The organism is Dyadobacter sp. CY261 (genome assembly GCF_021440085.1).
Classification (GTDB): domain Bacteria; phylum Bacteroidota; class Bacteroidia; order Cytophagales; family Spirosomataceae; genus Dyadobacter.
This window is the reverse complement of sequence record NZ_JAKCPW010000008.1, coordinates 1-461,373: the sequence shown is the minus strand read 5'-3', so window position 1 is coordinate 461,373 and position 461,373 is coordinate 1. Positions and strand designations below refer to the sequence as shown.

374 protein-coding genes, 2 tRNA genes and 2 pseudogenes (1 of these 378 only partly in view) are annotated in these 461,373 nt (G+C 48.0%); 203 read left to right on the top strand and 175 right to left on the bottom strand.

Annotation, left to right across the window (positions count from 1 at the left end; all coding sequences use genetic code 11):
- Positions 1–353 carry the final stretch of a putative zinc-binding metallopeptidase gene (locus LZD49_RS23305; protein ID WP_234670074.1) on the top strand. The gene continues 580 nt to the left of window position 1, outside the view, so 353 of the gene's 933 nt are visible here — the last part of the coding sequence; its start codon lies off the left edge, out of view; it ends in the stop codon at positions 351–353.
- A gap of 6 nt (positions 354–359) precedes the next feature.
- Positions 360–1,664, top strand: coding sequence for a DUF4302 domain-containing protein (locus LZD49_RS23300; RefSeq protein WP_234670073.1), 1,305 nt, complete (start codon positions 360–362; stop codon positions 1,662–1,664).
- A 2-nt stretch (positions 1,665–1,666) separates the two neighbouring features.
- Here LZD49_RS23300 and LZD49_RS23295 read toward each other — a convergent pair whose 3' ends face one another.
- Entirely contained in the window at positions 1,667–2,446 is a 780-nt protein-coding gene (locus LZD49_RS23295) for a glycosyltransferase family 2 protein (RefSeq protein ID WP_234670072.1), read from the bottom strand.
- Complete coding sequence (locus tag LZD49_RS23290) at positions 2,439–3,683, bottom strand: glycosyltransferase family 4 protein (protein WP_234670071.1); 1,245 nt, start codon at positions 3,681–3,683, stop codon at positions 2,439–2,441. Before LZD49_RS23290 ends, LZD49_RS23295 begins: the two co-directional genes overlap by 8 nt.
- A 128-nt stretch (positions 3,684–3,811) precedes the next feature.
- Between LZD49_RS23290 and LZD49_RS23285 the strand changes: the two genes are divergently transcribed.
- Both LZD49_RS23285 and LZD49_RS23280 read left to right on the top strand, forming a co-directional pair.
- Entirely contained in the window at positions 3,812–4,720 is a 909-nt protein-coding gene (locus LZD49_RS23285) for a class I SAM-dependent methyltransferase (protein ID WP_234670070.1), read from the top strand.
- Between the two features lie 174 nt (positions 4,721–4,894).
- Positions 4,895–6,154: a nucleotide sugar dehydrogenase gene (locus LZD49_RS23280; RefSeq protein WP_234670069.1), complete on the top strand. Its 1,260-nt coding sequence runs from the start codon at positions 4,895–4,897 to the stop codon at positions 6,152–6,154.
- 8 nt (positions 6,155–6,162) lie between these two features.
- On the opposite strand, the gene LZD49_RS23275 is transcribed toward LZD49_RS23280, so the two are convergent.
- Both LZD49_RS23275 and LZD49_RS23270 read right to left on the bottom strand, forming a co-directional pair.
- Positions 6,163–6,969, bottom strand: coding sequence for an FkbM family methyltransferase (locus LZD49_RS23275; protein WP_234670068.1), 807 nt, complete (start codon positions 6,967–6,969; stop codon positions 6,163–6,165).
- Between the two features lie 5 nt (positions 6,970–6,974).
- Complete coding sequence (locus LZD49_RS23270) at positions 6,975–7,874, bottom strand: glycosyltransferase (RefSeq protein ID WP_255721126.1); 900 nt, start codon at positions 7,872–7,874, stop codon at positions 6,975–6,977.
- Between the two features lie 149 nt (positions 7,875–8,023).
- Here LZD49_RS23270 and wecB point away from each other — a divergent pair, with 149 nt between their 5' ends.
- Complete coding sequence (wecB, locus tag LZD49_RS23265; RefSeq protein WP_234670066.1) at positions 8,024–9,124, top strand: non-hydrolyzing UDP-N-acetylglucosamine 2-epimerase; 1,101 nt, start codon at positions 8,024–8,026, stop codon at positions 9,122–9,124.
- 6 nt (positions 9,125–9,130) lie between these two features.
- A complete protein-coding gene (locus tag LZD49_RS23260) occupies positions 9,131–10,627 on the top strand; it encodes a polysaccharide biosynthesis C-terminal domain-containing protein (RefSeq protein WP_234670065.1) in 1,497 nt (498 codons plus the stop codon).
- A gap of 20 nt (positions 10,628–10,647) precedes the next feature.
- Here LZD49_RS23260 and LZD49_RS23255 read toward each other — a convergent pair whose 3' ends face one another.
- From LZD49_RS23255 to LZD49_RS23245, 3 genes are all read right to left on the bottom strand, one after another.
- Positions 10,648–11,532, bottom strand: coding sequence for an FkbM family methyltransferase (locus LZD49_RS23255; protein ID WP_234670064.1), 885 nt, complete (start codon positions 11,530–11,532; stop codon positions 10,648–10,650).
- 104 nt (positions 11,533–11,636) lie between these two features.
- A complete protein-coding gene (locus tag LZD49_RS23250) occupies positions 11,637–12,926 on the bottom strand; it encodes a LamG-like jellyroll fold domain-containing protein (RefSeq protein ID WP_234670063.1) in 1,290 nt (429 codons plus the stop codon).
- A gap of 84 nt (positions 12,927–13,010) precedes the next feature.
- The gene (locus LZD49_RS23245; RefSeq protein WP_234670062.1) at positions 13,011–13,991 is read right to left on the bottom strand and encodes a GNAT family N-acetyltransferase; all 981 of its coding nucleotides are present in this window, start codon (positions 13,989–13,991) and stop codon (positions 13,011–13,013) included.
- Between the two features lie 280 nt (positions 13,992–14,271).
- On the opposite strand from LZD49_RS23245, the gene LZD49_RS23240 reads away from it, so the two are divergent.
- The 3 genes from LZD49_RS23240 to LZD49_RS23230 all read left to right on the top strand — a co-directional run bounded on the left by LZD49_RS23240 (position 14,272) and on the right by LZD49_RS23230 (position 16,064).
- A complete protein-coding gene (locus LZD49_RS23240) occupies positions 14,272–14,892 on the top strand; it encodes a response regulator transcription factor (protein WP_234670061.1) in 621 nt (206 codons plus the stop codon).
- A gap of 79 nt (positions 14,893–14,971) precedes the next feature.
- Complete coding sequence (locus tag LZD49_RS23235) at positions 14,972–15,502, top strand: RNA methyltransferase (RefSeq protein WP_234670060.1); 531 nt, start codon at positions 14,972–14,974, stop codon at positions 15,500–15,502.
- Positions 15,503–15,641: 139 nt separating this feature from the next.
- Positions 15,642–16,064, top strand: a complete 423-nt coding sequence (locus tag LZD49_RS23230) for a histone H1/H5 family protein, HCT subfamily (protein ID WP_234670059.1) — start codon at positions 15,642–15,644, stop codon at positions 16,062–16,064.
- A 66-nt stretch (positions 16,065–16,130) separates the two neighbouring features.
- On the opposite strand, the gene pgeF is transcribed toward LZD49_RS23230, so the two are convergent.
- On the bottom strand, positions 16,131–16,898 hold the full coding sequence (gene pgeF, locus LZD49_RS23225) for a peptidoglycan editing factor PgeF (RefSeq protein ID WP_234670058.1): 768 nt from the start codon (positions 16,896–16,898) through the stop codon (positions 16,131–16,133).
- A gap of 204 nt (positions 16,899–17,102) precedes the next feature.
- Between pgeF and LZD49_RS23220 the strand changes: the two genes are divergently transcribed.
- Positions 17,103–18,095 (top strand): glycosyltransferase family 2 protein, encoded by a 993-nt coding sequence (locus LZD49_RS23220; RefSeq protein WP_234670057.1) that lies wholly within the window; start codon positions 17,103–17,105, stop codon positions 18,093–18,095.
- Positions 18,096–18,131: 36 nt separating this feature from the next.
- Here the strand turns inward: LZD49_RS23220 and LZD49_RS23215 are convergent, their stop codons facing one another.
- A complete protein-coding gene (locus LZD49_RS23215) occupies positions 18,132–18,647 on the bottom strand; it encodes a DinB family protein (protein ID WP_234670056.1) in 516 nt (171 codons plus the stop codon).
- A 214-nt stretch (positions 18,648–18,861) separates the two neighbouring features.
- Between LZD49_RS23215 and LZD49_RS23210 the strand changes: the two genes are divergently transcribed.
- Positions 18,862–20,091, top strand: a complete 1,230-nt coding sequence (locus LZD49_RS23210) for a metallophosphoesterase (RefSeq protein WP_234670055.1) — start codon at positions 18,862–18,864, stop codon at positions 20,089–20,091.
- A 28-nt stretch (positions 20,092–20,119) separates the two neighbouring features.
- On the opposite strand, the gene LZD49_RS23205 is transcribed toward LZD49_RS23210, so the two are convergent.
- Positions 20,120–20,305: a hypothetical protein gene (locus LZD49_RS23205; RefSeq protein WP_234670054.1), complete on the bottom strand. Its 186-nt coding sequence runs from the start codon at positions 20,303–20,305 to the stop codon at positions 20,120–20,122.
- Positions 20,306–20,689: 384 nt separating this feature from the next.
- Between LZD49_RS23205 and LZD49_RS23200 the strand changes: the two genes are divergently transcribed.
- Both LZD49_RS23200 and LZD49_RS23195 read left to right on the top strand, forming a co-directional pair.
- Entirely contained in the window at positions 20,690–21,058 is a 369-nt protein-coding gene (locus LZD49_RS23200) for a hypothetical protein (protein WP_234670053.1), read from the top strand.
- Between the two features lie 99 nt (positions 21,059–21,157).
- Positions 21,158–22,618, top strand: a complete 1,461-nt coding sequence (locus LZD49_RS23195) for a gluconokinase (protein WP_234670052.1) — start codon at positions 21,158–21,160, stop codon at positions 22,616–22,618.
- Positions 22,619–22,696: 78 nt separating this feature from the next.
- Here LZD49_RS23195 and LZD49_RS23190 read toward each other — a convergent pair whose 3' ends face one another.
- The 3 genes from LZD49_RS23190 to LZD49_RS23180 form a co-directional block, all read right to left on the bottom strand.
- The gene (locus LZD49_RS23190) at positions 22,697–25,072 is read right to left on the bottom strand and encodes a TonB-dependent receptor (protein ID WP_234670051.1); all 2,376 of its coding nucleotides are present in this window, start codon (positions 25,070–25,072) and stop codon (positions 22,697–22,699) included.
- A gap of 184 nt (positions 25,073–25,256) precedes the next feature.
- Complete coding sequence (locus tag LZD49_RS23185; protein ID WP_234670050.1) at positions 25,257–25,676, bottom strand: cytochrome c; 420 nt, start codon at positions 25,674–25,676, stop codon at positions 25,257–25,259.
- Between the two features lie 35 nt (positions 25,677–25,711).
- Positions 25,712–27,988, bottom strand: a complete 2,277-nt coding sequence (locus LZD49_RS23180) for a GH92 family glycosyl hydrolase (protein ID WP_234670049.1) — start codon at positions 27,986–27,988, stop codon at positions 25,712–25,714.
- Positions 27,989–28,255: 267 nt separating this feature from the next.
- On the opposite strand from LZD49_RS23180, the gene hslU reads away from it, so the two are divergent.
- On the top strand, positions 28,256–29,647 hold the full coding sequence (gene hslU / locus LZD49_RS23175) for an ATP-dependent protease ATPase subunit HslU (RefSeq protein ID WP_234670048.1): 1,392 nt from the start codon (positions 28,256–28,258) through the stop codon (positions 29,645–29,647).
- Positions 29,648–29,719: 72 nt separating this feature from the next.
- Here the strand turns inward: hslU and LZD49_RS23170 are convergent, their stop codons facing one another.
- The 5 genes from LZD49_RS23170 to fmt all read right to left on the bottom strand — a co-directional run bounded on the left by LZD49_RS23170 (position 29,720) and on the right by fmt (position 32,925).
- Positions 29,720–30,811, bottom strand: a complete 1,092-nt coding sequence (locus tag LZD49_RS23170; RefSeq protein WP_234670047.1) for an alpha/beta hydrolase — start codon at positions 30,809–30,811, stop codon at positions 29,720–29,722.
- 26 nt (positions 30,812–30,837) lie between these two features.
- Positions 30,838–31,365 carry a dihydrofolate reductase gene (locus LZD49_RS23165; protein ID WP_234670046.1) on the bottom strand — a complete coding sequence of 176 codons (528 nt, stop codon included), beginning with the start codon at positions 31,363–31,365 and terminating at the stop codon, positions 30,838–30,840.
- A gap of 297 nt (positions 31,366–31,662) precedes the next feature.
- A complete protein-coding gene (locus LZD49_RS23160; RefSeq protein WP_234670045.1) occupies positions 31,663–31,806 on the bottom strand; it encodes a hypothetical protein in 144 nt (47 codons plus the stop codon).
- Positions 31,807–31,845: 39 nt separating this feature from the next.
- Positions 31,846–31,995 carry a transposase gene (locus tag LZD49_RS23155; RefSeq protein ID WP_234670044.1) on the bottom strand — a complete coding sequence of 50 codons (150 nt, stop codon included), beginning with the start codon at positions 31,993–31,995 and terminating at the stop codon, positions 31,846–31,848.
- 9 nt (positions 31,996–32,004) lie between these two features.
- A complete protein-coding gene (gene fmt / locus LZD49_RS23150) occupies positions 32,005–32,925 on the bottom strand; it encodes a methionyl-tRNA formyltransferase (protein ID WP_234670043.1) in 921 nt (306 codons plus the stop codon).
- Between the two features lie 229 nt (positions 32,926–33,154).
- Here fmt and greA point away from each other — a divergent pair, with 229 nt between their 5' ends.
- The 5 genes from greA (at position 33,155) to LZD49_RS23125 (ending at position 37,854) form a co-directional block, all read left to right on the top strand.
- Positions 33,155–33,640, top strand: coding sequence for a transcription elongation factor GreA (greA, locus tag LZD49_RS23145; protein WP_234670042.1), 486 nt, complete (start codon positions 33,155–33,157; stop codon positions 33,638–33,640).
- A gap of 226 nt (positions 33,641–33,866) precedes the next feature.
- The gene (locus LZD49_RS23140; protein ID WP_234670111.1) at positions 33,867–34,190 is read left to right on the top strand and encodes a hypothetical protein; all 324 of its coding nucleotides are present in this window, start codon (positions 33,867–33,869) and stop codon (positions 34,188–34,190) included.
- A 32-nt stretch (positions 34,191–34,222) separates the two neighbouring features.
- The gene (locus LZD49_RS23135) at positions 34,223–35,293 is read left to right on the top strand and encodes a M20/M25/M40 family metallo-hydrolase (RefSeq protein WP_234670041.1); all 1,071 of its coding nucleotides are present in this window, start codon (positions 34,223–34,225) and stop codon (positions 35,291–35,293) included.
- A gap of 154 nt (positions 35,294–35,447) precedes the next feature.
- Positions 35,448–36,500, top strand: a complete 1,053-nt coding sequence (locus tag LZD49_RS23130; RefSeq protein ID WP_234670040.1) for a PA0069 family radical SAM protein — start codon at positions 35,448–35,450, stop codon at positions 36,498–36,500.
- A gap of 91 nt (positions 36,501–36,591) precedes the next feature.
- Positions 36,592–37,854: an exo-beta-N-acetylmuramidase NamZ domain-containing protein gene (locus LZD49_RS23125; protein WP_234670039.1), complete on the top strand. Its 1,263-nt coding sequence runs from the start codon at positions 36,592–36,594 to the stop codon at positions 37,852–37,854.
- A 433-nt stretch (positions 37,855–38,287) separates the two neighbouring features.
- On the opposite strand, the gene LZD49_RS23120 is transcribed toward LZD49_RS23125, so the two are convergent.
- Positions 38,288–39,022 carry a LytTR family DNA-binding domain-containing protein gene (locus LZD49_RS23120; protein WP_234670038.1) on the bottom strand — a complete coding sequence of 245 codons (735 nt, stop codon included), beginning with the start codon at positions 39,020–39,022 and terminating at the stop codon, positions 38,288–38,290.
- Between the two features lie 632 nt (positions 39,023–39,654).
- Here LZD49_RS23120 and LZD49_RS23115 point away from each other — a divergent pair.
- The 4 genes from LZD49_RS23115 (at position 39,655) to LZD49_RS23100 (ending at position 47,334) form a co-directional block, all read left to right on the top strand.
- Positions 39,655–41,355, top strand: a complete 1,701-nt coding sequence (locus LZD49_RS23115; RefSeq protein WP_234670110.1) for a DUF4331 domain-containing protein — start codon at positions 39,655–39,657, stop codon at positions 41,353–41,355.
- A 25-nt stretch (positions 41,356–41,380) separates the two neighbouring features.
- A complete protein-coding gene (locus tag LZD49_RS23110) occupies positions 41,381–43,684 on the top strand; it encodes a DUF4331 family protein (RefSeq protein ID WP_234670037.1) in 2,304 nt (767 codons plus the stop codon).
- Between the two features lie 71 nt (positions 43,685–43,755).
- Positions 43,756–45,048 carry a tetratricopeptide repeat protein gene (locus tag LZD49_RS23105; RefSeq protein ID WP_234670036.1) on the top strand — a complete coding sequence of 431 codons (1,293 nt, stop codon included), beginning with the start codon at positions 43,756–43,758 and terminating at the stop codon, positions 45,046–45,048.
- Between the two features lie 27 nt (positions 45,049–45,075).
- Positions 45,076–47,334 (top strand): TonB-dependent receptor, encoded by a 2,259-nt coding sequence (locus LZD49_RS23100; protein WP_234670035.1) that lies wholly within the window; start codon positions 45,076–45,078, stop codon positions 47,332–47,334.
- On the opposite strand, the gene eat is transcribed toward LZD49_RS23100, so the two are convergent.
- Positions 47,311–48,648 carry an ethanolamine permease gene (gene eat / locus LZD49_RS23095; RefSeq protein ID WP_234670034.1) on the bottom strand — a complete coding sequence of 446 codons (1,338 nt, stop codon included), beginning with the start codon at positions 48,646–48,648 and terminating at the stop codon, positions 47,311–47,313. The genes LZD49_RS23100 and eat overlap by 24 nt on opposite strands.
- Before the next feature lie 107 nt (positions 48,649–48,755).
- A complete protein-coding gene (locus LZD49_RS23090; RefSeq protein ID WP_234670033.1) occupies positions 48,756–49,541 on the bottom strand; it encodes a phosphatidylinositol-specific phospholipase C/glycerophosphodiester phosphodiesterase family protein in 786 nt (261 codons plus the stop codon).
- A gap of 199 nt (positions 49,542–49,740) precedes the next feature.
- Between LZD49_RS23090 and LZD49_RS23085 the strand changes: the two genes are divergently transcribed.
- Positions 49,741–51,432 (top strand): amino acid permease, encoded by a 1,692-nt coding sequence (locus tag LZD49_RS23085; RefSeq protein ID WP_234670032.1) that lies wholly within the window; start codon positions 49,741–49,743, stop codon positions 51,430–51,432.
- 27 nt (positions 51,433–51,459) lie between these two features.
- Here LZD49_RS23085 and LZD49_RS23080 read toward each other — a convergent pair whose 3' ends face one another.
- From LZD49_RS23080 to hxpB, 3 genes are all read right to left on the bottom strand, one after another.
- Positions 51,460–51,888 carry a hypothetical protein gene (locus LZD49_RS23080; protein WP_234670031.1) on the bottom strand — a complete coding sequence of 143 codons (429 nt, stop codon included), beginning with the start codon at positions 51,886–51,888 and terminating at the stop codon, positions 51,460–51,462.
- A gap of 670 nt (positions 51,889–52,558) precedes the next feature.
- Positions 52,559–53,872, bottom strand: a complete 1,314-nt coding sequence (locus LZD49_RS23075; RefSeq protein ID WP_234670109.1) for a PAS domain-containing sensor histidine kinase — start codon at positions 53,870–53,872, stop codon at positions 52,559–52,561.
- A 53-nt stretch (positions 53,873–53,925) separates the two neighbouring features.
- Positions 53,926–54,600, bottom strand: a complete 675-nt coding sequence (gene hxpB, locus LZD49_RS23070) for a hexitol phosphatase HxpB (RefSeq protein WP_234670030.1) — start codon at positions 54,598–54,600, stop codon at positions 53,926–53,928.
- A gap of 200 nt (positions 54,601–54,800) precedes the next feature.
- Here hxpB and thiM point away from each other — a divergent pair, with 200 nt between their 5' ends.
- The 7 genes from thiM to LZD49_RS23035 all read left to right on the top strand — a co-directional run bounded on the left by thiM (position 54,801) and on the right by LZD49_RS23035 (position 61,806).
- Complete coding sequence (gene thiM, locus LZD49_RS23065) at positions 54,801–55,598, top strand: hydroxyethylthiazole kinase (protein ID WP_234670029.1); 798 nt, start codon at positions 54,801–54,803, stop codon at positions 55,596–55,598.
- A gap of 52 nt (positions 55,599–55,650) precedes the next feature.
- Entirely contained in the window at positions 55,651–56,313 is a 663-nt protein-coding gene (gene thiE, locus LZD49_RS23060) for a thiamine phosphate synthase (RefSeq protein WP_234670028.1), read from the top strand.
- Positions 56,314–56,340: 27 nt separating this feature from the next.
- The gene (gene thiD, locus LZD49_RS23055) at positions 56,341–57,162 is read left to right on the top strand and encodes a bifunctional hydroxymethylpyrimidine kinase/phosphomethylpyrimidine kinase (RefSeq protein ID WP_234670027.1); all 822 of its coding nucleotides are present in this window, start codon (positions 56,341–56,343) and stop codon (positions 57,160–57,162) included.
- Entirely contained in the window at positions 57,159–57,809 is a 651-nt protein-coding gene (tenA, locus tag LZD49_RS23050; RefSeq protein ID WP_234670026.1) for a thiaminase II, read from the top strand. Before thiD ends, tenA begins: the two co-directional genes overlap by 4 nt.
- Positions 57,810–58,378: 569 nt before the next feature.
- Positions 58,379–60,694, top strand: coding sequence for a TonB-dependent receptor (locus tag LZD49_RS23045; protein ID WP_234670025.1), 2,316 nt, complete (start codon positions 58,379–58,381; stop codon positions 60,692–60,694).
- A gap of 176 nt (positions 60,695–60,870) precedes the next feature.
- The gene (locus LZD49_RS23040) at positions 60,871–61,146 is read left to right on the top strand and encodes a 2TM domain-containing protein (protein ID WP_234670024.1); all 276 of its coding nucleotides are present in this window, start codon (positions 60,871–60,873) and stop codon (positions 61,144–61,146) included.
- A gap of 84 nt (positions 61,147–61,230) precedes the next feature.
- The gene (locus LZD49_RS23035) at positions 61,231–61,806 is read left to right on the top strand and encodes a pyridoxamine 5'-phosphate oxidase family protein (RefSeq protein WP_234670023.1); all 576 of its coding nucleotides are present in this window, start codon (positions 61,231–61,233) and stop codon (positions 61,804–61,806) included.
- Positions 61,807–61,880: 74 nt separating this feature from the next.
- On the opposite strand, the gene LZD49_RS23030 is transcribed toward LZD49_RS23035, so the two are convergent.
- A complete protein-coding gene (locus tag LZD49_RS23030) occupies positions 61,881–62,423 on the bottom strand; it encodes a ferritin-like domain-containing protein (RefSeq protein WP_234670022.1) in 543 nt (180 codons plus the stop codon).
- A gap of 220 nt (positions 62,424–62,643) precedes the next feature.
- Between LZD49_RS23030 and LZD49_RS23025 the strand changes: the two genes are divergently transcribed.
- Positions 62,644–63,561 carry an LEA type 2 family protein gene (locus LZD49_RS23025; protein ID WP_234670021.1) on the top strand — a complete coding sequence of 306 codons (918 nt, stop codon included), beginning with the start codon at positions 62,644–62,646 and terminating at the stop codon, positions 63,559–63,561.
- Positions 63,562–63,608: 47 nt separating this feature from the next.
- Here LZD49_RS23025 and LZD49_RS23020 read toward each other — a convergent pair whose 3' ends face one another.
- Complete coding sequence (locus LZD49_RS23020) at positions 63,609–65,555, bottom strand: glycoside hydrolase family 127 protein (RefSeq protein WP_234670020.1); 1,947 nt, start codon at positions 65,553–65,555, stop codon at positions 63,609–63,611.
- A 93-nt stretch (positions 65,556–65,648) separates the two neighbouring features.
- Positions 65,649–67,019 (bottom strand): sigma-54 dependent transcriptional regulator, encoded by a 1,371-nt coding sequence (locus tag LZD49_RS23015; protein WP_234670019.1) that lies wholly within the window; start codon positions 67,017–67,019, stop codon positions 65,649–65,651.
- A gap of 374 nt (positions 67,020–67,393) precedes the next feature.
- Here LZD49_RS23015 and LZD49_RS23010 point away from each other — a divergent pair, with 374 nt between their 5' ends.
- Entirely contained in the window at positions 67,394–68,641 is a 1,248-nt protein-coding gene (locus LZD49_RS23010; RefSeq protein WP_234670108.1) for an efflux RND transporter periplasmic adaptor subunit, read from the top strand.
- On the opposite strand, the gene LZD49_RS23005 is transcribed toward LZD49_RS23010, so the two are convergent.
- Positions 68,592–69,029 (bottom strand): four helix bundle protein, encoded by a 438-nt coding sequence (locus LZD49_RS23005; protein ID WP_234670018.1) that lies wholly within the window; start codon positions 69,027–69,029, stop codon positions 68,592–68,594. The genes LZD49_RS23010 and LZD49_RS23005 overlap by 50 nt on opposite strands.
- A 108-nt stretch (positions 69,030–69,137) precedes the next feature.
- Between LZD49_RS23005 and LZD49_RS23000 the strand changes: the two genes are divergently transcribed.
- From LZD49_RS23000 to LZD49_RS22990, 3 genes are all read left to right on the top strand, one after another.
- The gene (locus LZD49_RS23000) at positions 69,138–69,815 is read left to right on the top strand and encodes an ABC transporter ATP-binding protein (RefSeq protein WP_234670017.1); all 678 of its coding nucleotides are present in this window, start codon (positions 69,138–69,140) and stop codon (positions 69,813–69,815) included.
- 160 nt (positions 69,816–69,975) lie between these two features.
- The gene (locus tag LZD49_RS22995; RefSeq protein WP_234670016.1) at positions 69,976–70,584 is read left to right on the top strand and encodes a lipoprotein 17-related variable surface protein; all 609 of its coding nucleotides are present in this window, start codon (positions 69,976–69,978) and stop codon (positions 70,582–70,584) included.
- Between the two features lie 13 nt (positions 70,585–70,597).
- Entirely contained in the window at positions 70,598–73,027 is a 2,430-nt protein-coding gene (locus LZD49_RS22990; protein ID WP_234670015.1) for an ABC transporter permease, read from the top strand.
- A 1-nt stretch (position 73,028) separates the two neighbouring features.
- On the opposite strand, the gene LZD49_RS36140 is transcribed toward LZD49_RS22990, so the two are convergent.
- Entirely contained in the window at positions 73,029–73,439 is a 411-nt protein-coding gene (locus LZD49_RS36140; protein WP_409021346.1) for a PIN domain-containing protein, read from the bottom strand.
- On the bottom strand, positions 73,432–73,671 hold the full coding sequence (locus tag LZD49_RS22985; RefSeq protein ID WP_234670014.1) for a hypothetical protein: 240 nt from the start codon (positions 73,669–73,671) through the stop codon (positions 73,432–73,434). Before LZD49_RS22985 ends, LZD49_RS36140 begins: the two co-directional genes overlap by 8 nt.
- Positions 73,672–73,753: 82 nt before the next feature.
- Between LZD49_RS22985 and LZD49_RS22980 the strand changes: the two genes are divergently transcribed.
- The 6 genes from LZD49_RS22980 (at position 73,754) to LZD49_RS22960 (ending at position 86,587) form a co-directional block, all read left to right on the top strand.
- Positions 73,754–76,114, top strand: coding sequence for an ABC transporter permease (locus tag LZD49_RS22980; protein WP_234670013.1), 2,361 nt, complete (start codon positions 73,754–73,756; stop codon positions 76,112–76,114).
- A gap of 15 nt (positions 76,115–76,129) precedes the next feature.
- On the top strand, positions 76,130–78,514 hold the full coding sequence (locus LZD49_RS22975; RefSeq protein WP_234670012.1) for an ABC transporter permease: 2,385 nt from the start codon (positions 76,130–76,132) through the stop codon (positions 78,512–78,514).
- A gap of 100 nt (positions 78,515–78,614) precedes the next feature.
- Positions 78,615–80,996 carry an ABC transporter permease gene (locus tag LZD49_RS22970; RefSeq protein WP_234670011.1) on the top strand — a complete coding sequence of 794 codons (2,382 nt, stop codon included), beginning with the start codon at positions 78,615–78,617 and terminating at the stop codon, positions 80,994–80,996.
- Positions 80,997–81,075: 79 nt separating this feature from the next.
- The gene (locus LZD49_RS35585) at positions 81,076–81,210 is read left to right on the top strand and encodes a hypothetical protein (protein WP_255721123.1); all 135 of its coding nucleotides are present in this window, start codon (positions 81,076–81,078) and stop codon (positions 81,208–81,210) included.
- Between the two features lie 386 nt (positions 81,211–81,596).
- Entirely contained in the window at positions 81,597–84,053 is a 2,457-nt protein-coding gene (locus LZD49_RS22965; RefSeq protein WP_234670010.1) for an ABC transporter permease, read from the top strand.
- Positions 84,054–84,172: 119 nt separating this feature from the next.
- Positions 84,173–86,587 carry an ABC transporter permease gene (locus LZD49_RS22960; RefSeq protein ID WP_234670009.1) on the top strand — a complete coding sequence of 805 codons (2,415 nt, stop codon included), beginning with the start codon at positions 84,173–84,175 and terminating at the stop codon, positions 86,585–86,587.
- 3 nt (positions 86,588–86,590) lie between these two features.
- Here the strand turns inward: LZD49_RS22960 and LZD49_RS22955 are convergent, their stop codons facing one another.
- Positions 86,591–86,992, bottom strand: a complete 402-nt coding sequence (locus tag LZD49_RS22955) for a type II toxin-antitoxin system VapC family toxin (protein ID WP_234670008.1) — start codon at positions 86,990–86,992, stop codon at positions 86,591–86,593.
- Positions 86,992–87,207, bottom strand: coding sequence for a DUF2281 domain-containing protein (locus LZD49_RS22950; protein ID WP_234670007.1), 216 nt, complete (start codon positions 87,205–87,207; stop codon positions 86,992–86,994). Before LZD49_RS22950 ends, LZD49_RS22955 begins: the two co-directional genes overlap by 1 nt.
- Before the next feature lie 44 nt (positions 87,208–87,251).
- Here LZD49_RS22950 and LZD49_RS22945 point away from each other — a divergent pair, with 44 nt between their 5' ends.
- The 3 genes from LZD49_RS22945 to LZD49_RS22935 all read left to right on the top strand — a co-directional run bounded on the left by LZD49_RS22945 (position 87,252) and on the right by LZD49_RS22935 (position 92,693).
- The gene (locus tag LZD49_RS22945; protein WP_234670006.1) at positions 87,252–89,666 is read left to right on the top strand and encodes an ABC transporter permease; all 2,415 of its coding nucleotides are present in this window, start codon (positions 87,252–87,254) and stop codon (positions 89,664–89,666) included.
- A gap of 87 nt (positions 89,667–89,753) precedes the next feature.
- A complete protein-coding gene (locus tag LZD49_RS22940; protein ID WP_234670005.1) occupies positions 89,754–92,129 on the top strand; it encodes an ABC transporter permease in 2,376 nt (791 codons plus the stop codon).
- A gap of 192 nt (positions 92,130–92,321) precedes the next feature.
- Positions 92,322–92,693, top strand: coding sequence for a hypothetical protein (locus LZD49_RS22935; RefSeq protein ID WP_234670004.1), 372 nt, complete (start codon positions 92,322–92,324; stop codon positions 92,691–92,693).
- 53 nt (positions 92,694–92,746) lie between these two features.
- Here LZD49_RS22935 and LZD49_RS22930 read toward each other — a convergent pair whose 3' ends face one another.
- Positions 92,747–93,217: a hypothetical protein gene (locus tag LZD49_RS22930; protein ID WP_234670003.1), complete on the bottom strand. Its 471-nt coding sequence runs from the start codon at positions 93,215–93,217 to the stop codon at positions 92,747–92,749.
- A gap of 19 nt (positions 93,218–93,236) precedes the next feature.
- Positions 93,237–93,788: an RNA polymerase sigma factor gene (locus LZD49_RS22925; protein WP_234670002.1), complete on the bottom strand. Its 552-nt coding sequence runs from the start codon at positions 93,786–93,788 to the stop codon at positions 93,237–93,239.
- 159 nt (positions 93,789–93,947) lie between these two features.
- On the opposite strand from LZD49_RS22925, the gene LZD49_RS22920 reads away from it, so the two are divergent.
- The gene (locus tag LZD49_RS22920) at positions 93,948–94,289 is read left to right on the top strand and encodes a DUF6249 domain-containing protein (protein WP_234670001.1); all 342 of its coding nucleotides are present in this window, start codon (positions 93,948–93,950) and stop codon (positions 94,287–94,289) included.
- Positions 94,290–94,542: 253 nt separating this feature from the next.
- Positions 94,543–96,984 (top strand): outer membrane beta-barrel family protein, encoded by a 2,442-nt coding sequence (locus LZD49_RS22915; RefSeq protein ID WP_234670000.1) that lies wholly within the window; start codon positions 94,543–94,545, stop codon positions 96,982–96,984.
- 32 nt (positions 96,985–97,016) lie between these two features.
- Here the strand turns inward: LZD49_RS22915 and LZD49_RS22910 are convergent, their stop codons facing one another.
- The gene (locus LZD49_RS22910; protein ID WP_234669999.1) at positions 97,017–97,169 is read right to left on the bottom strand and encodes a hypothetical protein; all 153 of its coding nucleotides are present in this window, start codon (positions 97,167–97,169) and stop codon (positions 97,017–97,019) included.
- Between the two features lie 234 nt (positions 97,170–97,403).
- On the opposite strand from LZD49_RS22910, the gene LZD49_RS22905 reads away from it, so the two are divergent.
- The 12 genes from LZD49_RS22905 to LZD49_RS22850 all read left to right on the top strand — a co-directional run bounded on the left by LZD49_RS22905 (position 97,404) and on the right by LZD49_RS22850 (position 125,334).
- Positions 97,404–99,785 carry an ABC transporter permease gene (locus LZD49_RS22905; RefSeq protein ID WP_234669998.1) on the top strand — a complete coding sequence of 794 codons (2,382 nt, stop codon included), beginning with the start codon at positions 97,404–97,406 and terminating at the stop codon, positions 99,783–99,785.
- A 184-nt stretch (positions 99,786–99,969) separates the two neighbouring features.
- Positions 99,970–102,387, top strand: a complete 2,418-nt coding sequence (locus LZD49_RS22900; RefSeq protein WP_234669997.1) for an ABC transporter permease — start codon at positions 99,970–99,972, stop codon at positions 102,385–102,387.
- A gap of 75 nt (positions 102,388–102,462) precedes the next feature.
- Positions 102,463–104,892 carry an ABC transporter permease gene (locus LZD49_RS22895; RefSeq protein WP_234669996.1) on the top strand — a complete coding sequence of 810 codons (2,430 nt, stop codon included), beginning with the start codon at positions 102,463–102,465 and terminating at the stop codon, positions 104,890–104,892.
- 72 nt (positions 104,893–104,964) lie between these two features.
- A complete protein-coding gene (locus LZD49_RS22890; protein ID WP_234669995.1) occupies positions 104,965–107,346 on the top strand; it encodes an ABC transporter permease in 2,382 nt (793 codons plus the stop codon).
- A gap of 205 nt (positions 107,347–107,551) precedes the next feature.
- The gene (locus LZD49_RS22885) at positions 107,552–109,930 is read left to right on the top strand and encodes an ABC transporter permease (RefSeq protein WP_234669994.1); all 2,379 of its coding nucleotides are present in this window, start codon (positions 107,552–107,554) and stop codon (positions 109,928–109,930) included.
- A 203-nt stretch (positions 109,931–110,133) separates the two neighbouring features.
- Positions 110,134–112,533 carry an ABC transporter permease gene (locus LZD49_RS22880; protein WP_234669993.1) on the top strand — a complete coding sequence of 800 codons (2,400 nt, stop codon included), beginning with the start codon at positions 110,134–110,136 and terminating at the stop codon, positions 112,531–112,533.
- 167 nt (positions 112,534–112,700) lie between these two features.
- Complete coding sequence (locus tag LZD49_RS22875; protein WP_234669992.1) at positions 112,701–115,118, top strand: ABC transporter permease; 2,418 nt, start codon at positions 112,701–112,703, stop codon at positions 115,116–115,118.
- Between the two features lie 392 nt (positions 115,119–115,510).
- Positions 115,511–117,880: an ABC transporter permease gene (locus LZD49_RS22870; RefSeq protein WP_234669991.1), complete on the top strand. Its 2,370-nt coding sequence runs from the start codon at positions 115,511–115,513 to the stop codon at positions 117,878–117,880.
- Positions 117,881–118,120: 240 nt separating this feature from the next.
- Entirely contained in the window at positions 118,121–119,608 is a 1,488-nt protein-coding gene (locus LZD49_RS22865; RefSeq protein ID WP_234669990.1) for a capsule assembly Wzi family protein, read from the top strand.
- A gap of 285 nt (positions 119,609–119,893) precedes the next feature.
- Positions 119,894–122,293 carry an ABC transporter permease gene (locus tag LZD49_RS22860; protein WP_234669989.1) on the top strand — a complete coding sequence of 800 codons (2,400 nt, stop codon included), beginning with the start codon at positions 119,894–119,896 and terminating at the stop codon, positions 122,291–122,293.
- A 165-nt stretch (positions 122,294–122,458) separates the two neighbouring features.
- Positions 122,459–124,909, top strand: a complete 2,451-nt coding sequence (locus tag LZD49_RS22855) for an ABC transporter permease (RefSeq protein WP_234669988.1) — start codon at positions 122,459–122,461, stop codon at positions 124,907–124,909.
- Between the two features lie 137 nt (positions 124,910–125,046).
- A complete protein-coding gene (locus LZD49_RS22850) occupies positions 125,047–125,334 on the top strand; it encodes a hypothetical protein (RefSeq protein WP_234669987.1) in 288 nt (95 codons plus the stop codon).
- 48 nt (positions 125,335–125,382) lie between these two features.
- Here LZD49_RS22850 and LZD49_RS22845 read toward each other — a convergent pair whose 3' ends face one another.
- From LZD49_RS22845 to LZD49_RS22835, 3 genes are all read right to left on the bottom strand, one after another.
- Positions 125,383–126,312, bottom strand: coding sequence for a serine hydrolase (locus tag LZD49_RS22845; protein ID WP_234669986.1), 930 nt, complete (start codon positions 126,310–126,312; stop codon positions 125,383–125,385).
- Positions 126,313–126,319: 7 nt separating this feature from the next.
- On the bottom strand, positions 126,320–127,033 hold the full coding sequence (locus LZD49_RS22840) for a carbohydrate-binding family 9-like protein (protein ID WP_234669985.1): 714 nt from the start codon (positions 127,031–127,033) through the stop codon (positions 126,320–126,322).
- Positions 127,034–127,278: 245 nt separating this feature from the next.
- Entirely contained in the window at positions 127,279–128,595 is a 1,317-nt protein-coding gene (locus tag LZD49_RS22835) for a hypothetical protein (RefSeq protein WP_234669984.1), read from the bottom strand.
- Between the two features lie 178 nt (positions 128,596–128,773).
- On the opposite strand from LZD49_RS22835, the gene LZD49_RS22830 reads away from it, so the two are divergent.
- The 4 genes from LZD49_RS22830 (at position 128,774) to LZD49_RS22815 (ending at position 134,126) form a co-directional block, all read left to right on the top strand.
- Positions 128,774–129,349, top strand: coding sequence for an RNA polymerase sigma factor (locus LZD49_RS22830; protein WP_234669983.1), 576 nt, complete (start codon positions 128,774–128,776; stop codon positions 129,347–129,349).
- 861 nt (positions 129,350–130,210) lie between these two features.
- Entirely contained in the window at positions 130,211–132,187 is a 1,977-nt protein-coding gene (locus LZD49_RS22825; protein WP_234669982.1) for a T9SS type A sorting domain-containing protein, read from the top strand.
- Between the two features lie 118 nt (positions 132,188–132,305).
- The gene (locus tag LZD49_RS22820) at positions 132,306–133,709 is read left to right on the top strand and encodes a GH1 family beta-glucosidase (protein ID WP_234669981.1); all 1,404 of its coding nucleotides are present in this window, start codon (positions 132,306–132,308) and stop codon (positions 133,707–133,709) included.
- 60 nt (positions 133,710–133,769) lie between these two features.
- Entirely contained in the window at positions 133,770–134,126 is a 357-nt protein-coding gene (locus LZD49_RS22815) for a hypothetical protein (protein ID WP_234669980.1), read from the top strand.
- A gap of 1 nt (position 134,127) precedes the next feature.
- Here LZD49_RS22815 and LZD49_RS22810 read toward each other — a convergent pair whose 3' ends face one another.
- Entirely contained in the window at positions 134,128–134,358 is a 231-nt protein-coding gene (locus LZD49_RS22810; protein ID WP_234669979.1) for a hypothetical protein, read from the bottom strand.
- 236 nt (positions 134,359–134,594) lie between these two features.
- On the opposite strand from LZD49_RS22810, the gene LZD49_RS22805 reads away from it, so the two are divergent.
- Together LZD49_RS22805 and LZD49_RS22800 are read left to right on the top strand one after the other, a co-directional pair.
- Positions 134,595–135,635: a hypothetical protein gene (locus LZD49_RS22805; RefSeq protein WP_234669978.1), complete on the top strand. Its 1,041-nt coding sequence runs from the start codon at positions 134,595–134,597 to the stop codon at positions 135,633–135,635.
- Positions 135,636–135,746: 111 nt separating this feature from the next.
- A complete protein-coding gene (locus LZD49_RS22800) occupies positions 135,747–136,703 on the top strand; it encodes a helix-hairpin-helix domain-containing protein (protein WP_234669977.1) in 957 nt (318 codons plus the stop codon).
- Between the two features lie 33 nt (positions 136,704–136,736).
- On the opposite strand, the gene LZD49_RS22795 is transcribed toward LZD49_RS22800, so the two are convergent.
- On the bottom strand, positions 136,737–137,507 hold the full coding sequence (locus LZD49_RS22795; protein ID WP_234669976.1) for a TIGR00730 family Rossman fold protein: 771 nt from the start codon (positions 137,505–137,507) through the stop codon (positions 136,737–136,739).
- A gap of 129 nt (positions 137,508–137,636) precedes the next feature.
- Here LZD49_RS22795 and rpiB point away from each other — a divergent pair, with 129 nt between their 5' ends.
- A complete protein-coding gene (rpiB, locus tag LZD49_RS22790) occupies positions 137,637–138,068 on the top strand; it encodes a ribose 5-phosphate isomerase B (RefSeq protein ID WP_234669975.1) in 432 nt (143 codons plus the stop codon).
- Here rpiB and LZD49_RS22785 read toward each other — a convergent pair.
- Positions 138,065–139,477, bottom strand: coding sequence for a hypothetical protein (locus LZD49_RS22785; protein WP_234669974.1), 1,413 nt, complete (start codon positions 139,475–139,477; stop codon positions 138,065–138,067). The two genes, rpiB and LZD49_RS22785, sit on opposite strands and share 4 nt — an antisense overlap.
- A 207-nt stretch (positions 139,478–139,684) precedes the next feature.
- Here LZD49_RS22785 and rbfA point away from each other — a divergent pair, with 207 nt between their 5' ends.
- From rbfA to LZD49_RS22770, 3 genes are all read left to right on the top strand, one after another.
- Positions 139,685–140,068 (top strand): 30S ribosome-binding factor RbfA, encoded by a 384-nt coding sequence (rbfA, locus tag LZD49_RS22780; protein ID WP_234669973.1) that lies wholly within the window; start codon positions 139,685–139,687, stop codon positions 140,066–140,068.
- Between the two features lie 18 nt (positions 140,069–140,086).
- Positions 140,087–141,313, top strand: a complete 1,227-nt coding sequence (locus LZD49_RS22775; RefSeq protein WP_234669972.1) for an FtsX-like permease family protein — start codon at positions 140,087–140,089, stop codon at positions 141,311–141,313.
- Positions 141,314–141,421: 108 nt separating this feature from the next.
- Positions 141,422–143,986, top strand: coding sequence for a M1 family aminopeptidase (locus tag LZD49_RS22770; RefSeq protein ID WP_234669971.1), 2,565 nt, complete (start codon positions 141,422–141,424; stop codon positions 143,984–143,986).
- 10 nt (positions 143,987–143,996) lie between these two features.
- On the opposite strand, the gene LZD49_RS22765 is transcribed toward LZD49_RS22770, so the two are convergent.
- The 6 genes from LZD49_RS22765 to rplU all read right to left on the bottom strand — a co-directional run bounded on the left by LZD49_RS22765 (position 143,997) and on the right by rplU (position 149,151).
- Positions 143,997–145,061 carry a LacI family DNA-binding transcriptional regulator gene (locus LZD49_RS22765; RefSeq protein ID WP_234669970.1) on the bottom strand — a complete coding sequence of 355 codons (1,065 nt, stop codon included), beginning with the start codon at positions 145,059–145,061 and terminating at the stop codon, positions 143,997–143,999.
- Positions 145,062–145,485: 424 nt separating this feature from the next.
- Positions 145,486–146,538, bottom strand: a complete 1,053-nt coding sequence (locus tag LZD49_RS22760) for a ferredoxin--NADP reductase (RefSeq protein WP_234669969.1) — start codon at positions 146,536–146,538, stop codon at positions 145,486–145,488.
- 5 nt (positions 146,539–146,543) lie between these two features.
- On the bottom strand, positions 146,544–147,659 hold the full coding sequence (locus tag LZD49_RS22755; protein ID WP_234669968.1) for a hypothetical protein: 1,116 nt from the start codon (positions 147,657–147,659) through the stop codon (positions 146,544–146,546).
- An 80-nt stretch (positions 147,660–147,739) separates the two neighbouring features.
- Entirely contained in the window at positions 147,740–148,336 is a 597-nt protein-coding gene (locus tag LZD49_RS22750; protein ID WP_255721122.1) for a NifU family protein, read from the bottom strand.
- A gap of 162 nt (positions 148,337–148,498) precedes the next feature.
- Positions 148,499–148,777: a 50S ribosomal protein L27 gene (gene rpmA, locus LZD49_RS22745; protein ID WP_234669966.1), complete on the bottom strand. Its 279-nt coding sequence runs from the start codon at positions 148,775–148,777 to the stop codon at positions 148,499–148,501.
- Positions 148,778–148,839: 62 nt separating this feature from the next.
- A complete protein-coding gene (rplU, locus tag LZD49_RS22740) occupies positions 148,840–149,151 on the bottom strand; it encodes a 50S ribosomal protein L21 (protein WP_015814326.1) in 312 nt (103 codons plus the stop codon).
- Between the two features lie 350 nt (positions 149,152–149,501).
- On the opposite strand from rplU, the gene LZD49_RS22735 reads away from it, so the two are divergent.
- The 6 genes from LZD49_RS22735 to LZD49_RS22710 all read left to right on the top strand — a co-directional run bounded on the left by LZD49_RS22735 (position 149,502) and on the right by LZD49_RS22710 (position 153,719).
- Complete coding sequence (locus tag LZD49_RS22735) at positions 149,502–150,155, top strand: thioredoxin family protein (RefSeq protein ID WP_234669965.1); 654 nt, start codon at positions 149,502–149,504, stop codon at positions 150,153–150,155.
- A gap of 17 nt (positions 150,156–150,172) precedes the next feature.
- Complete coding sequence (locus LZD49_RS22730; protein ID WP_234669964.1) at positions 150,173–151,084, top strand: SMP-30/gluconolactonase/LRE family protein; 912 nt, start codon at positions 150,173–150,175, stop codon at positions 151,082–151,084.
- Positions 151,085–151,176: 92 nt separating this feature from the next.
- The gene (locus LZD49_RS22725) at positions 151,177–151,857 is read left to right on the top strand and encodes a DUF1361 domain-containing protein (protein WP_234669963.1); all 681 of its coding nucleotides are present in this window, start codon (positions 151,177–151,179) and stop codon (positions 151,855–151,857) included.
- A complete protein-coding gene (locus LZD49_RS22720; RefSeq protein WP_234669962.1) occupies positions 151,832–152,206 on the top strand; it encodes a diacylglycerol kinase family protein in 375 nt (124 codons plus the stop codon). Before LZD49_RS22725 ends, LZD49_RS22720 begins: the two co-directional genes overlap by 26 nt.
- Before the next feature lie 72 nt (positions 152,207–152,278).
- Positions 152,279–153,391: a hypothetical protein gene (locus LZD49_RS35845; protein WP_310590501.1), complete on the top strand. Its 1,113-nt coding sequence runs from the start codon at positions 152,279–152,281 to the stop codon at positions 153,389–153,391.
- A 31-nt stretch (positions 153,392–153,422) separates the two neighbouring features.
- The gene (locus LZD49_RS22710; protein WP_234669961.1) at positions 153,423–153,719 is read left to right on the top strand and encodes a transcriptional regulator; all 297 of its coding nucleotides are present in this window, start codon (positions 153,423–153,425) and stop codon (positions 153,717–153,719) included.
- An 87-nt stretch (positions 153,720–153,806) separates the two neighbouring features.
- On the opposite strand, the gene LZD49_RS22705 is transcribed toward LZD49_RS22710, so the two are convergent.
- Positions 153,807–154,310: a DUF2911 domain-containing protein gene (locus LZD49_RS22705; RefSeq protein WP_234669960.1), complete on the bottom strand. Its 504-nt coding sequence runs from the start codon at positions 154,308–154,310 to the stop codon at positions 153,807–153,809.
- A 187-nt stretch (positions 154,311–154,497) separates the two neighbouring features.
- Here LZD49_RS22705 and recG point away from each other — a divergent pair, with 187 nt between their 5' ends.
- Positions 154,498–156,618 (top strand): ATP-dependent DNA helicase RecG, encoded by a 2,121-nt coding sequence (recG, locus tag LZD49_RS22700; protein WP_234669959.1) that lies wholly within the window; start codon positions 154,498–154,500, stop codon positions 156,616–156,618.
- Positions 156,619–156,621: 3 nt separating this feature from the next.
- Here the strand turns inward: recG and LZD49_RS22695 are convergent, their stop codons facing one another.
- From LZD49_RS22695 to LZD49_RS22655, 9 genes are all read right to left on the bottom strand, one after another.
- On the bottom strand, positions 156,622–157,965 hold the full coding sequence (locus LZD49_RS22695) for an FGGY-family carbohydrate kinase (RefSeq protein ID WP_234669958.1): 1,344 nt from the start codon (positions 157,963–157,965) through the stop codon (positions 156,622–156,624).
- Positions 157,966–158,092: 127 nt separating this feature from the next.
- Positions 158,093–158,788 (bottom strand): GDSL-type esterase/lipase family protein, encoded by a 696-nt coding sequence (locus LZD49_RS22690; protein ID WP_234669957.1) that lies wholly within the window; start codon positions 158,786–158,788, stop codon positions 158,093–158,095.
- 83 nt (positions 158,789–158,871) lie between these two features.
- A complete protein-coding gene (locus tag LZD49_RS22685; RefSeq protein ID WP_234669956.1) occupies positions 158,872–159,555 on the bottom strand; it encodes an outer membrane beta-barrel protein in 684 nt (227 codons plus the stop codon).
- Between the two features lie 10 nt (positions 159,556–159,565).
- Positions 159,566–160,219 carry a hypothetical protein gene (locus LZD49_RS22680; protein WP_234669955.1) on the bottom strand — a complete coding sequence of 218 codons (654 nt, stop codon included), beginning with the start codon at positions 160,217–160,219 and terminating at the stop codon, positions 159,566–159,568.
- Positions 160,220–160,412: 193 nt separating this feature from the next.
- The gene (locus LZD49_RS22675; protein ID WP_234669954.1) at positions 160,413–161,729 is read right to left on the bottom strand and encodes a TolC family protein; all 1,317 of its coding nucleotides are present in this window, start codon (positions 161,727–161,729) and stop codon (positions 160,413–160,415) included.
- A gap of 20 nt (positions 161,730–161,749) precedes the next feature.
- Positions 161,750–162,412, bottom strand: a complete 663-nt coding sequence (locus tag LZD49_RS22670) for an ABC transporter ATP-binding protein (protein ID WP_234669953.1) — start codon at positions 162,410–162,412, stop codon at positions 161,750–161,752.
- A gap of 234 nt (positions 162,413–162,646) precedes the next feature.
- Entirely contained in the window at positions 162,647–165,055 is a 2,409-nt protein-coding gene (locus LZD49_RS22665) for an ABC transporter permease (RefSeq protein ID WP_234669952.1), read from the bottom strand.
- A gap of 6 nt (positions 165,056–165,061) precedes the next feature.
- Positions 165,062–165,952: a helix-turn-helix domain-containing protein gene (locus LZD49_RS22660; protein ID WP_234669951.1), complete on the bottom strand. Its 891-nt coding sequence runs from the start codon at positions 165,950–165,952 to the stop codon at positions 165,062–165,064.
- A 35-nt stretch (positions 165,953–165,987) separates the two neighbouring features.
- Positions 165,988–166,449 carry a hypothetical protein gene (locus tag LZD49_RS22655; protein WP_234669950.1) on the bottom strand — a complete coding sequence of 154 codons (462 nt, stop codon included), beginning with the start codon at positions 166,447–166,449 and terminating at the stop codon, positions 165,988–165,990.
- A gap of 226 nt (positions 166,450–166,675) precedes the next feature.
- Between LZD49_RS22655 and LZD49_RS22650 the strand changes: the two genes are divergently transcribed.
- The 4 genes from LZD49_RS22650 (at position 166,676) to LZD49_RS36135 (ending at position 168,614) form a co-directional block, all read left to right on the top strand.
- The gene (locus LZD49_RS22650; RefSeq protein WP_234669949.1) at positions 166,676–167,920 is read left to right on the top strand and encodes an MFS transporter; all 1,245 of its coding nucleotides are present in this window, start codon (positions 166,676–166,678) and stop codon (positions 167,918–167,920) included.
- 68 nt (positions 167,921–167,988) lie between these two features.
- Positions 167,989–168,144 carry a DUF433 domain-containing protein gene (locus tag LZD49_RS22645; protein WP_310590502.1) on the top strand — a complete coding sequence of 52 codons (156 nt, stop codon included), beginning with the start codon at positions 167,989–167,991 and terminating at the stop codon, positions 168,142–168,144.
- Between the two features lie 52 nt (positions 168,145–168,196).
- On the top strand, positions 168,197–168,346 hold the full coding sequence (locus LZD49_RS22640; protein WP_234669947.1) for a hypothetical protein: 150 nt from the start codon (positions 168,197–168,199) through the stop codon (positions 168,344–168,346).
- Complete coding sequence (locus tag LZD49_RS36135; protein ID WP_409021345.1) at positions 168,315–168,614, top strand: DUF5615 family PIN-like protein; 300 nt, start codon at positions 168,315–168,317, stop codon at positions 168,612–168,614. The genes LZD49_RS22640 and LZD49_RS36135 overlap by 32 nt, the downstream gene beginning before the upstream one ends.
- Here the strand turns inward: LZD49_RS36135 and LZD49_RS22635 are convergent.
- The 3 genes from LZD49_RS22635 to LZD49_RS22625 form a co-directional block, all read right to left on the bottom strand.
- Entirely contained in the window at positions 168,566–170,968 is a 2,403-nt protein-coding gene (locus LZD49_RS22635) for an ABC transporter permease (RefSeq protein ID WP_234669946.1), read from the bottom strand. The genes LZD49_RS36135 and LZD49_RS22635 overlap by 49 nt on opposite strands.
- Before the next feature lie 193 nt (positions 170,969–171,161).
- Positions 171,162–173,537 (bottom strand): ABC transporter permease, encoded by a 2,376-nt coding sequence (locus tag LZD49_RS22630; RefSeq protein WP_234669945.1) that lies wholly within the window; start codon positions 173,535–173,537, stop codon positions 171,162–171,164.
- Between the two features lie 170 nt (positions 173,538–173,707).
- Complete coding sequence (locus tag LZD49_RS22625; RefSeq protein ID WP_234669944.1) at positions 173,708–176,104, bottom strand: ABC transporter permease; 2,397 nt, start codon at positions 176,102–176,104, stop codon at positions 173,708–173,710.
- Positions 176,105–176,376: 272 nt separating this feature from the next.
- Here LZD49_RS22625 and LZD49_RS22620 point away from each other — a divergent pair, with 272 nt between their 5' ends.
- From LZD49_RS22620 to LZD49_RS22610, 3 genes are all read left to right on the top strand, one after another.
- Entirely contained in the window at positions 176,377–177,861 is a 1,485-nt protein-coding gene (locus tag LZD49_RS22620) for a glycine--tRNA ligase (protein WP_234669943.1), read from the top strand.
- A 173-nt stretch (positions 177,862–178,034) separates the two neighbouring features.
- Positions 178,035–179,504, top strand: coding sequence for a nicotinate phosphoribosyltransferase (locus LZD49_RS22615; RefSeq protein WP_234669942.1), 1,470 nt, complete (start codon positions 178,035–178,037; stop codon positions 179,502–179,504).
- 13 nt (positions 179,505–179,517) lie between these two features.
- Positions 179,518–179,751, top strand: coding sequence for a DUF3820 family protein (locus LZD49_RS22610; protein WP_234669941.1), 234 nt, complete (start codon positions 179,518–179,520; stop codon positions 179,749–179,751).
- A 277-nt stretch (positions 179,752–180,028) separates the two neighbouring features.
- On the opposite strand, the gene LZD49_RS22605 is transcribed toward LZD49_RS22610, so the two are convergent.
- The 3 genes from LZD49_RS22605 to LZD49_RS22595 form a co-directional block, all read right to left on the bottom strand.
- On the bottom strand, positions 180,029–182,839 hold the full coding sequence (locus LZD49_RS22605) for a pitrilysin family protein (protein ID WP_234669940.1): 2,811 nt from the start codon (positions 182,837–182,839) through the stop codon (positions 180,029–180,031).
- 156 nt (positions 182,840–182,995) lie between these two features.
- Positions 182,996–183,619 (bottom strand): GyrI-like domain-containing protein, encoded by a 624-nt coding sequence (locus tag LZD49_RS22600; RefSeq protein WP_234669939.1) that lies wholly within the window; start codon positions 183,617–183,619, stop codon positions 182,996–182,998.
- 79 nt (positions 183,620–183,698) lie between these two features.
- Entirely contained in the window at positions 183,699–184,184 is a 486-nt protein-coding gene (locus tag LZD49_RS22595; RefSeq protein WP_234669938.1) for a hypothetical protein, read from the bottom strand.
- A 166-nt stretch (positions 184,185–184,350) separates the two neighbouring features.
- Between LZD49_RS22595 and LZD49_RS22590 the strand changes: the two genes are divergently transcribed.
- Positions 184,351–185,607: a hypothetical protein gene (locus LZD49_RS22590; RefSeq protein ID WP_234669937.1), complete on the top strand. Its 1,257-nt coding sequence runs from the start codon at positions 184,351–184,353 to the stop codon at positions 185,605–185,607.
- Here the strand turns inward: LZD49_RS22590 and LZD49_RS22585 are convergent.
- Positions 185,604–188,573 (bottom strand): DNA polymerase III subunit alpha, encoded by a 2,970-nt coding sequence (locus LZD49_RS22585; protein ID WP_234669936.1) that lies wholly within the window; start codon positions 188,571–188,573, stop codon positions 185,604–185,606. The two genes, LZD49_RS22590 and LZD49_RS22585, sit on opposite strands and share 4 nt — an antisense overlap.
- 59 nt (positions 188,574–188,632) lie before the next feature.
- On the opposite strand from LZD49_RS22585, the pseudogene LZD49_RS22580 reads away from it, so the two are divergent.
- Together LZD49_RS22580 and LZD49_RS22575 are read left to right on the top strand one after the other, a co-directional pair.
- Positions 188,633–188,794: pseudogene (locus LZD49_RS22580) on the top strand (type II toxin-antitoxin system RelE/ParE family toxin); the annotation flags it as partial.
- 2 nt (positions 188,795–188,796) lie between these two features.
- Positions 188,797–189,018 (top strand): annotated as a pseudogene (locus LZD49_RS22575) (HigA family addiction module antitoxin); the annotation flags it as partial.
- A 1-nt stretch (position 189,019) separates the two neighbouring features.
- Here the strand turns inward: LZD49_RS22575 and dinB are convergent.
- Complete coding sequence (gene dinB, locus LZD49_RS22570) at positions 189,020–190,249, bottom strand: DNA polymerase IV (protein WP_234669935.1); 1,230 nt, start codon at positions 190,247–190,249, stop codon at positions 189,020–189,022.
- 136 nt (positions 190,250–190,385) lie between these two features.
- Here dinB and LZD49_RS22565 point away from each other — a divergent pair, with 136 nt between their 5' ends.
- Positions 190,386–191,147 (top strand): LexA family transcriptional regulator, encoded by a 762-nt coding sequence (locus LZD49_RS22565; RefSeq protein WP_234669934.1) that lies wholly within the window; start codon positions 190,386–190,388, stop codon positions 191,145–191,147.
- An 11-nt stretch (positions 191,148–191,158) separates the two neighbouring features.
- On the opposite strand, the gene LZD49_RS22560 is transcribed toward LZD49_RS22565, so the two are convergent.
- The 3 genes from LZD49_RS22560 to LZD49_RS22550 all read right to left on the bottom strand — a co-directional run bounded on the left by LZD49_RS22560 (position 191,159) and on the right by LZD49_RS22550 (position 193,609).
- Positions 191,159–191,554, bottom strand: a complete 396-nt coding sequence (locus tag LZD49_RS22560) for a type II toxin-antitoxin system VapC family toxin (protein ID WP_234669933.1) — start codon at positions 191,552–191,554, stop codon at positions 191,159–191,161.
- Positions 191,551–191,754, bottom strand: a complete 204-nt coding sequence (locus tag LZD49_RS22555; protein WP_234669932.1) for a hypothetical protein — start codon at positions 191,752–191,754, stop codon at positions 191,551–191,553. Before LZD49_RS22555 ends, LZD49_RS22560 begins: the two co-directional genes overlap by 4 nt.
- A gap of 73 nt (positions 191,755–191,827) precedes the next feature.
- Positions 191,828–193,609, bottom strand: coding sequence for an ABC transporter ATP-binding protein (locus LZD49_RS22550; RefSeq protein ID WP_234669931.1), 1,782 nt, complete (start codon positions 193,607–193,609; stop codon positions 191,828–191,830).
- A 233-nt stretch (positions 193,610–193,842) separates the two neighbouring features.
- Here LZD49_RS22550 and nusB point away from each other — a divergent pair, with 233 nt between their 5' ends.
- From nusB to coaE, 6 genes are all read left to right on the top strand, one after another.
- Complete coding sequence (nusB, locus tag LZD49_RS22545; protein WP_234669930.1) at positions 193,843–195,009, top strand: transcription antitermination factor NusB; 1,167 nt, start codon at positions 193,843–193,845, stop codon at positions 195,007–195,009.
- 101 nt (positions 195,010–195,110) lie between these two features.
- Entirely contained in the window at positions 195,111–195,413 is a 303-nt protein-coding gene (locus LZD49_RS22540) for a YtxH domain-containing protein (RefSeq protein WP_234669929.1), read from the top strand.
- 8 nt (positions 195,414–195,421) lie between these two features.
- Positions 195,422–195,877, top strand: coding sequence for a DUF1573 domain-containing protein (locus tag LZD49_RS22535; protein ID WP_234669928.1), 456 nt, complete (start codon positions 195,422–195,424; stop codon positions 195,875–195,877).
- Positions 195,878–195,930: 53 nt separating this feature from the next.
- Positions 195,931–196,230, top strand: coding sequence for a preprotein translocase subunit YajC (yajC, locus tag LZD49_RS22530; RefSeq protein ID WP_234669927.1), 300 nt, complete (start codon positions 195,931–195,933; stop codon positions 196,228–196,230).
- A 128-nt stretch (positions 196,231–196,358) separates the two neighbouring features.
- A complete protein-coding gene (locus tag LZD49_RS22525) occupies positions 196,359–196,997 on the top strand; it encodes a hypothetical protein (RefSeq protein WP_234669926.1) in 639 nt (212 codons plus the stop codon).
- On the top strand, positions 196,994–197,605 hold the full coding sequence (gene coaE / locus LZD49_RS22520) for a dephospho-CoA kinase (RefSeq protein WP_234669925.1): 612 nt from the start codon (positions 196,994–196,996) through the stop codon (positions 197,603–197,605). Before LZD49_RS22525 ends, coaE begins: the two co-directional genes overlap by 4 nt.
- Here coaE and LZD49_RS22515 read toward each other — a convergent pair.
- Genes LZD49_RS22515 through LZD49_RS22500 form a run of 4 tightly spaced genes read right to left on the bottom strand, consistent with a single transcriptional unit; the run spans position 197,602 to position 200,897 of the window.
- On the bottom strand, positions 197,602–199,419 hold the full coding sequence (locus LZD49_RS22515; protein ID WP_234669924.1) for a DNA polymerase III subunit gamma/tau: 1,818 nt from the start codon (positions 199,417–199,419) through the stop codon (positions 197,602–197,604). The two genes, coaE and LZD49_RS22515, sit on opposite strands and share 4 nt — an antisense overlap.
- A 38-nt stretch (positions 199,420–199,457) precedes the next feature.
- Entirely contained in the window at positions 199,458–200,318 is an 861-nt protein-coding gene (locus LZD49_RS22510) for a family 16 glycosylhydrolase (protein WP_234669923.1), read from the bottom strand.
- Positions 200,308–200,463 (bottom strand): hypothetical protein, encoded by a 156-nt coding sequence (locus tag LZD49_RS22505; RefSeq protein ID WP_234669922.1) that lies wholly within the window; start codon positions 200,461–200,463, stop codon positions 200,308–200,310. Before LZD49_RS22505 ends, LZD49_RS22510 begins: the two co-directional genes overlap by 11 nt.
- Complete coding sequence (locus LZD49_RS22500) at positions 200,460–200,897, bottom strand: DUF6934 family protein (protein ID WP_234669921.1); 438 nt, start codon at positions 200,895–200,897, stop codon at positions 200,460–200,462. The genes LZD49_RS22505 and LZD49_RS22500 overlap by 4 nt, the downstream gene beginning before the upstream one ends.
- Positions 200,898–201,047: 150 nt before the next feature.
- Between LZD49_RS22500 and LZD49_RS22495 the strand changes: the two genes are divergently transcribed.
- The 6 genes from LZD49_RS22495 to LZD49_RS22470 all read left to right on the top strand — a co-directional run bounded on the left by LZD49_RS22495 (position 201,048) and on the right by LZD49_RS22470 (position 210,101).
- On the top strand, positions 201,048–202,049 hold the full coding sequence (locus LZD49_RS22495) for a GSCFA domain-containing protein (protein WP_234669920.1): 1,002 nt from the start codon (positions 201,048–201,050) through the stop codon (positions 202,047–202,049).
- 59 nt (positions 202,050–202,108) lie between these two features.
- Entirely contained in the window at positions 202,109–203,215 is a 1,107-nt protein-coding gene (locus LZD49_RS22490) for an Mrp/NBP35 family ATP-binding protein (protein WP_234669919.1), read from the top strand.
- A gap of 69 nt (positions 203,216–203,284) precedes the next feature.
- The gene (locus tag LZD49_RS22485) at positions 203,285–203,542 is read left to right on the top strand and encodes a NifU family protein (RefSeq protein ID WP_234669918.1); all 258 of its coding nucleotides are present in this window, start codon (positions 203,285–203,287) and stop codon (positions 203,540–203,542) included.
- A 162-nt stretch (positions 203,543–203,704) separates the two neighbouring features.
- Positions 203,705–205,405 (top strand): D-alanine--D-alanine ligase, encoded by a 1,701-nt coding sequence (locus LZD49_RS22480; RefSeq protein ID WP_234669917.1) that lies wholly within the window; start codon positions 203,705–203,707, stop codon positions 205,403–205,405.
- Between the two features lie 190 nt (positions 205,406–205,595).
- Positions 205,596–208,286, top strand: coding sequence for an MGH1-like glycoside hydrolase domain-containing protein (locus LZD49_RS22475; RefSeq protein ID WP_234669916.1), 2,691 nt, complete (start codon positions 205,596–205,598; stop codon positions 208,284–208,286).
- A 51-nt stretch (positions 208,287–208,337) separates the two neighbouring features.
- Positions 208,338–210,101 (top strand): phospho-sugar mutase, encoded by a 1,764-nt coding sequence (locus tag LZD49_RS22470; RefSeq protein ID WP_234669915.1) that lies wholly within the window; start codon positions 208,338–208,340, stop codon positions 210,099–210,101.
- 56 nt (positions 210,102–210,157) lie between these two features.
- On the opposite strand, the gene LZD49_RS22465 is transcribed toward LZD49_RS22470, so the two are convergent.
- Together LZD49_RS22465 and LZD49_RS22460 are read right to left on the bottom strand one after the other, a co-directional pair.
- Positions 210,158–211,909, bottom strand: a complete 1,752-nt coding sequence (locus LZD49_RS22465; RefSeq protein WP_234669914.1) for a M56 family metallopeptidase — start codon at positions 211,907–211,909, stop codon at positions 210,158–210,160.
- A 32-nt stretch (positions 211,910–211,941) separates the two neighbouring features.
- Positions 211,942–212,310, bottom strand: a complete 369-nt coding sequence (locus LZD49_RS22460; RefSeq protein ID WP_234669913.1) for a BlaI/MecI/CopY family transcriptional regulator — start codon at positions 212,308–212,310, stop codon at positions 211,942–211,944.
- 220 nt (positions 212,311–212,530) lie between these two features.
- Between LZD49_RS22460 and LZD49_RS22455 the strand changes: the two genes are divergently transcribed.
- The 7 genes from LZD49_RS22455 to LZD49_RS22425 all read left to right on the top strand — a co-directional run bounded on the left by LZD49_RS22455 (position 212,531) and on the right by LZD49_RS22425 (position 228,368).
- Positions 212,531–215,650 (top strand): SusC/RagA family TonB-linked outer membrane protein, encoded by a 3,120-nt coding sequence (locus LZD49_RS22455; RefSeq protein ID WP_234669912.1) that lies wholly within the window; start codon positions 212,531–212,533, stop codon positions 215,648–215,650.
- A 6-nt stretch (positions 215,651–215,656) separates the two neighbouring features.
- The gene (locus LZD49_RS22450; RefSeq protein ID WP_234669911.1) at positions 215,657–217,075 is read left to right on the top strand and encodes a SusD/RagB family nutrient-binding outer membrane lipoprotein; all 1,419 of its coding nucleotides are present in this window, start codon (positions 215,657–215,659) and stop codon (positions 217,073–217,075) included.
- 21 nt (positions 217,076–217,096) lie between these two features.
- Positions 217,097–217,573 (top strand): hypothetical protein, encoded by a 477-nt coding sequence (locus tag LZD49_RS22445; protein ID WP_234669910.1) that lies wholly within the window; start codon positions 217,097–217,099, stop codon positions 217,571–217,573.
- Between the two features lie 97 nt (positions 217,574–217,670).
- Positions 217,671–218,822 carry a carboxypeptidase-like regulatory domain-containing protein gene (locus LZD49_RS22440; protein WP_234669909.1) on the top strand — a complete coding sequence of 384 codons (1,152 nt, stop codon included), beginning with the start codon at positions 217,671–217,673 and terminating at the stop codon, positions 218,820–218,822.
- A gap of 474 nt (positions 218,823–219,296) precedes the next feature.
- Positions 219,297–222,848 carry a VCBS repeat-containing protein gene (locus tag LZD49_RS22435; RefSeq protein ID WP_234669908.1) on the top strand — a complete coding sequence of 1,184 codons (3,552 nt, stop codon included), beginning with the start codon at positions 219,297–219,299 and terminating at the stop codon, positions 222,846–222,848.
- Between the two features lie 513 nt (positions 222,849–223,361).
- Positions 223,362–226,550 carry a TonB-dependent receptor gene (locus tag LZD49_RS22430; RefSeq protein WP_234669907.1) on the top strand — a complete coding sequence of 1,063 codons (3,189 nt, stop codon included), beginning with the start codon at positions 223,362–223,364 and terminating at the stop codon, positions 226,548–226,550.
- 39 nt (positions 226,551–226,589) lie between these two features.
- Complete coding sequence (locus LZD49_RS22425; protein WP_234669906.1) at positions 226,590–228,368, top strand: RagB/SusD family nutrient uptake outer membrane protein; 1,779 nt, start codon at positions 226,590–226,592, stop codon at positions 228,366–228,368.
- An 89-nt stretch (positions 228,369–228,457) separates the two neighbouring features.
- On the opposite strand, the gene LZD49_RS22420 is transcribed toward LZD49_RS22425, so the two are convergent.
- The 4 genes from LZD49_RS22420 to LZD49_RS22405 all read right to left on the bottom strand — a co-directional run bounded on the left by LZD49_RS22420 (position 228,458) and on the right by LZD49_RS22405 (position 230,231).
- Positions 228,458–228,862, bottom strand: coding sequence for an Hsp20/alpha crystallin family protein (locus tag LZD49_RS22420; protein ID WP_234669905.1), 405 nt, complete (start codon positions 228,860–228,862; stop codon positions 228,458–228,460).
- A gap of 30 nt (positions 228,863–228,892) precedes the next feature.
- Entirely contained in the window at positions 228,893–229,153 is a 261-nt protein-coding gene (locus tag LZD49_RS22415; RefSeq protein WP_234669904.1) for a hypothetical protein, read from the bottom strand.
- A 137-nt stretch (positions 229,154–229,290) separates the two neighbouring features.
- Positions 229,291–229,671 (bottom strand): hypothetical protein, encoded by a 381-nt coding sequence (locus LZD49_RS22410; RefSeq protein ID WP_234669903.1) that lies wholly within the window; start codon positions 229,669–229,671, stop codon positions 229,291–229,293.
- Between the two features lie 11 nt (positions 229,672–229,682).
- Complete coding sequence (locus LZD49_RS22405) at positions 229,683–230,231, bottom strand: RNA polymerase sigma factor (protein ID WP_234669902.1); 549 nt, start codon at positions 230,229–230,231, stop codon at positions 229,683–229,685.
- Between the two features lie 467 nt (positions 230,232–230,698).
- Between LZD49_RS22405 and LZD49_RS22400 the strand changes: the two genes are divergently transcribed.
- On the top strand, positions 230,699–231,067 hold the full coding sequence (locus LZD49_RS22400; protein WP_234669901.1) for a hypothetical protein: 369 nt from the start codon (positions 230,699–230,701) through the stop codon (positions 231,065–231,067).
- A gap of 108 nt (positions 231,068–231,175) precedes the next feature.
- Here LZD49_RS22400 and LZD49_RS22395 read toward each other — a convergent pair whose 3' ends face one another.
- Positions 231,176–232,210 (bottom strand): Gfo/Idh/MocA family oxidoreductase, encoded by a 1,035-nt coding sequence (locus LZD49_RS22395; RefSeq protein ID WP_234669900.1) that lies wholly within the window; start codon positions 232,208–232,210, stop codon positions 231,176–231,178.
- 135 nt (positions 232,211–232,345) lie between these two features.
- On the opposite strand from LZD49_RS22395, the gene LZD49_RS22390 reads away from it, so the two are divergent.
- Positions 232,346–232,558: a hypothetical protein gene (locus LZD49_RS22390; RefSeq protein ID WP_234669899.1), complete on the top strand. Its 213-nt coding sequence runs from the start codon at positions 232,346–232,348 to the stop codon at positions 232,556–232,558.
- A gap of 4 nt (positions 232,559–232,562) precedes the next feature.
- Here the strand turns inward: LZD49_RS22390 and LZD49_RS22385 are convergent, their stop codons facing one another.
- Genes LZD49_RS22385 through LZD49_RS22375 form a run of 3 tightly spaced genes read right to left on the bottom strand, consistent with a single transcriptional unit; the run spans position 232,563 to position 237,576 of the window.
- Positions 232,563–234,659 (bottom strand): PQQ-binding-like beta-propeller repeat protein, encoded by a 2,097-nt coding sequence (locus tag LZD49_RS22385; RefSeq protein WP_234669898.1) that lies wholly within the window; start codon positions 234,657–234,659, stop codon positions 232,563–232,565.
- Positions 234,660–234,682: 23 nt separating this feature from the next.
- The gene (locus LZD49_RS22380) at positions 234,683–235,633 is read right to left on the bottom strand and encodes a sugar phosphate isomerase/epimerase (protein ID WP_234669897.1); all 951 of its coding nucleotides are present in this window, start codon (positions 235,631–235,633) and stop codon (positions 234,683–234,685) included.
- Positions 235,634–235,641: 8 nt separating this feature from the next.
- Positions 235,642–237,576, bottom strand: a complete 1,935-nt coding sequence (locus tag LZD49_RS22375) for a heparinase II/III family protein (protein ID WP_234669896.1) — start codon at positions 237,574–237,576, stop codon at positions 235,642–235,644.
- A 115-nt stretch (positions 237,577–237,691) separates the two neighbouring features.
- Between LZD49_RS22375 and LZD49_RS22370 the strand changes: the two genes are divergently transcribed.
- The 8 genes from LZD49_RS22370 to LZD49_RS22335 all read left to right on the top strand — a co-directional run bounded on the left by LZD49_RS22370 (position 237,692) and on the right by LZD49_RS22335 (position 247,405).
- Complete coding sequence (locus tag LZD49_RS22370) at positions 237,692–238,978, top strand: Gfo/Idh/MocA family protein (protein WP_234669895.1); 1,287 nt, start codon at positions 237,692–237,694, stop codon at positions 238,976–238,978.
- 55 nt (positions 238,979–239,033) lie between these two features.
- Complete coding sequence (tsaE, locus tag LZD49_RS22365; RefSeq protein WP_234669894.1) at positions 239,034–239,465, top strand: tRNA (adenosine(37)-N6)-threonylcarbamoyltransferase complex ATPase subunit type 1 TsaE; 432 nt, start codon at positions 239,034–239,036, stop codon at positions 239,463–239,465.
- 47 nt (positions 239,466–239,512) lie between these two features.
- Positions 239,513–240,739 (top strand): alanine dehydrogenase, encoded by a 1,227-nt coding sequence (locus LZD49_RS22360; protein ID WP_234669893.1) that lies wholly within the window; start codon positions 239,513–239,515, stop codon positions 240,737–240,739.
- Between the two features lie 29 nt (positions 240,740–240,768).
- Positions 240,769–241,173, top strand: coding sequence for a hypothetical protein (locus LZD49_RS22355; RefSeq protein WP_234669892.1), 405 nt, complete (start codon positions 240,769–240,771; stop codon positions 241,171–241,173).
- 141 nt (positions 241,174–241,314) lie between these two features.
- The gene (locus LZD49_RS22350) at positions 241,315–241,749 is read left to right on the top strand and encodes a hypothetical protein (protein ID WP_234669891.1); all 435 of its coding nucleotides are present in this window, start codon (positions 241,315–241,317) and stop codon (positions 241,747–241,749) included.
- A gap of 151 nt (positions 241,750–241,900) precedes the next feature.
- The gene (locus LZD49_RS22345) at positions 241,901–242,815 is read left to right on the top strand and encodes an ABC transporter ATP-binding protein (RefSeq protein ID WP_234669890.1); all 915 of its coding nucleotides are present in this window, start codon (positions 241,901–241,903) and stop codon (positions 242,813–242,815) included.
- 28 nt (positions 242,816–242,843) lie between these two features.
- Positions 242,844–244,163 carry an ABC transporter permease gene (locus LZD49_RS22340; protein WP_234669889.1) on the top strand — a complete coding sequence of 440 codons (1,320 nt, stop codon included), beginning with the start codon at positions 242,844–242,846 and terminating at the stop codon, positions 244,161–244,163.
- A gap of 266 nt (positions 244,164–244,429) precedes the next feature.
- The gene (locus LZD49_RS22335; protein ID WP_234669888.1) at positions 244,430–247,405 is read left to right on the top strand and encodes a DUF2723 domain-containing protein; all 2,976 of its coding nucleotides are present in this window, start codon (positions 244,430–244,432) and stop codon (positions 247,403–247,405) included.
- A gap of 353 nt (positions 247,406–247,758) precedes the next feature.
- On the opposite strand, the gene LZD49_RS22330 is transcribed toward LZD49_RS22335, so the two are convergent.
- The 3 genes from LZD49_RS22330 to LZD49_RS22320 form a co-directional block, all read right to left on the bottom strand.
- Positions 247,759–248,964: an endonuclease/exonuclease/phosphatase family protein gene (locus LZD49_RS22330; protein ID WP_234669887.1), complete on the bottom strand. Its 1,206-nt coding sequence runs from the start codon at positions 248,962–248,964 to the stop codon at positions 247,759–247,761.
- Positions 248,965–249,106: 142 nt separating this feature from the next.
- Positions 249,107–250,267 carry a molecular chaperone DnaJ gene (gene dnaJ / locus LZD49_RS22325; protein ID WP_234669886.1) on the bottom strand — a complete coding sequence of 387 codons (1,161 nt, stop codon included), beginning with the start codon at positions 250,265–250,267 and terminating at the stop codon, positions 249,107–249,109.
- Between the two features lie 41 nt (positions 250,268–250,308).
- Entirely contained in the window at positions 250,309–250,944 is a 636-nt protein-coding gene (locus tag LZD49_RS22320; protein ID WP_234669885.1) for a nucleotide exchange factor GrpE, read from the bottom strand.
- A gap of 112 nt (positions 250,945–251,056) precedes the next feature.
- On the opposite strand from LZD49_RS22320, the gene queG reads away from it, so the two are divergent.
- The 16 genes from queG to ppk1 all read left to right on the top strand — a co-directional run bounded on the left by queG (position 251,057) and on the right by ppk1 (position 278,360).
- A complete protein-coding gene (gene queG / locus LZD49_RS22315) occupies positions 251,057–252,004 on the top strand; it encodes a tRNA epoxyqueuosine(34) reductase QueG (RefSeq protein WP_234669884.1) in 948 nt (315 codons plus the stop codon).
- A gap of 77 nt (positions 252,005–252,081) precedes the next feature.
- Positions 252,082–252,495 (top strand): DUF1761 domain-containing protein, encoded by a 414-nt coding sequence (locus LZD49_RS22310; RefSeq protein WP_234669883.1) that lies wholly within the window; start codon positions 252,082–252,084, stop codon positions 252,493–252,495.
- 365 nt (positions 252,496–252,860) lie between these two features.
- Positions 252,861–255,956, top strand: a complete 3,096-nt coding sequence (locus LZD49_RS22305; protein ID WP_234669882.1) for a SusC/RagA family TonB-linked outer membrane protein — start codon at positions 252,861–252,863, stop codon at positions 255,954–255,956.
- Positions 255,957–255,974: 18 nt separating this feature from the next.
- A complete protein-coding gene (locus LZD49_RS22300) occupies positions 255,975–257,519 on the top strand; it encodes a SusD/RagB family nutrient-binding outer membrane lipoprotein (protein ID WP_234669881.1) in 1,545 nt (514 codons plus the stop codon).
- 103 nt (positions 257,520–257,622) lie between these two features.
- A complete protein-coding gene (locus tag LZD49_RS22295; RefSeq protein WP_234669880.1) occupies positions 257,623–260,910 on the top strand; it encodes a VCBS repeat-containing protein in 3,288 nt (1,095 codons plus the stop codon).
- 91 nt (positions 260,911–261,001) lie between these two features.
- A complete protein-coding gene (locus tag LZD49_RS22290) occupies positions 261,002–264,316 on the top strand; it encodes a VCBS repeat-containing protein (RefSeq protein WP_234669879.1) in 3,315 nt (1,104 codons plus the stop codon).
- Positions 264,316–265,620: a vanadium-dependent haloperoxidase gene (locus LZD49_RS22285; protein WP_234669878.1), complete on the top strand. Its 1,305-nt coding sequence runs from the start codon at positions 264,316–264,318 to the stop codon at positions 265,618–265,620. The genes LZD49_RS22290 and LZD49_RS22285 overlap by 1 nt, the downstream gene beginning before the upstream one ends.
- A gap of 119 nt (positions 265,621–265,739) precedes the next feature.
- Complete coding sequence (locus LZD49_RS22280) at positions 265,740–266,438, top strand: porin family protein (RefSeq protein WP_234669877.1); 699 nt, start codon at positions 265,740–265,742, stop codon at positions 266,436–266,438.
- Positions 266,439–266,534: 96 nt separating this feature from the next.
- A complete protein-coding gene (locus LZD49_RS22275; protein ID WP_234670107.1) occupies positions 266,535–267,080 on the top strand; it encodes a YkgJ family cysteine cluster protein in 546 nt (181 codons plus the stop codon).
- 169 nt (positions 267,081–267,249) lie between these two features.
- Complete coding sequence (locus LZD49_RS22270) at positions 267,250–267,948, top strand: hypothetical protein (RefSeq protein WP_234669876.1); 699 nt, start codon at positions 267,250–267,252, stop codon at positions 267,946–267,948.
- 333 nt (positions 267,949–268,281) lie between these two features.
- Positions 268,282–268,632: a hypothetical protein gene (locus LZD49_RS22265; RefSeq protein ID WP_234669875.1), complete on the top strand. Its 351-nt coding sequence runs from the start codon at positions 268,282–268,284 to the stop codon at positions 268,630–268,632.
- Between the two features lie 85 nt (positions 268,633–268,717).
- Positions 268,718–269,050: a hypothetical protein gene (locus LZD49_RS22260; RefSeq protein ID WP_234669874.1), complete on the top strand. Its 333-nt coding sequence runs from the start codon at positions 268,718–268,720 to the stop codon at positions 269,048–269,050.
- 263 nt (positions 269,051–269,313) lie between these two features.
- Positions 269,314–270,201, top strand: coding sequence for a ThuA domain-containing protein (locus tag LZD49_RS22255; protein WP_234669873.1), 888 nt, complete (start codon positions 269,314–269,316; stop codon positions 270,199–270,201).
- Positions 270,202–270,244: 43 nt separating this feature from the next.
- The gene (locus LZD49_RS22250; protein ID WP_234669872.1) at positions 270,245–273,412 is read left to right on the top strand and encodes a PVC-type heme-binding CxxCH protein; all 3,168 of its coding nucleotides are present in this window, start codon (positions 270,245–270,247) and stop codon (positions 273,410–273,412) included.
- 491 nt (positions 273,413–273,903) lie between these two features.
- Positions 273,904–275,859 carry a DNA topoisomerase (ATP-hydrolyzing) subunit B gene (gene gyrB, locus LZD49_RS22245; RefSeq protein WP_234669871.1) on the top strand — a complete coding sequence of 652 codons (1,956 nt, stop codon included), beginning with the start codon at positions 273,904–273,906 and terminating at the stop codon, positions 275,857–275,859.
- A gap of 170 nt (positions 275,860–276,029) precedes the next feature.
- Positions 276,030–278,360 carry a polyphosphate kinase 1 gene (gene ppk1 / locus LZD49_RS22240; RefSeq protein ID WP_234669870.1) on the top strand — a complete coding sequence of 777 codons (2,331 nt, stop codon included), beginning with the start codon at positions 276,030–276,032 and terminating at the stop codon, positions 278,358–278,360.
- Here ppk1 and LZD49_RS22235 read toward each other — a convergent pair whose 3' ends face one another.
- The 3 genes from LZD49_RS22235 to LZD49_RS22225 are packed head-to-tail and all read right to left on the bottom strand — an operon-like array spanning position 278,361 to position 282,830.
- The gene (locus LZD49_RS22235; protein WP_234669869.1) at positions 278,361–280,835 is read right to left on the bottom strand and encodes a bifunctional UDP-N-acetylmuramoyl-tripeptide:D-alanyl-D-alanine ligase/alanine racemase; all 2,475 of its coding nucleotides are present in this window, start codon (positions 280,833–280,835) and stop codon (positions 278,361–278,363) included.
- A 37-nt stretch (positions 280,836–280,872) separates the two neighbouring features.
- Positions 280,873–281,970 (bottom strand): magnesium/cobalt transporter CorA, encoded by a 1,098-nt coding sequence (gene corA / locus LZD49_RS22230; protein WP_234669868.1) that lies wholly within the window; start codon positions 281,968–281,970, stop codon positions 280,873–280,875.
- A gap of 8 nt (positions 281,971–281,978) precedes the next feature.
- Complete coding sequence (locus LZD49_RS22225; protein WP_234669867.1) at positions 281,979–282,830, bottom strand: universal stress protein; 852 nt, start codon at positions 282,828–282,830, stop codon at positions 281,979–281,981.
- Between the two features lie 432 nt (positions 282,831–283,262).
- Here LZD49_RS22225 and LZD49_RS22220 point away from each other — a divergent pair, with 432 nt between their 5' ends.
- Both LZD49_RS22220 and LZD49_RS22215 read left to right on the top strand, forming a co-directional pair.
- The gene (locus LZD49_RS22220) at positions 283,263–284,663 is read left to right on the top strand and encodes a dicarboxylate/amino acid:cation symporter (protein WP_234669866.1); all 1,401 of its coding nucleotides are present in this window, start codon (positions 283,263–283,265) and stop codon (positions 284,661–284,663) included.
- A gap of 27 nt (positions 284,664–284,690) precedes the next feature.
- Positions 284,691–285,047 carry an ArsC family reductase gene (locus LZD49_RS22215; RefSeq protein WP_234669865.1) on the top strand — a complete coding sequence of 119 codons (357 nt, stop codon included), beginning with the start codon at positions 284,691–284,693 and terminating at the stop codon, positions 285,045–285,047.
- Here LZD49_RS22215 and LZD49_RS22210 read toward each other — a convergent pair.
- Positions 285,040–286,266 (bottom strand): THUMP-like domain-containing protein, encoded by a 1,227-nt coding sequence (locus tag LZD49_RS22210; protein ID WP_234669864.1) that lies wholly within the window; start codon positions 286,264–286,266, stop codon positions 285,040–285,042. The two genes, LZD49_RS22215 and LZD49_RS22210, sit on opposite strands and share 8 nt — an antisense overlap.
- 248 nt (positions 286,267–286,514) lie before the next feature.
- Between LZD49_RS22210 and acs the strand changes: the two genes are divergently transcribed.
- Positions 286,515–288,404, top strand: a complete 1,890-nt coding sequence (gene acs / locus LZD49_RS22205; protein WP_234669863.1) for an acetate--CoA ligase — start codon at positions 286,515–286,517, stop codon at positions 288,402–288,404.
- Between the two features lie 246 nt (positions 288,405–288,650).
- Here the strand turns inward: acs and LZD49_RS22195 are convergent, their stop codons facing one another.
- The 5 genes from LZD49_RS22195 to LZD49_RS22175 all read right to left on the bottom strand — a co-directional run bounded on the left by LZD49_RS22195 (position 288,651) and on the right by LZD49_RS22175 (position 292,263).
- Entirely contained in the window at positions 288,651–289,187 is a 537-nt protein-coding gene (locus LZD49_RS22195) for a YfiT family bacillithiol transferase (RefSeq protein WP_234669862.1), read from the bottom strand.
- 96 nt (positions 289,188–289,283) lie between these two features.
- Positions 289,284–290,078, bottom strand: a complete 795-nt coding sequence (locus tag LZD49_RS22190; protein ID WP_234669861.1) for an inositol monophosphatase family protein — start codon at positions 290,076–290,078, stop codon at positions 289,284–289,286.
- Entirely contained in the window at positions 290,044–291,339 is a 1,296-nt protein-coding gene (locus LZD49_RS22185) for a DUF4105 domain-containing protein (RefSeq protein ID WP_234669860.1), read from the bottom strand. Before LZD49_RS22185 ends, LZD49_RS22190 begins: the two co-directional genes overlap by 35 nt.
- Entirely contained in the window at positions 291,329–292,030 is a 702-nt protein-coding gene (gene rsmI, locus LZD49_RS22180) for a 16S rRNA (cytidine(1402)-2'-O)-methyltransferase (protein WP_234669859.1), read from the bottom strand. Before rsmI ends, LZD49_RS22185 begins: the two co-directional genes overlap by 11 nt.
- Complete coding sequence (locus LZD49_RS22175; protein ID WP_234669858.1) at positions 292,027–292,263, bottom strand: 4a-hydroxytetrahydrobiopterin dehydratase; 237 nt, start codon at positions 292,261–292,263, stop codon at positions 292,027–292,029. The genes rsmI and LZD49_RS22175 overlap by 4 nt, the downstream gene beginning before the upstream one ends.
- A 310-nt stretch (positions 292,264–292,573) precedes the next feature.
- On the opposite strand from LZD49_RS22175, the gene LZD49_RS22170 reads away from it, so the two are divergent.
- Genes LZD49_RS22170 through LZD49_RS22160 form a run of 3 tightly spaced genes read left to right on the top strand, consistent with a single transcriptional unit; the run spans position 292,574 to position 294,458 of the window.
- A complete protein-coding gene (locus tag LZD49_RS22170; RefSeq protein WP_234669857.1) occupies positions 292,574–293,002 on the top strand; it encodes an OsmC family protein in 429 nt (142 codons plus the stop codon).
- 12 nt (positions 293,003–293,014) lie between these two features.
- Positions 293,015–293,836, top strand: a complete 822-nt coding sequence (locus LZD49_RS22165) for a thymidylate synthase (protein WP_234669856.1) — start codon at positions 293,015–293,017, stop codon at positions 293,834–293,836.
- A 13-nt stretch (positions 293,837–293,849) separates the two neighbouring features.
- Positions 293,850–294,458, top strand: a complete 609-nt coding sequence (locus LZD49_RS22160) for a trimeric intracellular cation channel family protein (RefSeq protein WP_234669855.1) — start codon at positions 293,850–293,852, stop codon at positions 294,456–294,458.
- 153 nt (positions 294,459–294,611) lie between these two features.
- On the opposite strand, the gene LZD49_RS22155 is transcribed toward LZD49_RS22160, so the two are convergent.
- Positions 294,612–295,535 carry a DUF2911 domain-containing protein gene (locus LZD49_RS22155; RefSeq protein ID WP_234669854.1) on the bottom strand — a complete coding sequence of 308 codons (924 nt, stop codon included), beginning with the start codon at positions 295,533–295,535 and terminating at the stop codon, positions 294,612–294,614.
- Between the two features lie 77 nt (positions 295,536–295,612).
- Between LZD49_RS22155 and LZD49_RS22150 the strand changes: the two genes are divergently transcribed.
- The gene (locus tag LZD49_RS22150) at positions 295,613–296,152 is read left to right on the top strand and encodes an NUDIX hydrolase (protein ID WP_234669853.1); all 540 of its coding nucleotides are present in this window, start codon (positions 295,613–295,615) and stop codon (positions 296,150–296,152) included.
- On the opposite strand, the gene LZD49_RS22145 is transcribed toward LZD49_RS22150, so the two are convergent.
- The 5 genes from LZD49_RS22145 to LZD49_RS22125 form a co-directional block, all read right to left on the bottom strand.
- On the bottom strand, positions 296,139–297,803 hold the full coding sequence (locus LZD49_RS22145) for a S8 family peptidase (RefSeq protein WP_234669852.1): 1,665 nt from the start codon (positions 297,801–297,803) through the stop codon (positions 296,139–296,141). The two genes, LZD49_RS22150 and LZD49_RS22145, sit on opposite strands and share 14 nt — an antisense overlap.
- A gap of 85 nt (positions 297,804–297,888) precedes the next feature.
- Entirely contained in the window at positions 297,889–299,484 is a 1,596-nt protein-coding gene (locus LZD49_RS22140; RefSeq protein WP_234669851.1) for an FMN-binding glutamate synthase family protein, read from the bottom strand.
- 27 nt (positions 299,485–299,511) lie between these two features.
- Entirely contained in the window at positions 299,512–300,747 is a 1,236-nt protein-coding gene (locus LZD49_RS22135; protein WP_234669850.1) for a 3-phosphoshikimate 1-carboxyvinyltransferase, read from the bottom strand.
- Positions 300,748–300,775: 28 nt separating this feature from the next.
- Positions 300,776–301,390 (bottom strand): hypothetical protein, encoded by a 615-nt coding sequence (locus LZD49_RS22130; RefSeq protein ID WP_234669849.1) that lies wholly within the window; start codon positions 301,388–301,390, stop codon positions 300,776–300,778.
- Positions 301,391–301,477: 87 nt separating this feature from the next.
- On the bottom strand, positions 301,478–302,101 hold the full coding sequence (locus LZD49_RS22125; protein ID WP_234669848.1) for a DUF502 domain-containing protein: 624 nt from the start codon (positions 302,099–302,101) through the stop codon (positions 301,478–301,480).
- 71 nt (positions 302,102–302,172) lie between these two features.
- Here LZD49_RS22125 and LZD49_RS22120 point away from each other — a divergent pair, with 71 nt between their 5' ends.
- The 10 genes from LZD49_RS22120 (at position 302,173) to LZD49_RS22075 (ending at position 313,554) form a co-directional block, all read left to right on the top strand.
- Positions 302,173–303,252 (top strand): Ldh family oxidoreductase, encoded by a 1,080-nt coding sequence (locus LZD49_RS22120; protein ID WP_234670105.1) that lies wholly within the window; start codon positions 302,173–302,175, stop codon positions 303,250–303,252.
- Between the two features lie 55 nt (positions 303,253–303,307).
- On the top strand, positions 303,308–304,345 hold the full coding sequence (gene mltG / locus LZD49_RS22115) for an endolytic transglycosylase MltG (RefSeq protein WP_234669847.1): 1,038 nt from the start codon (positions 303,308–303,310) through the stop codon (positions 304,343–304,345).
- A 2-nt stretch (positions 304,346–304,347) separates the two neighbouring features.
- Positions 304,348–304,767: a thioesterase family protein gene (locus LZD49_RS22110; RefSeq protein WP_234669846.1), complete on the top strand. Its 420-nt coding sequence runs from the start codon at positions 304,348–304,350 to the stop codon at positions 304,765–304,767.
- Positions 304,768–304,780: 13 nt separating this feature from the next.
- On the top strand, positions 304,781–305,713 hold the full coding sequence (locus LZD49_RS22105; protein WP_234669845.1) for a YihY/virulence factor BrkB family protein: 933 nt from the start codon (positions 304,781–304,783) through the stop codon (positions 305,711–305,713).
- A 120-nt stretch (positions 305,714–305,833) separates the two neighbouring features.
- Positions 305,834–306,826 carry a glycosyltransferase gene (locus LZD49_RS22100; protein ID WP_234669844.1) on the top strand — a complete coding sequence of 331 codons (993 nt, stop codon included), beginning with the start codon at positions 305,834–305,836 and terminating at the stop codon, positions 306,824–306,826.
- Between the two features lie 30 nt (positions 306,827–306,856).
- Positions 306,857–307,483, top strand: coding sequence for an L-threonylcarbamoyladenylate synthase (locus tag LZD49_RS22095; protein WP_234669843.1), 627 nt, complete (start codon positions 306,857–306,859; stop codon positions 307,481–307,483).
- A 104-nt stretch (positions 307,484–307,587) separates the two neighbouring features.
- Positions 307,588–308,247 carry a WbqC family protein gene (locus LZD49_RS22090; protein ID WP_310590500.1) on the top strand — a complete coding sequence of 220 codons (660 nt, stop codon included), beginning with the start codon at positions 307,588–307,590 and terminating at the stop codon, positions 308,245–308,247.
- A 66-nt stretch (positions 308,248–308,313) separates the two neighbouring features.
- Positions 308,314–310,854, top strand: coding sequence for an ATP-dependent Clp protease ATP-binding subunit (locus LZD49_RS22085; protein ID WP_234669842.1), 2,541 nt, complete (start codon positions 308,314–308,316; stop codon positions 310,852–310,854).
- A gap of 94 nt (positions 310,855–310,948) precedes the next feature.
- Positions 310,949–312,634 (top strand): alpha/beta hydrolase-fold protein, encoded by a 1,686-nt coding sequence (locus LZD49_RS22080; protein ID WP_234669841.1) that lies wholly within the window; start codon positions 310,949–310,951, stop codon positions 312,632–312,634.
- 32 nt (positions 312,635–312,666) lie between these two features.
- On the top strand, positions 312,667–313,554 hold the full coding sequence (locus tag LZD49_RS22075; RefSeq protein WP_234669840.1) for a sugar phosphate isomerase/epimerase: 888 nt from the start codon (positions 312,667–312,669) through the stop codon (positions 313,552–313,554).
- A 59-nt stretch (positions 313,555–313,613) separates the two neighbouring features.
- On the opposite strand, the gene atpH is transcribed toward LZD49_RS22075, so the two are convergent.
- From atpH to LZD49_RS22050, 5 genes are all read right to left on the bottom strand, one after another.
- Positions 313,614–314,150, bottom strand: a complete 537-nt coding sequence (gene atpH, locus LZD49_RS22070) for an ATP synthase F1 subunit delta (protein ID WP_234669839.1) — start codon at positions 314,148–314,150, stop codon at positions 313,614–313,616.
- A gap of 25 nt (positions 314,151–314,175) precedes the next feature.
- Complete coding sequence (atpF, locus tag LZD49_RS22065) at positions 314,176–314,670, bottom strand: F0F1 ATP synthase subunit B (RefSeq protein ID WP_234669838.1); 495 nt, start codon at positions 314,668–314,670, stop codon at positions 314,176–314,178.
- Positions 314,671–314,816: 146 nt separating this feature from the next.
- Positions 314,817–315,080 carry an ATP synthase F0 subunit C gene (gene atpE, locus LZD49_RS22060; RefSeq protein WP_019942415.1) on the bottom strand — a complete coding sequence of 88 codons (264 nt, stop codon included), beginning with the start codon at positions 315,078–315,080 and terminating at the stop codon, positions 314,817–314,819.
- Positions 315,081–315,126: 46 nt separating this feature from the next.
- Positions 315,127–316,221 (bottom strand): F0F1 ATP synthase subunit A, encoded by a 1,095-nt coding sequence (gene atpB, locus LZD49_RS22055; RefSeq protein ID WP_234669837.1) that lies wholly within the window; start codon positions 316,219–316,221, stop codon positions 315,127–315,129.
- A 405-nt stretch (positions 316,222–316,626) separates the two neighbouring features.
- Positions 316,627–316,839 (bottom strand): AtpZ/AtpI family protein, encoded by a 213-nt coding sequence (locus tag LZD49_RS22050; RefSeq protein ID WP_234669836.1) that lies wholly within the window; start codon positions 316,837–316,839, stop codon positions 316,627–316,629.
- Positions 316,840–317,038: 199 nt separating this feature from the next.
- Here LZD49_RS22050 and LZD49_RS22045 point away from each other — a divergent pair, with 199 nt between their 5' ends.
- The 4 genes from LZD49_RS22045 to uvrC are packed head-to-tail and all read left to right on the top strand — an operon-like array spanning position 317,039 to position 324,578.
- Positions 317,039–319,240 carry a tetratricopeptide repeat protein gene (locus tag LZD49_RS22045; RefSeq protein WP_234669835.1) on the top strand — a complete coding sequence of 734 codons (2,202 nt, stop codon included), beginning with the start codon at positions 317,039–317,041 and terminating at the stop codon, positions 319,238–319,240.
- Between the two features lie 51 nt (positions 319,241–319,291).
- Positions 319,292–321,589 carry a transglycosylase domain-containing protein gene (locus tag LZD49_RS22040; protein ID WP_234669834.1) on the top strand — a complete coding sequence of 766 codons (2,298 nt, stop codon included), beginning with the start codon at positions 319,292–319,294 and terminating at the stop codon, positions 321,587–321,589.
- An 18-nt stretch (positions 321,590–321,607) separates the two neighbouring features.
- On the top strand, positions 321,608–322,756 hold the full coding sequence (locus tag LZD49_RS22035) for a glycerate kinase (protein ID WP_234669833.1): 1,149 nt from the start codon (positions 321,608–321,610) through the stop codon (positions 322,754–322,756).
- 10 nt (positions 322,757–322,766) lie between these two features.
- Positions 322,767–324,578: an excinuclease ABC subunit UvrC gene (gene uvrC, locus LZD49_RS22030; protein ID WP_234669832.1), complete on the top strand. Its 1,812-nt coding sequence runs from the start codon at positions 322,767–322,769 to the stop codon at positions 324,576–324,578.
- On the opposite strand, the gene LZD49_RS22025 is transcribed toward uvrC, so the two are convergent.
- Complete coding sequence (locus LZD49_RS22025; RefSeq protein ID WP_234669831.1) at positions 324,575–325,789, bottom strand: NAD(P)/FAD-dependent oxidoreductase; 1,215 nt, start codon at positions 325,787–325,789, stop codon at positions 324,575–324,577. The two genes, uvrC and LZD49_RS22025, sit on opposite strands and share 4 nt — an antisense overlap.
- Positions 325,790–325,900: 111 nt before the next feature.
- Here LZD49_RS22025 and LZD49_RS22020 point away from each other — a divergent pair, with 111 nt between their 5' ends.
- The 6 genes from LZD49_RS22020 to LZD49_RS21995 all read left to right on the top strand — a co-directional run bounded on the left by LZD49_RS22020 (position 325,901) and on the right by LZD49_RS21995 (position 331,333).
- The gene (locus LZD49_RS22020; protein ID WP_234669830.1) at positions 325,901–326,974 is read left to right on the top strand and encodes a saccharopine dehydrogenase family protein; all 1,074 of its coding nucleotides are present in this window, start codon (positions 325,901–325,903) and stop codon (positions 326,972–326,974) included.
- The gene (locus tag LZD49_RS22015) at positions 326,971–328,509 is read left to right on the top strand and encodes an aldehyde dehydrogenase family protein (RefSeq protein ID WP_234669829.1); all 1,539 of its coding nucleotides are present in this window, start codon (positions 326,971–326,973) and stop codon (positions 328,507–328,509) included. The genes LZD49_RS22020 and LZD49_RS22015 overlap by 4 nt, the downstream gene beginning before the upstream one ends.
- 65 nt (positions 328,510–328,574) lie before the next feature.
- A complete protein-coding gene (locus LZD49_RS22010) occupies positions 328,575–328,841 on the top strand; it encodes a PqqD family protein (protein ID WP_234669828.1) in 267 nt (88 codons plus the stop codon).
- A gap of 3 nt (positions 328,842–328,844) precedes the next feature.
- Positions 328,845–329,285, top strand: coding sequence for a lasso peptide biosynthesis B2 protein (locus LZD49_RS22005; RefSeq protein ID WP_310590499.1), 441 nt, complete (start codon positions 328,845–328,847; stop codon positions 329,283–329,285).
- A gap of 18 nt (positions 329,286–329,303) precedes the next feature.
- Entirely contained in the window at positions 329,304–330,218 is a 915-nt protein-coding gene (locus tag LZD49_RS22000; protein WP_234669827.1) for a serine kinase, read from the top strand.
- Positions 330,218–331,333: a nucleotidyltransferase family protein gene (locus tag LZD49_RS21995; RefSeq protein ID WP_234669826.1), complete on the top strand. Its 1,116-nt coding sequence runs from the start codon at positions 330,218–330,220 to the stop codon at positions 331,331–331,333. The genes LZD49_RS22000 and LZD49_RS21995 overlap by 1 nt, the downstream gene beginning before the upstream one ends.
- Here the strand turns inward: LZD49_RS21995 and LZD49_RS21990 are convergent.
- The 3 genes from LZD49_RS21990 to rsfS form a co-directional block, all read right to left on the bottom strand.
- Positions 331,311–332,258 carry an aldose 1-epimerase gene (locus LZD49_RS21990; RefSeq protein WP_234669825.1) on the bottom strand — a complete coding sequence of 316 codons (948 nt, stop codon included), beginning with the start codon at positions 332,256–332,258 and terminating at the stop codon, positions 331,311–331,313. The genes LZD49_RS21995 and LZD49_RS21990 overlap by 23 nt on opposite strands.
- 108 nt (positions 332,259–332,366) lie before the next feature.
- On the bottom strand, positions 332,367–334,424 hold the full coding sequence (gene ftsH / locus LZD49_RS21985) for an ATP-dependent zinc metalloprotease FtsH (RefSeq protein ID WP_234669824.1): 2,058 nt from the start codon (positions 334,422–334,424) through the stop codon (positions 332,367–332,369).
- A gap of 72 nt (positions 334,425–334,496) precedes the next feature.
- Positions 334,497–334,880, bottom strand: a complete 384-nt coding sequence (gene rsfS / locus LZD49_RS21980; RefSeq protein ID WP_090150758.1) for a ribosome silencing factor — start codon at positions 334,878–334,880, stop codon at positions 334,497–334,499.
- A 45-nt stretch (positions 334,881–334,925) separates the two neighbouring features.
- Between rsfS and LZD49_RS21975 the strand changes: the two genes are divergently transcribed.
- Complete coding sequence (locus tag LZD49_RS21975; protein ID WP_234669823.1) at positions 334,926–335,693, top strand: biotin--[acetyl-CoA-carboxylase] ligase; 768 nt, start codon at positions 334,926–334,928, stop codon at positions 335,691–335,693.
- Here the strand turns inward: LZD49_RS21975 and LZD49_RS21970 are convergent, their stop codons facing one another.
- From LZD49_RS21970 to LZD49_RS21960, 3 genes are all read right to left on the bottom strand, one after another.
- Positions 335,694–336,023 carry a transmembrane 220 family protein gene (locus tag LZD49_RS21970; RefSeq protein WP_234669822.1) on the bottom strand — a complete coding sequence of 110 codons (330 nt, stop codon included), beginning with the start codon at positions 336,021–336,023 and terminating at the stop codon, positions 335,694–335,696. It lies immediately after the preceding gene.
- Between the two features lie 95 nt (positions 336,024–336,118).
- Positions 336,119–336,820, bottom strand: a complete 702-nt coding sequence (locus tag LZD49_RS21965) for a tetratricopeptide repeat protein (RefSeq protein ID WP_234669821.1) — start codon at positions 336,818–336,820, stop codon at positions 336,119–336,121.
- A 66-nt stretch (positions 336,821–336,886) separates the two neighbouring features.
- A complete protein-coding gene (locus LZD49_RS21960; RefSeq protein WP_234669820.1) occupies positions 336,887–337,120 on the bottom strand; it encodes a hypothetical protein in 234 nt (77 codons plus the stop codon).
- Between LZD49_RS21960 and fsa the strand changes: the two genes are divergently transcribed.
- A complete protein-coding gene (gene fsa / locus LZD49_RS21955) occupies positions 337,107–337,763 on the top strand; it encodes a fructose-6-phosphate aldolase (RefSeq protein WP_234669819.1) in 657 nt (218 codons plus the stop codon). The genes LZD49_RS21960 and fsa overlap by 14 nt on opposite strands.
- Before the next feature lie 179 nt (positions 337,764–337,942).
- Entirely contained in the window at positions 337,943–338,623 is a 681-nt protein-coding gene (locus tag LZD49_RS21950) for a cell division ATP-binding protein FtsE (RefSeq protein ID WP_234669818.1), read from the top strand.
- Between the two features lie 69 nt (positions 338,624–338,692).
- On the opposite strand, the gene LZD49_RS21945 is transcribed toward LZD49_RS21950, so the two are convergent.
- On the bottom strand, positions 338,693–340,258 hold the full coding sequence (locus LZD49_RS21945; protein WP_234669817.1) for a bifunctional response regulator/alkaline phosphatase family protein: 1,566 nt from the start codon (positions 340,256–340,258) through the stop codon (positions 338,693–338,695).
- Positions 340,259–340,421: 163 nt separating this feature from the next.
- On the bottom strand, positions 340,422–341,165 hold the full coding sequence (gene kdsB, locus LZD49_RS21940; protein WP_234669816.1) for a 3-deoxy-manno-octulosonate cytidylyltransferase: 744 nt from the start codon (positions 341,163–341,165) through the stop codon (positions 340,422–340,424).
- Between the two features lie 45 nt (positions 341,166–341,210).
- On the opposite strand from kdsB, the gene LZD49_RS21935 reads away from it, so the two are divergent.
- The 5 genes from LZD49_RS21935 (at position 341,211) to LZD49_RS21915 (ending at position 346,249) form a co-directional block, all read left to right on the top strand.
- Complete coding sequence (locus tag LZD49_RS21935) at positions 341,211–341,999, top strand: DUF4905 domain-containing protein (protein WP_234669815.1); 789 nt, start codon at positions 341,211–341,213, stop codon at positions 341,997–341,999.
- Between the two features lie 3 nt (positions 342,000–342,002).
- Complete coding sequence (locus LZD49_RS21930) at positions 342,003–342,992, top strand: LysM peptidoglycan-binding domain-containing protein (RefSeq protein WP_234669814.1); 990 nt, start codon at positions 342,003–342,005, stop codon at positions 342,990–342,992.
- An 18-nt stretch (positions 342,993–343,010) separates the two neighbouring features.
- A complete protein-coding gene (locus tag LZD49_RS21925; RefSeq protein ID WP_234669813.1) occupies positions 343,011–343,223 on the top strand; it encodes a hypothetical protein in 213 nt (70 codons plus the stop codon).
- Positions 343,210–344,010 carry a TIGR02757 family protein gene (locus LZD49_RS21920; protein ID WP_234669812.1) on the top strand — a complete coding sequence of 267 codons (801 nt, stop codon included), beginning with the start codon at positions 343,210–343,212 and terminating at the stop codon, positions 344,008–344,010. The genes LZD49_RS21925 and LZD49_RS21920 overlap by 14 nt, the downstream gene beginning before the upstream one ends.
- Positions 344,011–344,263: 253 nt before the next feature.
- Positions 344,264–346,249, top strand: coding sequence for a tail fiber domain-containing protein (locus LZD49_RS21915; protein WP_234669811.1), 1,986 nt, complete (start codon positions 344,264–344,266; stop codon positions 346,247–346,249).
- Positions 346,250–346,379: 130 nt separating this feature from the next.
- Here the strand turns inward: LZD49_RS21915 and LZD49_RS21910 are convergent, their stop codons facing one another.
- From LZD49_RS21910 to LZD49_RS21890, 5 genes are all read right to left on the bottom strand, one after another.
- A complete protein-coding gene (locus LZD49_RS21910) occupies positions 346,380–349,760 on the bottom strand; it encodes a ThuA domain-containing protein (protein WP_409021344.1) in 3,381 nt (1,126 codons plus the stop codon).
- Between the two features lie 111 nt (positions 349,761–349,871).
- Complete coding sequence (locus LZD49_RS21905) at positions 349,872–350,924, bottom strand: sugar phosphate isomerase/epimerase (RefSeq protein ID WP_234669810.1); 1,053 nt, start codon at positions 350,922–350,924, stop codon at positions 349,872–349,874.
- Between the two features lie 128 nt (positions 350,925–351,052).
- A complete protein-coding gene (locus LZD49_RS21900; protein WP_234669809.1) occupies positions 351,053–351,421 on the bottom strand; it encodes a four helix bundle protein in 369 nt (122 codons plus the stop codon).
- A 95-nt stretch (positions 351,422–351,516) separates the two neighbouring features.
- Entirely contained in the window at positions 351,517–352,662 is a 1,146-nt protein-coding gene (locus tag LZD49_RS21895; RefSeq protein WP_234669808.1) for a Gfo/Idh/MocA family protein, read from the bottom strand.
- An 84-nt stretch (positions 352,663–352,746) separates the two neighbouring features.
- The gene (locus LZD49_RS21890; RefSeq protein WP_234670101.1) at positions 352,747–353,874 is read right to left on the bottom strand and encodes a Gfo/Idh/MocA family protein; all 1,128 of its coding nucleotides are present in this window, start codon (positions 353,872–353,874) and stop codon (positions 352,747–352,749) included.
- A 243-nt stretch (positions 353,875–354,117) separates the two neighbouring features.
- Between LZD49_RS21890 and LZD49_RS21885 the strand changes: the two genes are divergently transcribed.
- Complete coding sequence (locus LZD49_RS21885) at positions 354,118–355,353, top strand: MFS transporter (RefSeq protein WP_234669807.1); 1,236 nt, start codon at positions 354,118–354,120, stop codon at positions 355,351–355,353.
- Positions 355,354–355,423: 70 nt separating this feature from the next.
- On the opposite strand, the gene LZD49_RS21880 is transcribed toward LZD49_RS21885, so the two are convergent.
- Both LZD49_RS21880 and LZD49_RS21875 read right to left on the bottom strand, forming a co-directional pair.
- Positions 355,424–357,832, bottom strand: a complete 2,409-nt coding sequence (locus tag LZD49_RS21880; protein WP_234669806.1) for an endonuclease MutS2 — start codon at positions 357,830–357,832, stop codon at positions 355,424–355,426.
- 190 nt (positions 357,833–358,022) lie between these two features.
- The gene (locus LZD49_RS21875; RefSeq protein ID WP_234669805.1) at positions 358,023–358,541 is read right to left on the bottom strand and encodes a hypothetical protein; all 519 of its coding nucleotides are present in this window, start codon (positions 358,539–358,541) and stop codon (positions 358,023–358,025) included.
- A 142-nt stretch (positions 358,542–358,683) separates the two neighbouring features.
- Here LZD49_RS21875 and LZD49_RS21870 point away from each other — a divergent pair, with 142 nt between their 5' ends.
- Positions 358,684–358,983: an iron-sulfur cluster assembly accessory protein gene (locus LZD49_RS21870; protein ID WP_234670100.1), complete on the top strand. Its 300-nt coding sequence runs from the start codon at positions 358,684–358,686 to the stop codon at positions 358,981–358,983.
- 9 nt (positions 358,984–358,992) lie between these two features.
- Here LZD49_RS21870 and LZD49_RS21865 read toward each other — a convergent pair whose 3' ends face one another.
- Positions 358,993–359,565 (bottom strand): HNH endonuclease, encoded by a 573-nt coding sequence (locus tag LZD49_RS21865; RefSeq protein WP_234669804.1) that lies wholly within the window; start codon positions 359,563–359,565, stop codon positions 358,993–358,995.
- A 173-nt stretch (positions 359,566–359,738) separates the two neighbouring features.
- On the opposite strand from LZD49_RS21865, the gene LZD49_RS21860 reads away from it, so the two are divergent.
- Positions 359,739–360,098, top strand: coding sequence for a CoA-binding protein (locus LZD49_RS21860; RefSeq protein WP_234669803.1), 360 nt, complete (start codon positions 359,739–359,741; stop codon positions 360,096–360,098).
- 8 nt (positions 360,099–360,106) lie between these two features.
- Here LZD49_RS21860 and LZD49_RS21855 read toward each other — a convergent pair whose 3' ends face one another.
- From LZD49_RS21855 to LZD49_RS21835, 5 genes are all read right to left on the bottom strand, one after another.
- Positions 360,107–361,108, bottom strand: a complete 1,002-nt coding sequence (locus LZD49_RS21855; RefSeq protein ID WP_234669802.1) for a 3-oxoacyl-ACP synthase III family protein — start codon at positions 361,106–361,108, stop codon at positions 360,107–360,109.
- Positions 361,109–361,243: 135 nt separating this feature from the next.
- The gene (pssA, locus tag LZD49_RS21850) at positions 361,244–361,948 is read right to left on the bottom strand and encodes a CDP-diacylglycerol--serine O-phosphatidyltransferase (RefSeq protein WP_234669801.1); all 705 of its coding nucleotides are present in this window, start codon (positions 361,946–361,948) and stop codon (positions 361,244–361,246) included.
- A gap of 6 nt (positions 361,949–361,954) precedes the next feature.
- Positions 361,955–362,593 carry an MBL fold metallo-hydrolase gene (locus LZD49_RS21845; RefSeq protein ID WP_234669800.1) on the bottom strand — a complete coding sequence of 213 codons (639 nt, stop codon included), beginning with the start codon at positions 362,591–362,593 and terminating at the stop codon, positions 361,955–361,957.
- Positions 362,594–362,643: 50 nt separating this feature from the next.
- Positions 362,644–363,345 (bottom strand): hypothetical protein, encoded by a 702-nt coding sequence (locus tag LZD49_RS21840; RefSeq protein WP_234669799.1) that lies wholly within the window; start codon positions 363,343–363,345, stop codon positions 362,644–362,646.
- A gap of 91 nt (positions 363,346–363,436) precedes the next feature.
- On the bottom strand, positions 363,437–364,141 hold the full coding sequence (locus LZD49_RS21835) for an SAM-dependent methyltransferase (protein ID WP_234669798.1): 705 nt from the start codon (positions 364,139–364,141) through the stop codon (positions 363,437–363,439).
- Between the two features lie 80 nt (positions 364,142–364,221).
- On the opposite strand from LZD49_RS21835, the gene LZD49_RS21830 reads away from it, so the two are divergent.
- Positions 364,222–364,656: a hypothetical protein gene (locus LZD49_RS21830; protein ID WP_234669797.1), complete on the top strand. Its 435-nt coding sequence runs from the start codon at positions 364,222–364,224 to the stop codon at positions 364,654–364,656.
- Here LZD49_RS21830 and LZD49_RS21825 read toward each other — a convergent pair.
- Complete coding sequence (locus LZD49_RS21825; protein WP_234669796.1) at positions 364,649–365,425, bottom strand: alpha/beta fold hydrolase; 777 nt, start codon at positions 365,423–365,425, stop codon at positions 364,649–364,651. The genes LZD49_RS21830 and LZD49_RS21825 overlap by 8 nt on opposite strands.
- Positions 365,426–365,877: 452 nt before the next feature.
- Here LZD49_RS21825 and LZD49_RS21820 point away from each other — a divergent pair, with 452 nt between their 5' ends.
- Positions 365,878–369,255 carry a carboxypeptidase-like regulatory domain-containing protein gene (locus tag LZD49_RS21820; RefSeq protein ID WP_234669795.1) on the top strand — a complete coding sequence of 1,126 codons (3,378 nt, stop codon included), beginning with the start codon at positions 365,878–365,880 and terminating at the stop codon, positions 369,253–369,255.
- A 319-nt stretch (positions 369,256–369,574) separates the two neighbouring features.
- Positions 369,575–370,813: a M12 family metallopeptidase gene (locus LZD49_RS21815; protein WP_234669794.1), complete on the top strand. Its 1,239-nt coding sequence runs from the start codon at positions 369,575–369,577 to the stop codon at positions 370,811–370,813.
- A 77-nt stretch (positions 370,814–370,890) separates the two neighbouring features.
- Here LZD49_RS21815 and LZD49_RS21810 read toward each other — a convergent pair whose 3' ends face one another.
- Both LZD49_RS21810 and LZD49_RS21805 read right to left on the bottom strand, forming a co-directional pair.
- Positions 370,891–371,781 carry a glycerophosphodiester phosphodiesterase family protein gene (locus LZD49_RS21810; protein ID WP_234669793.1) on the bottom strand — a complete coding sequence of 297 codons (891 nt, stop codon included), beginning with the start codon at positions 371,779–371,781 and terminating at the stop codon, positions 370,891–370,893.
- A 4-nt stretch (positions 371,782–371,785) separates the two neighbouring features.
- Positions 371,786–372,763, bottom strand: coding sequence for a patatin-like phospholipase family protein (locus LZD49_RS21805; protein WP_234669792.1), 978 nt, complete (start codon positions 372,761–372,763; stop codon positions 371,786–371,788).
- A 245-nt stretch (positions 372,764–373,008) separates the two neighbouring features.
- Here LZD49_RS21805 and LZD49_RS21800 point away from each other — a divergent pair, with 245 nt between their 5' ends.
- Both LZD49_RS21800 and LZD49_RS21795 read left to right on the top strand, forming a co-directional pair.
- Complete coding sequence (locus LZD49_RS21800) at positions 373,009–373,983, top strand: polyprenyl synthetase family protein (RefSeq protein WP_234669791.1); 975 nt, start codon at positions 373,009–373,011, stop codon at positions 373,981–373,983.
- Positions 373,984–374,108: 125 nt separating this feature from the next.
- A complete protein-coding gene (locus LZD49_RS21795) occupies positions 374,109–375,524 on the top strand; it encodes a leucine-rich repeat domain-containing protein (protein ID WP_234669790.1) in 1,416 nt (471 codons plus the stop codon).
- Here LZD49_RS21795 and LZD49_RS21790 read toward each other — a convergent pair.
- Both LZD49_RS21790 and LZD49_RS21785 read right to left on the bottom strand, forming a co-directional pair.
- Complete coding sequence (locus tag LZD49_RS21790) at positions 375,521–377,698, bottom strand: DUF5916 domain-containing protein (protein ID WP_234669789.1); 2,178 nt, start codon at positions 377,696–377,698, stop codon at positions 375,521–375,523. The genes LZD49_RS21795 and LZD49_RS21790 overlap by 4 nt on opposite strands.
- 44 nt (positions 377,699–377,742) lie before the next feature.
- Positions 377,743–378,042, bottom strand: coding sequence for a DUF3817 domain-containing protein (locus LZD49_RS21785; protein ID WP_234669788.1), 300 nt, complete (start codon positions 378,040–378,042; stop codon positions 377,743–377,745).
- 234 nt (positions 378,043–378,276) lie between these two features.
- Here LZD49_RS21785 and LZD49_RS21780 point away from each other — a divergent pair, with 234 nt between their 5' ends.
- Entirely contained in the window at positions 378,277–380,829 is a 2,553-nt protein-coding gene (locus LZD49_RS21780; protein WP_234669787.1) for a TonB-dependent receptor, read from the top strand.
- Here LZD49_RS21780 and LZD49_RS21775 read toward each other — a convergent pair.
- The 6 genes from LZD49_RS21775 to LZD49_RS21750 form a co-directional block, all read right to left on the bottom strand.
- Positions 380,826–382,205, bottom strand: a complete 1,380-nt coding sequence (locus tag LZD49_RS21775) for an NAD(P)/FAD-dependent oxidoreductase (protein ID WP_234669786.1) — start codon at positions 382,203–382,205, stop codon at positions 380,826–380,828. The two genes, LZD49_RS21780 and LZD49_RS21775, sit on opposite strands and share 4 nt — an antisense overlap.
- A 167-nt stretch (positions 382,206–382,372) precedes the next feature.
- On the bottom strand, positions 382,373–384,973 hold the full coding sequence (gene ccsA, locus LZD49_RS21770; RefSeq protein WP_234669785.1) for a cytochrome c biogenesis protein CcsA: 2,601 nt from the start codon (positions 384,971–384,973) through the stop codon (positions 382,373–382,375).
- Positions 384,970–385,404: a cytochrome c maturation protein CcmE gene (locus LZD49_RS21765; protein WP_234669784.1), complete on the bottom strand. Its 435-nt coding sequence runs from the start codon at positions 385,402–385,404 to the stop codon at positions 384,970–384,972. The genes ccsA (LZD49_RS21770) and LZD49_RS21765 overlap by 4 nt, the downstream gene beginning before the upstream one ends.
- Positions 385,405–385,410: 6 nt before the next feature.
- Entirely contained in the window at positions 385,411–385,635 is a 225-nt protein-coding gene (locus tag LZD49_RS21760) for a CcmD family protein (protein ID WP_234669783.1), read from the bottom strand.
- Between the two features lie 77 nt (positions 385,636–385,712).
- The gene (ccsA, locus tag LZD49_RS21755; RefSeq protein ID WP_234669782.1) at positions 385,713–386,396 is read right to left on the bottom strand and encodes a cytochrome c biogenesis protein CcsA; all 684 of its coding nucleotides are present in this window, start codon (positions 386,394–386,396) and stop codon (positions 385,713–385,715) included.
- 45 nt (positions 386,397–386,441) lie between these two features.
- Complete coding sequence (locus LZD49_RS21750; protein WP_234669781.1) at positions 386,442–387,104, bottom strand: heme exporter protein CcmB; 663 nt, start codon at positions 387,102–387,104, stop codon at positions 386,442–386,444.
- Between the two features lie 260 nt (positions 387,105–387,364).
- Here LZD49_RS21750 and LZD49_RS21745 point away from each other — a divergent pair, with 260 nt between their 5' ends.
- Positions 387,365–387,592: a FeoA family protein gene (locus tag LZD49_RS21745; RefSeq protein ID WP_234670099.1), complete on the top strand. Its 228-nt coding sequence runs from the start codon at positions 387,365–387,367 to the stop codon at positions 387,590–387,592.
- Between the two features lie 28 nt (positions 387,593–387,620).
- Positions 387,621–389,756, top strand: coding sequence for a ferrous iron transport protein B (feoB, locus tag LZD49_RS21740; RefSeq protein ID WP_234669780.1), 2,136 nt, complete (start codon positions 387,621–387,623; stop codon positions 389,754–389,756).
- A 90-nt stretch (positions 389,757–389,846) separates the two neighbouring features.
- Here feoB and LZD49_RS21735 read toward each other — a convergent pair whose 3' ends face one another.
- Positions 389,847–391,328, bottom strand: a complete 1,482-nt coding sequence (locus LZD49_RS21735; protein WP_234669779.1) for an NAD(P)H-hydrate dehydratase — start codon at positions 391,326–391,328, stop codon at positions 389,847–389,849.
- A 141-nt stretch (positions 391,329–391,469) separates the two neighbouring features.
- Between LZD49_RS21735 and rplS the strand changes: the two genes are divergently transcribed.
- On the top strand, positions 391,470–391,832 hold the full coding sequence (rplS, locus tag LZD49_RS21730; protein ID WP_234669778.1) for a 50S ribosomal protein L19: 363 nt from the start codon (positions 391,470–391,472) through the stop codon (positions 391,830–391,832).
- Between the two features lie 156 nt (positions 391,833–391,988).
- Positions 391,989–392,768 (top strand): diaminopimelate epimerase, encoded by a 780-nt coding sequence (dapF, locus tag LZD49_RS21725; protein WP_234669777.1) that lies wholly within the window; start codon positions 391,989–391,991, stop codon positions 392,766–392,768.
- An 82-nt stretch (positions 392,769–392,850) separates the two neighbouring features.
- Here dapF and LZD49_RS21720 read toward each other — a convergent pair whose 3' ends face one another.
- Entirely contained in the window at positions 392,851–393,159 is a 309-nt protein-coding gene (locus tag LZD49_RS21720; protein ID WP_234669776.1) for a rhodanese-like domain-containing protein, read from the bottom strand.
- A 6-nt stretch (positions 393,160–393,165) separates the two neighbouring features.
- Positions 393,166–394,308 carry a DEAD/DEAH box helicase gene (locus LZD49_RS21715; RefSeq protein ID WP_310590497.1) on the bottom strand — a complete coding sequence of 381 codons (1,143 nt, stop codon included), beginning with the start codon at positions 394,306–394,308 and terminating at the stop codon, positions 393,166–393,168.
- A 180-nt stretch (positions 394,309–394,488) separates the two neighbouring features.
- Between LZD49_RS21715 and LZD49_RS21710 the strand changes: the two genes are divergently transcribed.
- Positions 394,489–395,325, top strand: a complete 837-nt coding sequence (locus LZD49_RS21710; RefSeq protein ID WP_234669775.1) for a hypothetical protein — start codon at positions 394,489–394,491, stop codon at positions 395,323–395,325.
- Here LZD49_RS21710 and LZD49_RS21705 read toward each other — a convergent pair whose 3' ends face one another.
- Positions 395,326–397,056 (bottom strand): M14 family metallopeptidase, encoded by a 1,731-nt coding sequence (locus tag LZD49_RS21705; RefSeq protein WP_234669774.1) that lies wholly within the window; start codon positions 397,054–397,056, stop codon positions 395,326–395,328.
- Between the two features lie 15 nt (positions 397,057–397,071).
- Entirely contained in the window at positions 397,072–398,220 is a 1,149-nt protein-coding gene (locus LZD49_RS21700) for a lipase family protein (RefSeq protein WP_234669773.1), read from the bottom strand.
- Between the two features lie 219 nt (positions 398,221–398,439).
- On the opposite strand from LZD49_RS21700, the gene LZD49_RS21695 reads away from it, so the two are divergent.
- A complete protein-coding gene (locus LZD49_RS21695; RefSeq protein WP_234669772.1) occupies positions 398,440–399,690 on the top strand; it encodes a sodium:proton antiporter in 1,251 nt (416 codons plus the stop codon).
- On the opposite strand, the gene LZD49_RS21690 is transcribed toward LZD49_RS21695, so the two are convergent.
- From LZD49_RS21690 to LZD49_RS21630, 13 genes are all read right to left on the bottom strand, one after another.
- Complete coding sequence (locus LZD49_RS21690; protein WP_234669771.1) at positions 399,687–400,715, bottom strand: hypothetical protein; 1,029 nt, start codon at positions 400,713–400,715, stop codon at positions 399,687–399,689. The two genes, LZD49_RS21695 and LZD49_RS21690, sit on opposite strands and share 4 nt — an antisense overlap.
- A gap of 4 nt (positions 400,716–400,719) precedes the next feature.
- Positions 400,720–403,398 carry a DUF3352 domain-containing protein gene (locus LZD49_RS21685; RefSeq protein WP_234669770.1) on the bottom strand — a complete coding sequence of 893 codons (2,679 nt, stop codon included), beginning with the start codon at positions 403,396–403,398 and terminating at the stop codon, positions 400,720–400,722.
- A gap of 11 nt (positions 403,399–403,409) precedes the next feature.
- Complete coding sequence (locus LZD49_RS21680; protein WP_234669769.1) at positions 403,410–404,153, bottom strand: glycosyltransferase family 2 protein; 744 nt, start codon at positions 404,151–404,153, stop codon at positions 403,410–403,412.
- 73 nt (positions 404,154–404,226) lie between these two features.
- A complete protein-coding gene (locus LZD49_RS21675) occupies positions 404,227–405,363 on the bottom strand; it encodes an acyltransferase (protein ID WP_234669768.1) in 1,137 nt (378 codons plus the stop codon).
- Between the two features lie 2 nt (positions 405,364–405,365).
- Complete coding sequence (locus tag LZD49_RS21670; RefSeq protein ID WP_234669767.1) at positions 405,366–407,060, bottom strand: hypothetical protein; 1,695 nt, start codon at positions 407,058–407,060, stop codon at positions 405,366–405,368.
- Positions 407,057–407,977 (bottom strand): transketolase, encoded by a 921-nt coding sequence (locus LZD49_RS21665; RefSeq protein ID WP_234669766.1) that lies wholly within the window; start codon positions 407,975–407,977, stop codon positions 407,057–407,059. Before LZD49_RS21665 ends, LZD49_RS21670 begins: the two co-directional genes overlap by 4 nt.
- Before the next feature lie 114 nt (positions 407,978–408,091).
- Positions 408,092–410,086 carry an NAD-dependent epimerase/dehydratase family protein gene (locus LZD49_RS21660; RefSeq protein ID WP_234669765.1) on the bottom strand — a complete coding sequence of 665 codons (1,995 nt, stop codon included), beginning with the start codon at positions 410,084–410,086 and terminating at the stop codon, positions 408,092–408,094.
- Positions 410,079–410,906 (bottom strand): transketolase, encoded by an 828-nt coding sequence (locus LZD49_RS21655; RefSeq protein ID WP_234669764.1) that lies wholly within the window; start codon positions 410,904–410,906, stop codon positions 410,079–410,081. Before LZD49_RS21655 ends, LZD49_RS21660 begins: the two co-directional genes overlap by 8 nt.
- Before the next feature lie 116 nt (positions 410,907–411,022).
- Positions 411,023–412,879 (bottom strand): glycosyltransferase family 39 protein, encoded by a 1,857-nt coding sequence (locus LZD49_RS21650; protein WP_234669763.1) that lies wholly within the window; start codon positions 412,877–412,879, stop codon positions 411,023–411,025.
- A 109-nt stretch (positions 412,880–412,988) separates the two neighbouring features.
- A complete protein-coding gene (locus tag LZD49_RS21645; protein ID WP_234669762.1) occupies positions 412,989–415,010 on the bottom strand; it encodes an OmpA family protein in 2,022 nt (673 codons plus the stop codon).
- Between the two features lie 70 nt (positions 415,011–415,080).
- The gene (locus tag LZD49_RS21640; RefSeq protein ID WP_234669761.1) at positions 415,081–416,367 is read right to left on the bottom strand and encodes a DUF4038 domain-containing protein; all 1,287 of its coding nucleotides are present in this window, start codon (positions 416,365–416,367) and stop codon (positions 415,081–415,083) included.
- A 22-nt stretch (positions 416,368–416,389) separates the two neighbouring features.
- On the bottom strand, positions 416,390–417,037 hold the full coding sequence (gene rpe, locus LZD49_RS21635; RefSeq protein ID WP_234669760.1) for a ribulose-phosphate 3-epimerase: 648 nt from the start codon (positions 417,035–417,037) through the stop codon (positions 416,390–416,392).
- A gap of 98 nt (positions 417,038–417,135) precedes the next feature.
- Positions 417,136–417,660 carry a Uma2 family endonuclease gene (locus LZD49_RS21630; RefSeq protein WP_234669759.1) on the bottom strand — a complete coding sequence of 175 codons (525 nt, stop codon included), beginning with the start codon at positions 417,658–417,660 and terminating at the stop codon, positions 417,136–417,138.
- Between the two features lie 179 nt (positions 417,661–417,839).
- Here LZD49_RS21630 and ligA point away from each other — a divergent pair, with 179 nt between their 5' ends.
- The 13 genes from ligA (at position 417,840) to LZD49_RS21565 (ending at position 430,707) form a co-directional block, all read left to right on the top strand.
- The gene (gene ligA / locus LZD49_RS21625; protein ID WP_234669758.1) at positions 417,840–419,927 is read left to right on the top strand and encodes an NAD-dependent DNA ligase LigA; all 2,088 of its coding nucleotides are present in this window, start codon (positions 417,840–417,842) and stop codon (positions 419,925–419,927) included.
- Positions 419,928–419,993: 66 nt separating this feature from the next.
- On the top strand, positions 419,994–420,884 hold the full coding sequence (dapA, locus tag LZD49_RS21620; RefSeq protein ID WP_234669757.1) for a 4-hydroxy-tetrahydrodipicolinate synthase: 891 nt from the start codon (positions 419,994–419,996) through the stop codon (positions 420,882–420,884).
- Between the two features lie 133 nt (positions 420,885–421,017).
- Positions 421,018–422,076, top strand: coding sequence for an aminotransferase class V-fold PLP-dependent enzyme (locus LZD49_RS21615; RefSeq protein WP_234669756.1), 1,059 nt, complete (start codon positions 421,018–421,020; stop codon positions 422,074–422,076).
- 72 nt (positions 422,077–422,148) lie between these two features.
- Positions 422,149–422,862: an NrtR DNA-binding winged helix domain-containing protein gene (locus tag LZD49_RS21610; RefSeq protein ID WP_234669755.1), complete on the top strand. Its 714-nt coding sequence runs from the start codon at positions 422,149–422,151 to the stop codon at positions 422,860–422,862.
- 94 nt (positions 422,863–422,956) lie between these two features.
- Entirely contained in the window at positions 422,957–423,526 is a 570-nt protein-coding gene (locus tag LZD49_RS21605) for a MarC family protein (RefSeq protein WP_234669754.1), read from the top strand.
- Between the two features lie 56 nt (positions 423,527–423,582).
- Positions 423,583–424,047 carry a nucleoside triphosphate pyrophosphohydrolase family protein gene (locus LZD49_RS21600; RefSeq protein WP_223410450.1) on the top strand — a complete coding sequence of 155 codons (465 nt, stop codon included), beginning with the start codon at positions 423,583–423,585 and terminating at the stop codon, positions 424,045–424,047.
- A gap of 19 nt (positions 424,048–424,066) precedes the next feature.
- On the top strand, positions 424,067–425,299 hold the full coding sequence (pepT, locus tag LZD49_RS21595; RefSeq protein ID WP_234669753.1) for a peptidase T: 1,233 nt from the start codon (positions 424,067–424,069) through the stop codon (positions 425,297–425,299).
- Between the two features lie 272 nt (positions 425,300–425,571).
- Positions 425,572–426,201, top strand: a complete 630-nt coding sequence (locus tag LZD49_RS21590) for a viroplasmin family protein (protein ID WP_234669752.1) — start codon at positions 425,572–425,574, stop codon at positions 426,199–426,201.
- A gap of 8 nt (positions 426,202–426,209) precedes the next feature.
- Positions 426,210–426,932: a tRNA1(Val) (adenine(37)-N6)-methyltransferase gene (locus tag LZD49_RS21585; protein WP_234669751.1), complete on the top strand. Its 723-nt coding sequence runs from the start codon at positions 426,210–426,212 to the stop codon at positions 426,930–426,932.
- 61 nt (positions 426,933–426,993) lie between these two features.
- Positions 426,994–427,965, top strand: a complete 972-nt coding sequence (locus LZD49_RS21580; RefSeq protein ID WP_234669750.1) for a glycosyltransferase family 2 protein — start codon at positions 426,994–426,996, stop codon at positions 427,963–427,965.
- A gap of 58 nt (positions 427,966–428,023) precedes the next feature.
- Positions 428,024–428,635 carry an inorganic pyrophosphatase gene (locus tag LZD49_RS21575; RefSeq protein ID WP_255721108.1) on the top strand — a complete coding sequence of 204 codons (612 nt, stop codon included), beginning with the start codon at positions 428,024–428,026 and terminating at the stop codon, positions 428,633–428,635.
- A gap of 198 nt (positions 428,636–428,833) precedes the next feature.
- Positions 428,834–430,429 (top strand): peptide chain release factor 3, encoded by a 1,596-nt coding sequence (locus LZD49_RS21570; protein WP_234669749.1) that lies wholly within the window; start codon positions 428,834–428,836, stop codon positions 430,427–430,429.
- 20 nt (positions 430,430–430,449) lie between these two features.
- Positions 430,450–430,707 (top strand): hypothetical protein, encoded by a 258-nt coding sequence (locus LZD49_RS21565; protein ID WP_234669748.1) that lies wholly within the window; start codon positions 430,450–430,452, stop codon positions 430,705–430,707.
- 164 nt (positions 430,708–430,871) lie between these two features.
- Here LZD49_RS21565 and LZD49_RS21560 read toward each other — a convergent pair whose 3' ends face one another.
- From LZD49_RS21560 to LZD49_RS21545, 4 genes are all read right to left on the bottom strand, one after another.
- Positions 430,872–431,258, bottom strand: a complete 387-nt coding sequence (locus tag LZD49_RS21560; protein WP_234669747.1) for a hypothetical protein — start codon at positions 431,256–431,258, stop codon at positions 430,872–430,874.
- Between the two features lie 59 nt (positions 431,259–431,317).
- A complete protein-coding gene (locus LZD49_RS21555; protein WP_234669746.1) occupies positions 431,318–432,073 on the bottom strand; it encodes a DUF3307 domain-containing protein in 756 nt (251 codons plus the stop codon).
- 5 nt (positions 432,074–432,078) lie between these two features.
- The gene (locus LZD49_RS21550; RefSeq protein WP_234669745.1) at positions 432,079–432,711 is read right to left on the bottom strand and encodes a hypothetical protein; all 633 of its coding nucleotides are present in this window, start codon (positions 432,709–432,711) and stop codon (positions 432,079–432,081) included.
- 105 nt (positions 432,712–432,816) lie between these two features.
- The gene (locus LZD49_RS21545; protein ID WP_234669744.1) at positions 432,817–433,113 is read right to left on the bottom strand and encodes a hypothetical protein; all 297 of its coding nucleotides are present in this window, start codon (positions 433,111–433,113) and stop codon (positions 432,817–432,819) included.
- A 173-nt stretch (positions 433,114–433,286) separates the two neighbouring features.
- On the opposite strand from LZD49_RS21545, the gene LZD49_RS21540 reads away from it, so the two are divergent.
- Together LZD49_RS21540 and LZD49_RS21535 are read left to right on the top strand one after the other, a co-directional pair.
- Positions 433,287–436,331, top strand: a complete 3,045-nt coding sequence (locus LZD49_RS21540; protein WP_234669743.1) for an amidohydrolase family protein — start codon at positions 433,287–433,289, stop codon at positions 436,329–436,331.
- Between the two features lie 30 nt (positions 436,332–436,361).
- Positions 436,362–437,666: an amidohydrolase family protein gene (locus tag LZD49_RS21535; RefSeq protein ID WP_234669742.1), complete on the top strand. Its 1,305-nt coding sequence runs from the start codon at positions 436,362–436,364 to the stop codon at positions 437,664–437,666.
- A gap of 65 nt (positions 437,667–437,731) precedes the next feature.
- Here the strand turns inward: LZD49_RS21535 and LZD49_RS21530 are convergent, their stop codons facing one another.
- The 11 genes from LZD49_RS21530 to LZD49_RS21480 all read right to left on the bottom strand — a co-directional run bounded on the left by LZD49_RS21530 (position 437,732) and on the right by LZD49_RS21480 (position 452,844).
- Entirely contained in the window at positions 437,732–438,571 is an 840-nt protein-coding gene (locus LZD49_RS21530) for a S1 RNA-binding domain-containing protein (protein ID WP_234669741.1), read from the bottom strand.
- Between the two features lie 48 nt (positions 438,572–438,619).
- Positions 438,620–441,028: a TonB-dependent receptor gene (locus LZD49_RS21525; RefSeq protein WP_234669740.1), complete on the bottom strand. Its 2,409-nt coding sequence runs from the start codon at positions 441,026–441,028 to the stop codon at positions 438,620–438,622.
- A gap of 133 nt (positions 441,029–441,161) precedes the next feature.
- Positions 441,162–441,899 carry a sugar phosphate nucleotidyltransferase gene (locus tag LZD49_RS21520; RefSeq protein WP_234669739.1) on the bottom strand — a complete coding sequence of 246 codons (738 nt, stop codon included), beginning with the start codon at positions 441,897–441,899 and terminating at the stop codon, positions 441,162–441,164.
- An 18-nt stretch (positions 441,900–441,917) separates the two neighbouring features.
- Positions 441,918–443,066 (bottom strand): LegC family aminotransferase, encoded by a 1,149-nt coding sequence (locus tag LZD49_RS21515; protein WP_234669738.1) that lies wholly within the window; start codon positions 443,064–443,066, stop codon positions 441,918–441,920.
- Positions 443,053–444,039 carry an NAD(P)-dependent oxidoreductase gene (locus tag LZD49_RS21510; RefSeq protein ID WP_234669737.1) on the bottom strand — a complete coding sequence of 329 codons (987 nt, stop codon included), beginning with the start codon at positions 444,037–444,039 and terminating at the stop codon, positions 443,053–443,055. Before LZD49_RS21510 ends, LZD49_RS21515 begins: the two co-directional genes overlap by 14 nt.
- Positions 444,032–445,192: a glycosyltransferase family 4 protein gene (locus tag LZD49_RS21505; RefSeq protein WP_234669736.1), complete on the bottom strand. Its 1,161-nt coding sequence runs from the start codon at positions 445,190–445,192 to the stop codon at positions 444,032–444,034. The genes LZD49_RS21510 and LZD49_RS21505 overlap by 8 nt, the downstream gene beginning before the upstream one ends.
- Positions 445,193–445,308: 116 nt before the next feature.
- A complete protein-coding gene (locus tag LZD49_RS21500) occupies positions 445,309–446,670 on the bottom strand; it encodes a TolC family protein (RefSeq protein ID WP_234669735.1) in 1,362 nt (453 codons plus the stop codon).
- Positions 446,671–446,733: 63 nt separating this feature from the next.
- Positions 446,734–449,823 carry an efflux RND transporter permease subunit gene (locus LZD49_RS21495; RefSeq protein WP_234669734.1) on the bottom strand — a complete coding sequence of 1,030 codons (3,090 nt, stop codon included), beginning with the start codon at positions 449,821–449,823 and terminating at the stop codon, positions 446,734–446,736.
- A 54-nt stretch (positions 449,824–449,877) separates the two neighbouring features.
- Entirely contained in the window at positions 449,878–450,978 is a 1,101-nt protein-coding gene (locus LZD49_RS21490) for an efflux RND transporter periplasmic adaptor subunit (protein WP_234669733.1), read from the bottom strand.
- A 142-nt stretch (positions 450,979–451,120) separates the two neighbouring features.
- Positions 451,121–452,368, bottom strand: a complete 1,248-nt coding sequence (locus LZD49_RS21485) for a chorismate-binding protein (RefSeq protein WP_234669732.1) — start codon at positions 452,366–452,368, stop codon at positions 451,121–451,123.
- Positions 452,369–452,418: 50 nt separating this feature from the next.
- On the bottom strand, positions 452,419–452,844 hold the full coding sequence (locus LZD49_RS21480) for a hotdog fold thioesterase (protein WP_234669731.1): 426 nt from the start codon (positions 452,842–452,844) through the stop codon (positions 452,419–452,421).
- Between the two features lie 85 nt (positions 452,845–452,929).
- Here LZD49_RS21480 and LZD49_RS21475 point away from each other — a divergent pair, with 85 nt between their 5' ends.
- The 4 genes from LZD49_RS21475 to LZD49_RS21460 all read left to right on the top strand — a co-directional run bounded on the left by LZD49_RS21475 (position 452,930) and on the right by LZD49_RS21460 (position 456,405).
- Entirely contained in the window at positions 452,930–453,574 is a 645-nt protein-coding gene (locus LZD49_RS21475; protein ID WP_234669730.1) for a histidine phosphatase family protein, read from the top strand.
- Between the two features lie 106 nt (positions 453,575–453,680).
- Complete coding sequence (locus LZD49_RS21470) at positions 453,681–454,778, top strand: sensor histidine kinase (protein WP_234669729.1); 1,098 nt, start codon at positions 453,681–453,683, stop codon at positions 454,776–454,778.
- 49 nt (positions 454,779–454,827) lie between these two features.
- Positions 454,828–455,562 (top strand): LytTR family DNA-binding domain-containing protein, encoded by a 735-nt coding sequence (locus LZD49_RS21465; RefSeq protein ID WP_234669728.1) that lies wholly within the window; start codon positions 454,828–454,830, stop codon positions 455,560–455,562.
- A 27-nt stretch (positions 455,563–455,589) separates the two neighbouring features.
- Positions 455,590–456,405 carry a DUF3298 and DUF4163 domain-containing protein gene (locus tag LZD49_RS21460; protein ID WP_234669727.1) on the top strand — a complete coding sequence of 272 codons (816 nt, stop codon included), beginning with the start codon at positions 455,590–455,592 and terminating at the stop codon, positions 456,403–456,405.
- Here the strand turns inward: LZD49_RS21460 and radC are convergent, their stop codons facing one another.
- The 4 genes from radC to LZD49_RS21440 form a co-directional block, all read right to left on the bottom strand.
- A complete protein-coding gene (gene radC / locus LZD49_RS21455) occupies positions 456,406–457,110 on the bottom strand; it encodes a RadC family protein (protein WP_234669726.1) in 705 nt (234 codons plus the stop codon).
- Between the two features lie 62 nt (positions 457,111–457,172).
- Entirely contained in the window at positions 457,173–458,720 is a 1,548-nt protein-coding gene (locus LZD49_RS21450; protein ID WP_234669725.1) for a tol-pal system YbgF family protein, read from the bottom strand.
- Between the two features lie 51 nt (positions 458,721–458,771).
- Positions 458,772–459,518, bottom strand: a complete 747-nt coding sequence (locus LZD49_RS21445) for a zinc ribbon domain-containing protein (RefSeq protein WP_234669724.1) — start codon at positions 459,516–459,518, stop codon at positions 458,772–458,774.
- A 97-nt stretch (positions 459,519–459,615) separates the two neighbouring features.
- On the bottom strand, positions 459,616–460,716 hold the full coding sequence (locus LZD49_RS21440) for a Nif3-like dinuclear metal center hexameric protein (RefSeq protein ID WP_234669723.1): 1,101 nt from the start codon (positions 460,714–460,716) through the stop codon (positions 459,616–459,618).
- Positions 460,717–460,877: 161 nt separating this feature from the next.
- Here LZD49_RS21440 and LZD49_RS21435 point away from each other — a divergent pair.
- A tRNA-Asp gene (locus tag LZD49_RS21435) sits at positions 460,878–460,951 on the top strand.
- Positions 460,952–461,064: 113 nt separating this feature from the next.
- Positions 461,065–461,138: transfer RNA gene (locus tag LZD49_RS21430), tRNA-Asp, on the top strand.
- The last annotated feature ends 235 nt before the right edge of the window (positions 461,139–461,373 follow it).

The following is a 461,373-nucleotide window of genomic DNA, read 5'->3' as shown; positions in this document are numbered from 1 at the left end:
CGGTCGAGTACAAGAATATTTCGAAATCCTATTATCAGGGCGGAAACTGGATCAACTGGAGTGATGCGGATGCGCGCCGAGATGGGTTTATTACCGCATACAGCTCGTCGGCATTTGACGAAGATTTTGTTGAAATGATCGCGATGATGCTAACAGAAGGGAAAGCTGGCTTTGAAAAGCTGGTCAACTCCATTCCCGAAGGAACGAGCTCGCACGGTGTAACAAAGGCCCAGGCGCAGGCCGCATTGCGGCAAAAAGAGGCTATTATTGTAGCCTATTATAAAAATACCTGGAAAATTGATTTTTACAGTCTGCAAAAAAGGGTGCGGACTTCGATGAACAAACTTTTTTAATGCCAGATGAAGAACTCACTTTTATACCTCCTGTTCCTGACCACCGTTTTCTTTTCCTGCGAAAACAAAGACGACACTGTTTTTGAAGAATCGGCGGATGTGCGTTTGAATGCGGCATTGGCATCGTACGAAAAACAACTCGTGGAAGCACCCTACGGCTGGAATGCGATCATTTATCCCGGTGGCGGAGGTAGTTATGGTTTTTATTTCAAATTCGATGATAAAAACCGGGTGACGATGTACTCAGACTTTTCGGATGCCGCTGCCGCGAAATCAAAGGAAAGCAGCTACCGGTTGAAAGCAATGCAAACACCTTCGCTGATCTTCGATACCTATTCCTATCTCCACGTGCTGGCCGACCCTGACGAAGAAGTGAATAATGGTGTAAGAGGCGAGGGATTGAAATCCGACTTTGAGTTCAGTATTTACAGCGACTCCGTGAAAACGGATGTTATTACGCTGGTAGGGCGCAAAAATCAGAGTCGCCTGGTGCTTACCAAGGCAACACAGGCACAGGCCACAGCTTACACGAACGGTGATTTGGCGAAGGCACTTCTGTTCAATAATATTGCCAAATATATTCCCTATTTCAAACGTGTCACACTCGGTGCGAACACCTATGAAATTACGGTCAATCAGGATACGAGAACCATTAAAATGACCTGGCTCAACGGAAATGTTCCTAAAACTTTCAGCACGAGTTACTACATGACGCCGGGCGGCGTTGCGTTCACCTCTGCGCTGGTTAATGGCTCACAAACGATCACAGGTTTCAGTAACATCACCTGGAATGCCAATTCGACGCAGCTCGGTGTTAGCGGCGGCGGCGCAAGTGGCGTAGTGGTGAGCGCAATCAAGCCGATATCCGTCGATCTGGCGGCAGCTAGGAGATGGTGGCAGGCACCTGTCGAATCCGGTGGTGACTGGCGGTCGGAAAATGGCTTCCACGTTAATGGTGTCGACGATGCATTCAAGGTAAAAGATTTGAAATATAATAACCTGTCTTACGCATTCTACATGTATGCGCCAGCTTTTAATTCGAGATATGATGCATTTGCACCTATTTTTTATGACGAAGATGGCATCTACCTGGAATACGGACACGCTCCGGCCAAGCCGACCTTTACTGCCGATGGTCGCGTTGTATTCACTGAATTCGGGGCGTTTGGAGACATACCCGTGGGCGGTGCAGCGGAAAAGTCGGGTGCTCTTTTGTTTGATACCAGCGGTTTTTACCTCATACAGACATCGGACGAAACATACGATATGGTAAGTGCCAAGGATGCTAAATCCTGGATTACCTGGGAATAGCACTACCAGTATTTGCCGTTCCGCTTCGCGAACCAATACCCCCGCCAGAATATACGCAGGTGATTGAACAGTGTAGGTACAAGCCCGAAATGCTTATGCAAAACCCGGAAGCGGTCGATTAGTGATCGGCGATGGTTCTTGACGGACAAACCACCCAGGAGGTAGCGGCAGATGACAAAGGAGAGGAATTGAACCTGGCCTGCCCTTTTCAAACAGGTGATCTCCCACTCGATGTCCGCGCTGAGGTTCTGATCGTCGTAAAGTGGGGCAATGGCTTTTTTGGCGATGAAAGCCTGATGGCAGACTTTCATTCCGAGGGCAAAGTCCTGCCACCGGAGCTTTGTCGGCAATGCATGGGGTGTGAATCGGCTGCGCAAACCTACTTCCTCGCCATTTTCGCGGATCATCAGGGCGTCGCTATAATATACATCGGCACCGGTTTCGAAGGAGTTCAGCAGATTTTGTAAAGTGTGTTGATCAAAAGCCTCGTCTCCGGCATTCAAAAACCAGAGGTATTGCCCTGAGGCAAGTCGCATACCTTTGTTCATGGCATCGTAGAGACCTTTGTCCTTCTCGGAAACGACACGCGAAATGAAGTGGCTGTATTGTCGTGCAATACCGAGCGTCCCGTCGGTGGAGCCGCCATCGATGATCAGGTATTCGACCTGAGCCGGATCTGTTACGTTGGCTAAGGCCAGTTCGACACTTTTCAGCGTTCGGTCAAGAAATCGCTCAGCCTGGAAAGTGATCGTGATAATCGTTAGTAGCGGGCTATTATCCATGAAGCAGGGATTCATAAAGTTGGGAATACTGCCTCGCCACCGTTTCCTGCGAATAACATTGCAGCACCTTTTCACGTGCATTACGTGAAATGTCGCCGTTGGCATTATGGTTTAACACCCATTGAATGCCTTCCGAAAGCGAAGAGGCTGATTTGGCCGCAGCAATATATCCAGTTTCAAGATGTCCGATCATTTCAGGAATTCCGCCCGTCTCGAACCCCGCAACGGGCGTCCCGCAGGCCATTGCCTCCATAATGGTGTTCGGTAAGTTGTCTTCCAGCGACGGCGCAATGAGCATATCGGCTGCATTATAGGCTTGTACCATTTGCGCCGGGTCCGAAATTTTGCCCAGAAAATGGACTTTTACAGGCATATCCATGAAATCGCTCAGATCGCCCTTGCCGAGAATCATTACCTCGGACTCCGATAATGCGGGATTTTGTATGGCTTCCTGAAAATAAGCAAAGCCTTTTCGCGGATCTTGTGTGTTGGCACCGGCAAAAAGGATCAGTTTTTTGTCGACGGGAAGGCCCAATGCATTTCGTGCGGCCGTACGATCGCCGGGTTTGAAGAAATCGGTGTCGATGCAGTTGGGTATGGTCATGGAAGGCATTCCGCGGGTTAACGCGGCTTGTTGGACCAGGTTATTCAGCCAGCGGCTTGGCGAAACGAGTGTCAGCCGTGCATTGCTATAAATGCTTTGTTTTTTCTCGAACTGCGCAAAAGCAATATCATACTCGCCCGGTTTCTTGAGATAAGGGCAGTAGCAGCAATGCGACAAATAGCGTTCGCAGCCACGGTTGTAATGGCACCCGCCGGTAAATGTCCACATATCGTGCAGCGTCCATACGATAGGTTTTCCTAGTTCAATAAGCTTTTCAAGCGATTTCAAAGAGAGAAATCCAAAATTGATCCAATGTAAATGGATGATACTCGCCTGTTGCACCAGGGGATGGTGACTGATATCGGCACCTGCCGCAGCAGGGGAGAATGCGAAGCGCACGGATTTGTCTTTCTCATGAGGCAGAAAAGAAAGTCTTTCCAGGACGAAATTCCCCCAGGCCCTTTTCGATTTCCATGAACTATCAGCCAAGGCGGTCGTTTGCGGGCCGGGGCGTGATATTTCGGAAACCATGAGGTGCGAGTCGACGCCTGCATTGAGCAGTGCCTGGTGCAACCTTGCCGCAGCGACCCCGGCACCACCTTCCCAATGAAAATTACTCAATTGAAGGATCATTTGATCGCTGTTGATAAATCGTGTTTCTGCGGCATATTCGTTTCAGGTGGCTAAAATTAATAGTTCTGCCTTTAAATAATTTTTATTCGGGGAAACTATCTTTATCGATAAATCACCGACCCCATAATATGTCAAGCGAAAAACGGAGCCACGAGGCGCATTCGGAATGGTATGAATTGCAGTTTGGTACCCAGGAGGCAAAGAACAAAGTCATCGAATCGTGGGAATACGATAATGCGAATCAAACCATTAACCACTGGATCCACAAAAGGATGCTGGAACTGACGGACGCGTTCGTGCAGGAAAAAAGGTCGTGGCTGACAGTCGGTGATGGTTATGGCTTCGATGCAAATCATTTTTTCAAGAAAGGGCTGGAAGTGACTGCGAGCGATATTGCAGGGACTTTTCTACCGCTATCAAAGGAAAGAGGCTTTATTGATCAATATGCTATTGAAAACGTAGAGCATTTGACTTTCTCCGACAATAGTTTCGACTATGTGTTTTGTAAAGAAGCTTACCACCACTTCCCGCGTCCGTACCTGGGCGTGTACGAAATGTTGCGTGTGGCGCGTGAAGCCGTGATCCTGGTTGAGCCGCATGATCCGATCTCGAAAATGCCATTCCTGCTGGCTTTACGCAATATTTTTGATCGGTTTGATACCTCGGCGTTCCAGAAATACTGGAAGAACAGGTATTCGTTCGAGACCGTCGGTAACTATGTTTTCAAACTGTCGGAACGCGAAATGGATAAGCTGGCCAATGGAATAGGACTTCCTGCTGTGGCCTTCAAAGGCATCAACAATAATTACTACCATCCCTCTTATGGCCGGGACAAAGCGGACGATTCGTCGCCTGCATTCCGGAAAATCAAGCGCAAACTCGCGTTCCATAATTTTCTGGTTAAAGCATCCTTGATGCCGTCGCAGGTTCTTTGTGCGGTAATTTTCAAAAAACTGCCTTCCGAAAAAGTGATGAAAGCGATGGAACAGGAAGGCTTCCAGGTGCATATCTTTCCAAAAAATCCTTATGCGCATTGATTGAGGAATCCTTCTTCTGCCTGAAACCTGCCGGTTTTCTTTCTTGTTGCGACGGGTCCAATAGATAGCTTACGATACGTTCAAATACCAAGTTGGTTACTCAATCGTAAGCAATTTTTTGATAGGCCGGAATATGCCTAGTTTTATGCCCCAACATTCAAAGAAGTACCTTCCATGTTACCAGATATCAGAATTGCCGTTGTCGGACTTGGTTATGTCGGTTTGCCGCTGGCTGTGGCATTTAGCGGGAAATTTCCGATCATAGGGTTTGATATCAATAAAAGACGTGTTCAGGAGCTGAAAGATGCCTATGATGCTACCAAGGAAGTTTCACGGCAGGATTTGCGGGAGGCTGTTAACCTCGCATTTTCCTGGGAGGAGTCTGCATTAAAGGAATGCAACGTATTCATCGTAACGGTTCCAACACCCGTCGACCATTATAAAAAGCCAAACCTTACGCATTTGCTCAAAGCGAGCGCGATGATCGGGCAAATGCTCAAAAAGGGTGACGTCGTGATTTACGAATCCACGGTATACCCGGGCTGTACGGAAGATGACTGCGTGCCGGTGTTGGAAGGAGAAAGTGGCCTGAAATTCAACGAAGACTTTTTCTGCGGCTATTCACCCGAACGCATAAACCCGGGAGATAAGGTCAATACCTTCACGAAAATCAAAAAGGTAACATCCGGTTCCACGCCGGAAATAGCAAGGTTTGTGGACGGTTTGTATGCGTCGGTCGTCGAAGCAGGTACGCACCTGGCTTCGAGCATCAAGATTGCGGAGGCATCAAAAGCCATTGAAAATGCCCAGCGCGACGTGAATATCTCGTTTATGAATGAGCTGGCACTAATTTTCGACCGGATGAATATCGATACGACGGAAGTCCTGGAAGCTGCCGGTACAAAATGGAATTTCTTGAAATACAAACCCGGGCTCGTGGGTGGGCATTGTATTGGTGTCGATCCGTATTATCTGGCGTACAAAGCGGAGTCGCTGGGATATTACCCGCAGGTAATTCTCTCTGGCCGAAGGGTAAATGATACCATGGGTGTTTTTGTAGCCAACAAACTGGTGAAACTCATGATCCGGAAAGGGCACAAAATCGAAGGCAGTCGTGTGCTGATCCTGGGTATCGCCTTCAAAGAAAATTGCCCCGACATCCGCAACACCAGAGTGATCGACGTGTACCGCGAATTGACCGATTTTGGAATGAAGGTCGACGTTTATGATCCCTGGGCATCAGGAGAGCAGGTGCTGGCCGAATACGATATCGCATTACTGGACAAACCTTCGGGTACTTATGAAGCGGTTGTCCTGGCCGTTGCGCACAACGAATTTCGAACGATGGAATTTCAGGAATTTACCGTTTCGGGTTCCGTTATATTCGATCTCAAATCTGTATTACCACAGGAAATGGTCGATTCAAGGCTTTGATCGGGGGGTTAGTCGCGCCAGCCGAAGATATTCAGTTGAAGATCCATCACATTGTTGTCCCGGTAGCGATGGTTCACAAATGGCCTGAGCCGGTGCTGGTTTGTATCCACATAGTATCGGAAACCGTTTTCCTCAAAAACTTTCACCACATCGGCCAACCCTTGCGCATTGCCAATGTAGGAGTGGAATTCTACAAAAAGGTTCTGCACATGTGCCAGTGAGCCGCGACAGTCTTCCAGTACCTCAATTTCCGCACCCTCAATATCAATTTTCAAAAAATCAACACGTGTCTCCTTTTCCAGGTAATCTTTCAGGCGAATGGAAGCGATTTTCCTTTTTTGGGAGGTGGAGTAAATTGAAGAAGAGTCCGCAGATTCGCTGCCAAACCAAATCCCTTCTTCGTTGGTCCAAACCGCCTTATCTATAATCTCGACATCGTTGATCCCGTTCCGTTCCAGATTCTGCCGAAGTTGCGAAGCGATCGCTGGTTCCGCTTCGAATGCGAGTAGCCTGGCTTTGGGAAACAGGTTTTTAAAATACAGAACGCTCATTCCAATATTGGCGCCGCAGTCGAATATGACGGGCTGCGGCTGGGTAGTTTCGAAATAATAGAATTCATCCGCGAAAATTTCTTTGTGCTGCCAAAGAAATGACATCGTGTCGGGGACATTTAGCTTGAAACCGCCAAAAGCCACTTCGGTCAATTGGTACCGCGCGCGATTGCCATATTTGAGCAATAGCGCCATGAATTCCCGGTTCCGGTTGGAACTGAGCGCGTGATAAGGTTCTTTAAGCAGGTAGCGAAGCCAGTACATATTGGTTATGATCGGATCCCGTATTTGACCCGGTTTTTGATTTTTAAAAGAAGTGACAGCCGGTAATAGTCACCAAATGTGCGGATCATACTTTCATCCGGCATCAGATCAGGCGGCATTACCACGCCCCCTTCGGCCATTTCGTGGCCATACTGTGACGATTTGAACGTAAAATTGGTGCCGCTGCCATCCGTTCCGATGTTTTTGATTTTGGAATGGACAGGGTAAAGACCATAAGCTTCGTTGCAAAATTGCGAATATGTCCATCGGATCGCCCACGAATCAATTGCTCCCTGCTGTTGTTTGGCCAGCATCGGCCATAGGTCGCCACCACCACGGTTAAATGCTTCTCGCTTTGCAGCGTCGTTTTTCAGTACCTCAAAGTCATTTACCTGCCAATCGGCCTTCGCCCATTTGGGTGCCCAGGTGCCCCAGCCCCACGAGCTTGCACGCGGCACCAAATATAGATCATGGACGTAATTTTGCGGAAACTTGATAGGTGGCGTGTAGCCTGTGACAGAGAAAATGTCGTCGCGTTCCGAATAGACATCCAGTGCCTGGTTCATAAAAGAAAGGAAATCGGAAGCGCTCAGCATATCATCTTCCAGCACGATTACCTTAGGATATCTAGATAGTACATCGCTAACTCCCTCAACGACAGATGCCGCAAGTCCTTTATTTCTTTCCGCTTTAAATATCGTAACATTTTTAAAGCCGTTTATCTGAGTAAGAAACTGACGAACCTCAGTGACCGCTTGCACATCCAGCTCGCCTTTTGGTCCATCAGAATATACAATGAGCTCGCTTTCGGAGGCCTGTGTATTCATTTGCAGACTTTCGATGGTCTGGCGCAAATGTAGCGGACGGTTATAGCAAAAAAGGACGACAGGGGCGTAAACGCACATCAGGCTCGTAAGTATCGGATTTTCTCAGTGCAAAAGTAGGTTGAATCGTTTCGAAATCACAACAAATCCCAAAGTAGCAAAAAGTCCGGGCGGCGCATTTCGGTGAATCAAACTATGCTACCTTTGCGGCGTAACTGTTATTCAAGGCATTGAAGATTATATGTGTGATGGGTGCCCGGCCTAATTTCGTTAAGGTGGCAGCCCTGTACAGAGCCTTTACAAAATACCCGGAATTTTCCGTCAAATTGCTTCATACCGGGCAGCATCACGACGATGCGATGTATCGGGTATTTTTGAAACAGTTAGAACTTCCCGATCCGGATTTTTCTCTCGACGTTCACGGCGGCTCACACACAGAACAAACCGCATATATCATGCTGGGTTTTGAAAAGGTGCTCCTGAGCGAACGTCCGGACATGGTGGTCGTGGTGGGTGATGTAAATTCGAGTTTGGCATGCGCACTCGTTGCGGCAAAGGAAGCCATCAGGGTTATTCACGTGGAAGCCGGCTTGCGGAGCGGCGATAAAAGGATGCCCGAGGAAGTGAACCGGATTCTCATAGATCACATTTCCGACGAACTTTTCGTCTCGGAAAGATCAGCGATAACAAACTTACATAGTGAGAATATTGAGCCCGGCAAAATTCATTTTGTCGGCAATGTCATGATCGACTCGCTGGTATTCAGTCGGAAGCGGGCCGAGGAACTGTCGGTATTTAAACGTTTCGGACTGCAAAGCAAAGCGTATTTCGTCATGACCATGCACCGGCCTTCCAATGTGGATTCAACTGATCAACTCACCGGGTTAATGGCTTTGGTGAAGGCGGCTTGTGAACTTAGACCGTTGATTTTCCCTGTTCATCCCCGTACAAAGGCGAATCTGGAACGTTACGGTATTTGGGATGATCTGGGAAAAATGAATGGATTGATATTACTTCCGCCCCAGGGATACCTGGAATTTATCAATTTGGTGGCTAATTCGATGCTCGTCATTACCGACTCTGGTGGCGTTCAGGAGGAAACCACTTTCCTGGGTGTGCCCTGTATCACATTGAGAGAGAATACAGAACGTCCTGTTACCATTGACGGAGGTACTAACTATCTTGCAGGTTGTTCGCAGATGGATGCTGCGATCGCTGTTGTAAAGAAAATTCTTAATGGAAAACAGAAGCAAAGTTCATTACCTGAGTTATGGGATGGATTTGCCTCGGATCGAATTGCACAGCTCGTAAAAGAAAAGTATATAAAATAAATTATAGTGGGAATAATTATTCGACAAAGCTTGAAGGCCGGATTGGGATCCTATATCGGGGTTGGTATTGGGATTATCAATCAAATGTATGTATCTACTAAATTTCTGTCGGTAGAACAATTAGCGCTCACCCGCCTTCTTTTTGAGAATAGTTTACTCTTCTCTGCCTTCGCGCATTTAGGAACTCCATTTATCGCGGATAAATTTTTTGTAAGATTCAGGGACGATCAGGAGGAGCATAACGGGATTTTACCGTTTCTGTTGGCTGTACCATTTGTCGGAGGTATTTTGTTTGCAATTTTATATTTCCTGTGTTCAGATTTGATTCAGGAATACTACTCGACAAACTCCCCGTTGCTACTGAGGTATCACATTTTGGTTATACCTCTTACGTTGTTCTGGCTGTATATGGCCGTATTAGAATCATATTGCCGTAACAATGCCCGGATTGCCGTTCCCAATTTTATAAGGGAGGTTTTCTTAAGGCTGGCCAATATGCTTTTGATCCTGATCTTTGGATTGGGATGGATCAGTTTTGACCTGATGCTTTATATGGTCATCGCTTTATATGGTCTTGGCGTTGTTTCTCTGGTAATTTACATCAAGCATCTTGGAAAGTGGTATTGGAGGAGGCCTAATCCAAATATTCTCACACGGGAGCTTTTTAAAAAAATGCTGGCTTACGGGAGCTTTACCCTGATCGGGGGTATTGGAGTAAATCTCATGTTGTTCATTGACCGCTCGATGCTTGCTGGTGAGCGTGGACTTGTCCAAACGGGGATATTTATCATCGCTGCGTATATTGCCGGAGTAATTGAAATTCCTAAAAAGGCGATTTCTCAGATCTCGATCCCCTTACTTTCGAATTCACTGACCAAGGGAGATTATGCCCATGTGCGGATGATCAATAGAAAATCAGCATTGAATCAGCTGATAGCGGGTGGATTGTTTTTTTTGCTGATATGGAGCAGTATTGATGAAATCTTCTACCTTATTCCCAAAGGAGAGACCTACAGAGAAGGGAAATTGGTAGTTCTTTTTCTGGCCTTGGTAAAGGTATTTGACACGGGAACCGGTCTCAATACCGAGATAATCCTCTATTCTAAATTTTTCAAATTCGCTACTTACTTTATTATTGCCTCTGCCATTCTCGGCTTCTTTCTGAATGTTTGGTTAATACCTATTTATGGATTCGTAGGAGCTGCATTAGCCACGATGCTTACAACAATAATCTATTCTCTTTCCAGGTTAATTTTTGTATGGCGCAAATTTGATGTTCAGCCTTTCACCGCAGGAAGTTTAAAAATTGTATTGATTTTGATTTCACTGTATTTGCTGACTTTTCTCGAACCGAAGTATGAGTTCTCCAAATGGACTGCGATGGCGGCTATTGTAATCAGGTCGACAATTTTCTGCCTTCTTTATGCAATACTGATTTTGAAACTAAAACTGTCGGAAGAAATTGAAACAGTTTTTAATAATGTAAAGCGTCGGTTACTATAATTATCGGTGTTTTGTTTTTATTAAATCAACTGCTTGCGAAAATTGATTTTTCTACTGGTTTGGATGCGATTCCGGACGAAATCGATATCTCTGAGGTAGATCGTGTTTTGCGGATTGGTATTAGTCAGTTTTTGAAGATTTCTTTGAAAAGGATCATAGCTATATGGCAGGAACCCCAGCCCAAGCAGCTTGTCGTGAAGATAATTTTGACCGAATTCGTATTGGTCAGATAAGCCATTAGTTTCCATAATGATTACCTTCAATTCCGACCGGTTGAGAATATTGGGGGCACCGTTGATGACATTCGCTTCGAATCCTTCGACATCGATTTTCAGAAAGCTGACAGTTTTGTCGGCCAACAAGTGATCCAGTGAGTTAACTGACACCTTTGTGGTCGCGCCCTGAAAGTTTTCCTCAGTATTGATTACATGATTGGTAGCATCGAGGCTGTTAGAGAAAACCAGTTGTTCTTCCTTGTCGCCCACGCCCATATTTAGCAGCTCCACGCGGTCCTGCAATCCATTATAAACAACATTGCGCAACAGCTTGGAATAAGTCGAAGGGATCGGCTCGAAAGAGATGGCCTTGGAGCCGGCAACTCCCGCTGCCAGTACTGTGTACACGCCGACATTGGCGCCTACATCTACGAAAGTGTCTTCAGGACGCAGGTAATGCATCAGGAAAAACATCTCGTGCAAATCATATAATCCGGTATAAATTTGAAGTTCGGCGCTGGACATGCCTTTTTCAACAACGAGCGAGGTGTTTTCCACAAATGGGTAGACAATCGGATGGCGGTGCAGGCGGATGATCACTCCCCTCGTGAAGAAGGTGACGAGGGCACTGATCTTATTATTTTGATTTAGTGGGTGACTTAGTATGGTCTTGATGGTCTTTAATTTCATTCGATTGTCGGTATTTAATAGCCGCGCCGGGAAATATTGCGGCTACTAATGTAGCATATTTGGCTGCTGTAAGCAAAATGCGCGGGCTCCACCGTGCAAGGGATTTAATAGACAACCATCACGCTACCTTCGGTAATCAACTTTTTTCCGGAAAGGATCTTGAATACATAACTACCGGCAGGAACCAGTTTTCCCCGGTAAGTGCCGTCCCAATTATGAGAATAGTCTTTTGAATAATAAATGACTTCCCCCCAACGATTGTAGACGAAAATGCGTAGCTCCTGTATGCTTTCCGCATTGAAGATCTTCCAATTGTCGTTTTTTCCGTCCCTATTGGGCGTAAATATGTCCGGGACCCACGGCCTGGTGGTCTCCTTAGGCGGGTTAACGCAAGCCCTTACGTCCAGACTCCGATCGAGTGCCAATGGACTGGGTTGGGTAAAACAAGTTGAGTCAAACTCGATCGCCACCTGAATGTTCATTCGATATTCTGAACCTCTGTCCACTGTCTGTAATATCAATTCGGACGAAGATTCCGATCGCTCCACGCCGTCAACTTGCCATTTGAATACAGAACCCGGCTTATCCGAGACTACTTTCAGGGACACGGTTTCTCCGCCACAGATCTGATTTTTGTTGACCTCAACGTGACCCGTTGCCGGAACAGAAGGGATGTTTGCCCCTTTGTATAACGCCTCAATCTCCTCCTCATTTAAGGGGCGGTCATAGAGATGAATGTCGTCGATCCGCGCATGGGAGGCTTGTCCGTAATTATTCCGGGTGCCGATGGTCGCACGTACGGTGCTGGTGCCGTAAAAAGCCTTCTTCCCATTGGCGCTATTGGAACACACCATGCGGCCATTTACGTAGAAATAGTAATTCTTGTCATCTTTCACCAGCACCAGATGATACCATTGTCCTGTTGGTTCGACAGCCGGCCCTGAGCAAAGGATATTATCGGCAACACCCAGATAAGATCCGTGTGAAAAGCCGGTATGGCGGTCATTGGAATAATGATCGCCGTAAAGAATATGCTGATCCCCATAATCACTCCCGACTGAAAACAGGAACTGCGCAGTGGTTGGTGTGGGGATCAGGCTGGGATTGACCCATATGGAATAGGTGAAAGTGTTGATTTGGAGTGCAGCGGGGCTGATTTCGATCACGTCATTGAGCCCGTCGAACTCATAGGCCGAATTGGTATTGCCAAAGCGATCGTCGGCAAGCCTGGCGCCTGTTACCTGGCCGTGATTGGCCAGCGGGCTGAAATCCTTTGCATTTCCCGAGAACGGATAGCAGCCGATCAGGCCACGTTCAAGCTCGACTTGCCCATGAACAGTGAAACGCAGGTAAAATATACAGAAGAGGATAATGACTCCTCGAAGGAAGCGCATACTATAAGCTAAGTAACCGCGAGCGAACGTTTCGGAAAGATCAAAAATTTTCGCAATATCCGGAAATGGAATCGGATTTTGGTTTTAAAAATCCGGACCGATCATTTCGTAAACAATTTTTACGCATTCCTTCGCGCCGATATGCTTTTTAAAGCGGGCCAGAGACGGTTTTTCCTGGCCGTGATGATCAAGGGAGATTCCCAGGTCCAGAATGCCCATTCCGTTGTCCCTGCAAAATTCATAGGCCGCTTCAAAAAGCATCAGGGATGGACTAAGAGTACGGAATTCGGGCAGGTAACCCGACAGAAAATGGTAGAGGACATTGTCGCTCACGCGGACCATTATGGCAGTGGCCACGGGGCGCGCTTGAAACCAGTTTGTGAGAATCAGATAATCGTCGGGATTGGGACGCATGAAACACGCCAACCGCTCCATGGGAATGGATGGCGTGTACTCATGCACGCGATAACATTCGCGAAGCAGCTCTTCGGTAAACGGGTCGCAAACTCCTTGTTTTATGGTCACATGTAAACCAAATTTTTTGCCTTTCGATAACCGGCGCCTCTCCGGTGGCTCAATAATTAACCTAAAATCCTTACTACCAATAGGAATATAATGATTAGAATAGGTATGATTGGGGAGAAAACCGGTAGCGAGGTAGCTATGATGGCACAGTTCATGTGCAGCCGGATCATAACATGACGGTGCCGTTTTAATCGTTAACTGGCTGCCTCCTTTGTGATATATCCACTGACGGACGCAGGTGAGCAGGAAAGTTAGTTGTGACAGTTGGCAACCGGATAGGGGCATCAGGCCCCCAAACGGTGCCGAAGGTGGTGAGCACCAGTGTGTTTGACCTGGTAGGCAGTGAAATACCGCCAACATGCCATCCAGCTGGTTAGAAGTTAGAATAAATGAATAAATTACATTAGATGCGTGGTTAGCGAGTTGCTCCCTGCGGAAAAACAGCGACGGCACGGTAGTAGGAAGCGGGGCTTCGGATAACGGAAATACCTGCACGATGGTGTCACCATCGATCCAGGATTTGAGAGGAGTGTGTGTCATATTACTACTGATGCGAGGCAAAAGTTTTAAGATGTGTGTTAAATGCGCTCAGATCAAGGAATTTGATAAATATTTGATATACTAATTTGATATTTTTTATGTTTAATACAATGCGGATTACTATTTTTGTTAATTCATCAATTCAGTTCAATGAGAATGTACAAAATTGTACTGGTTGGTAATCAGGATATTCAACCAAAGGGCAATCACAAGGCTGGAAACTGATTGTTTTGATTAATTTGACACCAGTATTTTTACATCCATTGGACCCAACCCATCCATGAAACACATACTGATCGCCGAAGACCACGCTGTGGTAAGAATCGGTACTAAGCACCTCCTCAAATCACTAATCCCGGATTCTACGATTTCGGACGTAGACGATTTTGACAAAATTCTTCAGGAAATCGAGACAAAGGCCTATGACCTCCTAATTCTGGACATTAATATCCCTGGCGGTAACACAACGAAAATGGTGGAAACCATTCGTACCAAGTCACCGGGTATCAGGATATTGATGTTTTCAAGCTACGACGAGCAACTCTACGGGCTGATGTACCTACAAGCCGGAGCAGATGGATATTTGTCGAAAGATGCACCGGAAGAAGAGTTCAAAATAGCCGTTATGAGCGTTCTGAACAACAAAAAGTACATGAGCGAAGACATGCAGCAGATGAACATCAATCGTCTTATCAATCCGAAAGAATACCTCCCGGATCCGATTGTAAGCCTTTCGCCTCGAGAAACTGATGTGATGAACTTGTTAAAGGAGGGTTTGGGTACCGCAAAAATTGCAGAAAAACTGAACTTGCAGCTTTCGACCGTTAGTACTTACAAAGCCCGGATTTTTGAAAAGCTGGGTGTAAAGAATATCGTCGAACTGATCACCAAGATCAAGTAATTTTTTCTTACTATATCGAAAAAGGTTTCTGTACCAGGTGCAGAAACCTTTTTTTTATTTAATTAATCGAATGAAATTCATGCGCAAACTGAGCGTTGATGAAATGGGCCGCATGTCGGTCGAAGAATTCAGGGAAGCGGACAAGTTTCCATTGATAATCGTATTAGATAATATCCGTAGCCTAAACAATATCGGCTCGTTTTTTCGAACTGCAGATGCATTCAGGGCCGAAAAAATAGTGCTTTGTGGCTACACTCAACAGCCACCTCATCGCGAGATTACCCGCAGTGCGCTCGGTGCCGAAATGTCGGTAGTTTGGGAGAAATGCCCGAGTGCGGTGGAAGCGGTGAACTTACTGAAATCGCAGGGTTACAAGGTTTGGTGTGTAGAGCAGGCGGAAGGAAGTATTCTATTGCAGCATTTTGAGCCTGAGCCCGACCTGCCCTATGCGTTTGTGTTTGGAAACGAGGTGGAGGGCGTCGACAATGAAGCGATCGCTGCATCGGACGGCTGTTTGGAAATTCCGCAGTTCGGAACGAAGCATTCATTTAACGTTTCTGTTTCGGCCGGGATTGTGTTGTGGGATTTTGTAAGGAAAAAGATAACATAAAAATAATACGTAAAATTTGCTATTTCTAAATTAATAATGGGTATTTGTAGGTTATTGCCTACTGGCAATTTTGAGGCATTGGGCCGTCTTGCGGGGGCTAGGCTTCAAGTATCATCAATGTATTCTTAATATCAGGTTTATGAAATCCGCCACCAAAAAGTTATCAACAGAGATTGCTGAAACACTTACCGGAAAAATCGAAGCAGTATCTGCCGGTTCAAAACAAATAAAGAAATCGATTGAGAAGGCAGCTGCCAAACTGGCCAAGAAAGTGGCGAAGTTTGAAAAGGAGAATCTCAAAAAGAAAGCCAAGGAGGCTAAAAATGCCAACAAGAAAGTAAAAGACAAGAAAGAAGGTAAGAAAAGCAAAGCGCAAAAAGCTGAGAAAGTAGCAGCATTGGTAGCGGCGGCTTCTTCGAAAACGTCGGTTGCAACGCCTGCAAAACCGACCGTTGGTAAGGAAGCGAGTGCTCCAAAAGCGGCCGCTCCGAAAGTGGCACCCGCCAAACCTGTCGCAGTGCCAAAAGCTGAAACGCCTGCACCTGCGTCTGAGAATGCTTAATCAATAACAGTAACAAAATGACCAGCGCCGGTATTTCCGACGCTGGTCATTTTGTTACAAGCATTGCTATCTTCGCCCGATGGTCACAAGCAGGCGGCCTGTGAGACCTTTCTCGGCGCGGTGCGAAAAATAGTCGTTATTGTGAAGTACGGTCGAATAGGGAGATACTTCTATGTTTACGTGCTTTACGCCACTTTGGATGAGCTGATCACGGTTGGAAGCTTTCAAATCTACGAGGAATTTGCCCGTGTTTCCATCCCAGCGCTTATACACAGTCGCGAAATGTTGCGCCACATCGTCACCCACTTCAAAACTGCATTCATCGATGCAGGTTCCCACATAGCCCACACAGTTTTCAGGATTTGTACCATAGTTGGCCTGCATGGCCGCTACCGTCTTTTCAACAATTCCACCCACTGTACCGCGCCATCCGGCATGAATGGCTGCTACGGCGCCTGTCACCGGGTCGTAAATGAGGATCGGGGTGCAGTCGGCAACGGTTACCGCCAGTTGAATACCTGTGATATTGGTCATCAAAGCGTCGAAACCCTCGAATCGGGCTGGCTTGGTAACTATCACGACATCGGTGCCATGCACCTGGTGTGCCTTTGCTACCTGTTCAAATGGAACCCCGAGCGCCCCAAAGAAAATGTGATTGTTTCGCAGGATGTTTTCCTGCAAATCCTGTGAGCCGCCCAGGTTCAGAGAATTGTAATGACCGGTGCTTACGCCGCCGTGACGTGTGCTTTCAGCGGCTATCAGTTCAGGGAATTGTGCGAATATTTGGGGTTTGCGGAATAACGGAAGTTTCTCAGTCGTTGGGGATGCAAGCATTCTTCTGGTATTTAATAGGAAACGGTACCAAAATTAAACGATCAGGTTGTCGGAATCATCTCCGATCGAATTTATTTTAAACCAACGCGGTTATCTGCCCGGAAGCCGTTAGCAATGGAGCCGTAAAATAGCGAGGCGCAGATTTTGCGCATAATTCAGCTAAATTTGTGTCGGCGAGACCGCTCATCCAATGAACTTGTAATTATGATAAAAGTGAGTGTGTGTGTAGTTACCTACAACCACGAAAAATTTGTAGCCAAAATGCTGGATTCGATTCTGATGCAGCAGACTACATTTGATTTCGAGATCGTTGTGGGTGATGACCTCTCGAAAGACAACACCCGAGCGATATTAACCGAGTACCAGGAACGTTTTCCGGATAAAATCAGGCTCTTGCTACATCCCAAAAACATGGGGCTGAATGGAAAGTTCAATGCACTGGCGACCTTCGCTGCGGCCAGGGGCGAATATATAGCGCAGTTCGACGGAGATGACTACCTACTCGTCCCGGATAAGCTCCAAAAGCAGGTCGAAATGATGGATGCCAATCCGCATTACTCCGCTTGTTTCCATAATGCAAGGGTAATTTTCGATGACAATGCGGCACCACCGTATTTGGTCAATACTTTGCGAAAGACGGAATTTACGGTCGATGACCTGATAGGCGAGGATGAGCTTTGTTTCATAGCAACCTCTGCCCTGATGTTTCGGAGAGAGGATTTTGCTAAGAACCCGGACCCGGAATGGACGAACCGTTCCACCAGCGGAGATATTCCACGCAATATCATGCTGGCGACACGCGGACCAATCGGCTATATCGACGAAGTAATGTCGGTTTATCGGAAACAAAGAGGAGGAGCGAGCTTTGCGGATAATCACTACGGGGCAGATTTCCTTTTCAACCGCATTGAAATGTATTCCAATATAGATAAGGAACTGAAATACAGATACCACGACACGCTGACAAAGAATATTGCCACTTATTACTACAAAATGCTTTTTTCGCGGGAGTATGGCAATACCTACTGGCCGCGGGTCAAATACGCGGTGAAATACCTGTCGATGGCCGAACCATCATCGGAACGGAAGAAGGAGGTTATCCGCGACTTTATTATCCCGCCGTTTTTTATGAAAATATACAGCTTCTTTGCCATTAACTTCTACAATTTGAAAAGTAGGTTATCAGGGCAAAGCTGACAACAAAAAAGGGCCATTTGGCCCTTTTTTGTTGGATTAGAATAACTTTTCCTGTGGTGGTTTTACACCTTTCAGGCGAATGTACACGGTAGCCTGACCGCGGTGGTGAGTTTGGTGCTCAAAAGCCTTCTCGAAAGCAGCGCCTGCCTTCATATCCATACCAAATACCTTTACATCTTTCGCAAAATCGGCGTCTGTCATACCTTTTAGTGACGCAATCACGAAATCATAACTTTCCAGCACGCCTTTACTTACGGCTCCTTTTGACTGGTCCGCCATTTTTTCAAGAGATTCTTCCATCGGTTTTTTCTTGCCGGTTGCGGCTGAAACGAATGCATAATTCGCGTCGGCAAGGTGGTCCATTTGTTGTGCGAACGAACGGATTTCAGATGTAGGCTTCAATGCATAGCCATCGTCGGGCATAGCATCCAGGTATTCCTTGGTAAAGGCTTTTGCCCTTTCCCAGTCGGCGATTTGTTTGGCAACGGTAGTTTGCGCGGATGCCATCTTCCCGGCCAGTAAAAGCATACAGATAATAGCAATTTTTTTCATTCGATTGTTGTGTTTGGTGGTTGATATATTTGCGAAAGGTAGCGGGAAGGATTGCGATTGTCAACAACGCGGGCAAATATTTAAGCAACGGTTATGTATCGAAAGGTGACATTCATTTGAGGCTCTGATTCGGCAAAAAACTGCCCGGTACAGTTGTTGTTAACCGACTTATTATTTTATTTGACATCAACACCATCCAACGAATTGAACCGAGATGCCCGGAAGCTCAGAAGAACGCGCCCAGAAGTACCTTGACCTGGGCCACAGTGAGGCTGAAAATCACGCAAAAACCCAACTGGAACTGTACGAGAAGCGCTTAGAGCAGACGTCGTCGGTTACCAATGCCATTTCCGAATTTTTCAAGACCAACCTTTTTGGTTTTGCCTGGCATTATATCCGGAGCCGCTTTGGAGCGCGGCATCCGTATCAAGCCTATCCACGTAACGATGACACGGGCATTTACCCGTTGCAATCGTCCATTGCTTCGCGGGATGAGATCGGTATTGCGTTGCTGTCGGATTGGGCGAGCGATACGGCGGAGTCGGATTCCGTCGCAAACCTGGTCGCACGCCATGCTCCCGATTACACCATTCATATGGGTGATATATACTTTGTAGGAACGCCCAAGGAAGTTGAGGAGAACTTCACGGCGCCCTATGCTTCGTGGTATTACGGCCCATCGGGTAGTCTTGCGTTATCGGGTAACCATGAAATGTATTCCAATGGCAACGCGTTTTTCCAGCACTTGCTCCCGGCGATGTATGCACAGGTGGGTGAGGTGCGGAGGACGCAGCAGGCGGGTTTTTTCTGTCTGGAAAATGACTATTGGCGCATTATCGGCATCGATACTGGCTACACTTCGGTGGGGCGGCCTTTCTTCGAAATACTTTCACCGCCGGATTGCCACTTGCGGAAGGAGCAGGTGGCCTGGTTACGCGATGTGGTGAAACTAGGTGATCCGACGGACACACGCGGCATTGTGTTTTTAAGCCATCATCCCTATATGTCGGCTTTCCGGGAGGAGTATGTACGGCCAGCCGAACAGTTGCAGAAGCTTATGGGAGATGCGCAAAGACCGGTTGTCTGGATCTGGGGCCACGACCATCGGCTTGTAGCTTACCGGTTCGACCGGAACGGGAAGGGGCCCATGGCTTATGGGCGCTGTATCGGGCATGGCGGACTTCCGGTTGAAATAAAAGCACCGGATGCAGGTGAAATGTACAAGATTGACTACTACGACACCCGCGTTAGAAAAGAATTAAAGGGCCACCCCTTGGGCTACAATGGGTTTGTACGCTTGTTGTTGCGGAACGAGAAACTGGTTGCTGAATACCGTGACCTGGAAGACACCTGCGTAATGGAAGAGAGCTGGACGGTAAACAAATCGAACGGCCAACTCGATTGGGAACTTGTAAAAGTCCTTCCGGGGCTGGCCGTTCGTTGAATATAATTATGCCCTTGCGGGCAGCGCGTCAATGATGATCGTCGTGGCTTTTGTCACTATAAAATGCGGCAAAAGTCACGATTAGGCCGATGGTTCCGAGTATGAACGTGAACAGGTCGCCAAATACTGCCAGGATGATGAAAAGGATAACAAATGCTGCAATATAAGCGAAGCTAGGCAGCGAAGCGGACTCGGTATGTGAAGTTTCAGACATATTCGGAATGTATTAATAACTTTCTATGGTGCGAAAATAATAAATCAGAGTTAAGTTTCTCGCATTCACCTCTATTTTTTAGATCCGTTCCTGATGTCTCCGTTTTGAGAGAACAGTCATGTCTACGGGTCAAACTGCATGTATTGTTGTGAGGATCAGTACGAATTGTATTATTTAAACAAAGTGCATAGTGCTGCACATTTTCATTGTATCGTGCTAAGAATGGACTTGCCTATTTAAATAACTTTCAAGTGCCTGTGTATTTGGTTGTTGATCGTTATTTTAATATAAAGTATTTTTACGGTATGATTTTTCAAAACTATGTTTGGTGAAACTGGCAATTATCAAATAGAAATATTTCTGTAATACCAACTTAGCACTCCTATGAAAATCCTGTACACTTTTCTGATCCTGTTTTTCTTCGGCGCAATCAGCGCCAACGCACAAACTGTCAACCATGCTGAGCACGACGCCTACTTCGCAGATTTTTACGTTATGCAGGTAAAACCGATGGAATTTGAGCTCAGCTATAAATACCCCAAAACCGACCGTGTATTGGTTCGGATTAAAGATGAAGAGCAGAATATTATTTTTGTCGAGAAAACACTGGTTTACAAGCGTTACCACAAAAATTTTGACCTGACGATCATGAAGGACGGCAAGTACACTTTCGAACTGACGGACGGCCAGGAGAAATTTGTACAGTCTTTTGTGGTAGCTACCCAAACGCAGCGCGTAGCGACAGCGTTGTAGGCTTGTTCGTTATCCCAAAATCCATACTTTTGTTTTAGTAATCACGGACGGCTATTCTCCGTTGCGGGAATGCCGTTTTTGCCTTTAAAACAATTGCCAATGCCCTATATTATCGGTTGTGATATCGGCACAACAAACGTCAAATCCGTCGCTTTCGATACTGTTTCCGGAACCATACTTGCCTCGCATAGTGAAAGTTATGAAATGCAGCACCCGCAGGCCGATTGGAGCGAGCAAGATCCCGAGGAAATTTTCCAGGCTGCATGCAAGGCGTTGAAAAAGGTTGTCACGCTCTGCGAGGACAATGGCGATCCCGTCGGGATCAGTTTCAGTGCGGCCATGCACGGCGTATTGGCGCTCGATAAGGACGGTAAGCAGCTTACAAAGCTCATTATCTGGGCTGATAATCGTAGCGCCGACGTGGCTACCAAGTTACGGGCGTCGCAAGTCGGGAGGAAGATCTATAACAATAACGGAACGCCCATTCATGCGATGACGCCGGTATGTAAGTTGCTGTGGATGAAGAAAAGCGAGCCGGAGATATACCGGAAGGCCAGCAAATTTGTGGGTGTGAAAGAGTACATCGTATACAGGCTCACGGGCAAGTTTCTGGTCGACTATTCCATTGCGTCGGCCACCGGTATGTTCAATATCCGCGAGCTGCAATGGGATCCCTATACATTGAAGAAGTTGGGGCTGAAGGCTGAAAAATTGCCTACTGCGGTATCGCCGTACCATATCGTGAAACTACCGAAAGGCAATGAAGCCAGGTTGTCGGAGGGCATTCCCCTCATCATGGGCGCGAGCGACGGCTGTCTGGCAAATCTCGGCAGCGGGGCCATTACAACCGGTTCCATGGCCGTGACTATTGGTACCAGCGCCGCAGTCAGAATATGCTCTGACAAGCCGTTTTCTGATCCGTTGATGCAAACCTTCTGCTATGTACTCGATGAAAAGACTTACATCTTAGGTGGGCCGTCGAACAATGGAGCGGTGATTTTCGAATGGTTAATGAATACCTTTTTTCCAAAAGAGGAGTATGACGCGGTTTTCAAACAAGCCGAGGGCATTAAACCCGGCTCCGAAGGCCTGCTTTTTTATCCTTATCTCCTCGGCGAGCGGGCGCCGCTTTGGAGCTCGTCCGTACGCGGGGGCTTTTCAGGGCTCGACATCACGCATACCCGTGCCCATTTCGCGCGGGCGGTGATGGAGGGCATTCTGCTCAACCTTTATAGCATCGGTAAGATATTGATGGAAATGCAGGAGATCGATACAATCTTCGCCAATGGCGGTTTTGCAAAAAGCACTACCTGGGTACAAATGCTTTCGGATGTGTTTGGTAAAACAGTGAAGTTGAATGAAACTGTCGAAACGGGTGCTGTGGGCGCGGCCATGATGGGCATGAAAGCATTAGGGTTGGTAAAAAGCTTCTCGGAATTAACTGCATTTACGCAGGTGGGGAAGGAGTTTGATCCCGAGAAGAACATCCATGAAAAATATGACGCCCTTGCCGAGAAATTCAGCAAGGGCGCCCAGTTGATGATGGCTCACGCCGTTTGATCAGTCAATAGCTTCGCGCGTTGTGCGTTAAGGAGGCTGCGCGATCATCGCGCAGCCTCCTCTGTAATCTCAATGTTATCAGAACTTGTAAGTAACGCTCAAACGATAGTTTCTCGGAGGATCAGCTTGCCAGTAGTAGGCTTTCAACCAATCGTAATAACCGCCGCTGTACAAATATTTGTCGAGAATGTTGAACACGTTCGCAGTGAGCCGGATGTTGTCCTTTTCCCAGAATACACCACCGTCGAGTTTGAAGTAGTTAGGCTGGTTGAGGCTGCTGTTGGTCGTCGACCAATTGGTAGTCGCGCGGTCGCCATAGTAGGTAAAACCGCCCGAAATACCGGCACCTTTCAGCGAGCCGTGTTGTACTTTGTAACTCAACCAGGTATTTACCGTGTGTTTTGCATAACCGGGAACCAGGTCACCTACTTTGACATCCGTCACACCTTCTGCTACTTTCGTTACTTCCGAGATCGTGTAAGCATAGTTAGCTGTCAGGTCCAGGCCGTTGAAGATCGTGCCGCGAAGGTCAAATTCAACACCCTGCGCTCGTTTCTGACCCAGTACAATGCTTAAACCTGAGTTTGGCGCGCTGTTTGGATCGGCAGTCAGCTCGTTGTTTTTCAGGATGCGGTAGAATGCCAGGGTGGTATTCCAGCGTCCTTCCGCCCAGTCCCGTTTTACTCCGAACTCGGTGTTATTACCTGTGATCGGTTTCACCGAACCACTCACCAAACGGCCGGATTGTGGAATGAAAGCCTGGTCGTACAAGGCGTACAATGAAGTATTCTTAGTCACCGAGAGGCTCAATCCGACGCGTGGCGTGAAGCGTTTCGCTTCTTCGTCGTCGCCACCGAATTCAGACTGTTTCACATAAGTATAACGGCCGGCCAATGTCAGACGAATGCGGTTGTCGAGGAAGCCAAGCTCATCTTGCAAATACAAACCTGTATAATTTTGATCCTGCGTTCCACCGCCCGCTACTGCGCGTGCTTCGAGGTTCAGAGAACGGTCGAATACCGGGTAACCCATTACCGGCGTGCCGTAATATGGGTTTTTGGGGTCAAATTCCGCGCCTACCGAGTCGAGCGGAGCAGATTGTGCCCAGTCGGCATAGTAGTTTTTGCTACCTGCATCAAAACCAGCCAGAATGCGGTGTCTGACCGCGCCGGTTTTTACGTCACCATTTACAAACACCTGTCCGAGTGTCATTTCGCTCTTGGCGTCCCAGATACCGACGCCGCGGATCATTGTTCCATCCGGATTCACGGTCCATGGCCACATACTGCTGCCGTTCAATCGGTAGTTGAAATAGCCTACCTGCGCAGTCAGTTTCCAGCTGGGGTTAAAGTCATGCTGCAAGTTTACGAATGCGCTCTGATCTTTGATCTTGGTAGGAGCAAGGCCCGGAGGCATAGTGGTGAAATCGCGTGGCAAGGTGGCATAGCCGTCCGGCGAGAACACGTAGAATGAACCCACGTCGGACATGTTGGCATATTGTAATGTGTATTCGGCCGTAAGCTTGGTTTTTTTGTCAAGCTGGTAAGAAATCACCGGAGCAATGCTGTAACGGTTGTTGTGCTCATAAGGCCGGAATGAACCTTTGTTTTGCGCCGCGAGGTTGAGGCGGTAGAGGAATTTACTGTCCTTACTCAGTTTGCCGTCAAGATCTACGGTTGCGCGATAAAGGTCAAAACTGCCCAAATTGAATGAAACTTCGCCTTTGGTTTGGCCGGTAGGTTTTTTAGTAACCACATTGTACAAACCGCTGGGGTCGCCGTTAGCAAGCATAAATCCTGCTGGACCTTTTACGAATTCGATATGGTCTACAAAGCTCATATCCTCGGTCAACGGGCCCCAGTAGGAGTTTACGACATTGAAACCGTTACGGAAAGCCTGGATTTGCGATCCACGCATGCTGATGTTGGCATACATATCACCCCAGTGTTCGAGACGAACAGCGCCGCTGACGTTGCGGATCAGACCATCGCTCATACTGATTACCTGCTGGTCGGCCAGAACTTTGGCAGTTACAACCTGCACGTTTTGAGGTGTTTCCAGGATCGGGGTCAAGAGTTTAAGACTCGATGAAACTTGATCCGATTTATAGGCGGTGCCGCTTTTTACGATCACTTCCTGCAATTCGTTGGCGCTTTCTGTCAATGTGAAAGAAACGTTCACGGTTTCACCAGCCGCTACTTCCACTTCTTTTTCCAGGGTTGCCAGACCAACGAAGCTCGCGAGCAAGGTGTAGTTTCCTGGTTTTACCCGCTCAATTGTGAATTTTCCTTGAGCGTCGGAGACAGCACCCCGTGCAGTTCCTTTTATTCCTACTGAAACCTGATCTGCCGGTTGCCCATCCGAGCTCAGTATTTGTCCTGATATTCTGCCGTTTTGCGCAAATACGGAGGCGCTGGCCAGCAAGAATAGGATGAAAATATAAAGTTTTTTCATTTTATTTAAAATTGGACTAAATAGTTAACGAGCCGCAAATATCAATAGGGAAACTTTGCTAGGCAAGTTTTATTTAGATTTATTTAAAATAGTGTCACAGATAAGAGTTATTTTCAGATTATTGTCATAAAAAAGCCACACTATCCATGCGGATAATGCGGCTGTAAATGGCTTTGAAATACGGTTATTTTTGCTCTTCTGTCTCCTGCGTGTCTTCCACCATTTTCACGGTGATCATCTTTTTCTCAGAAGAATTGCCCCAGGAGTTCATCACGTAATTAAGCACGTCTGCGATCTGGTCGTTGTTGAGCCCGGGGTTGGGCATCATATTGTCGTAGCTAACGCCGTTTACTGTGACTTTCCCCATCAGCCCGAATTTGACCGCCTTAATCGCATTATCTGGTGTTTTCATCAGGTAATCGGATTTCGCCAATGGCGGGAAGGTAGCTGTGATGCCCTCACCCGTGCCCATGTGGCAGCTCATGCAGTTTTCGGAATAAACCATTTTACCTCGCTGGATGCTTTTGGCAAGTTCGTCGTCCTGGGCGGGCGAGATGGCAGCACAGAAGACAGTGGCTGAGATGAATGTTAGTAATAGTTTCATGGTGAAAATTTTGAGTCGGCTTCGCGCCATTAGTATTACTTCGTCAGCGAGAACGGTGCAGCTTCTGGCTTGACACCCCAGCTCTTCGAGGGCTTACCAGTCAGGTCAAACTGAACAGAACCGCCTTTCTGGATGTCCGCATGTTCAAGGTAGGTCTTGTCGTATGCCTTACCATTCAGTTTCGCGCCCTGAATGTACAGATTGGTATCGCTGCTGGCAGGTGCTTCGATGGTGAACTTCTTGCCGTCTTCCATGGTTAACGTGGCCTTTTTGAACAATGGGGAACCGATTACGTATTGCGTGGTGCCTGGCGTAACCGGGTAGAAACCAAGCGATGAGAATACGTACCATGCCGAGGTTTGTCCATTGTCTTCGTCACCACAATAGCCGTCTGGCGTTGCCTGATAAAGTCTCTTCATCACCTGGCGCGTCCAGTATTGAGCTTTGTCGGGTGCGCCTGCGTAGTTGTACAGGTAAATCATGTGCTGGATCGGTTGGTTACCGTGTGCGTAGTTACCCATGTTCATGATCTGCATTTCGCGGATTTCATGGATCGGGAAGCCGTAGTAGCTGTCGTCGAATACCGGTGGCAATGTAAAAACAGTATCCAGCTTCTGCACAAATGCCTCGCGGCCACCCACCAGGTTGATCAACCCTTTCACATCCTGGAACACCGACCAGGTGTAGTGAATGCTGTTACCCTCTGTAAATGCATCGCCCCATTTAAACGGATTGAACGGCGTCTGAAACTTGCCATCCTTGTTCTTGCCGCGCATCCATTTAGTTTCGGGATCGAACAGGTTTTTATAATTCTGGCTTCTTTTCAAATACAGATCTACTTCTGCCTGTGGCTTTTTCAAGTCTTTTGCTAACTGCGCGATACAAAAATCGGCATAGGCATATTCCAGCGTACGGGCCGCATTCTCATTGATTTTTACATCATAAGGAACATAACCGAGTTCATTGTAATACTCATGTCCAAAACGACCTACGGAACTTACCGGGCCTGCATTTTGGGTATTTTTCAAGATCGCTTCATACAATTTGTTGATATCGTAGCCGCGGATCCCTTTAATGTAAGAATCGGCGATCAGCGAGGCCGAGTTGGAACCGATCATACAATCGCGATGACCAGGGCTAGCCCATTCAGGCAGGAAGCCACTTTCGTCGTACGCATTGGCCAAACCCTCCATAATATGGGAGTTCAAGGTCGGGTACATGAGCGTGAAAAACGGGAACACGGCGCGGAATGTATCCCAGAAGCCATTATCAGTGAACATATAGCCGGGGCGTACTTCGCCATTGTACGGACTGTAATGCACCACTTTGTTGGCTTTGTCCATTTCATAGAACTTCCGCGGGAATAGCAGTACGCGATACAAGCAGGAGTAGAATGTGCGGATCTGGTCGATGTTGTCGCCTTCCACTTTGATGCGTGAAAGCTCTTGGTTCCAGATTTGTTCGCCTTTGGCTTTGGTCGCGTCGAAAGAGTCGTTACCTAATTCACGTTGCAGGTTCAGCTCCGCTTGCTCCGCGCTGATGAACGATGAAGCTACTTTGATTCCAACCTGCTCGCCTCTTTTTGTTTTGAAACCAACTACGGCACCTACGTGCGCAGCTGAGAGTTCGAGCGTGTCCTTGGCGAGTGTTTTGCCGTGGAATGCGGAAGAGAATATAAATGGTTTATCAAAAATCAATACGAAATAGTTCTTGAAATTCGCAGGCACACCACCGCTGTTTTTAGTCGTGTAACCAATGATCTTACGCTCTTTCGGAAGGACTTTTACATAAGAACCTCTGTCGAATGCATCGAGTAAAACATAGGATGTGTCCGCTTGCGGAAAGGTAATGCGGAACTGAGCGGCCCTTTCGGTAGGTGTGATCTCCGTGGTAACGTCGTAATCGGCCAGATATACCTTGTAATGATGTGGTTTGGCAGTTTCGGATTTGTGCGAGAACCAGCTGGCGCGACTTTCCTCGTCGATCTTTAATTTACCGGTAATGGGCATGATCGCAAACTGGCCGTAATCGTTGATCCACGGGCTGGGCTGGTGCGTTTGCTTAAAACCACGGATCTTTTCTGCATCGTACATATAAGCCCATCCGTCGCCCATTTTGCCGGTTTGGGGCATCCAGAAGTTCATCCCCCAGGGCAGGGCAATAGCTGGGTAGGTGTTACCGGCCGACAGGCTGAATTTAGATTGCGTGCCCATCAGTGTGTTCACAAAATCGACGGGATTGCCGGTGCCTTGCCCGTAGGATAATTGTGCAGTGAGGATAACGGTAAAAAGGCAGGAAAGGATTTTTTTCATCTTGGGGACAATTCTTTTATATATTGAATCTGGGAAATGAAATGCAGGGACAAAAGTAATCGAAGGGCAGAGAACAAAAAGTAATGCGGCCAAAGATTTCCCAACGGTATGATTTCTGCCATTTTGTACCGGCATAATTCTTTTTGACGTTACGGACGAAAGCGACAGACCGCTTTTCGAAATTTTTATATTTAACGCGCAATCTCCCGATCGGCCTGTTTCTGAATCCGGTGCAGGGAATTGACTTTCGAATCCATTAAATCCACTATGACAGAGCACCTGAACCGCCTAACACCACGTCAGATCGTTTTCGAACTCGACCAATATATCATCGGACAAAATGACGCAAAGCGCAATGTTGCCATCGCTTTGAGAAACCGTTGGAGGCGTATGAATAGTCCGGAGGACATGCAGCGGGAAATTATCCCGAATAATATATTAATGATCGGCGCTACGGGTGTGGGTAAAACCGAGATCGCCCGCCGCCTGGCCAAAATTGCCGACGCACCGTTTATCAAAGTGGAAGCTTCCAAATTCACCGAAGTGGGTTACGTTGGCCGCGATGTAGAAAGCATGGTACGTGACCTTGTCGAACAAGCCGTAGGCATGGTACGCATGCAGAAAAAGGAAGAAGTGAAAATTAAAGCCGAGCAGGTTGTTGAGGACATTATTCTTGACGCCTTGATCCCGCCTGTGCATGGTTCTAATTCATCGAAACCAGCGACAGACAATGGTTCGGAAGAAATGCCGATGAGCGACGCTGAGCTGAACCAGCGCACCCGTGAGCGCTTCCGTGAGAAGATCCGCAATGGCGAGCTCGACAGCCGGAAGATCGAAATTGAAATACAGCAAAACCAAATGCCGAATGTGGGTATGATCGGCGGGGCTGTTGATGATGTTTCGATGATGAATATTCAGGAAATGATCGGTAATATGATGCCCCGACGCGGTAAAAAGCGAAAGGTCACCGTCGAGGAAGCCAGAAAATTGCTCCTTGATGAAGAAGCTTCCAAATTGATCGATATGGATGAGGTGAAACTCGAGGCGATCAAAAAAGCGGAAAACCTGGGCATTATTTTCATCGACGAAATCGATAAAGTAGCATCGAGCCGTTCAAGCGGGAGCGGCCCCGACGTCAGTCGCGAAGGTGTACAGCGTGATTTGCTGCCGATCGTGGAGGGAAGCTCGGTGAATACGAAGCATGGCGTAATCCAGACCGACCACATTCTCTTTATTGCCGCCGGCGCATTTCACGTTTCGAAACCATCCGACCTAATCCCCGAGCTTCAAGGTCGTTTCCCGATCCGTGTCGAGCTGAATAGTTTGACGGAAAGTGATTTTTATCAGATCCTTAAAGCGCCTAAAAATGCGTTGACCAAGCAATACAGCGCCATGATGGCAGCCGAAGGTGTAGAACTGGATTTCGAGGACGGCGCATTACGCGAAATCGCCCGCATTGCATTTGAAGTAAATAGCGAAGTGGAAAACATCGGTGCCCGTCGTCTGCAAACCGTTATGAGTTCTCTCTTAAACGACTTTATGTTCGATATTCCGGATGTTATCGGAGATGGCGCCCAACTTACCGTCACTGCCGATATGGTGCAGGAAAAATTGTCACCGCTGGTGAAGAATCGTGATTTGAGCCAGTATATTCTTTAAAAAGGAGGATGGGGGATGGGAGGATGGAGAGAGTTTTAATTCCTTTGTCTCTTTAGTCCATCCTCTCTTTCCTCAATCAAAAAACAACCACTCAAAAGCTTTTGGAAACTCTTTATTCCATTGTTTTTCCTCATGTTCACCTTTGGCGTCGACGGAGGATTTGATTTTAACGCGGCTGTAACCGAAACTTTGTGTTTCCAGCGTATCTTTAAGCTTGTTGACGTACGGGACCATATGCGCCCCTTCTTTGCCACCCGCATAGAGATAAATGCGCGTTTCGAATGGTTCGAAAAAGTGGATAGCGTCGAAATAAATCTTCTCTGAGATCCACAATGCCGGTGAAAACACCATAAATTTTCCAAAAGTTTGCGGGAACATCAGCGCAGCATAAATGCTCAGTAACCCGCCGACAGAACTGCCCCCGATGCCGGTATTGAGGCGGTCAGTTTTTGTTCGGTACTGCTTATCTATATGCGCTTTGAGCGGCCCGGCGATAAATTGCAGAAATTTGGCACCGTGGCCTTTGCCGAGTTTGGCGTTATCATATGGAGACAGTTCCTCTAAACGATCTTCTTCACCATGGTCGACGGCCACAATGATGACACCGGCCTTATGCTCTTTGGCCAACACCGACAGGCTTTTATCAATTTCCCAACTGCCAAATTCTGAACCTTCTCCGAACAGGTTCTGGCCGTCGGTCATGTAAAGTACCGGATAGCGATGGTCGGGATTCTCGTAATAATCGTGGGGCAGCAATACGCGGACGCGGCGGGTCCGGCTGAACTGCGTTATTTCAAAATCCTCAGATACCGTTTCGACGATAGGGGAAAGGTCAGCTTTCATCGAAATGTCGGTTTGCCAGCGTATAACATCGTCCTTTACTAACGTTTTGCCGGCTTTAATAATTCGATTGCCGTAAGGCCGACCTGCGCGGTCGAGCTCCACCTTGTTCCAGCCGCCACGGGTGTATTTATATTCGACAGGATCTGGGAGGGCCAGATCCTCCGGGAATTGGTAACGATAATTACCTGGGCTAACCACCGTCATCTGGTACGCTTCCAGGTCTGGAAGCCATTTGCAGAAGTTACCGGTGATGTAAACCGGACGGCTATCGAATGGATTGGTGCTTAATTCAATGGTGAGGGTTTCAACTTCTACTTGCATTCTAATCTTGTACTTTCGTTGAGTCACTATGGGTTACGGGCCACAAAAGTACTTATTTGTTGACTTTTTTTAGTATAATTTACAAATTCAAATCGAAAAACATGACGTTCGTCTACTTCGTGGGGAATGCGTTCCGTCTCTGCCCAGGCGTCGGGTTCTTCAATTTTGAAAAAAGTATCGCCTTCGATTTCGGTGTATACTTTGGTCAGGTAAATGTGAGTTGCGATGCCCAATGACTGCCTGTAAATTTCCCCTCCACCAACAATGCAAGCCTCTTCGCCGTCAATTTCCTTCGCTTTTTTCAATGCTTCTTCCAAAGAATGCACAGCAACTACCCCTTCGAATTCAAAATCGGCATTTCTTGTAACAACTATCGAGGTCCGGCCGGGAAGCGGCTTCCCGATGGATTGGAACGTTTTGCGGCCCATGATCATCGGGTGACCTAGTGTCAGTTGTTTAAATCGTTTCAGGTCGTCGGGTAAGCGCCAGAGTAACTGGTTATCCTTTCCGATTGCGCCATTTTCCGCAGCGGCAACGATGATTGATATTTTCATGTGTGGAAATTAATGTTTTGCAAAGATGGCAGAATTGTGGGTTTAGCGTTGTGCATCGCTAAGCGATTTTGCATATCGCGTTGAGCGCATCGGCCTGCATTTCGCAGATAGAAATGCCATTAGACATGTAACATCCGTAGTAAACCATTGTTGCCCGGCGTTCGAGAATGCCCTTGGGTATGTAACAACGACGCATTCGTGATGCTTAACGTCATTTTGTTGTACATCGCTGACGGGATTTCGACATCAGCTATTTGTCTGATTTTCTACCAATATTACATCGCTAACGCGACTTGCCTATGTCTGTTCGTGTGCTTTGAAGATGTACCGCACATCATAATCGATTTCAAACTTGTCCAGAAACAACCGGTATTCTTCCTGGAACGTCACTTTACCATGATGCTCTTTCCGGGTTGAAATATAACGGACGACGTCGGGCACCTGCGATTTGGAATAAGAAAATACTCCGTAGCCCGCTTGTCATTCAAAACGACCGCGACAAAGCTTGTTAGCATTAATCCATTGTGAGGAATCCGCTTTCACATCCTGCATTAAATCGGCAATTGACTGGGTCGTGCGAAAGCCGACGAGCAAATGCACATGATCGCTCATGCCATTGATGGCGGACATAGGCGGCATTTACAGCCGGTACCCCCTCAAAAAATCCCCAATCTCCATCCGCTTCTTCCCTTCAATCTGTAACTCCTCGATAGCCAGCCAGCCATCTCCGGTGCGGAAGTACAGGTGCGATTTATTATCGGTGCTGTATTCGCCTACTTGTGCTTCATTATCGGAATTGACGGGTTTTGTCTGAAAAACCTTGCAGGAGAGCCCGTTCAAGGTGGTCCAGGCGGCAGGATAGGGCGAAAGGCCACGGACGAAATTGTGTATTTCGACGGTGGAACGTTTCCAGTCGATTTCGCAGGTTTCACGGAAGATCTTCGGGGCAGCTTTGATGTCGTCGGGCTCCGATTGCGGCTCTTGCGGGTAGTTGCCCGCTTCAATGGCTTCGACGGTTTTGACAACGAGCTGAGCGCCTTTTTGCATCAGTCGCTCGTACAAAGTGCCTACGTTGTCCTCGGGTGATATGGGTTCTTTATCCTGGAAAATGATTTTCCCGGTGTCGATATCTTTTTCAATGAAGAAGGTAGTTACGCCCGTTTCGGTTTCTCCGTTGATGATAGCCCAGTTGATAGGCGCCGCGCCGCGGTATTGCGGAAGCAATGAACTGTGGAGGTTGAAAGTGCCTTTTGTTGGCATACTCCACACGACCTCGGGCAGCATTCGGAATGCCACCACTACCTGCAAGTCGGCATTGTAGGATTTTAGCGCTTCAAGAAACTCAGGATTTTTCAATTTTTCGGGTTGCAGGACTGGAATGCCCTGCGATTCTGCGTACACTTTGACGGGTGATGCCGTTTGCTTCTGACCACGCCCGGCAGGTTTGTCGGGAACCGTCACGACAGCCACGACATTAGATTTGTTCTCGACCAGACTTTGTAAACTTGGGACCGCAAATTCCGGTGTCCCCATGAAAATAATTCTCAACGATTTTGACATAAGAAGATGCCGCTTTTGGACAAAAATGGTGTTACCATTCACAAATATTGTTATTTTTGTCGTTCTTAACAGAAAATTATGGTGAATACAAAATCATATAGCAACCGAAAAGAAAAGGTCTTCTAACCTTCTACGAGAGTGTCAATACTCTGTAGAGCGGTCTTCGAGCCGTTCTTTTTTTTTATGTATCATTCAAAAAATTAAAAGACTTATAAACCATTAAAAGGTCATGGCTAAAATTTCATACTATACGGAAGAAGGACTAAACAAGCTGAGGAACGAGCTGAATGAGATGAAAACCAAAGGCCGCACGGAGATTGCACGACAGATTGCAGAAGCGCGGGATAAAGGTGATTTGAGTGAAAATGCAGAGTACGATGCGGCCAAAGACGCGCAGGGTATGCACGAAATGAAAATCGCCAAATTGGAAGAAATCATGTCCAACGCACGCGTGATCGACGAGTCGACGATGGACACTTCCCAGGTTTCAGTACTTTCCAAGGTGAAGATCAAAAACCGTAAGAATGGAATGGAGGTTACCTACACACTGGTGTCCGAGGAAGAGGCCGATCTCAAAACAGGCAAGATTTCAGTAGGCTCCCCAATTGGTAAGGGATTGCTGGGTAAGAAAGTAGGAGAAACGACGGAAATCAAGGTTCCCGCCGGTATGATGGAGTTTGAAGTACTCGATATCAGTCGTTTCAACGGAGAATAGTTTGCTGTAAATACTACTGGTTGGGTTGCGGAACTATGGATGTTTCGCAACCCAACTTTTTTTTGGAGATTTGAGATGACCATAGACGATGGACCATAGACCATGTTGATCATGTCATTCCCTGTCCGATATGTTTCAATCGTCAACACCGTAACGATGGTCCATGGTCTATCCGGCTATGGTCAAACGAATTCAGTCGCCGAACACCCAAAACGCCCACACCACCATGCGCTTCAAAGGCTTTCTGCTGCACACTACTTTCCTCTGGGTCGATGGCATGGCACTTTTTCCGTTCATTCTTTCGCGACGCAAGGCCCCTTCCCGGTATTTTTTAAACCATGAACGCATTCATTTGAAGCAACAGCTTGAAATGGGGTTGGTTATCTTTTATGTCTGGTACCTGGTGGAATTTTTAATCAGGCTGCTCCAATACAGAAATAATTATTTAGCCTATCTTCATATTTCGTTTGAAAAGGAGGCCTACACTCACGAGCGCGACCTCGGCTATCTGCAAAAACGCCGTTACTGTGCTTGGTGGAAGTACCTTTGATAGTACATTTTAGGAGTTATTTAAATAAAAATATGTCAGATCAGAGCACAGAGTTTCTTTATAAGTACCTGAACAATGCATCACCGACCGGCTTTGAATCAACCGGTCAGCAAATATGGCTCGATTATATTAAGCCATATATTGAAGAACAGATTATCGATGTGTACGGAACTGCCGTGGGCGTTATCGGTCCCGGCCAGGATTACAAAGTAGTGATCGAAGCACATTCCGACGAGATTTCGTGGTTTGTGAACTACATTTCAGAAGATGGCTACATTCATGTGCGACGGAACGGTGGATCTGACGCGGCTATTGCGCCTTCGATGCGTGTGAATTTGCATACGGCCAAGGGTGTCGTAAAGGGTGTTTTCGGCTGGCCGGCTATCCATGTGCGCGATGTCGCCAAGGATCAGGTGCCCAAAGTGCACGAGCTTTTCATTGACGTGGGCGCTTCTAAAAAGGATGATGTGCTCGAAATGGGGATTCATGTGGGAACAGTCGCGACATTCGCTGATGGCCTTGATGAGCTAAACGATAAGTATTACCTCGGTCGCGCGCTCGACAACCGCATGGGTGGGTATATGATCGCAGAAGTGGCGCGTATGCTGCACGAAAACAATGTGAAGCTGCCATTTACATTATACGTGGTGAATGCGGTGCAGGAAGAGATCGGTCTGCGCGGTGCTGAGATGATTTCCCGCCGACTGAAACCAAATCTGGCAATCTGTACCGACGTGACCCACGATACACAGTCGCCGATGTACAACAAAAAAGAGCAAGGCGACCTCAAATGCGGTAGCGGCCCGGTTATTTGTTACGGACCAGCGGTGCAAAACAACCTCCGCGACCTGCTGATCCGCGTAGCTGAGGAGAAAAAGATCCCGTTCCAGCGCCAGGCAGTAAGCCGCTCGACGGGCACCGATACGGATTCGTTTGCCTACTCAACAGAGGGCGTTGCTTCCGCGTTGATCTCATTACCATTAAAATACATGCACACCACCGTAGAAATGGTTTCCAAGGAAGACGTGCAGAATGTGATACAACTGATGTACGACGTGCTGCTTTCGCTGAAAGGAGACGAGGATTTCAGGTATATTAAGTAAAATAATTGTCAGGCTGAGTGCAGTCGAAGCGCACGCGATAACGTTGTCGCATGCGCTTCGACTTCGCTCAGGATGGCAGTAACTTCCAGCGCGATTAGCTGCTACACACACCTTCGTTAGCATACTTCATAACTTCATCAACTTACTGGAAATAATGGACAACAGGGCACGCGGGCGCGGGGCCGCTATCAACACGCGCAATAAGTTCTTCAAGCACGAGATCGAGTATACGTCCGAAGACTGGCAACAGTGGGAAGATCCGGAGGTAAATCCCAAAACACAATTCATTGAAGAGGAATCCAAGACGCTCCTGAGCGTTTCGGACAGTCCTGATTTACCGCAATTTCATTCCATTAACCCCTACCGGGGTTGCGAGCATGGCTGCATCTACTGCTATGCCCGTAATTCGCATGAGTATTTGGGCTTTTCGGCGGGGCTGGATTTTGAGACAAAAATTGTAGTCAAAAAGAATGCGCCGCAGTTGTTGGAAAAGCTTTTCAATTCCAAGAAATGGGAGCCACACCATATTCACATTTCCGGGAATACGGATTGTTACCAACCTGGAGAAAAGAAATACGGGCTTACCCGACAAATACTGGAAATCTGCCTGCGCTATCGAAATCCGGTCAGCATTTTGACCAAAAATGCATTGATCCTTCGCGATTTGGATGTATTGGAAAAAATGGCCAAACTGAATCTTGTTCACGCGGCGATATCCATTACGTCACTGAATGAAGACTTGCGCAGCGCACTGGAACCTCGAACTGTAACTGGCAAAAGGCGTTTGCAAGTTGTGAAAACGCTCAGCGAAGCGGGCATTCCCACAGGCGTAATGACCGCGCCAATCATTCCCGGGTTGAATGATCAGGAAATTCCGACTATTATCCAGGCCATTGCCGAAAACGGAGCGATCTGGGCGCATTACACGGTGGTACGGTTGAACGGGGCGATTTCGACTTTGTTTGAAGAATGGGTCCATCACCATTTCCCCGACCGTGCAGCAAAGGTATTGAACCAGATCAAAGAATGCCATGGTGGCGCGGTGAACGATTCGCGGTTCGGGATCAGGATGGTGGGAGAGGGAAATTTCGCGGAACACATCCGGCAGCTGCACGACCACTCGTGCAGAAAGTACCTTTCAGGCCGCGAGCTGCCGCCTTTGGATACTTCGCAGTTTATGCGGGCCGGGCAGATGCGGCTGTTCTGATTTTAATGCCACGAATAAGTACGAACTTCGTGTGCATTCGTGTCTTCGTGGCATTAAAACCCTTACTTTAGTCCGATCCTAATCTGACCCGATGAAAACCTTAGTATTAGTATTAAGCCTCACAACGGCGCTTGGCCTGAACAGCAACTGCGTCAATTCCACACCCCCAAAGAGCCGGGCTATCGCCGATTCGCTTTCCGCAGGTCCCGAAGACCTGCGGAAAGCCAAAGGCCCCATAACCGGTGCCGATCAAATTTCACAATATATTGATTATCTGAAAGGTAAAAAGGTCGGCATACTCGTAAACCAGACCTCCATTATAGGCACGAAGCCGATCGTTGATAGTCTTGTAGCTTTGGGCGTCAATATCGTTACCATTTTCGGCCCCGAGCACGGTTTCCGGGGCACAGCCAGCAATGGCGATAAGGTCGGCGACAGCGTCGATCCCAAAACCGGCATTCCGGCTATTTCACTTTATGGCAAGCTCAAAAAGCCCACCAAAGAACAAATGGCGGCGATAGACCTTATGATCTTCGACATCCAGGATGTGGGCGCGCGCTTTTATACCTACATCAACACGCTCGGTCACGTCATGGAGGCATGCGCGGAGAATAACAAGGAAATGCTGATTCTCGACCGCCCCAACCCAAACGGCTTCCTGGTCGACGGGCCAGTGCTGGAAGATCACCTGCATTCGGGCATCGGGATGTACAAAATTCCTATTTCGCATGGCCTCACGATTGCAGAATTTGCACAAATGATCAACGGTGAAGGCTGGTTGCCTAATAAAATACAGTGCAAATTGAAGATTGTAAAAGTGGCGGACTATACGCACAATACATCCTATGTACTGCCGGTAATGCCGTCTCCTAATCTCAATACCCAGCAATCGGTGATGCTATACCCACATATTTGTATGTTCGAAGGCACAATTTTGAGCCAGGGGCGCGGTACTTATATGCCATTTACAGTGCTTGGAGCTCCATTGCTGAAAGGGAAATATGATTTTTCATTCACCCCCCACAGTATTAAAGGAATGAGCGAAACTCCTTTGCACCAGGACAAAGAGTGCTACGGCCTCGATTTGCGAAAATATGATTTAAAAGACGTTCAAAAGTCCGGAAAACTTAACTTGAAATGGCTCATAGAGCTTTACAAAGCGTATCCTGACAAGGAGAAGTTTTTTGATATGAGCCAAAGCAAGCAAATGGGCAACTTCGATAAGCTGGCTGGGACCGAGAACCTCAAAAAGCAGATTATCGCTGGGGCGTCCGAAGAAGAGATCCGTAAAAGCTGGGAACCCGGCCTGAGCCAGTTCATGGAAATGCGGAAGAAATATTTGATCTACCCCTGAAATCCCTCACTGACCAATCGGCTGTGAACAAAACATCCCGGGGATAATTCCCAGGGATGTTCAATTATTCTCAACGATATTTAATTAAAAACTAGTAGGCGATTTAGTTTAGGTTTAATGAGTATGTTATCGTGTGCGTTTGAGGAAAATGTGTGCATAATGTTCAATATCATGCCAAAATACTCAATCGACCGTAATTACGTTTGTTGTGGTGAAACGGATGCCTGGACCTCAAAAAACTTTAAAAAATATTGAAGCCCAGGCTTTTCGTCGGGGTAAAAATATATATGTAATAATAGAAGAGGGTGTTTACGTGCTATAAAATTACTTCGCACGCAAGTCCTCGACAAATCAAAGGGGTGAAGTACAACTTTTATGGGGTGAAGTCCAGGAAAGTGTAAGTAACCGTTTCTTTAGCGGTTGGTACAAACTATCAGGAGAAGGTCTTGATACGGCTTAGCAGATCCGTCCGGTTATCATTCGTGATTGGGATTTCGATATCGTTGATCATCACATGCACGTAGTCGATGCCCGTGATCGCGTTGAGGTTGATGATAAACGACTTATGGACCCGAAAAAAGATGTTGTTGGGCAGCTGCTGCAACATGTTTTTGAGCGTTTCGCGGATGGTGTATTTTTTCTTCGTGGTGTGCAGTTCAAGATAATTGTCATCACTACGGATGTACAGGATGTCGGTGAGCACAATCTTGGTGAACATATGCTTTTCCTTAATAAACAGTGCATCCTTGATCACGGTAGTGTCCTCTTTTTCTTCTGAGGTCGTTTCGCCCGCCAGCGCCGCCAGGCGATAGTTTTTTAACGCCAGCTTCACAGCGGTGTACACGGTGATTTTCTGAAACGGTTTTTGTAAAAATGCGTGTGGCGCCGCCTGCAACGCCGCATTGACCACCGCAATATCTTCATGGGCAGAGAGGAACAGGAATGGTATCTTGAAATTTTCGCGTATGTAGTGGGCCAGGTCGATGCCTGTTTGATAACCATTCAGGTTAATATCCAGGACAGCCAGGTGGAAAACCTTGCTATGCAGGATCTCTGTGGCTGTCGTATAATCCGTCGCGATATCGTTAGCCGCATAGCCAAAACCATTCAGCAGAAATTGAAGATGTTTCGCAATGATAAAGTCGTCCTCTACGATTAGAATATTCATCTTAGGTATAAATAGTCAGCCTTGCCCGCTTTAAAGGTGAAATGTAAAAAGGATTATGCTATGCAGCAACTTGCGGCGTATGCCCGGTTAGAATACAAATAATAAGATAATATACGAATTAATTGCAAAGCGGGATTTGTAGGATATGTCGAATTATCTGCCGTGACGAGGATGTCGAAGTAACCGAGTGTTAAAATAAATGCAAAATGTCCTCTTGTACAAGCACTTGTATACTTGTAGGATTAGTTTTATAGTAACAATCTTCGGAAAATAAGTTGTTTTGCATTTGAAATGTTTAATTTAATATTTACATAGTAATAACTGCCGGCCTATCCTATTCGCTATTTTTTTGATCGCAAAACATCCAGGCAGCCGATGGTGGCGTATGTATGGCAGAATGGTTGTTAACACCACCAGTGCCCTTCGTTAATAATTCTTGTAATCTGTCGGGTTTGCCGACAGCGGCTCGCTTTTTCCCGGGGTTTTGTCCGCTTTCGATGGACAAAATTTGCATCGATGTTTTTGCGCTTTTCGATCACTTTTAATTCCCGTTACTGTATCTAAACTTCTACCTCATGCAAGTTCCTATGTTGGATCCTTGCAGGCTCAGGAACGTGTTCCTGTGCCTGTTGATGCTGCCCTGTGCATTGGGCAGTCTGGCCTCTAGTCATCGAGAGGCACCGCTGATTTCCAATGATCCGCTCGCCGATAACACGGATCTTTACGCATTCAAAAGTCCCGATGATCCCAACTCCATCACGATTATCGCCAATTACATCCCGTTCGAATCGCCTGAGGGTGGGCCCAACTATTTCAATTTCGGTCCCAACGTACGGTATGAAATTCATATCAAGAACCAGACAGGCACGCCTGGCGACGATATCACGTACCGCTTCACTTTTTCCAGTGTAAACGAAGATCCGACCACATTTTTCAATATCCGGTTGGGTAAGCAAAATCTTAAAACTACCTACAAGTGCGAGAAAAGCACCGATGGCGGGCAGAATTTTACCACGATTATTGGGAATGGCGTAGTACCACCCAACAATATCGGGCCACGCTCCATCGAAGGTAAAACGGTGGGTCTGGAAGCGCCGGACTACAATTCGCTCATGGAAAATGCTATTGCGACGGCTTCCAGCGGTGAAAAAGTATTTTGCGGGCCTGTCGACGATCCATTTTTTGTGGACCTGGCTGGTGCATTTGATGCCGGGAATTTCAGACCGGAGGGTAATAACATCAATGCACCTAAAGATGCTTTGGCGCGCTTCAACGTGCATACGATCGCTTTGAAAATCCCCGTAAATCTGCTTCAAAAAGCAGGTAAAAATGTAGGTCAGGCGTCTAGCATCCTCGACCCGGATTTTGTGATCGGTGTTTGGGCTTCGGCGAGCCGGCAGATGATCAAGACACTTTACAATGGTGGTGACGTAGGTCATGATGGCCAGTATGTGCAAGTGTCGCGGCTGGGTATGCCACTCACCAATGAGGCGGTCATTCCGTTGGGAATGAAGGATAAATGGAACTCATTGACCCCCTATGGTGGCAACGATCTCCAATTTGCCCAGTACTTCAAGAATCCAGAACTCGCTTTGTATATGGACGATTCCAAGTTTGGGACAGCCGTACCTTCATTGAGTGCTTTGCGCATTCAGTCCAATTCATTGGGAGCATTTGATTTCCGTAACGGCAGGTCGGGTTTATACGGATTAAAAGGTAGTTCGGCACTGACCGGCACTGCACTCGACGATGCGATATTCGGTACCCTGCTACTGCCGGATAATGCAAGCCCGAGGGCGGTTGATTTGTTACCCATATTCTACACCGGTGTACCCAATATCGTGCCTTACCAACTCGCGACAGGCAAAGGCAGTAACCCGCTGGCAAAGGGAAAGCCATTTATCCATAACTTTTTGCCGACGCTCGGCGATATGCTCAGGCTGAATATGGCCGTGCCCGCAACACCCCGGAACGATCCGAAGTTCAGTTCGCTTGGCTTGGTGCAGGCAGCAGTGCTCGGCATTACCGATCCTGCATACAATGCCAACACCAACCTGCAATGGATCCCGAATATGGACGGTTTCCCGAATGGACGGAGGCTCGAAGACGACGTGACGACCATTGAATTGCAGGCCGTGTCGGGCGTAGTACTGGCGGCTGTCGGTTTGTTCTATGATGACGCAACACCGCAGGCCCCCGTTTCACAGCAGTTGTTGAACGTTCTGACATTCAGTGCAGGTCCTACCAAAAATGACGCGCCGTTGAAGGGAACATTCCCGTACCTGGCCAGCCCATGGAGAGGATATGATTATCCTGAAAAAGCCCGCTTCTGATCCCACACTTTTAGCAAGAAACAACATGAAAAATCTTCTATATCTGATCGGGATACTGGCGATCGTTTGCATCGGTCCCCATCAGTCCATGGCTTCGTCACACCGTGAAGCCCCGCTTATTTCCACCGACCCATTGGCTGACAATACGGATGTTTATGCGTTCAAGAGTCCGGTGAACAAGGAAAATATCGTGCTGGTTGCCAACTATATCCCTTTCGAGCATCCGGCGGGCGGCCCCAACTGGTATTCGTTTGGCGAAAACATCCGCTACGAAATCCATGTGGATAACAATGCAGGCACACCTGGAGCGGATATTATCTATCGCTTTACATTCAAGAAAATGAATGAGGATCCGTCCACGTTCTTTCTGATCCGTTTGGGCAAGGAAAACCTGAAAACGACCTACACTTGTGAGCGTAGCACCGATGGCGGGCACAGTTTCGCTACTATCGTCTCAAATGGGATTGTTCCTCCGCCGAATATCGGACCGCGCTCGATTAAAAGCACGCCGGTAGGTCTTGGGTCGGAGTATAGTGCATTGGTGGACAAGGCGATCATGACGGCCAGTACTGGTGAGAAAATATTCGCAGGACCGGTGGACGATCCGTTTTTTGCGGATCTGGGCGGTATTTTCGACCTGGGCAATATTCGCAAATCTGGTGGGCGTGATGGTGTGGCCAAATTTAACTGCCACTCGATCGTGATTGAAGTGCCCGTGTCGACTTTACAGAAAAGCCACAAAGCAGTGGCTGAGGCCAGCAATATTCTCGATCCGGACTATGTGATTGGGGTCTATGCATCATCTAGCCGTAAGAAAATCACGACGCTTTACGGCGGGGGCGATGTGGGTTATGACGGCGAATGGGTACAGGTTTCGCGCCTAGGTATGCCACTTACCAACGAAGCGGTAATACCAATTGGCATGAAAGACAAATGGAATGCAACATCGCCTGCCAACGATTTGCAGTTTGCCAAGTATTTTACCAATCCCGAGCTGGCATTGTATATGGACGATTCCCAGTTCGGCGGTGCAGTGCCCGGCTTCGCAGATCTGCGTATTCAGAGCAAATCCCTCGGTTCGTTCGATTTCCGGAATGGTAAAATGGGTTTGTATGGTTTGAAAGGTAATGCCGCCCTGAATGGCACAGCATTATCGGAAGCTGCATTTGGAAGCGTTTTGCTCCCCGATGCGACCAGTCCGCGGGCTGTCGATATCCTGCCGATTTTCTACACCGGCGTGCCCAATTTGCCACCTTATCAACTCGCGACAGGAAAGGCAGGCGATCCGCTTGCTGCCGGTAAGCCGTTTATCCACAACTTTTTGCCAACGTTCGGTGACTGGCTGCGGCTGAATATGGCGGTGCCTGCAACGCCTCGTGACGATCCTAAGTTCAGCTCATTAGGCCTCGTTCAGGCTGCGGCGCTCGGGCTTACCGATCCGGCCTACAATGGCAATAAGGACCTGCAATGGATCCCGAACATGGATGGCTTCCCTAATGGCCGTCGCCTCGAAGACGACGTAACAACCATTGAACTACAAGCTGTGGGTGGGGTAGTGCTGGCAGCCATAGGTTTGTGGTACGACGATTTTATACCCGGAACGACCGCGAGCCCCGTTACGCCCAATCTGCTAAGTGTACTCACATTCAATGCGGGCGTAACTAAAAATGATACAACGCTCAAAGCTAATTTCCCGTACCTGCAAAATCCATGGCCCGGTTTCCGCGGTCCGAGTTACGAGGGGCCGGGTACGGTTAACACGGAACCATTGGCTGTGACGATCAATAACTTCGATTGCCTTACCGGTGGCTTCATGTTTGGCCATACCGGCGGTATTCCGGGTAATGAGGTAGAATATTCGGCTGCCGGTGTCGTAAACGGCAGTTGGAGCACGATGGTCAACCGGATGGTTGAGGCGGAGCTTTTCAAGGATGCAAACAGCAGTGGTGAGCTTTGGTTGAAAGCCAGGTACGTCGGAGATCCATCATCAGAGGTGACCATGAAGTTTGATTTCCGTGCTTACTGCGGCAGCAAAACATGGCGTAAAGGCGCGGCGGAATCCGAAGAACAGACTGTACCGCTAAGTGCCGTAGTGATGGGTAATCCGAGCAGCAGCGACGAGGTGGTGATCGAAATCCGGGGTGCGAGCGGTAAGGCTGTTCGCCTCGACCTCGCCAATAGCAAGGGGCAGGTGATTGGTCAGCAAACGATCGGTAAGGCGGTTCCTAATGAAAGAAGGGTTGTGAAACTGAATGGCCAGCCGGGAATTTACTTCCTGAGGGTGATGACGGCCGATGACCGGTACACAGTGAAAATCCTGAGAAGATAATCGAGTTCGCAAAGCCGGGGACGACAAGCCCCCGGCTTTTACTATCCTTCCGCACTTAATCTGATCATATTATGAAAATCTCTCAATCGATAATGTTTTTTGCGCTGGTCTCATTACTTTATGGCTGTGGTGAAAAAAAGCAAAATACTCAGACGACAGAAAAACAGGCTTTGACCACTGAAATCCCTGCATTGTTTGAACGACACGGAGAACTCGCCTCTGCCGCCGAATGGCCAAAAACCAAAGAAAAAGTAAAAGAACTTCGTGCGAAGATTCGCGAAAACCCCTCTGACGTCAAGCCACGGCTGCAAATCGCAGTCATTTATCTTTCCGAAGCCCGCATAACCGGTGAACATCCCTACTATTATCCAGCTGTGTTGAAAATACTCGACGACGTGCTCGCGATTGAACCTCAGAATTTTGAAGCAACCACATTCAAGGCTTCCGTAAAAATGTCGCAGCACCAGTTTGCAGAAGCGCGCGATCTGGCCACTAAGGCCCGGGAAATCAACCCGGACAATGCTTATGTGTATGGCGTGCTGGTGGATGCCAACGTGGAGCTGGGCAATTATACGGAAGCTGTAACAATGTCCGACAAAATGCAGGCTCTGAAACCTTCGCTGGAAGCTTATTCGCGCGCTTCGTACCTTCGGGAGATCTACGGTAACTATCCCGGAGCGATCGAAGCCATGAAGCTGGCTGTGGAAGCCGGTCTGCCCGGCTCGGAGCCGCAATGCTGGGCGAAAACTACGCTGGGACATTTGTACGAAACTACCGGGCAACTGAAACAAGCTGAGATTCAATACAAAGAAATCCTGGCTATGCGTCCGAGCTACGCCTTCGCATTACGCGGGCTAGCGCAAGTGCATAAAGGGGCTAAACAATACGACGAAGCTTTGGCAGAGCTTGACAAGGCGGCGAAGATCATGCCGGAGTTCTCTTTTCAGGAGGAAATAGCCGATATCTATGCATTGCAGGGTAAAAAAGCACAAGCCGCTGACAAATATCGCGAAGTAGCGAAAATGCTGGATGAAGATGCGCGGTCAGGGCACGCGGTTGACCTGGAACTGTGTAAATTATATATCAAAACAGGTCAAATAGATTCTGCAATTGCTTATGGTTTGACAGAACATGCCAAACGCCCCAACAATATCGATGTCAACCATGCTTTGGCGGCAGCGTATTTTAAACAAAAGGATAATGAAAAGGCGAAGCAGTACATCGAGGTCGCATTACGTACAGGTAGCCGTGATCCGGAGTTACTCCAGGTGGCAAGCGCCATTGCACTGGCTACCGGAGACAAGGCCCAAGGTAACCGTTTGCTTGCGCAGGCAAGGAAAACAAATCCTAGATTTGTACTTTGAAAGCCTTTCACTCCAAGTTACTATACTATGAGAAACTTTACGCTTCTGTTCTTTTTGCTATTCCTCTGCCAGCACGCCTATGCTCACCTGGGAGGCATTTCCGGCATGGTGTACGATCAGGCGACCCGGTTGCCGCTGAAAGGCGTTACGGTTCAGCTCTCAGGGACAGGCAAGGCCACTACTACCAACGAACTGGGCCAATATCGTTTCGATGGGCTGGTATCGGCGAAATATAAAGTGGAACTTTCGCATGTCAGTTTTCGTGCACAGGTACTCGAAGTGAGCGTGGATGAAGATCAGACAGCATTTCTGAAAACCGAATTGGCCGGAGCGAATGTCGAGCTCAGCGAAATTACCGTTTCGGCGCAGCGGGCCCACGATCAGCAATTGATCAGCAGTCTGGATATTAAACTGAGGCCCATTGTCAATTCTCAGGAAATTCTCCGCATTGTACCGGGCCTGTTTATCGGCCAACATGCGGGAGGCGGAAAGGCCGAACAGCTATTTCTCCGTGGATTCGATATTGACCATGGAACGGACATCAGGTTAACAGTGGACGGTATGCCGGTAAATATGGTTTCTCATGCGCACGGGCAAGGCTATGCCGACCTTCATTTTGTGATTCCGGAGCTGGTGAATGCTGTTGATTTCAAGAAGGGACCTTACACAACGGATAAAGGCAACTTTTCCACTGCGGGCTGGGCCGATTTCCGGACAAAGGATGCCCTCGATAAATCATTCGTAAAATTGGAAGCAGGGCAGTTTGACACTTACCGGGCTGTGGCTGGCGTCGATTTGCTGGGGCAAAAAGGCCGGGAGAAAAATCAGTCGGCTTACATTGCTTCGGAATATTCATTTACCAATTCCTACTTCGACAATCCGCAAAACTTCAACCGCTTCAATCTGGTTAGTAAATACCACGGACACATCACGCCTAATACCAACCTAACACTAACCGCTTCCACTTTTTGGAGTAAATGGAACCATTCGGGCCAAATCCCCAACCGTGCCGTGGACTCAGGAATGATCGGGTTTTACGGCTCTGTCGATCCAAGTGAAGGAGGCGAAACCAGCCGTACCAATTTCAATGCACAGTTTGTGACCGTTACGTCGCGTAATTATGTGGTTAAAAACCAGGTGTTTTATAGCAATTACAATTTTGAGCTTTATTCAAACTTTACCTTTTTCCTTGAAGATTCGCTAAACGGTGATCAGATCCGGCAGAAGGAGCGGCGTAACCTGTTTGGTTATAATGGTAGTATTTCAAAGGAATCGTTCATTGGCAAAACCAACTGGACAACTACTTTAGGCGTTCAATACCGCCACGATCTTACACGCGGAACGGAACTTTCGCATACCAAAAACCGCACTGAAACCCTCGAACGCTACAAGCTAGGTAATATCAATGAGCTGAATGCCGCGATTTATCTCGATGAAGTGGTACGTGTTACCGATCGTTTTTCAGTGAATGCCGGTTTACGTCTGGACTATTTCAGAGATCAATACGAAGACCTGCTCGTGCAGCCGCTAATGAAACAGCGGGCCAGCGATGCTATTGTTTCCCCTAAACTCAATTTTTACTATACCTTCAATCCGCGCGTACAACTTTACCTGAATACCGGAAAAGGTTTTCATTCCAACGATACCCGCGTAGTAGTACAGCAAGGCGGTAAGCAAATTCTGCCAGGTGCGTACGGCTCTGATTTAGGCTTGATTTTCAAGCCATTCCCCAAAATGGTCGTCAATGCGGCGGCATGGTACTTGTGGATGGCGCAGGAGTTTGTGTACGTGGGCGATGCAGGGGTGATCGAGCCAAGCGGGAAATCGCGGAGGCAGGGAGTAGACCTTTCGGTAAGGTATCAGCTCACCAAAATGCTTTATGCAGATGCTGATTTTAATACGGCTAAGCCACGCGCAATAGGAGAAATGGAGGGCGCAAATTATCTCCCCCTGGCACCGGTATTCACTTCCGCCGGTGGGTTGTCATTGCAAATGCCGAATGGCCTGAACGGCTCGGTCCGCTATCGCTACCTGGCAAACCGCCCGGCTAACGAAGACAATTCGATCGTAGCGAAAGGCTATTTTGTCGGTGATTTGCAATTGAACTACACCAAAACCAAATACAATATTGGGCTTTCCGTTCAGAATTTGTTCAATACCAGGTGGAAAGAAACGCAGTTCGCAACTGAAAGCCGGTTAAAAAACGAGGCCGAGCCGGTGGAGGAAATTCATTTTACGCCGGGAACGCCCTTCTTCGCCAAGCTAGGCGTGACGTTCTTCTTCTGACCGTGGCACCGTTTCCAGTTTTTTGTGGCGACCGGTTAGGCCGAAAATCACCGCAATTACCGCCAGCCCGCCAAAGAACCAGAGGCTGAGCGCAAGGTTATAGTAGACGATCGCGATGAGGCAAAGGGACGATATGCCGAGCGCTATGGCGGGAAAATACGGGAATGCAGGTACAAGGAACGGGCGTTCGAGGTGCGGTTCTTTGGTTCTTAATACGAACAGCGAAACCATGCTGATCATGTACATCACGACCGCGCCCAATGCAGCCAGGATAATCACCTGATCGGTGGTCCCGAGCGACAATGCAACGCAACCGGCTACGCCACCTGCAACGAGCGCCCAGTGCGGCGTTTGAAAACGTGCATTGACATTTCCCAGAAACGACGGAAGATAACCTTCTCGCGCAAGAGCGAAAATTTGTCTGGAATAACCGATTATTGTTCCGTGAAAGGAGGCGATGAGCCCGAAAAGTCCCAGACTTGCGAAAAGCTGGGTGAGCCCGCTGTCACGGCCAAGCACAATGCCTAACGCGGCAGGCAGCGGATAATCGATGTGGCTAAGCTCCTGCCATGGCGCGATTCCACCAGTAAAGATCATCACGGCCAATGCGAGCACAACTAACGTAAGAATCCCGTAAATGTATCCAAGTGAAATAGTCCTTTTCGGATCTTCCACTTCTTCGGCCACCATCGCCACACCTTCGATGGCCAGGTAAAACCAGATCGCGAACGGCAACGCAGCAAACACCCCGGCCCAGCCGAAAGGCATTGGCTCGGCAACGAAGGTTTGATAGGAAAAATGTGGTGCTACAATGCCAATGTAGATCAGCAACTCAACTACGGCTAGCAAGGTAACCACCAGCGAAAAAGTGGCTGATTCTTTGATACCCATTAAATTGATTACAATAAAAATGGCATAGCAGGCAAATGCCACTTCCAGCACTTGCAGGTTGGGATATAAAAAATGGGTATAACTTCCCAACGCGAATGCGATGGCCGGCGGCGTCACCAGAAATTCGACGAGCGTGGCGTAACCTGCAATGAGCCCGCCCCACCAGCCAAATGCACGATAGGCATATGAGAACGGCCCTCCCGCTTGCGGAATGGATGTAGTGAGCTCCGTAAAACTGAATATGAAAGTCACATACATGACTGTGACCACAAGCGTTGCGATCAGAAACCCGACAGTGCCTGATACGCCCCAGCCATAGTTCCAGCCGAAGTATTCGCCGGAAATGACGAGCCCTACGGCAATCGCCCAGAGGTGGATCGGTTTGAGGACTTTTTTGAGCGCAGCGGTTTGTTCGGCAGACATGAAGGGAAGTTTAGACTTATTGATGCAGTACAATATAGTCTATAACTGTTCTATTGCCATTTGATACTACCGAATAATTATCCTTCGCCGTATTTTGTTTTGCGGAACTACCTCGGAGCAGTACGAAGGTAGTCGCCTAACTCGCGTACCTTGTCGGTATTGAGATAATCGACGCCGAGGGCCATCATCGTTTTCCAGGAGTTGATATTGTCGGGCGTAGCCCAAACGCGTACTTTTTTGCCAAGGTCGTGCATGTCGTTGACCATTTTCTGGATTTTCTTCCTATCCTTTTCCAGGAGTGGGCCCTCGCCGTTCCATTTGGAGTATTTCTGGAATGCCTGACTGATCAAACCGACATGCGCAATTTGCGCGGGCGTGTACGCATTTTCGGGACGACCGTCGAAATAAATGAAGTTGGGGTATTTCTCGAACTGCGATGGGTCGGGGACATTGCCGCTGACAACGATCCTGACACTGCCTGTTGGTGCCAATATCTGCTTATGCGGTTCCAAAATCTTGATCAATGCCGCCAGAGTAGATTCGCCTTCTGTTTTCAGGTCAATGAGGAGTTGCAGAGGTACGTTGTCCTGCGGATAAATGCGCCCGTTGTTTTGTTCCGTTTTTTGAAGGATAGGAAGCAGGTACAATGATGTAAACGTACGGTTTGGCCGGATGTCTTTGAGGGTGTGGGCTACAAAGAGGGTGTCGTTGACAAGGAAAACATCTGCTTCCAGCGATCCGAACTGTTGTTCGTAGGCATCTTCAAATGGCCGTGCCCTTTCATAATCATTGTGAGAATGCGCCTGGGCGGTAGAATAGGACTTAGCGCTTTGGGCCGTTACGATTTGAATGGATAGGGCAATGCTGATGAAGAACGAAGTAAATTTTTTCATGGGCAGGAATGGTGGATAGTAAGTCGGGGAATCAGAAACGTAACGCAATCTTTATCTGTTTGATTTCTCGATCGAAGAATTTTCTACGGATTTTTTGGGATAAAAGGAACAAATTTTCAGGCGATGCCGGGATCATTTTAGAATATCATTATTTTTAGCCCGACTTATCACAAACCGATCCCCGATAAACAGCGCCTGCATGAGCCAGAATTCTCCGCTTTTCCGAAAAAAATCCGTAGACCAGATTCTAAAAGATGCCCAATCGGGAAGCGAGGGGGGGCTCGCCAAAGTACTGGGAGTACGCGACCTGGTGTCGCTCGGTATCGCGGCCATTGTGGGCGCGGGGATTTTCAGTACAATCGGTCTGGCGAGCTATAATGGCGGACCTGCGGTGTCACTTCTTTTCGTCTTCACCGCCATAGCCTGTGTGTTCACGGCGCTGTCATACGCACAATTCGCGAGCACGGTCCCCGTGTCCGGGAGCGCGTACACGTATGCATACGTCGCTTTCGGCGAGCTGTTCGCATGGATCATAGGCTGGGCACTCATCCTCGAATATGCCGTTTCCAACATGGTAGTGGCGATTTCATGGTCCGAATACTTTGTCAGTATGCTCAAAGGCTTCGGCATTGTATTACCCGGCTGGCTAACGATCAATGGTGAGTCGGCGCGGGAGGCTTTTATGAAATTGCAAAGCTCCGGTGCAGCCGAATTATCGGATTACGAGCGGTTTGCTGCTTCTGCATACGCTTCCGCTCCTACATTAGGGGATTTTCACATTCTGCTGAACCTCCCGGCGGGTTTAGTGACTCTGCTCATTACGGCATTGGTTTACATCGGTATACGCGAGTCGCGTACGGCAAGCAATATTATGGTGGTACTGAAAGTAGGCGTAGTACTGCTGGTGATTATAGCCGGTGCATTTTATATCAAACCAGAAAACTGGTCACCGTTTGCGCCCAATGGCGCGAAAGGGGTTCTGAGCGGTGTCGCAGCCGTATTCTTTGCATTCATCGGGTTTGATTCTATTTCTACCACCGCCGAAGAATGCCGTAACCCGCAGCAGGATATGCCAAAGGCAATGATTTACTGCCTCATCATCTGTACTGTATTATATGTATTAATCACGCTGGTACTTACCGGGATGGTTAATTACAAGGAGCTTAAAGTAAGCGATCCTCTGGCATTTGTATTCCAGAAAAATGGCCTGGATTTTATGGCGGGCGTTATTTCAGTGAGCTCTGTGATTGCCATTACGAGCGCGTTGCTGGTTTATCAGCTAGGCCAGCCAAGGATCTGGATGACGATGAGCCGCGACGGATTGCTTTGGAAGCGCTTCTCCAAAGTGCATCCCAAATATCAGACGCCTTCGTTCGCAACCATTGTGACCGGCTTTGTGGTCGGCATTCCGGCATTGTTTTTCAAAATGGATTTCTTCGTAGACCTTACGAGTGTCGGTACATTTTTCGCATTCATTCTGGTATGCGGTGGCGTGCTTTACCTCGATCACAGCGGCATTTCGGCGCAGTCCAAATTCCGTGTGCCTTATATCAATGGCAAATTTCTGGTCGGAGGGCTTTTGATGCTCGCGATAATTGGCCTTCTCACTTACGGGCAGGGAGTGATTCTGGAATGGCGTATGCTGAGTTTCACCGAAATCATAGAGCACAAGTTGCTGACCATCATTTTCTGGATTACCTGGTGCACCCTTTCCATTCTGAGTTATCAGCATAACTTCTCGGCCCTGCCCGTAGCCGGAATCCTGACTAACCTTTACCTGATGACCGAACTAGGGGCTTCCAACTGGCTGATTTTTGTGATATGGCTGGCAATCGGTCTAGTGATCTATTTCAGTTACGGCTACAAGCGGAGCAAGTTGGCAAAAAAATAGGGAAGTCGGTTAAACTTCCCCTCGGTGTTATTTCGTCTTCTCGATTTTTAGCAATATTGAATAATTTTCCTTTTTCCGGACCGAATCGATGTGCGGGCTGGGATTGACAGCGGTTAATATCAGCCTGTAATTTTCTCCGGCGAATTTCTTTTCCAAGGTATCGGATCCTACCGATGCGTCACAGGTGCCGAGGCACATTTTAACATGTTCTTTAATGCCTCCCTCGGTAGTAACACCCGAAAACAGCAAATCGACCGCGGCACGACCACCCCAAATGCATTGCACGCCTTCGGGACAGCGGCTATCTTCGATTTCAAAAAAAGTAAGTGTGGCTTTCGGGACGTCGTTCAGGATGACGCTCTGCATGTACCTGATCCCTTCCTCCTTCTTATCCACACCGGTACTTTTGCAGGCCAATGCCAATGCCACGAACAGCACAAAAACATACTTTTTCATCAGATTTTTATTTAGGTTTTTGGGGAGACAACAGAGGGGCCAGCATGGTTGTAACGGGGTTCTGACCACCGGTCTAGACCATGGACTAATGACCAACGACCATGGACCAACGACCATGGACTATATTTTTTTATTGACGCAGCCCGGGTCAATTGTCTATGGTCATCGTCCATAGTCTACAGGCCATCGGCGGTCAGCCGTCAGCGGTCGGCGGTCGAGACCAAGGACTAACGACCATGGACCATGGACTATATTTTTTTATTGACGCAGCCCGGGTCAATTGTCTATGGTCATCGTCCATAGTCTACAAGCCATCGGCGGTCAGCGGTCGACGGTCGAAACCAAGGACTAACGACCATGGACTATATTTTTTTATTGACGCAGCCCGGGTCAATTGTCTATGGTCATCGTCCATAGTCTACAAGCCATCGGCGGTCAGCCGTTAGCGGTCGGCGGTCGAGACCAAAGACCAACAATCATGTTCTTTATTAATACACCCCCTGGTCTATGGTCCATCGTCCATCGTCTACAAGCCATCGGCGGTCGGCGGTCGAGACCAAAGACCAACGATCATGTTCTTTATTAATGCACCCCCTGGTCTATGGTCCATCGTCCATGGTCTACAAGCCATCGGCGGTCGGCGGTCAGCGGTCAGCGGTCAGCCGTCAATCTAAAAAATCAACGTAAAAACCGTTCCCTTCGCAACCTGAGACTCAACGTTCAACTGGCCGTTATGTTGCTGCAAAATCTGACGTGAGAGGCTAAGTCCAATGCCGGAGCCGGTTTTTTTGGTGGTGTAGAAAGGAATGAAGATGTTTTCCAATGCTTCGGGCTCGATGCCGTCGCCATTGTCGGATACTTCGATCATCACGGTGCCATCGACCTGATAAGCGGAAAGCGTGATGAGGCGGTTGGTTTGGTTGGAAAATGCCTCAGAAGCGTTTTTGACGAGGTTGATCAACACCTGCTGGATCTGGCTGGCGTCGGCTTTTACCGTCAATGTTTCCGGTTTTACGGACAGTTTCCAGAGTACGCCTGATTGTATTAAATCTGTTTGAAGTAATTGGAGAACTTCCTGTAGCAACTCGGCAACGCTCAGATTGGCGAAAACCGGCTTGGGCAATGTGGTGAAATCGCGGTAGGCATTCACAAACTGCATCATACCCTTGCTGCGCTTTTCGAGGGTTGATAATGCTTCCTTCAAGTCATTCACGGCCTCCTGATCGTTGGTGGAACGCTCGATGTCTTCGTTCACAATGAGCCTCATAGTACCCACAAGAGAGACGATAGGCGTCATCGAGTTCATGATCTCGTGGCGCAACACGCGGGTGAGGTTTTGCCAGGATTCTATCTCCTGTTGCTGCAATTCGGTCTGGATGTTTTGCAAAACCACAATTTTGACCCACATCCCGCGTAACTGGATGGCGGCGGCTTGTAACGCCAGTGGTTGATCGTTGGGCGTGCGGTAGAGATCGCGAACGCCGGAATCAAGATCCGAAAGCAATTCATAGAGGCGAGGGTGCTTTTCTTTGAGCTCGGTGAGCTGATGCAGGCGGTAAATGCCGAGCATGCGCAGGGCCGCATTGTTGATCAGGTTCACCTGGCCATTGGCATCGAAAGTAATAAGCCCGGTACCAATGTGTTGAACGATGGTATTGAGATATTGCAAATTGGCTTCTTTCTCGGCACGCGCCTGGCGGAAGGCATGCAAAACTTCGTTGAACTGCTGGTTGAGTTCCTTAAAGGTCCTGCCCATCTTATTGTCCGAACGGAAATTGATCGTAAAATCCGAATATCGCACGGATTCCAGAAAATACGTCAGTTTGCGGTTGACATTCGTAACATACTGATACAGAAGCGAAGCCTGTACGAATATGAAAATAGTGCCGAGAATGTACACCAGCGTTTCATTGGTGTGCCTGGACGCCAGCCAGGCGAGGGCAATCACGCTCAGGACAATTACTGCTATCCTGATCATAATCATAATACTGAAATGCCGGAGTCCGATCATGCAGGGTAAGCGGGATAGGTCGAGGTTTAGTTTTCGATCACACTTTGGGGCACACCCGACATTTCGCTCAATACATATTTTTCAAGCGAAGGGATCTTGTAATGCGCCATATCAAACTTTTTATCTTCAAACACTTCCGCCGCAGGCACCGATATCGTGGTCATGCCCGCCGCGTGCGCGGCGCGCAGGCCTGCGTGAGAGTCTTCAAAGGCAATGCATTCATCAGGCCGTAAGCCCAGTTTTCTGGCAGTGGTCAGGTACACAGCCGGGTGCGGCTTGGTGAACTCTTCCAGCTCGCCGGAATGCCAGGTGTCAAAATAGTCAATAATTTCCAGTCTTTTTAATACCCCTTCGATGAGCGCCATATGCGAAGCCGAAGCGACGGCCAGTTTGAGGCCCTGTTTTTTAAGCTCTTTGATCAATGTAATGGCTCCGGGCATTGCTTCGGCATTGGCCAGGATATCGTGATGTGCTTTCTCAAGTATTTCAGTTTCAAGCTCTTCGAACGAAGGCGTGTTCCAAGGCTGGATTTGATGGCAAAAATCTAAAAAGAGCTTGATAGAGAGCCCGGTAGTCTGGAGACGAAGTGCTTCAGTGATTTCAAAATTGACTTTTTGCATAACAGAACGTGCCGCCTCGGTCCACATCGGTTCGGAATCGATGAGCAAGCCGTCCATGTCGAAAATTGCTGCTTTAATCATGATCAGGTAAGTAGATTTTTAAATGCCAGGTCGGCGAAAACGATTTTTGATAACCATCCAAAACTACTACATTCGCTGGTAAGAAAGGGTATGCCAGGGAGTAAAGTAGGATGGAGAAAGGGGAGGAACTGATATCCAATAGCGCTCCTTCATTCCTTTACTCTCTTTACTCCATTCTCCCATGTTCCTTAACCGTTGCAATGATAAATAGCCTCCAAGCAAACCTGCAAAAACTCCGTGCCTCAGCTCCGTTGGTTCATAATATCACCAACTTCGTCGTGATGAATTTTACGGCCAATGCTTTGCTCGCCGTCGGCGCGTCGCCGGTCATGGCGCATGCAACGGAGGAAGTGGAGGATATGGTGTCGATCGCCGACGCGCTCGTCGTCAACATTGGCACGCTGTCGCTGCAATGGGTGGAAGGTATGAAACTGGCAATGAAAAAAGCGGCGCAACTGGGCAAACCTATCATTCTCGACCCGGTGGGGGCAGGTGCGACGCCGTATCGTAACAGTGTGCTGGCGGAACTGCTGGAAACAGCCTCCCCGACCATTATCCGTGGAAACGGTTCCGAAATTCTCGCATTGGCCGGTGCCAGTGTTCAGACAAAAGGGGTCGACAGTACCGCCGACTCTACCGATAGCATTGGAGCTGCCCGCGTACTGAGCAAGCGCTTTGGTGCGGTTGTGAGCGTGAGCGGCGCCGTGGATGTGATCGTGCATGGAAGCCGTATCGGGTGGGTTTCCAATGGTGTTCCGTTGATGACCAAGGTGACCGGTATGGGTTGTTCGGCATCGGCCCTTGCCGGAGCATTCGCCGCTGTTTGCCCGGACCCATTTGAGGCGGCGGTTTCGGCAGCTGCAACCATGGGTGTTTGCGGGGAATTAGCGTTCCGGAATGCGAAGTTGCCTGGTTCCTTCCAGATTGCATTCCTGGATACCTTATCGGAAATTAGTCCCGCACATTTACAAGAATTGAGTAAAATCAGATTGGAGTAAATGCCTGACGGCATTTAAATAGATATAATTGTAGCATGATATCCCAACGAAAATGAATTCCAATCTCGAACTATACCTTGTCACCGACGAAGCGGCATGCCTTGGTCGTGATTTCTACTGGGTAGTGGAAGAGGCTGTCATTGGAGGTGTGACGATGGTGCAGTTGCGGGAGAAATCGCTTTCTACCCGGGCATTTATCGATCGCGCGAAGCGCTTGAAGAACCTATTGGAACCTTATAATGTGCCGTTGATCATCAACGACCGGATCGATGTCGCATTGGCTGTTGATGCCGACGGCGTCCATATCGGGCAAAGCGATATGCCGTTCCCAATCGCCTACCGGTTGCTGGGTGAGGGGAAAATCATCGGATTATCAGCTGAAAACCAGTTGCAGTTGCAGGAAGCGGAGCATTGGAACTTGTCGTATCTTGCCGTAAGCCCATTGTTCGCAACATCTACGAAAAGCGACATTGAGCAACCATGGGAAATTGAAGGGTTGCAATGGGCTAGGCAAAACAGCAGGCATCCGCTGGTTGTTATTGGCGGGCTTCACGCAGGCAATGCGCGAGAGGCTGTGCAGCATGGCGCAACTGGCATAGCTGTGGTGTCGGCCATATGCAGCGCGCCGTCGCCGCAGGAAGCTGCGAGGGAGCTTAAAAAAATTATCCAGGGATCGATGTTATGGCGGCTGCAAACAACTCCTGACCAGATCTGACAATTCGTGACCTAAAAAACATCCAACATGAAGCGTTATCCTACTGTACTGACCATTGCCGGATCCGATAGCGGAGGGGGCGCCGGTATCCAGGCCGATTTGAAAACCATCGCGGCATTGGGCGCCTTCGGAACCTCGGCCATTACCGCTCTTACCGCCCAGAATACGCAGGGCGTGCGGGCCATCCACCCGGTACCTCCGGCGTTTTTACAGGAACAGTTGGAGGCTGTATTTGAAGATATCACCATCGACGCGGTGAAGATCGGGATGGTCAATACAGTGGAAGTGGCAGAGGTGATTGCGCAAATACTCGACCGGTTTAAACCTGGTTTTGTGGTTTTTGACCCGGTAATGGTGTCTACCAGCGGTTCAAAACTGATCCGGGATGAAACCGTTTCGGTGCTTTGGAACGAGCTTTTTCCGCGGGTGGATCTCATTACCCCTAATCTTGACGAAGGGGAAATTCTGCTTGGCGGACAGATACGTACGGCGGCAGCGATGAAAGGTGCCGCAATTCAAATGGTGGAGAAAGGATGTAGAGCCGTGTTACTGAAAGGGGGACATCTGATCGGTGCCACTATTTATGACGTGCTTGCGCAGCAAGGACAGGAAGTATTGATCCTCGAATCGGACTACATCGATAGCCGAAACGTCCACGGCACCGGTTGCACACTGTCGTCGGCCATCGCGACTTACGCTGCAAGGGGCAATTCGCTGGCCGAGTCGATCATTTTTGCGAAGGATTACATTGCCGGGGCGATCAGGGCGGGGAAGGATGTGATCACAGGCCACGGCCCTGGCCCGCTGAATCATTCTTTTTCACCACTTTCCATGCAAATTCTATCATGAAGTTCACTGACCTGCTTTGGGCCGGGGCGTTGCCAATATTTGAAAAAATTCGACTGCATCCCTTTAATCAGGAACTGAAAGAGGGCACCTTACCGCTTGAAAAGTTCAAGTTTTATATTTATCAGGATTCCCTCTACCTCGCCGATTTTGCGCGGGCGCTGGCCGTAGCCGGAACAAAGGCGGGAAACAGCCACGAATTGCTCGATTTCCTCCAATTCGCCCAAAATGCCATCCTGGTGGAGAGGGCATTGCATTTGAGCTATTTCAAAGAATATGTCATTGATTATCAGTCGGGCAAAGCGCCTGGTTGTTTTGCCTATACCAACTATCTAATGGCCGTCAGCGCATTCGAATCGTACGAAGTGACGGTTGCGGCATTGCTGCCCTGTTTCTGGATTTATAAGCAAATCGGCGACTACATTTACGCCAATCAGACGACACCTAATCCCTACCAAAATTGGATCAACGCCTACGCAGGTGAAGATTTCGCCCATTCCGTGCAAAAGGCGCTGGATATTTGCGACCAGCTTGCCGAGCATGCATCAGATGCCACACGAGCCAAAATGGCCGAGGCGTATGTAACTGCTTCGAAGCTGGAATATGTGTTTTGGGATAGTGCTTATCGGTTGGAGGAGTGGAAGGTGTAGGGGGATGACCGCCGCGTGCTGACCGCCGAGTGCGAGTGCGAGACCATAGACCGTAGACCATTGAGGATAGACCATGGTTCTTTGATGACGAAGGAAATTCAGCGTTTTTCCCTATTGCCCATATCTGACCATTTCCGACTAGCCAGCGACAAACCGCCATCCTCAGATTCATGGTCCATGGTCTATCGTCCATGGTCATCAAGCACTTCGCCTACCATATCGCTGACCGCTGACAAACCGCCATCCTCACATTCATGGTCCATAGTCTATCGTCCATGGTCATCAAGCACTTCGCCTACCATACCGCTGATCGCTGACAAACCGCCATCGGCGCATTCATGGTCCATGGTCTATCGTCCATGGTCACCGAGCACTCCGCCTACCATACCGCTGACCGCTGACAAACCGCCATCCTCAGATTCATGGTCCATAGTCTATCGTCCATGGTCATCAAGCATCCCGTCCATCATACCGCACTCGGCGGTCAAGAAATCTCCCGCTCAAATTTTTTTTCCCATTTTCTTAGGGTACCGCATCACTGAGTTGTCAGAATTACAAAACAACCAGCCATGAAAAAATTTATCTTGACCTTAATGGCCGGGGCCATGAGTGCCCTGGCTTTTGCCCAACCCGCCCAGACCGTTAAAGGACGCGTCGTCGATACCGAATCGCAGCAGCCTGTGATCGGAGCCAATGTGATTATAACTAGCGTGACACCTATTATTGGTGGCGTGACCGACACCGAGGGTAACTTTCGGATCGAAAAGGTGCCCGTCGGCCGCCATTCTGTTAAAATTAGCAGCATGGGCTATGATGATGCCTTTTTGCAGGAAATCAATGTTGGCTCCGGAAAAGAGGTTGAGCTGAATATCAAGCTCACAGAATCGTTTCGTGCATTGAATGAGGTTGTTGTGAAGGCGCAGAAGGAGAATGGCGCGCCGCTGAACGACATGGTCAGCGTGAGCGGCCGTTCTTTTACCGTCGATCAAACGAAGCGTTTTGCCGCCTCGGTGAGCGACCCGGCGCGTATGGCGATGTCGTTTGCCGGTGTTGCCACGAACGATGACGGCAACAACCAACTGGTGATCAGAGGTAACAGTCCCAAAGGCATGCTCTGGCGGATGGAGGGCGTCGAAATCCCTAACCCGAACCATTTTGCGCAGGAAGGTGCGAGCGGCGGGGGCGTGAGTGCATTGAGTGCCAATGTGTTGGGTAATTCCGATTTTTTGACCGGTGCCTTCCCGGCAGAATACGGCAATGCTACATCCGGTGTTTTTGACCTTAAACTCAGAAAAGGAAATAATGAAAAACGCGAATACGCATTGCAGGCGGGAATTCTTGGACTTGACTTTGCTGCGGAAGGGCCCATTGGTCCCAAAGGCGGTGCTTCTTATCTGGCCAATTACCGCTATTCTACTCTTTCCGTACTTAATAAGATCGGCGTTAACCTTAATGGCGATGCTTCGATTGATTTTCAGGATGGCGCTTTCAAAGTATATATTCCTTACGACGACAAGGTGGTGGTGAGCGTCTGGGGCGCCGGTGGACTCAGTACTTCAAAAGTTGATGACGACGATTTCAGGGAAAAGTTTAAGTCGAACCGCGGGATGGCTGGGGTGAATTATATGCGCTATATCAATAACAAATCGTATATGGAGCATATTGTCTCCTATTCGGCCACAAGCCAGACGGGTGATTTTTACGACAAGAATACCGACGCGACCTATCAGCAAAAATTTGTCAATCAGGCATTAAGAATTTCTTCTTTATACAATTACAAACTCAATGCACGCAACACAGTGCGCCTGGGTGTGATTATTAATCACCTGGATTTCAACCTCTACGATAAGGATAATGAGGACGGGCCGTATGAAATCAACGTAGACCGGAAAGGTAGTACGCAGCTCTTTCAGGCTTACGCGCAATGGAAGTCGCGTTTAACACCTACCGTTACCTTGAATGCGGGATTGCACGGCATGCTGCTGGCGCTGAACAACCGGTATTCGATCGAGCCGCGTGCGGGTGTGAGATGGTCGGTTACGCCGCGTTCGACGGTAAGTTTCGGTGCAGGCCTACATAGCAAAACAGAATCTATTTCGACGTATTTCGCACAGGTGAAAGTGTTGGATGGCAAAACGGATTTACTCAATAAAAATCTGAAACTAACCAAATCGGCGCATTTGGTGGCGGGTTATGAATTCCGTCCGTCCGCTAGCTGGCGGATACTGACGGAGACTTACTACCAGCATCATTATAACATCCCGATCGGCCCCGCGAATACGACGACCCCTTACCTGTTGCACAATTCACAACTGAACGAAATCAGCGGATTTGTAAGCGATTCACTGACCAGCGATGGAAAGGGTCGGAGCTATGGGGTGGAACTGACGGTTGAAAAGTCGCTGACCGCAGGTATCTATCTGATGAGTACGACATCTTTGTACCAGTCCAAATACACCGGCCGCGACGGTATCGAGCGGGATAGCCGCTTCAACGGCAAATACGTGCAGAACTTCCTGGCCGGGAAGGAATGGCGGGTTGGGAAGAACAAAACGAACATTTTCGCAGCTAATATCAAGCTCCTGGCGGCAGGTGGTAACCGCACCACACCGATTGATCTTGAAAAATCAAGAGAAAAGGGCCGTACGGAACGCGATTGGTCACGCAGCTATTCGGAACAACTGCCTGGCTATTTCCGCACCGATCTACGTGTGAGTTATACCAAAAACAAAAAGCGCACGACGTCGACCATTTCCCTGGATATCCAGAACGCCACCAATCGGCTGAATGCATTGGACCGCTACTATAATAAGAAGGAAGATCGTGTGAAATTGATTACGCAAACTGGTCTGCTGCCGATACTGAATTACCGTCTGGAATTTTAGGTTTGGCGCTTCCGCTTTGTCTGGTAAATAATGCCCTTCGTCCGGGGAATCCCGCACTCCGTCGGGAAAGGTTAGCGGGCTTTGAAAGTTGGGGTTACATTTAAATATCTTAACTGAAAGACAATCAGTTAAGAGCTTAACAAAAGCATTTAAAATAACCTTAAACTAACAGCATCATGGAAACGCCGCGCAACGAATTTCTTTGGAGGAAAGCAAAAAAGAGAGCCGGTTTCAAAATGCATTTACGCACCTACCTGATCGTGAATGCGGGCCTGTGGTTGATATACCTCGTTTCGGCCTTTCCAGTTGTGGAGCATAATGTGTTCCCATGGCCGATATTTCCGATGCTTGGTTGGGGAATCGGGTTGGTAACGCATTACTTCACCGCATATACTGGCCTGGATGAGAAGGCATTGACGGAAAGGGAGTACGAAAAACTGATCCGCGGCTAAACCGGCTCTTCTTTAAATTCTTGGAACGGTTGTTTTACATATTTTGGTTGAAACCAACATTTCAACAGATCTAAAACAATCGTTATGGAAAAGGATTTTGAAGATAATCAGGCTATTAAAAAACTGAAATCGCTGGCGGAGGATATCCGGTTCTGTATGTACACGACGTACGAGGATGGCCGGATCGTGTCGAGGCCGATGACCACCCTGGATATCGACGTTGAAGGCAATATCTGGTTTTTTACAAGCCGTCATACCGACCTTCTGAGAGATGCCCCGCATGGCAATGCCTGGCAAGGAGATGCCCCGCATGGCAATGCCCCGCATGGAGCTGCCCAGCATGGCAATGCCCGGCTTGGCGACCCGGTGACGTTAATTTACTCGGACCCGAAAAATAATACTTACCTGAGTGTTTCAGGTACTGCGTCGGTCGTTGAAAGCGAGCACCGCAAAGAAGAACTGTGGAATCTGATGTCGAAAGCCTGGTTTCCGGGCGGAAAAGACGATCCGGATCTGGTTGTTCTCAGGGTTACAACACAGGAAGCGGCTTATTGGGATAGTACTTCTTCCAAAATGATCGTATTCTTTTCGATGCTCAAAGCAGTGATTACCGGCAGCACACCGGACGGAGGGGATCACGGCAAGTTGAATCTGGTGTAGATGTATGTATTGAATGTAAAAGAGGCGAACGGGTTTCCCGCTCGCCTCTCTACTTTTATAAAAGGCAGAAGCCTCTATTCTACACTTGCTTCCTCATTCACGTAGGCCTCTGCCAGTTCCGTGAGCTTGTGATCGGTTTCACCTTCCTGATCCAGTGTTTGTTGCAGCAAATCGGCCACTTCGGCATGTCCTAGCGTGCGCGCGATGTTGCGCAATGTGCCATAAGATGCGATTTCGTAATGCTCTACTTTCTGTGCAGCCATAATAAGTCCGCAATCACGCACCATTGTTCCTTTTTCAGTGCTTTCGATGATCTCGTTCGCTTCTTCGATCAGCCCTTCCATAGCGGCACATTTTTTCGCCTGTGCTTTTTCGCCGATTCTTTCGAATACCTGTTCCAGGACTTTTGCGTGTTCCTCAGTTTCGGTAGTATGCTGTTCGAATGCTGCTTTTAATTCCTCCGAAGTCGCGTTTTTAGACATCTTTGTCAACGCTTTGGCCAAATTCTTTTCTGCCCAATAGATATCTTTCAGGCCGTCGACAAATAACTCTTTTAATTTGGTGCTATCCGTCTCTGTAATCTGTTTGGTTGGTTTTTTGCTTTTAGTCGCTTTCATCTCAATAAAGTTTTAATGGTCGTGGTTTTGTTGACTTGCAATGGCGATCGCCATTCGATTGCTGCACTGCTGTTAAAATTCTGTACCAAGGTGTAAACCTCGTTTGAGGCAATTGTATGGGCAGCGGATGAAGATATTCCTACACATATACGTGGGGTGAGCGTTGGGAAGGGGTGGGAATGCTTTTTGAATAGTCATTGGGATCAACCGAACGACACCAATGAAAAGCAAAGGAATATCCAAATGGCTCGTCATCGTGATATCGATAGCCGCATTAGCATTCGCAATCTGGTATTTCCTCAAAAAGAGTGATCCAAACCCGGTTTCCGGATTGAAGCCGCGCGTAGACATGAGCATTGCCCGCATCAGCGACGTCACGGACAGTACCATTAAAATGGAACTTAAAGCGCTTATTCACAATCCATTGCCCGTTGGAATGAATTTGAAAAAGTTCAATTACGCCGTCAGGATGAACGGCAAGACAATTGTTGAAGACCAATATGGCAAAGCGTTGAATATCGAGGCGACCGACAGTTCACTCTTGACATTACCTGTTAAAATCAAGATCGGTAATTTGCGCGATGAAGGCGAGGAGGCAGCCGGCAAAGGCAACGATAGTGTTGACTACCAATTTGAAACTACCATGCACTTTGAAAAACCATTTTTGGGGAAAGACTCCCTTGTGTTGAAAATGGACAAACGGCTGCCATTATATCGTTTGCCGCAGGTAAAATTGGCTGGTTATGATGTAAAGAAGCTGGGCTTAAAGGAAGCAGATATTATCATTAAGATCGAGGTCAAGAACCGGAATGCTTTTTCAATAAAATTTGAAAATCCGAAATATGTAATGGATTTAGGTAAACAGAAAAGGTTCGCCGAGGGAGCTGTGACCGGCATTACTCAGGTGAAAGCTAAAAGTAAAGACGTTTACGAAATTCCGCTTTCGGTAAGCTTGGGGAAAGTAATCAAAGCCGGAGTACAGATGATCGGCAAAGGGAAGGAATTGCCGTTTACGTTCTATTTCAAAAGTAAAATCAGATCGGAAAGCGAGGTGCTTGACGGTAGCGAGATGAACCTGATTATGGATGGGGAATTGAAGGATATTGAGACTTTTCAGAAGAATCTGGGAAAGAAATAGTGTTCGGGCAATGCTGGTAACCGGCATTGCCCGTCTTTTTTAATACGTTATAGTTTGTCAAACCAGATGGTCATTTCGTTGGCGCCGCGATTGGCCCAGGCGTAATAAGGAATCAGCGTGATATTTCCTTCTTTCGATTTCAATGTGTTAATTCCGCCGAGCATTTCCTTTTGGAACACTGGTGTGAAGTCCTCGGTGCCGGACATTTTGATAGAGAGCGCCTTTCCGCCATTATCATGTCCTTCTGCACAGTAAAGTACCGGCCCGCGCTCGATCGCGACCTTGCCGACGTTACTTTTTAGTTTTTCATTCGCAAGAACTTTTCTCACTGGCATATCGAGCGATAATTCAATCACATCACCTTTTTTCCAGCTCCGGTTGAGTTTCAAATAGCCGTTTTCAATGGCTGATTCTTCTTTTTTACCATTAATAATCACGCCGACTGGCTTGACGAGCTTATCCTGATAGCTGTATAAATCGCCGGGAATTGCCTGTCCTGTGGCCCAGCCGGGAATGCGGATATGGAGTGGAAATGTGGCACTCTTTTCGGGATCAATGCTAATGCGGATGTTTCCTTGCCAGGGATATTGTGTTTGCTGCGTAACCTGAACCGGCGTATTTGGAAGCGTAATTTTAGATTTTGTGTCGCCAAATAGATTAATAATTAATGCATTACCTCTCGTTGCGTACATATAGGCCGGCATCGAAGGCAAAAAACGCGATACATTACTGGGGCAGCACGCCGTTCCGAACCACTCATGTCTTACAGCTCCTGAGCCTCTGTTAAAATCATTTTTGCCATTGGAAGACATTGGGTTAACATAAAAAAAAGAATTGCCCTTCACGCCCATGCCACCCAAAAAGCCATTGTATAGTACGCGTTCGAAAACGTCCATATACTTCGCCTCACCGGTGAGCAGGTACATTTTATGGTTCCAAAGCATGTTCGCGATGGCGGCGCAGGTTTCGGCATATGCATTGTCATTCGGCAAAATATAAGGTTTGTCAAATGCTTCGCCGTCTTCCCGGGCGCCTACTCCGCCGGTTATATATTGTTTGTGGTGAGTTGCATCATCCCAAATGGCGTGCACTGCTGCCTCATTTTTGGGGTCGGGTTTCAGGGTGAGAAGGTCGGCGACGCCCGTATACAGGTATTGCGCCCGTACTGCATGCCCCACGGCTTCGCGCTGGCGTACGAAAGGCACCTGATCCTGGAAGTAGGAAGGGCCGAGTTTGTGCTCATCAAGGAAAAGTGTACGCTTGTCGGAACGGCCACGCATGTCGATGAGGAATTTGGAAAGATCAAGGTATTCTTTTTTGCCGGTGACCCTGTAAAGGCGTATCAACGCGAGCTCCGTTTCCTCATGCCCGGGAACGACCACCATTTGCCCGGGTTTGGGACCAATAGTTTTGACTAAATGATCAGCATTTTTGATGGCGACATTCAGCAAGTTCTTTTTGCCGGTTGCTTCGTAATGCGCCACCGCGGCTTCGTATAAATGGCCGGCATTGTACAATTCGTGGCTACCATTCTCGAAAGAATAGCGGTAAGGCCCGGCGATCCAGTCGAAGGAGCCGGTCGTGTCTTTGTTGATGGTCCGGATCGTGTAAAGATAGCCGTCGGGTTCCTGCGCAGCTGCGAAAAGCGTGATCAGGCTGTCGAGGTAGTGATCCAGTTTGGGATCGTATTGATTTTGAAGTACATAGGAAGCGCCTTCGACTACTTTGAAAACATCCGAATCGTCAAATCGGGCCCCTTTGAATGTGCCTTTTTTTAATCCGCCTGCCACCGCGAAGTTGTCGAAACGACCGGATTCTTCGCATTGGTGTAATGCATGGGGAATGGTTACCGCCCGCGCTATTTCAATACGGTCATGCCAGAAACCTTGTGTGGTCTTGATGTTTTTGAGCGGTACTGGCTTGATGTTGCCGCTTTGTGCAAACAGGAAATGGGAGAAAAAAACGAGAATGAATATAGGAATCGATTTAGTCATCGGAAGTAAAAAGTTGGAATGCAGTTGTGCTTGTCATTCGATTTTGACCCAAAAAACATGCCAAGTTTGTACTTCCGTGCGGTCGTGAGCGTGTTACAGACCGTATTTTTCCATCCGTCGGTAAAGGGCTGCGCGGCTGAGTCCCAGCTCACGGGCCGCGTCGGTGATGTTTCCGTTGAAACGTTTTAGCGCCTTGATGATCATCGTTTTTTCCATGTCTTCGAGGTCGAAGCCAGTAGCGGTGGCAGGTTGGCCAGCCGAACTTTTGAGGAAAAGGTCATCAGGTTGCAAAGTTTTTTCCTGCGAAAGGATCACTGCACGCTCCACGGCATGTTGCAGCTCACGGATATTGCCCGGCCAGTTGTACTGCTGCATTTTCTTCACCAATGCATTGCTGATGTCGTTGACGGGGCGGTTGTATTTCTTGGCGTATTGTTTAAGGTAATAGTCAGCCAGCGCGCTGATGTCCTCGGGCCGTTCACGCAGGGGGGGTAATTCGAGCTCGATGGTATTGACACGGTATAGCAGATCCTGGCGGAAGGTCTTTTCGGAGACCATCTTTTCGATATTCATATTCGTCGCGCAAACGAGGCGGACGTCGAGCGCAATGGGTTTGTTGGAGCCCACACGGGTTACTTTGCGCTCCTGAATGACGGTAAGCAGCTTGGCCTGAAGCGGCAATGTGAGGTTGCCGATCTCGTCGAGGAAGATGGTGCCGCCTTTGGCTTCTTCAAATCGGCCGGCACGGTCTTCCTTCGCGTCGGTAAATGCGCCTTTCACGTGCCCGAAGAGCTCGCTTTCGAAGAGCGTTTCGCTGATAGCGCCCAGGTCGACGGCTACGAATGGCTTATCGGCGCGCTTGGAATGCTGGTGAAGGTGTTTTGCGAGCTGCGTTTTACCTGTACCGTTTTCTCCTAAAATAAGCACGTTGGCATCGGTAGAGGCTACACGTTCCGTTGTTAGCAATACCTGGCGCATGCTCTCGCTCGTCGCTACAATGGTGTCTGAGGCGACTTTGTTGTTCTTCTTGTTATCGTCTTTGGCTTTTTCTTCCGCCACCGGCACCACTTTGTCCTTACCGCCTTCGAGCGCCGTGCTGATCGTCGTCAGCAGTTTGTCGTTTTCCCATGGTTTGAGTACAAAGTCGATCGCCCCGGATTTAATCGCGCGGATCGCCATTTCAATATCGCCGTAAGCAGTGATCATGATTACTTTCGCGGCGGGATTGATATCCAGAATGCGGTCGAGCCAATGGAAACCTTCCCGGCCGCTGTTGACGTCCCGGGTAAAGTTCATATCGAGTAAAATCAGGCTATAATCTCCGTTTGTTACGAGGAATGGCAGTTTTTGGGGGTTCTTCTCAATGTCGACGGCCTTGGCGTGGCGTTTCAGTAAAAGTTTGGCGGCACTTAGCACGTCAACATCGTCGTCGATAATCAGGATCTTGGCTTCTGATAGTAGCATGGCTGTTCTTTCTGGTGGTGCGCAGGCGGGTTAACACTGCCGGGATAAGGACTTCGTGGAATTGTTTGTCAAGATAAGGACGCAATTTGAAATATTATTTCCTAACAAGCTAAAATGTCACTATTTTACCTTAAAAAGGTCGTTAGAATGCCTTGTCCGCGCCCGAACAAGTTTGTCCGATAACGGACAGGGTTTGTAATAGTATTAATATTAATTATATTGATTTTCAGACGATTAGTTGTCTATCTCTTCTTTGGCATAGTGATTGGATTATAAGAGCCAAATACAAAAGCGAACTCAATCACTAACATATAATGGAAGTTAAGACACCTAACTCGACTGGCACCAACAACGGATTTTCCGGAGGATCAACAATGGACCGAGTCAAACCCAAGAAATTCTGGAATACCAAACGCATCAGCATCATTGGCGGGAGCGTTCTGCTGGCAGCTTTCCTGATATACCAGTTCGTCTTTGCCGATAAACGGAGCAAGCTGAATGTGGAGCAGGATAAATTGACCATATCGGAGGTCAAACAAGGGAAGTTCGACGAATTTATTGTCGTGACCGGTGTGGTTCAGCCACTCAAAACCATTCAGCTCGATGCGATCGTGGGTGGTTATGTTACTGAAAAACTCATCGAAGGTGGTAATATGGTGAAACAGGGAGATGTACTTCTCCGCCTGGAAAACCAGAACCTGAAACTGAGCTTCCTCCAATCGGAAACTGAGGCCAGCCGTTTGGTAAACGACCTTCAAAATACCAGGCAGAACCTGAAAGTGGCGCGCTTTACACTACAAAAGACTTTGAGCGACCTGGATTTCCAGCTCGATCAGGCGAAGGACGCTCACGAAAGAAATGTAAAGCTTTTTAAAGACAAGGTCATTCCGGAAGCCGATTATCTGAAAACCAAGCGTGACTATGAAAAGCTGGTAAGACAACGTGAGATCGAGATCGAATCGCAGAAATACCAGGAAGAAAACGCCAAAATGCAGATTACGCAACTGGAAGGCACGTTGGCAAGCACGCAGAGAAACGTAAGCCTGTGGCGCCAGACTTTGGATAACCTTGTAGTGAAAGCGCCGGTTTCAGGTTTGCTGTCATCCATGAATGTGGAAGTCGGTTCAAACATTAACCAGGGACAGAACATTGGCCAGATTGACGACCTGAACGGCTTTAAAATGCGGGTTTCTGTGGACGAACACTACATTTCACGGATTTTTGCGGGCTTGCAGGGGTCTATGGAGTTCAATGCCAAGGATTATGGTCTGAAAATCATTAAGATTTATCCTGAGGTATTGAGCGGTCGTTTCGAAGTAGATATGCAGTTCGACAAAGGCGCGCCTGAACTGATCAAAAGAGGCCAGTCAGCACCGATCCGTCTGCAACTCGGCCAGCCATCGCAAGCTACATTATTGCCTGTGGGAGGCTTCTTCTCCGAAACTGGCGGAAACTGGGTATATGTGATAGGTGACGGCGGTAAACGCGCCGCGAAACGTAAAATCACACTAGGCCGCAAAAACCCTGAATATTTCGAAGTGCTCGAAGGTCTGAAACCAGGTGAAAAAGTCATCACCAGCTCTTATGAGAACTTTGGAGATAATGAAGTCCTCGAATTTTAAATAGGGAGGAAAGGGGGGATGAAGGGAAGGGGAGGAACGGTGAGTAGCTTGGTCCTTCGAAGTTTGTTTCTCTTATTTTGATAAGGTTTTGGATCATGGCGGATAGGTGGCGGGTTTTGGAGATGAGTTCTGTTCCTTTTTCCTGACTGACCAAGCCCGTCCCGATAGCGATATAAATTTGGTTTCGCAGTTCGCCGGAAGCTTGTTTTGCAATTCTTAAAAAACGTATAAACTCTTTGTTAGAATGATGCTCGAAACCCTCAGCCATGTTAGACGGAACCGATACAGCAGCTCGGCACATCTGATCCTTGATACTGAAATCCCGGCACATGTCGAGCGTCTGATAAATATGGATGGATAAGTTGATCCCATCCTGCCAAACCTTCAAATCTTCAAATTTTCACTTTGACATAACTAACAGGATTGATGAAAGATAAGGGCAATAATAACCATTTTCCCCTTCCACCTTCCTCCCTTTCCTCCAACGCCTAAAACAATGATCAAAATTAACAACATGCACAAGGTGTTTTCTACCGAAGAAGTAGAAACAACTGCCCTCAATGGTATCGACATGGAAGTGAAGGATGGCGAATTTGTCGCTATTATGGGACCTTCCGGTTGTGGAAAATCGACTTTGCTGAACATCCTCGGTTTGCTAGATAACCCCAGTGACGGATCCTACGAGTTCTATGGCACGGAGGTGGGCAAAATGTCGGAACGCCAGCGTGCGCAGATTCGTAAAGGAAACATTGGTTTCGTGTTCCAGAGCTTTAACCTGATCGACGAACTGACAGTTTATGAGAACGTCGAGCTGCCATTGCTGTACCTCAAAACCCCTCCGGCAGAGCGCAAGGAGAAAGTAGAGGCTGCATTGACCCGCATGAATATGATGCACCGCCGTAACCACTTTCCGCAACAGCTTTCGGGTGGTCAGCAGCAACGTACGGCCATCGCCCGCGCGGTAGTAGCAACTCCCAAGACAATCCTGGCCGATGAGCCTACGGGTAACCTCGATTCGAAAAACGGAGAAGAAGTAATGAACCTGCTCAGCCAGCTCAATGGGGCCGGAACCACCATCCTGATGGTAACGCACTCGCCCTATGACGCCGGTTTTGCACACCGCATTGTAAACCTATTCGACGGTAAGATCGTGACTGAGAAAATACATGTTTAGAGAACTTCCGGCTATTGGCAACTAGCGCGGCTTCATAGCAGGGAATTGAATGCAGGGGTAATGCCCCTTGGAATGCAATGTGGAGTGCCGAACCCCGGCTGGATACCCAGGCAAGGAGCCCCCGGCCAGAGCTAGTTTGAACAATATGCCAAATCTAACCATGAAGAAAATCTTAACCATCCTATTGGTCGGCGTAAGCACGCTGGCCATCGCCCAAAAAAGATCCTACCTCAGCCGGAGCATCGATGATGACGGCAAGAAGCTCTCGATCAAAGTATCCGGAACGCTTGATGGCAAGGAAATCGATTTCAGCAAGACATTTGACGTAGATGGCATCAGCAAGGAAGACCGAGAGGCATTGCGCGAGCGCGTGCTGTCTTCCATTGCAGAAGGTAACCTCGATTTGCCGGCACCCAAAGCGGCTTGCAAAGAATCTGTTGCCGTGGTGACTCCGAAGCCGCCAGTGCCACCAGCCGAGCCGGAGCCTATGGCATTTTCATCCAACGAAGTGAATGCAGAAATGATCTCGTCGGGCAAAGGGTTTATCAAAGAACCTGTTTCCAACGATTCGAAGGGTTTTTCTAAGCACGTTCGGTTCAATTCTGAAACGGGGGAAATGTTTATTAAATACCGCTTTATGAAAGATGGCGAGGAATATATCTACGAAAAAACAGTCAATGCGGCTGAAAAATCGGAGAAGGATCGGTTGAGGGTTATTGAAAAGTTTGAAAGCGAAATAGGCTTGCCTGGTAAGGGCATGGAAATGTAAAAAGCTTGAAGTAATGCTACAAAACTATCTGAAAATTGCCTGGCGGAATCTGCGTAAGCACAAGTTTTACTCGTTTCTGAACATATTCGGTTTGTCATTGGGGCTGGCGAGTTGCCTGCTCATTACGCTTTATGTGGTGGACGAGCTTAGTTATGACCGTTCATTCACTAATGCCGACCGTATTTACCGGGTCAATGCAGATATCCGTTTTGGCGGCGCCGATATGTCGCTCGCGGTAGCGCCCGATCCGCTTGCATTTACAATGAAAAAAGACTACCCGCAGATCGAACAGGTTGTCCGGATGCGGGAGAATGGGAGTCAGCTTGTGCGGCGGGCGGATGCGATCGAGAATCTCAAAGAAGACCATGTTTTCTATGTCGATTCCACATTTTTCAAGGTTTTTTCGGTTCCATTGCTGCAAGGCGATGCGAGCTCTGCGTTGCGTAATCCATTCACGGTTGTTATTTCGGCGACGGACGCTAAAAAGTATTTCGGAAATGCCAATCCGATGGGTAAGCCATTGACATTGGACAACAGCGTCACTTACACGGTTACGGGCGTCATGCAGGATATTCCCGAGCAGTCGCATATGCGTAATGTGAACATGCTGCTTTCAATGAGCTCCACGGAAGAAAGTCGCCGGAATACCTGGGGTAGCCACAATTTTAACACTTATCTATTATTCAGGGAAGGTACTGATGCGAAACAGTTCGAAAAGAATTTCGAAACTGTGCTGCAAAAATATGTGTCCGAATGGATTAAGGGATTTATGGGTTCGTCGCTGGATGAGGTCCGCAAATCGGGTAATTACCTGGTGTACACATTGATGCCGCTGAAAGATATTCACTTGCATTCCGATCGTACAGCGGAAATCAATGCGAATGGCAACATACAGTACGTATATATTTTTGCGGTCGTAGCCGTTTTTCTCCTGGCTATCGCTTGTGTAAACTTTATGAACCTTGCCACGGCGCGTTCTGCGAACCGTGCAAAGGAAGTAGGCGTCCGCAAAGCATTGGGTTCGGAGCGCTCTTCACTGGTCGGTCAGTTTCTGACGGAATCTGTGATGCTGAGCTTCTTTTCCCTTGCGCTCGCGATCCTCATTGCCTATCTCTCATTGCCGCTATTCAACAACCTGGCCAGCAAGCAAATCGCATTTCCGGTCGCAAATGTGTGGTTTTGGCTGCTATTGTTATCTACGGGTGGCATAGTCGGTGTCCTTGCCGGCAGCTATCCCGCTTTTTTTCTTTCGTCATTTAAGCCATTAAAGGTGCTGAAAAACAGCATCGAACTTCAAGGCAAAGGCGGTTATTTACGAAATGCATTGGTCGTATTTCAATTCGTGATCTCGGTGATGCTCATCGTAGGTACGGGCGTGATTTACCGGCAATTGAATTATATCCAAACCAAAAAATTGGGTTTCGACAAGGATCAGATGCTGATCGTTAACGATGCCTACGCGTTGGATAAACAGGTGAAAGCTTTCAAGGAAGAAGTGCTTAACTTGCCCAATGTGGAAAATGGCACAGTGACCAGTTTCCTGCCGACTCCTTCCTCGCGTACCGACCATACATTCTTTCCCGTCGGCCAAATGCAGCAGGACAAGGGGATCAATATGCAAAAGTGGGCCGTCGACTTTGATTTTGTCAAAACAATGGGGCTTGAAATGGCATCCGGGCGGGCGTTTCAGGACAGTTTTCCCTCGGATTCCACGGGGATAGTCATCAACGAGGCAGCCGCGAAAGTGCTGGGTTATGCCGACCCTGTCGGTAAGAAGATATTCGGTTACGAGGATGCCGAATTCAAAAAACGGGTCGATTACACCATTATTGGTGTCGTAAAAAATTTCCATTTCGAATCACTGCGCAAGAATATAGGCGCATTAAGTCTTATCCTTTACAAAAGCAGTGGCTCCGTAGTATTCCGGATGAAAGGCGGCGATATTGCACGTACGGTAGACCAGGTGGAGGGTTTATGGAAGAAAATGGCTCCTGGCCAGCCATTTAACTATCGTTTCATGGATCAGGACTTTGATAACGTTTACCGCAGTGAACAACGGATAGGACAGATTTTTATCACTTTCGCAGCCATTTCGATCATTATTGGCTGCCTTGGGTTATTTGGGTTATCGGCATTCACAGCGGAACGGCGGACGAAGGAAATTGGCGTTCGGAAAGTACTTGGGGCAAGTGTTACCAACATCGTCGCACTGTTATCTAAGGAGTTTTTAAAACTGATTGTCATAGCCATTGTCATCGGCAGTCCTATCGCCTGGTTCGGAATGAATTACTGGCTAAGCGATTTTGCCTACCATGTCGACTTGGCCTGGTGGATGTTTGTGGCGGCAGGGATGCTGGCGATCGTTATCGCGCTGCTGACAGTGAGTTTCCAGAGTGTCAAAGCTGCGCTGATGAATCCGGTGAAATCGTTAAAGTCGGAGTAAATTATTGAGGTTCGAGGAAGGGGTTAATAATAGTCAGTTTTCCTTCAATAACCTGATTGTGTTGGAAATCCTCGGAGTAAAGAGTACGGCAACCGGCGGCTAGCGTGGAAGAAATAATAATGCTGTCGAAAATCTGAAAATCGTACTTTTTTACAAGGTATAGTGCATTGTCAAGCATCTTTTGATCAACCGATACAATTTCACATCGACTGAAAACTTGGTTGCATTTGTGTAAGAGGTCCTTTTTGGGAAGTTTAAGGTTCCTTTTTGTCACATTTATAAATTCTGAGACGACCTGTGTGCTAATGACTGGATTCGAGGAAAGAATAATTTCGCTAAGATGTCTTTTTTCATGCTGACTTGCATCATACAAATACACGAGCACATTAGTATCCAGTGAAATATCATTCATCGTAATTATTCGCTTCGTCGCGGTCAAATTTAAAGTTGCTTAGATCAATACGACTATCCTTGAAAATTGCCTTAATGGCTTCTAGCCTTTGTTGCTTTTCCAGGTCCGTTAATGCATGAGGGGTTTTGACTTCGGATGCAACAACTTCAATTTCTTTCCCGATCACTTCCTCGGGAAGCGTCATGGTTAAAGTTGTGCTGGTAGGGACGATTACTTTCCTAACTAGTTCCATAGCTGTTAAATTGTCTGATAATCAAATATATGAAATAACACGTCGAAGAGACGATTTATTCCATCACCAATGAACAAACGGTATGTTTAAGAATTATCTAAAAATCGCCTGGCGAAATTTGTTGAAAAACAAGATGTTCAGCCTGATCAATATCCTCGGACTGGCGCTTGGGATGGCTTGCAGCCTTTTGATTATGCTTTGGGTGCAGGATGAAATGAGGATGGACCGCTTTCATATGAACGACGAGCGCCTTTACTCTGTGATGGAAAATCAGCATTATTCGGGCGACATCAACACTTATGCGGCTACGCCGGGCATCCTGGCCGAAAACATTGTCAAAGACATTCCCGAAATCGAGAAAGCGAGCCAGGTACTTTGGGAGGAAGCACCGGTTTTGCGTGTGGGCAATATTTATGACAACGAGAAAGGTCGATATGTGCAGGGTGATTTCTTGTCGATGTTTTCATTCGAACTAAGCCAGGGCAATGCAGCAACAGCGCTCAAACGTCCGGATGGGATCGTCATATCTCAAAAGATTGCGGACAAGTACTTCAAAGGCCAGGATCCAATCGGCAAGGCTATTCGGGTTGATAACAAGGATGATGTGGTGGTGACCGGGGTCTTGAAAGATATTCCCCGCTATTCGTCCATGAAATTCGATTTTCTAATGAGCTATCACGTTTGGCAAAAGGACGCAGCGTGGTCAAAGGAATGGGGAAACAATGGTCCGCGCTGCGCTGTGATGCTGGCTAAGAATGCCGATATCAACAAAGTCAATGCAAAGATCAAAGGGTATATCAAAACTAAAAATAAGGACAGCAACGTCGACCTCTTTCTGATCAATTACGGTAAATCCTACCTCTATTCGAACTGGGAGGCCGGTAAGCAAAACGGGGGACGTATCGAATATGTGCGGATGTTTACGATTGTGGCCATATTCATACTGATCATCGCCTGTATCAATTTTATGAACCTTGCAACGGCACGGTCCGTGAAAAGAGCAAAGGAAGTGGGTTTGCGAAAGGTCGTTGGCGCTTACAAAACGAGCCTGATCGGCCAGTTTATGGGTGAGTCCATCCTCATTACGTTGCTTGCATTGGTGGTTTCTATCGCGATTGTATTAGCATTGCTACCGGGCTTCAATATGTTGACCGACAAGCAGCTTGCCCTGGATTTCCTTGATCCTACATTGTGGATATTATTGCTTTCCCTGACGCTGATCACCGGACTGGTTGCGGGAAGCTACCCGGCATTCTTTATGTCGTCGCTGAATCCTGTTACGATCTTGAAGGGCGCATTGAAGTTCAAACCCAGTGCAACTTATTTCCGCCAGGGGCTCGTGGTGTTCCAGTTCGGCCTTTCCATTTTGCTGATCCTCTCAATGATCGTCATCTACCGGCAGATCGATTACATCCAGCATAAAAATCTCGGTTTCAGCCAGGAAAACCTGCTTTATATTCCTGATATCGAAAATACGATGAACACCAATTTCGATGCATTCAAGCAGGCTTTGGAAAATGAGCCGGGTATCAAATCGGTGGCGAGGTCACAAGCCAGTCCACTCGCTTACGGCAGTTCGACAATGGGTGTGCACTGGCCGGGGAAGGATACCACCAAGCAGTTGCTTTTTAACGTCAATCCGGTCGGTTTTGACTTTGTACAGACGATGGGGATCAGGCTTCTGGACGGCCGGGATTTCAGCCCATCGTTTGGTACGGACACATCCAATTATCTCGTTAACGAAGCCGCGGCAAAGAAAATCGGTTATAAGGACCCGGTGGGCAAGGAGTTGACCATGTGGGGTAAAAAGGGGAAGATCATCGGCCTGATGAAGGACTTTCACATTGGATCGCTGCATGTTGCTATTGAACCATTGATTGTGGGCCTGCAGCCTAAAAAAGAAGCATGGGGCGTAGGGTTGGTCCGTACACAGCCCGGGCAGACCAAGCAGGCGATCGCAAGTATCGAAAAGGTATTCCGGCGCTACAATTCCGGTGTCCCGTTTAAATATCATTTCGCTGACGAAGAATTTGGCAATTTGTATAAGGCCGAGACGGTAGTCAGCAAGCTTTCCAACTACTTTGCCTTCCTGGCCATTTTCATTTCCTGTCTCGGGCTATTTGGTCTGGCCGCATTTACAGCGGAGCAACGTACCAAGGAAATCGGTGTGCGCAAGGTACTTGGTGCGAGCGTTTCTAATCTGGTAGGGATGTTATCCGCAGACTTTGTGAAACTGGTCGTCATAGCGGCCATTATCACATTTCCTATCGCCTGGTATTTCTTGAATGGCTGGCTGGAAAAGTATGCATTCAGGATCGAAATGGAATGGTGGTATTTCGCTTTTGCCGGTGTGGCCGCGCTGCTGATCGCTTTGCTTACAGTTAGTTTCCAGGCAATAAAAGCAGCCCTGATGAACCCGGTTAAGTCATTAAAATCCGAATAGCATACGTTTATCGCCATGCTCAGAAGTTACTTCAAAATAGCCATCCGAAACCTTACAAGAAACAAGGTTTTCTCTTTGATCAACATTGCCGGGCTGTCACTTGGGTTGACGTGTTGTATGCTCATCGTTCTTTACACCAAGGACGAAGTGAGTTTCGACCGCTTTCAAAAGAATAAGGATCAGCTCTATCGTGTCATGGTTACAAGTAAACATGAAGATGAAACCCGCATTTTTGGAAGTACAAATGCAATTCACGGCCCTACTTTCAAGCAGGATATACCAGAAATCAAGGAGGTCGTACGTGCGCAAACCAATTCTTTCGTGGTTAAAAAAGGTAATGAAATACTGAAAGAGGATATGCTGTTTGCAGACGAACCCTTTTTCTCGGTGTTTTCGATGCCTTTGCTTTCAGGAGACCCCAAAACAGTTTTATTGGATATTCATTCCATTGTTTTGAGCGAAGATCTGGCCGAAAAGTATTTCGGGTCGGCGAATGCGGTAGGGCAGACGATGAGCCTGAAAATCGGGGATGAATTCGAACCCTTCATCGTCTCCGGCGTAGCCAAACGCTGTCCGCAAAACTCGTCGATCCAATTCGATGCCGTATTGCCTTTCAAATTTCAGGAAGCCAAGGGCTGGACGGATAGTGAATGGCTTGGTTTTTACATGAATACTTTTCTTTTGCTTCATGAAAAGGCTGATTATCAGTCCGTGATGAAGAAGATGAACCAGGTTTCGAAAAGTAAGATGACGGCCGAACCGGGCAAGGAAAAAGATTTCAAAAATCAGGTGATTTTTGGTCTGATGCCGTTCCTGGATATGCATTTGAAAAGTGAAAGCGGGGATCTGCATAATGGTCTGGATCACGCCAGCAGCCCGATCTATTCTTATATTCTCTCAGGTATCGCCATTTTTATCCTGCTCATCGCTTGCATTAATTTTGTTAATCTGACGGTGGCGCGATCGCTTAACCGTGCGAAGGAAATAGGCGTGCGAAAAGTAGTCGGCGGTTTGCGCAAACAGCTCATTTATCAGTTTCTCGGAGAATCGTTTCTGCTGTCGTTCGTGGCATTTACACTCGCGATTGCGTTGACGCAGGTCGTGCTGCCCATTTTCAACGATTTGGCTAATAAACAGCTTGCGCTGTCCTATCTGCTGGATACTGGGCTGGTAACAGGCTATGTCGCATTGTTTGCGATGACCGGCCTGGTAGCGGGCGTTTATCCGGCATTAGTACTGTCAGGCTTCAGCCCTGTCCAGACACTCTATAACCGCACGAAGTTGACGCAGAAGAATTATCTGACAAGAGGGCTAGTCATTTTCCAGTTCGCATTGTCGGTGTGCCTTGTTATCGGAACAATTGTGATCTATTCCCAATTCAAATACCTTACTAATAAAGATCTGGGCTATAACGATGAAAATCTGGTCAGTATTAACCTGGGTCGCGGCGGGCCGGCGAAGGAAGTCATGGAGGTCATTCAGAACGAGCTGAGAAACACGTCGGGAATCACCTCGGTAGCGGCGTTCAATGGTAATTACAATGGGACCGGTGCCAAGATTGGTGGGCGTGAAATCGGTTTCGGATACATTGGTGTGGATGATCATTTCCTTAACACATTACAAATCCCGGTGTTGAAAGGCCGGAATTTTTCCAAAGCATTTTCTACCGATCCGGCAGATGCCATTATTGTAAACGAGGCATTTGTGAAAGAGGCTGGGTTAAAGAATCCGATCGGGCAGGAGGTGGATTTTGAGTGGAAAAAGAAGAAAATGACCATCATCGGCGTGATCCGCGACTATCACTATGCTTCGCTTAAAGATACGATCAAGCCATTGGTGCTAACGCAGGATCCCGGTTACCGACTCGGAACGGTTTACGCCAAGCTCAATACCAAAGACTTTCCGGCGACTATCAGAGCAATTGAGAAGATCTACCGGCAGCATGTCAAGTACCTGCCCTTTGAATATAAATTTGAAGACGAAGCCAACGTGAAACGCTACGAATCCGAAGCGAAATGGAAGCAGATGATCACTTTTGCAGCGATTTTATCCATTTTCGTTTCCTGTATCGGCTTGTTCGGACTGGCGACATTCAATGCGGAAGTGCGGTTGAAGGAAATCGGCATACGGAAGGTATTAGGAGCGTCGGTAGCTAGCATTACCGCGCTGCTTTCGATGGATTTCGTCAAACTGGTGGTCGTTTCCATCATTATTGCATTGCCAGTTTCCTATTATGGTGCGAATGTGTGGTTGCAGGATTTTCCCTACCGCATTTCGATGTCATGGACATACTTCGCGTGGGCAGCGCTGCTGGCCATAACCATCGCTGTTCTTACGGTAAGTTATCAAAGCATCAGGGCTGCGATGATGAATCCTGTTAAAAGTCTCAGGACGGAGTGATCGCCATTTGCCGACCGCCGACCAGGGGAGATATCTAACAATTACCACCACAATCGGCCGTCGGCGGTCAATGGTCGGCGATCCCAAAAAACCTAACGCCATGTTACAAAATTACTTCAAAATCGCCTTCCGCACGCTGTGGAAAAACAGGTTGTTTACGGCGATCAATGTGCTGGGGTTTTCGCTGGGGTTGGCCAGTGCCGGCGTTCTCATCCTTTTTATCCAGCGTGGCATTACGTTCGATACTTTCCATCGGGACAACGACCGCATTTACTTTGTGCAGACTACCGATGCAGGAGGACGTTACAACCAAACGGTATACCCGATCCTCGAACAGTTGGTCAAAACCTACCCTGAAATTGAAACCGGTACTCACGTACAGGGATGGAACAATGTTTGGCTTAACTATAAGGGAAAGGATTTACAAAAGACCACTAAGTATGTGGACAGCACTTTTTTTGACGTCTTTTCTTTTAAACTAAAATATGGGGACCCGGCTACGGCACTGAAACGCAAGCAGTCGGTAGTGCTCGATGGGCTAGTGGCAGAAGCGTTGTTTGGGGATAGAAACCCTTTGGGTGAGACGGTGACTGTGGAAGACTCGATGTCATTTACCGTCACCGGCGTACTGGAACCGGTCCCCGCGAATTCTTCCATTCAATTTGAAGTGCTGCTTCCTATTTCCAATCTTGAAGATAATAAGGGCTTTGCTTCCAATGCGGATTGGTATAACACTTTCGCCACTGTATACCTCAAATTACGGAAAGATGCGAATGCCAAAAAACTGGAAGCGAAATTTCCCGTTTTTGCAAAAAGTCACTTTCATGCAGACGGGCAAAAAAGGCAGATCCGCATCGCGCCACTGGAAGAATACATCCATTACGAGAATCCCAACTTTCGCTGGATGATCTATGGTGCCATTACCATTGCGGTATTTATTGTGTTGATCATTAGTATCAATATGGTGAATCTAAACACAGCGATGTCGTTCACGCGTGTAAAAGAGGTCGCTGTCCGGAAGGTGACAGGTTCGACGCTTGGGCAAGTGCTGGCGCAATTCTGGACCGAGGCGGCGCTTGTTTTGTTAGGATCGCTGCTGATCGCGGCCATGTTCGGCGTCCTTTATCTGGTGCCGCAGTTCAACGAGTTCAGGCAGGGAAGAATGCAATTAGTAGTAAACTGGCAGCAAGATTCGACCACTCTCCTGACATTAATGGGAATTATTGCCATTATTGCATTTGTGGCTGGAACTGTTCCGGCCGCATATTTGAATAAGCTTGATCTACGCGACACGCTGAAAGGAAAGATCTCGGGTAAGCCTGCGTCGGGCAACTGGACACAAGGGACATTGATCGTCGTCCAGCTCGTCATCGCCATCGTGTTGGTCATCGGAGCAATCGCTGTCCGCTGGCAGATTAATTATATGCGGCAGGCCGACACCGGGTTCCGAGGCGAAAACATCATAGTAGTAGCCTCTGACCTGCAATACAAAGATGAAAGTGTCGCGCTTGCCCGATTTGTACCAATTCTTGACGAATTGAAGCAGAATTCAAAAATCCAGAGCATGGCGACTTCCGGCGTCGTTCCTACACGCTATCGGAACAATTATAATACCTACACACCGGAAGGCGTCGATCAAAAGGATATTCGTTTGCGCCATGTGGGCACAAGTACCGATTATACCAGTACTTATGGCATAGAAATCGTTGAGGGAAGGGATTTCTCGGAAGCGCTGGACAAAAAAGGCGATCAGCATCCTGTGGTCATTAATGAGGCAGCGCGGAAGGCCTTTGGCTGGACGGCGGCGGTTGGGAAACGTCTCCGGCAAGGTAACAATCCCGACGTTTACACGGTGATAGGTGTGATGAAAGACTTCCATTACGGGCCGCTGAAAGAGCGGATCGAGCCGTTGCTGCATTGGTACGATGGCCCACCCAGCCTGAACAGCTATCTCACGTTGAAATTTGCGGACGTTTCAAAGGCCAAAAGTGTGTTGGCAGGACTTGAAAAGCAAATGAAGAAAATACCTTCGAAACGTCCGTTCCAGTTCTTTTACATGCAGGAAGAACTCGGCAAGCAATACAACGACCTGGACGGGATCTGGAAAATGGTCAACTTTGTGACGTTGCTGGCGATCGTCATTGCCCTTGCAGGGATATTCGGCCTTATCTCACTCGCAGCCAGTAAACGGACGAAAGAAATAGGCATTAGGAAAGTGCTGGGAGCGAGTGTGCAGGGAATAGCCATGCTCCTTTCGCGCGATTTCGTGATCCTGCTTGTCATTGCATTGCTCGTTGGTTTACCGCTGGCTTACACATTCGTGATCAAATACCTGGCCAGTTTCGAATACCATGTCAACCTGCCGTGGTATGTTTTCGCGCTGGTTGCATTGGGAGCTTTGGCGTTAACAGTTAGCACAGTCGGTTTTCAGGGGATTAAAGCTGCCCTGGCAGATCCGGTGAAGAGTTTGCGGAGTGAATAAATGATATCGTAAGCTACTTGCCGCTTTTAGGAGAGGGGGAGAAGAAGTCCTTGTCGGTATTATCGAGACTTTCCTGAAATTGAAAAGGTCTGACAGTGATGAGCGGGTCTCGATTGAGAAATACAATGCAGAATTGGACGAAGCGCTTGCTCGCATCAAATCCGGAAAGTATCACACACAAGAAGAGGCAGAACCTGAAATCAATGAATGGTAGAAAAAGTATATGAAATTCGGTGGGATTGGGCAGCCTTGATCCAGTTCAAAAAATCTTTATTTATATCCGCGAAGATTTAGCCCCGACAAGTTCCGAGGTGACGGTGATGAAGCATTCAGGGCATTTGAGGTTTACAAAATACGTGTTTGTTATTTTATTGATGATGATAACCATACCGTGAATATCATCAGGGTTCGAAGTGCCAGACAAGTGCATTTATCATACTAATATGTAATTTCAATATCGAACAAAGGTGTCCAGAAACGGACACCTTTGTTGTTTTTAACTGGATTTAACTAATTGATTATTAGTATTTTGTTGTCGATGTAGGCCCGCTGGTACAATTATTCATTTAAGGAGCGCGGATGTCATCCAAAACATTAGCCATGATTAAAAATTATCTGAAAATTGCTTGGAGGAATGTCTTGAAAAACAAGATGTTCTCTATTATCAACGTCTTCGGCCTCTCGGTCGGGATGACCTGTTGCATGCTCCTGTTGCTGTATATCCTGAGCGAGGTTTCGTTCGATAAGCATCAGGAGCATGCCAACGATCTCTACCTGGTGCGGTCAGAGAATGTCCAGCCTAACGGGGAGAAAATGGATAACCCTCGCGCGCCGGCACCTTACGCACAGGCTTTGAAAGCCGAATATCCGGAAGTTACCCAGGTAACACGCCTTTGGCAAAATTTTCTGGAAGACAAAGCTCTACTGACGGTGGATCAGCCCGGAAATGCCCCAGTTGCCTTTTATGAAACCAAGGGCACACACGTCGATTCAACCTTCTTTGATGTTTTTACCTATCAATTCCTGGAAGGCGACCAGCGGACGGCACTTTATGACCCGTATTCCATTGTTCTCTCCGATGTACTCGCTCATAAACTTTTCGGTGACGAACCTGCGCTTAACCGGACGATTAAGGTCGGTGGTAAAACCGGCGGCAATCAAAGCTTCAAGGTAACCGGCGTTTTTCGTGATGAAAGCGCCCGTTCGCATATCGATGCGCATTATTTTGTGACGTTTAAGGTAGGTTGGATCGGCGATTACCTTCGGCAGCCTGATCTCAATTTTACCAATAACAATATGTTTTATCATTACCTGCGCCTCAGGCCGGGTACTGACAGCGAGGCATTCAGCCGTAAGTTGCCTGCTTTTATTGAGAAATACGCCCGTAAGGACCTCAAAATAGCAGGTTATGATAAAAGGCTCGTGCTATTGCCAGTGCGTGATATTCACCTTTTCAGCCAGATCGACCGCATCGTGAGTTCCACTACAAGTGCGACTTACTTGTACGTGCTAGGATGTATAGCGGTATTTACGCTACTTATTGCGTGCATCAACTTTATGAACCTTGCTACTGCCCGGTCGGCTAAGCGCGCTGCTGAGGTAGGCATGCGCAAGGTGATGGGGGCCGGCAAAGGCAGTCTTGTGGGCCAGTTCCTGGGCGAATCGATGGTGCTTACTTTTCTTGGATTATTTGTTGCCGTTGCATCGGTTCTCCTATTACTGCCATTCTTTAATCAGCTCGCCGATAAAACGCTTCTTATCAGGGATCTGCTTCAACTAAAAATCATCGGCGGGTTTGTACTTCTGGCGCTGGTAACCGGTTTGCTCGCAGGTAGTTATCCTGCCTTCTATTTGTCGGTATTTAATCCACTGGATGTCATTAAGGGTCGGTTTGTTAATTCGGTATCGGCAACCGCATTACGCCGCGGACTAGTGGTTTTCCAGTTTGTGATCTCCATCGGATTGGTGGTCGCTACGATCGTTATTCAGGGGCAGATTCGCTTTATGAAAGAGCAGCCATTAGGTTTCAAAAAGGATCAGCAAATCGTGATCCCGTTCCGTAGCGAAGAGTCGAGGAACGCTTATACAGCAATTAAAAATGAGCTTTTGCAGGACAGCAGGATATCTGCGGCATCCGGGACGGCCTACTATCCGGGTATTCTGAATCCCAGCGATATGTCCGTTTACCTTCCAGGCCAAACGGTGAATGACGATAATCTGGTCAAAACCAATTGGGTAGCACCGGATTTCATGGAAGCAATGGGCTTTGAGCTGGCAGCCGGCCGAATGTTTTCCAAGGAATTCCCCGCAGATACAAATTATAAGATGGTGGTGAACGAGGCGACGCTTCGGAAGTTCGGAGTTCCGCTGGAAAAGGCTGTTGGTCAGCGATTTTTGTTTAATAGCGGCGGTGACACGCCTGGAAGTATCGAGGTTGTCGGGGTTGTGAAGGACTTCCATTTTCAGGATTTGCACAAAGTCATCGAACCTTATGCTTTTTTTCTCAATTTGAAACCCAGCTACAACTACCTGATAGCGCATATCGAAGGTAAGGACGCGGCGTCGACGCTGCCATTTATCGAAAGTAAATGGAAGTCTATCGTTCCCGATGAGCCTTTTGCCTACACCTTTCTGGACGATGACTTTCAGAAAAATTACGCTGCTGATGCCCGTACATCGAGGTTAGTCAATGCATTTACCATCATTTCGATCCTGATTTCATGCCTGGGGTTATTCGGTCTGGCCGCATTCGCAGCCCAGCAACGGATCAAGGAAATTGGCGTGCGGAAAGTACTTGGTGCTTCGGTTACTAGCATTGTGGGGCTATTGTCGGGTGATTTCGTAAAACTGGTGATCATTTCCATCGTCATTGCCACACCGCTAACCTGGTATCTGATGAACCGATGGCTGAATGACTTTGCCTATAAAATCAGCATGCAATGGTGGATGTTCGCCGGTGCAGGCGCGCTTGCGGTGATCATAACGTTGCTAACGGTGAGTACTCAGGCCATTAAGGCGGCTTTCACGGATCCTGTTAAATCATTAAAATCGGAGTGAACGAGGAAGGGAGGAAGGGGAAAAAAGGTAGGATAGAATATACAGAGAAATATAATCCTGCCTCTTTCCTCCTTGCTCCTTTTTCCTCCATCCTCCTCTTCTCCCTTAATAAAAAGATCATGTTTAAAAACTATTTTAAAATTGCGCTGCGTAACCTTTGGAAGAGCAAGGGATATGCGTTCATCAATGTGGTAGGATTGTCCGTCGCTTTCTGCGTAAGCGTATTTCTGTTTTTGACAGCCTATTTTTCGCTGTCGTTCGACAATTTCCACGCAGACAGCGATCGGATTTATCAGCCCTATTTATTCGCGAACGATCCCGAGGGTGTCGGTCGTACGGCATCGATGCCATTTCCGATTACACCGGCATTGAGGGCCGACTATCCGGAAATAGAATCCATTGCCCGGGTTATAAACGGCTCGGATGTGATTGAGTACAAGGGGAAATTCTTCGATAAGAATATCAAATTCACGGAGCCTGACTTTTTCAAAATCTTCTCCTTTCCCTTTTTACAAGGAAATCCAAAAACTGCCTTTCAGAACCTGAGCAACATTGTCATTACCGAAAGTATGGCCAAGGCCGTATTTGGTTCGGAGGATCCGATGGGTAAGTCCGTCAATCTGGGGTTGGAGGGCAATAAAAAGCAATATGTAGTTACCGGCGTTCTCGCAGACTTCCCGCAAAATTCTTCTCTGCAATTCGATGTTTTTTTGCGTAGCGAAAATGTTGGCGGATACCAGCAGCAAAAGGACCAATGGGACGCTTTTTCGCACAACGTATATTTGAAATTAAAACCGGGTATCGACAAGCTTACTTTCGAAAAAAAGCTAAGACCTTTCACAGCCAAATATTTCGCGGAAACTTTGACCAAACTTAAAAAGAAGGGAGGAAAACCTGACGAAAGAGGGGATTTGTATGCATTAAGATTGCAAAAACTGGCAGATGTTCACTTCGATCGTGAAATTTCGGGTGGTAAAGGCGCTTCACTCGTGTATGCATTAATGGGAATCGGCTTGTTTATCCTGCTGATCGCCTGCATCAATTTCATAAACCTGAATGTGGCACGCTCGTTTATCCGCGCGCGGGAAGTAGGCGTGCGCAAATCGCTGGGTGCATTGAAGCAACAGCTTTTCTTCCAGATTTGGGGCGAGGCAGGCGTGGTTTGTTTCCTCGGCTTTCTGACGGGTATCGTGCTGTCGATTTTGCTCTTGCCTGCATTCAATGCGACATTTAATGCCAAGTTGAGCCTGGAATACATTTTCGAGCCTGATAAGCTGGCTTTACTGGTTGGGCTTTTCTTGTTTGTCACGCTTGTAGCAGGTGGTTATCCGGCGTTGCAAATGTCGAAATTCAACGCGGTGGAGGTTCTGAAAGGGAAAGTTTCGCTTAAAAGGCCGGGATTGTTGAGAAATTCCCTCATCATCGCGCAGTTCGCTTTGTCGAGCCTGCTGATTTGTTGCACGATCATCGCCATGCAGCAGGTGGACCACCTTCGGAAGCAACCGCTCGGTTTTCAGAAAGAGGAGGTGATAAGCATTCCGGTAGGTAACAAAGTCGATGGCCAAACCGCTTTGCGCAGGTTGCGGAACCTGCTCGCCGACGATCCGAATATTGTCAGTATTACCGGCTCGGGCGTCAATTTGGGTATGGGCCGCGACAGAAGTTCTTCACGCAGCGTAATTGGCTTTACATTCAAAGACCGCGAAGTGAATACCGACTGGCTGCACATCAGTTACGATTATCTCAAAACGCTCAATATCAAGCTAATCGACGGCAGGGAATTCAATCCCGCTTATCCGACAGATTCCATGGGAAGGGTCATTATTACCGAAAGTATGGCGAAGGCTATTGGAGAGAAAGACCCGGTCGGCAAGTTCTTCCAGACCGACACAGCCGGTATCAAACACCAAATCATCGGAGTTGTCCCCGACTTCAACCTATATTCATCCAAAGCTGAGAGGAAGCCTATTACCATGTATTTGTCCCATGCTGGTGGCATAAGCTACATCTTCGTGCGTGTAACGCCGCAGAGTCTCGCCAACTCAATGGAGAAGCTGCAAAATGCCTGGAAGGAAATCACACCAGAATCGGAGTTTATTGGCACTTTTCTTGATGAGAACACCAATGCCTGGTATAAGGAAGAGGAAAGGCTTTCACAGATTTTCAGTTTGGCATCGGCAGTGGCTGTGATTCTTTCCTGTCTTGGGCTTTTTGCTATTGCACTGATCGTGATGGAGCAACGCACCAAAGAGATTGGTGTGAGAAAGGTCCTGGGGGCGAGCATTGCAAGTCTGGTCTTTGTCCTGTCCAAAGACTTTGTTAAACTGGTGCTCATTGCCATTCTTATCTCTACACCCGCCGCCTGGTATCTGATGCAGCTGTGGCTGGACAATTATCCTTATCGCGTTGAGATCAGCCCATGGATTTTTGTAGCCGTTGGAGGAATAGCAGTCCTTGTTGCGGTAGTCACCGTGAGCTTCCAAAGTATCAAAGCCGCGCTGATGAACCCGGTGAAATCGCTAAGAAGCGAATAATAGTTAATTAATTAAGACGGAGATAAGCGGCTGATAGCGTTCAAATTTCTCATCAGAAGAAATAATTGGAATTTGTTCGTGTAAGGATATCGCGAGTAACATCCGGTCGAATGGGTCGCGATGATCGTCATAAAAAGGAACCAATTGATAAGCGTAGATTTGGCCAAGTACAAGGGGGAGTATTTCGAACCCGTCACGTAATAGTTGACTGGCAACCTCTTCAATACCGACCGTAAATTGAGGAAGTTTGCCCAGTTTAAGTTTGATAGATATTTCGATCAGACTTATGGGGCTGATCAAAACAGAATTATCAGGATTTTCGAGAATGTTACGGATTGCAGGTTTGAGATTCGCATGGTCTTCCAGCGACCAAATAGCGATTTGGGTGTCCAGCAGGTATTTCATCAATGCATGTAGTCGTTCAGATCATCCAGTGGATTATTAAAGTCATCGGAAGTGCCAATTCTGCCTTTCAAGCTGCCTAGGCGGCGTTTAGGGGTAATTGATTCTTCCATTTCTTCCAGGAACGTCACCACAATCTTTGATTTCTTTTGAATCGCAGGAATTTCGTCCAGTATTATTTTCCCGTTCTCATAAATTCCGCTCACCGACGTCAACATAGCTATATCTTTTGATTGTATTCAAAAATAAAAAATAAGGTGCCATGATCAAAAACTATCTAACAACTTCGTTCCGAAACCTTCGGCGCAACTGGAATTTTACTTTGATCAATATCACAGGGCTTACTTTGAGCCTTGCGTGTTGTCTGCTGATCTTTTTTACGGTCCGGTACGAGTTGAGTTTTGATAGCCACCACAAGAAAGCAAACCGGCTGTATCGCTTGCTCAATCACAGCATTGAAGACGGAGAAAAGGGTTTTAGTGCAGGTATTCCGCTTCCGACGCTAGCTGCGTTGCGTAACGATTACCCGGAGATGAAGGACCAGGTCACCTGCACATACGGGTTGCGCGAAACGTTGATTACGGTAACAGAGGGTTCAGAGAAAAAGAAGTTTGCCGATCCGGGTTACAATATCGCATTCATCGGCCCCGAGTACTTCCGGATGTTCGACTACAAATGGCTGAAAGGCTCGCCGACGCAAGCGCTCAAAAACCCAGGTTCGGTAGTTTTGACAGAAACTGAGGCGGTGAGATTTTTTGGCAACGCCGATCCAATGGGCAAGAGCATCAAGGTAAGGAACCAGATGGATTTTGTGGTGACTGGCATTGTGGCTGACCCACCTTTAACAACCAATTTGCCGTTTACGACGATGCTTTCCTTTGCCTCATTAAAGGAGTTCGGTGCTTTTACAAATTGGGACGATTGGGTTTCGACCTACGGAGGCGGACAAATGTACCTGATGTTGCCTAAAAATGTAAGCGAAGCGCAGTTCGAAAAACAGCTGCTGGCATTCAACAGCAAATACCGGAAACCGAAGGATGCCGAGAAATTGAAATTCGTCTTACAACCGATTAAGGACATCCATTTTGCGACCAAGACCGGAAATTATGCCAATCGATCGATTAGTAAAGGCATGATTTGGGCGATGTCGCTGGTCGGAGTATTTATTCTTATTACGGCCTGCGTCAACTTTGTAAACCTTGCTACTGCGCAAGCCCTGCGTCGTTCGCGGGAAGTGGGTGTGCGGAAAGTGTTGGGCAGCACCAGAGGCCAGTTGCTCAGACAGTATTTTTCTGAGACGGGCATTATCACGGTGTTGTCGGTGATGCTGGCGCTTGTTTTGGCGCAGTTGCTGCTGCCTTATGTTGGCAACATCCTCAATATTCAATCGAAGAATGTATTGTTTTTTAAAGATCCGTATGTGTTACTGTGCTGCGTTGTACTGACCTTCCTTACAACCTTCCTGGCTGGATTTTACCCCGCGATGGTTGTGTCAGGTTACCAGCCGATCCTGGCATTAAAAGGAAGATTGCGGACCGCGGGGAGCAGCCAGTCCAATTTGCGTAAAGGGCTGATCGTGCTTCAATTCTCTATTTCACAGGTGATCCTGATCGGCACGCTGATCGCTTACAGCCAGATGAAATATTTCAGCTCGATGGACCTCGGTTTCGAGAAGGATGAGATCGTCAACATCGCTATTCCGGATCAGCCGGCAGGGGTATTGGAAGCATTGCGGGCGGACATTCAAGCGATCCCAGGTGTCAGGTCCATTGCATTCAGTGCGTTTACACCTATGTCAAGAAGTAACTGGCAAACGGGTTTCAAATATGAAAACGATGCCGAATTCCTCGATTTTGAGGTGGTAATGCGCCCGGCCGACACAGCTTATTTCAATACTTATGGCTTGAAAATGGCTGCGGGGCGCACGTATCTGCCGGCAGATACTATTCGTGAATATTTAGTGAATGAAGCATTTGCTAAGAAGCTGGGCTTTAAAAATCCTCAGGACATCATTGGTAAACGGCTCACGATCGGAGGGTCGGATTTCAAACTGCCGGTGGTGGGGGTTGTCAAGAATTTTAACACTTACACACTTCATCAGGAAATCATCCCATGCGTAATGACAACTATGCGCGATAATTACAGAACATTGAGTGTAAAACTGGATAAGAATGCCGGACTCGACGAGGTGAACCGTATTGAAAAGGCGTGGACAAAGGCATTTCCAGACTATTTATTTAAATACACGTTTTACGATCAGACACTCGACAGTTTCTATGAAAAGGAAGCCAAGTTTTTCTCGCTCTTCAAAATCCTGAGTTTCATTGCCATTTTTATCGGTTGCCTCGGCCTTTACGGTGTGGTGGCTTTCATGGCAGAGTCGCGCACGAAGGAGATGGGCATACGAAAGGCTGTCGGTGCGTCTGCGCTGAACATTTTCGGACTGTTCTCGGTCGATTTTATCAAACTGGTTGTAATCGGGTTGATTATCGCTTCGCCGATTGCCTGGTATTTCATGAATGAATGGTTGCAGGATTTTAGCTACAAGGTAAGCATCAGTTGGTGGTTGTTTGCGGTGGCGGGAGTGGCGGCCGTGCTCATTGCACTGGTTACCATTAGTTTCCAAAGCATGAAGGCAGCTATGACCAATCCGGTGAAAGCATTAAGAAGTGAATAATCAGGTTCTGGCAGATGCAACCCGCGACTGTGTTTTTACATCTTTCGCGAAATGCATAACTAAACTCTCACTACACCTGAATTAGTCATGATCAAGAATTACCTGGTTATCGCACTCCGTAACCTTCTTAAAAACAAAGTCTATTCCCTGATCAATATCGTCGGACTGGCGGTTGGTATTGCTGTTACCATGCTGATAGGTCTCTGGGTGTGGGATGAGCTTTCCTACAACAGATCCCATAAAAATTATGACCGAATTGTGCAGGCCTGGATCAGCCAGACTTTCAATGGGCAAACGGGCACGGGCACAGCCGTTTCCCAGCCTTCGGTGATCGAGATGGCGACCAAATATTCGGCGGATTTCAAGCATACTTCGCTGGCTTCGTGGAATTTTGGCCATTTGCTTGCCAACGGCGACAAGAAGATTAACAAATCGGGGATGTGGGCGCAACCGTCGTTTCCGGAAATGCTATCGCTGAAAATGCTTCGGGGAGATTACAATGCGCTCAAAAACCCCGGATCGGTCGTCATCAGCGAATCGCTGGCAAAGGCATTGTTCGGAAATGAGGATCCTTTGAATAAAACGCTGAAACTGGATATCAAGAAGGATGTAAAAGTAACCGGCGTTTATGAGGACATTCCTTTCAATTCCAGTTTTAATGAACTGTTCATGATCCTGCCGTGGAGTGATTATCTGAAGTCGGAAAATTGGGTGAAGGAGTCTGAAACGCAGTGGGGTAACCACTCATTTCAATGGTTCGCACAAGTGGCAGACCATGCCGACATCGCTACCGTTTCTAGGAAAATCAGGGATGTGGAAATGCCGCATGCATTCTCTAAAACCGACAAGCCGCAATACATGCTGCATCCGATGAGCCGCTGGCATTTGTATTCCGATTTCAAGGACGGGCAGAATGTAGGCGGGCGCATCCAGTTTGTGTGGCTGTTTGGTATTATCGGCGTGTTCGTATTGCTTTTGGCCTGCATCAATTTTATGAACCTCAGCACGGCACGTTCCGAAAAGCGGGCCAAGGAAGTGGGCATTCGCAAGTCGATCGGTTCAGTGAAAAGCCAGTTGGTGTTCCAGTTTTTGAGCGAATCGTATCTGGTGGTCACATTCTCGTTGCTGCTTGCTATTCTGATCGTGTTGGTGTCATTGCCGGCATTCAATGATCTGGCCGGTAAGCATGTCAAATTCCCGTTCTTTTACTGGCAGTTCTGGCTGGCGCTGGTCGTGTTCGCGATCTTTACCGGGCTCGTTGCGGGAAGTTACCCGGCATTTTATCTTTCGTCGTTCAATCCATTGTCTGTTTTGAAAGGCACATTCAAAGTCGGTAAGTATTCAGCCGTGCCGCGGAAGGTCATGGTTGTGGTGCAGTTTACAGTTTCGATCACGCTGATTATTGGGACCATTATCGTTTTCCAGCAGATCAATCACGCTAAAAACCGACCTGTGGGCTATAACCGGCAGGGACTTTTACAGGTCAATATCTCGCCCAACCTGTGGGGTAAGTACTATCCGTTGCGGGATGATCTCATCAAAACAGGTGCCGTTTATGAAATGAGCGAATCGTCGAGCCCTACCACGGGTATCTATTCCAATCAGATAGGTTTTGAATGGGAAGGATTGGCGCCGGGATCAGTGCCACTGTTTGGTACGATCGCTTGTACGCATGATTTCGGTAAAACAATCGGTTGGAAAATTATTGAAGGCCGCGACTTTTCGAGGGATTTTTCGACAGATACAGCTGCATTTGTCCTAAATGAATCGGCCGTAAAGTTGACAGGCCTTAAAAATATAATTGGAAAAACGATCCGTTACAATGGCAAGCCGCGTCAGGTGGTCGGGGTGATCAAGGACATGGTGATGCAGTCGCCTTACGAGCCGGCAGTCCCCACTATTTTTATGCTGAATTACGAATGGGCTAACCTGATCAACGTCAAACTCACGCCCGGGGCACCGGTAGACAAGGCTTTAAAGAAAGTGGAAGCCGTTTTCCGCAAGCATGACCCGGATTCCCCTTTTGAATTCAAATTTGCCGACGAAGAATACGATGCCAAATTCAGGGCAGAGGAAAGGATCGGAAAGCTTGCCAGGGTTTTTGCAGTGCTGGCAGTGTTTATTTCCTGCCTGGGTTTGTTTGGGCTGGCGGCCTACACGGCCGAACAGCGCACGAAGGAGATCGGTATCAGAAAAGCCTTGGGCGCAAGCGTGGCGCAAATGTGGGCGATGCTTTCCAAAGAGTTTGTCTATCTGGTTGTCATTTCTTGCGTTATCGCTTCACCCATAGCGCTTTATTTTTTGAGCGACTGGTTGAAAAAATATGAATATCACATAGAACTGAACTGGGTTGTTTTTGTGGTGGCAGCGTTGCTGGCCGTGGCCATTACCTTGCTGACGGTCAGTTTCCAGGCGATCAAGGCGGCGTTGATGAATCCTGTGAAGTCACTACGAAGTGAATGACTTTCTTGCTTTACCAGAGCACCTGCGCTGCTGGGTATGCTATCCAGCAGGCGGTAACACCATTCGTCGATTAAAAGCAGGAGAACATCTATCAGCAGTGACATTTCGCAGATTGCGTTTCCAGTGCGTTAAACTTGGAGAGGAAATACCCCTCTAAAAGACATAAACAAACAATTTAAACATTTGGAAACCATGAAAAAGATCATTTTCGCCATCGCCGCCATAGTTACCCTGACAGCTGGAAACACTTTCGCTCAGCGTTATAACAGACCAAACCCTGCCGTGATCGACGCCCGCGCCGATAATGTTTACGAGGAATTGCAAATCAACAAGCTGGATGAAATCGTGAAGCTGAGCCGTAAACAGGAAAATCAGATCAAAAAAATCGAAAACAAATATGATCGTCTGACAGGCAAGAACCAGAGATACCACACTTATCAAGGCGTGAAAAGACTGCAAGAGGAGAAGCAAAAAGAGATCCTGGACGTGCTGACCCCTGCACAGCGCCAACGTTTGTTCGCTTATCAGCATCGTTCAGATAACCGTTCCAACCGCAGAGGATAACAGATTGAACAGATAGCCATGAACGAGCGGCCAGGTCATACGACCTGGCTGTTTTATTTGCTAAGCACCCATTTGTTCCGCAGGAAATAATCCAGCAGCAGGAGCGACGATAAGCCGATTATTGTGAGCATGTATGATTGTGGGATGACATAAAGCCTTTCAGTGAATACTTTGCTGGAAAGCATTACGGTATTCACTCCGCCAAGCAAGGCAGATGACTCCTCGTTGCCGGGAACAAAGAGACAGGCAATCAGCAACACTGCCCAGGCCGCCGCTATCCAATACCACATTTTCCGTGGAACAAAAGGCTTGACAGCGGTTACTGGCTGGCTCGCGCGAATTTCGGCCATAATGGCGTTACTGAACGTAGCGGAAGGCATTTCAACCGCATTCTGCTGCATTAATACATGGAATGCCGATTCCTCCTGCACCCGCAGCATGACTGCCTGCGTGAATGCATCCGACGGCACTTCGGCCGCGGCTTTGCTGATCAGTTGTTTGAAGGATTTTTCGTTTTCTTCCATCGGCTCCGTAATTCCGGCATTATAACAAAAATTGCAATTCTTTCCCTAATACCTTTCGGGCCCTGAATAGCTTCACCTTGACATTACTATTCGACAGCCCGGTGATCTGCTCGATTTCTTCGATGGGACTTTCATTCAGGTAAAACAACGTGATGACAAGTGCTTCTATTTTAGGCAGGCGGCTAATGGCTTCTTTCACAAACCGCTCACGTTCGCTCGCCTGCATGGCGTCGAGAGGGGCGGGGCTGTATTCGTATGCGTAATTTTCTTCTAATTCGTCATCGATACTTTCCAGTACCATCCTGTGCTGCTGCAATTTCGAAACGGCCGTCCGGTAAACGATGGTGTACAGCCAGGTCGAGAACTTGGATTTACCTTCGAAACTGCCGATTTGCATATAAGCCTTCACGAAACTTTCCTGCGCCGCATCTTCTGCGTCCTGCGTGTTCGACAGGATTTTTATCGCAATAGTGAATGCCATGTTTTTGTACTTGTCGACCAGATAAGTATAGGAAGCCAGGTTACCCTGCTTTACTTGTTCGATATAGATCCGGTCGTCGTGGTTTTTCATGCATTCGATAGCTCGCCTTGCTTATGAGACAGGAAAGCGTGCGGATCGGTTACAGTGTATGCACTTTATTTTTCTGAGATAATTTTTTTCAAAAATCTGTAACCTCAAAACGGTGATGACTGTCCAATGGGTAACATTCGAAATTTAACCATTTTAGCCATGAACGGCGTACTTGTTTCCATTACAGCTTTTATAGGGATTTTCGGGATTGTGTATGTGTTTCTGATGACACGCCACCGCGAACGTATAGCCCTAATCGAAAAGGGTGCGGATGCTTCTATTTTTACCGATAAGAACAGTGTATATTATCCCACACTGAAGTTCGGAATGCTCTTCGTTGGCATTGCGCTGGGTATCCTTACAGGCAACTGGCTTGACCAAACCTATGATTTTAGCAAGGGCGTAGCTTACCTGGCCATGGTTTTCCTGTTCGGCGGTGTTAGCCTGATCGCGAATTTTCTGATCGAAAGATATTTGAACAAAAGTCAGTCGGCCAGCTAACCTGATCGCCATTACCGGTCAGCCGCACTATTATGCCGTTCATCACTTTGTGAGGAAAATCAGGCATAGTACCTTGCATCACAAAGTACCTTCTAATACATTTGTTGTATCAGAATTTAAAGTAGTCAGTTTTGGGATGTTCGTATTGATTTCATAATCAATCAATTGTACCAAACAATGCCGAAAGAGGTGTAAATCTCTTAACAGAATTCCTATGCCTAAGAAAATCCTATTAGCCATGAAAATTTTATCCATGAAAACATTATTCCAACTATTGATGCCCATTCTGATCTCTGGCCTCCTTTGCTGTCAGGGATCGTATGCTCAGGTCGCTCCGGTGGGGGCAAGTGTCAAAGGCATTGTCGCCGATTCTGCGAGTGGCAAAACCCTCGATTTTATTACACTAAACTTAATGAAAGACAAAAACACGGCCGTGAAGGCTGATTTTTCAAAAACAGATGGCTCGTTTGTCTTTCAAAACCTGAAACCGATGAAATACACGCTGGTGCTGCTGGGCGTGGGATATAAAACAAAAAGTATCGAGGTAGATCTGACCGATAGCACACGTAAGCTGATTGACCTGGGTAATATTACGATCAGTTCACAAGTTGTGGGACTTAAAGAAGTGACGGTTACCGCATTGAAACCCATTGTGAAACAGGAGGTCGACCGGATCACGTATGATCTCGAAGCAGACCCGGAAAGCAAGGTATACAGCGTGCTTGAAATGATGCGGAAAGTGCCTTACTTGTCGCTCGATGCAGAGGATAATATTTTTATGAAAGGCAATTCAGATTTTAAGATCCTGATCAATGGCAAACCGTCGAGTATGGTGGAGCGGAGTTACAAGGATGTGCTACGGAGCATGCCGGCGTCGTCTATCGTGCGCATTGAAGTGATTACGACGCCACCTGCCAAATACGATGCCGAAGGCCTGGCCGGCATTATCAACATTATTACCAACAAGAAGATCGATAACGGGTATAATGGTACGATCAATATCAGTGAGCGCTTCCCAACGGGCGGACCGGGAGTCGGTGGCTCGCTTTCGGCCCAGCTCGGGAAGATCGGAATGTCGCTGAATGCGGGTTTGAACCAGTACAAAAATCCGTCGACCCAAACGATTTCCAGCCGTACAACGACCGGAGTCGATCCTACGGAGCTCGATCAGCGCGGCTGGAATGAAAATAACAACAAGAACGGCTATATCGGTTACGAGATCACTTACGAGATCGATACGCTGAATTTGCTGAGCGCGCAACTGAATGTGAATGGCGGCAGGAACCGTTCGAACGGGTTTCAATCGTCGTTACTTAACGCGGGTGACGAAATCCTGGAACGCTACAACGTGTCTAATCGGAACACCGATCGGGGTAGTGGCCGTGATGCGGCGATTAATTACCAGAAGGGTTTCAAAGCGGACAAAAACCGGCTACTGACGTTCTCTTACCGCTATTATAGTTACGACAACAAGCAAAATGGTGATCTGGCCATTTCGAACCGCATCAACTATGACCGTCCTGATTACCGGCAGGTCAACGATCAAAGCTTTTCGGAACAGACTTTTCAGGTGGATTTTGTATACCCTGTGAAAAAACTCAACATCGAAGCCGGCTTAAAGGGTATTATGCGCGATAATAAGAGTGATTTTAAGTACACCGTGTTTGATCCTGAAACCAACTCATACGAGGTCGATGCAAGCATGAGCAACATGTACAAGAACCAGCAAAACGTGTTCGGCGCTTATAATACCTATCAATATAATTTCAAAAACTGGGGCGTGAAAGCGGGAGCGCGCGTAGAGCAGACTGTCATTGATGCTGATTTTATTTCAACGGATTCGAAGGTGGAACAGAACTATTTCAACTTCATCCCGTCGGTATCTGTCAACAGGAAGCTGAAAAACAATGGAGGGGTCAACTTTGGTTACACCAAACGTATCCAGCGCCCGGGGATCTGGCAGCTCAATCCATTCGTTGACCGCTCCAATCCGAGCTATGAGCGCACTGGTAATCCTGATCTGCGCCCTGCTTTTGTGAACGACCTGCAATTGAGCTTTAATAAATCGAAAAAAGGGAACTTCAATATTGGCGTTGGCTACACCCACTTCAAAGACCTCATTTTCCCGATTTCCGTGTACAATCCTGAAACACAGATTACCCGCACATCTTATGGCAACACCGGTCGTGCGAGGCTGATCAGCGGTAATCTCAACGCGAATTACCCGATCTCCAAAAAATGGAATTTCAGCACCAATTTCCGCATTGCACACGGAAAAGTGACCGGGATTGTCAATGGCATCGAGATCACCAACAGCGGGGTAATGTATAATCTTTCACTATCAACCGGTTATCGTTTGCCAAAGGAATGGAGAGTGAATGCCAACCTGAATGCGAACGGACCGAGTGTGAACTTGCAAGGCACGTCGAACGCCATTATGAGCACGTCTTTCAGTGTTAATAAGGATGTGATAAAAGATAAATTGTCGCTCTCCGCAGCGGTGAGCAACCCGTTCACAAAATTCAGAAGGTATCATAATCAAACCTTCGGCCCAGATTTCGACCAGTTCACCGATCGCTGGCAATATTTCCGGTCCTTCAATTTCAGTCTAAACTACAAGTTTGGAAAGCTGAAAGACGGCATCAAAAAGAACAAAAGAGGTATTCGCAACGACGACGTGCAGAACGGGAATTAATGACGATAGCCAGGCCTAATTGCCCGGCAAAGTTAATCGGCCAGATATTCATGGGCGGGTATGGCACGGGCTGTCATCCCGCCCTTTTCGAATACATCGGATTGGCTAAAAGTTACTAGCGTTCCTTCCTTCACATTGAAATGTGCCAGGGCATCAAAAAGGCCTTTCAGTTCCCTAAGTATCAAACAAAAGTGTTCAATGTTAATGAACACTTTTGTTTGATACTAATAGATAAATCATCAGCCATTTACTAATCTGGAAGTGCCCGAGCCGAACACCGGACCTTTTGTCCAGCTGTTCGTTTCCGGACAGCTGAGTTTTTATTTTAAACATATGTAATTGATTTTCAATGCATTTTAATTGTGGTATGCAATTAATACGAGCAACTTAGATAGCATTAGCCTAAATTTTACCTAACCATGCTGAAGAACTATTTCAAAATCGCCTTCCGAAACCTCTGGAAGCATAAGGTGTTTTCATTAATCAACATTATGGGACTGTCCGTCGGGATGTCGGCCTGTTTGCTGATTTCGATGTATGTCAATTTCGAGCTGACCTATGATGCATTCCATTCGAAGGCCGATCGCATTTACCGGCTTGTGACGGATGTGAAGACGCCTTCAGAAACAATCAATGCCGGAATCACTTCATGGGCTTTCGGGCCGACGATCAAACAGGATTTTCCCGAAGTGGAGGCCTATACGAGGCTTAACGGCGGCAGTTTTCTTGTTCGAAAAGGAGACATCAAGTTTCAGGAAGAAGCTACCCTATTTGCCGATTCCTCGCTGTTTCGCGTCTTTGATTTCAAACTAATCCAGGGTGATCCCAAAACGGCATTGAAAGAGCCGTTGAGCCTGGTTTTTACGGAGAAGGCTGCCCGAAAATATTTTGGTGACGCCGATCCCATAGGGCAGACATTGCTGCTGTCGGGAGAAGGCTTGCCGGCCAAAGTGACGGGCGTAATGAAAGACATTCCTGAAAACTCCCTGATCAAAGGCGATATGTTCGTTTCAATGGCCACGATGACACAGCGTTTCAACCGTGGCATCGACGAAGAATGGGGTAACTTCGGTGCGTCGACTTATCTGCTTTTGAAACCAGGAACGGACAGCAAAAGTCTGGAAAAGAAATTACCGGCATACCTGGAACGGCGGGCTGGCAAGCTTATGCGTGAGAGCAAGATGTCTTACACACTTTTCCTCGAACCGCTGCTGAGTGTGCATTTGCATTCAGAACGGGATGTGGCTGAGAAGGGAAGCATCAACAACGTATATGTATTCTCGGTTGTAGCGGCGTTTATTTTGCTGATCGCCTGCATTAACTTCATCAACCTGACCACGGCACGTTCGGCGGAACGTGCCAAGGAGGTCGGTATTCGCAAAGTAGTGGGAGCCGCCCGAACACTGCTGGCCCGGCAATTCGTAAGCGAATCGGTGATGCTTTGCCTGATCGCATTTGTGTTTTCGATCCTGCTTTCAGCTGCGCTGATCCCACTTTTCAATAATCTGGCCGGGAAAACTATTACGACCGGTATTTTCAGTAATCCCGCGTTTCCGGCGATGATGTTGCTGGCTGCGGTCTTCATCGGAATACTGGCAGGAATCTATCCCGCCCTGGTATTGTCGTCATTTGAACCTGTTACCGTGTTAAAGGGTCGTTTCACAACAAGCGTAAAGGGTATTTTACTGAGAAAAGGGTTGGTGACTGTCCAGTTTGCCATTTCTATTGCGCTGATCATCGCCACGCTGATCGTGTACATTCAAATGAATTTCATGCGTAACCGTGACCTGGGTTTTAGTAAGGACCAGATGTTAGTCGTCAATACTGAGGGAGATCCAAAGCGGGAAGCATTCAAACAGGCACTGAATGGTCTGCCCGGTGTCAAATCAACCGCCGCGTCGTCCAGTGTTCCCGGAAGTTCCAATCCGGGGGCCTATTCCGAAATCGAGAACAAAAGCGGCGATTTGCAGATAGCAAACCTCGATCTCTATTTCGTCGATTTTGATTATATCACGCAGTTTGGCTTGAAAATGGCTGCCGGACGTCCATTTTCGAAGGATTTTGGGACAGATACAACCCGGGCGATGGTGATCAATGAGGCAGCAGCGAAGCTGTTTGGTTATAGCAAACCGGAAGAAGCGATCGGCCGGCGTTTCAAGCAATGGGGCCGAGAAGGTAAGATCGTCGGTGTGATCAAAAACTTCCATTTCCGCTCCTTGCAGGAAACTATCAAGCCGCTTACCATGCGCATTGAGCCAGGTGGTTCCGAGCTTGTTTCTGTTAAAATCGAAGGGGACCGATTGAAGGAAACCATTGCAGCTGTGGAAGAGAAATGGAAGCAAGCTATGCCTAGCAGACCATTCAGCTACTATTTCATGGACGAGTTTTTCGACCGCCAATACCGCAGCGAGGAACGGTTTGAGAAGCTGTTTTTCAATTTTGCGATCCTGGCGATATTTATTTCTTGCCTGGGCTTGCTTGGGCTGGCATCTTACAGCACTATGCAACGGACGAAGGAAATCGGTGTGAGGAAGGTCATGGGTGCATCCATCGCAAGCATTGTCGGATTACTTTCCAAAGATTTTCTTAAACTGGTGCTCATAGCCTTCGTGATCGCCTCGCCGATTGCCTATTTTGGCATGGAGCGCTGGCTGGAACATTTTGCCTACCGGACAGCCATTTACTGGTGGATATTTGCTATTGCCGCAGCGCTTTCAACCGCCATTGCCTTCGCAACGGTAAGTTTTCAGAGCATCAGGGCAGCCGTAATGAACCCAGTGAAGAGCTTACGCAGCGAATAGCGGCGCTTGTGTCTGCTGCCGTTCCAAAACGAACGAAGCGTGTCCGATACCGAACACCGTTGATTTGTTTTATAAAAACATAAAAAATTGATTTTCAGGTAATTGTGATATTGCTGTTGGCTGGTTCACAATTTGACGCTCGAAACGTGAAATCCATCCGCTAACCCTCGTAACCGGCGCAGTTATGATATCCAGTTATCTGAAAATTGCTTTTCGAAGCCTTTGGAACAAAAAGGTTTTTGCTTCCATTAACATTTTCGGCTTGGCAATCGGATTGGCCACTTGTATGCTCATCCTGCTGTTTGTGCAGCATGAGCTTAGTTACGACCGTTACAATGTCAATGCCGACCGTATTTTCAGGGTTACCATGCATGGCCGGATCGGTGGCAATGAGATCGGCATTGCAGGTGCTTCCGCGCCGGTCGGGCCAGCGCTCATGCGAGACTACCCGGGCATGGAGGCGTACACGAGGCTGGATGGTAACGGAACCTACCTGGTCAAAAATGGCGAAAAGCGGTTCACCGAGGACCGGGTCGTTTTCGTCGACTCCAATTTTTTCGATTTCTTTTCGATCCCGCTACTGAAAGGGAATTCAAAAACAATGCTCACGGAGCCTAAGACGATCGTGATCACCGAATCCACCGCATTGAAATACTTCGGCAGGGAGGACCCGATTGGTAAAAGCCTGACAATGGGTGATCAGGGATTATTCCGCGTAACAGGGGTTTGCCAGGACGTACCTTCCAACTCGCACTTCCACTTTGACTTTTTCGGTTCTATAAAGTCTACCGAAGTGGGTAAAAAATGGCTTTCCAGCGGTGCACACACGTACGTGCTGTTGCGCAAAGGATATCCGGTTGAAAAGCTTACGATGCAGATCCCGCAACTGGTCAAAAAATACATTGGCCCGGAAATACAGGAGTTCCTGGGGATGACTTATGACGAGTATCTGCGTAAAGGAGACAGCTTCGGGTTCCGGTTTCAGCCCCTGACCGACATCCACCTGCAATCCAATCTCGAAAATGAGCTGGAAGCCAACGGTAACGTCAAATACATTTATATTTTTACGGCTATTGCCGCATTCATTCTGCTAATCGCGTGTATCAACTTCATGAACCTCTCCACTGCCGGGTCCGCTGGGCGAGCGAAGGAGGTAGGTGTCCGGAAGGTAATGGGTTCGGTCCGTCAGCAACTGATGGCCCAGTTTCTCATTGAGTCAATTCTGTTGACGATTCTTGCGCTTGTTGTAGCTTTTGGGCTCGTCGTATTACTCTTACCTGGCTTCAACGACCTGGCAGGTAAGCAGTTCGGTCTTAAATCCATTCTAAGTGCCCGTATGGTCGCATATGCATTCGCGGGCTGCCTTATGGTGGGCTTGCTGGCTGGAAGCTATCCGGCATTCTTCCTCTCTGCATTCAAGCCGGTTGCTGTTTTGAAAGGCAGCATTCAGGCGGGGATAAAAAGCGGTTGGTTGAGGAATACGCTGGTAACGATTCAATTCGTAGTGTCTATTGGAATGATTATCGGTACGATGGTCGTGTACCAGCAGCTGCATTTCATTCAAAACAAAAAAGTAGGTTTTGATAAAGACCAGGTGCTGATCCTGCACGATACCCATTTACTAGGCGACAAGGCAAAGGCCTTTAAGGACCAGTTGATTGCCCTTTCAGCAGTAAGCAGCGTCACGCTCGCCGGTTATATGCCCGCGGGCGTTTCCAACGCAAGTACGGATGGCTTTTTGCCCGAAAACGCAGATAACAAAATCACCCCGTACAGGTTTACGACCTACCAGGTCGATGAGGATTATCTCAGTACGCTGGGCATCGGTCTCACGGCCGGCCGGAATTTTTCCAAAAACTTTGGCGCCGATAGCGGTTCCGTGCTCATTAATGAGGCGGCAGCGAAGCAATTTGGCTGGAAAAACCCGATCGGGAAGCGTGTACAGACCGTCGGTAATGGAAGCCCGGAATCCAAGAGATTTTATACCGTGGTGGGCGTAACCAAAAACTTTCATTTCCGTTCAATGCACGAGCGTATAGCCCCGTTGGTCATGTTTTATGGAGGAGACTTGTTTCAGATTGCCGTCCGCATCAAAACAAATGATATCCCCGGCTTGCTCAAAGTGCTGGAAAAGACCTGGAAGGCTAACTCGGACAACCCCTTTACCTACTCCTTCCTTGACGAACGTTTTAACAAAATGTATGAATCTGAAATGCGGATCGGTAAATTGTTCGGGATTTTTGCCAGCCTTGCCGTGGTAATTGCCTGTCTGGGACTTTTTGGGCTGGCGGCATTTACCACCATTCGGCGTACAAAGGAAATAGGCGTTCGCAAAGTGCTCGGGGCATCGGTGCTCAGCATTGTTTCACTGCTTTCAAAAGATTTTGTAAAACTGGTAGCGATCGCCATTCTGATCGCCTCGCCGCTCGCTTGGTACGGGATGGATCAGTGGCTGTCGGATTTTGCTTATAAAGTCAATATAGAATGGTGGGTATTCGTCCTGGCAGGAGCGATGGCGGTGGGCATTGCATTGCTGACGGTCAGTTTCCAAAGCATTAAGGCGGCGCTGGTAAATCCGGTAAAAAGCTTGCGCAGTGAGTAAATAATCAGGTGGAAATATAAAGCTTTATATATCGTATAGTATAGTGCGTTCAAAATTGCTAAAAAACGGTCAGTCATGCTAAAAAATTACTTGAAAATCACATTTCGGAACCTTTGGAAAAACAAAGGATATTCAGCGATCAACATTGGCGGACTGGCCATCGGGATGGGCGTGGCGATGCTGATCGGCCTGTGGATTTATGACGAACTGTCTTTTAACCGTTATTTTAAAAATTACGACCGGATCGGACAAATCCTTCAAAACCAGGTGGTCCACGGCGAAAAGAACACCTCTTTCTCTTTACCAGTACCCTATATCGAAGAGCTGAAAACAAACTATGCAGGCTATTTCAAGCGTATCGTAACATCGAGTCAGGCGGATGAACAAATTCTGACGGTAGGTGAAACAAAATTGTCGCGCAAAGGGCAGTTTATCGAAGGAGGAGCGCCGGAAATGTTTAACCTGAATATGATAAAAGGCTCCTGGTCGGCACTGGAAGACCAACAGGGCATTATTCTCTCGCAATCAACCGCTCAGGCGCTATTCGGCCAAAGCGATCCGCTTAACAAAATCATCAAGGTCGGGACAACGATGGATATGAAAGTGACCGGTGTTTTTGAAGATTTGCCCAAAAATACCAGGTTTAGCGAGGTACAGTTCATGGGTTCGTGGGATTACTTTTTGGATAAAAACCCATACATGAAGGGTAAGAAATGGGACAACCACGCGATCTGGATATTTGGGGAGCTTGCTGATAATGCCAGTTTTGAAACGGTTAGCAAAGGTATCCGCCTCTCCGAGCTGAATGCGATCCGGAAAATGGACGATATGAAGGATGAAGTAGCAACCCGACCTGAAATGTGGGTGCATCCCATGAAAAACTGGCATTTGTATTCCAACTTCAAAAATGGCGCAGCAGGCGAGGGGCCGGTAAAATATGTTTGGATGGTGGGTCTGATTGGCTTTTTTGTGCTGCTCCTGGCCTGTATCAACTTCGTAAACCTCAGTACGGCGCGCTCGGAGAAGCGGGCGAGGGAAGTGGGTGTTCGCAAGGCGGTCGGTTCGTTGCGAAGGCAGCTCATCGGCCAGTTTTTCACAGAGTCGTTTTTGATTGTACTCATTTCCTTTGCATTGGCACTGGCAGGCGTCGTATGCTCGTTATCGTGGTTCAATAACCTGGCCGCAAAACAGATCATGATTCCCTGGGATAATGCACTGTTCTGGCTTAGCAATGTGATTTTTGTGCTGGTCACTTCCCTGCTTGCAGGAAGCTATCCAGCCATTTACCTTACATCCTTTCAGCCGGTGAAAGTTCTGAAAGGGTCGAACTCATCACTGCGTACCCATTTCGGCCGGTTTGCATACACACCACGACAGGTGCTGGTCGTGCTTCAATTCACCATCTCGCTTACCCTGATTATCTGTACCACGATCGTTTACCGCCAAATCCAGTTTGCTAAAGACCGGCCCGTCGGCTATTCGCGTGATGGCTTGCTGATGATACCGATGAAATCCGAAGACTTTTATGGAAAAACAGACCTGTTCCGCACCGAACTGAAAAATACCGGAATGGTCGAAGAAGTTGCCGACTCGCAAAGTCCTGTAACCGGTGTTTGGTCTGCCAACGACGGTTTCAGTTGGAAAGGAATGCCGGAAGGTTTCACCGAGAAGTTTGCAACATTGACGGTTTCCCAGGAATACGCCAAAACGGTTGGCTGGCAGTTTGTAAGCGGACGGAATTTCTCCAGAGAATTTGCTTCTGATTCCTCGGGATTTGTCATCAATGAATCCGCGGCGCGTTTACTGGGCATACCCGACCCGCTGGGGGCGGTCATTTCGTGGAAAAGTCAGTGGATGACCGATAACATCCGGAAGCGTTTCACCGTCCTGGGCGTAGTGAAGGACATGGTCATGGAATCACCGTTTAAGCCCGTAAAACCGACCGTTTTCTTTCTCTTTGGCTCTCCCAACTGGATCAATATCAAGCTAAAACCAAATGTAAGCTCGGCCCGGGCGTTACCGGCAATTGAAAGTGTGATTAAGAAACTTGTCCCCGTCGCGCCGTTTGAATACCAGTTTGCAGACCAGGAGTATGATGCGAAGTTCAGGGCTGAGGAGCGGATAGGGCAGTTGGCCCGCTTCTTTGCGGCGCTGGCAATCCTGATCAGTTGCCTGGGGTTGTTTGGACTAGCCTCTTTTACCGCCGAGCAGCGTACCAAGGAAATAGGCATCCGGAAAGTTCTTGGCGCATCGGTAGCCAATTTGTGGCGGATGCTCTCGAAGGACTTTGTATTGCTGGTGATGGTCGCGAGTCTGGTGGCGGTGCCATTGGCGTGGTATTCTATGCATGAATGGCTCCAAAATTATCAGTACCGCACCGATATCAGTTGGTGGATCTTCCTCCTGGCGGGTGCCGGTGCGCTGGCGCTTACGCTCGCGACGGTCAGTTATCAGGCTATCAAAGCGGCATGGGCAGATCCTGTTAAGAGTTTGAAAATGGAATGATGGAGGAAGGAAGGAAAGGAAAGAAGGGAATGGCGTCTGTCCTCCCTTTCCCCAATTAATGCGCAAAAAATTATGATCAGTAGTTACTTAAAATTCACGGTCCGAAGCCTCGCCAAACATAAAGTGTATGCAGGGATCAATCTGATTGGACTGGCGATTGGCATGGCTGGTGCTATTTTGATATTTCAGTTGGTGAAATACCATCTCAGCATAGATCGGTACCACGCCAAGGCGGACCGTACTTACCGCGTGGTTGTGGACTTGCACCTGGAAGACGGATCCGTGGAGCAGGAGCGGGGTTCGGCCTTTGTTTTGCACGAAACGCTGAAAAAGGAATTCAGTACCATCGGAAATGCTGCTTATATAGCACATAAGGAATTGACGATCCGTGTGGATCATGGCGGGACATCCCGGAAATTCCTCGAAAAGGACCATCTCGTTTTTACGAATCCTGACTATTTCAAAATATTTGATTACAAGTGGATTAGAGGGAATGCGTCCGCTCTTACATCGCCTAATCAGGCCGTGGTAACAGAGCGGTATGCCCGAAAATATTTTGGAAATGACAATGCAATGGGGAAAGTGATTATCGCTAACAACCGTGAAAACCTCGTGATCGCGGGCATTGTGGCCGATTATCCGGAGCAAACGGATTTCAGGCAGGATATTTTCGTTTCGTTGCCTACTTTGAAAAGGATCGTTCCCGAATATGGCTATGAAGACTGGGGCTGGATCGATAGCGGCCGGGAGACTTTTGTCACGCTCCGTTCACCCAACGACAAAGCGGCATTTGAGCGGCAAATGCCTGCATTTGCCAACAAATATTATGGACCCGATGGCAAGGTGTTCCATTACCATTTGCAGGATCTGTCGGATGTGCATTTCAATATAGCATATGGCGGAAAGATCAAATGCACTACAATCCTCGTCCTGGCTACGGTCGGAATCTTACTGGTATTGATCGCATGCTTCAATTTTATCAACCTTTCGACGGCACAGGCCTTCAAACGTAGCAAGGAGGTGGGTGTCAGGAAGGCGCTAGGTATTTCGCAAGCGCAGGTTTTCTGGCTTTTTATGCAGGAGACTGCATTGCTGACAATCCTGGCAGGTGCGATTTCGATACTTATCGCCTCGCTTTTTGCACCGATGCTAGGCCAATGGCTTAGCTTGAATATCTCAATAAATCCACTTACGGATCCGCTTCTACCGGCTTTTTGGGCAGCGCTTTTGGTATTCGTGATAGTCACGGCGGGCGTTTATCCGGCATTTGTTGTCTCGAATTTCAATCCGGTGAAAGCCATCAAAGGATTGTTAAAGGAAAATAACAGAAGCTTTTTTTCTGTTCGAAAGGGGTTGGTGGTGACACAATTCAGCATTTCATTCGTCCTGATTGCGGTTTCGACACTGATCATCCTGCAATCCGAATACCTGAAAAACAAGGATCTTGGAATCGATAAGGATTTGATCCTGCACATAGGACTGCCAGAGACCGAAACCAGCAAGCTCGCGGCGTTGCGTAATGAACTGTCGGCATTGCCGGAAGTGGCAGATCTCTCGTTTTTCCGTAGTGCGCCATCCGTGCAGATCAGCGGTGGCGGAACGATCAAGTTCGAGAACCGCGAGTGGGAAAAATTTGTGGCACGGTCGAGAGCCGCGGACGACCATTTTGTCAAAACATATGGATTGAAGCTCGTAGCCGGACGTATTCCTGCGCATTCGGACACGCTGAATGAGCTGCTAATCAACCAAAAACTGGTGAAAGCATTGGGATTGAAATCGCCGGAGGAGGCATTGGATAAAGAACTGCAGGTGGGCGATGCCGGCAAAACAGGGACGATCGTAGGGGTACTGTCCGACTTCAATAATGGAGATTTGTATACCAGCATTGAACCAATTATCGTATTTGCAGACCAGAAACGCTATCGTTCGGCAGGTGTAAAGTTAAGCCGGATGAATGCCTCGACAATCGGCCGGATTGCGGCTGTGTGGCAGAAGCAGTTTCCCGAGAATGTTTTCGAATACAGTTTTTACGACGAGGAGATCGCAAAGTTCTACCAGCGTGAGGAGCTGGCTACGCGCCTTACCACGACGTTTGCATTGCTATCGGTGTGCCTGTCGTGCCTGGGGCTTTTCGGGCTTGCCATTTTCGCGATAGAGCAACGGACAAAGGAAATAGGTGTCCGGAAAGTGCTTGGTGCGTCGGTGGCTGGGATTACCGCAATGTTGTCGATGGATTTTCTGAAACTGGTATTTGTAGCGATCGTGATCGCCAGTCCGGTTGCCTGGTATTTGATGAATAAATGGTTACAGGATTTTGCCTACCGCATTGATATCCATTGGAGCATATTCGCCTGGGCCGCTTTTCTGGCGGCAGGGATTGCGCTACTGACGGTTGGTTTTCAAAGTATTAAGGCGGCGTTGACGGATCCGGTGAAATCGTTGCGGAGTGAGTGACGGTTGACGGCTGACCGCCGAGTGCGGGAATGACGACGATAGATGACAGACCATAGACGATAGACCATGGACCATTTCAATTTGATATGAGACAATTGAAGAGTAATCAATGGCAATAGTCAATGGTCCATGGTCGATCGTCCATGGTCAATAAAACACAATTCGGCGGTCGGCGGTCAGTCGTCTGCGGTCAAAATAACGAATCATGCTAAAAAGCTACCTCAAAATCGCGTGGCGGAGTCTGATCAAGGATCGGCAGTTTACGTTACTTAACCTGGTCGGTCTGTCGACGGGCCTCGCTTGTACATTGCTCATTTACTTATGGATAGGGGATGAGTTGCGCGTTGACAAGCACAATGCAAAAGCCGCGCACTTGTTCCAGATCATGGTCAACCAGCCTAATGAGGACGGAATCAAAACAGGCGAACATACTGCCGGTTTGTTAGCTGATGCATTGAAGGCCGAAATGCCCGAAGTCGAGTTTGCGACGACGGTTGTACCGGCCGAATGGTTTTCCAACAAAGGCATAATAGCGGCCGGGGAGACGAAGTTGAAGGCGGGAGGGCAGTTCGTAAGCCGCGACTACTTCGATGTTTTTACCTGCCCGTTTATCCAGGGCGACGCAAACGCATTAGTGGGGGATAAAAACACGCTAGCACTTTCGGAGGAACTGGCATCCAAACTTTTCGGGACAACCCAAAATGTGGTGGGCAAAACCGTGAAGTGGGAGGAAGGCCAGTTTAGCGGACTTTACCGTGTAGGTGGTGTTTTCAAAGGTAATCCCAGCAATGCGAGCAATCAATTTGATATTCTGTTCAATTTCGAGCAGTTCAAGGCCCGCAGACCTGGAATGGAAAAATGGACGAACAGCGATCCTCACACATTTGTAATCCTTAAAAACGGAGCAGACGAGGCGCTATTTAATGAAAAGATCAAACAACTGCTTCGAACTAAAAATAAGGAGATTGATTCTGAACTATTCGCAATCAGGTACTCGGATAAATACCTGCGTGGACAGTTTGAAAACGGCCTGCAAATCGGTGGCCGCATCACTTATGTGCGGCTCTTTTCGGTGATCGCGGCATTCATTCTGGTCATTGCCTGTATCAATTTTATGAACCTCTCGACGGCCAAGGCTTCGGGTCGGATGAAAGAAGTGGGGATCAAAAAGGTGGTAGGTGCATTGCGCAGTTCGTTGGTTTTGCAGCATTTGGGCGAATCGGTTTTGCTCACATTTGTTTCACTGGTTGTGGCAGTTGGATTAGTAGCGTTACTTCTGCCCGATTTCAATGCCATTACAGGAAAAGAGATCAGTCTGTCACCAGATGGTACGCTTATATCAGCCGCGTTGGTCATCACACTGGTGACCGGCCTGCTGGCAGGCAGCTATCCGGCTTTGTATCTCTCAGGGTTCGATCCGGTTTCCGTTTTGAAAGGAAAGTTGAGAAATACCGCCGGTGAATTGCTGGTGCGGCGTGGGCTGGTTGTATTTCAGTTTGCAGTGTCGGTGATATTTATTGTTTCTGTGATCGTGGTTTACCGGCAGATCCAGTTTATTCAAAACAAAAATCTGGGCTATAACCGTGAACATATAATCCATTTTGAAATACCCCTCGAAATGGATTCGCTGAAATTAAAAGCGGCGGAAGCATTTCTGGGTGAAGTCAAGAATATTCCGGGAGTGGTGAATGCATCGAGCTATTACCACAACCTGACAGGCCAGCATGGAGCCATTTCCGGTTTCGAATGGCCCGGTAAGCCAGCCGGGACGGACATCGAGTTCTCTAACCTGGAAGTAGGGTACAATTTCATGGAAACAATGGGCATGTCATTGCGGGAAGGCAGGTTCTTTTCGCAGAACGGGAGCGCCCGGAATGAGATCATATTCAATGAGTCGGCGATCAAAAGTATGGGGTTGAAAGACCCGGTTGGCAAAACCGTGAAGTTCTGGGGAATGGAGCGACAAATCGTAGGCGTTGTGAAGGACTTCAATTTTGAATCGCTGTACGAGCCTGTCAAGCCCTGCTTTTTCCAGATGTATCCCATTATGCCGAATGTAATGGTCAAAATTCAGAACGGTTCCGAGGAACAAACGATCGCCCGCGTGCGCAAGCTGTTTCAGGATTATCACAGAGGATTGGTTTTCGATTTTCAGTTTCTGGATGAGAATTACAAGGCATTGTATGCTTCTGAACGGCGTGTGGGTGTTTTGTCACGCTACTTCGCGGGGCTTGCGATCTTGATTTCTTGCCTCGGGCTTTTTGGATTGGCCGCATTCACGGCGCAACGTCGCCAAAAGGAGATCGGCATCCGAAAAGTCGTAGGGGCGTCGGTGGGCAATGTGGTAATGATGCTTTCGATGGATTTTATCAAACTTCTGCTCATTGCCTTACTGATCGCCTTTCCGTTGGTGGGCTGGGCGATGTACCAATGGCTGAACAATTTCGCATTCCGGATTGATCTGAGTGCAGGCATATTTATCGCCGCCGGAGGAACGCTGGTGCTGGTCACATTGGCGACGGTGGGTTATCAGGCGGTGAAAGCAGCATTGCTGGATCCGGTGAAATCGTTGAGGAGTGAATGATGACCGCCGACGGCTAACCGCCGAATGCGGTATGGTGGACGGTATACTTGCGACCATCGACCATAGATGATGGGTGTGAGCAAGGAAAAGTTATGGTCTATGGCCCGTGGGCCATGGTCAGTCACGAAACAAAGTCAAAAGCAATCGGCGGTCGGCGGTCCATGGTCGGCGGTCAATCAGAAACAAGTTCATAAAACAGCGCCATGCTAAATAACTATTTAAAAATCGCGTTCCGTAACCTCATAAAAAACAAGGGTTACTCGGCTATCAACATCGGCGGGTTGGCTGTGGGGATGGCTGTGGCTATGATAATCGGCCTTTGGGTTTACGATGAATTCGCGTTCGATCGGTACCATAGAAATTATGATCGCATTGCCAAGGTGGTGGAACGGGGCGTTTTCGAGGGCAAAACCTTCGATGGTGGCGAGTATACTTCCTATCCGTTGGGACAATATCTGCGCGAGCACCACAAGGAAGATTTTGAATATGTGATTCAATCATCGTGGACAGATGAGCATATACTGGCTTATAAAGACAACCGATTTACTAAAACTGGTGCTTATCTGAGTGGTGAAGCTCCGCATATGTTCACGCTGCAGATGCTGCGCGGTACGCGCGATGGGCTCAATGAACGCAATTCGATCATGATTGCCGAGTCGGTGGCCAAAGCTCTGTTTGGAAATGAAAACCCGATGGACAAGATCGTAAAGCTCGATAACCAGCTCGACGTGAAGGTGACAGGCGTTTATGAAGACTTACCTTATAACACGGAGTTTCGCGACCTGACCTTCGTTGCACCCTGGGATTTGTACGTGGCCACACAGAATTGGGTACAGGAAGCGCGGGACAAGGAGCAGTGGAACAATAATTCATGGCAGTTATTAGCACAAATACGCTCTAATTCCACATTTGAAGGAGTTACCGAAAGGATCAAGAATATCAAAATGCAGCACACGCCGGAAGCCCGGTTTTTGAAACCCCAAAACTATCTGCTACCGATGTCCAAATGGCATTTGTATGGCACGTGGGACGACAGGGGCCAACCGGATGGGCGTATCCGCTATGTTTGGCTTTTTGCGATTATTGGTGTGTTTGTGTTGTTGCTGGCGTCGATCAATTTCATGAACCTGAGCACTGCCCGGTCGGAGAAACGCGCCAAAGAAGTGGGCATCCGCAAGGCGATCGGATCGCTGAGAGGACAGTTGATCAACCAGTTTTTTAGCGAATCCTTTATGGTCGTCTTTCTGGCTTTCATTTTCGCAATCCTGATCGTGATGCTTGCATTACCTTCTTTCAATGAAATGGCTGACAAACGGATCGCATTCCCTTGGAATAATGGCTATTTCTGGGTCGCAGGATTTACATTTTGCTTGCTGACCGGGCTTTTGTCGGGCAGTTATCCGGCATTGTACTTGTCGTCGTTTCAACCTGTGAAAGTGCTGAAAGGGACATTCAATGCAGGCCGGTTCGCGGCTATTCCACGTAAGGTGTTGGTAGTGTTGCAGTTTACAGTCTCTGTTACGCTGATCATCGGGACGGCCATTGTTTACAAACAAATACAACACGCGAAAAACAGGCCCGTCGGCTATGACCGGGCAGGACTTATCACCGTCGAGATAAACACGCCCGAGTTACGTAGCCAGTATAACAGGCTTCGCGGCGCGTTGCTGGAAACGGGTGCGGTGTTGGAAATGTCTACTTCGTCGTCCCCATCGACCTTCGTTGGGTCCAATAATGGCGGTTTCAGCTGGCCGGGTAAGGATCCGAACCTTCATGAGAATTTTGGGACGATTGCCGTTACCCATGATTTTGGGAAAACCATGGGCTGGCAGTTCATCGCAGGCCGCGATTTTTCCCGTCAGTTCTCTACCGATTCTTCCGCGATGGTAATTAATGAATCTGCATTGAAATATATGGGTTTCAGCAAGCCATCGGAAATCATTGATCAAACGGTAAAATGGGGTGAGACGCCGCACAAAGTAGTGGGGGTGATCCGGGATATGGTGATGGGCTCGCCGTTCAGCCTGGTCCGGCCTACCTTATTTATGGTCAATTATGGATGGGCGAATTTTATTAATGTCAAACTGAAACCCGGATTGCCGCTTAGGGAGTCGCTGGCGAAAGTGGGCGCGGTTTTCCGGGAAGTGAGTCCAGGCAGTCCTTTCGATTATAAATTTACCGACGAACAATACGCCTTGAAATTCGCCGCTGAGGAGCGCATTGCCACGCTGTCGTCGGTATTTGCAGTGCTCGCGATCCTGATCAGCTGCCTTGGCCTGTTTGGCCTGGCCTCATTCACCGCCGAACAGCGGACGAAGGAGATTGGCGTGCGTAAGGTATTGGGCGCTTCGGTCAGTAATCTGTGGGCACTATTGTCACGCGAGTTTGTGGTACTGGTAATCATCTCGTTCCTGATTTCCACGCCCTTCGCCTGGTATTTCCTGAACGGATGGCTTGAAAAATATGAGTACCGAACCGAAATCCCCTGGTGGATTTTCGCTGCCGCCGGTTTGGGTGCATTGGCAATCACATTGGCGACGGTAAGTTATCAGGCTGTCAGAGCCGCATTGCTGGATCCGGTGAAGTCGTTGAAGAGTGAATGATGATGGCCGACGGCTGATGATGAGATATAGACCATGGACCATGGACCATGGACCATGGACCATAGACCATAGTTTTGGTCCCAGCAATGTATTAAACTATAACCCATGGTCCATCGTCTATATCCCGTCTGCGGTCAAAAAGAACAACGTTACCAAAAAAATGCATCATGCTAAAAAACTACCTAAAAATCGCCCTTCGTAACCTTTTGAAAAACAAAGGGTATACTGCTATTAACATTTTTGGTTTAGCGTTGGGGCTGGCAACTTGTTTGCTGATCGTGCTGTATGTTTCGGACGAACTGAGCTACGACAAGCATCATCGCGATGCTCATCGCCTTTTCCGGATCGCTTTGGAAGCCCGGAATGAAAAATGGGCGGGAACACCCGGGCCGGTTGCGGCAGGGGTGAAGACCGACTTCCCGGAAGTGGAAACGGTCGCCCGCGTTCTCAAATTCTCCGGCATTGACCGAATGTTACTCGAAAACCGGGGTGGCAAAGAAGTAACGCGGTTTTATGAAACCAACGGCTATTATGCCGATTCTACATTATTCGAGGTTTTTACGTATGATTTCAAATACGGAAACCCCAAAAACGCGCTAAGTAAGCCTAACACGCTGGTGCTTTCCGAGACCGTGGCTGGGAAGCTGTTCGGCGATACTGACCCTGTGGGGAAGGTGATACGGGTAGGGCTTACATTCGGTGATTTTAATTATACCGTAACCGGCGTTTATCGGAGTAATCGCAAGTCGCATATCGACGCACATTACTTTTTGTCGATGCAAAATGGGGATATGGGTGGCTGGGTAGCGAGCCAGAACAACTGGTCCATGAACAACATTTTTCATACCTATGTGAAATTGCGCGACGGCACAGATCCGACTGCTTTTGAGGCCAAACTGACACCATTTTTGATGCGCCACGGCGAAGCCGATCTGAAGGCATTGGGTATTTCCAAGGAATTGTTCATTCAGCCGGTTACGGATATTTACCTGAAATCGGCCATTGGCAACGAGATCGCGCCGAATGGCAGCATGACCTATCTTTATATTTTTGGTTCGATTGCTGTCTTTCTGTTGCTGATCGCTTGTATCAACTTTATGAACCTCAGTACCGCGCGCTCGGAGAAGCGGGCGAAGGAGGTTGGTGTGCGCAAGGTGATGGGGGCCGTCAGGAACTCGCTGGTGCATCAGTTTCTCGGAGAGTCGATGATGCTCGCGGTCATGGCGTTGGCGATTGCGGTGCTGGTAGTACAATTACTCTTACCCTATTTCAACAATCTGACAGGGAAAGCGCTTGATATGTTTTCAGAGCCCGCATTTCTTTATTGGATGGCGGGAATCACGTTGTTTACCGGATTGGTGGCGGGACTTTATCCGGCCCTATACCTGTCGTCATTCAGGCCGGTGAGTGTGCTGAAAGGCAGGTTAGTGAATGTAAAATCGCCTGTATTGCTTCGGAAAGGGCTTGTTGTTTTTCAATTTACAGTCTCCATTATTCTCATCCTTGGTGCCATCGTCATCGGACAGCAACTTTCCTTTCTGCAAAATCAGAACCTGGGTTTTGACAAAGAACAAAAGCTGATTGTACCGTTCAGAAACAACAAGGCAGCAACGAATTACAATGCATTAAGGGAAGAAGTGCTGCGGGTACCGGGCGTGGAAGCCGCTACCAGCGGATCGGTTTATCCGGGTATTGAAAGTATTGAGGATTTACCATTTTATACCGACAACAAAACCTTGCATGATGCGGTGGACGTCCATTTCGCCACGGTCGGCAATGACTATGTGGAAACGTTGGGATTAAAGATGGTCGCTGGACGCTCTTTTACAAAGGCATTTGGCGCAGATTCGAGTAGCATTATCCTTAACGAAACGGCCGCACGCGAGCTGGGTTATGACGGAGTGTCGGCGATCGGCAAGAATGTCTATTTCGAATTGGGCGGTAAGCGACAAAGCTTGCAGGTCGTCGGGATCGTTAGAGATTTCAATTTCCGCAGCCTGCACGAAGGCATTAAGCCCTATGCGCTCACCACGAGCATTACCGATAAGTATCAGTATTTCATTGCGAGTGTAAAAACGAAGGACTATTCGGGCACGCTCGCATCAGTGGAGGCGGCCTGGAAACGGCTGAACCCCGATATTCCATTCGCTTACTCGTTCCTCGACCAGGACTTTCAAAAGAATTATGAAAATGAAAGCCGCACGGGCAGCATTGTATTGTATTTCACCTGTATTGCGGTCGTGATAGCTTGTCTTGGACTATTTGGGCTTGCGGCTTTTTCGGCAGAACGCAGAACGAAGGAAATCGGCGTCCGGAAAGTGCTTGGGGCATCAGTAGGCGGCATCGTAGGGATGCTTTCCGGAGAATTTCTTTCACTTGTGTGTATCGCACTCGTTATCGCTGCACCCATCGCGTGGCTGGGTATGCGGCAATGGTTGCAGGGATTTGCCTATCAGGTTGGAATCCAATGGTGGATTTTCCCGCTTACCGGGCTGCTGGTTGTAACGGTTGCATTATTGACAGTTGGTTTCCAGAGTGTCAGAGCCGGTTTGATGAATCCGGTGAAGTCGTTGCGAAGTGAGTGACGGCTAGATGACCGGCAACCGGCAACCGGCGACCGGCGACTGCCGACCGCCGACGGCTGACCGCTGAAAGCGTGTATGTTGGGCGGTCAGCGGGATGACTATGGAACATGGACCATAAATGCGACGTGTTTTGTGCATGATTTCTGACATCAATTATGTGTAAGTCGTTGCGAAGCGAATGAATGACCGTCGCCGACCGACCGCCGAGTTATTGTTGTTCGGAAGGCAAATCGATTGCGGTACTGACCATGGACAATACACCATGGGCCATGGCTGAGCAGTGCTGCGATATTAGTCTTGTATCGATATTTTAATGCATGGTCTATTGTCCATGGTCCAAAACTCGACACCAATAATCGGCCGTCGGTGGTCAAAACAAAATCCCAAACATCATGCTAAAAAACTATTTCAAAATCGCGCTCCGGAACCTGGTAAAGAGCAAGGGGTATTCGGCTATTAATATTTGTGGGCTGTCGGTTGGGATGGCTGTGGCGGTGTTGATAGGCCTTTGGGTTCACGATGAATTATCGTTCGATCATTACCACAAAAATCATGACCGTCTCGGGCAGGTTTGGCAGTTTGTGCAGTTTGGTCCCGAGAAGTCGCCTTACAATGTAGCGCCGTTGCCGCTGGCGGTCGAAATGAAGGAGAAATATCCCGATTTTGAAGCGGTGAGCAAGTCGGCTTACCGGGACATTATTATTACAAATGGGGATAAGATGTTTTCTAAGTCGGGGCAGTATGTGGAGCCTTCGTTTACGAAAATGATGTCGGTCCGGATTGTTGCAGGTATCGATAATTTGAAGGATGTCAATGCTGTACTACTTTCGGAGTCGTTTGCGCGTTCGCTGTTTGGTAATACCAATCCGATTAATAAAGTGGTAAAAATCAATAGCAACCGTGATGTGAAAGTGACGGGCGTGTTTGAGGATATTCCCAATAACAGCACATTCAGGGACACCCAGGTGCTTGCTCCGTGGGAGCTTTTCAAGGCGATGGACGAATCGATAAAAAGGGCCGATACCCAATGGGATGAGAACTCCTATCAGATATTTGCCCAGCTCCGGGAAAACGCAGATTTCGCGACCGCTTCCGCCAAGATTAAGGATTTGCGGATGAAACGGGAAAACCCGCCTGGCTACAAACCCGAATTTTTCGTACATCCAATGAACCGTTGGCACCTGTATTCCGATTTTCAGAACGGTAAGAATACCGGCGGGCTCATCACATTTGTGTGGCTGTTTGGTACCATAGGTGTTTTTGTGCTGTTATTGGCTTGCATTAACTTCATGAATCTCAGCACGGCACGATCGGAAAAAAGAGCGAAGGAAGTGGGTATCCGAAAGGCTATCGGCTCCTTACGCGCACAATTGGTGGGCCAGTTTTTCAGCGAATCAATCCTGGTAGTGCTGATCGCCTTTTGTCTTTCACTATTGCTGGCCGGGTTGGCATTACCTGCATTCAATGAAGTTGCCGAAAAGAAAATCACGCTGCCATGGGCTAACCCCGTGTTCTGGCTTGCCGGAATCGTTTTTAGCCTGCTTACAGCCATGATAGCAGGAAGTTATCCGGCACTTTACCTTTCATCTTTTCAACCATTAAAAGTATTGAAGGGGACATTCAAAGCCGGGAAGTTTGCTGCCGTGCCAAGAAAAGTGCTGGTAGTCACACAGTTTACGGTTTCGGTTACGCTCATCATTGGAACTGTCGTCGTTTTCAGGCAAATACAGCATGCAAAAAATCGGCCTATCGGGTACAGCAAGCAAGGGCTGATCGAAGTGGATATGAATACGCCGGCGCTGTTTGGTCATTATAATGCATTGAAAAATGATCTCATGAACACGGGTGTCGTAAGCGGCTATTCGCAGTCCTCAGGCTCGGTGACGGTGCAGTATGGTGGGGTAACCAACCTTTCGTGGCCCGGTAAGGCGCCGGATGCGGTGCCTCTGGTGATGTCGAACAACATTTCGCATGACTATGGCAAAACTGTCGGCTGGGAAGTAGCCCAGGGCCGGGACTTCTCCCGCAACTATCCAACGGATTCGACGGCGATGATCATCAACGAGTCGGCACTGGAATTGACGGGGCTCAAAAAACCGCTGGAATCGATTCTTAACTGGGGAGGAAAGGATTACCGGTTGATCGGCGTGGTAAAGGACATGGTCCGGGAATCCCCTTTTAGCGGGATCAGCCCGGCATTCTATGTTATCAACTATCGGAACACCAATGTGATTAACATCAGGCTGTCGCCTGCCGCGGGCATGAGCGACGCTTTGGGAAAAGTAGGAGCTGTTTTCAGAAAATACGATCCAGGTAGTCCGTTTACCTACCAGTTTGTAGATGCCATGTTTTCAAAGAAGTTTGCCGATGAGGAGCGGATCGGTAAACTCGCTTCGTTCTTCACAGTTTTGGCCATATTCATCTCTTGTCTGGGGCTCTTTGGTCTTGCCTCATTCGTTGCGGAGCAGCGGACCAAAGAAATCGGTATCAGGAAAGTCCTCGGAGCTTCGATTGCCAACCTTTGGAAGCTCTTATCGACCGACTTTGTGGTGCTGGTGCTGGTTGCCTGTGTCATTTCCGGCCCCATTGCCTGGTATTTTATGAGCGGATGGCTGAAAACCTATACCTACCGCACCGAGCTATCCTGGTGGATATTCGCCGCAACGGGTTTGGGTGCGCTAGGCATCACATTACTCACCGTAAGCTTCCAGGCCATCCGTGCAGCGTTGATCAATCCGGTGAAATCGTTGCGGGCGGAGTAGGATGTTGACCGCCGACCGCTGACGGCCGGTCGAGACCAAGGACCAAGGACCATAGACCATGTTTCTTTGGGCCTTGGTCTATTTTGTCCGCAATGGTCCATGGTCGATCGTCTATGGTCTCGACCGGCAACCGGCGGTCGGCCGTCATCTCCATTAATCTTCCATTAATCCCGCTAACCGGTAACCAAATTTCGTCTGAGGGCTTTATCTTGCATAGGAATTTATCTAGCCTATAAACCCTTGCGCAAAGTCTTTACTTTCAGTGTAGCCATTGTTCTCGCGATCGTTTCCGGGCCGCTTCTGGCCCAGAAAAATCACGTTGTGTCCAATCTCGAAGCAAGCGTAGAGGCTGGGGCTTATTTGTCTTCCAATGGAGAAACACCCTTCTGGCTTACGACAAATCAGTTTGGAATGGTGCCGGATCGTGCCACGGCGGGCTTTGTGCAGGCAACAGCACACAGGAAATATGTCTTTTATGATAGCCTTTCCAACCGGCCACGGAAGTTTGACTGGAGTGCGGGGGTGAGCCCGGTAGGTTTTTTCAATAAGGACGAGCGCTTTCAGTTCGTGCTGCCCGAAGCGCATGCCAGTGTCCGGTTCAAAAGCGTGGAGTTATATGCCGGAAGACGCCGTGAGGTGATGGGGCTGGGAGATACCACATTATCGTCTGGTTTTTATTCCATGTCTGGTAACTCGCTTCCAATACCTAAAATACAGATCGGGACGGTAGGATTTACGCCGCTGAAATTTACACGGAATTTTGTTGCGGTGCATGCGGGGTTTGCGCACGGCTGGTTCAATGCCGATTACATCAAGGGGGTAAGACTGCATCAGAAGTTTGTTTATTTGAGATTGGGTAAAAGCAAAAATAAATTCTACTTAGGCCTGAACCACAACGTCATGTGGGCCGGCCATTCCGACTATCTCAAACAACACCCCGACCTGGCTGTGAACGGGGAACTGCCTTCATCGTGGTCGATTTATCCCAATGTGGTGTTCGCATTTACCTCCAAAAACTGGTTTGAAAAAAACGGCTACGGGGCATTCGACAGCTATCGCGTCGGGAACCATTTGGGTAGCTATGACGTCGCTTTCGAAACAAAACTTAGCAGTTACAAGCTGTTCATTTACCATCAGCATCCGTTCGAGGATGTTTCCAGCATGCTTTTCAAGAACATTCCAGATGGGCTTTATGGGGTTAATTTTAAACTAAACCCGGGCAGTGCAACAGGCGGCTTCGCCATTACCCACCTGACATTGGAATTTCTCAGTACCAAGAACCAGTCGGGGTCCGAATTTTATATTCCTGGCAGTACTTACCAGGGCGCAGATAATTATTTCAATCACTCGCAGTACACCGAAGGCTGGTCCTACCAAGGCAAAACGGTGGGTACTCCTTTTATTATCCCTGGTAAGGATATGGACCGGTCGAAGTTGAGGAATGACAGGTATTTTCCGGACAACCGCGTCAATGTCTGGTACATCGGAACTCAGGGGAAAATCGGCAAGGCACTGGCGCTTACATTGAGAGTTTCATACAGTCAGAATTTTGGAACACCTGGCGCCGTTATCGACCCGCCGAAAGGGCAGTTCTCTTCGGTGCTAGGTGCGCAATATCGTGTGCCCGGATTGAAAACAACCAGCATCCTAGCCCGGATTGCTACCGATCAGGGCGATATTTTTACACGTCGGACAGGCGGCTATATCGGAATCCGCAAGGACTGGTAAAAGCTTGTCCATAGGTGAACAAGATTGTTCGAATTCGGACAATATCCGCATTTTTCCATCCTGTAACTTATTGATTATTAGTACGTTGATGTGCCTGGCATAACTTTGTTAATGCACGCATGTACAGTCATTGTCAGGGAATTACGTTTTCTGGCAATTGTTGTTTTTAGCCTATTGCTTTTCGGCTGACCATGGAGTGGAGGTAGACTGCGCACAGACTTTCACATGAGTGATTTAATGTAGGAACAGACAATGGTCGGCGGTCCATGGTCAAAAACACAGAACATGCTAAAAAATTACCTCAAAGTCGCCCTCCGGAATATCTGGAAGAACAAGGTTTTTTCGGCGATCAATATTGTTGGGTTGGCGGTCAGTATGGCCGCCTGCATTGTGATCATGCTGTTCGTTTTCTATGAGCGCAGCTTCGACGGGCTGCATTCCAAAAACATTTATCGTCTCGACGAGGTGCAGAAGTTCGAAGGAATGGTCGCTCCGCAGAAAGTGGCGCTCTCGATGTTCCCAATGGGGCCGACGTTAGAAGAAGAGTTTCCCGAAATCCGTCAGTTTGTAAGAATAAATACCACGGGAAAATTACCGGTGCATTACCGTGAGCAAAGGGTCGAGCTATCACAGGCGTTCCTGACCGATTCTAATTTTTTCAAGCTTTTTGATTACCCAATTATTGAAGGGGAGAAAGACAGGGTGCTGAAAGAACCGAATAGCGTCGTCCTGTCCGAGAAAAGCGCCAAAAGTATCTTTGGTAATGTCGACCCTATTGGCAAAACCATCAACCATTTCGGGAACGACACGCTTACATTGAAAGTAACAGGTATTATGAAGGATGTACAGACAAACTCGCATTTGCAGTTTGATGCCCTGATTTCCTTCAATACGATAGCCAAACCTGATTTCATGAAAAACTGGGGTGGCAACTGGCTTGTCACTTACCTGGAACTGGCTCCCGGTACAGACGTGGCGAAGATGGAAAAGAAATTCCCAGGTTTCCTCAAAAAACACATGAAAGAGGGCGGCTGGAAGTTTTATGAGCTGTTTTTGCAGCCCTTGGCCGAGGTTCACGCGCAATCCGTCGACATAACTCACGATTATATCAATTACCAGAAATTCGATAAGCGGTATACCTACGTTTTCTCGATCATCGCGGCGATCGTGCTCATTATTGCCTGTGTAAATTTCATGAACCTATCGACAGCCAGATCAACGGGCCGGGCGAAAGAAGTAGGGATAAGGAAATCGATCGGGGCGCAGCGTTTTCAGTTGGCCGGGCAATTTATAGGTGAATCGGTGTTGCTGGCCTTGTTTTCGTTGGTGCTGGCCATTGCTATTGTGAAACTGGTGATGCCCGCTGTGGCGAATTTCAGTCAGCGACGGCTCGAATTTTCGATCTTTCAGCATCCGGGCTTGCTACTTGTGATATTGTCGGTTACTGTCTTCGTCGGAATGCTTTCGGGTTTGTACCCGGCGGCATTTTTAAGCGCTTTCGAACCCGTGAAGGTTTTGAAAGGGACTATTCGGGTTGGCAAAAGCAATTTTCGGAATGCATTGGTCGTGGCTCAATTTACCAGTGCCGTTTTTCTGATCATTGCCACCGGGTTCGCGGTGAAGCAGCTGCAATATATGGTCAATAAAAACCCTGGCTTCGACAAGGAACAGGTGGTGGTCATACCGTTAAATTCGAAATCTGATACGAAATATGCTGCACTGAAACAGGAATTGCTGACAAACTCTTCTATCGAAGCAGTTACCGGCTCACAACAACGGCTTGGCAACAACCTGCATCAAACCGGCGTGTCATTCCAGGGAACCGCTGCAAAACGGGAGCTGACATCCTCACAGGTGGTCGTCGACCCGGATTATTTGAAGTTATATAAGATCAAACTTCTGGCCGGCCGCAATTTCACACACGAGGCTGGTGACAATGCTAAAACCTATATAATCAACGAGTCGCTTGCCAAGGAACTATTAAAGGGCGAGCCGACGCTGACAATGGAGACATTGATTGGTAAGCGGTTCGGTTTTTCAGGAATGGATTCGCTTTCGACCATTGTGGGCGTGACAGAGGATTTTAACTTCAATTCTCTGCACCACAAAGTAGAAACACTTTGCATTTTCAACCAGAAAGACTGGTCATACTCCGAAATGTCGGTCCGAATCAAAGGCGGCAGTACGCAACAGGCGCTTGCGGCCATCCAGGCGACGTGGAACAAACTTGTGCCCGACCAGCCATTTACCTATTCATTCCTCGACGAGCATTTTGCTGAAATGTACCGCGCCGATAGTCAGGTAAGCGAAATTGTGGGCATCCTGGCCGGATTGGCAATTTTCGTATCCTGTCTGGGGCTGTTCGGGCTGGCGTCGTATTCTGCGGAGCGGAGGATCAAGGAAATAGGGGTGCGGAAAGTAATGGGCGCTTCGGTGGCGGGTATCGTGGCCCTGCTTTCAAGGGATTTCCTCCAACTCGTGCTCATCTCCATCCTGATTGCCTCGCCTATTGCCTGGTGGGCGGTGAGGGCGTGGCTCAATGACTTTGCATACCGTATTGATATCGAATGGTGGATGTTCCTTTTCGCCGGTGCGCTGGCGGTGCTGGTAGCATTGTTCACGATCAGTTTTCAGAGTATTAAGGCGGCTTTGATGAATCCGGTAAAGAGTCTTAGGGCGGAGTGAGATTTTGTCGACCGCTGACGGCCGACCGCTGACGGAGTGTCGACCACAGATGATAGACGATGGACGACGAACGATAGACCATGGACCATAGACCATGGCGACAAAGTCAAATGGTCCATGGTCGATCGTCTATGGTCAAAAGAAGTTCTCAAAAAACAAAACACCATGCTAACAAATTACCTAAAAATTGCTCAACGCAACCTACTAAGGCATAAAGCCTTTTCGTTTATCAATATTCTCGGTTTGACGATTGGGCTGACGTGCTGTTTTCTGATTATGGTATTCGTACGCCATGAGGTGAGTTATGACACCTTTCATGCGAAATATGACCGCATTTACAGGCTTAATTATATGCCCAAATTCGCGGGCTATTCTATTTACTTCGGGCTCACGCCTGCGGTTGCGTCCCCGCTGCTTCCCGATTATTTTTCGGAGGTTGAAAAGTCGGCCAGGGTGTATCGAAGCAATGCGACTATTGAAATAAAAGGTACTCAAAGCCCACGTCCGGTCAAATTCGATGAGGATCATTTCTTTTTTGCGGATTCGTCTCTGCTTGGTATTTTCTCTTTCAACTTTATTGAAGGCGATCCTAAAACGGCGTTGAAACAAAAATATTCCCTGATTATCACCGATGAGATTGCGCGCAAATATTTCGGTAATGCCAATGCCCTGGGCAGAACCGTAACCTATGAAGGGAAGCATGCGCTGACCATTACGGGCGTCGTGAAGGCATTTCCGGATAATTCGCATATAAGGATAGATCTGCTGTCGGACTATCAGACCATGTTTGCGACCGAAAGTGAGCTGGTGCGGACCAATCTTCCGCAGAACTGGGTAATCACGCACTCGGCCACTTACGTTCTGCTACGGCAAGGAAAGACCGCTGATGCGGTCAATGCCCGCTTACCGAAATTTCTGGCAACCCATGCCGATGCACAAATTGCAAAGGACATCGAATATCGATTGCAGCCGCTGAGCGATATTCATTTTAATGCGGAAGTGGAAGGTAATCCCGAGCCTACCGGCAGCACGACTTACGTGTACGTCTTCCTGGGCATTGGCATAATGACTTTGCTCATAGCCTGCATTAACTTCATCAATCTCTCGACCGCGCGCTCGCTACAACGTGCGCGTGAGGTAGGCATACGCAAGACGTTAGGAAGCGAGAAGATACAGATTGTCGCTCAGTTTCTGGGCGAATCGCTGTTGCTGAGTGGTATTGCGCTGGTTTTCGCAGTAATTTTAATTGCATTGCTTTTCCCGGTGCTCAATGCACTCACAAACAAAAACCTTTCGTGGGAATACCTGCTGGCTAATCCTGTTTTGCTGGTTGTATTCTGCTTGGTGGCGATTGTCGCCGGGTTACTGTCAGGTAGTTATCCGGCGTTTTTTGTGGCGCGTTTTCAGCCTATTGCTACGTTGAAGGGCAGTTTTGTAAGTGGAAAAGCGAGAGGCGGAGCGATCAGGCAGGTGCTGCTGGGCTTTCAGTTTATCGCTTCGATTGTCCTGATCATCGGGGCCATGGTGGCATTCCGGCAGCTTCGGTTCCTGATGGACCAGCCAATGGGGTTCAACAAGGATTATATTATTACGGCCGATATCCGTAACGATAAGATCACGAATGTGTTCGCTGCCCGGAATGATAGCGCCTACCAAAGACTGAAAACATTTCGCGAGGCGCTCATGCACCATGCAGGTGTGGAAGACGTCACTTTTGCAACCCAGCGAATGGCGACTGGCGCCGTACGCCGTAACATTGTTCCCGAAGGCAAAACGCAGGATGCCAATCTCTTCATTGGTACGATTGGTATTGATTTCAATTTTGTAAAAACATATGGACTCAAACTCGCGATGGGCAGGGAATTGTCGGAGCAATATTCGACTGACAAGTCCTCAGGGTTCCTAATCAATGAGACCGGTGTCAAAATGCTGGGTTGGAAGTCGAACGCCGAGGCATTGAACAAAGGCATTAACCTCGAAGGTAAGCAGGGGCGGATCGTCGGTATTCTGAAGGATTTCCACGGCCAGTCGCTCCAAAACCCGATCGAGGGGATGGTGTTTCACATTGAACAGCCACTTTTTACCCAGATATCTGTCAAACTTTCGCCTACCGCAATGGATAAGACGCTGGCATTTGTAGGGCAGGAGTGGGATAAATATTTTCCCGAAAAGGGCTTCGACTATCAGTTTCTCGACCAGAGCATTGCAGATGCATATGCGAGCGAACAACGTCTCAGCAAGCTGATCACCTACTTTGCAGGCCTTGCTGTGTTAATATCCTGCCTGGGCCTTTACGGCCTCGTCTCGATCGTTACCCAGCAGCGGACCAAGGAAATAGGGATCCGGAAAGTACTGGGAGCTTCGGTCAGGAGCATTGTACAGCTATTGTCGCGTGATTTTGTGGTGCTGGTGGGTATTGCGCTGATCATCGCCAGCCCGCTAGCCTGGTACGCAATGGATAAATGGCTGGAAAACTTTGCATTTAAAACTAATATCACCTGGTGGATCTTTGGGCTGGCAGGTGTAGTAACAGTAGGAGTTACATTGTTGACCGTCAGCTTCCAAAGTATAAAAGCCGCCTTGACAAACCCGGTAAGGAGCTTGCGGGCGGAGTAGGGCCTTCGGCATGAGCATGGACTATGGACCATGATTTGCAGTAGGTAAGGTAAAGTAAAGTAAACGCGGTCGGCGGTCAAAAAGAAAAACAACAACCAAAACAGTAAGAATGCATAGAATTTTAACCAGATAATCCCATGAGCCACATTGCCATTCCCATCCCACCGCTTCAAGGCAAGCAGGAGATCAAAGTAGAAGTAACGATCAACGGAATCAAGCAGAACCTGTTTTATAGGGTCGAGCTTTTTTATTGGGAGGATTGTACTAATCCGGTCGCGCACCGCGCCGATTGCATCAGCGAAATGCTGGCGCATCATGATCCGGAATGGACGGTCTATTATATAGGGGCTCCGACTGACGAATTCGTGCCGATCACCTTTGTGAAAAAAGAAAGCAGAAGCCTGTTACGTGAGGCAATAGCCTGAATAGATCCGGTGTAGCAGTTTGAAATGCAATATGCCCGCCGCCGTTTTTCAGAACCAGAACCGGTCGGAACCTTCCACCGGTTTCCATTTGCTTTTCGGTTCAAAATGGTTCCAGATGATCTCGGATACCTTGCGGATCAGTACATAACCCTCATTTTGTTTCTGCCACGTTTGGTCCTGCTGGTTTTTGGTGGCAATGCAGAATACATAGTCGCCATGCGGCGCGTGCACAACCAGCACTTCCGATTTTGCCTGGTTCACCGCTCCGCTTTTAGCAGCTATTTTGACATTCGACGGAATCTGCGAAATCGCTTCCCCGTCCCAAAACTGCATACCTAAATAGCGGTACATGCGCTCACTTACCGATGCATTGATCGCTTTTCCATTGCGGATCATGGCTACCAGCTCCGCCATTTCGCGTGGTGTGGTCTGGCCCCAGCCGTAGCGCGCCTGGAATTCCTTTCGTCCCGGCGTACGGGAATTGACGCGGATGTTGGCAAAGCCATTCTTTTCAAGCCATTGGTTAATTGTCGCTCCGCCACCAGCCATGGCTTGCAACCACAAGCTGCCGGTGTTATCACTTTGGGAGATCATCAGGTGCACCACTTTTGGCAATGCGATCTTCGTGCTGTCGCGGAATGAACCAACGATTCCGTTATCGTATTTCAGCGAATCGCGGTAAATAAGCTCCTGATCAAACTTAACTTCTCCTTTATCGATCTTATCAAAAATCCCACACATGATCGGCACCTTGATCATGCTGGCTGTGGGATAGAGGCTGTCGGCATTCACGGTCGCAACGCGGTCCGTTTTCAGGTTACGGACATAAACGCCTACCTGCCCGTGGAAACCTGCAAGCGCGGCTTCGAGCTTGGCGGTCAGTTTTTTATCAATAGTAGTATTGCCAATTGCGCCGGGCTGGGCGTGCAGCTGTTGGCCAAGAAGTACACATAGCAAGAGAATAAAGCGTCTGATCATAGGGGGATTAGTTATGGGCTGTTGTGGTTCCTTTGACTTTTCTGGCTTTTTCGTTGCTGAAAAGCAATTTCCCCCAATATTCGGGATAGTGCATATTGATAATGCCTTGCGGCGACCACACCCAGTTGTATTCGGGGATAGTCTTACCCGTTTCGGCATTCCTTTTGCGGCTGTAACGCCCGTCTTCTCCGATCTCATGCTGCCAGTTTACCCGCGAGAAATTGATCCGCCATTCGGAGCCGTCTTTTGGAAGAAGCGGTTTTACGTTTTCCGTAGATAGGGACTCAAAGGGAATGGCGATTTCCAGGATCCAGCTTTTGTCTTGATCGTTTGCGTTATTGACGGTTCCATCAACAGTTACTGCGGATTTTAGGCCTTTGATATCCCATTTGAGCTGCGCCCGGCCGCCCTTGCGGTAAGGTTTTGGTAAAAACAGGTCGAATGTATTGTTGATAGCGTTGATCTCGAGTTCGTAATAATTATCGGTGTCCCCGTCGGGATCGATAAACACTTCGAAATCATTTTCCAGATATACAATCTGATCTTTTTTGTCCTGATAGGCCCAGATGTGTTCTTCTTCGATTTGGGCTGCGATATAAAGATACTGGTCGTCCCAGAGCATCTTCACGCGCGTATCCTGCAAAGGCAAAGGTTTTTTGTCACCCTCAATATCCACGAAAGTCGATGTCCAGGCGGCTTTCTTCCATGCCTGTTCATTCATGCGCCCGTCAATGGAAATAGCTTTGTCTGTCCGGTAACAAGTGTACGTTTTGGGTTCGACCCGGCCGGATTCTGCCTGACGAGGCCCGGCCGAATTTTGGGCGTGTACGCCGGCGGTTATCATACATGCCAGCACAACGAGAATGAGAGGGCGTCGCGAAAAGGTGTCATTTTTACCGACTAAATTAAAATTTTTCAAGATGAGTAAAGGGAGTAGTGCAAAAGGGGTCAATTTACCACTGCTTTTCATTGTTTCAAAAGGTCACTTGCCTTGTTTTCGTTGCTTAGCAATGTTTCAAAAAGCTTCCATCGCTTGTCCGGATAGGCTGCTGTCCCACCTTGCGATTCGATGTACTTCTTGACAATGTCCTGTCCATAATTATAGTTGATGACATAGCTCCGGTACTTCCTGATAAACCTTAGGTAATCGGAGGCGCCTTTGTCGGGTAAGAGACAATAGTCGGTAAGCCAGCGTTTTGCTTCCTGTTCGCTCATGCCGCGGTCGAGCAGGCCGCGCGCTACCTCGTTGCGGGCATAATTCAAAGCCGACCGGATCGCGAGAACTTCGAAATAGACATTGCTGAGCGTCGTATCAAGCCCCGCCAGCGGCATAAGCACGTTTTTGCAAAATTCCTTTTGCTCATTACCTGGGAAGGCGATCGATATGCCATAGTTGGCACTTCCTTCTGCGATCAGCGACTGCGGACTGAATAGCGGGTACAGTGAAATCTCCGTCCAGCCCTTATCGCGGTAGAGGTTCTTTTCAAGCAAAGCATTATAAACGTGATGCCCGGGATAACCCTCGTGGCACGCCAGGTCTATCGCCCGTTCGATATAAATGGGCTGGCTTACGTTGATCTGGATAATGCTCTTGTAATTGCCTTTGTACCAGTTATATCCCGACCAAGGTTTGTCATGGACGTATTCGAGCTTAAAATTCTCTCCGGGAGGAAGCGTATAATGGGTAAGCGTACGTTTGCGGGCCTCGGCAATAGCTGTTCTGAATACTGTGTCGATTTTGTTCTGCGGGATTACAAATTGGCTAGCCAACTGCTGATAACGTTCCGGAACAGGCCCTTTACCAGGAAGCAAACCATCGAGCCGTGCGATAAGGTCCTGGAAATGTTTTTCATCGTAAACCGGGGCTACGGCATCAAACAGCTCTTTGGATTCTGAGTCGAATGGCACTAATGTGCCGGAAAAAACATGGATGCGCCTTTCAAAGGCAGTCAATTGGGCACTGAGCCACACGGCACGGCGTGCGAGCGTATCGTTGGTCCCGTCTGCGGGAAACTCGGAAAGAGACCTTTTTAGGCCTGCAATATCTTTCAGGAACTTTTCTTTCGGGAACCGGGAGGAATCTGTTATCGAAGGCCTTAGCGAATCGGGGCCATAATATGCATCCACAAAATCGCTGTCGAAGCGGCCAATGGAAAGGCCGAGTGTGACATATTCCCGCGCAATGCTGTCCAATCTGCCAGCGTTGCCGACGGGCTTATCGTGAGAGCCGCAGGAAAGCGCGATAGCCATAGTTAGGGCGGTGAGGTATTTTTTTAGCATCATTGAAACATGTGTTAGGTAACCAAGTTTGGGGACCATACAATTGGGACTGCCGAAAGCTACGCAGCGACGCTCCCCAATTCGAGCTTAAAATACACAGTTAATCCGAAATCAGTATTGGAACAGAAATAATAAACAGCGATCCCAATTATTGGGATATCCACTGATAAAACAGGAAAAGATGAGCAGAATAGCAATCCGTTACCGTGAAAAGGACCTTTTAGCTCAGCTAAGGAATAATAACCGTAATGCTTTTGAGTATTTGTACAATCACTATTCGGCCGCCTTATTCGGTGTAATCCTCAAAATCGTGAAAGATGAAGACAAAGCTGCGGATGTATTACAGGATAGCTTTCTGAAGATCTGGCGCGGCATGGCTTCTTACTCGTCGGAAAGAGGAACCCTCTTTACATGGATGCTGAACATCGCACGAAATACTGCTATAGACACCTTGCGCGTGGACGCCAAAACCGCAGGTAAAATTATTCGATTGGATGCGATAGTGGAACCCGAAGTCGGAGTTGCTGATGGCTGGCCACGTCATGCGCTGGATATGGACGTGCGGTCATGGGTCGCACGCTTGTTGCCTGAGAGACGCGTGCCGATCGAGCTCGTCTATTTTCAGGGTTATACTCATGAAGAAGTGGCCGAAAAGCTGTCGGTGCCGCTCGGCACCATAAAATCACGTATCAGAAAAGGCTTGCAGGAGCTTCGTTGCGTGTTTTCTACACCTGAATTGCAACTCAAAATTGCCTAAAATCCTATTTTACGTTTTAATGGATTTTGTAAAAATAACTCGCGAGTTATTTTGCAAAATGCCGCCGCTTTGACCTAAAAGTCGGGAGTAAGACCCAGCCTTGCCTTATTTTCTATTGTCTGATGGGTGTAATTTCTAGATTTATTTGCAATCATCTACCTAGAAATCCGAATAGTATATAGCTAAACTCTTCTAAGACAGGAATAAAATGATTGTATTTTATTCGCAGTCGATATAAATCTTGTAGAACCCGACACTTTCCTGAAAAAAAATTTTGTCGAAATTCTTCAGTGAAAGTTTATTGTTATCCACAGAATCGCATGTTGACGACAAATGCCGTTTGGTAGGCGAAAACGTATTTTAGTCCTCAATATTGCTCCATTGGCTTGTTTTGCATGTAGAAGTTTTACTTAATGAGCCGTCACCATTGCGACTAAACTATGATTTTGTGGTTAACGATACTGACGGTACGGTATGTACGTGGAAACCTGGATTGTCGCCAGTTTTCGCGATTCTGTCATTTGCTTTTATGTAACCGTTACCTCAGTAGAGCGGTAAACCGGCATTGTATTATATTTAAAAAATGACATTATTAGTTTTATACAATTCTTAATCAGTTTGAAATAAGCGTTAAAAGTAATTTTTAATAAAAATGCCATTTTGATCTAAAATATGGCCTTTTTGTTATAGAAATATTTCTAGAATTTATATTAGAACTAATTTACAAAATGACATATATCTAATTTCAGTGCAGTTGTAATATAAAAAAAGTACTATTTTTAGATGATCTAATTTTTACCTTTGTAACGTACAATTTGTCGACAAGCCACAGTAGCTAATCAATTACAAATCAAATACGTTATGAAAAATTTTACGTTCCTATTTACCTTATTACTCTTGAGCCTGGGCTTCGCCTTCCAGGCTAGCGCAACCGGCAGCGATTGTGGCTGCGACGGCAATAAGCTCACAAATCCCAGTTTCGAAACCGCTCATCAGGGCTCCACTGCGGGATGGACTAAATTGAATAACGACACACCTTTCACCACCGACAATAAATATAATATGTGCGGTGAATACAACGGTCTGCTCGGCGATGGTACAAAAAAGGACGCTGCGATATGGCAGGAATTCGCCCTGACTGCCGGAAGTCAGGTTGACCTGAAAGTTTATGGTGGCACACACAATAACGAATACAAGCACCAGTTCAAACTCATCTTTTACAACTCCAGCGACGTCCAAATCAGTGAAGAGGTCGTGACTATGAATTATGAAGTAGGTAACGGGAGCTCTTTGCAAAAATATACCAAGAGCGCTGTTGCGCCTGCCAATGCTGTAAAAGTGCGTTTCGAGATTTTCTCTTCGGGTAACTATTTCAAGATCGACGGCGCTTGCCTCATTATCACACCGCCAGTTGATTGCAACTGTGTTAATTCCACCACATTGATCAAAAACGCCAGCTTCGAGAATTCGAACTTCGGCGATTGGTCAGTTGTAAGTATCAATAATCTCAAATTTACGCAGGACGATGCTTATGAAATGTGTGGTTCGCACAACGGGCTGCTGCAAAACAAAGGTTACATTTATCAGGATGTTGCATTGGTTGCCGGATCGCAGGTTCAGGTGAGCGCTTACGGCGGTACACACGACAAAAACGAAGTACACAATTTCAAACTGACATTCATTGATGGTGCAGGGAATTCTGTGGGTGAGGTCGTGACCGATATGGACTACCAGGTGACCGACAGCAAACTGAAACAATTTTTTGTATCAGGGGCGGCTCCCGCCGGATCTGTCAAAGTTCGGTTCTCTGTGTATTCAGGGGGCAACTGGTTCAAAGTGGATGCGATCTGTTTGACCGTAACACAGCCAGTAACTTGTCAGGAATGTACCGGTAATAAGCTGGTGAATCATAGCTTCGAAAATGGTACTGACAACTGGAATGCAACAGGTTCATTGAGCGTTGACCAGAAATATGCGGTTTGTGGTGAGAAGGGTGCCAAACTTGACGGCCAAGGCAAATTCTGGCAGGATGTGGAAGTGTTAACTACTTACGGTACCCAGGTAACCCTTACAATTTTTGGAGCATTCAGCAGCGCTAACAGCCAAAAGTTCCAGTTGCTTTTCCTCGACGAAATGCAAACAGAAATCGGATCAGCTACTACGGACGTTACGAAATTAATCACAACTAACCCCTGGGGACTGGTAAAATATACTGTGACCGGAACATTCCCGCCGAAGACCAAATATGTCCGTGTGATCGGTTCTTCGAATGGCGGCAATTTCTTTGCCGACAATGCCTGTCTTACCTTCTCTGGCCCGCCATTGCCGGTAACGTTGTCGTCATTCTCTGCGAAAAAAGAGGGAGGAACGGCTCAGCTGGCTTGGACTACGACCTCGGAAAGCAACTCGGCATACTTCGAAATACAACACAGCCAGGATGGTAAGAGCTGGATTGCACTTGACAGACTAGAGGCGAAAGGTGAAAGCAAAGATCTCGAAACATACACCTATACGCACACTAATCCATTTGCCGTGAACCTGTACCGTCTGAAAATGGTGGATCTGGATGAAACATTCGCTTTCAGCATGATCAAGAGCCTCAGCTTCGATGGCCAGGAGCAGATGAATGTTTATCCGAACCCGACCGTTGACCGTATTAAACTGAGCAGCAATCAGCAGATCACGAACGTGAAGGTATTCAGCCAGACCGGCGCGCTCGTACTGAATACCGTACCTGACTCGGCCAGCGAAGTAGATCTGACCAAATTGGCTCAGGGAACCTACTATGTAAAAATCAACAATGGTCCTTTAATGCGTAAAATCCTGGTCGTGCGCTAAGCTTTCTGAGTAGCCGGATAGGTAAAAAACCAAGCCCTTCGTCCATAGTTTCGGAACGAAGGGCTTGGTTTTTGCATTAATTTTAACTTTCGTAAACAAAAGGTTAACCGGAACAGGCTTGGCAACGACTATCGATCATCAAATCAGAAATTCAGAAAACAAACTTGACTATAATGGCCCCCTGACGCGTGATGCTTTTGGAAGTGATTTTAAATGGGGTGTGGCGACAGCCGCATACCAGATCGAGGGAGCTGTTCATGAGGATGGGCGAACTGATTGTGTCTGGGATGTTTTTGCCAGAAAAAAGGGAAGGATCCGCAACAATGACGACGCACGCCATGCATGTGATTTTTATCATCGCTACGAGCAGGACCTGGACCTGGTAAAAGAGCTTGGTTTCGAACAATTCCGGTTTTCGCTTTCATGGTCGAGGATATTGCCGGGTGGTTATGGCAAGGTAAATCAGGCCGGTATCGATTTTTACAATAAGCTCATCGACAAATGCATTGTCCTCGGTATCGAGCCGTGGATTACGCTGTACCATTGGGATTTGCCGCAAGCGCTGGAAAAGAGCGGGGGATGGAAGAACAGGCGCATTGTAGAATGGTTTGCGGAGTACGCTGCTGTATGCGCCCACGCATTTGGCGACCGTGTGAAGCACTGGATCGTGCTGAACGAGCCGATGGCGGTGGCTGGGCTTGGTTATACCACCGGAGAACATGCGCCTGGGAACAAGGGTATCCATAATTTTTTGCCGGTGGTGCATCACCTTGCATTGAGCCAGGCAGAAGGAGGGCGGGTATTGCGCAAAATATTACCGGAGGCACGAATCGGGAATGCGATTTCCTGTTCCTATGTGTATCCAAATAGTCAAAGCGCAGCGGACGTCAGGGCCGCCCGCCGGGCCGATGCGCTTATGAACCGGCTTTTTATAGAGCCGGCGCTCGGTTTAGGATATCCGAAAGACGCATTTCCTTTTTTGGCAAATATCAAAAGATTCATGCGGGAGGGCGATCGCGAACGATTGAAATTTGATTTCGATTTTTGGGGATTGCAAAACTATTTCAGTGTGGTGGTGCAGCATTCGTACCTGGCGCCTGTCATGTGGCTGAAAGAGGTCCCCGCAACTTTAAGAAATGTGCCGACGACGAGCCTCGGGTGGGAGATCAATCCTATTGGCATGTATGAAATATTGAAACAGTTTCAACGGTATAAGGGCGTACGTGAACTGGTTATTTCGGAAAATGGTGCGGCGTTCAAAGATATCCTGAAAGGCGAGAAAGTGGAGGATCCGCGTCGGCAAGCCTATTACCAGGACTATCTGGCGGCGGTTTTGAGAGCCAGGAATGACGGTGTTAATATTACCGGTTATTTTGCGTGGACCTTGTTGGATAATTTTGAATGGGCACACGGCTATTCTGCACGGTTTGGCCTGGTGTTTGTGGATTTCAAAACGCAGGAACGAACCGTGAAGGCGTCGGGGAGATGGTTTGCCGGATTCCTTAAAAAGGAAGAAATGTAATTTTACTTCCAACTATTTCGGAAAAGGGAGTGTCTAACCGTCACATAAACCCCTATAACCATGAAAGTTCTGATTGTCTTATTCGGTTTACTGGCCTGGGTAAGCTGCCATGACGAAAGCAACGATATCAATGAGCAAATTTATGAGGTCGACGCTACGTGGACCAATATGCTTGCCACCGATGGTTGTTCGTGGCACTTTAGTATCACTTCAAAAGACAGTACAGTTTCTTTCGTGCCGAGTGAAGAATCCCGTTCGAAAATAGAAAAGGAACTGGGTAAAATTGAGGAATATTACAGTTTCACCGATGTTCGCCTTAAATACAGCCTAACCGGCAGCAAAGGGACAGTACCCTGCGGTTGGGGTCACACGGCAACATACGATGAGATCAAAGTCATTGAAATTCACAAAAAATAACTCAGAGGTTCAATATCTTCTTAGCCTCTTTTTCTGAATAATAAGGACTCAACTCCGCTTCATCAATAATCTCCTGCACCTGCTCATCCGTGGCAGGTGTAGTTTCTTTAGACCGGCTTTCGGGTTGTTCTTCCTCAAATACGATCGTTCCTTTCCGCTGCAGGTTTTGGAGGATGTCAGATACCAACTTTTCCTCTGATTCGCGGACGGCTTTTACCCGATATGTTTTCATAATCATGATTGGTTTGATATTCGGGATTGCAAAAACCGTACCGGACGTCCCTGTCTCTTTATAAGAAAATCACGTTCTAATGTCCGCTGTGTTCGCTTGTGAACAGAGTGAACGCGGTATGTATCTGATTTTTAGGTATTTAATTTGTGGATTTGTTTTTGTGTTGAGAATGCATGACCGCCATGCAACTTTACTGCTGGCTTTGACATCATTGCAGAAACAAATCGAGAAATCCCATGAAAATTAAACAACTACTTACTTTCGTTCTGTCGGTGTTGGCATTCGTGAACGCAACGGCGCAGGGCGACGACAAACCTTACGTCACCAAAAACTTTAATGGCTCATCCCTGAAAGAATTGCAGGTGGAAACTTCCGGAGGTTCTATTTCTGTCCTGGGCGGGCAATCGGGTGGTTTTACAGTAGAAATGTATGTTCGTAGTAATGGCTGGAATGGCAATAAAGAACTATCGAAGGAAGAAATCGAAGACCGACTGGAAGATTACGATATCCTGATTGGTACCGAGGGCAACAAGGTGATCGCAACGGCCAAACGGAAAAACAATCTCCAATGGAATGAAAAACGCAATATATCTCTTTCCTTTAAAGTAACGGCACCGCGCAATGTGGCTACCAGCCTTAAGACCAGCGGCGGAAGCATCAAAATTGCTTCATTGACAGGCGAGCAGAACTTCTCCACCAGCGGCGGAAGCCTCAAAATTGATGACCTGGATGGCGCCATTCACGGACGTACTTCGGGAGGAAGCATCGATGTGGCGCATTGCAGTAAGGATATCAATCTGCATACCAGTGGCGGCAGCATCAAGGCCCTGGAGTTGAAAGGCAGGATCGAACTGAAAACTTCCGGAGGAAGCATCGAATTAAACAAACTGAGCGGCGATGTCGTAGCGCATACGAGCGGAGGAAGTATTCGTGGCGAAGGTGTGGATGGGACGCTCGATGCAGGTACCTCGGGCGGTTCGGTACGGTTGGCTGATGTTTCAGGCAGTGTTCGTGCGAATACCAGTGCGGGCAGCATCGAGCTCGAACTGAAATCCCTTGGCAAATATGTAGATCTTTCAACATCAGCGGGCAGTGTCCGCGTTACAATGCCGCTCGATAAAGGTGTTGACCTTAACCTGAGAGGAAACAAAGTATCTATCCCGCTCAAAAACTTCGATGGCTCCGCAGAAAAAGACCGGGTACAAGGCAAAATGAACGGCGGCGGCATTCCGGTAACATTATCGGCCAATGCGGGCGGCGTTTATGTGAATCAGTAACTATATTTTATTTGCCAGATGAGCAGGCGGCTGAACCGTCTGCTCATTTTTGTTTAAAAACCTGTTACCAAAACACTGTTGCTACGTAAAAAGGGGAAATGGCCCGGACGTATGTATCAGAAAATTTTGAATGTCTTACAGGACTTCTTCGGAATATCCCGGAAGGAAGCACGCGGTGCGTTGATGATGATGGTGTTTTGTACAATCCTTATCTGGACGCCCTTTGTATTCAGGCGCTGGGTTTTACCTTTTGTGCCGCCCAGCACACACCCTCCTGAAATGCAGGTACTCGACAGCATTGCCGCACTTCTGGAAAAACAGCAGGCTCTGAATTACAAGTCGAAAAGAGGCCCGGTTTCTTTCGACAAAACGCCAATGGCTCCGGAGCGGATAAAACTTGTCGACTTTGATCCTAATGTCGCCACGGAACGCGAACTAACAGGCGTAGGCATTCCTGCTTTCATTGCAAAACGCATTGAAAGATTCCGGAGCAAGGGCGGTAAGTTCAGGCGCAGGGAGGATCTGTTAAAGATTTACGACTTCCCTGCCGACCTGTATGCACGCCTCGAAAGGCACATTGTCATTACACTGGAAACGGCTGGGGAGATCAGGAAGGAGAATGTTTCGAAAGTAAATTCCCATGGTTTTGCCTCAAAACAAACAGACAACAAACGCGTATTCGACATCAACCAATGTGACACAACGGCACTCATTCGCCTCAAAGGCATTGGTAGTAAACTGGCGCAGCGCATTTTGAAATTCCGTGATGGGCTCGGAGGGTTTCATTCCACCGATCAGTTTGCAGAAGTTTATGGGCTGGATTCGCTGGCATTGTCGGAGTTACGACAGTATGCGAAGGTAAATAGCCCTGTGAAAAAAATCAATATCAATGAAGCCACAGTCGCGGAGCTTTCGCAACATAGCTATTTGAAAAACAGGAAGTTGGTGCAGATACTAATTAATTACCGCAATGAGCACGGGCCGTTTCGTTCGTTGGAAGAACTGAGGAAAGTGAAGGCCGTCGATGAAACAACAATACAAAAAATAGGGCCATACCTTTCGTTCTGATGGTATGGCCCTGTTCGGAGAAAGCTTTCGATGCTAGAAGTTGGGCTTCAGCAGGTATTTCGAATAGAATGTATCGATCACCCTTACCGCTTCGTCGGGCGTGTCCACAATGCTGATCAATTTGAGATCTTCGGGATTGATGTTATGCTCGGTCAGCATGGTGCCTTTGATCCATTCGAGCAGGCCGGACCAATACGCGCTACCAACGAGCACGATCGGAAAACGACCGATTTTTTTGGTCTGTATAAGCGTCATCGCTTCAAAAAGCTCGTCGAGTGTGCCGAAGCCGCCGGGCATGACAATGAAACCCTGCGAATATTTGACAAACATGACTTTTCGCACGAAAAAGAAATCGAAATTGATGCTCTTGTCATGATCAATATAAATGTTGCTATGCTGTTCGAATGGCAATTTGATATTCAATCCGACAGACTTACCGCCTTGTTCAAATGCACCTTTGTTACCAGCCTCCATGATGCCTGGTCCGCCACCGGTAATTACACCGTAGCCGTGACGTACGAGTTTGGCGGCGATGTCTTCAGCGGTTTTATAGTAGGGATTATCAGGTAAAGTACGTGCAGAACCGAAGATAGAAACGCACGGGCCGATTTTAGCCAGTTTATCAAATCCTTCCACAAATTCAGCCATTACCTTGAATACAACCCATGAGTCGGCACTCTTGATTTCGTTCCAGTTGCGGTCTTCAAACGCCTCTTTGATCCTTTTCTCATCTTCGGGAACCGCGGGGTTGAGAAGGGAAACATCAATTAATTCTCCGTTTGTAGGTCTTACTTCATCACTCATATTTAGAAATCCATTGAGTTGTTGATAAGGATAATGGTAACTTTGCGCCCATTATCACCAAGAATAAAAACTTTTCACCATGTCCGCCGTGAATACACAAGACGGTGGGTTGTAAATAACAAAAAAGTAATGAGAAAAATTGCTATCGGCTCCGATCACGCTGGTTTCCCCTACAAGCAACCCATTATCGACTGGCTTACTACTAACGGTTTCGAGGTGAAGGATTTCGGAACATATAGTGCTGACTCTGCGGATTACGCGGATTTTGCGCATCCGGTAGCAAGCGGTGTGGAAAGCAAGGAGTTCGAAAAGGGCGTGTTGCTTTGCGGAAGCGGCCAGGGCGTGTGCATAACTGCCAACAAGCATCAGGGTGTGCGTGCAGCGCTTGTATGGGATGTTCCGCTCGCCCCATTAGCCCGTCAGCACAACGATGCAAACGTGATTTGTTTTCCTGTCCGATTCATCGAGCTGGAAACGGCATTGGCAGGACTGGAAGTATTTTTGAGTACCGAATTCGAAGGCGGTCGGCACCAGACCCGTGTTGATAAAATTTCCTGCTAGTAAACGCGCTGATAAATACCTTTCCAGGGGCTCTGGATATATTGCTTTTTCAATGCCGGAACGCGGTTCAGGAGTTTCGGCATGATATTCACCTTGTCGATGACGTATTCGGGGGGGTCTTTCCTGAAATTGTTGTAGACGTGGATAACGCTGTCGAAATTGTCGAGGTTTTGCACATCGTAGCTTGCCAGTTCCCAGTTGAGGTAAGGCGTGGCAGTGAAATTGTTGATATACTCCCCTGAATGCTGCCCGAGGACGAGAATGCGCTTGTTCCGGATCTGTTCCGGCAGATTGGCTGGTTTGGCCCGCAGGTTTTCCAATTTACCCATTGAAACACCCGGGAGCACGCCCCTCAATCCCTGGTATTGGATCAATACGATCATCGCGCCCATAAGAGTGAACTGTAACTCGTCTGCCCAGCTATTCTTTTTGAAACTTTGAAAGTAATGCGTGGCGAAGAATGCTGCGGGTGGGACGAAAATAACAAACTGCATTGGCGCAAGGAACTGCATCAACGGGATCGTGACTACCGCCGCGATGAACCATAATGCCATTACCTGCTGAATGCGGGTCTGGTAGTTTACGAAACGCAACGTGGTGAAAATGCGCATAAATCCCATCACGCCGAAGCCCAGCGGGAGCAGGAGCGATGCGAGTAGAGACGAGAAATCGTTAAGATTATATTGTTTTACCTGAAATACTGAAGTCAACAGATTCCTGTTAAGGCTCTCCATTCCATTGTTGAGATAAAAGAACAGGACGACCATCATCAGGGGGAAAACAGAGCCAAACAGCGTCAGCAAATGGTGGCGGAAAGTGGAGCCGGTGTAGAACAGCAACGCCAGGAACGCCCAGATCATAAACAGCGATGCAGGGAGATAAAAGAGCGTCGCTATACCAATGTACATTCCCAGCTCGAATACTTGCGTCGTTACTTCTCTTCTGACGAGCATTTTCACGATAGAACCGAATGCAAAAAGCAGGAATGTATTCGCGATGAGCATGGGTGATAACGTACCCATGTCGAAGGAAATGTTCAGAAACAGTGCGTACAGGGCACCCGGCAGGTAGGTACGTTCAGGGAAAACATCGCGGGAGTGGATCACGTAATTGAAATACAGGATCTGGATCAGCGAAATACCCATTGCCGCAAGCTGGTACACCCATTGCTCCCGGCCGAAAAGGCTGTCGATAAGCCAGTATGTAAGTCCTGAAAAAGGACTTACATTGTCCCATACATCGCGGTAGAGCATAAATCCGCGACCCATTTGCTCGCCTACCAGCATCCAGCTCAGCTCGGGTATCAACAGCGGCGCACCACCTAGAAAGAAGGGAAGGCGGAGCAGCAGGAAGAATACTACTAAACTGATGGTCTGGTACCGTGCGTTGACGCGAAAAAAACTAAGCAAGCAGCAGGTGGATTAAGTCTCTGACGGGAAATAAGTTTCACGAAATTACAATGCCGGGTTCTACAAAAACAAAATAAGTACGGATATTTGTGTTTATTGAAAGGAGCGAGGGAATGATTTAGGAGACGTAAGTTTACATCATCCTAACTGGCGAACCAGGATGTGCGGTCAGTACCGGCAAAATCCCTCCATTTAACATTCATTATAATGGAATCGAAAAGACAACAAAAAGTAGGCAGACAAATACAGAAGGACCTGGGCGAAATTTTTCAAAAGGATGCACAACATCTGACCAGCGGTTTTTTTGTGACTATTACTGCCGTGCGGGTAACCCCCGACCTTAGTATTGCCAGGGCATACCTGAGCTTTCTGCCGGATAGAAACAAGACGATACATTTGGAAACGATCCGCGAAAACACCCGTTTCATCCGCCAGAAGCTTGCCGAGCGCGTCCGTCATCAGTTGAGGATTGTTCCGCATCTCCAATTTTACATTGACGATACAGCAGAATACGCCGCTAAAATGGATCAGTTGTTCGCAGACCTGGTGATCCCTCCTGCACAGCCGGAAGACGAGGAAGACACACACTGATTTCAAGTTCCAGCCATTATGGATATTTCCTACCGGATTGCCATTCGCTACTTTTTTTCACGCAATAAAAGGAGTTTTATTAGTCTGATCGCACGTATCGCTATGGCGGGCGTGGCGGTCGGGACGATGGCGATGGTGGTAGTATTGTCCGTGTTTAATGGAATGGAGGATCTTAACCGAAAGATTTTCAAGACGTTCGATTCGGATATCCGGATTATTGCTGCCGAAGGCAAGCGGTTCAAGGTGACGCCCGGTCTGTTGAATGAATTGAAAGCGGTGGATGGCGTAAAACTGGTCTCGCAGGTGATAGAGGATAATGCATTGGCCAGATATGGCAACCAGCAGACGATCATCCGGCTCAAAGGCGTCGACAGCACATTCGGGCAGCAGGGGCAACTGGATACTGCTATGATCGAGGGCTCAATGCAACTTATTGGTCCTAATGGCACACCATACGCCGTTATTGCGGAAGGGATTCGGAATGCATTGTCTATTTCCCTGGAAGACATATTTACACCGCTTGAACTGCTCTATCCCCGCACAAGCTCCAAGACGCTCAATCTGACCTCCCCTGAGGCATTCAATCAGGTGAATTTACGTCCTGGTGGTATTTTTTTTATTGAAAACCGCTATGACGATTACATCATAGCACCAATCAAACAGGTAGAAAGCCTGATGGGTTATCGCGGCGAGCGGTCGAGTTTGGAAGTATATGTCAAACCAGGCTATGCCGAGAAGGACGTGAGTGAGGGACTGAGCGCGAAAATAGGCAAAGCATTTGTTGTAAAGGACCGGGACTCGCTGAACGCGGATTTGTTACGGGCAATAAAAATGGAAAAGCTTTTTGTGGCAGTCACCCTTTCACTGATTATTTTAGTAGCTGCAATCAATATCTTTTTCTCACTCAGTATGTTAGCGATCGAGAAGAAGAACGATGTGTCGATGCTTTACGCCATGGGTGCAACGCAGTCGCTGATCCGGAGGATCTTTATGGCCGAAGGAGCGATCGTGGCTTTTACCGGTGCCATCGCAGGACTTTTGGGCGGTATGGCAATTTGCTGGCTACAAATGACGTACGGGCTCGTTTCCATGGGTATGGCCACCTCGCTGGTGGATGCCTATCCCGTGAAATTAATTTGGGAAGATATATTCTACACGGGCATTATTGTCGTTATGGTGACTATGGTTGTTTCATACATTCCGGCCAGAAGGGCAGCAGAAGCAGGTTTGCCGCTCAGGGTTTGACGGCTGCACAAAGACAACAAATAATCGTTTATCAACTTATTTACATTGACTTACTTCCTAGCAATCAATCAAAAAGCGGATATGACCGGTGATAATAAAAGACCTTTTTTGAGCCGATTAATCGTTGCATTTTTTGGAATACTTTCTCTCGCAATAACAACTCCGGCGTCTGCTGACCTGGCGGCCGACACACTTTATAGAAGAAATCCCGGAGCCGTTACACCCCAAGGGCCATATCGCCCTGAAAAGCCCCGCAAGCATGACATTTTATATACGCGCCTTGATGTGCAGCCCGACTGGGTGAAACAGCAGCTGCCAGGTTCGGCTATATTGAAATTCAAACCCCATTTTTACTCGCAAAGTACACTCGAGCTGGATGCCAAAGGTTTTGAAATTAAAGGCATTTCATTGTTAGATACCACAGGAGAGTATGGCGACCTTACCACCGACGAGATTAGCTCGAAAATCAAGAAAAAGCTTGAATTTACTTATGATAAACGAAAGCTGACAGTCAAACTGGGAGCGGAATACACGAGAAAGGATACGCTTTTTATCAAAATCGACTACATAGCCAAGCCAAATGACGTTCCGCGCGGCAAGGAAGACGACAGTGCTTCGGACAAAGGCCTTTATTTCATTAATGCCGACGGTCTGGACGAAGGTAAGCCGCGCCAGTTATGGACGCAGGGTGAAACGGAGGGTAGTTCCTGCTGGTTTCCGACGATCGATGCGCCGAATCAAAAGTTCACACAGGACATTTACATTACGGTCGATAGCACCTACAAGACGCTGTCTAACGGGTTGCTGGTAAAGCAGGAGGAAGGAAAGAAAGGAACGCGTATCGATCATTGGAAGCAGACTTTACCACATGCACCTTATCTGGTGATGATAGCCGTCGGTGATTTTGCCGTGGCGAAGGACATGATGCCCAATGGTTTGGAACTGAGCTATTACGTTGAACCTAAATACGGTGCCGATGCACATGCCATTTTCGGTCGCACGCCTGAAATGATCGGGTTTTTTACCAATATTTTCGGTGTCGCGTTCCCGTGGGAAAAATATGCGCAGATCGCGGTCAGGGATTTCGTGGCCGGGGCGATGGAGAATACCACTGCCACCGTGCATGAGGAAGGCGTGCAAAACGACGCCCGTTCGCTCGTGGACGGTAATTCCGATGCCGTGATCGCTCATGAACTGGCCCATCAATGGTTTGGTGATTATGTTACCTGTGAGGAATGGGGACAATTGCCTTTAAATGAGTCATTTGCAAACTATTCAGAGTACCTTTGGAGTGAATATAACGACGGGAAGTTTGAGGCCGATTGGGGTAATTTGCAGGAAATGAAACAATACCTGGTAGAGTCGGAAACGAAGCAGGTTCCGATGATCCGCTACTTTTACAAAGACCGCGAGAATATGTTCGATAGTCATTCGTACGCGAAGGGCGGACGGATACTGCATATGCTGCGCTCGCTGGTAGGGGACGATGCATTCTTCACGGCCTTGCAGCAATATCTCAAATCGCATGCATTCGGTACAGCGGAAATCGATGATCTTAGGGTTTCTTTCGAAAAGGTCACAGGCCAGGACCTGAACTGGTTTTTTGACCAGTGGTTCCATAGGCCAGGCCATCCGATCTTAAAAGTCGAGCAGCAATACGCAGCCCAGCAAGGAAAGGTGCGATTGAAAATCAAGCAGACGCAGGATACTACTGCTACGACGATCTACCGTTTGCCGGTAAAAGTCGATGTGTGGGTTGCCGGCAAAAAGAGTCAGTACGAAGTTGTCGTGGATAAATCGAACCAGACGCTCGAATTTCCTGCCGCTAAAAAGCCTGATCTGGTAGTTTTCGACTCAGACGCGCAGTTGCTCGGAGTAGTCGAGCATGAGAAGAACAGACCGGAGATGGAATTTCAATACTTACACTCCGATCGTTTCCTGCACAAATATGAGGCATTATCGTCACTGGAAGGTGCTTTGACCGATACCACTGCCAGGAAAATCCTCGTGAAGGCTATGGACGATCCTTTCTGGAAACTCCGCCAAATGGCGATCAGCAACTTTGCCGAATATGCAGGAGAAGGTTTTGCCGATATTGAAAAAGTGATCCAAAATCGCGCCCAGGCCGACCCGCATCCGCAAGTGCGCTCGGAAGCGATCATTACCCTGGCTTCATTTGGAGATAATAACAGCGACCCGATTTTCAAAGCCTCGCTGACAGATAGTTCATATCTGGTTGCCTCCGTCGCCATTGAAAAATACCTGATGAGCCAACCCAACGATGCCGCCGAGGTTGCAGCGCAGTTTGAGAACTCGCCTAACGACGCCATCGTTACATCGGTTGGTAACTATTATGCGGGCTTGGCTCAGCCCGAGCGCTTCGATTGGTTCCTTACGAAAATGAAGGCGATGAAGCCGACAGAGAAATACAATTTCCTGCAAGTATTTGGTAAATACCTCATCAAATCCAAGCAAGATATCCAGCGCAAAAGCATTCCGATCCTCGAAGGGCTTGCGCGCGACAATCCTTCCTATTTCGTACGTTTCGGTGCATTCCAGGCGCTGGGTCTTCTAACCGACATTCAAGGCGTTAGCGCGCTCCGCAAGGACATCCGCGCTAAAGAAACAGAGCCTAAGCTCAAAGAAATGTACAGCCAGTTCGGCGATTTGTAAACCCGACCCCTTACTGCGGATCAAGATAGTAATCGAGGTTTTCTTTGGTGATGATATCAAGCGGCAGAAACTTGATGGCGGGGATCTCCTTTTTAAAGATTAAATGGTTTGCTAACTGATGAATGCCCCAGTAACCCTGGCCGAGCGGGTTCTGGTTGATCAGGAAGTCGATAATGCCATTGTTGAGGTAATGCTGATTATGTTCGATCAGGTCATAGCCGACTAGCTTAATATCCGTCAATGCATTCTTTTCAAGATAGGCCGCTACCTCAAAAGCCTTTGAATTAGTGACATACACCGCCCCAAGGTCGGGATATTGTTTCCTGATTTGGTCGAGCTGCTTGTCGAGTCCTTCTTCCTCAGGGAAATTGATTTCGCTGCTGATCACTTTAAATGTATCATCAAGTTTCTCGCGTTTGAAATAATCGCGAAAGCCTTCTTCCTTGGTGATCAAATGCGCCGAGTTGGAGATATCCTCATTCACATGCGCTACCAGCACCGTACCCGGCGAATGCAGGCCGAAACGCAGGATTTTAGCCACCAGCGACCCACTTCGGTACGAATCCTGACCGATATAACACAGAGGCCGGACCTGTTCGATCTGGGTGTTGAAGAGCACATAAGGAATGTCCATATCCGCCCATTCCTTAAAAAACGGTAATGCTTCCTTGTAAAAGATCGGCGCGATGAGGAGGCCGTCGGGATGGTCGCGGGTAACTTCTTTTGCCTTGGCTATGAAAGAAGTGTCCGAGTGTGAATTGAATATGAATTTGGAGATATGCACACCGTATTGCCGGAGTTCTTTTTCTGCTTTTTCCAGCCCGTTATGCGGTGCTTCCCAATAAGGGTCGAGGTTAGGATCGGGGATGAGGGCAGCGAAATTGAAGGCGCGTTGAGATTTCAGGGATTGTGCTATGAGGTTAGGCTCGTAGTTCAGCTCTTTGATGATGGCCAGGATCCGCTCGCGAACGTCGTCGGCAACCCTACCCCTGTTATGCAAAACGCGATCAACTGTGCCTTTGGAGGTTTGCGCCTTTTCCGCTATATCTTTGATTCTGATAATTTTCTTTTTCACACTCGACTATAATTCAGGAATTTTTTCGGTATTGATCAACAAATCTAACAAGTATTTACGAGTATGGGTCAAATAGTGGTTTTCTAGTAGATGGCTACTATGTGTTACAAAATTTTTCAAATTTTTTTTATAATAAATTTGAGATTTCGAGGAATGGCCATTAGTTTTACCTGACCAAAAATCACTATTCGCAGCAACTATCGTGTACGAGCCCGGTGTGTGTTTTAGAATGCGTGTTCGAACACTTTTCTAAATTTTGTTAGGAAAATCCGTTTTGACAACTAATTTTGTAAATAAGATAAGAAAGAAAATTTTATTCTTTAATATTCCTAACTTTTAACCTTTTCAGGAATTCATTCATTGAAATTCCTCTAATCCTAAACCTTAATGAAGCGTACGGCCTGGTCTGTACGCTTCTTTGTTTCTATTCCTGCCTGAATTCAATCACCACATCATCGTTGTCGACATAGGATGAACAGGTCAGTATCCAACCCTCGGCGAGGTCGCGGTCGGTGAGGACTTCGTTCACGCTCATGTGTACTTTCCCTTGTGTGCACACGGCCGCGCACGATGAACAGCGCCCGCCTTTGCAGCTGTAAGGCAGTTGAACGCCTTCGGCCAGTGCGGCATCGAGTACCGTGGAATGTGCGGGAACAAGCAGGTCGTAAGCGGTTCCATGGAAATGAAGGTTAATGTGGTGCGGGTTAGAGACCGGTGGTGGAGGCGGTGGTGACGGTATTACGAAATTTTCTTTTCGTATTTGCTCTGTCGAAAAGCCCATGAAATGCAAGGTGATCCCGGCTGAACGCATTAGTTCAAACGGCCCGCAGATGAAGAAACGGGCATCTTCCCGCTTGAAACGGATGGATTTTTCCACGAGCTGTTCCAGTCGTGTATTATTGATACGGCCCTGAATGCCGGTCCAATCTTCTGTGGGCTGGCTATGGATATTGATCACGTGCAGCCGTTCGGGAAAGCGCGCCTGCCATTCGATAATTTCGTGCCAAAAAATCGTGTTGTGCAGATTCCGGCTCGCGTAAATGAGTGTTACCTGGCTTTCCTTTTCCTGGGTAAGGGTTTGTTTTAATAATGAATAAAGCGGGGTAATACCGCTTCCCGCGCCAATGAGCACGATGTCGCGTGTGCCGGTATCTTCCGTTTCAAGTATAAACCTGCCCGATGGCGCGAGTACGCGGAAGGTGTCGCCTGTTTTGACTATATCAATCCAGAAACGTGAGATTTCGCCATTAGGAACTCTTTTAACGGTGATGGCGGGAAAGGCGTCCACATCCGGTGCCGAACTCATGGAGTAAGAGCGCCGCACCTCGTGGCCATGTATGTCGATCAGAAAGGTGAGGAATTGGCCGGCCTTGTAGTTCAGCACGCTTCCGTCAAGGGTTTCGAAAATGAAGGTTTTGGTATCATCAATTTCGCGGATGATCTCGCGGAGCCTTAATGCTATCGTATGGTCTGCCATGTCGCCTAACTCGGATTGGATAATGGTAAAGCGCCAATCGGCTGTTGCTGGTTCCAAAGTACTTCATATTCCGCCAGGAGCGTCCAGCAATGCGCCTCGCAGGTCCAATGCATATGTGCCAGCGGACTGCCCGACAGCCTGTAAAGCAATGGATTTTCGTAGGCAGTAAGGAGTCCGGCGATAAAGAAGTAAAAGCCTTTGAAATCCTTTTCAGAAAATGTTTCAACCGTTATGCGCTCTGTTTTTTGCAGGCCAAAACGCAGGAGCGAAGTCGCAAGCAAAACCCTGTCCATTTTGTTTCGGGTGATTTTGAGCAGGTTCACGGTATCGCCGATCAACTGATCTTTTACCGATCGCAATGCGGGTGGGTCGAACGCTGTAATGAGCCGTGTGACGTGGTAAATGATCAGCGGGGTGCGCGGATACTGATGGGCACACCGAAAAGGGGCATGAATGTACCTTCTTGTTTCAATGACAGAACGAATATATTCAAAACTGGCTTCGTCGTGCGCATTCAGCGGCATCTTGTAATGCAGAATACAGTACAGCATGTTGCTCAGCACGCTCACGTCGAATTCCACATACATGTTTTTACCAAACCACGTGGAGTATGCAACCAATGGCTTGTATTCGGGATACGTATTCCTGATCCACAGCTTAGTGCCATTGGCATGGAGCGATAGCTTTTCTTTTAACCAAAGCAGCTCTTCTTCTGTTGGACTGGTGGTTAAATAGGCAAAGGCAGTATCATCGATGTCATCCGGAATGCGGAAATGCTCAAAGCGGTGGAACCAGCGGCCGTTCGGGAAATGGCGCGAAGGTTTTGTTTTCCAAAAATTGTAAGTCTTCAAACCATCCTTATTTTGAAAATCAGGGTAATTAGCCGTGACGAGATCGTGAATCGCGTCTATCTGTTGCTGGCTCGTGGGGCTGACATATTTCCGGACTGACTGAAGGGTGAATGCGATGATGGCCGAAAAGAACATCGTCGTGTCTGGTCGCTGGTAACCAATTATTGAATTTGAGCGCTGTGCCGGGAACAACCCTTTCGGAAATAGCGCATTGCCGGTCGATTGTAATGCCTGAATGCGACTTATCAATATTTCCAGCGGTGCGTTCATGCGCCGAAACTAACAAAACGCATTAAAAAAAGAAACCCTGCCGGTTGTACGACAGGGTTTTCCAATATATATGTTTTGTGTCAAACGCCTTCGGCTACGACTTCTTTCACATCGGGTACCATGCGGGTGAGCAGGTTTTCGATACCAGCTTTCAACGTCAGGGTAGACGACGGGCAGCCGCTGCAAGAACCTTGCAAAAGCACCTTCACCACCCCCGAGCCTTCATCGAAAGAATGAAAGTTGATCGCTCCGCCATCGGATTCAACGGCAGGCCTTACATATTGATCCAATGCAGCCTTGATTTTCTGCACCGCATCCGAATCCCTCGAATCGACAATCAATGTGTTATTATCAATCGTCTTTTGCTCGAATACCGGGTGGTTTTCTTCGAAATAAATCTTAATAAATTGCTTCGTGTCCCTCAGAACCTCTTCCCAGGCAACTACATCGTCTTTGGTGATGGTAATGAAGTTGCTGGCGATGAATACGCGCTTCACGTGTGGAAACTGGAAAAGATCGGCGGCGAGCGGCGATACTTTGCCTTCTTCCAGCGCGGATTCCAGTGAAGGGTAATCGAATGAAAGCCCGTCGGGTACCAACTCGAAATTCAGGACGAACTTCATCGAGTTAGGGTTGGGGCTCAATTCGGTATATACAAAAATGGGTCGTGACAACATTGGATGGTCGATAATGATGGGGTAAAACAGCTTTCCGGTTTAAGAAACACCGAATGCGGGCTTTTGGTTTGAAGGCGCACACATTAACCAATAAAAAACCCGTCAAACTGGTGCCTGACGGGTCTTTTTATCTTTCTAGAAGATTGCGATGAGCGTGCTGTATTACGCTTCCGCAGTTGCCTCAACCGTGATCGGTTCGATGTGAACGTAAGATCTGTTTTCACGGGTCTTACGGAACACTACATTACCATCAACCAATGCGAACAAGGTGTGGTCACGACCGATACCAACGTTTTTACCTGGATTGTGCTTGGTTCCACGCTGACGCACCAGGATATTACCTGCTTTTGCCAATTGGCCACCGAATAATTTTACACCGAGACGCTTGCTTTCTGATTCACGTCCGTTTCTCGAGCTACCTACACCTTTCTTATGTGCCATGATATCTTATACTAATGAGTTGTAATTTCCTGTTTAAACTGGTTTTGGCTTCCGCCAATGCATTAAGCAACGATTTCGTCGATGCTAATCTTGGTCAGATACTGACGGTGACCGTTTTTAACACGGTATCCTTTGCGGCGCTTCTTTTTGAAGACGATCACTTTTTCACCTTTAAGGTGTTCAAGAACAGTTGCTTTTACAGAAGCACCTGCTACTGTCGGAAGACCTACCTGTACTGTGCCTCCGTTATCAACGAGAAGGACTTTGTCAAATACAAGTGCAGCGTTCACGTCACCTTCAAGCCTATGCGTGAAGATTTCGCGACCCTTTTCAACTTTAAATTGCTGACCTGCGATTTCTACGATTGCGTACATGTTAATAATTGATATTAAACTGGATTCAAAATTTGAGGTGCAAAGATAAAGAGTGAGTGGCAGAATCACAATGCATTAGGTGGAATATTCCAGTTTTTTTAATATCTCGCAACCGTTAATCAGAGAAGCGAGGGAAGCCTCATATTCGATTGTCCTGTAAGCGACTTGTACAATTTATAATTATATGTGTCCGATGTGGTAAAAGATTTTCAAAAACTTACCTTTATATGGTTACGGGAAACTCCAACGTTTATGGACAGAGCGTGATAAGCGGACTTAACAAAATTTAACAGGTTACGCTTTTAACTTTTACCCCCCAAAAGGGTCTTAGGGAAGGAGATTTAGAAAATATGAAGATAAAAGTTATTTTGTGGGTATCGGTGGTTTTGTGCTTTTCGCTATTGAGGCACATTACAATGGCAGGGATTGTCGTCCGTGAAGGAAGCGTACAGGGCCAGTCGGGATACCAGGTGGGTGATGTCGTATCGAATTTCCGCTTGAAGAACACTGACGGAAATATGGTTTCGCTCTCGGATTTCGTCAGTTCAAAAGGTGTAATCGTGATTTTTACCAGCAACCATTGTCCGTTTGCAAAGGCTTACGAGGACCGTATCATTGCGTTGAATAACAAGTTTATCGGACAAGGCTTTCCTGTTATTGCTATCAATCCCAGCGATCCCGGGACGCACCAGGACGATACATTTGAGAAAATGAAGGAGCGTGCCGCAGCCAAGCGTTACGGTTATCCGTATCTTGTCGACGACGCGCAGCAAATAGCCCGTGCTTTTGGGGCCGGCCGGACACCGCAGGTATTTGTGCTGCAAAAAAGTGGTGCTCAATTTACGGTCAGATACACAGGAATGATCGACGATAACCCACAGGATGCCGGCGGCGTAACAAAGTTATATGTAGACGAAGCTGTTTCCAATCTAGCAAGCGGTAAACCTGTGGTTACCACCATCACCAAACCCGTTGGCTGTGCCATTAAGTGGAAAAATCAGTGATTTGAAGAAATAACCCTATGACCAGATTTTTTACTGTATTTCTCGCCATTGCCCTGTTATTGCCGGAGCTAAGCCGCGCTCAGATTAAAAGCAAAAAATTTTCCAATGAGGGTGAATTCACCAGCAATTGCGAAGGTCCCGCTGTGGATGAAGACGGTAACGTTTATGCCGTAAATTTCGCCCGTGACGGTACAATCGCGCAGATCAGCAAAAAGGGCAATGCGGGCTTTTTCGTGACTTTGCCAAAAGGCAGCACAGGTAATGGCATCCGTTTCGTGGATAAAAACACTTTTTACGTGGCCGATTTTACCGGACATAACATTTTGAAAGTGGATATGGTCACCAAAGACGTATCCGTTTTTGCGAATGAACCCAAAATGAATCAGCCCAACGACCTGGCCGTAACCACGTCAGGCCATATATTTGCTTCCGATCCCAACTGGAAAGACGGTACAGGCCAAATCTGGCACATTACGCCCGAAGGAAAAGTAAACCTTGCCTTTGGAAACATGGGCACAACCAACGGTATCGACGTAAGCCCCGACGAAAAGAAGTTGTATGTAAATGAAAGTGTACAGCGCAATGTGTGGGCGTTCGACCTGGCACCTGACGGCACATTGACCAACAAAAAATTGCTTTACCATTTCGAAGATGGCGGTATGGATGGAATGCGCTGCGACGTACACGGTAATCTCTACATTGCCCGTCACGGAAAAGGGGAGGTCGCTGTCCTATCGCCCGAAGGAAAAGTGATTCATACTATTCAAACAATCGGGAAGAAAGTCTCCAATATTTGCTTCGGAGGCAAAAATGGCAAAACGTGCTACGTCACTTTACAGGACCGGGGTTGCCTCGAAACCTTCAAGGCCAAAACCGCAGGCCGTGAATGGGCGATGATGAAGGCATTCGCAGCAAACAGCAAAAAGTAACCGTATTTTTAATTAAATCGACAATCAGGTATTGCAGTTTCAAATTGCTTTGTATTAACTTTGTATTTCAAAGTACTTTAAACAACGGCAAGATGCTGAGAAAACTGGTCGATTATCTGGAGTGCAATTTAAAAATTGCGCTCCTCGCGTTTATTTCCGCCGCTGCGGTGGCATTATTGTCAGTCAGGATTGCCCTGGAAAGCTGGCATTTTATTTTCCTGGTTTGGAATCTTTTTCTGGCTTGGGTACCGTTGTTGTTTATTAAATGGGTTTGGGAGAAAGAAAGGCAGAAGCCTGCGCCATTTGGCTTGCTGATGATATATCTTTTGGTTTGGCTGCTGTTTTTTCCAAACGCACCCTACATTATCACGGACTTGAAACATCTTCGCGGAGTTCCTGAAAACATGATCTGGTACGACGCGCTGATGATCTTTACATTCTCGCTAGCCGGTTTTTTGACAGGCCTTTACAGCATTCGCATTGTACACCGCATTATCGCTTATCGCTGGAACGACCGGCTGGCCTGGCTCGCGATCATGGGGTCGATGGTTTTGAGTGGCTTCGGGATTTTCCTTGGACGCTACGGCCGTTGGAACAGCTGGGATATCGTTACCCAGCCCGGCGCGCTCGCGAAGGGCATTTATCATAGCATGAGGGATCCGCTGGCGATCAAACACACCATTACGTTTTCGTTCGTGCTCATGTTGTTGTACTTTGCGTTCCATATTTTTGCCGAATTGAAACAACATGAACGGACCCATCGATATTCTTAAAGCCGTCCGAAGCTTCCGTTACGCAGGTGCCGGGATTTACAGCTTGTTCCGCTACGAAAACAATGCCCGTATCCATTTGGTAGCCTGCGTGGTGGTAGCGATTGCGGGCGTGTTTTTCAATATATCATCCACCGAATGGTGCCTGATCGTTATCCAGATCGCGCTGGTGTGGGCGGCGGAAGCATTTAACACCGCTATCGAAAAACTGGCCGATCTCGTTTCGGCCGATTATCACCCGGTGATTAAAGTGGTAAAAGACACTGCCGCCGCGGGCGTGTTATTACTAGCGATATCGGCCGTGATCGTGGGCGGGATTATTTTCGTTCCCAAGATTGTCCTTCTTTTTTAGACGGACTTTCTTACCACATTTGACTGTAACTGATTATCTGACAATTTCTGACCGATATTTACATAACCAGCTATGAACCCGAATCAGGATTCTTTGCACACCTTGAACGAAATCCGTAACCTGATGGAGCGGTCGTCCAAGTTCTTATCCCTTAGCGGTTTGAGCGGGGTATTTGCGGGTATTTTCGCGCTTATCGGGGCCGGTGCCGCATACATTCGCTTCAATACCGACTGGCTGGCCGACATTTTGGTGCCACTGGGCACTTACCACGGGCACTCCCGCGCAGATGTAATAGAATTTTTACTCGTTGATGGCATCTGCGTGCTTGTCTCATCGCTGGCGGTCGGGATCATTTTGACTGTGCGTAAAGGCCGCAAAAATGGCCTTTCTGTGTGGAACGGCAGCTCCAAGCGATTGCTGGTCGCTATGCTGATACCTTTGTCGACGGGCGGGATATTTTGCCTGGCGATGCTGCATTACGGCTTCGTCTGGCTGGTTTTCCCAGTGACGTTGCTGTTTTATGGCCTGGCGCTGGTTAATGCCAGCCGCTTTACTTACCCAGAAGTATTTTATATGGGTGTTTCCGAGATTGGCATCGGATGTGTTGCGCTCTTTTTGACTGGGTACTCTCTGATTTTCTGGGCGATAGGGTTTGGGATTCTGCATATCGTTTACGGTCTCAGCATGTATAATCGCTATGAAAGGGAAAAACAGCAGACGGGGAAATCGGGCGTGGCGGGGATGCTCGTTTTGCTGCTTACGTGCTCGGTTTGTTCCGCTCAGGTGCGGCTGCCGAGCGACAGTACCGCCAGTAAGGCAAGAAAATGGTATGACAAGGAGACTATTTATTTAAGAAATGGGAATAGTTTTGTCAAAAACAATGTCGTTTATACCGGTCACAGAGCATTGACAAAGGAATTCATGATTTCTCCGGAAGGTCTGGGGCTATATCTCAGTTCCAGGCGTACCCGGACTTTTGGGCTGGTGATTTCCCTGGCTGGGTCGGCGGGATCGGTGATCTCGCTATTGTCCGGGAACCGGGATAATCTTAAGACATTTTTCTGGGTTTCAGTAGGGACTGGCATTGTGGGGTCAGCGCTAACAATGCGGGCCAATAATCAACGCGACCAGGCTGTGTGGCTCCGCAACCGCGATGCTATACTGTTTCTGGAAGCCAATCAATAAAACTCGACGTCCGCGTCACAGGGAACCTGTAATGGAGTGGTTAGAAAAGTTTAATAAGGTATTTGAGAGTAAGATCAGGCTTGGACTTATGTCCGTGCTCGTGGTAAACGATTCCCTGAGTTTTAATGAATTGAAAGAATTGTTGCAGCTCACCGACGGCAACCTGGCCTCGCACTTGAAAGCATTGGAAGAAATCAAATACATCGAATTTCAGAAACAATTCAACGGCCGAAAGCCGCTTACCACCTACAAGGCTACGAATGATGGGCATAAGGCATTTACCGAGCATTTGCAGGTGCTGGAGAATATGATTAAGCAGAATTTGTAGGAAAGGAAGGATGGAAAGGGAAGATGGAAAAAGGGAACGGGGCGTTACCAAAGTAGCGCCCCGTTCCCTTTTATTAGTGATTGAATTCTAGAACTTCACTGGCACCGAGAAACCTACTTTGTCCCATTGGAAATCCAGGGAAGTGTCTTTCACTGTGAAAGTTAGTTTTTCCTCAGAAGTAGGGTAATTCTTGTTGGGAACAGTTACTTCGAGGACGTTTTTAGCTTTATGCTCTTCGTATTTGTAAGCGCCCCATTGGCCGAGCTGGCTGTTCAGGATGATGGTCCATTCTTTTTCGTTGGGGGTAGCTACCAGCGTATAAGTGCCTGCTTTAACCGCTTTGCCACCGAATGTTGCATCCTTCTTGAAAGTGACCTGCGTGGCGCTATCGGCGCCAATGCGCCATGGCTTGCCGTAAGGTTCCAGGCTGCCGCTTCCCGCTTTGCCGAACAAAACTCGGCCTTTTTTTGATGGCTGGCCATACCGGATGCTCATATTTTTGCCACTGGCAGTCACGTGCGGACTTACTTGTGCAGATGACCAGGTGAATGCAATAAGGGTCAGGAAAAGCGCTAACAATGTGGTTTTCATAAGGCGTGTAGAATTTGTAAGGATTGGTGGTTAAGAACTGGATTTAATTGTAGCGAAATAAGGCATTCCAAAGTTGCCAATCAAGCAGCTTGTAGCCAAAACTATCAGATTAGCTACTCCGTTAACAGAGATTAACATTTGAGCTGCCTAATCAGCGATTTTAGGGATTTCAGTTTATATTTGAATAATGACTTCTGAAACAAACCCATCCGTTAGAACCCGTTTTTTCGATACTAAAATCGAATTCCTGAAAGGAGTAGGGCCGCAAAAAGCTGCTTTGCTCAATCAGGAACTGAATATTTTCACCTTCGGCGACCTTATCCAGCATTACCCTTTCCGGCACGAGGACCGCAGCGTTTTTCACAAGCTCAGCGAACTGAGTGAACAAATGCCTGCGGCGCAGGTCAAGGGCCGTTTGCGTGATTTTTTGATAGCCGGAGAAGGTAATAAAAAAAGACTGGTAGGCCAGTTTCAGGATGGGACCGGCTCCTTGGAGCTTGTATGGTTCCAAAGCATCACTTGGTACGAAAAGTGGTTGAAACGTGGCGGGGAATATATTGTTTACGGAACCCCCGTATTGTTCGGCGGGAAATGGAGCATTACCCATCCGGAGATAGAAGTGCTGACGCAGGAAAATTCGACAGCAGGTTATTGGCAGCCCATTTATCCGCTCACGGAAAAACTGCGCAGGAAGTTCCTCGACAGTAAGGCATTAAGTAAAATGGTGCGGAGCCTGCTCGAAATAGCACATTCACATGTAAGGGAAACCTTACCCGAAACGCTTACCCAAAAATACAGGCTGATCACGAAAGCGCAGGCATTGTGGCATTTCCATTTGCCTCAGGATGCCAGGACGCTGCACCAGGCTCAGCGGCGGTTGAAATTCGAGGAGCTGTTTTATAACCAGTTTAGGTTGATCAAAAACAAGCTGCTGCATAAGACGGAGTATCCGGGACTGGTATTTGACAAAACAATGCTGGTCAAGGAGTTTTACGACCAGCATTTGCCATTCAAGCTTACAGACGCGCAGATACGGGTTTTGCATGAAATCCACGAGGACCTGAAAACCGGCAAACAAATGAACCGCCTCTTGCAAGGTGATGTGGGTTCGGGAAAGACGATCGTGGCATTCATCACCATGCTTTTTGCGCTGGACAACGACGCACAAGCTTGCCTCATGGCGCCGACCGAAATTCTGACCGACCAGCATTACCAGGGCCTCAAAAAGTTTGCGGACCTGCTCGGTGTCAACATTGCCAAACTTACCGGCTCGACCAAGAAGAAGGAGCGGGAGGTAATCCATCGCGAGCTGCTGAATGGCACGCTGCACATCATCGTCGGTACGCACGCATTGATCGAGGACGCGGTACAATTCAAGAATCTAGGCCTTTGTGTGATCGATGAGCAGCACCGCTTCGGAGTTGCCCAGCGTGCGAAACTTTGGGCTAAAAACAAACACGTTAACCCCCATATGCTTGTCATGACGGCCACGCCTATCCCGCGGACGCTTGCGATGACACTGTACGGCGATCTGGATATTTCTGCTATTAATGAGCTACCAGCAGGTCGGAAGCCTATTAAGACAGTACATCGTTTTGACAAACACCGCCTGTCGGTTTTCGGTTTTTTGAAGGGGGAAATTGCCAAGGGACGGCAGGTTTATATGGTATATCCGCTGATCGAAGAATCCGAAAAAATGGATTTGAAAGACTTGATGGATGGCTATGAGAGTGTCGCAAGGGCATTTCCGGGTATTCCGCTGAGCATTGTGCACGGCAAAATGCGGTCGCAGGACAAGGATTTTGAAATGGCGCGTTTTGTGCGGGCGGAAACGAAGATCATGGTCGCCACGACGGTGATCGAAGTAGGTGTCAATGTACCCAATGCCTCGGTAATGGTGATCGAGAATGCCGAACGTTTTGGATTGTCGCAATTGCACCAGTTGCGCGGCAGGGTGGGGCGCGGAGCGGAACAATCGTATTGTATTCTGATGACCGATTATAAGCTCAGCAAGGATACGAAACTGCGGATCGACACCATGTGCCGTACCAATGACGGTTTCGAAATAGCCGAAGTGGATTTGCAGTTACGCGGCCCGGGCGATATTTCCGGGACACAACAAAGCGGACTGGTAGATTTGCTCGTAGCCAATTTGGCGCAGGACGGCGAAATCTTGAAGGCTGCACGAGCCTCGGCAGAAGAAATCCTGACCGCGGATCCCGATCTGCTCCAGCCGATCCACCAACCCATACGCAGCCATCTCGAAAACCTGCGCAAGGAAGAAACCAACTGGAGCCGGATCAGTTGATCATCAAGATTTTATTTCACGGATCTCGCTGGCAAATTCGTAGGTCTGAGGGCGCGTCACATGCAATGCGGCTCCCAGCGAAGTGGCATAAGGCAGATCCGATACGTAAACTTTATGGTTGGGGTAGTTTTTTGCGATGAGGCGGGTGAATATTTCGTTACGCGCAAATCCCCCATCGATATAAATGGCATGAACGTCTTTGACATTCACGAGATCCAGCGAGACGAACAACAGTTCGGTAAGTCCCTTAATTAAATGATGATAAGCCGCCTCGGCCGACCTGAATGCGCTAACCTGCCATTCCTGCGTATTGGCCGCCGGAAATGGGCCGTTGCCCGTCATACAGGCTGTGAAGAATTTGGGCGTCTCGGCTTTTAGGATTTCCTCGTCAAACACGACCTTTTTGTAAAAGTCTGGCTCAACATTGAAATACTCCACAATACGCGCCACCTGATAGTCGTGCTCCCGTCCGAGGAACAGGCGTGAGGCTGTCACGCCACTACCTTCGGGTGTGAGGTAATTCATGCAATCGCGCTCCAACTGATAGGAAGTCAGCGGTTTGGATGCGAACGAATTGAAATTGATACACCAGGTACCGGTCGATAGCAATACAAACGGCTTTTTTACAGCCATCCGATAAGGTATTAATGCAGACGAGCTGTCGTGCAAGCCAAAACCCGACTGGATGCCTTTGTCGCCATGGCGGTAAATAAAAGACGATGAAGCCAGTACCGGTGCCAGTTTTTTATGAATGGTTTCCTGTTTTACCCACTCGTGGTAATCCCACATTTCGAAGCTCCACAATGCGGTATGGCAGCCAAGCGACGTGTAATCGCTCACTTTGCGGCCTGTTAGCAGGTAAAGGATATATTGAGGTAAATGCAATGTGGTCGCAATCTGGCTGTAAATCTCAGGCCTGGTATATTTGAGCCAGTACAGTTGCATACCCGAATTCAACATGCCCATGGAAGGAGAGCCGGTTTGCAGCGAAATGCGTGTCGGGTCGCCGTAGGTGCTGTAAAATTGCCTCGAAAGTTCTTCCGGGAACGGTTTGAGGTACGAGTACAGCGGTGTAAGCGGGCGGTTGGCATGGTCGAGGTGCACGAGGCTCGCGCCGTAGCCTGCTACATTTACTGCCTTAATATCGTATTTAGGGTCAGCCAAAAGTTCGGCCCAGCGGTCCTGTACCCATTTGGTCAACAATTCACAATCTTCGGTAGGGAAGCCGTCTTCGTCAACTGTTTCTGGGAGGTATTCCGAAAACTCGTGAACGATGTTGTACTTTTCGTCAAAAAGTACATACTTCTTATTAGTCCTGCCAATATCAAAAACCGCTGTTACTTTCATTAGTGGAATATCACTTTTTTACCCGGAAATGTATTTTTTCGGTCAATATAGTGACTTTACGTTAAAACCAATACCCTTACCCGTTCTTTTAAAATCTTTGCGGAAAACCGTAGAGAGCAGGATACTTTTAGACCGATTTTTCCAGGATCGGGCGGAACACTTTCGTCCATCTTTTGTAACCTTCTTCATTCATATGTAAGCTGTCGCCTACGAAAATTGCACCATCGGGACGCCCGTTTTTGAGCATCACCGGCCACACGTCGATGTAATGGTGGTTTTTATCTTTTTTGATATAATCCTGGATCAGTTTGTTGGCCTTAATCACGTCTTCACGCTTGGCCCAGCGTGAAGGCGAAGGTTTCAGCGATACGCCGTAAATCTGCACCTCTGGCTGTTTGTCCCGTATTTTTTGCACGAGCGTCACATATGCGTCACGCACTTGCTCGGGCGACTTAGGTTTTTTGCCAAACATGTCATTCTCGCAATAGATCACCACCGTTTTGGGCTTGTATTTCGTGATAGCGCGATCGGCATAATAGATCACTTCCGGCAATGTAGAACCTCCAAAACCGCGGTTAATGATCGGCAGCGGTGCGAGGTCTTGTGCTGCATTCTGCCATTTGGTAAATGAAGAGCTACCCGTGAAAACTATCCCGCCCGGCGCTGGCATTTGCTGAGCGTCCTTTTTCTCGAATTCAAGTATCGCATTTTCCGAACGGGTTACCTCGTAATCGGGCTCCCAGGGCCCGGCGAGGTTCGTAGTTTGTGGTTTATGGCAGGCGCTGAATGCAGCGAAAAGGACAATCAGAAGGTGTTTTTTCATTACAAATAAAAAGTGGATATGGCCTTAAAAGCCATATCCACTGGGGTTTTAATGTGTTTGGGTTTAACTATTTCAAAGCGGCGCTAGTCTTTCAAAAAATAGCGTAAGCCGAGCCCAACACTAGGAAGCGTGATGGACGGGCTGAAACCGTAATTCAACTGGTTGCTGTGGGAGCGGGCTCCCGTAGTGCGTTCCTGAGTATTTCGCCGGGTAAATTGCACTGCTACCGGCTGTGCAAATCCGATGGAAGCCGTTAGCCACCAACGCTCATCCAGGCGGTAATAGGCCCCGGCCGACACGCCTAACGACAGCGCAAAAGCATGGGTTTTGACATCCCAGCTATAATTTTCATTATTTTCTCGTTGCTTCCCATAGAGATAAGATACGTCGGGTCCAAGGCTTGCGAACACGCCGACCTTATCATTAAAATGTTTGTAAAACTGCCAAGCATGTCCCACACCGAATCCTACACTGCTTATTCCGCTAATGGTAGTTGTTTCGCCGCTATTGTCGGTAAGATATCCTTTTCCGGCACGAAGCGATGTGCTTAGGTTCCATACATTAGCGCGTGTGTTGGATTTGAACCGGCCGATGCCGGTGGAAACATTGTAACCATAACTATGCGTAGCTTTCGAGATATCGGGATTGGTATTGTTGAAATCGAGCGACAGGCTACCGGTAAGAAACCGTTTCCCTTCATATTGAGCGAATGCCCCGCCTGATACACACGTCAGCACAGCCAGGATCAAAAATGTAATGTTTTTCATAGCGGTGAGCTTATTTAGGTTGTAAATACCAGGCTGCCCTGATTCCGAAGTATTGTGAGATTGACGACGTCACGCCTGCATTTAAACTGAACTGATTTTTGTCCTGGAAGCTTACGTAGCTCGCTGAAAGCGAAAGCACGTTGATATCCGATTCGAGCGCAAAACTTGGGGTAACCCAGAAGACCACTCCGGGATTGATGAACACTCCGCCCGAATAGCCATTTTCATACTTTGTTCCGTCTTCCATCGGCATTTTGGAACGCAGGTAGGCAAGGTTGGCACCTGAATGCAGAAACAGTGCCCATTTCGGACTGAGTGACTTATATTTTCGTATAAAAGGAGTCAGGTTCACCGCAAGCGAATTACCACTTTTCCGCCCCTTCGAGCCGGGATAATCATAGGAGGTCTTGAAAAAGGCATGCGAGGTCGAAAGCCTCAAACCGAACATGAAATTGTCTCGCGTGAACCAGCCGGTTTGCAGCGATGGATAAATATTGGTCACACTGCTTTTGGATTCCGATTCATTCGGTACCTCATTTTTCATGTTGTTCCCATTGGCGGTTATTGTTGTACCCCAGTGGACGGTCCCTTTCTGCAACTGCGCCTCCGCACTTCCTGCCAGAAACAGCATCCCCGGCAGTAACAATAGAAAAATTTTTTTCATGGTTCATACATTTAGTTCTTGGGAGCAATTTACTAACCATAATGTAACCACCTAATCATTTAAATTTATTTAACAAAAAAGAAGCAGCCAATGCGCTTGGCTGCTTCTAAGAATTACCGATACCAAATTTAACCTAACAATCTTGGGCTCTGAGCTTTCAGCATGCAACTGTCGGCCCTGGCCATTTTATATTTTAGAATACACCTTGCCAGTTGCCCTGGCGGTAGTATTGTAACAATCTTTGCTGCATCAGGTAATCATATTTTGCCTGAATGGCCGTGCCCTGTGCCTGGGCGAGCTTGGCTTTTGAAAGCGTGTATTCGAATATACTCGACACTCCCGCATTGAATTTACTTTCGACAACCGCAAATGCCGCGGCTAATGATTCGACCTGTCCTTCCGCCGCTGCGTGTTTGTCGGCCATGGCATTCAGGTTGAGTACGGCGGTTTCGATGGCCTGGCGGAGTTGCTGATTTGTGATATCCAGCGTATTTTGTGCCTGGCGTTCCTGTACTTTGGCCAGCTCTACCCGCGGCCGGGTTACCCAGCGACCCATGATCGGGATGTTAAGGCCGAGGTTTATATAGCCGTTCCGGGTTGCATTCAACTGCTTGAAGTAGTCGAGGTTATCGTTCGAGGAAGCGTAAAACGCCCGCACGTTGGTACTCAGGTTTAGCGACGGATAGTTCAAGGCCTTGATCGATTTCACAAGGTATTTATAACTCTGACGGTTCAGTTCGGCGCTGCGGATTTCCGGGAACGTTTTGATCGCGTTTTCATACAATTCCGTCGCGTTGGCTGCGGCCGGTGTAATACTTTCTTTCGGCAACAGCGGTTCAAATTCTATATTGTCGTCGGGTGTGACATTCATTCGCTGGAACAACGCAAGCCGGGCCGTACGGTAATTGCTGAGAGCTGTTACCTGCAAGTATCTATCATTCGCCAGTTGCGCTTTGATTTCGGCCAGGAGGTTGTTACCGGCTGTTCCGGCCTCTACCTGTTTCTGCACCTTGTCGACTTGCTGCTGCGATGACGCTACCTGTTGTTCTGCGGCCTCGAACAATGCTTTGGTCGCCAGCACATTGACATAGCCTTGCATCAGCAGTACAGTCTGTGCATTGAGCACCGCAGTCCGGTTTTCCATCGCCGATTCTTTCAGCAATGTTCCCTGACGAGTCTGGTTTTGCAGTTTTCCGCCTTGGTAAACAGGCATTTGGAAACCGGTACTGATCGAATTATAGCCGTAAAGTTGGTCTATATATTCATTTGTGTATTGGTCAATGCTGCGGCCAAGGTTAAGGCTTTGGTCAGCCGTAATATAAATTTGAGGAAATATCTGCGACCTGGTCTGGCGTAATTGTGCCTGCGCGGCTTCCGCCTGCAATGAGCCTTGGTGATAAAGAAGGTTATTTTTGGCCAGCAGGTCCACGCATTCGGCGAGGCTCAGTTTGGGTTGCGCCTTTCCGAGGAGAGGCAGGATGCAGATAAGTAGTATAAAAAAGCGTTTCATGGCTAATAGATTAAGTTAGGTCAGGCCAGCCAGCCGTCCTTCAACCGCACGACACGGTTGCCGAAACCCGCATTGGTTTCCGAGTGGGTTACCTGGACGATGGTGACTTTGTCTTCCTGGTTAAGTTTTTGAAATAATTCCATAATCTCGATTGCCTGTTCCGAATGCAAATTGCCCGTGGGCTCATCAGCGAAAATCACTTTCGGGTTGTGTACAATGGCGCGGGCTACACCTACGAGCTGCTGCTGGCCACCGGAAAGCTGATGCGGGAACAGGTCTTTCTTAGCTACCATATTGAAGCGGTCGAGGAGCTCGGCAACCCGGCTCTTACGCTCGGACGACGGCGTACCTTTGTACAAAAGCGGTGTTTCGATGTTTTCATACACGGTCAGCTCGTCGATCAGGTGATAGGCCTGGAACACAAAACCGATGTGGTGACGGTGCAATTCGGTGCGTTTCTTTTCGGACAGTTTCTGAACTGGTTCGTCAAGGAAAAGGTATTCGCCTTCCGAAGGTTCTTCGAGCAATCCGAGGATATGTAACAGGGTGGATTTACCTGAGCCCGACGGGCCCATGATCGATATAAACTCACCTTCTTTAATATTCAAATCAATGTGGCGCAACACGTATGTCTTGCCAAAGCCTGCCGGGTAATATTTGGATATTTTTTCTAACTGGATCATAAAAATGTGAAGTTGGAGATTTGGTATGTAATTAAGGATAACCTGTTCGAAAAACAAATCCTTACATCCGTCTCTCTTATGCCAGTCCTATTTTAAAAAGGCTTGCCAAAATTATAAGTTGTTGATAATCAAATAAATTTAGATCAATAACTAAATAGCTACGTCCGATACCGTACAAAATGTGTGCGCATTCGGACGCGCTGTGCGGGTATTCCGGTTAATGTGAAAAATGGCTTATTCAGAACGCAAAACCCGCACCGGATTCACGGCCGCAGCCCTCAATGCCTGCACTATGATCGTTACCAATGCCAGCGTCATTGCCACTGCGCCGGAGGCTGCAAAGACCCACCAGGGCAAGCCGGTGTGGTACGCAAAGTTGTTGAGCCATGAATGCATCAGATAATACCCGGCCGCGGATGCTATCATGATCGCAGTGAGGATGATGCGGATAAATTTTTGGAAAAAAACGAAGGCAATGTCATACCGGGTGGCACCGAGGACGACCCGGATGCCTGTCTCACGCCTACGTTGCGCAATGCCCAAATGCACCAGACCGAACAGTCCCAGGCCGCATATGAAGACCGAAATGACGGTGACGAAAGTGATGATTTGCTGCCAGCGAAGCTCGGATGCATAAGCGCGTGCGTTGGCGTCGTGGAGGAAAGTGTAGTCGAAGACAGCGTCGGGGAGGATCTTTTTGAATGTTTTTCCCAGTTTTTCGATGGCCTGATGCTCCCGGTTTTGGGCGATTTTAACCCACAAAGTTCCGCCGCCATAATGCTTGCTCATCGGCATGATCAGCGGTCCGATGCGTTCTTTGAGGGAGTTGAAATGGAAATCACCGACCACGCCCAAAATTGTAAGAGGCTGGTTACCAAAATAATCGTCGGGAATGAGCATTTTTCCGACAGGCTCGGTAATGCCTGCTTTTTTGACAAATGCGTCGTTCACCAGTACACCCGATTTTTGATCGGAAGTGAAGGCAGGGGAGAAGTTTCGCCCTTCGAGCAACTTCATTTCCAGCATCGGTAGATAGTTTTCGTCGACCGTACGCACATTTGTCAGGAATTTTTGGCCATTCACTCTCACATCGCGATTGCCAAAATCGCCAGCCAGCGAAATTGCCCGAAAGTTGGCGTCATCTGCCATTGCATTCATAAACCGGCTGTGAACCTGATGCACATCCCGCACGCCCCGGATCTCGATTTTTACGACCTGATCGGGGTTATAACCCAGGTTTTTGGAACGGATAAAATGCATTTGCCGGTAAAACACCAGGCTGGCAATGCCTAGCAGGATCGCCATCGCAAATTGGAATACCATCAGCATGTTGCCTGCTGGGTTTTTGCCTGCCAGCTGCATTTTTGAATAGAGCGTTTCCACCGGGCTAAACCTGGAAAGTAACCACGCCGGATAAAGCGCGGCGCAAACGACATTGACGAGAAATACACAAAACACCCAGCCAAGCAGCTCTGGCGAACAAATTTGCTCGTGGAGTACATGCTTCTGCGTCAGGTAATTGAATGCGGGCAGCAGCAGCACGACCAGCAAAAGTGCAATCATCATCGACAAGCTGATCAGTATGCCCGATTCTCCCAGAAATTGCATAATGATTGCGCCGCTCCCGCTGCCAGTTGCTTTCCGGATGCCTACTTCCTTGGCACGTTTCATGGACGATGCGATGTGGATATTGATGAAATTAATGCTGGCCATCAGTAAAATAAACCCGGCCATACCGACGAAAATATAAGAATAGACCGGCTTGCTGGTGTTGATAATACCCGACTCTCCATTCTGGTTTGGAATCTCGTGGCCATTCAAATGAATGTCAGTTATTTTTTGGAGGCCGTAAGTGATAGCAGATGCCTCGGGCCGATCTTTCCGCTGCTTTTGCGACAATGCGCCGGCAATGCGGTTGACCTTGAGAATGACCGTCATCGGATCGGCATCGGGCCGTAACACTACAAATGTGCCCAGATAGGCATTCAACCAACTGGTGTCGTCGAACGACACTTTCATGAAATCGAATGGGAAAAGTACATCGAACTGGATGGAAGAATTCGCTGGCGGATCTTCGCTTACACCTGCGATCACCAGCGGTTTTCCGATCCGCATCGCAGAGGGGTCGGCATCCATTTGGAGCAGCTCGCCGATTACATTGGTGCGACCGAAGAATTTTAATGCCGTCCTCCGTGTGATGACAACGGAATTGACATCCAGCAACGCAGTGCGGGCATTTCCATGCAGCAGTTTAAAAGAAAATACACCGAAAAATGAAGGGTCAACGAAGAGCAGTTGTAGCTTGAATGCGTCATGTCCGTGGCGCACGTCGCCATAAATGTCGCCGCCCATTACACGTGCATAATGCGCGATCTCGGGCATACGTGCCTGGAATGCGGGACCTTGCACCTGACCCGTACCGCCTGAGGTAATTACCTCGCCTCGTTCACGGTAAGTACTGGTAATGCGGTAAAGATGAGGATTGGTGCGATGGAAGCGGTCGAAGCTGCGTTCATCGGCGATGTAGAGCGCAGCAAAAAGCATGCACGCCGTGCCGATCGCCAGACCGGCGATATTGATCAATGCATATAGCCGTCCCTGCCAGAGCTGACGCGCTGCGATTTTAAGAAAAGTTTTGAACATGGATTTTCAGGAATGGACCTCCATCTTATAGCCTACGCCATGGATGGCGGTGATTTTGACTTGCGTATCGGGCGCCAGCAGCTTACGGAGCCGCGACACGAATACATCGACGCTCCGGCCAACGGTAACCCCTTCATCTTCCCAAACCGATTTCAGGATCAGGTCCCTTTCCAACACCTGGTTGGCGTTTCGGACAAAAAGGGCGAGAAGCTTGGCCTCCCGGAACGTCAGCGTTTGGGTTGTTTTGCTATTATATAGCAACTGGTTGGTGATGTCCAGCCACGAGTGCCCAAATGCGAGCCGTGAATCCGGAACAGGCGCGTGCTCCAAAGCTGCTTCCCTGACTTTCTTATGACGCGACCTGTTCCAGGCGATAAACCCAAGGGCCGCCAGTGTTCCCCCAAACGAAACGAATAGCCACGCATTACCAACCGATTTGGCTTTGGTGGTTTCAGGAGTAAACCGCACCTGCAATACATAGCAGCCCTCCGCGCGCGCCCTGCTTTGGCATGGAACGCCTCCGGGTTGTTTCAAATCTAAGAACTGGTAACCAAGCCGAACCTCGCCGCTATCGCAATCGAGCACCGTCACGCTGTACGGACGGTCGAGATGATACGCATCGAAAGATTGCTGTAACAGCTGGGGCAATTTGTCATAATCGAACATATGCTCCATACGGACGGAAAACGTGTTGGCATCTGCTTGGGTTATGGGCGGGATCGCGGAAATTGAATCGCCATTAGCGCGCAGCAGTTGGTGGACAGTACGCCGGAGTGAAAGGTTCACGTTTTCCGAGAACCGGACGGCCTCGTTATTGGCGACGGCAGTGCCAACCCATCCGGCCAGCAAGCCGATAAGCAGCAGGGTAACCCTAAAAATAGCCTTCAAATGTCCCATGAAACAGCGGATACAAGAATCAAATTTAACCAATTTCAGCAATTGTCCTTCTTCTTGTTTAAGCCAAAAAACCATTCGAATTGCGGGACAATTTGCGTGCTTTTGATCGTGATAACCTGTCGCCCGATCACTTTGTTAGGCTCCGAGGGGTCGATAATGAGCTGGTCACCCGCTTGGGCCGATTTCAGGACTTCAGCGATTTCATAACGCATCACCGCATGGTTGTGTGCGTAGGCGCTGCCATTCACAATTTTGCCGTCGCGTTTCAGGTAAATTAGAAAGGGCACCAGCGTTCGTTGCTTCGAGGCCGGATCGCTTTTGGCAAGTGTGATAACACCACGGGTAACGCGTGCAAATTCTGCGGTGCCGATGACATTGCCATTCAGCAGCAATGGATTTGAGTCAAATGAATCGGTCGGGTGCGGCAGCGCGACAGACGCTTGAAGCGAGCAAAAAAGTGTCACAGCAAAAATGATTTTAAGTGTTTTGGTTTTCATATCGGCATGGTTTTGGTGATTATTGCGAACTCATCCAAAAATACCCGGCCGGCGGCGGTCGCGTTACATTACCTGGTAAAACAATGTAAACGAAATGTAAAAGATTGGTTTTGGGACTTTAACGGCCTTTTATAGCACGGTTAGTTAATCGCTATTAATTTTTAATTAAAGCAGAACATTATAAGCATTAGCCATTGTTACATTTTTAAAACTCTAAAACACTCACTTGAAAACAGTAGCCTCCAACGATCCTTATGCAGCGCTCCGCCATTCTGATTTCCGGTTTTTTGTATCCAATTCTTTTCTTTTTTCTGCCACCATCCGCATTCAGGAGGTCATTGTCGGTTATGAACTGTACAAAACCACACACGACCCGCTCGCATTAGGCCTCGTTGGGCTCGCAGAGGCGATACCATTCATTATCACGTCGCTTTTTGGCGGTTATGTCGCCGACCAGAAAAACAAGATCACGATCATGCACATCAGCCTCGTGGTGATCCTGCTAGGTTCGGGTGTGCTTTACACCGCTTTTCAGCCTGGTATTTACAATATGCTTTCGAAGGGGCAGCATTTGGCGGTGCTCTATTCAGTTTTTGGATTAATCGGTTTTGCGAAGGGTTTTTACTCTCCCGCGGCCAGTTCGCTGAAACCATTTCTCGTCCCGCGCACGATCTATTCCAACTCTTCTACTTGGAGCAGCTCTTTCTCGCAAGCGGGGGCCATTATCGGACCCGCGGCTGCTGGGTTTCTCTATGCCTACCTCGGTCTTACGCACACATTAATGATCGTCATTGGTAACTTTCTGATCTGCTGGTTCTTGCTGGGGCTGATTAAAACCCGTCCCGAGTTTCCGAAAATCGTTACACCCATTGTGGAAAGTCTTAAAGAGGGTTTCAAATTCGTTTTCAAAACGCGTATTGTGCTTTATGCCATGACATTGGATCTCTTTTCTGTCCTCTTCGGTGGTGTGATCGCATTGCTTCCCATTTTTGCCGAAGACATTCTGAAAGTAGGCCCCGAAGGGCTAGGCCTCCTTCGTGCCGCGCCTTCAATAGGTTCCATGCTGACGATGTTTGCCATGGCCTACTTTCCGCCTACGCATAACGCATGGCGCAATATGCTGGTTGCAGTGGCTGGTTTTGGCGTCTTCACACTGGTTTTTGCAGCTTCTACAAACTTCATGCTCTCCTGTGCAGCGCTTTTTGCCACCGGCGTCTTCGATAGTGTAAGCGTTATTATCCGTCAGACCATCCTGCTCATCTACCCGCCCGACGAAATGCGTGGCCGCGTAGCCGCCGTCAACGGCATTTTTGTCAGTTCCTCGAACGAACTTGGCGCTTTCGAATCTGGTGTGATGGCCAAAGCATTTGGTACGGTTCCCTCTGTGATGATGGGAGGGGTCGCGACACTGGTTGTGGTGATTTGGATTTATATGAAGTCTAAGGATTTGCTGGCGGTGAAGTTGAGTTAGAAGTGGGCTTGGCTATTGCACAAACAAATATTTTTTTTTGTTAAACAACATATCCATTGACTATGTAGATCCACAAAAATATTGTCACGCTGGAACCTAGGAAAAGAGGCGGGAAGCCATGTATCAGAGGAATGCGCATTACAGTGGAAGATATTTTGCGATGGCTGGTGTCCGGAATGTCATTTGTAGAAATACTGCTTGACTTTCCGGAACTGACACGTTAGGATATCACTGTCGCATTGGAATTTTCTGCGGATCAACAGAAGCGTACATTTTATGACATGGCTGCATGAAGTTCTGATCGATCAGAATATTTCACAGCGCATTTCGCCTTTGCTGGCTCCTTATTTCAATGTATTGGATCATGTCAGAAAGCTTGGATTGACAGACGCAGATGATTACCTCATCTTTAATGTATGTGCGTGACAATGGTTATGAAGCGGTAACCACGCTCGATGAAGATTTTATCAAATTGATAAACCAGCTCTCGCAACCGCCTAAGATCATCTGGATCAGAACCGGAAATATTTCAACCAAAGTGCTTTCTGATATTCTCAGTGATAAAGCCGAGATAATCAAAGAATTCATTCAAAGTGCTGACTTCGATATTACGAGGTTTTTAAATCCTGATGATTCATTTTCTGATCATTCGCTCCGCAAACTCTTCACGGGATCCATCACAGCTGTCTTGTAAGTCTGCGTTGCCACCAGCACAGTGATCATTACCCCGAATGCAATGCCAATCCCTGCAAAAATATCCCAGCCAATTTCCATGCGGTAGGCGTAAGTCGCTAACCATTGTTTGCCGAGCAATAGCACAAGCGGGAACGCAATCGCCAATGCTATTATCAGGATTGCCAGAAACTCTTTCAGGAAAAGCAATACCACGTGTAAGCTGGTAGCGCCAAGCACTTTCCGGATGCCAACCTCCCGCGTGCGCCGCGCGACATTCAGCGATACCATCCCCAAAATACCCAGTAGCACGATCACAACGGAAAGAATAGTGGCGATGCGGGATGCCTTTTTGAGCTGCATTTCTGTCATGTAAAGCTTTTGCAGTGTTTCATCCATAAATGCGTATTCAAATGGCGCGTCGGGCATGAGCTCGTGCCATTTTTGCTCAACTACATTCATTGAGCTGCCAAGGTTACCCGCATGCAGACGGATGCTCAGGTAGCGGTAGGTGTTGGTACCACGTACATCGGCAAATGCCAGTGGTTTGATAGTCTGGTGCATGGATGCAAAATGGAAGTCTTGTACCACGCCTGTGATCGTTAATGGTTTGTCGTAGAAATGTACACGGAGCTGTTGGCCCACGGCGTCGCGGGCACTGGCATATCCGAGTGATCTGATGGCCGCTTCGTTCAGGACAATGTTATCGGGTTGATAAGCAGTATTGGGTTCTTGCAGAAATTTTCCGGCAAGCATGCGCATGTTATAGGTGTTGGCATAGCCAACGTCGGTACGTAGAAATGTGGTCATAACCGCGCTTGTAGAATCCTGGCCGGGTTTATATAAACCATATCCGCCTCCATTGCCATTCGGGATTTCATAAGAAAGCGAAATGCTCTTAACCTCTTTGAGGTTGCTGAGGCCATCGCGCACGCGCTCCATTTTAGATAGCCCGTCGGGTGTCCAGTCGCGGGGCACGCCGAGGGTTACGAGAGATTCTTTATCGTAACCCAGATTTTTATTGAAAAAATAATCCACCTGCCTGCCCATTATCCCGGCGCCGGCAATCACGAAAAGGGCGATTGTAAATTGCGCCGCAATGAGCGAACGTCGGAAAAAGATATTATCCTTCACCGATCTTAATTTCCCTTTCATCGATTCTACGGACGGAATGCGCGAAAGCACCCATGCCGGATAGAGGCCGGCGAGTGTTCCGGTTACCAGCGCAAATAGGAGCGGCAAGAGTAACGAATAGGGCATCAGCGACCATAAGGATCCAATGTTTTTGCCTAAAACATCCGCGAATGCTGGCCGAAGCAGTGCATAAAGGCCCATTGAAACCAACATGGCAAGCATTGCCAGTAAAATGGCCTCAGCCAGAAATTGTGCCACCAATTGCCGTTTCAGGCCGCCCAGCGCTTTTCGGACGCCTATTTCTTTGAGGCGCGACGAAGAACTGCCAATAAAAATGTTGACGAAGTTGACGATCGCCATCAATATAATGAATGCGGTAATGCCAGAAAGTGTGAGGATCATTTTGCTGACAATGCCATTGTTGGCTTCCCGGTAATAGTCGCGAAGAGGCGTCAGGTATACTTGCAGATTAGCTTTAATAGCATCGGGTGTGTGCGTAGCGATTTCCTGTGCGATAGGTTTGGCCAGATCCTCCGGTGTGACCCCGTTTTTAAGCTCAATATAATTGACCATAAAAGCGAATCCCCAATTGTCTTCGGAGCCTTTCCGACCTTCCAAGCTGCTGAATGGAAAGAAAATTTCCGCCGGACTATTCAGCAAGTGGGTAACGGAATTGAATGAAGGATTTTTCATGACCGCCATGATCTGATACTCCTGCTTGCCGCCCATGAAGTTATGCAGCGTCAGCGACTCCCCGACCACATTCGATCGCCCAAAGTATTTCAAAGCCTTATTTTCGGTGATTACTATGGAGTTCGGTGCATTCAACGCGGTTCGGGCATCGCCGTGCAGTAACGGAAAGTTGTACATGGCAAGCAAAGTGGAATCGCCGGTTTGCACATCTTCCCGGAAATGCTTGTCGCCATGGGAAACGGCCACGGTAATGGCGTCGTACCGATAGTAGTTCGCCACCAGGTTAGGGTAATCCGCTTTCAAGGCTTTGCTCAGCGGGCCGAGGGTGGTAAGGTCCATTCCCATATCCGGATTAGTCCAACGGCTGCGGATGATGTATTGATTGTCAGCATTCCGAAGGTCTGCATTCACATTCAGCTCGCCCCAGATATAGCTTATGATCAGGAACGAAAATGTCATACCGACCGTCAGACCCAGGATAGTTACCAGCGAATAAAAGCGGCGTTTCAACAAATTCCGCCAGGCGATTTTGAAGTAGTTTTTCAGCATGAGCCAAAACTAACTGTTTTTCAAATCGCTGATTTTCAGCGGTAGGCGGTTTAACGATTTTTAACAGGAATGATGGTCGACGGATGACGGCTGACCGCCGACGACCGTTATGATAGGGTTGCCCTGGTCTATCGTCGATGGTCGATGGTCAAAATTGATACCATACCCGAAATAGACAGTCAGCCATCAAAAATCAATCATTCCGCAATGTCTCCGCCGGATTGGTTGCTGCGGCTTTGTATGTTTGAATGCCGATTGTGAAAAGGCCGATGGTCAGCAGGGCTGCCAGGCAGCTAAAAAATACGCCTGGGCCTATTGTAGCATGGTATGTAAAAATATTAAGGAAGAGAGAGCCTAGCAGGTAACCGATGGGGACGGCGATGATGGCGGCTATCAGGATCATTTTGACAAATGAAGCAGAAAGTAAATGCATGATCTGAGCCACGCTTGCACCCATGACTTTGCGCACACCTACTTCTTTGATCCGTCGCCCCGTCGAATAAGTGACTATACCTAAAAGCCCCATGGCTGCGATCGCAAAGACAAGGAATAGCATGATGTTTGTCAGCTGCTGGTCGCCTCCGCCGGCATGCTGGTCGTACAATTGCTGCTCGTACCATGAATAGACGAAGGATTCATGCGGATGAAATTTTTTCCACACAGCTGCCAGTGCTGCAGTGACCTGTTCCGGATCGGTGCCTTCCGCTATTTCGAGAGAGATGACTTTGATTTCCTTCGGATCGAAAGCCAAAACAAGCGGCATTACCGGCAATTCATAGCGGATTATGCAAAAATCTTTGACAACCCCCGACACGATGACCTCGGTCTGGTTTAGTACGATGGTCTGCCCCACGACATCCTTTGCATTTTTCCAACCCAAGGAACGGACTGCATTTTCATTCAGCACCACAAAATGCACCGAGGTGTCCGAACTAACCGGCATATTTTCGCCGGCTACAAATTTAAGCCGCATATTTTCAATAAAACCGGCATTAGTAGCGTATACATACGCCTCTTTTTGTGAGGCCTCATTTCGTTTTTCGGTCAGTTTGGAAAGCTTTACCTTGCCCGCCATGTCGTTGAAAGTGGCTGAGGCGAGACCGACGCGTTTAACACCTGCTTGCCTCGACATTTCATTACCCAGTAATTTAAAATCACTGTCAGCAACAAGCGGGATATTGAGGATATTTTTTCGGTTAAAATTCTCGTTATCGGTGGCCATATATTTAAACTGGCTATTCATAATGCCTGTGCCTGTCATAAATACCAGCGCTACCACAAACTGAACGATGATGAGCACTCTTCTAAAACCAAGCTTGCCAATACCGCCTGTCACCGTTTCGCCTTTCAAGATGTTGACAGGCTGGTAGCCCGACAGTATCCTCGCTGGTAAAAGCCCGGCAAGAAATCCTGTAATGAGCGTAAAAAGGATAAAAACGAGCCATAGCAAACGGTTGTCATTAACCTGCCAGGTAAGCCAGCGGACGTGTACATTAGCCTGCATGAGTAGCAGCCCGAGATAACCGATACCCAATGCAAGAAAGGCTATGATCATTGTTTCGATCAGGAACTGGAAAATAAGCTGCCGCCTTTTCGCGCCGGCTACCTTCCGTACACCCACCTCACGTGCCCGGCCAAGTGAGCGGGTGAGCGTAAGATTGATATAGTTGAAACCAGCCAACGTGATGATGATCAGCGGAATCAGCAGGCCGACTGTAATTTTCCAGATCGGCTCCACATAGGGATTGTTCAGCAAGTTTTCGTAGTCAGGCGAAATTTCAGATAAGGCCTGGCTACGGAATGTATGACTTTTGATTTCTTTGAAATCGATGGTTTTATGATTCTCACTCGCAATGCCGGTGAGCACGCGGTCCAGTGCATCGCGCGATGCACCTTTTGTCAGAAGTACAAAAGTATAGGAGTTGTAGTCCAGCCAGTTATTCGTATTTAAATCCGATTTGATCAACGGTAATGTAGCCATCGACAGCACCATGTCCGCTTGCAGGTGCGTTTGGTAAGGATCAATGGATTTGAGCACACCGGTGATGGTAATGCTTCCAAAATCTTTGTTGGTCAGCGTCTTTCCAACAGGATTCACAGTACCGAAAAAGCGTTCAGCCATGTCACAGGTCAGCACGGCGGTTCTCGGCTCAGTAGCAGGGGTACCTTTTTCAAGTTTGAATCCAAATACCTCAAAAAAAGAAGAATCGGCATAAAGCCCGTTGGTTCGCAAAGTTTTGACCCCATTACTGAGATCGCCCGCAAATGTGCGGTTGACACGCACGACTTTCTCGACAATGCTTTGCCCATCCTGCAATTGCTGCCCAAGGGGAAACGGCGTCGACGCAAGCCGGTAAACCTTGCCATCCTTGCCGGTTGCATCGGTAAGAATACGGTATGTGCGATCCGGGAAGGGGTGAAAGGTATCTTTCTCAAAAGTGCTTTGCACCTGTATCAGCTGGATGAAACAGAATGTCATAGCAAGCCCTAGTCCACCAATATTGATCAGCGAAAACAGTTTGTGCTTCCAGAGGTTGCGGATTGCGATTTTAAGGTAGTTTTTTAGCATGGGGATGTTAAGTGACGATTGGGGCGACCGCCGACGGCCGACCATGGACCGCCGACTGCGGGTAGGGTGGTCCATGGATCAAGGTCAGTCGTTATGAATAACCATTTACTTGTTATGGGCAGCATGCCATCGGCGGTCAGCGGTCGGCGGTCGATGGTCGGCCACAGGCCCTACTCCGCTCTCAATGCCTTAACCGGATTCGTTAATGCCGATTTCAGCGCTTGCGAACTTACCGTGGCCAATGCGATCACTATCGCGATGACGCCTGCCAGTGCGAATACCCACCATGATAATGTCTCGCGGTATTCGAAGTTTTGCAGCCATTTGTGCATGGCATAAGCTGCGATGGGCGTTCCGATGGCAATTGCGATCAGGACTAGCTTGACAAAATCGCGGGAGAGCATTAATACCACATCCTGGATGCTAGCGCCGAGCACTTTCCGTACGCCGATCTCCTTTGTGCGCGCTTCGGCGGCAAATGCCGCGAGTCCGAAAAGGCCGAGGCATGCTATTACGACAGCGAGTATCGCGAATACCAGTAAAATATTGCCCTGCCGCTGCTCTGCCTGATATTGTTTAGCAAAATTCTCATCCAGGAATTGAAATTCAGGAGTCGCTTCCGGGTCGAATCCTTTATAGATACTGCTAATGTAGGCCAGTGCTTCGGACATTTTTGCGGGATTGATGCGAACATAAAGGTTGTCCTGCTCCGAAGGTGGCGCGAGCTGGATCACCAGCGGTTCAATCTTGTGTTGAAGGGAATAAATGTGAAAATCGCTAGTTACGCCTACTATGGTCAGTTCTTTCACATTTCCGTCTTTATCCGCAGGGTAACGCATCTTTTTCCCGATAGGATTGGCCCAGCCTTGCTTTTTCACAAGCGCTTCATTCACGAGCACGGAGCCTGCGAGGTCGGCGGGAGAGTTTTTGACAAAATCGCGGCCATGGAGCAGTTTGATCTCCATGGTTCTCAGGTAATCGGCATCGGCCATAAACCGCTGCGTCATTTGGGTGGTCGACGGGATCTCGCCATTATCTGTTTCTACGAACAATGCCGCAGAACCGATGAAATTACCGCCAATCGGGTTGCTGGCGGCCGCGGCGCTTTCAATTACTGGGTTCTGTTCGAGCTTTTCCTTCAATGCGCCAACCTGGCTGCGCACCTCATTCTTATCGATATGGAAGGTCAGCACCTGGTCTTTGTTGAAACCCAAATCTTTATGGTTGACATAGCGGATCTGCTTATAAACAATGCCTGAGCAGGCGATCATCACAACCGTGGCCGCAAACTGAAACACCACCAGCGATTGCCGGAAACCCGCACCGCCCGACTGGCTACCGAGTTGTCCTTTCAAAGCAACTACTGGCCGGTAGCCCGAAAGCATCAGCGCAGGATACAAGCCACTGAGCAGCCCTATTAACAGCAGGAATGCCGCAGCAATGCCAAGTGTAGCCATATCATTGTTACGGAATTGCAGGCTTAGTGACTTCTCGGCAAGGTCGTTAAAGAACGGCAGCGCGGCTTTGGCAAGCAGAAATCCCATCAATCCTGCCAGAAAAGTCATCATAAACGACTCTGTCAGAAACTGGCCGATCAACTGTAAGCGCTGCGAGCCAATCGCTTTCCGCACACCCACTTCACGCACTCGTTTCAATGAGCGTGCAGTGTAAAGGTTCATATAGTTAATGCAGGCGATGATCAGGATCAGCAGCGCAATGGCCGAGAAAATATAGACTGTATTGATATTGCCATTGGTGCTCATCTCATATTCGAGATTTGAATGCAGGTGAATGGATGTTAGCGGCTGCAATGCCATGTGATAATTGGCATTATCCATTTGTTTTTGCAAATATTTGGCGTAAAAAGACGGGAATTTGGCTTCGAGCTTGCGAGCATCGGTCCCTTCTTTAAGCAGCAGGTAAGTATAAATATCGCCGTCCTGCCACCCGCCGGTGTAATCGGGCGGCAGCGAACGTAACGCGCTGAAATTCAAATGCGAGTTGACAGGCGCATCCTCGATGACACCGGTTACCGTGTTGGGATAGTCGTTGGAGAAAAACACCGTTTGCCCCATTGCTCTGGATGCGTCGCCGAATATCCGGGTCGCGAGGGTCTTGGTCAATACAATCTTCTGTGGTTCGCGCAGCGCGGTGGCCGGGTCGCCGTACAGGAAAGGGTAGGAGAATACCGAAAAAATCGAAGCATCGGTAAAGTAGATATCATGAGCGTCGACCTGCTTTTCTCCAAACCGGATTTTGCCTCCACCCTCCGTGCTGATGCGAACGGTCTTTTCTATTTCGGGATATTCGTTTTGCAATGCCTGTGCAAATGGTGCCGAAGTAGGGGCAAGCCTGAAACTGCCGGTAGCCCATTGTGCCTCCTGCGTCACGCGGAAAACGCGATCGGCTTTGGCGTGGAAGCGGTCGTAGCTGAGTTCGTCGGCCACGTAAAGCACCATTAACCACACGGCTGCGATGCCGATGCCAAGTCCGAAAATGTTCAGGCCGCTGAACAACGGCTGCTTGCGGAAGTTCCGGATGGATATTTTGAGGTAGTTGAATAGCATAAGTCAAGGTTTGTTAGTCAGTGCCAGATAACAAGTAAATTATATGCCAATGCTGTTTCCGGTTGATTATTAGTGGTTTATGCTAAAAAACGTGCGTTAGCCTGTTCACTAGCGGACAATCCTGTTCAGCGGCGCACGCGCGTTCTCGAAAAATTAAGACTTGAAATCAATCCGGGGATGAATGCGCAATGCCATCAAAATCCCTAATTTTGCCAAATTCATGATTTTGATGGATTTAATAGTCTTTTTTCTTTGATTTTTAAACGAATAGAATGAGCCAGGCACCTGCTACCTCTTTGCAAGACATTGTTGGGCACGCGAAGGAATACGGTTTCGTGTTCCCTTCTTCCGAAATATATGATGGATTACAAGCCGTTTACGATTATGGTCAAAACGGTGTTGAGCTGAAAAACAACCTGAAAAGCGCCTGGTGGAAGGCTATGACGCAGCTACACGACAATATCGTGGGCATAGACGCGGCGATTTTCATGCACCCGCTCACCTGGAAAGCATCCGGCCACATCGATGGTTTCAGCGATCCGATGATCGATAACAAGGATTCCAAAAAGCGTTACCGTGCCGATCAGTTGCTCGAAGGCAAAGCTGAGCAATATGAACAAGACGGTCAACCAGAAAAAGCAAAAGCATTATTGGCTGAAATGGGCCGTTTGTTAAGCGCGGAAGATTTGTCTGGCGTTCGCGAGCTTATTATCGCCGAGGATATCAAATGCGGCGTTTCGGGAACCGCTAACTGGACTGACGTCCGCCAGTTCAACCTGATGTTCAGCACGCAGGTAGGTTCAGTAGCCGAAGAAGCCAGCACCATTTACCTGCGTCCTGAAACCGCGCAGGGTATTTTTGTGAACTTTTTGAATGTGCAAAAAAGCGGCCGTATGAAGGTTCCATTCGGTATCGCACAGATCGGCAAAGCTTTCCGGAACGAGATCGTGGCGCGCCAGTTCACATTCCGTATGCGGGAGTTCGAACAAATGGAAATGCAATTCTTTGTGCGCCCCGGTACTGAAATGGAATGGTATGACAAATGGAAAGAGGCCCGTATCAAATTCCACAAGGCGATCGGCCTGCCTGCTGAGAAGTTGAAATTTCATGATCACGAAAAGCTGGCGCATTACGCCAATGCAGCGGTGGATATCGAATTCGAATTCCCATTCGGTTTCCGTGAAATCGAAGGTATTCACTCCCGCACCGATTTCGATTTGCGCAACCACCAGGAACTTTCGAAGAAAAAACAACAGTACTTTGACGCCGAACTTGATGAGAATGGCAAACCTTACGGAAACTACATTCCTTTCGTAGTCGAAACATCCGTTGGGGCCGACCGCCTGTTCCTGGCCGCATTCTGTAACGCTTACACGGTGGAAACCGTAGGCGAAGGTGAGATTGCCAAGGAACGTACTTATCTGAAACTCCACCCGGCACTCGCACCTTTTAAAGTAGCGGTGCTTCCGTTGGTTAAGAAAGATGGCTTGGCAGAAAAAGCGCAGGCGCTGGCCAATTCACTGAAATCGTCATTCCGCACAACTTATGATGATGGCGCGGCGATCGGGAAGCGTTATACCCGTCAGGACCTGATCGGTACACCGTTCTGTATCGCGGTGGATTATCAGACCATGGAAGACGACACCGTAACCATCCGCCATCGTGATTCGATGGAGCAGGAACGCGTCCATATCAGCGAATTGAAAGAAAAAATCGGTTATCAGGTGGCTATTGAGAGAATTCTCGAGGCAATCTGATCGATTTCAATAAATCCTACGAACGGGGCTACTTTTGAAAGGTAGTCCCGTTTTGTTTTTGGCTGCAATCGCAGTTCCGCTGAATAACCGGACTGTCTCTAAAATCATTTTAAGTGCAAATAGTAGGGATTTTTTAGTAATTAGGGGGTTTGACATCTAAATTGCCCCTGAAAATGATCAATCAGCTATACGACACTTCCATGAGCTTATTGACGGATTTGTACCAGCTTACCATGGCCTATGGCTATTGGAAAGCAGGGAAAGCCGAACAAGAAGCCGTTTTCAATCTCTACTTCAGAAAACATCCTTTTCACGGCGGTTTCACTGTGGCGTGTGGCCTTAGCAGTGTAATCGAATATCTGCAGGAATACCGCTTCAGTGAGGAAGATCTGACCTACATCGGCTCGTTGAGCGGAAGCGATGGCAACAAGCTTTTTGACGATGGCTTCATCGATTACCTTCGTAAAATGGAGTTGCAATGCAGCATCGACGCCATTCCGGAAGGTACTATAGTATTTCCAAACGAGCCGCTATTACGTATTCAAGGGCCTATTTTGCAATGTCAGTTGCTGGAAACGCCTTTGCTGAACCTGATTAACTTCCAGTCGCTGGTTGCTACCAAGGCCGCGAGAATGCGCCTTGTTGCAAAAGGGGATGCGCTACTAGAATTCGGGTTACGCCGCGCACAAGGGCCGGACGGTGGAGTAACCGCCAGCCGGGCCGCATATATAGGCGGGTTTGATGCTACTTCCAATGTACTGGCAGGTAAACTATATGGTATACCGGTAAAAGGAACACACGCGCACAGTTGGGTAATGTCTTTTGATTCCGAGCTTGAAGCATTTGAAACCTACGCAAAGTACATGCCCAATAATGTCACTTTGCTGGTGGATACCTACGATTCCCTGAATGGCGTGCGGCACGCGGTGGAAGTAGGGAAGCACTTGCGGGCTACTGGCTACGACCTCGGTGGTATCCGCCTCGATTCCGGTGACCTGGCCTATCTGAGCATTGAAGCGAGGAAAATACTGGACGAAGCAGGTTTCGAAAAAACCAGCATTGTGGCCAGCAACGACCTCGATGAATACATTATGGACAGCTTGAAAGTCCAGGGAGCCAAAATAAATGTATGGGGGATCGGCACAAAACTCGTCACCGCATTTGACCAGCCCGCATTGGGTGGTGTTTTCAAACTCGCCGCGATCCGAACAGATTCGGGCGAGTGGGATTACAAGCTGAAATTGTCGGAGCAGGCGATTAAAGTGTCAACGCCGGGTATCCAGCAGGTCAGAAGGTTCAGGGATTCAAGCGGTTTTGTTTCGGATATGATATTCAATATTGAAACACCGCTGAGAGGAAAGGCGACGATGGTTGATCCGTATGATTTTACCAAGCATAGGTCGTTCGACGAATCGGTGTCATTTGAAGATTTGCTCGTCCCCATTTTCACCGGAGGGCAACTGATCTATGATCGACCTTCAGTTCACGACACGCGGAAGCGTTTGCAAGAGCAACTGGCACATTTTTATAAGGGAATAAAGCGATTTGTAAACCCGCATACCTATCCCGTAGGCCTTGAAAGAGCGTTATTTGATTTAAAAACCAATTTGATTTTCAAACTTCGCGCCGGCAACGAGGCGTGACACCAACGTTATTATGCAAGAATTAACTCATCCCAACAGCGAGATTCTCAAAGATCTCATTACCTACAAAATGCCCTTCGGCAAATACAAAGATCACATCATCGCCGACCTCCCCGTTTCATACCTGGAATGGTTCTACCGCGAAGGCTTTCCATCTGGTAAACTAGGCATGTTGTTGGGTACTATGCTCGAAATCAAGATGAACGGGTTGGAATCCTTGATTCAAGGGTTGAGGAAGCTGGCCTAGTCGATCGCATTATCTATACATCAGTCGCATGTCACGAGGTGTATCTGGTTCATGCAGCCAGTGGGTACCGTCGCAGCAGCAACATCATGACAAACAGAGCTCTGACGATGAGTTTAGCACCTTTGCCAGACGGTTGGGCTATGGGGGAGCGGACTTGGGCCGAAGCCCGCAGCATCTCGTCAGATCGTCCCAGTCCTGATGGCATGCTACCAACCCAGGGCTTGTGCCCTGGGTTGGTAGCATGGGTGATCGGCTTTGGCCAGAGTATATCCGGTTACTACTTTTTCTCCGGCATCAGCACCACTTTGATGAAGTTATCATCATTGAAGTACTTTTGAGCCGCAACTTTGGTGCTTTCCACGGTAACCGATTTCAACAGGCGGTCCTGCTCGAAAATTTCATTAAGATCGTCGCCTAGGAAGGTGTTATCGTCCAGATAATCGAGCCAGAAGCCATTTGTTTTGATGGCCGTCTCGGTTTTGCGTCGGGTTTCTGCCACAAACTTTTCGATATCTTTCAAATCGGCACCATTCTGTTTAATTTTGGCGATTTCTTCCTGAGTTCGTTTAACCAGCTTATCTACATTCTCGGGCGCACAACCAAAGCCGACGGAGAAGCGATAATGGCCAGTCGGGAATTTATCAGTGCCTTCCGAAACACTCACACCGTAAACGCCACTTTCTTCCTCGCGGAGCGATTCGATCAGTTTGATCTGTAAAACCTCCTGTAATGCCTCTATTTGGATATTGTTTTCAGGATTGTAATCGTATTCACCACTGGAAACGAGCGTCACGCGGCTTTTGGGTTCCAGACCTTTGTAAATCACCTTTTCGATCCGGCCTTTTGGCGGGAAGATGTTGGGGTGGCTGAAAGTATCCTCGCGGTCGCTCGATGGGAGGCTCCCCAGGTATTTTTCAATCAGAGGCCTGATGGTTTCCGGCTTGAACGCCCCTACGATAGTGAATACGAAATCAGATGCATCGGAGAAGCGGTTGTTGTAGATTTCGAATGCCCGGTCAAGACTTACTTTGTCGATACTTTCGGGTTTTAGGGGCTGGCGTTTGGGGTTATGACTTGTCAGCACTGCATTCAATGAATCCGAATATACTTTCTCGGGCGTCAGCGTTTTTTGCATGTTTTCCAGGTATGCCTTTTGGTTTGCGAGGATACCCGTCACGACATCGGCGTCCTTGCGCGGCTCAGTGAAGTAGGCATATATCAGTTGCAAAGTGGTTTCGAGGTCCTTGGGATTGGTATTTCCGCCGATGCCCTCGGTGAGCTCGCTTACGTATGGGCCTGCGCTCGCAGTCTTGCCTGCGAGGAATTTTTGCAGTTGGGTTTGGTTATATGGCCCTACACCGCCAGATTGGACTAAGTAGCTGGTGAAAATACCCGTTTCGCGCTCACCCGGAAAAAGTGAATAGCCACCCTTGGCAGTTGCCTTGATCAGAATCTCGTCGTTCTTAAAATCCGTAGGTTTCAACAGGACTTTCACGCCATTAGAAAGGGTGAGTTCGGTTACACCGAGCTTATCCAGTGTTTTTTCTGCCGTGACTTTGCCTGGTGTCGGTTCCGTTTTCAGTAATGGCGCATCCACGACATCATCCACGTAAGCCGTTACATCCTTGCCGGCGTCATTGAGCAGCGAGCGGATCTCAGCTTCGGTAGGCAATGCGTCCTTACTTTTTTCAGGGCCCATAATCACCACCGCCCTGTTTTTATCGGTAATGTATTTTTTTGCCAAACCATTCACTTCTGCCAGCGTTACGCCGTCAAGGTGTTTTTTCACAAACTCAAAATAGGCTTCTGCGCCCATAAAGGGCTTATCGTGGAGAAAATGATCCAAATATTCCGACACATGGACGGCCGACTTTGTCTTATCTCTTTCCTTATAATATTCTTCAATGCTGTTGTAAAAGTCCTTTTTGGCACGGTCAAGCTCAGGCTGGGTGAAGCCAAATTTCTGGACTCTAACATTTTCTTCCAGCAAAGTCGCCAGTGCTGTTTTCATGGAAGCCGCATCTTTGGCAAGCGCCATTGATGTGTAGGAATCTAAATTCCCGAGAAAGTCGCCGTATTCGGTTACACCGTAAAGAAATGGTGGGTTAGCCTTTTGCGTAAGCTCCTGAATGCGCTGGCCCATCATGGCATTGTAGAGTTCCTGCGCAAAATTGTTGCGTACATCCTGCAAGGTCTTTTCCTTGCTGTTAGGCAGTTTGTAAATCAGCTGGATCAGGTTTTGAGGATATTCGGAGTCGGTCACGATTGCCACTTTGGTAGACCCGTCGAGTGGGATATCGTAGTGGGTGCGTTTCTTGGGAGTAATAGGCGGTTTGATGGAGCTGAATTTTTGCGTAATCAAACTTTCCACCTTCGCAACATCAAAATCGCCCACCGCGATGACCGCCATGAGATCGGGACGGTACCAGTCCTCATAAAATGCCTTGATCGTTTCAGGTTTAAAGCTTTTAAGGATGCTGTCTTTCCCGATCGGCAATCGCTCGGCATAACGGGAGTTGTTGAGAATGACTTTTAAAAACTTGTCACGCATTCGTTGCTGCGCCCCGCGCCCCATTCTCGACTCTTCGAGTACCACACCACGCTCTTTTTCAATTTCCGACGGGTCAAGCAAGGCACCGTTCGCCCAGTCTTCCAGTACCTGAATACCTTTTTCCAGCAAGCCGGCCGAATCGGTAGGGATTGGCAACATGTATACTGTCTCATCGAAGCCGGTATACGCATTCAGGTCGGCCCCGAAGCGCACGCCGGTTTTTTGAAGGAAATTGACCAGCTCATTTTTTGGGAAATGCGTCGTTCCGTTGAAATTCATGTGCTCCATGAAGTGTGCCAGACCCTGCTGTGCGTCCGTTTCGAGCACCGAGCCAGCTTTTACTGCGAGCCTAAGTTCAGCCCGGTTTTTGGGCTCTGAATTCTTTTTGATGTAGTAGGTAATTCCGTTTTTTAATTTTCCGGTCTTCACACTGGGATCGAGAGAGACTTTTTGGGAGCTCAGGTTTTGTGCTGACGCCGTAGCGACAACCATGAAACTCCATCCGGCCAAGCATAATGCTATGAACGCCTTTTTCATTTTTCTAATTTTAATTTGATATTATTCAGGAAACGCGAAATATATCGTTAAAGATTGCGATTGCAAAGACTGCGCTGCAAATGTTTTTTAAAAAGAATGCCGGTATCGTAAACGACGAACCGGCGGATTATTTTCTGTAAATGGTGTAACTGTTAGTTATTTAACAGGCTCGCGCAGAATAGTTTTCAGTTTGTCGGGAGATGTCTTCCGGAAGTCGGACAGATATATCTCATGGTGTAAGCCGTTTCGTTGAAGACTGTTGGCCGTAATAAAATCATTGATCTTTACCAGCGTTTCCGGCTCGGTATTAAACGGCCCCAGATGCAGCATCTGAACAACATCCCCTTCTTCCATTTCAAAAAATGACACTTCCCGAATCTTCGCCAGCCCTTTGGCTTCCAAGCTGTTTGCTATCGCCGATTCCACATCTGTCCGGCCTACATAGTCCGGAATGCGGATCAACAGCCGGTATTCCCATTCACTTCGTGGAATTGTTTTGGGTGAATCGGCGATTGAGATGCCACTGTAAAGGTTTTCGTCATACCACCACAGCCCTTCGAGCTTTGCTACGATGAAATCTTTGCCCTTCGCTTTAAATGCAAACTTCAATGCATAGGCAACGGGGTAAAGCGCCTGTATCTTTTGTGCGAAATCCTCACCGGAAGGATCTCCTTTCCCCTGAATGGAAAGATAATGTGCCTTTTCGATGTGGGTTAGTTCCGGTTTTGATTTTGCGTTGTAGTAACTTTTAAACTGTTTGGTAAGATCCACTTTCTCCATGACTAAAACGGTTTCAGGTTAGTAATTACCGCAATAAATGGTCTGCCACTGACAACAGTATGACAGTAACCCTTAAAAATTATTGCGCACCCCGAGCACATTCAGCCGGTTCGAATTGCATGCCTTTTTCGAAATTCAGCTTGGAGCGGTCTTTGAAGATCAGCACGCCCGAAGAGTCGACGACATCACCAAAACCCTCTATCCAACCCGATCCGGATTTCAGAAAAGCAACTTCCCGCACCGATGTGCTACCTTCCGAAGCGAATGTATAGCGGGCGAAAATGGTGTCGGAATGTATTATTCCGGCAATGCTTCCCTGGTTGCGATCCTTTTCATAAAGTGCATACGAGAGCTCGCCGGAGACGGCATTGTCGGCGATTTCAAGGCGCAGGAGTGCCGAGTCTTTTTGCATTTTGTACGCAAAACATTCGACGGCGCCAGTCTTCGCAGCCGTATCTTCTGTTGCGGTATCGGCGGTTTGGCCGTCATCGGGCCCGGATTTACCTGAGCAGGAAAGAAGGGAGGCGATTACGAGCAGAGCGAATGCACTTCGTATTGTCATCATAGTTAGCGGCGGATTGTTTGGTAAATAAGTAAAAGATGCTAGTTTTATGTGAAATCTTCATAAACAGATTGAAAACGGAAATGTAACCGGAGAATTATCCGGACAGGCTTTTAATGCGCGCTGACCACACCTCAAAGGATGTCACCCCGCAAATACGTTCCGATCTATGACTGAATTTAGAATCCCCGGATTGCAGATTGTCGCGGATAGTTCTGTTTTTCGAAAGCATCTTACCAGGACTCCAGCCCATTCGCTGGCTTTACTTGCGGTTCTTGTTTTCCTTGGTTTGGAAAGCTACTACCTGCTTTTCAGGTTCGGCGAGCATATCCAGGACCTGAAGCTTTACCGGAACACCGCGATGAAGATACTTGACGGTGAGGTGCCTTTTCGCGACTTTCGCCTTGAATATCCGATTCTTACGCTGATCCCGATCGTGATTCCGGGTATTTTGAGCAAGCTGGCAGGCGGTTCATTTCAGAGTTATGTTTTTTGGTTTGTTGTGCAAAACCTGACGCTGGGATTGATGATCGCGACGGTTATCGGTAAAATGGATATACAAGGCAAAGCGCTTCCGCGATACTTCATGGCAATGCTCTTCTTCTTGCCCGTTTTCCTCTTTCGTTTCGACCCTTTTCCTGCATTACTAACGATCCTGGCCATTTTTTGTATTTCAAATAAACCATTCTTCTCCGGCATATGGCTAATGGCTTCCGTAGCGGCGAAGCTTTATGCGATTGTATTGGTTCCGGTATTTGTAGTCTACTGCTTATTCAATGGCGGTTGGGGAAAATTGCTGTGGCAATTTGCGGGCTTTATATGTGTTTGTATGGCGATCGTATGCTGTACTAGGTTCGTTGAGATGGATCAGGCTTTCGATTTTATGCATTATCATCTGCTCAGGGGCATCCAGATCGAGAGCCTTGCAGGCGGGATTTTGCTGCTTTTGGAAAGTGCCGGCATTATCGGGCTCGACATTGAACATACTTTCGGCGCCATGCATCTGATCACCCCATTGTCGGCCGACATTTTGAAACTTACGAGCATAGGCACCCCCATTTGCTTTGTAGTGATGACCGCCTATCTGGCGCGGTCCTTTTACACCGCCTCGCAACGCGCTGGGGCGGTACCGCATTCCTGGCTAATCCCCGCGATGGCAGCTCAGATACTGCTGTTTATCCTCCTGAACAAGGTTTTCTCTCCGCAATACATGGTCTGGTTATTGCCGTTAATCCCCTTTTGCAGATTCAAGGCGTTTTTGATTTTTATAATTGCGTTAATGCTCACGGTCATGATATTTCCGGGCCATTATTACAGCCTGGTCTCGAAGCAATTGCCTATGGTTGTCATTCTGAATATACGCAACGCCTTGCTGATCTGGTTATTTATTGAACTGATTAGGGAAGTCAATCCTACGAAGGCCTAGCGGACTGCCGACTCCATCCGGGTTATTTCCAACACTTCGACTGTGAGAAAGCCAAATTCCTCGGTAACCACGCCGCGTATTTTGTAAACACCCTTGACAGACGCATTGACGCTGGTTGCGGCAGACGGAAAATGAACTGTGTCGATAAATTGTCCTTCATAATCCAGAAATGTACCGAATTGCATGGACTCACCTCGGGCTGTCCGGGTATTTTTGAGTGCCACCAGGTAACCATATTGCATCACTTCCTGATTCACATAATTGTGCAAATCGCGCGCCATCACACTTTTAGGTAGCGGATTCTTCAACAAATTAAACGGACTGCACAGCGGAAATCCCAATAATTCGATCTGATCATAGGCGTCGTCCAAAATGGAGGAATGAAATGTCGGCAGTTCGAAGTCTTTGATTTCGGTGTGGAACAATTGCTTTTGCGGTACTTTTACCGGCGTTGTACTCAGCCGGAAGTGTGCCTTCCACAGCAATGTCTTTTTGTCGACTTCTGTAAATCGAAATGCGTCGATCCGGATCAGGATCGTGAGTTGCTCGATCGATATTGGCACCCGGTCCAGAAAATCATTCAGCGAAGTAAATGCCCCATCCTGCCCGCGTGCAACCAATATCCGTTCAATTGTATTGGCTTCCAGGTCATTCAGAAACTGCATTCCGAGGTAAATCTGGTTTCCTTCGATGGTCGCCTGGGCACTGCTATGGTTTACGCAAGGCGCGTGGACAGTGGCACCCAGCATCCGCGCTTCGTGCACATACAGCTCGGACGCGTAAAAGCCGCCACCGTTGTTGAGCACAGCTACCAGAAATTCCAAGGGAAAATACGCTTTCAGAAACAGTGTCTGGTAACTCTCCACGGCGTAGGAGGCAGAATGCCCTTTTGCAAACGCGAATCCGGCAAAGCTGGCAATTTGATTCCAGATTTCCATTGTCATGCTATCATCGTAACCCTTGCTCCGGCAGTTTGTGAAGTATTTTTTTTTGACCCGGTCAAATTCTTCTCGTCCACGGAACTTCCCGCTCATGCCCCTGCGGATCACGTCGGCTTCGCCCAATGTGAGACCGGCAAAGTAATGCGCTACCTTGATCACGTCCTCCTGGTACACCATAATGCCATAGGTCTCCTCCATCAGTTCCAGCAATCGCGGATGTGCTTCGTTCCGTTTTTCGGGATGGCGGTGGCGCAGGATATATTCACGCATCATCCCGCTTTTGGCCACGCCCGGTCGGATGATGGAACTGGCGGCCACCAAACCCAGGTAATTATCCACTTCCAGCTTTTTGAGAAGCATCCGCATTGCCGGTGACTCCACGTAAAAACAGCCAATGCATTGCGCCTGTCGGATCAGGTCATTGATTTTAGAATCCGTTTTGAATTTTTTGACGTCGTTGATGTCGAAATCGGTCGCTTCGGGACGGTTATAGCGAATGATTTCCAGCGTTTCCTTGATCTTCGCCAATCCGCGCTGGCCCAGAATGTCGTATTTGTTTAGTCCCACGTCTTCCGCAATGACCATATCAAATTGCGTGGTCGGAAAACCCTTCGGCGGGACATCGGTAGCCGTAAAGTAATGCATAGGCCGTTCCGAAATCAGAATCCCGCCCGCATGAATGCTCAGGTGGTTCGGCTGGTTATTGGTTTGCAGATAATCGGCATATCTGATTACCAGGCCCGAAAGTTGATCGAGTTTCCGGGGATCGTATTTTCCATTAAGCAAGGCCTCAATTTCATACGGGGGCAAACCAAACACCTTGCCAAGCTCGCGCACGGCGGCGTTGTGCTGGAATGTATTGTACGTAGCCAGCAAGGCAGCCTGCCCGTTTTGACCATAAGTATCGAATATATATTGCGTAACATCCTCGCGATCGCGCCACGAAAAATCGATGTCGAAATCGGGTGGGTTTTTACGGTGCAGGTTAATAAACCGCTCGAAATACAGATCGAGCTCGATCGGGTCGACATTTGTAATATTGAGCAAATAGGCAATAATGCTGTTCGCGCCGCTTCCCCGTCCGACGTAATAATAGTTTTTGCGGCGGGCGTAGCTTACAATATCGTGGTTGACCAGGAAAAACGGTACAAAATTCTGTTGCCGGATCATGTCCAGCTCCTTGGCAATGCGGTCGAAGATCTCGTCAGTAATATTGTCTCCATACCGGTAACCCAGAGCCTGGTAGCTCATCGACCGCAGTTTCTTGAAATCCTCTTCTTCACTTTTAGTAAACACTTTCAGGTTCTGATGCTCGCGTTCATGACCGAAACTGAAATGGATATTGCATTCGTCCATTAGTTTGCGTGTGTTTTCGAGGATTACCCGGAAGTCTTTTTGTTTGAAATGGTATTCCAAAACCTTTGCCTGCAAGATCTGTTCACTTTCACGGCCTGTTTCGTCAGAAGAGAGCTTGCTCAATAAAGTATTGCCGTCAATGGCCCGCAACAGGCGGTGCGCATTGAAATCCTTTTTGTTCCGAAACGTCAACGGCTGCTGAATAACGAGCCTGTCGCGGAACCGGTGCAATGGCGAATAATGCAGTTTATCCAGATCCTGAACGGAAATACCGATATATTCATTGGGCGTGAATTGTTCGCGCCGCTCTTTATTTAGTTTTTCAAATGGATAGATGATTGCGACGTCTTCCATTTCCGGCACACGGTCAGGAAAGGGAATGCCTGCTTGCTTGTGTGCCGACAAGTATGCATTGATCGTCTGAAAACCAGCATTATTTTTCGCCAGCGCCACGAATTGCTGCGTCACGCCATTCCGGAAATCGATACCTACAATGGGTTTGATATCAAACTTCGGCGCCATCCGGATAAAATTCAGGCATCCCGATGTATTATTGATATCCGTCAGCGCGACACAGTCGTACCCATTCTCCCGGCAAAGCGCCAGCAGATCATCCTCCGGAATCGTCCCAAAACGAAGGCTAAAATAAGAGTGACAGTTGAGTAGCATGAGTATTTGAAAAATACGAAACCGGATACTTACTTTTGACGTCACTAACGCGAGTCGGTATGATCTTAAATTTTTCATCCAAGGACGCCGAAAAAATATGGCTTGGAGAGAGGGTCGGAAAAATGCCGTTGGAAATACAACAAGTGGGCAGAAGGAAATTAAGAATGCTTCATAACTCACAAAACCTGGCAGATCTGCGCATTCCTCCGTCAAACCATTTAGCCGGTTGGCGAAGGACACTGGTATTCCTCAGACGCGCATCAGTGAAATTATCAAAGGGCGGAGACGTATCACAGCCGACACAGCATTGCGTTTCAGCAAATATTTCGGGACAACACCCAAATTCTGGCTGGGCTTGCAGGATGATTATGACTTGGAAGAAGAACAGCATTTGATTTTCGAGGAATTGAGTAAAATAAAAACATTGCGGTCTGAGGCTGCGTAAGCTAAGCATTCCGGTGCGCCGGGATAATCGGTGGTTCGCCGTTGAACGGGTTTCCCATAGCGCCGATATCTGAGATTCCCATGGTACTTGCCCAGGTCAGGATCTGATCACCATCCTTGTTATAAGCATATTTGGTTTTAATGTAATCCATCGCCTGATACAGGTTCAGCCGCTCTTCCGTGTCGTCGAACAGGTTGATCTGGTAGTTACCCGTCACGAGGTCGCTGAAACTGATCCCTACAAGCCTGACCATCATCCGCCGGTTATAAAGCTGGTCGAATAGCCGTTCGATATGCGGAATAAGCACGTGGTCAGCCGAGGTATATGCTATTTTCAGCTGTTTTGAAAATGTATTGAAATCGGAATAGCGGATTTTTACCGAGACGCAGGATGTCAGTTTATTGCCCGTCCGCAACTGGAATGCAAGCGTTTCGGCCATTGCTCTCACCATTTCCCGCATTTTGCGCACGTCGCCGGTGTCGCGCCCGAAAGTGCGCTCGCTGGAAATGGACTTGCGCTCGTGGAAAGGGATAATCGGGGAGTCGTCGCGCCCGTTGGCCCGGTTCCAGAGCCCGATGCCATTTTTACCCAAAACCTGTCCCATCACTTCCATCGGCATTTCCTGGATTGTTTTGACATACCGGATGCCGAGGTTGTTTAATGTCCGGTTCATCTTTTCACCTACCATCGGTATTTTCTGCACTTCCATTGGCGCGAGAAAAGGTTTTTCCTGCCCGGCTTCTATTTGCAACTGATTATTGGGTTTGGCCTCCCCCGTCGCGACCTTTGAAACCAGCTTGTTGGTTGAAAGACCAAAGGAAATAGGCAGGCCGGTTTCCCGGATAATGCGCTGACGGAGCTCGCTCGCCATTCCATAGCAATTGTGATACTTGTCCATTCCCGACAAATCCGCATAGAACTCGTCGATGCTTGCTTTCTCGAATACGGGCACATTTTCACTGATAATCTCGCTAACCACCTTGGAATGCTTTGAATATGTTTCCCCGTTCCCTCGGATCACCGTTGCTTCCGGACAAAGCATTTTGGCCATTTTCATAGGCATACCCGAGTGTACGCCAAATTTCCTCGTCTCGTAACTGCAGGCCGCTACAACTCCCCGATCGCCCGTTCCTCCCACCAGAATAGGTTTGTTTTCGAGCTGGCTGTCCAGCTTGCGTTCTACGGATACGAAAAAGGTATCCAGGTCAAAATGTAATATCGCACGGTCCACTGTATTTGGAGTTTTTACAAAATTATGGATTTATTCCAAATATATGGATCATATCCATCTGTTAAAAGGAAATATTCCAAAATTTTTGTAGGTTTGAGATATCAAGGAATGGTCAACCAATAACAAGCACACGAAAATGGCGATTGATGAGGAATACAGGCGTTTTAAGCAAGTCAGGGAAGAGCTTAACCTGACTCAATCGGCGTTTGCGGAGGAATTAGGGATCAGTGCCACTACGGCCGATATCGAGCGCGGCCGCACGCGCATCCCCGGGCAGGTGGTAAAAGAACTGCTCAAAAAGTACCATATCAATCCGCTCTGGCTGTTTGGCGACAGTTCTCAGAAATACCTCTACACCGACCGCGTGTTTGTCAATCCTAAGGTCGTAACGGTCGATCAGGCTGGCAAGGACAATATTGTGCTTGTCAGCGCGAAGGCCGCCGCGGGGTATCCTAACAATATCGGCGATGCCCAATGGTTTGAGAGCCTGCCTGCGTTCACAATTCCGCTTCCGGAATACCGCAACGCCACATTCAGAGGCTTTCAGGTGGATGGCGATAGTATGATGCCCGCGCTGCAATCCGGCGAATGGATTTGGGCCCGCGCAGTGGACGACTGGGATGGTCTAAGCGACAAGAATATGTACGTGATCGTCACGGTCGAAAGTGTGTTGGTCAAGAAACTCAGAAAGGAAAAGGATTCGTCATACGTCAATCTCATTTCGCTCAATCCTGATTACGCGCCCATTCGCGTCGATCGCAACGAAATCCGCGAGGTTTGGCAGGTGAATAGTAAATTGAGTTTCGATCTTGAAGCAGATAAAACGGAAATAAGCTTGCTAAGCCTGCATCAGGAAATGCGGGAGTTGAGGCAGGAGATGAAGAAGCTCGTTAAATAGGGTTGTAATGACTATTGCGGATCAAAAGGATTAAGCAAGCGCAGATTTTCGATAGCAGCGAAATCTACGGTATTGTTTGTAATTAAGGTCATTCCATGAACTATTGCGGTCGCTACGATAATGGCGTCGAGTAATTCCAAGTTGTGTCGTCTCCGCAGCTCCGCAGCTTTTTTCCTGATATCCTTATCGACTTCAAATAAAAGGCATAGGTCTACAAATAGACTAATTAAATCAAAGTCAAAGGGAGTGGCTGTTTTCCAGCCGAATAATTCTATTTCCGTGATTATCGAAAAACAGATTCGAGTACTTTGGGCAATCTCATCCAGCACCTTCTCCGCGTAGGGAGGAAGCTGTTGTTGGAGATAGTAAACGGCAATATTGGTATCCCAGAGATAGGCTTGATTCATTTACCGCGCAGTTCTTTAAACTGACGCTCGATTTCCTCGGGAGATTGTTTCGTCATTTTGCCTTTCAGGAAGCGTATGGCGCTTGTATCCTTAACTTGTAGGCTGCTTTCGTGCAGGCGAATAAGGTGCAGATCTTCGAGGTTCTTTAAAAGATCTAATGCTTTGTCACTGACGATGTCCACTTTAATTGTGTATTGCATAGCGTGATTATTTAACATTTATGAATATCCAAAGTTAATTAATCACTATTGCAATTCAAGCGCAGGTTGTTTTTTACACTTCCTCTGAAGTCAACTGCTTCTCATACAGCTCTTTATAGGCGCCATTCGACGCCATTAACTCCGAATGTGTGCCCTGCTCTACAATGCGGCCTTCGTCGAGGACGACGATCTTGTCGGCTAGCTTGGCAGAGGAAACGCGGTGAGAAATAATCACGGATGTGCGCTGGTCCATGATGCGTTTCATGTTGTTCAGGATGATGTTTTCGGTGTTGGTGTCTACGGCCGAAAGGCAGTCATCGAGGACAAGGATTCTTGGGTCGCGAGCGATGGCACGGGCTATTGAAAGGCGTTGTTTTTGCCCACCGGACAGCGTAATGCCTCGCTCGCCGAGCATAGTTTCAAAGCCTTGGGGGAAATCTTTGATGTTGTTGTAAAGATCGGCGTCCTTCACAGCCTGCTCAATCCTTTCGAAAGGCATATTCTCCGTGCCAAAGCGGACATTGTTCTGAATGCTGTCTGAAAACAGGAACACATCCTGTGGTACATAGCCGATCTGGCGGCGGTAACCGCGGACGTCGTAGTCTCTTAAAGGGATGTCGTCGATCAATATCTGACCTTCGGTTGGATCGTACAGGCGACAGAGCAAATGTGCCAGTGTACTTTTGCCCGACCCGGTTGTGCCGAGGATCGCCACGGATTCGCCAGCTTCCACCGTCAGGTCGAAGTCATGCAATGCTTTAATACCTGAATCGGGATAAACGAATCCGACGTGGCGGAATGCTATTTTTCCTTTTACCGCTTTTTCAAGATTTTTCTCTGAAACGAGCGGTGTTTTTTCATTCAAAAACTCATTAATACGTGTCTGCGACGAGGCCGCACGCTGTATTTGGCTAGTGGTCCATCCCAATGCCATTACCGGCCATGTCAGGATGTTGACATAAAGGATAAACTCGGTAATGTTACCCGGCGTCAACCGGCCACTGATAATTTCCTGGCCGCCTACATAAATGACCAGGATGTTACTCAGGCCGATTAAGAGGAGAATTACGGGATAGAAAAATGAGTCGACTCTGGTAAGACTCAGCGATTTGGTTTTGAAAATTTCCGCTTCCTTCTCAAAGTTGGAAAAAGAACGATCTTCCTGGACAAATGATTTAATAACCCGGATTCCCGAAAATGCTTCCTGTACATAAGTTGAGAGTGCGGAAAGTTGCTTCTGGATCTCCTGCGACCGCTTCATGATCATGCTGTTGACCACATACACGCTGATCGACAATACTGGAAGCGGCAGTAAAACGTAAAATGTAAGTTTTGGACTAACCGAAACCATGTAGGAAATCACCAGAAAGAACAACACGATAAGGTTGATGCCGTACATCAGCGCAGGGCCCACGTAAATGCGGACATTGCTGACGTCTTCCGAAATGCGGGCCATGAGATCGCCGGTGCTGTGGCGACGGAAGAATGCGGCCGGGAGTGTTTGGTAATGCTGGTAAATGTCGTTTTTGAGCTCAAACTCTATGTGCCGCGACATGACGATGATCGTTTGCCGTACCAGGAAAAGAAATATCCCTTTGAGCAGCGCCATCAGCAGGATCAGTAACCCGTAGAGCAGGATGCTGAACGCGAAAATGTCATACATATCGCCTTGCAGCGACGAGCCATTAAAAAGGTAATAAATATCGAGCGTTTCAATTACCAGGTCAAGTGCGTAACGCACCAGCTGAGCCGGGATAATGCCGAAAAGATTGGATATGATCGTAAAAATGATACCCAGGATGAGATACCATTTGTATTTCCACAAATATTTGTTGAGCGACTTTAAAGCTTTCACCAGTTCAAATTTTTGATCAGCCGTGCTGGGGGCTTTCTAGCCAACATCCTATTTTGTTAAAACGTTGCAAAGTTAAAACCTCGCGTCCCAATTTTCCGATTGTGAACAAAATAGTCTAATTTTGCGGTCAATTTCAAAACAACTAATGCGAGGTACAGGCAGAATGGCCTTGCAAAACATGCAGACACGTTCTTTGATTTACTGTACCTTTTATCCAAATAGTATTCCGGCTTATGCTGAATAGAAGATTACTAAGAACCAAGGCGGTTCAGGCACTTTATGCACGGCAACTTACAGCCGATGCGAACCGTTTACTGGCACTCGACCGTATTGATGAAGCCTTTGCCCCCGACCTTAACTCAATGGAGTTCCAGGACAAGAAAAAGCTCTCAGGAATGAAGCAGTTGGCCAGCATGACGCTCGACGAGCTTATCAAGAATGGCAAGCCCAATGACGACGAGGAGATTCCTGCGAAAGTATTGAAAGTGGCACAAAGCGCTTTTGAGGCATACAGTCGGCAAACTAATTCGGATGGAGAAAAACTCGTAAGAAGGGTTTTGAACGAGACGGAAACGATTTACGTCGATTTTATCAGGGTTCTCTCGATACTGATCGAACTAGCGCACCAGGCTAAAATCGACCGCGAACGCAGGTACGAAGATCCCGAGGCACCATTCCCCAAAGATTCGGGACTGGATTCCAATCGGGTGATCAATGTGTTGCAGGAAGATAAGCCGCTGGCAGAAGAAATAATCCGCAGCGGCATCAACTGGTCCGATGAAATGAACCTGATCCGGAAGATTTACCGGGATGCATTGCGGAAGGACGAAACTTACGAAGCTTACTGTAAATCGGCTTCCCACACGCCGGAGGAGGACCAGGAGCTGGTTCAACACGTGCTGCGGCAGGTTATCCTCAAACACGAGATTTCAGTTGAGTACCTCGAGCAACGCGATCTTTACTGGGTCGATCACGCGGAATTGATCCGCAGCCTTGCGATCAAGACATTGCGTACGGCCGATCTTGCTCATACATTCCAGCTCGCGCCGCTTACCAAGGATTGGGAAGAGGACAGGGCTTTTGTGGAGGAATTGTGTAAAATCGTGGTAAGGGAAAGCGATCAGTACGATGTTTATCTTGAAGATCAACTTAAAAACTGGGAGCTCGAAAGGGTCGCATTGGTGGACCTCATTATCCTCAAAACAGCACTTGCCGAGTTGATCCATTTTCCAGGTATTCCCGTGAAAGTCACCATAAATGAGTTTATCGAGATTGCAAAAAGGTACAGTACACCAAAAAGTGGTAAGTTTGTGAATGGCGTCCTCGACGTGCTTTCAGTGAAACTTGCCAAGGAAGGCGTGATCAGAAAAAGCGGGCGCGGATTGATTGATAATAAGTAAAAGCTGCCGAAATTGGGGCCGGGTATAATGGAACAATTTTTTGAGGCCATTAGAAATAAATAAGCTAGCACCCGTTTTGCAGCTAAAAACTACCAGAAATCATGAGTAAAACCAGTAATACTTTAATCGCATTCCTGACGGGCTGTGCTACCGGTGCAGCATTGGGTATCCTTTACGCTCCCGACAAAGGAGAGGTGCTTCGTACCCAGCTTACCTACAGACTGTCTAAGTACCGGGAAAAACTACAAGAAGTTGTTCAGGACCTGGTCGACAAAAAAGGCCAGCCAGATAGTCTTGCCAGAACAGAAGGCGAGCGTGTCGTGAACGATGCACGTGAAAAAGCTGAGAAGCTTCTGGAAGATGTAGACCGCCTTATGGCGCAGATCAAAGGGCAGGCGAGCTGATGATCTGTATGAAAAGAATAGCCCTTTTTGTGTTTCTGGGATTGGCGGCAGCCATTTCCGGATGCTCCAAAAATGAGAAGAAAGGCGAGGAAAAACAGGCAAGTTCAAAACTGCCTGTTTTTGCTTTGATCGATAGCTCCGCCTATGACTTCGGAACGATTCAGGAAGGTGCCATTGTGGAACACGAGTTCAAATTCCGTAATGGAGGCGAATATCCGCTGATTCTCAATAATATCAGTTCTTCCTGCGGATGCACTACGCCCGAATGGCCGAAGGATCCGATAGGGCCAAACCAGACGTCTAGTGTCAAGGTTCGTTTCGATAGCAAGCACAAGGCTGGCCCGCAGGTTAAAACGATTACTGTTTACGCCAATACCGAGCCTGCTTATATTGAATTGAGGCTGAAGGGAATCGTAAATGCGCCCCCTCAAGAGGCCGTAGCAGATTCGACAACTGCCAAGTAGTAGCCGTTCTTACACGAGACTTCATAAAACATTTATACAACCCATCTACTACAATGAATTTTTCTATTTTAGCACAAGCAGCCGGCGGCTCCCAGGGAATGATCTATCAGGTTGTAATGTGGGTCGGAATCATCGGGGTATTTTATTTTTTCATGATCCGTCCGCAGCAGAAGAAGCAAAAGGAACAGAAAGAATTGCTTACAAACCTCAAAAAAGGCGATCAGGTCGTAACTATTGGTGGAATCCATGCGCGGATCTACACTGTGGAGGAAGCGACGGTGACTCTTGAATTAGATAAAGGGGTTAAGTTAACTGTTGATAAATCGGCGATTTCCCGCACCATCGCCGGGTAATAATTGTGAACGCATGCATTCACTGCAATGCATGCAATTTCAAAATTTTTGTGAGCCAAGTCCCACCCAACCCGAGCAGGATCAAAACGTTCATAGGATGCTTGCTTGCAGCATCCTTTTTTTGGTTAATGAATGTCCTCAACAAGGACAATTATTCCCTTAAACTGAATTATCCGCTTTTGATCGAATATGATAATGCCGCATACGTGCCTATGCAACCGCTTCCCAAACGGATCTCGGTGAATGTAAGCGGAGATGGCTGGACGTTGCTGCAAAAGTCATGGCTGAACTTCAACGCAAACCCAGTAGTGTACCGCGTACAGAACCCGACTGTGGCCAGTTTCATTAACTCCACCACACTCACGGACCAGATCACGGAAATGTTTCCGAACCTGCACGTCAATTATGTGGTGGCGGATACTTTCGAGCTTAATTTTGAGCCAAAGATCAGAAAGATCATACCGATCCGGGTGGACAGCACAGGCATTGATATTCGCGAAGGTTATGTGATTTCAAGTTTCATCAACGTTTCTCCATCATTGATTTCGGTGGATGGCCCGGTTTCGCAGATCAAATCATATCCGGACACGATCAAGGTCCGCGTACCTACGCCGAAAATTCAGAACAATTACGATGAAAGCCTGCCTATTCCATTGCCGGTTTCGCCATTAGTGGAAGTAAGCCACAGGGATGTTTATGTGAGTTTTGAAGTAGCACAGTTCCTAAGCGCGCCACCACAGGAACAGCCCGCGCCCGAAAATCAATGAAACTTCCACTTCTAATAGGTGTCACCGGCGGAATTGGTTCTGGCAAAAGCATGGTTTGCAGGTTGTTTGAATGCTTGGAAATCCCTGTTTATTATGCAGATAGCCGTGCTAAGTGGCTTACGAACCATGATCCCGGAATCCGTGAGAAAGTAGTTGCATTACTCGGGCCGGAGGCGTATGATAAGGGAGGTCTTTACAATACGAAATTGGTGGCTTCCAAGGTTTTCGGGAACGAACCTTTGCTTAAAGGGCTGAATGAGATTATCCACCCTGTCGTTCTTCGGGATACAAAAGAATGGGTTACCCGGCATGCGGGAACTCCCTATGTAGTGAAAGAGGCCGCCATTATGGCTAAGGCCGGGCAAGCTAACGCGACGGACTATGTGGTAGTCGTGGAGGCGCCGGTTGAACTGCGCATTCAAAGAATATTGCGAAGAGATAACCGTACTCAACAGGAAATCCGTGCAATTATCGAGCGGCAGGTTTCAGACGATTCCCGGCGGGAAATAGCCGATTACATCGTCAATAATGATGACACTTCGGCATTGATCCCGCAAGTCCTGCATTTGCATGAAATCTTTTTGAAAGGAAAATCTGCACTTCTTTAAAAATCCACATCCAGCCCCAAAGCCTGTTTCAATTCCAGCAAATAGGGGTTTTTCTCAGCCATATAATTGAATTTCTCCGCCGGAGTGTAAGGCAATCTGTTCACTTCCTGCGGTGCGACACGGGGATTAATTTCTAGTTTTGGTGCATCCAGATGACCTTTTAGGAACCCCAGCAATTCATATCTTACATTCGCTACTGCATCCAATTGGTGATCGTTGTCCAGTGCGATTTCGATCGTCGTTCCATTGAGCTGAAACTCCCGGTTAAGGGTGATTTGCTCGGTCGTGGAATTCCCCGCTTGCAAACGCTTTTGTGAGAATTCGTACCAAAGCCGTTGCAGATTTGTTAGCGTCAACTCTTCTTTTTTTATCCCATTTGGTACAGTAGCATAAGTTGCTGATGGCTCGGCGATGGCCTGCTTGGTAACCTGAGGAGCGAGAGCCTGCGTGGGCGCGAGCGAAACAGTGCTTTTGAGCCGCGAAGAAGTAGACTGTTGAGTTGTCACCTGTTGAGGTGCTGTCTCCTGAGGTGCTACCTGTTGAGGAGACGACAGCTGAGGTGCGACTGGCTGTGCAGACGTATGGCTACTTCCATTTGATGATTGGCCGTTGACAGATGCAGCAGGCTGCGGCGCAGGTGGACCATTTACGGATTGTTGTGGCTCAACTTTTTTTTTTGCCGTTTCATCAACGGCAGCAAGAGTGTGAAGTTGAAGGACCTGGGGTAAATTGGCAAGTTTCATGAGACAGAGCTCCACATGCAACCGCTGGTTTTTCGCCGATTTGTAATTGATATCACACTGACCGGCAATGCTCAGCGCTGAAAGGAGGAAACTCATATCTGCCATCAGCGACTGTTCCAGATACTTTCGTTCGGCGGATTCAGAAACCTGTAATAAGGTGACCGTCGCAGGATCTTTGCAAACGAGCAGATTCCTGAAATGTTCCAGCAGCCCCACTACAAACAGGTGACCGTCAAAACCTTTCCGTAATATTTCATCAAATAGCACCAGCGAACGCGCAATGCTGCCCGCGGTAAGCGCATCGGTGATTTTGAAATAATAATCGTAGTCGAGGATATGCAAATTTTCCAACACCGCCGCATAGGTGAGGCGATTATCGGTGGAGAAAGTGACATTCAAATCAAACATGGAAAGCGCATCCCGTAAACCGCCGTCGGCCTTCTGTCCTATCAGTTCCAGGGCTTCGTGTTCGGCATTGATACCTTCTTTTTTAGCAATATATAAAAGGTGATGCGCGATATCCTTGGACTGAATGCGGTTGAAGTCAAAAATTTGGCAACGTGAAAGGATCGTCGGTAAGATTTTGTGTTTCTCCGTTGTAGCGAGTATGAAAATCGCATAGGAGGGCGGTTCTTCCAATGTTTTCAGGAATGCATTGAATGCAGCCTGCGAGAGCATGTGAACCTCGTCGATGATATAGATCTTGTACTTCCCGGTCTGCGGCGGATAGCGCACCTGGTCGATCAGGTTGCGGATATCTTCCACGGAGTTGTTGGAAGCAGCGTCGAGCTCGTGAATATTGAAGGAAGCGTTGTTTTGGAAGCTTACACAGGACTCACATTCACCACATGCCTCCACATCATCGCCTAGATTTTGGCAATTGATAGTTTTGGCCAAAATCCGCGCGCAGGTTGTTTTACCTACACCGCGTGGACCACAGAAAAGGAAAGCTTGTGCAAGATGATTGGTGCGAATGGCATTCTTTAAAGTGGTAGTGATGTGCGATTGGCCTACCACCGAATCAAAGGTGACAGGACGATACTTCCTGGCCGAAACAACGAAATGATCCATGGTGCAAGATACTTCCGTGCACTGGATTTTCAAAGCTGCTACTTCGTCACGAGTGGGTACACCCGCACGTAATCGACCTCCATTTTTTGCGGGAAAATGCTGTCATCCACGCCTTTTTGACCGCCCCAGTTACCACCAACGGCGATATTTAAAATTAGATGAAATGGTTTGTCGAAAGGCCATTCAGGCCATTGGTAGGACGCTTCTTTTTTAAAGGCAAAGTAGGCATTGCCATCCACGAGTATTGTCACTGTTTCGGGCGTCCATTCGCACGTGTACACATGAAAATCGTCAGAAAGCCCTTTCACCACCAAATTGTTACCCTTATTAGTTTTGATCGCATGGTTAAATGCCTTCGTATGGATATTCCCATGCAGCCGGTCCTGATCGAAACCAACGTGTTCCATGATATCGATCTCGCCATTATCCGGCCATCCTTTGTTGCCATAATCATTGCCGCTTGCCAGCATCCAGATCGCAGGCCAGGTCCCGCGGCCTTTCGGCAACTTCGCCCTGATTTCGAATTTCCCGTAAAGAAAATCACCCTTTCCTTTCGAGACCAATCGTGCCGAGCTGTACTGTTGCTTTCCGGATGGTTCCTTAATGGCCGTGATCACCAGATTGCCATTTTCAATTTTGGCGTTTTCGATCTTGTCGGTATAATTTTCCAGCTCATTATTCCCCCAGCCATGATCGCCAACGTCGTAGGACCATTTGGAGGCGTCGGGCTTTCCCGAGTAGTTGAACTCGTCCTGCCAGGACGGAGTGGGGGCGAATGCGTACGTTTGAGTCGTGGGTTTGGTGCTTTGTGTTGGCTGCGCGCAACTTGCCACTGAAACGAGTACAGCCAGGCAGCTAACACTAAAAAATCGATTGATTATGTCGTTGTTACCTTTCATTTTTTCGTTTTTGGACAATTTTGTTTTCAAAAACAGAAACATCCATCCTTCGCAGCACGGCGTTAGCTTCGTCCAATTTTCTTTGCACAAATGTTTCTTCATTTGCGCTAGGTCCTTCAAGTGCTTTTCTTGTTCCTTTCATCATTTTTGTTGGATTACGTAAAAATCATAATGACTGTTTTGAACAAATGGGTACAGAATATCATCTTTTAGTCCGTGTATAACAAAACGTTCAGATAACTGGTTAAATTCTCGTGCAATGACAATCCTGTATAAACGATGTCGACGGGAGTCACTCCCCCTGAACAACAAATATGAGCCGGGTTTCTGTATGTAGAAGTCGTCAATAATATGAAATACTGTTGCTAATACCGTTTTGAGATCGCTGTTTCTGGTTTCTGAAATATCAGACAATGCCCCGCCTTCAAGAATATCGAAGAGTGCTAAGTTGTATACGTTTAGCACCTCGGTTCGGCTGATCCTGACAACTTTTTTCACTGTTTTTATGTCACTGATACTTTCAAACTCAAAGCGGAATTCGCTGTTTGTTGAAATATAAGGATAGGGCTTCTCCTTCATAAACTGACCAAGTTATAGTGTGCTTTAAATTCTACCCCAAACATATAAAAATTCCACATAACCCAAATTATAAATTCCTAAACCGCAGCATATAGCGAAATTCTTTGGTTTTCATGCTTAATTTTGTGGCCCGCTTGTCGTTTTTATATAATGAAGGAAATAAAGTTGAGTACGGAAGTCGCGCTGGATGCCCCGGATTGGAAGATCAATCACCAAACTAAAATACTGACCATCGGCTCCTGTTTTGCCGAGGTGCTGGGGAGCCAGCTGGACGATTACAAGTTCCCGGTGCTCAGTAATCCGATGGGTACGGTATTCAATCCCCTTACGATCTGTAAAATATTGGACAGTGCATTGGAGGAAAAGAGACCGAACCCTGCGCTATTCCTGCAAAATCCCGATCAGGTATGGTTGCACCACGATTTCCATTCGTCGCAGTGGGCTGCCGGCCAGGCGGCGCTGGATGCACAGCTTTCGGATAAGCTCGATGAAATCCGTGAATTTTTGGCGGATGCAGATTTGCTGGTGATCACTTTGGGCACTGCGTATGCTTACCGCCATCGGAAGACGAACCTCATCGTTGGAAATTGCCATAAAGTGCCCAGTGATCGTTTCGTGAAAGAGCTCCTGCATTTCGACCAGATCACAATTGCATTTGAACAGCTCATCCAAAAACTGATCCCTTACAACCGAAAACTGCGCATATTGCTCACTGTAAGCCCCGTGCGCCATACACGTGATACACTCCCGCTTAACCAGGTCAGTAAGTCGACGTTGCGGCTGGTATGCCACCGTCTCTCGGAAAAGTACAAGCATGTAGATTACTTCCCGTCATACGAAATCATGATAGACGAGCTGCGCGACTACCGGTTCTACAAAGAGGATATGATCCACCCGAGCAGTTTGGCTGAGCAGTATATTTTCAATGCATTTACACAAACCTACATCGGGGAAGATGCATTTAATTTCATGAAAGAATGGGCTTCATTACGTGATAGCCTCGCCCACAGGCCGTTACATGGTTTCACACAAGGACATCTGAAAATGCTGAAATTGTTATGGAGTAAGCTCAATGCCCTTTCACGAAAGCTGGATGTTTCCGCGGAAATGGAGGAAGTGGAGCGCAGGATCGGAGAATTTCCGGGAATGTGACAAACTCATTGGCAGGATTTCGTGTTGAACAGTATTAAGTCAAAGTACCAACCATAATAATGGGAGAATTTACAATTAATAAAGAAAAAGTATTACAGGCACTGAGCACTGTGGAGGAGCCTGATCTTAAGAAGGATCTGGTGACGCTCGGTATGATTCAGGATATAGAAATCGGTGTAAACCAGGTGCGGTTTACCGTAGTGCTTACAACCCCGGCTTGCCCCCTTAAAGAACTGATCAAAAAGAATTGCGAGAATGCGATCCACGAGCACTTGAGCCCGGATGTGGAGGTGATCATCAAGCTTACAGCCAACGTTACCACTACCCGTCACTCAGGCCCATTAATTCCCGGCGTGAAAAACGTGATTGCCATCTCTTCCGGTAAAGGTGGGGTAGGGAAATCGACGGTGACCGCCAATCTTGCCATGGCCTTGCACCGCTCGGGCGCAAAAGTCGGTATTATCGATGCGGATATCTCAGGACCATCCATTCCGGTAATGTTTGGTGCGGAGAATATGCAACCGACCATTACGCCGAAAGACGGCAAAAATTACATCAACCCCATCCGCCAATTCGGCATCAAAATGATGTCGATCGGCTTCCTGACACCGGCTGATAGTGCAGTAGTGTGGCGTGGACCGATGGCGAGCCAGGCGTTACGCCAGTTCTTCGGGGATACCGACTGGGGTGAGCTGGATTACCTGCTCATCGACCTGCCTCCCGGTACGAGCGACATTCACCTGACACTCGTTCAAACCGTTCCGGTAACCGGCGCTGTAGTGGTAACTACTCCTCAGAAAGTGGCGTTGGCCGATGCTATTAAAGGATTGTTGATGTTCAAACAGCCACAGATCAATGTGCCGATCCTCGGTGTAATCGAGAATATGGCCTGGTTTACGCCGGAGGAACTACCCGATCATAAATACCATATTTTTGGAAAAGGAGGCGGACAGGCACTCGCGGATAAATTTGATGTGCCTTTACTAGGGCAGATCCCATTGGTGCAAGGCATCAGGGAAGCGGGTGATGATGGCCGTCCGGCGGTGATGGATACCAATGCGATCGTGAATGTGGCCTTCATGGATGCGGCGGAAGCATTAGCCCAGCAGGTGGCGATCCGGAATGCGTCTCGTGCGAAAACGAAACCTGTTGAGATCCAGGTTTAGCAGTTTAGTAACTGAATGATTTGATTTTTTGGATATAATCTTGCATCTTAGCATACAGACTTTTTAATAATGGATTCAAAAGAAAAAACCATAGAATTGATCGAGCAGGCGCTCGAAACGGTGCGTCCTTACTTACATGCAGATGGAGGTGATGTGAAATTGGTGGAACTGACCGACGACTTGATTGTGAAGCTGGAACTACAAGGTTCCTGCCAAAGTTGCCCAATGAGCGCAATGACTTTCCGCGCCGGATTGGAAGAATCGATCCGTAAAGCGGTGCCATACGTTAACAAGGTTGTTTCCTCGAATGTGCCAGAGTTGGCATAACAGCGGAAAAGCCACATTCAATATCACTAAAAAGCAGTTTCCTGAAAGGGAGGCTGCTTTTTACGTTTTAATCCACGCGTTGAATAGCTGGAAATTGATTCGTCCCGTTTAGTCGCTTATATTGCGGGCATCATTGGAATGCATTAATCAGGAATATCAGACATGCGTATCGGAATTTTTTTTGGAGGTCCTTCCCGCGAACGGGAAATATCATTTGCAGGTGGTAAAACGGCATTTGAATACCTCGATAAGTCACTTTTTGAGCCGGTACCGGTTTTTGTAGACAGCTTTGGAAGGTTTATACTGTTACAAAACGAATTGATGTATTTGTCCGAGATCCGGGAATTTTATCCTGCGCCGGGCATTCAAAAAGACAGCTTTATAACCTATATTGAATCTTTTCCGGAACTCTCCGTGGCCGACATACCCGTCGAAACCGGAAAATTGATCTCCCCTGCTGAATTCAAAAATCATTTCGATTTCGCGTTCCTGGCAATGCACGGCCCTGATTGCGAAGACGGCGCCATTCAGGGCTTGCTGGAGTGGTATAAAATCCCATATAGCGGTCCGGGTTTGATGGGTTCCGCCGTGGGTATCGATAAAATATTGCAAAATGAGATGATAGCCCTGGTGAATGGGCAAGAGAAAAAAAGCTGGACACTCAAATACAGCCAGTGGGTTCCTAACGAATATCCATTGCTTTTTCAAGTGCTGAAAAAGCATCTTGGCCTACCGTTGGTGATCAAAGCACCGCATCAGGGATCGTCTATCGGTGTAGCAATCGTGAAAGAGGATTCGTTGGAAGAATTCGTTTCGGCGGTCAATCAATGCTTTTTTCAAATCGAATTGAATGCTGATACGTGGAAGGAGCTCGACGAAGCTGAAAAATTGGCTTGGGGGCAGAAAATCGCAAACCTGGATGAAGGCATCGGCTTCCCGGTTGTTTTTAATGGCAAAACCATTTATCATCCCACAACATTAATCAGCGAGCTGGAAATCTATTTTTCAGATGGAAATGACCACGCGCTGTTGAGCAGCTCCAACGCGGAAGACCAGGTATTGATTGAGGAATTTATAAACGGGCAGGAGTTTTCCTGCGGCTGCATCCAGTTTGATAACGGTTCACCGCTCGCGTTGCCGCCGAGCGAGGTGATCAAAATGGTAAAGGTTTTCGATTTTAATGCAAAATATAAACCAGGGGCCAGCCGCAAACGCATACCGGTGGATACGACCCTGGAAAAGAACCAGGAAATTCAACAGATGATCGCCGCGGTATTTCAGCAACTTGGCATTAATGCCTGCGTGCGGATTGACGGCTTCCTGACCGAAAACGGTACGATCCTACTCCACGACCCGAACACCATTCCGGGTATGTCCCCAACTTCATTCATTTTCAAACAAATGGCCGAAATAGGCCTCAACGTCACCCAAGCGTTAACCTACCTGATCCGCCAGTCTTTGCGGGAGCGCGTGCGTACTGGTAAGCAAACGTGGGAGCTTAGGGCATTGCTCGAAAAGCTGGATGTGCGCATTGCTGCTAATGTTGCCATGGAAAAGTCGGCGGAGCACATTTTCTTCGACGCTACCGACGAGGCTTATATTGAAGCCAGACGCCGTTATGGCCTGCTGAATGCCGAAGGAAAAGTAACACCTGTACCGGTACTAAAAGCCGCAGACGGTCAGTTCTATAAACTTCCCAATCCGTTGATGTTCAAGGAGTATGTTTCGGATGTTGAAGCATTGCTGCACGAAGAACGCCACCCGTTGCTGACTGAGACTTCGCAGAAAGCGGCTGCTATCACTGCCTTTTTTGCTGGCGATGTATCCTATGAAATTACCCGAATGGACTCTCCCACATCGTAATTGCAGTGTTTGGAAGATGACGAGTTGGTGCTCATTATGAGTGATTTATAAGTATTCGAATACCCGTAAATTACAGGACTCCGGATTGTTAATTTTTTCAATTTTCTTCCGGTTTGTCGTGTTTTTGAAAACCGGTTTTCTAAATTGGGTAATTATTGAAATTCATTCCTTTCGAAAAATTGACAGATTAATGGCACAGGGAGCTGAAAAAGTTAGATTGCGTCTTCAGAAAGAAAATAAGGGATGGAAAAAGTGGGGGCCTTACCTGTCTGAACGCCAATGGGGGACCGTTCGCGAGGATTACAGTGGTAATGGCGACGCCTGGAATTACATTACCCACGAAATGGCCCTTTCCAAAGCATACCGCTGGGGAGAAGATGGGATCGGTGGTTTTTCTGATAATAAGCAACATATATGCCTTTCGTTCGGATTCTGGAATCATAAGGACAAAATATTGAAAGAGCGGATTTTCGGTCTCACCAACAGGGAATCTAACCATGGAGAGGATGTGAAGGAAATGTATTATTATCTCGATAGTACGCCCACGCATTCGTACACCAAAATGCTTTACAAATATCCGCAGCAGCTTTTTCCCTACGACAAGCTAAGGCAGGAGAATGGTCGGCGGGGCAAACAGGATCCGGAGTATGAGATCATGGACACAGGTGTGTTCGATAACGACGAGTACTTCGATATCTTCATCGAGCATGCCAAAACCGACGAAGAGGATATTCTTATGAAAGTAACGGTTTTCAACCGTGGCAAAGAGGATGCGCCGATTACGGTGCTACCGACGATCATGTTCCGGAACACGTGGTCGTGGGGTTACGAGGCATTCAACTACAAACCGATCATGAACGGTATTTCAAACCGGCTGATCGAAGTAACGCACCGCAAACACGGGAAATATAACCTCTATCTTGACGGTGCGGATGAATTGCTGTTTTGCGAGAACGAAACGAATTTCAAAAAGCTGTACGGCACGGCCAACAATACAGCTTATCCGAAAGACGGTATTAACGATTATATTGTCAGCGGGCAGAAGACAAACACCGTTAACCCCAATAACATAGGCACCAAAGCCGCAGCGCGTTTTACCAAGACCATTAAAGGCGGTGAGAGTGCTACGTTTCGTTTACGTTTTGTAAATCATTCTATTTCGGAGCCATTTGGCGGTTTCGAAGACCTTTTTAATAAGCGTATCCGCGAGGCCGACGAGTTTTATGACGATCTGCAACGCGATGTCGCCGACAGTGATCTTCGCTCAATCCAACGTCAGGCGTACGCTGGGATGCTTTGGAGCAAGCAGTTCTATTATTATAACGTGTATGAATGGCTGAAAGGCGATCCCGCACAGCCCGGACCAAATCAAGGTCGGAAATGGGGGCGTAACTCGGGGTGGAAACATCTTTATGCGGCCAATATCATCTCAATGCCCGATAAATGGGAATATCCCTGGTTTGCAGCCTGGGATCTTGCCTTCCATTGCGTGCCATTGGCGAGGGTGGATGCTGATTTTGCCAAAAGGCAATTGGAAATCCTTCTGCGTGAGTACTACATGCACCCCAACGGGCAGATACCAGCCTACGAGTGGAACTTCTCCGATGTCAACCCGCCGGTGCACGGTTGGGCAACCTGGAAAGTGTACGAGATCGACCGGGAGCAGAACAATGGGGTAGGGGACATCGAATTTTTGGAAAAGATCTTCCACAAACTGCTGCTGAATTTTACCTGGTGGGTCAACCAGAAGGACGATACGGGCAATAATATTTTCAGCGGAGGCTTTCTTGGGCTGGATAATATTGGTGTGTTCGATCGCTCGACGCCTATGCCTTTCGGTGGCAAGTTACAACAGGCCGACGCGACTGGCTGGATGGCGATGTACACGCTCAATATGCTCCGCATTTCGGTTGAAATTGCATTGGTGCATCCGGTTTATCAGGATATGGCTTCCAAATTTTTTGAACACTTCCTGCACATCGCCGGTGCAATGGAATCGATTGGGGGGAAAAGCTCCTCGATTAGTCTTTGGGATGAAGAAGACCAGTTCTATTACGATGTGATCCATATTCCGAATGGGCAGAGCATTCTTCTGAAAGTGCGCTCGATCGTAGGGCTGATACCGCTTTTTGCAGTTGAAATCCTCGATCCTCAGAATTTGGACAAGATGCCTGTTTTTAAACGGCGGGTGGAATGGGTATTGGCAAACCGGCCCGATCTGGCGCGATTGATTTCGCGGTGGTTTGAATCGGGTAAGGGTGAGAACAGGCTGCTTTCGATACTTCGCGGTCACCGGATGAAGATGATCATGAAGCGGATGCTCGACGAGAACGAATTCCTGTCAGATTATGGCGTGCGGGCATTGTCCAAGTACCACGAGCAGAATCCCTATAAATTTTATATCAATGGAGAGGTTTTGCAGGTAGATTACACCCCTGCCGAAGCATTGACCGACATCATGGGTGGTAATTCCAACTGGCGCGGGCCGATCTGGTTTCCGTTGAATTACCTCATTTTTGATTCATTAATGAAATTCCACACCTATTATGGCGAGGATTTCATGATCGAATACCCGACCAACTCTGGTAATCTGACGACGATCAAAGAAGCAGCATTGGCTATTGCCTGCCGCCTGATCGACATTTTCAAGAAGGATTCGGAAGGAAAAAGGGCGGTGTATGGCCATGATGAGAAAATGCAGAAAGATCCGAACTTTAACGAACACGTTCTTTTCTACGAATATTTCCATGGGGATAACGGCCGCGGGTGCGGTGCAAGCCATCAGACTGGCTGGACCGGCCTGGTAGCCGAACTGATCCACAAAACTGCTAAAGAATCTTTTTCAGCGATCGAGAAAGAGGAAGTGGAGATCAGCAAATAGGCACAATGCGAACACTTTAAATTCTCTTAATAAATTCTATTTAACTTAATTATGACTGCAAAATTGGAACCGAATGTGATGACCAAGGTGAGCAGCTGGCTCAACGGTGATTACGATATCGATACAAAACAATCCATTCAACAACTGATTGATGAAGGCAACGATACTGAACTGACAGATGCTTTTTATAAAGACCTCGAATTCGGAACAGGCGGATTGAGAGGGCTTATTGGCATCGGTTCCAACCGCATGAACCGCTACACTGTGGGTACCGCAACACAGGGATTGGCAAATTACCTCAACCAGGCATTCCCGAACGAGGAAAAGAGCGTGGCCGTAGCATATGACAGCCGTATCAAATCGGATGAGTTCGCGAAGATCATTGCCGATATTTTCTCCGCTAACGGCATTTCGGTATACCTTTTCGAAGCGCTGCGCCCTACGCCGGAGCTTTCATTTGCGATCCGTTTGCTGGGATGCAAAAGTGGAGTGGTGGTAACTGCTTCGCACAACCCGAAAGAATATAACGGCTACAAGGCTTACTGGGACGACGGTTCGCAGGTAGTGGCGCCGCACGATACGAACATTATCAACGAAGTAAATGCCATTACCTCCATCGACCAGGTGAAATTTGACGGCGATAGCTCGAAAATTACCAAAATCGGTGCGGATGTAGATGATAAATATATTGACCACATTTTATCGCTTTCGATCTCAAAAGGTGCATTGGAGCGTCAGAAGGATTTGAAAATCGTTTATACGCCATTGCACGGAACAGGGGTGACCCTCGTGCCGCAGTTGCTGGCGAAAATGGGTTTCGAGGCGGTAACCGTGATCGAAGAGCAAGCTGAGCCAAAGGGCAATGGCCAGTTCCCGACGGTCGTTTATCCAAACCCGGAAGAAAGCGAAGCGATGTCCAAAGCCGTTGAAAAGGCGAAGGAAATCGATGCGGACCTGGTAATGGGTACCGATCCTGATTCGGACCGCGTGGGTATCGCGGTGAAAAACCACCACGGTGAAATTCAACTTCTGAATGGTAACCAGACAGCCAGTGTTCTTATTTACTATCTTCTGAATGCATGGAAGGACGCAGGCAAACTTACCGGCACACAGTTCGTGTGCAAAACCATCGTTACTACCGACCTGATTGACAAAATGGCGGCGGCCTACGATGTGAAATGCTATAATACGCTCACCGGCTTCAAATACATCGCACAAGTGATTCGCGAGAAAGAGGGACAGGAGCAGTTTATCGGCGGCGGTGAAGAAAGCTACGGCTACCTGATCGGTGACGCGGTGCGCGACAAGGATGCGATCGCTTCCTGCGCAATGATCGCCGAACTGACGGCCTATGCGAAAGATAAAGGTCTGAGCCTTTTCGATATGCTGATGGAGATCTACAAACAGTTCGGTTTCTATTATGAAGGGCTGATTTCACTGACCAAAAAGGGTAAATCCGGTGCTGACGAAATTCAGCAAATGATGGCTGACTTCCGCACTAACCCGCCAAAAACCATCCAGGGATCACCAGTGGTGAGAATGGACGATTACAAGGCATTAACCACAACCGATTTCAAAACTAACGCGACCGCATCCATTCCTTCGGGCGAAATGGGAATCGAGTCATCAAACGTGTTGCAGTTTTTCACCGAAGACGGCACGAAATTCACCTGCCGCCCATCCGGTACTGAGCCGAAGATCAAGTTTTACGTGGGCGTGCGCGCGGCGCTGGAAAAGAACGAGGATTTCGATAGCGTCTACGCTTCATTGAAAGATAAAGTGAAGGCCATTGGCGAGGAGTTGAACTTGAAATAAAGTTTTCTCAATCGGTCAAAATGAAGAAGGCAGCCCAGCAGAGCTGCCTTCTTGCATTAACGGGCATAAACGATGATATACTTTCGCCTGGCATTGTCTTCCAGCAAACTTACCTTTTCAACTTTTGAAAAAGGGACTTCATTGAGTTCGGAGAATGTGGCGGTGTTCGTGTTCAGATAGAGCGTTGCATTCTTATGATATTCTGAAATGCGCAAGGTACTCCCGGAAGATTTTCCGATCCCGTTTTTGCTGAAAAATTGTTCAGCCGAGGGGCCTTCCAGAAGCTTCCTGGGAAACGTGGTTGAGCTATGTGGGCCAAAGCCTCGCGCAAGCTTGTACTCGAAATAAGCAACCTCATTTTCCTTGGCTATGGCAAGTGCTTTCTGATAGTCTTGCTCCATTTCTTTACTGAGCGCGTCGGGCGGAAGCGCTCCCATTCCATGTCCCTGCTTCGCGACGTAGCCTGAATAGCCCTTCATAGGCTCAAATTCGTTAGAACCATGTTCCTCGCCTGAACCGGATCCATTTTTCGTGTTGATCCTTACCGATATTGACGTGATATATTGCTGCAAAGGATCGAACTGTATCTTATTGATTTGGAAATCCTGCCCGAATTTCTGTATAGCAGCCTTAATTTCATTGATTTCTTCCCAGGTAGTAAGTGGCGTGATCGCCCAATACAAAGTTTGATTAACAATCAATACCCCTTTCACTTTTGGCTGGGATTCGGGTGTCTCCTGAATGGTATCGGCGGGCGCAACTATTTGCTTCTTATCTGGTTTCGCTTTCATTTCCAGCTGATCCTCCGTCGAGTATTTCGTTGTCGGAGTGGTAACGATCACTTCCCCGATGAGGGGCTGCACGAGCGGCTTGATCTCTGCCGGTGCCAACTCGACAATCTGTTCGCGGTAGGGTGCCACAAATGCCGATGAAATATAAATCAATGCAAGCACAACCACATATTTCCCCCAAACCAGATAATGTGAAGGTTTCCGGTTCATCATTTTAATGCGTTTTTTGAGTAGCGACTGTGCAAAAGAGTTTGTCAATGGCAGTTCGCGTGTACGCAGGGCCGTATTGAGCAGGTTGTATTGGTATTGTTTCTTTTCAAAGCCATTGTCCAGCACGGCCCGGTCGGCGAGGTATTCGAGGTTTTCTTGCACCAGCTTCTGATGAATCCATGAGAATGGATTAAACCACAAACAAATTCGCTGCATTTCTGCTACTAGCAGGTCGGCGCTGTGGCATTGCCTGGCGTGTTCGGCTTCATGTGCCAGGATATTGTCCCGTTCCGATCCTGAATGCTTTTCCGGATCGAGTATGATCCATTTGAAAAATGAATAAGGTGTGCTGCCCCGCACGCAAACAACAGTTATTTCGTGATCCCAGTGCTCTCGGCGGCCTTTCGCCACGAGCAGGAACAGGCGGCCAATCTGGAAAATAAAATAAACAGCCAGAACAACCACGCCAGTCAGGTAAATAATCAATAGCCAATCGGTTATTGACATGGAGGAATGCGTGACAGAAGCTGGTGCTTTGAAAGTTTCGGATTGCATAACCGCTAAGGGCTCCGCCAGGATCGGTATTTTTCCAACGACTTTTGGAAGGCTATGATGAAACCCGCTTTGGACTTCGACCGGCCCCCAATCGGGCAGTGAAACAAGCGGTAATGTCCAGGACACCACGACATTCAGCCATAGCAAAACACGGTTCAATTTCGAGAATGTTTCAAACTGGATCAGCCAGCGGTACGCGAGCGTGAGGACAGCCAGTACCAGGCTGACTTTCATAAGGTAAGGGATCAGCATAAAATCGGTGGATTAATGGATACATCAATACTTTACTCTCCTTCTTCAATCATCCGGATAATGTCTCTCAAATCATCCGGAGTAACCTTTTCCTGTTTTGCAAAATAGGCCACCAGGTCTTTGTACGAGTCATTGAAGTACCCGCCAACGACTTTGTTCAGTACAAAATGATTCTGATAATCCTCCTGGGTCACGACCGGAAAATATTCATAGGTATTCCCGAACTGCCGGTGCGCTACGTAGCCCTTTTCTTCCAGGTTCCGGATCATGGTGGAAAGCGTATTGTAATGCAGCCTTGGCTCGGTAAAAAGCGGAAGCATGTCCTTCACAAATGCAGCGCCTAGCTTCCATAGCACCTGCATGACTTCTTCTTCCTTGTTGGTCAACTTTTCAAGTTCCATACAGCAAATATGAAAACTATTTTTATAGTTAACAAACTATTTTTCTAGTAATAATATTTTTTCTGGTTTAGGAAGGACAAAATATGGATGGATTGGGCCATGAACGCACCGATGGTTAATCCATATGTTACCTTTTGTTGTCTTATGGGTGATTTTATTGATACTTTTTAAAGAATCAATTGTAAATTACATGTATCATATAACGACACCTGACTAATTCATGATGAAAAGATTACTTCACAACAACTTCGTGTTGCTATGCCTGGCTTTGGCGATTTGCTTGAATGCCGCGCGGGCACAAAACGGATCTGTAACGGGAAAGGTTACAGACAAGGATGGCATAGAGATCCCGGGCGTGAGCGTAAGTATCAAAGGGACTTCCCAGGGAACTTTGACCGATGAGAAAGGAGAGTATTCCATTCAGGTAGCGCCGGGGAAGACGCTGATTTTTAGTTTTATCGGGTTCAAAAAGTATGAGTTGCTACTCGGCAGTCAACGCTCCAAGCTTAATGTACAGTTGGAGTCCGATGTGTCGATGCTCGACGAGGTGGTCGTAACCGCGCTCGGTCAGACACAGGAAAAGCGGGCGATCGGGTATTCGGTGCAATCGATCCGATCGGATGAGATCAGGGAATCGGGTAATCCGAATATGGTAGGGGCACTGCAGGGCAAGATCGCCGGTGCGGTGATTACCGGCTCGGGCGGTGCTCCGGGTGCAGGGGTGAATATCATCCTGAGGGGCATCACCTCACTCAGTGGCAGTGCCGACAACCAGCCGTTGTTCGTGATAGACGGCATCATCATCAGTAATGCCACCACGGCTGGAAACCCTTTGCCCAGCGCGGGTACGGCCTCGCCTGGGGCCGCCGAGCAATTCGCAAATACCAATCGCGCAGCCGACATCAATCCGGACGATATCGAAAGTATTTCAGTTCTGAAAGGACCTGCTGCTACGGCACTTTACGGGCTTCGGGCTTCAAATGGTGCCATTATCATTACGACCAAAAGAGGCAAATCCGGAAAATTGAATGTGTCGGTTTCACTGTCGGGCGGGGTGGATGTGCTTGGAAAGTCACCCGATATCCAGACGCGGTTTATCCAGGGCCGGTTCGGGGAGTTTATCTCACCCACCGAAGTGCGCCAGCGGACGCCCTACCAGTCGTTTGGTCCGTCGATCATTGGCAACACCACCGATCGTATTTATGATAACTTCCGCGGGTTTTATCAGACGGGCTTTCGTACGAACAACAATATATCACTCACCAAGGGGAGCGAAAAAGGTAATATCTACGTTTCGGCCGGGCATAGTTATCAGCAGGGGATCGTACCTGCCACTTATTTCGAAAGGACTTCCGGCAAGATTGCGGGCACTTACAACTTTACAAAACGTTTGTCGGCCTCGGGGTCTTTCAACTACATTCGTTCGGGTGGGAAACGCCCGCCAGCAGGGGATAAATCGGTTTTCAGCGCATTGTCCTACTGGCCGAATACCTACGACGTCAACGACTACCTGAATCCGGATGGTTCCTACAAAAATCTGCTGCCCGGATTTACCGACAACCCGGTTTATCTCGTGAAAAAGAGTCCGCGGATCGATGCCGTGAACCGGTACATTGCCGATCTGACATTAAACTACAACATCACCGATTGGCTGACTGCCAAATACCAGATCACGATGGATGCTTTCAATGAGCGTCGAAAGCGACAAGTGGATAGCACTTTTGATGTTGGAACGGCAGTGAAAGGCTTTCTCATTCAAGAGAATATCAATTATCGCGAAATCAACTCCAACCTGTATGTGACCGCTTCGAAGCAGTTGAACGAGAACTGGAATGGCTCGCTCATGGTCGGCAACTCACTGGTCGGCAGCAAGCGGCCCGACAGCTACTATGAACGCGGTGAAGGCTGGAAAGCGCCATTTACCGATGCGATCAGTAGTTACCGAAACCAGCAAAAACGGTTTTACTCGCCGCTGCAATACCGCATTGTAAGCTTTTTTGCCGATGCGAAACTGAGTTACAAGGATATTCTCTACTTGAATGCGACGGGCCGGAACGACATTGTTTCGACCTTGCCCAAGGCTAACAATTCGTTTTTCTATCCATCGTTCAGCGCAGGCTACATTTTCACCGAAAACCTTCCTAAGAACAACATCCTCTCATATGGAAAACTTCGGGCCTCCTGGGCCCAGGTGGGCAAGGGCACCGACCCGTATGTGATTGGCGTGTATTATGAGCTGGCCGATAACTTCCCGTTTGGAAACACGGTGCCAGGCTACATCAGGCGCTCTACCACCGCCGCAGACAACCTCAAACCCGAACGCACGACTTCCATCGAATTCGGGACCGAACTGCGGTTTTTCAGCAACCGGCTCATGTTGGATGCTACCTATTTCACCATGGACAGTAAGGACCAGATCGTCCGCGCGCCGGTGTCCAATGTTTCGGGGTATTCATTTTATTATACCAATATCGGCCTGATCCGCAACAAAGGCATTGAGTTGCTCGCTACTTTCAAGCCGGTTCAAACGGCGCGGTTCACCTGGGACATGTCTCTGAATTTCACGAAAATGTCCGGCAAGGTGATCGAAATGCCGGATGAGCTCGAAGAGATCGCCTATTTCGACAATGGTAGCCGTGGCGTATTAAAAGTGCGGAAGGGTAGTAAACTGGGCGAATTATGGGGCCTCGACTACCTGCGCGCGCCGGACGGCCAGCTGCTGATCCAGTCCAACGGCCTCCCGCTGACGAGCCAGGTAACCATGCCATGGGGCAATGCATTGCCCGATTGGACTGCTGGTTTGACCAACAGCTTCAATTATCGTGGAATCGGCCTTTCGTTCCTGCTCGAATGGCGGCAGGGTGGCGATGTGGTCGACCTGGGGGAACGCAATGCATTCCGGTCGGGATCGATCAAGATCACGGAAAGGCGTTATGAGCAGGTTATTTTTAAGGGGGTTGTGGAGCAAAAAGGAGCGGATGGTTCGGTGACGTATGTGCCAAATACCAAGCCAGTCATTCTCGATGACTCGTTTTACAATCCTTCCACGGCGCGTTACATGGGTAATTCCGCACAATTCAATATCCAGGACGGTTCATGGTTCCGTTTGCGGACGGTGGGCCTTTCCTACGCGATCCCCAAAGCGGCATTGGCCAAGAGTGTGTTCAAAGGTGGTGTGCGTTTCAATTTTACAGGGACCAATTTGTTCCTGAACACGCCTTTCCGCGGCTATGATCCCGAGGCGCTGACTTTTGGATCTGGTACTAATATCATTGGCTTTGTAGGAAGGAACAATCCGGCCACACGCAGCTTTCAGTTAGGTGTCAATGTTAATTTTTAGGAAAACATGAAAAATATCAGACATATATTTAAACTAATGCCATTGCTCGCCTTGTTGTTGACGGCCTGCGACAAGTTCCTGGACGTCAATACCGATGAAACTCTAAAAGGCGATGCGACGATGCAGGAATTGCTGCCAACCGCGCAATTCTATACGGCGGAGGCCAGTTTTCAACAGGCATATGTGGCTTGCCAATATGCACAGCAGCTGGGCAGTGCGCTCGGTGCCAACGGAATCGATACTTACGCCGAGACCGATAATACACTGGGCTGGTCGAATCTCTACCTGTATGCTTTGCCGCAATTGAATGCTATTATCGGAAAAGGGCAAGACGAAGGCGCACCGGCTTATGTGGGTATCGCCAAGGTGCTGACGGCCTACAACCTCGGTCTGGCGACCGTCAATTGGGAAAATGTGCCGTACTCTCAGGCAGATCAGAAGAATTTCTCGCCCGCTTATGATACACAGGAGCAGATATACGCAACCATCGCCAAACTGCTAGACGAAGCCGTTACAGCGCTCGCCGGAACTTCGGGGGCTAAACCGGGAGCTGATGATCTTATTTACCAGGGCGATCTGGGCAAATGGACACGGCTGGCCTATTCGCTACGTGCCCGCTACCTGTGGCATGGCTCGTTGAAGAACCCCCAGCAGATCGCAGAAAGTACTATTGCCGCTCTTCAAAAAGGAATGAAGGGTAATGAGGATGATTTCCAATTACAATACAACTCCAAAAACCTGAGCCCCTGGTATAGCAAGGTGGCGATCCCGAATACAACGGGGAACTTGTCGGTAACATTCACGAATACAATCGTAGATCTTATGAATGGCACTACACAGGGAGTTGCCGATCCGAGACTATCCAAAGTGATCGGTCTGAAAAATAATCAGACCGCCTACTCCGGAGTTGTTCCCGGTTCAGGAAGCGGTTCAACGGTGGATTTGAATAATAAAGCCTGGCATTCAAATATCGATTCGCCCCTCGTGATGATGACCTATTCCGAGCTGAAAGGTATTGAGGCCGAAGCCCGACTAATGCAAAAGGGCGGCACAGGCACTTCGGCGGAGGGATATGCGGCTTACCAGGCAATGATTACTGCCAATATGAGGAAAGTAGGCGTTGCCGATGCTGAGATAGACGTATTCCTGAAAGACGCAAAGGTCAATGTAGGCGCTTCAAAACTGACGGCGAAGCACATAATCACCGAGAAATTCAAATCAATGCTTTTGATCGGCGACGTTTGGACGGACATCCGTAAATATAATTACCTTGACTTTCCGATGCCCACCAATGTGAATCCCGATTTGCAAGGTAAACGCATTCAGCGTATGAAATACCCGGATTCCGAGATTACACGTAATTCGAAGACCGTCTTGGCCAATCAGAAAGATCCTGAAGTGACGATGTGGCTGATCAACAAATGATTCATTATCAAATTGAGACATATGAAAATCGCTTTTAAAAATATCATCGCCTGCCTGGTCGGCATATTTCTGCTCACGGGCTGCTACAACGAGCCGGATCTGTTCGAGGAACTTCTTGTTAGCAATGGGAAAGTTGCACAAATAGCCGTGGTATGGCTCGGGGATTCGAAGGTCTATAATGCCGCCGGAGTCTTGCAAACTACTACCACAGTGGATTCACTAAGTGCGGTCAACGTCAATATTGAATACACGTCCGAGGTGGCTGTAAAAGAATTTAAAGTTTATTCGGCAGCGACTTCCTCAGGCTCGCAAACGCTTCTCGCGACGGTGCCTGCGGGCGCTCAAAAATATGACCCCGAGCTTCGCAACTACGTCATAAAAGTACCCATCACTGCGCCGAAGGGTAAAAATGTGACCTTAACAATTTTTGCGGAAGTCGTGGCAGAGAACTCGTTCGCATCGTCTCAGAAAAGCGCCACATTAAAAACGAAACCGTAGTGAAAATGAAAGGGATATGCAACGTTGGTCGGGTATTTGTAGTACAGGTTCAAAGTTTACAAACTCCTCGTTTATCTTTGAGGTTTAAAGCTATTGAATGTTGCCAATGCGCCCGGTTTCGAACTGCATATCCCTTGTCCGCTATTTTTTGACAATAAGTCTGAGCGTTCTCATTTGGACGGGCGTAAGCGCTCAACAAGCCGCTACTGTTACGCTTACAGGAAAAGTTACCGACGAGAAAACCGGCAAACCGCTGCCATTTGCAAATGTTTTTATCAATAATACAACGATAGGCACCAACTCTGACGAGAATGGTAACTACCGCCTGCCCAATCTGGCTATCGGGAACCTCGAACTGGTGGTGTCGTTTCTTGGCTATGAAACGGTGAAACAAACGCTTCGCTTTGAGCAGCCCGGCACCAGAACCGTGGTCTTCAAATTAAGGGAAGGCCAGGAACTGAAAGGTGTAACCATTGTCGCTAAAAGAAATAAGAAGCGGGAAAAGCATTTAAGGATCATCACCCGGGAGCTTCTGGGAAGAAGTAAATTCAGCAAACTTTGCAAAATCACGAATCCCGAAGCGCTTAGGATATCCGAAGATGACGATGGCCACCTCGGCGCGCAGACTGTCAAGCCGCTGATCATTGAAAATTACGCATTGGGCTACCGCATTCACCAGGATCTGGACGATTTCGATTATTTCAACGGAAAAGTATATTATGGTGGTGCGACCCGTTTTGAACTCCTCGAACCGAAGGATGAAGCACAACGGAAACAATGGCGCGCGAATCAGAAAGAGGCGTACAAAGGCTCGTTAAAACATTTGTTGACGAGCATGGTGGCCGACAGTTTACAGGAGCAGGGCTTCAAGGTGTACCAGGTGATTCCCGATTCGCTTAGGATCTTTAAATCTGTGAGGAGTGTGAATGGCTACAATTCAATTGCAAACCATCTTCATAATCGCATTGAAGCCGTGCGTGGCATGCGCCTGGTCCGCCCGGGTGAATTGCCCACAGAGCGACTGGTTGTTTCGCTGACGCAACTGGAAGTTTTTAATATGAATAGAAAGGGCCGATCGCCTTATTCGGATATGCCCTATGCTTACACCCAGATTACCTTTCCGCAAGGCTATATGGTGACCACCCCGCAGGGCTGGGTGGTAATGCCTATGGGCTTTGAGATCGCCGGTGACCTGGGCAACGACCGATTCTCCAACCTTCTTCCTTCCGACTGGAAGCGCGATCAGTGACGATCTTCCGGCGCACTTGCGTATAATGTATTGCGTGGTGACTTACAGTCATCGTTCCGAAGCCAATATCGTGCAGATTCGGCATTTTTTGACAATTAGAGTGGGGTTTGGATGCAGCAATGCAAGTAACTTATATGCGTAGTTGGTAACGCTATTTGGTCAATTTATGGTACTATTCTGTCAATAAATAAAATCTTTACTTTTTAAAGTTTAATTATGTGATAAAATAATTATAAATTATGCCACTGATATTTGATCGACCTAACAAAATGATATGAAAGAAATCTACAAGGAATCCTGCCGGGATCGTTCCCGTTTTCTCCGTTTCTATTTTGCTGATTTTACAGTTTTACCGCAGAGCGGAGGGTGATAACCGTATTTAAACCTAACTAATTTATAAGGGGGATGGTACATGTTGCCGTCTCCTTTTCTGAGTTCGTTATATCCTGATTCTGTCATTATTGCACCTGACTAATGTTCGTTACGCGCCTACTTGTGGTTTTGGTGGGTATTATCCTGCTTATCTCCTGTAAAAAAGAACTCAAAACTTTTACCGAACTGCCGTCCGGTGAAACGGGTATTCAATTTTCGAACCGCATCACCGAAAATGATACGATGAACATCCTGGCTTTTGAATATGTGTACAATGGCGGCGGCGTGGCATTGGGTGATTTTAACAACGACAGCCTTCCCGATGTCTACTTCACGGGAAACATGGTCCCGAACAAGCTGTATTTGAACAAAGGAGATTTTAGTTTCGAGGACGTGACAGCCAGGGCCGGTGTCGCTCCGCAGGGAAAATGGTCGACCGGGGTGGCGCTTGTAGATATCAATAATGATGATTTGCTGGATATATATGTATGCGCGTCCGTGCGCGAGGTAGCACGCGAACGTGAAAATCTGCTTTATGTTAACCAGGGACTTGACAAGAACAAAGTGCCGGTATTTAAGGAAATGGGCAAGGAATATGGTATTGCAGATACGACACACACGACTAACGCAGCCTTTTTTGATTATGACAATGACGGGGATCTTGATCTGTTCCTCATTGTCAATGAAATGGATGACAACAATTTTCCGAACAAGTATCACAAAAAGATCGTCGATGGCTCCTCCCGGCGAACCGACCGGCTTTACCGGAACGACTGGGACGCGAAACTGAATCACCCGGTATTTACGAATGTATCCAAAGAAGCCGGCATTCTCATTGAAGGTTACAGCCTGGGTATCAATGTGACGGATGTTAACCAGGATGGCTGGAAAGACGTTTACATTACCAACGATTATCTGACCAACGACCTCCTTTACATCAATAATGGCAACGGTACTTTCACCGATCAGGCGCCAGGCAGTTTCAAGCATACATCGCATTCCGCGATGGGGAACGACGTGGCCGACCTCAATAACGACGGTCTTGTAGACATTGTCGCCGTGGACATGATGCCCGCGACCAACCGCCGCAAAAAAATGATGACGCCCGCCAACAGCTATGTGACTTATCAGAACAACGAACTTTTTGGTTACCAGTATCAGGTTGCCAGAAATACATTCCAACTGAATTTGGGTAGGCCCGACAGGAATACAAAATCACCTGTATTCAGTGAAATTGGCTTGCTGAGCGGTATTGCGGAGACGGACTGGAGCTGGACGCCGATGGTTACTGATTTTGACAATGACGGTTTTCGGGACGTTATCATTACCAATGGCTTTCCGAGGGACATTACCGATCTCGATTTTGTCGCTTACCGCAATGAAGTATCGAGCATTGTAGCGCCCATGATGATGCTCGATTACATTCCGAGTGTGAGGCTCAGAAATTTTGTATTTAAAAACAAAGGTGATCTGACGTTCACTGATGTCACCTCGGAATGGGGGATCGAAACACCCGGCTTCTCGAATGGGGCCGCTTATGCAGACCTCGATAATGATGGCGATCTGGATTACATAGTCAACAGGATCAATGATTCGGCGATGGTATACCGTAATAACAGCATCCAGATAAAGCCTCACGGGAGCAACTATTTACGCGTCGCGTTTAGAGGTGAACGTTATAATCGGGCAGGTGTAGGGGCTATTGCTGAAATTACTTATGCTAATGGCAAAAAGCAGATCGCGGAAAACTCACCATATCGCGGTTATTTGTCGACCGTGGAGCCATTTGTCCATTTTGGTCTGGGGAAAGAGTCGACTATACAAGAGGTTAAAATTACGTGGCCGGGCGGTAAAGGCCAGATTTTGAAAGATGTAAAAGTGAACCAGGTTCTCGTAGTGAATGAACGCAATGCTGCGCTTGTGCCCGATGTGGTTGTCGGGTCGTCTCCTCAGCTTTTTAGTGACATTACTGCGCAATTGAATGTGCCTTACCGGCATGAGGAAATGGATATCATCGATTTTAACGTCCAGAAGCTCTTGCCCCACAAAATGTCGCAGTACGGCCCCGCGCTGGCAGCGGGCGATGTAAATGGCGATGGGCTGGAAGATGTCTTTGTAGGAGGTGCTTTTCAGCATAAAGGACGTTTTTTGTTGCAGCAACCCGATGGTAAATTTAATGTCGCTGATCTGTTACCGGGCCCCGAGGGGCTTGAAAAGGCTTCCGAGGACATGGGTGTGTTGCTTTTTGATGCGGACCTGGACAAAGATCTCGACCTGTATATTGTCAGCGGAAGTTATGAAATCCAGGATGGCTCGGACGCATTGAAAAATGCATTGTACCTCAACAACGGAAAAGGCAGGTTTAAACTCGATACGGCCGCTTTACCCGCTTTTCTGGTGAATGGTTCCTGTGTGAAAGCCGTTGATTTTGACCGCGATGGAGATCTCGATCTGTTTGTAGGAGGAAGAGTGGAGTCGGGTAAATACCCCAAACCGGTTTCCAGCCATATTCTCCGAAATGATTCAGGTAACGGAGCCGTGCGCTTCTCCAACGTGACCTCTGCCGTAGCACCCTACCTGACGGGCATAGGCTTGGTCTGTGATGCGCTCTGGACCGATTATGACAACGATGGCTGGACCGACCTCCTTCTGGCAGGCGAATGGATGCCGTTGACATTTCTAAAAAATGAGAAAGGTAAGTTCAAGAAAGTTGTAACAGGCCTGGAAACAAAGACAGGCTGGTGGGGGAGCCTGGTAGCAGGTGATTTCGATAATGATGGCGATATGGATTATGTTGGCGGAAACCTCGGCATGAACTCGCTGAGTCGGGCATCTGAAAGCAGGCCGGTAAACGTATATGCAAAGGATTTTAATAACGATGGCTATTTCGATGCGATCCCGACCGTATTCTATAAGGCGAAGGACGACACTTATAAGGAGTTTCCATACAATACCCGCGATGACATGGGCAAACAGGTCATTCAGGTACGCCAGCGTTTTCAGGAATACGGGAAGTTTGCGGAATCGGCATTGAACGATATTCTGAAACCGGAAGAGCTGAAAGGTGCACTGCATTTATCGGCTACCTGGATGAAAAGCAGCTACATCGAGAATCTGGGTGGGAATAAGTTTGCCATTCGTGAATTACCATTGCAGGCTCAGTTTGCCCCGCTTTTTGGTATGATGGCCGGTGATTTCGATCAGGATGGCAGCCTCGACGTAATGCTGTCGGGGAATGACTACGGCTCGGAAGTATCGGTAGGACGGTATGACGCTATGTACGGGCTGGTGCTCAAAGGCGATGGCAAAGGTGGGTTTCGTCCGTTGAGTATTGCTGAGAGCGGTTATATGGTGAATGGTAACATGAAAGGGCTCGTGCAGCTGGCTTCTGCAAAAGGGGGATGGATTTCGGTGACCTCCCAAAATCGCGATGTGATGCGGTTTCACCAGTCAGGTAAGCCAATGACGAAGGTTGAGCTGGCAAATGGGGAGACGTCGGTTATGCTGCATTTGAGGAACGGAAAATGGAGGAAAGTAGAACCCGGCTACGGATCATCATTTCTTTCTCAATCCAGCCACACGCTTTTTCTGCCGGATTATGTTTCCTCGGCAACTATTACAGATTCGAAAGGGGCTAGACGTGAAGTAAAATAGCTTTTTTATATAAATCGGTAAGACGGTTTCATGGGGTGTATTTGCCCTCTGGATCGGCATGTCAAGTTATTTATAAAATAGTAATATTTTAATTTTCGGCTCTATTGGCCTGTTTTATAAATATCAATATTAAAGTTTATTATATGATTATATCTAATAATCTGTCTTAATGTTCCAAACCGTGGCATCTAGCTATTTTATCTTTTTAGTACAACTATTTTAGAGACTTTTTGTAACCGGTTATTTATTATAAATCATTGATTTTGTGTTATTTGTTCGGTTGACACTTATATAATTTAAACGGATTTTAACTGTATTTTGACATTAAAATGAGATTAAAATTGCATACACAAAGTGCCTAATTTCTTAGAAAAGATCAATTTATTGTTCATAGTGGAATTGAAATAATACAATTAAATATTTATTTGAATATATTTTACGAATATTAGATTATTTAATGATTTCAAATCGATATTTTTGGATTGCATAACTATATTAACCTGACTAAATACGATGAAAAAAAATTACCTTCACCTGGGAAGCAGGCTGTTGTGTTGCGTGCTTCTTTTTCTCACCTCTTACGTTAGCTTCGGCCAGGACATAACCATTACCGGAAAGGTGATGGATGAACAATCGGGGTCGAGTTTGCCAGGCGCGTCAGTCACATTAAAAGGCTCCACCACGATTGGGGTTACGACGGATGCTGATGGTCAATATTCCATTAAAGTGCCTTCGAGCGCTCAAATCCTTGTCTTTTCGTTCATTGGTTACACCGCCAAAGATGTGGCAATCGGTAACAGGACGATTATTGACGTAACGATGACGAGCGATGTCAGCGCATTGGAAGAGGTGATCGTGACGGGATACGGATCCCAGTCGCGGCGTGACATTACCGGTTCGGTAACAACTGTGAATGCGAAGGACCTGCAATCTGTTCCTGCCACTACATTTGCACAGCAATTGCAGGGTCGGGCATCAGGTCTGAACATTGTGAATGACGCAACACCCGGTGGTAACGCCACAGTGCGTATACGGGGGTTCGGTACAATCGGTAACAACGACCCGCTGTTCATTATTGACGGCGTGCCGACTGAAAACCAGGGCAACCTGAACCCGAACGACATCGAGACGATACAAATTTTGAAAGATGCGTCTTCCGCCTCAATTTATGGTTCACGTGCGGCCAACGGTGTGGTCATTATTACTACTAAGCGCGGTAAGATCGGCAAGCCGGTGATTTCGTTCAATGCCTATTATGGAACGCAAAAGGCGTACAAGGAAGTGGAAGCGCTGAACTCCGAAGAATTGGGCCGATACCTGTACCTGGCTGATAAGTATGCAGGAAAAACGCCTTCGCACGGACAATACACTTTTGGTCCCAACGGGGAAGTTACCTTGCCGGACTATGTGTTCCCGAGCAAAGGCAAAGAAGGAACTCCGGACGTTGACCCCGCAAAATATTCCCTCGTGCCAGGTAACATTTATGCGATAACCAAGGCCGCGGACACCAACTGGTGGAGAGAACTCACATCAACAGCACCCATTCAAAATTATCAGTTATCTGCCAGCGGTGGTACGGAAAACAGCCGCTATGCATTGTCGGTTGGTTATTTTAGTCAGGACGGGGTCGTGAAATTCATTGGTTACGACCGCTACACCATTCGGGCCAATACAGAGTTCTCGACCGCCAACAAGCGTTTCCGGGTAGGAGAAAACCTTGCGGTTTCGTTTGATAACCGGAAGGGAGGCTTTGGGAACAACCAGGAACAAAATGCGGTGTCGGGTAGTTACAAACACCATCCTTTGCTACCTATTTATGATATCAAAGGCAATTTCGCAGGTTCTCGCGGCGCTAACCTCGGAAACAACTCCAATCCATATGCTACGCTCTTCCGCGAGCAGGACAACCGTACTTACCGTTTGCGGGCTTTTGGTAATGTCTACGGAGAGTTTGATATTATCCCCAACCTGACCGTTAAAACAAGTCTTGGTATCGACGGCGTGAGCCAAAGAGGCCGTTACATTGGTCGTGCTAACCCCGAATACGTCGAAGGAAGCTTCAACAATGGTTCCACTTCAACAGATTATTATTCATACCAGTGGGTTTGGACGAATACTTTGAGCTACTCGCGGAATTTTGGTACAAACCACAAGGTAGACGCATACGTCGGTGTGGAAGCGATCCGGGAGTTTGCTGAGGAATTTGGGGCCAGCCGTTCTGGTTACGCTTTTGAAATTCCTGCCATTATCAATTATCTGAACCTGGGTGACGCGACGAAGGCGACCAACTTTGGCGGCGTGAACCGTGATTACAGCCTCTATTCCCAATTTGGAAAGGTTAACTACGCATATGCTGACAAGTATCTGGTCCAGTTCATTTTGCGTAATGACGCCTCTTCGCGTTTCCAGCAGGCTTCCAGAAATGCGGTATTTCCAGCATTTAGCTTAGGATGGCGGTTGTCGGATGAAAATTTCATGAAATCCGCCGGCTTTATTAATGATATGAAGCTGCGTTATGGATGGGGTAAAACCGGTAATCAAAAAATCGGGGACTACAACGCTTACACAACCTATCGTGCCAACATCTTCAATGCAGGTTACCCGATCGATGGGTCAAGCAGCCAACCTACCATTGGTTACGATGCGGCCTCTTTTGGGAACCCTAATGCGAAATGGGAAACCACCACGTCCAATAACCTGGGTCTGGATGCAACTTTCCTGAACGACGCGTTGACGCTTGAACTGGACTTCTGGAACCGGAAGACAACCGATATGCTGTTCTCGACCCCGATCACTTACACGGCGGGTGATGCCAATGCGCCTTCTTTTAATGTTGGCCAAATGACCAATAAGGGTATCGACCTTGGGTTGTCATATCGCAACACAGCCATGAAAGGCGAACTACGCTACGGTGCTTCCGTGAACTACTCGATGTACCGCAATACCGTGGATAAACTCGACGAAAGTGATAATACCAAATACTTCGGTGCGGGATCGCGTGTGCCCTCGGTGACGCTTACACAGGCGGGCCTGCCGATCTCCTCCTATTATGGCTACAAAGTGTTGGGTATCTTCCAGTCGGATGAAGAAGCCAAAGCATGGGCACCTTACGGCTCCTATAATAAGGCGGGTAAGTTCAAAATTGCTGATATCAATGGAGATAAAAAAATTACCGACGACGACCGTACGGTTATTGGTAACCCGCACCCCGATTTTGTATATGGTGTGAATGTAAATATCGGCTATAAAGCCTTTGATCTCACCATTTTTGGTAATGGTGTGGTGGGGAATGAGATATTTAGCTATCTGCGCTATTTTACAGATTTCAACACATTCCAGGGTAACCGTGCCAAACGTGCGTTGTACGATGCATGGCAGCCCGACCACAAGGAAGGTACTGTGCCCATCATGGATGCAGACGACCAGATCAGCAGCCGCCCATCCAGCTATTTTGTTGAAAAAGGCACCTATTTCCGTCTGAAAAACGTCCAGCTCACATACTCTCTACCTAAAACGGTTGCAGCGAAGATTGGTTTTAGCAATGCGCAGATCTACGTGCAGGGGCAAAACTTGTTTACAGTTAGCAATTACAGTGGTCTGAACCCCGAAATCCAGACAGGTGAGGACCGCACGCTGGGCTTCGATGGCGGTTACATGCCGGTATCGCGGACCTTCCTGGTAGGCCTTAACGTATCATTCTGACACCGGTTTTTCCTATTGATCTTAACTTATTCAAAATATATGAATACGAGAATCTTTAAATATATGCTTTCGGTGGGGCTGGCGATCGGGATAGTCTCTGCTTGTAAGGACGAATTTCTAAGTCGCGATCCACAGGGCCAATACAGCCCGACGGCCCTCAAAACGCCTTCGGGAGTGGAAGGCCTGCTCATAGGGGCCTACGCCATGATCGACGGGCAAGGTCTCGACGGTCAGGACTCCTGGAATAATGACATTCAAAGCTGGGTTTTCGGTGGGCTTGCCTCCGATGACTCCTACAAAGGGACCGATGCCGGTGACCAGCCAGAACAGTCGTTTATCGAAAAATATGACTTTCAACCCACCAATAACCACATCCGAAACAAATGGCGTGGTTTGTTCAAGGGGGTAGCCCGTACCAACGATGTGATCAATACCCTGGCAGAAGTGCCGGAAGTGAACGACGCCCGTAGGAAGCAAATTATCGCCGAAGCGAGGTTCCTCCGCGGGTTGTTCCATTTTGAAGCCAAGAAAATGTGGAAAACGATCCCGTACATCGACGAAACGATTTACAAGCTGGACGACCTGGAAAGTACCAAAATTCCGAACGACAAAGATGTATGGCCGATGATCGAAGCCGATTTCAAGGCAGCCTCGGAAAGCCTTCCCGAGGCGCAATCGCAGGTGGGCCGTCCGACAAAATGGGCTGCGCTGGCTTTCCTGGCCAAAGCATATATGTATCAGGGCTGGAATGTCTCTACTGGCGCTGCCAATGTGGCTGTCCTGCAAAAAGCCAAGCCTATTCTCGAACAGATCATCGCTTCCGGCAAATTTACACTGGCGCCCAAATTCGAGGACAATTTCCTGATCGGAACTCGTAACAACGCCGAATCAATCTTCGAGATCCAATATGCAGTTTCCAGCGCCTCCGGCGATGCTGCCGATGCGGGAGTTGGTTTGGCACACCCTTACATTGATCCATGGGGTTGCTGCGGATTTTACCAGCCATCGCAAAACCTCGTGAATGCATTTAAAACCAGCGCAAACGGTCTGCCGCTTTTAGATACGTTCAATGACAGCGATGTGAAAAACGATCAGGGTTTGAAGTACACCGATCCATTTGAACCTTATACCGGTACGCTCGACCCACGTCTCGATCAGACAGTAGGCCGGCGCGGAATTTTATTCAAGGACTTTAAGATCCACGGAAGCGACTTTATCCGTGACCAAACTTATGCGGGACCCTATTCTCCTAAAAAACACATTTCCGAAAAGGCTGGCTTTGGTATCAATGGCTGGGGTAACCTTTCGAGCAACAATTACCGCATTATGCGCTATGGAATGATATTGCTTTGGTTGGCCGAATGCGATGTGGAATTGGGTAATCTTGAAAATGCGAGAAAGTTGGTTAATCAGATCCGTACCCGTGCTGCGAATCCTGCCGGTTTTGTGAAAAAGGCAGTTCAAGGTCCGAAATCGAGGGATGATTACACCGTTTTGAATGAGCCGGCGGCGAATTATGTGATCAAAACGTATGACCAGCCCTGGACAGATGCCACCACGGCACGTAAAGCGGTACGTTTTGAGAGCCGTCTGGAATTTGCAATGGAGGGTCACCGTTTCTTCGACCTCCAACGCTGGGGCATTGCCGCCGAGGTGCTGAATGCGTACGTCACAGTGGAAGCTAATAAAAGAGTTTATAAGAAAGGAGCGGTCTTTACCAAGGGCAAAAATGAATTTTTCCCGATTCCGCAGGAAGCGATCGACCGATCCTACAAAGCAGGTGCGGCTACTCTTGTCCAAGACCCTGCCTATAAATAATTTGGTTAAAACCAGTATTTGTTAAGCGTTTGTAATCAGAAAAGCCCCGGCATATGTGCAGGGGCTTTCTTATTGCATGTAACTGGTTTCTAGTTGACGCTGATGTCGTGCGAAGGTTTTTCCGCACCGGGCACAATCGGTAAAACAAGTTGGAGAATGCCGTTGTTATATTCGGCCCGAATGTTCTCGGTATCAACACTGTCATCGATCATAAATGTTCTTTCAAATGACGTTTTATCAAACTCCTGGCGGATCCAGTTGCGCTTCTCGCGCAGCTCGTCTTTGAACTCATAAGAAATACTGAGCTCAAAACCTTTTATCCTGATGTTGAAATCTTCCTTGCTGCGATCGGGGGCAAATATCAGCATTTCGTAGCTGTCGCTATTTTTGAGAATGTTGACAGGCACTTTATACCCGCGATGTGGGCCGAAATCGCGTCCGTGGAAGTCGTGGCGCATCCCGAAGCCACGGTGTCCGAATCTGTTATTACACATGATATTAAATGGTTTTTAGTTGATAGTTGATTAAATCTTTTGAGGGCTGTACCGGAACGGATCAGTCAGGTATTCCCGCTCCCGGCCACCGGATAGATGATTGGGATAATCATAAAAATGGGTGTGATATTGCCTCCACCTGCGATAGCGTCTTCTTCCTGAGATTAGTCTGAAAATCAGTCCGAGAAAAAGAAAGAAAAATAATGCTTTAAAGATCAGGAAGGGAATAGCGAACAGCAGCAAGCCGCCCAGTACCGCCGCCCCTATTACTTTTGAAATGACGATGAACATGGTTTTGATTAATTTAGTCCAGATGAATAATGCGCACATTTTGTGGCTATGTTCTTGCAGACGGACAATGGGGAGAAATACTTTAAATATCCGAAAAAAATAAACCCGGCAGGGAGGCCGGGTCGCTGGATCGTTCATTATCTGTTCTCAGGTGGTTTTCTCCATCGGTTTCGCATTTCCTGGCGAAACCGAGTGCGTTCTTCATCTGTCATTTTCATCCATTTGCTTTTCCAGGCAAGTGCTTCCTCACGTGCTTCCTTACCGAAACGCCTGTTGAACCTGCCCCATTTGGGTGGATGCCGGTGATGGTCGCGTCCTCTGAAACTTCCAAAAAGTATTTTACACAAAACAAACAATCCTACCGCCTGCCAGTAGCTAATAGGATTGAAATTGGCTGCTGCGGGAAGAATGGCGTTCCAAAGCCATTGCACAATCGCGCCAAGGCCGAATGCTGCGATCAGGACAAAAACCGGCACCGCAAGCCGAAATCTTCTACCTCTGTTTTGCGGGTTCATCATGGTCAACAAATTTAGTAATTTACAAACTCCCGGTACACGCTTTCCAGCCGTTCGCGCAGATGGCGCACGGCGTAGCGTTTGCGGGAAATCAATGTTTTAATATTTTCTCCGGTACGATCAGCGATCTCCTGGAACGTCTGGTCTTCAAGCTCATTCCATATGAATACCTGCCGCTGATTCTCCGGGAGTTCGTCCAATGCCAGATTCAGTTGTTCCCAGAACAGGTCTTTCAAATAGGCTGTCTCCGGCGTATTGTCGTCGGCGAGAAGGATATCCTTAAAACGGAATTCGCCGTCTTCATCTTCATAGCTGTAATCTTCCAGTGAATCGGGCTTCTGTTTCCGGTATTTGTCGATGATCCGGTTGCGTGCCACCCGGTAGAGCCAACTGCTCATCTGCTCTATCGCCTCTATCTCCGGAACCGTGCTCAGTTGATACCATACATCCTGCAAAATATCCTCCGCATCCTCGTCCGTATTAACGCGCTGCCGTATAAATCCCAGCAACTGCTTGCCATAGGAGGTGACGGTTTGGATGATATTTGGCTTTTTCTGCGACAAGCGAGGTTCTTAACGGTTACTGGGATGGCAGACGTGGAGCATGACATAATACTTTAAATCGTATGGGATTTTTTTGCCGCAAATACCTCAATGAACACGAAGTCAACGGCATTTAGCTTCCCGAAGGTTTTGGCAGTAAAGCCCATTAACATTGTATACTATTTAAAAATATAAGAAAAGTACAAATATAGGTATTTGTACTTTTCTTATAGAACTGGCAAATTTCAAACGACTTACTGTATTTTTTGTAGAAACGTATAATTATTCCAATATTAATGCATCATTGAAAAAAGAACTTTCACTACTCTAAATGGTGCTTGTTGACTTTTAATCACAATGTTGGGTACCTTTGTAATGTCCAAAGAGCAGAAATCAACGAAGAAAAGCTGCTTTAAGAACTTAGAAAGGTAAATGCCTGAAAAGTACAAATTGTTGACATTGAATTAGACATTAAACATTAACATAAAATGAAAAAAACTATTTTAGCAATTGCAGTTCTGGTGGGAGTATCAACTGCAAATCTTTCAATCGCTGCTGATAAAGCAAAAGAAAACAACGCTGCATCTATCGAGCTCGTTTCAGGTGGTGAATTGAAATTCAAACTGTCTCTTGAAAGCGTAAAAGAAAGATCTTCGCTGGTTATCAAAGATTACACAGGAACAATCGTTTACAGCACCTCAATTCCTAAGGCTGAAAACTACTCGAAAATTTTCGACCTGTCGAACCTGGCAGACGGAAATTACAGCTTCGTGATCAACAATGGCAGCGAAATCACTACCAAGCCATTCGCGATTTCTACTGAAACAAAACGTCAGGTAACAGCAGTTATCAAATAACATTTACGCGCTGAACGCGCCGCTTGACGGCAAGATTGGCCGGCTTGTTGAGGCATCAAAAAAGGCAGTCCGTTTTGGACTGCCTTTTTGCTTTTTATCCCGGCTGTTTTAGTAAGCCATTACCTTCTTCTCGTTGCTACTCTGGAATGCCAGATCAATGACGCGGCAGGTCCGCAGCACCTCTTCCGGCTTCACCGCCAGCTCGGCGCCATTTACGATCGCATCGTAAACATTTTGATAAAATGGTGCATAGTCACCAGCTTCACTCTCGACAATGCCTGTAAACGCCTCGCTGTACAGTTTCCCCCAGCGATTTTCCGGCTCCACGCCCCAGGGCTTTTCGGTTGGCAACACATTCTTCCGCAATGTCTCTTCCTGAGGATCCAGGCCACCTTTGATAAATGAGCCTTTTGTTCCATGCAGTACATAGCGCAAATGGTTTTCATATACCATCAGGCTCGATTTGACGATCACCGACTTATCCGGATATCCAAGGCGAATATCGAAGTAGTCGTCGATCTCGCTATTCGGGCGAACGATTCTGATATCTGCGGTCACGGTTTCCGGCTCGCCGAACAATACCAATGCCTGATCAACGAGGTGCGGGCCGAGGTTATACACATTTCCTCCTACCGGAACCGCCCTTTCTTTCCATGAACCTGCTACTGCTTCACGATAGCGGTCGTAGCGGCATTCGTACTCGATAACATCGCCGAGCTTGCCTTCTTCAAGCAGTTTCTGGATTGTCAGGAAGTCGGAATCCCAACGGCGGTTTTGGTAGGCTGTCAGTACCAATCCTTTTTTCTTAGCCACTTCTACCAATTGCCGAGCTTCTTCTTCTGTTGCCGAAAATGGCTTTTCAATCACAACGTGCTTGCCATTCTCGAGTGCATCCAATGCGTATTCGAAATGCGTGTCATTGGGCGTACAGATGAAAACCAGATCAATGGCCTCATCGCTCAGCAACTCATCCACCGACCGGGCATTGCCGATAGACGGGTCGAATTCCTGCGCCTCGTTTTTGGATCTTTCGACCACCGTTTTGATTTTGAAATTAGGATTGGTGCTCAGGAACGGCGAATGAAAATACCGCCCCGACAAACCGAAACCGATTAAACCGACATTGAGAATTTTTGAAGGCATAGTTTAAAATTTTGCTTTGGCACAAAGGTAACCGTCTGATAAAAATGAGCAAGGAGCCCGGCCATGTAGTTAAGGATTGCAATTTCAGATTCGACTCATTAACGTTATATTTGACTAGCATCAATGCCTTTTGCCATGACAACGGAGGAAAAGAAAATAGAGATTACTGCGAAAATCGCCAGCCTGGAAAATGAAGAGCTGATCGATAGAGTGGACGATCTCTGGATTTCCCTGAAAATGACCAACTATCTCATCGACACACACATACTTCTTGAAAATTACACAATTATCACACAAGACTGGAAATTCGCAGATTATCAGGATATGGTGACTATTCTGTGGAAATAGTACATCAAGGCAACACAAACGCCACATATCGGTCGCCTGACTTCGTATTCAACTTCCCGCCACCACAGGCAATGACAACATATTGCTTGCCATTCACTGAATAGGTGCTGGCAGAGGCATATCCGGCAGCAGGTAGTCCCGCTTGCCATAAAATTTTACCCGTTTCCTTATCAAATGCCCTGAACTGCTCGTCGCGGCTGGCGGCGATGAAGATCAGGCCGCTGGCGGTTACCAAAGGGCCGCCGTAGTTATCGGTACCGGTAGGTGGTATGCCTTTGACGGTTAATTCCTTGTATTCACCCAATGGAACCTGCCATTTTCTTTGACCGGTATTCAGGTCAACGGCGGTGAGCGTGCCCCATGGCGGCTGACTTACGGGATAACCATTGCGATCGTACCACCGGTTATAGCCGGTATGCTGATAAGGAACCTGTGTTTTGGAGTCGATCGTGATGCTTTCCTTGTCTCCCTGGTTGGTGAGGTAAGCGATAACAGATTTCTTCTCCGCATCGGAAATATGCGTGAATGAAGGCATCATACCCCGACCACTTCGCAAAATAGCTTCGATTTGAGCAGGTTTAAGCCGTTTTTCCAGATTGGCGAGTGAAGGGTAGGAGCCATCGTGGTTTCCCATCTTGTCGGCACCGTGGCATGCTGCGCAATGCAGTTGGTACAGTTGCGCACCGGTTACACTTCCGGATTTCTTCGGGACTTGCTTTTTTACCAGCGAAGTATAAACCGGTATTTCCTTGGCAGGCACATACATAATGCCATTCGGGTCCGTCGCTGCGCCGCCCCATTGTGCCCCTCCGTCCGTTCCCGGATAGAAAATGGTCATGTTGGAAGTAATGGGAATGTAGGCGCTGCCTGTTTTAGCCTTGGAAAGCAATTGAACAAGGGAATCCCGGTCGGCAACGAAGGAATTGAAATCGGCTGCTGTGAATTGCTGCCGTGTAAAAGGAACCGGCAATGTCGGGATAGGCTGTGTTGCGCTTCCCTTTTCCCCTTCAATAGCTCGGAAATTAAATGCGGTTTCTTTAATTGGAAACAGCGCTTTTCCGCTTACCCGGTCCAAAACGAAGACATAGCCCTGCTTGGTAACCTGCACAACTGCGTCCGTTCGCTTGCCGTTGTGTGTAACGGTAACGAGGTTAGGCGGGGAGGGCGGGTCGCGGTCCCAGATGTCGTGATGTACGAGCTGGTAATGCCAGAGGCGCTTGCCGGTAGCGGCGTCGAGCGCGATAAGGCAATTAGCGAAGAGGTTATTGCCCGGACGATTACCTCCATAAAAATCGTAAGCGGCCGAGCCCGTAGGAATATAAACAATGCCACGCTCGCGGTCGATAGCCATACCGGCCCAGGCGTTGGCACCGCCAAAGTTTTCACGCGCATTGGCAGGCCAGGTATCCGCACCAAATTCACCTTTGGCCGGAATCGTCCGGAATGTCCAGGCCAGTTTCCCCGTGTGCACATCATATGCACGTACGTCGCCGAGTAGGGCCGTTTCCGACTCATTGACCCGTGCACCGGTGATGAGCAGGTTTTTATAAATGGTGTTTGGCGTATTGGAAGTAATATAATCATCCGCGCCAGGGCGGTCGATACCATCTTTCAGATTAATACGCCCATTTTCGCCGAATGTCATGATCGGTGATCCATTGGCTGCGTTTAATGCATAAATATATTTTCCAGCTCCGAAAAAAATACGCTTCTCATTCCCATCCGTCCAGTACGTTACCCCGCGGCTCAGCGTGCCGCCATTATCGGTCAAATTCGTTTTCCAAATCTCCTGGCCATTGGCCGCATCTACTGCGAATGCCTGTATTCCCGCCGACACACCGTACAAAATGCCGTCGATGATGATGGGGTTGCATTGCATTTGTGTGCGGTTCCGTACGGTATCCGCACCACCTGATGCGTAGGTCCAGGCCACTTTCAGTTGAGCTACATTAGCTTTTGTAATTTGGCTCAATGCTGAATAATGGCTGCGTGAGCCGTCGCCATTGTATTCGGGCCAGTTATGATCTGCCGGTTGTGTGCTGATCACAAAGCCACATAATGCGGCAAATGAAGCCGTGAGGAGGATGGGTGTTAGTTTCATGGTAAGTGGGCTGGGAAACGGTTTCAGGCGGCTGCCCAGAGTTCTTTCAAACGTGCCAAATCACGCTTCATCGCATCGAAAACTACTTTTTTGTCCACTGTAATTTCAAATGCACCCTGATCAGCCCCGCCCAGCGGATATTCAAGGTGCAGACAAATCGGAACGTCTACCTTCAAGTCTTTCAATAATTTGAAATAGGTTTTAAAATCAACCATTCCTTCACCCAGCGGTACGCTTTTTACAGCCCATTTACCGGCATTATTTTTCTCCCAATAAAAATCCTTGATCACAATGGTTTTGATATGCGGACGGATCAGATTGAAACCCGTTTGCCAGGAAAGGCCGCCTTCGACCGTGGCATGGCGGATATCGTATTGAGCGCCCATTGTTTTCTGATTGGCTTTTTGAAGGATTTGCCAGATCTCGAACATCGAAGCACCTACCATCCGGCCGGAATGGTTCTGGTAACAGCCGTAAATTCCGAGCTTTTCATTCAGCTGGCTTAGCCCTGCCATTTTGGTACTGAGTTCGCCTAGTTGTTCGGGAATGGCTTTCTGTTCGTTATAGCGGTACCAGTTCATGCGGTAATATTTGAAACCCAGCTTGGCCGCCGTTTCGAGCAGTCTTTTGTCGACTGGATTGGTCGCGTCTTCAACTGCCGTACAGAACATCTGCGGCGCGAGCCCAACTTTTTTCATTGCCTCCACGGCAAGGGGCAGGTCGGTTTCCACTTTTTCGGGCAACACATGGCCCTTGGGCCGAACGGTAAGGTCGATGCCGTCAAAACCGAGTTCTTTGGCCACTTCGGCCATGTTCTGGTAGTTTAGGAATTGCAGGTGTTTGGAAAATATATTGACTTTCAGATCACCTGCTGCGGCGTGGATCGGGCTGGTGAATGTATCCTCTGACAGCGACGGAATAATGCTGCCGGCGAAGGCGCTTTTGATGAGAAAATCTCTGCGGGAAAGATCCATAGAATTGTTCAGGATTTAGTAATGACGAAACTGTGTTTGCCTTTTGGTTTTAATGTCTTGCTGGTGAGGATAATGCGCGTAACCGGATTGCCGTCCCATTTGGTTTTAAAGCTATTGTATTCCATTCCTTCCGTTGATGGAAGTTCGGTTGAAACCGTCCAGCTCTTCGGATCATAAGTAAGTGAAACCGTTTTTTTACCGGAGGTGGTCAGCATGATTTTGCCGGGAGTGCTCATATTAACCTGGCACACGGTCATAAATATCTGCTGTAAAGAATCAGGGTTCTGTTTCAACGTATAATCGTCTGCGATTTCGACGACATTTTTAGCACGGTTCAGCTTTACGATCCTGTTCCAATTCTGCACACCGGCTTCCTGTGGGTATGCGGGCGCGATGTCCATCGCTAGTGAAACCTCTTTGTCGGAAACACTACTTTTTACATTCCTCGCATTGAACTGCTTGCCGGGAGGTTGGCCAAAGCCGTTCACGATCGGTAGGTTATGGTATTGCGACTGGGTAAACCAGAGCTCATATCTTCTGGAAGAAAACGTCCGCGCGGTGTAATTGCCACGACCTGCATCGACGATCACCGGTTCGCCGTCGGCATATACGATAAAATCACCCACGTCATTATGGTTATGGCTTTCGGCATTGTGCCCGGCATGCGTGGCGAGGTACAAGCCATTATCCGAACGAGCCGTGAGTACTTCAATGTCCGACAGCCAGGCATTGGCGACAGGGTTGTAGGTTTTAGCCTTGTCTTGTTTTAGCTTCGAGGTGGTCATCAGGTTCCAGACTTTTCTGGGGCGCTGGTTGCCATTGCCGCCGGTCACCGCCCCGAACTGACCGTAAGCCCATTCGCCGAATGCAGTTAGTTCCGGGTCTTTTACCGCTTGGCCGAAGCGGTAGAGCATCAATCCATCCGGTTTGAGCTTAGGATCGGCATCGGCGAAGTTGACGAAATAGTCATTCGCAATATGCACTTTGTACACATAGGCGGCCATTTTGCGGATGAGCTCGTTATCGTAAATGTCGATCTTTCCATCGGTGGCGCTTTCGAGGATCGCGAGTGCGTCATAGGCGCTTGCACCGGCGGCAAACCAGTAGCTGGGGCCTTCGTCGCAGCCGCCGTCTTCGCCCAGGCTGTTGAAATACCGGTCGAGGAAAACTGTGTATTGATAGGCATTAGCGCTACGTTTTTGCGCATCCTTTTCAAGGAGCAGGTCAGCGATGAGCAGGTTGGAAACAATCCATGGGTTCCAGTTATTGACCGGGTTTGTCGTGCTGAGCCAGCCGTAACGATTGGGTTGTTTGAGTGGCTCAAATATCTTTTTATTCGTTTCAAAATAGATACGCGGGCGGATCAGCGGCGAAATTTTAGCCAGTTTTTCACCTAAAAAATAATCGGTGAGCGCGAGTACTGCGGCAGTTTCCGCACCGAAGAGGTCCACTGTCGGATCTTCCACATCCGGCAGGCCGTTTTTGGCGCGTTGTGTGCTTAAATGTGCAGGCACGCCCCAATAGGTCTCTTCGCAAATGGCCCACACAGAGTTTGCAATGGCCTCCATAAACCGGTCTTTCCCCTCCACCGATTCGGCCAGGACGAGGTTCATGAGCTGGTTGCGGCGGCCAAATGACGCCGCGGCATGTCTTTCACGATCGCCGCTTCGGGTAAAATCGAGCAACAAGCTGGCAGTTACCATCGGAATGGGTTTCTGGAATGCCTCTTCTCCGGCTTTAATGATTTTTGCCAATTCCGCAGGGTCAGTTTTGGATTTCCATTCTTCGGGTGTTTTGGGATAGGGAGCCCATTTGTCGAGTGGGATCAGGGCTTCGCTGAATGCACCCTGGTTATACTTTTGAGCAAAAATGTTACGCTGGGTGACTTGTGCATTGGCCCGCAAGGATAGTAACACGGCAAATGCCAGGAGTATTCGGATCATAATGGCTGTGGTTTAGGAACTTGAATGCGGTTTCGATATAAGACTCCATTATCCAGTAGAATCACTGACTTCGGCCTTTAATTTAAATTCAATCAGGATAATTTTTTGAAAAAATATGAATACCGACCGTTTGAATCGCCGCGATTTCTTGAAGGCGGGTGCTGTCATTTCCTCTTTTATGATCGTGCCGCGGCACGTCCTGGGCAGAGGTTACCAAGCCCCGAGCGACATGATCGCATTGGGTTTTATCGGTTGCGGCCGTCAGAGCGGCGGGTTGCGCAACCGCTTTCTGGATACCCAGGAAACCCGCATTGTGGCGGCTTCCGATGTTTACTCGATCAAACAGGACACATTCGTGAATGCGACTAACAAATGGTATACCGAAAAGCTAGGCCAGGGTACCTATAAAGCTGCAACCGGCATCAAGGACTTCCGCGGGCTATTGGATCGCAAGGATATCGACGCGGTGGTAATCGCCGCGCCGGACCATTGGCACGCAGCAATGGCCGTGCGTTCGGCTGAGGCGGGAAAGGATATTTACTGCGAAAAGCCGCTTGCATTGACTGTGAAAGAGGGTAGGGCTATGGTGGACGCGACGAGAAAGCATAGCCGCGTTTTTCAGACGGGAAGCATGCAGCGTTCGGCCCCTGAGTTTACCAAAGCGGTTCAATTGGTGCGAAGCGGGGCGATTGGAACGGTGAAGAAAGTGTATGTGAATGTAGGCGGACCTCCCAAAGTTTGGGATTTGAAAAGCGAAACCAAGCCTGATGGACTGGACTGGGCCTTATGGATGGGCCCGAACAAAACCAAACGGCCTTACAATAATGAACTTGCTCCTGCCATGGAGGCGACATTCTGGCCCAAATGGCGGGATTACACAGAGTTCGGCGGCGGCGGCATGACCGACTGGGGTGCCCATATGTTCGATATTGCGCAATGGGGGTTGAATATGGATGGAAGCGGCCCGGTGGAGCTGATTTACTCAGAACCCGGAAAAGGGCTTGTTTACAAATATGCGAACGGCGTTGAAATGATCCATCGGCCGATGGAAGGAAAACCGCATTGCCATTTCGTGGGCACTGATGGCGAAGTTTTCGTAGCCCGCGGCGAACTGAAAACAACTCCCGAACCACTGAAGGACAAGGCTTTCATTGCTGGTGACGCAGGTGTTTATGTCAGTACCAATCATTACAAAGACTTCCTGAATGCGATCCGAACCCGGAAGCCGCCTATTTGCGATGTCGAGACCGGCCACCGCACGGCTTCGGTATGTAATGTTGGGAATATCGCGTACGGCTTGGGACGTTCGCTCAAATGGGATCCGGAGAAAGAGCAATTCGATGGGGATAAAAAGGCTAATAAGCTACTTGGCCGCGCCATGCGGAAAGAGTGGAAAGTATGACGGCGGCTCGGGCATAAAATTGTCATGGTTTGTCCAAATTGTGTATTTTTGTAACATGATTGGACAGCCCACGGTTATTCGTTTTAAGGAACTCGACGAGCTTGAAGACGTTTCGGAAGTGCTTCTCAGACTTGGTGCGGAAACACCGGTCTGGCTGTTTGAAGGGCATATGGGGGCTGGCAAAACGACGCTTATCAAGGCATTATGCAACCATCTCGGAGTCACCACCCACGTGCAGAGCCCCACATTTTCCCTGGTGAATGAGTATGACGCGGGCGGGAAAACAATCTATCATTTTGATTTTTACAGGATTAAGGACGAAACAGAAGCCCTGGACATGGGTGTCGAGGAGTATTTGGATTCGGGTAATTTCTGCTTTGTCGAGTGGCCGGGGAAAATAGAGGACCTTTGGCCGCTAAATTATATGCGACTGCATCTGGAGGCGGATGAAAGTGGCATGAGAATATTGGAAGTCACCAAGGTATAAGAGGTCACATTTAGTCAGTTAAGTTTCACACTTCATTTTGCCAGTCAATGCCACAACCTCAGATTACCGGTTTTGAAGAGCTCGCCAAACAGTCGGCGCTGTATCCTCAGGAATCATTAATGGCGGTCCGTAAGGATCAGAATTCATTGCATATAGGCTTACCGAAAGAAGTTTCATTGCAGGAAAACCGCATTGCGCTTACACCCGACGCGGTGGGGATCCTGGTCAGGAACGGGCATGAAGTGTGGGTGGAGAAAGATGCTGGCAGGGGAGCCAACCTATCTGACCATGAATACAGCGAAGCCGGTGCAAAAATCGTCCACAGTCCGAAGGAAGTGTACCAGGCTAATGTAATCCTAAAAGTGGAGCCGCTGGTGGAAGATGAGTTTGGCTTCGTAAAGGCCGGTACCACGCTGATTTCTGCATTAAACCTTCCGGCGCTGGAAAAGCAATATTTTGAAAAGCTCAATGAACTGAAAATAACCGGTATTGGCTACGAACTGATCGAGGACAAGGTAGGAGGAAAGCCGATTATCCGTGCCATGGGCGAGATCGCCGGCAGCACTGTGCTGCTGATTGCCGCGGAATATCTTTCGACACCCAATGGTGGCCGGGGCATTATACTCGGTGGCATTACCGGTGTACCGCCTACCAAGATCGTGATCCTGGGTGCAGGGACGGTCTCGGAGTATGCCACGCGTGCTGCGTTGAGCGTAGGCGCGGATGTGAAGGTTTTTGATAAACATATTTACCGGCTCCAAAGGCTGAAATACTCGATCGGGCAGAATCTTTACACGTCCATTATCGACTCTGATACGCTGGCGGAGGCCATCGGCCGGGCGGATGTGGTTATTGGTACTATGCGTGCCGAGAATGGATTGAGCCCGATGGTGGTAACGCGCGAAATGGTCTCGCAAATGAAACCGGGCTCCGTTATCATCGACGTCAGTATCGATCAGGGCGGTTCATTTGAGACATCAAGGATGACTACCCACAAGAACCCGATATTCAAATACAACGAGGTAATTCATTATTGTGTGCCCAATATCCCGTCGCGTGTAGCGCATACGGCGAGTACAGCACTTAGCAATGTATTTTTACCTTTTTTACTCCAAACGGGCACTATCGGAGGCATCGAGGAAATGATTTATGCCAATCGTTGGTTTATGAAAGGAGTGTACTGCCACAAAGGCACGCTCACCAACTCACATATCGCCAGAAGTTTCAACATGCGTTACAAAGACCTGACATTGTTGCTCGCGGCGAGGATGTGAGACAGTTTTTTGTACACAATACCATTACGATGATCAACAATAGCAATGAAAATACCCTGATGGACGACGCAAATTCTCCGGATTTGAATCAGAAGTTAATGGGATATATATCACAGGATTTTATCAAAGTGGCCGACCAGCTTAAAGAAGCGTCGTATCAGATCCGTAAGCGTGGATTTTCGGAGTACCCGATTTTTGCGGTAACGAATAACGAAATCGACCTTGGCGTACTGCTTATCAATTCGAGCGAGCTGACGAACAACTATGTTTACAAAGCTTCGTATATGCAGGAGTTTGTCGATCGCAAGCTCATCGGCGAAGAGTCGGTGCCGCTTTTTACAGAAAATTACAAGAACGCAGATGAGTTCTGCTGTCTTTTTGCTTTGATAGGAGAATTCTCGGGTTTTGTATTTGTACCTTATCCGGAAGACTAGCGGTTGGCGACGAAGGAAAAGTGGTCGAAGGCCGCTAAATAAACAGATGGAACGCTTACTAGGTCGTGGGGATCGGGTTCCTGGATTTTGTTTTAGTTTTAAAGATCAATTAATTGAAATTCAGCTAAAATCCCCGTTTCTATGGAATCAAAACTGCCTCTTGAAAAAGAATTAGAACCAATTTTCCTTCAAAAGTTCCCGCCATTCTCCGATAGTGTTAAGGAGTTTCTCGTACAGTATGGCCCCTACATTATTCTGGTGCTCTCGGTGATCGGTGTGTTTGGTTTATTAACTGCCCTAGGCGTTGGGGGGGCTGTTTTTGGAATGGGAGGTGCTTCCGTAGGTATCGGGTTTAACTTTTACGTGGCAATCGCCCTGGGCATTGTAACACTTGTGATGTACCTGATGGCTTTTTCGCCGTTGAAAGCACGAAAAAGGGCCGGCTGGAACTTGCTTTATTATGCTTTGCTGGTAGGCCTGGTAAGTAACCTCATTCAGCTCAGTATCTTCGGATTTATCATCGGCGGCCTCATCGGTTTCTGGGTTCTGTTTCAGATCCGCGAGAAATACGCATAAAGGTCAGATCTTATAGCATTTGGAAGCGGGCGGATTATTCCGTCCGCTTTTTATTTTTGCCATTAATCAGTTAAATAAAGCTTTTGTACTTGCGGCGACAAGGGACGAGGCAATTACTTCGCATATTTGCGCTTACACTGTCTTTAGATTTATGAACATCATAGAAGTAAGGAATGTAACGAAGGAATATTCCAATCATACAGCATTGAGTGACGTCAGCATTTCTGTTCCCAAGGGTTGTATTTTTGGATTACTTGGGCCTAATGGGGCCGGTAAAACCTCGCTGATCCGGATTATCAATCAGATTACCGGCCCGGATAGCGGTGAAGTGCTTTTTGACGGCGTTCCCCTCAACCCCGGCCATATTTCGAGGATAGGCTATCTCCCGGAAGAGCGGGGGCTTTACAAAAAGATGAAGGTGGGCGAACAATTGCTCTACCTTGCCCAGCTCAAAGGCCTTTCGCAAAAAGAAGCGATGGAGAAACTCAAAACCTGGTTTATCAAATTTGATATTAAAACCTGGTGGGACAAGCAAGTTGCCGATCTTTCGAAAGGAATGCAACAGAAAGTGCAGTTTGTGTCGACGGTATTGCACGAGCCCGATCTAATCATCCTCGACGAACCATTTTCGGGTTTCGACCCGATCAATGCCAACCTCATCCGCGATGAAATCCTTGAGCTGAAGCAAAAGGGCAGTACCATTATCTTTTCGACCCACCGAATGGAAACTGTGGAAGAGCTTTGCGACCATATTGCGTTGATCCACAAGTCGCGCAAGGTGCTCGACGGCCCCAAGCGGGAGATTAAAGAGCAGTTCAAGACACATACTTATTTTGTGGAATACAAAGGGCATCTCGACGAGCTGGACGCGATTTACCAAATACTCGATCAGAAAGTTCTCGAAGACGGCTGCCTTCGTGCCAATATCCAACTCGATGGCGGATCCAGTGCGAATGCATTGCTGCTGAATCTGTTGCCGAAAGTGGAAATCCGGGCTTTCGGTGAGAATATCCCAACCATGAGCGACATATTCATGAAGGCAGTTAACGAAGTCCCTGAGGCTTAGCGTTACATTTCATTTAAATCTGAAATCTATGCGAAATATATATCTGGTTTTAAGGAGAGAATACCTGGTCAGGGTCAAAAAGAAGTCGTTCCTGGTGATGACGCTGCTGGGACCGCTGCTTTTTGTGGGCTTTTATGCGGCAGTAATCTGGGTGGCCGTGGGGTCGGTAGATACCAAAACAGTTCAGGTGCTTGACGAAAGCGGATTGTTTAAGAACGAATTTAAAGATTCGGAGGCGCTGAAATTTGAATTTACGACCAAAAGCCTGGATTCGGCCAAAGCTGAATTCCCTGCCGGTGGTGCCAACGCGCTGGTGTACATTCCTGCCAATGTGATCAAAGCGCCGAAGGACGTTCGCATTTATGCAGAGAAGAATGTGAGCATGGACCTCAAATCGGAGATCGAAAAGGTTATCGAAAAGGAAATTGAGGACATTAAACTGGCGGAAGCAGGCATTACTCATAAAATACTCGAAGACTCGCGGGTGAATGTCAATTCTGAAACCATCAGTTTGAGTGAAGGAGGGGAAAAGACGAGTAGTTCCGGCGCGGCAACGGTTATCGGCGGCATTTGTGCATTTCTGATTTATATGTCGGTATTCATTTACGGCACGCAGGTGATGCGCGGCATTACCGAGGAAAAAACCAGTCGGATCGTGGAGGTGATCATTTCCTCCGTCAAGCCTTTTCAATTGATGCTGGGCAAAATTATTGGCGTGGCATTGGTCGGGATGACGCAGTTCGTGCTCTGGATTTTGCTTACCACTGCGTTGACCAGCGCCACTTCGGCGATTTTGGCCAGCAATATGTCAAAACAATCGGCACAGGTGGCGAAAGAAATGCAGAAAACCCAGGTGCCCAACCAGGCTTTGCAGGGCAACAATGTCGATAACGCAGTGGTGGAAGTCCTCGGCGCTGTCGCAAGCCTCAATATTCCGTTGATCCTGGGATGCTTCCTGTTCTATTACCTCGGCGGCTATTTGCTGTACAGCGCGTTGTTTGGCGCAGTAGGGGCGGCCGTGGACAACGATGCGGATACGCAGCAATTCATGTTGCCCATTACCTTGCCCATCATTTTCTCCTTTGTTTTTGCCCAGTTCGTCCTCCGAGATCCCGACGGTACACTCGCATTCTGGACATCCATGATACCATTCACATCACCGATCATCATGATGGTCCGCATACCGTTCGGTGTACCTGCCTGGGAAATAGCGTTATCGATGGTATTGCTCATCCTGGGATTTATAGGCACCACCTGGATCGCCGCCCGCATTTACCGAGTCGGGATTCTGATGTATGGGAAGAAGGTTAGTTATAAGGAATTGGTGAAGTGGATATTTTATAAGTAAGGAACCATGGACGATGGACCATGGACGATGAAATTCACGCAAAGCTATTTTACAAAACGCTTATCCATGGTCCATGGTCTATGGTCGGCGGTCGATGGTCGATGGTCGAGGGGGCGAAAGCCTCCTTTAACGTTTTTTAAGAATCCCCAAGCCTTGCCCTTGTGGTAATTTTGCTATTTTTGACCGATCAATGATAGAACTGCTCAAAAAGAGTCGCCATCTTTGCGCATCGTGCATATAACTTTTTCAAATTTACCGTCTTTCAGATGACCCGTTTCAACCGTACCAACAACCTTACGGGTTGGATTATCTTTGCTTTTGCATTCATCACATATGCCCTTACAGTCGAACGTACTGCCAGTTTCTGGGATTGCGGGGAATTCATAGCCTGTGCATTCAAATTGCAGGTTCCTCACCCTCCCGGCGCTCCATTCTTTCTGTTAATAGGTCGTATTTTTTCCCTTTTTGCATTGGGCGACCTATTAAATGTGGCCTACTGGATCAACATGGTTTCGGTGTTGAGCAGTGCATTTACTATTCTGTTCCTTTTCTGGACCATTACACTACTCGTTCGCAAGGTCATTGCCAAAACTGATGAAGAGCTGACTTTCGCGGATACGATCCTGATCATGGGTGCTGCTGCGGTAGGTTCACTCGCATACACCTGGTCTGACTCCTTCTGGTTTTCGGCTGTGGAAGCGGAGGTGTACGGTTTGTCATCATTCTTTACCGCGATTGTCATCTGGGCCGTTTTCAAATGGGAGCGCATACAGGATCCCGCAGCCGAGAACCGCTGGCTGATCCTGATCGCCTATCTGGTAGGTCTTTCTATCGGTGTCCACTTGTTGAACCTCGTCACGATACCGGCGCTTGCTTTGGTTTATTATTTCAAGAAATATCAGAAAATTACGGTTTTTGGGGGCATTATGGCCTTTCTAGGTGGTTTGGTGGTTTTAGGGATCATCAATTCAGGTATCATTCCGGGGCTTCCAAGTGTGGCAGGTAAGTTTGAAATCTTCTTTGTAAATACGCTAGGATTACCCTACAAATCCGGGGTGATCTTCTTCATTATACTCTTCATCGGCGCATTGATCTGGGGTATCCGTTTCTCTCAGAAAAAGGGCAAAGTATTGCTGAACACCGGCTTGCTTTCCCTTGCATTCGTGCTGATCGGTTATGCATGCTATCTGTTGGTGCTTGTACGAGCGGAATACAATCCGCCTATCAACGAAAACAACCCTAACGACGTCCTAAGCTTCGTTTCTTACCTGAAACGCGAGCAATACGGAAGTCGTCCTTTGCTTTTCGGCCCATCTTTTGTTTCCCGCCCGGTAAGCCAGAAACGCGGTGCACCGATGTACCGCAAGCAGGATGGCAAATATGTGATCTACGACTACCGTCCTGAATATGAATATGAGCCTGGTGCGAACATGCTTTTGCCGCGTATGTACAGCACACAGCCGGGGCACCCGCAATTGTATATGCAAATGACAGGTTTGGCGGAAGGTCAGAAGCCAACCATGGCGCACAATCTTTCGTTTATGTTCTCCTATCAGATCGGCCACATGTATTGGCGCTACTTCCTCTGGAATTTCGTAGGCCGTGAGAGCGATGAAGAAGGGGCTGGTAATATGGTGCCGTGGGATGTGAGCAAGAAATATCCCGAGCCCATCGCCAAGAACAAAGCGCACGACAACTATTATATGCTGCCTTTCCTGCTGGGATTGTTCGGCGTGGTCATTTGCTATTTCCGCCAGAAGCGCGACCTCCTTGTATTAGGGCTTCTGTTTATTCTTACCGGTATTGCATTGGTGGTTTACCTCAACTCCCCGCCAACTGAACCACGTGAGCGTGACTACATTTATGTGGGTTCTTTCTATATCTTCTGCATCTGGATAGGCTACGGCGTTATCGCCATTGCCGACGCCATCAGCAAGTTTGTGAAAAGCGGCACGGCCCGTGCCGGTGCTGCCACCGCAGTAGGTCTGATAGTTCCGATCATTATGGGCGCCAAAGGTTGGGACAACCACAACCGTGACCACCGCTACCATTCGGTTGATTTCGCGAAGAACCTTCTCAATTCCTGCGCACCGAATGCAATCCTGTTTACTGGTGGTGATAACGATACATTCCCGTTGTGGTACGTGCAAGAAGTTGAAGGCTTGCGTACAGACGTGCGTGTGTGTAACCTGAGCCTTTTGGGAACCGATTGGTACATTGATCAGATGAAGCGCAAAACTTATCTGTCAGAAGCGCTGCCTATCTCGCTCGACAAGAACAACTATGCGTTCGGAAAGAATGATATCGTGCCATTCTATGAGATCCCAAGTGTAAAAGCGGGTATTAACCTGAAAGAATACCTCGGGCTCGTGAAACAGGAGAATAAAGCGATCCAGGTGCCGTTGACAAGCGGTGATATGACATCCATTCTCCCGTCGTCGGTGCTGTTCCTGCCCGTGGACGCAGAAGCTGTTAAGAAAATGAATATCATCAAGAGCGATCTCGTTCCGTTCGTAAGCGATTCTATCAGCTGGACAATCGGAAAAGGTGATTTGTACAAATCAGACCTGATCATGCTCGATATCATCGCATCCAACGACTGGAAACGTCCGATCTACTTCTCATCGACCCTCGGTGGATCCAGCTATTTGAACCTCAAAGAATATATGCAGCTCGAAGGCTACGCGTACCGACTGTTGCCAGTGAAAGTGCCTGGCGCAAGCGATGGCTACGTCAATGCAGATGTGATGTACAATAATTTGATGACCAAGATGTTCTGGCGCGACCTCGACAATCCGAACACCTATTATGACAACACATATCTAGGCTCGCCCGTAGCAACCGCACGCATCGCATTCCTTCGGCTAACTGGCCAGCTGATCGCTGACGGCCGCAAGGAAGAGGCGAAAAAAGCCATCGAACGCTCGCTGACCACCATGCCTGATAAGAGCATTCCATACGACCAGTTCTCGGCCAACTTCATCGGCCCGTTGTTCGATCTTGGCGAAACGAAGAGAGCGCTCGGAATCGCCGAAACAATGGCCACCCGCGCCGACGAAGTGCTGACCTGGGCCAAAGACAACAGCACCACCCGCCGCCGCGACGCCAACGTTTACCTTTACATCATGCAGGTGATCGTCCAGGAATGCCGCGACGCCAAGCAGGAAGCCGCCGCCAAGAAATATGAAGCGATCTTCCAGAAGCATTTGGCTGCCTATAATATGTATGGCGGCGCGCAGTAGCGGAAATGTTATTAAAGAGAAAAACCCCGTGTACGTTATGTACCGGGGTTTTTCTCTTTATAATCAAATCAACTTAAAAGCTTAATCTAATATACCTAGACCACTGATTCTGCATTAAATTGATTCTATAAATGCTATACGTTGTGCCTTAACGGATGTGACTAGTTGACCTGCTTCTTGTTTCGTCAACTTTTGTGAGTACTTTTTTGGTAAATGATAAATCATCTACGGATACTGTGTAAGTCCATTCCAAGAACTTGATATCTATTATCATCATGTGATTTGTGTCGGTGTATCCGGGATGGTGAAATCGATAGAATGAGTTGACAATAAACAATAATATCAGGGTTGTTTTATTCAACTTTCAATCTCACCCAAACCAATCTATGATCCGAACTTGACTCCCGCTTCTCCACCAGCTCAGCCATCGGTTCCCCTTTCGCCGGCCAGAAAACACCACTATCAACCACTTGGAACCCTTTGCGCGATGGCAATACATAGTCAGCCCGCATGCGCCAAAATGCGGTGTGGTTTTTGGCGAATGTATTGGAAGGAGAATGCTCGGCACCACCTTTGCTGGCAGGTGTGGTACTGCCGTTTACAACAGGATTATTGATGAGTTGGCGAATGCCATCTGAAATGGCATTGCCTTCGTCTGGGGAAGCATTTTGGTCGCCCAATATGACGAATGAGGCGTTGGCGGGAAGTCCGCCCTTTTTGCCTTGATCGTCGTAAATATAGCTGTTTTTGCTTTCGGTGATATAGTCGTTCCAGAAGCGGATCTCGTCGTGGTTGCGTTTGCCATTTCGGTCCTCGGGGCCGTCGAATGAAGGCGGGGTAGGGTGGCTGGTGAGAATATGTACTGTTTCGGTTCCGACTTTCACAGGAATGTCCCAGTGTGACTTGGAAGAAAGCGGAAATTGCGCCCAGGCGTCGGGAGCGTACCAGTCGGAGCCATCAGCTTTGGTAGTTTTTAGCGCGCCTGGCATGTCTTTCCATTTAAAATGCTGAAACGTGCGCACTGCCTGGGTGTCAATCGGGAAACGGGATAAAAGGACCATTCCATATTGTCCCGGATAATTGCCGAATCCCCAGGCATCGGCGCCGAATTGCTCTGCTTTACCATTGCCATCGAGGTCGTAAGGGCTCGGTTGGCCGGTATTGACGGTTGAATAGTAGTAATATGGGTAATCAATACCTTTCATACCATTTGAATCTTCTTTTAAATAAGCCTTCACAAACTGGCTAACACCCTCCGCCGGATTTTGGATGTAATCGAACTCATTGAGCAGGATCACGTCCGGCCTGACGGTTTTTATAATCTGCGCAATGTTTTTGATCTGCTGGTTCGAGCCCGAGGCCAGTTCTTTGATCAGTACTTTTTCGGAATTTCCGGGCGTGCCGCGCGGAATGTAGTTTTCGGCCTCCATACTCACATTGTAGGTGGCGAAAGTGACAGTCGCCGGCGTGCCGGCCACCGGAGCGGTTTGTGCGGTAAGCAATCCCGGACTGGCGAGTCCCGGACAAAGTAATGCGCCGGAAAGCAAGAGAGATTTCATTGAGTGATTGTTTTGGTTATGAATGATTGATGATGAATTGGTGTCGTAAAACGAATTGCGGAGCGCCGCAGCGGGTGTCAAGCAAAAAGAGCCGCTCCGATGACGAAGCAGCTCTTTTGGAATATTTATTGAACAGGCATGATCAATGGAAGAAATCTTTCATCTTATCGAAAAAGCCTTTTTCATTCTTGCCCGGTTTGGGCTGAAAATTTGGCGAATGACGGAGCGATTCTAGCGTCGAGCGCTCATCGGAAGTCAATTGCTGCGGCGTCCATACGTTAATATGTACAAGCTGGTCGCCTTTTCCATAGCCGTTCAGATCTTTGACGCCTTTTCCTTTCAAACGAAGTATCTTGCCCGCCTGCGTTCCCGATTCAATGTTAATACGGGCCTTGCCGTCGATGGTAGGTATTTCAACCGATGTGCCCAGGGCTGCATCTACAAAGCTCAGGTGCATATCGTACACCACGTTGTTGCCGTCTCTTTTGAGCAATGCGTCCTCTTCTTCTTCAATGACGATGAGCAGGTCGCCCGCAACGCCGCCGCGCGTAGGAACGTTTCCTTTGCCCGACATCGAAAGTTGCATGCCTTCGGCCACACCGCCAGGGATATTCAGCGTGATCAGGTCGTCTTGTAGCAAACGTCCTTCTCCTGCGCAGGAGTCACAACGTTCGCTGATGATTTTGCCGTCACCGTTACAAGTAGGGCAGGTGCTTGTGGAAACCATCTGGCCTAGCATTGTGCTCACAACCTTGCGAACCTGACCGGTACCGTTACAGCCATTACAGTTGGTCAGCGAAGTGCCGTTTTTGGCACCATTGCCGCCGCAGGTGTTACAGGTAACGTGTCTTTTTACTTTGATTTTCTTCTCAACACCGTTCGCGACCTCTTCCAGGTTCAGTTTCAGCTTGATACGGAGATCGGAACCTCTGCGGACGCGACGGCCATTGCCGCCCTGACGACCGAAAATGTCCCCGAATGGGCTGCTGTCACCGAAAATATCGCCGAATTGGGAGAAAATATCGTCCATGGTGAAACCACCACCAAAGCCGCCTGCCCCGCCACCGGAAGCACCGCCTACACCGGCATGCCCGAATTGGTCGTAACGCTGGCGCTTGTTCTCGTCGCTCAGAATACTATATGCCTCTGCCGCTTCCTTGAACTTATCCTCCGCCGTTGGATCGTCGGGATTCTTGTCCGGGTGGAACTTGATCGCAAGCTTACGGTATGACTTTTTAATTTCATCCGCGGAAGCGCCACGATCTACGCCGAGGACTTCATAATAATCTCTTTTCTTTGCCATTTTTAATTACTGATGTATCCTTATAAGGAAGGTTGAGCGTATCAGGCGCCTACTATTACTTTGGCGTAACGAATGACCTTGTCGTTCAGGTAATAGCCTTTTTCGATTTCGTCGATCACCTTTCCTTTCAGGTCTTCCGAAGGTGCCGGGAACTGGGCGATAGATTCGTGGATATCTGCGTCGAAATCAGCACCTTTCGATTCCATGGGTTTCAGCCCTTTGGATTCGAGTGTTTTAAACAATTTGTTGTAAATGAGGTCGACCCCTTCTTTCAATGCTTCAACATCCGTGGAAGAATCAAATGAAACCTTAGCGCGTTCGAAATCATCGACAATCGGCAGGATGAGTTTCACTGTATCGGCGCTCGCTCCGGAGATCATTTCCAGTTTTTCCTTAGCTGTGCGACGGCGGAAGTTCTCAAAATCCGCATAAAGGCGCAGGTATTTGTCTTTCAGCTCAGCGATTTCGGCCTTGGCCGCGTCGAGCGGATCCAATTTGGGCGCCTCACCGGCAGGTGCCTCACCTTTGATTTCCTGTCCGGCATTGTCCAGCGGCACAGTGTTGGAGCCTTCGGAAGTTTCTTCGTTTACCAGATTGTCAGTTTCCAATGAAGCTTTATCCTCGTTCATTTCGTAATTTTTGTCTTGATCTATGTTGAATTCTGTATTTTCTGGCATGGTTATTCGCGGTTACGTGACTTTTGCAACAGCCATTTTTATCCAAAATTACTTTGCCACGGCTAAATTACTGACAAGATGGCATTTTACAATCAATTTGTAACTTTGCAATATGACGACAGCAGATATTGTAAAGCAGGAGAGAAGTCAGTTTATCAAGGCAAAGGCTATTGAAAGCGGCTTCGATTTCTGTGGTATTTCAACAGCTGAGTTCCTCGAAAGCGAAGCCCCCCGTCTTGACAAATGGCTGTCGCTCAATCACCATGGTGCTATGGCTTACATGGCCAATCATTTCGATAAGCGCCTCGACCCGCGAAAGCTTGTCGACGGAGCGAAAAGTGTCATTTCTGTGCTGCTCAATTACTATCCTGATGAGCGGCTTCCCGAAGGCGATAGCGATCTCAAATTATCAAAATACGCCTACGGAACGGATTATCATCATGTACTGAAGGAAAAGCTGGGTGCATTACTGACGGCCATCCAGGAAGAAGTGGGCGAGGTAAATGGCCGCATTTTCGTCGATTCGGCGCCGGTCATGGATAAAGTTTGGGCTGCCAAAAGTGGCTTAGGCTGGGTCGGGAAGCATTCGAATCTGCTCAACCGCGAAATCGGTAGCTTTTTCTTCATTGGTGAGATCATTTGTGACCTCGACCTTGCTCCCGACAGCGCCACCGGCGATTACTGCGGCACCTGCACCAAATGCATTGACGCCTGCCCGACGGAGGCTATTACCGGACCGTTCGTTGTCGACGGCAGTAAATGCATCAGCTACTATACGATTGAATTGAAAGAAGCGATCCCGGAGGAAGTCCGCGGTAAATTCAACAACTGGATTTTCGGATGTGATGTATGCCAGGACGTCTGTCCGTGGAACCGGTTTGCACGTCCGCACAAGACCACCCAATTCGATTTACCGGAAGAGCTGGCAGGTTTTTCCAACGGCGACTGGCAGGAGATAACGGAAGAGGTATTTCGTGAAATTTTTCGGAAATCGCCGGTAAAAAGGGCTAAATACACAGGTTTGAGGCGAAATATCGAATTTGTTATATCCGGTGAATAAAAATACAATTATTTCTGAAACCTCTTATATTTGGGCCGGGTAGTTCCTTTCGATGACTGAATAAAATACTCAATACAATGAGAAAACAATCTGTCAATCTTTGGGCCGTGCTAGTATGTGTGGTGATAGGTCAGGTGATACCAGCTTTGTGGTATAGCGCATTTTCAGAACAATGGATGGCTTTGAATGGCTTCACGTTGGAGCAGATCAAGTCGGCCAACAGTCCGGTTCCTTATCTTGCCAGTATTGTTTCCACTTCCTTTATGGCCTATTCCATGGCCTGGATTTTCACCAAAATTCCCGTCAAATCTTTTGTACTGGGATTCCTTATTGGGCTCTTATTCGGGACCGTTTTCGTATTGCTCGAGACGATCGTCAAGGACATGTTTTCGATGAAACCGCTCGCACTTTCACTTATTAACGGTGGAGTTGGCGTCATCGTTTACACTGTCACTGGAGCGATCTTGGGTGCCTGGCGTAAATACGAATAGCTGCCCCTGTTTCATCTTGTTTTTATGCTAGTCCGTTATCCATCAGTATCGATGGTGTGTAGTATTTTTTTGTCGTTATAGTTTGAATTTACAACCTAAGTTCCAGCCCTCGCACGTTAACTTTTTAAAACCTGAAAACACTGTGCGTGAGTTAGTTTGTCGAGCACGCATCAGCATATCGCTCGAAAATATAAATGTAGTTTAGACAAATAAAATTTCAAAAAAACTAAAATTGTGCCTTTTAAATGCTTCTGAATGGGATTTAGTCGGAATATTAATTTAGTGCAATTAAAAACGGCGAAATAAGTTGATAATCTGGGTTTTAAGATTTAAATTTCTTTAAAATCCAAACACTCACCCGACCTATGAGCAAACCTTTACAGTTTGTACTATTGGTATTGTTGCCGGTAGTGCTTTTTATTTCAACTTCACACGCCCAGGATCGACAGGTTACCGGGAAGGTGAACGACGAGAACGGGGCCGGTCTTCCCGGTGCCAACGTCCTGATCAAAGGGACCACGAGGGGAACAAACACGGATGCGCAAGGAAGTTTCAGTCTCAACATGACCGGTGCCGGAACGCTGATTATTTCTTCGGTGGGCTATACGTCCAAGGAAGTGGCGGTGTCGGAGAATATGACGAACGTCGACATTTCTATGGATGCGGACGTCCGTAATCTCGGCGAGGTGGTTGTAACGGCGTTGGGAATCAGCAAGGAACAAAAAACGCTGAGCTACGCCACGCAAATGATCAATACGGACAACTTTTCGAAAGCCCGAGAGCTGAACGTAGCCAACTCCCTTTCCGGACGTGTGGCTGGTCTGGATATCGTACGTTCATCTTCTGGCGTGGGCGGTTCCAGCCGGATCGTATTGCGCGGCGACCGTTCCATTACCGGCAACAACCAGGCGCTGATCGTCGTCGACGGGGTTCCTATCGACAACTCCAACTTCAGTCCCGGTAACGCCAACGGCGGCCGCGACGCCAGCGATGGTCTTTCCAGCATCAACCCCGACGACATCGAGTCGATCAACGTATTGAGAGGAGCGTCTGCAACGGCGCTGTACGGCAGCCGCGCGGCGAACGGCGCGTTGCTGATTACAACCAGGAAAGGTGCGGTGCGGAAAGGGATCGGCGTTAATATCAATAGTACATTCCAGGCCGAGCGGGCCATTGTTCTTCAGGAGTTTCAGGATGTATATGGACAAGGGGTAGATGGCAATAAAATCCAGCCTAACAGTGAATTCAGCTGGGGCCCCAAAATGGATGGGCAACAAGTGCCAGCCTGGGGGCCGGATCCTGATAATCAGGGTAAAACCTATGCATACTCGCCTAATCCCGACTCCTATAAAGACTTTTATTCAACAGGAACTTCCATTGCTAATTCAGTAGCATTGAATGCTGGTAATGAGAAGGTCCAAACCTATTTTTCCTATACCAATACCACAGCCAAAGGCATCGTTTCCAACAACAAGCTCAGTCGACATAATTTCAATCTCCGGCTTTCGAGCCAGATCACGAGCAAACTCAGTTTTGATGGCAAAGTGACCTACCTAAGCGAGAAAATTGAAAATCGTCAACAGACCGGAGAAGCTTTTGCCAATTTGCAACGTCATATCCTCCGTCTACCTAGAAGTATTTCTCTCGAACAAGCAAAAGATTTCGAGTATATGGTACCTGCTACGGGAAAAGTTCTGCAGAACTACTGGAATCCCGGATCTAATGGGGGACAAAACCCCTACTGGATCAAAAACAGAGTTCTGGCATTGGATAACAGGGATCGCATTTACGGATTCACCTCGTTGAACTACAAAGCGACCAGTTGGCTAACCTTGATGGGGCGTGCGGGGTATGACAAATACATCGACAAGTTTGAGGGTAAGTGGTATACCAATACGTATACGATTGCAGATTTCGGCGATTATCAAACCAACTGGCGGGATAACTCGGAGCTCAACCTCGATCTTTTCGGGCTGTTCAGTAAGCAATTCGGAGAAGAGCTTAGGCTTGAAGCAACGGTTGGTGGAAATATTCTGAAAAGGGATTACATAAATCACCAAACATTGAACAATGGATTGAACCGCGATAACCTGTTTGTAACAACCAATTCCAGAAACTCCGTGACAAACCGGACGGTGGCACAAACGCGCAAACAAGGTGTTTTCGCTTCGGCTGACTTCATTTGGCGCGACGCGCTCACAATTTCCGGATCCGCCCGTAACGACTGGTCATCGACTTTGCCAAAAGCCAACAAGTCATACTTTTTCCCGTCGGTGGGTATTGCTGCTGTTCTGACAAGCCTTTTCGATTTGCCGCAGGCAATTTCATTTGCGAAGATTAGAGGAAGTTATGCGCTCACTGGTAACGATGCTGCGCCCTATCTTTTGGAACAAACCTATTCCTATATCGCGGGTGGCACCACTGGCTACATCGTCCGGGACAATGTAAAACCTTTCCCAGACTTGAAACCGGAAATGACAACTGCGGAAGAGATCGGTCTAGAAGCCAAATTTCTGAACAATCGCATAGGCTTCGATCTGACCTTGTATAACAGTAATTCCAAGAACCAGTTGTTTCAGGTGCCTTTGTCGCCCGCATCGGGATGGAGCTTTGAGTATATTAATGCAGGTAATGTAAGAAATCGGGGTATCGAGCTGACATTAAGCCTCGTTCCTGTGAGAGTTGCTGATTTTACTTGGAATCTGGATCTGAACTACGCAAGAAATGTAAACAAGGTCATTAAATTGTCGGAGAGGCTCGCCACCCTGACATTAACTAGTGATTTTATGAACTTTATGCGAGCGGAAGAAGGGAGAGCACTCGGGCAGATTTACAGTCGTGGTTATCAGCGCGATGCACAAGGAAGGGTTATCGTCGGTACAAATGGAATCCCATTGGTAACATCCGGAACAACAGTGCCCTTGGGTACTTCGCGACCGTCGTGGACAGGTGGGGTTACAAACAGATTTTCTTACAAAGGATTCAATTTCAGTTTTCTCGTAAGCGGCAGGATTGGTGGTGTGGTTACCTCTTTCACAAATGCGGTTATCTACGCCGATGGTGTAAGCAAGGAAACGCTGCCGGGGCGTGAGGGAATGGTCGTGGAAGGCGTTCAAGCTGACGGTAGCCCCAATACCGTTAAAACGACCGCAGAAGCATACTGGAAGTTTGTGGGCGGTAGGAACACGCCTATCGGCGAGGCGTTCACTTATAGCGCGTCTAATATCCGTATGCGGGAAATGACCCTCGGATACAGTTTGCCTCAAACCGTGATCGGGAAATCGCCGTTCCAGAACGTGTCGCTGTCACTGGTTGGACGTAACCTGTTCTTTATTATGAACAAAGCCAAAGGTTTTGACCCTGAGTTGGTCGCCGGTTCTGCGAACACGACTGTCGGTCTCGAATCGTTCTCCATGCCTGCAACCCGTTCTGTCGGGGTAAACCTTACTCTCTCATTCTAACCGAAATCTGGAAAAGAAATGAAAAGAAAATATGAAATATTCGCGTTAGCACTCCTGGTAAGCGTCGTCGCGGGAATATACTCCTGTACGGGTGATTTTGAGGAGATCAATACGAACAAAACGAAGCTCACCGAACTGGATGAGCTGGGTACAGAAAACGCATTCGCCGCGGCACAGTATCGGTCAATTCAGGCGAGCTGGCAGACCTTTCAATCCCTGTTTGCGGACTTGCAAGGGCAGTATTTTGCTAATATCGCACAAAACTTTTCCTCGGACAGGAATGTCATGGTAGGTAATTGGCTGAACGGAGCTTGGAGTGGTTTTTATGGAACGGCGGTGCCGGCATTGATTGGCGTACTCGAAAATACCGGTCCGGGTGGCAAATACGAAAACCCGGGAAAATTTGCGATCGCCAATATATGGAAAGTGTACATGTACCTTCCTCGCACCGACTACTGGGGACCGATCCCTTATTCACAAGTAGGGAACGGCGGTCCGGATGTGCCTTACGATACCCAGGAGGCCATTTACAAGGATTTTTTAGCCACACTAAAAGCGTCCGCGGCGACGCTGGAACAGTTCAAAGGGAAAAAAATCTTTGATACGGTTGATCAGATCTACGGCGGTGAGGTGGATAAATGGATCTTGTTTGCCAATACACTCCGTCTGCGTGTAGCCATGAGAATGTCGAAAGTGGAGCCTGCATTGGCTAAAACTGAGGCCGAAGCGGCGGTTACAGCGGGCGTTCTTACGACAAACGCCCACGATGCGTTTCTCAAAGTAACGGCGAACTCATTCAACCCCATGAATCAGGCTACAGCATGGAACGAGTTCCGAATGAGCGCTGCAATGGAGAGTGTTCTGAAAGGATACGCCGATCCTCGGATCAGTAAGTATTTTGCACCAATTCCCGGAACTAACAATTTCAAAGGATTGCGTAACGGATATACTCAGGGTGAACTGGGAGCTCCCGAGAACAACGCGGGCGCTACTTCAAATGTGGCCGACCAGTTCCTGCCTGCGGTCCAAAGCTCAAACTCGTTCGCAATTATGTATGCTTCCGAGGCTTATTTCCTTCGTGCGGAAGGTGCGTTGAAGGGGTGGGCTATGGGCGGCACAGCCAAAGATTTCTATGAAAAGGGGATTGAAACGGCATTTAAGCAATGGGGAATTGGCGATGCCTCAGCGATTACTGCATATGTTAATGGAACTACGGCACCCGTTGCATTGAACGACATGGCTAAAACGCCTGCATTGTCGGATATTCCCGTTAAGTTTTCAGCCGATCCGGCCAAACAACTCGAACAAATCATCACGCAAAAGTGGCTTGCCAATTATCCGAATGGCCACGAAGCTTGGGCGGAATACCGTCGGACTGGTTACCCCAAACTGTATTCGCGTATCAATTCAGACAATCCCGACTCACCCAAAGATGCAGTCGTAAGGCGTACACCGTTTGTAATCGGAGAACAACAGACAAATGCGAAGGCCGTTGCAGACGCCATCACTAAACTCGGCGGCGAGGACAAGTCCAGCACACGCCTCTGGTGGGATAAACCGTAATCCGTTTTTAAAATAGTATCTTGAAAGTAAAAAGGCAGACGATCGGTCTGCCTTTTTGCAAATACTCTGATTCATATATTTAGTAAGGTAATCGTCCCTACAAATGCGAAAAATTCTACTCCTGCTGCTCTTCTTTGCAGGCTGCAAAAAAGACGAGACACTTTTCACATTGCTCGACGCAGGAAAAACCGGTGTCGATTTTAACAATTATATCGATGAGGACGAGGAGAACAATGTGCTCCGTTATGGCTATTTCTACAATGGAGGTGGCGTGGCTGCGGCGGATTTTAATAATGACGGGCTGATCGACCTGTATTTCACGGGCAATATGGTCGCAAATAAACTCTATTTGAACCGCGGCGATATGGAGTTCGAAGATGTTTCGGATCAATCGAAAACCGGCTTGAATGAGGGATGGAAAACCGGCGTGTCGCTCGTAGATATCAATGACGACGGCTGGGTCGATATTTTCGTGTGCCGTGCGGGTGCACAGGACCCGAAACTGCGAACCAAACTACTCTATGTCAACAACGGCAAAACCGCCGACGGCATCCCGACTTTTACGGAAAAAGCCGCAGAATATGGCTTGAATGACGCATCCTACACCACGCAGGCCGTGTTTTTCGACTATGACCGTGATGGCGACACGGATTGCTTCCTGCTAAACCATTCGCTGCAAGAATATGCTGGTTTCAGCAATTTGCTGGCCAACTACCGCCAACAGCGCAATGAGGCATATGGTAACAAACTGCTTCGCAACGATGGCGGCAAGTTCACGAACGTGACCGATTTCGCAGGAATCATTTCCAATGTGCTCAGCTTTGGGTTAGGCGTAAATGTGAATGATTTCAATAACGACGGCTGGCAGGACCTTTACATCGCTAACGACTATAACGAGAACGATTACTTGTACCTCAATGAAAAGAACGGGAAATTCAAAGAGGTGATCCGCGAGGCAATGGGGCATGTGTCGCTGTTCTCGATGGGTACTGATGCAGCGGACCTGAACAACGACGGTTGGATGGATATTGTGACGCTGGATATGTTACCCGGCAACAATGAGCGGATTAAACTCACGTCGGGTGACGATAACTACGACAAATATCAGCAACTGCTGCGCGCCGGGTTTCACGATCAGTCCATGCGGAACATGCTCCAACTCAATAATGGCGTGAACCCCAATGGTGTGCCGGTATTTAGCGAAATCGGGCAATTGGCAGGTATTTCGAATACCGATTGGAGCTGGGCAGCACTCATGGCTGACTTTGACAATGATGGCTGGAAGGATATTTTCATTTCAAACGGCTACGCAAGGGATTATACCAATATGGAGTTCCTCAAATATTCGGCCGACAAGCAGGTGCAGGCGAATGCGGGTAGTAATGCGCCCAAGCAAATGGAGATCATCGCCCAAATGCCCCCGATCAACGAGCCCGATCATATCTTCAAGAACCAGAAAAACCTGACATTCGCCAAAAAAATCAGGGAATGGGGTTTTGAAAAGGGAAATCAGTCCAATGGGGCCATTTATGCGGACCTGGATAACGATGGCGATCTCGACCTTGTGACAAACAATGTGAGTCAGAAGGCATTCATTTACCAGAACAATGCAGCCAAAATGCTCAGTGGCAATGGCTCTTTAAAAGTTAAACTGTCTTCGCCCAAATACGCTTACCTCGCCGGTACAAAAGTGACCCTATATGGTGATTCACTCACCCAAACCCAGAATTTTATTCCGGTCCGGGGCTTTCAATCGGCGCAATGGGATGCTATGCATTTCGGTTTGGGAGAAAATACCCGTATTGACTCGCTGGAAGTAACCTGGGCTGACGGGAAAAAGCAGTTGATAAAAGGGATAACAGGCAAAGAGATCACGCTTCGTTACGCAGACGCGTACAATGCGCCCGATACGCAGGTAACTCAGCCGCCTTTGTGGGAAGCTGCAAAGCTCATTGACTTTACACACGAAGAGGATGCCCGCAACGACTTCCGAATCCAAACTTTGCTGCCTGCTATGCTTACCTATCAGGGTCCGCATTTGGCACAAAAAGACGTAAATGGGGATGGAACAGACGATTTCTACATCGCAGGTGCGAGGGGACAATCAGGAGCGTTGTTTTTGAGCGCTAATGGCACATTCCGCAAATCGCCTCAACCCGCATTCGAAAGTGATGCCGCATTTGAAGACGCCGACGCGGCCTTTTTCGATGCCGATGGCGATGGTGATCAGGATTTGCTCGTTACCAGCGCAGGTTATGAGCTTAATGCTGGTGATCCGCTATTAGCGCCAAGATTGTATTTCAATGAAAAAGGTATCTGGGGAAAAGCGCAATTCCCAGCCGTTGGCCTAAATGCATCGTCGGTGGCAGTCGCGGATGTCGATAAGGATGGCGATCTCGATGTTTTCCTCGGTTCGCGGGTGACACCGGGCCGATTTCCGGAAAGCCCCGGAGGAGTATTGTTGATCAATAGCGGCAAAGGCATGTTTACGGACGAGACCGCCAGCCAGGCACCTCAGCTTCGCGAAGCCGGAATGATCACCGATGCAACATTTCAGGATCTCGACAAAGACGGCTTCCCTGAGCTCATGCTGACTGCCGACTGGATGCCTGTTCAGGTTTTTAGTAATAACAAAGGGAAATTGGCCAATGCGAGCGAGAAATGGGGTACGTCGCAGTTGAACGGCTGCTGGAACGTCCTCCAACCGGCCGATCTGGACGGCGATGGTGACTTCGATTTTGTTGTTGGAAATATGGGAACGAATTGGCAATGGAACATTACTTCGCCGGATGGATTGGCACTGTATGCGGCTGATTTCGACAATTTGGACAGGATTGTGCCTGTCATTGCAGTCACCGAGGGAGGGAAGGAATATCCTTATGCAAGTCGGGATGAACTGCTTGATCAGGTGCCATCGTTGAAAAAGAAATATCCTGACTATGTCAGCTATTCCAGGGCTACATTGTCGGATATATTGCCAAAAGAGAAGTTGGAAGCGGCTAAGCACTTATCGCTCAAGGAGTACCGGACCGGATTTCTGGAAAATGTAAATGGCAAACTGGTCTTTCATGCATTACCTGTGGAGGCACAGTTCGCGCCGGTACATGCCATTGCCGTGCACGATATGGATGGTGATGGGGAATTGGATATCGTCCTGGGAGGTAATGTAAAACAGGCGCGTGTAAGAATGGGCAAAAACGATGCGAGCCACATCCAGGTTTTTACTGGCAAGGGATTCCTGAAATTCAATTATTTACCACAATACCAAACGGGTTTTTATGCGACCGGGGATGTCCGTCACCTGTCCGTTGTGCAGGTGAATGGCGCACAGTATCTGCTAGGCGCTTTGAACAATGCCCCGTTGGCGACCTATCGGTTTCGGGATAAGTAAAAGGTAATGCTAAGAAATTGATAAAAAATGTTAATTTTCTTTTCTATTTTAGGGAGTAATCTTCCCTCTTTTAATCGGTATTGTGCGCTCAATGAATCACAAAGGTATCCCTTTTTGCCTGACTGCCTTTTTACTGCTGACATTACACGCTACCGACGTCAGAGCGCAAAATCCTTTATTCCGCCTGCTTGATGCCAAGCAAACCGGTATCGATTTCGCAAACCCCATTAGCGAAACCGAGAACCAGAATGTAATGTCCTACGAATATTACTATAATGGCGGGGGTGTGGCAGTAGGGGATATCAATAACGACGGTTTCGACGACCTTTTCTTTACCGCCAACATGGGCACCAACAAGCTCTATCTGAACCTGGGCGCGAAGGGGGACAAAATGAAGTTTAAAGACATTACCGCGTCGGCAGGCAAAGGATTGGAAGGCCGCAAAGGGGGCTGGAAAACTGGTGTTACCATGGCCGATGTAAATGGCGACGGGTTGCTCGATATCCATATTTGCTATTCGGGGAAAATGAAGGAAGAGGACCGCAAAAACCAGCTATTCATTAATCAGGGTAATCTCAAATTCGCCGAACAGGCGAAGGAATATGGTTTAGATAATATCTCTTACAGCACCCAGGCAGCCTTTTTTGATTATGACAATGATGGTGATCTGGATATGATGTTGCTTAATCATACTACCAAAAAAATCGACAATATGGAGCTCGCGAAGTTCCGCACGCAGACGGACGAGCTGGCAGGGAACAAGCTTTTTGAAAACCAGAAAAACCATTTTGTAGAAGTAACTCAAAAGGCCGGAATCCATCAGTACCCGCTCACTTTCGGGCTGGGTATGGCTATTGCCGATGTAAATTTGGACGGCTGGCAGGACATTTACGTGACCAACGACTACAACGAGCCCGATTACCTTTATATCAACAACCACGACGGCACATTTAAAGATATGACGCGGGTGGCTTTCCGGCATCTGGCGCAATTCTCGATGGGTATCGACATTGCCGACTTCAATAATGACGGCTTGCCGGACGTCATGTCGCTGGATATGCTGCCTGAGGACAACCAGCGTCAAAAACTGCTTCAATTACAGGAGAATTATGAATCGTTTGAGCTGATGGTGACGCAGGACCTGCAAAAGCAGTATATGCGGAATATGTTGCAGCTTAACAACGGCGACGGCACTTTCAGCGAGATCGCCCAGTTTGCCGGTGTCTCAAATACAGACTGGAGCTGGACGCCGCTTTTTGCGGATTTCGACAACGACGGTTTCAAAGACCTCTTCGTGTCCAATGGCTATTTAAGGGATTATACTAATAAGGATTTTCTCAAATACTGGGGCGATTACAAGATCAAAAGGGCGGTCGACAAGGAGCCTTTTCAGCTGATGGATCTTGTGAAAGCAATGCCGTCCACCATGCTGGCCAATTACATTTTCAAGAATAACCGTGACCTCACATTCACCCAAATGCAGCAGCAATGGGGCCTGGGACACGCCTCGGTTTCCAGTGGAGCGGTGTACGCCGATCTCGACAACGACGGCGACCTCGACCTGGTAGTGAATAATATCAATGAGCCTGCATTTATTTACCAAAACACGGCCAGTGAAGTGAAAAACAGTCATTGGCTGCAATTCAAACTCAAACAGCCAGGCACCAATGCAAGCGGACTGGGAGCCAAGGTTTATCTTAAAACTAAAGGCACACTGCAATACCAGGAGGTAAGTCCCAATCGAGGTTATCTGTCCTGCACGCCCCTGCGGCTCCATTTCGGGCTGGGCGGCGAACAGTCGGTGGATACGGTGGAGGTCGTATGGCCGGACGGATCCAGTCAAATACTTGAAAATGTGAAAGGTGACCACCTGGTTGTAGTTGAGAAAAATGGTAAAAAGGCGGCTGTGCCGGAAAAGCCTGTCGCGACAAATACATTCTTTCAAAAGCATACTCCCGTCATCGACTATCGGCATGAAGGGTTTAGCGAAAACGACTTCAAACGCCAGCCGCTGATGCTTTCGATGTATTCCCAAACGGGCCCGGTGGTGGTGAAGGGCGATGTAAACAAGGATGGCTTGGACGACATTTTCGTCAGCGGCGATCAAAACAAAAAGGCGAAAATATGGTTGCAGCAACGTGGAGGTGCTTTTAGCGAAATGCCCGGCTTCGCGATCGGCGATGAGGAGACTTCCGCCATTTCAGCTGCGGTGTTTTTCGACGCAAATGGCGATGGTTTCGATGATTTGTACATCGCCAAAGGCGGTTATTCGATGTTTGAACCTAATACCGTTTCCTTTCAGGATGAAATTTACCTGAGCAATGGTAAGGGTAGCTTGAACCTCTTGGTGCTGTCAGTACCTAACACAAAAGCCAGTAGCAAGTCTTGTGCAAGGCCGTATGATTTTGATAAAGATGGCGACCTCGACCTGTTTGTAGGCGGCCGCATTGTCCCGGGCCGTTATCCCGAGGCGCCAGCTTCATATTTGTTGGTGAATGACGGAAAAGGGCGCTTTGAAATACGTGAATCACCTTTTTTCAAGATCGGGATGGTTACCGATGCGCAATGGGGCGATTTGAATGGCGATGGTAAAACGGAGCTGATCATCGCAGGGGAAATGATGCCGGTCAAGGTATTTACTTACAATGGAATGGATTTCGAAGATAAAACTGCCGATTACTTTAAAAGTGAGGAAAGTGGTTTTTGGCATACATTAAAAATAGAAGATCTGGACGGCGACGGCAAATCTGATCTGCTTGCTGGTAACCTCGGGCTGAACACGCAAATTAAAGCATCGCAAAAGGAACCAGCAGAGTTGTTTTTCGCCGATTTCGACAAGAATGGCTCCATTGATCCATTCTTTAACTTTTATATACAAGGCAAATCATACCCGTTCGTCAGCCGCGACGAGCTGAACGATCAGATCTACCCGATGCGCAAGAAATTTTCTTTCTATCGGGATTATGCCAATGCTACGATGAGCGATGTGATTGCTGCGGCCGATCTGGCCAACGCGGGAAGGTTGGAAGCGCGTGAGCTTCGCAGCGTTTGTTTCATGAATCGCGGCGGCATGTTTGAGAAAATCGCGATCCCCGCCCAGGCGCAATTCGGACCGGTTAGCGCGATACTGAGCGGCGATTATAACTATGATGGCAAAAAAGACCTGCTGCTTTTAGGTAACAAAACCGATAACCGGCTTAAACTGGGCAGTATGGACGCCAACTATGGCAGCCTTTTCTTGGGCGACGATAAGGGTGGGTTTCGCTTCAGCGGGCAGCCGTGGTCGGGGCTTTCGGTGAATGGGGATGTGAAATCGGCGGTGCAGATTAACATTGGGGGTCAGCCTTTTTTGGTGATCGGTGCATTTAATGAGCCATTGCAGTTTTATAAAAATCGTGGAAACTAATGCGTTGGATCGTTCTTCTATTTTTGCTTTTTTCTCAACCCATTTTTGCCAAATCTGAGTTGCGTAAGCATTTACAGCCTGCGGTGTTCTCGGTAACTATGGTCATGATCCATGATGTGGTGAACCCGCCCGCGGCAAGCCGGTTCTATACATACTGTCTCCTGGGTGCCCACGAGATTGTAGCGCGTAATAATGATCAAATTATTTCACCCACGACATTTACCAAAAGCATTACACCCATTACCATCGAGGCAAGGGATTACGATTACCAGATCGCCGCATTGTATTGCATCCTGGAAACCGGCCGACTCATTATGCCATCGGGTTACATGCTCGAAGAAGACCAGAAAAAGCTGGTCATCGCATTGTTGCGGGAAGGAAATGCACAAGCTACCATAGATAAGTCGATCGCCGTAGCGCAGGACGTTGCCAAAAAAATCGCTTCCGACGCTGCCACCGATGGTTATCTCAAACTCAGCACCCGGCTCAGGCACCGCCCCAAAAAAGGGGAAGCCTACTGGTACCCAACCCCGCCGGGCTATATCGAAGGGATTGAACCGCATTGGCGCACCATCCGCCCGGTTTTGATCGATTCCTGCAACCAATTCGTGCCAAAGCCACCGGTTGAATTTAGCAAAGACAGTACAAGCGCATTTTACAAACTTGCGAGGGAAGTTTATGATACGGGCAAAAATCTCACCGAACAGCAACGCTTTATAGCCTCTTATTGGGACTGCAATCCATTTGCGATCAACACTTCAGGGCATATGAATATTGGTTTCAAGAAAATAAGTCCTGGCGGGCACTGGATGAACATTACCGGCATAGCCACGGCGAAGGCCAATGTGGATATCGACAATGGCATTTTGGTCCATTCAATCGTCGCGGCAACGCTTATGGATGCCTTCATTAGTTGCTGGGACGAGAAATACCGCAGCAGTCGCGTACGGCCAGAGACCGTCATTAATCGCACCATCGATCCCCAATGGCAGCCATTGCTGCAAACCCCGCCATTTCCCGAATACACCAGTGGACATAGTGTCATTTCCACCGCGGTAGCCGAAACATTAACCTATTTTCTGGGCGATAACTTCGCATTTCGCGACGACACGGAAGTGATCTTTGACTTGCCGACGAGGGATTTCAAGTCATTCAGACAAGCGTCGGAAGAGGCTGCGATTTCGAGGCTTTATGGGGGGATTCATTACCGCGATGCCATCGAAAATGGTCAGGTGCAGGGTAAGGCCATTGGAGCATTTATCACTGAAAAGCTCAGAAAGGCGGGTGTGAAGCCTGCTATCTGACAAATTATAGGAGCCTGAAAGATGAATTTGGCCTGAAAATAGTAGTTTTGGGTTCTTTAAATTCCCGCGTTCCGTAGATAATGGTCAAATCGTTTGCAGTTTTATTACTGTTTTTGGGCTTGTTGGATCACAACGCCAGCGCGCAGGAAGCTTCCGTCACCGAATGGCGGAAAGACCGGGGAACGGTATCTGATAGTCGCGAAAAAGCGGCCGTCCGGGAAAGGGAGGCAGGGGAGCCGGAGTTTTCCAGATGGAGTTTTGTTCTCAACGGAGGTTACGCTTACCGCCTGTTCCGTGCAGGGCAGATAACCAGTCATGACGAACAAGAATATCTTAAGGACCTCAAATCCGGCATCGCATTCGGTGGTGATGTTGCCTACTTTCCGTGGAAACATGTGGGGTTTGGCCTGAGATATGAAATGTACAAGGGCAATGCCAATCTGGACAGCTCGCAGAGCGAAAAAGTGACGATCCAACATCTGAGCGGTGCATTGATTCATCGTTCCTTTTTGAGCAACGGCAAAACAGCCATACTTTCTTCTCTTCTGCTGGGTTATCAGCCTTATGAAAACAAAAGCACCGTCGGTAACCAGCCGCTGACATTCTCCGGTAAAACCATGAACTGGGGCGTCAGTGTCGGAATAGAGCAGCCGATCAACAATAAATTTGCCCTCAACCTGACCGGCACCGCCATGATGGGCGCCATCTACCGCCTCCAACGTAAAACCGCCTTTAGTACCGAAACGCTGCACTTATCCAAAGACGATAGCGTGGATCTCTCCCGGTTTTCGCTGACGCTGGGGTTTCGGTTTTTGTAATGCACATGCACTACACCGGATAACTAGGCCGTGCCGTATAATTTCTACAATTGGAGCTCTTAGAGATTATCATTAAAATTGTGTCGAAACTATTTGATGGACACATTTTGTCATAACACTATGAGCGACAGCGAAAAAGATGTTTCTGATTTATGCGTTAGCTGCGGAATGTGTTGCGACGGCACGCTTTTCAATACTGCACGTATTCAGGACGATAAGGACAGAAAGCTTGCGGATTCGCTGGATTTGATCACTGGTGGGCAGGAAGATAAGCTCTATTTTAAGATGCCCTGCCCGCATTTTGCGGGATGCTGCTCAATATATGATCGAAACCGTCCCCAGATATGCTCGATGTTTTTTTGTAATCCGCTTAAGAAATTTCAGCGCGGGGAACAGGGATTCTTAGAAGCTACACAGCAAGTCAGGTCATTGCAGGAGCATCGTGACAAGTTTATGAAAGTGGCTTCGCAATTCCCGGAATTTGATGGGTTAGGTTTCAGGGAAATAAAAAACAAGCTCGGAGATCTTTCGGAACAAAGTGACAACATAAGTACTTACCGACATCTCTTTCTCCTGTTGTTTGTTTTTGATGATTTGAAAACAAGATACTTCGAAGCGGCGAAGAAAGAAGAAGTTCAGTAAATGCACGGGGGGCTGGAAGCCTAACAAGATGCCTGCCTCTCGCTTCTCGTCTAAATTAGGGCTCAGGTTTTGTAGAATAGCCTGATGATAAACAATTCGCGACCCAGGATAAATAGCATTAGTATTCCCGAAAATTTGGAGGCTCATTACCCTGGAAAATCCATGCAATATGGCCAATGCCGTTCGGGGTAAAGTTGAAATGCGCAGATTATCCACTATCATTTTTCTTCTTGCTCTGGTCCACCTGCTTTTAGGCGTGGGAAGTACCTATGCGCAAAAGCAGGTTCCCGACATCATAGTTGTCAAATGTGCAGCGGACAACGAGCGCGTCTCCGCGGATTGGGTGAATGTGCTGAAAAGTCGCAGCTTCCAGCGACCCGATTCAACCCTACATTTCCGGCAAGAACTGACTGGTGCGGACACAAAATGGCTGCGCCTTATTGAATCCCGTCGATTGGAATGGGAGTTTATGCTCGATTCATTGGCTAAACCATTCGGTGCAATTCTAAGTAGTAAAGTAGTCGTTCTGGTAGGTACTGGCGGAGAGGATGATGCTTTTACTTATGGTGAGGATGTCATCGGGCTGGACCTTTCTGTTCTCGGCAAAAGCTACGGTTCAGCAGAACTTCCCGAAAATACGAACCGCATCGACCGCTTGTTCGCGCATGAAATGACGCATTTGTTTCACAAGGCGTGGATGAAAAGCCGTCATCTTGAACTGAGATCATTCAAGGATAGCGTTCTTTGGGAATGTGTTTACGAAGGCCTCGGTACTTACCGGTCGCTATCTAAGAAGTGGTTGCCGGAGGGCGATTCCTTCCGCCTGTTACCAAAAAAGCCCTTGAAGCGTTGCTGCCGGAATTTTTAAATAATGTTCGGAAAATTTGCAATGCGGACAGTCTGAGCACTGCTCAAAAGGCTGATATTGTCAGAACTCTCTCGCGTGGAGCGATTTCAAAAAAGTGGGGTGCGTTCACAGTTGCTATCTGGATTGCGATTTTCACACAAGGCAACGCAGAGAAGTTGAAGAAGGTCGTCGAGTGGGGCATCGATGCACCCATTTTGCTTGCTATCAGAAATGTGTCGGCAGCCAGTACGGTTCATGTTAATTTAATGCTGTGTAAAGAGAAATAGATATTTAAATTAGATATTACCATTAAAACAAAGAAAACAGGCATATCACAGGCTTCACGCAGACACTATGGGACACGGTTTTGAAATCAGGGTTAACAACAATGAACCAATCCGGGCGGGGCTGGACGTTGACAGGTATTGTGTTACTTGTATTCTGGATGCCACGCGTCGGAAGGACAATCCTGACGAGGAGCTCAATATTAATATCGGCGGGTATGATGCCGATGCTGACGTACATTTTGATTGGCTAAAAGCGGAGTTGCAGCCAGGAGATACTATCCAGATAACAGTAGTAAGCGGCGACTACGATCCACCTAGCAACACTCGTCCGCGTATTACAGAGAATGATATCATTGCGCAGAAATTGAAGTACTATAACGTGCTGAAAGAGGAATTGGAAGATTATTTGCGGGAATGACAGATACAAAGAGCTTTTCTGATCATGAAAAGAAGGAGACAAACGATAAGCCAATCCTCAGGTTTTCTGATAACTATGAAAAAGTATGAAGACGTCTTTCGGCAAAAAGCAGAAATCAATTTTTGGTATTCTGGCCGGACTTGTTCTGTTGTTTTTGGTAGTGGGTGCTGGATACGTAATTATAGATCAGGCGGTTACGATTACCTACATGCAAGATGGTTATAAAAAGACAGAAGACGATCTTGTGGCGATTGTTTGCGTCGTCAACTCCACTAATTTCTCGAAAAGTCAAATTGAGAAATGCGTGAGGCAATATCCTCTTTATAAATACTTGGATTTTTCGGGAGATACCGTTGCGTTGCGACGGTACGAACTCATTTTTAAGAATAATAAACTGTTGAAAATTATTCCGATTTGACAGTTTGTCGACATTGTGCCCGTAATGAAATCGAACATGCTGGATGTAATCCGGTTTTTATTTTTGTCGCGGTTTTCGGCTCTGTGATCAGTCAGGTAATTAACTCTCTCCGGCTACCACCTAACGCCCCGCCCTTGTCCCCGGAACAGGACAACACAGGATGCATTACATTTCATTTATAATTAACTAGGGGAAAAATTGCATTAAGCAGTCTTCCCAATATATCTCTTTACTCACTAAGATTGAACCTTAATCCTTTCATCATGAAATTGAAACAATTCTGCACTTGCTTCATTTTTGCGGCATTTGCAGTGGTGGTCGGTGCGCACTTGGCGGCTGCGCAATCTGCTAAAAAAAAGCCACTGGGCGGCACCCCGCTCGTTGTGTTTGTAACTGGCGATCATGAGTACAGCGGCGAGGAAACGCTGCCGATCGTTGCGGCCGAACTCGAAAAGAACTACGGCATGCGCACGATCGTCCTTAAAGCATATCCCGATCATAATAGCGAAAAGAATATCCCTGGCCTGGAAGCATTAAAGGATGCGGATCTGGCAGTGTTTTACCTCCGCTGGCGCCAGTTGCCACCCGATCAGCTTGCACATATAGAAGCTTATCTGAAAACCGGCAAGCCAGTAATGGGTTTCAGAACCACCACCCATGCATTCAATTTTCCCAAAGGCCATGAAAGCGAAAAATGGAACGCATTTGGCGAGTTTGCATTGAATGCGCCTCCGGGATGGGGCGGGGCGGCCAAGCACACGCATTATGGCCATAACAGCAGTACAGACGTAACTGTGGTTCCCGAGCAAGCAAAAAATCCAATTTTGACCGGTGTAAAAGGCCCATTCCATGCACGCTCGTGGTTGTATCGCGTGCTGCCCGATTATCCTACCAAAGGCTCGACATGGTTGCTCATGGGGAAATCCGTGAACCCCGACAAGGAGGCGATCGAAAATCCGGTGGTCTGGACTGGTACCAACTCGTTCGGAGGAAAGGTGTTTATGACTACGCTCGGACATCCGGAAGATTTCAGGTTGGAACCGTTCCAGCGGCTCGTTATCAATGCAATACATGATGAGCTGGGCTTGAAAATCCCTAAGGAGTGGAAAGGGAAAATGGACATCCAGGTTCCTTACCGTGAAGCCAAGTAATTTTATATAACGCTACCTAAAACCCAACTTAACATTTTTTCAAATGTCTAAACCCAAAAAAATCAGCGTTTATTCATCGCTTATTGCATTTGGACTGGCAGTCATTGCATTCAGCGCCTTCCGGTTGAATCAGCCCGCCCCGATCAAGCTCGCCAAGGGTACGCATATATCCCTGATCGGCAATAACCTGGGTTCCAGGATGATGAACTACGATAACTTCGAAACGGAGTTGTATGTCCGTTATCCCGACGACAACCTCGTTATCCGTAACATGTGCGATGGCGGTGATACGCCCGGATTCCGTCCGCATGCAAGCCGTAACACACCCTGGGCTTTCCCAGGCGCCGAAAAGTTCCAGACGGAGCTGGCCAATCCTTCGGAAAGCGAGGGGCATTTTGAAACACCGGACCAATGGCTCACGCGTTTGAAAACCGATGTGATCGTTTCTTTTTTTGGATACAATGAGTCATTTGAAGGAAAGGCGGGGCTTGCCAACTATAAGGCAGAACTGGATGCATTCATTAAATGGACGTTGCAGCAGAAATACAATGGCACCTCCGCACCACAACTCGTGATCGTTTCGCCTATTGCTTTTGAAGACCTTTCGGGTAAATATGACCTCCCGAACGGTAAAAAGGAAAATGAGAACCTGCTTCTGTATACCAAGGCGATGAAGGAAGTTGCCGACCAGAATAAAGTGCTTTTTGTCGACGCATTTGCGCCTTCTCAAAAATGGTATGCGGAAACAAAGGAAGATCTGACGATCGATGGATCGCAGCTCAATGAAGAAGGTTACAAAAAATTGGGTCTTCTGTTGGTGGATAAAATCTTTGGAAAAGCACCTGAAAAAGCTAAAAGTCGTGAATTGGTCCATGCAGCGGTTACTGAGAAAAACTGGATGTGGCATAACGATTTCAAAATCCCGAATGGCGTTCACGTCTATGGGCGCCGCTATAATCCTTTCGGACCGGACAACTACCCGGCTGAAATCGAGAAGATCCGACAGTTGACCGACATCCGCGACCAGGCGATCTGGCTGGCGGCTTCGAAAGGAGAAAAAACGGACCTGGCCGTTGCCGACAAGGGTAGCCGGACATTACCGCAGGTGAAAACAAATTTCAATCCCGAGAAAAACGGTAGCCTGACATACCTGTACGGGCAGGATGCATTGGCAAAACTAAAAGTGCCGGAAGGCTACAAGATCGAGCTTTTTGCCTCCGAACAGGAGTTTCCTGATCTGGCAAAACCAATGCAAATGTCGTTTGACAATAAGGGCCGCCTGTGGGTGGCCACCATGCCGAGTTACCCGCACTACAAGCCCGGGGATTCGAAGCCGAACGACAAGATCATCATTTTTGAAGATACTAATAACGACGGCAAGGCCGATAAGCAAAGCGTGTTTGCCGATGGGTTGCATTTGCCACTTGGTTTTGAGATTGCCAAAGAGGGAGTTTATGTTTCTCAGGGCACAAATCTCAAATTGCTGACAGATACAAACGGCGATGGAAAAGCGGATAAAGTAGAAATTCTCCTGAGCGGCTTCGACGACCACGATACGCACCATAACAGCCATGCATTTACAGTAGACCCGTCGGGTGCTATTTACTCCGGCGAAGGGGTATTTCTTCATACCAATGTCGAAACCTCCTACGGGCCAGTGCGTGCGACCAACGGTGGTTTCTACCGCTATGCGCCTCAACTGAAAAAGCTCGAACGTACCGCTCAACTTTCGATCCCGAATCCCTGGGGTATCGCCTTCGACGACTGGGGACAACCGTTCTTTGCGGAGACATCGAGCCCCGATGTGCGATGGATGTTGCCCGGCAGTGTTTTCCCGCGTTACGGGGAGGCAACCCATAAATCGGTGCAGCTGGTGGAAGACAAGCATCGTGTCCGCCCCACTTCAGGTCTCGAGTTCGTTTCGAGCCGCCATTTCCCGGATGATATTCAAGGTGATTTCCTGATCAACAATACCATTGGTTTTCTTGGAACAAAGGAACATACTTTGACCGACGAAGGCACCGGCTACAAAAGTAATCACCGCCAGGACCTGGTCGTGAGTGAAGACCGCAACTTCCGCCCTGTAGACATGGAATTTGCGCCAGATGGCTCATTGTATGTAATCGACTGGCATAATATCCTGATCGGTCACATGCAGCACAATGCACGCGACCCCTTGCGTGACCACTCGCACGGACGTATATACCGCATTACCTACCCCTCGCGGCCACTCGTAAAGGCAGCCAATGTAGATGGCGCGAGCATTGACGAATTGCTTAACAACCTGAAATTACCCGAATATCGGACACGCTACCGCACCCGCCGCGAATTACGGGGACGTGATGCATCGCAGGTATTATCCAAACTGAACACCTGGGTAGCTGGCCTCGACAAGAACGATCCGCGTTACGAACATCACTTGCTGGAAGGCCTATGGGTAAGCTGGGGAATGGACAAAGTGGATCAGAAGCTTTTGAAACAGGTATTACGCGCCAAAGATTACCACGCCCGTGCAGCGGCTGTTCAGGTGGTGCGCTACACGGGACATCAGGTGCCCGATCAGGCGGATTTGCTCATGCAGGCGGCACGGGATGAAAACAGCCGCGTACGGTTAATGGCCATCGTTGCTGCTTCCTGGATTGGTAAGGAAAAAGGATTGCCAATTCTGGCAGAAGCCAAGAAAATGCCGCTCGACGATTGGACGATCCATGCGTATGAAGCTGCTGAGGCGCACCTGAAAGGAGAAAATGCAAAGAAAGAGAAGCAAGTTGTTGCTACTACCAGCCTGAAAGGGAATGACCTGATCCTGTTCAACCAGGGACGTCAAATTTACGCGAAGGAAGGCTACTGCAGCACCTGTCATCAGCCGGATGGGAAAGGACTCGAAGCGTCCGGCTTCCCGCCACTGTCGGGGCAATGGATTGCCGGCAGCGACGAAAGGTTGATCAAGATCGTGTTAAAAGGCTTGCTGGGGCCGATCGAGGTGAATGGTAAGAAATATCCTGGCCAGGTGCCGATGACACCTTTTGCCGGCCTTTTGAAAGATGACGAAGTAGCGGCAGTATTGACATATGTGCGCAACTCCTTTGGTAACAAAGGCCCGGCTATTTCACCTGAAAAAGTTAAACAAGTGCGTGCCGCTACCGAAAGCAAGAAGGACTTCTATTCGCCGGAACAACTTCTAAAAGACCATCCTTTGGAAAAATTGTAATAAGAATATAACAGATCGTCGATTTCAATACGAGAGCGGAGGGGAAACCTCCGCTTTTTGTATGTTCTAATGGGCTTATTCGTATCACAGGTACGCCAGGTGACCGCGAAGGAGACAACTTATCTGGCCGACATTTACAACTGGCGAACCAACCGGATCCCTGCCGGGCGGTGGTTATAGACACTCTGCTGGCTGTAAGGTTACCTTTTGCTACGGATGCCGGTTATGGTCTGAAATAATCAGCGGAAGCCAGATGCTCATCCGGAATTGACGCTGGATAACGGATAAAGGCATGTGTCTGCTGACATGAGCCAACACAGAAATATCATATTTTATCGTTCCGCGCTTTCAGGTTTGTATTTGCTTCAAAAGGCATAAATGATGGCGGGTTTGCGATACTTTTTGCTAGGTAAAACCATAAAAAATGCGTATCTTTACGTGCTTAAAAAGCCAGATAATGGTTCTTTTTATCCAAGTGTAAAACAAACTATATGTCAAACGAAGCAGTGCTAGAAGTAAACAGCTATTCGGCTGAAAATATCCAGGTTCTTGAAGGTTTAGAGGCCGTTCGTAAACGTCCGGCGATGTATATCGGTGACACTGGCTTCAAAGGGGTGCACCATTTGATTTGGGAGGTAGTTGATAACTCCATCGATGAGGCGATGGCAGGGTACTGCGATACCATCAACGTTACAGTTGAGAAGAATAATTCGATTACCGTTAAAGACAATGGTCGTGGTATCCCTACCGGGATGCACTCCAAAGAGAATAAATCCGCTTTGGAGGTTGTACTAACGGTTCTTCACGCCGGTGGTAAATTCGACAAAGATACATATAAGGTTTCAGGCGGTTTGCACGGGGTAGGGGTATCCTGCGTGAACGCGCTGTCTATCCATTTGCGGGCCGAGGTACACCGGGAAGGCAAGGTGTTCGAACAGGAGTTTAGTGAGGGCAAGCCGCTTTATTCAACCCGCGTGATCGGTGATTCGGACAAAACAGGGACGATCATCCACTTTTTGCCGGATGCCACCATATTCACGGTAACTGAATTCAAATACGAAACCATTGCAACCCGTCTCCGCGAACTGTCCTACCTCAACAAAGGCATCCGTCTTACACTTGAAGACAAGCGTGAGGAAGATGAGGAAGGCAAATTCCGTGGCGAAGAGTTCTACTCGGAAATAGGTCTGAACGAATTCGTGACTTATCTGGACGCTACACGCCAGCCGCTGATTCCTGAGCCGATCCACATGGAAAGCGACAAGGGTACTGTTCCGGTCGAAGTGGCGATGATGTACAACACGTCATATAGCGAGAATGTATTCTCCTATGTAAACAATATCAACACCATTGAAGGTGGTACCCACGTTTCCGGTTTTCGCGCTGCATTGACACGTACTTTGAAAAACTATGCTGAGAAATCGGGTATTTTGGCGAAGGAAAAAGTGGAGATCAGCGGGGACGATTTTCGTGAAGGTCTTACGGCCGTTATCTCCATTAAGGTAGCCGAGCCGCAGTTTGAAGGTCAAACCAAAACAAAACTTGGGAACGGTGAAGTAACTGGTGCTGTAAGCCAGGTGGTGTCGGAAATGCTCGATACTTATCTCGACGAGCATCCGAAAGAAGCACGTGTGATCATCGACAAGGTGATTTTAGCTGCCAAAGCCCGTATTGCTGCGAAAAAAGCACGCGAGATGGTGCAGCGGAAGAACATTCTGACCGGTACAGGCCTTCCAGGAAAGCTTTCCGATTGCTCCGAGACCGATCCTAACGTCTGCGAATTGTATCTCGTCGAAGGGGACTCGGCAGGTGGAACTGCCAAGCAAGGCCGTAATCGGGCATTTCAGGCGATCCTTCCTTTGCGTGGTAAAATCCTCAACGTAGAGAAAGCACAGGAATACCGCATTTACGAAAACGAAGAGATCAAGAACATGTTCACCGCGATGGGTGTGCAGATCGGTAAAGATGGCGATGAGCGAGCATTGAATATCGACAAGCTGCGTTACCATAAGATCGTAATCATGACCGATGCGGATATTGATGGTAGTCACATCCGGACGCTGATCCTGACGTTCTTCTTCCGTTATATGAAGATCCTTATCGACAGCGGATATATCTACATTGCACAGCCGCCATTGTACCTCGTGAGAAAAGGCAAGGAAGAGCGTTACTGCTGGACCGAGCAACAACGCGAAGAAGCAGTACGTGCAATATCGGGAGGGAAGGAAGACTCGGTGAACGTACAACGTTACAAAGGTCTTGGTGAAATGAATGCCGAGCAGCTGTGGGAAACAACTATGAATCCCGAGCACAGAAGTTTGAAACAGGTTTCTGTTGAATCAGCGGCCGAGGCGGATCACCTTTTCTCCATGCTGATGGGCGACGAAGTAGCCCCACGCCGGGAATTCATCGAGAAAAACGCCAAGTATGCCCGCGTAGATGTGTAGCCATTAGCTCAAACCGCAATATTGAAACGGATGGCTGTGAAATACAGTCATCCGTTTCTTTTTTGGAACGAAAATTTAACATAAACTTCATCGGCCCGAAAACAATAGATTGTTTAGATTCGTTGAATTTTTATTGCCATCCTGATACACCATTTTAATAGCAGAACGTTATGCCTGGCTCATCCGACCATATATATAGCAACGAAAAAAGAAGCAAACTGACCAATTTGTTCGCACTGTTTAAAAGTCCGAAAGAACCGGCTGCAGCAGAGGACGGCAAGGCTGTGAGCTCGTCGGAAAAGGCTACTGCCCAAATGCAGCAAAGCGACCTCATCAGCAGGGACCTTAGCTGGATGAAATTCAACGATCGGGTGCTCGATCAGGCAACAAATGGAGAACGCAACCTGTTCGACCGTCTGAAATTCCTGGCCATCACTTCCTCCAATCTGGATGAATTCTTTACGATCCGGGTAGGTAGCCTTTATAATTATCTCGATTTTGGCAAGGAGCGCCTCGACTATTCTGGCCTGCGCGAAATACCTTTCCGCAAGCTTCTGATGAAAGAAGTGCATGATTTTGCCCGTCGCCAGAACGAATGCTACAAGGACCAGTTGTTGCCGCTCTTCGCGAGCCATGGCTTCCGGATCATCGGAATGGATGAAGTTTCTGAGGAGGAAGGTAATGCCGTGGAGGAATACTTTGAGCGGACAGTTTACCCGATGCTCACTCCAATGCTATTCGATTACACACACGCATTCCCGGTTTTATTGGCGAAAGTCCTGATCCTGGGCGTAATTACGCAGGTGAAAGGAACCACATCGGAAGAGGACAGAAAGCTTTCATTCGTTCAGCTTCCGCCAAATTTGCCACGTTTTTACGTGATAGAGCGGGAGGAAGAATTGCTTTTCCTGCCCATTGAAGCGATCGCGAAAGCACACATCAACAAGCTTTACCGGAACGTGGATATCGTATCCAGGAACTTGTTCAGGATCCTCCGTAACGGAGACTTTACACTTGAAGAAAGTGATGATATTGAAGCAGACTTTATCGATGAGATCAGGACGAAAATCAAAAGCCGCCGTTTAGGACGGGTCGTGCAGGTTTCTATCGAGCCGGATGTGAACCCGGATTTGATGAACCTCATTAAAAAACGTTGGGAGATCGACGATCACAATGTGTTCCCGACCGACGCATTGATCGATTATACAGCATTATGGAGTATTATCAAGCATCCTGAATTCAAAGACCAGATTCCGCCGATCCACCCGCCGGTACCGCCGCTAGGCCTTGACCGGGAGCGCATTCCCGATATTTTTGAGATAATGCGGGAAAGAGATATCCTGCTGCACCATCCTTACAACAACTTTGAACCGGTATTGCAGTTGCTGGAACAAGCGGCGGAAGATCCAAAGGTGCTTTCCATTAAACTGACCATTTACCGTCTCGCAAAAAACTCCCGCGTGACCGAAGCGCTATTGCACGCAGCCGAAAATGGCAAACACGTGGCCGTGCTTTTCGAAGTGAAGGCGCGCTTTGATGAGGAGAATAATATCAAGGAAGCGCAGCGGTTGCAAAAAGCAGGCTGTTTTGTGATCTACGGCATTGGCTTGCTGAAAACCCACACTAAACTGCTTCTCATCGTCCGGAACGAAGGCAACCGGGTACTACGTTACGCGCATTTGTCGAGTGGTAATTATAATGAAGATACATCCAGACTATATACCGACACCGGCCTGTTAACTTCCAATGAGGAGTATACGCACGATATTTCGGAGTTCTTCAATGTCATCACAGGCCATTCGATTCCGTCCGAATATCAGAACCTTATTACGGCCCCACGCTATATGCGTGCGAAATTGATCGAGCTCATTCAGCAGGAAGCGGAGAATGCGAAGGCAGGCCTGAAAAGTGGTATCTGTATTAAAATAAATTCTCTGGAAGACCGCGACATGATCTATGAACTGTACAAGGCCTCCGAGGCTGGTGTACCCATCAAACTGATCGTCCGTGGAATGTGTTGCTTGCGGCCACAACGCAAGGGATTGAGTGAAAATATCACGGTACGCTCACTGGTAGGCGACTTTTTAGAACATTCACGCATTTTCTACTTCCACCAGAACGGCAATCCGCTCGTGTACGGAGGCAGCGCCGATGCGATGGTCCGCAGCTTCGACAAACGCATCGAGTCACTCTTCAAGCTGGTGGATCCGCGCGTACGGCAAGAAGCAATTCACATTCTTTATTATAGCCTTAAAGACAATGTAAATGCCTATGAATTGCAGGAGGATGGCAACTACATCAAATGTGAGATCGAAGCAGGCAGCGCGCCTTTGAATGTGCATGAGGCATTTTATGATGTCACGCTTGATCAGGTGATGGCCACGCAGCTTTTCAAAGAAGAGGATAAGCGCATAGAACTGGCGGCCGTAGCCACAGCCGCCAGAACTTCCGAGCTTGCCGAAACAGACGCGGAAGGGAAGCAGATCGATCCTGAAAATTAATTATTCTTTGTAAAAAACACGCTTGACGCGGTCGCCGATACCCGTCAGGATTTCATAGGGGATGGTGTTGATGGTTTTGGCGAGTTCTATAATTGGGACTTCTTTGCCGAAAACGATCACTTCATCCCCTTCTTCTATATGGGCGTTAGTGACGTCGATCATTGTCATATCCATGCAAATATTTCCGATAGTAGGGCATAAGGTGCCATTGACCCACACTTTACCGACACCGTTACCCAATCCGCGATCGTACCCGTCGGCATAACCGATCGCAAGTGTTGCGATAGCCGAATCGTGATCTACAACGCCTTTCCGGCTGTATCCGACTGTCTCGCCCGACGTCAGATATTTGATTTGGGAGACGATCGTCTTCAATGTTCCAACGGATTGCAATGCATGCTGGTCCTGTCCGGTCGCCTCCACGCCATAGAGGCCGATACCGAGCCTTACCATGTCGAGGCGGTATTCCGGGAAGCGTACAATCCCCGCAGAGTTGAGGATATGTTTAATGGTTTTGTATCCCAATGTGTTTTCAATCAATTCGGCACCTTCCATGAACTGCGCATATTGCTTTCTTGAAAACTCGTTGTGTACACCTTCGTCGGCACCTACCAAATGGGAAAATATGCTCGCTACTTTAAGGGCGGGGTTCTTCCGGAGCTGTTCCACGAGCCATTCATAGTCGTCTCTCACAAAGCCAAGCCGGTGCATGCCGGTATCGAGTTTCAAATGCACGGATGGTGTGTTGGCAGGTTCGGCTTTTCTAGAAATATATTCAACCCAATCGGTCAGAATGCGGCGGCTGTAAATTTCAGGTTCGAGTTTGTATTGCCAAAGCAGATCAAAGGTCGGCAACGTGGCATTCATGACCATAATAGGCAATGCAATGCCGCTTTGGCGTAGTACTACACCCTCATCGGTATATGCTACCCCGAGATAATCGACTCGGTGGTATTGCAGTAATGCGGCCACTTCCGAACTCCCGCTTCCATAGGCGAATGCCTTAACCATGGCCATCACTTTGGTGCCCTGGCCAGCCCGTGCGCGGTAATAGTTGAGGTTATGTACCAACGCATCCAGGTTGATTTCGAGCACAGTATCATGTGCTTTCTGCTGAATGCGGTGTACGATTTTCTCAAATGAAAACGGTCGTGCTCCCTTCACGAGCACGAGGGTGTCGGCCAGGGTGTGGAAGGCAAATGTTTTGAGAAAACCGTCGGTATCGTCGTAAAATTCCTGTTCAGGAATGTCGAACAACGATGCCTGGCTGCTAATCTGTTTGCCGATACCGATCAGGCGGTCAATGCTTTTTTCGCTTACCAATCGGGAGACCATTTTGTAAAGCTCCGTTGGCGTCTGGCCCGTTTGCAGGACATCTGAGAGAATGACGGTTTTCCGGTTCCTCTGTTCCTGCTGCGCAAGAAAGTTCAGGGCCATGGACAGGCCTTGCAGGTCGTTATTATAAGCGTCGTCGATGATGTAGGAGTTGTTGATCCCCTCTTTCAGCTCCAAACGCATGGAAACCGGTTTGAGCAGCAACACCCGTTCCTGAATGACGGCAGGTTCAAGGCCAAAGTCCAGCAGGAAAACAATGCAATGTGTCAGGTTTTCGAGAGACGCATCATCGCGGAAGCCGGTTTCAAAGTTATGGATGCCAAGCTTGCCGGTAAGCGAGATGACAGTTTTGTCCTTCTGCCGCACAAAAGTTACTTGCACATGCGAACCCGAATAGTTACTTCCCCAGGTGAGCGTTTCCAGGAACGGGTTCACGGGTTTCAGTATCAGGCTTATTTCCTCGTCTATTTCGTGGTAGTCTTTTCGGTAAATGAGTTTTTTGACCTTGGTAAAAAGGCGCAACTTTTCGGTGATTTTCTGCTTGCGGCTACGGAAACCGTCGTCGTGTGCAGGGCCGATATTGGTAAAAATGCCGACAGTGGGCTGCATAACCGGTTGCAGGTATTCCATTTCGTGCGCTCTGGAAATACCGGCCTCGAAAATGGCCAGCGAATGTTCCTTACTCAGGTTCCAAACCGAAAGCGGCACACCTATCTGCGAATTGTAGCTTTTCGGGCTTGCGACAATGCTGCGGCCCGGCGATAGCAATTGTACGAGCCATTCCTTCACGATCGTCTTGCCGTTGCTACCTGCAATGCCGACCACCGGAATGTCAAACTGTTTTCTTTTAGCTGCCACGAGCTGTTGCAATGCCCGAATGCTCGAAGTTACCACCCATATTTGGGCGTCCTCCCACGCTGAAACTGTCTCCCGCAATTCTCCTGTAAATGCAGCTTCTTCAACCACAAACTCGCGCACACCCGCTGCGTAGAGCTCCGGAATGAACCGGTGGCCATCGTGACGCTCACCTTTTATCGCAAAAAAAATGCTTTGACCGGGAAAGGAAACCTGGCGGCTGTCGGTCAGGATATATGGGGCTTGTGTAGTTACAACAGGGGATGTATTGACGGTAAGACTCATTCCAATGCTCGTTAATCAGAGCACAAAGGTATTAATCCTACATCCATTTTTTAGATTTGAAATAAAATATCATCCCTATCGTGACAGCGACCATAAGTCCCCAAACATAGTAGTAACCATTGGGATCTTTTAGCTCCGGCATAAACTCGAAATTCATACCATATATACCCACGATAAACGTCAGTGGCATAAAAACGGCCGAAAAGATGGTCAGCGTTTTCATCACCTGGTTCATACGGTTGCTGATCGTCGACAAATGCACGTCCACCAGGCTGGCCACCAATTCGCGGTAAGAATCGATGGTGTCGAGTATCTGCATAATGTGGTCGTAAAGATCACGGTAGTAGGGGATTACATCCCTGCTGATCTGCATATTGTCTTCGCGGATCAGTTGGTTGACCATATCGCGCAACGGCCATATTTGCCTGCGGGCAATGGTGAGCTCGCGCTTTAATGCGTACAGGTCTTTAAGCGAAAGATCATCTTCACCCCGGATTACCTGGTCTTCGGCGGTATCGAGCGCATCGCCGAGTTTTTCAATGACAATGAAGTAGTTATCCACCACCACATCCATCAACGCAAAAAACAAATAATCCGGGCCGTTACGCCGGGTTTTACCGACCGATGCTTCCAGCCGGTTCTCGACAGAGACAAATATATCCGACGAGAGTTCTTCCTGGAACGACAATACGTAATTTTTGCCCAATACAAAACTGACATGCTCCGAGGAAATGCTGATTGGTGATTCTGAATCGACATGAAGCATTTTGAGCGTGAGGAACAATTGGCCGGTGTCGTATAGTTCCAGCTTCGGTTTATGTTCGGTATTGACGACATCTTCCAGCAGTAGCGGATGCAAATGGTAGAAATTGCCCAGCTTCCCGATCATAGATATGTCGTGGATCCCGTCCACATTCAGCCAGGTAATGAAGTTTTCACCGTTTTCGGCCGCCTTGCAATCGTCCAGCGATTTCACCGTCTCTTCCTTATACATGTGCTCGTTGTACCGCACACGCCGGATCCTTGTCTCCAGACCAATGTCGGGACCAATGTAAGTAAGCGTGCCCGGCGATGTAAGCAGGCCACGCTTACGGTACTTTCTGGACTTTCTGGTGCCGTTGTTTGTCCTGTTCAAATCAGGTATTATTTGAGGTGAAACACAAGCAAAGGTACATGCGTATCGACAACAAGCTTGCGGGTAATGCTCGGGTTGATCAGATATTCTTCAATGAACGACCGCTCGCGTGTGGACATGATCAGCAAATCGGCCTTAACCTCGTCGCAATAAGCCTCGATGCCGTCGAGTATGTGTCTGTTTTCGCGGATCACGATCTGTTCATTGGCTATCGTGAAATGCGATTTTATTTCGGCAATATATTGGTTATCAGGCTGGACGTCAGGTTGGCTATCTGACTTGATTTTGAGGAGTGTGAGCTTGGCACCGAGGTGGTTCATCAACACAAAAACCTCACGCAGGATGTTGTTCTCTTCGTATTCGAACTGCGTGGCGTACACGACGTTTTTAAATTGGCTCAATTCTACCTGCGGCGGAACCACAAGCACGGGGCATGGCGAGTTCAATGCAATCTGCGTGGCGGAACTGCCGATGAGTTTGTCGAGAAAACCACCTGTTCCTGTTCGTCCGATGACGATCATATCGGGCACATGGTCGTTGATAGCTTCTTCAATCGCGGATTGAACGCTTCCCAATGCCCAGATGGCCTTTGCATTAAAGCCCTCAGCAGCGAGGTCGGCAACGTATCCGTCGAGCCGTTTATGAAATTCGCCTTCGAGTTCTGTGGTCATCGTCAGGAAATCGGAGCCTCCGATGCCCGGCATCACGTTTCCTGGTGTCACGTTCACATCAGCAATGTAGGGTTGGTATGCGTGTAGGATCAGGAGCTCCGTTACGTTTTTTTCGGCGATTATCTTGGCGGCGGCCAACGCGCGCTCGGCATTTTCGGAAAAATCTATGGCTATTAATATGCTTCTCATACTGGTAGTGTTTTGTTTTGGGTAGGGATTAGGCCGAACATATGGATTTTCGCAACCGGAGTCAAGGACTTTGATCATGTTTTGGTGTACCGGCGAAGTTCCGGGAGCCCGTTCGCATGAGATTTAATGTTAGGGTAACCTTGGAGGTTTCAAATTTTGTGCCAAATTGTACAGGAATTGGCGCTTTACAGCCTGCCTGCATCCGGCGGTACTTACCATGTTTTGCATTTGTCCAATACCTCCCGGGCTTTTAATTAAACGGTTGTTTATTTTATATTCTCTCTTCTGTTTAGTACAAACATTCATTATTATTGTTCAAAACATAATTAAATTCTGTGTTTTGCGTAAAATGCATTGGTTGTGTTGACAATCATTAATTTGATTTTTTATAAGTTTACCGTTACAAACTAATTAGGATACCAAATTCTCTGTATGAAGAGCAAGATTACCACTATCAATATCGTGCTGGTTACCATTGCCGCGATAGCCTCCGTTTTAAGTGCTTATGATATCCTGCCGTTATCCGATAGTGTACTGATCGGCCTCCGTTGGCTGGCACTGGCCAGTCTGGTCGTATATGCGATCATCAAAAGGAACCTTACGACTTCCATTCTGATTTCAATGCTCGTCGGAACGGAGATCGGCTACGATTTCCCGAAAATGGGTACCGAGCTGCATTTCTTGCGGCAAATCTTCCTGCAAATGATCAAAACGGTGATTGCGCCGCTACTTTTCGCGACGCTGGTCACCGGTATTGCCGGTCATTCCGATCTGAAACAGGTAGGCCGGATGGGTTGGAAGTCATTGCTGTATTTCGAGGTCGTAACCACGTTCGCATTGATCATCGGGCTATTTTTTGCCAACTGGTTCAAACCCGGCGTCGGTATTATCCCGCCGGAAAGCCTGAACGCCACACTGCCGAAAGTAAACCAGCAAACCTGGCAGGAAATTGTACTGCATTCATTTCCCGAGAACGTCGCGAAATCCATTTACCACGGCGAAGTATTGCAAATTGTCGTTTTCAGCGTGCTTTTCGGCATTAGTCTTGCATTGCTGCCTTCCGCAAAAAAAGAGAAATTTGTACACGGCGTAGAGCTTCTGGCGGAGGTAATGTTCAAGTTTACCAAGATCATCATGTATTTCGCACCTATCGGTGTGGGAGCGGCCATTGCCGAAACGGTAGGCCATATGGGGATCGATGTCTTGAAAAACCTCGCATTGCTGCTTGCCACATTATATTGTGCGCTGATCGTCTTCATCCTGATCGTATTCGTGCCGGTGGCGCTGGTTGCGAGAATTCCCGTTATTAAGTTCGCAAAAGCAATTTTTGAACCGGTTTCCATTGCGTTTGCTACTACAAGTTCGGAATCTGCATTACCCAAGGCGATGGAGAAAATGGAGAAGTTCGGCGTCCCTCGCCAGATCGTATCATTTGTGATGCCAACGGGTTACAGCTTCAACCTCGATGGTTCTACATTATATCTTGCATTAGCCACGGTATTCGTAGCGCAGGCAACGGGCACTGAAATGTCGATCGGGCAGCAGCTTACCATGGTATTATTGTTAATGCTCACCAGCAAAGGTGTGGCCGGTATCCCGCGGGCTACTTTGGTGATATTGTTAGGCGCGATCGCTAACTTTGGCATGCCCGAATGGCCTGTATTGCTGATCATGGGGATCGACGAGCTGATGGACATGGCCCGTACTTCGGTGAACGTGACGGGAAACTGTCTGGCAACGGCTGTTATTGCACGTTGGGAAGGTGAGCTCGATGATCAGAAAATGCACGATTCGGACAAGGTTGTGGAAGTACCCGTAGCCAGCGAAGTTTAATATCACGTCATTTTCACAGTAAATTTTATGTTGACCGTTTACGGGATCCCTAATTGCGATACCATTAAAAAAGCACGCACCTGGCTCGATAAAAACAAGGTGCCTTACCAATTTTACGATTACAGAAAGGACGGCATTAGCCCTGAAAAAATCAGCAGCTGGTTCAGCGAATTTCCCTGGGAGAAAGTTTTGAATAGGGCTTCCACCACCTGGAAAGAGCTCAGTGACGAAGAAAAGGCGGCGGTAACTGACGCAAAGTCGGCTGCGAAATTGCTTTCATCGAGTCCAACCGCCATCAAAAGGCCGGTGATCGAAGACGAAAACGGCAAAGCGCTCACGCTTGGTTACAACGAAAAAATCTACGAGGAAACTTACCTCAAATAGGTTTTACGCAAACAATGACGACTTTTGATTGATCGGCCAGGGTGGTGGCGAACAGATAATGGTCGCCACCATCTTTGAGTTTCCACTTCTTCCTTAACTCCTCGGGTTTCGCAGGGAAATTGCGCGTGGTAATATGGGCTTTATCGCCGACAATGTGCTGCGCAATCTCGCGGATATCGGGCTTGCAAACCGCCAATATTTTAAAGCTTCGGCCCGGAAAGTCGTTTACAAACGCTTCCGAGGTATAAAGTTGGCTGTGAATGGCCAATTTTTGCAGGTTAAACCTTATACAAAGCGTTTTAAATGCACCGGCTTTGAGTACAGCGGCATGCGGTTCATATAAATAACCAAGCGGTTTGGAATAACCGACAACAGCCGCACGCTCTTCTTCACGACTAAAATCCAGCTGATGAACAGGCTTTCCCCTGTGATCAACGATCCTGACTTTGATTTTGAAATCCTGCACCTGCATTTCCCGGTCGAGGACAAATAGCAGCTCTTTACATTCCTGCTCATAGCCCATTACATGCACCTCTTTCAACTTTTGAAGCTCTTTGGAGGCAAGATCGATGTCAAGCAATGGAGAGGTTTTGATCAGAATATTGGGCGCTGCTTTAAACAGCAGTGGTAGGTTACCGGCCACATCGGGGGTGCAATCGGCAAGGCGGACAACTTTTTCCTTGTTGGCGTCACGGCGGGCAGGGTCGGCGTAGAGCCAGTCGGAGATTAGGCCGTCGTGCAACGCGTTGAGCGACTCGCCCGTGTGTATATGAATGTGCGTAGCTCCCAGTTGCGTGAAGTTGTAAGCGGCACTGGAAGCCACTTCGGGTTGTTGTTCGAAATAATGGGTTTCGGTGAAGCTGCGGCTCATATAGTAGCAATCGATGCCCATTCCGCCAGTAACGTCGGTCAGCGTATTGCCCGAAACGATACTTGATTTATAAAGTGCCGTAGCTTCCGACGAACACTGCTCTACGGACAATGCAGGCGGGAAAAAGAGTCTTTCGTTAGCCGACCATTCTGGCAGTTTTTTCAAGGCCTTCTGCCGTGACTGGATTTGTCCCGCCAGTTTTCTTACATCCAGTCCTCTAAATTTACCGGCTTTCAAAATCAGCTCGCCCGCATTGTCATGCAAATGTTCGCGAATGAATGTCATTTCTGCATCCGTAAACCCTTTTTGCTCACCGTCAGCCGCCAGCGTATCCTTGCCTGTATCCATTTGTTCAACTAGTTCTGGTTCCGAAAGTACATCATTTTTGCCGGGCGGCGATAACAGGGAAGCTGCGAAGGGGCAATTTGAAATATTATCAGAATCATAGCAAAAGTCGATGCCCTGCTACCAATTGATACTCAGTAAAATGGCCTGTATGTGTCCTTAATACAGTTTCTTTCTGAGTAGGACTAACCAAATGAAAATTATAACTTGTCGCTCAATCCTAAATTTCCCTGTTTAAAACCTTTATTATCATGAGAATTAAGACCTTTGAAGAGTATAAGGTTGCCTACCAGCAAAGTGTAGACGATCCCGAAGGTTTCTGGGCAGAAGTGGCCCAACAATTTCAATGGCGTAAACCGTGGAAGAAAGTGCTAAGCTGGGACTTTCAGGAAGCGCGTACGAAATGGTTTGAAGGTGGTGTAATGAACATCACGGAAAACGCGCTGGACCGCCACCTGGCCGAACGCGGTGATCAGCCCGCGATTATCTGGGAACCTAACAACCCAGAGGACAAGGCGGTGACACTCACCTACAACGTATTGTTTGACCAGGTTTGCCGTTTTGCCAATGTGTTGAAGAAACATGGCGTGCAAAAAGGCGACAGGGTTTGTATATACCTGCCGATGGTGCCTGAGCTGACTGTTGCTGTGCTCGCCTGTGCGCGTATCGGTGCGGTGCATTCGGTGGTTTTTGGTGGCTTTTCTGCAAAATCCATTGCCGACAGGATCAATGACGCAGAATGCACAATGGTGATCACTTCCGACGGCGCATTCCGCGGCCCTAAGGTGATTCCTATGAAAGACACTGTGGATGAGGCGCTTGTACAATGTTCTTCTGTTAAAAACGTGATCGTGATGACGCGTACCCGTACCCCGGTGCATATGCTGAAAGGCCGGGATCTGTGGTGGGAAGAAGAAGTAAAACAAGTGAATTCCGTGTGCCCGGCCGAGCCGATGGACGCTGAGGATATGCTTTTCATTCTCTATACTTCCGGGTCGACAGGGAAACCGAAAGGTGTAGTGCATACCTGCGGCGGTTACATGATCTACGCGACGTACACATTTGCGAATGTATTCCAGTATGAACCAGGCGAAGTGCATTTCTGTACGGCCGATATTGGCTGGATCACCGGTCACAGCTACATTGTTTACGGGCCGCTTTGCTACGGTGCTACTTCCGTGGTGTTCGAGGGTGTTCCAACTTACCCGGATGCAAGCCGTTTTTGGAAAATTGTTGAAAGACATAAAGTAAATATCCTGTACACGGCTCCTACGGCCATCCGCTCGCTGATGGGCTTTGGTCTGGATTACGTAAAAGGACATGATTTCTCTTCTTTGCGCAAACTTGGTTCGGTAGGGGAGCCTATCAACGAGGAAGCATGGCATTGGTACAAAACCAACATCGGCGGTGACCATTGCCCGTTGGTCGACACCTGGTGGCAGACCGAAAACGGCGGTATCATGATTTCGCCGTTGGCCGGCATCACGCCCGAAAAACCGACATTCGCTACATTGCCATTGCCGGGCATTCAGCCTGTGCTGGTAGATGAAGCTGGCCAGGAAATAGAAGGAAATGGCGTAAGTGGTAACCTTTGTATTAAATTTCCGTGGCCGGGCATCATCCGCACTACCTACGGCGACCACGAGCGCTGCCGCCAAACCTACTTCTCGGCTTACCCCGGGAAGTATTTCACGGGCGACGGCTGCTTGCGCGACGAGGACGGATACTACCGCATCACTGGCCGCGTCGATGACGTACTGAACGTATCTGGTCACCGTATTGGTACTGCCGAGGTGGAGAATGCGATCAATATGCACCTTGGCGTCGTAGAATCGGCGGTAGTCGGTTACCCGCACGATATCAAGGGCCAAGGCATTTACGCTTACGTAATCACGGAGCATGCGCCGGACGATCCTGAAATGTTCAGAAAAGATATTTCTGCGACCGTTTCCCGAATTATCGGTCCGATCGCGAGACCTGATAAAGTTCAGTTTGTTTCTGGTCTGCCAAAAACACGTTCCGGCAAGATCATGCGCCGGATTCTAAGAAAAATTTCGGAAGGTGATGTGAGCAACCTGGGCGATACATCGACGTTGCTGGACCCTGCTGTTGTGGAGGAGATCAAGGCAGGTAAATTGTAAGATCCGAATTGAGATTCATAAGTCAAAAGGCCCCATTTTGGGGCCTTTTGCATTCTCTGAGCGAGAAATCTATTTGATTTTAACCGAACTCACTTTATCCGCAGCGCATCCACATCCTTTTGCACAGCCGCCGCTGTTACGCCTATCAAACGCCTGCCATATCCGCCAGCCCATATAACCTGCAGCCAACAGAAACAATATATAAACGACGATTCGTTGAGTTTCCATAAACACCTTAACTGCAATTTACTGCCAATTGTTCCGCTGCGCCAGCCTGAATGCATGCTGATAATGGTGCTCGCTGTGCCATGCATAATTGGCTATGACTTCATCGAGACGGAAAGATTTCTGAGAGCCGGGGTGAAAGTAGGTTCGTGCAAGATCATTTTCATCCAACGAATTCAGTAACAGCACCCAGCGTAAATGCACATAGCGGATGAGCTGTAACGAAAGTTCCACTTGCGCCGTTTTCGCATCTGGTAACTCTGCCCACAGTTGCTCTTCATAAGGCTTGATCACCGGATTATCCTCTGTCATGGCCAGCCTGCAACGCGTGTAAGCATTGATATGGCTATCGGCCACATGGTGAATCAATTGCCGCACCGTCCAGCCCTCCGGGCGATATGGAGTGTCCAGCTTATGATCATCCCATCCGCCCAGTAAATTGATGAATTTAGAAGGCAATGCACTTATAATCTGAATATTGGTTTTTATTTCGGCAGGGGTATAGCTATCCTGCGCTTGGAAGTCTCCAATAGGGTAGCGGAGGTCGTACGGGTTCATGTGTGGTGGTGTTAATGAGTGAATTTTGAATAACTGAATAGGAAGGCGTGCAATATCCTGACCTATTGACATCCTGACCTAAGGACTTCTAACTGTTTAGAAATTTTCACTGATCACCTGCACCAGTTCGGGGTGTGCTCCGGGGGCTGCTGCGATAATGTCGCCTCCGAAAAGGTAATTGTCGCCGCCTTTGAAATCAGTTACAATGCCGCCGGCTTCTTTGATGAGCAGCGTACCTGCTGCCATGTCCCAGGAATTGAGATTGTATTCATAGAAACCATCGAAACGGCCTGCTGCCACGTATGCCAAATCTACCGCTGCCGCGCCCATGCGGCGGATGCCGTGGGTTTTTTGCATGAGGAGTTCGAGGATGTACATATAGCGTTTTTGCTTTTCAAAGCGGGAGTAGGGGAAGCCGGTGGCAATGAGGGAGTCCTGCAATCTGGGGACGGTCGAGATCCTGATATTTTTTCCATTGCACCAGGCACCGCCGCCTTTCCAGGTGTAAAACATTTCATTCAGGCTCGGCTCGTGGATCACGCCTACAAGCAGTTCTTTCCCGCGGGCGAGGCCTACACTCACGCAATACACGGGGATGCCGTGGATGAAATTCGTGGTGCCGTCGAGCGGATCGATGATCCAGTTCAATGCGCTTGGATCGGGTTCCTGGCCGGTGGTGCCTTCTTCGGTGATGAAACTGGCTTCGGGAAGGATTTCCTGCAAACCAGCCACCAGGAGCTTTTCAGCTTCCTTGTCGACGTAGGATACCAAGTTGTTGAGGTCTTTGTACTCGATTTTATCACGAGAAAAAAGGGCTGCTTCCTGCTGGATAAATGAGGACGCCTGCCTTACTATTTCAATGGTTTTTTGTGTCAGCAACTCCAGATCCATACGCAATTTCCTTTTTAGGAATTTTTGAAAGTGAATTGTTAATATAGTAAACCCTGATGATCAGCATCGCCAGGATAGGAATGACCACATAATTATGCTTCATCACATTGCCGGTTGCGCAAAGTAACAGAAATGCATAAAAAATCAACAGATATTGAAACCAGCTGGGTTTCCTGGTTTTCGAAAGGGAAAAAATAAGGGGCATCCACAATGGAAATGCCCAGAGCACATCATAATTCCAGCTGGTCACGCCGTGGTTCGTGCCAAACCAGAGAAGCAGCAAAATCCAGCCTGCAAGCCCGGCAATGCCGAAAAGTATTTTATCAAGTACAAAATCGACCCGTTCGGTGCGGATTTGCCAGTAGGTAAACGCGAGTGTCAGGATGGCCAGCGACCAAAAAACGACCGTTGGTGTCAGCGGGCTAACGGGCGGTGCGGGGGCAGCTGTAAATATTTTCCGTGTTGCGGATACCAGCGGAACCGTGCCGTTTGCTGTTTTTACCTTTGCATCCGCAAATGCAATGGCCAGGTTATCGGGCAAAAATGTGGCCTGCTCGGGCGTGGCGATTTCGTCCGATGGCGCTCCTATGGCGAGATCCATTCCGAAATCGGCCCAGGGGTTTTGTTTGAATGCATACCGGTCGATCCACTGGCGGAAGCTCAATTTTTCTTTGGTGTAACCATTGTAAATGAGGCTGTCGCCAACAGCTGCTTTCAATGCCACGGTCATGCGCGTGGCGCAGTTGTCGTAAAAGAATTTGTATTGATATTCCCGGTTTTCGGGCAGGTAATTGTTTTCGAGGAAATTATACAGTCTTTGTTTTTGGGGAATCGAGAGATTTAAAACCTGCTCTGAAATAGAGCGGTTTTCTTCCTGGTAATGCGCTACCTGATAGGAAAGCGGCGAAACGGAAATGCTGTATGGCAAAGTCCCTCTCAGGAATTTGATATAAAAATTACCTTCCTGGAAACTGAATGTGCCATAATTGAACGCACGGTCAATGCCTGTTACTGGATCGTTGACCCAAAGTACGCTATGGCCAAAGCCGGAATACAATTCCTGTCCCGGGGCAATAGTAACGAGGCTGATCTTTGCCGAAGGGCTCAAAGTCGTGAATTGCGCATGCAAAACCGACGGATTAGCCAGCCATAGAAGGCTTAAAAGCATTCCGAACCGCAGAAGCGACCATTGAAATACGAAACGTCGGCGCATGATGTGAGAGGGGAAATGCATATTGTTGGTTAAATGGTTAATCCTCATCTTCATCGGATTTTCTTTTATCATCAGCCTTTCCTGCCACCACGATCACGATTTCGCCTTTCACAGGCTTGTCGCCGAAATGCGCAATCACTTCGGTAACTGTCCCACGAACGTTCTCTTCAAACATCTTGCTCAATTCCCGCGATACGGAAACCTGCCTGTCAGGCCCGAAAAACTCCGAAAACTGCTGTAATGCCTTCACCAATCGGTGCGGCGATTCGTAGAAAACCATTGTCCGCTCCTCGTTGACGAGGTTTTGCAGGCGGGTCTGCCGACCTTTTTTATGTGGCAAAAAGCCTTCAAATGTAAAACGGTCGTTAGGCAAGCCAGAATTGACCAGTGCGGGTACAAACGCGGTAGGCCCGGGCAGGCATTCAACGGGTACGCCCTCGCGGATGCATGCGCGCACGAGCAGGAAACCGGGATCGGAAATGGCCGGGGTGCCTGCGTCGGATACAAGCGCCATCGTCTCACCCTTGCGGATGCGTTCGACCACGCGCGAGACGGTCTGGTGCTCGTTATGAATGTGATAGCTGTGCAAAGGTTTCGAAATGCCCAGATGTTTAAGCAGGTTCCCCGACGTGCGGGTGTCTTCTGCCAGGACTACATCGACGTTTTTCAAGACGTTGATAGCCCTTAATGTAATGTCTTCGAGGTTGCCGATCGGCGTAGGTACTATATAGAGTTTCATGTGTTATAAATCCGGTCGATCGCAGCGGCCAGCTTGTGGTCCTTTTCTGTTACGACGTCGCCGGCATCGTGGGTATTCAATTCAAAACTAACCTTGTTGTACATATTGGTCCAGAAAGGATGATGGTCCATTTCGTTCACAACATCGGCCACTTTGTTCATAAAGGCAAAAGCTTCCCGAAAATCCTTGAATGAAAAGCTTTTTTTGAGTTTGTTATCTTCTTCCTGCCACATGGTTTCTGGTATTTTGTTGTAATACTTTTTGCCAAAATACCCATGCCATCGGAGATTTCAGGCTCGATTTCTACCCCCGAATATAGCGCTAATCTTTCTGAAATTCCGAGGTGCGGTAGCCGATTCGGGTGCATTCAAGTATATTTGAACTTTGGCCGGTCTCAAAGCCGTTACAGCTATACGAGGCGACCGGGCGTGTCGGCCGGAGGCCTCCGCAATAGTCGGCACGAAGCAGGAGCTTCGAGCCATATTTAAGCCTTGCGCCATTGCATTATTAATTAAAGACGGCTTTCGGGAGAAGGCAACCATTATGAAAGTAGAACTAGTCCGCGTGAATGACGCCTTCCATTTCGAAGGCACCGGTTCCTCCGAAGTAAAAGTACATACCGACGGCTCGCCTGAAATTGGCGGTACCAATCTGGGCGTGAGGCCGATGGAGCTGTTGCTGATGGGCCTCGCAAGCTGCAGTGCCATTGACGTAGTGCTTATCCTCAAAAAGCAGCGCCAGGACATCACTGACTTCCGCATTGTGGCCGACGGTGACCGTGAGCAGGAGCCTGATACAAAGCGTAAACCTTTCCGGAAAATCCATTTGACCTTCAAATTCGCAGGTAACAACCTCGACGAGAGCAAGATCAACCGCGCGATCGGCCTTTCGATGGAGAAATACTGCTCGGCAACCGCACAATTGGAAGCGTTGGCGACCATTACTTATGACGTTGAAATCGCTTCGGTGTAATATCAAATATCCATGCAACAATACCACGACCTGCTGCGCCATATTCTGAAAGAGGGCGTTAAGAAAACAGACCGGACCGGCACCGGCACCATCAGTGTTTTTGGCTATCAAATGCGTTTCGACCTGAAAAAGGGATTTCCCTTGGTTACGACCAAAAAGGTGCATACCAAATCGATTATCCATGAATTGCTTTGGTTTTTACAGGGCGATACCAACATCGGTTACCTGAAAGAGCACGGCGTGTCGATCTGGGATGAATGGGCGGATGAAAATGGCGACCTCGGTCCGGTTTACGGCAAGCAATGGAGAAGTTGGGAAGGTGCCGACGGGAAATCCGTTGATCAATTGCAGGAGGTTTTGAAACAACTCAAAAATTCGCCGGACTCGCGCAGGATCATCGTTTCGGCTTGGAACCCTTCCGAACTGCCGCAAATGAAGCTGCACCCATGCCATGCGTTGTTCCAGTTTTACGTGGCACCACCTGATACCGAGGCCGGTGAAACGAAGGGTAAGCTCTCGTGCCAGCTTTATCAACGCAGTGCGGATGTATTCCTGGGCGTACCGTTCAACATCGCAAGTTATGCATTGCTGACGATGATGATTGCCCGTGAATGCGACCTGGATCTGGGCGATTTTGTATGGACCGGCGGCGATACCCACATCTACTTGAACCACCTCGAACAGGTTGAAACTCAACTTAGCCGGGAGCCTAGGGCATTACCGGAGTTAATACTAAACCCGGCAATCAAAAATGTATTAGACTTTAAATTTGAAGATTTCGAACTCCGGAACTATAACCCATGGCCGGGGATCAAGGCTCCGGTAGCCGTGTAAAGATCGCCGCGGAATGAGTATTCAATACATATTAGAAATCGTCGGAACATTCGCATTCGCGATTTCCGGCGCGTTGGCTGTGAAGGATCAGAAGCACCAGGATTGGTTTGGTGCGAGCTTCACAGCCTTTATTTCATCCATTGGCGGCGGTACGCTCCGTGACATGCTGCTGGATAGTTACCCGTTGGTGTGGATCAGCGATATTACCATCATCCACGCCATTATTCTGGGCATTATCGTCACATTTGTTTTCTACAAATTCCTGCTGAGGCTGAGAAAAACACTGTTTTTGTTCGACACTTTCGGTATCGCGCTTTTTACTTTGGTAGGGATGGAAAAAGCCTTGCATTTGGGAGTAAGGCCCGAAATTGCCGTGATAATGGGCGTTTTTACGGCCACGATGGGCGGGGTGATCCGGGATGTGATGACGAACGAAATCCCGATCATTTACCGAAAGGAAGTGTACGCGACGGCCTGCTTCACCGGTGCTTGTTTTTATCTGATTCTTGACAGTCTGGGCGTCGAACGCAATACCACCTTTATTGCTTCGGCCTTACTTATCATCGTGATCCGCATCCTGGCGGTGCGTTACCAATGGAGCGTTCCGCGGTTTTTCAGGTAAAAAGATGAGGTTGCATCAAGGTGATTGAGCTGTCACCCTGAGCGAAGTCGAAGGGCATTGTGCGATGCATTTTTACCGCCCTTCGACTACGCTGAGGGTGACAACGAAGCGTTTTTTGAAACAACCTGCATTCAATTCTTCCCTGATTCCTGATTATTTCTTCTTCTTTTTAACCGCAGTTGCAGCAGCTTCTTTCACCGGTGCAGCTTTGGCCTGCATTTCAGAAATCGCTTTCTCGACCTGCGGCTTGTAGAAGTTGTAAGCTCCGTCGGGAGCGGCTGCGCCTACTGTCAATGCTTTTTGCGCCACGGGTATTGCCTCTGCGGTTTTGCCTAGTTTGTTCAGAATTTGTGCTTTCGTCCATAATGCGCCGAAAGATTCTTTCAAGCCAATCGCTTTATCGGCCAATGAAAGCGCTACCTGCAAATCTTTACCTTTTGAAAGCAGGTAACCCGCTGTGCTTTGTAATGTGGCTACGTCCTCTGGTTTCTCCGCTACCGCTTTATTCAAGGCTGTCAATGTCAATGATTCAGTGCTTACGGCAAGAGGCACAGGCACATTTACCGACGACCACGACAAGTTCAAGAATGCCGTGCTATCTGTTACCGGTACGATCTCGATTTTGAATGCCTCGTTAAATTCATTGGAAGTAGGCACCACCGTTGCACGGGCTACATCTTCCGATTCTTTATAGTTGTCGCTTCCACCCTGATTGTAATTTTTGTTTAAAATCACGGTCCAGGCGGCCCCGTTAGGGATTGAGAACAACGCATACTTGCCGGCGGGCACCTTTTTGCCTCCGAATGTAAACTCGGTGCTGGCTTCGAATAGGGTGGCCATATTGGCACCGGTACGCCAAAGCTGGTCGTAGGGGGCCAATGCAGATTCATTTGCGAACACTTTACGGCCTTTGAGGAATGGGCGGGAATATTGAATGGTAAAATCGGTAACACCAACGGTTTGTATTACAGTGGCTGCCGGACTTGCTTGTGGGACGCGTTGCGCCGTTGCCCTGGGCACTAATGCGCTGGTCGCCATCAGGGCAGCGAGAGACATGGATAATAGATACTTTTTCATTGTTTGAATAAGGTGGTTTATTGCTTCCGGTTGTTAAACTTGTGGTGAAATTAGAATGAAAAAACCAGATAGTCTAAATGAAGAGGGACAGTTTGCTTGCATTGCTGGCATCATACGAGCCTGAGCCGGGTTTTGAGGCGGATATGCATCATGATACAGTCGATTTTGTGAAACAACATCCCGATTGTTTCGAACGGAGCCTTTTGAAAGGACACATTACGGCGTCGGGTTGGGTGCTTTCACCCGGCAGGGATTCGGTATTACTCATGCACCACCGCAAACTCGACCGCTGGTTCCAGCCCGGCGGACATTGCGACGGTGACCCGGATGTAAAGGAAGTTGCGATGAAGGAAGTCGTGGAGGAAACTGGTATCAGCAATTTGCAGGCTTTGAAAGAAGGCATTTTTGATGTGGACATACACCTTATTCCCGCCAGGAAAGATGTGCCCGAACATTACCATTACGACATTCGCTTTGCATTCAAAGCCGAGGAAGGACAGGAAATCTTGCTGAACAGCGAATCTAATGACGTGCAATGGGTGCCTCTGCCGAAGGTTCAGGAATACCACGACTCGGAATCAATTATGCGGATGGTCCGGAAGACTAGTTCTTTATAAACTTCAATGTGCGTTCGAGATCATCGACTTTCAAACGAACGAGATAAAGTCCAGACGAGAGCTGGCCGGTTGCAATAGTATGTTTAGCACTAAGGCGTGTGGTCGCGGAATGCATCTCTGCCCCGCTTGATGAGTACAGGCTTACATTGGCTGTTTTACCAACCAGCGTTTGTGGTATCGAAAGCGTTACTTCGTTTTGGGCCGGATTGGGCGAAAGCACGACTGAACTCAGCAATTCGTTTTCGGTACCGAGCGGGGAAAACTCACTTTTTGCTATTTCCTGCGCCTTCACGGCATTGGGGACTCCGTAACCAAGGAAATTATCCGGCGACGCTGACAAATGACCTGATTTTTTTAGTACGTAAATCACCTGCTGGGCGGTAAGCTGCGGAAATGCCTGCCATACGATTGCAGCCAGACCTGCAATTTGCGGTGCAGAAAACGAGGTCCCGGAACTTGAAGACGCACCGCCTGCCAAATCGCCTACAATAGTACCCTGACCAACCGCGGCTACATCCGGCTTTTGAACCCCCGCTGCATTAGGTCCGATGGAGCTTAATGAAGCGTAGCTCCGATCGTAATTGGTTGCTCCGACGGTCAGCACAGAATCTACATCGGCCGGAGCTCCTATATATTGCCAGCTATTGTAGCCGTCATTGCCCGCCGAATTGACGACCAATATTCCTTTGCGGGTGGCATAGCGTGCAGCGCGGCTGACAATGGTTGTTTTTCCGTCCATGTCCTTATAGGTGTGGTTGTACGCGGGTGAATCGAACTCGTCGTCGAACGTGGTGTAGCCAAGCGAAGAATTGATCACATCCACGCCGAGGCTATCAGAACGTTCGGCCGCCATAAGCCATGTGATTTCCTCGTAGGGTGATTCGCCGGAATTGTTTTCCGTAATGTAAAGCGCAAATGAGGCCTTGAATGCAGCTCCAACCAATGTACCAGGCAGATGGGCGGCAATCGTGGACATCACATTCAGGCCGTGGAAGCCGTCGTTGTAGATATTGCCATCGCGCGCCACAAAATCGTGGGTGTCTATGATTCGCTTTTCGTCACGGAGCTGTTTGAAATAAGCAACTTCATCGGCCTTCGCAAATCCGTTGTCTAATATCGCAATGAGCATGTTTTCGCCCTGGAAGCCTTTTTTGTGCAAATCGGCCACTTCCATGAGTGCGAGCTGGGCGTTCATTCTTCCGTAATCGATGTCTTCAGTAGTGCCGAGCTTTTGATGGGTGGCAGCCGTACGGGCAATGCCCGGTGATTTAGACGTAATATTGGCTACCGGCAAGTTCAGTTCAACGCCTTTGTAGAAAGGCATTTTCTTGATATCCGCAAGCTGGGTGTCGGAAGCTTCTATTAGCGCTCCATTAAACCAACGCGTGGGGTAAATAACCTTGGCACCGATTTGCCGGATGGCGAAAAGGTATCCTTCATTAACCGGGAAATCCGACTCGTTAATGGCGATATTCTGCTTTTTACGACGGTCGATTGCTCTCTGAGATAAAAATTCATTCGGTTTGTCGACGGAATAAGTCCCGCCGGTTTTGTCTTTAAACAAAACCAAATATCTGGGATTACTCTGTGCAAAGGCGATGGCCTGGGCAAGAATGAACGAAAGTGTGGTTAGCAGTATAGTTTTTCTCATGGATCCGGATTTTAGAAAGCAACGTTTCACGCCATTGTTTCTATATACTTTTCCCAAAGCAAAAGTGTGGAGAAATATCCTGCGGTCAGGCTACTTTTTCACCGGGTATCGCGCGTCCACCGAGATGATCACATTCTAGTAACGCTTTGATGCCGGGGTAGGGAACCACTGTTTTGAGATAACCATAATTGTCGGCTAATGTAATAGTCCGGTTATTATCCCCCATCGAAATATCGATATCTGCCATTCCAAACTGACATGGATGCTCATAACCGGTGGCATGGGTTATCTCGATGATCTCCTTGGCCAGGGTCGTCATATAATTGCTGAAACGCTCACTTTTTAAGGTCGGGTCAATGCCCGACTCCAGCCATTTGTTGTTGGTGGCAATGCCTGTCGGGCAACGGTTGGTATGGCAGCTTTGCGCCTGAATGCAGCCGATTGAAAGCATTGCCTCCCGGGCTACATTGATTACGTCCGCACCCATGGCAAAGGCCATTACAGCCTGTGCAGGCAACCCAAGCTTGCCCGAAGCGATGAATGTGATCTTATCATTGATATTCCGTTTCTGAAATATTTTATAAACCGAACTGAATGCAAATACCCAGGGCAATGAAACATGGTCGGCAAAAGAAGGGGGTGCTGCGCCGGTACCGCCTTCGCCGCCGTCGATCGTGATAAAATCAGGCCCTTTTCCGGTTTCGACCATCAGATCAGCTAGTTCTTCCCACATATCAGTTTTCCCAACTGCCGATTTGATACCGACCGGCAGCCCGGTTGCTGCGGCCATTTGTTCAATAAAATCGACCATGCCGCGCACATCGGAGAATGCGCTGTGATAAGGCGGAGAAACAACATCCTTGCCAATTGGTACACCACGAATTTCAGCGATTTCGGCCGTGATCTTGCTGGCGGGGAGCACGCCGCCTTTGCCTGGTTTTGCGCCCTGAGATAATTTAAGTTCGATCATCCTCACGGTCGGATTGTTGCGCATTAGTGCTACCAGCTTGTCCATGACAAAATTGCCGTCGTCATCGCGCACACCAAAATAGGAAGTTCCCATATTGAAAACCACATCAGCGCCATATTTATGGTATGGGGAGAGTCCACCCTCACCGGTATTATGGTAGTTCCCGAATTTGTAAGAGCCTTTATTCAGGGATTCAATGGCACGTGCCGACAAGGATCCGTAGCTCATTGCGCTCACGTTCACCACCGAACGTGGGCGGTATGGACGTTTGCGCTTGTGAAATTCGCCAATGACTTTTGCAGAAGGAATGGTATAATGGTGCGGGTCGTTGCCGTTTTTGACATTATGACTATGCGTGGAATCCACCCGGAACGGCAGCATGGCAGGTTTTATAAAGACATAACCCGCTTCCTGCATGTTCTGGTCGGTACCGAAACCCTGGTAGTTATTTTCCTTTTTGGACGAAGCGTAGATCCAGGAGCGCTGCCGACGGTTGAACGGCAGTTCTTCGCGATTGTTCGCGACAATGTATTGGCGCAGTTCTGGCCCGATCGTCTCGATCATGTACCGGAAATGCCCTACCAGCGGAAAGTTATGCTGAATGGTGTGCCTTTTTTGTAAAATATCCCTGAGGGCGATAATAATAGCGATGGCTAATATAATATAGAGCCAAACAGGCACTGATGCCAGAAAGGACCAGACAGTTTCCATAAAACAGTTCCGTGATGGTGAATATTCCTAAACTTCTTCCCAGGTGGTAACCTTCGCAAGGTCGTTCCAATAGCCGGGATAAGATTTGACGACCACACCGGGCTCTTCGATCAGGATCGGGCTTACCATGCCTACGGGCGCAAACGCCATTGCCATACGGTGGTCGTCGTAGGTGTGAATGGAAGGCACAGGGTCCGTCGGGATATCGGTGAGGGTCGTTACTTCATATAAGTGGTCTTTCTCCACTTCTTTCAATTCCGCGCCCAGCTTTTTGAGCTCTTGCTGCAATGCAAAAATCCTGTCGGTTTCCTTAATTTTAAGACTTTCTACGCCGGTTAGTGAAAGGCGGATTTTCTTCATTGCGCCAACAACGGCGACGGTTTGAGCCAGATCGGGGCAATTGGTGAAATCCCAGCCGAGCGATGCCTTTGCCGGAATTTTAGTCAAAAATACACCACGATCGGTAAAAACGCTTTCCACGCCGAGGTGACGCATAATGTCCACGATTGCGCTGTCGCCTTGCAGTGAATTCTTCTTCAATCCCAACAATTCCACCTCCGCATCTTCTGCCAATGCCACGATGCTGTACCAGTAGCTGGCACCCGACCAGTCGGATTCGATCGCGTAAGGTCTGGGTTGATATTTGAATGGGGGAATGGTCAATACATTATTTTGCCAGTCAGCCTGGTATTCAATACCAAAATGCGCCATCTGGTTTAGCGTCATTTCAATATAAGGGCGTGAACCAACTTCGCCTTCCAGTGTGATCCTTAAACCACTCGGAAGTTGCGGCGCGATCATCAGCAATGCCGAAATGTACTGGCTGCTTACGTCGCCGCGCATGGTCAGCTCGTTGTCTCCCGAATAATTGAAGCCATTTAATTGCAATGGCGGGTAACCTTCAACCTTCTCGTAAGTAATGTCCGCCCCAAGCTTACGCAGCGCGTCGACGAGGATGCCGATCGGCCGCTCGCACATACGTGGCGTGCCGGTCATCGTTTTTTTTTGGTCGGTTACGGCAAAATAGGCTGTCAGGAAGCGCATTGTCGTTCCAGCATCGATCACATCCGCGATAGGATCATTTGAATTGAGCAGACGGAGCATGGTTTGCGAGTCGCGGGCTTCGGAAATGTTCGTCAGCTCCGACTGGAAGCCGGTAAGCGCATTGATGATCAGCGCGCGGTTACATTCACTTTTGGATGCGGCAAGCTGTATTTCTGCACGTATGGGTTGTTGGGGGGGATTGACGAGAATGGATTTCAATTTTTTAATATTAATGGTATTTCAATACTTAATAGGTTTCAAGCACTTTCAGTTTATTCCTTGAATTGATTTTTAACGAAGCAAATGTGAATTTATAACAAATAAAACCCGCAACCATCAATGAACCGCCGATCACGAGCGTGCCGGTGTCGGTGGTGTAGCGTTTGTTGTCGACGCCTTTGTTAAAGAAATCGGCCCCGATAAATATCAAACCGGCCAAAGGCAGTAATGGCGCTGCTTGTGAAATGAACGGGATCCTTCTCGAAACCTTCATCAGCCGTACATCTTCCAGCAATATCCGTTGGTAATCCATCCGGCCCACCGCCTCGTTCGCCACCCCGAACGTAAAGCCCGTATCATCGACGGAAGCGATGGTTTCATTGAAGCGGATCGTTTCGTTTTTCATCCGGAACCTGATATTGTCTCCGGGGAAGAAGCGGTATCTGTGAAATCCGCCGATAAATGGGGAAGCGTCGAGTACCAGGTATTTTTGTCCAGGTGTAGCGATCACGCGGCTGCTGCTGCCCTGTTTTAGGAAAAGTTCTTCACTGGAAAGGGTTTTTTTAGGGTCGTAATGGTCCTGCGACCATACTTCGGTATTCCCCAGGAAAAGCAAAACGACAATGAAAAGTAGTTGTCTCATAGTACTAAAAGAATGGTTCAAATATAGGGAATCATTCTCTTAAACGGGCACAACTGTTGCATTGTTGCTTATTAAAAACGGGTTAAACTAGTCCTCCTCAGGGGTTTCCTCCTTTGAAACCTTTACGGAGACACCACCGGATACAAGCATTTTCATCACATCCGTAGCCTTCGCTTCGATGGGCGTCACGTTGTCGGCGGGAACAATGAAGAGCTCACCCGAAAGCGAATAGGAGAGAGGCATGTACACAGCCACATGATCTGCGATTTTTAGGTGGCTTAGGTCGGTTTGCGTAATGAAACCGATCTTTTTGATAGCAGTATCCTTGTACATGGTCACCAGGACCGGCTGGTTGAATTTCTTTTTGTCCCCAACAAATGCAAGAATGAGGTCTTTGATGGAATAGTAGATCAAACTCACCAGCGGAATGCGCCGCATAATGCTTTCGGTGAATTTAAAAAACGACTGCGGAACGATCGTCGAGAACAAAAAACCAAGCAGGATAATGCCGAAAATGATGATCAGTACGCCCAGGCCGGGCAGGTAAACGCTCTGTTTGTTCGAAATCCGGATGTCGATAGGCAGAATACTGTCGAGGTATTGCACGCCCGACCAGATGATCAGCGCGGTTGCGTACAGTGGTGCCACCAGCACAAGTCCCCGGATGAAGTAGCTGATGATGCGTTTGAGGAATGAGTTTTTAATTTCCATATTTGCACGTCCGGCGTGCTGGTTTGCACTGTGCCGGTAAAATTATGAAGAAGTTCATTCATTTGACGTATATGTATCAGGCCAGTTATTTAAAACATTTTACCGAAGAAGTTTTTCTGGCGATTGGATGTTCTCAGGAAGAGGCCCGACTGGCTTCCGAAGTATTGGTGAGTGCAGATTTGCGCGGTGTTGATTCTCACGGCATTGCCCGTTTGGCAGGGTATGTAAGGCTATATGACCACGGACGTTTGAACCCGAACCCGAATATTACCATTGCTTACGAAACACCAAGCACAGCCGTGGTTGACGGAGATCGTGGGTTAGGATTGGTGGTAGCGCCCAAGGCAATGGAAATTGCCATGGAAAAGGCGGAAAAAGTAGGCTCAGGCTGGGTGTCGGTCAGGAATTCGAACCATTTCGGTATTGCGGGCTATCATGCGATGCTGGCTTTACAAAAGGACATGATCGGTTGGACGATGACCAATGCAGCGCCATTGGTTACCCCAACATTCTCGTTGGATAAGTTATTAGGTACAAATCCCATCGCCGTAGCAGTACCTGCATTGACCGAGCCTGCCTTTGTGGCAGATTTTGCGTCGACCGCAGTGGCTTATGGCAAATTTGAAATACTGCAAAGAAAAGGCCTGCCTGCACCGCTGGGATGGGCTCAGGATGCGGAAGGTAAACCTACAACCGATTCGAATGCTGTTAAAAGCGGGGGCGGACTATTACCGCTCGGCTCGGACCGTGAGCATGGCAGTCATAAGGGTTATGGGCTGGGCGCTATTGTCGATATATTCTCCGGAGTGCTTTCGGGTGCTAACTTTGGCCCTTGGGTTCCGCCATTCGCGACCGCCGGTTTTATGGGCGTGCAGCAGAGTGTGGGACTTGGTACAGGCCACTTCCTGGGTGCAATGCGTGTCGATGGTTTCCGTCCTGCCGAAGAGTTTAAACAGGATATGGATAAATGGATCGGTGCATTCCGCGGCGCACGGGCTATGGATGGGGAGAAGGTGCTGATCCCGGGTGATCCTGAAAGAGAAATGGAAGCAGAGCGTAGCGTGAACGGTATCCAGTTGCTCGAACCGGTAGTTTTGTCACTCGACGAGCTCGCGAAGCGTTTCGGCATACCATTTGAAGTCAATTTGTAAAAAAAGAAAAACAAAAGCTGACTGCCGGGCGCAGGAAGCTGATAGCCGTTAAAATATGTCGCGTAATTTTAAAGTAGGATTGTTTGTAACGATCGCAATCCTCGCCACTACATTTTCATTTTACTTCTGGCAGATCTTCCGGACGCCGAATTTGCAGGTAGATAAAAAATCGAGCTTCGTTCTGCTCGTGCCGGAAGGGGCCACTTACAAAAGCGTACTGGATTCATTGAACAAATATGATGTCATCAACGATCATATTTCTTTCCAGTTTCTGGCCAAATTCTTGAAGTACACCGAGAAAGTGAAGCCTGGCCGCTATGTGATCAAGCCGGAAAGCAACAACTACACGGTTGTTAAAAAACTTTCAGCAGGAAACCAGGATGCTGTTAAGCTGACTTTCAATAACATCCGCCTGAAGGAAGACCTGATCAAACGCATTGGCAGCCGTTTCGCATTTGGCGAAGACAATTTCCGCAAGGCATTGAACGATCCGGCGGTTTGTAATAAATATGGCTTGGATACGCTGACAATCGTGTCTATGTTCCTGCCTAATACCTACGAAATTTACTGGACCACCGGCACCGAGAAGTTCCTCGACCGGATGCACAGCGAGTATAAAAAGTACTGGAGTGCTGAGAAAATTGCAAAAGCGAAGGCCATCGGTCTGACGCCGGAGCAGGTTTCGATACTCGCTTCTATTGTGGAGGAAGAGCAAGCCCGTAAGGTTGACGAACGTGCACGTGTGGCAGGTTTGTATATCAACCGTCTACACGCGAATATGCCTTTGCAGGCTGATCCTACCATCAAATTTGCATTACAGGACTTCGCGATAAAGCGCATCCTGAACCAGCAACTGATGATCAAATCCCCTTACAATACCTACATTAATACCGGCCTGCCTCCGGGTCCGATCCGTGTCGCGGATTTTAACTCGCTGGATGCGGTTCTGAACTACGAAAAGCACGATTATACTTATATGTGCGCGAAGGCCGACCTTTCGGGTTACCATGCTTTTGCTACTAATTATAACGACCATCTTAGCAATGCGCGCCTCTACCAGGCAGAGTTGAACCGGTTGAAAATCATGAAGTAAGGATGTTTGTTCACGAAGTAAAGGGCATCAGGGTGCGGTATGCCGATACCGACCAGATGGGCTATGTGTATTATGGCAATTACGCCCGGTATTATGAGATCGGCAGGGTAGAGGCATTACGCAGCCTTGATTTTCATTACAAAGTAATGGAAGATGAGGGCGTGATGATGCCGGTTTATGAAAGTCATTTCAAATACCTGAAACCCGCACGCTACGACGATGAGCTGAATATCCTCGTAAGGATTGAAGACCTGCCGGGTGTCCGTATCCGGTTCGGCTACGAGATCCGGAACCAGGAAGGTGTTTTATTGAATACGGGTGATACGGCATTGGTTTTCCAGCGGAAGGATAACGGCAAACTTTGCCCGGCGCCTGACAAGCTTCTGGAGAAACTGAAACCCTATTTTGAACCTAAGGGATAACGAGCGGCCGCTTATGCTTGAAAAACTGTTGATAAACCGACACATCAAGCGCATAGTCCTCTGGTTACAGCAAACGATGCTGTTCCGGGGAACGGTTTCGCTGTACGACATTATCCTGAACCTTGTTGCCAGCAATCGCAAGCACGAGATCGACCAGCGTGCCTCCGCAGTGGCTTACAGCCTTACATTGGCCGCATTTCCGGGGATCATCTTCCTTTTTACCCTTATTCCCTACATTCCGATTGAGAACCTCGACGAGCAAATCCTCGAAATGCTGCGGGAGAATATGCCTAGCGGTACCTTCCAGGCCGCCGATCAGACGATTCTGGATATCGTGAGCCGTCCCCGCTCGGGCGTCCTTTCGCTCGGTTTTATTTTCGCGATGATCGCCTCTACGAATGGGATGATGTCACTTATGCGCTCGTTCGACATGGTGTACGATGACAATGAAACGAGGGGCTTTCTGGCCATCCGCGGCATTGCCATGATGCTGACGCTGTTGCTGATCGCAGTTCTGTTCCTTTCCGTGGTGCTGTTGATCGTCGGAGATGCAGTGATGAACGTGGTAGGTGAATGGCACATTATCCGCGACAACTGGCTTATTGCATTGTTGAATATTCTGCGTTATCTGATCAGCTTTGGGTCGCTCATGCTGACGATCTCGATTATCTACCGGTTTGCACCTTCGCATGGGCGGCAGTTTACATTCGTCAATGCGGGCTCAGTGATCGCCTCCATTCTTATTTTGGCTGCCACTTACGGCTTTTCTTTTTACCTGTCGCGTGTTAGCTCTTATAACAAGTTGTACGGATCCATAGGGACGATGATCGCACTCATGATCTGGATTTACCTGTTGGCATTTGTAATTATCCTGGGTTTTGAGATCAATGCGAGCATTAGCCGTGCACGGAGCAAAGTAAGACGCGAGCGCTCTGTGAAGAGGTGATTTGCCGGATAATAACATTACGGGCATCCTCGCCCGTTTGTTGGTAATTTTGTGCTGCGGTGTCCGTATCCCTCCGAAAATAACCACCGTCAATGAAGGGACCGCAATGGAGAGCACGACATGACAAACTTTGAAAAACCACTCGTTACAGTTATCCTGACGGCATTTAATCAGGACAGGTACATTGAGGAAGCACTGGCTTCCGTATTTTATCAGACTTATGCCTACATTCAGCTAGTCGTTATCGACAATGCAAGCAAAGACAATACGCTGGGTGTAATCGAAAGTTTCAGATCGAAGTCACCTGCCTTCCAGGTGATCCGCAACAGGCATAATGTTGGTCTTTGCCGTGCATTCAATCAGGGTCTGGCGATTGCACAGGGCAAATACGTGATCGATCTTTCGGGCGACGATATCATGATCGCCGATCGCATTGAAAAGCAGGTTGAAGCATTTGAAAAACTTTCGGATGAGTATGCGGTGGTATTTACCAACGCACGCTACATCGGCAAGAACGGGCAGCGCCTGCATCATCATTACGGGATCGATAATAAGGGAAAAGCGACCTGTGCGGTGCCATCAGGTGACGTTTACAAAAGCATCCTCGAGCGCTACTTCATTTGCACACCTACGATGATGATGCGTACGTCCGCGCTGCAACAATTAGGTGGCTATGACGAGACGCTGGCATTCGAAGATTTTGATTTCTGGGTGCGTTCGTCGGTTCTTTTCAAATACTTTTATCTGGACGAAATTCTTACCAAAAAGCGGGTGCTCAAAACTTCGCTTTCTACCGCTGTTTACAAAAAAGGAAGCGGTATGCTTCTATCTTACTACGCCGTTTGCAACAAAGCTTACGATCTCAACCGTGACCAGAAGGAGTTCGATCTTTTGGCGGCCCGCATTCGTACATTTATCCGTAAATGTTTGTATGCCCAGGAATTCGAACTGGCTATCCGATTCCGCCGGTTATTGAACTATATCGAGAATCCAGGTTTACAGACCGAGCTGATCGTACTCATGTGCAGGCTTCATTTGCCGGTGAATTTCGTTTACAGGTTCTACATCGAAAACCTAAAAAAAATCGCCCCGCAGGAAGGATTTGCATTTTGATTTTGTTAGGTCAAAAAGTGAAATTCCCTTATGCCTGCTGAATTTGTTAAAATATACCCCCAAAATCCGGACGAGCGACGTATCCGTCAGGTGGTGAATTGCCTTCGTGACGGTGGCTTGGTAATTTACCCAACCGATACAGTGTATGGTCTTGGCTGTGATATTTACAACACGCGCGCCGTTGAGAAAATAGCCCGTATCAAAGGTATCAAACCGCAGAAGAACGACTTCTCATTCATCTGCTACGACCTGAGCCATATCTCCGACTTCGCAAAAGTGGGTAATGCTGCCTTTAAAACAATGAAAAGAGTCCTCCCAGGACCTTATACGTTCATTCTGGAAGCCAACAGTAGTGTTCCCAAGTTATTGAATACCAATAAAAAAACGGTAGGAATCAGGGTGCCAGACAACCTTATCCCGCGTTTAATCGTAAAAGAACTAGGAAACCCGATTGTGACGACCTCGATCCGCGATGATGACGAAATTATCGAGTATTCGACCGACCCTGAACTGATTTTCGAGAAGTTCCAGCATCAGGTGGATATGGTTGTCGATGGGGGTTATGGAGGTAACATCGCGTCCACTATTGTGAAAGCTGATGGCGATGATTTTGAGGTCATTCGGGAAGGGTTGGGTGATACGAGTATTTTCCTGTGAGACTAAAATTGTAATGATTTAAGTTGCTGTTGAACATTGTTGACCATACAAAATAATTATTATAAATTTTTTGATAATATCATAAGCCTTTACCATATTTGATAGTGTCGGAATTTTTGATTAAAGAGGGTCAGTCCAAGGAAGTGCGGATTGAATTGCAATATCTGCCTTGTTTAGAGTATTTTACTTGTATATTAAAGTACGACCGGATCTACATTGATATTGAGGAGAGGTATGTGAAGCAGACTTACAGAAACCGGTGCAGTGTGATCACTACCAATAAAATAGATACGCTGACGGTCCCCGTAAAAGGGTATGGTCCTGCGAGCTCCACAAAAGATATTTTGATCGACTATAACCAGGACTGGACCAGGCGCCATCTCGGTTGTCTGCAGTCAGCTTACGGGAAGTCTCCTTTTTACGAGTATTACGTGCATGAATTCAGCCGCGTTTACGAAAAGAAGTTGGCATACCTGGTAGACTTGAACTATGAACTGTTGACAATTTGTCTTAGATTGACTGGTATAAAAAAGGATATTCGGTACAATTTGTCAGGTGAGCTAATCGATCAAAAAGCCGTTGTAAACGCTATATCGTTAATAAACAACCGAAAACAGCCGGATTTAAATAAATATTACTCCGCAATACCTTATTACCAGACCTTCGGGAATGATTTTGTGGAGAATCTGAGTATAGTTGATTTACTTTTTAATATGGGGCCGGAAGCAAAAAGTGTTTTGTTAAGATCCTGTAAGTCTCAATAAAAGCTATTTTGAACAAACAGGGATCAAGTAGCGTTTAGATTAATAAACACTTTTTATTGCTACACAATGGAAGCAAAATTTTCGAATAGAGTGAAAGAGGTAATCTCAATGAGCCGGGAAGAAGCCCTCCGCCTGGGACATGATTACATTGGAGCAGAACACTTGTTATTAGGAATGATTCGTGAGGGTGATGGTGTAGCCATAGGGTTGCTCAAAAAACTCGGCGTTTCGCTGGACGATGTCCGTCAGACGATCGAGCAGGCAACTAAAGGCGCGGCCACAAATAATGTCAAAAATTTGCAGAATATCCCTCTGACTAGGCAGTCGGAGAAGGTATTGAAGATTACATATCTGGAAGCCAAGATTTTCAAAAGCACGCTCATTGGCACTGAGCATTTGCTTCTTTCGATATTGCGTGACGAGGACAATGTAGGTACCCAGATATTGCACAAGTTCAATGTTAACTACGAAGTCATCAAGGAAATGTTAGAATATCAATCATCCGGATCCAGACCTCATATGGGGCCGGAGACCGAAGACGGGGATGATGAAGCCAGAGGTGGAATGTTTGGAGGCGGTAGTGGCTCTTCTTCCGGTAAGGAATCAAAAGGTGCTGAAAAATCCCGTACACCTGTTCTGGATAACTTTGGAAGGGATTTGACAAAAATGGCGGAGGTAGGTAAGCTCGACCCGATTGTCGGACGTGAGAAAGAGATCGAGCGCGTGGCACAGATCCTTAGCCGTCGTAAGAAGAATAACCCGATCCTGATTGGTGAGCCGGGTGTTGGTAAAACAGCCATCGCCGAAGGTCTTGCTCTGCGGATCGTTCAGAAGAAAGTATCTCGTGTGCTTTTCGGCAAGCGTGTCGTTACACTCGATCTCGCTTCACTGGTGGCAGGTACCAAATACCGCGGCCAGTTTGAAGAAAGAATGAAGGCGGTAATGAACGAGTTGGAAAAATCACCGGATGTCATCCTGTTTATCGACGAGTTGCACACGATTGTGGGTGCAGGTGGCGCATCAGGCTCGCTGGACGCTTCGAACATGTTCAAGCCTGCATTATCACGCGGGGAAATACAATGTATTGGAGCTACCACGCTGGACGAATATCGTCAGTACATCGAGAAAGATGGTGCATTAGCCCGTCGTTTCCAGATGGTGATGGTGGATGCGACTTCTATCGAAGAAACGATTCAGATACTGACCAACATTAAGGACAAATACGAAGATCATCACCACGTGAATTACACGCCTGAGGCGATCAGCACGGCGGTGAGGCTTTCGGAAAGATATATCACAGACCGCTTTCTGCCGGATAAGGCCATCGACGTACTCGATGAAGTAGGTGCTCGTGTCCATATCAGCAACATTACCGTTCCTGAAGATATCCTGGTACTTGAAGAACAAATCGAGAATATCAAACAGGAAAAAAACCGGGTTGTAAAAAGCCAGAAATACGAAGAAGCCGCCCAGTTGAGAGATCGTGAGAAAAAACTGATCGACCAGTTGGATAGAGCTAAACTGGCCTGGGAGGAAGAAACCAAGCAGAAGCGCTATACTGTTACCGAACACAATGTGGCCGAGGTAGTAGCGATGATGACAGGTATTCCGGTAACTAACGTATCGATGGACGAGGGGAGAAAATTACTGAACATGGCCGACGAGCTAAAAGCCAAGGTTATCGGTCAGGATCCGCCGATCGAAAAATTGGTGAAAGCTATCCAGAGAACACGTGTAGGTTTGAAAGATCCTAAGAAGCCGATCGGTTCATTCATTTTCCTTGGACCAACTGGTGTAGGTAAAACAGAACTTGCAAAAGTGCTTTCGACTTACCTGTTTGATAAAGAGGATTCGCTGGTCCGCATTGATATGAGCGAATACATGGAGAAATTCAGCGTATCGCGTCTGGTAGGAGCCCCTCCGGGGTATGTGGGCTACGAAGAAGGTGGCCAGCTCACCGAGAAGATCCGCCGCAAACCGTACAGCGTTGTATTGCTCGACGAGATTGAAAAAGCGCACCCGGATGTGTTCAATATCCTGTTGCAAGTGCTCGACGATGGTATCTTGACAGATGGTTTAGGCAGAAGGGTCGATTTCAGAAATACGATTATCATCATGACTTCGAACATCGGAGCGCGTGACTTGAAGGATTTCGGAACAGGAATCGGTTTCTCAACCAAAGCAAGATCGGAAAACCAGGACGATATCATGAAGGGTACGATCCAGAGCGCATTGCGTAAAGCATTCTCTCCGGAGTTCCTGAACCGTCTCGACGATGTGATTGTGTTTAACTCGCTGCAACGCGAGGATTTGCACCGCATTATCGACATTTCACTGGGCAAATTGTTCAATCGTGTGAAAGGTCTCGGTTACGAAATAGAGTTGACCATCCCTGCAAAGGACTTTTTGTCCGAAAAAGGATATGACCCGCAATACGGGGCTCGTCCTTTGAACCGGGCGATCCAGAAATACCTGGAAGATCCCGTCGCAGAGGAAATATTGAAAGGCGACCTGCGCGAAGGCGATGTACTGGTAGCCGATCATGAAGAAAAGAGTGAACAACTCGTTATCAGTGTTCGCAAAAAGCAAGAAGAGCTGGCAAACTAGATTTGTCAGATTCGGAAAGTAAAAAGTAGCTTGAAAGGCAGGTCGAAAGACCTGCCTTTTTCTTTATATTTAACCATTGAAAATTCGCATATCAATGAGACCTAACTGGAAAACCGCCCTGACGGGCATAATGCTCAGTGTTGCAGGAACTAATGCCGCCTTATTTGCGCAAAAATTACCTTCTGGCCCACAGGTCCTCACTTTCTTCTCCGACGCCGACGATACTGAGCAGCCTTATGGCCTCTATCTTCCCGATAATTTCGACGAAAACAAGAAGTACCCGCTCGTAATCATGCTGCACGGCGCCGGTTCCAATCACCGGCTCGATCTTCGGCGGGTTTTCGGAAAAAGTAATGCGGAAGGCGAAGACGATGTAGAAGCCTCCAAATATTTCCCCAAATGGGAGAATGTCGATTACATTGTAGCATCGCCTTACGCGCGCGGAACGGCCGGTTACCAGGGTATTCCCGAGAAAGATGTTTACGATGTGTTGGCAGACGTGAAAAAGCGCTTTAAAATTGATGAAGACAGAACGTATCTCACGGGCTTGTCCATGGGCGGTGGCGGTACGCTTTGGATCGGCCTTACCCGACCGGACATTTGGGCGGCCATTGCACCGGTGTGTCCGGCACCCCCCGCAGGCACATTCGATCTCGCACCCAATGCTTCAAATTTTCCGGTTCATTTCTTCCACGGTGATGCGGATCCCGTGGTGCCTGTGGCAGGTACACAGAAATGGGTGAGCCATTTGCAGGATTTGGGGGCGGACGTGACCTACAAGGAGTTTGTAGATGTGAAGCATGATAGCTGGGTAAGCGCTTACGACAATGAATATATCTTTGAATGGTTTAAGGATTTCAAACGGAACCCTTACCCGAACCGGGTGCGGTTTGTAAGTAAGCAATACAAGTATGACAAGGCCTTCTGGGTTGTTTTCAATAAGTTTGCTAATGGCAAATTGGCGGAGATCGATGCAAAGTTTACCAAGGAAAATACATTAGAAATCTCTACCCAAAACCTCGAAAAATTCACTCTTAATTTGAAAGGCCATCCCAAATTCCAGTCAGGCGTTGCGCTAAGCCTTAAAATCGATGGGGTGACGGTGAATGCCAAAACTGACAGTACGCTGACATTGTTTCGGGATGCCAAAAAATGGAGCGTTGAAGGCGCTAGCATTATGTCAATCTATACCGGCAAGAAGAAAGGAGCCGAGGGGCCGATCTATGATGCATTCTCGTCCCGTCACGTGTATGTGTATGGTACGGTCGACAATCCTTCGCCTGACGAGCTCAGAAAGCGCATGGATATTGCCACGCAGGCAGCGAGCTGGTCGCAGTACCGCGGTGAATTTTTAGGACGAATGATGTTTTTTCCGCGTGTGCTGTCGGACAAGGAAGTTCGGCCCAGCGACATTGAGACTTCGAACCTTATATTGTTTGGAACAAAGGAAACCAATGCATTGATCGCCAAACATGCGGCTCAGCTTCCTGTCCATTTGAAAAAAGCAGATTCGGCACACGGCTTGTTTTACGTGTTTCCGATTGACGGGCATTATGTTGCCGTAAGTTCAGGCCTGCCTTGGTGGGCTGGTATGAAGGACGAAGGTTTCCCGTTCGTGCCGGTAATGCAAAGGAAGCTGTCGGAATTTAAAGACATTATTTTCTTCAAAGAGTCATCTGCTAATCTGTTGATCGATAGTTATTTCACCGAAGCCTGGAAGCTTGACGAGGAGAGCAAACGCAAGCTTTCGACCTCGGGTGCCGTTGATATTACCCCGTAGTTTATTTTTTACCTTTTTTTGAATACTGACCCATGGATTACAACGAAAAGATTTCCCGGAAATCGTTCCTCAAAGCCAGTGCATTCGCCTTGGCAGTGCCTATGTTCTCGAAACTGAACCTGGATGTAAAGGCCCCTTCACCAATCGGTCTGCAGCTGTACACGCTTCGTAATGAAATATCCAAAGATCTGTTGGGCACGCTTAAAAAAGTGTCGGCGATCGGTTATAAGGAAGTAGAGCTATACGGATATTCAGATGGCAAATTCTTCGGCAAAACAGCCAAGGAATTTAAAAAGATCCTGGGCGACCTTGGCCTGAATCCGATAAGCGGCCACTATGGCGCCGGAGTGGAGAACAAAACCGCCAAAGGTACATTGAGCAATGGCTGGCAGAAAGCGGTGGACGACGCTGCGGAATTGGGCCAGAAATATGTGAACTGCGCTTATTTGACGGAATCAGAACGCAAGACAATCGACCAGTACAAAAGTTATGTCGATCTTTTCAACAAGTCGGGTGAAGTGGCTAAGAAAGCGGGGTTACAATTTGGTTATCACAACCACGATTTCGAATTCAAAAAAATCGACGGGCAACTTCCTTATGATCTGATCGCAGGCAAAACTGATCCTAAGCTCGTAAAACTCGAACTGGATTTGTACTGGATCGTAAAAGCGGGCCTGGACCCGATTGCATTGTTCAAGCAATATCCCGGTCGTTTCCCACTGTGGCATGTGAAAGACATGGATAAGAAGGATGGATCTTTTGCGGAAGTAGGAACCGGATCTATCGATTTCAAGAAGATATTCGATAATCGCAAACTGGCTGGCCTGACACATTTCTTCGTAGAGCAGGACGTGGCGAAAGTACCAGCGGTGCAAGCCATTGAGACGAGCTACAAGAACGTCGTCAAAATGAAAGTTTAGCATAAAAAAAGACCCGGCCGCATAGCAGCCGGGTCTTCCAAATTATGCAGATAAAAATTTCAGTTTACTAACTGTAATTTAAGCTCGTTCAAACGGCTGCGAAGCGATGCATCGATCTGGCGGTCACCCACTGTCAACACATATCCGCCGATCAAAGCAGTATCTACTTTTTCGGCAAGCTGCACCGTTTTTCCGGTTGCTTTGGCAACAATATCGTTAAATTGTTTACGAAGTTCGTCGGTCAGCGGGGTAGGAGTAACTACTGTTGCGTTTTCGATTCCCTGGTAAATGTTATAGGCTTTAATAAATTCCACCGCGATCTCATCCAGGATCGACTCCCGGTTCTTTTTGGTGATGATATCAAAAATCGCGAATGATACAGGGCTTACACGGGCCTTGAAAAGTGCATTCAGAATGCCTAATTTCTTTTCATGTCTTACGACCGGGCTTTTCAATGCAAGCATCAGGCCGCGATTTTTATCTGCTGTATCTTTGAAGAGCAGCATATCCTGATAAACCGTGTCCAGAACGTTTTGTTCTTTCGCCAGCTCGATCAGCGATTTTGCATATCTGGATGCTACAATACTTACTGACATCGGAATTTGATTTTAGAATGCTGGATTAGTTAAGACGCGCAGATGAAGCAAGGTCTGCGATCAGTTTTTCCTGCGCTGCTTTGTCTTGCAATTCACGGTGTAATACTTTCTCAGCGATTTCCAATGAAAGTGTAGCAACTTCCTTTCTGATTTTGCTCACCGCTACGGCTTGCTCGTTGCGGATGGTTTCGCGCGCGCTTTCGATCATTTTTTGTCCTTCGACCGCCGCTTTGTCTTTCGACTCTGCGATAGTTCTGTCAGCAGCGTCTTTTGCGTCACGAAGGATCTGGTCGCGGATTGCATTTGCTTCTGCAATCAGTTTCTCATTGTCCGACTTCAATTGTGCCATTTCAGCACGGGTTTTTTCTGCAAGGTCCAAAGCACCCTGAATTTCGTTTTCACGATCTTTAAGGCCTTTCAGGATAGGTTTCCAGGCAAATTTGGCCAAAATGAAAACTACCAGCAAAAATACTACAAGCATCCAGAAAATAAGGCCTGGGTTTGGAGTAAGCAATGACATAGTTAAATGAGTTTTTGAGTGTAAGAATGATCTTAATCGGCTCTCTTCTTATTAAAATTTCGTGGAAGCCTAATGCTCCCACGAGAATGTTTTTACACCGCATCCGGGCCTAGCGCGCCGGGGCAGTGTTTCCCTTTCGGAGGCTATTACAGCTTGAAAGAGATAAGCAGACAGATTACCGCTGCGAAAAGCGCTACCGCTTCAATAAGGGCCGCGATGATCAACATAGCAGTTTGGATTGCACCAGCAGCTTCTGGTTGACGGGCGATACCTTCAACCGCGCTACCACCGATTTTACCAATACCAAGACCTGCGCCGATAGCAGCAAGACCTGCGCCGATAGCAGCACCGAAAACTGCAAGACCTGCACCACCTTGTTCAGCAGCTTGAAGCAAAATTTGAAGCAACATAATTGTGTTTGTTTTAAAATATAATTAATAAAAAAGAGATTCAAGATCAATGTCCGTGATCGGCGTGGCTATGCTCTTCAATAGCACTTCCGATGTACATGGACGACAATAGTGTGAAGATGAACGCCTGAATGAATGCTACCATGATCTCGATGAAGTTCAGGAACAATGCGAACAGGGAGATTACCGGGGCGATCACGACGCTTTGGAAAATAAAGATCAGGCCGAAAAGGCTTAAAAGGATAATGTGACCTGCTGTGATGTTGGCGAACAACCGGACCATCAGGGAGAATGGCTTCATGAACACACCTACGATCTCAACAGGGATCATGATCAGCAACAATGGCACAGGTACGCCGGTTGGCTTCACAAGGTGCTTGTAGTAGTTGCCATTCGCATTCAGGTGAACGACGATGAACGTCAATACCGCCAATGTCATGGTTACCGCGATGTTGCCGGTAAGGTTAGCCGATCCCGGAAGCAGACCCATGATGTTGTTGATCAGAATAAAGAAGAACAACGTAAGCAGGTAAGGCAGGTATTTTTCGTATTTCGGTCCCACGTTTGGTTTCACAACCTCGTCGCGGATGAAGAGTATGATCACCTCCATGGCCGAGTTGAATCCTTTCGGCGCTTTGCCTTTGCTGTTTTTGTACCAGCTGGCAATGCTTGTGAAAACGAGGATCAGGATCACAGCGCTCAGTAGCATGGAAGCTACGTTCTTAGTGATTGAGAAATCGTATACTTTGCGTGACTCGTCAACAGGTACTATTTGCTCGGACTCCCCGTGAACCAGGTGATATCCGTTGTACTCGTGATGCTCGTTATGGAAGTTGGATGAAGAGAAAACTTCGATACCACGATCTTCTGAATAAAGGATCACTGGTAGCGGAAGCGCAACACCGTGTGAAAATTCCCATTCGTGGGAGTCGGCAATGTGGTGCATGATCATGCTGCCAATGTCGAACTTCGCTTCGTGCTCTTCAAGCTTATGTTCAATTTTATGCTCTTCCTCGTTCACCGCCTGGGCAACCTTTCCGGCATCGTGCTGGGTAGGTTCATCGGCGCGGGCCGGGAGGTTAAAAACGCATGTTGCCGCTATAAGGGCGATAGTAAAAAACCGTCTCAGATGGGTATACATAAATGCTTGAAATACTATGCTTTGTCAATCGCGGCGCAAGTTACGATACAAACCATATATTTCAAAGCATGTATAAAATAAATAGAGTGCAAAAAAATTGATAACGAATAGGAATGAATCAGTTAGCCCTCTATATAAAAAGATGGCAATAAAAATGAGACTGAGAATGATGCGCGCAACGATGGTAGATATGTAAAATGTGACAAATTTCTCTCGCTTGTTCCGTAATCCGAATTCCATGAGCCTGTGGGCGAGAAACGACAGCCCGAAGAAGAATACCAGAATGTACCATATATAGGGATGCAGGACGGAATCGAAGTGGAATTTTTGAGCAAGGAAAAATACAATTCCGAGTAAAATAGTTGCGATGAAGGTGCGTAGCATTCTGATGTGTCGGCGAGAGGGTTACTGTTTAGTAAAACTGCGGATTAAAAGGTATAGCGAAGCTGCAATGGAAGCCAGGGAAAGCACGAGCGTCCACACCGGCACCTTGTTTTGCTGCCATTCGTCGAGCTTGTAACCGCCCCATGTAAATACCAGGATAGTGCCCAGCATCTGTGTGGCCATACCCGAGTATTTCAGGAAGCGGGACGGCTGGCCTTTGTCATCTGGTTTCATTGGATCTGCCATAATTCAGTTACTCCCCGTTTTGCTTGAAATACCAGGGTAAAAAACTCGGTTGAAAACAATGGTATAATATCGGGGCAAAATTGCTTCAAATTTTGCAAATGGCATTATCTTCGATACGTAAATATTGAAAACACCGTTTTAGGTTTGCTTAGCTATCCGAACAGGAACACCCCATAAAGTCAATTTCGTGATCGACCGTTTTACCTCTCAAATCCGACGCACATTACCGCTACTTGCCCTGATGGTTATCCTGGCGGCCTGTTCGCAATACAGTTCACGGCCCGGTGCGATCACATTTCACAATGTTGCAGCGCGTTACAATGCCTATTTCATGGCTGAACAGAACATGCTGGACGCAGAGTTTGAAATGAAAAAGGCTTATAAGGAAAACTATAATCAGTTGCTTCCGATATTGTTGCCTATGGACTCGGTGCTTGCTCAGGCACAGAAGGCTAAGTTGCAGGACGTAATCAAAAAAGCTTCGATCGTGGCTGAAAAACACCAGAACAGTAAATGGATCGACAACAGCTACATTCTTTTAGGTAAATCAAGGCTATATCTCGGCGAATGGGCCGACGGGCTGGAAGCATTGCGCTACGTATATGCCAACGGGCATGATGAGACCGACAAAAACAATGCGCTGATCGTGCTCATGCGGGCTTATATCGAGCATAAAGATTATTCCAATGCGTTGGGCGTCGCCGAATACCTTAGCCAGCAGCCCCTGAGCAAAGGCTCGCAACGCGATTTTTATCTCACGAAAGCTTATCTCCATCAGCAAAATGGTGAATATCTCACAGCCGCAGCGATCCTGGAAGAGACTTTTCCACTTTTGAAAAAATCGACAGAAACCGCACGTCTCCATTTTTCAGCCGCGCAGATGTACGACCGTCTTGGGCAGTATGCTTTGGCCAACAAGCACTACAAAAGCGTGAACAAGAATAAGCCTAACTACGATCTGGGCTTCTATTCGGCCATGAATTCATTGCAAAACGAAGTGGTACTCAATCCGCAGCGCGACCTGAGCAATGTTGGTTTCGAAAAAATGCTCCGCGACCGTAAAAACGATGACCTGAAAGACCGCGTGTACTTTACAATGGGTTTGCTGGCCGAGCATAAGAAACAGATCCCGGAAGCAGTTAGCTATCTGCAGAAAGCCGCAGCCGCTTCAAAAGGTAACATGCAACAAAAGGCTTATACCTATTTGCAACTGGCCCGTATTGAATATGAGTCACGGGAAAATTTCGAATCGTCCAAGGCTTATTATGACAGCGCATTGGCGATCTTGCCCAGGGAAGCACCTGAATACCGCCTTGTTGCAGACAGAAAACGCGCACTCGACAATTTTGTGACACAATATACCATCGTCTCAGCGGAAGATAGTTTGCAAAGACTGGCCAAGATGAACCCGGCCGCATTGGACAATAAGATCGACGCCATTATCGAAGCACAGGAGAAAAAGCGGTTGGAGGAAGAAGAGAACGCACGTAAAGCACAAATCTTGGCGCAGAATGCAAATATGCAGCAAGGCGGTGGCAATCCGCTTGTGAATGGCGCCGAGCGCCGCTGGGAATTGTATGACCCGGCGTTAGTCAATAAAGGCAAGATCGATTTTAAAAGGGCGTGGGGCAACCGTCCGCTGGAAGACGACTGGCGCCGGAGCAGCCGGCCATTGCGTTCATTGGCGGGTAACAATGCCGGTGCTACGGATAGCACTTCAGTAGCACAAGTACCAACTGAAAATACCGGCTTGAAAAAAGGTACAGCAGAATGGGATCAGATCCATGCATTGCTCAAAAAGAACGTCCCGCTGGCCGATACCGCATTTGCAGCCTCGCAGAAGAAAAAGGAAGACGCGCTTTATAATCTCGGGAAAATCTATCGGTTTGACTTGAAAGAGTCGAACCGCGCGATCGTATCGTTTGAACGCGTACTTTCGGAATATCCCAACACACAATATAAAGACGAAATTTACTACCTGCTTTTCCTGAGCAACGAGGACAATACGGCCAAGAAAGAAGCGTGGAAATCGAGACTTTTGGGCGAATATCCCAATTCAACCTATGCGAGGCTAGTCAATAAATCCACGGACACAGGCGGGACTTCCGGAAATGCCACCAAGGAATATGAAGGCATGTACAAGCTCTATGCGGAGGGGAATTATACCAAAGCATTAGAAGATATCGAGAAAAACCTGCCGTCCTACAAAGGCAGCTCCATGGAAGACAAGTTCTCATTACTGCGTGTTTTCCTGATAGGTAAAGTGCGCGGTAAAGAAGCCTATGCCCAGGCCATTACCGAGTTTATGCGGCTTTACCCGACCAGCATTTACCTGCCTCGCCTCAAAGAAATGCAGGAGTTCAATTCCGTATCGATGGGCAATAGATAATAGGCTGAAATTGTATATTTGCCTTTTCCAGTAACCTATCACCCCACATCTATGATTGAATTACAACCCGGAAAGTATCGGCGTACCATTATCCGTTTATGGCGGATTGTTGGCTTAGGACTGGGTCTGATTATATTCTACATTATTGCCGTCAGCTTTAACTTTTTATGGTTGTTTGGTAAAATGCCAGACCTGAAAACGCTCGAAAACCCCAAGAGCGAACTTGCCTCCGAAATGATTAGCGAGGACGGAAAATCACTGGGCAAATACTTTTTCGAAAACCGCACACCAATAGACATCGCACAGATTTCTCCTAACCTGATAGACGCGCTGGTGGCCACCGAAGATGCTCGTTTTGTAAACCATTCGGGTATCGACCCACGAAGCCTGGCCCGCGTTTTCAAAGGCGTCGTTTCGGGTAATTCTAGCTCAGGAGGCGGTAGTACGCTTACCCAGCAGGTCGCCAAAAACCTTTTTAATACCCGTTCGGAGGAGTATGAAGGGTTGTTGGGTAAAATTCCGTTAGTCAGGATTGTGATTGCCAAAACCAAGGAGTGGGTGCTGGCAGTGGTACTCGAAAGAAAGTATACCAAACAGGAGATCATGCAAATGTATCTCAATACCGTTTCGTTTGGAAATAATACTTATGGTATCAAGGTCGCTTCTAAGACCTATTTTGATAAAGAACCATGGGATTTGAATGTGACCGAGGCTGCATTGCTGGTGGGCATGCTGCAAAATCCGACACTATTCAATCCATTACGCTTCCCAACCAATGCATTGAACCGACGGAATACCGTGCTGGCGCAGATGTATAAATACGACTACATTCCCGAAGAGGATTTCAATCGCTACAAGGAAAAATCGCTGGGGCTCAACTTTACAGTTGATAGCCATAATACCGGCTTGGCACCTTATTTCCGGGAATCCATGCGTGGCTATCTCAAAAGCTGGGTGAAGCTCTACAATGAAGAGCACGATACGAACCTGGATCTTTACACCAGTGGCCTGCGCATTTACACGACGATCGACTCACGCATGCAGCGCTATCAGGAGCAGGCTTTGACCGACCATATGAAAGGACAGCAAAAGCTATTCGACGAGCATTGGAAAGGCCGTAACCCCTGGACTTATGACAATGGAAAGGAAATCCCTGGTTTCGTGGCCACCGCTGCAAGGCGTTCGCCACACTTCATCTCTTTGAAACGCGATCTGGGCGAAGAAGCGGCGTGGAAAATTATGCGGAAGCCTTACAAGATGAAGGTATTTACTTGGAATGGCGAGAAAGAAGTGACGATGAGCCCGTTGGATTCCATTGCTTATTACAAACGCTTCCTTCGCGCGGGTATGATGTCCATGGACCCGCGTAACGGGCATGTGAAGGCTTGGGTGGGAGGTATTAATTTCAAGTATTTCAAATACGACCACGTCAAGCAAGGTTCGCGGCAACCCGGTTCGACATTCAAGCCGTTTGTTTATGTGTCGGCATTAGATAAAAACTTCCTGACCCCCTGCGACCATGTTACCGACCAGCCGGTTTATTTCGGCCCGTCCGATGGCGTTCCGGGAGGGTGGTCGCCGCATAACTCGAACAACAAGTATTCTTACCAGTCACTGTCATTGCGGCAGGCACTTGGAAAATCGGTGAATACGGTGAGTGCTTACCTGATGAAAATGGTAAGGCCCAAAGCAGTGGTGGAATATGCACATAAGCTGGGTATAACAAGTAATTTACAGGAAGTACCTTCGCTCTGTCTGGGAATCAGCGATGTTTCGGTATATGAAATGGTAGGCGCTTACTGTGCGTTTGCCAATGGTGGCCACCGCACAGAGCCGATGACAATCCTGCGTATCGAAGACCGTTACGGAAATGTGTTGCAGGAGTTTTTCCAGAAGCAAAACCAGGAGATCAGTGAAAACATGGCCTATAATATGTTGTACCTGATGCGTGGTGCCGTGGAAGATCCCGGTGGAACTGCCGGCCGGTTGCGGCAATATGGTGTTACCGAAGGCAATGAGATTGCAGCGAAAACAGGCACCACTTCAAACTATTCCGATGGCTGGTTTATGGGCATGACGCAGAACCTGGTATCTGGTATCTGGGTTGGTGGCGAAGACCGCAGCATTCACTTCCGTACCATCGCGTACGGCCAGGGGGGACGCATCGCAATGCCGGCCTGGGGTTTGTTTATGCAAAAAGTATACGCCGACCCTACGCTCGTACAATATCGTAAAGGGCCATTTAATAAGCCAGAGAATTACGTGCGTGAATGCGGAGGAGTAGCCACTGATAGTACTGATACCTATATCCCGCCGTCACGCAATGACGACGAGGGTGTTTTATTCTGACATTCTAAATACTTGATCTTGAATATCCTTGTAGCCCCTGACAAGTTTCGTGGTTCACTGGAAGCTGCTGAAGTGTGCGATGCCATGAGGGATGGCATTCTGAAAGCATATCCCAATGCCAATGTGACAACTATCCCGTTGGCCGACGGCGGTGAGGGGACTTCTAAGATATTGACCCGGCAGGCCAAAGGCACGGAAGTGACTGTCACGGTCATGGACCCGCTCAACCGTCCGATTGAAGCGGTTTATGGGCTGTCGGAAGATAAGGATGTGGCATTTATCGAAATGGCGGCTGCTTCGGGACTGGGCCTGCTGGCCATTGAAGAGCGGAATCCACTGCGGACGAGCACATTCGGAACTGGGCAGCTTATTGCTGATGCACTGGATCGTGGTGTTAAGAAGATCATCCTGGGTATCGGAGGAAGCGCAACTACCGACGGCGGCATGGGTATGGCCGAGGCGCTTGGGTACTCATTTAAAGATAGCGAGGGAAATACGCTTCTGCCCAGTGGGCAATCACTCGGAAATATCAGCTCCATCATTGTGAGGAATGTCGATCAGCGAATAGGACTGACTTCCATTACAGTAGCTTGTGACGTCACCAATCCATTGTACGGACCCGAGGGTGCAGCCTATGTTTATGGTCCTCAAAAAGGCGCTGATCCTGAAATGGTGGCCACACTTGATCAGGGCCTCGAAAATCTGGCGCAGGTCGCAACACGTGCATTGGGCCGGGACGTAAGCCTTGTTCCTGGCGCAGGTGCAGCGGGGGGGCTTGGAGCCGGTTGCATGTGGTTTCTGGATGCGTCTTTAAAAGACGGTATCAGCATTGTAATGGAGCAAAGCAATGTCGCGGTGCTCGTGGAAAAAGCGGATCTGGTGATCACCGGCGAAGGTAAGGTGGATGAGCAGACACTAAGTGGCAAGGTGGTGAAAGGGTTAGCTGGTCTTTGTCGCAGCTACAATGTGCCGCTGGCGGTGGTTTGCGGGACATTGCAGATCACGTCGGAGCAGGCAAAGGCAGCAGGCATGACCTATGCAGTTTCCGTCCTGAATCGTCCGATGGATCTGAATGCGGCGCAACGGGACGCCTATGGTCTGGTCAGTGACGCAACTTTTCAACTAATGCGGTTGTTTTTTTTCAACCGGGACGCCATTTCGTCCTAAATCACGATCAATGTCTGAATTCAATTACAAAGAAGAACTTACCAAAATTCCTCTCGATCCCGGTGTGTACCGGTATTTCGATGAAACCGGCGAGGTCATATATGTTGGAAAAGCGAAAAGCCTGCGTAACCGGGTTTCGAGCTATTTTTCCAAAAATAACCAGCACGACCGTAAAACGAGACGGCTCGTGAGCCAGATACGGCGTATTGAATATACCATCGTTTTGAGTGAATGGGATGCATTGCTGCTCGAAAATCAGCTGATCAAACAGTTGCAGCCGAAGTTCAATATCCTTCTCAAAGACGATAAAACTTACCCATTCATCTGCATTACCGACGAGCCATTTCCGCGCGTTTTCCCCACCCGTAATATGGATCGCACCAAGGGTACTTTTTATGGCCCTTTCGCCAATTTGCGCTCCATGCACACTTTGCTGGACATGTTCAAGAGCTTGTACCAGATCCGGTCTTGCCAGTTGCCGCTGACGAAAACTAATATCGAGGCGAAGAAATTTAAGGTCTGTCTGGAATACCACATTGGTAATTGCAAAGGGCCTTGCGAGGGATTACAGGCAGAGGATGAATACAATGCGGAGATCGAGCAGGTGCATAATATCCTGAAAGGCAACTTATCATCGCCCCAGCAGTATTTCAAAGAAAAAATGCTGGAAGCGGCGGAGCAGATGGCGTTTGAAAGAGCGCATTCCTGGAAAACCAAGATCGAACATTTATCAAACTTCCAAAGTAAAGCGACCGTTATCAACCCCCGAATCGGGAATATCGACGTTTTGACTATCGTTTCGGACGAGGAGGCCGCTTACCTGAATTTCATGAAGATCAAACAGGGCTACATGGTGGCGACCCAGACGTTAGAAGTGAAGAAAAAGCTTGACGAAAGCGATATGGAAATCCTGGCGATGATGATCGTGGAAATGCGGTCTACTTATGGTTCGGAGGCAAAGGAGCTTGTTTCCAATCTCAAACCGGATCTCGACATGCGGCTGGAAGTGACGGTACCACAAATCGGCGACAAAAAGAAGCTGCTGGATATGTCCATGAAAAATGTGATGTACTTCCGCCGCGAAAAGGCGGAACGCAGGGAGGTGGAGGCGTCGGCTACGTCGTCGAAAAAGGACCGTGTCCTGATCCGCCTCAAATCTGATTTGCAAATAAAGACATTACCACGCCATATCGAATGTTTCGATAACTCCAACATTCAGGGTACCAACCCGGTAGCGTCGATGGTATGTTTCAAGGAAGGTAAGCCTTCCAAAAAGGATTACCGCCATTTTAATATCAAAACGGTGATCGGGCCTAACGACTTCGCATCCATGAACGAGATCGTAAGCCGTCGTTACCTTCGCCTGATCGCCGAAGAGCAGCCGCTCCCTGATCTCATCGTGATCGATGGGGGTAAGGGCCAGCTCGGTGCGGCTTGCGATGCATTGAAAAGCCTGGGAATTTACGGCCAGGTGCCTATTATCGGCATTGCCAAACGATTGGAAGAGATCTATTTTCCGGAAGACCCGCTGCCCTTATATATCGACAAAAGGTCGGAATCTTTAAAACTTATACAGCAAATCCGGGACGAGGCACACCGCTTCGCCATTACCTTCCACCGCGACAAGCGTAGTAAGGCTAGTCTGGTAAGCGAACTGGAAGGTGTTGTGGGTGTGGGGAAGGTTACTGCAACCAAGTTGCTGAAACATTTTGGCTCCGTGCGGGCTATCCGGGAAAGTTCACTGGAAGAACTCACGGACCTCGTAGGATTCGATCGGGCTAAAAAAGTCAGGGCTTATTTCGATACCATGGCCCATGCCTAAAAGCCAATGTTCTTCCCGACGACATAACCCGTAGTCCATGCATTCTGGAAGTTGAAACCGCCGGTGATGCCATCGACATCGATGACTTCCCCTGAAAAGAACAACCCGGGTACTGATCGGCTTTGCAGTGTATCAGGGTCGATATCGGACAATGCAATACCGCCGCAGGTGACAAATTCTTCTTTAAAAGTGGTTTTGCCCTTCACTTCAAATTGACTGTTGGTCAGCAGCTCGGTGATGCGGTTGAGAACTTTGTGACTTGCATCGCCCCAACGAAGTGTTTCCGGGATTTCAGCTTTTTCTGTAAATGCTTTCCAAAGTCGCGACGGTAATCCGAAGCGGGCGTGGGAAGCTATTTGCTGTTTGGGGGTGTTACTTTTTTCCAAAAGTAGGAAATCACGGATCTGTTGCTCTTTCATTTCTGGCAGCCAGTTGATCCGGCAAGTGAAATGATAATCTTTTTCCGCCAGATCGCGGGCACCCCAGGCCGATAGTTTCAAAACGGCCGGCCCGCTGAAACCCCAATGGGTAATCAGTAGCGGCCCCCGCCATTCGTGCTTTGTTCCCGCAACCTTCACCAATGCTTCCTTCACCGACACGCCGGCGAGTGGCAGCAGATAGTTGTCTGGTGTATTAAATGTAAACAAGGAGGGTAGTGGAGGTACAATCGCATGGCGATGCTCTTCCAGCCATTCGAAACTCTCTGCTTTGGGATACCCCCCTGTGGCGATCAACAGCCGGTCGGTGACCAATGTTTCGCCGTCGTTAGTCTGTAAATGGAATTGGTCATCCACTTTTGCGAATGAACCGACATTTACACCTGTCTTGATTTCGACGCCAAGATTTCTGGCCGTTTTAATCAGACATTCAATGATGGTATGTGAAGAATCGGAAACCGGAAACATTCTGCCATCGGCCTCTGTCTTTAATTTTACGCCCCTTTTTTCAAACCATTCCACTGTTGCCTGGGCATCGAAATGTGTAAGAAGCTTGCGCAGTAATTTTTCGCCACGTGGATAATTCTTGACAAAAAAACGCGGATCATGCGGTTGGTGCGTAACATTACATCTGCCTCCGCCCGACACCCGTACCTTACCGAGGACAGCTTTACTTTTTTCCAGAATGGTGATGCCGGCACCCGGAAATGTCTCCGCGGCGGTGATAGCGGCCATAAAACCCGAGGCACCTCCGCCCACGATCGTGATTGTCATATACTTCAATTAACCTACAAAAATGCCATGCAAGTTTTAAAAACTGCAATTTCTTTTTCTATCTTTCAAAATAGCTTCAAAAATTTAAACAAAAACCCTTAATAACTATACATGCAGAAAGTACTTGTTATTGGCTTGGGAAAAGTAGGTTCACTTGTGGGCACTTTGCTGAGCAAACGATTCCTGGTAACTGGCGTCGATAAAGCACAACCGGCTGTAAAGTTACCTTTCGGGGTGGTTACCGGCGACGTGAATGACGGCTCGTTTCTCGACAGGGTATTAGCTGGTTTCGACGCAGTAGTTTCCTGTATGCCCTATAACCTCAACTTACCCATCGCGCACCGCGCGCATGCGGCAGGAATCCATTACTTCGATCTCACCGAAGACGTGCCGACGACCTCCGCGATCCGTGAAATGGCGAAGGTCAGTAGAAGTGTACTTGCCCCTCAATGCGGATTGGCACCTGGTTTCATAGGCATTGTGGGAATGGAGCTGGCAAAACGCTTTACCAAAATTAGGGATATTGAATTGAGGGTAGGCGCTTTACCACGTTATCCCAATGGCCAGATGGGCTACTCGTTCACCTGGTCACCTGCGGGCGTCGTGAACGAATACCTGAATGATGCCGAGGTCATTCACAATGGGGTACGAAAAATGGTGCCGTCATTGGAAGGTATTGAAATGATCAATATTGAGGGACAGGAGTTCGAAGCATTCAGCACTTCGGGCGGGCTTGGGACCATGTGTGAAACGCTCGAAGGAAAGCTGGATACATTGAATTACAAAACAATCCGCTATCCCGGGCATTGCGGTTTAATGCGGTTTCTGTTATACGAATTGTGCCTGAAAGACAAGCGGGCCCTGGTGGAGGAGATCCTGACGGAAGCAAAGCCACCCGTTCAGCAGGATGTAGTGTATGTGTACGCCGTGGTAGAAGGCTGGAAGGACAATCACCTCGAAAGGGAAGAGTTTTACCGTGCCTATCATCCGATCCAGATAGACGGGCAACATTGGCGCGCTATTTCCTGGACAACGGCGGCTTCGATTGCTTCGGTCGTTGAAATGGTGGCCGACGGTGTTTTGCCTGATAATGGTTTTATCAGACAGGAGGATATTTTGCTGGACAATTTTTTCAAGACGCAAAACGGGCAGTATTTCAATGAGGTTATTGATAAAATGGTATGAATGGAATAAATGATATTCTTGAAAAGCTCGGCATCTCATCTGTTAACCACGGCGTAAGTACCGGGCAAGCCGGTTGGGAAGGCGCCGGTGCATTGCTGGAATCTTTTTCACCGGTGGATGGCTTGAAAATAGGTGCCGTAACACAGAGTGCGCGGACAGATTATGACCGTGTGGTGGAAACAGCAAGCCTTGCATTTAAGAAATGGCGGAGCGTGCCCGCCCCCAGGCGTGGTGAAATTGTGCGGCAAATCGGGGATAAGCTGAGAAGCCACAAGCAAGAGCTTGGCACGCTGGTGAGCTATGAAATGGGTAAGAGCTTACAGGAAGGCTTGGGCGAGGTTCAGGAAATGATCGACATATGCGATTTTGCTACCGGGCTTTCGAGACAGTTGTATGGCTTAACCATGCATAGCGAGCGGCCGCAACATCGAATGTATGAGCAATGGCATCCGCTTGGTGTAGTGGGGATTATTACGGCATTCAATTTCCCGGTTGCAGTCTGGTCGTGGAATGCGATGATAGCGTGGGTATGCGGGAATGTGTGCGTATGGAAACCTTCGGAGAAAACGCCGCTTACCGCTGTTGCTTGTCAGAATATTATCCACGACGTATTAAAAGCCAACGATGTGCCGGAAGGCGTTTCATGCATTGTTTCGGGCGGGCGCGACGTAGGCAAGTGGATTGCCGGTGATGTGCGTATCAGTCTCGTTTCCGCCACGGGAAGTATTCCAATGGGAAGGGCGGTAGGAGAAGCGGTGGCCCAGAGGCTAGGGAAAAGCCTGCTGGAACTGGGCGGAAACAATGCGGTCATTGTAACACCAACAGCCGATTTGAAAGTGGCCATTCCCGGTATTGTTTTTGGTGCGGTAGGAACGGCTGGTCAGCGGTGTACTTCAACTCGTAGACTGATCGTCCACGAATCCATTTTTGATGAGGTGAAAAACCGTTTGGTAAAAGCTTACAGCCAATTAAAAATCGGGAATCCGCTGGATGCGGCTAATCACGTTGGTCCTTTAATAGACCGGCTGGCGGTGACGCATTATCAAAATGCGGTGGAGCAGATCAGGCAGTCGGGTGGGACTTTTATCGTGGAGCCGCGCCTTTGTGAGGGGGCAGAATATGTGTCGGGCTGCTACGTTGCGCCTTGTGTGGCGGAAGTAGAAAATCATTACGCGATTGTTCAGCATGAAACATTTGCGCCTATTTTATATATGATCCGTTACCGCGATTTGAACGAGGCCATCGCATTGCAAAACGACGTGCCGCAAGGCCTCTCGTCCTCCATTTTTACCAATGACCTTCGCAATGCGGAGCAATTTCTTTCCTTTGCAGGTTCCGATTGCGGCATTGCCAATGTAAACATCGGTACATCCGGAGCGGAGATAGGTGGGGCGTTTGGTGGGGAGAAAGAGACGGGAGGTGGCCGGGAGTCGGGTTCGGATGCCTGGAAAGCCTACATGCGCCGCCAAACCAATACCATCAACTATGGAACAGCGTTACCATTGGCCCAGGGAATAAAGTTTGAGATTGAGTGATTAAAATTTTTAACTTTGTACATATTCAAGACACATTATATTTTTTGGCAAACACATTCACAACTATGAAGTATCAGCTTACATCAGACCAGATTTCTTCCAAAGTCGCAGGGGAGACGGTGATCCTGAATCACACAAAAGGCGCTTATTATGGCATGGACGAGGTTGGAGCGTTGGTGTGGGATACACTTGAAAAGGGACCTCAAACCATTGAAGACTTGTGTGAGGCGGTATCTGGCGAGTATGAAGTTGATCTGGAAACCTGCAAGGGAGACATCGATGGTCTGCTGCAAGACCTTATTTCAGAAAAGCTCGTAGAAGTAATCGGTTAAGCATTGAAACAGTTTGGCAGATTTGTACAGCGGTGGCGGACGTTGTCCGTTTCAGAAAAAATTCTATTTCTGAAAGCATCCCTTTGTCTGTCCCTTATCAAATTCGGTTTAGCAGTATTCCCTTTTAACCTTTTTCGAAAAATCTTTCATTGGTTGACTGCCGCTCGGCGAGTAAAGGAAATGCCACAGGCGGAGATAGGTCGTATCGTCTGGGCGGTGGACACTGCGGCCAATTTACTGCCTTTTGAGCTTCTGTGTCTTCCAAGGGCATTAGCTGCGAAATATATGCTTCGCAAGGTCCCGGCCGTCACTTTGGAAATCGGAATTGAAATAAATCCGGCGAAGCACTTTGAGGCGCACGCCTGGATCGAACGAAACGGTTCCATCGTGATCGGGCAATGGCCAACTACGGTGTCATACCGGCGGCTATGGGTTTGGGAGTAGTTTAATTAATTATCTCACATGCATTTTTACAAGGCCTTCGGGTTGAGCATTCATTCTGAACTAGAACTTACAGAACTCTGTCAGGATCACGAAACGCAAACACAGGATTTAAGAATTGTCGTTAGCAATTTCTCCATTCCGCCACTTTCAGAAACACATATTTACCGTCGGAAAATACGTGCTTTGTTTGCCGTCGACGATGCCGGTGTCGCCTACCTGAACTGGGAAGGTGTAGCTAATTTCAAGGCTTCAAATGGAAATTTGCTGGAAGTGGATCCGCTCACTGATGATCCTGAACTGCTCAGCCTTTTCACGGTAAGCGAAGCGATAGGCCTTATTCTATATCAATTGAATTTCTTTCTTTTACACGCAAGTGCAGTCAAGATCGGCAATGGGGCCTGGTGTTTTACCGGCGAACCCGGGGCCGGTAAATCGACAACGGCCGCTGCATTCATAAAAGCCGGAGGTACGCTTCTTAGTGATGATCTTACAGCGATCAGCTTCGGTGCCGATGGAGCGGCGTTTGTGGTACCAGCATATCCGCAACTTAAAATATGGGATAACACGGTATCCGGCCTGAACTATAACCGTGCAAATCTAACGCCGGTTACCGAAGGGGTGAATAAGTTCGCTTACCAGCCGAAAGAAGACTTCCGACATGAAAAAATCAGGCTGAAACAGGTTTTGTTTTTACATAAAAATGTCTCTGGGGAGCCCGACGCACCTTTGCCGCCCATGTCGGTTGCAACGGAGAGCCTTGCCAACTTTCCTTTACCGCTCGGTTTGCTGGAAGGCCAGGCACTGAAAGAGCATTTTGAGGACAGCTTCAAATGTGCTAAATCCGCTGAAATGTGGACGAAAGAACGGCCTGAGGACTTTGGGAAATTGGAAGAATGGGCGAGGGAGGTATTTGAAAAGGAGACCCAGGACTGATGGTTAAAACATCCTCAACGGAGCTTTCATTGATTCTGGACGCATGTCTCGGTTCGCAAAACGACCACCGCACTGAGGTGGTTAATACCGGTAAGCTTTATGATTTGGCCAGATATCACCAGGTCCGCCCGCAATTACTTTCGTACCTGAATGAACGGGAAAGTATGCCTGAGATTCAGGCGATACTTCGGGAAGATTGTCAGCAAATTGCCTTTTCCAATATGGTAGCGGCGAAAGAACTGGTGGACGTCTCAAATCTTTTGAAGGAACACGGGGTCGACTCTTTCGCGTACAAAGGAAGCTTTTGGGCAGATTGGCTTTATGGGAACGTTAGTCAAAGAGAATTCGGTGATATTGACGTTCTTATTCCCGAGTTTTCGTTTACAAAGGCATATGAGCTGCTAATGACCCAAGGTGGATATGTCACAGACGAATATAGGCTTTACCTGCTTCGCAACCCGAAGACCAGGAAGCGCTTTTTCAGAACAGATTATCATATACCGATGATAAACCATCCTGACAAATCAGTACAAAGCGTTGTTGAAGCGCACTGGCGGATTGCATATCCCCGGCTCGCATTTGATTTTCCTTCTGATGAATGGGCTAAATATAAAGAAGAGTACGCATTCCTTGGATCCGATATCAGTTCGTTTCAACGGGAGTATCAATTGTTGTTGTTATTGGTGCATCACGGGGGAAAAGAAGAATGGCGCAAACTTAAATATGTGGCGGATTTTGCTGCGTACATGCGTAGGTTCGGAAGTATGACGAACTGGAATACTGTGGCAGAAATTGCAAAGCAAAAGGGAATATTCTCCTTGTTTATCCAAAGTGTCGGCTTGCTTCGTGTGTTGGGAATGGAATGGAAAGAGGAATGGCCTGTATTCGAGACCACTCTTCTTCCTCATTCGTATCTTCGAAATTGGGAAAAAAGAATGAAAGAGCCTTCCAACTCCACCTGGCCCTATTTCAAACATGGATTGTCGATACACGATGGTATCAAACACAAAACCAGGTTGATCCTGGGTCACTTTAAATACTTGACCGAATTTCAACTAATCTGGAGTAAATTCAGATACAAGCAGCGCCTGGCTAAACTAGGGACACGACAATAGTGCCATCAATTGTGAGCCCCGGGCCCAGGATATTTAAGCCATCGCCTGTATTAAATGAATCTACATTGGCAGTCAGCGGCTCGATCGCCACACAATCACGTGCAGGCGGCGTGTATACAACCAGGTAATTGAACTTACCTTCTCCCGTTTCCTGCCGGATACGCAGGGTAACATCCTGATTTTTCGAAACCAGCTCAGTCACAGCGTGCGTGCTGGACGAATCTACGATGAAGCAGTTATCAAACTCCTTCCGATGCAGCAATGTCGGCATCTCCATTGTGAATGGTTCAGTTCCGACAGGGATGAGGTTTTCGTTGAATGTGACCAGCCGTCTCGACGGAATATTGATTTTCCAAGCTTCTACATCTTCGTTGCCGAGAACCCAATAAGGGTGCCAGCCAAACATCGTCGGGCAAGGCGCTGTGCCTTCGTTTTTAGCTTCATATTTCAGCTCGAAACGGCCATCTGCATGCAGGGTATAGCGCACGGAGAAATGGACCTTAAACGGATATCCGCTCGCGTTGTCGATGGTGTATGACAGCTGAATGCGCGCGTAATCCTCGTGAATAGTCTGCTCATCCAATCGGAAATGGTTTTTCCGGACAAGCCCGTGGATGGCATTTTCGCCGCCATCTTCATTTTTATCTAACTGGTAGTCTTTGCCGAGAAATTTGTATTTCCCCTCAGGAATGCGGCTTGCAAATGGGAATAGCAGTTCGCTCGCACTCTTCGTATCGGCGACGAGCGCATTAGGGGTAGGGGGCATTTTCAGGAGAGAAAAGAGGGTAAGGCCTTTTCTTAATGAAAGTTGGCGAACAATTCCGCCCAGCTCTGGGATAATTACACAGCGGTTTTCCGTAGTTGTTTCGTGTATGACATATTCGGTTAGGTCGCCAAATTGCTGTTTGAAAATTTCAAAGGACATTTTGCTTTGAAGGTTTAGGGTAAAAAATATTGTATTCCTGTAAAAATAATAGCCGGACAGGTTGAATTGTCCGGCTATTGCATATTTAATGCCTAAAAAATCAACTTTTTATTCGTTGTCGGCACTTTTTTCGGCTTCTGCCATTTCTTCTTCTTTACGTTCCTTTTCGAGGGTCTGTTTCACCACTTCTTCGTGGATTGCAGCTTCCTCGTTCGAACGGCGGTTGATATAAGCCTGATAGCTCGTTTCCTTCTCATAAGGACGCTTGCCAATCAGTTTTTCAAGATCAGCCTGGAACAGGATCTCTTTTTCGAGCAATTCCTTCGCCAACACTTCTAACGCATCACGTTTTTCGCTCAGCAGGCCTTTAACGAATTGATATGCCTGATCAACCAATTTTCTAACCTCTTCATCGATCGCTTGTGACGTCGATTCGGAGTAAGGTTTGGTAAATGCGTAATCGGATTGCTTCGAATCATAGAACGAAATATTACCAATCCGCTCATTCATACCGTACATGGTTACCATGCTGTATGCTACTTTGGTTACTCTTTCAAGGTCACTCAATGCGCCGGTAGAGATTTTCCCAAATACGACATCCTCCGCAGCACGGCCGCCCAATGTCATACACATTTCATCAAACAACTGCTCTGTGCGGTACAGATACTGCTCACGCGGGAGATACTGTGCGTAACCTAATGCCGCCACACCACGTGGTACGATCGACACTTTTACCAAGGGATCCGCGTGTTCCAGGAACCAGCCAGCTACTGCGTGTCCGGCTTCGTGGTAGGCTACGATCTGCTTTTCTTCCGGTGAGATCAGTTTGTTTTTCTTTTCCAAACCACCGATCACACGGTCCATGGCATCCTGGAAGTCCTGCATGGTCACTTCGTCACGATTACGACGTGCGGCAATCAATGCTGCTTCGTTACAAACGTTAGCGATCTCAGCACCGGCAAAACCGGGAGTTTGAGATGAAAGTTTCTGGATATTAACGTCCGTAGAGAGCTTCAAAGGTTTTAAATGGACTTTGAAAATGGCTTCACGACCAATTACGTCTGGCTTATCGACTGAAATCTGGCGGTCAAAACGTCCCGGACGAAGCAAAGCAGGGTCAAGAACGTCTGGTCGGTTGGTGGCTGCCACAATGATGATACCGGAATCGGTTGCAAAACCGTCCATTTCAACGAGCAGGGAGTTCAATGTATTTTCACGTTCGTCGTTAGAGCCGGGCATGGCACCACGGCCACGTGAACGACCTACCGCGTCGATCTCGTCAATAAATATGATACAAGGCGCTTTTTCTTTCGCTTGCTTAAACAAGTCACGTACACGCGCTGCACCCACACCTACAAACATTTCCACGAAGTCGGAACCTGAAAGGGAGAAGAAGGGTACGCCTGCTTCTCCGGCCACCGCTTTTGCAAGCAAGGTTTTACCGGTTCCCGGAGGGCCCACGAGTAATGCGCCTTTGGGGATTTTAGCACCCAGTTTCTTGAATTTGTCCGGGCTTTGGAGGTATTCTACTATTTCTTTGATTTCTTCTTTTGCTTCATCGAGGCCTGCCACATCATTAAAAGTGATCTTAACTTTGTTTTCAGCATCAAAAAGCGTTGCACGAGACCGGCCGATATTGAAAATCTGACCACCAGGGCCTACACCGCCCGACATTCTGCCGAGGATAAAGTACATGACCAGGATCATTACAATGAAAAAGCCCCAGGTTCCAAGGAAGCTGGTCCAGTCGTTTCGGGTATCCACCACAAAAGGCACCTTATCATCGTCGGGAATGCCTTCCTGCATTTTATCGAAGTCCTTCTTGAAAGTCTCCGCCGATGTTACCTGAAACTGGTAGTGGGAAGCAGTTTCCCCACCGAAATAATTATTTTCTTTTGCAACTACCCTATATTTGTCGAGTTTGAGCGCTTCCGGTTTTAGCGTAATTTCTACTGATTTGTCGTTTACAATAGTTACGCGTTCCACTTCCTTGTCTACCATCATTTTCTCGAAACGCTTCTGAGTGGTTTCGCGGATCGTTGAGGTTCTGTTGAGGTACGTGATTCCGAGTATAGTAGCGATCAGAGCGGCTATTATCCAACCTTGATATCCCTTCTGAGGACTTTTAGGGTTGAGTGGCCCCCTTTTGTTATCGTTTTCAGACATTCGTTCGTTTTAATTAAGAGGAAATATAATAAACAACAATCCCGGCGGGGCTAATGTTCGCCCGACGGGTCTTTATACCATGGAGTCTTCCAGGTACGTCACCTCTGCATCTCCCCAAAGTTCTTCCAGATCGTAATGCTTACGGCGTTCTTTGTTGAAAATATGTGCGACAACGTCCACATAGTCAATCAAAATCCATTCCCCATTCGCCTTTCCTTCTTTTTGCCAGGGCTCTGTTTTGGATATTTTATAAACTTCGTCTTCGACAGAGTTCGCCAAAGCATCTATTTGTGTATCGGAATTACCCGAGCAGATCACGAAAAAATCGGTTATTGAGTTTTTTACTTTTCTGAGGTCTAATATGGCAATGTCCAAACCTTTCTTTTCTGTCATTCCCTTCACCACCAGTTCGGTGAGATCTTTTGAGGATAGTTCTTTATTTTTGCGTTCTTTCATGCGTTGTATTTACCTTTTCTAAAACCCTAAAGTAAAACAAAAAAATTGTACAACTCTACACAGGACACGCTAATAATTGGTAAAAAAGTTATATACCTGCCAACTTGTCATTCCACCAACGACATAGCGGCTGAAATAGTGCATGCGGGGCTGTTCGAGGAAGGAACCGTTGTCATTACCGACAACCAGATAAAAGGAAGAGGTCAGCGCGGAACGGTGTGGAATGCAAATGCAAGTGAAAATCTGACGTTTTCCGTCATTCTCACACCGTCATTTTTGCCAATTCAAGAGCAATTTCTGATTAGCCAGGTCACAGCGCTGGCGATCCGTGCTTATCTGGGAAGTTACGTGGCCGACACAAAGGTCAAATGGCCGAACGACATTTACATGAACAACCGCAAATCTTGTGGAGTACTGATCGAAAATTCGCTTCAGGGCACCAGATATGCTAGTTCGATCGTGGGGATTGGCGTGAATATCAATCAGTCAGAGTTTGAAAGTAGTCATGCCACATCCCTTTTTCGCGAAACCGGACAAGCATTTGCATTGCCTGAGGAATTTCACAAGTTGCTGAAGTTTCTGGATGCCTATTATATCAGGCTGCGGTCAGGCCATCAGAACGATGTAATTCGCAGTGAGTATTTGGGTTATTTGTATGGTTACCAGAAAGATGTGAAATTTCTGCACAATGGAAATGTTACAAATGGCACGGTGACCAGCGTAACACCGCTGGGAAAGCTACGTGTTAGACTGGCCACCGAGCCGGAAGAACTGGAATTTGGGTTAAAAGAAATTGAATGGGTCAGGGACTGATCACCCCCATTTACCCAGCACCGCCATAACGACTGCACAGATGCCCAATCCAAGCGATTCGCGCGCCAACTCGATGTTGAGGCTTCTCATGGCCGTTTCACCGAAGAAAATCCCTTCAAATTCAGGCGGCCATTGCAATATCCCACCTATGAGATAGCCAGCGGCGAGCGCGTAAAATACCCAAGGAGGCCAGAGCTCCCGGATACTCATGAAGCAGCCGAGGGCAGCAAAGCTATAAATTGCTATCCAGACCCCGGAATCGGGATCGTTCAGTTGCAGATAGGCAAAGATTACGAATATAACCCCGAAAAGTATCTTTAAAAGTCTCATGGTAGTGGGTTTGAATGTAGAACGATGTCAGGTTATTTTAAAAAGCTGTTACCGGTTGATTATTAACTGCCGGAGACGTTATTTTAACACATCAATTACTGACAAAATTGCGTCAGCGCGTTGGCAGCGTCGCTATATCCCAGGTTCAGAGCCTGTTTCAAATTCGTACAGCCGAGATCTTTTTCACCGTCGTTCCACTGCGAGAGCCCGAGTCCGTAGAATGCCTTGCCATATGCGGCATCCAGCTTGACGGTCTGGCGGAATGCTAAGGTGGCTTTTTTGTAATCCTGAGCGCGGTAGTAGGTATTGCCGAGATTGTACCATGCTTGCTTATTGTTGTCGTCAAGTTTGGTAGCCTTTTCAAAATCCTGGATCGCTTCCGGTGTTTTGTCCATCAGCACCAGCAACTGGCCTCGGTTCACGAAAACGTCGGCAGTGTCGGGTGCGAGCTCGGCCGATTTATTATAGTCGGCAAATGCGGAATCCAGCTTATTTTCATCCGTATAAAGCAACGCGCGGTTAAAGTAGGGTCGGTAGGAGGCAGGTTTCAACTTTATTGCCTGGGCGAAATCGAGTAGAGCATTGTCGTACTCTTTCAATTCGTAGTAAGCGACGCCGCGGAGGTTGAAAGCGTCGGCATTTGTTGTACTTTTTTCGATGGCCTTATTAATAAATTCAATGGCCTCGCGGGTCTTGCCCTGTTGCATCAGCTCTTTGCCTTTTTGCAGAAAGGCGTCAGAGGATTGAGAGCAGGAGTAAAGGAAAATCAGAAAAAATAAAAAAAATAATCGGGGCATACTGGTTCATTTCTAGTTGTTTCGCACAAAAGTAAGGCGAAAGCTCACAGGAATGTTTTCTTTTTGTTAATAAAATGTCCTTATCTTTGCACCCGGCAAATCGGAACTACCAGCTCCTTCCGAATCCCCCAGGTCCTGACGGAAGCAAGGGTAGGTGGTTGATGCGGTGAGATTCTCGGTTTGCCTTTTTTTATTTCCTCCCCACTTCGATTCCCCCTTTCTTTCTTTTTGCTTTTGTTCAGGGTTTTCTACTTTTGTGGAATATTCTAACCAATAAATTTTCAATATGAAATTTTTCATTGATACTGCTAACCTGAATGAAATTCGGGAAGCGCAGGCACTGGGTGTTTTAGATGGTGTTACCACCAACCCATCCTTGATGGCAAAAGAAGGAATCACAGGTAAGGATAATATAATGCGCCACTACAAAGCTATCTGCGATATCGTGGATGGTGATGTAAGTGCGGAAGTAATTTCGGTAGATCTGGAAGGTATGATCCGCGAAGGAGAAGAGCTGGTAGAGATCGACGAGAAAATCGTGGTTAAAATCCCGATGATCAAGGAAGGTATCAAAGCACTTAAATATTTCTCCGGCAAAGGTGTCCGTACCAACTGTACGCTAATATTCTCGCCAGGCCAGGCGCTTGTTGCCGCGAAAGCCGGTGCTACCTATATTTCTCCATTCGTAGGTCGTTTGGACGACATCTCAACCGACGGTATCGCATTAATTGAGCAAATCCTTACCATTTACAGAAACTATGGTTTCGATACGCAGGTGCTTGCGGCATCCGTTCGTCACCCGATGCACATTATCCAATGCGCAGAAGTTGGTGCGGACGTAATGACCGGCCCATTGAGCGCGATCGAAGCACTGCTGAAACACCCATTGACCGACATCGGTCTTGAGAAATTCCTGTCTGACTACAAGAAAGGGAATTCCTAATCAAAGGATTGTCACACTGAGCGGAGTCGAAGTGCATTGCACGAAGTCGCGTATATCCTTCGACTCCGCTCAGGATGACGGTGCCGTTTGTTACACTGGGCGGCCTGCTTAGTGTAACATCAACATTCATCACACTATTCATTTCGAGCATTTCGCTCCACATTCCATACAGCACAATCATGACCACCGATTCAACGGAGCCTATAATCAAACTGGAAAGGGCAGATATATATCAGGGTGAGAGGCCTGTTTTGAACGATGTTCATTTCGAGATCAGTAAGGGCGAGTTCGTTTACCTTATCGGGAGAACGGGTAGCGGCAAAAGTTCGCTTTTAAAAACATTATACGCCGATTTATGGCTACATACCGGTTCTGCCAAAGTGGCCGGTTATGAGCTGCACAATATCAAAAGGGTTGATATTCCATTTTTACGTCGCCGCATTGGCATTGTTTTCCAGGATTTTCAGTTGCTTTCTGATCGTTCGGTGGAAGATAACCTCGCATTCGTGCTCCGTGCAACGGGTTGGGAGCAACAAGGGAAAATTTCGAAACGCATTGCCGAAGTGTTAATGCAGGTGGGCTTGGGAACTGCCCAGAAAAGAATGCCGCATCAGCTCTCCGGTGGTGAGCAGCAACGGGTCGTAATCGCTCGTGCTATGCTGAACGAACCGCAAATCCTTCTTGCGGATGAGCCAACAGGTAACCTCGACCCGGAAGTGGGCGACCAGATTATGCAGGTTTTCCGTACGATCAATAATGCCGGTACTGCGATACTAATGGCCACGCACAATCACGACTTCCTGAAACGCTTCCCGGCGAGGGTGATCAAATGCGAGAATGGCGGAGTGACAATGAGCTGATGCGATTTTGTATCAACGAAAAAGGGCGTCTGAGTTGACTCAGACGCCTTTTTTGCGTATTGCTTCAACTTATTTAGCCTTCATATCAATCACCGGAATAATCATCTCTTCGAGCGAGACGCCTCCGTGCTGGAATGTGTCGCGGTAGAGATTTACGTACTGGTTGTAATTGTTCGGATATGCAAAAAAGTAATCTTCCTTAGTAAACACGTACGAAGTTGAAACATGTGGTTTGGGAAGGAAAATACGCTCCGGCTTGCGGCATACCATCAAATGGTTGTCGTCGAAGCCTAAATTTTTACCATGTTTGTAACGGAGATTCGTATTCGTTTCGCGGTAACCGATAATTTTTACTGGTTTTTGTACGCGGATCATACCGTGGTCAGTTGTCAAGATGAGGCGACCTTTTTTCTCAGCTACTTTGCGGATGAAATCGAGCAGTGGTGAATGCTGGAACCAAGAACGGGTGATCGAGCGGTAGGCAGCTTCGTCCGGCGCAAGTTCCTTGATCATCTGTACGTCGGTGCGTGCATGGGAAAGCATATCCACAAAGTTGTAGACAACGACATTCAGCTGGTTCGTCAGCAGGTTATTGAATGTATCTACCAATGCCTTGCCCTGGTTTGTATTCAGAATTTTGGAATATGAAAATTTGATATTCAAATGGTTCATTTCCAGTTGCTTTTGGAGGAAATCCTGCTCGTGGTTGTTCAGACCTTCTTCACCTTCAGCAGTGTTTTCATCGCTTACCCACCATTGCGGGTGCTTCCGCTCCATTTCGCTCGGCATGAGACCTGAGAAGATCGCATTACGTGCGTAGCCAGTGGTGGTTGGTAAAATGGAGTAGTAGGACGATTCTTCCTCGATATTGAAATACTCCTGTAAAATCGGCTGGATCATCTTCCATTGGTCATAACGGAAGTTGTCGATCAGCAGGAAGAACAGTGGCTCGCTTGAACCTTTCAAATGTGGGAAAACCTTCTGTTTCATCAGTTGATGCGAAAGTATCGGCTTGTCGGAACGCGGATCGTTTAGCCACTCTTCGTACTCATCTTCAATGAATTTGCAGAAATTAGCATTGGCTTCGCTCTTCTGCATGCTAAAAACTTCGGCCATTCCCTGGTCGTCGGAGCTTTCGAGTTCAAGCTCCCAATAAATGAGCTTTTTGTAAATATCAGCCCATTCCTCATGACCAATCCTGTCCTGGTACTGCATCGCCAGGCTGCGAAATTCCTGCTGGTAGCTAAGGGTCGTTTTTTCGGTTACCAGACGCTTATTATCCAATATCTTTTTAACCGAAAGTAATATCTGATTGGGGTTCAGCGGTTTGATGAGGTAATCATCTATTTTGGAGCCGATAGCGTCCTCCATGATATGCTCTTCTTCGCTTTTGGTGATCATGACCACAGGCAGGTTGGGTTGCTGCTGTTTGATCTGGGCTAGGGTTTCGAGGCCCGTCATGCCGGGCATCATCTCATCAAGGAAGACGATATCAAACCGGTCATTCTCAATGCGGTCCAGCGCATCCGCTCCACTGTTGACGGGCGTAACGTTGTAACCTTTATTGGTCAGAAACATGATGTGCGGTTTGAGAAGATCTATTTCGTCATCGGCCCAAAGGATGTTATATTGCATAAGACTCTTTTTTCAAGTAGTAATTAATTCAAAACAATAAAAGGGTAACGCGTCGGCAGAAGCAAGTCGTATACGTAAAACGGTTTTAACGTTTTTTAAGAAATATACGGCTTATCCTTATACGTTAACCTGTATTGTAAAAAATGCATTCCACAAAGGCTTTCTACGGCAAAAATTTTCTGGTAACACGGTCAAGGTCGTCAGGCGTGTCGACGCCGTGGGAGTCGTCTGAAGTAATAACGGCGCGGATCGCGTAGCCGTTTTCCAGCCAGCGCAATTGTTCCAGGGCCTCCGCCTTTTCCAGAGACGAAACAGGCAGCTTCGTGATTTCCGCCAGCACATCGGTCCGGTAAGCGTAAATGCCGATGTGTTTATAAAAAACATGTGATTTCAGAAATTCGTCCTGGCTTTGGGCATTGCGAAGGTAGGGGATCGTTTGCCGGCTGAAATACATAACTTCACCCCGTTTGTTCAAAACCGCCTTTGGCACATTTACATTGAAAAGAATTTCATCATTGTCGATGATTTTCACCAAGGTAGCCAATTCGGTTTCTCCATTCAGAACTGAGGCGAGATGGTCGATCGGCTCGGGGCTGATGAACGGTTCGTCGCCCTGTATGTTGATGACGTAATCGTAATGGAGTTCTGTTTTTGCAAGTGCTTCATAGCAACGGTCGGTGCCGCTCTGGTGGTCCGGAGATGTCATAACGGCTTGCCCGCCAAATTCCCGGACGTGGTTCAGTATTCTTTCATCGTCGGTGGCTACGATAACCTGATCCAGTTCCGTAGCTTTGGACGATTGTTCGTAAACCCGCTGGATCATGCTTTTTCCGCCGATATCTACCAAAGCTTTGGCAGGAAAACGGGTAGAAGCGTAGCGGGCCGGTATTATTCCTAAAATGCGCACGAGTTTCTTGTCAGTTTAATTTGAATTCAAAATAAAGGTAAAAAATTGCAAAATCTGTTTTCGTTCCGGTTTTCGGAAAACATCTGGCGGGTAATGCCCGATGCGGATCCGGGAAGTGCATTGTGGGTCATCGAATTACGTGATCCAGACCGGCGGGAAGTATCATTTGCGGTTATTGACCTTGACAGCCTGGTGCTGAAATGGCACCGCCAGGTAGAGGGTACCGATTGGTGGACTTCTCTGACGGCTTTTATGCACAATCGTATCTACTTGCATAACTACAGGTATCCCGAAGTCCCCGAACCCACCGACCTTATTGCCGTCGACGAAACCGCCGGATTATTGTCCTGGATCTTACCTAACTATATTTTGATAAAAAGTGTCGACCAGAACTTGCTGGAAGTCGCTACCAAGCAGGGCGATCATTTCAAACACATGTATTGCAACGCATCGACCGGCCAGGTAATGCCCTTTGATACAAGTTTGCGTGAAAACGCCGATGAGGTAATTTTAAAAGAGCCCGTTCGTTACAGGGAGGGGAATATGTATTTCGAGCGGCTCGCGCAGTTTATTGGCGATGTGACGGGCGGTCATATCCCGGTTGCCATTGATTACCTGGAGAAAAGGCCCTATATAATCTTTTCTTATTATATTTACGAGCAAGATAAAACAGTGCAATACCTCCTCATAGTAACCGATCAGAAGCGACATGTCTTACACGAGAAGCTATCGGAGCAGAGGGAAGGAACGGGTCGCTCAACGATGATGCTGAAAGCGTCTACATTGGTTTATCTGAAAAATAGCAACGAGTTTTCGAGTTTAACGCTTTCATAATAAATGAAATACATTTTTTGCCTGGCCCTTTTGGCAGGATTGATGACAGATTTGACGAGTGCCCGGGCAAAGGGATTGATTGCTGTTGACTCCGTCGGGGTCGAGAAGGTAGGGGGGAAGATCTTCGTTATACATAAGGTTAACCAGGGGCAGACGATGTTTGCCGTCGTGCGTCAATACGGAACGACCATTCAGGCACTGCGCGAAGCCAATCCGGGCATGAACGATCAAATTCAGTCCGGACAGACTATCAGGGTGCCTTACACGCCAAAGGTTACTAAAAAGGATGGCAAAAAAGAGGATAAAAAAGAAGACAAAAAGGAGCTTGTGAAGGCTGAGGTGAAGGAAGTTAAGCCCGTTGTCGATACGCCGGCTGTTGCTACCAGTACCTCGGCACCATCCGCGCCAGCCACTTCGCCACCCGCCAACGGTGTCCACAAAGTGGAGCCAGGGCAGACCCTTTACCGCGTTGCAGTCAAATACGGCGTGTTAATGGCTGATCTCCGCAAATGGAACAATCTCACGGACGATAATTTGAAAGATGGCCAGGAGCTGATTGTCAGTGAAAAAGGCGCCGAAAAAGCTGCAGTACCAGCAGCCACGCCACCTGCACCAAAAGTTGCTACAACGGTTGTGAAAGATTCCGTAAAAGCGAAGACCGCCGTTCCCGAAAAAGTGGTGAAGCCTGTCGAAGAAGTAGCGCCACCCAAAGTGGTTAAAAGCAAACGCAAATCTGAATCCGGCCTGGCTGAAGTAATAGAAACGGACGAAAGTACGAGCAAATTCCTGGGTTTACACCGCACCGCGCCAATCGGTTCGTTGGTGGAGGTTTTGAATGAATACAATCAGGAAAAAATCATCGTCCGCATTATAGGACGCATACCCGACACTAGCGTCAATGACGATATTGTGATCAAGCTCTCGTCACGCGCATTTGAAAAAGTTTCTCCCAACAGCAAACGATTCAGGGCCGTAGTGAGTTATCTTGAGTAAATACGGCTAAGATATATTATGAAACACGCACCACAGTTTCGTTCCAAAAGAGAAGAAGAGCGGGAAGCGCTCAAGAATACGACAGGATATAAGGTTTGGACCGTTATGTTTACGCTCTTGTATCCATTTATAGCCATTTTTACATTCCTCTTTTCAGGGATCGTGATGATTTTTTCAGGTATTTCACGTGTGCTGGCTTACCTGTTTGGAGGTAGCCATGCCAGACACTGATCAAACTGGCTACCCACCATCCTACGTTGGCGAATTGCTGGACGAAAAAGTCGAACAGTACAACCAACCGGATTTCATCCCTTTCGATCCCATCAGCATTCCGCACCGGTTTTCGTCAAAACAGGATATTGAAATCATGGGCTTTTGGGCAGCTATTCTCGCTTGGGGGCAACGGAAAACCATTATCAATAAATGTCTGGAATTAGCCGCATTAATGGACAATGCGCCGTACGATTTCGTACGCAATCACCACGAAAGCGACCTGAAACCGTTCCTGCATTTCAAACACCGCACATTCAACGCCACCGACACGCTCTATTTTCTGCATTTTTTTCAGGAATACTACAAAGTTCATGATTCGCTGGAATTTGCTTTCAGCAGTCATATGACACCCAACGATATTACCATCGAAAAAGGGCTGATAGGCTTCCATAACCTTTTTTCAAACTCCGAAAATTTCCTCTTACGTACGCGTAAGCACATTGCCACTCCCGTGCGCAAATCCTCGTGCAAGCGTCTGAATATGTTCCTGCGCTGGATGGTCCGCAAAGACAACCACGGCGTCGACTTCGGGATTTGGAACACCATCCGCCCCTCTCAACTCGTCTGCCCATGTGACGTCCACGTCGACCGCGTGGCGCGCGTGCTGGGCCTCATCAAACGCCCCGTTACCAACTGGCAAACTGCCACTGAACTCACCGCATCCTTACGCCTGCTCGATCCGAATGATCCTGTGAAGTATGATTTTGCTTTGTTCGGGCTAGGGATTGAGGGGTTTGCGAAGTAAATGATTGAAATAAGTGTACTTATCAAGGTGCCGTGCTACAAGTATTGCCTGTTTGGAGTGTGTTAATTGGTATTTTTTATAGTACAAGTTTATTGATACGATTTTTCGTATACTAAATACTTTGCAGTGTTTTCCTTTGACTAAACCGGCTTGACTCCTAAGTCATTTGTTACCTGTCTCTGTTTTTAAAAGTTGAAATTGAGTTGGATTTAAATCTGAAAGACAACTTTTTTTGACATTAAAAAACGATAACATGAAACAACTTTTCACACAACTTTTTGTCACGGCTGCAATAATAGGGTGCCTCGCTGATAATGTCGGAGCCCAAACTCACTACGGAACCGGTGCCGGAACCAATGGGATCGGACATACATTCTATGGAACTGATGCCGGAAATATGAACTCGGCAAATGGGAATGATGGGGCTTTTAACACGTACATCGGACATTTTGCAGGTAAAAACGCCACTACCGGGCAGTGCAATACTTTTCTCGGTAATTCGTCTGGTATGCTGAATATTACTGGTAGCTTCAACACCCTTATAGGATTTCAGGCAGGAAAAGATAATGGGAATAACAGCTATAATACCTTGGTTGGATCAAACGCAGGAATGGGATCGATCGGCAATCAAAATTCCTATTTTGGAGAACAAGCGGGTACGTGGAGTAAGGGTTCTAACAATGTTTTCATGGGATTCGGAGCCGGAAATTCCAATAACGGCGGTAGCGACAATGTTTTTTTGGGGGCGAAAGCTGGTTATTCAAATAAAAACCATCACAACGTTTTCATTGGCGTTGAGGCTGGTTATAATTGCCAAACAAACGATAATGTTTTCGTCGGCTGGAAATCAGGCAACGGTAACACGGTAGGAGGTTTAAATACTTATATCGGCACGAAAGCAGGGTTTACATTGAATGGAGGAGTTGGTAATACCTTTATAGGACATGGAGCCGGTGAAAAAGCCGGTGAAAATGATACAGATGAAAACACCTTTGTAGGAACCTACAGTGGCATGAATGCAAAGGGACAAAATAACTGCTATTTTGGGGTTTCCGCCGGATGGGAGAGTGAAGGAGATAACAATATTATTTTTGGAGTCTCATCAGGTACTTACAGCAAGGGGAGCAATAACGTGGTGATGGGATTCGAAGCCGGATTTATCAATAAAGGAAACGAGAATAATTTTATCGGAAAGGCATCAGGCTATTCAAACACGACTGGCACAGGAAATATGTTCGCAGGTACAACTTCGGGCTTCAGCAATGATAGTGGTACCGCAAATGCATTCTTTGGCAACAAGGCAGGATATTCCAATAAAAGCGGAAGTCTTAATACATTCCTGGGGCAGGGGGCTGGTTACGACAATACTACCGGCGAAAAGAACACTTACTTGGGCTATGGCTCGGGAGGAAAGGCCAACGTCATCAATGCCACAGCAATCGGAGCATCGGCAAAGGTAATGGCAAGCAACTGCCTGGTGCTGGGCAATAATGCTAATATTGGAATAGGGGTATCCGCGCCTGTTTATCAACTGCAGATGAGCACAGGAACTGCTGCCAAAGCAGGTTCTGCAAGCTGGACGATCATGTCCGATCGCAGGTTAAAAAAGGGTATCTCAGACTTCACCGACGGTCTTGACCTGCTTAAAAAAATTAAACCCGTCTGGTTCCAATATAATGGCGAAGCAGGCATCGAAACAGGTGATAAGAAGTTCGTAGGTATCATCGCCCAGGAAATGCAAAAAATTGCACCTTACACCATTGGCACATTTATCCACCAGGATTCATTAGGCAACAAAACAGAATATTTGGATTACGATGCCAATGCGGTCACTTACATCCTGATCAATTCAGTGAAGGAGCAGCAGCAGGTGATTGAAGAAAAGGATGCTCAGATTCGTGATCTGGCTGAGCGTCTGGAAAGAATCGAGAGGCAATTATCGTCGCCGTCATTTTTTCATAATACTCATGACAATGGGGAGCAGCCTGCATTGGAACAGAATGCACCAAATGGATTCGAAAATCAGACTTCGATCAAGTATTATATTCCGCAATCGGCCAAGGAGGCTGTTATCAATATTTATAACGCGAGTGGAGTAAAGATGAAATCTCTTACAATTGCTAATCGTGGCGAAGGCGAATTGGTTATTTCGGCGGAGAATATGGCAAGTGGTGTCCATGTGTACGACCTGATAGTCGATGGAAAGAGTGTGGGTGGAAAGAAAATGTTGGTTAAGTAAGGATTTCGCATAAGACGTATTCGATCAAGGCTCTGCATGGCAGGGCTAAAACTTCATGGCATTGTGTTCTAATAAAAATGCGGGCTCCCTTCATGGAGGCCCGCATTTGGCTTATACTCGTTAGAGGCTGTTACAGCACCGCATTTTCAAACCCGATCGATTCGATTGAGAACAGAGGTTTGTTGCCTGCTTCGGCATTCTTGAATACAAAATACACTTTGTGCAGCTTGCCGTCGGCAGGCGTTTTCACCGGAATGCTGATCGTTTCCGCCTTGTCGACTTTGCCCTCACCGATTTTGGTTCCTGCAGCACTGTCCAGTCGGATTTCTAAAGTTCCACCAGCAGATTGACCTGCCTTGCTGGCTACTGATATTGCCAGTTTCGAAATTTCGGTCAAATCGATGTCGTCGAAGGCGATGAAGCTACCGTCCTTGATGCCGACAACCATTTCTGTACCGTTCTGGCCCTTGTATTTGAAGGTGTTTCTCGTCGTGTCAGCCATGTTGGCCATGAGCGTTGACGGACGCAATGCAACCGTTTTAGAACCGGTTAATGGGCCCATGGTGCCGTTGCCTTTATCGGTGTAGCTGGCTGTGAAGATGTACGAACCGTCTTTTTTCTTAGCCTGCGTCACGTACGAGCTCTTCAATGGTTTCTTTTCAACCGCCTTTTCGTTAGCGAGCGAAAGAATGTATTTCACCATTTCTTCCACTTCTTCCGGCTTGTGCTGTGGGTGGCCGGGCATCGCCTGTTCGCCCCACACGCCGCTTCCGCCTTCCAGAACCTTGTCGGTAAGCGTTTTGAGGGAATTGCGCTCGCGGGCGTATTTTTTGGCCACTTCGCGGTAAGCTGGTCCAATGGATTTTTTGTCAACCGAATGGCAGGCTTTGCAGTCGCTCAACTCGATCATGCGCTTCCCGGTTTCGAAACCGGTGTTGGCCTGGTGGCCTTGTGCGAGTTGCGTTTTGTCGAAGCCTTCGAGGTAGTTGATGGTCAATACAACTTCATCTTCCGGAATCTTTTTAGTAGCCAGGCTGCCGTCCTCTTTATCGGAAACGGACACTTCATAGTTCACAGGTTTGTCATTCCAATAGAATGTTTTGTTGCCTTTAATGGCCACGTCCACTTTTGGAATCGCATTACCCACGCGGACGATTACTTCTGAGGTGTTGGAATTGCCTGCATTGTCTGTCACTTTCAAAGTCGCGGCATATTCACCTGGCTTAGCGTAGGTAAAGCTCGGGTTAGCCAGCGCGCTTTTCGGCAAGCCTTTGCCAAACGACCATTCATATTTGATCGGGTCGCCGTCGTGATCGAGTGATCCTTTGGACGAGAAATTCACTTTCAACGGTGCTGCGCCGGTGGTGTTGGTGGCGCTTGCCGCTGCGACCGGGACACGGTTGCCTGCATTGAATGTAATGTGCGAAAGGCTCGCTTCATCGTTTTGTGCAAACCAGTTCGGGCCGTATTCCAATGTGTAAAGCGAACCGTCGCTGGCAAACTGCATATCGATCGGGTGGCTGAATTTGGTATTCGGCAGAAAACGCTCAATGTTCTGCAAATCGCCCTTTTCATTCATCGTCACGATGTTAATGTAATCACGAATCCAGTCGTAAGCGAAGAACTTGCCGTCGTAGTAAGACGGGAATTTATTTTTACTATCCTGGAAATCAGTAGCATAATACACCGGGCCAGCCATTGCATTACGTCCACCTTTTCCGACGATCGGGCCAAACTCAGGCGAATCGGCATAAGGATAGTAAATAAATGCCGGTTGAGCAGGCGGCAATTCCTGAATACCTGTGTTGTGCGGCGAGTTATTGATTGGCTTCAACGGATCAAATGGCTTGCCGGACGTACTATCGGCAAAGTTGAAGTCGACATAGGGCTTGTTATCGGCAATGAACAGGGGATAACCGAAGTAGCCCGCTTTTCTGGCCTGATTTACTTCGTCATAACCTCTCGGGCCGCGTTTCGGATCGTCCACGGACGCATCCGGGCCTACATCACCCCAATACAAAAAGCCGGTGCGCTGGTCTACCGCAATACGGTAAGGGTTACGCGTGCCCATCACATAAATTTCTGCGCGGGTTTTCTCAGTTCCGGGAGGGAAAAGGTTGCCTTCGGGAATGTCGTAGAGGTTCGTTCCGCCCGGCATGTTTGCGCGGCGGTCGCCGTAACGCGGCTTAATGCGGAGTACCTTTCCTCTCAACGAGTTGGTATTGGAAGAAGAATGCTGTCCGTCCCACCCTTCACGTCCCGGGCGCTCGTCGATAGGGCCGTAACCATTCGATTGGAATGGATTGACATCGTCACCAGTCGAAAGATACAGATTACCCTTGCTATCCCACGCGATGGAACCCCCGGTGTGGCAGCAGTCGGTGCGCTTTACGGGAACCGTCAAAAGCACTTCTTCGGTGCTCAGGAGCACGGTATCCTTGACGTCGTCGTATTTAAATCTCGACAAATGCTGCGCTGTATCCTTCTCCGACGATGGTGGGGAATAATACATGTAAATCAGCTTGTTAGTTTTGAAGTTAGGGTCGATGTTCAGACCCATCAGGCCATATTCCTGTTTGGTATACACCGGTACCTGGCCTACAATTTTGACTTTTCCTGTTTTGGGATTAAAAAGCTTAACCTTTCCTTTTCTTTCTGTAAACAGTACGCGCTGATCGTCCAGTACGACCAGTTCCGTGGGTTCGTCAAGCTTTGTAGCCAGCACTTTTTTGGAAAAACGGTTCTCTTCCGGGCGGGCTTTGGCGTAATCTAGTTTGGAAGCAATTACCCAGTTCAGACCGCCTGTAAGGTGTTTTACGAAAACCGGATTAATAAAAGTGGCGTCTTCATGCCCAAAATTGGTGTAGAATGCACGGCCGCCGTCGTATTCGTGGTACCATGACATCGGGTGGTCGTCGCCCATTTTACCATCCTTATATGTCTTCTCATCGATTTTGACAAGGACATTGACCTTCGGATTAAAGTTTTTGAAATCGTAAAACTCATCCTTAATCTTCCATTTTTTAGGAAAACCATCCATCGAAGGGTGCTTGTCGTTCACGACATAAGCCTCGCCTTCCTGCACATTCGGGTTGCCCGGATGGCTCAGGAACTGCGCACCGGCCAGTTTGTTGTACCATGGCCAATCATATTCGGTGTCGGTGGCGGCATGGATGCCGACGTAACCTCCGCCAGCCTGAATGTAGCGTTCAAATGCATCTTGCTGTTTGTCGTCCAGCACATTACCTGTTGTACTCAGGAAAATGACGGCGCTATATTTTTGCAGGTTCTTGTTGGTAAAAACAGCCGAATTTTCGGTGGTATCCACTGCAAAGCCGGTTTCTTTACCCAATTTGATGATGGCGGTTTTCCCTGCCGGGATTGATGAATGCCGGAATCCGGCCGTTTTCGAGAACACCAGTACGCGCTTTTCCGGCGTCACCGTCTGGGCCGTAGCCATCAAACTGCAACAAGCCAGGGCAGCCACGCCGGCAATCCTGAAATGTTTCATTACTCTTTGAAAAGGGGATTCATTCATTAGTTTGATTGGGTATTGGTTAACGTAGAAAAACCTATCTTCCATAAGGAAGACAGGTTTTCAATATACTTGTATGATCGACAATTATAAACCTAACACCTTACGGTTAAATGCCTCATCAGCACCGGTTCCGGCAAAATCGTCGAATGCTTTTGTCGTCACTTCAATGATGTGGCTTTCGATGAACGGTGCACCTTCCGCCGCACCCTGCACCGGCGACTTGATGCAGCATTCCCATTCAAGGACCGCCCAGCTGTCATAATCGTACTGTGAAAGTTTGGAGAAAATTGCACCGAAATCCACCTGACCATCGCCCAGTGAACGGAATCGTCCGGCGCGATCAGCCCAACCCGCAAAGCCGCTATAAACGCCCTGCTTGCCGCTTGGATTGAATTCTGCGTCTTTCACGTGGAATGCTTTGATGCGATCGTGGTAAAGGTCGATGAATTGGAGGTAATCCAATTGCTGCAACACGAAATGGCTTGGATCGTAGTTGATATTTGCGCGGGTATGGCCGCCGAGGTAATCGACAAACATTTCGAAGGTACTACCATCGAATACATCCTCGCCCGGGTGCAATTCGTAGGCAACGTCCACGCCATTCTCGTCATACACATCCAGAATAGGCTTCCAGCGGGCCGCGAGTTCTTTGAATGCTGTTTCCACCAAACCGGCAGGGCGCTGAGGCCACGGATACAGGAAAGGCCATGCCAATGCACCTGTGAACGAGGCGCTGGCTTTCAGGCCCAATCTGCGGCTTGCCTGCGCTACATATTTCAAATGCTGCGTAGCCCATTCCGCACGTGCTTTCGGGTTCTTGCGAACCTCGGGCACGGCGAAATTATCATACATATCGTCATAAACCGGATGTGAAGCCACCAGCTGACCAATGATGTGCGAAGCCAGCTCGGTAATTTCTAGTCCCTTATCTGCCAGCTTGCCTTTCAGCTCATCCGCATAAGTCTGCGATTCGGCAGCCTGTTTTACATCAATCACACGCGGGTCCCAGGTTGGGAGTTGCAGGCCTTTGTAGCCCAATCCCGCCATGTAATCGGCAATGGTATCTAATGAGTTAAACGGAGCTTCATCGCCGAGGAATTGGGCAAGGAAGATGCCGGGGCCTTTTATTGTCTTCATAGATGTTTTAATGTTGAATGACTGAATGACTGAATGAGTGAATGACTGAATGACTGAATGACTGAATGGGTCAATTTTGAACTACTGAATGACTGAATGGATCAGTTCATAATGAATGGTGATTGATTTTATTTCGTGTTTTTGCGGGCTTTCGAGAGGATTTTGACTAGTTCCTCCGCTTCGGTCATTAATGCGCTAAGTTTTTCGAACGGCAGTATACCTGATTCTGACATGATCTCCATCCAGAAAAGTGATTCGTCTGCTTCTTCGATGGTAATGCTAATTTTAGCGAAGAACTCATTTTGACTCCTGGCTCTGCACACGGCCCTGTAATTAGCTCCAACAGAAGAGGTAGACCTCAGAAACTGCTTTCCTACAATACGCGCTTCTTCATTTGACGGCAAAGCTTTAAAAACTTTAATACTACGCAGTACAAAGCGCTTCGTGCGATCTTGCAATTGCGAAACAAAATCCCGCTTATCATCAACAGCAGCCATATCAAAAGTGTGTGTCAAAACCCAAGGCACCAACGCCTCATTCAATCAGCGCACCGGCGACCCGGTCAATCATTCAATCATTCACTCATTCAAAATTAAATAGTAACCCAAGCCTCCTTCTTATTACTCTCCAAGATCCTTTCGCAGATTAGCAACTCGCGGTAGCCGTCGGCGAAGGTGGGGAATGTTGGATTTTCGGGTTGTTTGCCGGCTGCGATGGCGGCGTATACTTCTTTGAACATTTGTTTTGAAGTATCGGGGAAGCCTTCGTTGTGGCCGCCTGGGAAAGTGATGGTCGAGCGGACGTCTTCGTTGACCAGGGATGGGTCGCGGAGGAGCACTTCGTTGGCTTTGTCGCGGTTGCCGATCCACATTTCGTTTGGCGATTCAGAGCACCAGCTGAATGTCTTTTTCGAGCCGGAGATTTCCAGCGACATGCGGTTTTTACGACCGGCAGAAACTTGCGAAACGGTAATTACCCCTTTATTTCCATTGTCGAAACGGAGCAAAACGTTCGCGTGGTCTTCCGTATTGATGGGTACATCGGCGTAGTCTTCCGGTTGCAGCAGTTTGCCTGAATAGGTTTCTACTGCTTTCAAAGGCTTCTTGCGCGTTTTGTGAACCGTGTTGAAGTCCGCAAAAACGGCGACGGTTTTGAGGCCGGTGATGTATTCGAGGATATCCATCAAGTGCGAGCCAATGTCAGCGATCGCGCGTGAATCGCCGGATTTGTCCGGTTCAAGGCGCCAGTTGTAGTCGGTGTTGTAAAATAGCCAGTCTTGCAGGTAGGAACCGATGAAAGAATAGATCTCGCCCAATTCGCCTTTTTCACGCATCGATTTCATCTGGCGGGCCAATGGATAGTATCGCAGGTTGAAGTGGACTGCGTTCACCAGGCCGGTCTGCGCAGCGAGTTCAACGAGTTCTTCCGCTTCCGCGAGGTCTTTTGCCAATGGTTTTTCGCAAATCACGTGCTTTCCGGCCAGCAATGCGGCTTTTGATTGCGAGTAATGCAAAAAGTTAGGCGTACAAATGTGGATAGACTGGATGTCATCCTGTTTCAGCAGTTCGTCGAACGTGTAGGAACGGGCAATGCCAAGCGCGTCAGCTTTTTCCTTGGCCAGTTCTGCGGTCACTTCGCAAAGTGCGGCAACTTCTACATTAGGAAGACGTCTCAGTGCTTCAATGTGCGCGGGGCCAATGAAGCCGGTACCGACAACGCCAACTTTGATTTTGTTCATAAACGGGTATGTAATGATTAGTGAAAAACAGTCCGCTCTCGCGGTTAAATTGAGATGTACATTAATTGCGTTGAGTGTTCGCGATCAGAAATCGGTCCATTTCGTTTCCGTCTTGTTCGAAGCGATGACGGTGTCGATGAACTTCATGCCCCTCAAACCATCCAGCGCCGTAGGGAAATCGTAGACCGGATCGGCTGTTTTGCCTTCCCAGTATGCCCGTACGTGAATGGCGAAGTTGCGGTAGAGGTTCGCGAAGGCTTCGAAATAGCCTTCGGGATGACCGGCCGGAATGCGGGTATGCACTTGCGCGGCTTTGGAGAGGTTGCCCACGCCTGTGCGGATCATGCGGGTTCCCTGATTTGTCTTGTGGATCAGTGTGTTAGGCTCCATTTGTTTCCATTGCAAACCGCCCGTTTCGCCGTAAACGCGGATGTTGAGGTCATTTTCCTCGCCGTTCGCGATCTGGCTGTTTTGTAGGATACCTTTTGCACCGTTGTTGAAGCGCAATAGAATATTAGCGTCATCATCCAGCAAACGGCCTTCCACAAATATCGTAAGGTCGGCGCAAACCTGGGTGATTTTTAATCCGGTGATGTATTCGGCCAGGTTTTCGGCGTGAGTACCAATGTCGCCCAGGCCTCCCGCAGCTCCCGAACGCTTGGGATCGGTACGCCAGGCGGCTTGCTTGTTACCGGTAACTTCTACCAAGGTAGCCAGCCAACCCTGCGGATATTCCACAATTACCTTTCTCACTTCTCCAATGGCACCTGAGGCGATCATCTGGCGGGCCTCCTTTACCATAGGGTAACCGGTATAGTTGTGTGTGAGACAGAAGATCAGGCCGGATTTCTCCACCAGTGCTACGATTTCTTCCGCTTCTTCGGTATTGAGGGTGATGGGTTTATCACATACGACATGGAAGCCGTTTTCGAGCGCGAGCTTAGTTGGCGCGGCGTGTACGTGGTTAGGTGTAACGATGGCAACAAAATCCATGCGTTCGCCTTCGGGAAGTTGCTTTTCTTTCAGGATCATCTCCTCAAAGTCGTTATAAACCCTGTTTTCAGGCAGATATAGCGCTTTCCCGGTTTCCTTAGACTTGGCGGGATCGGAGCTGAACGCTCCGCAAACCAGCTCAATTTCTCCATCCATGATCGCTGCACGGCGATGGACCCCACCAATAAATGCATCCAGGGAGCCGCCTACCATGCCCATTCTGATCTTTCTTGACATTCCAGTTGGTTTAAGGTTTTCGAAAAGATTATACAGTAAGAAAGAGTGGTGTAAAAGACTCTTACTTCTCACAAATATAAATTTAAGACATAAAAAACATTGCTCAGGAATAATGAAAAGCAGTAGAAATCCCCGGAGTTTGTTTTTTTTGTGAAAATCTTAGAATAAAAGCAGTGTCTCAAAGTTATCAATCATCTAGTTCAAATAATAAAACCTTTAAGTCACATGACCCAATCAGTTAACAGCGGAAGACTCTTCAATGCAAGTTGTTTTGCGCTCATAACCACTGCATTCTCATTCAGTATCCGTGCAGGGATTCTGCCCCAGCTGGGCGCCGAGTTCAACCTCAGCGCAGAACAACTGGGCTTTATCAACTCAATGTGGTTCTTCGGGTTTCCGTTGGCCATGATCATCGGAGGGCTCGTGTATCACACTATCGGTCCAAAAACTATCATGCAGGTGGCATTCATTTGCCATGCGATTGGTATTATCATGACGATCTATTCGGGTGGCTATACCGGCCTTTTAATTTCTACATTCCTTATCGGGGTAGGTAACGGCTGTACTGAGGCTGCTTGTAACCCTATGATTGCCGACTCCTATTCAGGGCTGCAAATGAGCAAAATGCTCAACCGGTTCCACATGTGGTTCCCTGGCGGTATCGTAGTAGGTAGCTTGATCTCCAAATTTATGACCGACGCCAACCTCGGCTGGCAGGCGCAAATCTGGATAATCCTCATCCCGACTTTCATTTACGCATATCTTTTCTGGGGACAAGCATTTCCTAAACCGCACGTGGATGGTGTAACGTCAATCGGTGAGAATGTGAAAGCAATGTTTACGCCGCTGTTCATTTTTATTTTCGTTTGCATGGCATTTACGGCGATCAGCGAGTTTGGTCCGCAACAATGGACAGGTCTGATCATGAGCAAAAGCGGTGCAAGCCCGATGCTGATCCTGGCATTGGTAACCGGTCTGATGGCGATTGCGCGTTATTTCGCGCACCCGATCGTTGCGGCTATCGGACAGACCGGTATTCTCTGGGGTTCTTCGATCCTCGCGGCGGCAGGTATTTACCTGTTCAGCACAGTGACAGGCCCTGCGGCATATGCGGCTGCTGTGATCTTCGCAATGGGTGTAGCGTTGTTCTGGCCAACCATGATTGGTTTCGTGGCTCAGAACGTGCCTTTGAGCGGTGCGTTGGGTATGTCCATCGTCGGTGGTGTCGGAATGTTCTCAACAGCGATCTGGCAACCGTTTATCGGTAAGTGGCTGGATGATGCCAAAGCTGAGAAAGCGGCGGCAGGTTTAACCGGCGATGAAATGGAGCTGGCAGCCGGGCAAGCGACGCTGAGTACGATGGTTATGTTCCCCTTGCTCCTGATCGTGGCATTCGGAATCCTGTATTTCTGGATGAAAGGACGTAAGACAGTATCTGCTTCTTCTGCGGCAGTTCACTGACAACCTGATATAGTAAATGCAAAAAGGACGCTACTAGGCGTCCTTTTTGCATTTCTAAATATTCAACCCGTTACCTCAGCTTCACGATCGTTACGCCTGCACCGCCACGGTCGGCATGCTCGTCGTACATGCCCGCTACCTGCTTGTAACCGCGCAGGTGGTTTCTCACAAGCGTACGCAGGATGCCATCGCCCTTGCCGTGCACGATGCGGAGCTCGTCGTAGCCGAGCATTATCGCATTATCCATAAACTGATCGACCAGCCCGAGCGCTTCTTCACCACGTTTGCCCCGCATATCGAGGTTAAAACTAAAATTCAGCATTCGCTCGTTCATATCTATGCCTTTGGATGCCGCTTTGATACCTTTCTCTCCGGTTGCGGCACGGTAGGTTTTACGAGATACTTTTTCCAGCCGGTTGAGTTTGATAGTCGATTTCAGGTCACCAATACGTATCTCGGCGTCTTTCCCTTTCACGGAAATTACTTCACCAATCGCCGTCTGGCCGCTGATTTTGACATAACTTCCCGCAGTGATCTCTCCGCCTTCCGGTTCGTATACCTCTTCTGTTGGCTGCGTTTCGGTTACTTCTGCAAGTGCCAGGTTTGTCTTGCCAAAGTCTTCCAGCTTAGTCCTGACAGTCTTGGTCTTTTCCTTCTCCGCCTTGTTTTCCTTAATCTCGCGAATGGTATTTTCAATCAACTGATTAGCGTCCGAAAGCAGGTTCTTGGCCTTTTGCTTGGCTTCATTAACGATCTTCTTTTCGTTATTGTCGAGCTTCTCTTTTAATGCGGTATAATCGGCGAGCTGCTTCGTAAGTTTCCGTTCTTTGATACCGATCTCGATATTTTTTTCTGAAAAAACACGCCTTTCGATATCGAGCTCTTTCAGTAATTTTTCAAAATTCACCTGCTGTGTGCCCAGTTTCTCTTTCGCACGGTTCACCACCGCTATGGGCAAGCCAATTTTTGAAGCGATTTCAAATGCAAACGAACTGCCTGGTCGGCCGATTTCCAGTTGATAAAGCGGTTCTAAATGTTCTCCATCAAAGCGCATCGCCCCATTTACCAGTCCTTCCGTTTTGTCGGCAAGAACTTTGAGATTGGTATAATGCGTGTTAATCATCCCGAATGCGCCCGATTTAGTCAGATTTTCGAGGATGGCTTCGGCGATAGCGCCACCAAGGCCCGGCTCGGTACCCGTACCGAATTCGTCGATCAGGAACAGTGTTTTTCGGTTAGCCATCGAAAGGAAATGGCGCATATTGGTTAAGTGCGAACTGTATGTACTCAGGTCATTTTCCAAAGATTGTTCATCACCGATATCAATGAAAATATTTTGGAAAAAGCCCATCGAAGATCCTTCCTGCATCGGTACCAGCAAGCCGCATTGAAACATATACTGAACGAGCCCGACGGTTTTCAAAGCCACGGATTTACCACCGGCATTTGGCCCGGAAACGATCAGAATGCGATGCTTTTCCTGTAATTCGATATTCAGCGGGACTACCTTCTTACCCTGCTTCTGGAACGACAAATGCAGGAGCGGGTGCCGCGCCTCGCGCCAGTCGATAAATTGCCGGTTTTCAAACGGTGGGTTGATGGCGCCCATTTCACCGGCCAACCGGGCTTTCGCACGGAGGAAATCCATCAGCCCCAGGAAGCCGTAAGCTTTCTGTAAATCGGGGACAAACGGTCGGATATAGGCTGTCAGTTCGAGCAGAATGCGGTTGATCTCGCGACGTTCCTCGTATTCGAGTTCGCGGATCTCGTTGTTGGATTCAAAAACATCCGTCGGTTCGATGAACACAGTTTGGCCAGTAGCCGATTCGTCGTGGATAAACCCGCGCAGCTTGCGTTTATGTTCGGCAGCAACGGGAATAACCATGCGACCGTTCCGGACAGTCAGTGACACATCATCACCGATCCAGCCGTTGCTTCTGGCCGATTTCAGGATGGTGTCGAGCTTTTTGCGAATGCCTGCCTGCTCAGATATCAGCCGCTTGCGAATGCGCGACAATTCAGGTGACGCCGAGTCGCGAATCTGCCCCCGGTCGTCGATAATGCGGTCGATGGCATCTGTTACCGCCTTTTCAACCCTGATCGTCTTGGCATATTCCCCTAAAATCGGGAATGCATCAGCCTCCTGGCTTTCAAAAAAGCGCAGGCAAAGCCGAATGGTCAGCAGCGACACTTTTAGATCCGAAAACTCTGGCTGCGTCAGCAGCATTCCTTCAATTGAAGCTCTCCTTAAATATGGTGTGGCATCGATATAGTTCTGTGACGGAAAATTCTCGCCTAATTCCAGGATGCGTTGCATTTCGGCGGTCTGGCTCACGAGCTTCTCAACCATGCCGAAGTTTTCGGAAAACCGGATCTTCTCCACATAGTTCTGGCCCAAAGAGCTGATACAAAGCTCCTTTAATCGATCCCGTAACTTATCGAAACCCAGTTTTTGTTCTAATGTATTGGGGTAAAGCATTGTTATTTTTGTTGGCCGGCGGCGGTTAGCTGCTGGCTTGGATGTTGTTGATGTTAAATTTCCGACCATGGCCCGCGGACCATCGACCATAGATTATTGTGGGCATTAGTAGCTTGTGAATCGGCTCCGGCATTTACAAAACATTCAATGGTCAGCTGCTTGGTCTATCGCCCATGGTCGGCCGAAGACCCTAAAATACATTCCGAATCTCCTCCTTCAAAACCTTCAACGCGTGCGTGGTTGGTTGCACTTCCTTGTCGATCACGTAGGAGAAAATCTTTTTGGCAAGGTCGGCAGGAGGATTTTCCCCGCCGACTTCCGCCGCGGCCTGGTTTATCACCGCCACGGTCTCATTCATCGCATTCACGATCTGTTCCCAGGCATGGCTACTGATGTACAGTTGCTGTGCCACATTATGGTTGTATTCTTCCCGGATTTCATGCAGGATGATTTGTTGCAATTCCAGCGAGCTCATTGCCGAAGGTGCCAGACGAAGTAACAGGTTATTAGGGGTAATACGTTCCAGAAACAGACACATGCGCTCATATGCCTGCAAACGCAACGGCAGTGTGATCTCGATATTTTTGCTGCGGATGTCCCAACGCTGCTTTTCAAAAATCTTGTTGGCGACGGTCGTAATGGTAAGATAAATACCGAAAGTGACGATGACGCCGAGTATTAGAATGGTCAGGACCCAGATGTATTCCATGGTGTGAAATGGTAATTTTATGCCAAAACGAGGCACAAAATTAAAGGATTAGCTGCATTTGGCAGATATTTATTTGAAAACGCGAATCGAACAGCAGAAGTTTGCGTTTACTGTGGTATCGCAATCAAGAATAATGAGCAGGATGGATAACCCGATTCAATTGACCGAAAAGGCACAACTTGAAATCAGATCGACTTTGGAAGCCAATAAAATCCCGGATACCTATGGGCTAAGAGTAGGTTTGAGAGGGGGCGCGTGCAGCGGTTCGTTTCTGCTCGGGTTCGACACAGCCACAGAGCACGACCAGACATACCTTATCGAAGGAATTAAGGTATTAATAGACAAGCGCCATCTCATGTACGTAATCGGCGTGTCGGTTGACTTTGAAGAGGGTGCGAACGGCAGCGGTTATACGGTTTTCGCCGCTGAAAAACTCAATTAAGTATTTTGATTAATCTTCAACAGTTACATGCTTCCAATTCTCTCCTGAACGGATACGGTTGAGTTGGGTATGTGTAATCCCAAACTGCTTCGCAATCATTTTAAGACGGTTGTTATCGTTCTTCAAAAGCTTTTTGATGATCCGCACTTTGCTTTCAGTTAGCTTGTAATTCTTGGTGCGCCGCGGAATAACCCGATTGATAAATGCGGGGTTTTCCCGGTTATGATCAATCATTTCCGTTTTTGTAACCCATTTCAGGTTTTCGTAGTAATTGTTTTGTTTATCGAAATCCAGGTGGATCACGAAGTTGTGGTCTGCATCAAGCTTTTCCGCAAAGTGCTCTGCCACCAGCTTGTGCACATAACGATTGATGGTCTTGCCGCCTGAAACGCGGATGTTCAGTGATCTGTAACCCTGAATGACGGACCCTTTGATGACGGCACCTTCCTTAGGATTGTTCTGAAAACTTTTTAACCTTCCATAGTTGGACACTTCGTAATGGGGAGCGTTCTCGATCTCGTCGAATTTAATTCTTGCCCACTTTTCGTTCCAGAAGCTCCGGCTTACATTTGATTCATTCATTTTGATAAAAGCTATTATTATAGGTTCTTAATGTCGCACAGCTGTAATTCCGACCGTCCCATGTGAACGCGGGAACGATCTTTTGGTGTTTCAAAAGTGTGTGAGGGGCGGCGGTCGAACCGCGACGGCCGGTGCCGCGTAAAGCCCTTAGTTATCTATTAAATTGAATTGGCATGAAACGAACACTCATAATCGGAGCGACTCCCAACCCTTCCAGATACGCTTACCTGGCGGCACAAAAACTCAGGCATTACGGTCATCCCACATTGCTCTTAGGACGCAGGAAAGGTTTTGCATTAGGAGAAGAAATCAACACAGACAAAACTGACTGGAAAGACGTAGATACCGTCACATTGTATATCAATCCGAGCCACCAACCTGAATATTACGAGTACATTGTTTCTCTAAATCCTAAACGCGTTATCTTCAACCCTGGTACAGAGAATCCTGAATTTAAGGATATTTTAATCGATAAAAATATCATACCAATAGAGGGGTGCACATTGGTAATGCTGTCGACCGGACAATTCTAGTCCGCTTTCTACCATCTGATCAAAGCCGATGCCCATGTAAACCCACTTCCGAACGCTGCAAGGCAGACCAGATTCCCGGGTTGTACTCTTCCTGTCTCCCAGGCTTCCGCCAATGCAATGGGGATCGAGGCAGCAGTTGTGTTTCCAAAACGTTGTAAGTTGTTGATTACCTGGCATTCATCAAGGCCCAATTGCTGGCGTACATAGTCGCTGATGCGGATATTGGCCTGATGCGGAACAAGGAGATCAATGTCGTTCGCTGTGTAGCCATTTGCCCGCAACGCCTCCTGGATCACCTCTCCGAACCGTACGATCGCATGTTTGAAAACCGCATTGCCATTCATGAAGACATTATGTCCGCCCGAGTCAATTACCTCCTGACTTACCGGACGACCTTTCCGGCTGCTTCCCGGATCTTTCACATAAAGCTCCTCCGCGAAGCGCCCGTCGGCATGAAGGTGTGTAGATAATATACAATGTTGTGGATCGTCAGTCGCAGATACAACCGCAGCTCCCGCACCATCGCCGAAGATCACCGCTGTATTACGTCCGGCGGTGCTCTTGTCGATCCACGACGACTGTATTTCCGAACCGACCACCAGCGCAGTTTTGTACATCCCCGACTTGATGAACTGATCGGCAATGGAAAGCGCATACACAAAGCCCGAGCATTGTTCACGGATATCAATCACCGGCTTACCATCCATCCCCAGCTCACGCTGCATCAGAAATGCCGAGCCCGGGAAAAAATAGTCGGGTGTGATGGTGGCGTACACGATCACATCTATATCATTCGGCGTAAGCCCGGCCCGTTCCAATGCCTGGCGCGACGCGGCGGCGGCCATGCTGTAATTAGTGTCCTTGCCATATTCGAAATAGCGACGCTCCCTGATGCCGGTACGTTCCTGGATCCATTCATCGGATGTGTCCATCCATTGTTTTAGGTCGTTATTTGTAATGATATTGTCCGGGACGTAAAAGCCTAAGCCGGTAATGCGGGAAAATGTCATGCTATTGAGGACTGTTCAAAACTGTCGGAGTTCAAAGACATCTAAGAATGGTTTTTAATGCTAAACTGATATGTATAAGCAACATGCGTTGCCGAAAAAGCTACAAAAATGCAATAAAAAGTGCTGGTAAGCAATTCACGCCCGTTTTTTCCTGATGTTATCCCCCAAGGAAAGTAGGATGTACAGGATTAGTATAGCAGGTATGGCCAGAACTTTCAAGGTAGCGAGTAAAACAACGGTCAGGCCGATTAAAATGAATCGCGCCTCATTACCCTTCCATCCGAAACTCTTGAATTTGAGTGCAATCAGTGGAAGCTCCATTACCAGGGCATATGACATTACCGCACTTAGGATCAACAGGTTATTTGTGTTAATAATAATGTCTTTCCAAACGCCACCTTCAATATGCACAATCCATGGTAACGAAGCCATCAACATAGCATTTGCCGGTGTGGGCACGCCAATGAATGAATCGGACTGCCGGGGGTCGTTGTTGAACTTGGCGAGGCGGATGGCCGAAAATATGGCGATAATGAATGCCGGGTAAGCTTTCCATATACCGAAAAGATCGGGAATGCTTTGCATCAGCATCTGATAAACGATGATGGAAGGCAGCACGCCAAATGTAACCACGTCGGCCAGTGAGTCCAGATCTCGGCCAATTGGCGAGGTTACTTTAAGCAGGCGGGCAATGAAACCGTCCAGGAAATCAAAGACCAGCGCGACGCCGATCAGCAGACAGGAGAGAAGCAGGTTATTGTGAAATGCCTCTACCACACCAATACACCCACAGAGCAGGTTTCCGCAGGTGAGGGCATTGGGGATATTGCGACGGATCATAAGGCGTTATTTGAAGAATGGGTTATTTCTTTTTTCAAAACCGATGGTCGTCGCATCCATATGACCGGCGTAGACGGTGTAATCGTCGGGTAATGTGAAGAGCTGCTGCCGGATGCTGTTCAGCAAAGTAGCATGGTCGCCGCCAGGCAGATCGGTGCGTCCGATGCTCATGCGGAACAGGACGTCGCCGCCGATCACAAATTTGTCCCCGTCATTTACAAATGCCACATGCCCCGGCGCGTGCCCCGGCACAAATATGATTTTCAGGGATGTATTGCCAAACTCAATATTTTCGCCTTCCTTGATAAAGTGGTCGATTTCAGGTTCTTCGAATGCAGAAAAGCCGTAATTGGACGCGTAGGTTTTAACGGCTTTCAGGAGTGGCTCGTCCAACACGTGCAGTGAGAAGGGAATGTCGTATTTCCGTTTTAGTGCAGCCACGCCTAGTACGTGGTCGATATGCGCATGCGTGTTCACGATCTGAACGGGTTTCAGGCCATGCTGTTCCACATAAGCGGTAAGTATATTCACTTCTGATCTGTCGTAGCAGCCCGGATCTATAATGATTGCCTGACCTGTTTCGTCGTGAAGCAAATAGGTATTTTCAGAAAATGGATTAAAAACAAATGTTTGTACCTGTACCATTCCGTTAGGGTTATGTGGATTAATGAACGGAGGCGAATTTACAAAACACCTTACAGTTCTTTGAACCGGGCAATAATGCGGTCGTAGTAGAAAATAGTCGTATCCTTATAGTCCGAATCCGTCCCTGCAAAGAACCACAGTTCGCCCTTGTTATTAGCGGTAACCGTAACGGGTTGTCCGTCATTGGAATACCTCAATAAGGTGTAGTAGCGTTTGTCGGCATTTGTGCTGGCGATGCTTCCGGAAAGTAAGACGTCTTTACCAGCCTGTTTTCCGGTGCCTTTGTCGAGATTAAATGTATAAACGCCCGAAACCAGTTTTGTGAGCGGCTCAGCAATGGATACGCCCGCTTTGAAAGTCACCTGGTCGACCACACTTTTCGCGCTGTCGGCGCTGGAATTGGTCGCCAGGTCCACCTGGAGTGTCATTTCATAGGATCCATTCGGCGTGAAACCGGTTACCCGCTTTTTGACGTAGCTGAACATATTCCCTTTCGAGTATCTGGACAGGATGCGGTAGCCGTATTGTGTGGTATCGAGGCCGCGGGGTAACAACGCTATGGCTGCCACGGTATCCAATTGGCTCGAATCTGCCGTAGTGGCATATCCTGCGAAGCCAGCCTCCCAGCCGTTTTCACCACTTGTTCCGGATTGAAAGTTGGAATCGACTGTAATCGCGGCGTCGAGACTGTCTTCGTTACAGCTCCACAGCCCCGCGGCCGTCAGAATGGCGATCAGAATATATTTTCTCAATGTAAATGACAGTTTTCAAAAAAGAACGAAAGATTGGTCAATATCTTTCCCGCTTGAAGCCGGTAAAATTAAGACAGCATTCGATAAGAGCCTATCCGATCAGGAAAATTGTCGGGATTTTGTGCAAATCCGGCTTCGCTGACTTCCAAATTTTTACAGGCATTGTCCTGATAGACTCATCGGGCGCTGTCACATTTGCCGCAATGCATAATGCGAGTTCGGGCGAGCAGGCTTCGATCACGGCTTCGAGTAGTTGGTTATTCCGGAAAGGCGTTTCCATGAAGATCTGGGTCTGTTGATACTGGCGGGCATTCCTTTCCAGGTTTTGCAGGGTTTTCTTGCGATGCACCTTGTCGATCGGAAGATAGCCGTGGAAGGCAAACGACTGACCACTCATTCCTGATCCCATTAATGCCAGCAGAATGGACGATGGCCCCACCAATGGCATAACGCGAATCCCCAGTTCGTGGGCAATGCGCACGGCTACCGCACCAGGGTCGGCGACGCCGGGGCATCCGGCCTCCGAAATGACACCGGCGCTTTTCGACAGATTTCGCAGCGCTGTAAATGTTTCGCTTTCCGGAGTGTCTTTATTGAGTTCGATGAACGTCAGCTCGTCGATAATCTTGCCGAGTCTGAGGCTGGTGATGAAACGTCTTGCCGTGCGTACGTTTTCCACAAAGAAAACATCCAGGTGCTGCACGGCATCTTTTATTTGTGGCGGAAGGACATGGTTTTGTGTGCCTTCCGCCAGTATGGTGGGGATTAAGTACAGGGAAATCCCGGAATCATTCATAGGCTTCGCATTTTTTTATTCCTTTCCAACCAAAAGGCCGGATTGTGAATCTACGGAATAAATAAAATTATTTAATAAGTATGAAAAGACTGTTATACATACCACTGGTCCTGGTGTGGTTATTGTCTTGTAAAAAAGAGAGCGCCGACGACCCGATGCAGTTTGGAGCTGTATTCAAGACCATTGCGGGTCCGTGGCATGCCATTGAAGTTGAAACATCCTCACTGGATAATAAAAGCACCTGGGAGCCCGTTGCCGCTGCAAAATCGGATTCATTGATTTTCCGCAATGACGGCGTTGTTCTCAATGCTGACGGAACACCACGCTGCTGTGCACCAGCGACGCTTATCATCAACGGACAGTTGCTGGATGTAAAGCCGCAAACTGTATTACCCAATAACCCCCAGTGTGAGTTGATGAACTGTATCACTTGCCCAACCTGGGAAATATCCTGGAACGACGACCAGCTCATTATAGGCACATGCGCCTCACCCAGGATGAAATACGTCAGATAGCTTCATTCAAGAATTCCAGCAGGGTGCTGACAAATGCTTTTGGCTGTTCGGCCTGCACCCAGTGCCCTGCTCCCTCTATCGTTTTCAATTGTGCATTCGGGAACAAATCAAGAATGCCTTCCATGTCCTCATCCAGAATATAATTCGAACTGGCACCGCGCATAAATAATGTCGGTGTTTCTACTGTTGAATCTGATTTGATCTGCGCGCCCACATTCGCCATGCTGGTCGTCAGCAAAGGCACGTTAAAGCGCCACGCAAAACCACCTTCTTCCGTTCTGTACAGGTTTTTCAACAGAAATTGTCGCACACTCAGCAGTGGCTCGTACTCGCTCAGGATCTCATCTGCCTGGTTGCGGCTTTCGATCTGGTCAATCGGGATCGCATTCAGGCCTTTTAGGATTTTGGTGTGGTGAATAGGGTAGGCCTTTGGGCCGATGTCGACCACCACCAGCGCGTCGAAAGTGCCCGGGTGTGTCACGGCATATTCCATTACTGTTTTCCCACCCATCGAGTGGCCGAGGAGGATTGGTGATCCGATATTTTGCTGATCCAGGAATTCCTTCAGATCGGCCGCTAATGTTGGAAAGTCGAGTGGGGCCTCATGCGGTGAGCGCCCGTGATTACGTTGGTCGACAAGGTAAACGCGGTAACCTTGCTCAGCTATGTGCTTGCCGATCGTCAGCCAATTGTCGAGGAAGCCAAAAACACCGTGAAGGATGATTAGCGGCTTGCCTGTTTGTCCTATCTGTTTGAAGTTAAGTTGCATAATGTTTAGAAAGGTAGTATCGTCCGCTCGCAGCGAATATCTCGCCACTTTTCTGCGCGATAGTAGACTATGCAAAGGTTGCAAGTATTTTCGGTAAGGAAAAAAAACCGGGACGGCTTATGCTTAACAATATGTTAACACCGGTTACCTTTTGGTATAATAATTGCTTCGAATAAATAGATAAATAATCTTTTTTCTCCCTCAAAGTGGCCTCTCGAGTCGCTCCAAGCATCCCTTCTTTTTTTAACGATTTGGTAAAACAAGAAATATTGAATTATTGGTTTACAAATATGTATTATTTCAACAAATCAGCTAGTTACGGGGATTAGTATTGCATTTTAGTAGGATTTAGATTTTTGCTTGTAATTATAAAAAGCTATTATTTTGCAATAATTATTCATCCGTATGCGAATTAATTCGCTAGTAATCTCACAAACCAAATCACCAAATTTATGAACGGGAAAAGTTTACTTCTCAGGGCTTTTACAGCCGCGATGTTACTATTTTGTTTGTCGATCAGTGCCGATATATTTGGGCAGGTGACCACTTCGTCAATCAACGGCTTTGTTACAGATGCCAGCGGCGAATATCTGCCCGGGGCCACAGTGACTGCCATCCATGAGCCCTCAGGTACGACTTACGGTACCGTCACAACCGAGGCAGGCAAGTACACCTTCCCTTCCGTCCGCATTGGAGGCCCCTACAAAATCACCGTAACATACGTTGGTTTCAATGAGCAAAGCAGAACAAACATCTTTGCTGAACTCGGAGCTGCGGCGAGTGCCAATATTTCACTCAAAGAGGGTGGCACGCAATTGGAAGAAGTCGTAGTTACTTCAAACGCAGGGCAATTGTTCAACGGGGAGCGAACCGGTGCAGCTACGTCCATTAATACGGAGCAATTGCGCACATTGCCAACTGTGACCAGGAGCATTTCCGATTTTACCCGTCTTAGCCCACAGTCCAATGGGGGAAACAGTTTTGGCGGACGCGATGGCCGCTACAACAACTTTCAGGTAGATGGTGCCAATTTCAACAATGGTTTTGGACTAAATGATAACCCCCTTCCCGGTGGAGGAGGCTTGTCTATTGACGCTATTGAGGAAATACAGGTTAATATCGCTCCATTTGATGTAAGGCAGAGCGGTTTTTCCGGGGCAGGTATCAATGCTGTTACCCGAAGCGGAACCAATAAATTCACAGGGTCGGCGTACGGATTTTTTAGCAACCAGGATTTACAGGGAAAGAAAGTAAATGGTGAGGACATTACACGTCCTGATGCTACCAGCCAGACGCTCGGTTTCAGGTTGGGCGGGCCGCTTGTTAAAAATAAACTGTTCTTTTTTGTCAATGCGGAGCATATTAAAAAGACCGGCTCAGGGGTAGGTGCAGTCAACTTATGGCAGGCTTCGGAAAATGGGGTAGCCGATCCGGGTAAAAATATTTCGAGAACCAAAAGAGCGGATCTCGAAGCGGTACGCAACCATCTTATAAATCAATGGGGGTACGATCCGGGTGCTTACGAGAATTATGCCAATGACAACAGTGAGAAAACAACTTCATTTTTGGCACGTATTGACTGGAACATTAATGCAAAAAATAAGTTAGCTGTTCGCTATAATCAGGTAGAAAGCTCGGCGCCTTCGCTAGTGAATGCTAACTCGGGCGCATATCCTCGTACGCCGTTCGAAACGGGGCGTGTAAGCTCGCTTTCGATGTCGTTCGCAAATACAATGTATTCTACTAAAAACATTGTGCGTTCGATCACCGCCGAGTTGAACAGCGAAATTACTCCGCGACTTTCGAACCAGTTCCTGGCTACATATAGCCGTATCCAGGCGACACGTAGCTCCCCAAGTTCCGAATTTCCGATGATTGACATTGGTTTCGCGGGAGACAGCCTCAGAAAGCCCGGTGTGACCACCTACCAGAATTATATCAGCGCGGGTTACGAGTTGTTTACTTACGGGAATGACGTCCTGAATGACAACTTCATTGTCACCAACAACCTTACCTATGTTGTGGGCAAGCATAATTTTACGGCAGGAGCGAGTTTCGAAATGCAAAAATTTGGAAACAGATACCTCCGCAATGGGACATCTTACTATCGTTATGCTTCTGTGGAGGAATTTCTTGCCACTGGAACGCCTAACGAGGAGGCACCGTTGCAGTTTGCGCTTACATACCCGTATGAGGGCCAGGATCCTTATGCTCCTATTAAATACGGGCTGCCATCCGTTTACATTCAGGATAAATTCGACATCTCTGAACGTTTTACTTTAACCGCGGGTATCAGAGCAGAAATGCCGGTATTCCTGAATGACCTTACTCCGAACACCACTGTCGACACACTCAAGTTGTTGGGAGTGGGCGGAGCTGTCCGTACATATGACACAGGTTCATGGCCTAAGACGCGTGTAATGCTTTCACCGCGTGTAGGTTTCAGATGGGATGTCAAAGGCGATAATTCACTTGTCTTTCGCGGGGGTACCGGTATTTTCGCCGGCCGTGTCCCGTTTGTTTGGTTGACGAACATGCCGTCCAACCTTGGAGTGATCCAGAACACCGTTGAACCTGGAAGTTACGCAGCATCGGCTCCCTGGATTGGTGATATCCGTTTTCAACCCGACAAATATTATTGGTTGAACAATACTCCTGAAAGTGCAAAAGATGTCTTTATTAAAAATCCGCGTGCGGGGCTGCCGAGTACCCTGGCCCTTGTTGATCAGAATTTCAAAATGCCCCAGATCTGGCGGACAAGTTTTGGTGCTGACTACAAAATTCCAGGAACACCGTTTGCGATTACAGGTGATGTAATTTATACGAAGGATATTCAGGCGGTGTACCAATTTGGAGCTAACCGTAAGGCCGCCACTCAAACAATGAATTACAGCGGTGATAACCGCGAGTTTTATCCGAACACCGCTTCTTACCAATATAACAGTAAAATCGGTGCTAACTCGGTGAGTGTATTGACCAACACTTCTAAGGGACATTCGATCAATGCAACCATTGGGTTGACAATGCAGGCCAGACGCGGATTTTATGGTTCGTTGTACTATTCCCATACTTCGGCTAAGACCACAACGGATAACCTTGGATCCAATGCGAGCTCGGCATGGGGAGCAACACCAAACATCAATAACCCGAACGACCTGAATTTGTACAGCTCTGAAGGGGCTCTTCCTCATAGATTGATTGGTACGGTTTCCTATCGTATCGAATACGCAAACCACCTGGCGTCTACTGTTTCATTGTACTATAATGGCGCAAATCAGGGACGACTTTCCTACACGTATAACGGAGATTTGAATGGTGATGCCATTGGAGCAGATATGTTGTATATTCCGAAGAATGCTTCTGAACTTAACTTTGTCAATTCTACTGTAAGTGGCGTAACATTCAGCGCTGAACAGCAACGTGACGCCTTTGAAGCATATATAAAGGGTAACTCCTATCTGGACAAAAATCGGGGTAAATATGCAGCGCGTAATGGCGACCTGATGCCCTGGCTAAATCGTTTCGATTTTAAATTCTTGCAGGATATCTTTACAAATATCGGAAATACGAAACATACACTTCAGTTGAGTGTGGATATTCTTAATGTCGGTAACCTCCTCAATTCGGATTGGGGCGTTCGTCAGGAAATTATATCCGGTGCCAATATGCCGCTTCGTCGCGCAAGCGTGACGTCTGATGGCGTTCCTAATTTTACGATGAACGCTGTTCAGGTAGGTGGCAAAACTGTATTGCCTGACAAAGTCTTCAGGGATGTTACTACTACCTCCACAACATGGAGCATGCTAGTGGGCGTTCGATATTTGTTTTAAGCGGTATATAAATAAAGATTGGAAACAGAAAAGAGGTGCCCGATAGGGTACCTCTTTTTGTTAATACTATTCACACCTATTGACGATTATCCCGTATTAGTTATTGTTTTGCGGGTCTATGAGTTTCATAAATTGGTTATAATGGTTTGTAGCGCGACAAATCGGAACGCAAATGGCTAGTTCCTTCATTCGGTTGATTTAATTACCATGTTAATAAATTATTAATATAATTCGGTAAGCTTCGTAGTATTAGTTTGATTTATATTTGTTCAATATATTTGATAGTGAACAGGGGATTATTTTAAACTAACTAACTGCTATGAAGACATTATTTTTCCAATCAGTATTGAAAGTTTGCTTCTCGGTTGTCTTGGGTATTGCATTATTCTGCTGTGAAAAAGATCGAGAGTTGTCTATTGAAAAGACAAAAAATGAAGGCCTGGTGTCAAGGAAACAACCTGATCAAGCTTTTCCGGGAGAAAAAGGAGAGACCGTTAAATTCAAATATAACGGTGAAGATGTTTTTGTAAGAAAGGTTAATAACACTTATGTCATGATGGGAGATATCCTCTTATCTGACGAGCAAGTAGCGCAATTAAGAGGGGATAAGAACGCCCGGACGGCAACCTCGGACTTTACAAGGCACTGGCCATCGGGGATCGTGTATTACACGATCAATTCTTCACTACCGAACCAGCAAAGGGTTACAAACGCAATTAGCCATTGGGAATCTTCGACAACGCTCGATTTTCAAGTCAGAACAAATCAAAGCAATTACATTGAGTTTGTGGATGCAGGTGATGATGAATGCTCGTCCTTTGTCGGGCAAATAGGGGGGCGTCAGGAAGTCAAACTAGGAGATAACTGTACAACTAGAAGCGCGATTCATGAAATCGGTCATGCCATTGGTTTCTATCACGAACAAAGCAGGGCAGATGCTGGCAACTTCGTGGAAGTGCTTTTTGAAAACTTACCAAATGATGATTATATCAGGGATCAGTTCAGAACTTATACAGCGCTGGGAAAGCCGGGATTTCATTTTGGGGCCTTTGACTTTAGTTCTGTAATGCTTTACCATTCCTTATCGTTCAGTACCAACGGTCTTCCAACCATAAGAAGAATTGATGACTCTTGGATCTTTTCTAACGACTGGTTATCGGCCGGAGATATAGAAACTGCGAAAGCTATTTATGGCCCACCTTATGCTAAGGTCAGAAAAGTCCAGATATCTTATGATGGAAATTCTTCCGGCACAACCTCTTATTATTATGAAGAGGCAGATTATTTCGTGGATTTCTTTAATGATAAGCAATGCACATCTCCTTACACCGGTAATGCTCCCAGGGTAGTCAATGTAAATAAACAATTAAATCAGGCTAATGCACAGGGAGGATACAGCTCGTCGCTGAGTAATTTGCAATACCACAGCATAAACGGAGAGTCGGGATCTATCTGGCTGGGAAGGTACAACAATTATGAGAATACGAATTACGGCGACGTTACTTCGGGGGAATATGTGAATTTTGCAGTAACCAGTCCCAATAAAGGAAACTATTAGAAATTGTAACTGAAGGGATAAACCAAACCGGCGATTAACGACAGCGCCCGCATTATCACGGGTGCTGTCGTTTCGTTTTAATCCTTTTTATAAAAAATACTCTGTACTAAAATCGGATTGTCGGTACAAATAATGTCCGGCCCGCCCGACTCCCAGATCTTTTGATATAGTGGCTTTGATTCTGTCGTTTGCAACGTGTCGATATTGCCATCCGTGCCCAGCGAAGAAGTTACACTCAGATCGTGAATGCGCTGGTAAAACGAGCCGTCCTGTAACTCCCGAGGCGTCAGCGCCAGAAGCTGCTCGAATGGCAAGCCCGACTGCTCTACCGCGTCGATGTGTTCAGGGCTGTTGAAACCCACTGCGAGCATGAGCTGAGGTGCAAGTTTATGCGCCAGTTGCGCTTCCTTCAATGAGTAGCAGATCAAAACCGATTTGTAAAGGTTGCCGGTCCCTTGTAGCATCTGGATAGTCCTTATAATGCTGGTTTCTGGTTTTTTATCGATGATAAGGATCAGATGCTTGCCTGCCGACCAATTCAAAACTTCCTGGAATGTCGGAATCGCGTGCTCCGTCATAGAACCTTTGGGATCTTTTAGCCTCAGTCTGCTGATGTCCTTCCACTTCTTTTTGCTGAGCAATCCTTTGCCATTGGTCTTCAGGGCAAGATCGTCGTCATGGGAAATTACAAGTAAACTGTCGGCGGTAGCGCGGACGTCAATTTCCAGCAGCACGCAGGGTACCTTGGAATAGGTGCGTTCGAAGGTAGCCATGCTGTTGCCGGGAAAACCGTCTTCGGTGCCGCCCTGATGTGCCATAATCAGCGGTTTCGTCCTCTTGCCCGGCTTGAGGTAGTTTTTCAGGGCATCGGCGTCTGCAAATTTGCAGTCGCCGGTTTGTGCCTGGGCAGTGTGTGCAAAGGCGGCCAGAAGCAATATTTTGATGATCTGACGGGTCTGTGTTTTCATTGGATTAAGCTGTTTGGCCTGGTACTGCCGGGTCGCGGACCGCCGGGTCCCGTACTGCCGTGTCCACCAGGGTGGAGTCGCCGGCTTTATCTGCTCTCAAAATCGATTCCACTCCGGTACGGTAGCCCTCGATGATCAATCTGGAAATGTCTTCTGAATTGAAATGCTGCAAGTCAAGGAACAGCGGTGCAGAGGGTCTGATCACCGTGAGCTTCATAGGCTTGCCTCTAAGGTTCGAACGGTCGACATAGGACTCTGCCCATTGAATATTGTTGTTGACGATCTGGTTCACCGTAATATCCCGCACGCGTTCGATCAATGTAATCAGGTTTCGGGCATTAATGCCCTCTGGCTGGTAAAGCAGGGGAGAATGGCAGCCTATCAATACAATTTCGGTCGCCCCGTCGTCAATGGCTTCCCGGATGGGTGCCACTTCGCGTAGGCCGCCATCGAGATAAAGCTGGTTATCGATTTCTATCGCTGGCATCAGCATCGGGATCGATGAGCTGGCATACACAAAGTCGACATAATGCGGGTCTTTGGTGGAAACATATTTCATTTCCCCGGTTTCGATATTGACGGCGCCGGCTTTTGCCTGGATAGGCGTGTTGCGCAGGTAATCGTCGTTGAGATGCTTGCGGATAAGCATATGGAGTGGCGACGGATCTACAATGCCGTCGAACCGGCTCATCAACGTATTCATTCCCAGCATTACGCGTGAGCGCAGCGTGGAAATGTCCTGGGGTTGGGTAATGTTTTTGATCCAGAATTCGAGGAGCTTCCGGCCTGCCAGAGGCCAGTCTATCTTTCGGTTTTCAGCCTTATGTTTGCCGGTTTCATTGGCCAAAAATGTGGTATTTAATGCGCCAACTGAAATTCCATACACCATGTCAGGCTCGAAGCCATTTTCGAGTACTGCCTGGATCACTCCTACCTGAAACGCTCCTTTCATAGATCCTCCGCCGAGGACAAGTGCTTTCATATCGACCGGTTTACGTGTTTTAGTCTGGACTTCGGCGGGCCGTTACCTGTATGGAGGATGTTTTCAGCACCAGCGCCTTTTTTCAATTCTAAACATTTTCGGTTTAAAATTGATATAAACAGAAGATTTTATTCCAAATTTGAAGATCAGAGTTCAGAGGGTTAAACGAAGCTATCGGATGAATAAATGCCCCTGTCCGCGTCCTTTTAATATCAGTAAGGGGCAACGGTCCCCCGCATCATAATATGACCCTTTCAATAAAGGAAATCCAGGCTCCTATTGCGGATGAAATGAAAGCTTTCGAGCACAAGTTTCGCCAGTTCATGAAAAGCGACGTAATGCTTTTGGATCAGATCATGAACTACATCGTGAGGCGAAAAGGCAAGCAGTTGCGCCCGATGTTCGTGTTCCTTTCGGCCGGGGTTTGTGGTGATATCTCAGAATCTACCCACCGTGGCGGTGCAATGATCGAGCTCCTGCATACAGCTACGCTCGTGCACGACGACGTGGTGGACGATTCCAACTACCGCCGTGGCTTTTTCTCGGTGAATGCATTGTGGAAGAATAAAATTGCCGTGCTGGTAGGCGACTATCTGCTCTCACGCGGGTTGCTGCTTTCGGTCGATCATCAGGAATTCAAAATGCTGAAGATCATCTCGACGGCTGTCCGCGAGCTAAGTGAAGGAGAATTACTACAAATTGAGAAAGCCCGCAGGCTGGACATCAATGAAGAAGTTTACTACGAAATCATCCGCCAGAAAACCGCATCGTTGATCGCCTCTTGCTGCGCTGCCGGAGCTAGTTCTGTTGGCGCGGTACAGGAAGTCGTCGACAAAATGCATGCATTCGGCGAGAAAGTTGGAATGGCGTTCCAGATCAAGGACGACCTTTTTGATTACGGCGAAGACGAAATCGGTAAGCCGCTCGGTATCGATATCAAGGAGAAGAAAATGACACTTCCGCTCATCTACGCCCTCAATCATGCACCCTGGCTTGAAAAACGGCGCATCATCAATATCATCCGCAACGAGAGCCATAAACCCAACAAAGTGAGTGAAGTGATTGCATTCGTGAAGGAGTCGGGAGGCTTGCGTTACGCACAGGAAGTAATGGAGCGGTATGTAAAGGAAGCACTCGCGCTGCTAAATGAATTCGCAGATTCCCCTCATCGCCGTTCGCTGGAACATTTGGTTCAATACACGATCGAAAGAAGCAAGTAACACAAATCCATTCACTCATTCACCGCTGAACGAATTTTTTAGTTAAGGTAGAAAATATATAAGTAAGTATAATAATATAACTAGCTTTTTAGTTATGTTTGTGTGTTCACTTAATTCTGCCTGTCATGAAAATATTCCTCGCTACCTTACTATTCGTCACCGGTTTCGGACTGGCAGCACAGCCTGTGGTCCTGAGCCGTAAGGGTGTTGCCGCGAAAGGGCTCGCACTTAAACTGGATCAGGAGTACAAAAACCCCGAAGGTGCTCAATTCGACACCCCTTTTAGTATCCAGAAGGCGTTTCAGGACATGTACGAGCAGATGCTCGACAAGGATAAGCTGAAAGACGTCACCATCTGGAATACACTCCGTTTGAATGCGGAGGGAAAAATAGATTATCTGGTTTTTGAGATCCTTACCCAGCGTTTCCGGGTCGTGAATGGCAATCCGCAACAAGGACCGGATAATGCCGACTCGCTGGCAGCCATTATCAGCTCAAAAATTACGCCCTACCTCACCGGCATTATTTCTCGCAGGACGGCTGGTTCGAAGGCGACCATCGTAGCGTTCGTCGGTTTTCAGCCCCGAGCACCCAAAGAACCGCAGGCCAGAAAGGATAGTGTCGTGCATGGAATGGCCGAGGCATTGGCAACAAAAGATACTTTGAAAGTAAAGACGCTGGCGCTCAGCCAGAGCTTGCTGACTGCCATTCCAGAAGTGGTCTACCGCTTTCCTAATCTCGAAGAATTGTTACTGAACGACAACGATATCGAAAATGTGAACCTCGATATGTCGCGCCTGCTCAAATTGCGGAACCTGGACCTGAGCCGGAATATTGTGTCGGAAAATCGCATTGCCATCAGTAAAAACAAGTCATTGCGATTGCTCAACCTGCAAATGAACGTCGTCAGGGACATTCCGCCTGCCGCGAGGAATTGCAAAAAGCTTGAAATGTTGTGGCTGGGCAATAACCGGTTAACAGGATTAAATAATGCCAGTTTCAGGAAATTGAAATCTGTGAAAGACCTCAATCTTTACAAGGGCGACGTAGCCGTGCTACCCAGCGGAATCCGCAAAATGCGCAGGCTGGAAGTGCTGGATCTGTATTATAATAAACTTGAAATCCTTCCCAAATCGATCACAAAACTGAAACGGCTGACGCATTTTGCAGTTTCCCATAACCAGATTAACGCATTACCGGCCCGCATCGATAGAATGAAACGCGTGCATACGCTTTACGCGCATCATAACCATTTGAGCAAGCTGCCCGAGCGAATGAAGCGCATGAAAGAACTCCGCATTGTGGACCTGGGTTTTAACTGGCTTACCACATTCCCAACAGAGCTTGTCGCATTTACAAACCTGCAAGAGCTCGACCTGTCGGCCAACAACTTCCCCGATTTCCCGGTTCAGTTGCTGCAAATCCGCAAGCTCGACAAGCTGCATTTACGCGGCAATCCCTTCCTGGGAGCGGATGCCGAGCGTAAATACAGCGACCAGTTGAGCCAGCTCAAAAAGAAAAATATCGAAGTGTTTTATTAAAGATTCCACCAGTAGGTGAATTTCAACACGATCGCACGGCTTTTCACCTTGAAGTTCTCAGGCAGATAATTGTCTGTGTACACGATAAAAAGATCGGAAGCGGGCTTGTAGCGCCATTGCAGGCGGGCATTCAGATTGATATTGTCAGCCTGGTTGTTGTACTGCATGAATGTCGTGAAAAACAGGCTGTTGGTGAATGTAAAATCCACACGGGGTCCTACGAGCCAGAGTTGCGTGCGTTTCCAGGGTTCGGGCAGGCGGATGTCGTTGTAATTGCCGGCCATGGTAATGGCCACGTAAGGCTGCACACGGTAACCCAGCTCGGCCCTGAGGTTGTTACGCTTTCCGTTTTGGTAATAACCACCCAGAATCCCCGACGCCAGGTAGGTAAGGCGGTTTTGCGGGCCGGAAACAATGTCGAAACCGACAGCCTTCCAGTTATGTTCGGTGCCGGTTGCCAGTGTGGAACCGCCAAGGTTGGTCGGGTCGAACGGGCGTAGCAGGCGAACATAGTTACTGGAACCCCAAACCGCCACAGTGGCCCGGTTGATAAAGTTGAGGTTATAGGACAAAATGAACTCCCGGTCGCTGAGATCGAACTTCTTATCCCAGTAAATATTACTGACCAGTTTTGGTCCGTGGCTGATGATTTCAGGATTTTTTATAAAAAACAGGTAGCCGATGTTCGGGCTGATCTTGTAATAGCCCATTCGCACCGCATTCGGCACATACCCGACTTCCGCATTGTAGTTTTTGCCCACATATTCATGCTGCCATTGCCAGAAAAAGTTGGCCTTGTTGAATTTCAAATCCGCTGCGTGGGTCCAATCATCGGAGGATTTTCCGGGCGTGAATGATTTCAGGAACATTACCTTACCTGTCCACAGGTTTTTCGCGCTCGCTAGGTTAAATTCCGCACCAATGTTCCGGTTATAGCGGTTCGTAGCCGAATGCCGTTCCAGTGTGTAGTTGGTCGCATCCTTGTTTACGAATATAAAACGCACGTTCGAACGCGCCAGCAGTTGTCGCTGCAATGCAAAAACGGCGTAGTTATTATGCGGGGTGATGCTGTCGTTGGAGCCCGTCTGTACGTCCAGTGCGCCTATCCGCCAGTTCTTGTTGATCTTGCCGCTCATCCGCGCGCCGAACTGGATCGGAACGCCCAAACCAATGCGCCGCGAGAAAAAAGGCCGAATGGTAGCGTACCCGAAGTTGGCGAAAAGATCGGCGTTTTCGAGAAAAAACTGCCGACGTTCGGGAAAGAAGAGCTCGAAACGATCGAGGTTGGTCTGCTGCACGTCCACATCCACCTGTGAGAAATCCGGGTTCACAGTCAAATCAAGGTTGAGAGAAGGCGTAAGGCCGATCTTTACGTCACCACCTATGGTCGGTTTGTACTTGGTAGGAGTGTCGTTCTGGTGATCTTTTGTCATGCGCATTGCCGCATAAGGGATCACCGAAATGTTTGGCCCGGGGTTAGGCGGTGGCGTGTCCCACACGAGCACACCGGTATATGCGAGCGAAGCGGATGGAAACTGCCGAGGCACAGGCGCCCAGGCCGATTTCTCGGAAATAGTAAGGTCCTGACGGCTGAAATTGATTCCCCAACGCGTAATACCGGGTTTATAACGGATGCTTTTAAAAGGAATGGCCGCTTCCCAAACCCATTTGTCGTCCTCGTTTTTGACGGCGCTGACCCACTTATTGTCCCAGCTCAGGTCGACAGTCCCACCATCGCCCTGCTGGCCGTCCCACGGAGCTCCCGCCGCATTGGCACCGAATGAAAAACCGTTGGTCTTGTCATCAAAAGTGTCCATGAAAAGCAGGAAGTTGTCATTCTTGCCAAATGCAAAATCCCTTTTGAGTGATTCGACGATCAGCGAGCCTTTGATAGGCTTATAGTTGACCACGAGAATATACAGATTATGCTTGTCATAGCACATTTTCACATCGGTCAGCGCCCTGGAAAAACTCGTATCCATGGGCGTGATCATGAAAAAGTCTTTGGCAGTTTCGGCTAAAGACCAGGCCTGGTCGTCCGCTTCGCCATCGATTCTGACCGGTGAAGCGGCAGAATGGATGTGGTACTGGTATTTTTCGTTCGGTTTCTGGGCAAGACTTTGGAAAATGATGAAACAGAAAATGAAAGGGGTTAGGATAAAGTTACGTAGCACTTGATTTTAAGGGGTGTTTAGGAATATAAAAGGTTCGGGGATACTCAGTTTCTGAACCAGCGGGAATCTGCATAAAATGTCCCGAACGGTAACAGCGAAGAAACGAACGATAGGGCCGATTTTTTAAATGACCAGCTTTTCTCGGTTGCGACCTGAACTAACAGGATGACGAAAAGGACAAATAAAATGCCGTGGGCCATGCCTACAACGCGAACGGCCTGGGGAAGTCCGGCAAAGTATTTGAGGGGCATTGCAATGCCGAGCAGTACAAGATAGGAGACACCTTCCAGAAAGGCAATGATACGCAAGCGGCCCAATGCCGATTTGATCAGTTCGGATACCATAAGAAAAGAGAGTAAGAAAAATACACTACATCGGCAAAGATACATATCAAGCTGCTTGAAACGCAGGAAGTTTTAAAAAAGCTTTGCCCGGAAATGTTACATTTCGAATGATTGTAACCGATGGTTTAAATAAATTCTGTGAAAATGAATATATGTAAAATTTTATTCCGAAAACTAGGTGCATGATTATTGAATATTGCATATTTGACAAATGTTACACCTCATTACACTCTTATGAAACCGTTATACTCAACATTACTTTTACTGTTCTTCTCCTGTTATTGTTATGCTCAAAGCGTCAAAGTAACCGGGAAAGTATCGGATGAAAAGGGCGAGCCGCTGATAGGCGCCTCCGTTTTGGAAAAAGGAACAAACAATGGTACCGTCACGGACGGGAACGGGATGTACAGCCTTACGGTAGGTTACAGCAATGCCACGCTTGTAGTGACTTACGTAGGCTACAATAAGATCGAGCGCGACATGAATGGCGGCGCGAATTTGGATTTCGCATTGTCTGATGCGACGGTTCTGAGCCAGGTCACAGTGGTGGGTTCCCGCAACCTGAACCGCTCTTCAACCGACACACCCGCACCCGTGGATGTGATCGACATTCGTGAGGTGACCACCAAGCAGGGTCAGCTTGATGTTAACCAGTTGTTGCAATTCGCAGCCCCATCGTTCAACTCTAACCGCCAGACGGGTTCTGATGGGGCCGATCACGTCGATCCGGCCTCACTTCGCGGCCTCGGGCCCGACCAGACATTGGTGTTGATTAATGGGAAGCGACGACATCAATCGTCCCTGGTCAATCTTTTCGGATCGAGGGGCAGGGGCAATACGGGTACCGATTTGAATGCGATCCCGGCGGCGGCGATTGAGCGTATCGAAATCCTGCGCGATGGTGCAGCGGCCCAATACGGCTCGGATGCTATTGCCGGTGTGATCAATATCGTTTTGAAAGAATCAACCGATCAGTTGTTGGTGAATGCCAATGCGGGGGTGTTCAAAGCGAAATACCGTTTTGATGATAAAAGTTTTGACGGATTGAATTACAATGTCAATCTGAATTATGGCTGGAAGATTGCCAAGAAAGGCTTCCTCAACGTGACGGCCGACTATAACTCCCGAAATCATACCAACCGCGCGAATACCGTAGACAGCCTGTCGGACCTCGCACGTCGTCAGTATGGCGATCCGGAAATACGGAATGCTGCCGTTTACTACAATGCGAAAATCCCGATCGGCAACAATTTCCAGGTTTACAGCTTTGGCGGCTTTAACGAACGCCACGGCGACGCCTATGCCTGGACGCGCTTCGCGGACGACGACCGCAATATCCCGTCCATTTATCCCAATGGCTTCGATCCCCTCATAACCAGTAAGATTAAGGACCGGTCCGTCGCGGCAGGTATCCGTGGGGTATGGAAATCCTGGGACGTTGATCTGAGCAATACGTATGGCTTCAACAAATTCCATTTCGGCGTTGAGAATTCACTGAATACGTCATTTGGAGAGTTATCACAAACAAAGTTTGACGCCGGAGGTTTTCAGTTGGGACAAAACGTGACGAATCTGAATGTGAGCCGTTACTACAAGACTGTCATGCAGGGGCTGAACGTCGCATTCGGTGGCGAATTCCGTACAGAGCGCTACAAGATTTTTGCGGGGGAACGGGCATCTTATTACAACTACAATTCCGAGTTTCCTGGCGGCTCACAAGGTTTTCCCGGTTATAGCCCGGCCGACGTTACCAACCGAAGCCGTTCCAATGTGGGTGCCTACGTAGATCTCGAAGCCGATGTTACCAAGCAATTCCTGATCGACTTGGCAGGCCGTTTCGAGCATTACAGTGATTTCGGAAGTACGGTGAATGGCAAGCTCGGGATGCGTTACAAAATAACCGACGCCCTGGCATTGCGCGGGTCGGTAAGCACTGGTTTTCGCGCGCCGTCTCTGGCCCAGAAGTATTTTAATTCGACATTTACCAATTTCGTGAACGGGCAACCCGTGGAAGTGCTCCTCGCTAACAACAACAGCGCTGTTACACGGGCACTGGGAATCCCGCAATTGAAACAGGAAACTTCCCGGAATGCGAGCCTGGGTATTACATTCACGCCGACCTCCGGAATTTCGGTGACAGTGGATGGTTATTATGTAAAAGTGAAAGACCGTGTGGTTTTGACTGGTCAATTCAGCGACGATGACGAAGACATTGGTGCGCTGTTAAAAGAACTGCGGGTAGGGAAGGCGCAATTTTTCACCAATGCTTTGGAATACACCACTACCAAAGGCCTTGACGTGATCATTGCACACAATATGCCACTGAGCGTAGGCCGATTGAGCACCACTCTGGCCGCCAACTTCAACTGGATGGAACTGGGCCCGGTAAATACTGTGCCTAAACTGGCCGGTAAAGAAGATATTTATTTCGACGAGCGCGAACGACGCTTCGTGCTGGCTTCGGCCCCGCCTTCGAAGATCAACCTTACTTTCGATTATTCCGTGAGCAAGTTCAGCGCGATGCTACGTTTCATCCGTTTTGGTGAGATCAAGCTGGCCAACTGGGACTATATGCTCGATACATACAGTCCAAAAATTCAGACGGACCTGACTTTGAATTACAAATTCACCAAAAATGTCTCATTGTCCATCGGCGGCAGCAACATCCTGAATGTGTACCCGGATATGTCCCTCCCGGCATTAACTGAGTCGGGCGGAGCGTGGGACCCGGTGCAAATGGGTAACAATGGCGCATTCTTCTTTACACGGCTCGGTTTGCGGTTTTAAACGGCTATAATCTCAGCCGCAGCCATTTCGCCGGTGATGACCGCGCCTTCCATAAACCCCTGCCAGTCGGCGAGGTGCTCACCGGCGAAGGAAGTGTGCAGAAATGCTTTTTGCAATGCAGGGCGTGTAGTGTGCCACTGGTTAAGGCCATACATCGCATATGCGCCCTGCGAAATTTTATCAGTTCCCCAATAGTAATTCGCTTGTGATTCGATAAGCTTTTTGCTTCCCGGAAAATAGGGGTTGAGCGTTTGGTGAAGCATATTTTTTCGCCATTCGTCGTTCTGGTTGGCAATAAGTTCTGCTTTTTCGCCTATGGTATAAGAGATCAGTACGCCTTTTTGCGACGGCTGGTTTTTGGTGGCGTGGTAAAAGTAATGCGGCGTCTGGTCGGTGATGAGGTCGAAGCTTTCGTCTTTCCAGAAACGTTTTTTAAACAAAACAGCATTCTTATTGATGCGGGCATATTGGAGCTCGTTGATCGCCTGGATTTTCTCGGCAGGTAATCCCGGTTCCCATTGAATGTTCTTTATAGCGAATGTCGGAATAGCGCAGATAAGTTTGTCGGCTTCGAATGTCTTTCCGTTCTCGCAGGTTACTTTCACAGAGTCTTTCTGCTCAATGCGTTTCACGACATGCCCGGTCAGAATGTTGTGGTCGCCGATTTCTTCGGCAAACCTCTTAGCCAGTTGCGTATTACCACCCTGCATTTTCAGGTCCATTTCGTTCTTCTCACTACTTTCCGCGAATGTTGATAATGCAATGAGCGCCGAAACGTGACGGATGCTTTCGCCGAAATCGGTGCTGTCGAGAAGTTCGCGGAAAATGAGGTCTTTGCCCTCACAGCCATTGTTTACCAGGTAGCGCCACCAGTCGATGCGATCGAGTTCAAGTTTCTGCTTTTCGTCCAGTGTTTTGTAGCCTTCCAGCAGTGCCTTCATTTTAGGTTTCCAGTTATCCGAGAAATCCCAGGCATTGGCTTTGGTGTATTGATTTTGGTAAATGAGATGGGTGTCGAACTGGTTGTTCAGCAACGGAATCTTGAACTGATCACACAATGTGCGCACACGCTCGTGTGAATTACCGACCCATTCTGCGCCGAGCTCTACCACCAGGTTTTCTTTGGGGTCGATGGTGTGGGAGAATACCCGACCGCCAATGCGGTTCCGCGATTCGAGCACGGTCACTTCCACGTTTTTTTGTTTCAGCGCGTAGGCCGCGGCCAGCCCGGCAAACCCGGCGCCGATTACGATTACGCGGGTCTGTTTTCCAATATAAATACTTCCAAGAGAGCGGCTTGAAATGATTGTTGCGCCTGCAAGCAGGGCGGATTGGCGCAGAAATTCGCGCCGGGAGGTTTGTTGCGGCCTGTCCATAATGTAATGAGGTGTCGATTGAGTCCCTCAAAACTATCCGCCTATATACGCAACTCAAATAAACCTTTAGTGAGAGGCTGGTTTACTTATTTTCTGGTATTAACAAAAAGAAGTCCGGCTAATGAGCAGCCGGACTTCCTTGTAATGTATTTCGAATGAGTTGCTTATCAGGCGGTTTGTACCTTGGGCTTTACTTTGGCATGAGGTTCTGCCTGCGCAGCTTCCCTATTTCGCATTTTAACGAAATCCTTAAAACGACGGACAGTCGCCATTACAAAGCCGATCACCAGGACGAATGTACCAAGCCAAAGAATGTTGATCAATGGCTTCTCGGTCGCTTTCATGACGATAAAGTCGCGTTGCGTTGTGTTTACACCGAATGTAAACTGGCCTGTCTGCGGATTGATTTCCTGGAATTGAAGGCGCATTCCCAGCTCATTACTTGTTTCAGGCTTGCGTGCCACCATACGGTCGCGGATGACGAAGGATGGTGTTACGACGAATTCCTTGTCTTTGTCCAGCACACGAATAATCGCCTTCACGGCTGCATCTCCGGGGCCGAGTTTAATGCCTTCCACATCTTCCGTCCGGACTACATTGTCGAGAATGGCCACGTAGTCGTTTACAAAGAATGTATCACGCAGGTTAACAGTGAAATTCTCTGTCTGGCTCCATACCGGTTCGGCGGTTGGATTGGTTACCATCGAAACATAGGTGTATAAATCCTTATCGACCTTGCGTTGAATATCCGGCGACGATACGATACCACCCATGCGCGGGTTGATCTGCACACGTGGAAACAATGTGAATATCTTGCCCGACGGCTCGCGGTATTCGATTTCGTAATAGAAGTTTTCAGGGAATATTTCGAGTGTATCGCCTTTTTTGTTGTACTTCTGGCCGTTCACCTCGATGTCACGCAAGGCAACGGCATGAAAATCTCCTTCTACAATATCGACCCAGCTCTTTGGAATGTAACCTGGTATGTGGCGTGGCTCCACGCGTACATCGCGCCAGGTGAGCATATAGTCGCCCATTTTCTCCGGCTTGTTGAGCCAAAGGGTAATGTTCTCTTTATTTTCTTTATTGTCGTTGGCCGTAAACTCCTCGCTGCGGGAGATCATCAAGCCGGAGTTGTTGATGGAAACGACCTTGGTGTAAGCCGATGAGAATAAAATACCGATCAGCATCAGCGCTACGCCAATGTGCGTGATCGCCCCGCCCGAAAGGTTATAATTACCACGGATAATGTTCAGGAGTATATTGCCATTCGATACAATCGCAAAGATCGCAGTCGTCAGCAGCACAATGTATTGAATATCGCGCACCTGCTTGAAGGTGATAACCGCCGCGCTGATCAGCAATGCTAACAGCAGCGGGTTATACAATGCCTGCAACCTGCCTTTGCCGGTTTTTTTCCACCAGAAGTACTGGCCAATACCGGTCAAAACGATGATTAATGCAAAGAACCAAAGCTGGAACTTGTTGTAATGCGCTACCTGATCGGCGGGCAATGCCATGTTCAGGATCGTACCGAATGCCTCGGCAATCTTGTTGTAAACCGGGATGGAGGTGGTAGCGATAATTTGGAAGCCGGAAAGGCAAAGTAATGTCGCACCGATAAAAATCCAGAATTCCTGAGAGTAAGTCGAAACTTCTTCTTCGTCGCTAGGCAGCATTTTCCAGCGGTAAACCAGCAGGCCAATCGACACGATCATGAATGTGAAGAGGTAAATCAGCAACTGGCCCGACAAACCAAGGTCGGTGAACGAGTGCACGGATGCATTACCCAACACGCCGCTACGAGTCATGAATGTCGAGTAAAGAATCAAGATGAATGTGGCGATGGTGAGGATGAACGACGTTTTCAATGCAGTTGCATTCCTTCTCCCGATAATCATCACGTGTATGGCGGCCACGAGCACCAGCCAGGGTACGATGGACGAGTTTTCAACGGGATCCCAGTTCCAGTAGCTACCGAAGTTCAGTGTTTCGTAAGCCCAATAGGCGCCCATTAGAATACCAACTCCTAAAACCAATGCCGAGAACAACGCCCAAGGCAATGCGGGACGGATCCACTCCTGGATTTTTTTACTCCAAAGACCTGCAATCGCGAACGAGAACGGGATAAGCGTGCTCGCAAAGCCAAGGAACAGGGTAGGGGGGTGGATTACCATCCAGTAGTTCTGCAAAAGCGGGTTGAGGCCATTGCCGTCTTTGGGGATGAAGTTCGGGTCCATTTTATACACCGGCAGATCAGGCATCACCTCTTTTAACAAAAGAAAAGGGGTCGAACCGATTTTAAGATCAAGGCCGGGGATTACAACGCCGAGGATCATGGAGGTAAGGAATGCCTGAACCAATGCGAAAACGGTCATTACAGGTGCCTCCCAGGAACGATTGGTGAAGATCAGCGTGGCACCGAGCAGGACGTTCCAGAAAATCCAGAGCAGAAAACTTCCTTCCTGGTCTTGCCAGAAGCTGGAAATGGTGTAGCCCGTCGGCAGGGAAAGCGACGAGTTCTTCCAGGCATAATGGTATTCAAAATAATGGTTACCGATGATCCAGTAGAGCGAGAACACCACTCCCATCACGGCTGCCAAATGCGCCCAGAAAACCATACGTGCAAATTTTTTCCAGCTCTGCGTGTCTTCGAGGCTACTCGCTCCGATACCTGCTTTGAAATAAGCGAATGTTGCCAGGATAGCTGTTACGAACGCGACTATAACCAGCAGGTGCCCTGCATTTCCGATCGTACTGTGAATCATGATTGTTTGGCAGTATGTTCTGTGGTTTCCATTTTACCGTTCTCGTATTTCGATGGGCATTTCATCAGGATCTTTTCGGCGGAGAAAGAGCCGTCACGCATTTTGCCCACCACTACGACTTGCTCGGATTTGTCAAAATCCTGCGGTTTGGTGTTTTTATAGATTACTTTCTGTTCCACATTGTTGTTGTCGATCAATGTGAAGACGAACAGGTTAGGGTCTATTTCAGGCCGGTACTCCATTTCAAGAATCTGGCCGGTAGCGTCTTTTTTGAGTTTGCCAACCACGTGAATGCTCTCATTATCACCATCCTGTGCCATTTCTTTGGCTTTGGTGAAATCCACATAAGTACTAGCGTCGCCAGCGGTTGAAACGATAATACCAATTGCTACCGCGATGATCACTAATCCGAATATCTGTATCTTTTTCATAGGGGCTTACTTGATATTGAGGTCTTTTTCAATCTTTTTCAGTTTGGAATCGATGCGGAAAAGGTTCACCGCGAGTCCTGCGAAAATAACGGCTACAACCGCCACCACGACCCAGATTTTACCGTCGGCGCGAAGTTTGTCGGCCATTTCAACGGAAGTATCACCTGCCTGCGCGAACGCGTTGCCGCAAAGGGCTAGCAAAGTCAGGAGGATGTGGGAAATTCTTTTCATTGTATATATAAGTTGACTAAACCTTAACGAAATTTTACTTTGAAACGTTTGTAAAAAGCCTAATCGGACCGAAATGCTTAGAGCCTGCCGGATTCGATCAATGCTTCTTCGCGTACCCGGTTGATCTGTTTGATCCTGATCCTTAACTCGGCAATCCACAATCCCAGCAGAATATAGCCGATCACGGCCGGGTAAAAAACGCGGCGGATGTTGTTGTCGAAATCGTAAGAACCGAATGTGCTGTTGCCGCCGCTGCCGGGGTGTAACGAATCCGTCAGGCGGGGCAGAATGTAAATGATGGGTATAAAAACTGCGAATGCAAAAATATTGTAAACCGAAGAAATCCGAGCGCGGCGCTGCTCGTCTTCGAAAGAACTTCTGAGCAGCAAATAGGCCAGGTAAATGAGGATACCAACAGCCGCGCCGTTCAGTTTTGGGTCGTTCGGCCAGGGATCGCCCCAGGTGTAATTGGCCCAAACAGAGCCGGTAAGGCAGCCCAGAATTCCAAAGAAAATAGCCGATTTGGCTAGTTCGCTTCCGATGTCGTCATCTTTGATATTTCCCTTCATCAGATAACGAATGGAGAATATCATCGATAGAAACAACAACGTAGTCATCGCAAGCCACAATGCCACGTGGAAGTAGGTATTGCGGATACTTTCATTGATAATGGCAAGGCGTGGAACGGGACCGATAAATCCCATGATGATCACGTAGAAGATGATCACGACACAGAGGATTTTCCACCAGATCTTTCTCATTTATACTAAAACTTTAAAGTTGAGCCCCGTAACCTGCTGTTTTTTTCAGCTTCTCCATAAATAAGGAAAAAGCAGGTAGCTGAGCGTAATTACTATCAGATCGATCGATAATAGTGTGGTGATTTCATCCGTGCTGACCGACCAGTCGAGACCGTCCATGGCATTTTTGGCCAGACGGATCGTCATCAGGAGCATTGGCAGGATAATAGGGAAACTGAGCACGGCCATGAGCGTGGCGCTGTTGTCCGCTTTGGACGCAATGCCGGCTATGAGCGTAAGAACAGAAGCGAAACCGGTGGAAGCGAGCAGGATGCAGATCGAGAATAGGCCATTATCCTGTATCGGGTTACCCATTACAAATGCATAAATCGCGAACCCTAAAACCGACAATACCGCCATTACCAGCGAGTTATAGATGATTTTGGAAATGATAATGGCCTGCGGGCTGCAAAGGCTGTAATAATAGAGTAGTCGCCCGTGGCGTTCCTGTGAAAAGCTTTTGGCTATGGCATTCACCGCCGTGAAAAGTAGGATAATCCAGAATAACGTGTTCCAGACGATGGGCGTCAATTGGTTCCTGCGGAGATTGAAGCTGAGATAACAAACAAACACCGTACTGACCACGTAAAGCAGCATTCCGCTTAGGGCGTATTTCTGGCGCCATTCAAGCGTTACTTCTTTCCAAATCAGGGTCTTAATCTCGTTCAAGGCGATATGGTGTCGGCTGTCGGCAAATGGCGTTCAGCTTTCAATTTACTTGTTGATTGTAACCAGCGTTACTTTCCCATGCCGGGGACTTCGTTTCGCGCTGCAAAAGTACGACACAAAGCCGGAGGGAAATAATAAAACGATCATGTTTTTGAATGATTTGGTGAACGGTAGGCACATTAAGGAAAGTAAAGTTTGATTTACCGGTCTGATAGTGCTTTATTTGTACTTTAAATAAAATGAATCTAAATAAGGAACGTATGTCGGCTCGTACCGTTTCGCACCTTAAAAAGGGTGAAAAAGGCATAATCAAATCATTTTCAGATCGTGCAATGTCGCTCAAACTGCTTGAAATGGGCTGTTTGCCGGGCTGCGAAGTGCGGCTGGATGCGATAGCGCCTTTCGGTGACCCGATCTGCATCAACGTTGGTGGCCATTACAGCTTGTCGTTGCGTTTGAACGAAGCCGCGGTGATTGAATTAGAGTAACCAATGCGTTCCGCATACAGTCTCTCCATTGAAACAGGGAAATATAAAAGTTGCGCTGGTAGGTAACCCGAATGCCGGCAAGTCTACATTATTTAATGCACTCACCGGTCTGCGTCAGAAAACAGGGAACTTCCCGGGCGTGACGGTCGAGAAAAAATCAGGGACATTTCGTATTGCAGGGGTCAATGGGCACGATGAAGCGCATGTGACATTGGTGGATTTGCCGGGTACGTACAGTATTTACCCCAAATCGAAGGATGAAACGGTGGTAATGGATATCCTCGCGAACCCTAAACATCCCGATTTTCCTGATGTGGTCGTGATCGTGGCGGATGCTTCCAATTTGCAAAGAAACCTGCTCCTGTTTACTGAAATCAGCGATTTGGGCATTCCATCCGTACTGGCATTAAATATGCTGGATGTGGCCGGCAGCATGAACCTGACCGTTAATGCGGTGCAGCTAGCCATGCAGCTCCATGTGCCCGTGGTTCGCATCAATGCACGAACGGGAGAGGGGATTAAGGGATTGAAAGAAGCTGTCAAGCAAACGGTGGAACGGACGGAAAAACCGGTGCTTCAATATTTCTATGAACCAAAGGGCAATGAGATCGGCCTAATCAATGAAGTGAAGGCAATTCACCATCTTGATAATGACTATGTTGCATTGCAATACGTTTGTCAGCACGACAATTTCTCTTTCCTCGAACAACCCGTCAGGGCCCGGCTGGATGCGTTGATCGAGAAGTATGGTTTTGATGAAAATAACTTCCTCGCGAACGAAACCGTCGCGCGATATGAGAAAATAAAACCGATTGTATCGAAAGCCGTCAAATCCGAGGGCGTTATTGAACAGCCCTACTGGACGCGCAAGCTCGACAGCATTTTGCTTCACCGGGTTTGGGGTTACGTCACATTCGCGATTGTGCTTTTAATCGTCTTCCAGGCCATTTTTGCCTGGGCATCCTATCCGATGGACATGATCGACGTCGGCACTGCCGGCGCCATTGAATGGGTGAAAGGTGCATTACCTCCCGGCGTTCTCAACGACTTACTTACCGACGGAATCATGGCCGGGATCGGCGGTATTATCATCTTCATCCCGCAAATCGCCATCCTGTTTGCATTGGTGGCAGTGTTGGAAGAATCCGGCTACATGGCGCGCGTGATGGTAATCATGGACAAACTTATGCGCCGCTTTGGGTTGAATGGCCGTAGCGTGGTGCCTCTCATTTCCGGCGTAGCTTGCGCGGTTCCTGCCATTATGACGACGCGTAGCATCAGCAGCCGTTACGAGCGACTACTCACTATTTTGGTAACGCCTTTAATGAGCTGTTCTGCCCGTCTGCCGATTTACACCATTCTTATCGCGCTGGTCGTCCCCGAAACGAAGGTATTAGGCCTATTCAACATGCAGGGAATCGTCCTATTTGGATTGTACCTGCTGGGTTTGCTGGGTGCATTGGGCTCGGCATGGCTATTATCGCTGTTTATTCCAAGAAAAGAACCGAGCTATTTCATGCTCGAAATGCCATCTTACAAACTCCCGCGCTGGGGGCACGTAGGGTTTTCGATGTATGAAAGCGTAAAGTCGTTCGTCCTTGAAGCGGGAAAAGTCATTATGGCTATTTCGATTATCCTCTGGGTGCTGGCATCCTACGGCCCGGGTGAAAGCATGAATGTAGCCGAGCAGCAGGTAGTAGCTACCATGACCACCGCCCCGCAGGAGCAAATAGATGCCGCCGTGGCTTCGGCGCGGCTCGAAAGCTCCTATGCAGGCCAGTTTGGCCGTTTCATCGAGCCGGTGATCAAGCCTTTGGGTTACGATTGGAAGATCGGCATTGCATTGCTCGCATCATTCGCCGCGCGTGAAGTATTCGTAGGAACCATGGCAACGATTTACAGCATCAGCGGAGATACCGAAGACGTGCTAACCGTAAAGCAACGCCTTACCCAGGAAAAGAACCCGGAAACGGGCACGGCCATGTTCTCATCTGCCGTTTGCTATTCCTTGTTGATGTTCTACGTTTTCGCCATGATGTGCATGAGTACGATCGCCGTAGTCTACCGCGAAACCCACGGCTGGAAATGGCCGCTGATCCAGCTCGCTTACATGATGGCGCTGGCCTACGGTTCGGCATTCGCGGTGTATCAGTTGCTGAGTTAGAAAGTGTAGAGTGAAGTCATTTTGCCCAATTCCAAAAAGAAAAACTGATTTTGGTCGATGTCTTGAATCAAGTCAAGATGAGCGGTAAAGTTACCAACCCAGGTGCTCCACCACATCCGACGCGATTAGCGCAGTTTGTCCACGGGCCCCGGCTGCACGGTCGCCGGCGAGGCCGTGTTGATAAACGCCCAGGATAGCGGCATCTGCCGGGGTGTATTTTTGGGCTAGCAGGCTGGTGATGATGCCGGTGAGGACGTCGCCGGTGCCGCCGGTGGCCATTCCGGGGTTGCCGGTTGAGTTAAAATGCACTTCGCCATTCGGGAGCACGACGGCTGTATTGGCTCCTTTTAAGCAAATAATCACCTTGTATCTTGCGGCAAATGCACGCGCTTTTTCCAGTCGCTCATATTCATTGCTGCTTTCGCCGGCGAGCCTTTGAAATTCTTTTGGATGTGGCGTGAGAATCGTGTTTTCAGGCAGCTTGTATAGGAGTTGGCGATTGGTGGAAAGGATATTCAATGCGTCCGCATCGATGATCAGTGGAACCTTCGCTTGTTCCAGCACTTTTTCCAAAGCTTTTACAGTGGCATTATCCTGGCCGAGGCCCGGGCCGATGCCTATGGCTGTGGCGGAACTCAGGTCCGGCACTTTGCTAATGTACTTTTCAGCTTCATCGACGGTCGTCATCGCTTCCGGAATGGAGATTTGCATGATCTCATAGCCGCAGGCAGGCACGTGCATGGTGAGCAAGCCCACACCCGAGCGGAGGCACGCTTTGCCGGAAAGTACCGCGGCGCCTATTTTACCGAAACTTCCAGCGATGAGGACCGCATGACCGAATGTGCCTTTATGCGAGAATTTTTGCCGGGGTTTGATGCGCTTTTCGGCCTCAAATTTGTCCGTGAAATGAAATGGTGTACTTGTATTAGTAATATAATCTGCGTTCAGGCCGATATCGACGACGTGCCATTCTCCTACATATTCCGCGTTTTGCGGGAGTAGAAAAGCCAGTTTGGGTAATTGGAACGTGACGGTGTACCTGGGCTTGATAATAGTGTCCGAATCGCTATTCGGCCGGTCGGTGTAAAGGCCACTGGCAATGTCGACGGACACCAGTTTGCAGGACAGATTATTGAGATATTTAATCGCTAAACCCAACAAACCGTCCACCGGGCGCGAAAGGCCGGAGCCTAGCAATGCATCAATGCAGACTACTTGCTTGCTTAACTGTGGCAAGTCGCTTTCGGAATGAATGGGGCGAGGTGTGAGGTGATTGCCGAGCCGCGACAGGTTCAGTCGGAAATCGTCGGAGGCATTCATTGAATATTCGACTATAAAGACCTGCACATCATAGCCGCAGCCGCTCAGAATGCGTGCGATAGCGAGACCGTCGCCCCCATTATTTCCTTTTCCACAGAAGACGGCGATCGGCCGGGTGTTTACATATTGATTACAAAACCAGCGCACAAATGCCTGGGAAGCCCGTTCCATCAGGTCAATGGATGCAATAGGCTCGTGCCCGATGGTGTAGGCATCCATCGCCCGGATCTGTTCTACATTGAAAATCTTCATGATAATGACGCGAAATGCTTTGACTTACGGACATTTAGTGCTAGGTTTGCACTCGTTTTCTCAAAAGCTGTTTTGAATGAAGGGGCGTCACCCCGTCCGCTGGGAGCAAGCTATCATTTTAAATCCATAAAATCACTCGTCATGAGCGAACTTATTAAACTCGTAGAAGCTACGATTGAAAATCGTAAATCCGAGTATCCTGAATTTAAATCAGGCGACACGATCAATGTTCACGTGAAAATTCGTGAAGGTAACAAAGAGCGTATCCAGCAATTCCAGGGTACTGTTATGCAGCGTCGTAACATCAGCGGAGCTGGCGAAACATTTACAGTACGTAAAATTTCAAACGGTATCGGTGTTGAACGTGTTTTCCCAATCCTTTCACCCAGCATCGCGAAAATTGAATTGATTCGTCGTGGTAAGGTGCGTCGTTCACGTTTGTTCTTCTTGCGTGGCCGTCAGGGCAAAGCCGCTCGTATCAAAGAGCTTAAACCAACGAAGTAATCCCCAAAGATCTTCGGCACAAATTTTTAAAACCCTGCAAGCGAATTTTTCTTGCGGGGTTTTGTTTTTTAAAAGAAATCCCTTGCCGTCAGTTTAAACTGGCGAGACTAGATTTTTTTTAATTAGAATCTTGAATGGATTAGAGATAATTGAGATATGAGCATTTCATTTTATAAATATCAGGGTACAGGCAATGATTTCGTGATGGTTGACGATCGCAACTTGCAATTCCCGGTTTCAAAAGAACTGATCGCTTCGATCTGCCACCGGCGCTTCGGCGTGGGAGCCGATGGTCTTATTTTGCTCCAAAACGCCGAAGGCTACGATTTTCGCATGGTTTATTTCAACGCCGACGGCGGCGAAGGCAGCATGTGCGGCAATGGTGGCCGTTGCGTGGTTCGTTTTGCGAATGACCTGGGGTTGTTTAACGACAGTACCAAGTTTATCGCTGTTGATGGTGAACACGAAGCAACAGTACTGGGTGACACGATCCGATTGAAAATGTCGAATGTGACCGGTGTGGAGCAATATGAAGACTACGATTTCATGAATACCGGCTCGCCACATTATGTGACCTACGTGGACGATATCCATGAAACGGACGTGGTAAATATCGGCAGCGAGATCCGTTATGGCTCAGTGTATGGCCCAAAAGGCGGCACGAATGTGAATTTTGTAGAAGTAATCGAAGACAATCACCTGAGCGTACGCACATACGAGCGTGGGGTGGAGGATGAAACTTTTTCCTGCGGAACGGGCGTGACGGCCTGTGCATTATCTGCGAACATCCGTGAAGGCTGGGAAGGTCCGGTAACTGTGGAAACGATCGGCGGCACGTTGGCTGTTGAATATCAGGAAAACGGTGAAGGACAGTTCAAAGATATTTACCTGATAGGCCCTGCCGTACGCGTTTTCGAAGGTACATTGAAAGTATAAATTGGTTCAAAATATAAACAAAGAAGCCTTACAGATCACAGCGATTTGCAAGGCTTTCTTTTATGCGGATTTTGGTAATCCCTTATTCTGATTCAATAATCCCTCCTTTTACATGGAAAATCTGCTTGTCGGCCCATTCGGAGACGCGGCAATAATCCATTGCGGCTACTTTGCTGCGAACGCCGTTGGTGCAGATCACGACAATTGTTTGGTACTGACCCACCAATGAGCGTTTTTCCCTGATCTCAGCAAGTGGGATGTTGATCCCTCCTTCATTGAACTCTTCAAACTCCCAGTTCTCCCGCACATCCACCAAAACGGCGTCGGGCGCTTGGCATAACGCCAGCGCCCGAGGAAGATCAATGTCCAGATAATTTTTCCTGACAGCCATAGCTTACTATCGGCCTAATGCATAGGGATGGTCGTTGACCACCGGAATGTTTTTGGCAATGAGCTTGTGAATATCGCGCAGATAGGTCTTCTCCTCATGGTCGCAGAACGACAATGCAATGCCTTTCGCACCGGCGCGCCCCGTACGTCCGATCCGGTGTACGTAAGTTTCCGGGATATTCGGGATTTCGTAGTTGATCACATGGGTAAGATCGTCCACATCAATACCGCGGGCTGCGATATCCGTGGCAACGAGAACCCGTGTCGTTTGTGCTTTGAAGTTTTTCAACGCATTCTGCCGGGCAGATTGAGACTTGTTTCCATGGATGGCTTCCGACGTTACGCCTGCCTTCCGCAGCACCTTCACCACTTTATCTGCGCCATGCTTGGTGCGGGTGAAAACCAATGCGGTCGCAATAGATTCGTCCTTGAGAATATGCAGGAGTAGCGAATTTTTATCGGTTTTATCTACAAAAAACACTGATTGGCGAATAGTATCGGCCGTAGAAGAAACGGGGGTAACTTCCACTCTCGCAGGGTTTCTTAAAATGGTACTTGCCAACGTCACAATCGCAGGCGGCATGGTAGCCGAGAAAAACAGCGACTGACGCTTGCTAGGCAGCAGCTTGATCACTTTTTTGACATCATGCACAAAGCCCATGTCAAGCATTCGATCGGCTTCGTCGAGCACGAAAAATTCGAGCTGGTTCAATTTAATAAACCCTTGATTGATCAAGTCAAGCAAGCGGCCCGGCGTCGCTATGAGTACATCAATACCCTTATGCAATGCATCGGTTTGCGGTTTTTGACCTACACCACCAAAAATCACGCTATGTTTCACGCGCGTATGACGCCCATATGCCGCGAAGCTCTCACCGATCTGGATGGCAAGTTCGCGGGTAGGCGTAAGGATCAATGCGCGGATATGGCTTTTTTCAAACTTCCCAACCGGATTTTCGTGCAGCAATTGCAGCATCGGAATGGCAAAAGCAGCGGTTTTTCCGGTGCCCGTTTGCGCACAACCCAGCAGATCTTTATTTTCTAGAATGATGGGAATGGCTTTGGCCTGAATGGGGGTGGGAGTGGTGTATCCTTCTTCTTGGAGAGCATTTTTAATGGGCTCTATGATTTTTAAATCCTGAAATGTCATTTGGTCTTTTTAATGGCTGCCAGTTCAATTCCACAGTTCAAATTGCAGCCTGAATAATGTATCGGCCTTTGTGGCCAGGAGTATAACAGAACTATATTTTTAAACGTTCAGTGGATATACTTTACAAAAGTAGTCAGTAATCGTCTAAATTTGGTCATTAGTCATCAACACAACTACATTATGGGCAGAATTCTTACTCTCACGTTCTTATTTTCTTTGTTCCTTGTAACCGTTCATGCACAAGATGTCCTGGTTCGGAAAAACGGTTCTACAATCGAAGGAAAGGTTATTGAGGTCGGGATCGACAAGGTTTTGTACAAGATCAGCCAGGAAGCAAATGCCGCCAATTTCGTTGTTAGAAAGAATGAATTGTTGCGGATCGAGTTCGGGAACGGTCAGACAATCTGGTTTGACAAACGTGCTGAACGAAGTAACGAACGGTTCCGCGGTCAGGGCCAGCCGGTGGTACAGGACGAGGCCCCGGGCAAGAACAAGATCGACTTTTCCCCTTTTAAAGCGCTGGACAGCGGGCCTGGTTTTGGGATCAGCTATGAAAGGATCCTGGACAAAAATGGCTATTTCGGGTTGCTCCTGCCGTTTACATTAACAATCCCCGACAGCTACTACTTCTCTACGGGCAACAATAGCTCCGACGATGACCAGATGTATTACTTCTCGCCAACATTGAAAGTATATCCATTTGGTCAGAAACGGGTCACCTATGCCATCGGACCCACCATTTTTGCCGGGATAGGCAGACGCTGGAATAACTATACGGATTACAATCCTTCGACGGGCGTTTACACCAACCGCGACGAAGAACGCAATCGTTTCCGCATGGGTATGATCGTCAACAACTTCGTCAATTTTCAGATCACGCATCACTTCCAGATCGGTCTGAATGCCGGTATCGGCCCACGTTATTTCGACCGCGAGACGCTTGGTTCATCGACTTACCGCTCCGGCGGCATCGATATCACGGGTGAATTTAATTTCAACCTCGGTTTCCGTTTCTGATCATTTCATTACGCGGAAAACGGGATAGCGCATGTATTCCTTTTCCGCGTAATCCGAATGCTGGTAAATAAAATCCAGCTGGGCACCGCCGTTTTTAGCGAATTCCGGGTCGGCCTTTTGTTTTCCTTCCAGCTGTGCTTTCAATTCGGGAGATTTTTTTATCAAATCCGCAGCAAGGTCTTCAAAGACATAGCCGGAGTAATGCTCTTTGGCTTGCAGGATTGTGTCAAAGAAATTCCATTTGAAAAACGAATCCACCGCCTTAGGTTCGAGCGTTTCTATAATGTACCTGTTCGTCCACTGATTGACGGGGATATACCAATCACCCTTTTTGAAAGTAAGCTTTTGTTTTTCTGTCCTTAACTTGACGGAAGTATGCCAGTAATGCCCTTCGAACGGCATTTTAGGCGTTTCAAGCTCTTCGATATAATAGGTCTCGACATTCATTTCCGAATCCTTTTCCAGCGCTGTCATCTGAACGCCGTTCAATCGCAGCAATTCGATGATATTATGCCAGCCTTGCGGTATAATGTAAGCCTCCGGCCGCGTTACCTCGTCGACCGGCACATAGGTGTCGTAAAAAGGAATGTCCTTGGTAAATGGTTTGGAACGGTCGTAATGTAGTCTTTTTTGCCTGCTTACCTCGCTGGTAATATATTCCGGTTCATAGCCCTTGAATGCAATTGTCGAGTGTTTTGATTGATCGACCTGCCAGCTAACCGCAAATTTTTCCTGGGTTTTTACGGCCTCTTTTGTGTCCTGGCGTAGTTTCAACAAAGCGTTGCGATGTGCGGCGAGGAACTTGATATTACCCTGTAAATAAGCATACGTAGCTTTGACACGCTGATCGTAAGGTTTCAGCATGTGTGTTTCGGTCATTACTCCAATAGTATGAAACAAAGCCGCGTAGCCCGTTGAATATCGGGGCCAGTCAGGGAATTGTACAAAACCTTTATCAGGAGTCTGTCCCCATGCATTCACATAGGGAGTAGCTTCAAATCCTGCCTCTTTCAGATGCTTATGCATGTAAGGCAGGAAGACTTTGTGATTAAAATCGCCTAACGGTCCACCGAGCTTATCTTTCTGGGCGTAATCGAGCGTCATCACATACTGGTAATCGGCACCATTGCTCACGTGGGTATCGGCAAAAAGATCGGGATCCAGTTGGTGAAAAACGGCGGCAAAGCTACGGGCATTGCGTGTGTCTGATTTGATGAAATCGCGGTTCAGATCATAGTTCCGGGCATTTCCGCGGAAGCCATATTCTTCCGGGCCATTCTGGTTAGTGCGTGTCGTGCTGTTGCGGTTCAATGTGCCGCCGATATTATAGAAAGGAATAATGGCGACCACAACGCTGTCCAATTCCGGAAACTTTTCGGGGTTAACAAGCATATCACGCAGCAGGAGCATCGAAGCATCGACGCCGTCGGGTTCACCGGGGTGGATCGCATTATTAATAAAGAGAATGGCTTTACCCTCTGCTTTCAGTTTTTTAATATCAAAGACCTTGTTCCTTGAATACACCACCAAATGCAACGGCCGACCGCTGTCGGTCAGGCCCTTTTCCTGCATTTGTACTTGGGGGAAGCCTTTGGCGAGCTGCCGGTAGTACGCAATGCCCTCCTCATAGGTAGGAGTTTGTGTACCGCCGCTTTTTTCAAATCGGGTCTGGTACTGGGCGGCGGCATTGAATGCCACGGCCAGCAGTAGAATAGTCAGTTTAGAGCGCATGAATGGAGTGAGATGTCAGTACTTGTATTGTTCGAGCAGGTGAAGATAGGGTTGCAGGCCATGGTGGACAAAGACTTGCTGATCCGAATCCGTGAACTCCTTATAATATGCCTCGTCTGCCAGCAGCACGATTGTCGGCCCTGTCCGTACATAATTGCTGCTTTTATAGTAGGCGGGCATCTGATATTCCGGGAGGTTTTTGACCACAATCTTGCCTGCGTAATTGCCGAGGTACTTTTCGTAATTGCGTTGTGCCTTTTCACTGGGTTTGCGCAGGCCTTTGTACGCATGTCTCATACCAATCCGCGCGATCAGTTTTTGTTTCTTGATAATGCTGTTGATGTTCTTAAATGGATTAGTCTTGTTAAAATCGCTCAGCATTTGCACTGTAAACGGTACCTCGGGCACCCAGTCGGCCGAATTGATCACATTATAGCTCCATCCGCCATCCACCTTGTGCTCGTATTCATAAGCAAAATAGGTGTTTCCCACCTTTGGGGCAGCACTGGCGTAAGTTTTAAAACGGATATCCTTTGGTATCGAGCCCTGTTTCTGTAAAGAATACAAATGCGCTGTCATCAGATAACTGAGTGCCCCGCCCTGGCTGTGCCCCATGATCAGGAAGTCCTTGACGCCGGTTTTGTATAATGAATCGATCTTTGGGATAATATCCCGGGCAAGATAGGCAGTGCCGACAAGCCAGCCAATATGTACTGCGGCCTTGGGATCGTCAGCCAGGTGGTATTTAAACGTATATTCCTTGCCAATTTGAAGTTCCCCCCGGGCCGGTACCATTGCGGCATAAAAGTTTTCGAGCCAGCCTATGGCATTCATGGTAGTACCGCGGAGATTGATAACGCCCACCAGCGCGTTATTTTTCCAAAGCCCCCATCTGTTATCCAGCCCCATCACCGGAGATGTATAAAGGGAGTCGAACCTGTTAGTTCGGGGAATTTTGAACTTTTGCCGCTTTGTCATTGCAGTGTCGTACAGCACGGAATGCATATATATGAGCTCCCGATATTCCGCCTTGTCGAAGCCTGGCTTTAACCTGCCGGATTGCGCAAAACCTTGCTCAAAAGAGAGGAGGGTCGCGAGCAGTGGGGTAGCCAGAGAAAATAGTCCGGTCAGGATCGGTTTGATACTTGCTAAGATCTTTTGCATGGTTAATAGCGAAGCGTTGAATGACGGGGCAGCTTTGATTACTAATGTAGGAAAACAATCGATGCAGGCGAATTTTTTAGCGTTTCAAATGGCAGTGCCGGTCCGCTTCCAGACAGTTTGGTCACATTAGAATACTATTAGAGTTGGTCTAAAAACTGCTCGTCACCTTGAACACCACCCCTGAGTTCTGTATTTTTGGTTAGTCTAAAAAATATTTTCATGGAGCTGTATTATTCCTTTTCTGCCTTAATTGTCCTCTCTGCGATATTTTCCTATCTCAATTCCCGGTTTTTGAAACTGCCCCCATCCATAGGTGTAATGGTTATTGCACTAATGGTTTCTGTGGGGCTGATCGCGACCGATAGTATATTCCCACGCACATTTATCCGCATTTCCACGCTCATCGCGAGCGTTGATCTGACCGAAATCCTGATGGGAGCGATGCTCAACTTCTTGCTTTTTGCAGGCGCCATTCATTTGCATTTGGAAGATCTTCGCGAGCAGCGGTTACCAGTGATTATTTTCTCAACAGTCAGCGTGGTGATCTCGACATTTGTGATCGGTTTTGTCATGTACAGTATCTTGCCGTTGCTCGGCATTACGATTCCGCTGATCCAATGTCTCGTTTTCGGGGCATTGATTTCCCCAACGGACCCCATTGCGGTACTCGCGATCTTAAAACAAGCAGGCGTTCCCAAATCACTCGAAACGAAGATTGCAGGCGAGTCGCTTTTCAATGATGGGATGGCCGTTGTGGTATTCATCCTGATGCTCGCGCTGGCACGCGGAGAGGAGGTGAATACTTCTTTCACGGGCATTGCCGGACTTTTTGTGAAAGAGGCGATCGGTGGCATTGTCCTCGGCTTGCTGCTTGGTTTTTTAGGTTCCAAAATGATGTACCGGGTAGATGGCTACAATGTGCACGTGCTTATAACGCTGGCTATTGTGATGGGTGGGCACCTGGCCGCGCAGGCATTGCATATGTCGGGCCCGCTGGCGATGGTGGCGGCTGGTTTGGTGGTAGGCAATTATGGAAAAAACCCGGGAGCGGTGTCGGATACCGAGCGGGATTACATCGATAAATTCTGGGAGCTGGTCGATGAGATTCTGAATGCGATCCTTTTCCTGATCATCGGTTTCGAGTTGCTGCTTATTCCGGATATGAAGCAGTACGGCTGGGCAGGATTGGTGGCGATCATTGTGGTGCTTTCAGCACGTTTTATTTCAATTTACATTCCGGTTAGACTAATCCCTTTTAAGGTCCGTTTTGGGAAAAAATCCATTGCAATACTCGTTTGGGGAGGTCTGCGCGGCGGCGTATCCATTGCGTTGGCATTGTCCATCGATCAGGATCTGAATAAAGACATACTGCTGGCGATTACCTATTTTGTAGTGCTATTTTCAATTATCGTACAAGGCCTCACGGTAGGCAAGCTAACCAGCCGGTTCCCCTCCGAAGAGGAAGCCTAGGAAGCCGGGCCGGCGACGAGTTGATTGATCAAAGCATTGATTTTGTTGAGCCACAACGTCTGACCCTCACAAGTCCAATGCGAATCGCCTTTCATGTAGGACGAGCGGCCCATGCGCCGAAAATCGGGGAGGACGTCAATATAGGGCACCCCAAGTTTAGGATGGCTGTATATTTTGGAAATAAGATTATTATAGCTGCCGTAATCAGGGCTTAGTACCGATGTTTTGTTTGGAATAATAGACAGTACCACATCGTCGAAACCCAGCGAATCGGCAAAATCACGGCTTGCATTCAGGTTGGTGATCATCGAATCGATCTCTGTGACGCGCGTCGGGGTGAATGCCGAGGTGATTTCAGGGGTGTCGGTATCCATGTAATACACAATATCCCGGTCATTGTTTACCAGCGTAACCCCTGACCCGGTGCGGTTGAAAAAGTGTAGGTTGAAGTCAGATTTCCATTCTTTCACACGCAAGGCCAGGTCGTTTTGGAATAAAAATCCATCGAGCCTGTCGGCGGTATGTGAGCCTTTGAACGCCTCATCGAGTTGATGCATGAACTTCGTCGAGCCGCCATCTACGATGAACGTCGCAGAGTCGGGGACGAGTACCGATATTTCCGAACCGAATTTCTGGCGGAAATGGCGTTCCACGCTTTCAAGCAGCAGGATGTTGTGCTCAGTGGTATCCAGTTTGATATGCAGGAAATTGGACCACTTGACATAGGTGTAGCTATCCACTGCAAAATCATTCTTTCCAACACGGCCAGCTTCCGTAAAACTATCGCCGATAATATACAAATGTACCTTCCTGGCCGATTGCGGCCTGGCTGGCGGCACATAACCTGTGCATTGCTTGCGTGGGTCGCGAAATGCCGAAAGTGTAGACAGTTTGTAAAGATCGCCGTATTGATAGCCGTCTTCCACCATTTGTTCTTTCCAAAGCCAGGGCAAAATGGAAGGGCTCAGTCCAACAATCCAGACCGCGCAGCCAATGGCCAGAACGATATATCTTAAAATTTTCATAGCATTATCTCAACTTGATCGACCAGACCTGTATTTTCTTTTCTGACCGGCTGAATATCAATAATTTATAGTACCCGGGCTGATAAGTAAGCTGCACCGGCATTTCGGATGGGATCGCCTTATCACCCAGCCTTCTTCCGTTTATGTCAAAAACGGTCGTATAACTGCCCGATTTGATTGAAATGAAGCGGTTATCAACCCCAAAAAAGTGATACTGGATCGTTGCATTGGGTAAAATATCCTTTATCTCAAACAGCTCGCGGCCGTCTTTGGTAATAATGGCCGTTTTTGAATTGACCGACCTTACCAGTATCCAATCCAGCGAATTACGGTCAAAAAGTATTCGAAAACGCGATCCGGGCTCTGGGCGCAGCAATTGTTTACGCGACGTGACTTTCCCATCCAGGTTAATACGGATCAGCTCGCCTGATACGCTCACGCCAACAAGCTCTGGCTGGCCCGTTTCTGAATTCTGTGCCCAGGTAAACGGACTTTCGGCGCGCGTCAGGATATCAACAGGGAACCCTGGCCGCACTGTGCCATTTTCTTTCAGCAAATAGATTTTTCCATTCTGCTGCGTCACGATGAAACCTCTGTTGCCAATCTGGTTCAGTGCCACGACCGGGCCGACAATCTTGTCGAATAGAACCGAATGATTCAGCTTTTTCAATGGACGTGTTACGCTTTCCCAGAGAAACAGCTCCTCTGCCGAGCTTTTGACGATAAACCTATTACTACCATCCTCACCGCCGTCGATGAGGTACAATGCGGAAATCGCGTCGCTTGCCGGCAAGTGTGCCTGGAAGGTCGAAACAATGGTCGAATCATCTTCATCCAGGGCATACACTGTGCGTTCTGTTGCAAAAATGCGTTGCTGACGACCGATATTCAGGAAATCGACTTTGTAGGCGGAGGTGCTGATGGATCCGTTCAGCTTGGCGATCGTTTCGGTTTTGCCTTCGCGCAAATTATTGGTTCGCAAAAGGTTATGTTCCTTGTTGGTAAGCAATATTTCCGAGCTTCCGTCGATCGGGTTTTGCAACGCAGCCAGTTCCGAATCGTAGGTATCCGGCCATTCGATGTCGATATTCAGGAATGTGCGGTTGAGGACTTTCCCAGCTGTTTGCCGTTTTTTCGGCAGGAATGTTAGTTCGGGAAATGCCTCATTGCCTTCAAAATGGCATTGGAGCATAATAGACTCCATTTTAGCGGTCAGATCGCTGTACTTTTTGCTAACCTGTGTTTCCTCACCCGATTGAGCTTTGCGCAGATTTACAATCAGCGAAAGTTGGGCCTCGTTGCTTGCATTCGTGAGTACACTGTCATACTCTGGCGATCGTTGCCAGGTAATCTGGTTTTCGTAGTCGACAATGTAATTCTGCAAAACCTGGGAGTTGTTACTGATGACCAGGTAAGGCGCAACATAAGTAATGTAACTCCGTGGGAAACCCGTGAACAGTGGCCCGTACAATCCGGAAGGCAGTTCGGGAATGGGCACTGAGTAAATGTCGTAACCCTGGTATTGATCGGCGGAAACGTTGCTTTCCTGATTAGCGAGCCGTGCCAGCTTTTGTAACACCGGGCGCAGCTTATCATAATTGGAAAATTCGGCCAACAGGATTTTACCATCGGTAATGCTGTTGTTTTCCTCTAATTGGCATAACACAAACTCCGAACCGATATTATCCACCAGGAGATTGCTTTCACCGGCAATGTAGTAGTTGAGCTTGTCCCAGGCCGATGATTTGTGTTTCTTATGCCATTTTAAAAAAGCGGTCTTGAAAGTAGCTTTATCCGACGCGGCCGCGCGATACATGAACGACGTCTGTTGCGAAATGTGCTTGTGCCCGATGAATGGTGTGCCGGGATTATCTTTGAGGATTTCTGCCAGATAATAGTCCGGCGCATCAGCTCCATCCGATTTTACAACCAGACTACCTTTGTTTTCAGCTTTCCCAATATGAAAATCCTGATAACCCGGGAAGCTTTTGCCAAACTCAGCCAGAGTAGCGACGTTTTGCATCGAAAGCACCGATTTCCAGGCATCGGTCCGCAAATAAATGCTCGTCCCATAGTCGGAATCGTTAATGTTCGAAAAGCGCGAGCGGAGCCTGAACGAGCCTATATTGAGCGACGAAGCACGCACAGCGTCCTCGATCAGGTCGCCATAGTAGCTCACAATCAGGAAATGATCTTTGACCAGGTAAGAGAACAGTGGCCGTGAGTTGGCATCAATGGCATCGGTAATACGGTGGTCCTGGAAATTATGGTGCAACAGGCGAATGTTGGCGTGCTGCGGGCTTTCCAGCCATTTGGTTTCATCTTCCGTTACAGGAATATACATGATCACCCCCCATTCGGTGCTCGTACGCGGGTGGTATGAATAGGAGAGGGCTTTGCCGTTCAGAAATGTTTTGAGCTTTTTAGGATCTTTCGTCAGCAGGTTAAGCAATGTCAGGTTGTCGCTGGCGATATCGAGGAGTGGAAGTCGTTTAAGGTCAAGCGCAGCTTCGGTAGCCGTGTAGGCCGAATCTTGCAAATGCTCGCTGGTGATCACCACAACGGCATTCGACGGAATGAACTGCCAGGCTGCCGACGAGCCCCTCGACCATTTGAACAGGAAATATCCTGCTGATGCGACAAGGACGATCAGCAGGATAACAATCAGTTTTTTTTTCGACACAAGCCTGTTTTTTAAGCGCGGATCGCTTTCACTTTATCATTCAGTTCGAGGCGAAACCGCAAGAGTTCTTTAAAGCTTCGGATACAAACTTTCCACAGGTTCCATTTTACAATAGAAACAGTGCCGGTCTCCCGGTCTTTATGAGTGATAGGGATGTCGAACAGCTCCTGCCCTGATTTCTTGGCCATGACAGCCAGGAAGATATTTGGGGCAAAGGGTTCGGGATTGGGTAGCTGGGCCATCAGTTTTCTCAGGAATGTTCCTTTGATCAGACGGAATGGGATATTGCTGTCCATGATGAAAGTACCATACACAGTCGAGATCGTGCCACGAAGGAATTTGGTGATGAACAGGCGCACGCCGGCGTCATGTCTTACTTCGCGGTAACCCAGTATAAATTGTGATTGGGAACGTTTGTCCCATAACTTGTCAAAATCCTCGGAAACAAACTGGTCGTCACTGTCGGTCTGAAACACATATTCCGAGTTCAGTTCCAATGCCTTGCGATAGCCGTTGACAACCGCATTACCATGCCCGCCATTTTTCTGATTAACCACCGTCAGATTGGAAATTTCCGCTTTCAGCTTATCCAGTAATATCTGCGTGTTATCTTTAGATCCGTCGTTGATTACAATAAGGGTAGTGTTATCGTTGGGGAATTTGGTTTTGAGGAAGTTGGTCCAATTATAAACTACTTTTTCGATACAATCCTGTTCATTGTATGCTGGCATTACTATACTCAGAAGATATGACATGCAAAAGCCTATTTGGTATGGTTGCGCGAAATTAATAAATAAAGCCTGTAACCGGGCTATGGGGTATTATTATTTAGTAAGCGTACTTGTCTTTGAGAGCGTTAATCGGCTTCTCAAAGAAATGCCAGGAAACCGACGCCACTAAGACAGTAAGCGCCACTACTACCGTTGCTTCAAAAGCAATATTGCCCTCGAGACCGGGAATGTATTGGTAGATTTTCCGGAAAAGCCTGACCGTCGGATGCATGGGACCGCTGTGAAAATGGTTGTATACAAAATTGTGGTACAGGTACAGGCCATAGCTGATTTTACCAAGATAGATGCACACCGGATTTTCGAGGAACGCCGCCATCCAACCCTTAAAACCCATCACGGCACGTCCTATCAGCATAAACCCGAAAATGGACGACATCGTTCTGTCGAGCACGACGTACGGGAAGTTGAATGGCTGCGCCAGTGATTTTGCCCACCATTGCACCAGCACCCAGCCTAATAGCCCGAGCAATACGGGCCATGATTTGTTGAATATCTTAACAAAAAGATCATTCCTGTAAAGCTGCATCCAGGCCATGAGCCCACCTAGTGCGAAAGAATCGAAACAAGCAGGCGTAGACACGTAAGCGACGGTCCATTCCGCCATTGTAACAAAATTGGTCCCAGGTATTCTTCCCGTGTAAAAAATGTAAAAACGCAGCAAAATGCTGAAAATGCCCATTAAGCCTAATACAGGCACCAGCTTGTTTTTAGGAACAAAAAAGATCAGGAATGGAAAAAACAAATAGACCTGCTCTTCCACGGCCAGCGACCAAAGGTGATCCACAGAGCCCATCCATGTTTTGTGCAGGGCAATGTAAATGTTAGTCCCGTACAATGCGAGCCAGGCCAGCTTGTCCCTGACCGGAGGCACATTTAAGACAAAGAGCAGTGCGATGATCAGATAATAAACCGGGAAAATACGGATTGTCCTTCTGATCAGGAATTTGCGCAGGTATTTCTTGAAACCACCGGGTGTTCCGTACGTCTTTTCCTTGCTTTTGAGAAGAATGCGGGAGATCAGGAAACCGCTGAGCACGAAGAAAATGGTGACTCCTAGTGCACCGAACGGGATGATATTGATTTCCACAATCAGGTGGTCGAGCAGCACCAGTCCCACTGCAATAAAGCGCACGCCGTCAAGCTGTATAATGTGTCCTTCCGAATTGGTGCGCATGGTTACCAGTTAACTTTCACTTCTTTTTTTCGCGTTTCTTTGACAGTGATCTTTTCGTCCTTGAACAAAATCCCCGTTTCTTCACCTTGCTGACGGATCAGCGCGACCCGGTAAGTTCCTTTATCCATTTCCGAGAACGGAATGTCGGCATAGAAGCCCGGGGCGAAATAATATTGTTTCAAAAACAGTTGCTTGCGGCTTGTATTGCGTGTGCGTAGGGCCGGGAAAATGTAATAGCATTTCTCGGAGCTCAGGAGCAAATACACACCGCTATCCTGCAATCGCTGGCTGGTGAATGTGGTGTTATTTAACCTGAATGAAGCGGTGTCCGAACTGAATGTGGTCTTGTCATACAAATCGGTCATCCCGCGGGAGGGGCCGGCATAATTCTGGCGGTCGGCAATGGCGATGAGTGGGAGCCATTTGTCGTAAACAACAGGCGTTTTTTCCACAATTCGGGCTGCAAACGACGTGTCTGTTGGGTATTTCAATGATTTGTCCGTGAATGTCCAGTTGAACTGCCAGGTTACTAACCGCTTTCTCCAATTGTAAGCGTCTACCAGGTGATAATGATAGCTAAATACATTGAAAGTCACTGCCAAAGCAACAATAGCCGTAATGTAAGGTGAGAGGAAGCTTCCACGGATTGGGATCACTACATAGAGATAGGCGACGATCAGCAGCAGTACCGAATAAATTTTGTAGCGACTGGTGATCAATCCCTCAAGACCAAAACCGGCGCGGCTGTAGACGACGACCAACGCGGTTCCCAGAATGAACAATATGGCCCCAAGACAGAACAAGTCGGTGGTACGCTCGAACTTGACTGAATACTTGTTTCGGACTATGCGGAAAAGGGTGGTGGAAACAATGGAAACCGCTACCAGGAATAGCACGATCCCGATAAACAGACATACCTTGAAATGATCCAGCACCGGGATAGACTCGGCAAACGAGCCTAAAAACGCCATATAACCCTTAGCGAGCTGAATGATCGAGGCCCTCGATTCGGGATTGGATTCAGGTTTGGTATACCAATAAAAATAGCAGACTACCTCGGCGATACTTACAACGATCCACAATGCAAACCGCTTCCGGTTCTGCGAAAGAAACAGCAGCAATGCGCCCAATGGAAGTACCATCAGCCCATTTCCGCTTGTAAGTACTGTCACAACGCTCAATAATATGGCAATCGAGAAAGGTAATACTTTGGGATTAATGACCAGGTATAGCGTCCATAGTACGAGTGTAACCACACCGAAATTCTGCACCGCCGACATGCCCCAATACATATTTTCCCAGAAGGCCAGCGTCATCCACAGAAATGGAATGGGCACCAATGCGAAGAGCGGTTTCTTGTTCTTTTTCAGTAAATCGTACCAAAGCGGAATGACGGCCAGCAGCAGCAGGTTACCCGCAGTCATCAAATGCCGGTAGTTGAGATGTCCGAAAATGGCATAATCGATCCATGCGAAGAGCCTGGTCAGCGAGATGCGGTGCTCGTTATGCTGTTTGAAAAGCGCCTGGATCTTGCCCTGCCAGTCACCGGCCTGTGCATATTCGACGATAAATGTCTTCAATGCGTGGTCATCCCATTTCGGGATGTTGATGGCATAGTAATCCCATACCGTAAAGAAAATGGCGACGGGTAACAGCAGGATCAGGCTCAGAATAATGGTGAAAGCCTTTTTCGTCATGCCGTAATCATTAATTGGCTGATGCTCGACAAGATTGAATCCACGTCAAGTCCCGAAAGCTTCTGATGATAGCTCTGGCTGCCGTAGCGGCCATTGGGGTACCCTTCCGCTCTCAGGCTTTTGAATACCGTGGGGAAAATGCCTTTTTCCAACAATTGGACAGTTAGCTGTTGAGCCAGGCCGCCTGTGCTGATGTGTTCTTCGGCAACGAGTAAGGCCGGCGCTTTTTTGATCAGAGCAACCAGTTCGTCGGTGATCTGCAACGGGAAATGCAGTGCGGTGACCACATTCACTTTTTCAGCGAGTTCCGGCGAAATATCGAGCGCTGAAAGCACATTATTGGCAATTGGGCCTAATGCAAAAACCGTGATTTCGGCATTCGCAGGCTGGTGTATGACTTTAAATGAGCCAGTGAGATAGCTATTGGCAGGGGTGGTCTTTCCGGCTCCGAGACGCAGGTAAGCAGGTCTCGCGTCGGCCGCGATCTGTTGCACAACCGGCACCACTTCGTCGGCAAATGCAGGTACCCACATCTGTGCGTTTTGCTGGCCGCTCAAACAAGCCAGGTCTTCGATCGTATGGTGGCTGCTACCCATAATACCGTAACCATATCCGCCGCCATTGCCAACCAGAAAAACGGGTAAATTATTGAAGCATACGTCGTTACGAAATTGTTCGAGACAACGATATACGATAAATGGCGCAATACTGTAACAGAACACTTTATAGCCTTTATGCGCAAAACCGGCGGCTACGCCTACCATATTTTGCTCTGCGACACCTGCATTGATGAACCGCTTGCCCATTTTAGCCTGCAAGTTTTCCAAAGCATTATATCCAAGATCGCCCGTGATAAAAATAATGGAGTCGTCCTCCACTGCAAGGTCCTCTATGGCTGTTGAAAATTCCTTTCTCATCGTTAAGTGGGCGCTTAGCCGGTTATTTGCTTAACTTAAATTGATTAGTTGAACTAACCGTTTGATTTATTGCAATTTAACAAAGTAGAGATTGACTTCGAAGTTGTCAATCATTTACTTTCTCAACTGCTTGACCAACGCCCGTATTTCGTCGGCAGTTTTATAAGCCTTGGAGCCACGGCGTATTCTCGTACGAATGTACTTCGGTCGTTTTTTTGTTTCTTCAAATATCTTCGTAATGTATTCTCCCAAAAACGAAATGCCCAGGATCGTAAGCCCGCCGAAGAAAACGATCAGGATAATGACGGTGCTCAGACCTCGCGGCGTGTCCGGGAAGAAAAAGAACTTCGCGAGTATCTGCCAGACAATACCCAGAATTGATAACGCCGTTAACCCAAATCCTGCATAGCTCATCAGTTCCAAAGGCGCGAAACTGAAAGAGAAAATGGCTTTTTTAGCCCACCAGATATTCTTTGTCCAGTTGTTGGTCGACACGCCGAACATCCTTTCCGGTCTTACGTAAGGCACGCCGGTTTGCTTGAAGCCAACCCAGGCACGTAACCCGCGCAGGAATTGCTCCGTTTCAGGTAAATCCACAAGCTCCTTCACCACTTTCCGGTCGATCATCGAAAAATCACCAGCGTCGCGCGGGATAGGGATGTAGCTAAGTCCCTGGAAAACCTTATAGAATGTTTTGTAAAAGAAATGGATATGCGGCTTCATCTCGCGCTGTACGCGTACGCCGTACACGACATCATTCCCATCCATCCATTTTTCGTAGAAGGCAGGAATGATCTCAGGCGGGTCCTGCAAGTCGCCGTCCATTAACACCACACAGTCGCCGGTCGAAATTTCCATCCCGCTCAGGAATGCCGATTGCGAGCCGAAGTTTCGCGAATGGCTGATACCGACCACATTTGGGTCTTTGTCGCAAATCGCATTAATGACTTCTTCCTGATTATCAGGGGAACTGTCGTTCACAAATATAATCTCGTAACGGACTTTGAGCTCATTGAATGTCTTCACCAGCCTCTCGTACATAAAAGGAATGGCCTGCGCATCCTTATAACAGGCAATAATAGCCGTAATGACCGGGTTGAGCTTCGGGTTGTCAAATGCTGGAATTACCCTGGCTTCATATTGCACGGCATCCTGCCACTGGCTGTAACGTAGGAGCCCGTCTTCCAGCGAGGTTCTCGCTTTCCAGCCAAAATCATTTTCAAATGCCGACGGGTCGCCGTACCATTCAGCAAGGTCCCATTTGCGGTTGGACATAGTGCCCCATTCGGGCTCCTTCGCTATCGCGAATGCCTTGCGGGTGGTGTCCACGAGGTCGCCCATGGTTGTTTTCCGACCGGTGGCGATGTTATAGGAGCGTCCCGATTTCTCGTCATTAATTTTCAAAGCCGCGTCCAGAAATGCTTCAACGCAATCTTCCACGAATACGAAATCGCGGCTGATATCCGGCGAAACCAATGAAGGAAGATCCTTTTTACGGGCATTTTCAATCAGTCGTGGAATGAGCCGGTCGGGTTCTTCCCAATATCCGTAAATCGAATACAGGCGGAGGTTCAATGTTTTCAACCCCGCTATTTTGGCATAATATTCCAGCAGGTACGCGGCTGAAACTTTGGAAACCGCATAATGGCTGTTGGGCTCTACGCGGTCGGTCTCCTTCGGCGAAGTGCAGTTAAAACCATATTCCGAACTGCTTCCGGCGTGGATGTAAACCATATCCCTGGTGCAGTTCTGCAAAATGTTCACCGTGCCCAAAACATTGGTTTCGTAGGTCAGGTTTACATTGTTTTGCTTACTGTACGCACCATAGGCCGCAAGGTTGAAAATCGTTTGCGGTTTGTATTTTTCAAATACCTCCTGAACCGAATTATTGGAAAGAATGTCGCAGTGAATGATATTTTCAAACGGTACATTGAGCAATTTCAGACGCCAGGCCTTGGTTGCATCGTGCGTTACCGCATAGCAATCCTTCCGGATTTTGAAGATATCATTGAAGAGATTGGCGCCGATGAACCCGCTGGCACCGAAAACAAAAACTGGCCCTTTTAATTTCTCTATTTTATCGCGGTAAACCGGTAAATGGTCAAGCATTCGTCAATTCATTAAGATAACGTTCTTTAACTTCCAGCGTAGCTTGCTCATACTGGTCTTTATTCATGGGCAGGTAATGCCATTCCAGCTTGTTTTCCATATAAGAAACCCCCTTTCCTTTGACGGTGTTGGCAATAATAGCTTTGGGGAGCCCGTTTTTATGATCTTTCAACTCGGTAATGGCTGCGCTGATAGCCGCAATGTCATGACCGTCTACTTCCACGGTTTCGAAGCCGATCGCTTTCCATTTTTCGACAGAAGCGGTTTCGCCCAAAACCTTGTCGGTGAACCCGAAACCCTGCAAGCCGTTTTTATCGATAATCATGAAAAGATTGTCGAGCTCATTCTGAATAGCATAATGGGCAGCTTCCCAGGTCGTGCCTTCGTTGGTTTCTCCATCAGACAGCAATGCGAATGAGTATGTTGCATCGTCGCTGACCTTGGCGGCGTGAGCAATGCCGGTAGCGATCGGCAAGCCATGTCCCAGTGAGCCCGTAGCAAACGGAATACCTTTGTACTGGCGCGGGGCCGGGTGTGCAGGCAGCGTGGTGCCGTCGAGATAAAATGTCGCGAGTTCTTCGTCGGTAATTTCCCCCAAATTATTCAGACAGGCGTAAAGCGCAGCGGCAGCATGGCCTTTGGAGAGGATGAAAGTGTCGTCTGCCGATTTTTGAAGAAAAAGGATCGCGATCATCAGGTCGATGCAGCTCAGCGAACAACCGATGTGGCCCGCATTCGCCTGATGGTAAAGGCCCAGTATTTTCAGGCGAAGTTCGCCGCTTAAATGTTTCGGGTCATTTAATATCTCTTCTGCTGTCATGCCTGATGTTGTATGTCGATGTAAGGATTGCCTGCAAAATAACGGCCAAATCTCCGGTTTTAAGTCCGCAATATACGAAATCTTATTGGACGGCTTGGTCAAAAGAACCTTGCCGCTTACTCAAATCCGTAACGTTTGCCGGTCAGTTTCATGATCTCTAACGGTGCGGGTTGTCCCTTTTTCCGGATCCATATCCGGTCGGTTTGCGTGGTATCCATGGCCTGGACATACTGCGCGTCTTTTGGGAAATAGAGGTTGGTAATTTGCGCGTCGTGGATCGAATAGGGCAGGAATGTCCGGTCCATTTCGGATGTGATCGCGTAGCGCGGGGCGGGATAATAAATCGTGTCGCCGGGCTGATAGGCCGCTTCTATCTTTTTGGCGGCTTCCAGGTAGGGATTAGGCACTCGGGGCACGGCGAAATAGCCGTATTTCGGCGAGCGGTCTTCGTAGAATTCTTTTAATCTCAATCCCACAAAATAGAGCTGCGCTGCAAGAAATACGAAGATCAATACCCTGAACTCGGCCTGCAAAGTCATATAGAATTGCAGCATTAAGCTCAAGAGGATGATCATATATGGAAATGAAAACCCGGAGTAGCGCTGGGTAATGCCGTAAGTGTGCCCGTTTTTGAATGACATCAGCGCCAGGAATAATGTTGGCACCAGTGCCATCATGTATAGCAGCCAAAGCCTTTTACGTTGCTCAGCACTTGCTTTTTTATGTAAATCAGGAATAAACGAAAGAGCAAATAAACTGACACTCAAAATGCTGAACTGTAATTTGTGATTTGAATAAAAAAGCGATACTACGATGATCAGCAAATACGGGAAGCGCGGAGTGAGCCATGCAGGTGTGTTGATCTTGTCCTTGAACCGGTACCAACAGATCAATATCAATGCCGCTAACAATGCAATGGCCACATTTTTTTTGCCGCCGAGCGCGTCGGTCAGGCCGTTGGTGAAGATGACGAGGTCTGTAAAAACGGGGAGTGATTTATTAAAGACATTGATTGGGGTCGCGGGGAGGATATTACCGAACGTCTGCTCGCCGGTTTCGGCCATCCGACGGTATAGATCTGCCTGATGTTGTAGCGATGACAAGGTGTAAACGCCGCCGCCGAACATCAGCCACCACGTTACGCCCGACAGGGTGAATACCGCCGTAATGGCCATCCTTATCCAGCCTTTGATCGTTCTTAGAAAAAACAACGCATACACTGCATGTGCCAGCAGCACGGAAATAACCAGGAAGTGGCTCAGCAAACCTAGTCCGGCCGAGAGAACATAGCCGATATACAACCATAATGTATTGCGCTTGCCCGCTTTGTTCTCAATGATTTGTAAAAAAAAATAGGTAGCGGCGAGCGTCAGGAAGAATGTCAGCGAGTAGTTGCGCGCCTGATGACTGTAGGCGATGAAAAACGGTTCGATGGCAGTAATGCCGGCTGCTATTAAAGCAGTTTGGACTCCAAAGAAACGTTTGGCAAAAAGGTAGGTCAACCCGATGATTAAAACACTGAAAATAACCGAGAAGAGACGAACGGCAAAGTCCGAAAAACCAAACAGATCGATCCAAGGATGCAGCAGCACGTAATAGAAAGGGCTGTTGCCGATATCGCTCCGTGTCATCGCATCGTAATGGTCGGCAATGGATTTTGGCGCCCAGAACTCGGTAGGAGTGAATGTTTTGGGATGAAAGATTTCGGTGGCGGTAAACATCCGAAGCACCTGCTTTGGCGGATGTTCCGGTGTTGTCCAAAAGCGTGAATCTACAAGTTCCCGCGTGGTAAAAGCCTCTTTTTGGTTGGCCCCTTCCAGTACAATGCCCTGGCTGACGAGCAAAGTGCTTACTTCATCGAAGAAAATGCTGTATCGATCAAGATTATAAAGCCTTAGTGCAAGACCCGCGATCAGAATAAGAGAGAGTAGCAGCCTGGATCGGAGGGTTTCTTTGGTATGGTTGGGAGACATTAGTGCGTTCGCTGATGATGGCTGTTTCCGCTTATCTGCAAAGACAAGCTCCGGTTGAACATATCAAGATGCCGCGAAAATAAGGAAATTTCCCGTTATTGGATATTTTTTAGATTTTAAGAATTGTAAACTCTACTCTGCGGTTACGCTGGCGCGTCTGTTCTGTGAGGTTGCTGGCAATCGGCCTGGCGGGGCCCCAGGCTTTGGTCTGGATGCGCTTACTGTCGATGCCTTTGGACAAAAGGTATTTTTTGACTTGTTCTACACGATCGGCCGAGAGTTTTACATTCTTTTGAACTTCTCCCTGATTGTCGGTATGTCCTTCCAGCAAAATTTCCATCGTCGGGTAAGTCTTCATTGTTTCCACGATGCGGTCCAGTTCTGTAAATGATGACGAGATCACTTCCGCACTGCTCTGGGAGAACATTGTGTTGCTGAGCCTGATCTGTTGACCGGCTTTGATGGGTTGCAGGTAAATGTTTCTCCTGATCGTTTTAAAATTCGTTTCCTCACTCAAATCCATATCTTCTGACACTGGGAAATAACCCTCGCCCGAAGCTGAAATGCGGTAAATTTCTTTTAGCGGAAGTATTAGTCGGTAGTCTCCCGTTTCGGGATCGAAGTTGGCGGTTGCAAATGAAGTGTTGCTTTTTTTGATGTCGGCAGCGATTTCCGATTTAATTGGTTTATTGGTTTCCGCTTCCAGCACATTCCCTGTGATCACTGCCACAGGATCGGGCTTGATTTCGGGTGTCATCCGGATCCTGAAAATATCCTCCTGACCCATCACTTTGTCGCTGGCGCTGAAATAGGCATAATCGCCCGTTGCGGGAATATTGATAAATGCATCCCAAAGCGGCGAATTGATCGCCGGGCCAAGATTTTCCGGCGCCGACCAATTGAGCCAGGTATCGTCCAGACGCCGGGTAAGGAAGAGGTCGCCTTCGCCGTAACCGCTATGTCCCTGTGAGGAGAAATATAATGTTTTGTTATCCAAGGCCAGGAATGGAGTGCCTTCGCTGTCAGCAGTGTTGACCACATTCCCCAGATTCCGTGGCTCCGACCAGGTATTGTCTTTTTGTAAAAATGAGATATAAAGATCTCTACCGCCTTCGGTATTTGGTTCCTCGACTGACATGATGAGCACATTTTCAAACGGCGACACCGTGATTTCGATTGTCTTTGCTGTTTTTACCAGGTTCATGATCCTGGATGATCGCGGAAAACCCCAGCCTGTTTTGGTTTTGAATGAACGCGAAAATCCAAAGTACATGCTGCCGTCTGGCCGATATTCGTTGATCAGATAGATTGTTTTGCCATCTGCCGAAATGCTGGTAATGGCATTATCCCCTGCATTGTTGATCGGCGAGCCCATATTTAGGGCATCCGTCCATTGACCTTTGTCATTGAGAGTCGAATACCATACATCTTGTCGGGATGGAGAGCCGATATTACCTTCAAAGTTGTTGCGGGTGAAATACAATGTCTTGCCATCGGGAGAAATGATCGGGGCCACTTCCTGCCCTTTGGAATTAATGGCACTACCCATATTTTCCTTTTGTGCTTTCAACTGGGTGGCGGCAAAATTTATTTTTGCTTCAATTGGCGTCGCGTCGGAAGAGATGCCGATCGCATCAATCTGATTGAATCCCGAAACCTGACCAGGCTGCAACACCACTTTTACAGCATTGGCCTGTATGGCCTGTTTAGAGAAAACATGTAGCATTCGGCCTTTGACGGCCTGTTGGGTAGCCGGAGTTTCTGAGATCAGATATTCCTTCCCTGTCGCGTCGTAGGCGTAGACGCGCGCGACGGCACCTGGGTTGAAATTCTCGGCGATGGCAATTTGCTTCAGGGGAATGGTCTTGGCAAAACCCACTTTAATCCATTCTTCATTGCGTCCGTCGGGCTCGGCCGGCGACCAGGCACAGGGGCTGTCACCAAAGTCGGGAAGCTTGCTGGGAACGCCTAGTATTTGCTTGGACCGATAAGCGTGGCCGATTTGAGATGGCCTGTATTCGGACGAATAGCCCAATACCTTACTGGCCCACAACACTTCCTGGCAGTATGCAGCAAACGGGGCAACTGCCATTATCAGGCCAAAAAGAACGTTCTTCAATGTCAAACTCATGGGGTGATCAGATATCGGCCGGGCTATTCAATATCTGGTAATATATTAGTAATACAAAAAAATGTCAATCCTACTGCTTGGTACCGATGAGCAGGATCCAGTCCCATTCTGGTTGCGAGTCGGGAGGCTGAACGATGGCTTCTTCGTCTGATTTCAAATCTTTACCGCTCCATCTTCTGCCTGTCCGCGGGCTGTACCAGACCGCACCGAACTGTGTTCCCTCCAGATGTTTGAGGTCGAGACGCACTGGTCGGGAACTAGGGATGTAAAGCATGGCCATTTTTTTGTTGGAAAGCGAAATAATGCCTATTTCGGCCTTATCGAGCGAATCCACGAGCAGGTCAGGCTCGTCGGGCTGCATGTATTCCCATGGAATGCCTTTCAGGATTTTCACAAGCTCGTGAATGTATTCGGCCCCGTCTTTGGTGATATTCACTTTCCACGTCGGATTGAAATTCTTGATCGTACTCATGTGGCAGAAACCGGCAGCAGAGCTCAGAATAGACTGATATGCCTGGTTGCGGATGAGGGTCGACTGGTCGGTGATTTCTTTCGGGAATTCGGAATTGGCGATCAGGAAAGGTCGCAGGGAGGCTTCGGCGGAAGTTTTTTGCCAGTTGGCCAATGCCGCATATTCGGCCGTTGTAACTGTCGAGTCGGGGATAATGAATTTGAGGTCTGAGTGATTTGGAGAGTTGTCGTTCACGCTTGTCGGCGAACAGGTGTTGAGCGAAGCTACGATCTGTCCGTCCGATTCGCTCCGGATGCCTTCTGAAATGGCTTTAAACTGCGAAGCGCTCTGAAATTCTTCCTCGCTGACGATCCAGATGATATTGGCATATTTGGCGAACCGCTTGCCGACATAAGTCCCGTAACTTTTCCAGGCGTCCTCCTTTTGGGTGTCAAAAACGATGTTCCAGCTTTGCCGCGAGACGACAATGCCGACCACAAGATTACGCTCTTCTGCGGCGAGGACAATTTTTTCTAGGTAATCGAAATACGTCTTATTGGGTTTGGTAAGGTCGTTGTTTTCGAGAAATGGGGATACCTTGTTGAAATTCCGCTGGTTGGGCAACGCTGGCAGTAAATGGACAAGAAATGTATTGAAAGACTGTGATTTGCGGATGTCCATGTATTGTACCGCTTCAGTGTAGCTCAATTTGCGTAGCATCTGCCAGGCCACATCGGCCACCATCAGGAACGGTGTACCATTGTTATCGGTAATGTGCCTGCCGTTCGGGCTGATTTTCAGCGGGAATTTGGCCGGTGCCTGCTCATTGTTTTGAAATGCAAAGCCAGCCAACAATACGCAGCAAAGCGCAAATAACAAGTAGGTGAGCAGTTTAAAGATTTTCATTGGTGTCAGCAGCTTAGTAAAACTAGCTATTTCCGAGCTCCGCAATAGTCTGCACGGGGTTAGCCGAAGTAAAGACAAAGCTCCCGGCCACTAGAATGTCCACGCCTTCGCGCACAAGCTGCGGTGCATTATTCAGGTTCACGCCGCCATCAACTTCAATTTTGAAGTTGAGGCCAAATTTTTTCCTCAAAGCATCGAGCGTCGCAATTTTCCGGTAAGTATTTTCAATGAACTTTTGCCCGCCAAAGCCCGGATTCACGGACATGATTAATATCAGCGAAACATCTCCCAGAACCTCACTCAAAACTTCCACGGGCGTGTGCGGATTCAGTGCTACGCCCGGCTCCGCGCCGAGTTCCTTAATATGCTGGATAGTCCGGTGCAAATGCGGACATGCCTCATAATGGACGGTAAGGCCGGCGGCGCCTGCCTGGCGGAATGCTTCGAGATAGCGGTCGGGCTGCTCGATCATCAAATGCACATCCAGCGGCTTTTTGGCATGCCGATGAATAGCCTCACAAACGGGAATGCCAAATGAAATGTTCGGGACGAACATGCCGTCCATGATATCGACATGAATATATCCTGCGGAGCTGCTATTGATCATTTCGATGTCGCGTTGCAGGTTCGCGAAATCCGCCGCAAGTATGGAAGGGGCAATTTCAGCCATAAAAATCAGAAACTAGAATGATTATTAAGGCCAAAATTAGTGAAATTATGGGTAATGAGGGTTATTGCGAAAAGATCTGTTAGTTAAGGGATTGGTAATCATTTGATAACAGCATTTACAGGAAATGAAAGTCCGTCGAGCACATGCGACACCACATGTTCGTGTTCCGAAAACAGTGCAGGCGATGTGTATCTGCCGTCGACGAGGCGGTAAATCTCGATGCTGACCTGCTCGGGATACACAATCCAGCATTCCTGCACACCATACCTTTCAAAAATCTCCTTTTTAATGACGGTATCCATCTTCTTCGAGCCGGGTGAGACGATTTCTATGACCAGATCCGGGGCGCCCCGGACCCAGTCGCGAACAATATCCCGATTTGCATTGGACACAAAAAGAATGTCCGGTTGCAGCACATTGAAGTTTTCCTCGAAGATGACGTCAAACGGAGCATGAAAGATTTCGCCGAGGCCATGGTCTTCCACGTAGTTCATCAGGATCCGCAAAAGCCTCGATGAGGCGCTTTGATGCGGCTTCTTCGGGCTAGGCGACATGACTTCCTCCCCGTTGATGATTTGCGTCAGGTCCGGATTGTAGTATATGGTCGGTTCCAGGGTTTTCATAGGCTTGGCCGTTTTGAACGAATTTACAAAAAAGCGATGACATCCTTAGCGTGTGGTTGATCGGTGAATGTCCTATTGATACGCGCTAACAGGCATTTGGTCACACCTTAATTATCCCATGCTCAGAATTTGGAATAAGTCTTAAATTTGGGCCGAATCATCAAGCCGCCGTGACCACTATGAATCCCGAACAACGAATCCAGGAGCTTTCGGAAAAGCTGCATTATTATAATGACCGCTATTATCAGGACAGCGAGTCGGAAATATCGGACTACGACTTTGACCAGCTACTCAAAGAGCTGCAAGCCCTGGAAAATGAATATCCGGAGTTTCGCCAGGACGACTCGCCCACGCAGCGCGTCGGCGGTACGGTTACCAAGACATTCAACGCGGTTTATCACCGGTACCCAATGCTTTCGCTCGATAATACCTATAACGAGCAGGAACTCCGCAACTTCGACGACCGCGTGCGCCGGGGCCTCGATGGAGAACCATTTGAATACATCTGCGAACTTAAATTTGATGGTATATCCCTCAGTTTTACCTATGAAAATGGCATTCTTGTACGCGGCGTCACGAGAGGCGATGGTACACGTGGGGATGAGATCACCAACAATGTCAAAACGATCCGTTCGCTGCCATTGAGGGTAAAGGCGGAAAATCTTCCGTCGGTTTTCGAGATCCGTGGTGAAGGGTTTATGCCAACTTCTTCTTTTCAGAAATTGAACGAGGAAATGGATACACTGGGTGAAAACCAGTATGCTAACCCGCGTAATGCGGCTTCGGGATCCTTCAAATTGCAGGATTCTGCCGAAACGGCGCGGCGCGGGCTGGATTGCTACCTCTATTATTTTATGACCGATAATGACGTTTTTGCCAGCCAGGAGGAAAGTTTGCTGGGCATGAAATCGTGGGGCTTCAATGTGTCGCCGGGCTGGAAAAAGGTCTCGACAATCGATGAGGTGATTGAATATATTCACGAATGGGAAGAAAAGCGGACGCATTTGCCGCTGGCTACCGACGGGATCGTCATTAAGGTAAATTCATTTGTCCAACAAAGAGAGCTCGGGTTTACGGCCAAAAGTCCGCGTTGGGCGATTTCTTATAAATACAAAGCGGAGAACAAACCGGCGGTATTAAGAATGGTGACTTACCAGGTCGGCCGTACTGGTGCGGTGACGCCGGTAGCGAATCTTTGTGACCTTTCCGAACGCGCATTGCCCTACAACCAGGTCAAAGGTGTGCACTTGTCGGGTACCCGCGTGAAACGCGCCACATTGCACAATGCGAATGAGCTGGAAAGGCTGGGTATTCGCATTGGCGACACTGTTTTTGTAGAAAAAAGTGGTGAGATCATTCCAAAGATCACCGGTGTGGATGTTTCGCAGCGTGAGAAATACGAAACTGAGCCCATTGAATTTCCGACACATTGTCCAGAATGCAATTCCGAATTACAGCGTAACGAAGGTGAAGTCGCATTCTTCTGCCCTAATGATAGCCACTGTCCGCCGCAGCTCAAAGGCCGTATCGAGCATTTCATTCACCGCAAGGCGATGAATATCGAGAGTTTGGGTGAAGGTAAAATAGAATTGCTGTTCGACCTCGACCTCGTGCGCACGCCGGCAGACTTGTACGACCTCAATCACGATAAACTGCTGGGGCTCGAAAAGAACCTGCTGAACGAAGAGACAGGGAAGATCAAAAAGATCAGTTTCCGAGAAAAAACAGTTGAGAATATACTCAAAGGAATTGACCTCTCACGGACTGTACCATTTAAAAATGTCCTTTTCGGATTGGGTATCCGCTTCGTTGGCCAGACTGTTGCGGAAAAACTGGCTGCGTATTTTAAATCGATGCGGGCATTGCGGGCTGCGACTTATGACCAGCTCGTTGCGGTGCCCGAAATCGGCGGACGCATTGCATTGAGTATCGAATCGTTTTTCAGCGTGCCCGAAAACCAGCTGCTCGTGGAGCGGTTGGAACAAGCCGGCCTTCAAATGGAAAGCGATGAAAAGCCGGTCGAAATCGAAAGCGATCTGCTGGATGGCAAAACATTCGTGATCTCAGGTGTATTCGAGAATTTTGAACGCGACGAGCTGAAAGACAAAATCGAGGCGAATGGCGGTAAGGTGCTCAGCGGGGTGTCCGGAAAGCTTAATTATTTGCTGGCGGGTGCCAATATGGGGCCTGCAAAGCTCGAAAAAGCCCGTAAGCTCGGCGTTACGATCATCTCCGAGGAAGAATTTTTAGCAATGATTGGAAATTAAGTAAAGAAAATAGCCCCGGAAAGCTAACTTTGTGTTTTAAATATCTAACAATTATATAAGTAAATAATGCCATTGGACCAACGTTTCAAAGGGGTAGGGGCCGCACTGATCACACCTTTTGATGAACAGAATGAGATTGACTATCCGGGTCTGAAAAGACTGATCGACCTGGTGACGGAAGGTGGTACGGACTACCTTGTAGTGCAAGGGACGACCGGCGAATCGCCCACCGTTTCTTCGAAGGAAAAGCGTGATATCCTGGCATTTACAATCGAAAATAACTACAAAAAGCTGCCGATTATTTACGGTATCGGAAGCAATGATACCCAGTCGGTTCTAGATACTATTAAAGAAACTGACTTTACGGGGGTTGATGCGATCCTGTCTGTTTGTCCTTATTACAACAAACCGACCCAGGAAGGTATTATCGCTCATTTTACGGCCATCGCCGATGCGTCACCGGTGCCAGTGCTGCTGTACAATGTTCCCGGACGCACGGTGATCAATGTGAAAGCCGACACGATTGTTAAGCTGGCCTCACATCCGAATATCATCGGTATTAAGGACGCGGGAGGCAGCCTGGAACAAAGCATGGAACTCGCCGCCCGCGTGCCCGACGACTTTTTGCTGCTTTCCGGCGACGATAACCTCGTAACGACCATGGTAAGCGTAGGCTGGCACGGGGTCATTTCGGTGATTGCCAACGCATTCCCGAAAGAGTTCCACGACCTCACCTGGGCTGCATTGGAAGGCCGTTTCAAGGACGCTGCTAAATTGCAGCTCGCATTCCTCGAATTCGATACATTACTCTACATCGAGTCGAACCCGGTTGGAATCAAGAAATGTCTTGAAATTAAAGGCATATGCAGCTCCGACGTTCGTTTGCCGCTATTAAAAGCATCGAAAGAGTTGGGCGAAAAGCTCGAAAAAGCTATGGTTCGCGAAGGGTTTATGTAATGGAAAAAAAGGGTCAGGGATAGTCAGGTGTTGTCATTTGGTGTTCCGACTTCCTAATTATATTTCAGGCATCACAGGTTTGGGACTTAATTCCGGCCTGTGATGTTTTTGTTTAAACCAAAAATGAAATGCTATGATCACGTTTTACCCAGGGCCGTCGAAGGTTTATCCGCAGGTCGAACAATATATTAAGGAGGCTTTCGCGAGCGGACTTGTTAGCGCCAACCACCGCAGCGGAGGTTTTATGCAATTGCTGGAACAAACAATTGCTGATTTGAAAACGAAACTGGATGTTCCAGCAGGTTATGAAGTTTATTTTGTGTCGTCAGCCACGGAATGCTGGGAAATCATCGCGCAATCGCTGCTGATCGATTCGAGCTTGCATATTTACAATGGCGCATTTGGCGAAAAGTGGATGGAATATACCCATCGCATTTCGCTGCGTACGAACGATGCGGCTTTTGGACTGAATGAAACGTTGCTCATGGACCGTTCCGCCGTTTTCTCCCGCAATGAGCTGATTTGTGTAACGTACAACGAAACCTCGAACGGTACCAAAATTCCGGAAGATTTTCTGCTCGACATCCGCAAAAAAGTCGATAATCTCATTGCCGTGGATGCTACTTCGTCGATGGCAGGCGTAGTTTTACCCTGGGAAAATGCGGATATCTGGTATGCGTCGGTTCAGAAATGCTTCGGGCTTCCGGCTGGTCTGGCGGTAATGATCGTTTCACCGAAAGCGATAGAGCGCGCCATCCAAGTTGGAGAAAGGAAGCATTATAATAGCCTTCTGTTTATTCGTGACAACTTTTTGAAGTTTCAAACACCTTTTACCCCAAACATCCTGGCCATTTATCTGCTTGGAAAGGTTATGCAACAGGTGCCAGCTATTGAGGAAGTTGACCGGCAGACGCGTCGACGCGCGCATGAGTGGTATGCTTTCCTGCTTGAAAACGGCTATGAATTAGTGGTTGAAAATATGGCTGTCCGTTCGGATACGGTGATTGCGGTGCGCGCATCAAAGGAACGCATTGCCGAGCTGAAAAAAGCGTCTGAAAAAGAAGGGATCACGCTGGGCAATGGCTATGGTAAAGAGAAGGATACCAGTTTCCGTATCGCTAATTTTCCCGCGATCACCGACGAGGAAATTGCGACATTAAAGGCGTTTTTGTTGAAAATGGCGCCGAATTGAAGGAATGAGTAGTAAATGAGGTTCCTTGTATTTATAACTAAAACAAATCCACTCACCTGCGCCTTATTTGTTGTGCGATTAGATATTTTAAAGCAATACCAGGCCCAGACCAAATGTCTGGTAGCGCTGGATTCGATTATTTTTGGTTTTGACGGGGAAGAACTAAAACTATTGCTGGTTAAAAGGGGCATTGAGGACGAGCATCATACCTGGTCGCTGATGGGCGGTTGGGTGCAGCCCAACGAAAGCCTTGAAGGGGCATCTTCCCGCATTCTTTTTGAGTTGACCAATCTGACCGACATTTACCTCGAACAACTTCACACTTTTGGTAGCCCCCGGCGTGACCCGGTTGAGCGGACCGTTTCGGTCGCTTATTTTGCGTTGATCAATGTGGAAGATTACGACCACAAGATCTCGAAGAATTACGAAGCGCAATGGTTTTCGATTCAGGAACTTCCCAAAATGCTCTTCGACCACGCCGAAATGGTGGAACGTGCCATTCAACATCTCCGTTACAAGGCGTCGCAGCATCCGATAGGCTTTGAATTACTTCCTGAAAAATTTACGATTCCGCAGTTGCAGAAGTTATATGAAGCGATTTTTGGGACGGAACTGGATAAGCGCAATTTCAGCCGTAAACTATTGTCAACCAATTTGTTGGTAAAACTGGATGAAAAGCAGAAAGGCTATTCCAAAAAGGGTGCTTTCTTCTATAAAATCGACGAGGAAAAGTACAAAAAGCAATTCAATACTTTCCTGAACTTCCTGCCAGGGAGTGCTTCCTGATCGCGCTGATTTACCGGCGAAGGCATTTTAAGGTTGTGTAAACAGTCACTTTTGAGCAACTTTGCGGGATCAAAACGCCCCAAAGTGTAAGCCCATGTTCAATTTCAAGGAAATCGTTTCCGTTACGCTCATACTGTTTTCGGTGATCGATGTGCTTGGTTCATTGCCTGTTATCGTCGATTTTCGGCGGAAGCTGGGTAAGATCGAATCAGAAAAAACGACTTTGGTAGCGGGTGCGATCATGGTCGTCTTCCTGTTTTTGGGAGAACGGTTGCTTAGCCTTTTTGGCGTTGATATTGCTTCGTTTGCTATTGCCGGGGCCATTATTCTGTTTCTGCTCGGGTTGGAAATGATATTGGGGCGTGATATTTTCAAGCATGGCAATGTAGATGTCGGCGTAGCGTCCATCGTGCCTATCGCATTCCCGATGATCGCGGGTGCTGCGACTATGACGACGCTTTTGTCGCTCCGTTCGGCTTACAAAATCGAGAATATCCTGGTCGGCATCTTACTGAACCTCTTTTTTATTTATCTCGTATTGAAATCATCCAACTGGCTGGAAAGGAAGCTGGGTCAGGGAGGAACCGATATTCTTCGTAAAGTATTCGGCATTATCCTGCTGGCGATCGCGATTAAGCTTTTCAAGACCAACCTTTCGGTGTAAGTGGCGCCCAAACGCCTGTTTTTTATTCAAGACCAATTATTAAATCAATAATAACAATGCAACAACTGGATAGCCTTAATCAAGTCGCGGATTTTCACAGAACTTTTAAACACCCGATCCTGGAAACCCCGACGATCCCCTCCGAAGAAAGAAGCCGCCTGCGTGTGGCATTGCTGGCTGAGGAGTTGAAGGAGCTGGAAGTTGCAATCCTCGAAAAGGACATTGTGGAAGTGGCCGATGCGCTTTGCGATTTACAATACGTATTGTCTGGTGCGGTGCTCGAATTCGGGCTGGGGGAGAAGTTTCGCACGTTGTTCGACGAAGTTCAGCGTTCGAATATGTCCAAGGCCTGCAATAGCGTCGAGGAAGCCGAGGCGACCGTGGCGCATTACCAGGCCAAGGGTACTGAATGCTATTTCAAAGAGGACAATGGCAAATACCTGGTGTACCGCACTGCGGATGATAAGACGTTGAAGAATATCAATTATTCACCTGCGGATCTCGCATCCATTATCGGTTAATCCAAATCTATCGCATGCTATGAGCACCGTTCTCGAACGATTCCTCCGTTACGTGCAGATCGACACGCAGTCGGACCCTAATTCGGAAACATTTCCGAGCACGGCTAAACAGCGAAATCTGAGCAGCTTGTTAGCTGAGGAATTGCGCTCAATTGGTGTGGCAGATGCGCATGTCGATGAGTACGGCTACGTGTACGCCACCATTCCGTCTAATTCCGAAAAGCAAAATATCCCTGTTATTTGCTTCTGTTCGCATGTGGATACTTCGCCCGATGTGAGCGGCGAGCATGTGAAACCAATCGTTCATCAAAATTGGGATGGCTCGGACATTATCCTGCCGGACGATAATTCGCAAATACTTCGAATAGGGGAGCTGCACGATCTCGACCAGCAGATCGGGAACGATATTGTGACGGCCAGCGGCACTACTTTACTTGGGGCTGATAACAAGGCCGGCGTTGCCGAAATCATGGCTGCTGCCGAGTATTTAATGGCTAATCCGCAGATTAGACATGGTGATATCAAAATCCTTTTCACTCCCGACGAAGAAGTAGGAAGAGGGACCGAGAAAGTCGATTTACAAAAGCTTGGAGCTGATTTTGGCTATACTGTCGATGGCGAGGCGATTGGAACACTGGAAGATGAAACGTTTTCTGCTGATGGTGTAAAAATTGCGATTCACGGCGTGAGCACGCATCCTGGCTATGCCATTGGAAAGCTTGAAAATGCCTTGAAAATCGCCGCTGAAATCCTCGCGCGACTTCCTAAGAATCGCCTTTCGCCCGAAACCACGCAGGGTAAGGAAGGTTTTATCCACCCGGTTCAAATGGAAGGTATCCAGGAAAAAGCGGTGTTAAGCTTCATTATCCGCGATTTTACGGTCAAAGGGTTGCATGAAAATGAAGCACTCCTGAAAGGCATTATGGAAGAGGTATTAACAGAATACCCCAATTCTTCCGGAGAATTCAAGATCCAGGAGCAATACCGGAATATGAAGGAAGTGCTCGACCAACATCCCGAAGTGCTCGAGAATGCATTGGAAGCTATGAAGAGAGCGGGTTTAAGTCCCATTCAGCGCAGTATCCGGGGTGGTACCGATGGTTCACGGTTGTCATTCATGGGCCTGCCGTGTCCCAACATCTTCGCCGGCGAGCACGCTTTCCACTCCAAACTGGAATGGGTATCGGTTCAGGATATGGAAAAGGCGGTGGAGGTGATTGTGGAGTTGGCGAGGGTGTGGGAGGAAAGTTAATTTTGAATGAGTGAATGACTGAATGAGTGAATGACTGAATGAGTGAATGAGTGAATGAGTGAATGGTATAGCTATTTCAATTGTCTGATTATCAGTAGTTTAAAGCTCATTCGGCAGAGCTATTCCACAATTCAAAACTGACCTATTCAGTCATTCACTCATTCACTCATTCACTCATTCGGCCATTCAGTCATTCAGTCATTCACTCATTCACTCATTCATTCAGTCAGTCATTCACTCATTCACTCATTCAGTCATTCAATCATTCAACATTGAAAAAGACCAAGTTCTACGTAGTGTGGCAGGGCCGTAAAACGGGGGTTTTTACGGATTGGAAGGAGTGCGAGGCGCAGATTAAGGGCTTCGAGGATGCTCGCTACAAGTCGTTTGACTCTTTGCACGAAGCGGAAGCGGCCATTCAGCGGAATTACTGGGAGTTTGTGGCGAAGAAAGATTCCAAACCGGCCGTGTTGGAGCCGCCTGCGAATGTGGGACGACCTATTAAAAATGCCATTGCAGTGGATGCTGCCTGGAATACCGCTTCCGGTGATATGGAATACCAGGGTGTATATTACGCGACTGGTGACCGCATATTTTTGCAAGGGCCGTTTAAAGACGGTACCAACAATATCGGTGAATTTCTAGCGATCGTGCATGCATTGGCTTATTTGCAAAAGAAAGAAAGCGACCTGCCGATCTACACGGATTCCAAAACGGCGATGGCCTGGATCAAGAAAAAACATGCTAATACAAAGCTCGCCTTGACACCGCGTAACAAGCCGTTGTTTGAAATGCTGCAACGCGCAGAGCGTTGGCTGGCAACGAACACTTACCCCAACAAGATATTGAAATGGGAGACGGAATATTGGGGAGAGAATCCTGCTGATTTTGGACGAAAATAGATTATCATATGCCTCGTAACGCCCATTTCCGATTCAAACAGTTCACGGTCAGGCAGGACCAGTGCGCTATGAAAGTCTGTACCGATGCATGCGTGTTGGGTGCGTGGGCGGATGTAGGGGATGCCGACCGGATCCTTGACATCGGCGCGGGAACCGGCTTGCTGTCGCTCATGGTGGCGCAGCGTAACTCCTATGCGATGATCGACGCCGTTGAAATCGATGCTGAGGCGTTTTACCAGGCGGGGGAAAATGTGGAGCGAAGCCCGTTTCACGACCGTATTACGTTGTTCCATTCTGCGGTACAGGAATTTGTGTCGGATCATCAGTATGATGTGATCATCACGAACCCACCTTTCTTTCAATCGGATTTGCTGTCACCTATCGACAAAAAGAATATCGCGCATCATTCCAAGTCGCTTGATTTTGAAGAGATCTTGGTGGCGATCGGGCGTTTGTTGAAGCCAGAAGGCAAAGTCAATATGCTATTCCCCGTCGAGGAGGGCGTACGGTTTGCGGAAAAAGCCGGACAGGCGGGCTGGAAACTGGTTCGCAAAACGACTTTGTTCCATCAGGAAGATAAAAAAGCATTTCGCGTCCTCTTGCTGTTTCAGCGAGTTGAATTTGCTCATAATGTGCAAGTTGATTCGGATCTGTACATTTATGAGAAAGACGGCGTTACGCATGATCGGCGTTTTAAAGAGTTGCTTAAAACTTTTTATTTGAAATTTTGATCCGGAAAAACACGAACTTTGCGGCAAATTACCGGCGCAAGCATTGTCTCCGAAATTGTACATGACTGACCAAGCTATCCAGATTTCCGTTGTTATTCCCCTTTTTAATGAAGAAGAGTCGTTACCAGAGCTCTGTGAGTGGATTGCGCGCGTCATGGACGAAAATCAGTTTACCTACGAGGTGCTCTTCATGGACGACGGCAGCAGGGACCGTTCGTGGGAAGTGATCCAAAGGCTTTCTCAGGAAAATCCAAATGTGCGGGGCATTCGTTTTGTACGGAATTATGGCAAAACCGCCGCACTACAAACCGGTTTTCAAGCAGTGAAAGGCAATGTTGTCATCACGATGGACGCCGATTTGCAGGACAGTCCGGACGAAATTCCGGAACTGTACAACATGATCGTCAATGATCGTTACGACCTTATTTCCGGCTGGAAAAAGAAGCGTTATGACCCCATTACCAAGACAATCCCGACGAAGCTGTTCAATGCTGCGACCCGTCAGATTTCGGGCGTCGTCCTGCACGATTTCAATTGTGGCTTAAAAGCTTATCGCAAGGACGTCGTTAAGAATATCACTATATATGGGGAAATGCACCGGTACATTCCGGTGATCGCGAAATGGAATGGTTTTGCGAAGATCGGGGAGAAGGTGGTGCAGCATCGGGCGCGGAAGTACGGTTACACAAAATTCGGTCTCGAGCGGTTCATTTTTGGCTTCCTGGATTTGCTTTCGATCGCCTTTGTGAATAAGTTTGGACGAAGACCGATGCATTTATTTGGAAGTCTGGGAACCCTTATGTTTTTTCTTGGAAGCCTTATAGCTGTGTGGCTTATCGGAAAGAAGATATATAACATTTACAATTTACTGCCCTACCGGAATGTTACCGAAAACCCATTGTTCTTTCTGGCGTTAGTGGCAATCATGGTAGGATCTCAATTGTTTCTCGCGGGATTTTTGGGTGAATTGTTTGTAAAACAATCCGTTTCGAAAACAGGGGATTACACTATTGCAGAGAAGGCGGGTTTGTAAAAAATCAAGATTAATATTCAACGTATTTAAGTTTAAAGTATTACCTATTACACAACTAATGATCGCTAACGTACATAAAGCACATCCGTGGCACGGAATCCCAATGGGTGACAAGGCACCCGAATTAGTGACCGCCTTTATTGAGATTGTTCCTACCGATACCGTAAAATACGAGATTGACAAGGTTACCGGCTACCTTAAAATCGATCGCCCTCAAAAATACTCGAACATCGTTCCTGCATTGTACGGCTTCATTCCCAAAACCTATTGCGCGGAGAAAATCGCCGCGTTGGCACGGGAGCGCTCCGGCCGTGACGTAACCGAAGGCGATGGTGACCCGCTGGATATCATCGTATTGTGTGAAAAAATCATTTCGCATGGTAATATCATGTGTGAAGCAAAGCCCATCGGTGGTATCCGTCTGATCGACGGCGGCGAGGCGGATGACAAGATCATCGCTGTGCTGAAAGGCGACGAAGTTTACGGCCAGTTCAATGACCTTAGCGAGCTACCAGAAGGGATCATAGAGCGCTTGAAACACTACTTTTTGACTTACAAAAACCTGCCCGGTGAAAAAGCGCATATCGAAATCACCAACGTTTATGGCAGGGACGAGGCGCACGAAGTGATCCTCACTTCGGTAGAAGATTACAAGCATTCTTACTACTGAGACCCGTCGGACACCAAGTCGGCGCACAGTGCCATTTAATTTAGAGCCGTCCTCACTAGGGGCGGCTTTTCTTTATTCTTATCTTTGTGCAAATTTTGCTATTCTGTCACAATGGGTTCTGCATTGCCAATGCTTTGAAATGAAATAGATTAGGCATTGCTCCTGAAAAATGACTGTCCATCCGGGGCAGCGATATATATGAGTAATTTACAAGAAATTAAGAAACGCCGCACGTTTGCGATCATCAGCCACCCGGATGCCGGGAAAACGACCCTTACTGAAAAGCTGCTCCTTTTCGGTGGTGCGATCCAGACGGCGGGCGCGGTAAAGTCCAACAAGATCAAGAAGACGGCGACTTCCGACTTTATGGAGATCGAGAAGCAGCGGGGTATCTCGGTGGCCACTTCGGTCATGACATTTGAGTATAAAGATCTGCTGATCAATATTCTCGATACCCCGGGTCACAAGGACTTTGCGGAAGATACTTACCGGACTTTGACGGCTGTCGACAGCGTAATCCTGGTGGTTGACTGCGTGAAGGGCGTCGAGGAGCAAACTGAGCGTTTAATGGAAGTATGCCGGATGCGTAACACGCCGGTGATCGTATTCATCAACAAGCTCGACCGCGAAGGCCAGAACCCGTTCGAACTGCTGGACGAACTCGAAAGCAAACTGAATATCCGCGTTCGTCCGCTTACATGGCCGATCAATATGGGGGCCAATTTTAAGGGTGTTTACAGCTTGTATGAGCAAATGCTGTATTTCTTTAAGATTAATAAAACCAAGATTGAGAGCGATGTGGCCAAGGTGAGTCTGGAAGATGAAAGCCTTACTGACTTGCTGGGTGAAAAGGATGCTGGTCAATTGACAGAGGATGTGGAGCTCGTGGAAGGCGTTTACGATGTATTCTCCGAAGAAGCGTATCAGAAAGGTCAGCTGGCGCCCGTATTCTTTGGCAGTGCGATCAATAATTTTGGTATCAAAGAATTGCTCGATACATTCTGTGAAATTTCACCGATTCCGCAGCCGCGCCCGACCGACGTGAGAGAAGTGGAGCCTACCGAGCCAAAATTCACTGGTTTTGTATTTAAAATCCACGCCAACCTCGATCCCCGCCACCGCGACCGCATTGCATTTTTGCGCATTTGCTCTGGTAAATTTGAGAGAGGTAAGTTTTACAAGCACGTTCGCCTGGGCAAAGAGGTACGCTTTTCGAGCCCATTCACTTTCATGGCTTCCGATAAGAGCGTCATGGAAGAAGGTTTTCCGGGAGATGTGGTTGGTTTGTACGACACAGGTAACTTTAAGATCGGAGATACATTAACCGAGGGCGAAAACCTGCAATTCTCGGGGATCCCAAGTTTTTCACCGGAAATATTCAAGGAGTTGATCAATATGGATCCGATGAAGTCCAAGCAATTGGAAAAGGGAATCCAGCAGCTTACCGATGAAGGTGTGGCGCAGCTCTTTACCCTCGACCTTGGCAATAGAAAAATCGTAGGAACCGTTGGAGAACTTCAATTTGATGTAATCCAATATCGCCTCGAACATGAATATGGTGCCAAATGCCGCTGGGTACCCATGAATACTTCCCGCGCCTGCTGGCTCACTGCTGACGAAAAGCCGGCAATGGATCAGTTTATTCGCCTGAAAGGCAACCAAATCGCCTACGATAAAGACCGCAACCCGGTTTTCCTCGCCGAATCAGAATGGATGATCCGTATGAACCGCGAAAATAACCCCGCAATCCATTTCCATTTTACCTCGGAGTTTAAGACGGAAATGGCGCTTTAATGAGCTGAATTTGAGTTGGATTGAAATTCGCTATATTGTTTACGATATGGCTGTTTGAAAAGGCGTCCATTAAGAATGTTTTTTCACAAAGCTATGCAGATGTGCCGCCGAAATTACCCATCGAGGTAGATGTGAAGATCGAGGCGGGTCAATTTCCTGATCCGGATGACTACATTTCCCGCAAGAGCGAAAAGATGATCGAGTTCGGTACGGAACGGGTAATCTGGATCTTAACAGATAATCGCAAAATTATGGTAATGGATCGCTCGCGCGAATGATCTGTTTACGAATGGGACAAAATGATCCCTGTTTTTGATGAGCACCAGTTTTGCCTTAATGATCTTTTGAAGAAAGAAGGCGTGATTTAAAAATAGAAAATATCCAATAATGAACAGGCTGCCACATTTCACATATGGCAGCCTGTTTTGCTTTTGCGTCGAGGTTAGTTTCTCGGTTCACCCCCTCCTCCACCTCCACCTCCACCTCCACCGCCGCGGTTATTCCGGCGATCTTCGAGTGTGGTTTTGTATTTTTCCTGCTGTTCGACGGTCAGGATCTTGGCGAGTTCGGTGTTGAACGTCTCCATCGAGGCGCGCATTTGCTCGCGATCCATGTTCTGGGCATCTCTTAGTTCCTGGATTTTCTTTGCGCGGACCAGGCTAAGGTCGTATACCTTTTTCTGCTGGTCGTCTGAGAGTTTGAGATTTTCGGTTAAAGTTTTAGTCTGGTTTTCGGCGCGTTGCTCGGCTGTCATGTTCCCACCACCGCGTTGTGCGAAGGTTGCGAAGCTTGCAAAGGCCAGTAAAATGGCCAACAATGTTTTCCTCATGGTTAAAAAAAGTTTAGATACCGAGGTTAGATGCAAAAAGCGACGGTAAGTTTAACCTGTTATTTAAATTTTTGGCTGAGTATCTGAACCACCAGCGCTACCGCAATGGCACAGGTGTAACTCATTAGCGTCCCAACAAGTACGTACTCCGATTTTTTGCTGATATATGCAGGCGGAATGCCTGCGTCGCTGGCTTTGTCATTATATCTCAGAAGCGATTTGGCCGCGATCAGGAAGCCGATAGCCGAATATTGATTGATCAGTACAAATACAAAAATGAGCAAACGCTCCGACATACCTATCCAACGGCCGGCATTAGCCAGGTTATCGTCCGCATCCGGAGCCAGTTTAGCGAGTTCTTCCCGCCAGGGTTTGGTAAGAATGCCTACCAGGAATGAGATTGGGGATAGGGAAAGCAATGTGCCGGAAAGTGTCGCGAGCGTTTTGGGCGTGTTAAACCATGTGATAAATGATTCATAACCGGGTAGTACGTTGCTTGTAAGGATAAGCGCTGTAAGTGCAATGGTAGCTAAATGTGCGACCTGGTCCCCGATGAACCAGGTAAGCGAGCCCTTTTTATCGAATGATATTTTGACAAGATCAATGGCACCGTGCGCAATGCCCAATGCGATGGCGGGCCATGGGTTTTTCCATTCGTGCAGCGCAATATAAGATACAATGATGACTAGCAGTACATGGAAATACAGGTAACGTGATTTGTGTTTTTTCTCCTTTTTGTCGGTTACCCATTTGGTAGGTTGCCAATAGAAATCTACGAGAACATGCGCAAGGAGCAACAGCAGAAATTCCGTCATGGTGTTTAGCGTTTAGTGTATAGTGATAATTGCTTCGGAAAGTTAGCAAGAAAACTTTCAATTGCCCACCACTTGGAAGCGATAACCCGCTGGCTCACGGCAGGTTGGCTGATGGATAACATTTCAGCAATTTGTGTGATGTTTTTGCCTTGCAGCATTGCTTCAACCACCTGGCTTTGGGCCAGCGTCCAGTCCTCAATGACAGTTTCCAGTAAATTCAGTGTTGCAGACAATGGTTCCGAGGGATTGGCTAATGCAATGCCGATCCTGGCTTTTTGCTGACGAATTTTATCGGCCAGGTGTCCGGATAACCTGAATGCCTCCCCGTCGGACGTGCCTGGACGGTCGGTGAGCTGCTCCGTTTTCCCAATGCCGATGGCTATGCGCATGTCGGCATTGGGTGCATGCTTACGTATACATGCGCGGGCAAGAATCGCGACCCGCATGCTTTCTTCGACATTTTTTAATACGGCCTGAAAACTGTCGCCACGGTATATTTCTGGTTTTAGAGCCCATTTAAAGACCGGATTTTGGTGCAGTATGGCGAGCATTTCTTCCAGCCAGGAGGTCGCTTCATCACGCGAAAATTGCGTATAATTGACCATATCAGCAGTAATAACGGCACGGAATGCTTTCATTGGTATAAGGTTTTTTACTTATAGTCTGTAAATATAAGGTAAAAGCCTTATATATGATGTATATAAGCTAAAAACCTTATATTGGTCAGGTATAAGGTTAAAACCTTATGTATTTGTAAGGAAAGTCTGCGCGAGATATTTCCATTCTTCTTTGACATTACCCTTAAATACCTCTGAGCCAGCGCGCCTGTACCAGTATCCGGCATTGAAAGTGTCGCCCTCGACGCGATGGAGATAGGCGTGTAAGCGATCGTATGCCTGAATTCCTTCTTTGCTTTGCGCAATGTTATGGGCTGCTTCCCAATCACCGTTGGCATCGTGCCAAAGTGCTTCCAAAAGGACAGGAAGGCTCTGCGGTGGAGAGGGGAGTGTCAATGATTCCTGGAATTGTTCGAATGTCATGATGAACGAATGAATATAGATTGCGCTAAATTGATCGCAAGATGCTAATAAATCGAAACAACATGAAAATTCTGCGGGCTAATTGCAACTTGTCCGGAATCGCCTTCCAGAGCCCCGATTTCATGATTTTACTTGTATATTGTAAGGCACAATTGTAATTCAAACAACTATTTATGTTTAAACAATTATCAACGATATTGGGCTGTATGGCGCTGGCGGTGTATTGCCATGCGCAGGAAACCTTCCCGAGAAACGGCGCCTATGACGAGAGAACAGGCCGGTACGCTTTTACAAACGCAACGATCGTCGTCGACCCGAAAACTACCATCGAGAATGCAACGTTGCTGATTGAAGACGGCGTGATCCGTGAAACAGGTAAGCAAGTGAAGATTCCCGCCGGAACTGTTACAATCGATTTAAAAGGTAAATTTATTTATGCCTCGCTTATTGAACTCGATTCGGATTACGGAATGCCCGAGGTGAGAAGGGCGCAGGGCGGAGGCGGCAGACAAACGCCTCAGCTGGAATCGAACAAGAAAGGGGCATTCGGCTGGAACCAGGCCATTCAGCCTGAAATGGATGCCAGTATCCTTTTTACACCCGATGCCCAAAAAGCTGCCGATTTGCGGAAAATCGGCTTCGGTACCCTGCTGGTACACGCGCACGACGGAATTGTGCGCGGTAACGGAGCGCTTGTGACCCTTACTGGCGAGTTGGCAAACAAGGCCATACTCAACAGCAAGGCATCCGCGCATTTCTCGTTCAGTAAAGGAAGTTCGTCACAGACATACCCATCGTCGGGAATGGGCGTGGTGGCGCTTTTACGTCAGAATTACTATGATGCTGACTGGTACGCGAAAGGTGGGAAGCAAAAGGAAACCAATTTTTCCCTCGAAGCTTTTAACCAGATCAAAGGACTGCCTTCATTTTTTGAAGCCAACGACAAATACAGTATTCTGCGGGCCGATAAGATTGGCGATGAATTTGGCATACAATACATTATCAGAGGCGGGGGCGACGAATATCAGCGCATTCGCGAAATCAAAGAAACCAAAGCTACATTGCTGCTGCCGCTCGTGTTTCCGGATGCTTATGACGTATCGGACCCCTGGGACGCAGAAGTGGTAACGATGAGCCAACTGAAACATTGGGAACTGGCGCCACGCAATGCCTCGGAAGTAGCGAAAGCGGAAATTCCGTTTGCATTGACGACCTCTGGTTTGAAAAACAAGTCCGATTTCTGGAAAAATCTCAGAACCGCCATTGAATATGGTTTACCCAAAGAACGTGCATTAGCCGCTCTGACAACGCTTCCAGCTTCGCTGGTAAAAGCAGATAACAAAATCGGAAGCCTGAAACCGGGCATGCTGGCTAACTTTATCATCACTTCCGGAGATCTGTTTTCGAAAGACAATGTAATCCATGAAAACTGGGTTCTGGGGAAGAAATTCGTATTAACAGCCCTCGACGCGCCGGATGTGAGAGGTACCTATTCGCTTTCGCTTAATAACCAGCCAGCGGGAAAATTGCAAATTACCGGCTCACCGGAGAAACCGGAGTATAAAATAGTGGTACAGGATTCGATCAAGATCACCCCGAAAGCGACGCTGGCCAATGCATTGCTGACTTTGACATACCAGCAAGATAAAAAGACAGGTGGGACGACCCGATTGACTGGCTGGCTTAGCGGGAATGGCTTTATGGGGGAAGGTGTATTACCAAACGGGACCGTCATTCCATGGAGCGCTGTTCTCACTGAGAAGAATGCAACGATAGCAGCCGCAGATACAGCTAAACCGAAAAGCAAAGAAACTGGCCCGATCGTTTACCCATTTGTAGGTTATGGTAATGAAACATTGCCTGCGAGGGAAACAGTGCTGATCAAAAATGCGACCATCTGGACGAACGAAAAGGAAGGGATTCTGCAAAATGCGGACGTGATCGTGCAGAATGGAAAGATCACCAAAGTGGGAAAGGGGCTGACGGTACCATCCGGTGGCAGAACGATCGACGGGACCGGCAAACATCTTACCAGCGGCATCATCGACGAGCATTCGCATATCGCGTTGTTTAGTATCAATGAGGGAGGGCAATCCAGCTCGGCGGAAGTGCGGATGAGCGATGTGGTTAATCCCGATGATATTAATATTTATCGCCAGTTGGCAGGTGGTGTCACCGCCTCGCATTTGCTGCATGGCTCGGCTAATTCTATTGGTGGCCAAAGTGCGATGATCAAGCTGAAATGGGGAGCAAGCCAGTCTGAAATGGTGGTACCGGAGGTTAAAACAATCAAATTCGCATTAGGTGAAAATGTGAAGCAGTCGAACTGGGGCGACGTTCAGCGTGTGCGCTTCCCGCAGACGCGTATGGGCGTGGAGCAAATCTATTTCGATCATTTCCTCCGTGCCAGGGACTACGCCACTCGTTGGAAAAACTACAATGCGAATGCTAAAAAGCAGAATATAGTACCACCACGCCGCGACATCGAGCTCGATGCACTGGCCGAAATACTGGGTAATGAGCGTTTCATCACCTGCCACTCTTACGTGCAATCGGAAATCAATATGCTCATGCACGTGGCCGATTCACTGAAATTCAGGATCAACACATTTACCCACATCCTGGAAGGCTACAAACTGGCCGATGGAATGCAGAAAAGGGGCATCGGCGGCTCAACCTTTGCCGACTGGTGGGCATATAAAATGGAGGTAAAAGAGGCCATTCCATACAATGCGGCATTAATGTACCACGAAGGCGTGACCGTTGCGATCAACTCCGACGATGCCGAGATGGCGCGTAGACTGAACCAGGAGGCTGCCAAAACCGTCGAGTATGGTGGTGTACCGGAAGAGGAGGCATGGAAGATGGTAACCCTTAACCCGGCCAAGCTGTTGCACGTAGAAGATCGAATGGGTAGCGTAAAAGCGGGCAAAGATGCTGATCTGGTGCTTTGGAACGCGAGTCCGTTATCCGTTTACTCAAGACCCGATTTTACCATGGTCGAAGGCACCATTTACTTTGACCGCAAAAAGGATGAGGAAAAACAGAAATCGATGCTGATTGAGCGCGAACGCCTGATCCAGAAAATGCTTGGGGAAAAGGTGGAAGGTAAACCAACGCAAAAGCCTGAGGCTACGATGCCTCGCATGTGGCATTGTGAGGATATTGTTGGCATTCATGCAGAACACATCCATGTGGGATACGAAACTGGTAAGTAATACTGTTTCAAGACATTCAATTTGAAAATAATGAAAAGATATAAGTTAATCGCCGGCCTATTGCTTGGACTAACGACAGGAGTGCAGGCACAAAACCCGGCTCCTGCCAAGCCGCAAACCAAACCGATTGTGCTGACAGGTGCGACCATCCACATAGGAAATGGTGAAGTGGTCCAGAACGGGACCATTGCATTCGACAAGGGCATTATCACACAAGTTGGCGTGGCTGGCACGGTAACAGCTCCGGCAGGGGCTGAAACAATTGATGTGAAAGGGAAGCATATTTTCCCGGGAATTATATCATTGAACACGACCGTCGGCTTGCAGGAAATAGCTTCCGTCAGGGCGACTCTGGACTACCGCGAAGTGGGGGAGATAAACCCGCATGTACGTGCGCTGGTGGCTTACAATACCGATTCGGAGGTAATCCCGACTTTACGGGGTAATGGTGTTCTCGTATCCCAGGCTGTGCCGCAGGGCGGCGCAATCTCTGGCTCGTCTTCGGTTTTTTACAGCGATGGATGGAACTGGGAGGATGCTGTTTTGAAAAAGGATGACGGTATATGGATAAGCTGGCCACCGTTTCTGGCAGGTACTTTTGACAACGAGACTTTTACTTACACGATCAAACGAAATGACAAACGCCAGGAAACGATAGATCTGTTCAAGCAGACTTTTGCCGAAGCCAGGGCCTACGCGGAAATCGCGAACCCGAGTCCTGTAAACTTGCGTTTGGCTGCAATGAAGCCACTTTTTGATGGAACAACTAACCTGTACATTCGTGCCGATTACGCGAAGGATATCATCGAATCTATCCGTTTTGCGAAAGAAGCGGGTGTGAAGAAGATCGTGATTGCTGGCGGAAATGAATCTTATAAGGTAACCACATTCCTCAAAGAAAATGATGTGCCTGTAATCGTGAATACTACCCATAGACTTCCGGATGGCGTCGATGAAAACGTTTATATGCCTTATGAGCTGCCAGGGCTACTTCACAAAGCTGGCGTCAAAGTGGCCGTTACTTATGCCGACGAATGGTGGCGAACGCGTAACCTCGGTTTCCTTGCTGGCACAGCCTCCGGTTTCGGAAATGTGACACCCGAAGAAGCATTGCAATTCGTCACCCGTAATGCTGCCGATATTATCGGTGCCGGCCAGCAGGTTGGTACACTGGAAAAAGGGAAGCAAGCCTCACTACTCGTGTCCGACGGTGATATTCTTGATATGCGTGGGAATGTCGTTCAAATGGTATTCATCCGCGGCGGCAAAGTCAACCTGGATGACAAGCAGAAGCGGCTTTACAACAAGTACAAAGAAAAGTATAAGACGAAATAAAAGTCAATAGGCCAGAAATAGTAAACGCCATCCGGTATTGTGCGGGATGGCGTTTACTATTTTAATCAATCCTCCTCAATCAGGTAAATCCCGTCATCAGCAATCTTGATAATTCCCTGCCTGTACAACCCTCCAATGGCTTTTTTAAATATTTTTTTGCTGATTTTAAGCTTTTGATAAATCTCTTCCGGCGAAGACTTGTCGGAAAGGCCTAGAAAACCTTTACCATTCTTGACTTCTTCCATAATCTGTTTTGCAACCGGTTCCACCACTTCGTAGCCAGTTTTTTGCAGACTAATATCCAGTTTGTTCTCGTCGCGGACTTTCTTAACGTAACCTTTCAGTGAATCCCCGATTTCGAGAGGCTGGAATACTTCATTCGCGTAAATGAGCCCCTTGTGATATTGGTTTACAACCACATTGTACCCCAGGTCTGTTTTCTGCCAAACGATCAAATCTACCTCTTCACCTTCCTGAACGGTTAGCCGGTCACTTTCAAGAAACTTATCTATTTTGGCGGAGGCCAGGAGGCGCTGCGTCTTTTGATCCATATAGAGGAATACCACGTGCCATTCGCCGATTTCCATAGGTTTCGGCTGTTCGCGGAACGGCACAAAAAGATCCTTAATGAGTCCCCAATCGAGAAACGCGCCGTATTCTGAGACGTCCTTCACTTCCAGAAATGCAAATTCGTTCCGGATGATTTTGGGCGTCTGCGTGGTAGCCACGGGCCGATCCTCCGAATCGAGGTATACGAATACTTTTATTTGGTCGCCGACTTGCATATCGTCGGTGATGTATTGGTTGGGAAGCAGCACTTCTTCACCTTCCACATCGCTGAGGAACATCCCAACGCTGGTGACCCGTTCGATGGTGAGGTAATTGTATTTTCCGATAAATAGCATTATTCAAATGTCGAGGTTCGGGCACAAAGGTAGCGTTTTCGCACCGATTTACTCTTCGTCGTTCATATCACCCTGCTGCTTGTCCTGATTTTGCTTTTCTTTCGAGCGGTTGAGGCGGTAGGAAAGCGTGACCAGGAACTGCCGTGGCCGCCATTGGAACACCGAATAGGAATAGTAGCCTGCATTTTCGGTAATGCTGCGGCGTTTCTGGGAGTTGAGTAAATCCCGTACGCTGGCTGTGAGTGTTCCGCGACCCTTCAGAATGTCTTTCGACAAGCCGAGGTCGATGAAGTAGATCGATAAATCTTTTCCCTGGGTAGTGCGTCTCGGCGCTCGGTAGTTAAACGAAGTCTGGAAATCGACGGAGCCAAACAGGGTTACGCGTGATGAAAAACGGCTGGTCCAGGAATAAGTGTCACTTTGGTAGAGTTTGTCATTGTAATAACCTTCATTCTTAGCCCGGAAAATGTTGGCGTTGGCCGTCAATTTCCACCAGGGTGCCGGATCGTAAGTGAGATTGAATTCGAATCCGTATGAATCACCCGTGGAAAGGTTAATGGGTGTAATGGTGGTAAAACCGATGGAATCAACCGAGGTAATGTTTTCCACTACGCCCAGCCTGTGGCGGTAGTATATGCTTGAAAGCAATGTGCCTTTATTCATATTAACCAAATGCCCTGCCTCGAAGGAATGCGTGAATTCCGGGTTTAGAAGCGGATTGCCTGCCCGGAAAACACGTGAATCGCTGAAATTGGAGAATGGCAGCAAATCCCGGAAGTTGGGACGGCTAAGCCGATAGCTGTAACTGAGCTGCAAAGTTTGCGCATCTTCCAGTTTGTATGATAAATGAATGCTTGGAAACACATTGAAGTATTGGCGACGATTGGTTTGGGCTGTTTTTTTAAGCTCCGTGAAAATGTCAGTGTATTCTCCGCGCAGACCCGCCTGGACGAATACTTTGCCAAACTGGTTGCTGGCCATCAGGTATGCGGCATGGATTTTCTCATCATAAGCCAGCCGGTTGTCATAATCGGGCAGGATAACCCAGTAGTTAGGCTCTTGTTGCTGCTGAACGGAGAAATTGTTGTCTAGCAATCGAATGGAAGTTTTCAAACCCGCTTCCAGCTTCCCGTCCTTGCCTAATGGATGAATGTAATCCAATTGGGCAAGAAAGTTTTTTTCGTCTTCCGTATTGTATGCCCGTTGACGGAGATCGACGGAATTATCATTGGCTACTTCGTGATATTGCGAGGCCTCGGTTTCGTCGCTCAAAATATATTTCGCATCAAATGACAGGCTTTGGCCTTTTCGTTCAAATGTTTTACGGTAATTAATCGCTGCCTCGACATTGGTTCTTGGTTCGGTTTCGTCTTCCGAACGCGTGACGATGCGGGTAAGCACGTTGTTCATATCGAAGTCGCGATATTCGAGGTTCGATTTATTGTCGTTGTGCGATCTGCGGTAAGAGAGGGTAGCGGTGAGGGTGTTATGGTTGTTCAAAAAATAGTCCAGGCCAACGCGGAAGTTGTTGGAATAACCGGCCCGGTTGCGTCGGTTTGCCTGTTCATATACAAAACTCGTATCTGCGCTGTTGTACTCTTGTCTTGAATGTCCGCGGCCCGGACTGTCGCGGTACATCCAGCCATAGTTTGCGATCAGGTTTACCTTCTTTTTCCGGTAGTTGACATTGAATGAAGCACCGAAATTCGAAGGGTAGCCAGCTGTTCCGGTGAATGTACCATTGAGGCCATAGCGGATATTTTTCTTCATTACGATATTCAAAATACCCACTTCTCCTTCCGCGTCGTAACGTGAAGAAGGATTGGTAATAATCTCCACACTTTCGATCAGGTCGGCTGGTATTTGTCGTAATGCTTCGGCCGGGTTCAATCCCACCATACCAGATTGCTTTCCATCGATCAAAATGCGGACATTACCGCTGCCCCGCAGCGCCACATTTCCTTCTACATCCACAGTAACCGAAGGCATATTGTTAAGAATGTCGGAGGCATTTCCGCCAATGTTCGCGAGGTCTTTTCCTACATTGAACACCCTTTTATCCAGTTGGAGATCCATTTGGCTCTTTTCCCCCTGGACCACCAGTTCTTCCAGCAAGCGTGAGCTCGAGGTAAGAGCAATGGTACCCAATGCAACCGGCTGGGCAGCTACCCGGACGTTCGGGATGAGCTTCTCATCCATGGCCAGAAAAGTAATCCTGATCAGATAGCTTCCAGGTTCCGCCGGAATCGTGAATTGTCCGTTTTCATCGGCAGTCCCACCTCCCAGTAGTGTGGAATCTTTTGCAGCAAGTAATGCAACGCTGGCAAACGGAACCGGCTTTTTATCGGAATCTTCGAGTTTGCCCGTAATGGGATAGGTCGTTGTAGATTCGTCCTGCGCTTGCAGATGGAGGCACAGGAATAGAACGAGTGAAACGATCAGTAGTGATTTCTTCATGACGGCATTAGCCATAAGCCCGGTTCGACACCCGGCAGTATGTTAGGTTGAAGGTGAGCCGGTTAGATTGAAAAGCCGGGTAATGGTTTAATGACTTTTTAATCTTCATGAATAAATTGCGTGCCAGCAGTTGCTATTGTTGTGGAATATCTATCTGACTCATTTCCTGCGCCTTTCGGAGCGTTTCCATGCTGCCGATGTCGATCCAGTAGCCTTTCGTGTGAGGCACACCGGCAACTTGCAAACCCGCGTGCAGTGCAGCCTGGATCAGGTGCCAGCCCTCAAAGGCAATACTTTTAGGCATCAGGTTATGCACTTTCTGATTGAAAATATATACCCCTGCATTCACCATTAGTTCATATTCCGGTTTCTCTTCAAAGAGGGTGATATGACCGTCGGGGCCGATTTCCACCACGCCGTAAGGCACTTTCATGCTATTGGGGACAGTCAGAATAGCCATAGCTGCGTTTTTTGTAAAGTATTCAAAGCAGAGATTGCGTATGTCAAAATTGGAATACACATCACCATTAATTACCAGGAAATGCTCATGTTGCCAGCGTTGTTTGAGCGTCAGCGCGCCCATACTGCCCATCACGATGCGCTCTTTGATATACCGGATAGAAATCCCAAGCTCTTTACCGTCGCCCAGGTAATCCATTACCTGCTCCGCCAGATGGCCAACTGAAATATGGATTTCGCGAAAACCGGATGCGGCCAAATGATCGATCATATGCCGGACAATAGGCTTTCCGGCGACTGGTATCAGCGACTTATGGGTGTTGTCGGTCAGCGGTTTAAGACGCGTGCCTTTTCCTCCTGCCATAATGACGACATTCACGGGCCAGGGGCCTGCTTCAATATTCCAATACATACTAGTGCTTAGATTTTGTTAGTTCAGGAGTCTTCTGACAGCTTCACAGACCCTTTGCAGCTGGGTTTGGGTTATAGATGTAGAGCAGGGGAGCATTATCCCTCGTTGCGATACCCTTGTGGATATGTTTTCACGGCTCATATACAAATCTTCCCTAAACATCGGAAGTTCGTGAATGGGTGTCCACAATGGCCTGGTTTCAATATTTTCCGTTGCGAGCGCGGAAATCAGGGCGCGACTGCCGGTCACAAGCATGGCTGAATGCCAGTAATTGGATTCGGTACAGGGCGTTAGCTGCTGGAATGTTACGTTGCATTCCGCGAACTGTTGATTGTAAAAGACAGCGATTTCTTTTTTTACCTGTACAAACGACTGTAACTGTTCCATTTGCGCACAGCCTATTGCTGCGAGCGGGTTTACCAGCCGGAAATTGTATCCGAGACCGTCATGAATGTATTCGGTAGCATGACTTTTTGCCTGGGTGATCAGGTGCCGGGCACGTTTAGCCAAAGACTCGTTTTGAGTTAGTATCGCACCGCCGCCGGCCGTGGTGATGATCTTATTACTGTTAAAGCTCATTGTTCCCAGCAATCCTGCCGTACCCGAATGCCGTCCGTCCCGAAATGAGCCCAGTGAACAGGCAGCATCTTCGACGACATTCAATGAAAATTCTGCGCCTATTGATGATAGTCGATCCATATCACACACATTTCCTAACAAATGTACTGGCACTACCGCCGTGATCCGCCGGTTGCTTTCCCTGTGAAAACACCCGTTACTAGTTTGATAAGTTTTGCTTTCGAGAAAATCCTGCAACAAATCGAGATCCATAAGCCAGGTATTTGCGTCGATATCGATCATGATGGGATCCGCGCCGAGGTATTTAACAGCATTGGCGGTCGCTACAAACGTAAGGTCGGGAACCAGTACCAGATCGCCTTTTTCCACACCTGCAAGTGTGAGTGCTACCTGCAATGCGCTCGTACCATTGCTAACGCCTATCACATGCGCTGCGCCGGTGTAATCCGCGAGCTGCTGCTCGAAACGACGTAAAAAGCTACCGCCTGAAAGCCAATTGGAATCGACCGCCTCAGCCATGTACTGCTTTTCGCGGCCATTGAGGTTGGGTTCGCAAAGCGGAATAGGAGGTAGGTCAGACATTTCCATAACGTGCGTTCATCGGTTCGGTGATGACTTGTTGGCGGAAAAGCGATGCTATTTCCCGGATCCCGTCGGGGACGGTCTTGGTGATATTAAATCCCAGGATTTTTTTGATTTTATCTGAATTTACCTTGTAATCCCTCGGATCTGTTACTACGGGGTGGTAATTGACTTCCAGGGAAGGAATGATCTCCCCGATCTCTGAGGCAAGCATTTTCTTGGTGTAATTTTCGCTGGTATCGCCCACGTTGAAGGCCTCCCCATTTACCTTATTGGCGTCGGCTGTCATTGCGATCTTTACGGAACGTGCCAGGTCGCTCACGTGACAGTAGGGGCGCCAGAAGTTTTCACCATAGATTAGCAATGGTTTTCCCAAAGCAGCGTCACGTGTAAATTCGTTAACGGTCAGGTCAAAACGTGGTCGTGGCGAAATGCCGTAGACCGTCGAAAAGCGAAGTATAGTGCGTGTGATAGTGCTGTTTTCCTGGCTAAGCAGATATTTCTCAAAATTGACCTTAGTTTCCGAATACAATGAGATCGGGTTCAGCTCGGCAGTTTCGTCGAGCAGCGAGTCGGCAACTGCCATTTTACCATAATTACTGCAAGTCGAAGCAAATACGAACCGTTGGACCCCGGCTTCTTCACAGAACTTATACAGGCGCACGGAAGCATGCCAGTTAACTTGTAAGGCCAGCTCGGGATATTTCTTGCAAGGCGGCTCGCCGACGATGGCGGCCAGGTGGCACACATAATCGACGCCTGTTAATGCGGCCTTGATATCGTCGTCATTCCGGAGGTCGCCTTTGATAAACCGGAATGCGGGATTGCCCCAAAAGCTCAGGAGCGATTCTCCACCGAATGAAAGGTTATCGAACACGATGACCCGAAAATCATCCTGCAACAGGATCCTGACCAACTCGGATCCAATATAACCCGCCCCGCCAGTTACAAGAACTGTCTTGCTTTGATTGTTAACCATGTACGGATACTTTGTGAAATGATTGAATAAGTTCTTCTGTGATAATGTCCGGCGACCATTGATCGATAATGGCTTTTCCGTTGCTGCCCATTTGGCGGAACTTCTCCGGATGTTCCATAAACCATAACAGCTTGCTCGTAAAGTCCGACTGATTGAATGGGTCGAATCGAAACCCGTTCAGACCGTCGATCACCAGATCGTGAGCGCTTCCGCACCGTTCCGAAACCAGCACGGGCATCGAATACACCATTGCCTCGTTGGTAAGAAATCCGAATGGCTCGAATGTGCTCGGCAATACCGCTACATCGGCCAGGGTATACCGGATCGGTACCTCGTACCATTCGCAAGGCTCCATCCAGTATACCGAATTTGAGTCCAGCGATCGGATCAATTCCTGGAGCCGGGGTTTCTGGTTCCCTTCGCCGCTCAGGATGAGCCCCCATTCATTTCCATTTGCCGAAATGCTTTTCGCTTCATGAAATGCCCTGATAAACCTGTCGAGGTTTTTACGTTCTACAAACCGGCCCGCGTATAGAAAATTATAGCGGGGAAGATGCATTTTTGCCTTCCGTTGTCCACGCTGAGGAAGTTCTTTTGAGAAAATCTCGAGCAGCGCATCGTTGTCTACACCTACATTTTTGACGGTCATAATCCGTTCCCTCGGCACGCCCAGCTTTTGGGCATATTCGGCCGCTTTCTGACCGAGACATACGAGCCCATCGAACCGGTGGAGGAACATTTTCTTTAACCCCTCTTTCCACCAGACCCTCCTCCGGCTGATTTCGCTGCTCTCGAAATCAAGCACGATCTTGATTTTTTTGATTGCACAGTAACCCATTACAAACCAGTAGGAAGGATCGTAATAACCATTGAGATAAACTATGTCGGGGCGATGATGGCGTAGGGCGGCAAGGAGTTTTTGCGTTTTTTCGGCGTGGCCGATTTGCTCGATAGCCTTTTCTGGAAACAGGACTTCGTAAGGGTAGGTATGAATGCTTAGATCAGTCTTGAGACCAAGCCGGCTCAATTCACTGAAAGCGAGTTGCAGCACAAAAAAATTGGTGCCTTCTTTTTGAAGTCGCTGGTGGAGTTCTGTGAAAATTTTGGCCTTGTAGTGCGACCAGAGGATATTATGGATAGCCAGTATCTTCATTGATTTCCTTTTTTGTCACCAAAAGCCAATCGGGCTTTACTTATCTGGACAGGACTTGTCAGGAAATCAATGCACGGCCGCAAAATTTTTTTTATTCCGCGACCGTTCGAATGGCTTTATTGAAGCGTATTGCTGAGTCTTTTCAATTCAATTTCAGCCGCTTTGGCAGCATAATTCAGGTTAATGAGGCGATAACCGGCGTCTTCAAAACTACGTTGCGCCTCACGCACATCGATGATCGTGGCCTGGATCAGTTCAAAACGTTGCAGGGTCAGATCGAGCAATTGCCGACTGAGGGCGTAGTTCTTTTTTTGATTTTCGAGCTGCTCGATCGAGCTCTGATAAGTCTGGTACATTTTGACAGCGGCCGCATTATAGTCGCGGAGCAGCGTGTTTTTTTGCAGATCAGCAGTTTTGACATCGATTTCCGCTGCCTGCTTCTGCCGTTTGAATGCCGATCCACTATAAATCGGAATGGCTAGAGAAAGCCCAGCCTGCGGACCGGCCACCCGGTTGAGTAGGGTAAAACCAGCCGCGGTCTGGTTGCGGGTATAGTTGTAGGCGGCATTGAAACGAACCGTCGGATAACGCAAAGCAGCTGTTTCTTTAACAATCAGCTCATTGATACGAACCTGGTGATCCGCGGCCTTGATATCTGCATTAGCAGCCAGGCGGTCCAGCACAGATGCTAACTGCAGATTATTTTCCACCGCAATAGTATCCTTGACCGTCACTGGCAATTTGGGATCGACGGTAAGTGTCCGCAGCAATTCCGTTTTCGCCACCTGCGCCACCATTTGCTGGTTAACCAAAGTTTGGTTAAGCGTATTCAAATCGATTTCCGCCTGGAAAATATCGGCATTGTTGGCCATACCTGCTTCCTTGCGCACTCTCAGAATTTCGAGGCGTTTTTCAGATGCTATAATGGAGGTGCGGATGGTATTCAGGTAACTCAACTGTCGTACCACGTCATAGTAGCTCGTCATTACCAGTGCAATGGTGTTCTGGATTTGTGAATTGAGGACTTCGGAACTTTGGTACTGCAATTCCGCTAGACGTTTTTTAGTTGCTACCACACGTTTGCCATTATATAGCAGCATACCCACGGCAAGGTTGGCCTGGGTATTGTTACCCGCAGCAGCATTGCGGTTGATCTCCGTGCCGTCGTTCAATTTTTGGTTCACCTGCGTGATCTGCTCGGTGTTGGTAGCATTAATGGCGACCGTCGGTAAACCGCCTGCCACGCCATAATTGTTGAGGATCGTAGTCGCCTCTACATTATTCTTGGCTATCTCTATTTCGTAACTGTTTTTCAAGGCCGTCGCGATTGCGTCATCGAGCGTTAGCGCCAGCGTGTCGGCCGGCTGGCGCGCCTCAGGTTTGCCGGCCCCCGGCCGGTCGGCCCAGGCAGGGCCGGAGCAAAGCAATAGAAGAAAAAATGCGTTTTTGTATTTCTTAAAAAAGGTGAGCGAGCCCATGAAAAAAACAATAGTTGATTTTGTATAAATAATCTCCTTTAAAAGGATTGATATCTTGATATTCTAAGCAACAAGCTCCTCCGCCATCTTCTGCTCTTCCGTCACTTTGTGTTTTTTGGGTGAAATGAATGTGTAAATAGCAGGAATCACAAACAGCGTCAGGATCAGCGAGAACATCAGACCTCCAACAATGACGACGCCCAGCGGCACACGGCTGGTAGCAGCCGCGCCGAGGCTCATAGCAATAGGTAATGCGCCAAAAGCGGTTGCAAGGCTGGTCATCAGGATCGGACGCAGGCGTTGCGTGGCCGACTCGACGACGGCTGCCATTCTTCCCATCCCCTGTTCCCGTTTCTGATTTGCAAATTCCACGATCAGGATACCATTCTTTGTCACAAGCCCGATAAGCATGATCATACCGATTTGTGAAAAAATATTGATTGTTAAACCAAACAAGTAGAGGCTTAGCAATGCACCCGCTAATGCAAGCGGCACGGTGATCATGATAATGAATGGATCAGTGAAGCTTTCAAACTGGCCTGCGAGTACGAGATATACGAGCAGGAGCGCCAAACCGAATGCAAAACTCGTGTTGGAAGAACTTTCCTCAAAGTCACGTGAAGGCCCTGTCAGTGAAGTCTGGAATGACTCGTCGAGCAACTTGCTGCCGATTCTTCGCATAGCTGCAACGCCATCTCCAATAGTTTTTCCCTCAACGAGCGACGCCGAAATGGTGGCGCTTTTGTAGCGGTTATAGTGGTAGATGGTAGGTGGTCCACTTTCTTCTTCCATTTGAACAACGGCCGTCAGCGGAATGTTTTCACCGCGGTTGTTCCGGACATACAATTTCTCGATGTCGGCAGGCTTGTTGCGTTCCGAATGTTCAACTTGTCCGATTACCTGGTACTGCTGGCCGTTCATGATGAAGTAAGCAAGGCGGCGACCGGAGAATGCAGCCTGAATGGTGGCGGCAACATCTGTGGTCGACAAGCCCAGATCACGCGCTTTCAGTCTGTCGATCGTCAGGCGGACTTCTGGTTTGTTGAATTTCAGGTTAACATCCACATTCTGGAAAGTGGGGTCTTGCCTGGCTTCATCCAGAAATTTGGGAAGTACTTCACTTAATTTATCAAAATCGAGATTTTGGAGGACAAACTGCACAGGCAGCGAACCCCGCGAACCGGTACCGACTGAAATCGTCTGCTCCTGCGTAGCGAATATCCGTGCGTCATTGAAACGGGCAAGTTTTTTATTGATTTCCTGCGCTATCTCGTTTTGGCTTTTCTTGCGCTGATCGGAGGGTACGAGGCCTATGCGACCGGTGCCGCTGTTCACGCCACCACCCCCAAAGCCTGGAGTAGCAGAGAATGTAAATGCTTTTTCCGGAATAGAATCATTGAGAAAGTCACTGAGCTCATCGGAAACCTGCTGCATTTGCCCAAAACTCGTTCCTTCCGGGGCCGAAAGGTTAAAACGGATACTGTTCCGGTCCTCCATCGGTGCAAGTTCGCTTTGTAAATGCCCGTAGGTGAACCAAATGAGCACACCGCAAGCAACCACAAGTACCCATGCAACCCAGCGCGCTTTCATAAACCCGCGCAGCATGCGATTATAGCCGTCTTCCATGCCGGTAAAGAACGGCTCCGTTTTATTGTAAAACCAGCCGTGGCCAGCGTTCTTGCGGTTCAAAACGACGTTCAAAACCGGGGTAATGGTAAGCGAAACGAATGCGGAGATGAGTACAGCAGATGCGACGACGATCCCGAACTCACGGAAGAGACTTCCCACAAATCCTTGCAGGAAGATCACCGGCAAGAATACTACTGCAAGCGTCAATGAGGTAGAAATAACTGCGAAGAAGATTTCCCGACTGCCCTCCAATGCCGCCTGCCGGATCGGCAAGCCGCTCTCGAGCTTGCGGAAGATGTTCTCCGTGACCACAATACCGTCATCGACCACAAGGCCGGTTGCCAGGACAATCCCAAGTAGTGTCAGGATATTGATCGAAAAGCCACACAAGTACATGACGAAGAAAGTAGCGACCAACGAGATCGGAATGTCGATCAACGGGCGGACGGCTACCAGCAGGTTACGGAAGAAGAACAGGATCACGATTACCACCAGTGAGAAGGCGATAAGGAGCGTTTCCTCTACCTCTTTGATCGACTGCCTCACCAGTCGGGTGTTGTCTATCAGCACATTAAAGGTAATGTCCGACTTGTTGGATTTCTGGATTTCCGCGAGGCGTTTGTTGAATTCATCGGATATCTCCACATAGTTAGCGCCCGGCTGGGGAATAACCCCTAAACCCACTGCATACATGCCATTGTATTTCCAACTCTGTTCTTCGTTTTCAGGGCCAAGTTCTACTTTTGCTACATTGGACAGCCTCACAATACCGATACTGTCGTTTCGGATCACGAGGTCTTTGAACTCCTTTTCACTTTTCAACCTGCCCATCGTGCGGATGGTCAATTCGGTGTTGTCGCCGTAAATTTTACCGGCTGGTAGTTCCACGTTTTCGGCAGCCAGAGTAGTGGAAATGTCATTAAATGAGATGTTATAAGAGCTCATCTTGTCCGGGTCCAGCCATATGCGCATTGCATACCGTTTCTGTCCGAAGATGTTGATTCCGCTTACGCCGTCGATGGTCTGCAAGCTTTGCTGTAAAACGTTTTCAGCATATTCACTGAGTTCCAACAAACCTTTGGAAGGGCTTTGAACGGCGAGCATGAGGATGAAATCCGAATTTGCATCGGCCTTGCTTACAACCGGAGGCGCATCTATGTCCTGCGGAAGGCTCCGCAGCGCCTGGCTCACCTTATCGCGCACGTCATTGGCAGCGCCTTCAAGGTCCGATTCCAGGTTAAATTCCACGGTAATGTTGCTTGCCCCGATCTGACTGGATGAGCTGATACTTTTGATACCGGGGATTCCGTTAATGCTCTTTTCGAGCGGTTCGGTGATCTGGCTTTCGATAATGTCGGCATTCGCACCGGTGTAGCTCGTTCGGATGTTCACGATCGGCGGGTCTATCGCCGGGTAGTCTCTCAGCGAGAGGAAATTATACCCCACTACACCAAAAAGGATGATGAGCAGGTTCATCACGACCGCCAAAACGGGCCGTTTTAGGGACAATTCGGAAATATTCATAGGCTAGGTCTCAAAGGAATAGTCATCGTAACATGGTCGTAGCGACTCTGTCACTTACTTACCGGTATTCAAGCTTCGTACACTTCTCACTTTCACAGGAGCATCGGGGCGGGCAAAAAGTACGCCCGAGACAACCACAGTATCTCCAACGTTCAGGCCTTTGGTTACTTCCACCACATCTTCCCTGCGATCACCGGTTTCGACCTGCGTGAAAACCGCCTTTCCGCTCTTAACGATTACAACCTTTTTGCTGCTTGCTTCGGGAATGATGCTGTTGCTAGGGATCAGAATGCTATTTTTATTGTTGCTGGCATTGAAATATACTTTCGCGAAAGATCCCGGACTCGTGGAGCCGGAATTCAGCACGGCGCGGACGGTAAGATTACGAGTCGTCAGATTAACCTGCGGCTCTATTGCCAGAATGCGTGCCGTTTCGTATTTGCCGGAAGCCTGGTCGAGCAGCACTTCTACCGTACCCCCTTTGGCTACATATTGCTGATAACTTTCCGGAACCGTAAAATCGATCCTGAGGTTGGAGAGTTGTTGCATGCTCGCGATCACACTCTGTGGCGTCACATAGGTACCTTGGCTCACTTTACGCAAGCCCACAACGCCTGTGAATGGCGCTCTGATAATGGTTTTGTCGATCAGCGCCTGCGTATATACCATGTCTGCTTTCAGGGTATTGACATTGTTGGTTGCCAGATCGTAGTCAGCCTGGTTGATACCATTCACCGCGATAAGCTGTTTCAACCTTTTTTCAGTGGTTTCGGCGAGGTCGAGCTGGATTTTCGACCTGCTGAGCTGGGCAAGAAGGTCGGCATTATTGATGCGGGCAATGACCGTTCCTTTTTGCACTGTTTTGCCCTCGGGAACGTCGAGGAAAGTAAGTAATCCGCTTACTTCGGGTCGTAATTCGGCAAATTCGTTGGCCACGACGGTGCCATTCACTTCTACTTTGTCACTGACCTTTTCGGATTTCGCAATGATGACGTCAACGATAGTCGGACCTCCGCCTCCTTTTTGTTGAAAAGTATCCTTTTTTTCTCCGCACGAGAGCGTAATAAAGAGCGAACCGGCAATGAAAAGTGAAGACAGGGGTTTGGTTAAATTCAGCAGTCCTTCTGCACGGGCAGATCTGGCGATAACATTCATAGGGTTTAATTAACCTGGCTTAATGGTTTAGGGGTCCTGGGGACTAAATACGTCCGGTTCAGGGGTTTGTCCAAAATTAGATATTAATCTCGAACGGTTTAGACTTTTTATATCTATAAAAGTTTAATGCCAGCTAATTTTTTTAGAAGGAACTGCCGATTACTTTGAGCAAAGTATCGCATTTCAGTTCGGTCTCGAACCATTCCTGCTCAGGCATAGAATCTTCCGTAATTCCCGCTCCCGCGAAGAATGTAGCGGTGCCATCCTTGAAACGCACAGTGCGAAGATTTACAAACAGATTGGTATCGCCACCCACCTGTACCGGGCCGAGAAAGCCGCTGTAATAGGAGCGGTTATAACCTTCCACATCATTGATGAATTGCAGGCTGGGTGTTTTAGGAACGCCGCATATCGCAGAAGTAGGATGAAGCAGTTTGAGCATTACCGACGCCAGTTCGGGGAAGTTGAGTGCCACAGTATCAACTTCAAATACAGTCCTGAGGTGATATAAGTTGCCCGCTAATACAGTTCGGGGACCCGCTTCCAGGTATTCCCGCAAGCGGATTTTTTTGAAGCATTCAATGATATAACGGCTAACGAGTGCCTGTTCCTCAATTTCCTTCTCGCCCCAGCGGATATCATACTTAGGGATCAGCGCGCCGTCACTGTCGCGCGCTCCCTGCGTACCGGCGAGGGACATCGTTTTGAACGTGCCATCCGACTTTTGCTCTACCAGCCCCTCAGGGCTTGCGCCAAGCCAAATCTCGTTGTCTTCCGGAAGGTTGACGAGCGAAATAAATGCATGTGGATAAGCTTTGATCAATTTCTGAAAAGCTCGCGCAGGCTGGAATGCTTCAGTATAAGCCAGATCTTTCGAGCGCGACAACACTACTTTTTTAAACTGGTTCTGCCGGATCGCCGCCACGGCCAGTTCGACAGTCCGTTCGAAACGTGCTTTTGCGTCGAGCTGGGCATCTATCGGGATTAGGAGCGCGCCAGGCGGTGCTGCCAATGATTCGTTCGTGCGGGTCGATGCGGCGAGCTGTACCAGTTTTTTTACCTCCGTATGTTCTTCGCCGAGTTTGTTATCGATGCCGGTGATCCGGTTCTCTTCTGAAAATGTAAGGATAATGTCGCCTTCCAGGAACAGTACTTGTTGGTCGCTTTCCCAGTAGAATGTACTCATTACAAAGCCGGGACTCATTTTTTCTAATTCAGGGAGGCATTTGTGGATACCGTCCTGAATAGAAATGAGGAATTTGATTTCGTTGGTATGCGGCAGGCGCCAGAGGGCCGATGGGAAGCCCATTATTTTGGATGCTTGCCAAAGCTCCTCGATCTGTAATCCTTCAAATACCGAAATCCCGGTGTCTGTCTGTACTGATAGCATTTATAACGAATGGGCAATGGCCCGTTAGGTCAATTTTCTGCAAAATAAGGTTAGCGGTCTGCATTCACAATAGCCACGGTCAGCCTGCTAATGCAAACCAGTTTGTTTTCTTCATTGGTGATGCGGATATCCCAGATATGGGTGGTGCGCCCGACGTGGATGGGCCTTACGGTGCCGTAAACAAAGCCCGACTTCACTGGCCGCAGGTGGTTCGCATTGATTTCCAGTCCCACCGCATGCTTGTTCTCACCTTCCGGAATACACAAAAACGAAGCAATGCTTCCCAATGTCTCGGCGAGTACTACTGACGCCCCACCGTGCAGAATCCCGAATGGCTGGTGCGTACGTTTATCGACTGGCATTCTGGCTGAAATATAATCTTTTCCGATCTCCGTAAACTCAATTCCGATGTGACCGGCAATCGTATCAGTTCCAAAAGATTGTAGTGAATCAACGGTGACGCTTTTAGCAAACATATCTAAAAAATGTATAAATTTGTATTGGCTTTGCAGAGTAGAAACAAGGTATTTGCAAATTTAATATTTAAATTATCCTATTATTTTGAAAAGAAAATCGATTTACCTTATTCGCCACGGTGAAACTGATTTTAATCGCAGGGGAGTTGTTCAGGGAAGTGGTGTTGATTCCTTGCTGAATGAATGGGGAGAAGCTCAGGCCGCAGCTTTTTTTAATGCTTACCAACATGTTCCGTTTGACAAAATTTATACCTCTGATTTAAAGCGAACACATCAAACGGTTCGAGGGTTCATCAGGCTCGGTATACCGCATGAAAGCTATTCAGGACTCAATGAAATATCATGGGGCGACCGCGAAGGCCGTGAACCCAATACCGGTGATAATAACTATTATCGCGAACTGGTGAATGCCTGGAAAAACGGCCAGGTAGACCTTGCTGCCGAAGGAGGCGAAAGCCCTGTGCAGGTACGCGAACGTCAGGTCGCAGTGATTGAAACCATTCTCTCGCGCCCGCATGAAAGGAATATCCTCATTGCCATGCACGGCAGGGCGATGCGCGTTTTGCTGACAGTGCTTTTTGACCAGCCGCTGATACGCATGGACGACTACGAGCACAGCAATCTTTGTCTCTATAAGATCAATTACTCCTACGATACCCAGCGGTTCGAACTGGAAGTATCCAACGACATCACACACCTTCTTTCCATCGAAATCCCGCAAACGATATAGCAGCCGTTTGTGTAGATTCGTTTCCATTGGTGTATTAATGTACCTTCCCTGAGGGTGCGTTGATACATTTGTGGCTTTTCAATACGTCATCAGCGTTTCTGAGTTCATGTCCAAAAAACGCATCTATTGGGTTCTGCAAATACTGGGCTGGACATTGTTGATCATGTTCGAATACATTCCGTATGTACTTGAATACGGGTTTAAGCTAAGTGAATTCTATTCTGCGCTGGCTAATATTCTGTTGGGCATTTGCCTTACTCACGTTTATCGTCTGGTTATCAGGCGGTGGAACTGGTCGTCGCTGCCGCTACCCAGGCTTGCTTTACGAGTAATCGTATCGGTGTTGTCGATGGGATTGATTATGACAATGATCAATTTGCCGATGGACAGGGAAATTCTGGAAAGCAACATTTTTGACCAGCCGCTGGTTTTCTGGAGTTATTATGCCACCTGGTGTAAGAACCTGTTAGCCTGGATATTGTCGTATACGATTTACCATTACGTAGAACAAAATAGGCTGGCCAGTTACGAGAAGATCATGCTCAAAATGTCGATGCGGGAGGCTGAGGCGAAAGTATTGCGTTCGCAGCTCAATCCGCATTTCACATTCAACGCATTAAACAGCATCCGTGCGCTGGTTTATGAAGATCCCAAACGTGCGCAACTGAGCATTACCCAGTTATCGAATATATTAAGAAACTCACTTCTGGCCGATCGGCGTAAAACCGTCGATTTACAGGAAGAGCTGCGCACCGTCGAAGATTACCTCGAACTGGAAAAAGTGCGGTACGAAGAACGCCTCTGTTACAGTATTACCACCAATCCGCAGGCTATTTACTGGCAGGTGCCGCCGATGATGTTACAGACCCTCGTGGAGAACGGTATTAAACATGGCGTAGCGAAACAAATGGGAGGTGGATTTATCGGTGTAAAATCGGAAATTGCAAATGAATTGCTGGTGATCACGATCCATAATTCCGGTAACCTGGGTAATACGGAAGTAAATGCCGGTAACCTCGGTAATACCGAATCCGGAGGTGTTGGATTGAAGAATACCGCGGAGCGGCTATCCATATTGTACGGCAAGGCTGCGACATTCCGGATTTTTCAGGAAAAGGAAAATGTGGTTTGTTCGGAAATTAAAATCCCGATGTTGTCCGAGGGGGTGATGATGGTGGGAGAGGGATCCGAAAAAGAGAACTAATAACCAAATCAATATACTATAATTATTTTCCTAACTGACTCCATCCGCCATGAGGACCTTAATTGTTGATGACGAGCGGCTTGCACGCAACGAATTGAAAAGATTGCTTGAACCATACACTAAAATTGAAATAGTGGGAGAGGCAGCGAATGCAGAAGAGGCCCTGAAACTGATTGAGGAGCAGCAACCCGAATTGCTTTTCCTGGATATTCAAATGCCTGGTAAAAACGGTTTTGAGCTACTTTCATCGATCGAGGGTAAAACTCCGGAAGTGATTTTTACAACCGCGTTCGACGAATATGCGATCAAGGCGTTCGAGTTCAATGCGTTGGATTACCTGCTTAAACCCATCGATACTGAGCGCCTGAAAGAAACGATACATCGCATCGAGGAAAACCAAGCTCAGCCCGAAGCCCCTTCGCACACCAATGAGCGCGCGGAGAAGGTGCTGGGTGAAAATGATCAGGTATTTGTGAAGGACGGCGAGAAGTGCTGGTTTGTAAAGCTCGGGAAAATCCGCTTGTTCGAGTCGATGGGCAATTATGTCCGCCTGCATTTCGATGACCAGAAGCCTCTGGTACTAAAATCTCTGAATAACCTCGAAGAAAGGCTTGATCCCAATACTTATTTCCGTGCAAATCGCAAACACATCATCAATCTGCATTGGATCGAAAAGATCGAGCCGTGGTTTAGCGGTGGTTTGCTTGTGACGTTGCAAGGAGGTGATAAAATTGAAATCTCCCGCCGCCAGGCTATTCGTTTCAAGGAACTGATGAGCCTCTAATATTTTCCAGGATTTTTAACCAATGTTATGATATTAAGGCAATTGGCTGCCCTTTCGCTAGGGACTTTGCTATTCTGGGCTTGTAACCAGTCGTCAAAAAAGGAAGGTGCAGACGCTAGAGTGGGTTTTCAGAAAGGAGAAATCAAAAAAGAGGATTATGGAAGTTGTGATACGGCTGCCCATAAAGGTGTGACGGTGCTCGTCAGCCTATGGCAGCCAACAGATTCGAGCGCGGTGGCTTCAAAAATCCGACAGATTCTGACCGAAAAGACCATTAAGCGGTTAAATTCTTATGGCGATTCGGCGAGTATCGCCGCGAATCCGGGAGCGAGTGGGAGTGTCAAGGCGGCGTTTGACGTTTTTGAGAAAAATTACAACGACTTCAAAGAGGATTTCCCTGACGCGCCCGGTTGCTGGGAAGTGGAATTGCACGGTGACACCGTCATGATTACTTCGAAAATGCTCTTCTATCAATTAGACCATTATTCGTTTACAGGCGGTGCACATCCCAACAGCTTCACATCTTTCCACGCATTTGATGCGAAGACAGGGGAGGAAGTGGAAATGAAAAGTTTCGTGCAGGATTCTGTCGCCTTGCTGAGCCTTGTCGAAAAGAAATTCCGTGAACTGGGGAAGTTGACGCCGGAAGTTGACCTGGAAGACGAGGGCTATTTCCTGGTCGATCACAAGTTTTTTATTCCAGCTAACTACGTGTTTACGCAGGAGGGTGTGCTTTTCTATTATAATCCTTATGAGATCGCAGCTTATGTACGCGGCGCAATCGACTTTACGATCCCTTACGAAGATCTAAAAGGCATTATTCGGAAAGACGCGGCATTCTGATCACATCTCACCGGAATCCAGAAAGCTGTAATAACCGTCATCGGTAAAGATCATATGGTCCAGAACAGGCAGGTCGAGCAATCGGCCTGCCTCTTTGATTTGTGCGGTAATCACCTTGTCGGCCAGGCTTGGTACAAGCTGCCCCGAGGGGTGGTTGTGCACCAGAATCAGCGAACTGGCCATATGGTCGAGCGCGAGTTTGAATATCATCTTGATATCCATTGGAACACCAGCAATGCCTCCTACGCTCACCTGAATTACCCGCATTACGTAATTCCCACGGTTGAGAAGCAAAATCCAGAATTCTTCGTGCGTTTTGTCCATCAGATAAGGCCGCATCGCTTCGTAGACCGGCTTCGATCCATTGATCTTCCGCTTTTTGTCGGGGATAATGTCGCTGCGCCGCCTGCCCAGCTCCAAAGCTGCCAAAATGGTAAGTGCCTTGGCCTCGCCTATTCCTTTAATTTTCGTCAGGTCTTTGACATTCAGTTTAGCCAGTTCGTTGATATTGTTACCTACCGAGGTCATCAGCATCTTCGCAAGGTCTACGGCGGTCATTTCAGTGGTGCCTGAGCGGATCAGGATAGCCATCAGTTCCGAATCAGAGCAGGCTGCTCTTCCTTTGTTCATGAATTTTTCGCGCGGCTTGTCGTCGTCGTGCCAGTTGATAATCACTTTCGGATTGTCGCTTTTCTTTCTGGGCATATTTGATGATGCATTAGCATTTGCATCATTGATACGCTTCAAGGCGGTTTTGGTAACAAGATTTATTGGGCAAGTTCCGTAAGCGCGGCCCGGGCCTTATTGTCAATACTGTTCTTGTACTCGTGCTTTTTAAAGCTCATCGCTTTTTTGAAAAAAACGATAGCTTTCTGATTATCAGCTTTTTTTTGGTAAACATAACCGATTTGGAGAGCGGATGAGGCGGCAAATCCGGCGGATCCGGGATCGCTTTGTCCCAACGCGAGCGAGCGCTCATAGAATGGCGTACATTCATTTATCCGACCGGATTTTTGCAGAATCCTTGCCGTACGGTAATTGAATTCGGCTTTTTCGTAAGTTGTGACAAAATTTTTTTCAGAAACGGTCTGCATTAGTTCCATGGCCTTCTGGACAAGGCCGCCGTCAGTCGCGTACCGTGCTTTGTAGAGTATTTTCTGCCGCGAGCTAATGTGCCCTGCGATGAATTCCTTTGCCACTCTCTCTGCGAACTGATCGGCCTCCACAATGGTACTGCCTGTCTGGGTCACTTTCTGAACGAAGCTTACCGCTTCCTGATCCCGGCCAGCCAGCCAACGGCACATGAACATTTTGAAATAACTGTCCTTGATATAGTTAAAACCGCGATATTGTTTCAAAAAACGTGAATAGAAGTTGACCGATGCATCATAGTTCCCTTCCTGCAATGCAATCTCACCGCGTAGATAATCGAGGAAGGGAAAAGGCATGTATTCTTTTCCAACTGGCGCTTCTGCGAGAAAATAGGCGGCATCTTCACTCTTGTTTTCCTTCATCAATACGGTGGTCGCAAAGAAATGCAGTAGCAGATTATCCGGCTGTTCTTTCGGCCATTGGCGGATTCGGGCTTGTTGTTCCGGGCTCAGTTGCAGAGTGTATGCGTGCAAAAGCAGATCGATCAGCTCGGCTTCCTGCCTGAAAAACGGCTCTTCCTTCACCACTTCGCGGAGCTCGCGTATGCCTTGCGCTATATTTCCTTTCAAACCCAGTATTTTGGTAATCCAGGTGTAATTTTCCGGGACGGAGCCGATTAGTACATGCAGCAGGCCCAGCGATTTGAGGGTGGGGGTGAACGCAGGGAATTTCTTGCGATTGTCTTCCAGGAGGCGATAGGCTTTGATAATCTCCCAGGAACCACTCACCTCATTGCCGAATTTCAGTTTCGCAAATGCAGAATGAAGCCGTATGTCGGCCTGAAACAGCCGTTTGTAGGGTGATTTTTCAGATAGGTTACCAACATGATCCAGCCGCCTGTCCTGTGCTTGTACAAAAATTTTGTATCGGTTCCGATCCTCGGCGATCAACAGATAATGCAGCTCGGCATAGCTTTCAAGATAAGCAATGAACGGGTTATCCGGCTTCGTGGCACGTTCGTCGTTGATGAGTTCGAGCGCTGCCGGCAGTCGTAGTTTTTGAATTTCAAAATAGGCTTTTTGAAGCTTCGGGGAAAATACGACATCGTTTTGCTCTTCAGCAGCTACCGGTATGGAGCAAATTGTAGATAGGAACAGGTGTATGAGCAGCAGATTTGCCCAGTATTTAAACTTAGAATAACTCCTGCTGATGGTCATGCGCATAAAAAAAGGTTGTCCGGGTGAGACAACCTTTCAATTTAATATAAAAAACGCTTAGCGACGCTGGTGAACCGGCTGAACGCTCTCCACGTCGGCAAGGATACGTCCGCAGTGCTCGCAAACGATCAGTTTCTTGCGCTCGCGAATGTCCGCCTGACGCTGAGGAGGAACAATGCTGAAACATCCGCCGCAGGCTCCACGCTGTACGTGCACAACGGCAAGACCGTTCAGCGAATTGTCGCGGATTTTTTGGTAAGATTTCAGCAAACGTTCTTCAATTTTTTTGATGTGCTTCTCTCTTTCCGCAATAAGACCCTTTTCTTCGGATTCGCTTTCACCTGTGATTACCGAAAGTTCGTTTTTCTTAACTTTCAGGTCTTCGTTTCTTTCGTTCAGGATAGATTCCGCACGGTTGGCATCTTCTTCGATGAGGCGGATACGGGCTCTGGCTTCGTTGATCTTCTTGTCGGCCAGCTGCATGTCAAGTTCTTGCAGTTCTATTTCTTTGGTGATGGCGTCGTATTCGCGGTTATTGCGGACGTTCATCTGCTGATCCTTGTATTTTTTGATCAGTTTTTCCCCTTCTTTTTGCGCATTTTTGAAATTGTCGATCTCGGTATTCAGATTGGCAATTTCAGATTTAAATTTTCCTAAACGCGTTTCGAATCCTATGATCTCGTCTTCCAGGTCCCTTACTTCTTCGGGAAGGTCCCCGCGGGTTTTTAGTATTTCGTCAAGGCTTGAATCGATTTCCTGAAGTTTCAGGAGAGCATCTAATTTTTGTGCGATTGTGTTTTCCATGTATGTCTTTAATGGACTTGTTTCAATGCTTGAAATGTGAGGTAGTCAGCCCTAATGTGAACAGATTATCAGCGGTACTGGTTATCAAATCCAGCTTTCAGGAAAAATAGCGGACCGGATTGGTACTGATTTCTGACAAACAGAGTGCGAAATTACTAAATTTTCCTGATATATAGTCATGCAATAAATTTTTCGTAAACACTTCGCTTTCATAATGTCCTATGTCACAGATCATAATTCGATCTTCTGCATCAAAAAATTCATGATACTTGTAGTCGGCCGTGACATATACGTCCGCACCTGCCGAAAGCGCATTGCCCAGCAGGAAACTTCCTGCGCCACCGCAGACCGCTACGCGTTGGATGGCGTTACCGGTTGGCGCGGTGTGTCTGATTACCGAAGCTTGCATATTATGCTTTAGATGAGCGAGAAATTCGTCGGTTTCCATCGCTTCTGTTAACTCACCTATTGCCCCGGCGCCTACTTCCTGATTTTCATTTTCCAATGCAGATAGATAGTAGGCGACTTCCTCGTATGGATGTGCGCGTTTGAGCGCGGTCAGTACGTTCGCTTGTAAGTGGGAGGGGAGCATTACCTCGACACGATGTTCCTTCACGGTTTCCAGTTCGCCGCGCAGCCCAATGGCCGGATTTGCCATATTTCCAGGAAGAAATGTGCCCAGGCCTTCGCTCCGGAAACTGCAATGGCGGTAATCCCCGATTTTCCCGGCTCCGGCTCCGAACAATGCATTCAGCACTTCCTGCGTATTTTCGACCGGGCAGAAAAAGGCCAGCTTTGTTAAAATCTGTTTTTTGGGAGCCAGTACTTTAATATTTTGAAGTCCAAGCCTTTTAGCAATTTGCCAGTTTACACCTCTTGTGACATGATCCAGGTTGGTATGTGTTGCATAGAGAGCGACATCATTTTTGATTGCCTTGATAACCGTGCGCTCTACATAATTCTTTCCGTTGAGCTTTTTAAGGCCTTTAAAAATGATCGGATGGTGTGCCACGATCAGGTTACATTGCCTGCGGATGGCCTCTTCAACAACGTCCTCAGTGATATCGAGTGTGAAAAGAATTCCGGTGACGGCGGTCTCTACCGAGCCCACGAGCAATCCTGCATTGTCATAATCTTCCTGGTAAGACAGCGGTGCAAGTTTTTCGAGCTGGGCTAAAATTTCTTTGATGAAAGTCATAATTTTTCTCCTGATTCAACTATTTCATTCTCAGAATATTCTTGGAGTAAGAATTATTCTTTCACAAAGAAAATAACTAAATTGCTGTCTAAGGTATTGCAATCGTAAATATTAGTGATAGTTTTGCACCACGTTTTACAAAAACGATTGTAGAACGAATCGGTTTGGTAGTTCAGTTGGTTAGAATACATGCCTGTCACGCATGGGGTCGCGGGTTCGAGTCCCGTCCAGACCGCCGATTTTTGAAATGTTGATTGGTAGTTCAGTGGGTTAATACATGTCCGGCTCCGCCCAGGGTGTCATGCATGAGATGTCCACCGCTAATCTCAGTGAAGTTCTTTATTTAATGGTTTGGTAGTTCAGTTGGTTAGAATACATGCCTGTCACGCATGGGGTCGCGGGTTCGAGTCCCGTCCAGACCGCAGAAAGCTCAGAGAAATCTGGGCTTTTTTCGTTTTAGAGCGCCATATTTGGTAGTTCAGTTGGTTAAAATACATGTCCGGCCCGCGCAGGGTGTCACGCATGGGGTCGCGGGTTCGAGTCCCGCCGGATGCCGGCCCAGCCAGACCGCAGAAAGCTCAGAGAAATCTGGGCTTTTTTCGTTTTAGAGCGCCATATTTGGTAGTTCAGTTGGTTAAAATACATGTCCGGCCCGCG

Excerpts from the sequence above, each read along its gene's own strand:
- LZD49_RS23300 (WP_234670073.1), top strand. The coding sequence starts at position 360 with ATGAAGAACTCACTTTTATACCTCCTGTTCCTGACCACCGTTTTCTTT.
- LZD49_RS23295 (WP_234670072.1), bottom strand. The coding sequence starts at position 2,446 with ATGGATAATAGCCCGCTACTAACGATTATCACGATCACTTTCCAGGCT.
- LZD49_RS23290 (WP_234670071.1), bottom strand. The coding sequence starts at position 3,683 with ATGATCCTTCAATTGAGTAATTTTCATTGGGAAGGTGGTGCCGGGGTC.
- LZD49_RS23285 (WP_234670070.1), top strand. The coding sequence starts at position 3,812 with ATGTCAAGCGAAAAACGGAGCCACGAGGCGCATTCGGAATGGTATGAA.
- LZD49_RS23280 (WP_234670069.1), top strand. The coding sequence starts at position 4,895 with ATGTTACCAGATATCAGAATTGCCGTTGTCGGACTTGGTTATGTCGGT.
- LZD49_RS23275 (WP_234670068.1), bottom strand. The coding sequence starts at position 6,969 with ATGTACTGGCTTCGCTACCTGCTTAAAGAACCTTATCACGCGCTCAGT.
- LZD49_RS23270 (WP_255721126.1), bottom strand. The coding sequence starts at position 7,874 with ATGTGCGTTTACGCCCCTGTCGTCCTTTTTTGCTATAACCGTCCGCTA.
- LZD49_RS23255 (WP_234670064.1), bottom strand. The coding sequence starts at position 11,532 with ATGAAATTAAAGACCATCAAGACCATACTAAGTCACCCACTAAATCAA.
- LZD49_RS23250 (WP_234670063.1), bottom strand. The coding sequence starts at position 12,926 with ATGCGCTTCCTTCGAGGAGTCATTATCCTCTTCTGTATATTTTACCTG.
- LZD49_RS23245 (WP_234670062.1), bottom strand. The coding sequence starts at position 13,991 with ATGACACACACTCCTCTCAAATCCTGGATCGATGGTGACACCATCGTG.
- LZD49_RS23240 (WP_234670061.1), top strand. The coding sequence starts at position 14,272 with ATGAAACACATACTGATCGCCGAAGACCACGCTGTGGTAAGAATCGGT.
- LZD49_RS23235 (WP_234670060.1), top strand. The coding sequence starts at position 14,972 with ATGCGCAAACTGAGCGTTGATGAAATGGGCCGCATGTCGGTCGAAGAA.
- LZD49_RS23230 (WP_234670059.1), top strand. The coding sequence starts at position 15,642 with ATGAAATCCGCCACCAAAAAGTTATCAACAGAGATTGCTGAAACACTT.
- pgeF (WP_234670058.1), bottom strand. The coding sequence starts at position 16,898 with ATGCTTGCATCCCCAACGACTGAGAAACTTCCGTTATTCCGCAAACCC.
- LZD49_RS23220 (WP_234670057.1), top strand. The coding sequence starts at position 17,103 with ATGATAAAAGTGAGTGTGTGTGTAGTTACCTACAACCACGAAAAATTT.
- LZD49_RS23215 (WP_234670056.1), bottom strand. The coding sequence starts at position 18,647 with ATGAAAAAAATTGCTATTATCTGTATGCTTTTACTGGCCGGGAAGATG.
- LZD49_RS23210 (WP_234670055.1), top strand. The coding sequence starts at position 18,862 with ATGCCCGGAAGCTCAGAAGAACGCGCCCAGAAGTACCTTGACCTGGGC.
- LZD49_RS23205 (WP_234670054.1), bottom strand. The coding sequence starts at position 20,305 with ATGTCTGAAACTTCACATACCGAGTCCGCTTCGCTGCCTAGCTTCGCT.
- LZD49_RS23200 (WP_234670053.1), top strand. The coding sequence starts at position 20,690 with ATGAAAATCCTGTACACTTTTCTGATCCTGTTTTTCTTCGGCGCAATC.
- LZD49_RS23195 (WP_234670052.1), top strand. The coding sequence starts at position 21,158 with ATGCCCTATATTATCGGTTGTGATATCGGCACAACAAACGTCAAATCC.
- LZD49_RS23190 (WP_234670051.1), bottom strand. The coding sequence starts at position 25,072 with ATGAAAAAACTTTATATTTTCATCCTATTCTTGCTGGCCAGCGCCTCC.
- LZD49_RS23185 (WP_234670050.1), bottom strand. The coding sequence starts at position 25,676 with ATGAAACTATTACTAACATTCATCTCAGCCACTGTCTTCTGTGCTGCC.
- LZD49_RS23180 (WP_234670049.1), bottom strand. The coding sequence starts at position 27,988 with ATGAAAAAAATCCTTTCCTGCCTTTTTACCGTTATCCTCACTGCACAA.
- hslU (WP_234670048.1), top strand. The coding sequence starts at position 28,256 with ATGACAGAGCACCTGAACCGCCTAACACCACGTCAGATCGTTTTCGAA.
- LZD49_RS23170 (WP_234670047.1), bottom strand. The coding sequence starts at position 30,811 with ATGCAAGTAGAAGTTGAAACCCTCACCATTGAATTAAGCACCAATCCA.
- LZD49_RS23165 (WP_234670046.1), bottom strand. The coding sequence starts at position 31,365 with ATGAAAATATCAATCATCGTTGCCGCTGCGGAAAATGGCGCAATCGGA.
- LZD49_RS23155 (WP_234670044.1), bottom strand. The coding sequence starts at position 31,995 with ATGTCCGCCATCAATGGCATGAGCGATCATGTGCATTTGCTCGTCGGC.
- fmt (WP_234670043.1), bottom strand. The coding sequence starts at position 32,925 with ATGTCAAAATCGTTGAGAATTATTTTCATGGGGACACCGGAATTTGCG.
- greA (WP_234670042.1), top strand. The coding sequence starts at position 33,155 with ATGGCTAAAATTTCATACTATACGGAAGAAGGACTAAACAAGCTGAGG.
- LZD49_RS23140 (WP_234670111.1), top strand. The coding sequence starts at position 33,867 with ATGCGCTTCAAAGGCTTTCTGCTGCACACTACTTTCCTCTGGGTCGAT.
- LZD49_RS23135 (WP_234670041.1), top strand. The coding sequence starts at position 34,223 with ATGTCAGATCAGAGCACAGAGTTTCTTTATAAGTACCTGAACAATGCA.
- LZD49_RS23130 (WP_234670040.1), top strand. The coding sequence starts at position 35,448 with ATGGACAACAGGGCACGCGGGCGCGGGGCCGCTATCAACACGCGCAAT.
- LZD49_RS23125 (WP_234670039.1), top strand. The coding sequence starts at position 36,592 with ATGAAAACCTTAGTATTAGTATTAAGCCTCACAACGGCGCTTGGCCTG.
- LZD49_RS23120 (WP_234670038.1), bottom strand. The coding sequence starts at position 39,022 with ATGAATATTCTAATCGTAGAGGACGACTTTATCATTGCGAAACATCTT.
- LZD49_RS23115 (WP_234670110.1), top strand. The coding sequence starts at position 39,655 with ATGCTGCCCTGTGCATTGGGCAGTCTGGCCTCTAGTCATCGAGAGGCA.
- LZD49_RS23110 (WP_234670037.1), top strand. The coding sequence starts at position 41,381 with ATGAAAAATCTTCTATATCTGATCGGGATACTGGCGATCGTTTGCATC.
- LZD49_RS23105 (WP_234670036.1), top strand. The coding sequence starts at position 43,756 with ATGAAAATCTCTCAATCGATAATGTTTTTTGCGCTGGTCTCATTACTT.
- LZD49_RS23100 (WP_234670035.1), top strand. The coding sequence starts at position 45,076 with ATGAGAAACTTTACGCTTCTGTTCTTTTTGCTATTCCTCTGCCAGCAC.
- eat (WP_234670034.1), bottom strand. The coding sequence starts at position 48,648 with ATGTCTGCCGAACAAACCGCTGCGCTCAAAAAAGTCCTCAAACCGATC.
- LZD49_RS23090 (WP_234670033.1), bottom strand. The coding sequence starts at position 49,541 with ATGAAAAAATTTACTTCGTTCTTCATCAGCATTGCCCTATCCATTCAA.
- LZD49_RS23085 (WP_234670032.1), top strand. The coding sequence starts at position 49,741 with ATGAGCCAGAATTCTCCGCTTTTCCGAAAAAAATCCGTAGACCAGATT.
- LZD49_RS23080 (WP_234670031.1), bottom strand. The coding sequence starts at position 51,888 with ATGAAAAAGTATGTTTTTGTGCTGTTCGTGGCATTGGCATTGGCCTGC.
- LZD49_RS23075 (WP_234670109.1), bottom strand. The coding sequence starts at position 53,872 with ATGATTATGATCAGGATAGCAGTAATTGTCCTGAGCGTGATTGCCCTC.
- hxpB (WP_234670030.1), bottom strand. The coding sequence starts at position 54,600 with ATGATTAAAGCAGCAATTTTCGACATGGACGGCTTGCTCATCGATTCC.
- thiM (WP_234670029.1), top strand. The coding sequence starts at position 54,801 with ATGATAAATAGCCTCCAAGCAAACCTGCAAAAACTCCGTGCCTCAGCT.
- thiE (WP_234670028.1), top strand. The coding sequence starts at position 55,651 with ATGAATTCCAATCTCGAACTATACCTTGTCACCGACGAAGCGGCATGC.
- thiD (WP_234670027.1), top strand. The coding sequence starts at position 56,341 with ATGAAGCGTTATCCTACTGTACTGACCATTGCCGGATCCGATAGCGGA.
- tenA (WP_234670026.1), top strand. The coding sequence starts at position 57,159 with ATGAAGTTCACTGACCTGCTTTGGGCCGGGGCGTTGCCAATATTTGAA.
- LZD49_RS23045 (WP_234670025.1), top strand. The coding sequence starts at position 58,379 with ATGAAAAAATTTATCTTGACCTTAATGGCCGGGGCCATGAGTGCCCTG.
- LZD49_RS23040 (WP_234670024.1), top strand. The coding sequence starts at position 60,871 with ATGGAAACGCCGCGCAACGAATTTCTTTGGAGGAAAGCAAAAAAGAGA.
- LZD49_RS23035 (WP_234670023.1), top strand. The coding sequence starts at position 61,231 with ATGGAAAAGGATTTTGAAGATAATCAGGCTATTAAAAAACTGAAATCG.
- LZD49_RS23030 (WP_234670022.1), bottom strand. The coding sequence starts at position 62,423 with ATGAAAGCGACTAAAAGCAAAAAACCAACCAAACAGATTACAGAGACG.
- LZD49_RS23025 (WP_234670021.1), top strand. The coding sequence starts at position 62,644 with ATGAAAAGCAAAGGAATATCCAAATGGCTCGTCATCGTGATATCGATA.
- LZD49_RS23020 (WP_234670020.1), bottom strand. The coding sequence starts at position 65,555 with ATGACTAAATCGATTCCTATATTCATTCTCGTTTTTTTCTCCCATTTC.
- LZD49_RS23015 (WP_234670019.1), bottom strand. The coding sequence starts at position 67,019 with ATGCTACTATCAGAAGCCAAGATCCTGATTATCGACGACGATGTTGAC.
- LZD49_RS23010 (WP_234670108.1), top strand. The coding sequence starts at position 67,394 with ATGGACCGAGTCAAACCCAAGAAATTCTGGAATACCAAACGCATCAGC.
- LZD49_RS23000 (WP_234670017.1), top strand. The coding sequence starts at position 69,138 with ATGATCAAAATTAACAACATGCACAAGGTGTTTTCTACCGAAGAAGTA.
- LZD49_RS22995 (WP_234670016.1), top strand. The coding sequence starts at position 69,976 with ATGAAGAAAATCTTAACCATCCTATTGGTCGGCGTAAGCACGCTGGCC.
- LZD49_RS22990 (WP_234670015.1), top strand. The coding sequence starts at position 70,598 with ATGCTACAAAACTATCTGAAAATTGCCTGGCGGAATCTGCGTAAGCAC.
- LZD49_RS36140 (WP_409021346.1), bottom strand. The coding sequence starts at position 73,439 with ATGAATGATATTTCACTGGATACTAATGTGCTCGTGTATTTGTATGAT.
- LZD49_RS22985 (WP_234670014.1), bottom strand. The coding sequence starts at position 73,671 with ATGGAACTAGTTAGGAAAGTAATCGTCCCTACCAGCACAACTTTAACC.
- LZD49_RS22980 (WP_234670013.1), top strand. The coding sequence starts at position 73,754 with ATGTTTAAGAATTATCTAAAAATCGCCTGGCGAAATTTGTTGAAAAAC.
- LZD49_RS22975 (WP_234670012.1), top strand. The coding sequence starts at position 76,130 with ATGCTCAGAAGTTACTTCAAAATAGCCATCCGAAACCTTACAAGAAAC.
- LZD49_RS22970 (WP_234670011.1), top strand. The coding sequence starts at position 78,615 with ATGTTACAAAATTACTTCAAAATCGCCTTCCGCACGCTGTGGAAAAAC.
- LZD49_RS22965 (WP_234670010.1), top strand. The coding sequence starts at position 81,597 with ATGATTAAAAATTATCTGAAAATTGCTTGGAGGAATGTCTTGAAAAAC.
- LZD49_RS22960 (WP_234670009.1), top strand. The coding sequence starts at position 84,173 with ATGTTTAAAAACTATTTTAAAATTGCGCTGCGTAACCTTTGGAAGAGC.
- LZD49_RS22955 (WP_234670008.1), bottom strand. The coding sequence starts at position 86,992 with ATGAAATACCTGCTGGACACCCAAATCGCTATTTGGTCGCTGGAAGAC.
- LZD49_RS22950 (WP_234670007.1), bottom strand. The coding sequence starts at position 87,207 with ATGTTGACGTCGGTGAGCGGAATTTATGAGAACGGGAAAATAATACTG.
- LZD49_RS22945 (WP_234670006.1), top strand. The coding sequence starts at position 87,252 with ATGATCAAAAACTATCTAACAACTTCGTTCCGAAACCTTCGGCGCAAC.
- LZD49_RS22940 (WP_234670005.1), top strand. The coding sequence starts at position 89,754 with ATGATCAAGAATTACCTGGTTATCGCACTCCGTAACCTTCTTAAAAAC.
- LZD49_RS22935 (WP_234670004.1), top strand. The coding sequence starts at position 92,322 with ATGAAAAAGATCATTTTCGCCATCGCCGCCATAGTTACCCTGACAGCT.
- LZD49_RS22930 (WP_234670003.1), bottom strand. The coding sequence starts at position 93,217 with ATGGAAGAAAACGAAAAATCCTTCAAACAACTGATCAGCAAAGCCGCG.
- LZD49_RS22925 (WP_234670002.1), bottom strand. The coding sequence starts at position 93,788 with ATGAAAAACCACGACGACCGGATCTATATCGAACAAGTAAAGCAGGGT.
- LZD49_RS22920 (WP_234670001.1), top strand. The coding sequence starts at position 93,948 with ATGAACGGCGTACTTGTTTCCATTACAGCTTTTATAGGGATTTTCGGG.
- LZD49_RS22915 (WP_234670000.1), top strand. The coding sequence starts at position 94,543 with ATGAAAACATTATTCCAACTATTGATGCCCATTCTGATCTCTGGCCTC.
- LZD49_RS22905 (WP_234669998.1), top strand. The coding sequence starts at position 97,404 with ATGCTGAAGAACTATTTCAAAATCGCCTTCCGAAACCTCTGGAAGCAT.
- LZD49_RS22900 (WP_234669997.1), top strand. The coding sequence starts at position 99,970 with ATGATATCCAGTTATCTGAAAATTGCTTTTCGAAGCCTTTGGAACAAA.
- LZD49_RS22895 (WP_234669996.1), top strand. The coding sequence starts at position 102,463 with ATGCTAAAAAATTACTTGAAAATCACATTTCGGAACCTTTGGAAAAAC.
- LZD49_RS22890 (WP_234669995.1), top strand. The coding sequence starts at position 104,965 with ATGATCAGTAGTTACTTAAAATTCACGGTCCGAAGCCTCGCCAAACAT.
- LZD49_RS22885 (WP_234669994.1), top strand. The coding sequence starts at position 107,552 with ATGCTAAAAAGCTACCTCAAAATCGCGTGGCGGAGTCTGATCAAGGAT.
- LZD49_RS22880 (WP_234669993.1), top strand. The coding sequence starts at position 110,134 with ATGCTAAATAACTATTTAAAAATCGCGTTCCGTAACCTCATAAAAAAC.
- LZD49_RS22875 (WP_234669992.1), top strand. The coding sequence starts at position 112,701 with ATGCTAAAAAACTACCTAAAAATCGCCCTTCGTAACCTTTTGAAAAAC.
- LZD49_RS22870 (WP_234669991.1), top strand. The coding sequence starts at position 115,511 with ATGCTAAAAAACTATTTCAAAATCGCGCTCCGGAACCTGGTAAAGAGC.
- LZD49_RS22860 (WP_234669989.1), top strand. The coding sequence starts at position 119,894 with ATGCTAAAAAATTACCTCAAAGTCGCCCTCCGGAATATCTGGAAGAAC.
- LZD49_RS22855 (WP_234669988.1), top strand. The coding sequence starts at position 122,459 with ATGCTAACAAATTACCTAAAAATTGCTCAACGCAACCTACTAAGGCAT.
- LZD49_RS22850 (WP_234669987.1), top strand. The coding sequence starts at position 125,047 with ATGAGCCACATTGCCATTCCCATCCCACCGCTTCAAGGCAAGCAGGAG.
- LZD49_RS22845 (WP_234669986.1), bottom strand. The coding sequence starts at position 126,312 with ATGATCAGACGCTTTATTCTCTTGCTATGTGTACTTCTTGGCCAACAG.
- LZD49_RS22840 (WP_234669985.1), bottom strand. The coding sequence starts at position 127,033 with ATGAATGAACAGGCATGGAAGAAAGCCGCCTGGACATCGACTTTCGTG.
- LZD49_RS22835 (WP_234669984.1), bottom strand. The coding sequence starts at position 128,595 with ATGATGCTAAAAAAATACCTCACCGCCCTAACTATGGCTATCGCGCTT.
- LZD49_RS22830 (WP_234669983.1), top strand. The coding sequence starts at position 128,774 with ATGAGCAGAATAGCAATCCGTTACCGTGAAAAGGACCTTTTAGCTCAG.
- LZD49_RS22825 (WP_234669982.1), top strand. The coding sequence starts at position 130,211 with ATGAAAAATTTTACGTTCCTATTTACCTTATTACTCTTGAGCCTGGGC.
- LZD49_RS22815 (WP_234669980.1), top strand. The coding sequence starts at position 133,770 with ATGAAAGTTCTGATTGTCTTATTCGGTTTACTGGCCTGGGTAAGCTGC.
- LZD49_RS22810 (WP_234669979.1), bottom strand. The coding sequence starts at position 134,358 with ATGAAAACATATCGGGTAAAAGCCGTCCGCGAATCAGAGGAAAAGTTG.
- LZD49_RS22805 (WP_234669978.1), top strand. The coding sequence starts at position 134,595 with ATGAAAATTAAACAACTACTTACTTTCGTTCTGTCGGTGTTGGCATTC.
- LZD49_RS22800 (WP_234669977.1), top strand. The coding sequence starts at position 135,747 with ATGTATCAGAAAATTTTGAATGTCTTACAGGACTTCTTCGGAATATCC.
- LZD49_RS22795 (WP_234669976.1), bottom strand. The coding sequence starts at position 137,507 with ATGAGTGATGAAGTAAGACCTACAAACGGAGAATTAATTGATGTTTCC.
- rpiB (WP_234669975.1), top strand. The coding sequence starts at position 137,637 with ATGAGAAAAATTGCTATCGGCTCCGATCACGCTGGTTTCCCCTACAAG.
- rbfA (WP_234669973.1), top strand. The coding sequence starts at position 139,685 with ATGGAATCGAAAAGACAACAAAAAGTAGGCAGACAAATACAGAAGGAC.
- LZD49_RS22775 (WP_234669972.1), top strand. The coding sequence starts at position 140,087 with ATGGATATTTCCTACCGGATTGCCATTCGCTACTTTTTTTCACGCAAT.
- LZD49_RS22760 (WP_234669969.1), bottom strand. The coding sequence starts at position 146,538 with ATGGCAGACCATACGATAGCATTAAGGCTCCGCGAGATCATCCGCGAA.
- LZD49_RS22755 (WP_234669968.1), bottom strand. The coding sequence starts at position 147,659 with ATGAACGCACCGCTGGAAATATTGATAAGTCGCATTCAGGCATTACAA.
- LZD49_RS22750 (WP_255721122.1), bottom strand. The coding sequence starts at position 148,336 with ATGTTGTCACGACCCATTTTTGTATATACCGAATTGAGCCCCAACCCT.
- rpmA (WP_234669966.1), bottom strand. The coding sequence starts at position 148,777 with ATGGCACATAAGAAAGGTGTAGGTAGCTCGAGAAACGGACGTGAATCA.
- rplU (WP_015814326.1), bottom strand. The coding sequence starts at position 149,151 with ATGTACGCAATCGTAGAAATCGCAGGTCAGCAATTTAAAGTTGAAAAG.
- LZD49_RS22735 (WP_234669965.1), top strand. The coding sequence starts at position 149,502 with ATGAAGATAAAAGTTATTTTGTGGGTATCGGTGGTTTTGTGCTTTTCG.
- LZD49_RS22730 (WP_234669964.1), top strand. The coding sequence starts at position 150,173 with ATGACCAGATTTTTTACTGTATTTCTCGCCATTGCCCTGTTATTGCCG.
- LZD49_RS22725 (WP_234669963.1), top strand. The coding sequence starts at position 151,177 with ATGCTGAGAAAACTGGTCGATTATCTGGAGTGCAATTTAAAAATTGCG.
- LZD49_RS22720 (WP_234669962.1), top strand. The coding sequence starts at position 151,832 with ATGAACGGACCCATCGATATTCTTAAAGCCGTCCGAAGCTTCCGTTAC.
- LZD49_RS35845 (WP_310590501.1), top strand. The coding sequence starts at position 152,279 with ATGAACCCGAATCAGGATTCTTTGCACACCTTGAACGAAATCCGTAAC.
- LZD49_RS22710 (WP_234669961.1), top strand. The coding sequence starts at position 153,423 with ATGGAGTGGTTAGAAAAGTTTAATAAGGTATTTGAGAGTAAGATCAGG.
- LZD49_RS22705 (WP_234669960.1), bottom strand. The coding sequence starts at position 154,310 with ATGAAAACCACATTGTTAGCGCTTTTCCTGACCCTTATTGCATTCACC.
- recG (WP_234669959.1), top strand. The coding sequence starts at position 154,498 with ATGACTTCTGAAACAAACCCATCCGTTAGAACCCGTTTTTTCGATACT.
- LZD49_RS22695 (WP_234669958.1), bottom strand. The coding sequence starts at position 157,965 with ATGAAAGTAACAGCGGTTTTTGATATTGGCAGGACTAATAAGAAGTAT.
- LZD49_RS22690 (WP_234669957.1), bottom strand. The coding sequence starts at position 158,788 with ATGAAAAAACACCTTCTGATTGTCCTTTTCGCTGCATTCAGCGCCTGC.
- LZD49_RS22685 (WP_234669956.1), bottom strand. The coding sequence starts at position 159,555 with ATGAAAAACATTACATTTTTGATCCTGGCTGTGCTGACGTGTGTATCA.
- LZD49_RS22680 (WP_234669955.1), bottom strand. The coding sequence starts at position 160,219 with ATGAAAAAAATTTTTCTATTGTTACTGCCGGGGATGCTGTTTCTGGCA.
- LZD49_RS22675 (WP_234669954.1), bottom strand. The coding sequence starts at position 161,729 with ATGAAACGCTTTTTTATACTACTTATCTGCATCCTGCCTCTCCTCGGA.
- LZD49_RS22670 (WP_234669953.1), bottom strand. The coding sequence starts at position 162,412 with ATGATCCAGTTAGAAAAAATATCCAAATATTACCCGGCAGGCTTTGGC.
- LZD49_RS22665 (WP_234669952.1), bottom strand. The coding sequence starts at position 165,055 with ATGTTCAAAACTTTTCTTAAAATCGCAGCGCGTCAGCTCTGGCAGGGA.
- LZD49_RS22660 (WP_234669951.1), bottom strand. The coding sequence starts at position 165,952 with ATGGGACATTTGAAGGCTATTTTTAGGGTTACCCTGCTGCTTATCGGC.
- LZD49_RS22655 (WP_234669950.1), bottom strand. The coding sequence starts at position 166,449 with ATGAAAACCAAAACACTTAAAATCATTTTTGCTGTGACACTTTTTTGC.
- LZD49_RS22640 (WP_234669947.1), top strand. The coding sequence starts at position 168,197 with ATGACATGGCTGCATGAAGTTCTGATCGATCAGAATATTTCACAGCGC.
- LZD49_RS36135 (WP_409021345.1), top strand. The coding sequence starts at position 168,315 with ATGATTACCTCATCTTTAATGTATGTGCGTGACAATGGTTATGAAGCG.
- LZD49_RS22635 (WP_234669946.1), bottom strand. The coding sequence starts at position 170,968 with ATGCTGAAAAACTACTTCAAAATCGCCTGGCGGAATTTGTTGAAACGC.
- LZD49_RS22630 (WP_234669945.1), bottom strand. The coding sequence starts at position 173,537 with ATGCTAAAAAACTACCTTAAAATCGCAATCCGCAACCTCTGGAAGCAC.
- LZD49_RS22625 (WP_234669944.1), bottom strand. The coding sequence starts at position 176,104 with ATGCTATTCAACTACCTCAAAATATCCATCCGGAACTTCCGCAAGCAG.
- LZD49_RS22620 (WP_234669943.1), top strand. The coding sequence starts at position 176,377 with ATGAGCCAGGCACCTGCTACCTCTTTGCAAGACATTGTTGGGCACGCG.
- LZD49_RS22615 (WP_234669942.1), top strand. The coding sequence starts at position 178,035 with ATGATCAATCAGCTATACGACACTTCCATGAGCTTATTGACGGATTTG.
- LZD49_RS22610 (WP_234669941.1), top strand. The coding sequence starts at position 179,518 with ATGCAAGAATTAACTCATCCCAACAGCGAGATTCTCAAAGATCTCATT.
- LZD49_RS22605 (WP_234669940.1), bottom strand. The coding sequence starts at position 182,839 with ATGAAAAAGGCGTTCATAGCATTATGCTTGGCCGGATGGAGTTTCATG.
- LZD49_RS22600 (WP_234669939.1), bottom strand. The coding sequence starts at position 183,619 with ATGGAGAAAGTGGATCTTACCAAACAGTTTAAAAGTTACTACAACGCA.
- LZD49_RS22595 (WP_234669938.1), bottom strand. The coding sequence starts at position 184,184 with ATGATGACAATACGAAGTGCATTCGCTCTGCTCGTAATCGCCTCCCTT.
- LZD49_RS22590 (WP_234669937.1), top strand. The coding sequence starts at position 184,351 with ATGACTGAATTTAGAATCCCCGGATTGCAGATTGTCGCGGATAGTTCT.
- LZD49_RS22585 (WP_234669936.1), bottom strand. The coding sequence starts at position 188,573 with ATGCTACTCAACTGTCACTCTTATTTTAGCCTTCGTTTTGGGACGATT.
- LZD49_RS22565 (WP_234669934.1), top strand. The coding sequence starts at position 190,386 with ATGGCGATTGATGAGGAATACAGGCGTTTTAAGCAAGTCAGGGAAGAG.
- LZD49_RS22560 (WP_234669933.1), bottom strand. The coding sequence starts at position 191,554 with ATGAATCAAGCCTATCTCTGGGATACCAATATTGCCGTTTACTATCTC.
- LZD49_RS22555 (WP_234669932.1), bottom strand. The coding sequence starts at position 191,754 with ATGCAATACACAATTAAAGTGGACATCGTCAGTGACAAAGCATTAGAT.
- nusB (WP_234669930.1), top strand. The coding sequence starts at position 193,843 with ATGCTGAATAGAAGATTACTAAGAACCAAGGCGGTTCAGGCACTTTAT.
- LZD49_RS22540 (WP_234669929.1), top strand. The coding sequence starts at position 195,111 with ATGAGTAAAACCAGTAATACTTTAATCGCATTCCTGACGGGCTGTGCT.
- LZD49_RS22535 (WP_234669928.1), top strand. The coding sequence starts at position 195,422 with ATGAAAAGAATAGCCCTTTTTGTGTTTCTGGGATTGGCGGCAGCCATT.
- yajC (WP_234669927.1), top strand. The coding sequence starts at position 195,931 with ATGAATTTTTCTATTTTAGCACAAGCAGCCGGCGGCTCCCAGGGAATG.
- LZD49_RS22525 (WP_234669926.1), top strand. The coding sequence starts at position 196,359 with ATGAATGTCCTCAACAAGGACAATTATTCCCTTAAACTGAATTATCCG.
- coaE (WP_234669925.1), top strand. The coding sequence starts at position 196,994 with ATGAAACTTCCACTTCTAATAGGTGTCACCGGCGGAATTGGTTCTGGC.
- LZD49_RS22515 (WP_234669924.1), bottom strand. The coding sequence starts at position 199,419 with ATGGATCATTTCGTTGTTTCGGCCAGGAAGTATCGTCCTGTCACCTTT.
- LZD49_RS22510 (WP_234669923.1), bottom strand. The coding sequence starts at position 200,318 with ATGAAAGGTAACAACGACATAATCAATCGATTTTTTAGTGTTAGCTGC.
- LZD49_RS22505 (WP_234669922.1), bottom strand. The coding sequence starts at position 200,463 with ATGATGAAAGGAACAAGAAAAGCACTTGAAGGACCTAGCGCAAATGAA.
- LZD49_RS22500 (WP_234669921.1), bottom strand. The coding sequence starts at position 200,897 with ATGAAGGAGAAGCCCTATCCTTATATTTCAACAAACAGCGAATTCCGC.
- LZD49_RS22495 (WP_234669920.1), top strand. The coding sequence starts at position 201,048 with ATGAAGGAAATAAAGTTGAGTACGGAAGTCGCGCTGGATGCCCCGGAT.
- LZD49_RS22490 (WP_234669919.1), top strand. The coding sequence starts at position 202,109 with ATGGGAGAATTTACAATTAATAAAGAAAAAGTATTACAGGCACTGAGC.
- LZD49_RS22485 (WP_234669918.1), top strand. The coding sequence starts at position 203,285 with ATGGATTCAAAAGAAAAAACCATAGAATTGATCGAGCAGGCGCTCGAA.
- LZD49_RS22480 (WP_234669917.1), top strand. The coding sequence starts at position 203,705 with ATGCGTATCGGAATTTTTTTTGGAGGTCCTTCCCGCGAACGGGAAATA.
- LZD49_RS22475 (WP_234669916.1), top strand. The coding sequence starts at position 205,596 with ATGGCACAGGGAGCTGAAAAAGTTAGATTGCGTCTTCAGAAAGAAAAT.
- LZD49_RS22470 (WP_234669915.1), top strand. The coding sequence starts at position 208,338 with ATGACTGCAAAATTGGAACCGAATGTGATGACCAAGGTGAGCAGCTGG.
- LZD49_RS22465 (WP_234669914.1), bottom strand. The coding sequence starts at position 211,909 with ATGCTGATCCCTTACCTTATGAAAGTCAGCCTGGTACTGGCTGTCCTC.
- LZD49_RS22460 (WP_234669913.1), bottom strand. The coding sequence starts at position 212,310 with ATGGAACTTGAAAAGTTGACCAACAAGGAAGAAGAAGTCATGCAGGTG.
- LZD49_RS22455 (WP_234669912.1), top strand. The coding sequence starts at position 212,531 with ATGATGAAAAGATTACTTCACAACAACTTCGTGTTGCTATGCCTGGCT.
- LZD49_RS22450 (WP_234669911.1), top strand. The coding sequence starts at position 215,657 with ATGAAAAATATCAGACATATATTTAAACTAATGCCATTGCTCGCCTTG.
- LZD49_RS22445 (WP_234669910.1), top strand. The coding sequence starts at position 217,097 with ATGAAAATCGCTTTTAAAAATATCATCGCCTGCCTGGTCGGCATATTT.
- LZD49_RS22440 (WP_234669909.1), top strand. The coding sequence starts at position 217,671 with ATGTTGCCAATGCGCCCGGTTTCGAACTGCATATCCCTTGTCCGCTAT.
- LZD49_RS22435 (WP_234669908.1), top strand. The coding sequence starts at position 219,297 with ATGTTCGTTACGCGCCTACTTGTGGTTTTGGTGGGTATTATCCTGCTT.
- LZD49_RS22430 (WP_234669907.1), top strand. The coding sequence starts at position 223,362 with ATGAAAAAAAATTACCTTCACCTGGGAAGCAGGCTGTTGTGTTGCGTG.
- LZD49_RS22425 (WP_234669906.1), top strand. The coding sequence starts at position 226,590 with ATGAATACGAGAATCTTTAAATATATGCTTTCGGTGGGGCTGGCGATC.
- LZD49_RS22420 (WP_234669905.1), bottom strand. The coding sequence starts at position 228,862 with ATGTGTAATAACAGATTCGGACACCGTGGCTTCGGGATGCGCCACGAC.
- LZD49_RS22415 (WP_234669904.1), bottom strand. The coding sequence starts at position 229,153 with ATGTTCATCGTCATTTCAAAAGTAATAGGGGCGGCGGTACTGGGCGGC.
- LZD49_RS22410 (WP_234669903.1), bottom strand. The coding sequence starts at position 229,671 with ATGATGAACCCGCAAAACAGAGGTAGAAGATTTCGGCTTGCGGTGCCG.
- LZD49_RS22400 (WP_234669901.1), top strand. The coding sequence starts at position 230,699 with ATGAAAAAAACTATTTTAGCAATTGCAGTTCTGGTGGGAGTATCAACT.
- LZD49_RS22395 (WP_234669900.1), bottom strand. The coding sequence starts at position 232,210 with ATGCCTTCAAAAATTCTCAATGTCGGTTTAATCGGTTTCGGTTTGTCG.
- LZD49_RS22390 (WP_234669899.1), top strand. The coding sequence starts at position 232,346 with ATGACAACGGAGGAAAAGAAAATAGAGATTACTGCGAAAATCGCCAGC.
- LZD49_RS22385 (WP_234669898.1), bottom strand. The coding sequence starts at position 234,659 with ATGAAACTAACACCCATCCTCCTCACGGCTTCATTTGCCGCATTATGT.
- LZD49_RS22380 (WP_234669897.1), bottom strand. The coding sequence starts at position 235,633 with ATGGATCTTTCCCGCAGAGATTTTCTCATCAAAAGCGCCTTCGCCGGC.
- LZD49_RS22375 (WP_234669896.1), bottom strand. The coding sequence starts at position 237,576 with ATGATCCGAATACTCCTGGCATTTGCCGTGTTACTATCCTTGCGGGCC.
- LZD49_RS22370 (WP_234669895.1), top strand. The coding sequence starts at position 237,692 with ATGAATACCGACCGTTTGAATCGCCGCGATTTCTTGAAGGCGGGTGCT.
- tsaE (WP_234669894.1), top strand. The coding sequence starts at position 239,034 with ATGATTGGACAGCCCACGGTTATTCGTTTTAAGGAACTCGACGAGCTT.
- LZD49_RS22360 (WP_234669893.1), top strand. The coding sequence starts at position 239,513 with ATGCCACAACCTCAGATTACCGGTTTTGAAGAGCTCGCCAAACAGTCG.
- LZD49_RS22355 (WP_234669892.1), top strand. The coding sequence starts at position 240,769 with ATGATCAACAATAGCAATGAAAATACCCTGATGGACGACGCAAATTCT.
- LZD49_RS22350 (WP_234669891.1), top strand. The coding sequence starts at position 241,315 with ATGGAATCAAAACTGCCTCTTGAAAAAGAATTAGAACCAATTTTCCTT.
- LZD49_RS22345 (WP_234669890.1), top strand. The coding sequence starts at position 241,901 with ATGAACATCATAGAAGTAAGGAATGTAACGAAGGAATATTCCAATCAT.
- LZD49_RS22340 (WP_234669889.1), top strand. The coding sequence starts at position 242,844 with ATGCGAAATATATATCTGGTTTTAAGGAGAGAATACCTGGTCAGGGTC.
- LZD49_RS22335 (WP_234669888.1), top strand. The coding sequence starts at position 244,430 with ATGACCCGTTTCAACCGTACCAACAACCTTACGGGTTGGATTATCTTT.
- LZD49_RS22330 (WP_234669887.1), bottom strand. The coding sequence starts at position 248,964 with ATGAAATCTCTCTTGCTTTCCGGCGCATTACTTTGTCCGGGACTCGCC.
- dnaJ (WP_234669886.1), bottom strand. The coding sequence starts at position 250,267 with ATGGCAAAGAAAAGAGATTATTATGAAGTCCTCGGCGTAGATCGTGGC.
- LZD49_RS22320 (WP_234669885.1), bottom strand. The coding sequence starts at position 250,944 with ATGCCAGAAAATACAGAATTCAACATAGATCAAGACAAAAATTACGAA.
- queG (WP_234669884.1), top strand. The coding sequence starts at position 251,057 with ATGACGACAGCAGATATTGTAAAGCAGGAGAGAAGTCAGTTTATCAAG.
- LZD49_RS22310 (WP_234669883.1), top strand. The coding sequence starts at position 252,082 with ATGAGAAAACAATCTGTCAATCTTTGGGCCGTGCTAGTATGTGTGGTG.
- LZD49_RS22305 (WP_234669882.1), top strand. The coding sequence starts at position 252,861 with ATGAGCAAACCTTTACAGTTTGTACTATTGGTATTGTTGCCGGTAGTG.
- LZD49_RS22300 (WP_234669881.1), top strand. The coding sequence starts at position 255,975 with ATGAAAAGAAAATATGAAATATTCGCGTTAGCACTCCTGGTAAGCGTC.
- LZD49_RS22295 (WP_234669880.1), top strand. The coding sequence starts at position 257,623 with ATGCGAAAAATTCTACTCCTGCTGCTCTTCTTTGCAGGCTGCAAAAAA.
- LZD49_RS22290 (WP_234669879.1), top strand. The coding sequence starts at position 261,002 with ATGAATCACAAAGGTATCCCTTTTTGCCTGACTGCCTTTTTACTGCTG.
- LZD49_RS22285 (WP_234669878.1), top strand. The coding sequence starts at position 264,316 with ATGCGTTGGATCGTTCTTCTATTTTTGCTTTTTTCTCAACCCATTTTT.
- LZD49_RS22275 (WP_234670107.1), top strand. The coding sequence starts at position 266,535 with ATGGACACATTTTGTCATAACACTATGAGCGACAGCGAAAAAGATGTT.
- LZD49_RS22270 (WP_234669876.1), top strand. The coding sequence starts at position 267,250 with ATGGCCAATGCCGTTCGGGGTAAAGTTGAAATGCGCAGATTATCCACT.
- LZD49_RS22265 (WP_234669875.1), top strand. The coding sequence starts at position 268,282 with ATGGGACACGGTTTTGAAATCAGGGTTAACAACAATGAACCAATCCGG.
- LZD49_RS22260 (WP_234669874.1), top strand. The coding sequence starts at position 268,718 with ATGAAGACGTCTTTCGGCAAAAAGCAGAAATCAATTTTTGGTATTCTG.
- LZD49_RS22255 (WP_234669873.1), top strand. The coding sequence starts at position 269,314 with ATGAAATTGAAACAATTCTGCACTTGCTTCATTTTTGCGGCATTTGCA.
- LZD49_RS22250 (WP_234669872.1), top strand. The coding sequence starts at position 270,245 with ATGTCTAAACCCAAAAAAATCAGCGTTTATTCATCGCTTATTGCATTT.
- gyrB (WP_234669871.1), top strand. The coding sequence starts at position 273,904 with ATGTCAAACGAAGCAGTGCTAGAAGTAAACAGCTATTCGGCTGAAAAT.
- ppk1 (WP_234669870.1), top strand. The coding sequence starts at position 276,030 with ATGCCTGGCTCATCCGACCATATATATAGCAACGAAAAAAGAAGCAAA.
- LZD49_RS22235 (WP_234669869.1), bottom strand. The coding sequence starts at position 280,835 with ATGAGTCTTACCGTCAATACATCCCCTGTTGTAACTACACAAGCCCCA.
- LZD49_RS22225 (WP_234669867.1), bottom strand. The coding sequence starts at position 282,830 with ATGAGAAGCATATTAATAGCCATAGATTTTTCCGAAAATGCCGAGCGC.
- LZD49_RS22220 (WP_234669866.1), top strand. The coding sequence starts at position 283,263 with ATGAAGAGCAAGATTACCACTATCAATATCGTGCTGGTTACCATTGCC.
- LZD49_RS22215 (WP_234669865.1), top strand. The coding sequence starts at position 284,691 with ATGTTGACCGTTTACGGGATCCCTAATTGCGATACCATTAAAAAAGCA.
- LZD49_RS22210 (WP_234669864.1), bottom strand. The coding sequence starts at position 286,266 with ATGGATACAGGCAAGGATACGCTGGCGGCTGACGGTGAGCAAAAAGGG.
- acs (WP_234669863.1), top strand. The coding sequence starts at position 286,515 with ATGAGAATTAAGACCTTTGAAGAGTATAAGGTTGCCTACCAGCAAAGT.
- LZD49_RS22195 (WP_234669862.1), bottom strand. The coding sequence starts at position 289,187 with ATGAACCCGTACGACCTCCGCTACCCTATTGGAGACTTCCAAGCGCAG.
- LZD49_RS22190 (WP_234669861.1), bottom strand. The coding sequence starts at position 290,078 with ATGGATCTGGAGTTGCTGACACAAAAAACCATTGAAATAGTAAGGCAG.
- LZD49_RS22185 (WP_234669860.1), bottom strand. The coding sequence starts at position 291,339 with ATGAGGATTAACCATTTAACCAACAATATGCATTTCCCCTCTCACATC.
- rsmI (WP_234669859.1), bottom strand. The coding sequence starts at position 292,030 with ATGAAACTCTATATAGTACCTACGCCGATCGGCAACCTCGAAGACATT.
- LZD49_RS22175 (WP_234669858.1), bottom strand. The coding sequence starts at position 292,263 with ATGTGGCAGGAAGAAGATAACAAACTCAAAAAAAGCTTTTCATTCAAG.
- LZD49_RS22170 (WP_234669857.1), top strand. The coding sequence starts at position 292,574 with ATGAAAGTAGAACTAGTCCGCGTGAATGACGCCTTCCATTTCGAAGGC.
- LZD49_RS22165 (WP_234669856.1), top strand. The coding sequence starts at position 293,015 with ATGCAACAATACCACGACCTGCTGCGCCATATTCTGAAAGAGGGCGTT.
- LZD49_RS22160 (WP_234669855.1), top strand. The coding sequence starts at position 293,850 with ATGAGTATTCAATACATATTAGAAATCGTCGGAACATTCGCATTCGCG.
- LZD49_RS22155 (WP_234669854.1), bottom strand. The coding sequence starts at position 295,535 with ATGAAAAAGTATCTATTATCCATGTCTCTCGCTGCCCTGATGGCGACC.
- LZD49_RS22150 (WP_234669853.1), top strand. The coding sequence starts at position 295,613 with ATGAAGAGGGACAGTTTGCTTGCATTGCTGGCATCATACGAGCCTGAG.
- LZD49_RS22145 (WP_234669852.1), bottom strand. The coding sequence starts at position 297,803 with ATGAGAAAAACTATACTGCTAACCACACTTTCGTTCATTCTTGCCCAG.
- LZD49_RS22140 (WP_234669851.1), bottom strand. The coding sequence starts at position 299,484 with ATGGAAACTGTCTGGTCCTTTCTGGCATCAGTGCCTGTTTGGCTCTAT.
- LZD49_RS22130 (WP_234669849.1), bottom strand. The coding sequence starts at position 301,390 with ATGAGACAACTACTTTTCATTGTCGTTTTGCTTTTCCTGGGGAATACC.
- LZD49_RS22125 (WP_234669848.1), bottom strand. The coding sequence starts at position 302,101 with ATGGAAATTAAAAACTCATTCCTCAAACGCATCATCAGCTACTTCATC.
- LZD49_RS22120 (WP_234670105.1), top strand. The coding sequence starts at position 302,173 with ATGTATCAGGCCAGTTATTTAAAACATTTTACCGAAGAAGTTTTTCTG.
- mltG (WP_234669847.1), top strand. The coding sequence starts at position 303,308 with ATGTCGCGTAATTTTAAAGTAGGATTGTTTGTAACGATCGCAATCCTC.
- LZD49_RS22110 (WP_234669846.1), top strand. The coding sequence starts at position 304,348 with ATGTTTGTTCACGAAGTAAAGGGCATCAGGGTGCGGTATGCCGATACC.
- LZD49_RS22105 (WP_234669845.1), top strand. The coding sequence starts at position 304,781 with ATGCTTGAAAAACTGTTGATAAACCGACACATCAAGCGCATAGTCCTC.
- LZD49_RS22100 (WP_234669844.1), top strand. The coding sequence starts at position 305,834 with ATGACAAACTTTGAAAAACCACTCGTTACAGTTATCCTGACGGCATTT.
- LZD49_RS22095 (WP_234669843.1), top strand. The coding sequence starts at position 306,857 with ATGCCTGCTGAATTTGTTAAAATATACCCCCAAAATCCGGACGAGCGA.
- LZD49_RS22085 (WP_234669842.1), top strand. The coding sequence starts at position 308,314 with ATGGAAGCAAAATTTTCGAATAGAGTGAAAGAGGTAATCTCAATGAGC.
- LZD49_RS22080 (WP_234669841.1), top strand. The coding sequence starts at position 310,949 with ATGAGACCTAACTGGAAAACCGCCCTGACGGGCATAATGCTCAGTGTT.
- LZD49_RS22075 (WP_234669840.1), top strand. The coding sequence starts at position 312,667 with ATGGATTACAACGAAAAGATTTCCCGGAAATCGTTCCTCAAAGCCAGT.
- atpH (WP_234669839.1), bottom strand. The coding sequence starts at position 314,150 with ATGTCAGTAAGTATTGTAGCATCCAGATATGCAAAATCGCTGATCGAG.
- atpF (WP_234669838.1), bottom strand. The coding sequence starts at position 314,670 with ATGTCATTGCTTACTCCAAACCCAGGCCTTATTTTCTGGATGCTTGTA.
- atpE (WP_019942415.1), bottom strand. The coding sequence starts at position 315,080 with ATGTTGCTTCAAATTTTGCTTCAAGCTGCTGAACAAGGTGGTGCAGGT.
- atpB (WP_234669837.1), bottom strand. The coding sequence starts at position 316,221 with ATGTATACCCATCTGAGACGGTTTTTTACTATCGCCCTTATAGCGGCA.
- LZD49_RS22050 (WP_234669836.1), bottom strand. The coding sequence starts at position 316,839 with ATGAAACCAGATGACAAAGGCCAGCCGTCCCGCTTCCTGAAATACTCG.
- LZD49_RS22040 (WP_234669834.1), top strand. The coding sequence starts at position 319,292 with ATGATTGAATTACAACCCGGAAAGTATCGGCGTACCATTATCCGTTTA.
- uvrC (WP_234669832.1), top strand. The coding sequence starts at position 322,767 with ATGTCTGAATTCAATTACAAAGAAGAACTTACCAAAATTCCTCTCGAT.
- LZD49_RS22025 (WP_234669831.1), bottom strand. The coding sequence starts at position 325,789 with ATGACAATCACGATCGTGGGCGGAGGTGCCTCGGGTTTTATGGCCGCT.
- LZD49_RS22020 (WP_234669830.1), top strand. The coding sequence starts at position 325,901 with ATGCAGAAAGTACTTGTTATTGGCTTGGGAAAAGTAGGTTCACTTGTG.
- LZD49_RS22015 (WP_234669829.1), top strand. The coding sequence starts at position 326,971 with ATGAATGGAATAAATGATATTCTTGAAAAGCTCGGCATCTCATCTGTT.
- LZD49_RS22010 (WP_234669828.1), top strand. The coding sequence starts at position 328,575 with ATGAAGTATCAGCTTACATCAGACCAGATTTCTTCCAAAGTCGCAGGG.
- LZD49_RS22000 (WP_234669827.1), top strand. The coding sequence starts at position 329,304 with ATGCATTTTTACAAGGCCTTCGGGTTGAGCATTCATTCTGAACTAGAA.
- LZD49_RS21995 (WP_234669826.1), top strand. The coding sequence starts at position 330,218 with ATGGTTAAAACATCCTCAACGGAGCTTTCATTGATTCTGGACGCATGT.
- LZD49_RS21990 (WP_234669825.1), bottom strand. The coding sequence starts at position 332,258 with ATGTCCTTTGAAATTTTCAAACAGCAATTTGGCGACCTAACCGAATAT.
- ftsH (WP_234669824.1), bottom strand. The coding sequence starts at position 334,424 with ATGTCTGAAAACGATAACAAAAGGGGGCCACTCAACCCTAAAAGTCCT.
- rsfS (WP_090150758.1), bottom strand. The coding sequence starts at position 334,880 with ATGAAAGAACGCAAAAATAAAGAACTATCCTCAAAAGATCTCACCGAA.
- LZD49_RS21970 (WP_234669822.1), bottom strand. The coding sequence starts at position 336,023 with ATGAGACTTTTAAAGATACTTTTCGGGGTTATATTCGTAATCTTTGCC.
- LZD49_RS21965 (WP_234669821.1), bottom strand. The coding sequence starts at position 336,820 with ATGCCCCGATTATTTTTTTTATTTTTTCTGATTTTCCTTTACTCCTGC.
- fsa (WP_234669819.1), top strand. The coding sequence starts at position 337,107 with ATGAAATTTTTCATTGATACTGCTAACCTGAATGAAATTCGGGAAGCG.
- LZD49_RS21960 (WP_234669820.1), bottom strand. The coding sequence starts at position 337,120 with ATGAAAAATTTCATATTGAAAATTTATTGGTTAGAATATTCCACAAAA.
- LZD49_RS21950 (WP_234669818.1), top strand. The coding sequence starts at position 337,943 with ATGACCACCGATTCAACGGAGCCTATAATCAAACTGGAAAGGGCAGAT.
- LZD49_RS21945 (WP_234669817.1), bottom strand. The coding sequence starts at position 340,258 with ATGCAATATAACATCCTTTGGGCCGATGACGAAATAGATCTTCTCAAA.
- LZD49_RS21930 (WP_234669814.1), top strand. The coding sequence starts at position 342,003 with ATGAAATACATTTTTTGCCTGGCCCTTTTGGCAGGATTGATGACAGAT.
- LZD49_RS21925 (WP_234669813.1), top strand. The coding sequence starts at position 343,011 with ATGAAACACGCACCACAGTTTCGTTCCAAAAGAGAAGAAGAGCGGGAA.
- LZD49_RS21920 (WP_234669812.1), top strand. The coding sequence starts at position 343,210 with ATGCCAGACACTGATCAAACTGGCTACCCACCATCCTACGTTGGCGAA.
- LZD49_RS21915 (WP_234669811.1), top strand. The coding sequence starts at position 344,264 with ATGAAACAACTTTTCACACAACTTTTTGTCACGGCTGCAATAATAGGG.
- LZD49_RS21910 (WP_409021344.1), bottom strand. The coding sequence starts at position 349,760 with ATGAAACATTTCAGGATTGCCGGCGTGGCTGCCCTGGCTTGTTGCAGT.
- LZD49_RS21905 (WP_234669810.1), bottom strand. The coding sequence starts at position 350,924 with ATGAAGACAATAAAAGGCCCCGGCATCTTCCTTGCCCAATTCCTCGGC.
- LZD49_RS21900 (WP_234669809.1), bottom strand. The coding sequence starts at position 351,421 with ATGGCTGCTGTTGATGATAAGCGGGATTTTGTTTCGCAATTGCAAGAT.
- LZD49_RS21895 (WP_234669808.1), bottom strand. The coding sequence starts at position 352,662 with ATGAACAAAATCAAAGTTGGCGTTGTCGGTACCGGCTTCATTGGCCCC.
- LZD49_RS21890 (WP_234670101.1), bottom strand. The coding sequence starts at position 353,874 with ATGGGCATGGTAGGCGGCTCCCTGGATGCATTTATTGGTGGGGTCCAT.
- LZD49_RS21885 (WP_234669807.1), top strand. The coding sequence starts at position 354,118 with ATGACCCAATCAGTTAACAGCGGAAGACTCTTCAATGCAAGTTGTTTT.
- LZD49_RS21880 (WP_234669806.1), bottom strand. The coding sequence starts at position 357,832 with ATGCTTTACCCCAATACATTAGAACAAAAACTGGGTTTCGATAAGTTA.
- LZD49_RS21875 (WP_234669805.1), bottom strand. The coding sequence starts at position 358,541 with ATGGAATACATCTGGGTCCTGACCATTCTAATACTCGGCGTCATCGTC.
- LZD49_RS21870 (WP_234670100.1), top strand. The coding sequence starts at position 358,684 with ATGGATAACCCGATTCAATTGACCGAAAAGGCACAACTTGAAATCAGA.
- LZD49_RS21865 (WP_234669804.1), bottom strand. The coding sequence starts at position 359,565 with ATGAATGAATCAAATGTAAGCCGGAGCTTCTGGAACGAAAAGTGGGCA.
- LZD49_RS21860 (WP_234669803.1), top strand. The coding sequence starts at position 359,739 with ATGAAACGAACACTCATAATCGGAGCGACTCCCAACCCTTCCAGATAC.
- LZD49_RS21855 (WP_234669802.1), bottom strand. The coding sequence starts at position 361,108 with ATGACATTTTCCCGCATTACCGGCTTAGGCTTTTACGTCCCGGACAAT.
- pssA (WP_234669801.1), bottom strand. The coding sequence starts at position 361,948 with ATGATCCGTCGCAATATCCCCAATGCCCTCACCTGCGGAAACCTGCTC.
- LZD49_RS21845 (WP_234669800.1), bottom strand. The coding sequence starts at position 362,593 with ATGGTACAGGTACAAACATTTGTTTTTAATCCATTTTCTGAAAATACC.
- LZD49_RS21835 (WP_234669798.1), bottom strand. The coding sequence starts at position 364,141 with ATGAATGATTCCGGGATTTCCCTGTACTTAATCCCCACCATACTGGCG.
- LZD49_RS21830 (WP_234669797.1), top strand. The coding sequence starts at position 364,222 with ATGAAAAGACTGTTATACATACCACTGGTCCTGGTGTGGTTATTGTCT.
- LZD49_RS21825 (WP_234669796.1), bottom strand. The coding sequence starts at position 365,425 with ATGCAACTTAACTTCAAACAGATAGGACAAACAGGCAAGCCGCTAATC.
- LZD49_RS21820 (WP_234669795.1), top strand. The coding sequence starts at position 365,878 with ATGAACGGGAAAAGTTTACTTCTCAGGGCTTTTACAGCCGCGATGTTA.
- LZD49_RS21815 (WP_234669794.1), top strand. The coding sequence starts at position 369,575 with ATGAAGACATTATTTTTCCAATCAGTATTGAAAGTTTGCTTCTCGGTT.
- LZD49_RS21810 (WP_234669793.1), bottom strand. The coding sequence starts at position 371,781 with ATGAAAACACAGACCCGTCAGATCATCAAAATATTGCTTCTGGCCGCC.
- LZD49_RS21805 (WP_234669792.1), bottom strand. The coding sequence starts at position 372,763 with ATGAAAGCACTTGTCCTCGGCGGAGGATCTATGAAAGGAGCGTTTCAG.
- LZD49_RS21800 (WP_234669791.1), top strand. The coding sequence starts at position 373,009 with ATGACCCTTTCAATAAAGGAAATCCAGGCTCCTATTGCGGATGAAATG.
- LZD49_RS21795 (WP_234669790.1), top strand. The coding sequence starts at position 374,109 with ATGAAAATATTCCTCGCTACCTTACTATTCGTCACCGGTTTCGGACTG.
- LZD49_RS21785 (WP_234669788.1), bottom strand. The coding sequence starts at position 378,042 with ATGGTATCCGAACTGATCAAATCGGCATTGGGCCGCTTGCGTATCATT.
- LZD49_RS21780 (WP_234669787.1), top strand. The coding sequence starts at position 378,277 with ATGAAACCGTTATACTCAACATTACTTTTACTGTTCTTCTCCTGTTAT.
- LZD49_RS21775 (WP_234669786.1), bottom strand. The coding sequence starts at position 382,205 with ATGGACAGGCCGCAACAAACCTCCCGGCGCGAATTTCTGCGCCAATCC.
- ccsA (WP_234669785.1), bottom strand. The coding sequence starts at position 384,973 with ATGATTCACAGTACGATCGGAAATGCAGGGCACCTGCTGGTTATAGTC.
- LZD49_RS21765 (WP_234669784.1), bottom strand. The coding sequence starts at position 385,404 with ATGAAAAAGATACAGATATTCGGATTAGTGATCATCGCGGTAGCAATT.
- LZD49_RS21760 (WP_234669783.1), bottom strand. The coding sequence starts at position 385,635 with ATGAAAAGAATTTCCCACATCCTCCTGACTTTGCTAGCCCTTTGCGGC.
- ccsA (WP_234669782.1), bottom strand. The coding sequence starts at position 386,396 with ATGAGAAAGATCTGGTGGAAAATCCTCTGTGTCGTGATCATCTTCTAC.
- LZD49_RS21745 (WP_234670099.1), top strand. The coding sequence starts at position 387,365 with ATGTCGGCTCGTACCGTTTCGCACCTTAAAAAGGGTGAAAAAGGCATA.
- LZD49_RS21735 (WP_234669779.1), bottom strand. The coding sequence starts at position 391,328 with ATGAAGATTTTCAATGTAGAACAGATCCGGGCGATGGATGCCTACACC.
- rplS (WP_234669778.1), top strand. The coding sequence starts at position 391,470 with ATGAGCGAACTTATTAAACTCGTAGAAGCTACGATTGAAAATCGTAAA.
- dapF (WP_234669777.1), top strand. The coding sequence starts at position 391,989 with ATGAGCATTTCATTTTATAAATATCAGGGTACAGGCAATGATTTCGTG.
- LZD49_RS21720 (WP_234669776.1), bottom strand. The coding sequence starts at position 393,159 with ATGGCTGTCAGGAAAAATTATCTGGACATTGATCTTCCTCGGGCGCTG.
- LZD49_RS21715 (WP_310590497.1), bottom strand. The coding sequence starts at position 394,308 with ATGACATTTCAGGATTTAAAAATCATAGAGCCCATTAAAAATGCTCTC.
- LZD49_RS21710 (WP_234669775.1), top strand. The coding sequence starts at position 394,489 with ATGGGCAGAATTCTTACTCTCACGTTCTTATTTTCTTTGTTCCTTGTA.
- LZD49_RS21705 (WP_234669774.1), bottom strand. The coding sequence starts at position 397,056 with ATGCGCTCTAAACTGACTATTCTACTGCTGGCCGTGGCATTCAATGCC.
- LZD49_RS21700 (WP_234669773.1), bottom strand. The coding sequence starts at position 398,220 with ATGCAAAAGATCTTAGCAAGTATCAAACCGATCCTGACCGGACTATTT.
- LZD49_RS21695 (WP_234669772.1), top strand. The coding sequence starts at position 398,440 with ATGGAGCTGTATTATTCCTTTTCTGCCTTAATTGTCCTCTCTGCGATA.
- LZD49_RS21690 (WP_234669771.1), bottom strand. The coding sequence starts at position 400,715 with ATGAAAATTTTAAGATATATCGTTCTGGCCATTGGCTGCGCGGTCTGG.
- LZD49_RS21680 (WP_234669769.1), bottom strand. The coding sequence starts at position 404,153 with ATGTCATATCTTCTGAGTATAGTAATGCCAGCATACAATGAACAGGAT.
- LZD49_RS21675 (WP_234669768.1), bottom strand. The coding sequence starts at position 405,363 with ATGCGCACCAATTCGGAAGGACACATTATACAGCTTGACGGCGTGCGC.
- LZD49_RS21670 (WP_234669767.1), bottom strand. The coding sequence starts at position 407,060 with ATGACGAAAAAGGCTTTCACCATTATTCTGAGCCTGATCCTGCTGTTA.
- LZD49_RS21665 (WP_234669766.1), bottom strand. The coding sequence starts at position 407,977 with ATGAGAAAGGAATTTTCAACAGCCATAGAGGACCTTGCAGTGGAGGAC.
- LZD49_RS21660 (WP_234669765.1), bottom strand. The coding sequence starts at position 410,086 with ATGCTTGACCATTTACCGGTTTACCGCGATAAAATAGAGAAATTAAAA.
- LZD49_RS21655 (WP_234669764.1), bottom strand. The coding sequence starts at position 410,906 with ATGACAGCAGAAGAGATATTAAATGACCCGAAACATTTAAGCGGCGAA.
- LZD49_RS21650 (WP_234669763.1), bottom strand. The coding sequence starts at position 412,879 with ATGTCTCCCAACCATACCAAAGAAACCCTCCGATCCAGGCTGCTACTC.
- LZD49_RS21645 (WP_234669762.1), bottom strand. The coding sequence starts at position 415,010 with ATGAGTTTGACATTGAAGAACGTTCTTTTTGGCCTGATAATGGCAGTT.
- LZD49_RS21640 (WP_234669761.1), bottom strand. The coding sequence starts at position 416,367 with ATGAAAATCTTTAAACTGCTCACCTACTTGTTATTTGCGCTTTGCTGC.
- rpe (WP_234669760.1), bottom strand. The coding sequence starts at position 417,037 with ATGGCTGAAATTGCCCCTTCCATACTTGCGGCGGATTTCGCGAACCTG.
- LZD49_RS21630 (WP_234669759.1), bottom strand. The coding sequence starts at position 417,660 with ATGAAAACCCTGGAACCGACCATATACTACAATCCGGACCTGACGCAA.
- ligA (WP_234669758.1), top strand. The coding sequence starts at position 417,840 with ATGAATCCCGAACAACGAATCCAGGAGCTTTCGGAAAAGCTGCATTAT.
- dapA (WP_234669757.1), top strand. The coding sequence starts at position 419,994 with ATGCCATTGGACCAACGTTTCAAAGGGGTAGGGGCCGCACTGATCACA.
- LZD49_RS21615 (WP_234669756.1), top strand. The coding sequence starts at position 421,018 with ATGATCACGTTTTACCCAGGGCCGTCGAAGGTTTATCCGCAGGTCGAA.
- LZD49_RS21605 (WP_234669754.1), top strand. The coding sequence starts at position 422,957 with ATGTTCAATTTCAAGGAAATCGTTTCCGTTACGCTCATACTGTTTTCG.
- LZD49_RS21600 (WP_223410450.1), top strand. The coding sequence starts at position 423,583 with ATGCAACAACTGGATAGCCTTAATCAAGTCGCGGATTTTCACAGAACT.
- pepT (WP_234669753.1), top strand. The coding sequence starts at position 424,067 with ATGAGCACCGTTCTCGAACGATTCCTCCGTTACGTGCAGATCGACACG.
- LZD49_RS21585 (WP_234669751.1), top strand. The coding sequence starts at position 426,210 with ATGCCTCGTAACGCCCATTTCCGATTCAAACAGTTCACGGTCAGGCAG.
- LZD49_RS21580 (WP_234669750.1), top strand. The coding sequence starts at position 426,994 with ATGACTGACCAAGCTATCCAGATTTCCGTTGTTATTCCCCTTTTTAAT.
- LZD49_RS21575 (WP_255721108.1), top strand. The coding sequence starts at position 428,024 with ATGATCGCTAACGTACATAAAGCACATCCGTGGCACGGAATCCCAATG.
- LZD49_RS21570 (WP_234669749.1), top strand. The coding sequence starts at position 428,834 with ATGAGTAATTTACAAGAAATTAAGAAACGCCGCACGTTTGCGATCATC.
- LZD49_RS21560 (WP_234669747.1), bottom strand. The coding sequence starts at position 431,258 with ATGAGGAAAACATTGTTGGCCATTTTACTGGCCTTTGCAAGCTTCGCA.
- LZD49_RS21555 (WP_234669746.1), bottom strand. The coding sequence starts at position 432,073 with ATGACGGAATTTCTGCTGTTGCTCCTTGCGCATGTTCTCGTAGATTTC.
- LZD49_RS21550 (WP_234669745.1), bottom strand. The coding sequence starts at position 432,711 with ATGAAAGCATTCCGTGCCGTTATTACTGCTGATATGGTCAATTATACG.
- LZD49_RS21545 (WP_234669744.1), bottom strand. The coding sequence starts at position 433,113 with ATGACATTCGAACAATTCCAGGAATCATTGACACTCCCCTCTCCACCG.
- LZD49_RS21540 (WP_234669743.1), top strand. The coding sequence starts at position 433,287 with ATGTTTAAACAATTATCAACGATATTGGGCTGTATGGCGCTGGCGGTG.
- LZD49_RS21535 (WP_234669742.1), top strand. The coding sequence starts at position 436,362 with ATGAAAAGATATAAGTTAATCGCCGGCCTATTGCTTGGACTAACGACA.
- LZD49_RS21530 (WP_234669741.1), bottom strand. The coding sequence starts at position 438,571 with ATGCTATTTATCGGAAAATACAATTACCTCACCATCGAACGGGTCACC.
- LZD49_RS21525 (WP_234669740.1), bottom strand. The coding sequence starts at position 441,028 with ATGAAGAAATCACTACTGATCGTTTCACTCGTTCTATTCCTGTGCCTC.
- LZD49_RS21520 (WP_234669739.1), bottom strand. The coding sequence starts at position 441,899 with ATGTATTGGAATATTGAAGCAGGCCCCTGGCCCGTGAATGTCGTCATT.
- LZD49_RS21515 (WP_234669738.1), bottom strand. The coding sequence starts at position 443,066 with ATGGAAATGTCTGACCTACCTCCTATTCCGCTTTGCGAACCCAACCTC.
- LZD49_RS21510 (WP_234669737.1), bottom strand. The coding sequence starts at position 444,039 with ATGGTTAACAATCAAAGCAAGACAGTTCTTGTAACTGGCGGGGCGGGT.
- LZD49_RS21505 (WP_234669736.1), bottom strand. The coding sequence starts at position 445,192 with ATGAAGATACTGGCTATCCATAATATCCTCTGGTCGCACTACAAGGCC.
- LZD49_RS21500 (WP_234669735.1), bottom strand. The coding sequence starts at position 446,670 with ATGGGCTCGCTCACCTTTTTTAAGAAATACAAAAACGCATTTTTTCTT.
- LZD49_RS21495 (WP_234669734.1), bottom strand. The coding sequence starts at position 449,823 with ATGAATATTTCCGAATTGTCCCTAAAACGGCCCGTTTTGGCGGTCGTG.
- LZD49_RS21490 (WP_234669733.1), bottom strand. The coding sequence starts at position 450,978 with ATGAATGTTATCGCCAGATCTGCCCGTGCAGAAGGACTGCTGAATTTA.
- LZD49_RS21485 (WP_234669732.1), bottom strand. The coding sequence starts at position 452,368 with ATGCTATCAGTACAGACAGACACCGGGATTTCGGTATTTGAAGGATTA.
- LZD49_RS21480 (WP_234669731.1), bottom strand. The coding sequence starts at position 452,844 with ATGTTTGCTAAAAGCGTCACCGTTGATTCACTACAATCTTTTGGAACT.
- LZD49_RS21470 (WP_234669729.1), top strand. The coding sequence starts at position 453,681 with ATGTCCAAAAAACGCATCTATTGGGTTCTGCAAATACTGGGCTGGACA.
- LZD49_RS21465 (WP_234669728.1), top strand. The coding sequence starts at position 454,828 with ATGAGGACCTTAATTGTTGATGACGAGCGGCTTGCACGCAACGAATTG.
- LZD49_RS21460 (WP_234669727.1), top strand. The coding sequence starts at position 455,590 with ATGATATTAAGGCAATTGGCTGCCCTTTCGCTAGGGACTTTGCTATTC.
- radC (WP_234669726.1), bottom strand. The coding sequence starts at position 457,110 with ATGCCCAGAAAGAAAAGCGACAATCCGAAAGTGATTATCAACTGGCAC.
- LZD49_RS21450 (WP_234669725.1), bottom strand. The coding sequence starts at position 458,720 with ATGCGCATGACCATCAGCAGGAGTTATTCTAAGTTTAAATACTGGGCA.
- LZD49_RS21445 (WP_234669724.1), bottom strand. The coding sequence starts at position 459,518 with ATGGAAAACACAATCGCACAAAAATTAGATGCTCTCCTGAAACTTCAG.
- LZD49_RS21440 (WP_234669723.1), bottom strand. The coding sequence starts at position 460,716 with ATGACTTTCATCAAAGAAATTTTAGCCCAGCTCGAAAAACTTGCACCG.